The 444,299-nt window shown below is 44.7% G+C and carries 499 protein-coding genes, 22 tRNA genes, 1 pseudogene and 2 CRISPR repeat arrays (2 of these 524 running past the window's edge); of the genes and pseudogenes, 250 read left to right on the top strand and 272 right to left on the bottom strand.

Annotated features, from left to right (window positions below; all coding sequences use genetic code 11):
• On the bottom strand, positions 1-1,125 hold the beginning of the coding sequence (locus tag B5444_RS07465) for a DNA gyrase/topoisomerase IV subunit A (RefSeq protein ID WP_079654583.1). It extends 1,170 nt beyond the left edge of the window; the window shows 1,125 of its 2,295 coding nt (coding positions 1-1,125); it begins with the start codon at positions 1,123-1,125; its stop codon lies off the left edge, out of view.
• Between the two features lie 532 nt (positions 1,126-1,657).
• Positions 1,658-2,083: direct repeats of the CRISPR family, unit length 29 nt; unit sequence GTTTCTAATCTTCCTGGTGGAGTTGAAAG.
• A gap of 59 nt (positions 2,084-2,142) precedes the next feature.
• Here B5444_RS07465 and B5444_RS07460 point away from each other — a divergent pair.
• Together B5444_RS07460 and B5444_RS07455 are read left to right on the top strand one after the other, a co-directional pair.
• Entirely contained in the window at positions 2,143-2,931 is a 789-nt protein-coding gene (locus tag B5444_RS07460; RefSeq protein ID WP_079654582.1) for a glycosyltransferase family 9 protein, read from the top strand.
• Positions 2,932-2,934: 3 nt separating this feature from the next.
• Positions 2,935-3,669 (top strand): ferredoxin reductase, encoded by a 735-nt coding sequence (locus tag B5444_RS07455; protein ID WP_079654581.1) that lies wholly within the window; start codon positions 2,935-2,937, stop codon positions 3,667-3,669.
• Here the strand turns inward: B5444_RS07455 and B5444_RS07450 are convergent.
• Positions 3,666-4,298 carry a class I SAM-dependent methyltransferase gene (locus tag B5444_RS07450; protein ID WP_079654580.1) on the bottom strand — a complete coding sequence of 211 codons (633 nt, stop codon included), beginning with the start codon at positions 4,296-4,298 and terminating at the stop codon, positions 3,666-3,668. The two genes, B5444_RS07455 and B5444_RS07450, sit on opposite strands and share 4 nt — an antisense overlap.
• Positions 4,299-4,317: 19 nt before the next feature.
• Here B5444_RS07450 and secD point away from each other — a divergent pair, with 19 nt between their 5' ends.
• The 8 genes from secD to ygfZ all read left to right on the top strand — a co-directional run bounded on the left by secD (position 4,318) and on the right by ygfZ (position 10,272).
• Positions 4,318-5,805 carry a protein translocase subunit SecD gene (gene secD, locus B5444_RS07445; protein WP_079654579.1) on the top strand — a complete coding sequence of 496 codons (1,488 nt, stop codon included), beginning with the start codon at positions 4,318-4,320 and terminating at the stop codon, positions 5,803-5,805.
• An 8-nt stretch (positions 5,806-5,813) separates the two neighbouring features.
• Positions 5,814-6,932: an aspartate aminotransferase family protein gene (locus B5444_RS07440; RefSeq protein ID WP_231967113.1), complete on the top strand. Its 1,119-nt coding sequence runs from the start codon at positions 5,814-5,816 to the stop codon at positions 6,930-6,932.
• Entirely contained in the window at positions 6,925-7,758 is an 834-nt protein-coding gene (locus tag B5444_RS07435; protein WP_079654577.1) for a cytochrome c biogenesis CcdA family protein, read from the top strand. Before B5444_RS07440 ends, B5444_RS07435 begins: the two co-directional genes overlap by 8 nt.
• The gene (gene hisH, locus B5444_RS07430) at positions 7,758-8,372 is read left to right on the top strand and encodes an imidazole glycerol phosphate synthase subunit HisH (RefSeq protein ID WP_079654576.1); all 615 of its coding nucleotides are present in this window, start codon (positions 7,758-7,760) and stop codon (positions 8,370-8,372) included. Before B5444_RS07435 ends, hisH begins: the two co-directional genes overlap by 1 nt.
• Positions 8,365-9,030 (top strand): orotidine-5'-phosphate decarboxylase, encoded by a 666-nt coding sequence (gene pyrF, locus B5444_RS07425; RefSeq protein ID WP_079654575.1) that lies wholly within the window; start codon positions 8,365-8,367, stop codon positions 9,028-9,030. The genes hisH and pyrF overlap by 8 nt, the downstream gene beginning before the upstream one ends.
• A complete protein-coding gene (locus tag B5444_RS07420) occupies positions 9,020-9,229 on the top strand; it encodes an AtpZ/AtpI family protein (RefSeq protein ID WP_079654574.1) in 210 nt (69 codons plus the stop codon). Before pyrF ends, B5444_RS07420 begins: the two co-directional genes overlap by 11 nt.
• A tRNA-Pro gene (locus tag B5444_RS07415) sits at positions 9,230-9,302 on the top strand.
• A 19-nt stretch (positions 9,303-9,321) separates the two neighbouring features.
• Positions 9,322-10,272, top strand: coding sequence for a CAF17-like 4Fe-4S cluster assembly/insertion protein YgfZ (ygfZ, locus tag B5444_RS07410; protein WP_079654573.1), 951 nt, complete (start codon positions 9,322-9,324; stop codon positions 10,270-10,272).
• Here ygfZ and B5444_RS07405 read toward each other — a convergent pair.
• From B5444_RS07405 to B5444_RS07395, 3 genes are read right to left on the bottom strand one after another with little or no spacing between them, the layout of a single operon-like run.
• Complete coding sequence (locus B5444_RS07405) at positions 10,256-11,500, bottom strand: dihydrolipoamide acetyltransferase family protein (RefSeq protein ID WP_079654572.1); 1,245 nt, start codon at positions 11,498-11,500, stop codon at positions 10,256-10,258. The two genes, ygfZ and B5444_RS07405, sit on opposite strands and share 17 nt — an antisense overlap.
• On the bottom strand, positions 11,490-12,464 hold the full coding sequence (locus B5444_RS07400) for an alpha-ketoacid dehydrogenase subunit beta (RefSeq protein ID WP_079654571.1): 975 nt from the start codon (positions 12,462-12,464) through the stop codon (positions 11,490-11,492). The genes B5444_RS07405 and B5444_RS07400 overlap by 11 nt, the downstream gene beginning before the upstream one ends.
• Positions 12,451-13,422 (bottom strand): thiamine pyrophosphate-dependent dehydrogenase E1 component subunit alpha, encoded by a 972-nt coding sequence (locus B5444_RS07395; protein WP_079654570.1) that lies wholly within the window; start codon positions 13,420-13,422, stop codon positions 12,451-12,453. Before B5444_RS07395 ends, B5444_RS07400 begins: the two co-directional genes overlap by 14 nt.
• Positions 13,423-13,449: 27 nt before the next feature.
• Between B5444_RS07395 and coaE the strand changes: the two genes are divergently transcribed.
• On the top strand, positions 13,450-14,052 hold the full coding sequence (gene coaE, locus B5444_RS07390; RefSeq protein WP_079654569.1) for a dephospho-CoA kinase: 603 nt from the start codon (positions 13,450-13,452) through the stop codon (positions 14,050-14,052).
• Here the strand turns inward: coaE and B5444_RS07385 are convergent.
• The 9 genes from B5444_RS07385 to B5444_RS07345 form a co-directional block, all read right to left on the bottom strand.
• A complete protein-coding gene (locus tag B5444_RS07385; protein WP_079654568.1) occupies positions 14,011-14,925 on the bottom strand; it encodes a TIGR00269 family protein in 915 nt (304 codons plus the stop codon). The two genes, coaE and B5444_RS07385, sit on opposite strands and share 42 nt — an antisense overlap.
• Entirely contained in the window at positions 14,922-15,440 is a 519-nt protein-coding gene (infC, locus tag B5444_RS07380) for a translation initiation factor IF-3 (protein WP_079654567.1), read from the bottom strand. The genes B5444_RS07385 and infC overlap by 4 nt, the downstream gene beginning before the upstream one ends.
• 11 nt (positions 15,441-15,451) lie before the next feature.
• Positions 15,452-15,865 carry a hypothetical protein gene (locus tag B5444_RS07375; RefSeq protein WP_079654566.1) on the bottom strand — a complete coding sequence of 138 codons (414 nt, stop codon included), beginning with the start codon at positions 15,863-15,865 and terminating at the stop codon, positions 15,452-15,454.
• Positions 15,858-16,937, bottom strand: a complete 1,080-nt coding sequence (locus B5444_RS07370) for a GGDEF domain-containing protein (RefSeq protein ID WP_079654565.1) — start codon at positions 16,935-16,937, stop codon at positions 15,858-15,860. The genes B5444_RS07375 and B5444_RS07370 overlap by 8 nt, the downstream gene beginning before the upstream one ends.
• Before the next feature lie 100 nt (positions 16,938-17,037).
• A complete protein-coding gene (locus tag B5444_RS07365; protein WP_079654564.1) occupies positions 17,038-17,883 on the bottom strand; it encodes a fumarate hydratase in 846 nt (281 codons plus the stop codon).
• The gene (locus B5444_RS07360; protein WP_079654563.1) at positions 17,864-18,868 is read right to left on the bottom strand and encodes a malate dehydrogenase; all 1,005 of its coding nucleotides are present in this window, start codon (positions 18,866-18,868) and stop codon (positions 17,864-17,866) included. Before B5444_RS07360 ends, B5444_RS07365 begins: the two co-directional genes overlap by 20 nt.
• Positions 18,865-20,844, bottom strand: a complete 1,980-nt coding sequence (locus tag B5444_RS07355; RefSeq protein ID WP_079654562.1) for an aconitate hydratase — start codon at positions 20,842-20,844, stop codon at positions 18,865-18,867. The genes B5444_RS07360 and B5444_RS07355 overlap by 4 nt, the downstream gene beginning before the upstream one ends.
• 34 nt (positions 20,845-20,878) lie before the next feature.
• Positions 20,879-22,048: a ComEC/Rec2 family competence protein gene (locus B5444_RS07350; RefSeq protein WP_172838447.1), complete on the bottom strand. Its 1,170-nt coding sequence runs from the start codon at positions 22,046-22,048 to the stop codon at positions 20,879-20,881.
• Between the two features lie 26 nt (positions 22,049-22,074).
• The gene (locus tag B5444_RS07345) at positions 22,075-23,082 is read right to left on the bottom strand and encodes a mechanosensitive ion channel family protein (RefSeq protein WP_079654560.1); all 1,008 of its coding nucleotides are present in this window, start codon (positions 23,080-23,082) and stop codon (positions 22,075-22,077) included.
• A gap of 20 nt (positions 23,083-23,102) precedes the next feature.
• On the opposite strand from B5444_RS07345, the gene B5444_RS07340 reads away from it, so the two are divergent.
• From B5444_RS07340 to B5444_RS07330, 3 genes are all read left to right on the top strand, one after another.
• On the top strand, positions 23,103-24,473 hold the full coding sequence (locus B5444_RS07340; RefSeq protein WP_079654559.1) for an NAD(P)/FAD-dependent oxidoreductase: 1,371 nt from the start codon (positions 23,103-23,105) through the stop codon (positions 24,471-24,473).
• Positions 24,474-24,529: 56 nt separating this feature from the next.
• Entirely contained in the window at positions 24,530-24,856 is a 327-nt protein-coding gene (metG, locus tag B5444_RS07335; RefSeq protein ID WP_079654558.1) for a methionine--tRNA ligase subunit beta, read from the top strand.
• Positions 24,857-24,929: 73 nt separating this feature from the next.
• Entirely contained in the window at positions 24,930-25,583 is a 654-nt protein-coding gene (locus tag B5444_RS07330; RefSeq protein WP_079654557.1) for an OmpA family protein, read from the top strand.
• Here B5444_RS07330 and B5444_RS07325 read toward each other — a convergent pair.
• The 5 genes from B5444_RS07325 to B5444_RS07305 all read right to left on the bottom strand — a co-directional run bounded on the left by B5444_RS07325 (position 25,568) and on the right by B5444_RS07305 (position 28,849).
• Positions 25,568-26,683: a pyridoxal phosphate-dependent aminotransferase gene (locus tag B5444_RS07325; RefSeq protein ID WP_079654556.1), complete on the bottom strand. Its 1,116-nt coding sequence runs from the start codon at positions 26,681-26,683 to the stop codon at positions 25,568-25,570. The two genes, B5444_RS07330 and B5444_RS07325, sit on opposite strands and share 16 nt — an antisense overlap.
• The gene (locus B5444_RS07320; protein WP_079654555.1) at positions 26,667-26,933 is read right to left on the bottom strand and encodes a rod-binding protein; all 267 of its coding nucleotides are present in this window, start codon (positions 26,931-26,933) and stop codon (positions 26,667-26,669) included. Before B5444_RS07320 ends, B5444_RS07325 begins: the two co-directional genes overlap by 17 nt.
• Positions 26,923-27,780 (bottom strand): NAD(P)-dependent oxidoreductase, encoded by an 858-nt coding sequence (locus tag B5444_RS07315; protein WP_079654554.1) that lies wholly within the window; start codon positions 27,778-27,780, stop codon positions 26,923-26,925. Before B5444_RS07315 ends, B5444_RS07320 begins: the two co-directional genes overlap by 11 nt.
• Complete coding sequence (locus B5444_RS07310; RefSeq protein ID WP_079654553.1) at positions 27,777-28,751, bottom strand: cellulose biosynthesis cyclic di-GMP-binding regulatory protein BcsB; 975 nt, start codon at positions 28,749-28,751, stop codon at positions 27,777-27,779. Before B5444_RS07310 ends, B5444_RS07315 begins: the two co-directional genes overlap by 4 nt.
• Positions 28,752-28,774: 23 nt before the next feature.
• Positions 28,775-28,849 (bottom strand) — tRNA-Gly (locus B5444_RS07305).
• 22 nt (positions 28,850-28,871) lie between these two features.
• On the opposite strand from B5444_RS07305, the gene B5444_RS07300 reads away from it, so the two are divergent.
• From B5444_RS07300 to B5444_RS07270, 7 genes are read left to right on the top strand one after another with little or no spacing between them, the layout of a single operon-like run.
• The gene (locus B5444_RS07300; protein ID WP_079654552.1) at positions 28,872-30,266 is read left to right on the top strand and encodes an FAD-binding oxidoreductase; all 1,395 of its coding nucleotides are present in this window, start codon (positions 28,872-28,874) and stop codon (positions 30,264-30,266) included.
• A gap of 2 nt (positions 30,267-30,268) precedes the next feature.
• Positions 30,269-31,612 carry a sigma-54-dependent transcriptional regulator gene (locus B5444_RS07295; RefSeq protein ID WP_079654551.1) on the top strand — a complete coding sequence of 448 codons (1,344 nt, stop codon included), beginning with the start codon at positions 30,269-30,271 and terminating at the stop codon, positions 31,610-31,612.
• A gap of 44 nt (positions 31,613-31,656) precedes the next feature.
• A complete protein-coding gene (locus tag B5444_RS07290) occupies positions 31,657-32,703 on the top strand; it encodes an efflux RND transporter periplasmic adaptor subunit (RefSeq protein ID WP_079654550.1) in 1,047 nt (348 codons plus the stop codon).
• Positions 32,700-33,929 carry a TolC family protein gene (locus tag B5444_RS07285; protein WP_079654549.1) on the top strand — a complete coding sequence of 410 codons (1,230 nt, stop codon included), beginning with the start codon at positions 32,700-32,702 and terminating at the stop codon, positions 33,927-33,929. The genes B5444_RS07290 and B5444_RS07285 overlap by 4 nt, the downstream gene beginning before the upstream one ends.
• Complete coding sequence (locus B5444_RS07280; RefSeq protein WP_079654548.1) at positions 33,926-34,501, top strand: TetR/AcrR family transcriptional regulator; 576 nt, start codon at positions 33,926-33,928, stop codon at positions 34,499-34,501. Before B5444_RS07285 ends, B5444_RS07280 begins: the two co-directional genes overlap by 4 nt.
• Positions 34,495-35,751 (top strand): TolC family protein, encoded by a 1,257-nt coding sequence (locus B5444_RS07275; protein WP_079654547.1) that lies wholly within the window; start codon positions 34,495-34,497, stop codon positions 35,749-35,751. Before B5444_RS07280 ends, B5444_RS07275 begins: the two co-directional genes overlap by 7 nt.
• Complete coding sequence (locus tag B5444_RS07270) at positions 35,748-36,875, top strand: HlyD family efflux transporter periplasmic adaptor subunit (RefSeq protein WP_079654546.1); 1,128 nt, start codon at positions 35,748-35,750, stop codon at positions 36,873-36,875. Before B5444_RS07275 ends, B5444_RS07270 begins: the two co-directional genes overlap by 4 nt.
• A 2-nt stretch (positions 36,876-36,877) precedes the next feature.
• Here B5444_RS07270 and B5444_RS07265 read toward each other — a convergent pair whose 3' ends face one another.
• A complete protein-coding gene (locus B5444_RS07265; RefSeq protein ID WP_079654545.1) occupies positions 36,878-37,867 on the bottom strand; it encodes an OmpA family protein in 990 nt (329 codons plus the stop codon).
• A 43-nt stretch (positions 37,868-37,910) separates the two neighbouring features.
• Here B5444_RS07265 and B5444_RS07260 point away from each other — a divergent pair.
• The 5 genes from B5444_RS07260 (at position 37,911) to argB (ending at position 42,332) form a co-directional block, all read left to right on the top strand.
• Positions 37,911-37,985, top strand: a tRNA-Ala gene (locus B5444_RS07260).
• A 7-nt stretch (positions 37,986-37,992) separates the two neighbouring features.
• On the top strand, positions 37,993-38,313 hold the full coding sequence (gene rbfA, locus B5444_RS07255; RefSeq protein WP_079654544.1) for a 30S ribosome-binding factor RbfA: 321 nt from the start codon (positions 37,993-37,995) through the stop codon (positions 38,311-38,313).
• Positions 38,298-40,496: a DEAD/DEAH box helicase gene (locus B5444_RS07250; RefSeq protein WP_079654543.1), complete on the top strand. Its 2,199-nt coding sequence runs from the start codon at positions 38,298-38,300 to the stop codon at positions 40,494-40,496. The genes rbfA and B5444_RS07250 overlap by 16 nt, the downstream gene beginning before the upstream one ends.
• Positions 40,497-40,503: 7 nt before the next feature.
• Positions 40,504-41,436 carry an ACP S-malonyltransferase gene (gene fabD, locus B5444_RS07245; RefSeq protein WP_079654542.1) on the top strand — a complete coding sequence of 311 codons (933 nt, stop codon included), beginning with the start codon at positions 40,504-40,506 and terminating at the stop codon, positions 41,434-41,436.
• The gene (gene argB / locus B5444_RS07240) at positions 41,436-42,332 is read left to right on the top strand and encodes an acetylglutamate kinase (RefSeq protein WP_154021763.1); all 897 of its coding nucleotides are present in this window, start codon (positions 41,436-41,438) and stop codon (positions 42,330-42,332) included. Before fabD ends, argB begins: the two co-directional genes overlap by 1 nt.
• On the opposite strand, the gene B5444_RS07235 is transcribed toward argB, so the two are convergent.
• Genes B5444_RS07235 through B5444_RS07215 form a run of 5 tightly spaced genes read right to left on the bottom strand, consistent with a single transcriptional unit; the run spans position 42,324 to position 46,407 of the window.
• Complete coding sequence (locus tag B5444_RS07235) at positions 42,324-42,623, bottom strand: beta/alpha barrel domain-containing protein (protein ID WP_079654540.1); 300 nt, start codon at positions 42,621-42,623, stop codon at positions 42,324-42,326. The two genes, argB and B5444_RS07235, sit on opposite strands and share 9 nt — an antisense overlap.
• The gene (resB, locus tag B5444_RS07230) at positions 42,604-44,232 is read right to left on the bottom strand and encodes a cytochrome c biogenesis protein ResB (RefSeq protein WP_079654539.1); all 1,629 of its coding nucleotides are present in this window, start codon (positions 44,230-44,232) and stop codon (positions 42,604-42,606) included. Before resB ends, B5444_RS07235 begins: the two co-directional genes overlap by 20 nt.
• 3 nt (positions 44,233-44,235) lie before the next feature.
• Complete coding sequence (gene sppA / locus B5444_RS07225) at positions 44,236-45,066, bottom strand: signal peptide peptidase SppA (protein ID WP_154021755.1); 831 nt, start codon at positions 45,064-45,066, stop codon at positions 44,236-44,238.
• Positions 45,063-45,539, bottom strand: coding sequence for a thioredoxin-dependent thiol peroxidase (gene bcp, locus B5444_RS07220; RefSeq protein ID WP_079654538.1), 477 nt, complete (start codon positions 45,537-45,539; stop codon positions 45,063-45,065). The genes sppA and bcp overlap by 4 nt, the downstream gene beginning before the upstream one ends.
• Before the next feature lie 19 nt (positions 45,540-45,558).
• Positions 45,559-46,407, bottom strand: a complete 849-nt coding sequence (locus tag B5444_RS07215; RefSeq protein ID WP_079654537.1) for a YicC/YloC family endoribonuclease — start codon at positions 46,405-46,407, stop codon at positions 45,559-45,561.
• Between the two features lie 42 nt (positions 46,408-46,449).
• On the opposite strand from B5444_RS07215, the gene B5444_RS07210 reads away from it, so the two are divergent.
• Together B5444_RS07210 and B5444_RS07205 are read left to right on the top strand one after the other, a co-directional pair.
• Positions 46,450-46,974, top strand: coding sequence for a TlpA disulfide reductase family protein (locus B5444_RS07210; protein ID WP_079654536.1), 525 nt, complete (start codon positions 46,450-46,452; stop codon positions 46,972-46,974).
• Positions 46,958-47,701, top strand: coding sequence for an ABC transporter permease (locus tag B5444_RS07205; protein WP_079654535.1), 744 nt, complete (start codon positions 46,958-46,960; stop codon positions 47,699-47,701). The genes B5444_RS07210 and B5444_RS07205 overlap by 17 nt, the downstream gene beginning before the upstream one ends.
• Here B5444_RS07205 and B5444_RS07200 read toward each other — a convergent pair.
• The 5 genes from B5444_RS07200 to purC form a co-directional block, all read right to left on the bottom strand.
• Positions 47,696-47,905, bottom strand: a complete 210-nt coding sequence (locus tag B5444_RS07200; protein WP_079654534.1) for a hypothetical protein — start codon at positions 47,903-47,905, stop codon at positions 47,696-47,698. The two genes, B5444_RS07205 and B5444_RS07200, sit on opposite strands and share 6 nt — an antisense overlap.
• 4 nt (positions 47,906-47,909) lie before the next feature.
• Positions 47,910-49,274 (bottom strand): YchF/TatD family DNA exonuclease, encoded by a 1,365-nt coding sequence (locus B5444_RS07195; RefSeq protein WP_079654533.1) that lies wholly within the window; start codon positions 49,272-49,274, stop codon positions 47,910-47,912.
• 14 nt (positions 49,275-49,288) lie between these two features.
• Positions 49,289-49,360: transfer RNA gene (locus B5444_RS07190), tRNA-Ile, on the bottom strand.
• Positions 49,361-49,569: 209 nt separating this feature from the next.
• Positions 49,570-50,310, bottom strand: coding sequence for a sulfite exporter TauE/SafE family protein (locus B5444_RS07185; RefSeq protein ID WP_079654532.1), 741 nt, complete (start codon positions 50,308-50,310; stop codon positions 49,570-49,572).
• Positions 50,303-51,001, bottom strand: a complete 699-nt coding sequence (gene purC, locus B5444_RS07180; RefSeq protein ID WP_079654531.1) for a phosphoribosylaminoimidazolesuccinocarboxamide synthase — start codon at positions 50,999-51,001, stop codon at positions 50,303-50,305. The genes B5444_RS07185 and purC overlap by 8 nt, the downstream gene beginning before the upstream one ends.
• 32 nt (positions 51,002-51,033) lie before the next feature.
• Between purC and B5444_RS07175 the strand changes: the two genes are divergently transcribed.
• Genes B5444_RS07175 through truA form a run of 8 tightly spaced genes read left to right on the top strand, consistent with a single transcriptional unit; the run spans position 51,034 to position 61,968 of the window.
• Positions 51,034-52,743 carry an FAD-dependent oxidoreductase gene (locus B5444_RS07175; RefSeq protein WP_079654530.1) on the top strand — a complete coding sequence of 570 codons (1,710 nt, stop codon included), beginning with the start codon at positions 51,034-51,036 and terminating at the stop codon, positions 52,741-52,743.
• A 2-nt stretch (positions 52,744-52,745) separates the two neighbouring features.
• Positions 52,746-53,861, top strand: a complete 1,116-nt coding sequence (locus B5444_RS07170; protein ID WP_079654529.1) for a 5-(carboxyamino)imidazole ribonucleotide synthase — start codon at positions 52,746-52,748, stop codon at positions 53,859-53,861.
• Positions 53,827-56,601: an isoleucine--tRNA ligase gene (gene ileS, locus B5444_RS07165; protein ID WP_079654528.1), complete on the top strand. Its 2,775-nt coding sequence runs from the start codon at positions 53,827-53,829 to the stop codon at positions 56,599-56,601. Before B5444_RS07170 ends, ileS begins: the two co-directional genes overlap by 35 nt.
• Before the next feature lie 25 nt (positions 56,602-56,626).
• Positions 56,627-57,619 (top strand): DHH family phosphoesterase, encoded by a 993-nt coding sequence (locus tag B5444_RS07160; protein WP_079654527.1) that lies wholly within the window; start codon positions 56,627-56,629, stop codon positions 57,617-57,619.
• Positions 57,616-58,458, top strand: a complete 843-nt coding sequence (locus B5444_RS07155; protein ID WP_079654526.1) for a damage-control phosphatase ARMT1 family protein — start codon at positions 57,616-57,618, stop codon at positions 58,456-58,458. The genes B5444_RS07160 and B5444_RS07155 overlap by 4 nt, the downstream gene beginning before the upstream one ends.
• Positions 58,448-59,002 carry a thermonuclease family protein gene (locus tag B5444_RS07150; RefSeq protein WP_231967112.1) on the top strand — a complete coding sequence of 185 codons (555 nt, stop codon included), beginning with the start codon at positions 58,448-58,450 and terminating at the stop codon, positions 59,000-59,002. The genes B5444_RS07155 and B5444_RS07150 overlap by 11 nt, the downstream gene beginning before the upstream one ends.
• 59 nt (positions 59,003-59,061) lie before the next feature.
• On the top strand, positions 59,062-61,242 hold the full coding sequence (locus tag B5444_RS07145) for a lipoyl protein ligase domain-containing protein (protein ID WP_079654524.1): 2,181 nt from the start codon (positions 59,062-59,064) through the stop codon (positions 61,240-61,242).
• Positions 61,243-61,968: a tRNA pseudouridine(38-40) synthase TruA gene (truA, locus tag B5444_RS07140; RefSeq protein WP_079654523.1), complete on the top strand. Its 726-nt coding sequence runs from the start codon at positions 61,243-61,245 to the stop codon at positions 61,966-61,968.
• On the opposite strand, the gene B5444_RS07135 is transcribed toward truA, so the two are convergent.
• Both B5444_RS07135 and dnaG read right to left on the bottom strand, forming a co-directional pair.
• Positions 61,965-62,450, bottom strand: a complete 486-nt coding sequence (locus B5444_RS07135; protein ID WP_079654522.1) for an SCP2 sterol-binding domain-containing protein — start codon at positions 62,448-62,450, stop codon at positions 61,965-61,967. The genes truA and B5444_RS07135 overlap by 4 nt on opposite strands.
• Positions 62,451-62,540: 90 nt before the next feature.
• On the bottom strand, positions 62,541-64,019 hold the full coding sequence (gene dnaG / locus B5444_RS07130) for a DNA primase (RefSeq protein ID WP_079654521.1): 1,479 nt from the start codon (positions 64,017-64,019) through the stop codon (positions 62,541-62,543).
• Between the two features lie 134 nt (positions 64,020-64,153).
• Between dnaG and petA the strand changes: the two genes are divergently transcribed.
• From petA to B5444_RS07115, 3 genes are read left to right on the top strand one after another with little or no spacing between them, the layout of a single operon-like run.
• Positions 64,154-64,672 (top strand): ubiquinol-cytochrome c reductase iron-sulfur subunit, encoded by a 519-nt coding sequence (gene petA, locus B5444_RS07125; RefSeq protein ID WP_079654520.1) that lies wholly within the window; start codon positions 64,154-64,156, stop codon positions 64,670-64,672.
• A gap of 11 nt (positions 64,673-64,683) precedes the next feature.
• Positions 64,684-65,874: a cytochrome b gene (locus B5444_RS07120; protein WP_079654519.1), complete on the top strand. Its 1,191-nt coding sequence runs from the start codon at positions 64,684-64,686 to the stop codon at positions 65,872-65,874.
• Complete coding sequence (locus B5444_RS07115) at positions 65,871-66,503, top strand: cytochrome c1 (RefSeq protein ID WP_079654518.1); 633 nt, start codon at positions 65,871-65,873, stop codon at positions 66,501-66,503. The genes B5444_RS07120 and B5444_RS07115 overlap by 4 nt, the downstream gene beginning before the upstream one ends.
• On the opposite strand, the gene B5444_RS07110 is transcribed toward B5444_RS07115, so the two are convergent.
• Genes B5444_RS07110 through B5444_RS07100 form a run of 3 tightly spaced genes read right to left on the bottom strand, consistent with a single transcriptional unit; the run spans position 66,442 to position 67,892 of the window.
• Positions 66,442-67,182 (bottom strand): endonuclease III domain-containing protein, encoded by a 741-nt coding sequence (locus tag B5444_RS07110; protein ID WP_231967111.1) that lies wholly within the window; start codon positions 67,180-67,182, stop codon positions 66,442-66,444. The genes B5444_RS07115 and B5444_RS07110 overlap by 62 nt on opposite strands.
• Positions 67,097-67,693, bottom strand: coding sequence for a protein kinase domain-containing protein (locus tag B5444_RS07105; RefSeq protein WP_079654517.1), 597 nt, complete (start codon positions 67,691-67,693; stop codon positions 67,097-67,099). The genes B5444_RS07110 and B5444_RS07105 overlap by 86 nt, the downstream gene beginning before the upstream one ends.
• Positions 67,683-67,892, bottom strand: a complete 210-nt coding sequence (locus B5444_RS07100; protein ID WP_079654516.1) for a heavy-metal-associated domain-containing protein — start codon at positions 67,890-67,892, stop codon at positions 67,683-67,685. Before B5444_RS07100 ends, B5444_RS07105 begins: the two co-directional genes overlap by 11 nt.
• A 20-nt stretch (positions 67,893-67,912) precedes the next feature.
• On the opposite strand from B5444_RS07100, the gene B5444_RS07095 reads away from it, so the two are divergent.
• The gene (locus B5444_RS07095) at positions 67,913-68,659 is read left to right on the top strand and encodes a prepilin peptidase (RefSeq protein ID WP_079654515.1); all 747 of its coding nucleotides are present in this window, start codon (positions 67,913-67,915) and stop codon (positions 68,657-68,659) included.
• On the opposite strand, the gene B5444_RS07090 is transcribed toward B5444_RS07095, so the two are convergent.
• The 4 genes from B5444_RS07090 to hemL are packed head-to-tail and all read right to left on the bottom strand — an operon-like array spanning position 68,631 to position 70,909.
• The gene (locus B5444_RS07090) at positions 68,631-69,209 is read right to left on the bottom strand and encodes a UbiX family flavin prenyltransferase (protein ID WP_079654514.1); all 579 of its coding nucleotides are present in this window, start codon (positions 69,207-69,209) and stop codon (positions 68,631-68,633) included. The genes B5444_RS07095 and B5444_RS07090 overlap by 29 nt on opposite strands.
• The gene (locus B5444_RS07085; RefSeq protein WP_172838446.1) at positions 69,206-69,424 is read right to left on the bottom strand and encodes a DUF167 domain-containing protein; all 219 of its coding nucleotides are present in this window, start codon (positions 69,422-69,424) and stop codon (positions 69,206-69,208) included. The genes B5444_RS07090 and B5444_RS07085 overlap by 4 nt, the downstream gene beginning before the upstream one ends.
• Positions 69,421-69,630 (bottom strand): hypothetical protein, encoded by a 210-nt coding sequence (locus B5444_RS07080; RefSeq protein ID WP_079654512.1) that lies wholly within the window; start codon positions 69,628-69,630, stop codon positions 69,421-69,423. The genes B5444_RS07085 and B5444_RS07080 overlap by 4 nt, the downstream gene beginning before the upstream one ends.
• A gap of 1 nt (position 69,631) precedes the next feature.
• A complete protein-coding gene (hemL, locus tag B5444_RS07075) occupies positions 69,632-70,909 on the bottom strand; it encodes a glutamate-1-semialdehyde 2,1-aminomutase (protein WP_079654511.1) in 1,278 nt (425 codons plus the stop codon).
• Between the two features lie 18 nt (positions 70,910-70,927).
• On the opposite strand from hemL, the gene B5444_RS07070 reads away from it, so the two are divergent.
• Positions 70,928-71,605, top strand: coding sequence for an ABC transporter ATP-binding protein (locus B5444_RS07070; RefSeq protein ID WP_079654510.1), 678 nt, complete (start codon positions 70,928-70,930; stop codon positions 71,603-71,605).
• Here B5444_RS07070 and hemH read toward each other — a convergent pair.
• Together hemH and hisA are read right to left on the bottom strand one after the other, a co-directional pair.
• On the bottom strand, positions 71,578-72,591 hold the full coding sequence (hemH, locus tag B5444_RS07065; protein WP_079654509.1) for a ferrochelatase: 1,014 nt from the start codon (positions 72,589-72,591) through the stop codon (positions 71,578-71,580). The two genes, B5444_RS07070 and hemH, sit on opposite strands and share 28 nt — an antisense overlap.
• Positions 72,588-73,289: a 1-(5-phosphoribosyl)-5-[(5-phosphoribosylamino)methylideneamino]imidazole-4-carboxamide isomerase gene (hisA, locus tag B5444_RS07060; protein WP_079654508.1), complete on the bottom strand. Its 702-nt coding sequence runs from the start codon at positions 73,287-73,289 to the stop codon at positions 72,588-72,590. Before hisA ends, hemH begins: the two co-directional genes overlap by 4 nt.
• Positions 73,290-73,351: 62 nt before the next feature.
• Between hisA and B5444_RS07055 the strand changes: the two genes are divergently transcribed.
• The 5 genes from B5444_RS07055 to rpsT all read left to right on the top strand — a co-directional run bounded on the left by B5444_RS07055 (position 73,352) and on the right by rpsT (position 74,001).
• Positions 73,352-73,424, top strand: a tRNA-Thr gene (locus tag B5444_RS07055).
• A 16-nt stretch (positions 73,425-73,440) separates the two neighbouring features.
• Positions 73,441-73,527, top strand: a tRNA-Tyr gene (locus B5444_RS07050).
• Positions 73,528-73,599 (top strand) — tRNA-Gly (locus B5444_RS07045).
• Between the two features lie 10 nt (positions 73,600-73,609).
• A tRNA-Cys gene (locus B5444_RS07040) sits at positions 73,610-73,681 on the top strand.
• 41 nt (positions 73,682-73,722) lie between these two features.
• A complete protein-coding gene (rpsT, locus tag B5444_RS07035; RefSeq protein ID WP_079654507.1) occupies positions 73,723-74,001 on the top strand; it encodes a 30S ribosomal protein S20 in 279 nt (92 codons plus the stop codon).
• Here rpsT and murJ read toward each other — a convergent pair.
• From murJ to B5444_RS07020, 3 genes are all read right to left on the bottom strand, one after another.
• Entirely contained in the window at positions 73,982-75,439 is a 1,458-nt protein-coding gene (murJ, locus tag B5444_RS07030; RefSeq protein WP_079654506.1) for a murein biosynthesis integral membrane protein MurJ, read from the bottom strand. The genes rpsT and murJ overlap by 20 nt on opposite strands.
• A gap of 7 nt (positions 75,440-75,446) precedes the next feature.
• Positions 75,447-75,533 (bottom strand) — tRNA-Leu (locus tag B5444_RS07025).
• Between the two features lie 19 nt (positions 75,534-75,552).
• Entirely contained in the window at positions 75,553-76,455 is a 903-nt protein-coding gene (locus B5444_RS07020) for a polyprenyl synthetase family protein (protein ID WP_079654505.1), read from the bottom strand.
• Positions 76,456-76,472: 17 nt separating this feature from the next.
• On the opposite strand from B5444_RS07020, the gene B5444_RS07015 reads away from it, so the two are divergent.
• The gene (locus B5444_RS07015; RefSeq protein WP_079654504.1) at positions 76,473-77,276 is read left to right on the top strand and encodes a MotE family protein; all 804 of its coding nucleotides are present in this window, start codon (positions 76,473-76,475) and stop codon (positions 77,274-77,276) included.
• Positions 77,273-77,926 carry a dethiobiotin synthase gene (gene bioD / locus B5444_RS07010; protein ID WP_079654503.1) on the top strand — a complete coding sequence of 218 codons (654 nt, stop codon included), beginning with the start codon at positions 77,273-77,275 and terminating at the stop codon, positions 77,924-77,926. The genes B5444_RS07015 and bioD overlap by 4 nt, the downstream gene beginning before the upstream one ends.
• On the opposite strand, the gene B5444_RS07005 is transcribed toward bioD, so the two are convergent.
• The 3 genes from B5444_RS07005 to B5444_RS06995 all read right to left on the bottom strand — a co-directional run bounded on the left by B5444_RS07005 (position 77,873) and on the right by B5444_RS06995 (position 80,746).
• The gene (locus B5444_RS07005; RefSeq protein WP_079654502.1) at positions 77,873-79,561 is read right to left on the bottom strand and encodes a peptidoglycan D,D-transpeptidase FtsI family protein; all 1,689 of its coding nucleotides are present in this window, start codon (positions 79,559-79,561) and stop codon (positions 77,873-77,875) included. The two genes, bioD and B5444_RS07005, sit on opposite strands and share 54 nt — an antisense overlap.
• Complete coding sequence (gene carA / locus B5444_RS07000; RefSeq protein WP_079654501.1) at positions 79,551-80,636, bottom strand: glutamine-hydrolyzing carbamoyl-phosphate synthase small subunit; 1,086 nt, start codon at positions 80,634-80,636, stop codon at positions 79,551-79,553. The genes B5444_RS07005 and carA overlap by 11 nt, the downstream gene beginning before the upstream one ends.
• Before the next feature lie 20 nt (positions 80,637-80,656).
• Positions 80,657-80,746: transfer RNA gene (locus tag B5444_RS06995), tRNA-Ser, on the bottom strand.
• 98 nt (positions 80,747-80,844) lie between these two features.
• Here B5444_RS06995 and mnmE point away from each other — a divergent pair.
• The 5 genes from mnmE (at position 80,845) to B5444_RS06970 (ending at position 85,698) form a co-directional block, all read left to right on the top strand.
• Positions 80,845-82,203 (top strand): tRNA uridine-5-carboxymethylaminomethyl(34) synthesis GTPase MnmE, encoded by a 1,359-nt coding sequence (gene mnmE, locus B5444_RS06990; protein ID WP_079654500.1) that lies wholly within the window; start codon positions 80,845-80,847, stop codon positions 82,201-82,203.
• A 105-nt stretch (positions 82,204-82,308) separates the two neighbouring features.
• The gene (rho, locus tag B5444_RS06985) at positions 82,309-83,595 is read left to right on the top strand and encodes a transcription termination factor Rho (RefSeq protein WP_079654499.1); all 1,287 of its coding nucleotides are present in this window, start codon (positions 82,309-82,311) and stop codon (positions 83,593-83,595) included.
• Positions 83,592-84,617 (top strand): DNA polymerase III subunit delta, encoded by a 1,026-nt coding sequence (gene holA, locus B5444_RS06980; protein WP_079654498.1) that lies wholly within the window; start codon positions 83,592-83,594, stop codon positions 84,615-84,617. Before rho ends, holA begins: the two co-directional genes overlap by 4 nt.
• Positions 84,577-85,155 carry an imidazoleglycerol-phosphate dehydratase HisB gene (gene hisB, locus B5444_RS06975; protein WP_079654497.1) on the top strand — a complete coding sequence of 193 codons (579 nt, stop codon included), beginning with the start codon at positions 84,577-84,579 and terminating at the stop codon, positions 85,153-85,155. The genes holA and hisB overlap by 41 nt, the downstream gene beginning before the upstream one ends.
• A 3-nt stretch (positions 85,156-85,158) precedes the next feature.
• The gene (locus B5444_RS06970) at positions 85,159-85,698 is read left to right on the top strand and encodes a class I SAM-dependent methyltransferase (RefSeq protein WP_079654496.1); all 540 of its coding nucleotides are present in this window, start codon (positions 85,159-85,161) and stop codon (positions 85,696-85,698) included.
• Here the strand turns inward: B5444_RS06970 and queA are convergent.
• From queA to rpsO, 6 genes are all read right to left on the bottom strand, one after another.
• Positions 85,695-86,699, bottom strand: a complete 1,005-nt coding sequence (queA, locus tag B5444_RS06965) for a tRNA preQ1(34) S-adenosylmethionine ribosyltransferase-isomerase QueA (protein WP_079654495.1) — start codon at positions 86,697-86,699, stop codon at positions 85,695-85,697. The genes B5444_RS06970 and queA overlap by 4 nt on opposite strands.
• Positions 86,696-87,874: a cation:proton antiporter gene (locus tag B5444_RS06960; RefSeq protein WP_079654494.1), complete on the bottom strand. Its 1,179-nt coding sequence runs from the start codon at positions 87,872-87,874 to the stop codon at positions 86,696-86,698. Before B5444_RS06960 ends, queA begins: the two co-directional genes overlap by 4 nt.
• Positions 87,867-88,319, bottom strand: coding sequence for a dUTP diphosphatase (gene dut, locus B5444_RS06955; RefSeq protein WP_079654493.1), 453 nt, complete (start codon positions 88,317-88,319; stop codon positions 87,867-87,869). The genes B5444_RS06960 and dut overlap by 8 nt, the downstream gene beginning before the upstream one ends.
• A gap of 14 nt (positions 88,320-88,333) precedes the next feature.
• Positions 88,334-88,405, bottom strand: a tRNA-Thr gene (locus B5444_RS06950).
• Positions 88,396-90,492, bottom strand: coding sequence for a polyribonucleotide nucleotidyltransferase (locus tag B5444_RS06945; protein ID WP_154021754.1), 2,097 nt, complete (start codon positions 90,490-90,492; stop codon positions 88,396-88,398). The genes B5444_RS06950 and B5444_RS06945 overlap by 10 nt, the downstream gene beginning before the upstream one ends.
• Positions 90,489-90,764, bottom strand: coding sequence for a 30S ribosomal protein S15 (gene rpsO / locus B5444_RS06940; RefSeq protein WP_079654492.1), 276 nt, complete (start codon positions 90,762-90,764; stop codon positions 90,489-90,491). Before rpsO ends, B5444_RS06945 begins: the two co-directional genes overlap by 4 nt.
• A gap of 67 nt (positions 90,765-90,831) precedes the next feature.
• On the opposite strand from rpsO, the gene B5444_RS06935 reads away from it, so the two are divergent.
• Positions 90,832-92,715 carry an NADH-quinone oxidoreductase subunit G gene (locus B5444_RS06935; protein ID WP_079654491.1) on the top strand — a complete coding sequence of 628 codons (1,884 nt, stop codon included), beginning with the start codon at positions 90,832-90,834 and terminating at the stop codon, positions 92,713-92,715.
• Entirely contained in the window at positions 92,706-92,969 is a 264-nt protein-coding gene (locus B5444_RS06930; RefSeq protein WP_079654490.1) for a cupin domain-containing protein, read from the top strand. The genes B5444_RS06935 and B5444_RS06930 overlap by 10 nt, the downstream gene beginning before the upstream one ends.
• 2 nt (positions 92,970-92,971) lie before the next feature.
• On the opposite strand, the gene recG is transcribed toward B5444_RS06930, so the two are convergent.
• Genes recG through carB (B5444_RS06915) form a run of 3 tightly spaced genes read right to left on the bottom strand, consistent with a single transcriptional unit; the run spans position 92,972 to position 97,459 of the window.
• Entirely contained in the window at positions 92,972-95,350 is a 2,379-nt protein-coding gene (gene recG / locus B5444_RS06925; RefSeq protein ID WP_079654489.1) for an ATP-dependent DNA helicase RecG, read from the bottom strand.
• Positions 95,328-95,801, bottom strand: a complete 474-nt coding sequence (locus B5444_RS06920) for a nucleoside deaminase (protein WP_079654488.1) — start codon at positions 95,799-95,801, stop codon at positions 95,328-95,330. Before B5444_RS06920 ends, recG begins: the two co-directional genes overlap by 23 nt.
• The gene (gene carB, locus B5444_RS06915) at positions 95,786-97,459 is read right to left on the bottom strand and encodes a carbamoyl-phosphate synthase large subunit (protein WP_079654487.1); all 1,674 of its coding nucleotides are present in this window, start codon (positions 97,457-97,459) and stop codon (positions 95,786-95,788) included. Before carB (B5444_RS06915) ends, B5444_RS06920 begins: the two co-directional genes overlap by 16 nt.
• An 18-nt stretch (positions 97,460-97,477) precedes the next feature.
• Between carB (B5444_RS06915) and B5444_RS06910 the strand changes: the two genes are divergently transcribed.
• From B5444_RS06910 to B5444_RS06900, 3 genes are read left to right on the top strand one after another with little or no spacing between them, the layout of a single operon-like run.
• On the top strand, positions 97,478-98,134 hold the full coding sequence (locus B5444_RS06910) for an endonuclease V (protein ID WP_079654486.1): 657 nt from the start codon (positions 97,478-97,480) through the stop codon (positions 98,132-98,134).
• Positions 98,135-98,162: 28 nt separating this feature from the next.
• Positions 98,163-98,612 (top strand): Fur family transcriptional regulator, encoded by a 450-nt coding sequence (locus B5444_RS06905; RefSeq protein WP_079654485.1) that lies wholly within the window; start codon positions 98,163-98,165, stop codon positions 98,610-98,612.
• The gene (locus B5444_RS06900; protein WP_079654484.1) at positions 98,567-98,884 is read left to right on the top strand and encodes a 4a-hydroxytetrahydrobiopterin dehydratase; all 318 of its coding nucleotides are present in this window, start codon (positions 98,567-98,569) and stop codon (positions 98,882-98,884) included. The genes B5444_RS06905 and B5444_RS06900 overlap by 46 nt, the downstream gene beginning before the upstream one ends.
• Here B5444_RS06900 and B5444_RS06895 read toward each other — a convergent pair.
• Complete coding sequence (locus tag B5444_RS06895) at positions 98,869-100,155, bottom strand: nucleotide sugar dehydrogenase (protein ID WP_079654677.1); 1,287 nt, start codon at positions 100,153-100,155, stop codon at positions 98,869-98,871. The genes B5444_RS06900 and B5444_RS06895 overlap by 16 nt on opposite strands.
• A gap of 38 nt (positions 100,156-100,193) precedes the next feature.
• On the opposite strand from B5444_RS06895, the gene B5444_RS06890 reads away from it, so the two are divergent.
• The 9 genes from B5444_RS06890 (at position 100,194) to B5444_RS06850 (ending at position 107,723) form a co-directional block, all read left to right on the top strand.
• Positions 100,194-100,679 (top strand): hypothetical protein, encoded by a 486-nt coding sequence (locus B5444_RS06890; RefSeq protein WP_079654483.1) that lies wholly within the window; start codon positions 100,194-100,196, stop codon positions 100,677-100,679.
• 12 nt (positions 100,680-100,691) lie between these two features.
• Positions 100,692-101,210 (top strand): glycine cleavage system protein GcvH, encoded by a 519-nt coding sequence (gene gcvH / locus B5444_RS06885; protein ID WP_079654482.1) that lies wholly within the window; start codon positions 100,692-100,694, stop codon positions 101,208-101,210.
• Positions 101,210-102,523 (top strand): aminomethyl-transferring glycine dehydrogenase subunit GcvPA, encoded by a 1,314-nt coding sequence (gene gcvPA, locus B5444_RS06880; RefSeq protein WP_079654481.1) that lies wholly within the window; start codon positions 101,210-101,212, stop codon positions 102,521-102,523. Before gcvH (B5444_RS06885) ends, gcvPA begins: the two co-directional genes overlap by 1 nt.
• Positions 102,516-103,838: an adenylosuccinate lyase gene (gene purB / locus B5444_RS06875; RefSeq protein WP_079654480.1), complete on the top strand. Its 1,323-nt coding sequence runs from the start codon at positions 102,516-102,518 to the stop codon at positions 103,836-103,838. The genes gcvPA and purB overlap by 8 nt, the downstream gene beginning before the upstream one ends.
• Positions 103,831-104,988 carry a hypothetical protein gene (locus tag B5444_RS06870; RefSeq protein WP_172838445.1) on the top strand — a complete coding sequence of 386 codons (1,158 nt, stop codon included), beginning with the start codon at positions 103,831-103,833 and terminating at the stop codon, positions 104,986-104,988. Before purB ends, B5444_RS06870 begins: the two co-directional genes overlap by 8 nt.
• Positions 104,973-105,425, top strand: a complete 453-nt coding sequence (locus B5444_RS06865; RefSeq protein ID WP_079654478.1) for a TIGR00725 family protein — start codon at positions 104,973-104,975, stop codon at positions 105,423-105,425. The genes B5444_RS06870 and B5444_RS06865 overlap by 16 nt, the downstream gene beginning before the upstream one ends.
• Positions 105,426-105,427: 2 nt before the next feature.
• A complete protein-coding gene (locus tag B5444_RS06860; RefSeq protein WP_172838444.1) occupies positions 105,428-106,555 on the top strand; it encodes an RNA polymerase factor sigma-54 in 1,128 nt (375 codons plus the stop codon).
• On the top strand, positions 106,552-107,619 hold the full coding sequence (locus B5444_RS06855; RefSeq protein ID WP_079654476.1) for a M24 family metallopeptidase: 1,068 nt from the start codon (positions 106,552-106,554) through the stop codon (positions 107,617-107,619). Before B5444_RS06860 ends, B5444_RS06855 begins: the two co-directional genes overlap by 4 nt.
• Before the next feature lie 30 nt (positions 107,620-107,649).
• Positions 107,650-107,723, top strand: a tRNA-Met gene (locus B5444_RS06850).
• Here the strand turns inward: B5444_RS06850 and B5444_RS06845 are convergent.
• Both B5444_RS06845 and B5444_RS06840 read right to left on the bottom strand, forming a co-directional pair.
• Positions 107,683-108,366: a type III pantothenate kinase gene (locus B5444_RS06845; protein WP_231967185.1), complete on the bottom strand. Its 684-nt coding sequence runs from the start codon at positions 108,364-108,366 to the stop codon at positions 107,683-107,685. The two genes, B5444_RS06850 and B5444_RS06845, sit on opposite strands and share 41 nt — an antisense overlap.
• Before the next feature lie 17 nt (positions 108,367-108,383).
• The gene (locus B5444_RS06840) at positions 108,384-110,093 is read right to left on the bottom strand and encodes a proline--tRNA ligase (protein ID WP_079654475.1); all 1,710 of its coding nucleotides are present in this window, start codon (positions 110,091-110,093) and stop codon (positions 108,384-108,386) included.
• Positions 110,094-110,172: 79 nt separating this feature from the next.
• Here B5444_RS06840 and B5444_RS07675 point away from each other — a divergent pair, with 79 nt between their 5' ends.
• The 3 genes from B5444_RS07675 to rpmA are packed head-to-tail and all read left to right on the top strand — an operon-like array spanning position 110,173 to position 111,033.
• Complete coding sequence (locus B5444_RS07675; RefSeq protein ID WP_154021752.1) at positions 110,173-110,412, top strand: alpha-fetoprotein enhancer-binding protein; 240 nt, start codon at positions 110,173-110,175, stop codon at positions 110,410-110,412.
• A 58-nt stretch (positions 110,413-110,470) separates the two neighbouring features.
• Positions 110,471-110,770 (top strand): 50S ribosomal protein L21, encoded by a 300-nt coding sequence (gene rplU / locus B5444_RS06830; protein ID WP_079654473.1) that lies wholly within the window; start codon positions 110,471-110,473, stop codon positions 110,768-110,770.
• Between the two features lie 2 nt (positions 110,771-110,772).
• Complete coding sequence (gene rpmA, locus B5444_RS06825; RefSeq protein ID WP_079654472.1) at positions 110,773-111,033, top strand: 50S ribosomal protein L27; 261 nt, start codon at positions 110,773-110,775, stop codon at positions 111,031-111,033.
• Here rpmA and B5444_RS06820 read toward each other — a convergent pair.
• Both B5444_RS06820 and B5444_RS06815 read right to left on the bottom strand, forming a co-directional pair.
• Entirely contained in the window at positions 111,021-111,260 is a 240-nt protein-coding gene (locus B5444_RS06820) for a tetratricopeptide repeat protein (protein WP_079654471.1), read from the bottom strand. The two genes, rpmA and B5444_RS06820, sit on opposite strands and share 13 nt — an antisense overlap.
• Before the next feature lie 3 nt (positions 111,261-111,263).
• Positions 111,264-111,767, bottom strand: coding sequence for a hypothetical protein (locus B5444_RS06815; protein WP_079654470.1), 504 nt, complete (start codon positions 111,765-111,767; stop codon positions 111,264-111,266).
• 51 nt (positions 111,768-111,818) lie between these two features.
• On the opposite strand from B5444_RS06815, the gene trpD reads away from it, so the two are divergent.
• From trpD to B5444_RS06800, 3 genes are read left to right on the top strand one after another with little or no spacing between them, the layout of a single operon-like run.
• Positions 111,819-112,835 carry an anthranilate phosphoribosyltransferase gene (trpD, locus tag B5444_RS06810; protein WP_079654469.1) on the top strand — a complete coding sequence of 339 codons (1,017 nt, stop codon included), beginning with the start codon at positions 111,819-111,821 and terminating at the stop codon, positions 112,833-112,835.
• Positions 112,832-113,566: a menaquinone biosynthesis protein gene (locus B5444_RS06805; protein ID WP_079654468.1), complete on the top strand. Its 735-nt coding sequence runs from the start codon at positions 112,832-112,834 to the stop codon at positions 113,564-113,566. Before trpD ends, B5444_RS06805 begins: the two co-directional genes overlap by 4 nt.
• 14 nt (positions 113,567-113,580) lie before the next feature.
• Entirely contained in the window at positions 113,581-113,982 is a 402-nt protein-coding gene (locus B5444_RS06800) for a YMGG-like glycine zipper-containing protein (RefSeq protein ID WP_079654467.1), read from the top strand.
• Here B5444_RS06800 and bioF read toward each other — a convergent pair.
• From bioF to panD, 7 genes are read right to left on the bottom strand one after another with little or no spacing between them, the layout of a single operon-like run.
• Complete coding sequence (bioF, locus tag B5444_RS06795) at positions 113,979-115,100, bottom strand: 8-amino-7-oxononanoate synthase (protein WP_079654466.1); 1,122 nt, start codon at positions 115,098-115,100, stop codon at positions 113,979-113,981. The two genes, B5444_RS06800 and bioF, sit on opposite strands and share 4 nt — an antisense overlap.
• Positions 115,097-115,825 (bottom strand): DsbC family protein, encoded by a 729-nt coding sequence (locus B5444_RS06790; protein WP_079654465.1) that lies wholly within the window; start codon positions 115,823-115,825, stop codon positions 115,097-115,099. The genes bioF and B5444_RS06790 overlap by 4 nt, the downstream gene beginning before the upstream one ends.
• Before the next feature lie 6 nt (positions 115,826-115,831).
• A complete protein-coding gene (locus tag B5444_RS06785; RefSeq protein ID WP_079654464.1) occupies positions 115,832-117,943 on the bottom strand; it encodes a xanthine dehydrogenase family protein molybdopterin-binding subunit in 2,112 nt (703 codons plus the stop codon).
• Entirely contained in the window at positions 117,940-118,395 is a 456-nt protein-coding gene (locus tag B5444_RS06780) for a (2Fe-2S)-binding protein (RefSeq protein WP_079654463.1), read from the bottom strand. Before B5444_RS06780 ends, B5444_RS06785 begins: the two co-directional genes overlap by 4 nt.
• 19 nt (positions 118,396-118,414) lie before the next feature.
• On the bottom strand, positions 118,415-119,308 hold the full coding sequence (tilS, locus tag B5444_RS06775) for a tRNA lysidine(34) synthetase TilS (protein ID WP_079654462.1): 894 nt from the start codon (positions 119,306-119,308) through the stop codon (positions 118,415-118,417).
• Positions 119,277-119,882 carry a hypothetical protein gene (locus B5444_RS06770; RefSeq protein ID WP_079654461.1) on the bottom strand — a complete coding sequence of 202 codons (606 nt, stop codon included), beginning with the start codon at positions 119,880-119,882 and terminating at the stop codon, positions 119,277-119,279. The genes tilS and B5444_RS06770 overlap by 32 nt, the downstream gene beginning before the upstream one ends.
• Positions 119,866-120,261, bottom strand: a complete 396-nt coding sequence (gene panD, locus B5444_RS06765) for an aspartate 1-decarboxylase (protein WP_079654460.1) — start codon at positions 120,259-120,261, stop codon at positions 119,866-119,868. Before panD ends, B5444_RS06770 begins: the two co-directional genes overlap by 17 nt.
• A gap of 28 nt (positions 120,262-120,289) precedes the next feature.
• On the opposite strand from panD, the gene cysS reads away from it, so the two are divergent.
• From cysS to B5444_RS06745, 4 genes are read left to right on the top strand one after another with little or no spacing between them, the layout of a single operon-like run.
• Complete coding sequence (cysS, locus tag B5444_RS06760) at positions 120,290-121,762, top strand: cysteine--tRNA ligase (RefSeq protein ID WP_079654459.1); 1,473 nt, start codon at positions 120,290-120,292, stop codon at positions 121,760-121,762.
• Positions 121,747-122,628: a bifunctional methylenetetrahydrofolate dehydrogenase/methenyltetrahydrofolate cyclohydrolase FolD gene (gene folD, locus B5444_RS06755; RefSeq protein ID WP_079654458.1), complete on the top strand. Its 882-nt coding sequence runs from the start codon at positions 121,747-121,749 to the stop codon at positions 122,626-122,628. The genes cysS and folD overlap by 16 nt, the downstream gene beginning before the upstream one ends.
• 12 nt (positions 122,629-122,640) lie before the next feature.
• Positions 122,641-122,880, top strand: a complete 240-nt coding sequence (rpsP, locus tag B5444_RS06750; RefSeq protein WP_079654457.1) for a 30S ribosomal protein S16 — start codon at positions 122,641-122,643, stop codon at positions 122,878-122,880.
• Between the two features lie 16 nt (positions 122,881-122,896).
• Positions 122,897-123,136 (top strand): KH domain-containing protein, encoded by a 240-nt coding sequence (locus B5444_RS06745; protein ID WP_079654456.1) that lies wholly within the window; start codon positions 122,897-122,899, stop codon positions 123,134-123,136.
• On the opposite strand, the gene B5444_RS06740 is transcribed toward B5444_RS06745, so the two are convergent.
• Both B5444_RS06740 and B5444_RS06735 read right to left on the bottom strand, forming a co-directional pair.
• The gene (locus B5444_RS06740; RefSeq protein ID WP_079654455.1) at positions 123,128-123,460 is read right to left on the bottom strand and encodes a YraN family protein; all 333 of its coding nucleotides are present in this window, start codon (positions 123,458-123,460) and stop codon (positions 123,128-123,130) included. The genes B5444_RS06745 and B5444_RS06740 overlap by 9 nt on opposite strands.
• Positions 123,429-124,379, bottom strand: a complete 951-nt coding sequence (locus B5444_RS06735; RefSeq protein WP_079654454.1) for a bifunctional heptose 7-phosphate kinase/heptose 1-phosphate adenyltransferase — start codon at positions 124,377-124,379, stop codon at positions 123,429-123,431. Before B5444_RS06735 ends, B5444_RS06740 begins: the two co-directional genes overlap by 32 nt.
• A gap of 34 nt (positions 124,380-124,413) precedes the next feature.
• Between B5444_RS06735 and hemE the strand changes: the two genes are divergently transcribed.
• Positions 124,414-125,415, top strand: coding sequence for a uroporphyrinogen decarboxylase (gene hemE, locus B5444_RS06730; protein ID WP_079654453.1), 1,002 nt, complete (start codon positions 124,414-124,416; stop codon positions 125,413-125,415).
• The gene (locus B5444_RS06725) at positions 125,412-126,518 is read left to right on the top strand and encodes a tRNA (guanine(10)-N(2))-dimethyltransferase (protein WP_079654452.1); all 1,107 of its coding nucleotides are present in this window, start codon (positions 125,412-125,414) and stop codon (positions 126,516-126,518) included. The genes hemE and B5444_RS06725 overlap by 4 nt, the downstream gene beginning before the upstream one ends.
• On the opposite strand, the gene B5444_RS06720 is transcribed toward B5444_RS06725, so the two are convergent.
• Both B5444_RS06720 and carB (B5444_RS06715) read right to left on the bottom strand, forming a co-directional pair.
• Positions 126,495-127,022 carry an NTPase gene (locus tag B5444_RS06720; protein ID WP_079654451.1) on the bottom strand — a complete coding sequence of 176 codons (528 nt, stop codon included), beginning with the start codon at positions 127,020-127,022 and terminating at the stop codon, positions 126,495-126,497. The genes B5444_RS06725 and B5444_RS06720 overlap by 24 nt on opposite strands.
• Complete coding sequence (gene carB / locus B5444_RS06715; protein WP_079654450.1) at positions 127,019-128,614, bottom strand: carbamoyl-phosphate synthase large subunit; 1,596 nt, start codon at positions 128,612-128,614, stop codon at positions 127,019-127,021. The genes B5444_RS06720 and carB (B5444_RS06715) overlap by 4 nt, the downstream gene beginning before the upstream one ends.
• Before the next feature lie 48 nt (positions 128,615-128,662).
• Here carB (B5444_RS06715) and B5444_RS06710 point away from each other — a divergent pair, with 48 nt between their 5' ends.
• Both B5444_RS06710 and B5444_RS06705 read left to right on the top strand, forming a co-directional pair.
• Complete coding sequence (locus tag B5444_RS06710) at positions 128,663-129,883, top strand: glycosyltransferase (protein ID WP_079654449.1); 1,221 nt, start codon at positions 128,663-128,665, stop codon at positions 129,881-129,883.
• Entirely contained in the window at positions 129,855-130,502 is a 648-nt protein-coding gene (locus B5444_RS06705; RefSeq protein WP_079654448.1) for a DUF554 domain-containing protein, read from the top strand. Before B5444_RS06710 ends, B5444_RS06705 begins: the two co-directional genes overlap by 29 nt.
• Here the strand turns inward: B5444_RS06705 and B5444_RS06700 are convergent.
• Positions 130,453-131,118, bottom strand: a complete 666-nt coding sequence (locus B5444_RS06700; RefSeq protein ID WP_079654447.1) for an ATP-binding protein — start codon at positions 131,116-131,118, stop codon at positions 130,453-130,455. The genes B5444_RS06705 and B5444_RS06700 overlap by 50 nt on opposite strands.
• 23 nt (positions 131,119-131,141) lie before the next feature.
• Here B5444_RS06700 and ccsA point away from each other — a divergent pair, with 23 nt between their 5' ends.
• From ccsA to B5444_RS06670, 6 genes are read left to right on the top strand one after another with little or no spacing between them, the layout of a single operon-like run.
• On the top strand, positions 131,142-131,894 hold the full coding sequence (ccsA, locus tag B5444_RS06695) for a cytochrome c biogenesis protein CcsA (RefSeq protein WP_079654446.1): 753 nt from the start codon (positions 131,142-131,144) through the stop codon (positions 131,892-131,894).
• Positions 131,884-132,390 carry a shikimate kinase gene (locus B5444_RS06690; RefSeq protein WP_079654445.1) on the top strand — a complete coding sequence of 169 codons (507 nt, stop codon included), beginning with the start codon at positions 131,884-131,886 and terminating at the stop codon, positions 132,388-132,390. Before ccsA ends, B5444_RS06690 begins: the two co-directional genes overlap by 11 nt.
• Positions 132,391-132,398: 8 nt before the next feature.
• Positions 132,399-132,611 (top strand): RNA chaperone Hfq, encoded by a 213-nt coding sequence (gene hfq / locus B5444_RS06685; RefSeq protein WP_079654444.1) that lies wholly within the window; start codon positions 132,399-132,401, stop codon positions 132,609-132,611.
• Positions 132,611-133,705, top strand: coding sequence for a GTPase HflX (hflX, locus tag B5444_RS06680; RefSeq protein WP_079654443.1), 1,095 nt, complete (start codon positions 132,611-132,613; stop codon positions 133,703-133,705). Before hfq ends, hflX begins: the two co-directional genes overlap by 1 nt.
• On the top strand, positions 133,702-134,976 hold the full coding sequence (locus B5444_RS06675; RefSeq protein ID WP_079654442.1) for an adenylosuccinate synthase: 1,275 nt from the start codon (positions 133,702-133,704) through the stop codon (positions 134,974-134,976). The genes hflX and B5444_RS06675 overlap by 4 nt, the downstream gene beginning before the upstream one ends.
• Positions 134,958-135,533, top strand: coding sequence for a DUF4416 family protein (locus tag B5444_RS06670; protein ID WP_231967109.1), 576 nt, complete (start codon positions 134,958-134,960; stop codon positions 135,531-135,533). The genes B5444_RS06675 and B5444_RS06670 overlap by 19 nt, the downstream gene beginning before the upstream one ends.
• Here the strand turns inward: B5444_RS06670 and murI are convergent.
• Both murI and B5444_RS06660 read right to left on the bottom strand, forming a co-directional pair.
• A complete protein-coding gene (gene murI, locus B5444_RS06665; RefSeq protein ID WP_079654441.1) occupies positions 135,450-136,217 on the bottom strand; it encodes a glutamate racemase in 768 nt (255 codons plus the stop codon). The two genes, B5444_RS06670 and murI, sit on opposite strands and share 84 nt — an antisense overlap.
• A complete protein-coding gene (locus B5444_RS06660) occupies positions 136,198-136,659 on the bottom strand; it encodes a hypothetical protein (RefSeq protein WP_079654440.1) in 462 nt (153 codons plus the stop codon). The genes murI and B5444_RS06660 overlap by 20 nt, the downstream gene beginning before the upstream one ends.
• A 21-nt stretch (positions 136,660-136,680) precedes the next feature.
• Here B5444_RS06660 and B5444_RS06655 point away from each other — a divergent pair.
• Positions 136,681-136,752, top strand: a tRNA-Gly gene (locus tag B5444_RS06655).
• 2 nt (positions 136,753-136,754) lie between these two features.
• Here B5444_RS06655 and B5444_RS06650 read toward each other — a convergent pair.
• Entirely contained in the window at positions 136,755-137,525 is a 771-nt protein-coding gene (locus B5444_RS06650; RefSeq protein WP_079654439.1) for a ParB/RepB/Spo0J family partition protein, read from the bottom strand.
• Between the two features lies 1 nt (position 137,526).
• Positions 137,527-138,666: a fructose-1,6-bisphosphate aldolase/phosphatase gene (gene fbp / locus B5444_RS06645; RefSeq protein WP_079654438.1), complete on the bottom strand. Its 1,140-nt coding sequence runs from the start codon at positions 138,664-138,666 to the stop codon at positions 137,527-137,529.
• 36 nt (positions 138,667-138,702) lie between these two features.
• Between fbp and B5444_RS06640 the strand changes: the two genes are divergently transcribed.
• Positions 138,703-139,554, top strand: a complete 852-nt coding sequence (locus B5444_RS06640) for a UbiA-like polyprenyltransferase (protein ID WP_079654437.1) — start codon at positions 138,703-138,705, stop codon at positions 139,552-139,554.
• Positions 139,551-140,378: a lipoyl synthase gene (gene lipA, locus B5444_RS06635; RefSeq protein ID WP_172838443.1), complete on the top strand. Its 828-nt coding sequence runs from the start codon at positions 139,551-139,553 to the stop codon at positions 140,376-140,378. The genes B5444_RS06640 and lipA overlap by 4 nt, the downstream gene beginning before the upstream one ends.
• On the opposite strand, the gene B5444_RS06630 is transcribed toward lipA, so the two are convergent.
• From B5444_RS06630 to recR, 17 genes are all read right to left on the bottom strand, one after another.
• Positions 140,365-141,234, bottom strand: a complete 870-nt coding sequence (locus tag B5444_RS06630; RefSeq protein ID WP_079654436.1) for a DUF302 domain-containing protein — start codon at positions 141,232-141,234, stop codon at positions 140,365-140,367. The genes lipA and B5444_RS06630 overlap by 14 nt on opposite strands.
• 12 nt (positions 141,235-141,246) lie before the next feature.
• Positions 141,247-142,980, bottom strand: a complete 1,734-nt coding sequence (soxB, locus tag B5444_RS06625; RefSeq protein WP_079654435.1) for a thiosulfohydrolase SoxB — start codon at positions 142,978-142,980, stop codon at positions 141,247-141,249.
• Positions 142,981-143,017: 37 nt separating this feature from the next.
• Positions 143,018-143,689 carry a sulfur oxidation c-type cytochrome SoxX gene (gene soxX / locus B5444_RS06620; protein ID WP_079654434.1) on the bottom strand — a complete coding sequence of 224 codons (672 nt, stop codon included), beginning with the start codon at positions 143,687-143,689 and terminating at the stop codon, positions 143,018-143,020.
• A 13-nt stretch (positions 143,690-143,702) separates the two neighbouring features.
• A complete protein-coding gene (gene soxA, locus B5444_RS06615) occupies positions 143,703-144,530 on the bottom strand; it encodes a sulfur oxidation c-type cytochrome SoxA (protein WP_079654433.1) in 828 nt (275 codons plus the stop codon).
• 11 nt (positions 144,531-144,541) lie between these two features.
• Positions 144,542-144,871, bottom strand: coding sequence for a thiosulfate oxidation carrier complex protein SoxZ (gene soxZ / locus B5444_RS06610; protein WP_079654432.1), 330 nt, complete (start codon positions 144,869-144,871; stop codon positions 144,542-144,544).
• Positions 144,872-144,909: 38 nt separating this feature from the next.
• On the bottom strand, positions 144,910-145,362 hold the full coding sequence (soxY, locus tag B5444_RS06605; protein ID WP_079654431.1) for a thiosulfate oxidation carrier protein SoxY: 453 nt from the start codon (positions 145,360-145,362) through the stop codon (positions 144,910-144,912).
• A gap of 12 nt (positions 145,363-145,374) precedes the next feature.
• Positions 145,375-145,782: a thioredoxin family protein gene (locus B5444_RS06600; RefSeq protein ID WP_172838442.1), complete on the bottom strand. Its 408-nt coding sequence runs from the start codon at positions 145,780-145,782 to the stop codon at positions 145,375-145,377.
• Positions 145,783-145,899: 117 nt separating this feature from the next.
• The gene (locus tag B5444_RS06595) at positions 145,900-147,012 is read right to left on the bottom strand and encodes a glycosyltransferase (protein ID WP_172838441.1); all 1,113 of its coding nucleotides are present in this window, start codon (positions 147,010-147,012) and stop codon (positions 145,900-145,902) included.
• On the bottom strand, positions 146,978-149,221 hold the full coding sequence (locus B5444_RS06590; RefSeq protein WP_079654428.1) for a glycosyltransferase: 2,244 nt from the start codon (positions 149,219-149,221) through the stop codon (positions 146,978-146,980). The genes B5444_RS06595 and B5444_RS06590 overlap by 35 nt, the downstream gene beginning before the upstream one ends.
• On the bottom strand, positions 149,178-149,888 hold the full coding sequence (locus tag B5444_RS06585; RefSeq protein WP_079654427.1) for a polysaccharide deacetylase family protein: 711 nt from the start codon (positions 149,886-149,888) through the stop codon (positions 149,178-149,180). Before B5444_RS06585 ends, B5444_RS06590 begins: the two co-directional genes overlap by 44 nt.
• A 39-nt stretch (positions 149,889-149,927) precedes the next feature.
• Positions 149,928-150,713 carry a glycosyltransferase family 2 protein gene (locus B5444_RS06580; RefSeq protein ID WP_079654426.1) on the bottom strand — a complete coding sequence of 262 codons (786 nt, stop codon included), beginning with the start codon at positions 150,711-150,713 and terminating at the stop codon, positions 149,928-149,930.
• Complete coding sequence (locus B5444_RS06575) at positions 150,710-151,639, bottom strand: dihydroorotate dehydrogenase (RefSeq protein ID WP_079654425.1); 930 nt, start codon at positions 151,637-151,639, stop codon at positions 150,710-150,712. The genes B5444_RS06580 and B5444_RS06575 overlap by 4 nt, the downstream gene beginning before the upstream one ends.
• Complete coding sequence (gene trpE / locus B5444_RS06570) at positions 151,639-153,111, bottom strand: anthranilate synthase component I (protein WP_079654424.1); 1,473 nt, start codon at positions 153,109-153,111, stop codon at positions 151,639-151,641. The genes B5444_RS06575 and trpE overlap by 1 nt, the downstream gene beginning before the upstream one ends.
• A 9-nt stretch (positions 153,112-153,120) precedes the next feature.
• Entirely contained in the window at positions 153,121-153,951 is an 831-nt protein-coding gene (locus tag B5444_RS06565) for a MinD/ParA family protein (protein WP_079654423.1), read from the bottom strand.
• A 3-nt stretch (positions 153,952-153,954) separates the two neighbouring features.
• Positions 153,955-155,064: a flagellar biosynthesis protein FlhF gene (locus B5444_RS06560; RefSeq protein WP_079654422.1), complete on the bottom strand. Its 1,110-nt coding sequence runs from the start codon at positions 155,062-155,064 to the stop codon at positions 153,955-153,957.
• Entirely contained in the window at positions 155,054-157,090 is a 2,037-nt protein-coding gene (flhA, locus tag B5444_RS06555) for a flagellar biosynthesis protein FlhA (protein WP_079654421.1), read from the bottom strand. The genes B5444_RS06560 and flhA overlap by 11 nt, the downstream gene beginning before the upstream one ends.
• 7 nt (positions 157,091-157,097) lie before the next feature.
• A complete protein-coding gene (gene recR, locus B5444_RS06550) occupies positions 157,098-157,712 on the bottom strand; it encodes a recombination mediator RecR (RefSeq protein ID WP_079654420.1) in 615 nt (204 codons plus the stop codon).
• A gap of 26 nt (positions 157,713-157,738) precedes the next feature.
• Here recR and yaaA point away from each other — a divergent pair, with 26 nt between their 5' ends.
• From yaaA to B5444_RS06530, 4 genes are read left to right on the top strand one after another with little or no spacing between them, the layout of a single operon-like run.
• Positions 157,739-158,407 carry a peroxide stress protein YaaA gene (gene yaaA / locus B5444_RS06545; RefSeq protein WP_172838440.1) on the top strand — a complete coding sequence of 223 codons (669 nt, stop codon included), beginning with the start codon at positions 157,739-157,741 and terminating at the stop codon, positions 158,405-158,407.
• Positions 158,404-159,342 carry a glycosyltransferase family 2 protein gene (locus tag B5444_RS06540; protein ID WP_079654418.1) on the top strand — a complete coding sequence of 313 codons (939 nt, stop codon included), beginning with the start codon at positions 158,404-158,406 and terminating at the stop codon, positions 159,340-159,342. The genes yaaA and B5444_RS06540 overlap by 4 nt, the downstream gene beginning before the upstream one ends.
• Positions 159,343-159,936 carry an EAL domain-containing protein gene (locus B5444_RS06535; RefSeq protein WP_079654417.1) on the top strand — a complete coding sequence of 198 codons (594 nt, stop codon included), beginning with the start codon at positions 159,343-159,345 and terminating at the stop codon, positions 159,934-159,936.
• Positions 159,902-161,155 carry an epoxyqueuosine reductase QueH gene (locus B5444_RS06530; protein ID WP_079654416.1) on the top strand — a complete coding sequence of 418 codons (1,254 nt, stop codon included), beginning with the start codon at positions 159,902-159,904 and terminating at the stop codon, positions 161,153-161,155. The genes B5444_RS06535 and B5444_RS06530 overlap by 35 nt, the downstream gene beginning before the upstream one ends.
• Here B5444_RS06530 and mazG read toward each other — a convergent pair.
• Both mazG and thiO read right to left on the bottom strand, forming a co-directional pair.
• Positions 161,108-161,848 (bottom strand): nucleoside triphosphate pyrophosphohydrolase, encoded by a 741-nt coding sequence (mazG, locus tag B5444_RS06525; RefSeq protein WP_079654415.1) that lies wholly within the window; start codon positions 161,846-161,848, stop codon positions 161,108-161,110. The genes B5444_RS06530 and mazG overlap by 48 nt on opposite strands.
• The gene (gene thiO, locus B5444_RS06520) at positions 161,835-162,881 is read right to left on the bottom strand and encodes a glycine oxidase ThiO (RefSeq protein WP_079654414.1); all 1,047 of its coding nucleotides are present in this window, start codon (positions 162,879-162,881) and stop codon (positions 161,835-161,837) included. The genes mazG and thiO overlap by 14 nt, the downstream gene beginning before the upstream one ends.
• A gap of 24 nt (positions 162,882-162,905) precedes the next feature.
• Here thiO and B5444_RS06515 point away from each other — a divergent pair, with 24 nt between their 5' ends.
• Entirely contained in the window at positions 162,906-163,325 is a 420-nt protein-coding gene (locus tag B5444_RS06515) for a hypothetical protein (protein ID WP_079654413.1), read from the top strand.
• Positions 163,313-164,410 carry a prephenate dehydratase gene (gene pheA / locus B5444_RS06510; protein WP_079654412.1) on the top strand — a complete coding sequence of 366 codons (1,098 nt, stop codon included), beginning with the start codon at positions 163,313-163,315 and terminating at the stop codon, positions 164,408-164,410. Before B5444_RS06515 ends, pheA begins: the two co-directional genes overlap by 13 nt.
• Here the strand turns inward: pheA and B5444_RS06505 are convergent.
• Genes B5444_RS06505 through B5444_RS06485 form a run of 5 tightly spaced genes read right to left on the bottom strand, consistent with a single transcriptional unit; the run spans position 164,378 to position 168,918 of the window.
• A complete protein-coding gene (locus tag B5444_RS06505) occupies positions 164,378-165,259 on the bottom strand; it encodes a DUF58 domain-containing protein (RefSeq protein WP_079654411.1) in 882 nt (293 codons plus the stop codon). The two genes, pheA and B5444_RS06505, sit on opposite strands and share 33 nt — an antisense overlap.
• Complete coding sequence (locus tag B5444_RS06500; RefSeq protein ID WP_079654410.1) at positions 165,237-166,100, bottom strand: slipin family protein; 864 nt, start codon at positions 166,098-166,100, stop codon at positions 165,237-165,239. Before B5444_RS06500 ends, B5444_RS06505 begins: the two co-directional genes overlap by 23 nt.
• A gap of 18 nt (positions 166,101-166,118) precedes the next feature.
• Positions 166,119-166,754 carry a septal ring lytic transglycosylase RlpA family protein gene (locus B5444_RS06495; protein ID WP_079654409.1) on the bottom strand — a complete coding sequence of 212 codons (636 nt, stop codon included), beginning with the start codon at positions 166,752-166,754 and terminating at the stop codon, positions 166,119-166,121.
• Positions 166,751-168,514, bottom strand: coding sequence for a penicillin-binding protein 2 (gene mrdA / locus B5444_RS06490; protein WP_079654408.1), 1,764 nt, complete (start codon positions 168,512-168,514; stop codon positions 166,751-166,753). The genes B5444_RS06495 and mrdA overlap by 4 nt, the downstream gene beginning before the upstream one ends.
• Positions 168,511-168,918 carry a phosphate-starvation-inducible PsiE family protein gene (locus B5444_RS06485; RefSeq protein WP_079654407.1) on the bottom strand — a complete coding sequence of 136 codons (408 nt, stop codon included), beginning with the start codon at positions 168,916-168,918 and terminating at the stop codon, positions 168,511-168,513. The genes mrdA and B5444_RS06485 overlap by 4 nt, the downstream gene beginning before the upstream one ends.
• 17 nt (positions 168,919-168,935) lie before the next feature.
• Between B5444_RS06485 and B5444_RS06480 the strand changes: the two genes are divergently transcribed.
• Positions 168,936-170,351 (top strand): amino acid permease, encoded by a 1,416-nt coding sequence (locus B5444_RS06480; RefSeq protein WP_079654406.1) that lies wholly within the window; start codon positions 168,936-168,938, stop codon positions 170,349-170,351.
• On the opposite strand, the gene B5444_RS06475 is transcribed toward B5444_RS06480, so the two are convergent.
• Together B5444_RS06475 and B5444_RS06470 are read right to left on the bottom strand one after the other, a co-directional pair.
• Entirely contained in the window at positions 170,348-172,654 is a 2,307-nt protein-coding gene (locus tag B5444_RS06475) for a ribonucleoside-diphosphate reductase subunit alpha (RefSeq protein WP_079654405.1), read from the bottom strand. The genes B5444_RS06480 and B5444_RS06475 overlap by 4 nt on opposite strands.
• Before the next feature lie 65 nt (positions 172,655-172,719).
• Positions 172,720-174,027, bottom strand: coding sequence for a M23 family metallopeptidase (locus B5444_RS06470; protein WP_172838439.1), 1,308 nt, complete (start codon positions 174,025-174,027; stop codon positions 172,720-172,722).
• 19 nt (positions 174,028-174,046) lie between these two features.
• Between B5444_RS06470 and B5444_RS06465 the strand changes: the two genes are divergently transcribed.
• Both B5444_RS06465 and hisS read left to right on the top strand, forming a co-directional pair.
• Positions 174,047-174,877: an ATP phosphoribosyltransferase regulatory subunit gene (locus B5444_RS06465; RefSeq protein ID WP_079654403.1), complete on the top strand. Its 831-nt coding sequence runs from the start codon at positions 174,047-174,049 to the stop codon at positions 174,875-174,877.
• Positions 174,878-174,904: 27 nt separating this feature from the next.
• Positions 174,905-176,116 carry a histidine--tRNA ligase gene (hisS, locus tag B5444_RS06460; RefSeq protein ID WP_079654402.1) on the top strand — a complete coding sequence of 404 codons (1,212 nt, stop codon included), beginning with the start codon at positions 174,905-174,907 and terminating at the stop codon, positions 176,114-176,116.
• Here hisS and B5444_RS06455 read toward each other — a convergent pair.
• Positions 176,100-176,495, bottom strand: a complete 396-nt coding sequence (locus B5444_RS06455; protein ID WP_079654401.1) for a septal ring lytic transglycosylase RlpA family protein — start codon at positions 176,493-176,495, stop codon at positions 176,100-176,102. The two genes, hisS and B5444_RS06455, sit on opposite strands and share 17 nt — an antisense overlap.
• Positions 176,496-176,550: 55 nt before the next feature.
• Between B5444_RS06455 and gatA the strand changes: the two genes are divergently transcribed.
• From gatA to nusB, 7 genes are all read left to right on the top strand, one after another.
• Entirely contained in the window at positions 176,551-177,996 is a 1,446-nt protein-coding gene (gene gatA / locus B5444_RS06450) for an Asp-tRNA(Asn)/Glu-tRNA(Gln) amidotransferase subunit GatA (protein ID WP_079654400.1), read from the top strand.
• 68 nt (positions 177,997-178,064) lie between these two features.
• Positions 178,065-178,583, top strand: a complete 519-nt coding sequence (locus tag B5444_RS06445; RefSeq protein WP_231967108.1) for a tRNA threonylcarbamoyladenosine biosynthesis protein TsaB — start codon at positions 178,065-178,067, stop codon at positions 178,581-178,583.
• On the top strand, positions 178,558-179,484 hold the full coding sequence (locus B5444_RS06440; RefSeq protein ID WP_079654398.1) for a tRNA (5-methylaminomethyl-2-thiouridine)(34)-methyltransferase MnmD: 927 nt from the start codon (positions 178,558-178,560) through the stop codon (positions 179,482-179,484). Before B5444_RS06445 ends, B5444_RS06440 begins: the two co-directional genes overlap by 26 nt.
• Complete coding sequence (gene trpA, locus B5444_RS06435; RefSeq protein WP_079654397.1) at positions 179,478-180,230, top strand: tryptophan synthase subunit alpha; 753 nt, start codon at positions 179,478-179,480, stop codon at positions 180,228-180,230. The genes B5444_RS06440 and trpA overlap by 7 nt, the downstream gene beginning before the upstream one ends.
• Before the next feature lie 13 nt (positions 180,231-180,243).
• Positions 180,244-181,113 carry a pantoate--beta-alanine ligase gene (gene panC, locus B5444_RS06430; protein ID WP_079654396.1) on the top strand — a complete coding sequence of 290 codons (870 nt, stop codon included), beginning with the start codon at positions 180,244-180,246 and terminating at the stop codon, positions 181,111-181,113.
• Complete coding sequence (gene ribH / locus B5444_RS06425) at positions 181,100-181,564, top strand: 6,7-dimethyl-8-ribityllumazine synthase (RefSeq protein WP_079654395.1); 465 nt, start codon at positions 181,100-181,102, stop codon at positions 181,562-181,564. The genes panC and ribH overlap by 14 nt, the downstream gene beginning before the upstream one ends.
• Positions 181,561-181,989: a transcription antitermination factor NusB gene (nusB, locus tag B5444_RS06420; RefSeq protein ID WP_079654394.1), complete on the top strand. Its 429-nt coding sequence runs from the start codon at positions 181,561-181,563 to the stop codon at positions 181,987-181,989. Before ribH ends, nusB begins: the two co-directional genes overlap by 4 nt.
• Here nusB and B5444_RS06415 read toward each other — a convergent pair.
• Positions 181,940-182,266, bottom strand: coding sequence for a hypothetical protein (locus tag B5444_RS06415; protein ID WP_079654393.1), 327 nt, complete (start codon positions 182,264-182,266; stop codon positions 181,940-181,942). The genes nusB and B5444_RS06415 overlap by 50 nt on opposite strands.
• 20 nt (positions 182,267-182,286) lie before the next feature.
• On the opposite strand from B5444_RS06415, the gene B5444_RS06410 reads away from it, so the two are divergent.
• Genes B5444_RS06410 through B5444_RS06400 form a run of 3 tightly spaced genes read left to right on the top strand, consistent with a single transcriptional unit; the run spans position 182,287 to position 184,078 of the window.
• Complete coding sequence (locus B5444_RS06410) at positions 182,287-182,856, top strand: DeoR family transcriptional regulator (protein ID WP_079654392.1); 570 nt, start codon at positions 182,287-182,289, stop codon at positions 182,854-182,856.
• Positions 182,853-183,206 carry a holo-ACP synthase gene (acpS, locus tag B5444_RS06405; RefSeq protein WP_079654391.1) on the top strand — a complete coding sequence of 118 codons (354 nt, stop codon included), beginning with the start codon at positions 182,853-182,855 and terminating at the stop codon, positions 183,204-183,206. The genes B5444_RS06410 and acpS overlap by 4 nt, the downstream gene beginning before the upstream one ends.
• Positions 183,203-184,078, top strand: coding sequence for a D-alanine--D-alanine ligase family protein (locus B5444_RS06400; RefSeq protein ID WP_079654390.1), 876 nt, complete (start codon positions 183,203-183,205; stop codon positions 184,076-184,078). The genes acpS and B5444_RS06400 overlap by 4 nt, the downstream gene beginning before the upstream one ends.
• Here B5444_RS06400 and B5444_RS06395 read toward each other — a convergent pair.
• Genes B5444_RS06395 through gmk form a run of 4 tightly spaced genes read right to left on the bottom strand, consistent with a single transcriptional unit; the run spans position 184,064 to position 186,980 of the window.
• The gene (locus B5444_RS06395; protein ID WP_172838438.1) at positions 184,064-185,704 is read right to left on the bottom strand and encodes a lytic transglycosylase domain-containing protein; all 1,641 of its coding nucleotides are present in this window, start codon (positions 185,702-185,704) and stop codon (positions 184,064-184,066) included. The two genes, B5444_RS06400 and B5444_RS06395, sit on opposite strands and share 15 nt — an antisense overlap.
• Positions 185,701-186,108: a hypothetical protein gene (locus B5444_RS06390; protein ID WP_079654388.1), complete on the bottom strand. Its 408-nt coding sequence runs from the start codon at positions 186,106-186,108 to the stop codon at positions 185,701-185,703. Before B5444_RS06390 ends, B5444_RS06395 begins: the two co-directional genes overlap by 4 nt.
• Positions 186,101-186,328 carry a DNA-directed RNA polymerase subunit omega gene (gene rpoZ / locus B5444_RS06385; RefSeq protein ID WP_079654387.1) on the bottom strand — a complete coding sequence of 76 codons (228 nt, stop codon included), beginning with the start codon at positions 186,326-186,328 and terminating at the stop codon, positions 186,101-186,103. The genes B5444_RS06390 and rpoZ overlap by 8 nt, the downstream gene beginning before the upstream one ends.
• Positions 186,312-186,980 (bottom strand): guanylate kinase, encoded by a 669-nt coding sequence (gmk, locus tag B5444_RS06380; RefSeq protein WP_079654386.1) that lies wholly within the window; start codon positions 186,978-186,980, stop codon positions 186,312-186,314. Before gmk ends, rpoZ begins: the two co-directional genes overlap by 17 nt.
• 40 nt (positions 186,981-187,020) lie before the next feature.
• Between gmk and nuoE the strand changes: the two genes are divergently transcribed.
• Genes nuoE through hemW form a run of 3 tightly spaced genes read left to right on the top strand, consistent with a single transcriptional unit; the run spans position 187,021 to position 189,813 of the window.
• Positions 187,021-187,485 (top strand): NADH-quinone oxidoreductase subunit NuoE, encoded by a 465-nt coding sequence (nuoE, locus tag B5444_RS06375; RefSeq protein WP_079654385.1) that lies wholly within the window; start codon positions 187,021-187,023, stop codon positions 187,483-187,485.
• Positions 187,460-188,731 (top strand): NADH-quinone oxidoreductase subunit NuoF, encoded by a 1,272-nt coding sequence (gene nuoF / locus B5444_RS06370; protein ID WP_079654384.1) that lies wholly within the window; start codon positions 187,460-187,462, stop codon positions 188,729-188,731. The genes nuoE and nuoF overlap by 26 nt, the downstream gene beginning before the upstream one ends.
• Positions 188,728-189,813, top strand: a complete 1,086-nt coding sequence (gene hemW / locus B5444_RS06365) for a radical SAM family heme chaperone HemW (protein ID WP_079654383.1) — start codon at positions 188,728-188,730, stop codon at positions 189,811-189,813. The genes nuoF and hemW overlap by 4 nt, the downstream gene beginning before the upstream one ends.
• Here the strand turns inward: hemW and mqnE are convergent.
• Together mqnE and B5444_RS07670 are read right to left on the bottom strand one after the other, a co-directional pair.
• Positions 189,786-190,880: an aminofutalosine synthase MqnE gene (gene mqnE, locus B5444_RS06360; RefSeq protein WP_079654673.1), complete on the bottom strand. Its 1,095-nt coding sequence runs from the start codon at positions 190,878-190,880 to the stop codon at positions 189,786-189,788. The genes hemW and mqnE overlap by 28 nt on opposite strands.
• A gap of 71 nt (positions 190,881-190,951) precedes the next feature.
• Positions 190,952-191,095: a hypothetical protein gene (locus B5444_RS07670; RefSeq protein ID WP_154021750.1), complete on the bottom strand. Its 144-nt coding sequence runs from the start codon at positions 191,093-191,095 to the stop codon at positions 190,952-190,954.
• A gap of 26 nt (positions 191,096-191,121) precedes the next feature.
• Between B5444_RS07670 and B5444_RS06355 the strand changes: the two genes are divergently transcribed.
• The 9 genes from B5444_RS06355 to tpiA all read left to right on the top strand — a co-directional run bounded on the left by B5444_RS06355 (position 191,122) and on the right by tpiA (position 199,122).
• Positions 191,122-191,640 (top strand): KdsC family phosphatase, encoded by a 519-nt coding sequence (locus tag B5444_RS06355; protein WP_231967106.1) that lies wholly within the window; start codon positions 191,122-191,124, stop codon positions 191,638-191,640.
• A complete protein-coding gene (gene lptC, locus B5444_RS06350; RefSeq protein WP_079654382.1) occupies positions 191,634-192,131 on the top strand; it encodes an LPS export ABC transporter periplasmic protein LptC in 498 nt (165 codons plus the stop codon). The genes B5444_RS06355 and lptC overlap by 7 nt, the downstream gene beginning before the upstream one ends.
• Entirely contained in the window at positions 192,128-192,568 is a 441-nt protein-coding gene (gene lptA, locus B5444_RS06345) for a lipopolysaccharide transport periplasmic protein LptA (protein WP_079654381.1), read from the top strand. Before lptC ends, lptA begins: the two co-directional genes overlap by 4 nt.
• Positions 192,565-192,849: an HU family DNA-binding protein gene (locus B5444_RS06340; RefSeq protein ID WP_079654380.1), complete on the top strand. Its 285-nt coding sequence runs from the start codon at positions 192,565-192,567 to the stop codon at positions 192,847-192,849. The genes lptA and B5444_RS06340 overlap by 4 nt, the downstream gene beginning before the upstream one ends.
• Entirely contained in the window at positions 192,836-193,870 is a 1,035-nt protein-coding gene (locus B5444_RS06335; protein WP_079654379.1) for a geranylgeranyl reductase family protein, read from the top strand. Before B5444_RS06340 ends, B5444_RS06335 begins: the two co-directional genes overlap by 14 nt.
• 19 nt (positions 193,871-193,889) lie before the next feature.
• Positions 193,890-195,473 carry a citramalate synthase gene (gene cimA, locus B5444_RS06330; protein ID WP_079654378.1) on the top strand — a complete coding sequence of 528 codons (1,584 nt, stop codon included), beginning with the start codon at positions 193,890-193,892 and terminating at the stop codon, positions 195,471-195,473.
• A 128-nt stretch (positions 195,474-195,601) separates the two neighbouring features.
• Positions 195,602-197,404 carry an aspartate--tRNA ligase gene (aspS, locus tag B5444_RS06325; protein ID WP_079654377.1) on the top strand — a complete coding sequence of 601 codons (1,803 nt, stop codon included), beginning with the start codon at positions 195,602-195,604 and terminating at the stop codon, positions 197,402-197,404.
• Positions 197,401-198,372, top strand: a complete 972-nt coding sequence (gene galE, locus B5444_RS06320; RefSeq protein ID WP_079654376.1) for a UDP-glucose 4-epimerase GalE — start codon at positions 197,401-197,403, stop codon at positions 198,370-198,372. Before aspS ends, galE begins: the two co-directional genes overlap by 4 nt.
• 9 nt (positions 198,373-198,381) lie before the next feature.
• A complete protein-coding gene (gene tpiA / locus B5444_RS06315; RefSeq protein WP_079654375.1) occupies positions 198,382-199,122 on the top strand; it encodes a triose-phosphate isomerase in 741 nt (246 codons plus the stop codon).
• On the opposite strand, the gene B5444_RS06310 is transcribed toward tpiA, so the two are convergent.
• Positions 199,081-200,118 (bottom strand): LptF/LptG family permease, encoded by a 1,038-nt coding sequence (locus tag B5444_RS06310; protein ID WP_079654374.1) that lies wholly within the window; start codon positions 200,116-200,118, stop codon positions 199,081-199,083. The two genes, tpiA and B5444_RS06310, sit on opposite strands and share 42 nt — an antisense overlap.
• 17 nt (positions 200,119-200,135) lie before the next feature.
• Between B5444_RS06310 and ispE the strand changes: the two genes are divergently transcribed.
• Together ispE and B5444_RS06300 are read left to right on the top strand one after the other, a co-directional pair.
• Positions 200,136-200,948, top strand: a complete 813-nt coding sequence (gene ispE, locus B5444_RS06305) for a 4-(cytidine 5'-diphospho)-2-C-methyl-D-erythritol kinase (RefSeq protein ID WP_079654373.1) — start codon at positions 200,136-200,138, stop codon at positions 200,946-200,948.
• Positions 200,939-201,014, top strand: a tRNA-Gln gene (locus tag B5444_RS06300). The genes ispE and B5444_RS06300 overlap by 10 nt, the downstream gene beginning before the upstream one ends.
• Before the next feature lie 6 nt (positions 201,015-201,020).
• On the opposite strand, the gene dxs is transcribed toward B5444_RS06300, so the two are convergent.
• Entirely contained in the window at positions 201,021-202,898 is a 1,878-nt protein-coding gene (dxs, locus tag B5444_RS06295; protein WP_079654372.1) for a 1-deoxy-D-xylulose-5-phosphate synthase, read from the bottom strand.
• A gap of 46 nt (positions 202,899-202,944) precedes the next feature.
• Between dxs and thrC the strand changes: the two genes are divergently transcribed.
• Together thrC and B5444_RS06285 are read left to right on the top strand one after the other, a co-directional pair.
• Positions 202,945-204,177 carry a threonine synthase gene (thrC, locus tag B5444_RS06290; protein ID WP_079654371.1) on the top strand — a complete coding sequence of 411 codons (1,233 nt, stop codon included), beginning with the start codon at positions 202,945-202,947 and terminating at the stop codon, positions 204,175-204,177.
• Complete coding sequence (locus B5444_RS06285; protein WP_079654370.1) at positions 204,174-204,584, top strand: TlpA family protein disulfide reductase; 411 nt, start codon at positions 204,174-204,176, stop codon at positions 204,582-204,584. Before thrC ends, B5444_RS06285 begins: the two co-directional genes overlap by 4 nt.
• Positions 204,585-204,590: 6 nt before the next feature.
• Here B5444_RS06285 and B5444_RS06280 read toward each other — a convergent pair.
• The 3 genes from B5444_RS06280 to B5444_RS06270 form a co-directional block, all read right to left on the bottom strand.
• Positions 204,591-204,663, bottom strand: a tRNA-Lys gene (locus tag B5444_RS06280).
• A gap of 30 nt (positions 204,664-204,693) precedes the next feature.
• Entirely contained in the window at positions 204,694-205,074 is a 381-nt protein-coding gene (locus B5444_RS06275; RefSeq protein WP_079654369.1) for a RidA family protein, read from the bottom strand.
• Entirely contained in the window at positions 205,071-205,820 is a 750-nt protein-coding gene (locus tag B5444_RS06270; RefSeq protein WP_079654368.1) for a YebC/PmpR family DNA-binding transcriptional regulator, read from the bottom strand. The genes B5444_RS06275 and B5444_RS06270 overlap by 4 nt, the downstream gene beginning before the upstream one ends.
• Positions 205,821-205,836: 16 nt before the next feature.
• Between B5444_RS06270 and B5444_RS06265 the strand changes: the two genes are divergently transcribed.
• Complete coding sequence (locus B5444_RS06265; protein ID WP_079654671.1) at positions 205,837-206,259, top strand: CoA-binding protein; 423 nt, start codon at positions 205,837-205,839, stop codon at positions 206,257-206,259.
• On the opposite strand, the gene proB is transcribed toward B5444_RS06265, so the two are convergent.
• The gene (proB, locus tag B5444_RS06260) at positions 206,256-207,320 is read right to left on the bottom strand and encodes a glutamate 5-kinase (protein WP_079654367.1); all 1,065 of its coding nucleotides are present in this window, start codon (positions 207,318-207,320) and stop codon (positions 206,256-206,258) included. The two genes, B5444_RS06265 and proB, sit on opposite strands and share 4 nt — an antisense overlap.
• A gap of 19 nt (positions 207,321-207,339) precedes the next feature.
• Positions 207,340-207,792 carry a hypothetical protein gene (locus tag B5444_RS06255; protein ID WP_079654366.1) on the bottom strand — a complete coding sequence of 151 codons (453 nt, stop codon included), beginning with the start codon at positions 207,790-207,792 and terminating at the stop codon, positions 207,340-207,342.
• 298 nt (positions 207,793-208,090) lie between these two features.
• Here B5444_RS06255 and B5444_RS06250 point away from each other — a divergent pair, with 298 nt between their 5' ends.
• The 7 genes from B5444_RS06250 to B5444_RS06220 are packed head-to-tail and all read left to right on the top strand — an operon-like array spanning position 208,091 to position 215,070.
• Complete coding sequence (locus B5444_RS06250; RefSeq protein ID WP_079654365.1) at positions 208,091-209,584, top strand: molybdopterin dinucleotide binding domain-containing protein; 1,494 nt, start codon at positions 208,091-208,093, stop codon at positions 209,582-209,584.
• Entirely contained in the window at positions 209,569-210,243 is a 675-nt protein-coding gene (locus B5444_RS06245; protein WP_231967105.1) for a CinA family protein, read from the top strand. Before B5444_RS06250 ends, B5444_RS06245 begins: the two co-directional genes overlap by 16 nt.
• Positions 210,236-211,024, top strand: coding sequence for an acyl-ACP--UDP-N-acetylglucosamine O-acyltransferase (gene lpxA / locus B5444_RS06240; RefSeq protein WP_079654363.1), 789 nt, complete (start codon positions 210,236-210,238; stop codon positions 211,022-211,024). Before B5444_RS06245 ends, lpxA begins: the two co-directional genes overlap by 8 nt.
• A gap of 23 nt (positions 211,025-211,047) precedes the next feature.
• Positions 211,048-211,890, top strand: coding sequence for a polyamine aminopropyltransferase (gene speE / locus B5444_RS06235; protein ID WP_079654362.1), 843 nt, complete (start codon positions 211,048-211,050; stop codon positions 211,888-211,890).
• The gene (gene rnr, locus B5444_RS06230) at positions 211,890-213,935 is read left to right on the top strand and encodes a ribonuclease R (RefSeq protein WP_079654361.1); all 2,046 of its coding nucleotides are present in this window, start codon (positions 211,890-211,892) and stop codon (positions 213,933-213,935) included. Before speE ends, rnr begins: the two co-directional genes overlap by 1 nt.
• Positions 213,936-213,950: 15 nt before the next feature.
• On the top strand, positions 213,951-214,199 hold the full coding sequence (locus B5444_RS06225; protein WP_079654360.1) for a c-type cytochrome: 249 nt from the start codon (positions 213,951-213,953) through the stop codon (positions 214,197-214,199).
• 10 nt (positions 214,200-214,209) lie between these two features.
• On the top strand, positions 214,210-215,070 hold the full coding sequence (locus B5444_RS06220; protein WP_079654359.1) for a class I tRNA ligase family protein: 861 nt from the start codon (positions 214,210-214,212) through the stop codon (positions 215,068-215,070).
• Here B5444_RS06220 and B5444_RS06215 read toward each other — a convergent pair.
• Genes B5444_RS06215 through dapF form a run of 4 tightly spaced genes read right to left on the bottom strand, consistent with a single transcriptional unit; the run spans position 215,067 to position 219,336 of the window.
• The gene (locus B5444_RS06215; RefSeq protein WP_079654358.1) at positions 215,067-215,555 is read right to left on the bottom strand and encodes a metal-binding protein; all 489 of its coding nucleotides are present in this window, start codon (positions 215,553-215,555) and stop codon (positions 215,067-215,069) included. The genes B5444_RS06220 and B5444_RS06215 overlap by 4 nt on opposite strands.
• Complete coding sequence (locus B5444_RS06210) at positions 215,546-217,162, bottom strand: single-stranded-DNA-specific exonuclease RecJ (protein ID WP_079654357.1); 1,617 nt, start codon at positions 217,160-217,162, stop codon at positions 215,546-215,548. Before B5444_RS06210 ends, B5444_RS06215 begins: the two co-directional genes overlap by 10 nt.
• Positions 217,143-218,504 (bottom strand): UDP-N-acetylmuramate--L-alanine ligase, encoded by a 1,362-nt coding sequence (gene murC, locus B5444_RS06205; protein ID WP_079654356.1) that lies wholly within the window; start codon positions 218,502-218,504, stop codon positions 217,143-217,145. The genes B5444_RS06210 and murC overlap by 20 nt, the downstream gene beginning before the upstream one ends.
• Positions 218,497-219,336 (bottom strand): diaminopimelate epimerase, encoded by an 840-nt coding sequence (gene dapF, locus B5444_RS06200; protein ID WP_079654670.1) that lies wholly within the window; start codon positions 219,334-219,336, stop codon positions 218,497-218,499. Before dapF ends, murC begins: the two co-directional genes overlap by 8 nt.
• Before the next feature lie 17 nt (positions 219,337-219,353).
• Between dapF and zwf the strand changes: the two genes are divergently transcribed.
• Both zwf and B5444_RS06190 read left to right on the top strand, forming a co-directional pair.
• Positions 219,354-220,670: a glucose-6-phosphate dehydrogenase gene (gene zwf / locus B5444_RS06195; RefSeq protein ID WP_079654355.1), complete on the top strand. Its 1,317-nt coding sequence runs from the start codon at positions 219,354-219,356 to the stop codon at positions 220,668-220,670.
• Positions 220,663-221,280, top strand: coding sequence for a 6-phosphogluconolactonase (locus B5444_RS06190; protein WP_172838437.1), 618 nt, complete (start codon positions 220,663-220,665; stop codon positions 221,278-221,280). The genes zwf and B5444_RS06190 overlap by 8 nt, the downstream gene beginning before the upstream one ends.
• On the opposite strand, the gene B5444_RS06185 is transcribed toward B5444_RS06190, so the two are convergent.
• Positions 221,252-221,500, bottom strand: coding sequence for a PepSY domain-containing protein (locus B5444_RS06185; protein WP_079654353.1), 249 nt, complete (start codon positions 221,498-221,500; stop codon positions 221,252-221,254). The two genes, B5444_RS06190 and B5444_RS06185, sit on opposite strands and share 29 nt — an antisense overlap.
• A 107-nt stretch (positions 221,501-221,607) precedes the next feature.
• Here B5444_RS06185 and B5444_RS06180 point away from each other — a divergent pair, with 107 nt between their 5' ends.
• Genes B5444_RS06180 through B5444_RS06155 form a run of 6 tightly spaced genes read left to right on the top strand, consistent with a single transcriptional unit; the run spans position 221,608 to position 225,375 of the window.
• Positions 221,608-222,039 carry a rubrerythrin family protein gene (locus B5444_RS06180; RefSeq protein ID WP_079654352.1) on the top strand — a complete coding sequence of 144 codons (432 nt, stop codon included), beginning with the start codon at positions 221,608-221,610 and terminating at the stop codon, positions 222,037-222,039.
• A gap of 51 nt (positions 222,040-222,090) precedes the next feature.
• Complete coding sequence (locus B5444_RS06175) at positions 222,091-222,678, top strand: DUF3501 family protein (protein WP_079654351.1); 588 nt, start codon at positions 222,091-222,093, stop codon at positions 222,676-222,678.
• Positions 222,675-222,986: a hypothetical protein gene (locus B5444_RS06170; protein ID WP_079654350.1), complete on the top strand. Its 312-nt coding sequence runs from the start codon at positions 222,675-222,677 to the stop codon at positions 222,984-222,986. Before B5444_RS06175 ends, B5444_RS06170 begins: the two co-directional genes overlap by 4 nt.
• A 38-nt stretch (positions 222,987-223,024) precedes the next feature.
• Positions 223,025-223,297, top strand: coding sequence for an Asp-tRNA(Asn)/Glu-tRNA(Gln) amidotransferase subunit GatC (gene gatC / locus B5444_RS06165; protein WP_331711496.1), 273 nt, complete (start codon positions 223,025-223,027; stop codon positions 223,295-223,297).
• A 1-nt stretch (position 223,298) separates the two neighbouring features.
• On the top strand, positions 223,299-224,297 hold the full coding sequence (gene recA, locus B5444_RS06160; protein ID WP_079654348.1) for a recombinase RecA: 999 nt from the start codon (positions 223,299-223,301) through the stop codon (positions 224,295-224,297).
• On the top strand, positions 224,278-225,375 hold the full coding sequence (locus tag B5444_RS06155; RefSeq protein ID WP_079654347.1) for a type IV pilus twitching motility protein PilT: 1,098 nt from the start codon (positions 224,278-224,280) through the stop codon (positions 225,373-225,375). The genes recA and B5444_RS06155 overlap by 20 nt, the downstream gene beginning before the upstream one ends.
• Here the strand turns inward: B5444_RS06155 and B5444_RS06150 are convergent.
• Both B5444_RS06150 and B5444_RS06145 read right to left on the bottom strand, forming a co-directional pair.
• Positions 225,325-226,383 carry a chorismate-binding protein gene (locus tag B5444_RS06150; protein WP_079654346.1) on the bottom strand — a complete coding sequence of 353 codons (1,059 nt, stop codon included), beginning with the start codon at positions 226,381-226,383 and terminating at the stop codon, positions 225,325-225,327. The two genes, B5444_RS06155 and B5444_RS06150, sit on opposite strands and share 51 nt — an antisense overlap.
• Entirely contained in the window at positions 226,380-226,868 is a 489-nt protein-coding gene (locus B5444_RS06145) for an ADP-ribose-binding protein (protein WP_079654345.1), read from the bottom strand. The genes B5444_RS06150 and B5444_RS06145 overlap by 4 nt, the downstream gene beginning before the upstream one ends.
• Positions 226,869-226,888: 20 nt before the next feature.
• Between B5444_RS06145 and B5444_RS06140 the strand changes: the two genes are divergently transcribed.
• Entirely contained in the window at positions 226,889-227,368 is a 480-nt protein-coding gene (locus B5444_RS06140) for a thioredoxin family protein (RefSeq protein ID WP_231967104.1), read from the top strand.
• Positions 227,369-227,370: 2 nt separating this feature from the next.
• On the opposite strand, the gene purE is transcribed toward B5444_RS06140, so the two are convergent.
• From purE to ychF, 9 genes are all read right to left on the bottom strand, one after another.
• A complete protein-coding gene (gene purE / locus B5444_RS06135; protein WP_079654344.1) occupies positions 227,371-227,859 on the bottom strand; it encodes a 5-(carboxyamino)imidazole ribonucleotide mutase in 489 nt (162 codons plus the stop codon).
• The gene (gene thiC / locus B5444_RS06130; protein WP_079654343.1) at positions 227,856-229,223 is read right to left on the bottom strand and encodes a phosphomethylpyrimidine synthase ThiC; all 1,368 of its coding nucleotides are present in this window, start codon (positions 229,221-229,223) and stop codon (positions 227,856-227,858) included. The genes purE and thiC overlap by 4 nt, the downstream gene beginning before the upstream one ends.
• Before the next feature lie 66 nt (positions 229,224-229,289).
• Entirely contained in the window at positions 229,290-231,236 is a 1,947-nt protein-coding gene (locus B5444_RS06125; RefSeq protein ID WP_079654342.1) for a thioredoxin domain-containing protein, read from the bottom strand.
• Between the two features lie 16 nt (positions 231,237-231,252).
• Positions 231,253-231,477 (bottom strand): hypothetical protein, encoded by a 225-nt coding sequence (locus B5444_RS06120; protein ID WP_079654341.1) that lies wholly within the window; start codon positions 231,475-231,477, stop codon positions 231,253-231,255.
• Positions 231,474-232,439: a 4-hydroxythreonine-4-phosphate dehydrogenase PdxA gene (gene pdxA, locus B5444_RS06115; RefSeq protein WP_079654340.1), complete on the bottom strand. Its 966-nt coding sequence runs from the start codon at positions 232,437-232,439 to the stop codon at positions 231,474-231,476. Before pdxA ends, B5444_RS06120 begins: the two co-directional genes overlap by 4 nt.
• Positions 232,440-232,898: a hypothetical protein gene (locus B5444_RS06110; RefSeq protein WP_079654339.1), complete on the bottom strand. Its 459-nt coding sequence runs from the start codon at positions 232,896-232,898 to the stop codon at positions 232,440-232,442. It abuts the gene before it with no gap.
• Positions 232,899-232,914: 16 nt separating this feature from the next.
• A complete protein-coding gene (gene hisF / locus B5444_RS06105) occupies positions 232,915-233,670 on the bottom strand; it encodes an imidazole glycerol phosphate synthase subunit HisF (RefSeq protein ID WP_079654338.1) in 756 nt (251 codons plus the stop codon).
• On the bottom strand, positions 233,670-234,938 hold the full coding sequence (gene mutL, locus B5444_RS06100) for a DNA mismatch repair endonuclease MutL (RefSeq protein ID WP_079654337.1): 1,269 nt from the start codon (positions 234,936-234,938) through the stop codon (positions 233,670-233,672). The genes hisF and mutL overlap by 1 nt, the downstream gene beginning before the upstream one ends.
• A 2-nt stretch (positions 234,939-234,940) precedes the next feature.
• Complete coding sequence (gene ychF / locus B5444_RS06095) at positions 234,941-236,047, bottom strand: redox-regulated ATPase YchF (protein WP_079654336.1); 1,107 nt, start codon at positions 236,045-236,047, stop codon at positions 234,941-234,943.
• A 45-nt stretch (positions 236,048-236,092) separates the two neighbouring features.
• Between ychF and B5444_RS06090 the strand changes: the two genes are divergently transcribed.
• Positions 236,093-236,614 (top strand): tetratricopeptide repeat protein, encoded by a 522-nt coding sequence (locus B5444_RS06090; protein WP_079654335.1) that lies wholly within the window; start codon positions 236,093-236,095, stop codon positions 236,612-236,614.
• Here the strand turns inward: B5444_RS06090 and B5444_RS06085 are convergent.
• Complete coding sequence (locus B5444_RS06085; protein WP_079654334.1) at positions 236,611-237,573, bottom strand: gluconokinase; 963 nt, start codon at positions 237,571-237,573, stop codon at positions 236,611-236,613. The genes B5444_RS06090 and B5444_RS06085 overlap by 4 nt on opposite strands.
• Before the next feature lie 18 nt (positions 237,574-237,591).
• Here B5444_RS06085 and B5444_RS06080 point away from each other — a divergent pair, with 18 nt between their 5' ends.
• The gene (locus B5444_RS06080) at positions 237,592-237,819 is read left to right on the top strand and encodes a hypothetical protein (RefSeq protein ID WP_079654333.1); all 228 of its coding nucleotides are present in this window, start codon (positions 237,592-237,594) and stop codon (positions 237,817-237,819) included.
• 30 nt (positions 237,820-237,849) lie between these two features.
• Here the strand turns inward: B5444_RS06080 and B5444_RS06075 are convergent, their stop codons facing one another.
• From B5444_RS06075 to B5444_RS06010, 14 genes are all read right to left on the bottom strand, one after another.
• Positions 237,850-238,482: a hypothetical protein gene (locus tag B5444_RS06075; protein ID WP_079654332.1), complete on the bottom strand. Its 633-nt coding sequence runs from the start codon at positions 238,480-238,482 to the stop codon at positions 237,850-237,852.
• A gap of 44 nt (positions 238,483-238,526) precedes the next feature.
• Positions 238,527-238,619, bottom strand: a complete 93-nt coding sequence (locus B5444_RS06070) for a glycosyl hydrolase 108 family protein (RefSeq protein ID WP_079654331.1) — start codon at positions 238,617-238,619, stop codon at positions 238,527-238,529.
• Between the two features lie 12 nt (positions 238,620-238,631).
• A complete protein-coding gene (locus tag B5444_RS06065; protein ID WP_079654330.1) occupies positions 238,632-239,063 on the bottom strand; it encodes a lysozyme inhibitor LprI family protein in 432 nt (143 codons plus the stop codon).
• Positions 239,060-240,151: a penta-EF hand family protein gene (locus B5444_RS06060; RefSeq protein ID WP_079654329.1), complete on the bottom strand. Its 1,092-nt coding sequence runs from the start codon at positions 240,149-240,151 to the stop codon at positions 239,060-239,062. The genes B5444_RS06065 and B5444_RS06060 overlap by 4 nt, the downstream gene beginning before the upstream one ends.
• A gap of 2 nt (positions 240,152-240,153) precedes the next feature.
• Complete coding sequence (locus B5444_RS06055) at positions 240,154-240,732, bottom strand: hypothetical protein (protein ID WP_079654328.1); 579 nt, start codon at positions 240,730-240,732, stop codon at positions 240,154-240,156.
• Positions 240,729-241,670 (bottom strand): hypothetical protein, encoded by a 942-nt coding sequence (locus B5444_RS06050; protein ID WP_079654327.1) that lies wholly within the window; start codon positions 241,668-241,670, stop codon positions 240,729-240,731. Before B5444_RS06050 ends, B5444_RS06055 begins: the two co-directional genes overlap by 4 nt.
• Positions 241,671-241,794: 124 nt before the next feature.
• On the bottom strand, positions 241,795-242,034 hold the full coding sequence (locus tag B5444_RS06045; RefSeq protein ID WP_079654326.1) for a hypothetical protein: 240 nt from the start codon (positions 242,032-242,034) through the stop codon (positions 241,795-241,797).
• Positions 242,009-242,953, bottom strand: coding sequence for a hypothetical protein (locus B5444_RS06040; protein ID WP_079654325.1), 945 nt, complete (start codon positions 242,951-242,953; stop codon positions 242,009-242,011). Before B5444_RS06040 ends, B5444_RS06045 begins: the two co-directional genes overlap by 26 nt.
• Before the next feature lie 85 nt (positions 242,954-243,038).
• Complete coding sequence (locus B5444_RS06035) at positions 243,039-243,650, bottom strand: hypothetical protein (protein ID WP_079654324.1); 612 nt, start codon at positions 243,648-243,650, stop codon at positions 243,039-243,041.
• On the bottom strand, positions 243,647-244,492 hold the full coding sequence (gene safA, locus B5444_RS07735) for a SafA/ExsA family spore coat assembly protein (RefSeq protein WP_197680859.1): 846 nt from the start codon (positions 244,490-244,492) through the stop codon (positions 243,647-243,649). Before safA ends, B5444_RS06035 begins: the two co-directional genes overlap by 4 nt.
• A 2-nt stretch (positions 244,493-244,494) precedes the next feature.
• Positions 244,495-245,082: a hypothetical protein gene (locus tag B5444_RS06025; RefSeq protein ID WP_079654323.1), complete on the bottom strand. Its 588-nt coding sequence runs from the start codon at positions 245,080-245,082 to the stop codon at positions 244,495-244,497.
• Positions 245,083-245,134: 52 nt separating this feature from the next.
• On the bottom strand, positions 245,135-245,623 hold the full coding sequence (locus B5444_RS06020) for a CDP-alcohol phosphatidyltransferase family protein (RefSeq protein WP_172838436.1): 489 nt from the start codon (positions 245,621-245,623) through the stop codon (positions 245,135-245,137).
• Position 245,624: 1 nt separating this feature from the next.
• A complete protein-coding gene (lnt, locus tag B5444_RS06015) occupies positions 245,625-246,983 on the bottom strand; it encodes an apolipoprotein N-acyltransferase (RefSeq protein WP_079654321.1) in 1,359 nt (452 codons plus the stop codon).
• Entirely contained in the window at positions 246,947-247,372 is a 426-nt protein-coding gene (locus B5444_RS06010) for an EamA family transporter (RefSeq protein WP_172838434.1), read from the bottom strand. The genes lnt and B5444_RS06010 overlap by 37 nt, the downstream gene beginning before the upstream one ends.
• Before the next feature lie 66 nt (positions 247,373-247,438).
• Here B5444_RS06010 and B5444_RS06005 point away from each other — a divergent pair, with 66 nt between their 5' ends.
• Positions 247,439-248,557: a hypothetical protein gene (locus tag B5444_RS06005; RefSeq protein WP_079654319.1), complete on the top strand. Its 1,119-nt coding sequence runs from the start codon at positions 247,439-247,441 to the stop codon at positions 248,555-248,557.
• Here the strand turns inward: B5444_RS06005 and uppP are convergent.
• The 5 genes from uppP to B5444_RS05980 form a co-directional block, all read right to left on the bottom strand.
• The gene (gene uppP / locus B5444_RS06000) at positions 248,533-249,303 is read right to left on the bottom strand and encodes an undecaprenyl-diphosphatase UppP (protein WP_079654318.1); all 771 of its coding nucleotides are present in this window, start codon (positions 249,301-249,303) and stop codon (positions 248,533-248,535) included. The two genes, B5444_RS06005 and uppP, sit on opposite strands and share 25 nt — an antisense overlap.
• A complete protein-coding gene (locus B5444_RS05995; RefSeq protein WP_079654317.1) occupies positions 249,303-250,451 on the bottom strand; it encodes an iron-containing alcohol dehydrogenase in 1,149 nt (382 codons plus the stop codon). Before B5444_RS05995 ends, uppP begins: the two co-directional genes overlap by 1 nt.
• Entirely contained in the window at positions 250,451-250,906 is a 456-nt protein-coding gene (locus B5444_RS05990; protein ID WP_079654316.1) for a TraR/DksA family transcriptional regulator, read from the bottom strand. The genes B5444_RS05995 and B5444_RS05990 overlap by 1 nt, the downstream gene beginning before the upstream one ends.
• A 76-nt stretch (positions 250,907-250,982) precedes the next feature.
• Positions 250,983-252,251, bottom strand: a complete 1,269-nt coding sequence (locus B5444_RS05985; RefSeq protein WP_079654315.1) for a PDC sensor domain-containing protein — start codon at positions 252,249-252,251, stop codon at positions 250,983-250,985.
• Positions 252,248-253,411 carry an LL-diaminopimelate aminotransferase gene (locus B5444_RS05980; RefSeq protein WP_079654314.1) on the bottom strand — a complete coding sequence of 388 codons (1,164 nt, stop codon included), beginning with the start codon at positions 253,409-253,411 and terminating at the stop codon, positions 252,248-252,250. The genes B5444_RS05985 and B5444_RS05980 overlap by 4 nt, the downstream gene beginning before the upstream one ends.
• Positions 253,412-253,506: 95 nt before the next feature.
• On the opposite strand from B5444_RS05980, the gene B5444_RS05975 reads away from it, so the two are divergent.
• Genes B5444_RS05975 through fsa form a run of 5 tightly spaced genes read left to right on the top strand, consistent with a single transcriptional unit; the run spans position 253,507 to position 257,209 of the window.
• Positions 253,507-253,986, top strand: coding sequence for a tetratricopeptide repeat protein (locus tag B5444_RS05975; RefSeq protein WP_079654313.1), 480 nt, complete (start codon positions 253,507-253,509; stop codon positions 253,984-253,986).
• Between the two features lie 11 nt (positions 253,987-253,997).
• On the top strand, positions 253,998-255,182 hold the full coding sequence (gene trpS / locus B5444_RS05970) for a tryptophan--tRNA ligase (protein WP_079654312.1): 1,185 nt from the start codon (positions 253,998-254,000) through the stop codon (positions 255,180-255,182).
• Positions 255,179-256,186 (top strand): PHP domain-containing protein, encoded by a 1,008-nt coding sequence (locus B5444_RS05965; RefSeq protein ID WP_079654311.1) that lies wholly within the window; start codon positions 255,179-255,181, stop codon positions 256,184-256,186. Before trpS ends, B5444_RS05965 begins: the two co-directional genes overlap by 4 nt.
• A 4-nt stretch (positions 256,187-256,190) precedes the next feature.
• Entirely contained in the window at positions 256,191-256,553 is a 363-nt protein-coding gene (locus B5444_RS05960; protein WP_079654310.1) for a thioredoxin family protein, read from the top strand.
• A gap of 2 nt (positions 256,554-256,555) precedes the next feature.
• Positions 256,556-257,209, top strand: a complete 654-nt coding sequence (gene fsa / locus B5444_RS05955) for a fructose-6-phosphate aldolase (RefSeq protein ID WP_079654309.1) — start codon at positions 256,556-256,558, stop codon at positions 257,207-257,209.
• On the opposite strand, the gene rseP is transcribed toward fsa, so the two are convergent.
• The gene (gene rseP, locus B5444_RS05950) at positions 257,206-258,492 is read right to left on the bottom strand and encodes an RIP metalloprotease RseP (RefSeq protein WP_079654308.1); all 1,287 of its coding nucleotides are present in this window, start codon (positions 258,490-258,492) and stop codon (positions 257,206-257,208) included. The two genes, fsa and rseP, sit on opposite strands and share 4 nt — an antisense overlap.
• Before the next feature lie 5 nt (positions 258,493-258,497).
• A complete protein-coding gene (locus B5444_RS05945; protein ID WP_079654307.1) occupies positions 258,498-258,899 on the bottom strand; it encodes a secondary thiamine-phosphate synthase enzyme YjbQ in 402 nt (133 codons plus the stop codon).
• 83 nt (positions 258,900-258,982) lie between these two features.
• On the opposite strand from B5444_RS05945, the gene B5444_RS05940 reads away from it, so the two are divergent.
• From B5444_RS05940 to B5444_RS05930, 3 genes are all read left to right on the top strand, one after another.
• The gene (locus B5444_RS05940) at positions 258,983-259,291 is read left to right on the top strand and encodes a metal-sulfur cluster assembly factor (RefSeq protein WP_079654306.1); all 309 of its coding nucleotides are present in this window, start codon (positions 258,983-258,985) and stop codon (positions 259,289-259,291) included.
• Positions 259,279-259,764: a V4R domain-containing protein gene (locus tag B5444_RS05935; RefSeq protein ID WP_079654305.1), complete on the top strand. Its 486-nt coding sequence runs from the start codon at positions 259,279-259,281 to the stop codon at positions 259,762-259,764. The genes B5444_RS05940 and B5444_RS05935 overlap by 13 nt, the downstream gene beginning before the upstream one ends.
• Before the next feature lie 342 nt (positions 259,765-260,106).
• Positions 260,107-261,060 carry a tetratricopeptide repeat protein gene (locus B5444_RS05930; protein ID WP_079654304.1) on the top strand — a complete coding sequence of 318 codons (954 nt, stop codon included), beginning with the start codon at positions 260,107-260,109 and terminating at the stop codon, positions 261,058-261,060.
• 8 nt (positions 261,061-261,068) lie between these two features.
• Here the strand turns inward: B5444_RS05930 and lgt are convergent, their stop codons facing one another.
• From lgt to hisD, 3 genes are read right to left on the bottom strand one after another with little or no spacing between them, the layout of a single operon-like run.
• On the bottom strand, positions 261,069-261,878 hold the full coding sequence (gene lgt, locus B5444_RS05925) for a prolipoprotein diacylglyceryl transferase (protein WP_079654303.1): 810 nt from the start codon (positions 261,876-261,878) through the stop codon (positions 261,069-261,071).
• On the bottom strand, positions 261,878-262,432 hold the full coding sequence (locus B5444_RS05920) for a hypothetical protein (RefSeq protein ID WP_079654302.1): 555 nt from the start codon (positions 262,430-262,432) through the stop codon (positions 261,878-261,880). The genes lgt and B5444_RS05920 overlap by 1 nt, the downstream gene beginning before the upstream one ends.
• Positions 262,429-263,709 (bottom strand): histidinol dehydrogenase, encoded by a 1,281-nt coding sequence (hisD, locus tag B5444_RS05915; protein WP_079654301.1) that lies wholly within the window; start codon positions 263,707-263,709, stop codon positions 262,429-262,431. The genes B5444_RS05920 and hisD overlap by 4 nt, the downstream gene beginning before the upstream one ends.
• Before the next feature lie 131 nt (positions 263,710-263,840).
• Between hisD and B5444_RS05910 the strand changes: the two genes are divergently transcribed.
• From B5444_RS05910 to B5444_RS05835, 16 genes are all read left to right on the top strand, one after another.
• The gene (locus B5444_RS05910; protein ID WP_079654300.1) at positions 263,841-264,077 is read left to right on the top strand and encodes a sulfurtransferase TusA family protein; all 237 of its coding nucleotides are present in this window, start codon (positions 263,841-263,843) and stop codon (positions 264,075-264,077) included.
• Positions 264,078-264,087: 10 nt separating this feature from the next.
• Positions 264,088-264,621 carry a DsrE/DsrF/DrsH-like family protein gene (locus B5444_RS05905; RefSeq protein WP_154021748.1) on the top strand — a complete coding sequence of 178 codons (534 nt, stop codon included), beginning with the start codon at positions 264,088-264,090 and terminating at the stop codon, positions 264,619-264,621.
• A 12-nt stretch (positions 264,622-264,633) separates the two neighbouring features.
• Complete coding sequence (locus B5444_RS05900; protein WP_079654298.1) at positions 264,634-265,050, top strand: DsrE family protein; 417 nt, start codon at positions 264,634-264,636, stop codon at positions 265,048-265,050.
• Positions 265,051-265,158: 108 nt separating this feature from the next.
• Positions 265,159-265,887, top strand: a complete 729-nt coding sequence (locus B5444_RS05895; protein WP_079654297.1) for a 4Fe-4S dicluster domain-containing protein — start codon at positions 265,159-265,161, stop codon at positions 265,885-265,887.
• Between the two features lie 50 nt (positions 265,888-265,937).
• Positions 265,938-267,284: a heterodisulfide reductase-related iron-sulfur binding cluster gene (locus B5444_RS05890; RefSeq protein WP_079654296.1), complete on the top strand. Its 1,347-nt coding sequence runs from the start codon at positions 265,938-265,940 to the stop codon at positions 267,282-267,284.
• A gap of 45 nt (positions 267,285-267,329) precedes the next feature.
• Entirely contained in the window at positions 267,330-268,388 is a 1,059-nt protein-coding gene (locus B5444_RS05885; RefSeq protein WP_079654295.1) for an FAD-dependent oxidoreductase, read from the top strand.
• A complete protein-coding gene (locus B5444_RS05880; RefSeq protein ID WP_079654294.1) occupies positions 268,385-269,119 on the top strand; it encodes a hypothetical protein in 735 nt (244 codons plus the stop codon). Before B5444_RS05885 ends, B5444_RS05880 begins: the two co-directional genes overlap by 4 nt.
• A gap of 3 nt (positions 269,120-269,122) precedes the next feature.
• On the top strand, positions 269,123-269,881 hold the full coding sequence (locus tag B5444_RS05875; protein WP_079654293.1) for a 4Fe-4S dicluster domain-containing protein: 759 nt from the start codon (positions 269,123-269,125) through the stop codon (positions 269,879-269,881).
• A 12-nt stretch (positions 269,882-269,893) separates the two neighbouring features.
• On the top strand, positions 269,894-270,853 hold the full coding sequence (locus B5444_RS05870) for a CoB--CoM heterodisulfide reductase iron-sulfur subunit B family protein (RefSeq protein WP_079654292.1): 960 nt from the start codon (positions 269,894-269,896) through the stop codon (positions 270,851-270,853).
• A 9-nt stretch (positions 270,854-270,862) separates the two neighbouring features.
• On the top strand, positions 270,863-271,342 hold the full coding sequence (gcvH, locus tag B5444_RS05865) for a glycine cleavage system protein H (protein WP_079654291.1): 480 nt from the start codon (positions 270,863-270,865) through the stop codon (positions 271,340-271,342).
• Positions 271,342-271,599, top strand: coding sequence for a thioredoxin family protein (locus tag B5444_RS05860; RefSeq protein ID WP_079654290.1), 258 nt, complete (start codon positions 271,342-271,344; stop codon positions 271,597-271,599). Before gcvH (B5444_RS05865) ends, B5444_RS05860 begins: the two co-directional genes overlap by 1 nt.
• Positions 271,596-271,985 (top strand): DsrE family protein, encoded by a 390-nt coding sequence (locus B5444_RS05855; RefSeq protein WP_079654289.1) that lies wholly within the window; start codon positions 271,596-271,598, stop codon positions 271,983-271,985. Before B5444_RS05860 ends, B5444_RS05855 begins: the two co-directional genes overlap by 4 nt.
• A gap of 25 nt (positions 271,986-272,010) precedes the next feature.
• Entirely contained in the window at positions 272,011-272,457 is a 447-nt protein-coding gene (gcvH, locus tag B5444_RS05850) for a glycine cleavage system protein H (RefSeq protein ID WP_079654288.1), read from the top strand.
• Positions 272,448-273,467 carry a LipS1 family lipoyl synthase gene (gene lipS1, locus B5444_RS05845; protein WP_079654287.1) on the top strand — a complete coding sequence of 340 codons (1,020 nt, stop codon included), beginning with the start codon at positions 272,448-272,450 and terminating at the stop codon, positions 273,465-273,467. Before gcvH (B5444_RS05850) ends, lipS1 begins: the two co-directional genes overlap by 10 nt.
• Positions 273,464-274,057, top strand: coding sequence for an RdgB/HAM1 family non-canonical purine NTP pyrophosphatase (gene rdgB / locus B5444_RS05840; protein ID WP_079654286.1), 594 nt, complete (start codon positions 273,464-273,466; stop codon positions 274,055-274,057). The genes lipS1 and rdgB overlap by 4 nt, the downstream gene beginning before the upstream one ends.
• The gene (locus B5444_RS05835) at positions 274,048-275,808 is read left to right on the top strand and encodes a SulP family inorganic anion transporter (protein WP_079654285.1); all 1,761 of its coding nucleotides are present in this window, start codon (positions 274,048-274,050) and stop codon (positions 275,806-275,808) included. Before rdgB ends, B5444_RS05835 begins: the two co-directional genes overlap by 10 nt.
• Here the strand turns inward: B5444_RS05835 and plsY are convergent.
• Positions 275,803-276,387, bottom strand: a complete 585-nt coding sequence (gene plsY, locus B5444_RS05830; protein WP_079654284.1) for a glycerol-3-phosphate 1-O-acyltransferase PlsY — start codon at positions 276,385-276,387, stop codon at positions 275,803-275,805. The genes B5444_RS05835 and plsY overlap by 6 nt on opposite strands.
• Before the next feature lie 15 nt (positions 276,388-276,402).
• On the opposite strand from plsY, the gene B5444_RS05825 reads away from it, so the two are divergent.
• The 8 genes from B5444_RS05825 to B5444_RS05790 all read left to right on the top strand — a co-directional run bounded on the left by B5444_RS05825 (position 276,403) and on the right by B5444_RS05790 (position 280,466).
• Positions 276,403-276,678 carry a hypothetical protein gene (locus tag B5444_RS05825; protein ID WP_079654283.1) on the top strand — a complete coding sequence of 92 codons (276 nt, stop codon included), beginning with the start codon at positions 276,403-276,405 and terminating at the stop codon, positions 276,676-276,678.
• Complete coding sequence (locus B5444_RS05820; RefSeq protein WP_079654282.1) at positions 276,678-277,538, top strand: AEC family transporter; 861 nt, start codon at positions 276,678-276,680, stop codon at positions 277,536-277,538. Before B5444_RS05825 ends, B5444_RS05820 begins: the two co-directional genes overlap by 1 nt.
• Positions 277,535-277,975, top strand: coding sequence for a hypothetical protein (locus B5444_RS05815; RefSeq protein WP_079654281.1), 441 nt, complete (start codon positions 277,535-277,537; stop codon positions 277,973-277,975). Before B5444_RS05820 ends, B5444_RS05815 begins: the two co-directional genes overlap by 4 nt.
• A gap of 23 nt (positions 277,976-277,998) precedes the next feature.
• A tRNA-Asn gene (locus B5444_RS05810) sits at positions 277,999-278,071 on the top strand.
• 15 nt (positions 278,072-278,086) lie between these two features.
• Positions 278,087-278,650, top strand: a complete 564-nt coding sequence (gene minC, locus B5444_RS05805; protein WP_079654280.1) for a septum site-determining protein MinC — start codon at positions 278,087-278,089, stop codon at positions 278,648-278,650.
• 2 nt (positions 278,651-278,652) lie between these two features.
• On the top strand, positions 278,653-279,441 hold the full coding sequence (gene minD / locus B5444_RS05800; protein WP_079654279.1) for a septum site-determining protein MinD: 789 nt from the start codon (positions 278,653-278,655) through the stop codon (positions 279,439-279,441).
• A gap of 3 nt (positions 279,442-279,444) precedes the next feature.
• The gene (minE, locus tag B5444_RS05795; protein WP_154021747.1) at positions 279,445-279,681 is read left to right on the top strand and encodes a cell division topological specificity factor MinE; all 237 of its coding nucleotides are present in this window, start codon (positions 279,445-279,447) and stop codon (positions 279,679-279,681) included.
• Entirely contained in the window at positions 279,678-280,466 is a 789-nt protein-coding gene (locus B5444_RS05790) for an HAD-IIA family hydrolase (RefSeq protein ID WP_079654278.1), read from the top strand. The genes minE and B5444_RS05790 overlap by 4 nt, the downstream gene beginning before the upstream one ends.
• On the opposite strand, the gene B5444_RS05785 is transcribed toward B5444_RS05790, so the two are convergent.
• Together B5444_RS05785 and B5444_RS05780 are read right to left on the bottom strand one after the other, a co-directional pair.
• The gene (locus B5444_RS05785) at positions 280,438-281,301 is read right to left on the bottom strand and encodes a SurA N-terminal domain-containing protein (protein ID WP_079654277.1); all 864 of its coding nucleotides are present in this window, start codon (positions 281,299-281,301) and stop codon (positions 280,438-280,440) included. The two genes, B5444_RS05790 and B5444_RS05785, sit on opposite strands and share 29 nt — an antisense overlap.
• Complete coding sequence (locus tag B5444_RS05780) at positions 281,244-282,068, bottom strand: peptidyl-prolyl cis-trans isomerase (protein WP_079654276.1); 825 nt, start codon at positions 282,066-282,068, stop codon at positions 281,244-281,246. Before B5444_RS05780 ends, B5444_RS05785 begins: the two co-directional genes overlap by 58 nt.
• A gap of 42 nt (positions 282,069-282,110) precedes the next feature.
• On the opposite strand from B5444_RS05780, the gene B5444_RS05775 reads away from it, so the two are divergent.
• On the top strand, positions 282,111-283,322 hold the full coding sequence (locus B5444_RS05775) for a bifunctional 3,4-dihydroxy-2-butanone-4-phosphate synthase/GTP cyclohydrolase II (RefSeq protein ID WP_079654275.1): 1,212 nt from the start codon (positions 282,111-282,113) through the stop codon (positions 283,320-283,322).
• Here the strand turns inward: B5444_RS05775 and B5444_RS05770 are convergent.
• Positions 283,314-284,285, bottom strand: a complete 972-nt coding sequence (locus tag B5444_RS05770; protein WP_079654274.1) for a sensor histidine kinase — start codon at positions 284,283-284,285, stop codon at positions 283,314-283,316. The two genes, B5444_RS05775 and B5444_RS05770, sit on opposite strands and share 9 nt — an antisense overlap.
• An 18-nt stretch (positions 284,286-284,303) precedes the next feature.
• On the opposite strand from B5444_RS05770, the gene queF reads away from it, so the two are divergent.
• Positions 284,304-284,684: a preQ(1) synthase gene (gene queF / locus B5444_RS05765; protein ID WP_079654273.1), complete on the top strand. Its 381-nt coding sequence runs from the start codon at positions 284,304-284,306 to the stop codon at positions 284,682-284,684.
• Here the strand turns inward: queF and B5444_RS05760 are convergent.
• From B5444_RS05760 to B5444_RS05710, 11 genes are read right to left on the bottom strand one after another with little or no spacing between them, the layout of a single operon-like run.
• A complete protein-coding gene (locus tag B5444_RS05760; RefSeq protein ID WP_079654272.1) occupies positions 284,659-284,925 on the bottom strand; it encodes an EscU/YscU/HrcU family type III secretion system export apparatus switch protein in 267 nt (88 codons plus the stop codon). The genes queF and B5444_RS05760 overlap by 26 nt on opposite strands.
• Position 284,926: 1 nt before the next feature.
• Positions 284,927-286,270, bottom strand: coding sequence for a hypothetical protein (locus B5444_RS05755; protein ID WP_079654271.1), 1,344 nt, complete (start codon positions 286,268-286,270; stop codon positions 284,927-284,929).
• On the bottom strand, positions 286,251-287,642 hold the full coding sequence (locus tag B5444_RS05750) for a deoxyribodipyrimidine photo-lyase (RefSeq protein WP_079654270.1): 1,392 nt from the start codon (positions 287,640-287,642) through the stop codon (positions 286,251-286,253). The genes B5444_RS05755 and B5444_RS05750 overlap by 20 nt, the downstream gene beginning before the upstream one ends.
• 5 nt (positions 287,643-287,647) lie before the next feature.
• A complete protein-coding gene (locus tag B5444_RS05745; protein WP_079654269.1) occupies positions 287,648-288,502 on the bottom strand; it encodes an ROK family protein in 855 nt (284 codons plus the stop codon).
• Complete coding sequence (locus B5444_RS05740) at positions 288,486-288,893, bottom strand: hypothetical protein (protein ID WP_079654268.1); 408 nt, start codon at positions 288,891-288,893, stop codon at positions 288,486-288,488. Before B5444_RS05740 ends, B5444_RS05745 begins: the two co-directional genes overlap by 17 nt.
• Positions 288,884-289,825 carry a magnesium/cobalt transporter CorA gene (corA, locus tag B5444_RS05735; RefSeq protein WP_079654267.1) on the bottom strand — a complete coding sequence of 314 codons (942 nt, stop codon included), beginning with the start codon at positions 289,823-289,825 and terminating at the stop codon, positions 288,884-288,886. The genes B5444_RS05740 and corA overlap by 10 nt, the downstream gene beginning before the upstream one ends.
• 9 nt (positions 289,826-289,834) lie before the next feature.
• Positions 289,835-290,275 (bottom strand): DUF1122 family protein, encoded by a 441-nt coding sequence (locus tag B5444_RS05730; RefSeq protein ID WP_079654266.1) that lies wholly within the window; start codon positions 290,273-290,275, stop codon positions 289,835-289,837.
• A gap of 7 nt (positions 290,276-290,282) precedes the next feature.
• Entirely contained in the window at positions 290,283-290,564 is a 282-nt protein-coding gene (locus B5444_RS05725; RefSeq protein ID WP_079654265.1) for a M48 metallopeptidase family protein, read from the bottom strand.
• A complete protein-coding gene (locus B5444_RS05720; protein ID WP_079654264.1) occupies positions 290,557-293,436 on the bottom strand; it encodes a type I restriction endonuclease subunit R in 2,880 nt (959 codons plus the stop codon). Before B5444_RS05720 ends, B5444_RS05725 begins: the two co-directional genes overlap by 8 nt.
• Positions 293,429-294,757 carry a restriction endonuclease subunit S gene (locus B5444_RS05715; RefSeq protein WP_425477079.1) on the bottom strand — a complete coding sequence of 443 codons (1,329 nt, stop codon included), beginning with the start codon at positions 294,755-294,757 and terminating at the stop codon, positions 293,429-293,431. The genes B5444_RS05720 and B5444_RS05715 overlap by 8 nt, the downstream gene beginning before the upstream one ends.
• Positions 294,758-294,791: 34 nt before the next feature.
• Positions 294,792-296,345 carry a type I restriction-modification system subunit M gene (locus B5444_RS05710; RefSeq protein WP_079654262.1) on the bottom strand — a complete coding sequence of 518 codons (1,554 nt, stop codon included), beginning with the start codon at positions 296,343-296,345 and terminating at the stop codon, positions 294,792-294,794.
• Between the two features lie 132 nt (positions 296,346-296,477).
• Here B5444_RS05710 and B5444_RS05705 point away from each other — a divergent pair, with 132 nt between their 5' ends.
• The 4 genes from B5444_RS05705 to purH are packed head-to-tail and all read left to right on the top strand — an operon-like array spanning position 296,478 to position 301,117.
• Positions 296,478-297,161 (top strand): PilZ domain-containing protein, encoded by a 684-nt coding sequence (locus tag B5444_RS05705; RefSeq protein WP_079654261.1) that lies wholly within the window; start codon positions 296,478-296,480, stop codon positions 297,159-297,161.
• Positions 297,158-298,333 (top strand): ABC transporter permease, encoded by a 1,176-nt coding sequence (locus B5444_RS05700; RefSeq protein ID WP_079654260.1) that lies wholly within the window; start codon positions 297,158-297,160, stop codon positions 298,331-298,333. The genes B5444_RS05705 and B5444_RS05700 overlap by 4 nt, the downstream gene beginning before the upstream one ends.
• A 20-nt stretch (positions 298,334-298,353) precedes the next feature.
• Positions 298,354-299,589 (top strand): FAD-dependent oxidoreductase, encoded by a 1,236-nt coding sequence (locus B5444_RS05695; protein WP_079654666.1) that lies wholly within the window; start codon positions 298,354-298,356, stop codon positions 299,587-299,589.
• Between the two features lie 16 nt (positions 299,590-299,605).
• Entirely contained in the window at positions 299,606-301,117 is a 1,512-nt protein-coding gene (purH, locus tag B5444_RS05690) for a bifunctional phosphoribosylaminoimidazolecarboxamide formyltransferase/IMP cyclohydrolase (RefSeq protein ID WP_079654259.1), read from the top strand.
• 4 nt (positions 301,118-301,121) lie between these two features.
• On the opposite strand, the gene B5444_RS05685 is transcribed toward purH, so the two are convergent.
• Genes B5444_RS05685 through B5444_RS05670 form a run of 4 tightly spaced genes read right to left on the bottom strand, consistent with a single transcriptional unit; the run spans position 301,122 to position 307,116 of the window.
• Positions 301,122-302,564 carry a leucyl aminopeptidase gene (locus B5444_RS05685; protein WP_079654258.1) on the bottom strand — a complete coding sequence of 481 codons (1,443 nt, stop codon included), beginning with the start codon at positions 302,562-302,564 and terminating at the stop codon, positions 301,122-301,124.
• A complete protein-coding gene (gene ilvN / locus B5444_RS05680) occupies positions 302,564-303,121 on the bottom strand; it encodes an acetolactate synthase small subunit (protein WP_079654257.1) in 558 nt (185 codons plus the stop codon). Before ilvN ends, B5444_RS05685 begins: the two co-directional genes overlap by 1 nt.
• 3 nt (positions 303,122-303,124) lie before the next feature.
• On the bottom strand, positions 303,125-304,879 hold the full coding sequence (ilvB, locus tag B5444_RS05675; RefSeq protein WP_079654256.1) for a biosynthetic-type acetolactate synthase large subunit: 1,755 nt from the start codon (positions 304,877-304,879) through the stop codon (positions 303,125-303,127).
• 53 nt (positions 304,880-304,932) lie between these two features.
• Positions 304,933-307,116, bottom strand: a complete 2,184-nt coding sequence (locus B5444_RS05670; protein ID WP_079654255.1) for a penicillin-binding protein 1A — start codon at positions 307,114-307,116, stop codon at positions 304,933-304,935.
• A gap of 27 nt (positions 307,117-307,143) precedes the next feature.
• Here B5444_RS05670 and B5444_RS05665 point away from each other — a divergent pair, with 27 nt between their 5' ends.
• Genes B5444_RS05665 through B5444_RS05635 form a run of 7 tightly spaced genes read left to right on the top strand, consistent with a single transcriptional unit; the run spans position 307,144 to position 312,396 of the window.
• On the top strand, positions 307,144-308,034 hold the full coding sequence (locus B5444_RS05665) for a bile acid:sodium symporter family protein (RefSeq protein ID WP_231967101.1): 891 nt from the start codon (positions 307,144-307,146) through the stop codon (positions 308,032-308,034).
• 10 nt (positions 308,035-308,044) lie between these two features.
• Positions 308,045-308,704 (top strand): YidH family protein, encoded by a 660-nt coding sequence (locus tag B5444_RS05660; protein WP_079654254.1) that lies wholly within the window; start codon positions 308,045-308,047, stop codon positions 308,702-308,704.
• 5 nt (positions 308,705-308,709) lie between these two features.
• On the top strand, positions 308,710-309,801 hold the full coding sequence (locus B5444_RS05655; protein WP_079654253.1) for a glycosyltransferase: 1,092 nt from the start codon (positions 308,710-308,712) through the stop codon (positions 309,799-309,801).
• A complete protein-coding gene (locus tag B5444_RS05650) occupies positions 309,801-310,838 on the top strand; it encodes a polysaccharide deacetylase family protein (RefSeq protein WP_079654252.1) in 1,038 nt (345 codons plus the stop codon). The genes B5444_RS05655 and B5444_RS05650 overlap by 1 nt, the downstream gene beginning before the upstream one ends.
• Positions 310,831-311,160 carry a thioredoxin family protein gene (locus tag B5444_RS05645; RefSeq protein ID WP_079654251.1) on the top strand — a complete coding sequence of 110 codons (330 nt, stop codon included), beginning with the start codon at positions 310,831-310,833 and terminating at the stop codon, positions 311,158-311,160. The genes B5444_RS05650 and B5444_RS05645 overlap by 8 nt, the downstream gene beginning before the upstream one ends.
• The gene (locus tag B5444_RS05640) at positions 311,157-311,666 is read left to right on the top strand and encodes an HIT family protein (RefSeq protein WP_079654250.1); all 510 of its coding nucleotides are present in this window, start codon (positions 311,157-311,159) and stop codon (positions 311,664-311,666) included. Before B5444_RS05645 ends, B5444_RS05640 begins: the two co-directional genes overlap by 4 nt.
• Positions 311,650-312,396: an ABC transporter ATP-binding protein gene (locus B5444_RS05635; protein ID WP_079654249.1), complete on the top strand. Its 747-nt coding sequence runs from the start codon at positions 311,650-311,652 to the stop codon at positions 312,394-312,396. The genes B5444_RS05640 and B5444_RS05635 overlap by 17 nt, the downstream gene beginning before the upstream one ends.
• Here the strand turns inward: B5444_RS05635 and B5444_RS05630 are convergent.
• The 11 genes from B5444_RS05630 to B5444_RS05580 are packed head-to-tail and all read right to left on the bottom strand — an operon-like array spanning position 312,386 to position 319,599.
• Positions 312,386-312,634, bottom strand: a complete 249-nt coding sequence (locus B5444_RS05630) for a flagellar biosynthesis anti-sigma factor FlgM (protein ID WP_079654248.1) — start codon at positions 312,632-312,634, stop codon at positions 312,386-312,388. The genes B5444_RS05635 and B5444_RS05630 overlap by 11 nt on opposite strands.
• A gap of 4 nt (positions 312,635-312,638) precedes the next feature.
• Positions 312,639-313,403, bottom strand: a complete 765-nt coding sequence (locus tag B5444_RS05625; RefSeq protein WP_079654247.1) for an SAM hydrolase/SAM-dependent halogenase family protein — start codon at positions 313,401-313,403, stop codon at positions 312,639-312,641.
• Positions 313,400-314,557: an SPOR domain-containing protein gene (locus tag B5444_RS05620; RefSeq protein ID WP_079654246.1), complete on the bottom strand. Its 1,158-nt coding sequence runs from the start codon at positions 314,555-314,557 to the stop codon at positions 313,400-313,402. The genes B5444_RS05625 and B5444_RS05620 overlap by 4 nt, the downstream gene beginning before the upstream one ends.
• A complete protein-coding gene (locus B5444_RS05615) occupies positions 314,554-315,156 on the bottom strand; it encodes an SPOR domain-containing protein (protein ID WP_079654245.1) in 603 nt (200 codons plus the stop codon). The genes B5444_RS05620 and B5444_RS05615 overlap by 4 nt, the downstream gene beginning before the upstream one ends.
• A 10-nt stretch (positions 315,157-315,166) precedes the next feature.
• Complete coding sequence (argS, locus tag B5444_RS05610; RefSeq protein ID WP_079654244.1) at positions 315,167-316,816, bottom strand: arginine--tRNA ligase; 1,650 nt, start codon at positions 316,814-316,816, stop codon at positions 315,167-315,169.
• Positions 316,817-316,828: 12 nt separating this feature from the next.
• Entirely contained in the window at positions 316,829-317,569 is a 741-nt protein-coding gene (locus tag B5444_RS05605) for a ZIP family metal transporter (RefSeq protein WP_079654243.1), read from the bottom strand.
• Positions 317,553-318,098, bottom strand: a complete 546-nt coding sequence (gene pyrE, locus B5444_RS05600; RefSeq protein ID WP_079654242.1) for an orotate phosphoribosyltransferase — start codon at positions 318,096-318,098, stop codon at positions 317,553-317,555. The genes B5444_RS05605 and pyrE overlap by 17 nt, the downstream gene beginning before the upstream one ends.
• A complete protein-coding gene (gene leuD, locus B5444_RS05595) occupies positions 318,098-318,595 on the bottom strand; it encodes a 3-isopropylmalate dehydratase small subunit (RefSeq protein ID WP_079654241.1) in 498 nt (165 codons plus the stop codon). Before leuD ends, pyrE begins: the two co-directional genes overlap by 1 nt.
• Before the next feature lie 7 nt (positions 318,596-318,602).
• A complete protein-coding gene (locus B5444_RS05590; RefSeq protein WP_079654240.1) occupies positions 318,603-318,926 on the bottom strand; it encodes a DUF190 domain-containing protein in 324 nt (107 codons plus the stop codon).
• A complete protein-coding gene (crcB, locus tag B5444_RS05585) occupies positions 318,923-319,300 on the bottom strand; it encodes a fluoride efflux transporter CrcB (RefSeq protein ID WP_079654239.1) in 378 nt (125 codons plus the stop codon). The genes B5444_RS05590 and crcB overlap by 4 nt, the downstream gene beginning before the upstream one ends.
• Positions 319,294-319,599: a DUF190 domain-containing protein gene (locus tag B5444_RS05580; RefSeq protein WP_079654238.1), complete on the bottom strand. Its 306-nt coding sequence runs from the start codon at positions 319,597-319,599 to the stop codon at positions 319,294-319,296. Before B5444_RS05580 ends, crcB begins: the two co-directional genes overlap by 7 nt.
• Before the next feature lie 309 nt (positions 319,600-319,908).
• On the opposite strand from B5444_RS05580, the gene B5444_RS07780 reads away from it, so the two are divergent.
• Genes B5444_RS07780 through B5444_RS05550 form a run of 6 tightly spaced genes read left to right on the top strand, consistent with a single transcriptional unit; the run spans position 319,909 to position 324,385 of the window.
• Complete coding sequence (locus B5444_RS07780; RefSeq protein ID WP_231967182.1) at positions 319,909-320,151, top strand: c-type cytochrome; 243 nt, start codon at positions 319,909-319,911, stop codon at positions 320,149-320,151.
• Complete coding sequence (locus tag B5444_RS05570) at positions 320,130-320,384, top strand: DUF7990 family protein (RefSeq protein ID WP_079654236.1); 255 nt, start codon at positions 320,130-320,132, stop codon at positions 320,382-320,384. The genes B5444_RS07780 and B5444_RS05570 overlap by 22 nt, the downstream gene beginning before the upstream one ends.
• Complete coding sequence (locus B5444_RS05565; protein WP_079654235.1) at positions 320,375-321,184, top strand: ArsA family ATPase; 810 nt, start codon at positions 320,375-320,377, stop codon at positions 321,182-321,184. The genes B5444_RS05570 and B5444_RS05565 overlap by 10 nt, the downstream gene beginning before the upstream one ends.
• Positions 321,184-321,816 carry a lipoyl protein ligase domain-containing protein gene (locus B5444_RS05560; protein ID WP_079654234.1) on the top strand — a complete coding sequence of 211 codons (633 nt, stop codon included), beginning with the start codon at positions 321,184-321,186 and terminating at the stop codon, positions 321,814-321,816. Before B5444_RS05565 ends, B5444_RS05560 begins: the two co-directional genes overlap by 1 nt.
• A complete protein-coding gene (infB, locus tag B5444_RS05555; protein WP_079654233.1) occupies positions 321,813-323,756 on the top strand; it encodes a translation initiation factor IF-2 in 1,944 nt (647 codons plus the stop codon). Before B5444_RS05560 ends, infB begins: the two co-directional genes overlap by 4 nt.
• Positions 323,720-324,385, top strand: a complete 666-nt coding sequence (locus B5444_RS05550) for a 7-carboxy-7-deazaguanine synthase QueE (RefSeq protein WP_079654232.1) — start codon at positions 323,720-323,722, stop codon at positions 324,383-324,385. The genes infB and B5444_RS05550 overlap by 37 nt, the downstream gene beginning before the upstream one ends.
• Here the strand turns inward: B5444_RS05550 and B5444_RS05545 are convergent.
• Genes B5444_RS05545 through ilvD form a run of 8 tightly spaced genes read right to left on the bottom strand, consistent with a single transcriptional unit; the run spans position 324,369 to position 332,881 of the window.
• The gene (locus tag B5444_RS05545) at positions 324,369-325,535 is read right to left on the bottom strand and encodes an N-acetylmuramoyl-L-alanine amidase (protein ID WP_079654231.1); all 1,167 of its coding nucleotides are present in this window, start codon (positions 325,533-325,535) and stop codon (positions 324,369-324,371) included. The two genes, B5444_RS05550 and B5444_RS05545, sit on opposite strands and share 17 nt — an antisense overlap.
• Entirely contained in the window at positions 325,510-327,162 is a 1,653-nt protein-coding gene (locus B5444_RS05540) for an ATP-binding protein (protein ID WP_079654230.1), read from the bottom strand. Before B5444_RS05540 ends, B5444_RS05545 begins: the two co-directional genes overlap by 26 nt.
• Entirely contained in the window at positions 327,159-328,061 is a 903-nt protein-coding gene (gene hemC, locus B5444_RS05535) for a hydroxymethylbilane synthase (protein ID WP_079654229.1), read from the bottom strand. Before hemC ends, B5444_RS05540 begins: the two co-directional genes overlap by 4 nt.
• A 4-nt stretch (positions 328,062-328,065) precedes the next feature.
• A complete protein-coding gene (locus B5444_RS05530; protein WP_079654228.1) occupies positions 328,066-329,007 on the bottom strand; it encodes a DUF523 and DUF1722 domain-containing protein in 942 nt (313 codons plus the stop codon).
• The gene (locus B5444_RS05525; RefSeq protein ID WP_079654227.1) at positions 329,004-329,459 is read right to left on the bottom strand and encodes a hypothetical protein; all 456 of its coding nucleotides are present in this window, start codon (positions 329,457-329,459) and stop codon (positions 329,004-329,006) included. Before B5444_RS05525 ends, B5444_RS05530 begins: the two co-directional genes overlap by 4 nt.
• Position 329,460: 1 nt before the next feature.
• The gene (gene nadA, locus B5444_RS05520) at positions 329,461-330,423 is read right to left on the bottom strand and encodes a quinolinate synthase NadA (protein WP_079654226.1); all 963 of its coding nucleotides are present in this window, start codon (positions 330,421-330,423) and stop codon (positions 329,461-329,463) included.
• Between the two features lie 20 nt (positions 330,424-330,443).
• Positions 330,444-331,214 (bottom strand): Gfo/Idh/MocA family oxidoreductase, encoded by a 771-nt coding sequence (locus B5444_RS05515; RefSeq protein ID WP_079654225.1) that lies wholly within the window; start codon positions 331,212-331,214, stop codon positions 330,444-330,446.
• A complete protein-coding gene (ilvD, locus tag B5444_RS05510) occupies positions 331,214-332,881 on the bottom strand; it encodes a dihydroxy-acid dehydratase (protein WP_079654224.1) in 1,668 nt (555 codons plus the stop codon). Before ilvD ends, B5444_RS05515 begins: the two co-directional genes overlap by 1 nt.
• Before the next feature lie 17 nt (positions 332,882-332,898).
• On the opposite strand from ilvD, the gene ispF reads away from it, so the two are divergent.
• From ispF to B5444_RS05470, 8 genes are read left to right on the top strand one after another with little or no spacing between them, the layout of a single operon-like run.
• A complete protein-coding gene (gene ispF / locus B5444_RS05505) occupies positions 332,899-333,369 on the top strand; it encodes a 2-C-methyl-D-erythritol 2,4-cyclodiphosphate synthase (protein WP_079654223.1) in 471 nt (156 codons plus the stop codon).
• Positions 333,359-334,099 (top strand): patatin-like phospholipase family protein, encoded by a 741-nt coding sequence (locus B5444_RS05500; RefSeq protein ID WP_079654222.1) that lies wholly within the window; start codon positions 333,359-333,361, stop codon positions 334,097-334,099. Before ispF ends, B5444_RS05500 begins: the two co-directional genes overlap by 11 nt.
• Before the next feature lie 9 nt (positions 334,100-334,108).
• Entirely contained in the window at positions 334,109-334,825 is a 717-nt protein-coding gene (gene lptB / locus B5444_RS05495; RefSeq protein WP_079654221.1) for an LPS export ABC transporter ATP-binding protein, read from the top strand.
• A gap of 19 nt (positions 334,826-334,844) precedes the next feature.
• Complete coding sequence (locus B5444_RS05490) at positions 334,845-335,492, top strand: succinate dehydrogenase/fumarate reductase iron-sulfur subunit (RefSeq protein ID WP_079654220.1); 648 nt, start codon at positions 334,845-334,847, stop codon at positions 335,490-335,492.
• A 1-nt stretch (position 335,493) separates the two neighbouring features.
• Complete coding sequence (locus tag B5444_RS05485) at positions 335,494-336,339, top strand: permease (RefSeq protein ID WP_079654219.1); 846 nt, start codon at positions 335,494-335,496, stop codon at positions 336,337-336,339.
• Between the two features lie 49 nt (positions 336,340-336,388).
• On the top strand, positions 336,389-336,742 hold the full coding sequence (locus tag B5444_RS05480; protein WP_079654218.1) for a roadblock/LC7 domain-containing protein: 354 nt from the start codon (positions 336,389-336,391) through the stop codon (positions 336,740-336,742).
• Between the two features lie 4 nt (positions 336,743-336,746).
• A complete protein-coding gene (locus B5444_RS05475; RefSeq protein ID WP_079654217.1) occupies positions 336,747-337,445 on the top strand; it encodes a DUF4388 domain-containing protein in 699 nt (232 codons plus the stop codon).
• Positions 337,445-338,011: a GTP-binding protein gene (locus tag B5444_RS05470; RefSeq protein WP_079654216.1), complete on the top strand. Its 567-nt coding sequence runs from the start codon at positions 337,445-337,447 to the stop codon at positions 338,009-338,011. The genes B5444_RS05475 and B5444_RS05470 overlap by 1 nt, the downstream gene beginning before the upstream one ends.
• Here the strand turns inward: B5444_RS05470 and argC are convergent.
• The 3 genes from argC to rplM are packed head-to-tail and all read right to left on the bottom strand — an operon-like array spanning position 337,990 to position 339,871.
• Positions 337,990-339,015 (bottom strand): N-acetyl-gamma-glutamyl-phosphate reductase, encoded by a 1,026-nt coding sequence (gene argC, locus B5444_RS05465; protein ID WP_079654215.1) that lies wholly within the window; start codon positions 339,013-339,015, stop codon positions 337,990-337,992. The two genes, B5444_RS05470 and argC, sit on opposite strands and share 22 nt — an antisense overlap.
• Positions 339,000-339,440: a 30S ribosomal protein S9 gene (gene rpsI, locus B5444_RS05460; protein ID WP_079654214.1), complete on the bottom strand. Its 441-nt coding sequence runs from the start codon at positions 339,438-339,440 to the stop codon at positions 339,000-339,002. Before rpsI ends, argC begins: the two co-directional genes overlap by 16 nt.
• The gene (rplM, locus tag B5444_RS05455) at positions 339,437-339,871 is read right to left on the bottom strand and encodes a 50S ribosomal protein L13 (protein WP_079654213.1); all 435 of its coding nucleotides are present in this window, start codon (positions 339,869-339,871) and stop codon (positions 339,437-339,439) included. The genes rpsI and rplM overlap by 4 nt, the downstream gene beginning before the upstream one ends.
• Positions 339,872-339,934: 63 nt before the next feature.
• On the opposite strand from rplM, the gene B5444_RS05450 reads away from it, so the two are divergent.
• The 5 genes and pseudogenes from B5444_RS05450 to B5444_RS05430 all read left to right on the top strand — a co-directional run bounded on the left by B5444_RS05450 (position 339,935) and on the right by B5444_RS05430 (position 345,315).
• On the top strand, positions 339,935-341,041 hold the full coding sequence (locus B5444_RS05450; protein ID WP_079654212.1) for an inositol-3-phosphate synthase: 1,107 nt from the start codon (positions 339,935-339,937) through the stop codon (positions 341,039-341,041).
• Between the two features lie 11 nt (positions 341,042-341,052).
• Positions 341,053-342,096, top strand: a pseudogene (locus B5444_RS05445) (3-deoxy-D-manno-octulosonic acid transferase); the annotation flags it as partial.
• 35 nt (positions 342,097-342,131) lie between these two features.
• Positions 342,132-343,466, top strand: coding sequence for an acetyl-CoA carboxylase biotin carboxylase subunit (gene accC / locus B5444_RS05440; RefSeq protein WP_079654210.1), 1,335 nt, complete (start codon positions 342,132-342,134; stop codon positions 343,464-343,466).
• Positions 343,463-344,359 carry a DNA polymerase III subunit delta' gene (locus B5444_RS05435; RefSeq protein WP_079654209.1) on the top strand — a complete coding sequence of 299 codons (897 nt, stop codon included), beginning with the start codon at positions 343,463-343,465 and terminating at the stop codon, positions 344,357-344,359. Before accC ends, B5444_RS05435 begins: the two co-directional genes overlap by 4 nt.
• 17 nt (positions 344,360-344,376) lie before the next feature.
• Positions 344,377-345,315, top strand: coding sequence for an acetyl-CoA carboxylase carboxyltransferase subunit alpha (locus B5444_RS05430; protein ID WP_079654208.1), 939 nt, complete (start codon positions 344,377-344,379; stop codon positions 345,313-345,315).
• Here B5444_RS05430 and B5444_RS05425 read toward each other — a convergent pair.
• Genes B5444_RS05425 through glgP form a run of 3 tightly spaced genes read right to left on the bottom strand, consistent with a single transcriptional unit; the run spans position 345,297 to position 349,949 of the window.
• On the bottom strand, positions 345,297-346,673 hold the full coding sequence (locus tag B5444_RS05425; RefSeq protein WP_079654207.1) for a glycogen synthase: 1,377 nt from the start codon (positions 346,671-346,673) through the stop codon (positions 345,297-345,299). The two genes, B5444_RS05430 and B5444_RS05425, sit on opposite strands and share 19 nt — an antisense overlap.
• Entirely contained in the window at positions 346,648-347,940 is a 1,293-nt protein-coding gene (locus tag B5444_RS05420; RefSeq protein ID WP_079654206.1) for a glycoside hydrolase family 57 protein, read from the bottom strand. The genes B5444_RS05425 and B5444_RS05420 overlap by 26 nt, the downstream gene beginning before the upstream one ends.
• Positions 347,937-349,949, bottom strand: a complete 2,013-nt coding sequence (glgP, locus tag B5444_RS05415) for an alpha-glucan family phosphorylase (protein ID WP_079654205.1) — start codon at positions 349,947-349,949, stop codon at positions 347,937-347,939. Before glgP ends, B5444_RS05420 begins: the two co-directional genes overlap by 4 nt.
• Before the next feature lie 23 nt (positions 349,950-349,972).
• On the opposite strand from glgP, the gene alaS reads away from it, so the two are divergent.
• Genes alaS through prfA form a run of 3 tightly spaced genes read left to right on the top strand, consistent with a single transcriptional unit; the run spans position 349,973 to position 353,840 of the window.
• Positions 349,973-352,561 carry an alanine--tRNA ligase gene (gene alaS, locus B5444_RS05410; RefSeq protein WP_154021745.1) on the top strand — a complete coding sequence of 863 codons (2,589 nt, stop codon included), beginning with the start codon at positions 349,973-349,975 and terminating at the stop codon, positions 352,559-352,561.
• Positions 352,562-352,578: 17 nt separating this feature from the next.
• Positions 352,579-352,770, top strand: a complete 192-nt coding sequence (gene rpmE / locus B5444_RS05405) for a 50S ribosomal protein L31 (RefSeq protein ID WP_079654203.1) — start codon at positions 352,579-352,581, stop codon at positions 352,768-352,770.
• Positions 352,767-353,840 carry a peptide chain release factor 1 gene (gene prfA, locus B5444_RS05400; protein ID WP_079654202.1) on the top strand — a complete coding sequence of 358 codons (1,074 nt, stop codon included), beginning with the start codon at positions 352,767-352,769 and terminating at the stop codon, positions 353,838-353,840. The genes rpmE and prfA overlap by 4 nt, the downstream gene beginning before the upstream one ends.
• Here the strand turns inward: prfA and B5444_RS05395 are convergent.
• On the bottom strand, positions 353,837-354,220 hold the full coding sequence (locus B5444_RS05395; protein WP_079654201.1) for a hemerythrin domain-containing protein: 384 nt from the start codon (positions 354,218-354,220) through the stop codon (positions 353,837-353,839). The genes prfA and B5444_RS05395 overlap by 4 nt on opposite strands.
• 552 nt (positions 354,221-354,772) lie before the next feature.
• A CRISPR array of direct repeats spans positions 354,773-355,798; the repeat unit is 29 nt; unit sequence GTTTCTAATCTTCCTGGTGGAGTTGAAAG.
• Positions 355,799-355,880: 82 nt separating this feature from the next.
• Here B5444_RS05395 and B5444_RS05390 point away from each other — a divergent pair.
• Positions 355,881-356,147: a hypothetical protein gene (locus B5444_RS05390; protein ID WP_079654664.1), complete on the top strand. Its 267-nt coding sequence runs from the start codon at positions 355,881-355,883 to the stop codon at positions 356,145-356,147.
• Here B5444_RS05390 and B5444_RS05385 read toward each other — a convergent pair.
• Both B5444_RS05385 and B5444_RS05380 read right to left on the bottom strand, forming a co-directional pair.
• On the bottom strand, positions 356,124-357,350 hold the full coding sequence (locus B5444_RS05385) for a bifunctional folylpolyglutamate synthase/dihydrofolate synthase (protein ID WP_079654200.1): 1,227 nt from the start codon (positions 357,348-357,350) through the stop codon (positions 356,124-356,126). The genes B5444_RS05390 and B5444_RS05385 overlap by 24 nt on opposite strands.
• A 38-nt stretch (positions 357,351-357,388) precedes the next feature.
• Entirely contained in the window at positions 357,389-357,598 is a 210-nt protein-coding gene (locus B5444_RS05380) for a cold-shock protein (RefSeq protein ID WP_079654199.1), read from the bottom strand.
• A 154-nt stretch (positions 357,599-357,752) separates the two neighbouring features.
• Here B5444_RS05380 and tatA point away from each other — a divergent pair, with 154 nt between their 5' ends.
• The 8 genes from tatA (at position 357,753) to B5444_RS05340 (ending at position 366,413) form a co-directional block, all read left to right on the top strand.
• Entirely contained in the window at positions 357,753-357,932 is a 180-nt protein-coding gene (gene tatA, locus B5444_RS05375) for a twin-arginine translocase TatA/TatE family subunit (RefSeq protein ID WP_079654663.1), read from the top strand.
• 3 nt (positions 357,933-357,935) lie between these two features.
• Positions 357,936-358,127: a Sec-independent protein translocase subunit TatA/TatB gene (locus B5444_RS05370; protein ID WP_079654198.1), complete on the top strand. Its 192-nt coding sequence runs from the start codon at positions 357,936-357,938 to the stop codon at positions 358,125-358,127.
• Positions 358,128-358,211: transfer RNA gene (locus B5444_RS05365), tRNA-Leu, on the top strand.
• Between the two features lie 10 nt (positions 358,212-358,221).
• On the top strand, positions 358,222-358,872 hold the full coding sequence (gene queC, locus B5444_RS05360) for a 7-cyano-7-deazaguanine synthase QueC (RefSeq protein WP_079654197.1): 651 nt from the start codon (positions 358,222-358,224) through the stop codon (positions 358,870-358,872).
• Between the two features lie 9 nt (positions 358,873-358,881).
• Positions 358,882-359,433 (top strand): TetR/AcrR family transcriptional regulator, encoded by a 552-nt coding sequence (locus tag B5444_RS05355; RefSeq protein ID WP_079654196.1) that lies wholly within the window; start codon positions 358,882-358,884, stop codon positions 359,431-359,433.
• 48 nt (positions 359,434-359,481) lie between these two features.
• Entirely contained in the window at positions 359,482-363,969 is a 4,488-nt protein-coding gene (gene gltB, locus B5444_RS05350) for a glutamate synthase large subunit (protein WP_079654195.1), read from the top strand.
• Complete coding sequence (locus B5444_RS05345; RefSeq protein WP_079654194.1) at positions 363,953-365,068, top strand: MFS transporter; 1,116 nt, start codon at positions 363,953-363,955, stop codon at positions 365,066-365,068. Before gltB ends, B5444_RS05345 begins: the two co-directional genes overlap by 17 nt.
• Before the next feature lie 55 nt (positions 365,069-365,123).
• Positions 365,124-366,413: an NAD(P)/FAD-dependent oxidoreductase gene (locus B5444_RS05340; RefSeq protein ID WP_079654193.1), complete on the top strand. Its 1,290-nt coding sequence runs from the start codon at positions 365,124-365,126 to the stop codon at positions 366,411-366,413.
• Here the strand turns inward: B5444_RS05340 and B5444_RS05335 are convergent.
• Genes B5444_RS05335 through B5444_RS05325 form a run of 3 tightly spaced genes read right to left on the bottom strand, consistent with a single transcriptional unit; the run spans position 366,410 to position 369,129 of the window.
• Entirely contained in the window at positions 366,410-368,671 is a 2,262-nt protein-coding gene (locus B5444_RS05335; protein ID WP_079654192.1) for an endonuclease MutS2, read from the bottom strand. The genes B5444_RS05340 and B5444_RS05335 overlap by 4 nt on opposite strands.
• 11 nt (positions 368,672-368,682) lie before the next feature.
• Positions 368,683-368,874 (bottom strand): diguanylate cyclase domain-containing protein, encoded by a 192-nt coding sequence (locus B5444_RS05330; RefSeq protein WP_079654191.1) that lies wholly within the window; start codon positions 368,872-368,874, stop codon positions 368,683-368,685.
• 36 nt (positions 368,875-368,910) lie between these two features.
• On the bottom strand, positions 368,911-369,129 hold the full coding sequence (locus tag B5444_RS05325) for a hypothetical protein (protein WP_079654190.1): 219 nt from the start codon (positions 369,127-369,129) through the stop codon (positions 368,911-368,913).
• A gap of 62 nt (positions 369,130-369,191) precedes the next feature.
• Between B5444_RS05325 and pdo the strand changes: the two genes are divergently transcribed.
• Together pdo and B5444_RS05315 are read left to right on the top strand one after the other, a co-directional pair.
• Entirely contained in the window at positions 369,192-369,857 is a 666-nt protein-coding gene (gene pdo / locus B5444_RS05320; RefSeq protein WP_079654189.1) for a protein disulfide oxidoreductase, read from the top strand.
• Positions 369,854-370,594: a DUF3108 domain-containing protein gene (locus tag B5444_RS05315; protein WP_079654188.1), complete on the top strand. Its 741-nt coding sequence runs from the start codon at positions 369,854-369,856 to the stop codon at positions 370,592-370,594. The genes pdo and B5444_RS05315 overlap by 4 nt, the downstream gene beginning before the upstream one ends.
• Here B5444_RS05315 and B5444_RS07665 read toward each other — a convergent pair.
• Together B5444_RS07665 and B5444_RS05310 are read right to left on the bottom strand one after the other, a co-directional pair.
• Positions 370,578-370,736: a hypothetical protein gene (locus B5444_RS07665; protein ID WP_154021743.1), complete on the bottom strand. Its 159-nt coding sequence runs from the start codon at positions 370,734-370,736 to the stop codon at positions 370,578-370,580. The genes B5444_RS05315 and B5444_RS07665 overlap by 17 nt on opposite strands.
• A 110-nt stretch (positions 370,737-370,846) precedes the next feature.
• A complete protein-coding gene (locus B5444_RS05310; RefSeq protein ID WP_231967098.1) occupies positions 370,847-371,434 on the bottom strand; it encodes an oxygen-binding di-iron domain-containing protein in 588 nt (195 codons plus the stop codon).
• Positions 371,435-371,538: 104 nt separating this feature from the next.
• Between B5444_RS05310 and B5444_RS05305 the strand changes: the two genes are divergently transcribed.
• A complete protein-coding gene (locus B5444_RS05305; RefSeq protein WP_079654187.1) occupies positions 371,539-372,111 on the top strand; it encodes a hypothetical protein in 573 nt (190 codons plus the stop codon).
• Positions 372,108-372,596, top strand: a complete 489-nt coding sequence (locus B5444_RS05300) for a DUF3467 domain-containing protein (protein WP_079654186.1) — start codon at positions 372,108-372,110, stop codon at positions 372,594-372,596. Before B5444_RS05305 ends, B5444_RS05300 begins: the two co-directional genes overlap by 4 nt.
• Here B5444_RS05300 and B5444_RS05295 read toward each other — a convergent pair.
• From B5444_RS05295 to secG, 20 genes are read right to left on the bottom strand one after another with little or no spacing between them, the layout of a single operon-like run.
• Positions 372,566-374,329: a sensor histidine kinase gene (locus B5444_RS05295; protein WP_079654185.1), complete on the bottom strand. Its 1,764-nt coding sequence runs from the start codon at positions 374,327-374,329 to the stop codon at positions 372,566-372,568. The genes B5444_RS05300 and B5444_RS05295 overlap by 31 nt on opposite strands.
• Positions 374,326-374,994: a phosphate signaling complex protein PhoU gene (phoU, locus tag B5444_RS05290; protein ID WP_079654184.1), complete on the bottom strand. Its 669-nt coding sequence runs from the start codon at positions 374,992-374,994 to the stop codon at positions 374,326-374,328. Before phoU ends, B5444_RS05295 begins: the two co-directional genes overlap by 4 nt.
• Before the next feature lie 27 nt (positions 374,995-375,021).
• Positions 375,022-375,669, bottom strand: a complete 648-nt coding sequence (locus B5444_RS05285; protein WP_079654183.1) for an ATP-binding cassette domain-containing protein — start codon at positions 375,667-375,669, stop codon at positions 375,022-375,024.
• Positions 375,650-376,330 (bottom strand): molybdate ABC transporter permease subunit, encoded by a 681-nt coding sequence (gene modB / locus B5444_RS05280; RefSeq protein ID WP_079654182.1) that lies wholly within the window; start codon positions 376,328-376,330, stop codon positions 375,650-375,652. Before modB ends, B5444_RS05285 begins: the two co-directional genes overlap by 20 nt.
• Before the next feature lie 7 nt (positions 376,331-376,337).
• Positions 376,338-377,078 (bottom strand): molybdate ABC transporter substrate-binding protein, encoded by a 741-nt coding sequence (gene modA / locus B5444_RS05275; RefSeq protein WP_079654181.1) that lies wholly within the window; start codon positions 377,076-377,078, stop codon positions 376,338-376,340.
• On the bottom strand, positions 377,075-378,055 hold the full coding sequence (locus B5444_RS05270) for a helix-turn-helix domain-containing protein (RefSeq protein ID WP_079654180.1): 981 nt from the start codon (positions 378,053-378,055) through the stop codon (positions 377,075-377,077). Before B5444_RS05270 ends, modA begins: the two co-directional genes overlap by 4 nt.
• Positions 378,056-378,088: 33 nt before the next feature.
• Positions 378,089-378,706: a purine nucleoside phosphorylase YfiH/LACC1 family protein gene (locus B5444_RS05265; protein WP_231967096.1), complete on the bottom strand. Its 618-nt coding sequence runs from the start codon at positions 378,704-378,706 to the stop codon at positions 378,089-378,091.
• Positions 378,667-379,437 (bottom strand): pyrroline-5-carboxylate reductase, encoded by a 771-nt coding sequence (gene proC / locus B5444_RS05260; RefSeq protein WP_079654178.1) that lies wholly within the window; start codon positions 379,435-379,437, stop codon positions 378,667-378,669. The genes B5444_RS05265 and proC overlap by 40 nt, the downstream gene beginning before the upstream one ends.
• Positions 379,434-379,808: a flagellar motor switch protein FliN gene (fliN, locus tag B5444_RS05255; RefSeq protein WP_079654177.1), complete on the bottom strand. Its 375-nt coding sequence runs from the start codon at positions 379,806-379,808 to the stop codon at positions 379,434-379,436. Before fliN ends, proC begins: the two co-directional genes overlap by 4 nt.
• A 1-nt stretch (position 379,809) precedes the next feature.
• Positions 379,810-380,760, bottom strand: a complete 951-nt coding sequence (locus tag B5444_RS05250) for a flagellar motor switch protein FliM (RefSeq protein ID WP_079654176.1) — start codon at positions 380,758-380,760, stop codon at positions 379,810-379,812.
• Position 380,761: 1 nt separating this feature from the next.
• Positions 380,762-382,261 (bottom strand): flagellar basal-body MS-ring/collar protein FliF, encoded by a 1,500-nt coding sequence (fliF, locus tag B5444_RS05245; RefSeq protein WP_079654175.1) that lies wholly within the window; start codon positions 382,259-382,261, stop codon positions 380,762-380,764.
• A gap of 3 nt (positions 382,262-382,264) precedes the next feature.
• Complete coding sequence (gene fliE, locus B5444_RS05240; protein WP_079654174.1) at positions 382,265-382,543, bottom strand: flagellar hook-basal body complex protein FliE; 279 nt, start codon at positions 382,541-382,543, stop codon at positions 382,265-382,267.
• Positions 382,534-382,950: a flagellar basal body rod protein FlgC gene (flgC, locus tag B5444_RS05235; protein WP_231967095.1), complete on the bottom strand. Its 417-nt coding sequence runs from the start codon at positions 382,948-382,950 to the stop codon at positions 382,534-382,536. Before flgC ends, fliE begins: the two co-directional genes overlap by 10 nt.
• Positions 382,947-383,330 (bottom strand): flagellar basal body rod protein FlgB, encoded by a 384-nt coding sequence (gene flgB / locus B5444_RS05230; RefSeq protein WP_231967093.1) that lies wholly within the window; start codon positions 383,328-383,330, stop codon positions 382,947-382,949. The genes flgC and flgB overlap by 4 nt, the downstream gene beginning before the upstream one ends.
• Positions 383,321-385,114, bottom strand: a complete 1,794-nt coding sequence (locus B5444_RS05225) for a tetratricopeptide repeat protein (RefSeq protein ID WP_079654171.1) — start codon at positions 385,112-385,114, stop codon at positions 383,321-383,323. Before B5444_RS05225 ends, flgB begins: the two co-directional genes overlap by 10 nt.
• Complete coding sequence (gene tgt, locus B5444_RS05220) at positions 385,062-386,192, bottom strand: tRNA guanosine(34) transglycosylase Tgt (RefSeq protein WP_079654170.1); 1,131 nt, start codon at positions 386,190-386,192, stop codon at positions 385,062-385,064. The genes B5444_RS05225 and tgt overlap by 53 nt, the downstream gene beginning before the upstream one ends.
• Positions 386,193-386,195: 3 nt before the next feature.
• Positions 386,196-386,879, bottom strand: coding sequence for a RadC family protein (radC, locus tag B5444_RS05215; protein ID WP_079654169.1), 684 nt, complete (start codon positions 386,877-386,879; stop codon positions 386,196-386,198).
• On the bottom strand, positions 386,842-388,086 hold the full coding sequence (locus B5444_RS05210; protein ID WP_079654168.1) for a hemolysin family protein: 1,245 nt from the start codon (positions 388,084-388,086) through the stop codon (positions 386,842-386,844). Before B5444_RS05210 ends, radC begins: the two co-directional genes overlap by 38 nt.
• Positions 388,077-388,883, bottom strand: coding sequence for a peptide chain release factor N(5)-glutamine methyltransferase (gene prmC / locus B5444_RS05205; RefSeq protein WP_079654167.1), 807 nt, complete (start codon positions 388,881-388,883; stop codon positions 388,077-388,079). Before prmC ends, B5444_RS05210 begins: the two co-directional genes overlap by 10 nt.
• Complete coding sequence (secG, locus tag B5444_RS05200) at positions 388,792-389,124, bottom strand: preprotein translocase subunit SecG (protein ID WP_079654166.1); 333 nt, start codon at positions 389,122-389,124, stop codon at positions 388,792-388,794. Before secG ends, prmC begins: the two co-directional genes overlap by 92 nt.
• A gap of 35 nt (positions 389,125-389,159) precedes the next feature.
• On the opposite strand from secG, the gene B5444_RS05195 reads away from it, so the two are divergent.
• The 5 genes from B5444_RS05195 to B5444_RS05175 are packed head-to-tail and all read left to right on the top strand — an operon-like array spanning position 389,160 to position 393,652.
• A complete protein-coding gene (locus B5444_RS05195; protein ID WP_079654165.1) occupies positions 389,160-390,377 on the top strand; it encodes an argininosuccinate synthase in 1,218 nt (405 codons plus the stop codon).
• Positions 390,352-391,008: a type I 3-dehydroquinate dehydratase gene (gene aroD, locus B5444_RS05190; protein ID WP_079654164.1), complete on the top strand. Its 657-nt coding sequence runs from the start codon at positions 390,352-390,354 to the stop codon at positions 391,006-391,008. Before B5444_RS05195 ends, aroD begins: the two co-directional genes overlap by 26 nt.
• Complete coding sequence (locus tag B5444_RS05185; protein ID WP_079654163.1) at positions 391,005-391,757, top strand: aminotransferase class IV; 753 nt, start codon at positions 391,005-391,007, stop codon at positions 391,755-391,757. Before aroD ends, B5444_RS05185 begins: the two co-directional genes overlap by 4 nt.
• Entirely contained in the window at positions 391,726-392,379 is a 654-nt protein-coding gene (locus B5444_RS05180; RefSeq protein WP_079654162.1) for an endonuclease III domain-containing protein, read from the top strand. Before B5444_RS05185 ends, B5444_RS05180 begins: the two co-directional genes overlap by 32 nt.
• Before the next feature lie 13 nt (positions 392,380-392,392).
• Positions 392,393-393,652, top strand: coding sequence for an NADP-dependent isocitrate dehydrogenase (locus B5444_RS05175; RefSeq protein ID WP_079654161.1), 1,260 nt, complete (start codon positions 392,393-392,395; stop codon positions 393,650-393,652).
• Here the strand turns inward: B5444_RS05175 and B5444_RS05170 are convergent.
• From B5444_RS05170 to B5444_RS05090, 17 genes are read right to left on the bottom strand one after another with little or no spacing between them, the layout of a single operon-like run.
• Complete coding sequence (locus tag B5444_RS05170; protein WP_079654160.1) at positions 393,615-394,004, bottom strand: bactofilin family protein; 390 nt, start codon at positions 394,002-394,004, stop codon at positions 393,615-393,617. The genes B5444_RS05175 and B5444_RS05170 overlap by 38 nt on opposite strands.
• A 4-nt stretch (positions 394,005-394,008) precedes the next feature.
• Complete coding sequence (locus B5444_RS05165; RefSeq protein WP_079654159.1) at positions 394,009-394,836, bottom strand: M23 family metallopeptidase; 828 nt, start codon at positions 394,834-394,836, stop codon at positions 394,009-394,011.
• A gap of 28 nt (positions 394,837-394,864) precedes the next feature.
• Positions 394,865-396,109: a UDP-N-acetylmuramoyl-L-alanine--D-glutamate ligase gene (gene murD, locus B5444_RS05160; RefSeq protein ID WP_079654158.1), complete on the bottom strand. Its 1,245-nt coding sequence runs from the start codon at positions 396,107-396,109 to the stop codon at positions 394,865-394,867.
• Positions 396,106-397,308: an MFS transporter gene (locus B5444_RS05155; protein WP_079654157.1), complete on the bottom strand. Its 1,203-nt coding sequence runs from the start codon at positions 397,306-397,308 to the stop codon at positions 396,106-396,108. Before B5444_RS05155 ends, murD begins: the two co-directional genes overlap by 4 nt.
• Positions 397,309-397,318: 10 nt before the next feature.
• Positions 397,319-398,332: a phenylalanine--tRNA ligase subunit alpha gene (pheS, locus tag B5444_RS05150; protein WP_154021742.1), complete on the bottom strand. Its 1,014-nt coding sequence runs from the start codon at positions 398,330-398,332 to the stop codon at positions 397,319-397,321.
• A complete protein-coding gene (rplT, locus tag B5444_RS05145) occupies positions 398,332-398,691 on the bottom strand; it encodes a 50S ribosomal protein L20 (protein ID WP_079654155.1) in 360 nt (119 codons plus the stop codon). Before rplT ends, pheS begins: the two co-directional genes overlap by 1 nt.
• A gap of 31 nt (positions 398,692-398,722) precedes the next feature.
• A complete protein-coding gene (gene bioB / locus B5444_RS05140; protein WP_079654662.1) occupies positions 398,723-399,727 on the bottom strand; it encodes a biotin synthase BioB in 1,005 nt (334 codons plus the stop codon).
• A gap of 16 nt (positions 399,728-399,743) precedes the next feature.
• On the bottom strand, positions 399,744-400,295 hold the full coding sequence (locus B5444_RS05135) for a flavin reductase family protein (protein ID WP_231967091.1): 552 nt from the start codon (positions 400,293-400,295) through the stop codon (positions 399,744-399,746).
• Entirely contained in the window at positions 400,292-401,011 is a 720-nt protein-coding gene (gene cobB, locus B5444_RS05130; RefSeq protein WP_079654154.1) for an NAD-dependent protein deacetylase, read from the bottom strand. The genes B5444_RS05135 and cobB overlap by 4 nt, the downstream gene beginning before the upstream one ends.
• Positions 400,995-401,936 carry a bifunctional riboflavin kinase/FAD synthetase gene (locus B5444_RS05125; RefSeq protein ID WP_079654153.1) on the bottom strand — a complete coding sequence of 314 codons (942 nt, stop codon included), beginning with the start codon at positions 401,934-401,936 and terminating at the stop codon, positions 400,995-400,997. The genes cobB and B5444_RS05125 overlap by 17 nt, the downstream gene beginning before the upstream one ends.
• Positions 401,933-402,532, bottom strand: a complete 600-nt coding sequence (locus B5444_RS05120; RefSeq protein ID WP_079654152.1) for a LabA-like NYN domain-containing protein — start codon at positions 402,530-402,532, stop codon at positions 401,933-401,935. Before B5444_RS05120 ends, B5444_RS05125 begins: the two co-directional genes overlap by 4 nt.
• Positions 402,529-403,707, bottom strand: coding sequence for a baeRF12 domain-containing protein (locus B5444_RS05115; RefSeq protein WP_079654151.1), 1,179 nt, complete (start codon positions 403,705-403,707; stop codon positions 402,529-402,531). Before B5444_RS05115 ends, B5444_RS05120 begins: the two co-directional genes overlap by 4 nt.
• Positions 403,708-403,723: 16 nt before the next feature.
• Positions 403,724-404,929 carry a coiled-coil domain-containing protein gene (locus B5444_RS05110; RefSeq protein ID WP_079654150.1) on the bottom strand — a complete coding sequence of 402 codons (1,206 nt, stop codon included), beginning with the start codon at positions 404,927-404,929 and terminating at the stop codon, positions 403,724-403,726.
• Positions 404,896-405,663 carry an ATP-binding protein gene (locus B5444_RS05105; protein ID WP_231967089.1) on the bottom strand — a complete coding sequence of 256 codons (768 nt, stop codon included), beginning with the start codon at positions 405,661-405,663 and terminating at the stop codon, positions 404,896-404,898. The genes B5444_RS05110 and B5444_RS05105 overlap by 34 nt, the downstream gene beginning before the upstream one ends.
• Positions 405,660-406,478, bottom strand: coding sequence for an NAD(+)/NADH kinase (locus B5444_RS05100; RefSeq protein ID WP_079654148.1), 819 nt, complete (start codon positions 406,476-406,478; stop codon positions 405,660-405,662). The genes B5444_RS05105 and B5444_RS05100 overlap by 4 nt, the downstream gene beginning before the upstream one ends.
• Positions 406,475-407,038 carry a D-sedoheptulose 7-phosphate isomerase gene (locus tag B5444_RS05095; protein WP_079654147.1) on the bottom strand — a complete coding sequence of 188 codons (564 nt, stop codon included), beginning with the start codon at positions 407,036-407,038 and terminating at the stop codon, positions 406,475-406,477. Before B5444_RS05095 ends, B5444_RS05100 begins: the two co-directional genes overlap by 4 nt.
• Positions 407,031-407,921, bottom strand: coding sequence for a ferritin-like domain-containing protein (locus B5444_RS05090; RefSeq protein WP_079654146.1), 891 nt, complete (start codon positions 407,919-407,921; stop codon positions 407,031-407,033). Before B5444_RS05090 ends, B5444_RS05095 begins: the two co-directional genes overlap by 8 nt.
• Before the next feature lie 44 nt (positions 407,922-407,965).
• Between B5444_RS05090 and rlmD the strand changes: the two genes are divergently transcribed.
• From rlmD to B5444_RS05075, 3 genes are read left to right on the top strand one after another with little or no spacing between them, the layout of a single operon-like run.
• On the top strand, positions 407,966-409,264 hold the full coding sequence (gene rlmD, locus B5444_RS05085; protein WP_079654145.1) for a 23S rRNA (uracil(1939)-C(5))-methyltransferase RlmD: 1,299 nt from the start codon (positions 407,966-407,968) through the stop codon (positions 409,262-409,264).
• Positions 409,265-409,275: 11 nt separating this feature from the next.
• Complete coding sequence (locus tag B5444_RS05080) at positions 409,276-410,292, top strand: aspartate-semialdehyde dehydrogenase (protein WP_079654144.1); 1,017 nt, start codon at positions 409,276-409,278, stop codon at positions 410,290-410,292.
• Positions 410,293-410,294: 2 nt separating this feature from the next.
• The gene (locus tag B5444_RS05075) at positions 410,295-410,711 is read left to right on the top strand and encodes a M67 family metallopeptidase (RefSeq protein WP_079654143.1); all 417 of its coding nucleotides are present in this window, start codon (positions 410,295-410,297) and stop codon (positions 410,709-410,711) included.
• Here B5444_RS05075 and B5444_RS05070 read toward each other — a convergent pair.
• Together B5444_RS05070 and B5444_RS05065 are read right to left on the bottom strand one after the other, a co-directional pair.
• Positions 410,708-412,438: a bifunctional 3'-5' exonuclease/DNA polymerase gene (locus B5444_RS05070; protein ID WP_079654142.1), complete on the bottom strand. Its 1,731-nt coding sequence runs from the start codon at positions 412,436-412,438 to the stop codon at positions 410,708-410,710. The genes B5444_RS05075 and B5444_RS05070 overlap by 4 nt on opposite strands.
• Positions 412,422-412,895 (bottom strand): N-acetyltransferase, encoded by a 474-nt coding sequence (locus tag B5444_RS05065; RefSeq protein WP_079654141.1) that lies wholly within the window; start codon positions 412,893-412,895, stop codon positions 412,422-412,424. Before B5444_RS05065 ends, B5444_RS05070 begins: the two co-directional genes overlap by 17 nt.
• Between B5444_RS05065 and B5444_RS05060 the strand changes: the two genes are divergently transcribed.
• The 8 genes from B5444_RS05060 (at position 412,894) to trpC (ending at position 420,305) form a co-directional block, all read left to right on the top strand.
• Positions 412,894-413,229 carry a dephospho-CoA kinase gene (locus B5444_RS05060; RefSeq protein WP_231967087.1) on the top strand — a complete coding sequence of 112 codons (336 nt, stop codon included), beginning with the start codon at positions 412,894-412,896 and terminating at the stop codon, positions 413,227-413,229. The genes B5444_RS05065 and B5444_RS05060 overlap by 2 nt on opposite strands.
• Positions 413,222-413,719: a CDP-diacylglycerol--glycerol-3-phosphate 3-phosphatidyltransferase gene (pgsA, locus tag B5444_RS05055; protein ID WP_154021741.1), complete on the top strand. Its 498-nt coding sequence runs from the start codon at positions 413,222-413,224 to the stop codon at positions 413,717-413,719. Before B5444_RS05060 ends, pgsA begins: the two co-directional genes overlap by 8 nt.
• Positions 413,716-415,590, top strand: coding sequence for a vWA domain-containing protein (locus tag B5444_RS05050; protein WP_079654140.1), 1,875 nt, complete (start codon positions 413,716-413,718; stop codon positions 415,588-415,590). The genes pgsA and B5444_RS05050 overlap by 4 nt, the downstream gene beginning before the upstream one ends.
• 8 nt (positions 415,591-415,598) lie before the next feature.
• Complete coding sequence (serA, locus tag B5444_RS05045) at positions 415,599-417,191, top strand: phosphoglycerate dehydrogenase (RefSeq protein ID WP_079654139.1); 1,593 nt, start codon at positions 415,599-415,601, stop codon at positions 417,189-417,191.
• Between the two features lie 284 nt (positions 417,192-417,475).
• Positions 417,476-418,075 carry a hypothetical protein gene (locus B5444_RS05040; RefSeq protein ID WP_079654138.1) on the top strand — a complete coding sequence of 200 codons (600 nt, stop codon included), beginning with the start codon at positions 417,476-417,478 and terminating at the stop codon, positions 418,073-418,075.
• A 13-nt stretch (positions 418,076-418,088) separates the two neighbouring features.
• Positions 418,089-418,937 carry a hypothetical protein gene (locus B5444_RS05035; RefSeq protein ID WP_079654137.1) on the top strand — a complete coding sequence of 283 codons (849 nt, stop codon included), beginning with the start codon at positions 418,089-418,091 and terminating at the stop codon, positions 418,935-418,937.
• Positions 418,912-419,517 carry a sulfurtransferase TusA family protein gene (locus B5444_RS05030; protein ID WP_079654136.1) on the top strand — a complete coding sequence of 202 codons (606 nt, stop codon included), beginning with the start codon at positions 418,912-418,914 and terminating at the stop codon, positions 419,515-419,517. The genes B5444_RS05035 and B5444_RS05030 overlap by 26 nt, the downstream gene beginning before the upstream one ends.
• Complete coding sequence (trpC, locus tag B5444_RS05025) at positions 419,517-420,305, top strand: indole-3-glycerol phosphate synthase TrpC (protein ID WP_079654135.1); 789 nt, start codon at positions 419,517-419,519, stop codon at positions 420,303-420,305. The genes B5444_RS05030 and trpC overlap by 1 nt, the downstream gene beginning before the upstream one ends.
• On the opposite strand, the gene trxB is transcribed toward trpC, so the two are convergent.
• The 6 genes from trxB to B5444_RS04995 form a co-directional block, all read right to left on the bottom strand.
• Complete coding sequence (trxB, locus tag B5444_RS05020; protein ID WP_079654134.1) at positions 420,289-421,260, bottom strand: thioredoxin-disulfide reductase; 972 nt, start codon at positions 421,258-421,260, stop codon at positions 420,289-420,291. The two genes, trpC and trxB, sit on opposite strands and share 17 nt — an antisense overlap.
• Positions 421,261-421,291: 31 nt before the next feature.
• On the bottom strand, positions 421,292-421,885 hold the full coding sequence (locus tag B5444_RS05015) for a peroxiredoxin (protein ID WP_079654133.1): 594 nt from the start codon (positions 421,883-421,885) through the stop codon (positions 421,292-421,294).
• Between the two features lie 67 nt (positions 421,886-421,952).
• The gene (gene nadB / locus B5444_RS05010; protein ID WP_079654132.1) at positions 421,953-423,455 is read right to left on the bottom strand and encodes an L-aspartate oxidase; all 1,503 of its coding nucleotides are present in this window, start codon (positions 423,453-423,455) and stop codon (positions 421,953-421,955) included.
• Positions 423,433-424,416: a gluconeogenesis factor YvcK family protein gene (locus B5444_RS05005; protein ID WP_079654131.1), complete on the bottom strand. Its 984-nt coding sequence runs from the start codon at positions 424,414-424,416 to the stop codon at positions 423,433-423,435. The genes nadB and B5444_RS05005 overlap by 23 nt, the downstream gene beginning before the upstream one ends.
• A gap of 9 nt (positions 424,417-424,425) precedes the next feature.
• A complete protein-coding gene (locus B5444_RS05000) occupies positions 424,426-425,085 on the bottom strand; it encodes an SDR family NAD(P)-dependent oxidoreductase (RefSeq protein ID WP_079654130.1) in 660 nt (219 codons plus the stop codon).
• Positions 425,082-427,952 (bottom strand): EAL domain-containing protein, encoded by a 2,871-nt coding sequence (locus tag B5444_RS04995; RefSeq protein WP_079654129.1) that lies wholly within the window; start codon positions 427,950-427,952, stop codon positions 425,082-425,084. The genes B5444_RS05000 and B5444_RS04995 overlap by 4 nt, the downstream gene beginning before the upstream one ends.
• Positions 427,953-427,986: 34 nt before the next feature.
• Between B5444_RS04995 and B5444_RS04990 the strand changes: the two genes are divergently transcribed.
• Complete coding sequence (locus B5444_RS04990) at positions 427,987-428,535, top strand: hypothetical protein (RefSeq protein WP_079654128.1); 549 nt, start codon at positions 427,987-427,989, stop codon at positions 428,533-428,535.
• On the opposite strand, the gene B5444_RS04985 is transcribed toward B5444_RS04990, so the two are convergent.
• The 8 genes from B5444_RS04985 to dnaB form a co-directional block, all read right to left on the bottom strand.
• A complete protein-coding gene (locus B5444_RS04985; RefSeq protein WP_079654127.1) occupies positions 428,506-429,072 on the bottom strand; it encodes a 1,2-dihydroxy-3-keto-5-methylthiopentene dioxygenase in 567 nt (188 codons plus the stop codon). The genes B5444_RS04990 and B5444_RS04985 overlap by 30 nt on opposite strands.
• Entirely contained in the window at positions 429,069-429,665 is a 597-nt protein-coding gene (locus tag B5444_RS04980) for a methylthioribulose 1-phosphate dehydratase (protein ID WP_079654126.1), read from the bottom strand. Before B5444_RS04980 ends, B5444_RS04985 begins: the two co-directional genes overlap by 4 nt.
• Before the next feature lie 24 nt (positions 429,666-429,689).
• A tRNA-Arg gene (locus tag B5444_RS04975) sits at positions 429,690-429,763 on the bottom strand.
• 3 nt (positions 429,764-429,766) lie between these two features.
• Positions 429,767-429,842 (bottom strand) — tRNA-His (locus B5444_RS04970).
• Positions 429,843-429,855: 13 nt separating this feature from the next.
• Positions 429,856-430,731 (bottom strand): DUF86 domain-containing protein, encoded by an 876-nt coding sequence (locus tag B5444_RS04965; RefSeq protein ID WP_079654125.1) that lies wholly within the window; start codon positions 430,729-430,731, stop codon positions 429,856-429,858.
• Positions 430,709-431,503, bottom strand: coding sequence for a TIGR00282 family metallophosphoesterase (locus tag B5444_RS04960; RefSeq protein ID WP_079654124.1), 795 nt, complete (start codon positions 431,501-431,503; stop codon positions 430,709-430,711). Before B5444_RS04960 ends, B5444_RS04965 begins: the two co-directional genes overlap by 23 nt.
• Before the next feature lie 8 nt (positions 431,504-431,511).
• A tRNA-Leu gene (locus tag B5444_RS04955) sits at positions 431,512-431,598 on the bottom strand.
• Between the two features lie 21 nt (positions 431,599-431,619).
• Entirely contained in the window at positions 431,620-433,020 is a 1,401-nt protein-coding gene (dnaB, locus tag B5444_RS04950; protein ID WP_079654658.1) for a replicative DNA helicase, read from the bottom strand.
• A gap of 31 nt (positions 433,021-433,051) precedes the next feature.
• On the opposite strand from dnaB, the gene B5444_RS04945 reads away from it, so the two are divergent.
• Genes B5444_RS04945 through B5444_RS04940 form a run of 3 tightly spaced genes read left to right on the top strand, consistent with a single transcriptional unit; the run spans position 433,052 to position 434,508 of the window.
• On the top strand, positions 433,052-433,393 hold the full coding sequence (locus tag B5444_RS04945) for a PIN domain-containing protein (protein WP_079654123.1): 342 nt from the start codon (positions 433,052-433,054) through the stop codon (positions 433,391-433,393).
• Positions 433,394-433,409: 16 nt separating this feature from the next.
• Complete coding sequence (locus B5444_RS07720) at positions 433,410-433,586, top strand: hypothetical protein (protein WP_172838433.1); 177 nt, start codon at positions 433,410-433,412, stop codon at positions 433,584-433,586.
• Positions 433,543-434,508, top strand: coding sequence for an RluA family pseudouridine synthase (locus B5444_RS04940; RefSeq protein ID WP_154021740.1), 966 nt, complete (start codon positions 433,543-433,545; stop codon positions 434,506-434,508). Before B5444_RS07720 ends, B5444_RS04940 begins: the two co-directional genes overlap by 44 nt.
• On the opposite strand, the gene lpxB is transcribed toward B5444_RS04940, so the two are convergent.
• The 3 genes from lpxB to B5444_RS04925 are packed head-to-tail and all read right to left on the bottom strand — an operon-like array spanning position 434,470 to position 437,197.
• The gene (gene lpxB, locus B5444_RS04935; RefSeq protein ID WP_079654122.1) at positions 434,470-435,582 is read right to left on the bottom strand and encodes a lipid-A-disaccharide synthase; all 1,113 of its coding nucleotides are present in this window, start codon (positions 435,580-435,582) and stop codon (positions 434,470-434,472) included. The two genes, B5444_RS04940 and lpxB, sit on opposite strands and share 39 nt — an antisense overlap.
• The gene (locus B5444_RS04930) at positions 435,579-435,995 is read right to left on the bottom strand and encodes a hypothetical protein (RefSeq protein WP_079654121.1); all 417 of its coding nucleotides are present in this window, start codon (positions 435,993-435,995) and stop codon (positions 435,579-435,581) included. Before B5444_RS04930 ends, lpxB begins: the two co-directional genes overlap by 4 nt.
• A gap of 2 nt (positions 435,996-435,997) precedes the next feature.
• Positions 435,998-437,197 (bottom strand): methionine adenosyltransferase, encoded by a 1,200-nt coding sequence (locus B5444_RS04925; RefSeq protein WP_079654120.1) that lies wholly within the window; start codon positions 437,195-437,197, stop codon positions 435,998-436,000.
• 345 nt (positions 437,198-437,542) lie between these two features.
• Between B5444_RS04925 and B5444_RS04915 the strand changes: the two genes are divergently transcribed.
• The 4 genes from B5444_RS04915 to feoB all read left to right on the top strand — a co-directional run bounded on the left by B5444_RS04915 (position 437,543) and on the right by feoB (position 441,947).
• The gene (locus tag B5444_RS04915; protein WP_079654118.1) at positions 437,543-437,755 is read left to right on the top strand and encodes a FeoA family protein; all 213 of its coding nucleotides are present in this window, start codon (positions 437,543-437,545) and stop codon (positions 437,753-437,755) included.
• Between the two features lie 21 nt (positions 437,756-437,776).
• Positions 437,777-438,760: a tetratricopeptide repeat protein gene (locus B5444_RS04910; RefSeq protein ID WP_079654117.1), complete on the top strand. Its 984-nt coding sequence runs from the start codon at positions 437,777-437,779 to the stop codon at positions 438,758-438,760.
• A 406-nt stretch (positions 438,761-439,166) separates the two neighbouring features.
• Positions 439,167-439,889, top strand: coding sequence for a hypothetical protein (locus B5444_RS04905; protein ID WP_079654116.1), 723 nt, complete (start codon positions 439,167-439,169; stop codon positions 439,887-439,889).
• A 42-nt stretch (positions 439,890-439,931) separates the two neighbouring features.
• Positions 439,932-441,947, top strand: coding sequence for a ferrous iron transport protein B (gene feoB / locus B5444_RS04900; protein WP_079654115.1), 2,016 nt, complete (start codon positions 439,932-439,934; stop codon positions 441,945-441,947).
• 6 nt (positions 441,948-441,953) lie between these two features.
• On the opposite strand, the gene B5444_RS04895 is transcribed toward feoB, so the two are convergent.
• From B5444_RS04895 to B5444_RS07710, 5 genes are all read right to left on the bottom strand, one after another.
• A tRNA-Ser gene (locus B5444_RS04895) sits at positions 441,954-442,043 on the bottom strand.
• Entirely contained in the window at positions 442,043-442,588 is a 546-nt protein-coding gene (locus B5444_RS04890; protein ID WP_079654114.1) for a diacylglycerol/polyprenol kinase family protein, read from the bottom strand. Before B5444_RS04890 ends, B5444_RS04895 begins: the two co-directional genes overlap by 1 nt.
• Positions 442,589-443,065: 477 nt before the next feature.
• Positions 443,066-443,139 (bottom strand) — tRNA-Met (locus tag B5444_RS04885).
• A 99-nt stretch (positions 443,140-443,238) separates the two neighbouring features.
• The gene (locus B5444_RS07715) at positions 443,239-443,475 is read right to left on the bottom strand and encodes a hypothetical protein (RefSeq protein WP_079654113.1); all 237 of its coding nucleotides are present in this window, start codon (positions 443,473-443,475) and stop codon (positions 443,239-443,241) included.
• Positions 443,476-444,055: 580 nt separating this feature from the next.
• Positions 444,056-444,211: a low molecular weight phosphatase family protein gene (locus B5444_RS07710; protein ID WP_172838432.1), complete on the bottom strand. Its 156-nt coding sequence runs from the start codon at positions 444,209-444,211 to the stop codon at positions 444,056-444,058.
• A gap of 68 nt (positions 444,212-444,279) precedes the next feature.
• On the opposite strand from B5444_RS07710, the gene B5444_RS04875 reads away from it, so the two are divergent.
• Positions 444,280-444,299: the start of an FAD-dependent oxidoreductase gene (locus B5444_RS04875; protein ID WP_079654112.1), read on the top strand. 583 nt of this gene lie beyond the right edge of the window; the window shows 20 of its 603 coding nt (coding positions 1-20); the start codon lies at positions 444,280-444,282; its stop codon lies off the right edge, out of view.

The following is a 444,299-nucleotide window of genomic DNA, read 5'->3' as shown; positions in this document are numbered from 1 at the left end:
TTCCACCACGTGAAGCCTTTCTCTCGTATGTTTGAGGTGATACTTGGACCTGCGAAGGATGACATCAAGTCTGTGGCGCAAAAACTCCTGAAGGAGTTCCTTTATGCCTACTTGCTTCGGTTCTCCGTCAACAAGCACTACAAAGTTCAGCGGAAAGTTCTTCCTTAGGGCTGTGTTCTTTAGAAGTTTTTCTATAACCTTTTGAGAATCTGCATCCTTTTTTAACTCTATCACTATGCTGATACCTTCCTTATCGGACTCATCCCTTATGTCCGATATTTCCTTTATCTTGCCTTCTCTAACCAACTCGGCTATTCTTTTTATGAGTTCTGCCTTGTTCACTTGGTATGGTATTTCAGTTATCACTATCCTTTCCCTTCCTCCATGAACCTTCTCCACGTGCATCTTTGCCCTTACACGGACGTATCCCTTACCCTTCTCGTAATACTCTAAAAGCTCATCTCTGTTTTCCACTATACCACCTGTGGGAAAGTCGGGAGCCTTTATGTACTCCATTATCTTTTGAGTAGTTATCTGTGGGTCTTTTGCCAGTTCTATGAGTGCTTGGGCTACCTCTCTTAAATTGTGGGGTGGTATGGATGTAGCCAACCCTACAGCTATACCTATGGTTCCATTGCAGAGAAGGTTCGGAAACTTAGAAGGTAATACCTCTGGCTCGGTGGTGGTTCCGTCAAAGTTAAGAACAAAGTCTACTGTATCCTCTTCTAATTCCTCTAACATGTAGAGGGCAGCCTGTGAAAGCTTTGCTTCTGTGTACCTCATGGCTGCCGGTGGATCACCATCTATGGAACCAAAGTTTCCTTGTCCTATTATCAACGGATAGCGCATGTTAAAGTCTTGTGCCATTCTCACAAGGGCTTCATAAACTGCTTGGTCTCCGTGAGGGTGGTAGTAACCAAGAACAGTACCTACTATCCTAGCACTCTTGACAAAGTTTTTATTGGGTAAGAGTCCCATTTGCCACATGGAGTAGAGTATTCTTCTCTGAACGGGCTTAAGACCATCCCTCACATCTGGGATGGCCCTGCCCACTATTACGGACATAGCGTAATCTATGTATGCCTGTTTTACTTCTTCTTCTATTGGAACTTCTATGATTTCCATAGTGTAAAAGTATACAACACTAGCTTAGGGGATTTTTTAGAGTGGTTCTTTAAACTTTACCCTTCTCAAGTCTTTGGAAATCACCAGGATCAGTGGGGTCTTTGGAGCAGAAAACGAAAAAGTTCACCTTTATACCAAGTAAAAACTGCTCTTTGATTTCTTGCCTTTCTGGTGTTTGTAGTACAGGGGTTTTGTAGGGGTACTTTTGGGAATACTTTTGGAAAAACGCAATTTTTACACTTTTTGACTTTATGGGTGTCTAAAACTGACGTGTATCTTTTAAAAAGCTTGAAAATCAAGGACTTGTGAAGGGTATGGAGAGTCTTTATTTTTAAATTTTTAGATATCTGGATTTCTCATGTTTATGCATTTCTGAGACTTGATACTCAATGACTTTAGAAGGGTGAAAGTGCTGTTTTTGAGGGTCCTTCTGGCCCACTGGCGGTTTCCGGAAATGCACCTTCATTTGAGGGGGGTACCCCCTTGACAGAATCTTTGAAGTGTGTATAATAGATAGATAGGTAAGGTTGAGGTTTCTAATCTTCCTGGTGGAGTTGAAAGTGAAGTTTTTCATAATTCTAAATGTAACTTAAAAATTGTTTCTAATCTTCCTGGTGGAGTTGAAAGATTCAATTACGTCAGTATCGTTAATTCCTATATAGAACGTTTCTAATCTTCCTGGTGGAGTTGAAAGTGTAAAGGTGTGTGTAGACACCGCACCAACTAGGCCATGTTTCTAATCTTCCTGGTGGAGTTGAAAGGTGGCTGATATGCTTAAAGACAAGGAAACCAGGATCGTTTCTAATCTTCCTGGTGGAGTTGAAAGCAAGCTTTCAGTATTTACTTTGGTAGTTTGATGTTAGGTTTCTAATCTTCCTGGTGGAGTTGAAAGTCATTTTTCTCAACATACTTAGTCACATAATTGAATAGTTTCTAATCTTCCTGGTGGAGTTAAAAGGAATAAAAGCAGTTTGTAGGATCATGCATCAAAATTTGGAAGAAAAAAAATAAATACTCATGAGATCTGTACTCATCTACAGGCGCGGGGGTCTTGGAGATACACTCCTTGTATTCCCTCTGCTTGAGATCTTCAATAAGAAGGGTTATAGAGTGGTGGCAGTTGGAAACACGGACTATTACAGGCTTGCTGAAGAAGTAGGTTGGGCTGATTTAGTTCTGTCTGAGCTCCCACCGTGGGACGGAGAAAGGGTAATAATTTCCTACGAGGGTAACGTAAAGCCTTTTCCCGAAAAGAGGATTTGGATAGTTCAGCACTACCTGGAAAGCTTAGGACTAAAGGAGGATTTCTCTCAAGAGTTACCCATACAGGCTTCAAAGGGTGGTCCGTTAGAAGGTGTGGCGGTTCTTCATCCTTCAAGTGGTTCATGGAAGAAAAACCCAAAGCTTGAACTCTTTTTGAGTGTAGAGGAAGTTCTCAAGAGAAAAGGCTACAAGGTTGTCTACTTTGTAGGAGAAGCGGACCAGTGGCTAAAGGGCTACGTTAGCAACTTCTGGGAGAGTCTAAACTTGGTGGAGATAGCTAAAGCTCTAAAAGCTGCCAAGCTTTTTGTAGGGTTAGACAGCGGTATTTCTCACCTTTCGGCCTACTTGGGTGTACCAACCTTTATCTTCTATGGGCCTACAGATCCTATAGTATGGAGGCCAATAGGTAAAAGGGTCTTTCAGATAAGTCTAAACCTTGAGTGTTCTCCATGCTTTCCTAACGTATGTGAAGCAAGGGAATGCTTGGACGTAAACATGTTGCTTGATAGGTTCCTTTATTACTTTAACAGTTATACTTTTTAAAGGATGGAAGAAAAAAAGCCTGTAGTAGAGTTTAGGGCAAAAATCAAACAGATAATAACCGAGACACCTACCACAAAGACGTTGGTTTTTGACCTTCAGGGGATAGACTTTGACTTTTATCCTGGACAGTATGTCATGCTCCAGGTTCCGTATCCACCCACTGGAGAGATTTTGCGCAGGGCTTATTCAATAGCTAACTCACCCTTAAAGAAGGGTGTTCTGGAGCTCACTGTAAAGAGGACACCTAACGGTAAAGCGTCTGTGATACTTACAGAACACACCAAGGTGGGGGATGAGTTTACCATAAAGGGGCCTTATGGAAAGTTCTACTGGGTTCCTCAGATGGGTACAAGCCTTGTGCTCATCGGTGCAGGAAGTGGTATAGTGCCTCTTATGAGCATACTAAGACATATAGCTCTTGCGGGTCTTCATCATGTGAAGGCTACCCTTTTGTATTCAAACACTCACTTCGAAGAGATCATTTATAGACAGGAGTTAGAAGATCTAGACAAACTTCCTAACATAAAGGTGGTGCATACGTTGACAAGGTCCTGGCCGGAAGACTGGAAGGGTTACACGGGAAGGATAAACACTCAGATGATACTGAATGAAGTAGAGGACATTCCTGCAAACCTATACTACCTGTGTGGACCTCCTCAATTCGTGGACGACATGGAAAGAATACTGTTGGAGCTTTCCGTGGACAAAAGCCAGATAAAGAAGGAAAAATACGATTAGATAGCCCTCACGCAGAAGAACCCACCATCGGGGTAATATCCATCCTCTATCCTCCTGTCTTTGACAGGTTTAACATCCTGTGGCTCGTCAAAGAGTGTGGTCCTTACCGTGTCTATCCTAAAACCGGCTTTTTCCAGCATGTACCTTAGCTCATTGTAGGAGTAAAACCTTGCATGTTGGTATATAGGGTGGCCTTCTTGAGACTTTCTCCTGTAAAACTCTGCCCAAGGACTTTCTGAGAGGACAAGGCCTAGAAGTAGGGAACCTTCTCTTTTTAAGACCCTTCTGGCTTCCTTAAAGGCTTGAATAGGATCTTCAAAAAAGCAGATGGACACCACCATAAGGACGGTCTTAAAGGTTCCTTCTTTAAAGGGAAGTTCTTCGGCCTTTGCCAAGATGCCAAACGTTCCCCTCCTCCTGGCAATCTTGAGAAGCTCCATGGATGTGTCCACTCCGTACCTTATTCCAAGGGCTTGGGCGAACCTTCCGCTTCCTACTCCAACCTCTAGGGACAAACCACCTTCAAAGAGTCCTTTTAGGCAGGTAAGCTCAAGCTCAAAGGCTGACCTTCCGAAGGGCTTTTCGTACCACTCGTCGTACTTCTGAGAGTACTCATCAAAAACACGCATAGTAGAATATATAAGATAGATGAAAAACCTGTGGCTTAACTTGGGTATATTCTTTGCCCTAGTGTTTGCTTGCCTGATTGTGCTCGCCCTAAAACCCATAAACCTCGGACTTGATCTGAAGGGTGGAAGTTCAATAGTCTTGGAACCAGACATACAAAAGGCCATAAAGGACCTATATGAAAGACAGTCCAGCTATGTGGAAAAGCTCCTAAGCGATAAGGGTATAAAGGTGCTTGATGTGTCAGCCTCTAAGGAAAGTATAAAGGTGGAGCTTTTGGACAAGGATCAGCTAAAACAGGCGGTTAAGGTACTAGAAGAAAACCTAAGGGATTATGAGCTTACGGTAAGCGATGGTAACATACTCCTAAGGCTGAAGGACGCTAAGGAAGAAGACTTGGTAAACGGCATAGTGTCTCAGACGGTGGAGGTGCTACGCAGGAGGATAGACGAGCTTGGTGTGGTCCAGCCTGTAATAACAAAGCTTGGTAGGGATAGGATACTTGTAGAACTACCAGGAGTTCTTGACATACAAAGGGCAAAGTCCATAATAGGTAGGACGGCGGTCCTTGAACTCAAGCTAGTGGTAGATTCTGGTCCCAAGGAGGAGTTACAGAAGAGACTTACTAAGGATCTTGAGCTTTTACCCTCCAAAGAAGGTGTTTGGTTCCTTGTGGAGAAGACACCTGTCATAACAGGAAAGGATATAAGGACTGCCTACACGAGCCAAGATGAGTTTGGAGCTCCTGCTGTGAGCTTTGAGCTTACCTCTGAAGGTGCCAAGGCCTTTGCAGAAGCTACAGAGAAGAACATAGGAAAAAGGCTTGCCATAGTTTTGGATGGTGTGGTCATGTCTGCTCCTGTTATAAGGAGCAAGATCTCAGACAAAGGTCAGATAACGGGGAGGTTCACGCCCGAGGAAGCTAGGGATCTGGCTTTGGTGCTAAGGTCTGGAAGCCTTCCTACAGAGGTTAAATTCCTCCAAGAGAGTGTCGTAGGACCTTCTTTGGGTAGGGATGCTATAGAGCAAGCCAAGAAGGCAGGCTTTTTAGGTTCTATGCTTCTCTTTGCTTTGCTTATAGCTAGGTACAAAACTACGGGAGTGAGTGCTGTAGTGAGCATAATTTTCAACGTGCTTCTTCTCCTTAGTTCTCTTGTCCTGCTGGGTGCAACTCTAACCCTTCCTGGCATAGCAGGCATAATCCTAAACATGGGCATAGCCGTAGACTCTAACGTACTCATATACGAGAGGATAAGGGAAGAGCTAAGGCTAGGAAACAGCCCACGGAAGGCTATAGAACTAGGCTACAGGCGGACACTTGGAGCTGTATGGGATACGCACATAACACTGTTGGTGGCAGCTCTAATACTCTTCCAGTTTGGAAGTGGTCCTGTAAAAGGTTTTGCCACGACCCTCACCCTTGGAACTATAGCCTCCTTCATATCCAACGTTTACTATGCCAAGTTCTTCCTGGAAGTGCTGCATAAGCTAAGGCTCTTTAAGCTATGAGTTACCTTATGAACACCTATAAAAGGCTGCCTGTTAAGTTTGTAAGGGGTGAGGGAGTATACCTCTACGATGAGCAGGGTAGGAGGTACTTGGATTTCCTCTCTGGCATAGCTGTAAACTCTCTAGGGTATTCGGATCCGGACCTTGTGCATGCTATATGCCAGCAGGCAAAGGAACTCCTTCACGTGTCTAACCTCTTTGAAAATCCCTGGCAAGAAGAGCTGGCAGGGCTCCTGATAGACAGGTTCTGGGATAAGGGAGGTAAGGTCTTCTTTGCCAACAGCGGTACAGAAGCTAACGAAGGAGCCATAAAGCTCGCAAGGAAGTACTTCGACGGAAAGAGGTACAGGATCATTACCTTCTACAAAGGTTTTCATGGAAGGACTTACGGAAGTATGTCTGCCACAGCGCAAGAGAAGATACATAAGGGTTTTGAGCCTCTCTTAGAGGGTTTTGACTATGCAGAACTCAACAACTTTGACTCAGTGCTCAAAGCTCTAAAGAAGGATACGGCTGGCATCATGCTTGAGGTTATCCAGGGTGAAGGCGGTGTAAACCCAGCCACGGAGGAGTTTTTGGGTAAGGTTGGAGAACTCTGCAAAAAGGAAGGTCTTCTACTTATAGTGGATGAAGTACAGACGGGTGTAGGAAGGACTGGAAGGTTTTACGCCTACGAACATTATCCCATAAAGCCAGACATAGTAACTCTTGCAAAGGGCTTGGGTGGTGGAGTGCCCATAGGTGCCCTTATAGCCTCGGGTGAAGTGGCCAAGGCCTTCGTACCTGGTTCCCATGGCTCTACCTTCGGCGGCAATCCGTTGGCATGCAAGGCTGCTTCGGTGGTGGTCAGGAAGGTGATAGACCTACTGCCTCAGATACAAAGGGTAGGTAGCTACCTGGAGATGAGGTTAAGGGAGCTGGAGGTCAAAGAGCTTAGGGGGAAGGGTCTCATGTGGGGTCTTGAACTGGGAAGAGATTGTACACATATTGTAGAAAAGGCGCTAAAGATGGGTCTGGTTGTTAACTGCACGGCAGGCAGTGTTATAAGGCTCTTACCTCCCTTGATAATAAGGGAGGAACACGTGGACGAAGCAATGGAAGTGCTGGGGAGGATTATACATGAGTGATATTTCCCTTATAGGTGCCTTCTTGGGTGGTCTTCTGTCCTTCCTTTCTCCGTGTGTGCTTCCCATAGTACCGGGCTACCTTTCTTACCTTTCAGGGGTAGGAGCCTCTCAAAAGGAGACAAAGGGCTTTAACTTTCCTGTATTCCTGTCGGCGCTCCTGTTCGTGATGGGCTTTTCTATAGCCTTTACCCTCATGGGTGCAGGTGCTACCCTTCTGGGACAGTCCTTCAGGGACTACCAAGACTTAGTGGTAAAGGTGGGCGGTGGTGTTGTGGTTTTCTTTGGTCTTCACTTTGCCGGAGTCTTTCTGCGGAAGAACTTTCTGATGGAGCTTTTTGGAGTAGCTGCTCTCTTCTTGTCCTTGTACTTCTTGAAGGTGATAAGCCAAGAGACTCTTTTTACCCTGTTGGGTATAGTGGGCGTGGTCTTTTTTCTTTACAGCTTTTCCCTTCATGAGGTTCTCTACAGGCAGATGAGGGTTGAAGTGAAGGGCAGCACTTCCTTTGTGGGGGCTTTTCTGATGGGCCTTCTGTTTGCCTTCGGTTGGAGCCCGTGTATAGGCCCCGTGCTTGGCACCATACTCTTGTACGCAAGCCAGCAGGAAACGGCTTTGAAAGGTGCAAGCCTCCTCTTCTTTTATTCCCTGGGCCTAGGTATACCTTTTGTGGTAGGAGGAGCTTTCTTGTCCATCTTCCTGGAGTTCATAAAGAAGTTCAGCAGGTTCTTCCATGCCGTTGAGGTGATAGGCGGTCTGCTCCTGGTCCTTTTGGGCTACCTGCTTGCAAGCGGTAAACTCGCCGAAATCTCTACTCTCCTGGGTGCATGATGTTCGTGGCGATAGTAGACTACTTCATGGGCAACCTAAGGAGCGTATCCAAGGCACTTGAGCACGTAGGTCTTAACGTAGTCATTACCCAGGACAGCGATGTCATCAGGAAGGCGAGAGCTTTGGTACTGCCCGGGGTTGGTGCCTTTAGGGATGCAGTAAGGAACCTAAAGGCTCTGTCCCTCTGGGATGAGATACTCAGGTTCATAGAATCTGGAAGGCCCTTTTTAGGCGTGTGTCTGGGGCATCAGCTTCTGTTTGAGAGGAGCTACGAGTTTGGAGAGGAAAGGGGTCTTGGTGTGTTTGAGGGTGAGGTGGTGCTCCTGCCCACGAAGGTAAAGGTACCTCACATAGGTTGGAACCAGGTCTGGAAGAAGAGGGAGTCTAAGCTCTTGGAAGACATCAAGGATGGAGAGTACTTTTACTTTGTCCACTCTTACCACGTTCTCCCAAAAGACATGAGCATAGTCGTGGGTACCACAGACTACGGTATAGATTTCGTGTCTGCTATAGAGTATGAAAACATATTCTCGGTGCAGTTCCATCCGGAAAAAAGCCAAAAGGCAGGTCTAAAACTCTTGGAGAACTTCAAAAGGGTAGTTCTAAATGGCTAAGCTTTGCTTAGCTTTGGACCTTCCTTCTGAAAAGGCCAAGGAAGTCCTCTTTAGTCTGAAGGGCTACCCTCTAGTGATCAAGGTAGGTTACAAACTCTTCATCTCCCATCATAGGGCCATAACGGATCTTGTCAAAGAGCTAGGCTTTGAACTCTTTCTTGACTTAAAGCTTCATGACATTCCCAACACGGTCAAAGAAGGTGTACTGTCTGCCAGGGACCTTGGAGCTGACTACCTTACACTGCATATACTCTCTGGAAAACAGGCCTTGAGGGAAGCTGTAAAGGTAAAGGGAAACACAAAGCTCCTGGGTGTCAGCGTGCTCACTAGCCTCACAGAGGAAGACCTCGAGGATCTTGGCTTTTGCAGCAGCTTAGAAGAGGAAGTGGTTAGACTTGTATCTTTAGGTATGTCTGAGGGTATTGACGGTGTGGTATGCTCTGGTCTTGAAGCTCCTAAGATAAAGGATCTCTTCCCGCATGCCTTTGTGGTAGTCCCTGGAGTAAGGTTCAGGGGTGATGAGGTGCAGGACCAGAAGAGGGTCTTGTTCTTGGAGGACCTGCCTAAAGGTGTGGTGGACATGGTAGTGATGGGTAGGTCTCTCCTGGAGAACCTAAGAAGGATAGACAGAGCTCTGGAGATACTCCATGAAAGGTAAAGACTTTTTGGCCTTGACGGTGGGTTTTAACCTAGCGGGGGGAGTGATAGCGGGCCTCATGGTGGGTTATGCCTTTGACAAATGGCTCATGGAAGGCCTGTTCAAGGTTAAAACTTTTCCCTTTGGGCTTATCTTTTTCTTTATCATAGGTATAGTATCCGGTATAAGGAACGCTTACAGAGATCTTAAAAGACTTTGACGGGGCGTGGCTCAGGTGGTAGAGCGTCGGCTTCGGGAGCCGAAGGTCGGGGGTTCGAGTCCCCTCGCCCCGATGAAAAAAGGAGGTTAGCCGTGAAGGGTATAAAGCTAAAGAGGTTTAAGATAAAGGTCTTTGGAAGCCAGGGTAAGGTTTTGGGTAAGGGCCTTTCTGAGGAACATACTGCCTTTTTACACAACCTTCTTACCAACGACATAAAGTCTATGAAGGATGGCACCCTTACCTACAACCTCATGCTAAGGCAGAATGGCTCACCCATAAGAGACTTCTTCGTCTACAAGCTCGGAAATTACTACATACTTGACACCGATGAACATCCTAACAGTCTTATCCCAGAGTTGGAAAAGCTAAAGCTCTCTCTGCGTGTATACTTTGAGAAACTCCCATACGAGCATCTGCTTATCTTCGGCAATGGGGCTAGGGAGTACATAAAGGAAACCTTTGGCCTGGAGCTTGAACCTCAGAGTCTAAAGTCTTTAGACAATCTTATAGTGGCCAGGAATGACCTTAGGATAAAGGAAGAGGCTTATGAAATCATGGGTCAGAACCTTCCAGAGGTACCAGCTCAGTACATAGATGAGGAAGATTTGGAAGACCTCAGGATAGCCAAAGGTATACCGGCTATAGGTAAAGAGCTTAAGGAAGGATTTTCTCCCCTTGAGGCATGCCTTGGTGGTATTGCCATAAGCTTTACTAAAGGCTGCTATGTGGGTCAGGAGGCTATAGCTAGAGTCTACTACAAGGGAAGGCTTCCACGAGCTTTGGCTCAGCTTGAGGTGGATAAGGGTGTTCAAGAAGGGCAGGAGATAGTAGACCAAGAAGGTCAGAGAGTTGGCCTTATAACCTCTGTAAGTCCAAAGAGTAGTTTAGCTTTAGGTTACATACTGAGAGAAAAGGTAAAGGAAGGTGTTACCTACACAGCTGGAGACAAAAGGGTAAGACTGCTTAAGGTATACGAGTGTCAAGAAGAAAAGCCAAAGCCAAAAGCGGGAACCTTACTTTTAGGTCCTAAGAAACCTCTCTAAGGAGGAAGTTAATATAGTCTCTGTCTGAAAACCTTTCCTTTAGATGCTTGACGAAAAGAGCAGCGGTAAAACCGTTAAGCACAACGTGGTTGAAGGTAAAGGTGAGGTGTGCTTTACCCTCTTGGTCCATGGCTCCTACGGCTACTATGCATGCATGTCCGTAAGGCAGGACAGCATCGAAAGATCTTATTCCAAGCATGCCAAGGTTTGAGACAGTCAGAGTAGCACCCTGTATTTCCTCTAAGGAGAGTTTTTTCTCTTCTGCCCTCTTTCTCAGCTGATTTAGTTCGTTTGCTATCTGTCTTAAGTTTTTCTTCTCTACAGACTTCACTACCGGGTTGTATAGATCTTCTCCCACTGCCACAGCCACTGATACGTTAGATGAAGGAAGGATAAGGTAGTGATCTTCTCTGTATATGGCCCTTAGCCTTTCAAATACCTGCATGGAGTCCCCTACTATCTTCACTATCCAGTGAGTGAGAGTAATACCTTCTATCTTGGGTATGAAGGAAAAGTCAAACACTTCGTGTATGTGAAAATAGGGGAAGCTGAGTACACTTTTTGTAAGGTTCGCTATGAGAGCCTTTTGAACACTAGATACGGGAACTTTTCTGGGTATTCCCCTCTTCTCTATGAAGGCCAGAAGCATGTCCTCGGTTATCTTGACCTCGCCAAATTCCTCCAGAACTTCCTTTATGTTCAGCTCGTATTCTTTTAAGAGCTCTAAAGCCTTGGGTGTAAAGTACCTCTCTGTTAAAAACTCTTGCACATCTTTGGCATGCGCAGGTGAAGGAAGCCTGCCTTCCTTTTGAAGCTCCTCCAGGTTGATGTTGTATTCCTTCGCTAGAACCTTGGCGTATGGTGATGCAAATCCACTGGGAAGCTCCAACCTCTCTACGTTTATCTTGGGTTTTTCAAAGACAGGTTTTTCTTCTTTGGGTTGTTTGGTAACTTCCTTGACCGTAGGTTCCTTCTCTTGAGTTGCCTCTCCTTTTAGCTCCAGCAGTGCTATAGGTTTTCCTACCTCTACCTCTTGACCCTCCTCAACAAGGATAGCCTTGAGTATGCCGCTCTTGAAGGCCTGAAGCTCCATAACGGCTTTTTCAGCTTCTATTTCAGCTATCACATCCCCCTTCTGTACAAACTCACCCTCCTTTTTTAGCCACCTTACCACCTTGCCCCTTTCCATGGTATCCGAAAACTGAGGCATAACTATTTCATAGTCCATGTCTTCTACTCCACTGTAGTATTTCCCTGTATATCCTCTCAGGTGTTGGAATGGCCATAAGCTCTAGCTTCCTGTTGTAGGGTATGGGAACATCCTCACCGGCTACCCTCAAGGGTGGAGCATCCAGGTAGTAGAAGAGCTCTTCACTAACTCTTGCAGATATCTCCGCTCCAAGCCCTAAAGTCTTTGGTGCTTCGTAAACTACCACAAGCCTTTTTGTCTTCCTTACCGATTCGTATATACCCTCAAAGTCTATAGGTCTTAAGGATACAAGATCTAGGACTTCACAGGAGATGCCTTCTTTTTCGAGCTCATCTACCGCCGCCATAACGTCGTGCACCATCTTTAGATAAGACACTATGGTCACGTCCTTGCCTTCTTTGATCCTTCTTACCTTGAAAGGATCAAAGTCTTTGACGTACTCAAAGGGAAAGTCCATAGGATAAAGGAGTGGATGCTCAAGGAATATGACAGGATCGTCAAGCCTTATGGCGTACAGAAGCCCATGGTAGGCGCTTATGGAATCCGAGGCACAAAAGACATAAAGACCTGGGACGGATGCAAACATGTGCTCCAAGCTTTGAGAGTGTTGAGCTGCTAGCTGTTTAGCCGCACCCTGAGGCATGCGTACCACTATAGGTAAGGCTATCTTACCACCGCTCATGTACCTTATCTTCGCCATGTTGTTGACTATCTGGTCCATGGCTAGCATGGCGAAGTTGGCTGTCATTATCTCGGCCACTGGCCTTAGACCTACCGTAGCCATGCCTATGGCCGTGCCCACTATAGAATTCTCCGCTATGGGAGTGTCTATAACTCTCTTGTCCCCGTACTTGGCATAAAGTCCTTCTGTTACCTTGTAGTTTCCTCCATAAAAGCCCACATCCTCCCCTAAGATGACCACCGTAGGGTCCTTTTCCATAGCGTGGTCAAGGGCAAGGTTTAAAGCATCACGGTAGAGCATCAGCACACACCCCGCAGTATACGTCCCTGTAAAGCTCCTCTACATCTGGGTCTGGAGAGTTCAAGGCAAACTCTACAGCCTCTTCTACTATCTGTTCTACCCTCCTGTCTATGATGTTTATCTGCTCTTCTGTGAGCCATCCCATCTGCAAAGCTTTCTGCCTAAGCAGCTCTATGGGATCCCTCCTTCTGAACATCTCCACTTCCCTCGGTGGTCTGTAATCGGGTTTGTCAGCCATGGAGTGACCTTCAAACCTGTAGGTTATGGCCTCTATGTAGTAAGGCTTTGAATGCTCCTGTATGTACTCTTTAGCCTTTACCACTGCTTCGTAAACGGCAAACACGTCCATACCATCCACTTGAACAGCAGGCATGTAGTCTTTTACCTTGAGGTAGGTGTCTTTAAAAGCGGATACCCTTTCTATCCTCGTACCTATGGCATAAAAGTTGTTCACGCATAGGAAAAGGACAGGTACTTCCCAGACTGTGGCTAGGTTTATGGACTCAAAGAAGCTCCCACCGTTTGTAGCACCATCTCCAAAGATAGCTAAGACTCCAGCCTTTTCACCCCTAACCTTCCTTGCGTATGCAGCACCTACAGCGTGTGGAAGATGAGCACCCACTATAGCGTTCCCACCGTAGAAGTCAAGCTTGGGCTCGTACAGATGCATGGATCCACCTTTCCCCTTTGATACACCTGTGACCTTGCCGAATAGTTCTGCCATTATCAGCTTAGGATCCATACCTCTAGCCAAAGCAAGCACGTGTTCTCTGTAAGGACAGAAAAGATCTCCCTTACCAAAACCAATGACAGCCCCGACGCTCACAGCCTCTTGTCCTATGTCTAGGTGTAGGAAGCCCGATATGTTTCCTTTTAGGTACTTTTCCTTTGCCCTGAGTTCAAACTCCCTCCCAAGCTTCATAAGAAAATAAAACTTTTCGGCCAAAAGTTGACTCATGCCAACAATTATAATAAATACGTACGGATGTTAAAGGTAGGCCTTACAGGAAACATAGGGTGTGGAAAGTCTACTGTAGCCAGATTCTTAAAAGATCTGTCGTGTGTTGTCTTTGATGCAGACCAAATCATAAGGAGCTTTTACGAAGAGAAGGGAGAGGTGTATCAAAGAATAGTTTCCATCTTTGGAAGAGAAGTGTTAGACCAAGAGGGGAACATAGACAGAAAAAAGCTAGCAGATCTTGTCTTTTCGGACGAGGAAAAGCTAAGAATCTTGGAGGAGATAACCCACAATGCTCTGTATAGGAAGCTGGATGAGGAGTTTTCCAAGTTACCAAAAGGTAGCATAGTGGTTGTAGAAGCTAGCCTCCTTGTAGAAAAGGGAACTTACAAAAACTACGATTTTCTGGTGGTAGTTTATGCTCCTTACGAAGTGTGTAAGAGACGAGCCATCCTCAAAGGTATGGAGGAAGAAGACTTTGAGAGAAGATGGAAAAGGCAGATGCCCATAGAAGAAAAGCTCAGGTATGCTCACTTTATAGTGGACAACTCAGACTCCCTTGAAAGGACCGAGAGGCAAGTACGTGATTTATACGTTAGGCTCCGTAACCTTGCCGACTTTAGCCTTTAAAGCACATACAGGGCACACATCCCTTGATGTAGGCTCTCCGCATACCTTACACGGTCTTAGATTGGTTTGCTCTTGCTCTTGGTTTAACAGTGGATAGATCTTTCTGAGGAATTCCATGTAGAACCTAAGTTTTGTACCAGGATGCCTTTCTTCAAGCTCCGACAAGAGCTTTTTGTACTCTATGCTGGTCGAACCTTCCGAAAAGGGACATTCGTACTCTATATACTCAATGCCTGCCATAAAAGCATACAGGGCACTTTCCTTTTCGCTCATTTTACACAGAGGCTTTACCTTCCTCACAAAACCCTTCCCCTCTTCCAAAACAGGGTACTGCCTTTTCAAGTAATCAAGGTTCCAGCTAAGGACGTTGGAGAAGAGCACAGCTACTTCATCGTCCAGGTTGTGGCCCGTGGCCACCACGTTGTAGCCTAGTTTTTTGGCGTAGTGGTTCATGTAGTACCTCTTTAGAGTCCCGCAGAAGGAGCATGCAGGTCTTGGGTCTTCCTTTTTTATCTCAGGTATGCTAAGAACCTCTTCCTTAAGGCTTACTGTATGAAGCTCTCTTCCTATGTTGTTTGCAAACTTTATGGCCAAGTTCTTTGAATCCTCCGAGTATTGACCTATACCCAAGTCTATATAGAGTCCATCAGCTTGATAGCCTAGCTTGTGTAGTGTGTTCCACAGGGATAGGCTATCTTTACCACCAGATACAGCAACAAGTATCCTGTCCTTTTTGGAGAACATCCTAAACTCTCTTATTGTGCCCTCTACCCTGTTTTCAAACCACTCGATGTAATGCTCTCTACACAGGGAGAGCCTGTACTGAGGTAGATAGACTTCAGCTTTTTTGTTACACTTAACGCATTTTCTCATTTCTTTTTAGGCAATAGGGCAAAGATTAAAAACTGGCCTTCCTTCTTGGGAGGAGCTTCCAAGACTCCCACATCAGACAGCTCGGATATTATCCTGTTGGCGAGTTTTTCACCAAGTTCAGGATACATGATCTCTCTACCCTTAAACTTTATCCTCACCTTTACTTTATCTCCGTCCTGCAAAAACTCCCTCATGTGTTTTAGCTTAACCTGAAGGTCGTGTTCGTCTATGCGAGTACTCAACTGTATATCCTTTACTTCTATAGCATGCTCTTTCTGCTTCTTCTTTGCTTCCTTCTCTTTCTTTTTGAGCTCGTAGAGGAACTTTCCATAGTCCAAGAGCTTGCATACAGGTGGATTAGCCTGCGGGGCTATCTCCACGAGGTCAAGCCCCCTTTCTTCAGCCATACGCAGAGCTGTCTCAATGTCCACTATACCTATCTGCTTGCCATTCTCGTCTATTAGCCTTACCTCCTTTACACCTCTTATCTGTCTGTTAACCCTGTAGTTCTGCATTTACACCTCCATCAGTTTTTAGTTTTAGTAATAGTAAATAGAACAAATACGGCCAGTATAAAGTTACAGAAAAGAAGGAAAGTAGAAAGATAAGAAAGTTTCCTAAAGCGTGCCCTTTTAGGGTCATTGTAGGACAACAGGTCTATGTCACCTACTTCAGTCCTTTTGTAAAGCTTAATGTAATGAGAAAGAAGGACGTTACTCAAAAGACCCATAATGAGCAAAGTTGAATAAAGTTTTTCATCAGAGAGTATAAGATAAGCAAGAAGTAGAAAAAGGGCAAGGAGGTAAAAGCGCCACAGTATCCTTCCGTACAGACGTCCTGCAAGGTTCTTATAATCGGTACTTCGTGTCAGAACAGGAGCCACTACGAACACCAGAAGAAATAAGGAGCCAGTGTACAGGGAAAGCAACAGCCTATCCATCAAAGACGACTACTCTGTTCCTACCTTCCCTCTTGGCCGTGTAAAGGGCCATGTCTGCGCACTCCACATCCTTCATAGGGTCTTCAAAGTTGCTTATCTGTTTAATACCTGCACTAAGAGTTATATGAAGCATCTCTTCACACAGCTTCTTTATCCTTTCGGCTACCACTTTTGCGCTTCTTATATCTGTGTAAGGCAGTAGTATGACGAACTCCTCACCTCCGTACCTAAAGGCCACATCGGACTTCCTCAAAGATCCGACTATAATCTCCGCTACCTTTTTTAACACCGAGTCTCCATAAAGGTGTCCGTAAGTGTCGTTTATAAGCTTGAAGTTGTCTAAGTCTAGGAGTATTATAGACAAGGCCATACCGTACCTTTTGGCTCTTGCCGCTTCCCTAGGAAGGGCTTCCTCCAGGTAAAGTCTGTTGTAAAGGCCGGTAAGAGGATCTTTGTATACGTTTTCCTTCAGACTATCTATAAGTAGTTTGTCCAACCATGATTGAATTAACAGTACTAGATCGCGCGCCTTTCTTATAAACCAATCAACGTACATAAGGTCTTTTTGATGGAGTACTTCCTGCAGGAGGTCTATGAGCTTTTCGCGTTGTTCCTCTAAATATTCTATATGTTTTTCTTTAATGGAAGTATTAAGGAGGTACAATTCTTTTCTGAAGGGTGGTGTTTTGTTGGCCTCCAGAAGTTCCTCTGACCTTTCTTCCAAAAACCTTTGAAAGAATTCCATGTAGAACCTTTTCAAACGGTACACACTGTCTATAAGATTCTCCATATGAAGTTCTTCTTTAAAGGTCTCTTGCGCGTGCTTCATGTAAGGTAGGAGAAGGTAGTAGAAAAAGTCGGAAAGTGTACTCTGATCAAAGTACTCCTTCAGGTTAGAGTACAGGCTGATAATCAGTGCGTACGGAACACCGTTCTGGTAAAGAATTTCACCCAAGCTTTTTAGTTCCTCTCTGTCCCACCTGTTTTCTACTAAATCTTGAATGGCTTTTTTTAGAATCTCAAAACCTTCGTAGCCTTCAAAGAGCTTAAGCTGTTCCCTTAAACCTTCCATTTCTGTTTCTTCATATTATAGCTACGTGAAAGCCTAAGAGGTATCCCAAAGAGGAAAAGGATGGTGATCAAACCAACAAAAGCTAGAAAGAGTATGTACTTCAAAGCTCTATCTCCGCATGTCTTGAAGCGTGGCACTGGATGTTTACAGCAACGGGTAGGGATGCTATATGGCAAGGGTAGAGCTCTACCTTGACGTCCACAGCAGTGACTGTTCCTCCAAATCCCATAGGACCTAGTCCAAGCTTGTTTATTTCCTCAAGGAGTTCTTCCTCTATCCTTCTTGCGACTGGGTCAGAACTTCTCTCTCCTATGGGTCTAAGAAGGGCCCTCTTGGCAAGTAGAGCACAGTATTCAAAGTTACCGCCTATACCCACACCTACGGTTAGCGGAGGACATGCATTAGGTCCTGCAAGCTTTACCGTCTCTAGGACAAACTTTTTTACACCCTCCCAACTGTCTGCAGGCTTGAGCATAGCTAGGCGGGACATGTTTTCTGAACCTGCACCTTTCGGTGCAAAGGTTATCCTTATCCTATCTCCTGGTACAACCCTGTAGTGGATTATGGCGGGTGTGTTATCCTTGGTGTTCTTCCTTTCAAACACAGGGTCGTACACCATAGAAGCCCTCAGGTAGCCTTCTGTGTAGGCTCTCCTTATGCCTTCGTTTATGGCATCTTCTAAGGATCCACCCACCACGTGTACATCTTGCCCCAAATCAACAAAAACCACGGCCACGCCCGTGTCCTGACAGTAAGCCATCTGCTCTTCTCTAGCTAGCTTGGCGTTTAAAAGTATCTGGCTTAGGACTTCCCTTCCCACCTCAGACTCTTCTTCTTTGAGAGCCCTTTCAAAAGCATGCACTACATCCTCTGGAAGCTCGTAGTTGGCCTTTATGGCTATACTTCTGACGGCTTGAACTATATCTTCATACCTTACTTCTCGCATTTAAAAGCTCCTCCACTGTCTTGAGGTTTCTCTTCACAGACTCTACTGACCTTTCCCACATCTGTCTTTCTTCAGGCAACATGGGTATTTTAATAACCTCTTCCACCCCACAGTTGCCCAACTTTACAGGAACTCCCACGCATACGTTCTTGGCTCCATAGTACTCCCCATCTTCCTCATCCAAAAAGACAGAGCAGGGAAGGATCCTCTTGTTATCCGTCACTATGGCCTCTACCATCTCCACTATGGCGGCAGCCGGAGCATAATAAGCGGACGTTCCCATTAGGTCCACTATCTCACCACCTCCAAAGCGCGTTCTTCTGATGAGCTCCTCTATCTTTTCTCTAGGCAGCATGTTTATCAGGGGTATGCCACCTACGTTGGATATGGAGATGAGTGGTACCATCTCGTCACCGTGTCCACCTATGACGTAGGCATGTATGTCTTTAGGCGAAACCTTTATCTCCTGGGATATGAAGGTCTTAAAACGTGCAGAGTCAAGCACTCCAGCCATTCCCATCACTCTGTTTCTGGGGAATCCGAGTATCCTATAGACGGCGTACGTCATAAGGTCTACGGGGTTAGTGACCACTATCACCACAGAGTCTGGTGCATACTTCTTTATCCTTTCAGCTATGATGGCGAGTATAGATATGTTCTTTTCAAGGAGGTCTTCTCTGCTCATACCTGGTCTTCTAGGAAAGCCTGCTGTGATGACTACTATATCGCTGCCTTCTAGAGCTTCATAACCTTCACCCTCGGGTGTCACCGTGTACCCTTCTACCTTGGCATCTATGTCTATAGCGGCGAGCATCTGTCTTATATCTAAGGCTTTACCCTTGACGGGTTCTATGATTCTATCTCCGTCCTTCTTTGGTATGTCAAACATACGAACGTCTACAAGACCTCTGAGTGCCAGAAGGCTTGCTACGTGTTCTCCTACATTCCCAGCACCTATTACCGAGACTACCTTACGCATCTTCATGTCTGTACCCCCACCTTCTGCTTGTTCTTTATCCAGTTAAGCAGTCCACCAGCCATCAGGACAGAGATCTGCTTGGGTGTCAGGTTGTACTTGCATACTATTTCCTCTCCTGTGGTCTTGTTTACTACGATGATCTCTTTACCTTCTTGCAACCTTTGTATAAGGTCCGGTATTAACACCTCATCACCAAGAGTAAACTTTTCATAGTCCTTCTTGTCCACGAACTCTAGGGGTAACACGCCAAAGTTTACTAGGTTAGCATGGTGTATACGTGCGAAGGACTTAGCTATTACCACCCTGACGCCCAAGAATCTAGGTGCCAACGCTGCATGTTCCCTAGAAGAACCTTGTCCGTAGTTCTCACCGCCTATTATCACATTTGCCCTTCCAGAGTCCCTTACCTGCTTTGCTCTGCTTACAAACTCTGGATCCACGTAATGGTACACGTACTCGCTTATGGCGTAGATGTTGGACCTCAGCGGTAGTATCTTTGCACCAGCTGGCATTATGTGGTCGGTGGTTATATTGTCTCCAACTATAAGAGAGGCTACACCGTCTATGCTTTCTGGGAGACTGTCAAACTCGGGTAGAGGCTTTATGTTTGGCCCCCTGTATATCTCTACCTTCTTGGCTTCTTCCTCGGATAGTGGTTCGATTATGGCCTCGTCTCCGTACGGGAACCTTTCGGGCATCTCAACCCTTATCCACTTTATACCTTCCTTCTCTGCTAGCTTCCTTGGGTCTATTATATGGCCTGCTATGGCAGCGGCGACGCAAACCTCTGGTGATGCAAGGTAGACCTTTGCATCCGGTGTTCCAGACCTACCTTCAAAGTTTCTGTTGAAGCTCCTGAGTGATACTCCACCGCTTGGTGGTGCAAAACCCATACCTATACATGGACCACACGCGCTTTCTAGTATCCTGGCTCCAGCCTTAAGGAAGTTAAGAAGTATACCGTTCTGAGTGATGAGCTCAAGGGCTTGTTTGGAACCTGGAGCTACTGCGAAGATGACGTCTGGGTGTACTTTCCTTCCCTCCAAGAGTTTGCCCGCTCGGGTAAGATCCACGAAGGATGAGTTGGTGCATGAGCCTATGACCACCTGGTCCACCTTTATGCCTTCTACCTCTCTTACAGGGACTACGTTGTCAGGGGAGTGAGGACATGCTATAAGCGGTTCAAGCTCTGAGAGGTTTATCTCTATAATCTCATCGTATTCAGCATCTGGATCTGGTAGAAGCTCTATCCAATCATGCTCTCTCCCTTGTGCTCTAAGGTAAGCCCTTGTTATCTCATCGGAGGGAAATATGGAGGTGGTAGCTCCTAGTTCAGCTCCCATGTTGGTTATTGTGGCTCTCTCCGGTACCGAGAGTTCTTTTATACCCTCTCCAAAGTATTCGAATATCTTGCCCACTCCACCCTTCACAGAAAGTCTTCGTAGGAGCTCAAGTATTATGTCCTTTGCCGTCACCCAGTCTGGTAGCTTCCCTGTTAGCTTGACTCCTACTATCCTAGGCATCTTTAAGTAGAAGGGTTCTCCTGCCATAGCCGCTGCAACGTCAAGGCCACCAGCGCCTATGGCAAGCATGCCCATACCACCTGCTGTGGGTGTATGAGAATCTGATCCAAGCAGGGTCTTACCGGGTTTTGCAAACCTTTCCAAGTGTACTTGGTGGCATATACCGTTTCCAGGTTTGGATAGGTATATTCCATACCTTTTGGCCACCGTCATAAGATACTTGTGATCGTCAGGGTTTTTAAAGTCCGTCTGGAGCATGTTGTGGTCTATGTAGCTTACAGATAACTCCGTCTTTACTCTGTCAACGCCCATTGCTTCGAACTGAAGGTAGGCCATAGTACCCGTCGCATCCTGCGTCAGAGTTTGGTCTATCTTTATGGCTATCTCTTCTCCTGGTATGAGCTTACCGCTTACTAAATGACTTTGTAGTATCTTGTATGCCACTGTACCCTTCGCCATAGAATTCCTCCTTAGGTTTTCAAAAACTTATGACCTATATTATAACAATCAGCAAAAGTGGTACAAAGGCAAGGAGTTTCCACCAGCCACTGGTAAAGTAAAGCACTAGGGCAGAAGCAGTCGTGCAGAAGAAGGATCCAAGGGCAGAAGCTTTTAAATTTAATAGAAACCCGAGGTTTGACATAACCCTTATGCTCTCTATGGCGAGCTTACCGAGTATTTCCAAGGGAAAGGAAGGGAGGCTAAACAGTGTAAAAAGGTCAAGGAAGGAATAAACGGTGTAAGGCGTAAGGATAAGAGAAGCCGGAGCGGTGAGCAGTATGCTCATGGGTGTAGTCAGTGAAAAGCTTGCTACTAATGGTGCCGTGCCCAGGAAGGCAAATATAGACACCCAAAAGGACATAAAAACCTTGTTCTGGATGGGTGCTTCTTTGATCGATAAAAGTATGAAGAGGGTGGCAAAAAAGGAAAGCCAGAAGGAGTAAGACTGGAGATATTCAGGAAACACAAAGAGTATAATAGCTCCGGACACAAAGAGTATAGAAACGTAATCGGGCCTGTGGTCTGAAAGCTTGGCCATCACGTAAAGAAGGAACATAAGGAAGGCTCTCAGCACAGGTGGTTCTGTCCTTACCACATAGAAGGTGTAAAAAAAGGAAAGTATTAGGGAAAGTATATGCCCATAAGGGTAGGGTAGAAATCTGTAGAAAACCATGAATATCAAGGCTATGTGAGATCCGCTTACCACTAGGATGTGAAGAAGGCCACTCTCCCAAAAAGACCTTTGTACCTCTAGGGGTAGAAGGTCTGCATCCTCTCCGAAGATGTACGCTTTTGTAAAGTCCCTCACGAGCGGATCCTTTACCTTCTCTTCAAGCTTGCTTATAAGCCTTTTCCTTATTCCGTCCTCGTCCCATGCATCTAGTATGTCCTCGGAGTTCGCACTAAGGTATATCCTTCCATCCTTTATCTTCACCCTTGCATCCACTTCGAGGTGATCTTTACCTAGATTGTGAACACCTCTGAGTGTGAGATAAGCCATTTTACCCTGTAAGTCCATAAGGTCCCCGCCTTCCACTAGCACCTTAACCTTTAAACCTGAGTCTTCTGCCTGCGGAATGCCGTCAACCCTCAGATAAAAAACACCCTCATCGGAAAGATCCGGTAGTTTATCCTTCAGGTTAACGAAAAGCGAAAAGATCAAAGAAAAAATCAGGAAAAGTAAGGCCCTCAGGTGATTCCTAGACATGTAGTAGATACTGTAAGAAAGTTCATCCTTACGCCCTCTGCGTCGTAAGCCTGTTTTAGTCTTCTTATGAACTCATGTCTTACAATACCCTGATAATCTGAATTCAACACTCTCAGTGTTACGTTTAGTTTTATACTATTTTCTCCAAATTCTGTAAACCTTACAACAGGTTCAAAGTTGGGATCCGCACCTTCTACAGACTTTTGCACCTCTTTAGCCACCCCAAATGTAATCCTCTCTACTTTATCAAGGTCTGAGTTATAACTCACGTTTACTGGAATAGTAATGTTCATGCTTTCTATAGGCTTTCTGTAGTTTATCACTATCATGTTTACCATCCTTGAGCTGGGAACTATCACTAGATTATTATCCGCACGCTTTATGACTGTGTTCATCCAGGTTATGTCTATAACGTAACCTTCCTCTCCGTTTTCAAGCCTTACAAAGTCTCCGATCTCTATCTGCCTTGAGGAGATTATACTCAAGCCTGAGAAGAAGTTGCTCAAGGTACTCTGTAGTGCCAAGGATACAGCCAAAGCTCCCACACCTAAGGTGGTCACAAGGTGAACAACGGGTATACCAAACAAGTTTAAGACGCTTATAACACCAAGCAGGACTATAAAGCCCTTTATTAAAGCAAAGACTACATTAGCAGAAGGTAGTTTTAGTCCAGCTCTTCCTGCATAAAGTTTCAAAGCCTCAACCGCTAGATTTGCCAAAAATATAGATACAGAGAGGATAAAGCTAGCTAGTACGATCTTTTCTACATGAACTATGTACTCTTTTTGAGTGTGTCTTAAAAACTGTAAGCTAACGTAAAGAGGAATAGCAAATACCAAAAAGAGAGATGGAAATCTTATAGTCTTTAACATCAAATTGTAAACAGCGTTTTCAGATCTATTAGTTAGATATTTTAGTAGGGTGTACCTCAAAAGAAGAAGAGCCAAAAAGCTGAGCAAAAAAGCTACTACAGGTAACAGATCTCTCATGGTATATAATTTACAACACGGTGAAGGTAGTCATAGTAGGGAACGGACCTGCCGCAGTAAGTGCTATAAAGGCTTTCAGAAAAGTAGACAAGGACTCTGACATAGTAGTACTCTCTGCGGAAGAGTATCCTGCGTACGCCCCAAACTGTATGGAAAACGTCATAAGAGGGGACATAGGTGATGATGCCCTTTTTTACGCTGGAGGCTTTTCCTTCTACGAGAAGTATAAGGTAGACCTCAGACTCGGCAAAGAGGTGGTAAGCATAGACAACAAGAAGAAGATTATCTATGTAAAAGGTGGGGAGGAGGTAAGCTACGATAAGTGCCTTCTGGCTGCAGGTGCCTCTGCCTTTATACCACCCATACCAGGTGTTGAACTGGGTGGTGTGACCACAGCTAAGAGTCTGGACGATGCCAAGAGGATAAGAAAATGGATCTTAGAGGGTAGGGTAAGAAGGGTAGTGATAGTGGGGGCCGGACCCATAGGTATAGAGGATGCCGAAACTCTAAGGTATATGGGACTTGAAGTCTCTGTGGTTGAAGTCTTTGATAGAGTACTTCCTAGAATGTTGGACAAACATATGGCAGATCTTTACATGAAACCTTTAGAAGAGGAAGGCATAAGATTTTACCTAAACTCGCAAGTGGTAGCTTTCCATGGTGAGGACGGTTGGGTAGAGGCCGTAGAGATAAAGAAGCTAGGCTCCGACAGGAGTATATACCTTCCGGCCGATATGGTCATACTCTCTACCGGTGTAAGACCAAGAACGTACCTCGTTGAAGGAACAGACATAAGGCTCCACGTGGATGAGATAAAGGGTAGGGTGGTAGGTGGAGTACTAGTAGATGAGTACCAGAGGACCTCGGATCCGGACGTGTATGCAGCTGGTGACATCTGCTCGGGGATAGATGTCTTTGGAAGGCACAGGTGGATAGCCCTATTTCCAACGGCTCAGCAGGCCGGAGCCATAGCAGGCTATAACATGGCAGGCTTGAAGGTAAAGAACCCTGGTCTAGTAGACTACAACGCAGTCAAGACAAGGATGGTGACTGCGGGTAGCGGTGGCCTCTTTGAGGAAGCGGACGAATCCCATACCTTTGAGCTTGATAACCAGATAATAAAAATTTTCCTAAGGGATGGTGTTCTTATAGGTTATCAATTTGTAGGATTGCCGAAGGTTCTAAGTGTAAACAAGAATAATCCTTTCCTTAAAGATTCTATTACCTTTAAGTTTACTGGCCAAGGGCTTGAAGCTTCAGGTGTTCTCATGCATCACTTTATGCGCTACAGGGACAGAAAAGTAACTCAGAAGGTTCTATCTGTGATAAAAAACGGTGCTCTCAGATCTTTAGCAAATCCCAGTCATGATATACCTTTGTTTAGCCTTTAGTGGGTACCTCTTCTTAAGATTAAATTGAGAAGAATTCGTTGGTATAATACACCCTTATGGAGCTTATAACGATAGAGGATTTCCAAAAGCTTGACATAAGGCTAGCAAAGGTATTGTCTGCAGAACGTGTAGAAGGCTCGGAAAAGCTTCTTAAACTAAGACTATCCATAGGAGATGAAGAAAGAACAGTAGTAGCTGGTATAGCAAAGCACTACACACCTGAAGAACTAATAAACAAGAAGATACTTTTCCTGGCAAACCTAAAACCAAGGAAGATATTCGGGATAGAATCTCAAGGAATGGTTCTTGCTCTGTCAGACGGAGAGAAGCTCTCCTTGATAGTACCGGATGTAGATGTAAAAGAAGGATCAAAGGTAAGCTAACTTTTCATGAAATCTTCACAGTGTTGGCGTATATTTTATTGTGTACTATAATCGAGATAAGGAGGTGTAAAAGATGAAGAAAATAGCTCTAGCATCCGCACTCTTCGTTGGTCTTACCTTATCCCTGGGCAACGCTCAGGAACTTACAGACCCTTGTGGAAGCCCAAAGGAAGTCTTCAGTAAGTACCTTCTGGACAAGTGCTACAAGAACTACTTTGATGCTATAACTGGAGCAAGTAAAAAAGCTGACGAAGCCATATCTAAGGTAAACGATCTTGAAAAGAGAGTAGGCAAGCTTGAAAACATAGCTGATGATCATGAGAAAAGGATAAGGGCTCTTGAAGGAAGACCAGTTCAAGAAACCAAGTCAACTACAGAACAAGCTACTGCACGTAGCTTTGAAGCAACAAAGGTGGGTACTGTTCACTTTGCTTTCAATAAGTTTACGCTATCCAAGAAGGCTGTTGATGAGCTTAAAAATGTGGCACAAAAGCTGAAAGATGAGAAAGGAGAAGTTCTAGTTGTAGGCTTTGCAGATAAAAGAGGTACAAGCAAGTATAACTTTGATCTCTCTATGCACAGGGCACAGATGGTTGCCAGTGAGCTTGTAAAGCTTGGTGTGGACGAAAGTAGGATAAGAATAACCGCCTACGGTAAAGAGCTTGCCCAGAAGTTTGGAAAAGAGTTTAGGGCGCAGAGAGCTGTAGAGATCTATCTTGTTAAGTAATCCTTTATCCTCTGGATGCCCTCTCTAAGGGCATCCTCATCCTTTGTGTATGAAAACCTAATGTAAAGGTTTGTCTTGTTAAAACCGAAGTCTACACCTGGAGTTACAGCAACTCTGGCCTTTCTTAGAAGTTCCAACGAAAAGTTATAAGAGTCTGTGGAGTACCTGTCTATGCGTGCCCAGATGTAGAAGGCTCCTTCAGGTTTAACCTCTATGTTGAAAACGTCCTTCAAACCTTCGTATAGTATGTCTTTCCTCCTTCTGTATATCTCTCTCACTCTAGAAAGGTACTCGTAGTCAAAGGCCCCAAGCGCAGCATACTGGCTTAGCGCAGGTGCGGATATGTAAACGTTTTGTATTACCACGTCTGCACTTCTTACCAGATGTTCTGGTAGTACCATCCAGCCTAGTCTAAAACCTGGCATGCAGAAGAATTTAGAAAAACCACTTATAACTATAGCACTGTCTGAAAACTGCAAAGCAGTTGTCTCCTTTCCTTCATAAACAAGTCCGTGGTAAATCTCATCCGATATAAAGTATGCCCCCTTTCTCTCGCAGAGTTCGATAAGTTTCTTTAGGTTTTCCTCCGAGTATATGGTTCCTGTAGGGTTTGAAGGAGAAGAGATATGAAGGACATTGAAGTCTAGGTCTTCTATCATCTCTGGCAGTATTTGATAGTTAGTGGATGCATCCACTGGCACAAACACTGGTTCTACGTCAAGAAGGTGAGCAAAGTTCTTATAGCAAGGATAGGAAGGATCCGCCAAAACTACTTTATCGCCTTGAGATGTGAGTATAGCGTAGGCAACTAGGAAAGCACCTGAGGTTCCCGTGGTTATCACTATCCTCTCAGGCGATACCTCAACACCGTAATACACCTTGTAGTGTTCAGCTATCTTCTCTCTTAGCTCCCATATACCAAGGGAGGGTGTATAAAAGTACTTCCTTTCCCTTATGGCTCTGTTTAGGTTTTCTATGACTCCAGGTGGTGGATCTAGATCCGGCTCTCCTATCTCCATGTGTATTACATCATCAATTCGCTGCGCTTCTTGGTAGATGTCCATCACTATGAAGGATGAGATCTTATCTATCCTTCTCATCCTTTATACTCTTTAGTATCATCTTTGCTATACCCACTCCACCGGCTTCGGCCAGCTTTCTGCTTAGGCTGTCTATAAAGCTATCGTAGTACATCCTCTCTTGAAAGCTCTTATTTTCTAGCACCGGCTTAAGACCCTCCTTTAGAAACTCCTTAAGTAGGATGGCTTCAAACTCCTTTGCCAACTCCTTCTTGTCCCTTTTTACAGTATCCAGGTAGTTGCTTGAGGGGAGAATAAAGTCAATCTTCATCTTTAAACATCTTGTAGACTGCTGAGAAGTCTAACTCCCCTAAACCTTTAAACCTGGCCAAGCCGTAGGCTTCTTTTACATTCTGAAGGGTCATGGTGAAAGCTTTTATATCCTTTACCAAGTCCTGGGCATAGTGTAGATCCTTGTATATAAGGTCCACGGAGAAGTGGGTTTCAAAGTCTTCTTCCAGAAGCTTCTGCTTTTTTACGTCTAGTATGTATGACTTCCCTGCTCCGTTGGAAAGCACCTCTATGATAAGGTCCTTGGGAAGGCCAGCCCTTTCTCCCACGGCTATGGCTTCGGAAAGAATCTCCATGAAACCACCGAGTACTATGTTATTTATAAGCTTGAGCTTGGTGGCGTTACCTACAGGACCTACATACATGATGACCTTACAGAACTTTTCAAAGACAGGTCTGTTCTCTTCAAACTTCTCCTTGTCACCACCCACAAGTATAGTAAGCTCTCCCTTCCGTGCTGGTATGACGCTTCCGAGTATAGGGGCATCCAGATAGAAGGCACCTCTTTTCTCCAGTTCCTGCTGAGCTTCTACCACGTACCTGTAGTGGTTTGTGGTCATGTCTATTATTGTCTTTCCTTCAATGGGTCCTTCCACCAGGCCATCCTTGCCGAATATAACTTCTTCTGATGCTTGACTGTCAAACACTATCAGGAACACCCTATCCACTTGGGATATGAGCTCCTTGGGCGAGTCAGCTACTTGGAAGCCAAGCTCTTGGGCTTTCTTCTTGGTTCTGTTCCAGACTAAAAGCTCTACGCCCTGGGACGATAATCTCTTGGCTATCTCTTTACCCAAAGAACCTAAGCCTATGAAACCTACTTTCATTGATAACCCCTTATGCTTGTTTTACCGCTGTGACATGCAACACAAGATACTTCATTACCTGCCTTAACTATTAAACCAAAGCTTTCAGCTATACGTTGATGTTTTGAGTGGATGCTTTCAAGGGGCTTGAACTTCCTGAGTTGAGGTATGTCTATACCCTGGTGGCATTGATAGCATGTAAACATGGCCTCCTTCCAGAGTTCTACAGCTTTGTTCTTATCCTTTGATTCTATCGCTTTTGGTAGTTCCGAATAGAGTATGCTGTTCCTCTTTTTCACCACGGCCTTTATGTCATCGTTCCAGTTTGCCACCATTGGAGCCGCCAAAGCCATGTTTTTCCCACATGCAGAAAGCCCTTGAGGACTTCTTATCAGCCTAAGAGCTGCATCAAACTCTCCTTTTTCTATGTAACCACGCAGAGCTACGAAGGAGAAGAAAGTCTTGTATGCACCCGCTTTGAAGTTGAGCCTCACATCTGCAAGATATTTACCAGCTTTGATAACATCCTCCTTGGTCTTCCCACCTACTAACATTATGTTCTTGCCATCCTTCTGGATTACCTTTATGGTGGGCCCTTCAAACTTAAGGCCTAGCTCTTTCACTACGGAGTTGTTGGTACCCACTACTATAAGGTTTTTGTAATCAAGGGATTTTAGTCTTTCATCGTTTACGAGAAGCTCAGGAATTCTAGACTGCTTTACGTCCTCCACTGAAAAACCAATGTCATCAGTCCACTGGCCTAGGTAGTAGGCTATCTTACCAGCCAAGGCAACCACATCTGGATCTTCCTTCTTGCCGTAAACTATAAGCACGTTTGGAACAGCTACGTCAGAGAGTGTGGCAGGTGTTCCACTCCAAACTGTAGAGTAGGTTATATAAGGAAATAATCTGTCTGCAAAGTTAGGGTCTATCAAAGGCTGACCTAAGGCTATGCCAGACATGGACAATAGGAGTAGGAGCTTTTTTCTCATGGCTTGTAACTCCTTTTTTTTCTTGGAGCGGGCGACGGGACTCGAACCCGCGACCTGCTGCATGGCAAGCAGCCGCTCTACCACTGAGCTACGCCCGCTTTCAGATTTATATTATAAACTATGTTTGCGATTTTGAAAAGGGATCCTGTAAACAGGCTTAGAGCCCTACTGGGTGATAGAAAGGTAAACACCTCTATAGTAGAAAGAAAGCTCTACTCTTACGATGCTACTCCTATACCCATAGAAAGGTCTGTTCCGCTAGGAGTGGTGTTTCCAGAAAACAAAGAAGATGTGATAAAGCTCGTGGAGTTCTGCTATGAGGAGAACATAGCCATATTCCCAAGAGGTGCTGGTTCTGGTCTAACAGGTGGGGCTGTACCTACAGTGGAAAAGAGTTTTGTCGTCTCCTTTGAAAAGATGGATTCCTTCAAAGTGGACCTTGAGAACAGTGTAGTGTACGCAGAGCCCGGAGTTGTAACTGCGCATCTGCAGGAGTATGTGGAAAAGCTTGGCCTTTTTTACCCTCCAGACCCTTCCTCCTATAAGTACTCTACCATAGGGGGTAACTTAGCCGAGAACGCAGGTGGACCGAGGTGTTTAAAGTACGGAGTGACTCGCAACTACGTGCTAGGACTGGAAGCAGTCATAAAGGAAGGTAAGGTTATAAAGCTTGGTAGTCCAGTCATAAAGAACGTGGCAGGTTATGATCTTATGGGTCTGTTTGTAGGTTCGGAGGGAACTCTTGGTCTTATAACAGGTGCAACCCTGAAGCTTATACCAAAGCCTCAAGAGAGACTTACAGCTCTAGCTGTGTTTCAAAGCTTGGAGGACGTAGGAAAAGCTGTGACCAAAATACTTACCTCCGGTGTGTTCCCTTCAGCTCTTGAGTTTATGGACAGGGATGCTATAAGGGCAGTGGAGGACTTTAAAGGAGTAGGTCTACCAAGGGATGCAGAGGGACTACTCTTAATAGAGGTGGATGGGACACCAAGCGGCGTAAGGGAAGAAATAGGAATGGTAGAAGGTATACTGAAGTCTATGGGTGTTGAGGTAAAAGTTTCCTACGACAAGGAAAGCTCCGAAAAGCTCTGGACAGCTAGAAAGAGCTTAGGTCCAGCCCTTGGAAACCTCAAAAGCGGCAAGATAAACGAAGACATTGTAGTACCCAGAAGCTGCCTGGCTGAGTTCCTTCCACGGGTAAGGCAGATAGCTCAAAAGTATAACCTTATGGTGGCAGTTTTTGGTCACATAGGTGACGGAAACTTGCATGTAAACTTCCTGTACGATAAGTCCAACCCAGAAGAAGAGGAAAGGGCAGAACAAGCTGTAGATGAGCTCTTTGAACTCACCCTGTCCTACGATGGCTCTATAACAGGAGAGCACGGTGTGGGGCTTACCAAGAAAAAGTTCCTAAGCTGGCAGTTTGGTCAGGTAGGCATGGAGCTTTTAAGGGACATCAAGAGAAGCTTTGATCCTAAAAACCTCTTCAATCCTGGGAAGGTGTTTGACCTTTAAAGATGCTTGCCTCTGTGCTCGTAATAGATGACGAAAAGTCTATAAGGCTGACCCTAAAGGAAATACTAGAAGAAGAGGGATACCTTGTAGAGACAGCCCAGGATATAAAGGAAGCGAAGGAGAAGATATCCAAAGCTTACTTTCATACACTCATACTTGATCTTTGGTTGCCCGATGGTCTTGGTTTTGAACTAATAGAATACACCAAGAAGAACCTTCCAGATGCGAACATAATAGTCATCACAGGCCATGGTAAGATAGAGGACGCCGTAAAAGCTATCAGAGAAGGGGCTTACGACTTTATAGAAAAGCCCTTCTCTACAGAGAGACTACTCTTAAGCCTAAGGAGAGCTGTAGAGGATGTGCTAAAGAAGCGCCAGATGTTCCAGGAGATGGATCAGCTCATAGGAGAAAGTCCGCAGATGCTGCAAGTAAAGGAACTCATAAGGAAAGTATCCCAATCGGATGCGAGTGTGCTGATTCTGGGTGAAAGCGGGACTGGTAAGGAGCTTGTAGCCAGACTCATCCACAAGCTTTCAAACAGAAAAGACGGACCCTTTGTAGACATAAACTGTGCATCCCTACCTGATGAACTCCTTGAGGCAGAGCTCTTTGGCTATGAAAAAGGAGCTTTTACATCGGCAACTAGTAGGAAACAGGGCAAGCTTGAGCTCTCCCACGGTGGAACCCTCTTCCTGGATGAAATAGGAGATATGAGTCTTAAAGCTCAGGCTAAGCTGCTGAGAGTGTTAGAGACGAAGAGCTTTACAAGGCTTGGTGGCACACAAGTAATACATTCAGACTTTAGGCTGGTAAGTGCTTCCAACAAGGACATAAAGAAGCAGATGCAAGAGGGAAGCTTTAGGGAAGACCTGTACTACCGTATAGCCGTCTTTACCATAACACTACCCCCTCTAAGGGAAAGGGGCAAGGACATAATACTCCTGGCTGAACACTTCTTGAATTACTTCTCCACAAAATATGCAAGGCCTACACCTTACCTTACAGAGAACGCCAAGGAGATACTCCTCTCCTACCCCTGGAAGGGAAACGTCAGGGAGCTCAAGAACCTCATGGAGAGAATAGTCATACTGCATCCAGGTGATAAGATAGATGAGAGGTTCCTGTCTGGGCTCTTAAACCCTTTAAACAGACCCAACCTAGAGTCTCTTCTTTCGTACAACGATCTTAAGAAGGCACGCCAAGAGTTTGAGAAGATGTTTATAGAGGCTAAGCTTAAGGAGTACAACTACGACGTTAAAAAGGTTTCTGAGGTTATAGGCATAGACTTGTCCAACCTCTACAGAAAGATAAGAAACTACAACATACCCATAAAGTCTGCTTGAAAAGATTGACATACCGACCGGTCAGTCTGTATAATTACAGCACTATGTGGATATACCTGTTCCTTATAGTAGTCCTCCTTTTAGGCTCCTGTCAAAAGAAGGAGGAGGTAAAACAGGTCAAAAAAGCCGTAACAGTCAGCGTGTACACAGTCAGATCTGAGCCTGTAGAGGTTTCATATCAACAGAAAGCTTACCTAGAAGCCGTGAAGGACGTTTATGTAAAACCCGAAGTAAGCGGAAGAATATTGAAGCTCTATGTGGATGAAGGAAGCTTTGTCAAAGCAGGACAACCTTTACTCGCCATAGACCCTTCCGATTACCAAAACACCCTCTCCCAACTGAACGCTCAGCTTTCTCAAGCTATGGCCAACTACCAAAACCAGAAGGCTATAGTGGAAAGAAGGAAATTCCTGTACGATAAGGAGCTCATTTCCAAAGAGGATTATGAAAACGCTCTTACGCAGCTTAAGGTATACGAAGATACCATAAAAAGCATACGGGCTCAACTAAACAACGCTAAGCTTATGCTGTCAAGAACTCAAGTGAAAGCACCCTTCTCTGGTTTTATAGCCCAAAGGCTAGTAAACGTAGGAGACTATGTGACTCCGGCAAGTCAAACCTTTAGGCTTGTCACCCTAAACCCTATAAGGATAGTCTTCCAAGTTCCACAGGAGATATATCCCTACGTAAAGGAGGGTTCGGTGGTTGAAGTGGATGTGGAAGGAATAGGCAAGTACAAAGCAAAGGTTTACTTTGTTTCCCCTGCTGCAGATCAAAGCAGACAGCTCACCGTTAAGGCACAGATGGAAAACCCAGAAGGAAAGCTAAAGCCAGGCATGTATGCTCAGGTACAGATACCCTTAGAACAAAGGATTGCCTTTAAAGTACCGGAAAAAAGCCTCGTGCTCTTCGGCAACAGATACATCCTGTGGAAGGTGGAGAACTCTAAGGCAAAGATGGTACCCGTCACTAGGATAGTAAAGCAGGAGGAAGGATACGCTTACGTTGAAGCTCCACTCAAGGATTCTGATAGCATAGTTACGGATAACGCTTACATGCTGCAGGAAGGTGTGCAGGTGGAAGTAAGATGATGTTCTTATTGCTTTTATTCCTTCTTGGAATTTCCTATGCCATAAGCTTAGAGGAAGCTGTGGAGGTAGCCCTAAAGAACAACACTAGTGTTAGGATCTCAGAGCTTGATATAAGGAAGGCAGAACAGGCCATAAGACAAGCAAGAGCAGGAATACTTCCACAGGTCAACTTATCCTACTCTTACACCAGGCTTTCTGACTCCCTTGCATACGGTTTTACTCCCAAGGACAGACAGAGCTACCTTATTGGTCTAAACCAGACCATATTTGACAGATCTATTTTCACAGCAATAACCCTGGCCAAGGATTCCATGGAGCTAAAGAAGCTCGTCCATGAGGATGTTAAAAGGACGGTAGAGTATCAGGTGAAGAGCCTTTTTTATGCGCTCCTTTATAAGAAAAAAGTGGTAGAGCTTCTGAAGGAGAACCTCTCTTATTGGGAGGAGAACTACAAACTTGCCCAAGCTAAGTACCAGGCTGGCATCCTTACAAAGGTGGACCTTATACGTACCCAAGCACAGCTTGAAAGCGCAAAGGCAGCCTTAGAGCAGGCAAAAACGGACTACATAAAAAGTTTAGAGGATTTTAAAAATCTCTTGAAGGTGGACTCAATAACGGAGCCTGAAGGAGAGCTTTCCTACTCACCCTTTGACAAACCTCTTGATATCCTTCAGGAAGAGTTGCTGAAGAACAACAGTACCCTAAAGGTTGAAAGGGTCAATTACAGGGTTTTACAAAGACAGGTGGAACTAGCAAAGGCGAGCTACTATCCTACTCTGAGTGCAAACCTAGGATACCAAGGAAGTACCGGAAAGAAGAGCTTCTCGGGAGGTACTCAGTGGATAGAGGGGTACACGGCGGGCGTATCTCTTAACTATAAGATCTTTGACGGCTTTGCAAGGGATGCAAACGTAGCACAGGCACAGATAGACCTCCTTAAGGAAGCTCAGAACTTAAAAGACGTAGAGAGTACTCAGCTTACACTTCTGCGTAAGGCCTACGACGATCTACAATCCTTGAAAACTCAGATAGATGCAACCCTTAAATCTCTAGAGGCTTCTAAGGAGGCTCTCAGGCTCTCCACTGAAAGGTACAGGTACGGCATAACCACGCTCCTCGAGGTGTTAGACGCCAGGAACAATTACAACACTACACTCCAAAACCTCTACCTTCTTTATTACAACTACAACAGCACGCTTGCCCTTATAGAGAGGCTAACGAGATGAATACAAAGGAGAAGATCTTCCAAAGCGCAAAAAAGCTCTTCATGGAAAGGGGTTACTTTAACACCAGCGTGGAGGAGATAGTAAAAGAGGCTGGCATTTCAAAAGGTGGCTTTTATTTCTACTTCAAAAGCAAGGAACACATGTTTAAGGAGCTACTTCAAGCAAATGTACAGAAGCTTTTCAAAAAACTGGAAGAATACAGAAGGACGGATCTTCCTCTAGAAGAAAAGCTCAAGGAGATACTTAAAACCATGCTTGAGAGCCTCTATGAGGACAAGGAGGTGGGCTTTATCTTCTTCTTCCAGCTTGTAGGTTCCAGCGAAGAGTTTAGAAAACTCTACTTTGAAAAGAGCAAATACATACGTTCTTTATTCCAGAGGTTGATAGAAGAGGAAGCTCAAAAGGGCAGTATCTGTAAGGGTGTTGACCCAGAAGTGATAGCAAGCTTACTCTTGGGGCTTATAAGGGTAGTGTACCTTGACCTACTTCTCAGGCAAGACCTTACCTTAGAAGCATCTAAAGAAAAGGTACAGAAGGGAGTAGAAATAGTTATGCGAGGTATAAGATGCTAGCGGTGCTTTTACTTTTGAGTTTCTTCTGGTTTGGTATTGGTTTGACTCTAGAGGATGCTATAAGGTTAGGTCTGGAAAACAACCAAGAAGTCCAGGCTCAAAGATACCAACTTAAAAGGTACCTCTACGAACTCAAAGCTGAAAGAAACCTCTACCTTCCTAAGTTTTCCCTTAACTTCTCTTACAATACCCTTTCCGACAAACAGTATATGAACGTACCCATCTTTGGAAGCATCCCAGCCACCAAGAGAGACTTTAAAAACTTTGAAGCAAGCCTGACAGAGGTGCTTTTTGATGGCGGACTAAGAGGTGCAAGGGTTTCTATAGCAGAGAGCAGTGTAAAAGTAGGTCAATACCTGCTTGCAGAGAAAAAACAGGATGTAGCCTTAAGGATAGCTCAGGCTTACTTAGACGTACTTTCCATGGAGGAGGTCCTTCAAGCCTACCGTAAGCAAGAACAGGCTATTCAAGAACAACTTCTTAGGACGGAAGCTTTCTTCAAGCAGGGACTTGTGGCCATAACGGACGTGCTCCAGGCAAGGGTAAGACTATCTGAGGTAAAGAGAGACTTAAGGGACACTCAGGGAAAGCTGGATGTAGCCAAGGCAAACCTTGCATCCCTCCTTTACGTACCCGAGGAGAATCTTGGGAAGGTAGAGCCCCTAAAGGTATCCCCTCAAGATGTGTCCTTAGAGCAAGCTATACAAACAGCACTCGCAGAAAGACCCATCATCAAGGCTTACGCAGAGTCCGTCTACCAGGCTAGACAGCAGGCAAAGGCTCAGCTTAGCTTGTTACTACCTTCTGTGATTCTCCAAGGTAAGTACACTTACTCAGATCAGAATCCCATTGTAAGCCCAAAAGGGTTTTACTCTTTGGCCCTTGGCGTAAGCCTTCAGTGGCAAGGTTTTGAAAGCTACTACAGAAGGCTCGCCCTCCTAGAGGAGGAAAAAAAGGCCTTGTCTGAGTTAGAGGACATAAAACAGAAGGTAACTTTGGAGGTTAAGAGTGCGTACCAGGAGTACCTTACTGCAAGGGACAACTTTAGAGTGGCTGAAGATTCTCTCAGGTATGCAGAAGAATACTACAGGCTTTCTCTGGAGCAGTATAAGAACCAGATAATAAGCTCCACAGACCTTCTTCTTGCAGAGGCAAGCCTTACGAAAGCGCGGGTTGACAAGACCGTGTCCTACTATAACTACCTGAAGGCTTATTACAAACTCCTTAGGTCCATGGGGGTATTTCCATGAGTAGACAGCAAAAGCTGGGCATACTCCTTCTAATAGCTCTTATTTTCGTGTTTTCTTTGTTCGCTTTTAGGTGGATAAAGCACAGGATGGAATACGCTATAACAGACGCGGTCTTTGTGAAGGCTGAAGAACTCACAAACCTGGGCTTTATGGTCTCTGGAAGGGTAATAGGCATGTACAAAATGTCCGGAGATACGGTAAAGAAAGGAGAGCTTTTAGCCCTTATAGACCCGGAGGATTACAGACTTAAACTACAAGAGATTGAAAACAGAATAGAGAGCCTAAAGGCTCAAAAGCAGATGCTGGAGGTTCAGAGGAGTAGACTCGGAGGAGAACTTGGTAGCTCTCTGGGTGCCTCCGAATACTCTCTCAAAGGTGTAAGACAAAAGGTAGAGGCGTTGAAGTATCAACTCTCGCAGGTAGAGACAAACTTAGAGCAGGCCAGGAAGGACCTAGAAAGGTACGAAAACCTCTACAGACATGGTCTTGTACCAGCTAGGACACTTGAAGAGTATCAAACACGCTACAAGGTGTTGAAAGATCAAAAAGAGAGTATTCTGAGAGATATAAGATCTTTAGAGCAAGAGGAAGGGAGGGCTCTTGAGGGTGTCTACGCATCCAAGTCAAAACTCCTTCAACTCAAAGAACTCTCCTATCAGATAGAATCTTTGGATAAGGAGATAGCATCCTTGGAAAAGCAGAGGGACTTGCTCAAAAGACAGCTTGAGTATACGGAGCTTAGATCACCCTTTGATGGCTTTGTGGCCAAAAAATACGTAAGCGTGGGTGATGTAGTCCAGGCAGGAAAGCCCGTCTATGCCTTGGTAAATCCTAAAAGTATGTACGTGGAGGTGCTCCTTGAAGAGACAAAGCTAAAGGGTGTAAAAGTGGGAAACAAGGCTTACGTGAAACTTGATGCCTATCCCAACATCACCTTTGTAGGAGTAGTGGAAGCTATAAGCCCTGCAAGCGCTGCTACCTTTGCCCTGGTACCCAGAGATGTGTCTGCTGGAGAGTTTACCAAGGTGGTACAGAGGATACCCGTGAAGATAAGGATAGTAGAAGGCCCTGTAGAACTCCTTAGAGTAGGAATGGGGGGCGAGGTGGAGATAGAAAGGAAGTAGTACTATTCCTCCACCTTTATGGTTATGAACTCTACCCTTCTGTTGGTAAGACGTCCGATGGACGAGTTGTTTGGTGCTATGTACCTCTCTTTACCGTAACCTACCGTCTGTATCCTGTCACGAGAGATACCGTTGCTTATAAGATAGTCTGCTACCGTCTTTGCTCTCTTTAGAGCTAGCTCGTTGTTGTATTTCTTAGAACCTATATCATCGGTAAAACCTTCTATCCTTACCTTCACATTGGGGTTCTCCTTGAGGAACTTTACCACTTCATCAAGGACTGGTATGTACTCCTTCTTTATAGTAGCTTTGTTGAAGTCAAAGTGGACACGTGCAACTACCTTTATCGGTTCTTCTATAACCCTCCTCTTTTCTACCTGTATTTTAGCCTCTTCCTGTTTCACTTCAGGAGTTTTTTCAGCTACAGGTTCCAATCTTTGAGTGTAGCAATAGAGATTCTCCTTTGCGGCTTTTTCTACCTTGTCCTGAGCTGTTGTTATATATCTCTTTAGACTATCCATCATCAAATCGACAAGCGTTTTGTTGTAATCTTCCTTTTTGAGCTCGTATACAAGACCTTCATAGTAAGCTTCCGCCCACGCGAGATCTCTCGGTGCACATCTGTCTGCCTTATTTTCTTTGAGGTACACAAGCTTTGTGTAAAACTCTTCTAGTTGCGGAGACTCTGGCTTTTCTATCTTTTTCTCATTAGACTTGATATCCTCCACCATCTTCATAGACTCGTTCAAGCTTCTTAAAGAGAACACTTGGCCACCTACAAAGTCCATATTGTAGGTAAACATTTGAGCGATGTTAAAGTAAGCCCTTGCCTTCTCATAAGAGTACGGATTCTTTTCAGCAGCTCCTTCTCTATAGGCTTGCTGTATACCTTTCTGAGCTTGGTAAAGGTAGTCGGAGACGTAAAACCTATCTCCGTCTTGTGCAGACGCAAAGAGTAAGGAGCTAAGGCAAGCTATTAGGATTTTTTTCATACTTCCACCCTCCGGAAAAAGATTATATAATTATATATGTCAAGGGGCGGTAGCTCAGCGGGAGAGCGCCTGCTTGGCGTGTAGGAGGTCGGGGGTTCAAATCCCCTCCGCTCCACCAAAAAGTCATGAACATAAGAATAGAAAGATTAAGATCGCAGATAAAGGAAGAATTAGCCAACTACCTACTCTATGAGACTGAAGATTCTCTTTTAAGATCCGTAGTCATAACGCGGGTTGAGATAACTCCAGACCTTCAGAATCTTTTAGTTTTTTTCACTACTCTTGAGGAGGGAAAGGAAGAGGAGGCCAAGAAAAGGTTGGAATCTAGCAAAAAGGAGATAAGATGGTACCTGGCGAAAAACCTAAGCCTAAGAAAAGTGCCTGACATAAACTTTAAGGTTGACAAAGACCTCAAGTACTTTGAAAAGATATGGCAAAAACTGTAAGGGTTTTGCCCGAGAGCAGGTTCTTTATAAAGCCTCCATACGGAAAGGTGATTCTGGAGGTAAACAACCAGAAGGTTGAGTTTGAACCAGTACCTTCTTACGTGGTAGATCCTAAAATTCCCTATCCAGCGTTGAACCCCCTTCAAACGGCTTTCTATCACTACTACACTTCTGGTAGCGCCCTGGTTAGTGCACCTACATCTGCTGGCAAAAGCCTTTTGGCATATCTGTTTATGATGAACAAGGAAGGGTTAAAGGTATACTGTGCACCTACCAAGGCCCTCGTCAACGAGAAGGCTGTAGAGTTTAGAAGGTATTACACGGAGGTAGAGCTAAGGACAGGAGATAAGATACTTGAAGCTTACAAACCTATAAAGGGCCAGCTAATAGTATGCACTTATGAGTACCTGGTCAGTTCCATGAGAAACAGGGCAGGTTGGCTTGGTGATGTTTCCTGTCTAGTGGTAGACGAGATACACCAGATGCGCAAAAAGTGGGTAGTAGAGGAGATACTAGCATATGCTCTACAGATGGGCATAGACTTGCTCGGTATGTCTGGAACACTTCCCGAAGCTTATAAGTTGGCCGAGTACATTTCTGCCAGACTATTCGTGGAATGTTTTTGGAGACCTACAGAGCTTGAGATCCAAGTGGACACGCTTTCTAAGTACACGCCAAAGGGCACGTCTATGGATAACACTGAAAGAATTGCCCGTGGGCTCTTAGAAGCTCTGTATCACTATAAGAGGCCTGGAGAAAAGGTCATAGTCTTTGTTCCATCAAAGAGGATAGGTTGGGAGCTTTTGCGCGTAGCAAACGAGGAAAAGATAGGGATATTGAACGAAACAGTTCCCTTTGAGAAGCAAAACCAGACTAAAGAAGCAGAGATGGCCTTCCACAACGCAGACGTTCCTAAGGAAGAAAGAGAAGAAATAGAGCATGCCTTCAGGGATGGTTTGCTGGATGTGCTTATAGCCACTCAGACGCTCGCTTATGGTGTAAACCTCCCTGCCGACAGGGTGATCATCCTTATAAGGCCGAGGAGAGAAGGGTCAAGAATTCATTTATCTCCAGATCCTCTAGACATCCTGCAGATGGAAGGTAGAGCTGGACGCTTTGGTATAAGGGAAAAGGGATATTCTGTGAGACTAGCCTATGGGATTTCCGAACAGAAGGTGCAGCACTTCAACAGCCAGACACTCGTAAGCGATGAAAAGCTGGGAGATTTGGATAGTATAGGTTTGCTTCTACTTCTTGCTATACACTACCAAGGAGCAAGGTTTATAAGCTTTCTTGAAAAGTTTTACTCTTACAGATGGTTAAAAAGAGGACATATAGAGGATGAGCTTAACTTTCTGTTACGATCGGGTTATGTTGAAGGTTGGAAGTTAACACCTAAGGGCATCTTTTGTATAAGCGCTAGTGTGACTCCAAGAAGGTTGGAAAGGTGTATAGAAAGGTACAGGCTTTATCTCCCTATTGCTGCTGTTGTAAGGCCACTCATACCTAAAAAGTTCGACTCTCTTTTTAGCTTCCTGGAAAAGTTTGAAGGCTTTCAGGATGATCGATGGTATGTACAAGGAAAGCTATTAGCTACGTGTGACAACTGTTTTCAAGACAACACAGACCAGTTTCTGTTTTTTGTAGAAGGTCTTACCTTTAAGTACCCTAACCTGAAGAACCCGCCGGGAGAGTTTTCTTCCTTAGGTACCGATGCCCTTCATTTACTCAGACACCTTATTGATCTAAGAGCTAAGGGTCTTATGAACATAAGTCATAGGGATGTAGTGGCTGTATGCCATTCGGTTAAGTATGGTATAAGCCCAGAATACGCTGCCATAGGTGGAGTCAAAGGCATAGGACACTTTAGAGCAAACGCCATAAAAAGATTTTTACACGAAGAGGGTATAAGACCCCCAGGATTCTTAGACAAGGTGGAGTATCTCTTGGAAAGGCTAGACAAAAATAGGCTTGTGGAAGTTTATGCAGAATACAGAAAGCTAAAAGATGGAGACGCTAGAAGGGAAGTGGAAAACATATTGAGACAACTCTATTTACAAAAAGACTCTTACCTTATGGATGACCATATACTCCTAGCTTATGGGCTCTTTACCTTAGGGGAGAAGGCTGTGAAGATGAAAAAGTCGGAGCTGTTGGAGTATGCTAAGGAGATGCTAAAATAAGTAAGCCATGAGGAAGATAGCCTACGTTTTTCCTGGACAAGGTTCTCAGTACGTAGGTATGGGGTACGACTTTTACCGAGAGTTTTCGCAGGCTTCTGACGTGTTCCATTCGGCCGAGACGGCCCTTAGGTACAACCTATCGGACATCATATTCAGAGGTCCAGAGGAAGAGCTAAACAGGACGGTAAACACACAGCCTGCCATACTCACCGTCTCCTATGCCATATACTCGGTACTTACCAGCCTTGGCCTTCCTAAGCCCGATTATGTAGCTGGACACTCTCTGGGAGAGTATACAGCTCTTCTTGTGGCGGGTGGTGTAGAACTGTTTCAAGCTGTAAGGCTGGCACACCTTAGGGGAAAGTATATGCAGGAAGCTGTAGAGGAAGGAAAGGGTATGATGGCGGCTATCCTAAAGCTCCCACCTGAGAAAGTGGAAGAGATATGTAGGCTTGCTCAAGATGAGGGTATTGTAGAGCCAGCCAATTACAACTCACCAGAACAAACTGTTATAGCTGGTGAGAAGAAGGCTGTAGAGAAGGCATCTGAGATAGCAAAACAGATGGGTGGCAAGGTAATACCTCTAAAGGTCTCAGTCCCTTCACACTGTTCCCTTATGAAGAGTGCAGCGGATGCTTTCCGGATAAAGCTGGCACAAACACCCATCCAGAATGTGAGCATACCTATAGTCCAGAACTACACGGCAAGGGAACACCGTATGGCACCCGAGATAAGGGAAAACCTATACAGACAGATCTTTTCACCGGTGAGATGGTACCAGAGTGTGCTCTACATGGTACAACAAGGTGTAGACACCTTTGTGGAGATAGGTCCAAAGAACGTGCTCAGCAAGCTAATCCAGCAGACGGTTCCTCATGTCAGAGTTTTGAACGTGGAGAAGGTAGAACACGTAGAGCAAGTTCTGAAGGTTCTAACATGATGGAAGATCTCATACAGAAGGCAAGGACTCTACAATCAGCTTTACCCTACATAAGGGAATTCTACGGCAAGGTGTTCGTAATCAAGTACGGCGGTTCTGCTATGTTACAGCAGGAGCTACGGGAGAGCTTTGCTAAAGATGTGGTACTTCTAAAATACGTAGGTATAAAGGTAGTGGTGGTTCACGGTGGTGGACCTCAGATAAGCCAAACCCTTGAGATTTTTGGCATAAAACCAGAGTTTGTAGGTGGTATAAGGAAGACGGATGAAAAAACCATGCATGTAGTGGAGATGGTTCTGAGCGGAGATATAAACAAGGACATAACCTCTCTTATAAACATCCACTCGGGAAAGAGCATATATGCGGTCGGTCTCTCGGGTAGGGATGGATGGCTTATAAGGGCTAGAAAACTCAATAAGGAAGAGTATTTCTCAAGCCTTGGTATGGAAGTGCCAGATCAGGACATAGGTTACGTGGGCCAAGTAGAGGAGGTAAACACGGACCTACTTAAGACTCTTATGGAGAAAAACTACATACCCGTTATAGCACCGGTGGGTGTGGGGGAAAAGGGTGAAGCTTATAACATAAACGCAGACCTCGCCGCATGCAGTATAGCCACGGCTTTAAAAGCAGAAAAGCTCATATTCTTAACGGACACGCCAGGAGTTAAAGATTCACAAGGGAATCTCATATCAACCCTTACAGAGAGCCTAGCCAAAAAGCTTATAGACGAGGGAACTATAAAGGGTGGTATGCTTCCAAAGGTAAAGAGTTCTCTAGAAGCCCTTAGGCAAGGTGTTAAAAAGGTCCACATAATAGACGGTAGGATTCCTCACTCTATACTCCTTGAAGTCTTCACAGACGAGGGTATAGGAACACAGATAGTGTTAGATTAAGCTTTTGATAACTTCTTCTGGATTTGTCATCCTGCTGTTCGGCACCACCATATGGGCTCCAAGTTCGTAACACTTTTTTATAAGGTCTGTGTTCTTGTGACCGCAGTAAGCTATCACCTTGGCACCTTTTTCTCTGAATTCCTTTATGAGGTTAGGGTCTGAGAGTTCTGCGTTTATGAGAACTATATCCTCTCCACTGTAGTCTTTACCCACTCTTACATCAAAGTTCTTTAAGGCGTTCTTTATCCTGCTCTGCATAAGAAGGTTTGGTTCAACCAACAACACCTTCATCCTTTACGTGTACCTCCTCCAAGGCTTTTATAAACTGCTTCCTGAACTCCTCCTTAAACTTATGAGACCAGAAGGCCACCACAAGTGTAGAACCCTCTAAACGCATCCAGACCTTTCTGTGGACCGTGTAGAAAGCTAGGAGCATGCCACCCACTACGAGGATGGAGCCCAGCCATATGAGCCAGGTGCCAGGGTATCTGGACACCTGAAAGCCACTAAAGTATCTAGGTTCAGCATCAAGCATTATGAAGAAGTAGGGAAAGTCTCTAAGACCCAGCTGAGCGTAGGCTATTGCTGTAAGCTGTGGGTTGTAGATGACTGGAACATCGTAGGATTTTCCGTCCATCAGGACCTTAAGCATCAACGCAGGCTTTAGCTCCTGGGACTGAGGGTTCTCCAGATTTAGCACAGATCTGTCTATGGCTATGAGCATGTTTCTGTACTCTGACACCTTTCCTGCTACAAGCTCCACTTCACCTAAGAAGGCCTTCTGTGGGTTCTTCTCTTCTCTAAGGATCTTGCTGTCAAACACGGCGAGTTTTGCCCTTCCCACCTCTCCAGTGAGACCATACGTAGCTTGATATATTCTGTAACCCTTGTAGGTTATGGGGTGGTTGACAGCCACAAGACCCTCCTTTACTACCCTACCTCCATCTATTATCCTTATCCTGCTCTCAAAGCTGGCGATGTTGTCCTTTATCCTTGGGTCCACCTTCTTACCCTGTCTTTGTGCCTCCTCCTCGTAGGTGACTATGTGAAACTTTTCAAGCTCTACTCTAAAGGGTAAGTCTAAGGTTTTCCCTTTAGAGGGTATTACAAGACTGTTGGAGCTTGAGCCTTCTGCCACCACTAGGGATCCTCTCACACCGAAAAGTGCGTCTACAAGGGCACCGGCCATTATCACAAGAAGGCCAATATGAACTACATACACGCCCAGCCTTGAATATTTGCCTTTTTCTCCGTACAGATAAGTCCTATCACCTTCTTTTTGCACAAAGACCCTAAAGCCTAACCTATGCAGTAGGTTAACTATCTTCTCTTCAGAAGGGTAGACCCTAAAGGAGAGAGCCTTTAGATGCTTTTCCATCCTTTCGTCAAGTTTTTGGAACCTCTCAGGACTAAAGGTTTGTCTCCAGATGGGTGGAAGCCTCTTTATGGAACATACGATAAGGTTTAAGGCAAGAAGTACCAAGAAAAGTATGTAATACCAAGAGTGAAAGACATCCGTAAGCCAAAGCTTCCAGAACCAAAGACCTAACTCCTTACCATAGCGGTTAATGTAGAACTCAAAAGGTTGACCCTGCTGTATGTACGTAGAGCCAAGCATGGAGAGCAAACCTAGGGCTATCATCAAGAATATGGCTAGCTTTAAGGATGCGAAAAAGTCATAAAGGAAGGACAGGATGCTGCGGTGTTTCCTGTAGTCCTCCAGAAGACTTTTGAAGGCTTCAACCAAGAAACTTCCCACGCCGTACAGAAAGAATGCGCCAGTTAAAGAAAGGACAAGGTAGTAAAGACTTCCACGCTCCTTAAGGTGGAAAAGTCCTACTATAAGAGTACCTATGAAAAGCAGGAAGGAAACTATGAAGAGGGGATAGCCTTTTAGCATTCTTTACCTCATAAGATAGTAAAACATGAAGCCGTTAAAGATGGAATCCATGTCGTTCCCCATCAGCTTTTTCAGAATACCCTTGCTTTCTCCTACATAAAAGACCCTGGCCTGTGGTACTTTAGCCAGCTCCTTTGCCTTGTCTATAGCGTCCTGGATGTTTCCTAAGTCGTCCACGAGCCCTAACTCTTTGGCTTGCCTTCCCGTGAGTATCCTTCCGTCTGCGACCTCAAGGAGCTTTTCTTTCTCTATCTTTCTGTAGCGTAAGATGGCATCCAGAAACTGCTGGTAGGTATCCTCTATGGTCTTCTGTAGGTACTCTCTTTCCTGAGGTGTTAGCTCCCTAAAGGGAGAAAGGGTATCCTTAAATTGGCCCGTTTTTATGGCCGATGCCTTTATGCCAAGCTTTTCCAGGAGCTGTTTGTACTCTATATGCTGGACTATTACCCCTATGCTTCCCGTTATGGTGCCGGGGTTGGCCAGTATGTAGTTGGCAGGAGCTGAAACGTAATAACCCCCCGAAGCCGCCACGCTGCCCATGGAGACTACCACAGGCTTTCCATCTTTCCTAACCCTCTCCACAGCCCTGTATATTTCCTGAGAAGCTCCCACAGAACCACCTGGAGAGTCAACTCTAAGGACTATGGCTTTCACACTCTGATCTTTCCTTAACTCTTCAAGCTTCTGCACATAATAAGTAGAGTCTGTTATAACTCCCTTTATCTCCAGAACAGCTATCCTTTCTCCTACAGGTATGCGGGACAGTATGGAACCTAGGAAGATGCCCATCAGAAGGATTATAAGGAACAGCAGTATCCTTTTGATCCATCTCATTTAGGTAGCCTTTTTAGAAGATCCTGAACATGACCCTTTGCCTTTACGTTGTATAGGGCCAGAACTATGTTACCTTTCTCGTCTATGACAAAGGTACTCCTTATGATACCTTCTGTTTCTTTACCGTACATCTTCTTCTTACCGTATGCACCGTATAGTTTGGCCACTTGCTTGTCTTCGTCTGACAAGAGGATGAAGTTAAGCCCGTACTTCTCTTTAAACTTCCTATGTGAATCAAGGCTGTCTGGGCTTATACCTACTACCGTGTAGCCCATGCTTTCCAAGGTGGACAAGCTGTCCCTAAAGTCGCAGGCTTCCTGCGTGCATCCTGGAGTGTTATCCTTAGGGTAAAAGTAGACGATTAGCTTCTTACCAAGGTGTTTAGACAAGCAGAACTCTATCTCTTTCCCTTCCTTATCTATACCCTTAAGACAGAAATCTGGAGCCTTTTGACCTTCCTTTAACTCTCCCATGATGAAAAGTATAAAACTTTTACTCTACGTTTGCACACTGCTGCTTTAGCCTGTCTATGTTGACTTTTATGTTCACTACGTGTGGAGAAAGCTCTGGCATTTTGTTGCCTAGGGTGTTTATCTCCCTGTGAAGCTCCTGGAGCAAGAACTCCATGCGTTTTCCTACTTCACCATCTGCATCTAGAAGCTCTTGAAATCTCCTAAGGTGTATCTCAAAGCGTGATACTTCTTCTTCCACATCTATGCGGGATAGTAGGAAGGTCATTTCGTTTATGAGCAGTGGATCTTTTTCGTCAAGGGATAGCTCTTGAGCCTTCTCCAGGAGCCTTTTCTTTAGGGCTTCAAAGACTTCATGCCTCTTTTCCTTTATCTTCTCAAACTCCTCTACTATCTGGCTTAACTTCTCCTGGATGTCCTTCTTTAACTCTTCTCCCTCCTTTTTCCGTGAGATTATGAGCTCCTCAAGGGCAAGATCAAAGGCTTGTAAGATCAACTCTTTTAGCTCTTCGTCCAATTCTTCCCTCGTCCTTTCCATAAGCCTTAGGACTACTTGAAAGATAACATCATCGGAGAGGTTAAGACCTATGTCCTGGCTTAGTGCCCTTACGAACCTGACTCCTTCCTTTACGGCTTCAGGGTTTAGCTCTAGAGGTATCCTCTTAGCTAGTGCTTCTACCTGTACCGTGAGGCTTCCTCTCCTTATGCGTTCCTTTGTCCTGTTTCTTAGCTCCATCTCTAGAGGAAGGAGGTTTATGTTCGATTTGAAGAAGAGCTCAAGACCCTTTCCGTTTAGGCTCCTTATGAGAACAGAAACGTTCCAAGAAGTTCCCTCCAAGGTTGCCTTGCCGAATCCCGTCATACTTTGCATGGCCTAAAGTATTTTATTCTAATGGTCTTATATTAAACACCTATGAGGAAGCTAAGCCTTTTGCTGGGCGGTATTTTAATAGTGCTCATACTTGTAGCTGGATACCTGCATGAAAGGGAGGATACAGCAATTGCACCTACGCAGGGTAACATTCCAAACCTGCAAGACTTGACCTTTACAGACCTCCAGGGTAGAAAGGTATCCCTTAACGACTACAGGGGTAAGGTTGTCTTGCTTAACTTTTGGGCAACATGGTGCCCGCCTTGTAGGGAAGAGATGCCCATGTTTGAAAAAGTCTATCAAAGATACAAGGAAGACGGTTTTGTCATACTTGCCGTGAACATGGATGAGAACAAGGAAAACCTTAAGGATTACCTTAGTAAAGAGAGGATATCCTTTGAGGTGCTCCTGGGTAACGAGGAAGTAGCCAAGAAGACGGGTCTTATGGGCTTCCCTACCTCTTACCTGTTGGGCAAGGACGGTAAGGTGTGCAAAGTAAGGTTTGGAGTATACAGGGAGATAGAGGAGGACATAAAGAAGATAATTAAAGATGGCGGATCCTGTTGATTACAAGCTTCTTTTGTCCTACCTTTTAGTCCTGTTTGTTGTTTTATTGTCCTACAAGGAGAAGCTAGGTGCGGAGTGGCATACATTAGAGAGCTCCATAAGGACTACTGTGCAGCTTCTCCTTATCGGTCACTTTCTTAACTTCCTCTTACATATAAAGGGTGGCTTCACCACTTGGATGGTTCTTGCTTCCATGTCAGTGTTTGGCTCCTTCATAGCTTCTGAGAGGCTCGGTTTGAACGTAGGCTTTCTTAGAAAGTTTCTCATAGCAAGCGTTGCTCTAAACGTATCTGCCGGCTTTGTGTTCTTGGTTGTCTATCTCCTTGGCGTGGTAAAGCACGAGAGCATACAGACCATAAGTCTCTGGGGTCTTGTGTTGGGAAACTCCCTCTCAAACGTAGCCTTGGCTGTGGAGAGACTCAAAGCTGAAACCCAACTAAGAAGATGGGAGATAGAGGCTATGGTAGCCTTGGGTGCTCCTTTGAAGTTAGCCCTAAAGGAATCCATGAAGAAGGCCTTGCATGCAGCTATGTTGCCCAAGTACAACATGCTAAAGTCTGCGGGTGTTGTTCATATACCAGGGGTAGGTGTAGGTATGATACTCGCAGGTGCTGATCCGGTAAGCGCCATGCTCTACCAGGTAGTAGTCATGTACATACTCCTCTCTGTGGGATTCTTAACCTCCTTTCTTGTGCTTAACCTCTCCTACAGGTACGTAACCCTATAGAGGGAGCCTCTTGTTCTTTATCCAGTAGAGCACCACGAAGGCAAGCAGTCCCAGTGTGAGCAGAAAGGAGAGGGGATATGCCAGTCCAGGTAATACCCTTAGGAATGTATCCAGGAAGAGGAGGAAGAGAAGATAAAGGCCATACAGTATAAGAAGAAAAGATATCCCCTGCCAGGTGTACCTGAGAACCTTCTTCACGTCCATGCTTCTATCCTAACACATCGTAGTGCCTTAGCCTCCACTTGGCTCCTAAGGAAAGGGCAAGCTGCCTTGTCCTTTCTATGTCTACACCTGGGTAGTCTACTGCAGTGGCTATAACTTCAAAGCCCTCCTGCAAAGCCGTTTTTATGAAATCCACCACATAGTCAAAGGCATCCTCTATGACTGGCCTGCAGATCCTGTTGTAAGTTTCTCTATCGGGTGCGTTCAGGCTTACCGACCAGACATCTACCAAGCCCTTGAGCTCTTTTAGCTTTTCCTTTGGTAGGAAGTGAAACATAAGACCGTTGGTGTCTACCCTTACCCTTCCACCTCTTTCCTTTATCCACTTGGCTATAGCTTTTAGAGCTTCAAACCTAAGGGTAGGCTCTCCGTATCCTACAAAGACTATCTCTTCGTACTTTTTGGGATCATCTATCTGAGATATGACCTCTTCTACAGAGGGATCCCTATCTACCCAGACCCAGTAGCCTTTTATCCAAAAGTCCCTTTCTCTTTCTCTTTGGCAGAAGACGCAGTGCAGGTTGCATTTGTTGGTAAGGTTTATGTAAAGCTTGTTGTTTATTACATAAGTCACCGTACCCTTTTTACCGTTAAGACCTAGGTTGAAAAGAAGTTTTGCGTTGGAAGAGGTGAGCCTGTCTATGTCTTCTAGGGAGCAGTTTTCAACCAAGGAGGCCATAACCTTGGCTGTATGCCATATGTAGGGGGGTTTGTTAGGTTTACCCCTAACGGGCTGAGGTGCCAAAAAGGGACTGTCCGTTTCTATAAGGAGTCTGTTGGTAGGAGTCTTCTTTACCACTTCCCTAAGGGCTTGGGCGTTGGGATAGGTTATTATCCCCGAGTAGGATATGTAAAAGCCAAGGTCTACTGCCTTTTTCATAAAGTCGTAAGAGCCTGTAAAGCAATGTATTACACCACCCACCTCGTAGGCTCTTTCCTCCCTCAGTATCCTTATGGTATCTTCCTCTGCGTCTCTCGAGTGTACCACTATGGGTAGCCCCAGTTCTCTAGCTATGGCTATCTGCTTACGAAATACGTCCTCCTGGTTTTTCTTATCTGAGTAGTTCTTGTAATAATCAAGCCCTATCTCACCTATGGCCCTTACCTTTGGATTCTTTTGCGCCAGGTCCTTTAGCCACAGCAAGTCTTCATCTTTTACCTTGTCAGCTTCGTGGGGATGGAAGCCTATGGCGCAGTAGACCTTCTGGTTTTCCCCAGAGAGCTTTAGGGCGTTCTGTATGGTCTTCTTGTCGTATCCTACGGTTATCAAGTACTCAAGGCTTTGGTCTCTTAGAGTTTCCTCAAGATCTTCCTTCCTAAGGAGGTCAAGATGACAGTGTGTATCTATCATGATTCTCTTTTGAATGGGTGCGGGAGGACTCGAACCCCCAACCGGGCGGTTATGAGCCGCCCGCTCTGCCATTGAGCTACGCACCCACTACAGGAATATATATTATACACTTCCACATCAGTGGATGCAATCCCTAAGGTCTGTGACTTAAACACTGACTAGGTATAAGCGAGAAAAACTGACCAGAGACTTTACGAGTACCTCAACGCAAGGGTTGGAAAGGTGCTGAAACTTACCCACGAGGATATAGCTAGAGACATAGGAACCGCTAGGGAGGAGGTCTTTGGAAGGAAGACTACACCAACCTGAGGAAGAAGATCACGGATAGGAAGAATCCCCATAGGATTATAAAGGCTTCTACCTTCTTCTTATCCATCTTTTGGGCCAGAAGGGCTCCAATATACCCACCCAACGCAAAGGTACCCATCATCACAAAGACGTAGTGCCAGTATACCTTACCACTAAAGGCAAAGTATACGGAGGCAACGAGGTTTATCAGAAAGCCCAAGAGGTTCTTTATGGCGTTGGCTGCGTGGATGTTTACTATACCAAGAAGGGAAAGGCTTGCGAGCATGAGTATACCTAGACCGGCTCCAAAGTACCCACCGTATACGGCGCTTAGGAAAACTGCTACAAAGACGATGGGATAGGGCAGTCTGTACCTCTCTACTAACTTTGTTATCTTACTTTTCAGTGCCAGTATGATGCTGGCAAAGAGTATAAGGAAGGGAACTATGAGCTCAAAGGTCTTCTGCGGAGTAAGTATCAGGAGAACTGCACCCACCAAACCACCCAGTAAGGAAGGAACCACAAGCTTTTTTAGATAAGACCTTTCCAGGTGTTTACGGAAGCCAAGGGCACCAAAGAGGGGTCCAAGCCACAAAGCTACCGTGTTGGTCACGTTGGCAGATATAGGGTCAAGGCCTGCAAACACAAGGGTTGGAAAGGTAAGGAGGGTCCCACCACCTGCTATAGCGTTCACTAAACCGGCCACAAAAGAAGAAAGTATGACCAAAAGCTCTTTATGCTCACTCATTCTTTATTCTTTCTAGTACTTTTTTGTAGCCTTCCATAAGGTCTCCAAGGTCGAACCTAAAGCGATCTTTGTCTAGTTTTTCCTTAGTCTCTGCATCCCAAAGCCTGCATGTGTCTGGTGATATCTCGTCTATGAGGATTATTTCTTCACCCTTTCGTCCAAACTCTAGCTTAAAGTCTACAAGTATGAGCCTATGCTCTAGGAAGAACTTCCTTAGGATTTCGTTTACCTTCAAGGCTACACTCTTCACATGTTTTACTTCTTCCTCTTTCATTAAACCAAGCATGAGTATGTGATCTTTACATATGAGTGGATCGTGAAGCTCATCCTTTTTGTAAAAGAACTCCACCAGAGGTGGATCTATGGGCTTGCCTTCTTCTAGGCCCAGCCTTTTGCATATGCTGCCAGCTGCTATGTTCCTTACCACTACCTCCACGTCTATCCTCTCTGTCTTCCATACAAGCATCTCCCTGTCTGAGAGTTTTTGGATAAAGTGGGTCCTTATGCCAGACATGTTTAGCAATTCGAAGAGAAGGCTTGATATGGTGTTGTTTACCACTCCCTTATCTTGGACTTCTGCTTTCTTGGTAGCATCAAAGGCTGTGGCCGTATCCTTAAAGTAGAGTATAAGCTTGTCTGGGTCCTGGGTCAGGTACACTACCTTTGCCTTTCCTTCGTAAAGCTTCTGCATGACTGACTATTGTAAAAGATAAAATACTATGTATGAACAACTTTTACCATGTGATCATAGTAGGTGGTGGTGGTGCTGGCCTTCGCACTGCCATAGAAGTGGCACGGGATGAAAAGCTGAAGGTTGCCGTAGTTTCCAAGGTTTACCCTACGCGTTCCCATACAGGTGCTGCCCAGGGTGGTATGAACGCGGCCTTGGGACACGTAGCTGAGGAGGACAGTCCTGAAAAACATGCCTTTGATACTATAAAGGGTTCTGACTTCTTAGCTGACCAAGATGCTGTAGAGTTTATGTGTCAGAACGCTCCTGAGATCATTTATGAGCTTGATAGATGGGGAGTTCCCTTCTCAAGGCTTCCAGATGGAAGGATAGCCCAAAGACCTTTCGGTGGTGCATCCTTCCCTAGGACCGTCTTCTCAGCAGATAGGACAGGGCACGTACTACTGCATACTCTCTTTGAGCAGGCTCTAGCCAGGGAAAACATAGACTTTTACAACGAGTTTTTCCTGCTTGACCTCCTGCACGATGGACAAAGAGTGTACGGAGTTAGCCTGTACGACATAAGGAACGGTGAGGTGGTAAACCTCTGGGCTCAGGCGGTAGTCTTGGCTACAGGCGGCTTTGCCAGAGTTTATTGGCAGAGGAGCACTAACGCTGTGGGTAACACAGGAGATGGTGTGGCAGTTGCCCTTAGGAACGGGATACCCCTGAAGGATATGGAGTTCATCCAGTTCCATCCTACAGGCCTTGCCAAGACGGGCATACTACTTTCTGAAGCTTGTAGAGGAGAAGGTGGATACCTTTTGAACGCTCTTGGTGAGCGGTTTATGCAGAGGTACGCACCAGAAAAGATGGAGCTGGCTCCACGGGATCTCGTCTCGCGAGCCATAGAAATGGAGATAAAGGAAGGCAGAGGAGTAGGTGAGGGTACGTACGCTTATGTGTACCTTGACCTGAGACACTTGGGTGAAGAGAAGATAAAGCAAAGACTGCCACAGGTCAGGCAGCTTGCCATAGACTTTGAAGGTGTGGATCCTGTCTACGACCTTGTACCCATAAGACCCACAGCTCACTACTGCATGGGTGGTATACACATAGAAAACTACATGACCTCATCAACACCCATGGAAGGTCTTTACGCTGTAGGCGAGTGTGCATGCGTCTCTGTACATGGAGCTAACAGACTTGGGGGTAACTCTCTCACGGAGCTTATGGTCTTTGGCAAGTACTGCGGGATAGCAGTAAGAGAGTACGCCAAGTATGCCCCCATGCCAAAGGTAATACCCTCAGAGGAGAAGAAGGGACAGGCTTACGTGGAGGAACTCTTAAAGAGAGAAGGAAAAGCAAAGCTTTCTGAGGTAAGGAGGAAGATGGGCGAGATCATGTGGGAGAAGGTGGGTATATTCAGGGATGAAAGGTCTCTGAAGGAAGCCTACGAAGAGCTCTCCGATCTTCTAGAACAATGGAAGTCCATACCTGTAGTGGACAAGAGCAAGGTTTTCAACACCAACTTGCTAGAGGTCATGGAACTGAGGAATATGCTAGAACTAGCTAGAGTAGTAGCCTTCTGCGCCCTTCATAGAAGGGAGTCAAGGGGTGGCCACTCGAGGGAAGACTACCCGTACAGAGATGACGAAAACTTCTTGAAGCACACACTCGTTAGGTTTGACGGTGAGAAGCTTGAACTTAGCTACATACCTGTTCGCATACTCAAGTACCAGCCTGCCGAACGGAAGTACTAGAGATGAGAGTAGGCATACTGGGTGGCGGACAGCTAGGATGGATGACCATCCTTGAGGGAAAAAAGCTAGGGTTTGAGTTCTTGGTCTTGGAGGAAAACACAAGAGCACCAGCGTGTAAGGTAGCCGATGGATGCTTTACAAAGGAAAGGCTAGAGGAGTTCTTCCGTCTGTGTGATGTGATAACTTACGAGTTTGAACATGTAGACGAAGAAGTCTTAAACTTTGTAAGCCCTAAACTGCTACCAAGCATAGATGTGCTAAAGATAAAGCGTAGCAAGGTCCAGGAAAAGCTCTTCCTTGAAAGGCTAGGCTATCCAGTTCCAAGGTTTACCCACTGCACACTGAAAGACCTCAAGAATAAACTTGAGGAGTTTGGTCTTCCAGCCGTGGTAAAATCCGAAAGCTTTGGCTACGACGGAAAGGGTCTTTACAGAGTGTACACCCTGGAGGATATACAGAGTATCATCCAAAACCATAAGCCTGATGAAGTCTTCTTGGTGGAGGAGCTCATAGACTTTGACTTTGAGATCTCCATAGTGGGAGCAAGAGACAAAGAAGGGAACATACTTACCTATACTCCTACTTACAACTACAACCACTCGGGGATACTCCTATACAACTACACGTTAGAGGAGGATGTAAAACAGGCAGAGGAAATTTTCATGCAGCTAGCGGAAGACCTAAGGTACGTAGGCATTCTAGCCATAGAGTTTTTCTACGCTAAGGGTAAAGTGTTGATAAACGAAATAGCTCCAAGGGTTCATAACACGGGCCATTACACCCTAGACGGATCCTACACATCTCAGTTTGAAAACCACGTAAGGGCCATATGTGGTCTTCCTTTAGGCTCCACCAAGCTTAAGGCTCCATCCGGCATGGTAAACCTACTCGGGCTGTCCCTAGAAGATATCCCTATCCACGAACTTCTATCCATAGAAGGTACAAAACTCTATTACTACGGCAAAGAAAAGAGACCAAGGAGGAAAATGGGACATGTAAATGTAGTTTCAGAAGATTACCAGAGCTTGAAAGAAAAGGTTCAAAAAGTGCTTCAGACTATATACACAGGTATAATTTTTGGTTATGGTAGACTACAAGGATACGCTCAACCTACCTAAAACAGACTTTCCTATGAAGGCAAACCTCCCAGAGAGGGAGCCACACATCTTAGACCTTTGGAAAGGTCTTTACGGAAGAATACAAGAGGTAAAAAAGAACGCTCCTCTCTTTGTGCTTCACGACGGACCACCCTACGCCAACGGAACTATTCACATAGGCCACGCTCTCAACAAGATCCTAAAGGATGTGATAGTGAAGTACAAGCTACTTACAGGCTATAGGGTTGATTACGTACCAGGTTGGGATTGCCATGGTCTTCCTATAGAGCAAGGTGTAGAGAAGGAGCTGAAGGCCAAAAAGTTACGGAAGGAAGACTTGTCTAAGGCTGAATTTAGAAGACTCTGCAGAGAGTATGCAGAGAAGTACATACAGTTACAAAAGCAGGACTTTATAAGGCTCGGAGTTTTGGGAGATTGGGACAATCCTTACATAACTATGGCTCCTGGCTTTCAGGCGCAGGAAGTAAGAGAACTCGGACGACTCTTTGAGAGAGGTCTGGTTATAAGAAGTAAGAAGCCTGTTTACTGGTGCATATATGACAAAACGGCGGAAGCAGAAGCAGAAGTGGAGTACTACGAGAAGGAAGACCCCAGCATCTATGTAAAGCTCCCTCTTCTCAATGAAAAAGGAACATACCTGGTAATCTGGACTACCACCCCATGGACCCTTCCCGCCAATATGGGCGTTATGGTGGGCCCAGATTACGAGTACGTCTTTGCCAGGATAGGCGAAGAAGTCTACATAGTAGCCAAGGCCCTTTTGCAGCAGTTGCTAATTAAGCTAAAGGCCGAGGCTCAAGTGGTCAAAGAGGTCTTGGGCAAGGACCTAGTAGGGCTAAAGTACGAAAGACCCTTCGGTGGTGTTGGAGAGGTTTACCCTTCGGAGTTTGTAGACCTATCAACGGGTAGCGGACTGGTACACATGGCACCAGGGCACGGTAGGGAGGACTACATAGTTGGCTTGCGGTATGGACTTGAACCCTTCGCACCAGTGGACGATGAAGGGAGGTTTACAGATGAAGCTCCAGAGTTCTTGAGAGGTCTTAGAGTCTTTGAGGCCAACGAGAGGATAATAGAGTACTTAAAGGAGAAGGGACTGCTTATCCATCAGGAAAAGATAGTCCACTCCTACCCTCACTGCTGGAGGTGTAAAAACCCTGTCATCTTCAGGGCAACACCTCAATGGTTTATAAGTTTAGACACTCCCTTTGAAGGCAAAACTCTAAGACAGCTAGCCCTTGAGAAGATAGAAGAGGTCCAATGGATACCCCCTTACGGCAAGAACAGGATAAAGTCTATGGTAGAACAGAGACCAGATTGGTGTATATCAAGACAGAGGTACTGGGGTGTTCCCATAACTGTGTTCTACTGTAAGTCCTGCGGCCATGTAGTACACTCTTCAGAAATCTTCAAACATGTAGCGCAGATATTTGAAAAACATCCTTTTGGGGCTGATGCCTGGTTTGAACTAAAGGAAGAGGAACTTCTGCCAGAAGGCTTTTCATGTCCTTACTGCGGATCTAAGGAGTTTAGGAAGGAAGAAGACATACTGGACGTGTGGTTTGACTCTGGATCCACCCATGCGTATGTTCTTAGGAAGAGAGGCATACAGAAGGCAGATCTTTACCTTGAGGGATCTGATCAGCACAGGGGATGGTTCCAGTCATCCCTCCTTGAGTCTGTGGGAAGCTACCTAGATGCTCCGTATAAAGCTGTACTGACGCATGGCTTTACCGTTGATGAGAAAGGTAGAAAAATGTCCAAGTCTCTCGGGAATGTCATCTCACCTCAAGAGATAATAAAGGAGTTCGGTGCAGACGTACTCAGGCTTTGGGTGGTTTCAGAAGACTACACGGAGGATATGAGGCTTGGCAGGAACATCCTAAGGAACGTAGTAGAAGACTACAAGAAGATAAGAAACACTATAAGGTTCTTACTAGGTAACCTTTACGACTTTGAGATATCTTCAGCCATACCGGTTGACAAACTCCACCCTTTGGACAGGTGGATGCTCTCCTACCTCCAAGGAATACTTAAGGAAGTACACAGACACTACGAAAATTATCAGTTTTACAGAGTCTACCAGCTTATAAGAAACTTCTGCTCCGTGGAGCTTTCCTCCTTTTATCTAGACGTGCTAAAGGACAGGCTTTACGTGTACGCTCCCAGCTCCTGGGAGAGGAGATCAGCACAAACGGTTCTTTACCAGCTTCTCCTTGCTATCACCACGGGTATAGCACCCTTCTTAAGCTTTACAGCCGAAGAGGCATGGCAGCACATAAGAAGGTTAGACCCTTCCCTTCCAGAGAGTGTATTCCTTCATAGCATGCCAAAACCAGATGAAAGCCTTGTAAACAAAGGTTTGGAGGAAGACTTTAAGCTTATACTCAAGGTAAGAGATGCTGTCATGAGCGCCGTTGAAATGGCAAGAAGTCAGAAAGAGATAGCTCATCCTTACGAAGCCCATGTTTTTGTATGGGGAAGAGAAGATGTCCTGGAAGTTCTAAAGCGGTATGAGGATCACCTTAAGTACTTCTTTACCGTAAGCCGGGTAGAGCTTTCGGAAGGAGGCAAGTACAGGTACCAATCAGAGGATTTGGAAGGTCTTTATACAGGTGTCAGCAGGGTAGAGGGGAAAAAGTGTCCAAGGTGCTGGCTTTACTATCACGAGGAAGAATTTGAAGGAGAAGTATGCAGTAGGTGTGCTAAAGCTCTGGAAAGCTTAGGCATAAAGGAATAAATTTAATAGGTTCGGAGGTAGGAGGATGGTTAAGGAAAGTATTCCTATTATAGAACTTTTAAAAGAAGAAAAGGGTAAGATTTTGATAGTGTCGCACGAAAACCCCGATGCGGACACTTTGGGCAGCGCCTTGGCCCTCTATATGTTTCTTAAAAAGCTCGGCAAAGATGTTACCATAGCTTGTAAGGATAAAGTGCCCCACTTCTTGGATTTCCTCCCAGGTGTGGAGCACGTGCAGAGGCTTCCCCTACCGGAGGTGTTTGACGTTGGCATAATAGTGGATGCTAGCGGCTTCTATAGAGCCGGTGCCGAAGTGAGGGCCATAAAGAAGGCACGCATAGACCATCACGTAGGTGGAGATTTTTACGGACAGTGGGATTACATAGATCCGTCAGCACCATCTACCACTACGTTGGTTTATGAGCTCATGAAGGCTTGGGATGAGAATCTCATAGACGAGCAGATTGCTGAGTGTATATATGCAGGGCTTGCCACCGATACAGGCTTTTTCAGGTATTCGAACACTGACGAACGAACCTTTGAGCTAGCTAGGGAGCTATGCCAAAAGGGAGCCAAACCCTACTGGACCTACACCATGTTCTCAGAGAGAGAATCCCTAGCAAAGATAAAGTTAACAGCCAAGGTCTTAGAAACCATAACCCTACACGAAGAAGGTTTAGTAGCAGGAGTCACTGTATTTGACAAGTTTTTCAAAGAAACAGGTACAGAGTATCCAGACAGCGAAGGTCTTGTAAACTTCCCAAGGTCCATAGAGGGTGTTGAAGTAGCCTACGCTCTCATAGAGAAACCTGATGAAGGTGTTTGGAAGGTGTCTCTAAGGTCGAAGGGTAAGGTAGACGTGGCGAAAGTAGCCAACCTTCTTGGTGGTGGTGGGCACAAGTATGCTTCGGGTGCAAAGATAAGGGCAAGCTCCTACCAAGAAGCTATGGATAAACTACTACACGCCATAAGGGAGGGATTAAAGGAGGCTGGCCTGTTGAAGGTTGTGCAAGTATGATAGCAAAAGCTCCGTGCATACCATGCCTCATAAATCAGGGTATAAACGCCGTCAAAAGGTTAAATCTAGATGACGACAAACAGAAAGAGATCGCTTTAGAGCTTGTCAGATACCTCTCCAGCCTTCAGACAATAGATAAAAGTCCAGCTTACTACGCTTATTACATACAAAAGTTGGTCAAAGAGTTAACAGGTCAGGAGGATCCTTTCTATGAAATAAAAAAGCTTTCCAATGCAAAGGCTTACAGTATACTAAAAAACCTCAAGGAAAAGGATCTTGATCTTAGAGAAGTGCTCATACTCTCAGGAGCTGGGAACGCTGTAGACTTTGCCATAAAAGATTCTGTAAACTTGGACGACATACTAAACATAGGAGTAGGTAGGTTTGAGTACGAAAGCTTTGTGGAGGAGTTCCTAAAGGCAAGATCTATACTCATAGTAGGAGACAACGCCGGAGAAATTGCTTTTGACACCCTTCTTGTGGAAAAGCTCGTAAAGGCAGGCAAGGAAGTAGTTTACGCTGTAAAAAGCTATCCTATACTTAACGATGCCCTCATGGAAGACGCCATAGAAGTAGGTATGGACAAGCTATGCAGAGTTATAGAGAACGGTTCTGATAAGGTAGGGACCTTCTTAGAGGACTGTTCGGAGGAGTTTAGAAAGACCTTCTACGAGTCTGATATAGTCATAAGCAAAGGACAGGCCAACTATGAGACTTTGAGCTCTTCCAACAGAAAGGTATTCTTCCTTCTTACTGTAAAATGTAAAGTGATAGAGGGGGAAGCAAAGAGTCCTCAGGGTAAAGTAGCATTCTTTGTGGGAGGTATGTATGATGGTTAGATTTTTACTGCTCTTGCTTGCGCTCATCCTTTCAGGTTGCAAGGTTCAAGAAGCTCCAAAGAAAGTCCAAGAAGCACCACAGCAGGTCAGCGTTAAACCAAAGGGAGATGAGTGCATAGTGAAGAGGGTAGTAGACGGTGACACCTTCGTATGTGTACGAGGTAATGAAGAGATAAAGGTTAGGCTGATAGGTGTGGATACTCCAGAAAGCTCAGCAAACCAAAAGGCTTATAGGGATTCTGCAAAGACAGGTCAGAGTCTAGATGAGATCATAAAGATGGGACAAGAGGCTAAAAAGTTTACCAGCAGTATACTAAAGCCCGGTACAAAGGTATACCTTGAAACAGACGTCCAACCTACAGACAAGTATGGAAGGCTACTTGCTTACGTATGGTTAGAGGATGGAAGAATGCTGAATGAGATCTTGATAAGAGAAGGATACGCACAGGTGTACACGATACCACCAAACGTAAAGTATGCGGAACACTTCTTGGAAGCTCAGAGAAAAGCAAGAGAAGAAAGAAAGGGCTTCTGGGGCAGGTGATATAAGTCATTTCCCTACAGGTCTTTTCAGCAAAATTTTCCTGAAAAAGGAGGAGAAGTATGTGGAGAGTTGTCTATACAGGGCCCAGACCACACTACGAGAACATAGCCCTAGACAGGATAATGTTGGACCTAAGATCAGAGGGGAAGATACCAAATACCATAAGGTTTCTGAAGTTTGATCCAGAGTGTGTACTCATAGGCTTTCACCAAGCCATAGAGCAGGAAGTGAGGCTCGAGTACACCCAAAGGGAAGGTATACAGGTAGGCAGGAGGATAACAGGAGGAGGAGCCATCTACTTTGACAGGTCACAGATAGGATGGGAGGTGATAGGGTCTACGGCGGATTTGGGAGTTAGTAGTTACGAAGAACTAACCAAGAAGATATGTCAGGGTGTAGCCAGAGGTTTAAGAAAGCTAGGCATTCCTGCGGAGTTCAGACCAAGGAACGATATAGAGGTAGAAGGTAGGAAGATTTCTGGAACGGGTGGAGTCTTTGAAGGTAATTCCTTCCTCTACCAGGGTACCATACTGATGGACTTTAGTGTAGAAAGGATGTTAAAGTCCCTCCAGATTCCAGTAGAAAAGCTCACTTCAAAGGGTATAAAGAGCGCTGAGGATAGGGTAGAGTGGGTAAAGAGGTACTTAGGTAGACTTCCTGAAGATAAGGAAGTCTTTGATGCCATACTGGAAGGTCTGTCTGAAGAGCTAGGCATAGAATACCAGTGGGGAGAGCTGACACAGGAAGAACTAAATCTACTTGAAGAGAAAAGAGATTACTTTGCCAGCGAAGAATGGATATACCACGTGAAGAAGGCTCCCGAAAGTATGGAGATGCTCTATGGTATATACAGGTGTCCAGGTGGAACCTTTAGGGTTTCTGCTAAGGTGGACACTCAGAGGATGGTCCTACAGGAGGTTATCATAAACGGAGATCTTTTTGTAAAACCCCAAAGGCTCATATACGACCTGGAGGCGTACCTAAAGCATACACCCATCAGGGATGTGGAAAAGAGGATAAGAGAGTTCTTTGAGAACAGAGAGTGGGAAGGTCTTAACCTTACTGTGGATGACTTTGTAGAGGCGGTCATCTTTCCTTTAAGGAAGGTGGAAGGTCTTGACCTTGGCATAGAAAAAAAAAGACTTAACAACATAATAGCTTCCATAGGTGCTCCGCTTATTGAGAACATAAAAAAGGCCAAGGTTATGCTATTACCTTACTGTGCAAAGCCAAGGTGGTGTGACTACAGACATCTGGATGACTGTGGAGAGTGTGGTGGATGTACTGTAGGAGATGCCTACAGGCTCGCTTATGAAAAGGGCATGATACCCATAACCATAACTTCCTTTGAACTCTTGAGGGATACACTCCTGTGGTGTGCCAAAAACGGTTATACGTACATAGGCCACTGCTGCTATGAGTTTTATGAAAAGAGGTATGAGATATTCCAGAGGGCTTCCAAGGAAGGAGCTAACGGTGTGCTTTTTGACATAGTGGGTACCACTTGCTACAGTCTTGGAGTTGAAGAAGAAGAAAAAGCCTATCACGGAGAGTTTACAGTAGAGCTGGATCTGATAAAGGAGGACCTTTATAAGAGCCTATCGGTAAAAGAGTCTATAGACGGTTCACACCATAAGAAGAATCAATCCTTTGATTTTTCTCCATACTTCAAGGAGTTTATCCCCTCGTACTACAAAAAACCAAAGGCTGTCCCTACCCCACAAGAGGATAGGACTAGAACAGCCATGCAGGAAGAAGTCTTCAAAGGTGAAGCCACTATAGGAGATAGAGCCGTAAGCTACAAAGAAGCCCTTGAGTACATAGCAAAGCTTATAAAAGAGTCTAAAAGGCCTACCCTAGTAGTAGGTCCATTGCTCCTGTGGGACTTTGGAGAGGAGGAACTAAGGCAAAAGGCACAAGCTGTGAGAGAGCTATTGGAAAAGTTAGACAAGGTCATGGTAAAGATCCTCCCCGATTACAGGCCCAAGCTCAAGAAGTACGACCCAACAGTAGAGATGGATCCTCCCAATCCATACCATACTATATTGCATACACAGAACGACCTAACCCTTCTGGTGGGAGTCCACTGCTACAGGACAGACTTCGTCATAAGGATGCTAAGAAAACATACACCCACTACCATAGTTACCCTCTGCGGTCTGTACGGTCATCCAGAGGCTCATGCTTCCACGAGCTTCACTGATGCTGAGAAGATTCGTGACCTTACAAAGCTACTGTAGATGATCAACTACCTCCTTAGGCTCTCTTACGTAGGGACTGATTTCCACGGGTGGCAGGTCCAGCCAGGTCTAAGGACTGTACAGGGAGTTTTATCGGAGGCTTTAAACACCATTTTGGGACATCCAGTGAAGCTAATCGGTTGTTGTAGAACAGATGCAGGAGTGCACGCAAAGGACTACGTGGCCAACTTCCTATCCCAAAAGGATGTAAAAGATGAAGCCCTACTGAAGGCCCTCAACGGCATGTTACCAAAGGACATAGGAGTAAAGGAAGTTCTAAAGGTAGACCCCACTTTCAACGCGCGCTATCATGTAAAAGAAAAAGTGTATTCGTACCGTATACATAACTCTTACAGAAGAGATCCCTTCCTTTATCCGTTCGTTTGGCAGCTACCCAGGACTTTAGACCTTGATGCCATGAAGGAAGCATGTAACATACTCGTGGGTGAACACGACTTTTCTGGTTTTGCAAAGCTTGAAGAGGAAGACAAAAACACGGTTGTACATCTTAAGGAGGTGAATATGAAGGTGGAGGGAGAGCTTATAACCATAAGCTTCAGAGCTTCACACTTTCTCAGGTATATGGTCAGGCGTATGGTAGGTGCTATCGTACATGTGGGACTCGGTAAAATAGATCTAAAGAATGTTGAAGAGTATCTAAAAGGGGCCAAATGCCCCTACTCGGCAAAGGCTAAGGGGCTGACCCTAGAGGAGGTTATCCTTTAAGGACACCTGCTGCTGTCATGAGGTGGGTTGTCTACTATATCCAAGAAGGCTTCAAAGGGTCCCATGTTTTTCATAGCTACAAACTTGGGACCTTCAAACTTTAGCCTTCCCAGCATCATCGCCTTCATAGGTCCATACTCTTTCCTTCCCATCTCAAGCCATCTTTTCGTCTCTGCGTACATGAGAAAGTCATCCTTACCCCTCTTGTCCTTCGCCCATCCTCCGTACACGCACACAGCCTTTCCGTTCTCGTTCTTTATGGTCAGCTGGATCTGCTTTTTATCTCCACAGTCCTCCCTGTAGATGAATATCTTCCTCTCTGGAGCGGCCATCCAGCTTTCACTCTTGCCGAGCTCCTCCACCAGCTGTGGCGTTTTGTTCCACATATGGCACAACTCTTTGGCGTACTCTGCATCCATAAAGATGGGTGCTGAGAAGGAAATCCCCATCCCTAGAAGGGTAAAACCTAGGAGCTTTTTCATCTTTTAACCTCCAGCTGCTTTTTAGACCAAAATATATGTATGTTTAAGTGCGATATACATAAAATCTTCTAATCTCTGTATAAACTCGTTTTATAACTCAGAGAACCTTTTGCGCAAAGATCTCAAACTTACACTCTTTTTTTCTATCTTCAGATTCTCTAGAGCAAACCGAAAAGCTTCTTCTAAGTTGGGTATACGCTCGTTTTGTAAAAAATCTGGCAAATCTTCCTCACCGGAGAGTATCTCTTCTGCCAAAAGCATAGCCTCCGGTGATAGATTTAACAGCCTTAGGTCAACATCCTTAGGTTTTAACCTGTATAGTCCTATAAGGAACACTTTTTCATAGTAGCTTAAACCATGACTACTCTCTTTCTTTTGAGTTTTCTTAGGTAGCATGCTGTATATGCTGTCTATGGGGATGTTTTTTGCACGACTGAGCTTTGTAAGAAGTTCATGCTTAAGTATGCCATCTTGTAAAAATCCCGCGAAGTATACGTACTCCTTTAAGTTGTCCTCCTCAATCAAAAGGTCAAAGAGATTTTTGGCTCCGTTTATTAGGTTTTCTAAAGCCTTTGGGTCCCTTTCTCCCATCGAGTCTGGGTCTTCACCTTCTGGAAGGTAGCACACAAATACCTCTATGCCGTAGGATAGTAAGTGAGAGGCTGCCGTTCTTACAGCCTTCTTTCCGGCCTCGTCGCCATCAAACACTAGAATAACCCTCTTCGCGTACCTGGAAAGAAGGCCTGCGTGTTCCTGGGTGAAGGCAGTCCCAAGGGGTGCTACCGTCTGCTTTAGTCCTATTGAGTGCATGCGTATGACATCAAAGTATCCTTCTACCAAGTATGCAACTTGCTTTTCTCTTATGTAATCTTTGGCTTGCCACAGACCAAAGAGTACAGAAGCTTTCTTAAATACACTGCTTTCTGGGGAGTTTATGTACTTGGGTTGTGCGTCAGAGATAGTCCTTCCGCCAAAACCTACCAGCCTTCCCTTGGCATCCCTTATGGGTATTATCAGCCTTTCCAAGAAGATGTCTCTGTAGGAGCCGTCTTTGTACTTATATAGGTTGCCTGTCTTTTCGTACTCATTGAGGTATCCTCTGGTGCTCAGAAACTCTAAAAGCTTCTCAGTGGAAGGGGAAAAACCAAGCATAAACCTTTCTACCATGGCAGAAGGGACTTTTCTGAACTTTAGGTATTCCTTTGCCCTTTCGTTGCCTTTAAGCTGCTGATGGTAGAAGTTTGCTACCTCCTCCATGATTAGGAAGATCTTTTCGTCTTTAGTGGTCTTTAACTTTATTGGTATCCTGTACTTTTCTGCTAGTTTGATCAAAGCCTCCCTGTAAGAGATCCCTTCGTACATAGCTACGAACTTCACAGCATCTCCACCAACTCCACAACCGAAGCACTTCCATATTCCTTTAGAAGGAGATACAGAGAGGGAAGGTGTGTCATCTGGGTGGAAGGGGCATCTGGCCATGTAGTTACTTCCAGACCTTTTTAGGTCTATGTAAGACCCTATCACATCTACTATATCTATCTTAGACATAAGGTCTTTAAGACTTTGCATGGCGGTAACCTTTAAATTTTTAAATTTAGGGACGTTTAAGAATGAATTAAAGATCAGAATATGGATAATAGAGCAGAATCATACGATTTTGTTATATAATCAACCTCTTAAGGAGCACTTAAGGAGGTGTAAATATGGAAACATCAAGGAGAGACCTTCTTGGCCTTGCCATAGGTGGGCTTGGCCTGGTGGGTGTAGCAGGCGTTTTGTATCCTCTCTTAAAAACCCTTGCCCCTAGCGCCTCATCTTTGGCAGGTGCTAAGGTGGAGGTGGATGGTTCACAGATACCAGAGGGCCAGGTGAGGGTTGTCTCCTGGAAAGGTAAACCTGTCTTTGTAGTGCACTTGCCTCAAAACTTCCAATGGCCTGGGAAAACAAAGGAGACCGACAACTACAAACTCCTGCAAGGTCAACCTCTTTACGCTTTAGTAGCCGTGTGTACGCATTTGGGCTGTGTCCCTCTATGGAAGCCTCAGGGAGAAGCCGAGTATAACTATCCTGTTTTCCATTGCCCTTGCCACGGTGGCTTTTACTCTCCGTGGGGGGATAACATAGCCGGTCCTCCTCCGAGACCGCTCCACGTGCCCCCTCAGAAGGTAGAAGGTACAAAGCTCATAATAGGTGAACCTGGGTTTGTAAAAGAACTCACCTAAGGAGGTAGGCCATGATAGGGATGATAAAGAGATGGATAGACGAAAGAGCTAAGCTTTCTGAACTATGGCAGTCTCAGATGATAGACTACAAGGTTCCTAAGAACCTCACCTTCCCCTATGCCTTTGGTGTTATGGCCTTAGTGGCTTTTGCCATTCAGATAATCTCTGGAATCTTCTTGGTCATGTACTATCAACCCAACATCTACAAGGCATTTGACAGCGTCAACTATACCATAATGAAAGAGATACCCTTCATGTGGCTCATAAGAAACGTCCACGCAGCAGGTGCTAACTTTTTCCTGGCTATAGTCTACCTCCATATGCTCACAGGTATCTACTACAACGCTTATAAGAAGCCAAGAGAACTAACTTGGATGGTGGGATGGCTCATATACTTCGTCCTTCTCATGACTGCCCTCTCTGGATACCTTCTGCCTTGGGGTCAGCTATCCTACTGGGGTATGGTAGTTACCACAGAGATACCCACAGCCATACCTGGTGTGATAGGTGAGACCATATCCGTTCTGATGAAGGGAGGTTATGAACTTGGACAGATTACCCTTGGAAGGTTCTTCGGTCTTCACATCTGGTTGCTTCCCCTTATACTCCTTGGACTCGTAGGCTTCCACCTTTACCTAGTTAGGGCCAACGGTATATCAAACCCAGAGGGCAGGGAGATAGACAAGAAGAAGGAAGGTGTGCCCTTCCATCCTTACATGACTTTAAAGGAAGGCGCTTACGTTATGTGGTACCTGGCACTCTTCTTCTTCTTCGTGTTCTTCCACATGAGCCACTTTACACCACCTGATAACTTTGAACCTGCTGACCCCTTCAAGACACCCCCTCACATAGCTCCCGAGTGGTACCTGCTGGCCTATTACACCATCTTCAGATCTATACCCGAAAAGTTCTTAGGTTTTGTGGTGTTTAACATAGCTCTGCTTCTGCTACTCGTACTTCCCTTCTTAGACTTCTCACCCTTAAGGAGTGCACGCAATAGACCTCTCTTCTTTATAGCTTTCCTCGTACTGGTAATATCCTCCATAGCTCTTACCATACTGGGAACTATGCCTCCTACACCTACCAACGCTATGCTTGGTCTGATATTTACCGTAGGATTCGTAGGTTTCTTCCTGTCTCTGCCCATAATCTCCATAGTAGAATGGGGATGGTACAAGGCCAAAGGAGGTAAGGAGCAATGATAAGGACGGCATTCTTTACTGTCATAACAGTCCTTTTCTTCTTCGTACTCTGGTTCCACAATCCCTTTGTGGCGCACGAAAGCTATAAAGTTCCAGCCGAGCACATGAAGATAATAGAGGACTACGGCAGGTATGCTAAAGAAGGCAAGCAGCTATTTGAGCAGAACTGTCAGTCCTGTCACTCTGTAAGGTACGATGCTGTCTACCCCGCCTCCATCCAGGCAAATCCTAACCTAAAAGCTCTACAGGAGAAGTACGGTAAGGTCTTACCTAGGGACGTTTACGAGGCTACCTTCTACTCAGACCTTATGGCCCTAAAGGAATCTTTTGGTAAGGTACCCCCAGACCTTTCCACTATGTATATCGCAAGAGGTCCAGAGTATCTTTACAACTTCATACTTGAACCTCAAAAGGTCCTACCTGGAACTAGCATGCCACCTGTCATGACGGGCAGACCTGAGGAAACAGCCAAGATAGTAGCCTACCTTAGGTCTGTATCCGAGCCAGACCCCGCTGAGAAGAACAAAAGGGCACTTATGGGTGTGTTTACCATAGGCTACCTTATCCTTATGGGGCTTCTTCTCTGGATCTGGAGAAAGAAACTTCTTGAAAAGATGGGACTGCACTAAGACACCAAGAGTTTACAGGGCACTCCTCGCAGAGGGGTGCCTTTTTACAGTACCTTTTAGCATGTTCATCTATAAGAGCATGAAATTCCTTGTAGACAGTTAAATCCTTCTCCAAGCTTTCTTCAAACAAGGCCTTCATCTGATGGTAGTTTTTTCTGATACCATAAAACCTTTCCATGAACCTAATCGTGTACTTGTCCACCACGAAGCTTTCAACATCGAAGGCATAGAGGAGTATAACGTCTGCCGTCTCTGGACCGACACCATCAATCCTTAAGAGTTCTTCCCTTGTTATCCTTTTTATCCTCTCTAGAGGGTGGAGAGCTCTTGCCACAGCTTTTAGTCTTTTGGCTTTCTGTCTGTAGAAACCTGCTGGTTTTATGAGGTCTTCTAGTTTCTCTGTAGGGCATTCTAGGATAAAGTCAAGGGATAGTTTGCCATAGTTTTTGAGCCTTTCTAGAGCTTTTTCTACATTTTTCCAGCTGGTGTTTTGGGTAAGTATGGCACCTATTATTACTTCCTCTCTTGGATCTGTTCCATGCATAGCATGGTATTTCTTGTCTACCGGCCACCAGTTTTGAGGTCCGTATAGACTAAGTAGCTTCTTGTACAAGTCTTTCAAGGAGGGTTTTAAGATGTAGATAAGTTTTCTTGGGTTCTTTTCTGTACTCCTTTCCAAGGCTTATGGCCTCCTCATGTGTTATTAAACCTTCCCTTCTCAAAAGTTGCAAGAACTGTGTCAAGTTATGACCTTTACCAAAGGTTGCCCTATCAAAGTCCATAAGGCATAGATTTCCATCACTTTTGATTAACAAGTTCTTCCTAAGATCGTGAAACTCATCCCTGCTTATGCCTATGCTATCAAGGTAGTAAGCTATGTCTAGAAGTTTGGAGTATACAAGGAGCTTTTCCTTTTGAGTAAGGTTCAGCTTCTCAAAGGGAGTTCCTTCCACGTACTCGTAGACAAAAAAGTCCTCGCCCACCACTAAAATCTGGGGGAAATTATGGTTGCCTTTCAGAGCGTTGAGAATTTCAGCTTCTTTTCTTATAGCGTGCTCTTTTTCTGGAGATTTGGCTACCTTTACAGCTACCTGCTTGGAGTTGTAAACAGCCTTGTATACTATACCTCTCCAACCTTCACCTATTTTCTCTAGGTTTTCTAGACTACTTTTGAACTCTTCAAACCTCACCCACTACCTTATACCCAAAGGACTCAACAGCTTTCTTTAGTTCTTCAAAGGGAACATCTTTTTCTAAGCTTACCTTTGCTAGCTTATCTTCTAAGCTTACCTCCACGTGAGACACACCTTCTACAGAATAGAGTGCCCTTTTTACAGTGTTAACACAGTGCTGACATGTCATCCCTTCTATCTTAATAACCTTCTCCATAGCTTATAATTTTAAGCCGTATGTTTGAATACGTACTTTTGTTTGTCATTGGTTCTGTTCTTGGGAGTTTTTACAACGTTCTTATCTACAGGATACCTAGGGGTATGTCAATAATCAGGCCTGGTTCTTCTTGTCCCAAGTGTGGAAGTTCTATAAAGTTCTACGACAACATACCTATCATTTCATACCTTATCCTTAGAGGAAGGTGTAGATACTGTGGTGAGAAGATTTCTCTAAGATACCCAGTGGTGGAATTTTTGTCGGGGGCGCTTGCGTGTCTGTCCTACTACAAGTGGGGAGCTACCTTTGAAGCTTTTGTATACTTTGTCTTCTTTTCTCTTCTCCTTATCCTTTCCTTCATAGATTGGCAAACCTTTACCCTTCCTGATAGCCTTACTCTTGGTGGTCTTGCCTTTGGACTTATCACTTCCTTTTTTAGGCATGATCTTAGGTTCCCAGAATCTTTACTGGGTTCTTTGTTGGGTGGTGGTCTCTTCTTGGCCATTTACCTGTTTTATGTAAAGGTAAGGAAGATGGAGGGCCTTGGGTTTGGTGATGTAAAGCTTATGGCCTTTATAGGTTCTGTGGGTGGTCCGTGGGCTGTGATCTTTAGCGTTAGTCTTGGTTCCATATTGGGACTTTTGTACGCCATACCCATCATCCTGAAACACAGAAGTTTTGATTTCGTTATACCCTATGGACCTTTTCTATCCCTCGGAGCTTTCTTGGGTCTAGTCTTCAAGGATTACCTTCTTTCCATCTTCTAAAAACGTTATGCTCTATCCTAAGGGCGTCTAAGATTTTCCCAACTACGAAATCTACTAGGTCTTGTATGCTCTTAGGTTTATTGTAAAAGCCTGGACTTGCTGGAATAACTATAGCTCCGGCTGCGATAACCTTTTTCATGTTTTCCACGTGTATGAGGGAGTAGGGTGCTTCTCTTACAAGGAGAACCAAGGGTACTCGTTCCTTTAGTGCTACTTCGCAGACTCTGTGGATAAGGTTTTGGTTTATCCCGTTTGCTACACATCCCAGCGTACTCATAGAGCAGGGTGCAACTACCACCCCTTTATACTTTACCAACCTTGACCCGCTGGCTACAGGATGTAAAAAATCCTTCTCGTGTATAAGTTCAAAATCTGGGAACTCTTCCTTCAGATCCTGTGCACTCTTGCCAAGCTCTTCTTTAAGGACTGTGTAACCAGAGCTGGATACGATCAAGTCCACTTTGTAGGAGAGGGACTTTAGAATTTGGAGCAGTCTGTACCCGTATACTGCTCCGCTTGCACCAGTTATACAGACCACAAGGTGGTTCATTCTACGCTAAAGGTCTTTACCCTGCTACTGTGTCCTTTTATGAGTTTTATGGAACTCTTTGGCTTTTTGAAGTACTCTGCTAGCAGCTCTACTATCCTCTTGTTGGCCTTTCCATCCTCCGGTGGTTCTTTGACGGCGACTTCGTATTCATCTTCTGAGAGCTTTTTAACATACTCCACTTTTGCCTTTGGCTTGGCCACCACTTTGATCATCATGCCTCTTCCAGCTCTTTAGTGGAGGTGTACAAGATCTCGAAGAGGATGTTGTAGCCATCTAAGCCATGCTCCTTGACGAACACGGCACGCACGTTTACTATCCTCCCACCTTCTCCTTCTATGCCTTCTAAGACTTCCCTCAGAGCTCTGGATATCTCCTTTGTATTTCCTTCAAAGTCCACGAGCATACACCTTAACTTCTCCATCCTACAACCCCCTTACAGCATCCTCTATCCTTTCTAAGGTTAAGTCTACGTCTGCGTCCGTATGAGCTACGCTCAAGAACCAGGCTTCAAACTGGGCAGGTGAGAAGAGTATACCTCTTTCTAACAGTGCCCTGAAGAACTTTGCAAAGGTGTCAAGGTCTGACCTTTTTGCTGATTCATAGTCCTTTACTGGTCCTTCTGTGAAGAAGACGGTAAACATAGATTCCACTTGGTTTATGGTGTGTGCTATACCTTTCCTGCTTAGTATTTCGCTTATTCCAGATGTAAGCCTTTGAGTTAGCTTTCTTAGTCTTTCGTAGGGTTTTGTCTCGATCAGCTCCTTTAGGGTTTCTATACCTGCAACCATGGAAAGAGGGTTTCCAGATAGGGTTCCTGCTTGGTATACAGGTCCCTCAGGTGCTACCTTCTCCATTATCTCCTTCTTTCCTCCGTAAGCACCGAGTGGCATGCCACCACCCAGTATCTTACCCATACACGTTATGTCTGGCTGCACTCCGTAATACTCTTGGGCACCACCTAAGGATAGCCTGAAGTTAGTGATCACCTCGTCAAATATAAGAAGGGCTCCATACTTTAGTGTTATCTCCCTTAGGCCTTCCAGAAAACCCTTTTCTGGGGGTACTACTCCCATGTTTCCGGCTACTGGCTCTACTATGATGCAAGCTATCTGATCTTGGTATTTCTCAAAGGTTTCCTTTACAGCTTCAAGGTTGTTGTAGGGTAGCACTATGGTAAGGTTGGCTATCTCCTCAGGTATTCCCGGTGTTCCTGGTATGGCAAGGGTAGCAACGCCAGAACCTGCCTTCACTAAAAGGCTGTCTACATGTCCATGGTAGCATCCGTCAAACTTGATCACATACTTCCTGCCTGTGTAGCCTCTGGCCAGTCTTATAGCTGACATGGTAGCCTCTGTTCCAGAGGACACAAACCTCACCATCTCCACGGAAGGCATAAGCTCTACTACCAGCTTTGCGAGCTCTATCTCGTGGACGTTGGTAAGACCGTAAGAGAGACCAAGCTCTGCTTGTCTTTTTATGGCCGATACCACCCTCGGATGAGCATGGCCGAGGATGAGTGGTCCCCAGGAACACAGATAGTCTATGTACTCCTTACCTTCTACGTCCCATATCCTTGAACCTAAGGCTTTTTGCACTATTATGGGATCGCCGCCTACAGCCTTGAAGGCTCTTACAGGAGAACTCACACCACCAGGCATCAGGTTCCTTGCCTGCTCGTGTAACACTCTGTTAAGATTCATAGAGGTTAAGTATAAACCATGGAGATACTCAGGTTAGAAAACATAAGCAAGAGAGTGGCACAGGAGGAGATACTCAAGGACATAAACTTAACAGTAGAGAAGGGTGACTTTGTAGCCATAGTTGGTGCCTCTGGCTCTGGTAAGAGCTCACTCCTTTACATAATGGGCTTGCTGGATGCACCTACACATGGTTATGTTTACCTGGATGGTAAGAGGGTGGACTTTTCAGACAGATCCCAGATTGATAGGATACGTAATGAAAAGCTGGGCTTTGTATTCCAGTTTCATTACATACTTCCTGAGTTTACACTCCTGGAGAACGTTATGCTTCCCATGCTCAAGGCAGGTAAGAATATAAGGTATGCGAGAGAAAGAGCTATGGAGCTACTCTCATCCCTTGGTCTTTCTGGGAAGGAGAACAGGAAGTCTTATCAAGTTTCTGGTGGAGAGCTTCAAAGGACAGCCATAGCCAGGGCTCTGGCCAACGATCCAGAGATACTTCTGGCTGACGAGCCTACTGGTAACCTGGACAGCACCAACACTAAAAAAGTGATGGATATCTTTATGGAAATAAACAGGCGAGGTACTACCATAGTGATGGTAACCCACGAGAGGGATCTGGCTGCTATGTGCAAAAGGGTAGTTGAGATGAAGGATGGGAGGATAGTTCAAGATATTAGGCTTTCGGCTGTATGAACCAGCTCCGCAAGAGCCTTTATGTAGAGGGGGTGTGTCTGAAGGGTAGGGATCCTTACGAAGCTGTTTACTCCCATCTGTCGTGCCATGTTTCCATAAAGATGATCTAGCTCGTAGAGTGTTTCCGAATGCTCACATGTAAAGGAAACGGGTATCAGGGCTATCTTCTTGACTCCTGACCTTACCACATCCTTGAGAAGTTCATCGGTAAAAGGTTCAAGCCATTTAGTAGGACCTACCTTACTCTGGTAGCCTAGAGCGTACCTGACGCCAGGGAAGTGTTCCATTATGAGCCTTACAGTTTCTTCTGTCTGCTTCTGGTAGGGATCTCCTTCCTGAACTACCTTTACAGGAAGGCTGTGGGCTGTGAAGAGGAAAAAATACTCCTTCCAGTCAGGAAGGTGTTCCCTTATGTTCTCTACCATGGCCTTTATGTAAGTAGGATGGTTATAGTAGCAGTTTACCTTTACTATGGGTATGAAAGAACTATAGTAGTAAGGTCTCTCTTGACCCTTAAGAGTTGAAAGTACCATATACCTTCCGCTTTTACCTTTGAATATCTTTCGAAATACCCTGTCAAACTCGTTAAAAGAAGATCCTGTTGTAGTTCTGCTGTATTGGGGGTATAGAGGTAGGAGGACTAGGGCCCTTATGGGTTCTTTGAAAAGCTCCTGTAAGGCTTCTTCTGTGAAAGGATGCCAATAACGTAAGGCTACCACTACCTTGTAATCATCTCCAAGCATCTCCTGGAGCTTTTCAGCTTGCTTTTGAGTTTGTTCCTTCTGAGGAGACTTACCGCCCATTAGCTCGTAGTATTTTTTCGTTTTCCTTGCTCGCAAGGTGGATATTAGAAAAGCTAGAGGCTTTTGTAGAAGCTTGGGAAATCTCACTATGTCACTGTCGGAGAAAAGGTTGTACAGGAAAGGTTTTACGGCCTCTAGGCTGTCTGGTCCTCCCATGTTAAAGAGAATTACACCGATTTTCATAACCTAAATATATCTATCAGGCCTTCGTAGATGGCTTTGCCTACCACCACACCGTCAGCGCAGCACATGAGTGCCTTCACATCCTCCATAGAGGCTACACCTCCAGAGGCAAGCACGGGCTTTTGAGTGTACTCTTTAAACTCTCTGTATATATCTACCCTGACACCCTTTAGAGTACCATCCCTCTCTATGTCTGTGTAGAGGTATCCCCATATGGGAAGCTTATCGTACATGCTGGCAAGCTCTTGGGGTGTTAGAGAGCTTTCCTCCTTCCAACCGCCTATAGCTACCCTTCCCTTCTTGGAATCTACAGATAGGATAACCCTATGTGGGTAGATGTTTACTATTTTGGTAAACTCTTCAGGATTTTTGATAGCAAGCGTCCCTATGACTACGTAGTCTATACCCTCTTCAAAGAGGATATCTACAGTCTTTAAGGACCTTATACCACCGCCTACCTGTACTATACCGTTGAACACCCTTCTAATGTTCCGTATGCTTTCTAGGTTTACTGGCACTCCCTCCAGGGATCCGTCTAAGTCCACTACGTGTATTCTTCTTATCCCAGCGTCTGCGTATATCATGGCCATCTCCTCTGGAGATCTTGAGTATCTTTTGATCTTATCAAAGTCACCCTTGAAGAGTCTTACCACCTGTCCTTCCTTTATGTCTATGGCTGGTATGATAAAGTCCTTCATGGTAAAGATTTTAAGGTAGGTTGACCTCACTTTAGGGAGGTGATAAAATATATATAATGTAAGCTGGCGTAGCTCAGTGGGCAGAGCGCGGGATTTGTAATCCCGCGGTCGTGGGTTCAAGTCCCACCGCCAGCTGTTGGCGATGTGGTTTGGAGGGGTGGCCGAGCGGCCAAAGGCAGGGGACTGTAAATCCCCCGGGCTCCGCCCTGCGCAGGTTCGAATCCTGCCCCCTCCACCAGCGGGCGTAGCTCAGTGGTAGAGCAGCTGCCTTCCAAGCAGCAGGTCGCGGGTTCGAGTCCCGTCGCCCGCTTTTTATTTTAGGCGACGTGGCCGAGAGGCTAGGCGAGGGACTGCAAATCCCTTTTACGGCGGTTCGAGTCCGCCCGTCGCCTAGACCAAAGAATAAAGAAAATTACCTCACGGAGGTTTAGGCATGCCCAACACGAGACAAGCTGCAAAGCGTATGAGGAGAGATGCCAGAAGAAGGGAAAGAAACAGGATGCATCTTTCTAGGATGAGGACGTACATAAAGAAGTTTAGGAAGTTAGTAGAAGAAGGAAAGTTGGATGAAGCTAAAAACTTCCTGCCTGAGGTTGTGTCCATAATACAGCACACTGCAAGCAAAGGCGTTATAACGAAAAGAGAGGCTGCAAGAAGAGTGTCTAGAGTTTACAAACTTCTAAACAAGGCTCTTAGCGCCAAAGCTTCTTAAGCAAGCTAACTAGCATATCCTCCCTTAGAAGGAGGAGGGTAAGGAAGTAGACTAAGGCGGCTGTTAGGATACGCAGTAGCGTGTGAAAGTGGAACACGTATAGGAAGGCGGCCATGAGGCCGCACGCGACTGCGCTTTTGTATATGGAGGAGATTACCTCTCTAAACTCTATGTACCCTCTTTTTCTTTTTCCTAGGAGATAGACAAAGCCCGCCAAGGAAGAGGTGGAAGTTCCCAGAGCAAGCCCTACAACACCCATGCCTAGAACAAAGGCATAAATGGAAGCACTAAGACCTTCTACGAGTATTGAGATCGTCAAACTTTTTACTGGTGTCTTAGTATCTCCTTCTGCGAAAAAGGTGGCACTAAGTAGCTTTTGCAGTGAGAAGAACAGAAGTCCCAAGCTATATGCTGAAAGGACCTTGGCCGTAGTGTGTACGTCCTCAGGAGTAAACCTACCTCTGCCGTAAAGCAATGATACTATCTCTTCAGAGATAAGCATCATACCCAAGCTGGCCGGAAGGGATATGATGACTATAAACCTTACGGCTAGGGTAGTCCTGCTCTTCTTGTCCTCACCCAAAGAAAGTGCGGACAGTAGAGAATTGGCCATACCTACAGATACAGCACCTAGAGGAAGCTGGAATATCCTGTTGGCGTAGTACAGGTACGAGACAGACCCAACCTTTAGGAAGGAAGCTAAAAAGGTGTCTATGAAAAAGGAAAGCTGGGCAACACCAAAGCCGAGTAAGGCCGGTCCCAACCTTTTGAGGAGTTCCTTTTCCTCCTCGTAAAGCTTAAAGGACACTCCGAGTTTCACCTTCTTAGTGAACAGGTAAGGAAGATGAACCATAAGCTGTAAGAATCCACCCACAAGGGTGCCTACTATGAGGGATACATAACCAAACATGTGTGTGGTAGTGGCCACTATCAAAGAAAAGGCGAAATTGTAAACGGCCTGAGCAAAGGCCGGAATGAAGAAGACTCCCCTTACGTTGAGAACACCCATAAAGAAGCTGCTAAGACCTATAAAGAAAAGATAGGAAAAAACCCACCTTGTAAAAAAAACGGTAAGCTCGTAGTAATCCCTTCCCTTTATACCTGGAGCTATGATACTCACCACCCATGGAGCAAAAGCTATCCCAAGCAGAGTGACAAATAGGGATATGAGGGTGTAGTAGGTAAACACAGATGACAGAAATCCCTTTTCTCTGTTTTCCTTCATGACCTTAGCGTATATAGGTATAAAAGCTGCGTTGAAACCACCTTCTCCCAACAGTCTCCTTAAGGTGTTTGGTATCCTGAAGGCAATAAAAAAAGCGTCCGTTACGCGGCTTGAACCAAAGAAGTAAGCTATGGTTGCATCTCTGACGTAACCTAAAACCCTGCTTATGAGGGTGCCTATGGAAAAGGCAAGGCCGTGCTTTATGAGGTTCATGATAACATGGTGCCGGAGGCGGGAGTCGAACCCGCACGCCCTTTCGGGCACTGCCCCCTCAAGACAGCGCGTCTGCCAATTCCGCCACTCCGGCTGTTAATATAATTATAGCATCAAAAGTCCCTTTCAACAACTGTTATTATAAGCTTTACTACCTCTTCCGAGTTTTCAAAATTCCTAAAGAAGTTCAAAGCCTTTTCTATCTCCTGGCGTGCTCTTTCCTTAGTCTTCTCCACACCTCCAAGTTCTATAACTTTTTTCCTTAACCACTCCACATCCTTTGACATAAAGGCCTCTTGCACACTTTTAACGTCCAAGAACCCAAGTATGCTAATAAGGGGGTATGTACATTTGCCTTCCCTCAGATCATTTGCCACAGGCTTCCCTAGCTTGTCCTCTGATCCTACGTAATCAAGGGCATCGTCCATGAGCTGAAAGGCCCTCCCTACGGCCATACCAACTTGGTAAAAGTCCTCATAGTCTTCCCTGCCTGCCATGAGTGAAGCTATGGAAAAGGTAGCACCAAAGAGGGATGCTGTCTTACCGTCTATTATCCTAAAGTAAGTCTCCTCGTCTATGAGCTTGCCTATACTCTTGAGTTCAAGCACCTGAGCTTGTGACATATCCATGACAGCTTGGCTTAGTATCCTTATGCTTTCCATGTTTCCAAACTTGCTGTAGAGCCAAAGAGCTCTAGCATACATGTAGTCTCCACCTAGCACAGAAACACCGTTGCCAAACACCAGGTTGGCCGATTTTTTACCCCTCCTTGTTTGAGCACCATCCACTACATCATCGTGCAGAAGTGAAGCCACGTGTATGTACTCTATACCTACGCAAAGGGGTAAAACCTTCTCCTGATCTCCTTCAAGCATTTGGGTTATCAAGAAGAAGAACGTTGGCCTTATCCTTTTGCCACCTGCAGAGATTATGTACTGGGCTACATTAGCCACATCTTCTACGTCTGCCCCCAGATATTCAAGAAGAGCTCTGTCTAAATCTCTGATGGTGATCATCACTATAATTTTATCCTGTGAAGTTCCTAAGGATCATACGACTAAAGGAAAAGGAAAAAGACCACATTCAGGAGGAGATAAAACGTCTAGAGAGTATAGGCAACAAGCTGCTTGAAGAAATACGTCAAACAGACATCATGTTAGAGGAAGTAGATGCCAGCCTTAAAGAGTCTTTCACCTCGGAAGGACTGATAAAGTACAGATCTCTACTGTCTCAAAGAGAGAGATTAAACAAGGAGTACCTACAGCTATCCGCTAAGGTGGATACACTGAGGGAAAAGCTAAAGGATGTATACACATACACGAAGAAGTTGGAGATACTACAAGAAAAGGAAGTGGAGGACATACGCAAGAGGGGTACGGCAATAGATCTGCAGAACAGCTCTTACATGGACCTGCTGAAAAGACTGCTGTTTGTGTGTGTTTTCCTACCGATCATTTCCTTCGGAGAGAGTGCCCTGTCAAAGAAGATAAAAGAACAGAGAGAAAACCAGGTAAACAAAACTTTGGAGTCTATGACTAAGGAGCTGGAGCTAAAGCTCAAAAGAATAGAAGAGGAAAGGAAAAGGCTGGAAAGTAGTAGACAGAAGAGGGAAGAGGTTAACAAAGTGGAGGACAAGAACCTGGAAAAGCTCGTGGCCATATTCAACAAAGCCGATCCAGATGAGGCGGGAAATGTGATGAACCACATGGACCCAAACATCGCTGCTAAAATACTCCTCAGACTCAAAGAGAGACAGGCTGCTCAGATACTACAATCCATGGACCCGCAGAAGGCCGCCGAGGTCTCTAAGATAATGGCAAGGAGTAAGAGCGAATGAGAGCGGTGCTTATAACCGCAACAGATACGGGTGTAGGCAAGACCTTTATCTCTTACAACCTCGCCTATGCGTTGAAGGAGATGGGAGTAAGGGTAGGTTACTACAAGCCCATAGAGACTGATGTAAGGGAAGTTCCCGCGGACGGAAGCCTTGTCTGTTCCGTAACAGGTCAGCCTGTGGAAGAAGCTGTCTTTTTCACATACAAGCTACCCCTTTCCCCTTACGCTGGCATACTAGAGGAGGGTAAAGACTTTGACCTTTCTGAGCTTAAGGAGAGGTTTTGGGAACTTCAAAAGAGGTACGAGTTTCTGATAGTGGAAGGAGCTGGAGGTGTAGCTGTACCTATAAAGAAGGATTACGACTATGCAGATCTTGCAAGAGACTTAAATCTTCCTATCCTCTTGGTAGCTAGGGCCGTCCTAGGTACTCTAAACCACACATACCTAAGCTATTACTACATAAGGTCAAAGGGTATAGACCTAGTGGGTATAGTCATGAATGGGTTTGAGGGCAAGGACATTTCCGAGAAGACAAACCCCCTCATAATAAAGGAAAGGACTGGGATAGAACCCTTTTGCATACCACGGATTGAGGGTCTACTCCTTCCTCCCGATGTAAGAAAATCTTTGGCCTCTCTTGTCGGGTTCTAGCCTGTAGTAAAAGGCTGTCCTCTCCACGAGCTCTTTAAAGTACGGTGCCGCCACTGTACCGCCGTAGACTCCCTCTCCTTTAGGTTCGTCTACGAGTATTCCTGCTACAAACCTAGGAGCTGTAGCTGGGAAGTACCCTACAAAGTAGGTCACCACCTTCTCCCTTGAGTACATGTTTAGTCTAAAGTCAAACTTCTGTGATGTGCCTGTCTTGCCAGCTATAGTAAAGTAGTCTGACCTTGCAAGTGTGGCCGTTCCTTCTTCTACAACCCTTATAAGGGTTCTGTGTAACCACCTTAGGGTTTCCTCTTTGAACATATTCTGTGATAGAACTTCGGGTCTATCGGAAAGCAGTATGCGCGGTTTTACTATCCTATTGGTAGCTAGTCCTCCAAAAGCTACACAGATGTTAAGAAGGTTAAAGGAAAGACCTTGACCTATGCTCGCGTAGAGTATGTTGGCAGGGTATTTAAAGCTAGGTAGTCTTGGCTTTGCTTCACCTGGTAGTATACCAAAAGTCTGTGTCAGGTGAAACTTCTCCAGGAGTTCTTCTACGTCTTTACTAGATAAGCTCCTGGCTACGCTTATGGTCCCTATGTTGGAAGACTTTATGAGTATTTTGTCAAGCGTCAGATAGCCTGATGGATGCACGTCTTTGACGTACCTACCGTAGACCTCTATCTTACCTCTGGACGTATCCACTCCGAAGTTTTCAGATACGTATCTACGGTCCAAAGCCATGCCTATGAAGAAGGGTTTCATTACAGAACCTGGTTCAAATAAGTCTGTTACTACGTAATTCTTTCTGTAAGAGTCTGGCACCTTGTCAAATTCGTTTGGATTGTAGTAGGGGTATGTAGTCATAGCTAAGATGTCGCCATTTTGTAGATCCATTACCATTATGGCAACTCTTCTTGGCTTCCATTTTTGTACTATGCTGTCGCGGATGTTTTCAACTATTGTCTGTAGTCCAAAATCCAGGGTTATCTGAAGGTCTGGCTTAAGGGTGTCTTGCAGGTCAACAGGCTCGTAAGAGAGCCTACCCACGTACACGAGCTTCTTTATCTCTTTCCCCTTTAGGAGATTGTCAAACTTGTACTCTAGTCCTTCCAAACCGTTGCCATCCGCACCCACAAAACCTAAAAGGTTGCTGGCCATTGTTCCATGTGGATAGTATCTTTTGAAATCCTCTTGTATGCCTACTGCATCCGTGTTAGAGGTATCCTGTATTACCTTCCTTATGTAGTTTATGTAAGACTTATCCACGTTCCTAGCAAGCCAGACAAACTTCTTATTTGAGTTAAGGGCTTTCAAGATGTCTTCTTCTCTTAGACCTTCTATGAAGCTAAGTCGTCTTGCTAGTTCTTCTTTCTCTTGTACATGTTCTGGAAAAGCAAAGATAGATATGGTGGGTACACTTACGGCTAGTATCTTTCCGTTTCTGTCCTTTATGGCTGCTCTGTAGGTTTGTATCTTTATAAGGCTTGCCTTTGGAAGCTTTTCTATTACCTTCTCTACGTAGTATTCCCTTTCCACTATCTGTAGTTGTACAACTCTAGCTAGGACTACAAAGAAACCGAGAAGGAAGAGAAAGGCTACGAGCTTTATTCTGGTGGAGAGGACCCTATCCAGCACGACAGAGGTTTACAAACTCTTCAAAGATGCCAAGGGCATCGTGAGGGCCAGGGGAGGCTTCTGGGTGAAACTGTACACAAAAGATGGGAAGGTGTTCGTGTTTGAAACCTTCTAGAGTGTTATCCAGAAGGTTTATATGGGTTATCTGTACATCCTTAAGGCTGTCTGGGTCCACGGCGTAGTTATGGTTCTGCGCCGTTATGTGTATGGTGCCAGTCCTTAGATCCTTGACGGGATGGTTGCCACCGTGGTGTCCAAACTTTAGCTTGTATGTTTTTCCACCTAGGGCAAGGCCTATTATCTGATGACCTAAACATATGCCCATTATGGCCTTTTTTTCCATGAAGGCTCTAACGAGCCTTATGCCTTCTACTACCCTTTGGGGATCACCAGGTCCGTTGGAAAGGAATATGCCATCGGGGTTTATCCTTCTTATCCTCTCCACAGCGCCGTAAGGTGGTACTACTACAACTCTGGCTCCTCTACTTACCAAGCTTCTCAGTATGTTGTACTTTACTCCAAAGTCCACCACAGCTATCAGAGGACCTTCGTGGTTTTCCACTCCGTGATCCCAGTAATACTCTTCCTTTGTAGCTACCTCCTCTACTAGGTTCAGCTCCGAAATGTCAGGGAGACTTCTTGCCTTCCTTATTAGGCTTGCGGGATCAAGGTCCACAGTGGAGATGATACCCTTCATGGCTCCTTTCTGCCTTATCCTCTTGACTATGGCTCTTGTGTCTACTCCTTCTATTCCAACAACTCCGTATTCCTTAAGATACTCATCAAGACTCTTCTTGGCTCTCCAGTTACTGTAGTGTTTGGAACACTCTTTGACTACAAAACCGTTTACCTGAACCTTGTTTGATTCCACATCCTCGTCGTTTACTCCGTAGTTACCTATATGGGTGTAGGTCATTACCACTATTTGACCTCTGTAGGATGGGTCTGTGAGGATCTCTTGGTAACCTGTCATAGAGGTGTTAAAGACCACCTCTCCTCCCGTTTCTCCTTCAGCGCCGAAGGAGTACCCTACGAAGTAGCTTCCGTCTTCTAAGGCTAGTATAGCTCTCTTCATGTCCTTAAAAGGATTTTAAACGGAGAGGGCGGGATTCGAACCCGCGGTAGGGCTGTTAACCCTACAACTGCTTAGCAAGCAGCCGCCTTCGGCCACTCGGCCACCTCTCCTTATCTTAAGTATTAAGTTTAACATCAAAGGGGTAATTTGTGAAGGGTTACTAATTGAACAGTCCAGCATTAAATTTAAAGATACTACAGCGTACCCCATGAGTAACATCAAGGAAAGAGAACCTATAGTAGCTATAGCTACCCCTTTTGGAGAGAGCGCCATAGGAGTGGTTAGGCTCTCGGGTACGGGTCTGCTTGAGAAGGTAGGTAGGTTTATAAGAACCAAGAGTAGCATAAAGCCCAGGTACGCTCACAGGTTTGAGCTAGTGGATGAACAAGGAAAGCCCATAGACGATGGTATACTCATATACTACAAAGCTCCCAATAGCTACACCGGTGAGGACATGCTAGAACTCTTCCTACACGGAAACCCTTTTATACTAAAGACAGCCCTTGAGCTGTTTGTTAGAAACGGTATAAGGCTTGCACAGCCTGGAGAGTTCACCAAAAGAGCCTTCCTCAACGGAAAGATGGACCTTTTACAAGCCGAAGCTGTGGCAGACCTAATAGGGGCAAAAACCCAACTGGCACACGAGAGTGCCCTCAGACAACTCAAAGGTGAACTCTCTTCTTATATAACACCCTTGAGGGAGAAGCTCTTAGAGCTTTGTGCTTACGTGGAGGCTGACATAGAGTTCTCCGAAGAGGATATACCAACGCTAACTAGGGAGCAGATACTGCGGACTCTCCTTGAGGTGAAGGATAGGATAGATACTCTACTCTTTACCGTCAAGAAGGGTGAGTATCTAAGGAGGGGTATAAACCTAGCCATAGTGGGCAAACCTAACGTAGGAAAGTCTTCCCTCTTTAATGCTCTCCTTGGGAAGGATAGGGCTATAGTAACATCAGTACCTGGGACCACTAGAGACTTTCTCCAGGAGAGCCTGAACCTGGAGGGCATACCCGTAAACTTGATAGACACGGCAGGTATAAGGGAATCCTCTGACGAGGTAGAGAGGATAGGGATAGAAAGAAGTCTTCAAAAGTTAAGGGAAGCAGACCTTGTCCTCTTTGTGGTGGATGCCTCCTCACCCCTTGAAAGCATAGACCTAGAGGTCTATAATTTAATAGAGGAAACCAATCACATCCCAGTCCTCAATAAGATAGATCTGGGTATTAACGAGGAGGTAGTCAAACGTTTTCCAGATGGTATCAAGGTGAGTGCAAAAACAGGTCAGGGGTTGGAGGAGCTAAAAGAAAGGGTTTTACAGAAAGTGGGAGTATTTGGAGCGGATAGCATGCATGTCTACCTGTCTGTAAGACACGCAGATCTATTACAGAGGGCAAAAGAGAAGATAGAGGAAACTGTGGAACTGTTCCAACGTATGGAGCTCTCACCCGAGGTCCTTTCCTTGTACATAAGGGAGGCTTTACATTACTTGGAGGAGCTTGTAGGAACTATAGCCACGGAGGACGTTTTGGGAAGTATATTCTCCAGATTCTGCATAGGAAAGTGATGGGCTTTTCCAAAAACCGCCTGCTGGGGTCGGAAAAGCCCAATAAGGCGGGATATAAATACCCCAGCCAGAGCCATAAGGCTCTGAAGGCAGAAGGTCTGTAAAATGGGTCAGGCTGAGGAAAAAAAGCTTTACACCTACGAAGAACTTAAGAAGCTATCTCTGGCAGAGCTACAGAAGATAGGTAAGGAGTTAGATCTTCCGAGGGTAACGGGCCTTAGGAAGGAAGATCTTATAGAGAGGATAATGCAGGCACAGGCCAAGGAGGAGGGCCTGTCTTTTGTAAAAGGTGTGTTGGAGATCCTACCGGAAGGATACGGCTTTATAAGGAGCCTTGAGAACAACTACATGCCAAGCTCTACCGATGTGTACGTGGCACCCTCCCAGATTAAGAAGTTTGGTCTAAGAACAGGAGACACCATAATAGGATTTGCAAGACAGCCACAAGAAAGGGAAAAGTACCAGGCTCTCATAAAGATAGAATCTGTGAACGGACTTCCAGCAGATCCAGAAAAGCTCCGTTCTAGGCCCATCTTTGAGAAGCTCACACCCTTCCATCCTACAGAAAGGTTTAACCTGGAGACAAGCCCTACGGAGCTATCTACGCGTGTGGTGAGCCTCATAGCACCAATAGGTAAGGGCCAAAGGGGTCTTATAGTAGCACCACCAAAGGCAGGAAAGACGGTACTCCTTCAGAAGATAGCCCAGGCCCTTATACAGAACCACCCAGAGGTCTATCTTATCATCCTGCTCATAGACGAGAGACCAGAAGAAGTTACGGAGATGAAGAGGATAGTAGGGGATGGAGCTGAGGTAGTAGCTTCTACCTTTGACGAGGCTCCCGAAAGGCACGTCCAAGTAGCGGAATTAGTAGTTGAGAAGGCAAAGAGGATGGTGGAGTTGGGTCAGGATGTGGTCATACTCCTTGACTCCATGACTAGGTTTGGTAGAGCCGCCAACGCCATAACTCCACCCACCGGCAGAGTGCTCACGGGTGGTATAGAAGCCACAGCCCTTCAAAAACCCAAGAAGTTCTTTGGTGCTGCTAGAAACATAGAAGAGGGTGGCTCACTGACCATAATAGCCACTGCACTCATAGAGACAGGTTCCAAGATGGACGATGTGATATACGAGGAGTTCAAGGGAACAGGAAATATGGAGATACACTTAGACAGGAGGTTGATGGAGAGGAGGATCTTCCCGGCCATAAACATAGAGAAGTCTGGAACTAGGAAGGAAGAGCTTCTTCTGGAAGACTGGGAGCTTCAGAGGATATGGGTCCTTAGAAAGTTCTTGGCCACCATGGATCCAATAGAGGCCATGGAGTTCCTCCTGGACAAGCTCAAAAAGTTCAAGACCAACAAGGAGTTTCTAAAGGCCATGCACTCATGAAGAGCATAATAGAGTACAGAAAACAGATAGAGAGCTCACATCCAAAACCCATAAACGTAATCCACGGTGAGGAAGAGTACCTCATAAAGGACTTTATAGAAAAGCTCAAGTCTAAGTTCGATGTAGAGGTCTTATGGGGTGATGAGATAGCAGAGGAGACTCTCCTGGATAAGTTCAGGGTGGGAGGGTTGTTTGGAGAACGTAAACAAAGGGTCTTCGTAGTAAGAAGGGCGGAGGATATGTTGAAGAAAGTTAAAAGCAAGGATTTTTACACAAAACTGGCCCAAAAATTAAACGGTAACGTGGTATTCTTGATCTTCTCCCAAAAACTTACAACTCAGGATCTTGCTAAAGAACCTCTGGCTACTATAGCGAAGATAGGTGACATTGTAGAAGCCAGAAGGCTTTCAAAGGATAAGGTAAAGCAGTTGGTCGTTGGAAGGTTTCAGAAAGAGGGAAAGGTGATAACTCCAGAGGCCATTGACTACCTTTTAGAGCATACAGACTATGACCTCATGTGGTTAAAGGGAGAGGTAGAGAAGCTCCTGCTGTTGCCAAAGAAGGAGATAACCCTTGAAGATGTAAAGAAGCTACTGGTGACCAACTTCCAGATGGATGTATTTGACTTCCTAGAGGCTTTCTTTACGAAGGATCTTAAGAAGGCTCTGCTGTCTTTAGACAGTGCTTTTAGAAGTGGTGTACAACCCTTGCAGTTGCTTGCTGTGCTTGACAGCTATGCCCTAAAGCTATACACAGCTAAAGCCCTCTCCGAGGGGGGTAGGCCCGTAGAGGATGCACTGTCTTCGGTGGGTGTAAAACATCCATTCCAGGTGCATAACTTTAAGCGCTACATGCAGCTCTACTCTCTGGAAGACCTTAAGGCCCTCATCAGGGGTCTGTACTTCCTAGACTTCTCCATAAAGGTATACTTTTCAGAACCCATCAAGAGCATAAGAAACTTTGTGATAAGATATCTGCTAAATGCGGGAAGGACGAGTCAGCAGGCATTCCAAGGAGACTAAGGTAGAGGTTTACATAAACCTAGACGGTAGTGGTCAGGCTCTGATAGACACACCCGTGGGCTTTCTAAACCATATGCTGGAAACCTTCGCCAAACACTCAAGCTTTGACATAGAGGTGAAGGCAGAAGGTGATGTACATGTATCTCACCATCACACAGTGGAGGACGTGGGCATAACCCTGGGTATGGCCTTCCTAAATGCTTTGGGAGACAAAAAGGGCATAAACAGGTTTGGCTACGCTATAGTACCCATGGATGAAGCCTTGTGTCTATGTAGCCTGGACATCTCTGGCAGGCCTCTCTTCTTCTACGAAGACCTTGGCCTTAGGGGGAAGATAACAGAGTTTGACTTTGAACTCATATGGGAGTTCTTTAAAGGCTTTGTTCTTGAAGCAAAGATAACAGCTCACATGAAGGTATTGTCTGGAAAGATACTCCACCACGTGGCAGAGGCGTGCTTTAAGGCTTTTGCACGGTCTTTAAGAGATGCCGTCAGCATAACCTCAAAGGACCTTCCGTCTACGAAAGGTATGCTTTGATTCATGTCCTTGGCCGACAGGGAAAGATGGAACCTTAAGTACTCAAAGGGTTATAGAACGTCATTACATAAGACTTTGCTAGAGTTCTACCATCTTGCTTCGCTGGGTAGGGCTTTAGAGCTTGCTTGTGGGACGGGTGAGAACGCCATATTTCTAGCTCAAAAGGGCTTTCAGGTAGATGCAGTGGACATATCCGACGTGGCCATAGATGTGGCCAGGAATAAAGCACGGGAGTTAAACCTAAACATAAACTTCATAGTGGCAGACTTGGACGAGTATCCTCTGAAGGAAGAGTATTACCATCTTGTGGTGGTATTCTACTACCTAAACAGGACCTTGGCTGCTCCTATAGTAAGGTCTTTGAAGAGGGGAGGAGTTCTCATATACGAGACTTACAACAGGAATCACCTTCACATCAGGGGGGATTTCAACCCTGATTACCTCCTTGAGGAGGGAGAACTTTTAAGGCTCTTCAAGGACCTCCAGGTTATACACTACAGAGAGGAGTTCAACGTGAGTACCTTTGTAGGAAGAAAACCCTAGAGTATGAGCATACCATCCCCATAACTGTAAAACCTGTATCTGTTCTCCACAGCTATCTTGTAAGCTTTCATTATCAGGTCTTTCCCTCCAAAGGAGCAAACCAAGAAAAGGAGGGAGGACTTAGGAAGGTGGAAGTTGGTGATGAGAGCATCCACTACCCTAAAGCTGTAACCAGGATATATGTAAAGATCTGTCCACCCTTCGTAAGGTTTAAAGCCTGCTGTTTCTAGGGCTCTCACAGTGGTAGTCCCAACGGCTACTACCCTTTTTCCTTTCTGCTTTGTCTGAAGTATAGCTTCTACGGTTTCTTGAGGGACCTTTATGTACTCGGGGTCTACCCTGTGCTCTTCGACTCTTTCCACTTTAACGGGCTTGAAAGTACCGTAAGATACGTGAAGGGTTATAAAGGCCATCTTTATTCCCTTGTTTTGTAGCTTTTGGAGGAGTTCCTCAGAAAAGTGAAGGCTGGCTGTGGGTGCTGCCACAGAGCCTTCTTCTCTTGCGAACACCGTTTGGTAGTAGATCCTGTCTATGGGTTCGTCCTCTCTCTCTAGGTATGGTGGTATGGGTATGCGGCCGTACTTGTCAAGGGCTTTCAGGGGATCTTCGGCAACAAGCTTCACAAGGAACTTTGGACCTTCTATATGCTTCAAAACTTCCACCTTAAAGTCTTCAGATACCTTTAAGGTCATGCCTTCCTTAATGTTCTTACCACCCACGAGTGCTTGCCAAGTGTCTTTGGTGATGTAGTCCGTCAGAAGCACCTCCACCTTACCACCAGTGCTTTTGAAGGCCTTCAGCCTTGCAGGAAGTACTTTGCTGTTGTTGAAAACAAGCAGATCTCCCTCCTCTAAAAACTCGTCTAAGTTCCAGAAGGTAGAATGGGTTATATCTCCTGTGTCTCTCCTTACCACCATAAGCCGCGCTGCATGTCTGGGTTCCACTGGATACTTGGCAATAAGCTCGAGTGGAAGGTAGTAGTCAAACTCTTCTACCCTCATCTTAGAGCAAGCTTTAGAAGTATGGGTGACAGCAGTGTGGTTACAGCAACTACACCTACCACCACTGCGTACATAAACTCATCATACACCCTTAACTGCTTTCCCAACTCTACAAATATAAGCCCCACCTCTCCTCTTGGTAGCATGGACAAGCCTATAAGGAGCTTCTCCCTCAGTGGTCCTCTTGTTACAAAGCCAGAAACCAACTTGCCTACAAAGGAAATAAAAAGCAAGATGAAAAAGAGCTTCCAAAACGTAGGATTGGTAAGATCTACTACCCTTAGGTTTATCTGGAGGCCCACGTATACGAAGAATATGGGTGTGAACAGCCAGGTCAGTGGTGCCATAGTGTGTTCTATCTTTTGAGCCATGTGTTCGTCTGTTCTCAAAATATTAGCAAAGGGTAGTGAGAAGTTTCTTGAAAGGGCAAGGCCTGCAGTGAAGGCTCCTAGTATAGCCTCCATCTGAAAGAGGTGAGACAGGTAGGCGAAGAAGAAGACCATGGCCATCACTGTAGATGGTACAAAGTCCATAGTCCCTAGTCTCCTGGCGATGATCTGTATGAAATTGGCCATAATCTTGGCTAACAAGGGTGAAAAGAAGAAGAAGATTGCTATGTACAAGATGAGCGTAGTTATGGCGTTGAAGTCTATCCACATGTTTCTAGCATATTGCGCTATCACGGTTAGGGCTATGATACCTAGCACGTCGTCTATAACGGCTGCACCTAACACCACTTGGGCAAACCTCTCTTTGAGCCTTCCCAAGCTTTTTAAAACTCCGACTGTTATGCCTATGCTAGTAGCCGTGAAAGTGCCGCCTAGAAAGAGAGAAGTTGTAAGTGGTAGATCAAGCACATAAATACCCACTGCTGTACTCAAGAATATGGGAGTTAAAGCTCCTACTGTAGCTACAAAGAAGGCAGAAAGTCCTACTTTTTTTAGCTGGTGTATGTCTGCTTCGAGACCTATGTGAAAAAGAAGGACAAGAATGCCTATCTCAGCAAGGGTTCTTATGACATCGTTTATGGGGATAAGACCAAGGGCACTTTGACCTAAGAGCACACCTACTAGTATCTCACCGAGGACTGTAGGAATCCCAAACTTTGCAAATAGGTCTCCCACAAGCCTTGCTGTAAAGAGTATTATGGCTAATTGCAGGAAGAGCTCATGCATTAGGTTTTATTCCTGTGGAGCCAAAACCTCCATCGGATCTTTCTGTCTCTTGCAAGTCTTGGCTTTCTTCAAGATCAACCTTTACTATAGGTACTATAACCATCTGGGCTATCCTGTCTCCCCTTTCTACCACGAAAGGTTCCTTGCCTAGGTTTATAAGGATCACTTTGACTTCACCCCTGTAGTCGGAGTCTATCGTACCTGGTGAGTTCAAAAGGGTTATGCCGTGCTTTAGAGCTAGCCCGCTCCTTGGTCTTACTTGACCCTCGTAACCTTCAGGGATCTCAAACACTAGACCGGTGGGTATGAGCGCCCACTCTCCTGGGTTGATGACTACCGGAGAGTCTACAGCAGCCAGAAGGTCAAAACCAGATGAGCCCTTTGTGGCATAGGTAGGCAAAGGAAGACCTTCTGCGTGGGGAAGCCTTTTTACCCTTATCTTCATGGTTAACGCCTTCTAGCCGGCGGTGGGATTCGAACCCACGACCTAGGCATTACGAGTGCCTCGCTCTGCCACTGAGCTACGCCGGCTTTGTCTGCTCTGATTGATCTATACCTATGGTACTGAGTTTGGGTCTGCCAAGCTCGTCTATCTCTATGACCATAGCCCTTATGGTATCACCAACCGAGAACCTAGCCTTTACATCTTTAACGTTCCCTTCCATCTTGGATACGTGTAAGAGTCCTACCTTTCCTGGGAGTATTTCTACAAAGACTCCGTAAGGCTCAACTCTTGTTATCTTACCTTCGTAAACTTTACCCACTTCTATTTCAGCAATAAGGCTCTTTATTATCTTCTTGGCCTCTTCTATGGCTTCCCTTGTCTGAGCCGTTATGGAAACTCTTCCACCCTCATGGACCCACACGCTTGCTCCAATCTTTTCCCTTATCTCTCTTACGTTCTTTCCACCTGGACCTATTATCAACAGAGCCTTATCTTCAGGAACGGTGATTATCTCTATCTTTGGAGCGTAAGGTGAAACTTCCTTCCTGGGTTCAGGTATGGCTTCGTACATCTTTTGGAGTATGTAAAGCCTTCCTTCCTTTGCTTGCTCTAGAGCTTGGGCCATTATTTCCTTCTTGAGGCCCTTTATCTTTATGTCCATCTGGACGCTGGTTATACCATCTCTTGTACCTGCCACTTTAAAGTCCATGTCTCCAAGCTGGTCTTCGTCTCCCAGTATGTCGGACAGGATGACGTACCTCTCTCCATCCATGATGAGGCCCATAGCTATGCCAGCTACGTGTTTCTTCATGGGGACTCCCGCATCAAAGAGTGCCAGGGATCCAGCACACACGGTGGCCATCGAAGTAGAACCATTGGACTCTAAGATGTTAGAAACTATCCTTATTATGTAAGGAAACTCCTCTTCTGGTGGTATTAGAGGCTCTAAAGCCCTTTCTGCAAGGGAGCCATGTCCTATCTCTCTTCTCCTTGGTGGTCCCCAAGGTCTTGCCTCACCCGTGGAGAAGGGTGGGAAGTTGTAGTGCAGCATAAACCTTTTGGCCACTTCTCCTTCGTATATGCTTTCGACGAGCTGAGCTTCCTCCGGAGAGCCTAAGGTTACGGTGGCAAAGGCTTGCGTTTGCCCCCTGGTGAATATGGCGCTTCCGTGTGGCCTTTCAAAGGGATGAACCTCTATGGTTATGGGCCTTATATCTTTAGGCCCCCTTCCGTCTATGCGGACACCTTCATCCAGGACTTTTTTACGCAACAGTTTACTGTTTAGCTTCTTATAGGCGTACTGAACTTTGAACTTTAAAGACTCATCCTGTATACCTTGGTATTGTAAGAACTCTTCTAAGACTTTCGCAAGAGCGTCCTTTCTCTGTCTTTTGTCCTGTATGGCAAAACATTCTAGTATTCTTGGTGTGCAGAACTCTTCAAGGGCTTTTTGTATGTCTTCAGGTAAGTCTATAGGTTCAAAGGAGGCCTTTTCTACGCCTGCTTGTTCTCTCAGCTTCCTCTGAGCTTCTATTATAGGTTTACCCTTTTCCAGGGCATAGTAAAGAGCTTGAAGGAGTACCTCTTCAGGTACCTCCTTGCCTCCACCCTCTACCATGACTATGGAATCCTCTGAGACGGCTACTATAAGCTCTAGGTCTGCCTTTTGCCTTTGCTCGTAGGTGGGGTTTACAAGGAAATTTCCGTCTACCCTGCATACCCTTAGACCTGCTATAGGTCCATCAAAGGGTATCCGGGATATGTGTAGTGCGGCGGAGGCTCCAGTTATGGCAAGCACATCAGGGTCATACTTGTCGTCGGCTGACAGAGTGAGGGCGGTCACCACCACATCATGGAAGAAGCCCTCTGGGAACAGAGGTCTTATAGGCCTGTCTATGACTCTTGAAACGAGTACCTCCCTATCGGTGGGCTTTCCTTCCCTCTTTATAAAGCCGCCGGGTATTTTACCCCAAGCTGAGGCTTGCTCCCTGTAATCTACAGTAAGCGGTACGAAGTCTACACCCGTGGCGGGTGAGTCTGACATGACTGCCGTTACTAGGACGGCAGTATCACCCTGCTTTACTACTACGGAGCCATCTGCCAGCTTAGCATAATGCCCTGTTTCTATAATGATCGGATCCTGGTCTTCCAGTGGAATCTCCACCTTTATCATTCTTTCACCTTAAGACCCAACCTTTTTACTATCTCAAGGTACCTCTGATAGTCTTTCTGTCTGAGGTACTCGAGATGCCTCCTTCTTGCGTGTATCATAGCTATAAGGCCTCTCCTTGAGTGTATATCCTTCTTGTGCTTCTTGAGGTGCTCTGTAAGCCTGTTTATCTTCTCCGTGAGTATGGCTATCTGCACCTCAGGAGAGCCCGTATCCTTATCGTGCCTCTGAAAGTTCCTTATTATCTCCTGCTTTAGCTCTTTAGGAAGCGGCATCTTTCTCCTCCTTAACTCGTTGGAAGTTTAAGTATTATTATAATAGAAATACCCAAAGGAGACTACTATGGAGAAAGTAAGAATAACTATAGATGGTAAGGAATATGAGGTTCAGAAAGGAAAAACCGTACTTCAGGCAGCCCTTGAGAACGGTATAGCTATACCTTACTTCTGCTACCACCCCAGGCTCAAGATAATAGGTGCCTGTAGGATGTGTATCGTCTACAACGAAAAGACTGGAAGGCTGATTACCTCCTGTAACACTCCAGTAGAGGATGGTATGGTTATCTCCACAAAGCACGACCTGGTGAAGGCAAACCAGAAGTACCTCCTGCAAGCCTTTATGACAAGACATCCACTGGACTGTCCCATATGTGACAAGGCTGGAGAGTGTGACCTCCAAAACTATGGTGCCATCTTTGGACCACAAAGACAGATAGTTCCTGTGTCTGCACTAGAGAAGGAAAGGCACTACGTAGACTGGGAGAGCGACTTTTTGGAGTATTACTCTAACAGGTGTGTGGTTTGTTATAGGTGTACAAGAGCCTGCGATGATGTGGTAGGTGCCCATGCCCTCTACATAGAGGAAAGGGGATTCCAATCTAACATAGCTCCAGCTGTTAGGCCCATGGACACATCAAGCTGCGAGATGTGCGGTATATGCGTTCATGTGTGTCCGGTGGGAGCCATAATATCAAAACCTTTCAAATACTGGACAAGAAGCTGGTTACTCGAAAGAGCGTCTACCCATTGTTTTAACTGTGCGGTAGGATGTGAAGTCCAGGTAGAGTTTGGTCTGGGTGACTGGAGATCTCAGAGAAAGGTCTACAGGACAAAGCCCACGGATGAGCTAAACATATGTGCCAAAACCTTCTTTGGGTACGATGTACTAAACGAAAACAGACTCCTGTCCTGTTACTTGCACGGTAAAGAAGAATCACCTTCCAACGTGGCCAGCTTCCTGGCTAACATCCTTAAGGAGAGGGGAGAATCAACGGCTATAGTGGTGTCACCCTACCTTAGCAACGAAGTGTTACAGTCCATAAGGTCTGTAGCTGAAGCTGTAGGCTCTTTTATCACTTCTACCTTGAGCCTTGACCTCTATCCCTTCTTGGAGGCCTTTGGAGAACCAAAGGATGTAAGCGTACACGACCTTAGCTCTTACGAAGGCTTTGTTCTCATAGGAGAGGACATAACCTCAAGCTTACCAGTGCTCTCTTACTACATCAAGGGCAAGGTCTACAGGGTGGGCGAGTTTTCGAGGGATTCCAAGCTAAGACCTCATGTCATAGACCTGGAAAGCTTAAAGGACCTTGAGGGTAAGTTCCTTGTCCTGGTAAACACCACTGGTTTAATAGGAGATAAAGCCAGGGCTCTTGGAGAGTACCTGAAAAGTTTAAAAGATAGGGTTGACTTTATGGTGCTACACAAGGATGCAAACTTTAAGGGTGTCTACAGGATCTTCGGAGACAAGCTCTCCCACCTTGGTGGTCTTCTTGAAGAGGTCCAAAGGGGCAAAATAAAGAACCTGGTAGTGTTCGGTGAGGACATACTAGACTACTACCCTGAGGAATACGTTTATGGACTCTTTGAAAAATTGGAGCATTTGGTGGTTTTCTCACCTTTTGCTGACGGCCTATCTTCCTATGCAGGCATAAGGATACCCATGAATCTGTTGGGTGAAGTGGAAGGTACCTTTAGCTCCTTGTTTGGGGATGTTCCTTCAAGGAGAATCTTACCATGGGCCTTTAACGATAGGGACTTCTTCCAGGCTCTTACATCTGCCGTGGGAAGCCTCAACAAGGGTATTAAGATACTTAAGAAGGAAAGCTATCAGCCTGTTAAAACTCCAGAGGTCCACCTCTACAGAAGCTCTTGGATAACAAGAAGGAGTCAGAACCTTAGCAAGCTATACGAGAAGAACTCAACGGTTTTACAAAGATGGACCTAAAAGAGTTAAAGAGAAAGCTTGAACTCATGGGTTATAAAAACATCTACTCGTGGTGTGATCCACCAGGTGCTTACTACGACTGGCATACCCATAGTAGGGACGAAGTGAGGCTAGTCTACAAGGGTTCCATGGTGATAGGTACAGAGGAAGGTGTGTACCACCTTAAAGAAGGTGATATCTTTGAGGTAAAGGCAGGTCAAAGACACTGGGCAAGGACGGAGGAGGGTGTCTGCTACCTCTGTGGTGAGAAGTAGCTTTAAGCTATGTGACTTAGGTCCATCCTATCACCGTACCTGTAGAGTAAGACCTTTTTAAGGTCTGGATAGCTTTCAAGCTTTGGATCTTTGGAAAGTATCTCTTCGGCCTCTTTCTTTGCCTTCTCAAGGAGTATAAGGTCATCGAGGCGCGTGAGGTTTGCCACCCAGAATCCAAAGTATCCCGATTGGGCTGCACCCAGAAGATCACCAGGTCCCCTGAGCTTTAGGTCTTCTTCAGCTATCTTAAATCCGTCGTTGGTACGTACCATAACCTTCAGCCTGTTTATGGCATCCTCGTCCTGTTTTACCTCATCTGGTACTACCAGGTAGCAGTAGCTTTGAAGGTGAGACCTACCTACCCTACCCCTTAGCTGGTGAAGCTGTGAGAGTCCAAACCTATGAGCGGATTCAATCACCATGACGGTGGCGTCAGGTACGTCTATACCAACTTCTATGACAGTGGTGGAAAGGAGGATGTGACCTCTTTCCTTGAAAGCCTCCATCACCTTTCTTTTGTCCTCCTCTTTCATCTTTCCGTGCAGTATGTGTACTTCCTTGTCTGGGAAGAGCTTCTTCCACTTTTCGTGTTCCGTCATCAAGGCCTTAAGTTGGAGCTTTTCAGATTCTTCTATAACGGGGTAGACCACGTAGACCTTGTGTCCTTTCTGAACCTCCTGCCTTACCTTTTCTACCACTCTGTCAAACTGTGACTCAAAGAATAGCATGGTGATGATGGGTTTCCTACCCTCTGGCATCTGGTCTATTACAGAGATGTCTAGGTCTCCATAGAGGGAAAGGGCTAGGGTCCTGGGTATGGGTGTGGCGCTCATGACGAGGCTGTGCGGGTAATAACCCTTTCCCTTTTCAAGAAGTAGCTTTCTCTGAAGGACTCCAAAACGGTGCTGCTCGTCTATGACTACAAAGGCAAGCTTCTTGAACTCTACGTCCTCTTCCAGTAGGGCATGGGTTCCTACGAGTACGTGTATGTTTCCTTCCTTTGTGTGTTTGTAGACGCTCTGCCTTTCTGCACCTTTGACAGAGCTTGTCAAAAGGGCCACGTTTACACCTAATGGGGCCAAAAGTTTTTGAAAGTTTTCAAAATGTTGTCTTGCAAGTATCTCAGTAGGTACCATAATGGCGCTCTGGTATCCTTCCATGGCAAAGGCGTAAGCTATGGCCATGCTAACTACTGTCTTACCGCTTCCTACGTCTCCCTGTAAAAGCCTCTGCATGGGTTTACCAGACAGTATGTCTTTTACTATCTCTTCTATAACTCTCTCTTGAGCTTGCGTAAGCTTAAAGGGTAGCGACTTCTTAAAATTCTCTATGTGCTTTAAGAAGTCCTCAGAGGGTTTTACAGCGTTGTGGCTTACAGCTTCAAGCCGTCTTAGTCTAAGGGCAAGCTGATAAAGAAGCAGCTCTTCGTGAGACAACCTTCTCTGATAGGGGGTAAGGAAGGCGTTGAGGTCTTCTATAGTCAAGAGAGGATAAAGCTCGTGGGAAGGCTTATGTACAAAGTACAAACACTCAGCTATGGATGGGTAGTTGTTGCTTTTAAGCCACTCCTGAGGCATATACTCGGGCATATGTTTTACGTACTCTACTAGTTTTTCCATTATGGCTCTTAGCTTTTTGTGCTTTTGCTTCGCTGGAAGCTTTAACCCTGACTTGGTCCTTATGTAATAGAAGGGTAGTATGAGTCCTGCCTCTTCCTGAGAGAGTACCTCGGGGTGTACCATGTACTTCTCTCCTTTGTACTCTAGTAGTTTCCCGTAGACTATCATTTCCTTTCCTACTACAAAGCGGGCTAGAAACCTTGGGTTTTTATACTTGTACCGCAGGTAGAGTACTCCTGTAGAGTCTGCTACCTTAACAAAGGCTGGGTACTTTTCATCCTGCTGGTAGCCCTTGTCCACTACCCTTACCTTTAGAGCCACCTTCTGGCCTACGATGGCCGTACCTATGGATGTGTTTAGCCTTCTGTCTTCGTACCTTACGGGTACGTACCATAGAGCACTTTGCATATCTTGTATGCCAAAGGCCAGGAGTACTTTCTTCTCCTTTTGGTCCAAGACCTTAAGGTCTTCAACCTTCTTGAAGAACTTCTCTAGTGGTAATTTCTTTTCATGCTCAAAGCTAAAGGTCCTTGGGCTAAAGTCTGCGGCCTCTATAAAGCTTCTTATAGTCATCAGTAGAGCTTTCTTCTTCTCTAGGCTGTAGCCGTCAAAGCCTTTGAGAAGTTCCAAGTAGTCCTGAGGCAGTATGTCTTTAAGAAGGCTAAAAAGGTAGATTCCTACGTTTTTAGATCGTTTAAGGAGCAGGAAGTTTTTGTCGGTGAGCTCCTGTAAGAGCTTTTTAGCCTTTTCTACTTTGGTCATCCCTCAACCTTTCAAAGAACTCCTTCAAAAGTCTCTGAGCTTCCTCTCTCGGTTTGTATTCCCACCTTACCCTATGGTTAAGTCTAACATCGTCAAGTATGTTGTAAAGGCTCATGATTCCACCATGTTTGTGGTCAAGGGCATAGAAGACTATCCTGTCTACCCTTGCAAGCACCAGGGCATAGGTACACATCAGGCACGGCTCTAGGCTCACGTGTACCTCACAGCCGTAGAGGTATTTTTCTCCCAGTATTTCTGTAGCTTGCCTTATGGCTAGTATCTCCGCGTGAGCAAGAGGATCTTTTAAAGTCTGTACCATGTTGTGGGAGCTTACCAACAACCTACCTTCTTTGAACACAGCGCAGCCTACTGGTACTTCTCCTTCGTTGAAGGCCTTCCTAGCTTCTTGCATGCATACGTAAAAGGGGTCTCGCTCTAGTCCTGGTCCCATACGGGACCCTCACCTTCCAAAAAGTATGGAGACTCATAGGTAGAGTAGTAGTAAGGAGTGTAGGCGTGGAACTCACCGGCGCACGTGTCCACACCTTTGAAAGTGGGAACTATGGAGTAGCTCTTCCTAAGCTTTCTAACTTCCAGCTCGTTCATGCCTTTAAGCTGGGCTATCTGTCTGTCTGAGAAACCAAGCTCCTTTGCCCTTTTGAGTGTTTCTTCATCAAGCTCTTTTTGTAGGAGCTCCTTCTCAAAATCTACTATCTCCTTTATCTGCCAAAGGAACCAAGGATCTATATGGGTGAGGATGTTTATCTGCTCCACCGTATAACCTTCTCTTAAAGCCTGAGCTATGTACCAGAGTCTGTCTGGGTTTGGAGTCCTTAGGTTATGCTCCAGTTCTTCCCTTGTTACTTTTTCTAATCTCTTCATGTGCAGACCATAGACGTCCATCTCTAAGCTGTATATGGCTTTCTGAAGGGCTTCCTTAAAGGTCCTACCTATAGCCATAACCTCACCCACGGACTTCATCATGGTGGTGAGGGTCCTGTCTGCCTCGGGGAATTTCATAAAGTCAAAGCGCGGTATTTTGACCACCACGTAGTCTATGGAAGGTTCGAAGGAAGCAGGTGTATGCTTGGTTATGTCGTTCTTAAGCTCGTCCAAGGTGTAACCTACTGCAAGCTTTGCAGCCACCTTGGCTATGGGGAACCCAGTTGCCTTTGAAGCGAGCGCGGAGCTTCTGGATACCCTGGGGTTCATCTCTATCACGTAAAAGTCACCGTCTTCTGGATTTACTGCAAACTGGATGTTGGAGCCACCCGTGTCCACACCTATCTCCCTCATGATGGCTATACATGCATCCCTTAGTATCTGGTATTCCTTGTCGGATAGTGTTTGAGCTGGCGCTACTGTTATGGAGTCTCCCGTGTGAACTCCCATAGGGTCAAAGTTCTCTATGGAGCATACTATTATCACGTTGTCCTTCTTATCTCTTATTACCTCGAATTCATACTCCTTCCAACCTATCAAGGATTTATCTATCAGTACCTGGTGTATGGGGGAGGTCTCTAAAGCTATCCTCAACTTTTCCTTGAACTCTTCTATGTTGTAGGCTATGGAGCCGCCCGTTCCACCTAGGGTAAAAGCTGGCCTGAGGATGGCTGGAAAGCCTATTTCTTTTACAGCTTTAATACCTTCTTCTACCGAAGACACTACCACGCTAGGAGGAACCTTAAGACCTATCTTCTGCATAGACTTCCTAAAGAGGTCTCTATCTTCTCCCTTCTTTATGGCCTCGTAGCTTGCACCTATAAGTTCCACTGAATACCTTTCCAGTATTCCCATCTCGTAGAGCTTTACAGCTAAGTTTAGAGCCGTCTGTCCACCCAACGTGGGTAGTAGCGCCGTCGGTCTCTCCTTTTGGATTATCTTCTCAAGTACCTCCACGGTGAGGGGTTCTATGTATGTCCTGTCGGCTATTTGAGGGTCTGTCATTATGGTAGCAGGGTTTGAGTTTACCAGTATTATCCTGTAGCCTTCTTCCTTCAAGGCTTTGCATGCTTGAGTGCCCGAGTAGTCAAACTCAGCAGCTTGGCCTATGACTATGGGACCTGAACCTATTATGAGTATGCTCTCTATGTCTTCTCGCCTTGGCATTAAAATTTTTATTATACTGTGGACCTGGAGGAACTAAAGAGGATACAAATAGAGTGTGCCAAAAAGGTTTTGCAAACTGATGACTTTACGGAAGTAAGGTTAGTAGGCGGCATTGATCTTACCTTTGAAGATCCAAAGGGCAACCCAACAAGAGCCTGGGCAAGCCTTGTAGTTGTAGACATAAAAACCCTCAAAAAGGTGTACAGCCACGTGGTAGAGGGTACTGTGGACTTTCCTTACATACCCACCTTCCTAGCCTTTAGAGAGTTACCTCTCATGGAAAAGGTATATCTTTCGGCAGAAGTAAAGCCTGACGTGGTCTTCATAGACGGTCAGGGTGTGGCACATCCACGCGGGTGTGGTATAGCATCCCATTTTGGTGTCAAGCTTAACTGTGTAAGTGTAGGTGTTGCAAAAAGTAGACTCTTTGGCTTTTACAAAGAGCCAGATGTACGCAGAGGAAGCTGGAGTCCTCTTACCTACAGAGGTAGAACCATAGGTGCTGTAGTTAGGACTAAGGACAACACCGCTCCCATATTTGTCTCAGTAGGCCATAGAATTAGCTTGAACACAGCCATAGAGCTCGTACTAAAGACCTCCATGTACAGAGTGCCAGAACCTACTAGGTTGGCACACAACCACCTTCAGTGGTACTTAAGAAACTCTTGCAAATGATTTTCATATGCTTTATATTAGTTTAACTATGATCAAAGATAAGGTAGATTTATTCATAAAGGCTTGTAGGAGTATGGGTCTTAGGATAACACCTCAGAGGGTGGCCGTCTACGAGGTACTTCTAAGCAGAGATGACCACCCCACCGCTGAGGAAGTTTACAACGAAGTTAAAAAACGCTATCCTTTTGTGTCCCTTGCCACAGTCTACAGAACTATAGAGACCTTGGAGCAGCTAAACCTGGTAAAGAGGGTGGCCTACTGGGGCAACTCGGTAAGGTACGATGCAAACATCCAGGAACACCACCACCTCATATGTACAAAATGTGGGACCATAAAGGATGTATCTTTTGACTTCGGACTAAACTTACCCGAGAAGCTTTACGGTTATAAGGTGGAAGGATACTCGGTCCACATATACGGAGTGTGTCCAGCATGTCAGCAGAAGGAAAGCCTAAGGTCTACACACCAGAAGAACTAAAGTCTATACTATCCGAGCTGCCCGAGTGGAAGCTTCAAGATGGCTATCTCACTAGAGAGATAAGGCTAAAAAACTTCACTCAGGTTATGATGTTGCTCAACGCCATAGCGTACCTCGCCGAGGCTTACTGGCACCATCCAGACGTATGCCTGGGCTTTAAACACATGGTCATAAAGCTAAAGACCCACGAGCTTGATGCTATCACAGAAAGGGATTGCATACTGGCCAAGGAGATAGAAAGGCTCATAAGCCTATATCAGAGCCGCCAGTAAACAAACCCATCCACATCCTTACGTGAGAATATACCTTTTATATCTACCAGGATGTATGGTTCTGTGGAAATAGACCTTATCCTATCTGGTGTAAACTCCTCGAGCAAAACCCTATGCCTTACTGCGAAGATGACTGCGTCATAGGGAGAGTACTTTATAGGATCCTCTATCCTGTTTACGCTTTCCTCCAGTTCCCTCTCGGCCACAGGATCGTAGACAAAAACATCACAACCGAACTCCTCAAGCTCTTTGCATAGGGGGAAGACTTTGCTGTTTCTGGTGTCGGGCACGTTCTCCTTGAAGGAAAGACCTAGCACTAATAACTTGGATCCTTTCACCTTCTTACCGGCTTTTATAAGGAGCTTTACCACTTGGTGGGCTATGTAGATGGGTATATCCTCGTTCACGCTCCTACCTGCGAGTATCAGCTTAGGGACGTAACCTACCTCCTGGGATTTATGGGCAAGGTAGTAAGGGTCTACTGGTATACAGTGGCCACCCACAAGCCCAGGCTCAAACCTCAAAAAGTTCCACTTGGTGGATGCAGCCTTTAAGACCTCGTGGGTGTCAAGCCCAAGCCTGTGAAAGATGAGGGCCAGCTCGTTTATGAGGGCTATGTTTACATCCCTCTGGATGTTCTCTATGACCTTTGCAGCCTCGGCAGTCCTTATGTCTGGTGCTACATAGACACCTGCCTCTATCACGCTTCCGTATATCTGGGAAAGGAGCTCGGCCGTCTGCGGTGTATCGCCAGCCACCACCTTGACCACCTTTTCTAAGGTATGTTCCCTGTCTCCTGGGTTGACCCTTTCGGGAGAGTAACCCACCCAAAAATCTCTCTTCCACTTTAGGGAGCTTTCCTTCTCCAGTATGGGTATGCACACCTCCTCTGTAGCCCCAGGGTATACAGTAGACTCGTAAACTACCACAGAGCCCTTCTGCATATTCCTTCCAACCACCTGAGAGGCGCTCCTGAGAAAGGAAAGGTCAGGGTTCTTAAGCTTGTCTACCGGTGTAGGCACAGCTACTATGATTACCTTACACTCAGAGATTACCTTCTCATCGTGGGAAAATTCCAAGGTAGAGCTTTTTAGCTTCTCTGGCGGTACCTCACCTGTTGAATCTATTCCACTCTTTAACTCTTCTATTCTCTCTTTTTTTGTGTCGTAACCCACTACTTTAAACTTCTTAGAGAGGAGCACTGCTAGCGGTAGTCCTACGTAACCAAGTCCTACCACGCATATCTTGTCTTTTGTTGGGTTGAACATCATACTCATTATAATATCTTGTTTATAATATCTTGTAACGTATGGTTAAGGTTCTTATAGTACTTTACGAAAGTCTGAAGGAAGATGTGAACCTACTAAGTAAGCTAGAGGAGACAGTAAAGGCACTGAAAAGGTTTATAGGACCTGATAGTCTTTACATCACTCTTACTTCTCAGTTTAAAGAGCTCTTTGATAGGTTCCCTGACTTGGTCTTCATAAACAACGATAAGGGCTCTAAACTTTATGCCATCTATAAGGGGCTTAGAAAGCTAAGGGGAAACAACGTGCTTGTGGTGGACGGTGGCACCATCTTTTTAAGGGACAAGGCACTGGATTTCATCTCAAAGAAGAAAAACATGATCCTCAAAAGGGAGAACCTTTGGGGTGGACTAGCTTACATAAAGCTCGTTGACCTTGACTACTTTATAAGGACCATTGAGAGAATGTTAGAAGAAGAGGTTGACTTAATGAAAGTTGTTGATACGGTACATAGGGAGTATGGAATAGAATGTGAGATATCCTCTTAGAGGAGGTTTGGCATGGATGAGATAACTGTAGGAAAGTACATAGTCTTAAAGGACAGGTATTACACCAAAGAACATGAATGGGTGTTGGTAAAGGGCAAGAAAGCTTGGGTAGGCATAACGGACTACGCCCAGAAAGAGCTCGGAGACATAGTCTACGTGGATCTTCCAGAGAAAGACAGCCACTACGAAGCTGGGGATGTGCTTGTAAACTTGGAGTCGGTCAAGAACGTGGCACCTGTTTACGCACCTGTTAGCGGTACCGTAGTGGAGGTAAACTCACAGCTCCAGGACGAGCCCCAGCTAGTTAATGAATCACCCTACGAAGACGGTTGGCTAGTGGTCCTTGAGATGGATGATCCTGCTGAGCTTGAAGACCTACTTACGGCAGAAGACTATGCCCAAATGCTTGCAGACATAATCAAAGAAGAGAGGGTAGAGAGCATAAGCATAGGTACACCTCCAGAAGAATCCTTTGAAGAATCATTAGATGCGTTACCTGAGGATATCCCCTACGAAGATAAGGAAAGGTGATGTACATACCCCACGGACAAGAAGATACAAAAAAAGCCTTTAACCTTTTGGGTATTTCCTCCTTTGAAGAACTTTATTCACACATAGACCCTACCCTGCTTGTCAAGCCAGATATCAGGCAAGATCCTCTGTCTGAGGAGGAAATAAGGAGATTTTTTAAAGAGCTTGAAGGTAAAAATAGAAGCCTGGTATGCTTCGCAGGATTTGGAGCCTATGATAGGATAGTACCATCAGTAATATGGCAGATTCTAAACAGAGGAGAGTTCTTGACCTCCTACACACCCTATCAACCTGAAGCCTCTCAGGGTACACTACAGGCCATCTTTGAATATCAGACGCTCATATGCGAGCTTACAGGTATGGACGTGGCAAACGCCAGCGTGTACGATGGAGCCACAGCCTTATCAGAAGCCATACTCATGGTAAAGAGTGCAAAGACGAACGCCGATAGTTTACTTCTCTCTGAAGGTGTAAATCCTCTATACAGGGATGTGGTAAGAACCTACATTACGGCCCGCCAGGACGAGATTGATCTCGCTCCATTATCGAAAGAAGGTACTACAGATTTAGAGAGGCTCGAAGAGCTTCTTAAAAGTAAGAAGGTCTATGCTTTGGCTATCCAACAGCCCAACTTCTTGGGTTACGTGGAAAACGTACAAGAGATTTCAAAAATCGCTAGGGAGTACGAGGTACCTTTGATAGTGGTAGCAGATCCTGTAGCTTTAGCTGTGCTCAAACCTCCAAATGAAGCACATGTAGTGGTAGGTGAAGGTCAGCAGCTAGGAATACCTTTAAACTTCGGTGGTCCGTACGTAGGCTTTTTTGCTACAAAGATGGAGTACCTAAGAAGAATACCCGGAAGGCTTGTAGGTATGGGAGAAGACGTAGAGGGAAAAAGAGCTTTCCTTTTGGTACTTCAGACGAGAGAACAGCACATAAGAAGAGAAAGGGCTACTTCTAACATATGTACAAACCAGAACCTTATGGCCATAGCCAACGTCATATACCTTAGCCTACTTGGCAAAGAAGGCCTTATAGAGGTAGCAAAGCAGAGCCTCTCAAAGGCTCTCTATCTGAAGCAGAAGCTCCTTGAGCTTGGGTTTGAGGAACCCTACACGGGGAAGCATCTATGGGAGTACCCTCTAAGACATCCAAGGATAAAGGAGTTAAGACAGAAGGCTTTAAAGGCAGGCTTTCTCTTCGGTGTGGATCTCTCACCCTTTGGCTACAGGGATACCATCCTGTTGGCCACTACGGAGAAGAGGACAAAGCAGGAGATAGACAGACTAGTAGAGGTGCTCAAGGATGGTTAAAAGGTACACCCGCCCACAGATGGGAGAGATATGGAGTGACCTTAGTAAGTTCAGATTCTGGCTTGAGGTAGAAAAGGCAATCTGTAGAGCTTGGCATAAACTTGGAAAGATACCTGCCCAAGCACTCGAAAAGATAGAGAAGACCTACGTGGACGAGGAGGTGTTAAGGCGTATAGAAGAGTACGAGAAGGTTTACAACCACGATGTGCTAGCTTTTGTCTCCGCCATAGGTGATCAGATAAGGGGTTATACGCAGTACTTTCATATGGGCATAACCTCCTCGGACATAGTAGACACGGCCCTAGCCCTTCAGATAAGAGAAGCCCTTAGACTTATACTGCAGGACGTTGACTTAGTACTTGAAGAGCTAAAAAGGCTCTCCCTTGAACACAAGCATACACTCATGATGGGTAGAACGCACGGCATGCATGCAGAGCCCATAACCTTAGGTCTGAAGTTCCTAGTTTGGTACGACGAGATGAAGAGGAACAGACAGAGACTTTTGGAAGCACTGGATAACATATCCTACGGTAAGATAGCTGGGGCCGTAGGTACTTACTCCAACCTTGACCCTATGGTGGAAAAGCTGGCACTCGAAGAGCTTGGACTAAAGCCTGAACCAGCTTCTACCCAGATAGTGCATAGAGACAGACATGCCCAGGTTGTGTTCTCGTTGGCAATATGTGCTACCTCTCTAGAAAAGTTTGCCACCGAGATAAGGCATCTTCAGAGGACAGAAGTAGGAGAGGTAGAAGAGCCCTTCAGAGAAGGTCAGAGGGGTTCTTCCGCCATGCCCCACAAGAAGAATCCCATACACGCTGAGAGGATATGCGGCCTTGCCAGGGTAATAAGGTCCAATCTTACGGCTTCTTTGGAAAACGTAGTCCTGTGGCATGAAAGGGATATATCCCATTCATCGGCGGAGAGGGTAATACTGCCTGACTCCTTCATAGCCCTTGATTACATTCTCAACCTATTTCTCAGCATACTCAAAGGTCTTAAGGTCAACAAGGACAGAATGCTCAAGAACATGGATCTATCCTTTGGTCTCTACGCCTCTTCCAAAATACTCACCCTTCTCATGGAAAAGGGTATAGACAGGGACATAGCCTACCAGCTAGTGCAAAGGTGTGCTATGAGAAGCTACAGGGAGGAGATACCTTTCAGACAAAGTCTTATGGAAGACACGGAGGTCTCCAAGTACCTAACTCAGGAGGAGATAGAGAAAGCCATAGATCCTAAAAGCTTTCTCAAACACTTAGACTACATATACGATAAGGTTTTTGGAGGTGATAAAGATGGTTCTGATGTGTGATGAAAAGGTCGTCTACTTGGGAGAGTATGATGTCAAAGCCTTTGACAAGCAGGAGCTTATAGAGAGGGGGGAACAGAAGCTCCTTTGGCAGACTAAGCGTTTGCAGGATCCTATCAAAAAGCTGCTCGCAGGTAAGGATTATGTGTTTGGCATAACCTCTTCGCACCTCATAAGGGTTCACAAAGAAGATGGTCAGCTAGAGGAGTTTCCTGTGGAAGATGTGCAAGACATAGCCCTTTCTCTTAACGAGGGTTATATCCTAACCAAGACAGACCTCTACAGATTTTCTACTGAAAAGCCAGGAAAGTTTACAAACGTAGGGGCTCCAGCAAAGCTTGAAAGACCTTTCGTATGTATATCCCTGAGTAAGGACTACATCTACATAGCATCCAAAGAATTCATCTACAGGCTTAGCAAAGAGGGAGGTCTTCTTGATGAGAAAGCTTTTTCTGGGACGCTGGCCTTGCTAGCAACCGAGGAAGGACCTGTGGCCGTGAAGGAAAGTGGAGAGGTGGTCTTCTTTGATCACCAGTTAGAATCCATCTCTTCTTGTAGCTATCAAGGAGAGTTCATGAAGGCTGAGTACAACTGCTACCACCTTTATCTGCTTTCTACCGAAGGTCTTTTCATATTTTCCAAGCTTGGTAGACTTGTGGCAAGCATAAAAGATTCAAAGTACATAACCTTTACAGAGGGCCTAAACCACGTGTACCTTCTTAAAGAGACGGGCTTGGAGGCTGCATCCAAAGCTGATCTTTTTGGCGAAGACTACCAAAACATAGACTTGGTGACTTTAAGCGCTATAGTCTTAGGTGCCCTTCATCTCTATTCACAGGAAACGGGCAAAAAGCTGGAGATACATGAAAAGCTAGGTTACATAGATGTAAGAGTAGATGGCAAGGGTTTAGATATCTACTCTGTAACTTACTGTCTTTCTAAGTACTTTCCAGAACTCTTTGTATACTGTGCAAACCCAGGCTACTACGAGGCTATAAGAGAGTTCGCTGCTGAGTTCAACCTTATCTCAGAAGAAGGTGGCAAGATTCACCTCAATGAGTCCTTGCTTAAGCTCCTGGAGGAAAGGCATTCTACCTTCCTAACCTTCAAGGATGATATAGTCAAGACTGTAGGATCATGCCAAGGCAAGTAGCCGTCATAGGATCCTCTAACTCTACAGAAGAGGAGTATTCCTTTGCCTACCGTCTAGGTAAAGAGCTAGCAAGGCGTGGCTTAGTGGTGGTGTGTGGTGGCAGGGGTGGGGTTATGGAAGCTGTGTGTAAGGGTGCTAAAGAAGAAGGTGGGCTTACAGTAGGAATACTTCCTTCTTACGAGGGAAGTGAAGCAAACCCTTACGTGGACGTGAAAATACGTACGGGTATGAGCTGGAACAGGAACCCACTGGTGGTGGCAAGCGGTGACATTGTCGTGGCTGTAGGTGGCCACTGGGGAACACTTTCCGAGATAGCCTACGCACTCATCTTGGGTAAGACCATACTAGGCTACAAAACCCACCCCATAGAGGGTGTAAAACAGTTCAGCAACCTGGAGGATCTCCTCGCCGAACTGGACAGGGTGTTAAATTTATGAACATGCAAAGCCCGCAGGTAAAACCCGAGCTACACACAAAACTCCAGCTTAACCTGACCCTGGGTGTGGACATAAAGTTACTCCAAGAAACCTCAGAAGACCTAAGCAAGGTGCTAGAGGAGGAAAGCAGGAAGAACCCATGCGTGGTAAGGTATACCAGAAGGATACCAAAGTTCTTCTACGAGGAAATTCCAAGACAGGAAGTAGCAGCAAGAGAGTCCCATATGGAGAGCCTTATCAAGCAAGCCAAGCTTGAATTCGATGGACAGGATCTGGATGTAGCCCTTGAGATAATCTACTCCCTGGACGCGAAGGGTTTCCTTGGTGAAAGCGTTGAAGACATAGCCAAAAGGTTCGGAACAGAACCCCAGTATGTGGAGAGCATAAGAAGGTTTATCACAAGGGAGTTTGAACCTCTTGGAGTGGCATCAAAGGACATAAAGGAGTTTTTGGTCCTCCAAGTGGAGGAGTTGTACCCAAGCCAAAGACATCTGATCCCAAAGCTCCTTAAGGCTCTAGAGAGTAGAAGACCGGTTAGAGATCAAGAGGTACTTTCTCTTCTTTCAACCCTCAAGCTCTTCCCCTTATCTACAGATGCTGCGTACACGCACACAAGCGTGGATGTGGTAGCTGAGTATGAGAACGGTGAGTGGTACCTCTTCGTGTACGAGGACTTTGTAGACTTTGATGTGGAAAAAAGAGATGGGGATTGGGAAAGGGCTAAAAGGCTAAAGATGCTGCTTGAGATGAGAAGAAAGATACTCAGGGACGTAAGCTACAGGATAATCCACAGGCAGGAGGGTTTTCTGTTAAGGGGTGAGCCGCTCAAGGCACTAAAGGTAAGCTCTGTGGCTAAGGATATAGGCATAGACACATCCACCCTAAGCAGGATTATCTCCAGAAAGTCTATAAAAACCCCAGCAGGAACATACCCTCTTAGATTCTTCTTCGTGAGGGAGAGCAAGTCTGGGCTTAGTACCCAGGAGGTTATGCTTCTTGTAAGAAAGATCTTGGAGGAGAAGGGCATGCACCTGAGCGACAGAGAGGTAAGCCTAGAGGTCAAGAAGTTAGGGTTCAACCTAGCTAGGAGGACGGTTGCCAAGTACAGGAGGCTTTTGGGTCTAAGATGAGGAAGTTTCAGCAGATAAGGGAAAGACTTAAGAAAGAAAACCTAGATGGCTTTCTCTTCTCCTCAAGGGCCAGTGTGGAGTACCTTTCGGGCTTTAGGTCTACCAACGCTTACTGCATAGCCACAAGGGATGGAAGCTATCTCCTTACGGACAGCAGGTACTACCACAGAGCTTTGGAGGAGCTAAAAGGGTGGAACGTAGTAAAGATAGAGAAGGACACTCTTAAGTTCATAAAAGGTTTTGTAAAGGACCTTGGGCTTAAAAAAGTAGGCTACGAAAAGGACAGGGTCTCATGCCATTTTAAGGAGAGGCTAAGGGCAAAAAGCATAAGCTGGGTAGGGTATGAAGGTTTTCTGAAGGACCTAAGGGCCATAAAGGATAAAGATGAGATAGAAAGGATGAGGAAGGGTGTGGAGCTAAGTGACAGGATCTACCTCAATCTCTTGGAATTTTTAAGACCAGGCCTTACAGAGCTTGAAGTTAGAGCCTTTTTAGTGCACGAGTTTTTAAAGGGTGGAGCTTTGGGGGAGAGCTTTCCCGCTATAGTTGCTTGCGGACCAGCTTCCGCCATACCCCATTGGGAAACTTCTACAAACAGATTGGAACATGGAAAGCCACTTCTTATAGACATGGGACTTGTATGGGAAGGTTACTGCACAGACTTTACCAGAACCATCTTTTTAGGCAAGGCAGACGAAGAGTTTAAGAGGGTCTACACTGTGGTAAGGGATGCCCATCTTTTTGCCCTTGAAGAGGTAAAGGTAGGTAAGAGGATAGGAGATGTGGACAGGAAAGCCAGGGAATATATCCAAGACAAGGGTTTTGGAGACTATTTTACACACTCTACTGGCCACGGAGTGGGTGTTGAAATACACGAGTTTCCAAGAGTCTACAAGGATGGTCCAGACGCAGAGGTGCCCATAGAGGAGGGTATGGTCTTCACCATAGAACCTGGCATATACCTACCTGGAAAGTTTGGAGTAAGGCTTGAAAACATGGTTCTTGTAGAAGGAGGCTCTGGTAAACCACTGTCAAGTGTGAGCTTAGATCTTGTTGAATTGTAAGGTTTTTGGGTTATAATTAATATATTGGTACGCGGGGTGGAGCAGCCTGGTAGCTCGTCGGGCTCATAACCCGAAGGTCGCGGGTTCAAATCCCGCCCCCGCAACTTTTACCATACCCCTAAATATTAAGATCGGATCGTAAATTCCCAGATCCTCCAGAAGATAGCCATCACCGCCTGTGATTACAAGCCTTATCTCTTTACCGTAGGTTCTTTTGCTCTCCTCGAGGAAGGAAAGGATGAAAACCCTGGCCTCCCTTATTATCCCACCTAGGATGGCAGACCTGGTATCCTTGCCTACGGGGACATCTACTTTTTCCATCTGGAAAGAAGGTATGAGCTCTGCTTTTTCCTGCAGGCACCTTAACTTTCCAGAAAGGCCCAACGTGATAAAGCCTCCAACAAAGATGCCTTCTACTATAAGATCTAGAACCATGGCCGTGCCGCAGCTAACTACAAGACAGTCTTTCCCGTAATGGAGGAAAGCACCGTACAGGTTCAAAAGCCTGTCTATGCCTACCTTTTGCTTCTGTATACCTTCCGTCTCTATGGGAACATGCTCAGGTCTTATAAAAAAGGCGTTTTTAAAGGTTTCCTCTAGGAATCTGTTTAGGGAAGGCCTAACCGAGGAGATGTAAACCCTTTCCCAGCTTCCTTTGAGTTCATGTATCTGATCGTGAGAGAACTTTCCAAGGTAGGAAAGCTCACCCTTTTCAAAGCTACAGGCGTCTATAGTGGTGTTGCCCACATCAAGGAACAGTATCTTCAAAGCTTGTCCTTCTGTATGAGTTCTTTCACGTACTGGATGGCCTCTTCTACCTCTAGGTCTTCCCTTTCACCTGTAGACCTTTTGACAAGCTCTACCTTACCTTCTTTAAGCTTTTTACCCACAACGATCCTGTACGGGAAGCCACACAGGTCTGCATCTGCAAACTTGGAACCTGGGCTCTCATCCCTGTCATCAAGGATAACCTCTATACCCATCTCCTGGGCAAGTAGGTAGAGCTCTTCCGATACCTTCTTCTGTTCCGAGTCCTGTGGGTTGACGCATACGATGTCAAGCTCAAAAGGAGCTACCACCGTTGGCCATTTTATACCCATCTGGTCATGGTATTGTTCCACAAGTGCCGCCATGATCCTTGATATACCTATACCGTAACAGCCCATTATGACGGGTTTTTCTTCTCCAGCCTGGTCTCTGTAGTAAAGCTTCATGGGTTCAGAGTACCTTGTACCAAGGAGGAATATGTGGCCGAGCTCAAGACCTCTCCTTACCTTCAGAGGGCTTGAACACTTAGGGCAGGGATCCATATCCCGAACTTCGCATACGTCTACAAACTCACCGTAGGCGAAGTCTCTTCCAGGGTTCACGTTCACAAGGTGATAGTCTGGCTTGTTGAAAGCAACCACCATGTTCTTAACTCCCCACAGGGAGTTGTCCCACAGTACCCTTATACCATCGGGAAGGTTAATGGGTCCTATGAATCCCTTGGATGTTCCAAGAAGCTTTCTAACTTCTTCATCGTCCGCTAGCCTAAACTCGTCTGTTCCCAAGATAGCTTCTAGCTTCTTCTCGTCTACATTCCTATCTCCCCTTATGACTACCATGAGAGGCTCACCTTTCACTATGTAAAGGACAGCCTTCATTATCTTTCTCGGTGGAACCTTTAGGAAATTGGCAAGCTCCTCTATGGTCTCCACGTTGGGCGTATAAACCTCCTGCAATGGCTTTTCTTCTTCCTCTTCTTGAATTCCCTTACCCAAAGGCACTATCTCCGCGTTGGCGGAGTAACCGCAGTTTTCACAGTAGGCCACTAGGGCTTCTCCGTAGTCAGTTAGGACAACAAACTCGTGAGAGCTCTTACCCCCTATGTTTCCTACGCTTGCTTCCACCATCAGCACGTTTAACCTTAGCTTTTTGAAGATTCTCTCGTAGGCAAACTTCATAGTCTCGTAAGAGATGATGGCTGACATCTCATCCGTATCAAAGGAATAGGCATCCTTCATTATGAACTCTCTGCATCTTATAAGGCCAAAACGTGGCCTTTTTTCATCCCTAAACTTTACCTGTATCTGGTAGAGTATTAAAGGGAGCTGTCTGTAGGAGTTAACGAAGTGTCTAACTAAGTCTGTAATCTCTTCTTCGTGCGTGGGGCCAAGACAAAAGTCCCTACCGTTCCTGTCTTTGAGCTTAAAAAGCTCCGGACCGTAAAGATCCCATCTTCCCGTCTCCTGCCATAGGTGTGCAGGGTTCAAAACTGTTAGCAAAAGCTCCTGAGCTCCAGACCTGTCCATCTCTTTCCTCACTATGTCCTCTATCTTCTTCAGCACCCTGTGGGCTGGTGGTGTAAAGGCGTAAATTCCAGAAGCTACCTGCTTTATAAAGCCTGCCTTTAGAAGAAGCTTGTGTGATGGAGCTTCTGCATCTGCAGGATCATCCTTTGATGTATACCAAAAATACCTACTCCACCGCATGAGAATAGTTTACAGCATACCTCCCACGTAAAGTTGTCTATGGTATAATTTTTGACAAAATCTTAAGGAGGTAGGTAAAATGAGGAAGTTCATAGCACTCGGAGTCGTTGGACTTGCCCTGCTTGCGGGATGCCAACAGAAGCCTGCCGAACAGCAGCAGCCTGCACAAGAGCAACAGCAGCAACAACCAGCTCAACAACAACAACAACAACAACAACCAGCTCAGCAGGATCAACAGCAGCAACAGCAACAACAGCAACAGCCAGCTCAAGGGCAACAACAGCAACAACAGCAACCGGCTGGCGAGCAGAAGAAGTAAGGCTTGTAGGAGGGGAAATCCCCTCCAGCTTTATTCCTAATCAAAGTGGAGGCTTGGTATGTACGCGGTAATAGAAACAGGAGGAAAGCAGTATCAGGTTAGTCCAGGTATTAAGATAAGGGTTGAAAAGTTAGAGGTCGAGCCAGGCAGCACTATAGAGTTTGAGCCTATAGCTATAAAAGCTTCGGATGGTAAGGTGAAGTTCTTCACAGGCAAAGTTGTTGCCGAGGTTGTAAAACATGCCAAGGGTAAGAAGCTCATAGTATTCAAGTTTAGGGCTAAGAAAAACTACAAAAGGTGGCGTGGACACAGACAGTGGTATACTGAACTTTTAATAAAGGAGATTAAGGAGGTCTAATCATGGCATCAAAGGCAAGCGGTGGCTCAACGAGGAACGGAAGAGATAGTCATTCTAAAAGGTTAGGCGTCAAAAGGTATGGTGGTCAGTTTGTGAGGGCAGGAAATATCCTCGTAAGGCAGAGGGGCACCAAGATATACCCTGGAAAAAATGTGGGTATGGGTTCAGACTTTACCCTGTACGCCCTGGTGGACGGTATAGTGGTTTTTGAAACGAGGAAGAACAGAAAGTACGTAAGCGTAGAGCCTGTTCAGACCTCATAGATAAGGTCCAAGAGATCCTTCGCTAAGTTCGGATCTATATCCTTAAGTTGTTTGTAGACTTCTCTAGCTTGGCTTGTCTTTCCTAGGCGTGCGTAAGCCACGCCTAGCTTGTAGAGTAGATTAGGATCTTTGGGGTTGGCTTCTAATTCCTTCATAATGTCCTGGATGTACTTTTCCAAAAGCCCTTCTCCCATCTTGCTAAACATACCTTTGTAGTCTCTGTCCATGTTTCAACTCCCGTAGAATTTGTAGCTTGTGTTCTGCAATCTATTAAGGTTTTCAAGCATAACATCTTCTATGTATGGATTAAAGCTTACCACAACTATATGCAATAGAAAACCCGTTTCCTCAAGCTTTCTCCTAGCAGAGCCCAGAAACTCTCTGAGGATTTCATCCTGTTCCACTTCAAAGGGAGCACCCATGAAATGATGGCTCATACCTAAAAAACTGCCAGGTTTTACTTTCACGGTAAGCCTTACAGGGTTGAGAGTTTCAATGAGTTCTTCTCTGTTTCTTGTAAACTCAAGGCCAAACATAAGTATGGCGTCCGTTATAAGGTTTTTAGAGCTTAGGTTTACAAACTGTCTAAAGCCGCTTTCCTTAAAGTCCAGTTTAAAGTTGTCCTTGTTTGTTTCTACCCAATGGGGATGAGGCCTTTCCAAAAGCCAGAGCATCTTTGTAGGATAGAATTCCTCACCCCTTTCGGTCCCCCACATCATGAGCGCTAGGATCATCACTAATAAAATCTATGCATACGACCCAGTCAGTAAATATAATTAATCCCGATGAAAGACATCCTGCTTAAGCTCTCTGAGAGTCAAAACTTAACCAAAGAGGAGGTCAGAAGGGCCCTTGAGGACATAGTGGAAGGCAGAGCTACAGACGCGCAGATAGGTGCTTTCATAATGGGATCTAGGATGAAGGGAGAGACTGTAGAAGAGTTGAGTGCATGTGCTGAGTTTTTCAGAGAAAGGGCTCAAAAGGTCTTTGTAAAAAACCCGGAGGAACTTTTGGATACGTGTGGGACTGGTGGTGATAGGTCTGGTACCTTTAACGTGTCAACCGTAACAGCCTTTGTCCTAGCAGGTGCTGGCATAAAGGTGGCAAAGCATGGTAACAGATCTGTCTCTTCTAAGACTGGAAGCGCCGACTTTTTGGAAGCCCTTGGAGCCAAGATAGATTTACCACCTGAGAAAGTTTCCACCATGATAGAAGAGATAGGCATAGGCTTTATGTTCGCCCCTATGTTCCACCCAGCCATGAAGAGGGTGATAGGACCCAGGAAAGAGGTGGGCATAAAGTCCATATTCAACCTGGTGGGCCCTCTTTCCAATCCAGCAGGTGCAAGAAGGCATCTCCTCGGTGTTTTTTCTGACGTCTTTGTGGAGAAGGTAGCCCTTACCTTAAAGTCTTTGGGAGTTATAAGAGCATTCGTAGTCCATGGAAAGGATGGTATAGACGAGATTTCTATAAGCGCCCCCACCTTGGTAGCGGAAGTCAAAGGTGATGAGGTAAGTCTTTACGAGTTCTCTCCTGAGGATGTGGGTATAAGAAGATTCCCTTTGGAGTATGTAACTGTTAGCAGCGTAGAGGAGAGTGTGAAGATGGGACTCTCTGTTCTAAAAGGAGAAGAGTTGGGAGCTCCTTACTACATGGTGCTTCTAAACGCTGCCTTTGGAGTGCTAGCCTCAGGCCTTGTCGATGACCTCAAAGATGCTATAGAGATAGCAAAAGAGTCCATACAGTCTGGAAGAGCATACCAGAAGCTCATGCAGTTTGTAGACATATCTCAAAAACTGTGAAGTATAGAGTAGGAAAAGTAGCGTATTTAAACACTCTCCCTCTTTTTTACAGATGGGACGCTCCAGAAGTTGAGCTTGTAGATGGTCATCCCTCAGATCTAGTAAGAAAGCTAAGGTACGGGGAGATACACGCGGGCATAGTTTCTTCAGTTGAGTATCTGATGAACAGCCACCTGTACACCTACGTACCTGATGTTTCCATATCCTCCAGAGATAGAGTTTGCTCTGTGCTACTCTTCTCAAAAACAGAGATAAGTTCCATAAAAACTGTGTACCTTACTTCAAACTCCCTGACTTCTAGGCTTCTCTGTATCCATATACTAGAGGATGTTTACGGTATAAGCCCTAATTATACAGAATCCATGTCCCAGGCTGATGCAATCCTTCTGATAGGTGATGAAGCTCTTTCTCAGAAACGTCTGGGTTTGTATCCTTTTGTGTATGACCTTGGACACGAGTGGAAGAAGGCCTACAACCTCCCCTTTGTCTTTGCCCTCTTCTTGGTCAGAAAAGAGTACCATCCGGAGCTTACCGAGATTATTCACAGGCTATGCCTTGTTTCAAAGGAAGTGTTCTACCGAGACTTAAAAGAGGGGAAGATAAGCTCACAGCTAGTTGATGTCAACGAGTACTTTTTGGATTGTTTGCATCTTGGTCTTGGACCTGCGGAGGAGAGATCCTTAGAGCTTTTCATGAAAATTTTAGAAAGAAGGGGGTATATTAGGACATAAGGAGGTGTAGAGACATGGTTAAGAAAGTAGCTTTGTTTATGACTGGTGTGGTATTTTCGGCAGGTCTTTACTCTTGCGTTGAGGTATCTTCTCAACAAACCTATCAGGGTGCTGCTGTTGGTGCTGCTGTTGGTGCTGCTGCAGGCGCGCTTATAGATAAGAACAACAGGTGGCGTGGTGGTGCTATAGGTGCAGCCCTAGGTGCAATACTTGGTGGAACCATAACGGAGATAGCTCAGAGGGCAAGCAAAGAGGCTGCAATGCAAAACAGACCTGTTAGCTACGTTTCTGAAGATGGCAGACAGAAGGTATACGCTGAGCCTGTAGCAAGCAGTGGGAACTGTAAGATAGTCAGGACCACTTACTACCAAGACGGAAAACCTGTAAAGACAGAAGAGAAGCCAGTCTGCCCTTAAGATAGGTGCTTACTTAGGGAGCTGAGCAGAATCTCCACATCTTCCTGTGTGTAGTTAAGGCTGACTGTAAGCCTTAGCCTTGCCTTCTTTAGAGGAACAGTAGGGTACCTTATGGCCTGTATGAACAGGCCATCCTCAAGCAGGGCTCTGGATACCTCCAGGGCCTTCTTTTCTTCATAAAGCATGATGGGTATTATGGGTGTGCCATAAAAGAGCACGTCCAAATGTAGCTCCTTTAGTCTGTTATACACATAGAGGGTTAACTCCTTTAGCCTTTTTATCCTCTGTGGCTCTCTTCTTATTATCTCCAATGCCTTTCTTGCTCCTGCACACACACTCGGCGGTAAAGATGTGGAAAAGATAAGACTCCTGGCTTTGTTTACCAGGTATTCGCATAAGATCTTGCTGCCGCAAACGAAGGCACCATACGACCCTAAGGCCTTTGAAAGGGTCCCCATGATTATCATATGCCCTTCCCATCCCTGGGAAAACTCCTCCAGTATGCCCTTCCCGGTGGTACCCAAAACTCCTGTGGCATGAGCCTCATCCAGATAAAGTATAGCGTCATACTCTTTTGCTAGCCTGTTCAGTTCCCTTAGATCTGCTATGTCTCCGTCCATACTGAAAACACTATCTGAGATTATGAGTGCTCGCCTGTAGTTTTTTCTGTGTTCTTTGAGGAGCTCCTCTAGGTGTTTGTAGTCCCTATGCTTAAAGACTATGACTTTGGCTTTGGAAAGCCTACAGCCATCTATTATACTCGCATGGTTTAATTCATCGCTGAAGATAACATCCTTCTCTCCTACTAGAGCTCCTATAGCTCCTAGGTTGGCAAGGTAACCAGAACCAAAGAGCACGCAGCATTCGGTACCTTTAAATCCTGCTAAGTCTTCCTCTAAAGCCATATGGTACCTACTGTAACCAGACACTAGCTGGCTTGCCCCAGACCCAAGACCCTCCTCCCTCAGTACTCTTATTGCCTCTTCCACTACTTCTGGGTGGTTTCTGAGGGCAAGGTAGTCGTTAGAACAAAAGTCCTTTACTCCCTCTCTCAGCCTTCTCTGCCTGTAGAGGTTTAGCTCCTTTAGACCCCTTAACTCTTTCCAGAGGTCTTTCATCTTATGAGGCTGTTTAAATCTTCCTGTGCGGGTACTCCCGAGTGTATCTTGCCGTTCATGCCTATAAAGGTAGGTGTTCCCCTGACGCCAAGCTTGTTGGCCAAGAAGTCTAAGTTTTCTTGGATTTTCTTTTTACCATCCTCACACTGGGTGTTACCAAAGTTTCTGTTTATGTAATCCTCAAAAGATCTTTTCTCGCATACCAAAGCCACAGACTTGTTGAAGGCGTCGGGATGTATGGGAAGTGGGAAGAGGATCACTCTTATCTGTACGCCGTTTTTGTCGGCCCACTCTTTCACTATGGACTCTGACCTCTTACAGAAGGGACAGTCTGGATCTGTAATAAAGTAGATGTACTTATCACCCTTGCCGTAGGTTATGTCAGTATGCTTTGAAAGCTCGTCGAGAACGTTCTGGGATACCTTCGAAAACTCCTTCTTGGTTTCCTCTGTTATGCTCTTTTTCTCCTTTACACTTACAAGATTGCCTAGGATGAGGTATTCCATCTTGCTGTCTGTGTAGAAGACTACCGGCTGGGCACCCATCTTTATGACCACTTCACAGAGACCTTTTACCTTAGCCGGCCTCACGGCGGAAACCTCTACAGGGCTGTTTGTAAACTCCTTTACCACGCTCTCTATTTTTGATTTGTCTGGGCATGTGCCAGCCACACTCTGACAGCTGGCCAAAGCAAAAAGACCTATCCAAATGAACTTTCTAAGCATAGCTTTCTACCTCCTTGAGATTGCTGATTTTAGCACATCTGGAGTCATGGGTAGCTGGTTGACTTCTATTCCGTACCCCCAGAGTAGAGCGTTTGCCACGGCTGGAGCTACAGGTGGAAGACCAGGTTCACCTACACCACCCATAGGACCGTCACCCTTCACTATGTAAACTTCTACCTCTGGAGCTTCGTCCATGGTGAGCAAGGGGTACGTATCAAAGTTTAGGTTTGAAGGACCACCGTTGGAAAATTTCACTCCTTCCTTTAGGGCCGCGCTAAGCCCCATCATAATGGCTCCTTCTACCTGTGAGATAACAAGGCCTGGGTGTATAACAAAGGGACCAAGATCTATGGCACAAACTACCTTATGTACCTTTAGCTCACTATTCTTTTCATCAAAGGAAACTTCTGCTACCTGTGCCACGTGCGATCCAAAGGAGTAGTGGTATGCAAGACCAAGGTTTGATTTTTTACCCCATCCACCCTTCTCAGCGGCAACTTCCACCACCTTTTTGGCTCTTGGATCTTTTAAGAGCTCAAGCCTTAGGTCCACTGGGTCCCTTCCTGCAACCTTTGCTAGCCTGTCTATAAAGGTTTCAAGGGTGAAAGCGTTATGGGTACTTCCTACAGACCTCCAAAACCACACGCTTACGGGGAGATCAACCTTGACGTACTCAACATGTAGGTTGGGTATCTGGTAGGGTATGTTTTCCAAGCCTTCAACGGCCGCCCTGTCTATAGGCGAAGGCCGTCCAGCCCATTCAAACACCGACTGGACTGCTATCTTAAAGTAGAGGGATGAGACTTTTCCTTTATCATCTACAGCTCCCCTAAGCAGGGTAGCGTTCATAGGTCTGTAGTACCCAGACTTTACATCATCTTCCCTGGTGTACACAAGCTTTACAGGCTTTCTCAACTTCTTTGATATCTCTATGGCTTCACCCACAAAGAGAGCTTGAGCCTTTCTACCAAAACCACCACCCAAATAAGTGGTGTATATCTTTATCCTGTCCTCGGGTAGTCCTGTTATGCTCCTTGCAAGGTTCAAGGCAAAGGTCTGTCCTTGGATTGGGGCGTACACTATACACTCATCCTCCTTTACATAGGCTACGCAATTCATAGGCTCAAGGGTTGCATGGTAAAGGTAGGGGAGTAGGTATACAGCCTCTACCTTCTTTCCAGAGTTCTGTATAACTCTTTCGGGATCTCCTTCCCTCCTAGCTACTTGACCCTTAGTCTGCAGCTTGCTCAGGAAGAAATCCTTTAATTTCTCGTCATCAAAATCTTGTATCGGACTCTTACTCCAGGAGACTTCTATGTTTTGTCTGGCCTTTAGAGCACTTTCAAAGCTATTGGCACATATGGCCAACCCTGTGGATATAGGAAAGGCTGAGATGAATCCATCTACCTTTTTGGCTTTGGATACATCATAGCTGAGAAGTTTTGACCCAAAGGACGGGGGCCTTTCTACTAGTGCGTAGACCATACCATCAAGTCTAACGTCTATGCCGAAGATGGCCTTTCCTTCTACCTTCTCGGGGACGTCTATCCTTGGGACATTCTTACCTATGTATATAAACTCCTTTGGTGTCTTTAGCCTAGGGTTTTGAGGTACTGGTAGTTTTATGGCTATCTCCCATAGCTCTCCGCAGCTTACCTTCCTTTTGCCATCGGTTACATAACCTTTGTCTATTCTTAGGCTTTCCTTGGGAACCTTCCACGAGGATGAGGCAGCTAGAAGGAGCATTTCTCTAATGGTAGCCCCAAGAAGTCTGTAGTGGGTGTGCATGTTTCTGAGGCTCGTACTACCACCCGTCAACTGAGACCCCATCTTCCTGTCTATGTAAATCTCTCCAGCTGGTGCCGTCTGTACTCTTACTCTCTCCCATGGGAAGTTAAGCTCGTCTGCCACAAGCATGGATAATCCCGTGTGTACTCCTTGTCCCATCTCAGACTTGTTTGAGACGACTACCAGGTAGTTGTCGCGGGTGATGTTTGCCCATGCAAAGGGCTTTAGCACATCACTCTGAAAAGCTTTGAGTACTTTAACGCCGCCTTCTGTAAAGAATAGACCCAGACCCGAAACGCCAGCCTTTAGAAAACCTCTTCTTGTTATCATGCTTTCACCTCAATAAGCTGTTGGGCCCTTTGTATAGCCTTCAATATTCTGTTGTAGGTACCACATCTGCACAAATGAGAAGACATGACCTTTACTATCTCCTCCTTGCTAGCCCTTGGGTTTTTACTTAGCAAAGCATAAGCTTCCACTATCTGTCCAGGTTGGCAGTATCCACACTGAGGGACTTGTAGTTCTATCCATGCTCTCTTTATGGGATGGCTTGAGGGAATCCCTTCTATGGTAGTGATATTCTTGCCCCTGACGGCTGATATGGGTGTTATGCATGACCGTGTAGGTTCGCCATCTACTAGAACAGTACATGCCCCACATATACCTTTCCCACATCCAAACTTGGTTCCGGTGAACCCAAGATGCTCTCTTATGGCCCAGAGTAGTGGTGTGTCCTCTGCTACTTTCAAGACGTAAACCTTTCCGTTTACCTTAAGCTCCATGGTAAAAGTTTAACACTTTCTAGATGGAACCCTTTTTTATCCTGTTTATCGTCTGTTGTACCCTTCTTGAGTCCTTAAGGCCATAAAGTTCCATGATTAGCCTTTTTTGGAGAGCAGGATGTAGCTTTAGAAAAGCCCGTCTGTCTATAGAACCCTCCTTTAGGACCTTCTTTTTTACCTCTTGCAGGTTTTGGTCTATGAAATCTTGGTCCGTTTTGAGAAGTTCTCTCATGCGTAAAAAGGATTCTTCTAAGCTTGGATTTATCTTTTTTAGCTCTGGTATCACCATGTACCTTATGCGGTTTCTTGCGATGGAAAGATCCAGATTGCTTTCATCAAGCACCCAATCTTCCTTTAGCTGTGTGAGGAACTCCAGTATCTCTTCTCTTTTTACTCTGTAAAGAGGTCTAACTACATCATCCTGTCTTTCTTCAAAGCCTAAAAGTCCTTCAAGGCCGCAACCCCTTACCATCCATAGGAGGATGGTCTCCACAAGGTCGTTGAGGTGATGAGCCGTAGCTATAAGGTCAAAGCCCTCCGTACTCTTTATCCTCCTTAGGACCTTGTACCTTTCTTCTCTAGCCACAGCCTCTAGGTTTTCTCCCCTCTCCTTTGAAATCTCCTTTACTTGTAGTCTTTCAACGTATATTCTGAGCTTCTTCCTTTTGGCAAACTCAATGCTGAATTCCTCGTCTCTTATGGAGGTCTCCCTTATGCCATGGTTCACATGAACAAGGGCTACATCTGAAAGTTTTAAAAACTCCTTCAACATCAGCAGGGCCAAGGTTAGGGCTACCGAGTCGGGACCACCAGAGAAGGCTACCAGTACCCTGCTTCCTTCTGGTATAAGCCTCTTCTCTCTTTGGAGGCTTACTACCTTCCTAAGCAGACTGGAGTAACCTTTTTCTGACATCTTCGTAAAAGGGATACTCTACACCCTCCCTAACGAACTCTTCAAGGAGCTCCAAAGCCTCGCGCCTTTTCCCCTTTCTCTCTAAAAGGTAAACGTAAACCTCAAGGGAGTTGATTCTACCCAACTTTCCCCCATTCTTCTGCTTTAAATCCTCTTTATATTCTTTGAATAGCTCCACGTCAGTACGTGCGTACTTTTCCATCTTCTCAAAGTCTTTTATCTTCTGGGCGAGCATCACAAGGTCATTAAGAACCAGGTGCTTTTCCAAAGCATTCTGCGCAAACCCTAACGCTTGAAGGTAGAGCCATTCGGCTGTCTGATAGTCTCCCTCAAGCAGGGCTGTTTGGGCAAGACTACCCAAAAAAGTACACCTTGTATAACCCTTTACCTCAACCTCTCCACTGTCAAAGTGCTTTGCTCTGAAGGGAAAACGTAGGTTTTTGATTGTCTTTAAGGAAAAGTAGTACTTAACAGACTTTTGTTCTTTGTGGCTTAAGCTCTCATACCAGTCCCACAGATCAAGGGCCTTGAGTATCCCCCCTTTTTCCCTGAATATCTTAAATACCCTTAGCAAAGAAAACTTCCTCCTCCATCTGCCTTTTTACCTTCATTATCCTGTTGTTCTCATCTACGTATACCAGGTAGGGTTTGAAGTTTTCTAGTTCCTTTTCTTCAAAAAGCCCATACGAGGCTATTATGATGATGTCTCCGACGGCTCCCAACCTTGCTGCTGCACCATTAAGGCGTACTTCCCCTGAGTGTGCAGGTGCCGGTATTACGTAAGTGGAAAACCTCTGTCCATTGCTCACGTTGTATATATCCACTCTCTCGTAGGGCAATAAGTTGGCAGCCTCCATTATGGCAGAGTCCAAGGAAAGGCTTCCTTCGTAGTGAAGTTCAGCCCCAGTAACCCTGGCCCTGTGGACTTTTGACTTCAGCATAAACCTGTGCATAAGAAAAAATAATATAATTAATCTTCATATGAGCATAAGGATATACAACACCCTCAGCGGTAGAGTTGAAGAGTTTGTCCCTATTGATCCGCCACACGTGAAAATCTACACGTGCGGCGTTACCGTCTACGATGATTCTCATGTAGGACACGGTAGAAGCCTTATAGTCTTTGACACCCTCAGGCGATACTTAGAGTATCTTGGTTATAGAGTTAGGTTTGTCAGGAACTTTACGGATGTAGATGACAAGATAATAAATAAGGCCAAGCAGGAGAATACAGACTTTATGACCATAGCCAACAGGTACATAGCCAGGTACTACATAGACATGGAGAACATAAGAGTTAGGCCTGCTGATGTAGAACCGAGGGTTACAGAACATATACCTGAGATAATCCAACTTATCCAAAGGCTCATAGAAAAGGGACATGCCTACGAGTCTGGTGGAGACGTGTACTTTTCCATAAAGTCTTTCCCAGAGTATGGAAAGCTTTCCAAAAGGAGTCTGGAGGAGATGGAGGCTGGGGCTAGAGTAGAACCTTCAGAGAAGAAGAGGGATCCCCTTGACTTTGCACTGTGGAAGTCTGCAAAGGCAGGAGAGCCTGCATGGGATTCTCCCTGGGGTCCAGGAAGGCCAGGCTGGCACACAGAATGCGTGGCAATGATCTTTAAGCATCTTGGAGAGACCATAGACATACACGGGGGTGGTCTTGACCTCATCTTCCCACACCACGAGAACGAAATAGCCCAGGCCGAGGCCATCACAGGAAAACCCTTTGCCAGGTACTGGGTACATAATGGCCTTGTGACTGTGGGTGGACAGAAGATGTCTAAATCTTTGGGAAACTATATAACTCTCCGTGAGGTTTACACCAAGTATCATCCGGATATACTAAGGCTTTTGGTCCTTTTTACTCATTACAGGAGTCCCTTAGACTTTTCGTGGGAGAAGATGGAGGAGACAAAAAGAGCATACGAGAGGATCAAGAACGCCCTCCTTGACCTTGAGGTTATAAAGTCCTTACCTCTGGAAGAAAAAACCCATCCTACAGATCTGTATGAAAGAGTAAAGCAGGCCCAAGAAAGGTTCTTTTCAGACCTAAGCGACGACTTTAACACACCTTCAGCCCTTTCACACATCTTTTCTCTAGTGGGGGATCTAAACAGGATAAAGAACACTGTCTTTGAGAGGAAGTTTGTGTATAGGTCAGAACTTGAGGCATACAAGTTTGCCGTTGAAACCATAAGGAAAAACCTTCAAGGCATATTCGGACTCTTCGAAGATCTATACCAAGAAAAGCCTGTAGAGAGGGTAGTATACGAAGAGTTAGAGGCTGGAAGGGTTCTAGATGATAAACTCATCCAGCTTCTTATACATGTAAGGGATATGGCAAGGAAGGAAAAGGTCTATTCCATAGCTGACTATATAAGGGATCAGTTAAAAACCCTTGGAATAGTCTTAGAAGACACGCCTGCAGGTACAAGATGGAAAAGGGTGTAAGTCCCATCATACTTGATGGGAAGGCTCTCTCAAAGAAGATAAAGGATCAGATAAGTCAGAAGGTAAATGCATACGTATCTGAAGGCTTTAGAAGACCATGTCTTGCGGTTATCTTGGTGGGTAACGATCCTGCTAGCCAGGTGTACGTAAACAACAAAAGAAAATCCTGCCAAGAAGTAGGTATAGAATCCTTACTTTTTCACCTTCCTGAAAATACAAGGACAGAAGAGCTTCTGGACCTAATAGCGGAGCTAAACAGTAGGCAGGATGTAGACGGCATACTAGTCCAGCTTCCTCTACCCAAGCATATAGATCAGCATGAGATCATCCTTTCTATATCTCCCTACAAAGATGTGGACGGTTTTCATCCCATGAATATGGGCAAGTTGGTAGCCAGGATAGAGGACGGGTTTGTACCTTGTACTCCCCTGGGTATAGACCTACTTTTGAAGGAGTACGGTATAGATCCAAAAGGTAAAGAGGTTGTTATAGTAGGAGCCGGGTTTATAGTAGGAAGACCCCTTGCCATGCTCATGCTCTGGAGAGATGCCACTGTAAGCGTCTGCCATATACATACAAGGGATATAAAGGAACACACCCTAAGGGCTGACATACTAATATCGGCTACAGGAGTCCCACACCTCATAAAGGCCCACATGGTAAAAGAAGGAGTTATAGTCATAGACGTGGGTATATCAAAGCTTGATGGAAAGATAGTGGGTGATGTGGACTTTGAAGAGGTAAAGCATAAGGCCTATGCTATAACACCAGTGCCAGGCGGCGTAGGACCAATGACTGTGGCAAGCCTACTTCTTAACACCCTAAAAGCTTATGAAAAGTATGGTATAATAAAAAGTCAGTCTTGACGGAGGTAGAGGATGGCGGTAAGGATAAGGCTTGCACGCTTCGGTAAAAGGCACCATCCCATATACAGGATAGTGGTGATGGATTCTAGATCTCCAAGAGAGAGTAGGTACATAGACATTTTGGGTACTTATGACCCTGTAAACAAAAAGATCATAGAGATAAAGCCTGAAAAGGTAAAGGAATGGCTTTCTAAGGGTGCAGAGGTTACTGACAGGGCAAAAAGCATACTGAAGCTTGCTCAAATACTCTAAGTAAGGAGGTAGGAACATGAGCCAACTGAGGGACATCGTAGAAATAACCGCCAAATCTTTGGTGGACAACCCAGATAAGGTTAACGTTGTAGAGATAGAAGGAGAAAAGACCGTAGTAATAGAACTTAGGGTCGAGCCTTCTGACCTGGGTAAGGTTATAGGCAAGCAGGGAAGGATAGCAAGGGCTCTTAGGACCATACTGTCTTCCATGGGAAGGAAGCTAAACAAAAGGGTAGTTCTGGAGATATTAGAATAACTCAACGCCCTTTATGTGACTTAGCCTTCCCTTATGTACGACTATTATGTCCACCCTGCACTCGTCGGCAGGGTGGTTCTGAAGAAACATCTCGGCGCACGCAAGTAACCTCTGCACCTTCCTTTTATCTACTTTTTCAAGAGGGTCACAGCTGGTGTTAGATCCCTTCACTTCTACGAAAACAAGGCAGCTTCCATCTTGAGCCACTATGTCTATCTCCGAGTACCTGCAGTGGTAGTTCCTGCAAAGTATCCTGTAGCCAAGACTCTCTAGATACCTAACGGCTAACTCTTCAAACAGCCTGCCCTTCTTGGAAGTACTCAAGAAGCTCCTCCATACTTACTACAGCCGTACCAAGCTTGCCCACTACAACCCCTGCACACAGGTTTGCAAACTCACAGGCAGTGGCGTGATCCTCTCCTACGAGCATGCATGCGCTCATGGCAGATATAACCGTGTCTCCAGCCCCTGTAACGTCGTAAACCTGCCTGGCTTTTGCTGGAAACACCTCCATTCTCTCTGAAAAGAAGGCTATACCTTTAGGCCCTAAGGTAATGGCAAGGTTCTTAAGCCTAAGAGATTCCTTTAGGTTCCATCCTAGCTCCTCTAGAGTTCTCCCCCTGCCCATACTCAGGGCTTCCTTTTCGTTAGGAGTCATAAGGTAGGCATCAGTGTACAGGTCTTTGTTTTGAGGCCTTGGATCTACAAAGAAGGGAACATTCTTTTCTCTTATCCTGTCCATGAGCTCTTTGCACACCACTCCCTTGTTGTAGTCAGAGACAACAACACCCGCGCAGTCAGTGTCCAAAGCCTCCAAAACCTTTTGTAGAACTTTACCCTCTATCTTCTTCCTTTCCTCCCTGTCTATTCTCAAAAGCTGTTGAGAAACAGCCACTACCCTCGTCTTTTCGGTGGTTGGCCTTTCCGGATCCACAACCGTAAGGTCGTGAATACCCTTCTCTTTGAGAAAGCCCTTTACTATGTGCATCCCGTAATCTTGTCCAAGGACACCAACCAGGAAAACTTCAGCGCCTAGAGCTCTCAAGTTGTTGGCCACGTTACCAGCTCCTCCAAGCCTGAACTCTTCTCTTCTAACGTCTACTACGGGTACTGGTGCTTCGGGAGAAATCCTCTCCACCTCTCCAAAAAGGTACCTGTCTAGGATGATGTCTCCCACGACGAGAACTTTTAAACCTTTGAACTTTTCAAAGAGTTTGATAAGCTTTTCTTTGTTTAAATGCATGGTGTTTAATTTTAATTGGTAAAATATTCACAGAATGAACGACCTTATCCTAAGGAGTATCCGCGGAGAGAAGATAGATCGTTTCCCTGTATGGCTTATGCGCCAGGCTGGCAGGTATATGCCCCAGTACAGGGAGCTCAGGGAGAAAGAACGGGATTTTGTGAGCTTCTACAAGAACGTAGATCTTTCGGTAAAGGCCTCTCTTTTACCCCTTGAACTACTAGAGGTTGACGCTCTTATCATCTTCTCCGACATACTCGTCCCCTTGGAGCCTATGGGTGTGGAAGTTAGGTTTGAAGAAGGAGAGGGTCCAAAGCTTTACTGGGATGGGAATTTTAAGAGTCTGAAAAGGATAAGCTATGAGGACACTTCTTTTGTGCTTGAGATAATAAGGGGTGTAAAAGCTTCCCAGAGTGAGGTACCTGTAATAGGGTTCTGCGGTGGTCCCTTTACTCTCCTTTCGTATATGCTGGATGGTAGTCCTCATAAGGGTCTAAGGAATACAAAGCTGTGTCTCTGGTCTGGTGAGTGTAAACAGGCACTTGGACTGTTGGTGGAGAACCTTGTGGAGTATGTAAAGGGGCAGATCCTCGCAGGTGTAGATCTAATCCAGGTTTTCGATAGCTGGGTTCTGCACCTATCTTATGAGGACTTTGAGGACTATGCTAACGTTTACCTCAAGGACTTTATAAAGTCCATAAAGGAGTTTAACGTCCCGGTCATCTACTTCTTCAGAGGTTCTGGCTCCTTTCTCAAAGCCCTCAAAGATCTTCCAGCAGATTGTATCTCTGTGGACTGGACTGTGGATATAGTGGAGAGCATGGAAGTCTATTCTCATGCCTTTCAGGGAAACCTTGATCCTTACGTACTCTATGCAGACTTGGAAACCATTCGTAGGAAAACTCTAGACTTACTCAGATGTATACCCAGGAAGACACGCTACGTGTTTAACTTGGGTCATGGGCTTATGCCAGACATGGAACTGGAGAAGGTAAAATACCTTGTGCAAGTAGTCAAATCCTACAGGATAGCATGATAAGGGAGGGTAAGGCCCTTCTGGATATAGAGACTGCACCGCTTATAAGCTCCAAGCTAGAAGTCTTCTACAACCCTCATATGAGGCTAAACAGGGACATAAGCTTGCTCATCATGAGCACCCTAGGAGACTCTATAAAGGTTGCGGACTTGCTTGGAGCCACGGGTGTTAGGCTTATAAGAGCCCTGAAAGAGTTAGAAAATGTCAAGATTGTGGTCTACAACGACTCTAAGCCCCAGGCTGTCCAGAAGTTTATGGAGTTTTTGAAGCTCAACCATCTGGATTCTGAGAGGGTAGAGATCTATTCGGAGGATGCTGTAATCTTTGCCAGGAGACTTAGGGACTTAGACTACCTAGACCTTGATCCCTTTGGTTCTCCAGTTCCCTTTTTGGAGAGCTTTCTCTTTCCTGTAAAGAGACACGGTGTGTTGGCAGTAACGGCAACGGACACCTCAGCCCTCTCTGGTACACATCCCAAGGCATGCATAAGGAAGTATGCAAGCAAACCTTTGCTTGAGGCTGAATTTTACCACGAGATAGGTCTTAGGATCCTTATAAAGAAGGTTGTAGAAGAAGGAGCAAAGCATGAGTATGCCTTCAAACCTATATTCTCCTATTCTTACAGACATCATATGAGAGTATTCTTTAGGAAGGATCTAGGAGCCAAAAGAGTGGACGAGCTTTTAAGCAGGATAGGTTATCTCCTGTACTGTAGCTTTTGTCTCTACAGGGAAGGTGTCAACCTTGAAAGCATAAGGTCCGTATGTCCTCACTGTGGGGAGAGGCTACATGTAGCAGGGCCCATGTGGCTGGGAGAGCTCTACGACAGGGAGCTAGTAGAAGACCTTTGGATAAACAGGGGAAAGGTAGAGCTTGCTCCTGAGACTGTAAAGCTCCTGAGGACTATAAGGGAGGAGAGCAGTATAAACTCTCTGGGCTTTTACACGGTGGACCGTATAGCAAAGGCTTTCTACATACACCAGATGCCACCCATGGATAAGTTTATAAAGCTTTTTGAAGGTGTAAGGACACACTTCTCACCGCAAGGCTTTAGAACACCTTTGAGCCATCGGGAATTTTTAGAACGTCTGTGTAAGCTTTAGTATCTCTTCTAAAAGCATGTTCCTGTTTTCCTTTGTGACCTCTATGAGTACTCCGTCTGGGAGTCTCCTTATAGCTTTCACCAAAGGATGAACATCCCTTATGGGTATTGTGGCTATAACCTTGTAGGATGGATTAAACATTATCTGTTCTAAGATCTCCCTAAACTTCTTTGAAAAAAGCTCCATCTTACCTATTTCGTCTATGACTATGATCTTGTCCTTTTCCTTGAGGGCTTTTTGTAGAACCTCCAAGGCTACGCTTTCAAACCTTTGAACGTTTACTCCATAAGAACCTACTAGGTATTTTGAAGTGAACAGCTTGCTAGCAAACAGACTTTTCTTCCCTTCGGTGCTCACCACCCTGAAACCTGTCCTTTGGTTTGTCTTTTCGTCCCTGACTTCCTCTGTCCAAAAGCCTATAACTTTACCTTTTAGCCTTTTTACTAGATTCTTTATAAGGGTTGTCTTACCTATACCGGGTTCGCCTGTGATGATTATCTTCATGGGAAGAGGTCCTGAAGAGCATAGACTTTAAAATCCTTGTGTTCTTTGATACACCTTATAGCTTCCAGTATGGCGTAGGCACCCCTTACGGTCGTGGTGTAAGGTATACCTTGGAGTACTGCCGTTCTTCTTATGTAGTAAGCATCACTCCTTGCCCTACTACCACTGGGTGTGTTTATGACAAGATCTACTTCCGAGTTGGTCATCATGTCCACTATGTGGGGCCTACCTTCAGACACTTTTAGGACCATCCTTGTTTCCAACCCCTTCTCCTTCAGATACTTGTGTGTGCCACCTGTGGCTAGAACTTCAAAACCAAGTTCTATAAAACCCTTTACGAGCTCTACTATTCTGGGCTTGTCCTTGTCTGCCACGCTCACAAACACCCTTCCCTTCATAGGAAGCCTATGACCTGCTGCCAGCTGTGCTTTATAGAAGGCAAGCCCAAACTCTTCGTCAATAGCCATGACCTCTCCTGTGCTCTTCATCTCAGGCCCTAGGACGGGATCCACCTCTGGGAACCTGTTAAAGGGAAAGACCACCTCTTTTACGGTGTAAAGCTTTTTATCAGCAGGCCAAAAGTCACTAGCCCAATGTACGTTGCCTTTCTGAAGCCTTTCAAACACTTCCGGGATTATGTCCCTAAGTCTTTTGCCTATGCCTACCTTGGCGGCAAGCTTTGCCAGAGGGTAGCCTATAGCCTTGCTCACGAAGGGGATGGTCCGCGAAGCCCTTGGGTTTACTTCTAGCACGTAGACCTTTCCTTCATGTACTGCGAATTGAAGGTTTATAAGCCCTTTAACATTAAGAGCCTTGGCTATAGCTTTTGACTGTTCCTTTATTGTATGAACGGTGTTTTTGTCTAAGGTGTATGGGGGTATGCAGGCGGCGCTGTCTCCTGAATGAACTCCTGCCTCCTCTATGTGTTCCATGACGGCGCCTATGAGATAGTCTTCTCCATCCCCTATAGCGTCCACGTCCACCTCCACGCTGTCCTCTAAATACTTGTCTATGAGAACGGGTCTTTCGTAGCTAACACTCACAGCCTCTCTTAAGTACCTTACGAGCTCTTCTTCTTCATGGATTATGCGCATGGCCCTTCCACCTAGCACGTAGGAAGGTCTTACCAAAACAGGATAGCCTATCTGCTTTGCCTTCTCAAGGGCTTCTTCTGTAGACCTTGCTGTGTCGCTTGGGGGTTGAAGAAAACCCAGGGAGTCTATAAAGCTTCTGAAGAGTTCCCTGTCTTCTGCCACATCTATGGATTCTGGTTGTGTACCAAGTATAGGGACTCCAAATTCTTTCAGGGATAAGGAGAGTTTAAGAGGAGTTTGTCCTCCAAACTGCAGGAACACACCGTCTGGGTTTTCTCTTTCTACTATGTCCAGAACCTTCTCAAGGATTATGGGTTCAAAGTAGAGCTTATCGGCTGTGTCATAGTCTGTGGAAACCGTTTCTGGATTACAGTTAACCATTATGGTCTGTATACCTTCTTCCTTTAGGGAGTATATGGCGTGAACGCAGGCGTAATCAAACTCAATGCCCTGGCCTATCCTGTTTGGACCGCTTCCTATTATTAGAACCTTCTTCATCTAAGGACTCTATTATACCCTTAGCTTTAAGGTTTATAATAAGCTAGCATGAGGATAGCCTTCATAAGAACTGGAAGTGAAGAAGGTGTAAATAGGCATGTGCTTTCTTTCTTAGACTTTTTCAGCCAAAAGGGTGCTGAAGTGATGACCCTTAACCTTAGGGAGGGAGACCTGCAGAAGAACGTAGAGAAGCTTTCGGAGTTTGCACCTCACTTTGTTATGGACGTGAACTCCACGGGTATGATAGTAGGCAAACAGGAAGATAAAAGCATACCCATCTGCGATCTCTTTGGTTTTGTTCACGTGAGTATTTTTACCGACGAGCCGCTTTTTTACCATCTTTCGCTCATAGATGCAAGACAGGCTAACAACTTTTTGCCCGTTGTTTGTGACATCAAGTACGCAGATTCCCTAAGGTACCTAGGTGTAAACAAACCCGCTTCTTACATAACCCCCTTTGTTTACATGCATTACATGAAAGAACCAGAGCAGGAGAAAGACCTGGGTGTTATCTTCTTGGGTCCTGTTGTGGACCCAGACCTGCTCCTAAGAAGCCTCCTTGAGAACAACCAGATAAAAGAAGAGTTTTTACCCATATTTTACGAGGTGGGCGAGTTTATGTTCAGAAATCCAGAGTCCCATATAATACCTACCTTTGACTACATCTTTAGCATGTTCAATCCTTCTCTTCAAGAAAGCTTTTTGAAGTGGAGGGAAGAAAACCCTGATGAGTTTATAAGGTTTTTGCAAACCATCCTTATATACGCATCTGCAAAGAAAAGATGGTATGTACTATCCTTTCTAGAAGGTATAGATCTTAAAATAGTGGGTGCCTTCCAGGGAGAGCTGAAGGAAGGTCATCAGGTGCTTGAGGTTTCAAGCCATCAGGATGTTCTGGAGATACTAGGAAGGGCAAACATGAGCCTGCTAGTATACCCTCATACAGTCCCCACGGGCGTTGGTTTTTCTCCCATAGAGTGTGCTTACATGGAGTGTGCTCCCTTTATCGATTTTAGAGGTACGTTACCAGGCTTCTTTACTCCTGAAGAGGAGTGCATAACCTTCTTACCCTTAGACAGGGCGGAGATTGAAGAAAAGATCGTCTACTACCTGGATAACCCACAAGAGGCGAGGGAGATAGGTAAGCGTGCAAGGCAGAAGGTTTTAGAAAGGTACCTACCAGACGACAGGGCTGAGTTTCTCTACAACATCTTCCAGGATATACTTAAACAAGCTCAGGATGTTTCCAACGTTCGGGACATGGGTTAACGCCTCACTCATCCTTCTAGGTTCATGGATAGGTCTTCACTTAGGTAAACGTCTACCACATAGTGTAAGGAGTGGCTTTCTGACTGCGGTGGCTACCTTTACCTTAATCTTGGGTGTAAAACTCATCTATGAAAACACTGGGGATACTATCAAGGTTTTTCTTTCCTTGCTAGTAGGTTCTGTGTTAGGGCACTTGCTTGGGTTAGAAGAGAGGCTTCAGAGGTTTACCGAATCTGACCTATACAAAGGTTTTCTCTCTGCGTCTTTGCTGTTTACTGTAGGTCCTATGACCTTCCTGGGATGCCTTCTTGAGGCTACCAAGGGTGACAGCTCTCTCCTTCTTTCGAAGGGACTTATGGACGGTCTGTCTTCCGTGATGCTTGCCTCAACCTTTGGTAGGAGCGTGATATTCTCAGCCTTCTTTGTGCTTGTATATCAAGGCCTTTTAACCTTAATCTTCTACACCTTTGCGAACAGTATACCCCAAGAGAATATAAAAGCTTCTCTCTTCATAGGAGGGGGTATGCTCCTTATCCTTTCCTTAAAGCTTTTTGGTCTCTTGGATCAAATTAAGCTCTTGAACTTGTTGCCCGCCATGATCTTTTCTCTTCTTGTCTGATCTCTAGGGTAGTATTCATTTGGCGTACCTTGTTTATCAGAGAGGGGGAGAAGGACAGTTCAAGGTCTTCAAAGCTGCGGGACGTGGTTATAAGGGTACTAAGGCAGTGATTGTACCTGTGCTCTATTATAAGGGACAGTATATCCCTCTGCCAGTCACCAGAGTATTCGCTCCCCAGGTCGTCCAAGAGTAAGATCGGGAGGTTCATGAAGGTATCCAGTACACGTCTGTACCTTTCGTTATCGTCAAAGAACTTCTTAAGTATGTAGAGAAGCTCCCTGACAGACACAAACATGCCTCTTATACCCTTCTTTATGTAAAGGGCTTTGAGTACTCCCACGGCCAGGTGCGTTTTCCCTACACCGCTTGGTCCCAAGTAAGTGAGCCCATGTCCTTCTTTTGGATCAAAGTTCTCCACGAAGGCTATGCTTTGGGATAGGGCCTCGTACTGGCTGGGTGTAGAAGGTTGGTAGTTTTCAAGGCTTGCTTCTTCGAAACGAGGTGGTATACGCAGGTGATGCTTAAGTTTTTCAAAGGAGTACCTACACTGACAGGGCTCCACGTACTGGCCCCTGTCTACAAACCCAGACCCTTTACATACAGGACAGATGTCCATCAAGTATATAATAGACCTCAGGTATGCTTATAACAAGCCTCCTTTTTTATTCGCTCGCTCTAATATTTTCGTTGATTCTTATGGTTTTAAAGACGGGCAGACTGTTGGTACTCCTGTGCCTTACGCTGGGTGTGCTTACCTACCTTGTTTATGTTCTTTACCTTACTCTAAAAGTTGGTAGCTTTCCCTTTGCCAACCTTTACGGTATCCTCTCCGTCCTAGGAAACTTACTTCTCCTCATATTTCTTGTCCTTGAACTTAGAGGTTTTAGCACCTTAAGGTACGCCACCCTCATGTCTTTATTTGGAATACTCTTTTCCCTCCTGCTTTTGCCTGCAGAACCCACACCTTACAAGAACGTCCTATACTCTCTCCACGTGCTGTCTGCCATACTTGGTTACCTTTTTGCTTTCCTTGGGGGTATTAATTCTACAGTAAGACTTCTCCTGGAAAGAAACCTAAAGGCTAAGAAGCTCTACAGCGCATCAGCACCCATCAGCTTCTTTTTCAGATGGGAAAGGATAAGCCTAAATTTAGCTTTCGTTATGTTTACCCTCACCTTACTCTTTGGCAGCTTATGGTCTAGGGTACACTTTGGAAAACACTGGATAGACGATCCGAAGTTGCTCATGACCCTTATGCTGTGGTTTTACTACGCCTTTGTCTCTCATGCTAATCTCGTAGGTAGACCAAAACCACGTACCCTATCCATCCTCATCATAGTTGGTGCTATCCTGAGTATGTTAAACCTACTCGTAATAAGACATGAGTTTTGAAAGGATCTTCTTAGTAGGCTTTATGGGAAGCGGTAAGAGTACGGTCGGTAAGCTGCTGGCTGACAGCTTGGGCTACGAGTTTGTGGACACGGATCTTCTCATAGAGCAGAGGGAGGGTATGAAGATAGGAGAGATCTTCGAAAGATTCTCGGAAGAGTACTTCAGGAAGCTTGAACTTGCTACTCTTAAAGACCTACTCGGTAGAAGCAGGATAGTCGTGGGCACGGGTGGTGGACTAGGTGCAAACCCACACGCTATGGATCTTATGAAGGAAAAAGGGTTGGTAGTCTGGCTTGACGTTCCTTTTGATGTGTTCCTCCAAAGATGTGCAGAGGATCCAAACAGGCCACTTCTCAAGATGGGTCTTGAGAAGCTAGAAGAGCTGTACACAAAAAGGATGGAAGTGTACAGCAAGGCACACGTGAGGTTGGATGCCACCAGAGAACCTCAGGAGCTTGTAAACCAGCTCTTGCAAATCCTTCGAGGAAAGATATAATAAATGTTATGTTTCCTATGGAAAAACCTTCAAGCGTTCAGGACGAAGTAATAGAGGAGCTGAAAAGAAAGGGCGCAAACGTGACCATATTCCTTACAAGGGGTAACCGTATAACAGGCAAGATATTGGATCATGATAAGTACACCATACTGCTTGAAGTAGAAGGTCAACCAAACCTCATATACAAACACGCCATAAGCACCATAGTACAAAGCTCTTGATGAAAGCCATAGTAGTCAGCCTCTTCAGGGAAGAGCAAGAAGATAGGGAGTCTTTGGAAGAGCTCAAGGAGCTAGTAAAAGCTGTAGACGGTAAGGTCTTAGGTTACATAATCCAGAGACGTAGAGAGCCAGACGTACGCTACTACGTGGGTGCTGGTAAAGTAGAGGAGATCAAACAAGTAGCTCAGGGAATAGAAGCAGACGCTATAGTGTTTGATGCTTTCCTTTCTCCTTCTCAACACTACAACCTTGAAAAGGCTATAGGTAAGAAAGTATACGATAGGGCAGATCTAGTGCTCGAGATCTTTTCAAGGAGAGTCAGAAGCAAGACGGCCAAGCTTCAGGTGGAACTAGCCAAGCTCACCCATGAACTGCCACGGCTTTATGGAAAGGGTAAAGAGCTTTCGCGTCTTGGTGGTGGTGTTGGTACAAGAGGACCAGGTGAGCAACAGGCAGAGATTAAAAGAAGGTGGATAAAGAAGAGAATAGAGCAGATAAAGAAAGAGCTCCAGGAGGTCAGAAAGCAAAGGGCAGAGCAAAGAAAGAGGAGAGAAAGACTCAGTGACAGAATCATAAGGGTAGCTTTGGTAGGTTACACAAACGTGGGTAAGTCTAGCCTGATGAAGGCTATGACGGGGACAGACACATTCGTAGCAGACATGCCTTTCGCCACTTTGGACACAAAAACCTCTTCGAGAGATCTACCTGAAGGTCTAAAGATTCTGATAACAGATACAGTAGGTTTTATAAGAAGACTTCCACCGGAGCTAGTAGAATCCTTCAAGGCAACACTGGAGGAAGTGCAAGAGGCAGACATAATACTGCACGTGATAGACATATCAGATCCAGGATGGATAAACAAGGTGCAGGTAGTTAAAAACATCCTAAAGGATCTGGGTTGTGACGAAAAGCCTGTCATTTATGTCCTCAACAAGGCAGACAGATTAGTGGCAAGCGAGGAAGAAGCTTTTAACCTCACAGAGCCTGCTTTCTTGGGTGGAAAGGCCGTAGTAGTCTCCGCGGTGAAAGGTTGGGGTATAAAGAAATTGCTTGAAGTTATAAGAGAGTACGCCAAGGAGTTGGTGGAAGTATGAAAGATCTTGTAGTCTTGGGTGCCCAGTGGGGTGACGAAGGTAAGGGAAAAGTAGTAGACCTTCTTTCCAAAGACTTTGATGTGGCCGTCAGATATCAGGGAGGCAGCAACGCAGGACATACGGTGGTCATAAACGGTAAAAAGTACGCCCTACATCTTCTGCCCACGGGAGTACTCCACGAACATGTCAAGATAGTCATAGCCCAGGGAATGGTAGTAGACCTAGAGGTACTCTTGAAGGAAATATCCCAGATAGAGGCCGGTGGTACAAAGGTCATAGATAGGCTTTACATAAGCGATAGGGTGCACGTAGTGTTTGAGTACCATAAGCTTATGGATTCCCTTCTGGAGAGAAGGAACAAGATAGGGACCACTCTACGCGGTATAGGTCCTGCCTACATGTTCAAGTATGGAAGGAAGGGCATAAGGATAGGTGATATTAAGGACAAAGATAGGTTCTATAAACTCCTCAAGGAAAATGTGGAGTTCGTAGGCGAGATATGCGAAAGAGTATACTGCGAAAAACATACACTGGATGTAGATAAGATATACGAAGAGACCTTAAAAGCGTACGAATACATAAAGGACCGTGTGGTAGACGTATCTTACTTTCTTCTCAACACAAACGGAACGGTACTCTTTGAAGGTGCTCAAGGAACCCTGTTGGACGTGGACATGGGTACTTACCCTTACGTTACCTCCTCCAACGCATCAGCTCTGGGTCTCACAAACGGTACAGGCCTTCCACCTAAGTACTTTAAAGACTGCTACTTCCTTGGTGTATCCAAGGCTTACACCACAAGGGTTGGAGAAGGACCCTTTCCCACGGAACTTGAGGGAGAAGAAGGGGACAGACTAAGAGAGGCAGGCAATGAGTTTGGTACCACTACGGGAAGGCCACGGAGATGTGGTTGGCTTGACCTCGTGGCTCTAAAGTATGCGGTAAGGATAAACGGTCTTGATGGTCTTGTGCTCACAAAGCTTGACGTGCTTGACACTTTCGAAGAGGTTAAGGTGTGCGTAGCCTACGAGCTAGATGGGCAAACCATATACGACTTTCCCTCTGATCTTTACACCCTTAGCAAGGTAAAACCTGTCTACAAGACCTTGAAAGGTTGGATGCGGAGCACAAGGGGTATAGTAAAGATTCAAGATCTTCCGGAGGAGGCAAAAGGGTACGTGCGCTTTATAGAGGAGTACGTAAACTGTCCGGTGGTGATGCTTTCCACAGGTCCCGAGAGGGAAGCCTACCTTTGGCTACGGAGACCTTAGGAAAGCCCATACTGGCCATAACCTACAGAGAAGGAGATCTACTAGAGCGGTTTTTAGAGAGACTACCTTTAGAACGCATGTCCGAACCCTTTTTCTTTGAGAGCATCCAATCGTACTACTCTAGGGAGATGGGGGAAAACTTACTAAAAGTATTTGTATCCCTGAAGGGTCTAATCAGGAAAGATGACCTAAAAGTCTACAAACTTTGGAGCGTAAGGTGGGAAAAACATCTTTCTGTAAATGGTAGAAGAAGGTTAAACATAGACCCAGGTTACGTGGATAGACATCAGCTTGTGCTTGCATCTTCGAAAGCTAGGGGTGGAAGGATATTCTTAGGTGAAGGAGTGTTTGCAGAGATAGAGTACCTTTACGTACATGGTGCTTTCAGGCCCTTGTTCTGGACCTATGCAGACTACAGAGATAAAAAGGTAAAGGAGTTCTTCCATACGGTAAGGAAAGACTACCTAAGGGAGCTAAAGTTTGCACAGGATGGGTACTACCTCATAACTGACTTCTCTTCCGAGGAGCTTCTCCACGAAAAAGTCCATGCTCTCTGATCTGTCTGTAAAGTAAAGCTCCAAGTTAGCGTATCCTTCGTCCACGATAAGATTTCTGAGAGTTAAGGCAGTAGACTCTGCCGAGTCTACAACCTGCACATCCTCCCCCATGTATTCCTGTAGCAGATGTTTGATGAGTGGGTAATGGGTACAACCCAGCACTAGTGTGTCTACTTTACCTCTCAGGTCCCTAAGGTAATGATCTACTATCTTCTTGGGTATCTCTCCCTCTAGGAGACCTTCTTCTATCATGGGTACGAACATAGGGCAGGCCTTAGCGTAAACAGTAGCTCCTGCATCCTCTAACATCCTTTGATAAACACCGCTTTTGATTGTGGCCTTTGTACCTATGACTCCTATTCTACCTTCTCTTGTGACTTCCAAGGCCTTTTTCACTCCAGGTTCTATAACTCCTACTATGGGTATATCTAGCGTTTCTTTTAGCTTTTCCAAAGCTAAGGCTGAGGCTGTGTTGCAGGCTACCACGAGCAGCTCTATACCCTTGTCTAACAGAAACTGGGCGCACTCAAGACTGTAGCGTTGAACTGTTTCCTTAGACCTTCCACCGTAAGGAACCCTCGCCGTATCTCCTAGGTACACAAGGTCCAAGGATGGAAAGCGGTCCCTTATGGCCTTAAGGACTGTAAGACCGCCCACTCCTGAGTCAAACACTCCTACCTTCATCGAATAGCCCTTTTATGTATTCCAGGATTTCCCTGTTAAACTGATGCTTCTCCATTAGCTTGTTGTCCTCCAGTGCAAAGCTTGCAGCCAAGGGTATGATTTTATAAGGCTTGTCCTCCTTTTTGAGTAGTCCAAGTGCATAAGCACCTATGAGTGTGTGCCTCACATCCTCGGCTATGCCTATCATCATCTGGTCAAAGTTATACTTTCTGTAAAGCTCCTGCCTTTCTTCTTCGCTTTTTTGCAAAAGACTGTTGGCAAACATGCATATCTTTGCCCATGTCTTAAGGGTTTTTTCCCACTCTTGCTTTGGTAAAGAAGAAAGCTCAATGTGAATGTAGCTAAGAAGGTATCTGCAGAGGTAGTCCTTTGCAGCTTCTAGGTTTTCAAAACCTGGTATAGACTGGGTATTTTTTAGGAGGTTATTAAGAAAAAGCTTCATGATGTACAATTATATTATAGAGCGGGCGTAGCTCAGAGGTAGAGCACCTGCTTCCCAAGCAGGGGGTCGCGGGTTCGAGTCCCGTCGCCCGCTTTTTAGAGATCTTGAGCTTCCAGACTTCTTACAGCCTCTTTTAACCTTTCTATGGCCCTGTAAAACTCCTCATCTATGACCCTTACCCTAACGCCGAAAGCCTTTTGTACACCCTTTCTCACTATCTCTCCCTTTAAAAGGGCATTGTCAAGGGCGAGTTCCTCAAACTTTTCGTTAACTACCTGGTTAAGCTCGTATACGGCCTTTGCCCTTCTTCTTCTTTCCTCCACTGCTTCTTCAAGGGGCCTGTAGAGGAAGTTGTCTATCTTGGATAGGAATTCATCATAGAAGCCTGCAGGGAATTTCGGATCTATCTCTTCTATGGCAAAGCCAAGGGTTATGTAGTAGGGCTCTTCTACGTAGGTAGTGATGTCTTCCTCTACCATAGTAGGGTTCTCCTTGAGTAGATCCACATAGAGCCTGTAAGCTTGCTTTGACTTGTCCTTTACGTTTGGTGGCTTTTCTGTGTTGAGTTCTAGTATGTAGTGGTAGTAAGAGGGGTCTACGACTACGGCGAGTATTTCACTGATTCCCAGGCTTTTAACAGCCTCCAACCTATGTCGTCCATCTATCACGTAGAACTTTCCTTCCACCGGTACTACTACTATGGGGACAAGGAAGCCCAGCTTTTCTATAGCTTTCTCTAAGCTCTTTACTAGGCTTGGAGAGACATCCCTCTGGAAAGGGGGTACATCCAGCTCGGCTACATTAAAGTAAGCAAGCTTTAACTCCCTATTCCTAACTGGTTCTATGAAGGTTACTATCTCCTTCATGTTAGTCTACGTCAAGGTGTTCTCCAGAAGGTCCTTTTTTACCTGCCTCAGCTTCGTAGAAGCGACCTTCCAACTTTGCCAGTATCTTTGGTAGTGTGGTGTACTCCATCTCTTCTGAAGGTAGCCTGTGGGGTTCAAAGATACCCTGCCTTCTTAGTACATCCGCTATCATCTGAGCTTGTTCCCTTGCTTTGTCAAAAGCAGGATCGTCAAAGAGATCCCTTGGCCCTATAAGCTTACCCTCAGCTATTTGGTAGCCCGCAGCTATAACCCTTGGAGGTCCATCAAACCTTGTGGGTGTAGCATACCTAAAGGATACGGGCATCAGAGGTCCGTTATGAGAACCTCTCATCCACCCTTCCACTATCCAAGGTCTTGCAAAGGGTTCTAGGATCTCACCTATGGCAGGAAAACCTGACTGAGCCCTGACGATCATGACAGGGTCATCCTTTCCTACATACTTACCGGCTATTAAAGAAAGCCTTTGAGTGGACGCTACGGCTGCTATCTCTCCGTCGCTGTTCCTCCATACGCTTTTTACCGCGTATCTCTCTACTGTTCCTATGAGAGCAAGGAGGTCATATAGCTCTGCAGGTGTTGAAAGCTTAACGGCCTTACCTGTGAAGGTATCTAACACTTCAAAGGTAAACCCTTCGTGCATCTTTGGATCTATCACTAAGCCGGCGCATACCATAGGGTCGGCAAACATTTCATAAAGGGGTAGGTTCCAAGCTGAAGGTGCTGTCTTGTCTGCAAAAAATACCACTACGGGCTCGGAAGGCCTTTCCTCAAACTCCATCTCAGCCACACCTGGTCCCATACCCTTTACATTCCCGGAGAAGGTATCGGAAAGAAGATCCTGACCTGCACCATATAGCTTTAACTTTTTGGCTATTTTTGTTCCTTCCTCAAAGGCTTTCCACGCAAGACCGTGAACCTTTTCACTGTCAACGCCGTGCGTATGTGTCATAACCAAGGCTATGTCGTCACCGCATACTAGAACGTCGCAGTCTATAAGCAGTCCATCTTCTACTGCTTTCTGTCCAACTTCCTTTACCTTTTGAACTACTTCAGGGTGTGCAGCAGAGTGTCCTACGTATCCACCTATGTCCGCTTTTATGACGCTTAGGGTGATTTTCATACGATACCTCCTCTCTTGTTTTACTAAAATTATACTATGAAGCTTAAGGCTTATGCAGAGCTCGTAAAGTTTGAACATACCATCTTTGCATTACCCTTTACGCTTGTAAGTGTACTCATTCTGTACGAAAAAACTCCTTCCTTTTGGAAAGTCTTTTGGATAGTGATTGCCCTTGTCACTGCAAGAACAGCTGGTATGGCCCTAAACAGGTATATAGACTTACCAATAGATGTAAAAAACCCAAGGACAAGCTCTTGGGTGCATGCAAGAGGAGAGGTAAAGCCCAACGAGATAAAAGCGCTCATAGCTATCTCCTCTGCTTTGTTTGTTTTCTCAAGCCTTATGATAAACATGAAAGCTTTCTTACTTTCGCCGGTGGTTCTTTTCTTGCTATGGCTGTATCCATACTCCAAGAGGTTTACCAACTTCCCCCACCTTGTGCTGGGTTTGGTTTACTTTCTAATACCTGTGGCTGTAGACGTGGCCCTTAACGAGCATATCTCCTTAAGGGCTTTGCTCTTGGGCGTGGCCATGGCCTTCTGGGTTGCGGGTTTTGATGTACTGTATGCCTTGCAAGACTATGAGTTTGATAGAGAATACGGTATAGGATCTATTCCTGCAAAGTACGGCATAGAGAAGGCACTCCTCTTTGCCAGGATATTCCACACTATAACCTTCTTTAGCCTGCTTATGCTCTACTTTGTTGTAGATTTCTTGGGTTTATTCTATCTGCTAGGACTTATAGCTGTGGCTGGTTTTCTGGTCTACGAGCATTCCTTAATAAAACCTAATGATCTTTCAAAGATAAACAAAGCCTTTTTTACCGTAAACGGATACATCAGTGTAGTCTTTTTCTTTATAGTTCTCATAAGCAGGTGGCTATCATGAAGCCTGTTATAAGGCTTTCCCAGACGCATAGACTCAAGGGTCTTTTGAGACAACTCTCTCTGAATACAGTCTGTGAGGAGTCCAGATGTCCAAACATCAGCGAATGCTTTGGTTCTGGGACGGCTACCTTCATGATACTTGGAGATACATGTACAAGAGGGTGCAGTTTTTGCAACGTCAAAAGGGGAAATCCAAAAGGCCCAGACCCAGAAGAACCCTATAAGCTCCTTGAGGCTGTCAAAAGGCTAAACCTCAGGTACGTGGTTATCACATCCGTCACGAGGGATGACCTTGAGGATGGGGGTGCTTCTCATTTTGCCAAGTGCGTGAGGGTCTTAAAAGAAAACCTACAGGACATAAAGGTTGAAGTTTTGGTGCCTGACTTTGGTGGAAGCATAAGAGCTCTTAGCGTAGTTCTGGACAGCTCTCCTGATGTACTAAATCACAACGTGGAAACGGTGGAGAGGTTGTACCCTAGAGTGAGAAAAGGGGCGAACTACGGGAGGAGCTTAGAACTTCTTAGGAACTCTAAGAAGCTGGCCCCACATATCCCCACAAAATCTGCTCTTATACTTGGCTTTGGTGAAACCTGGGATGAGATACTGAAGGTGCTTGAAGACCTACGGTCTGTAGACTGCGACTTTTTGACCATAGGCCAATACTACCAACCATCCCTAAGACATCATCCTGTGGTAAAGTACTACACGCAGGAGGAGTTTGATAGGTTAAAAGAGATAGCTTACTCTTTGGGGTTTAAGTATGTGGCAAGCGGCCCGAACGTAAGGAGCTCTTACCGGGCCTTTGAAGCCTTTATCGTCCAGTAGCTTCTTCCAGGGCTCCCTGTAAGTCCTCTTGAGCCTTTTGGAATATCTTCGTACCTTCTTCTCCTATTTGTTTACCGTATAGCTTTACCAACAGGGGTATGTTTATGTAACCTATCCTTATGCCCTTGTCCTCTTGTTTTACGTAGATCCTACAGGGAGCCAACGTACCAAACTGAGGGAAGTTCCTGAGGATCTTCTCTCCATAGCTAAGATTACATGCAAGGAGTACGTTGTAATTGGGAGCTAGGCTTATAACATCCAGCACGTTCATGTTCTTACCTTCCAAAGAAGACTTGTAGAGTGTGAGAAACTCATCGTAACCTAGACCTTCCACCAAAGCTTCTGATACAAGGTCCTCTTTAGGTGGTGGTACATATGGAGCACTTTGGGGTTTTACACTGAGTCCAGAAAGAGCCTTTATAAGCTTATTGTAGGAGGATACAACGATGTTCCTATCCTCATTACTTAGATTTTTGTAATACTTGGCAAGGTATGGCCTATAGTTCGCTATGCTTGCCTTTATCCTACCATCTTTGTCTTTGTAAATGGCTACGCTGCATGGGAGAAGGTTTGTAAGAGCTGGAACCTTTTCAAGCAGCTTTGTATTCTTTTCGGAGAAACATCCAAAGACTATGTAGTAATCTGGAAAATCCACGCCTCTGTTTCGTAAAGCATCTGACAGCTTTAGGGTCCTCTTTACCCCAAGCCCTTCCCTTTGCATGCTGTTGGAAACTGACTCAACAGCTCTTGAAAAGTCCTTTTCCTTCAGGGTGAAAGTCAAGAACATGAGTTTTACAGGATCGGCAGAAAAGCCAAAGGAGAAGGCCAGTATGAAAAGGATAAGAAGCCTTGCCATACTAAATCCCCCTTAAATCCTTATTTTACCAAACTCTTCCTCTGGAAGTCTGTACTTGGTATCTAAAACTTTTACGTTAGGCCTCGGGTCTATGCTTATGTGTTTTATCTTCCTGACGTACTCAAGGACTACGTCGTACACGGGTCTGGGCTTGAAGTTGGGGTCGAGGATCTCCGCCGGCGGTGGTGGTCCACCCCAGACTGCCACAAGATAAGTCTTCTTCGGATCTAGGTCTTTGCCCTTTACCTTTATGTTCCTTATCCTCTGACCCATGGGAGCGTTGACCATAAGCTCGTACTCCGCCCCGTATATCCTGCTCATGTCTCCACCCTGCTGGTAGAAGGGGTTTGGGTTGAAGACGTTGTCGGCCACGTCCTCCCAGGCCGCCTTTATCTGCTCTCCTGTCCTCCTTATGATCCAGACGTTGGGATAGGTTATGGCCATGTAGTCCATGAGGTCTTCTACGGTTATCTTCTCACCAGGTAGTATGGTAGTGCCCCATCTGTAGCCGGGAGACTGGGCTATGTCTACACCGTAGTGATCTACTATGGCCATGTTTATGAGCACGTCTATAGTGGAAAAGAGGGTGTCCCTCTTGTAAAGCATAGTGTCCGTAGTGGCTATAACCTCCGAAAGCTTGTCCCTGTAAGGCTGGTAGTATTTGTCTATTATCTCCTTGGCTCCCTTGTCGGAGGGTATAACATCTGAGAGCACGGGTATTAGTTTGTAGCTAAAGTCTTTTATACCATCCTTGTCTATCTTCAGATCCAGTCTTCCTACTACCTTTGCGTGGGAACCGGCTATCACTATCAGAGTTTTGTCCACTTTTATGACGGACGGTACAACGTCGTGGGTGTGTCCCGATAGTATTACGTCTATACCCTTTACCTTCTTTGCAAGGGCTACATCCAGTGCAAGGCCGTCGTGGGACAATAGTATGACTGCATTGACCTTATGCTTTTCTCTTAGCTCGTCTACGTATTTCTGTAGAGTGTCTTCTTTCACACCAAAGCTCCATCCCTGTACAAACTGCCTTGGGTTTGCTATTGGTGTGAAGGGGAAAGACTGACCTATTATTCCCACCTTTACGCCACCAACCTCCCTGACATCATAGGGAGGGAATATGAGATCTCCAAAGTCCTCATCTGTTATGTTCTGCGATATAAACTTACCTTTAAACTCTTTCACCCTTTGTAAAAACTTCTCTTTTCCAATGGTAACATCCCAGTGGGCTACTATGTAGTCGTAGCCTACATAGTTAAGCCAGTCTACTATCGCTTTTCCTTCCGTCAGGAGTGCTATCGTGGACGTGACCCATGTGTCCCCACCGTCCAAGATGATCACCCTGTCTCTTCCCCTTTCCTCCACTATCCTCTTTATTATCCAGGCTACCCTGTCAAGTCCTCCTGTCTTGCCGTACCTCTTAGCGTTCTCTATAAAGTCCGTTGAGGATCCCACATAGGCTAGAGGAGTTCCCCTCTTTACATGAAAGTACCTTAGCCAATCCTTGCCCGCTATGAAGCCAGGAGTGCCTTCCAGACTCTTAGGAGCTAGCAGGTTCGGTGGTTCTGCAAAGTAAACAGGTCTAGTTCTAGCATGTATGTCCGTAGTAAAGACAAGGGTTACATTACCCACGGCTTTTGTGGTCATAAGATCTTCCACAGAGGGTTTCTTTGAAAGGGCGAAGGTAGCAAGGCTGGCTGTAGAAAGACTTCCTATGATAAAGGTTCTTCTATCTATTCCCACGCTTATACCTCCTAATGAAAAGGGGAAGGGCCACTTCTTACTTGTTGACAGGAGACTCTGGATGGAGCAGGAAGGCTACTATATGGGCTATATCATCAGGCGAAAGTACCTCCCAGTAGCCAAACCTGGGCATGGCCGAGCATGGGTAGTAAGCCCACGAGGCATAGATGATCTCATAAACCGTCTTGACCTTGTTGAAGAGCTCTGGATCTTTGTATATCTTGTCCACGTTGTCCTTCGTGATTCCCAATCTCTTACCATAACCTGTAAGCTCAGGTCCAAGGGTTCCACCGGGTTTTCCTTTCTCTATGAGATGGCAGGCGTAACAGTTTCCTCCATGGGCCGCAAAGGGCTTGTCCGAGAAGCCGTAGCCAACAAACCTACCGCCTGCTGAGGTTTCAACCAGCTTTTGCCCCTCCTTCCAGTCTCCCATGATAAAGCCGTGCTGCGGATATTTTATGGCCTTTTTGTTCAACTCCATGACCTTCTGTATCTCCTTGGCTGGCATCTTTTCTCTGCTTGGGTACTTGCTGCATATGTAACCGCTCTCGTCTGTCTTTAACTTCCATTCTGTCCTTGGGTCTTTAGTAAAGGATCTTTGAAGGATTTGGTCTACCATGGCTTGCTCATCCTTTGTAGGCTGGGAGTACACTACACCCATGAAGATTAATAGCCCGCAAAGAGATATGGCTACCTTTTTCCTGTCCATCTTTATACCTCCCTCATCTGCCTATACCAGGGATCTTTATGACAGCCCCGTTTGCAGACCCGTACAAGAAAGTAGACATGGCTACAGCATACTCTGAGAAAGGTTCCAGCTCCGGCCATCTCATCTGTCTTAAACATTCAGCATACCTGTAGTGCATGGGGAAGACCTGATTCCAACTCACCCTGTATATGGGGAACTTGGTAACCACCTGTTTTGCCTCATCCCTGTCTATACTCCAGAGCGCTGTTGCCCTTATCCTCTGTTCCTTTTGTCCTGCGTGACAGACGGCGCAGTTAAAGTCCCAGGGACCTCTCCTTGCGTAGAAAAGGGCTTTACCCTTTTCGTATTCAGCTTTCACCCTTGGGTCCTTTAAGTTTACGTTCACCTTGTAACCGTTTGACTCCATGGAGATGTAGGTAACAAGGGCATCATACTCAGAGTAGCAGTTAGTCTTACCCCAGCATTGTTTTGCAAACTTAACCACGTCTTCCTTTTTCATACCTGCGTACTTCTCGAGGCAGTAGGCTAAGCGTGTCTCTAAGTCCATCACCCTTTTAGCGTCGTCAAAGTACCTTGGCAGCTGGGCAAGGGCTCCCTTCACCACACCTGGCCCAAGACCAAAGTCACACTTGTCAAGCTTGTACTTCTTGAAAAGCTCCTTTCCCGTTTCGTACCAGTATTCGGCTGGGTTTAAGCCTTCGGCCAGCATTCTGTTTGCTTCTTGGACAAGTCTTATCTCTTCCTCGGGAGTGAGTTCCTTCTCTTGAGCTTTGGAGAGGGAATAAAGACCTATTAGGATGGCCCCAGCTATGAGGGCACCCCCCACAAAAACCCTCTTCATGTCATCCCCTCCTATGTTACCTTTATCTCAACGCTCTTTTCCCACTTTCCTCCTTTGTTGTCCTCGTAGGATATCTTGATGGTTCCTGATTCTTCCACCTTTAGGGGGAGCCCTATGTAAGGGTTCTGGCTTATGGCGCCGCCCATCTGCAAAGTAGACACAAGCTGGTTGTTATAGATGAGGTTCAACTTGGTAAGGTGGTAGGCGGGTATGATCTGTCCAGTGGATGGGTCTTTTCTAGTCCCGGGTTCCATGGGGTGTGTGATGATCATCTGTACCTTTATCACCTCTCCCTTCTTGGCTTCCTTTGGCACGCGCAGTATTGCAAAACCTATTTCCATGTTACACCTCCTGTATAGGATTTTTGGGAATTTTTAGGTCATCCGCAACCGCCGGCCGTTACCTTAACCTCTTTGACGGCCATCACATAAGAACCGTCTTTGAGTTTGAGTATGGCCCTTACGTTGGAGCTTTGGGCCATCTTTATCCTCGTGGCAAACCACACCCTTCCGCTCTGAGGTGTAAAGGTAAGGTCAGCTATCCATGGGTTTGGATTTCCATCCACTATTATCCAGAGCTTTTCCACCTTTTCAACGGGTATAGTAGACTCCACCTCTATGGGGATGGCTGTAGGAGTTTCGGCTATGGTGGGTGCCTTGAGGGTTACCTCTGGGCTTTCCTTGATCTGCTCAAGAGGTACTCCCACCTTTTCCTTTATCACCTCTAGTGCTTTCTCTGGCACAGCACCGTAAGAGGTACCAAGTAGCGTGGGTGAAAGCATAAGCATTCCAGCGCCTAAAGCTGACAACATCAGGAACTTTCTCCTATCCATTTTCTATACCTCCTAACAGGTTTTTTTCTGACTGAGCTTGCACACATTAGTAAGCATGTTTAAAAAATCCCTTTTATACATAGAACCAAACCTCTTGGAGATGATAACATCCTTTGATGGGTCGTAGAAGATGAAAGACGGTACACCAACTACTCCGTACTTTTTTGCCAGTTCCTGACCCATGTCTGAGGATACGTCTACGGCCACCACTACGTATTCCCTTAATTTCTGATCCACATCTGGATCTGAGAGGACAAACTCCTCCATGTACTTACAGTAAGGACAATGCTTTGAGTACACGTAAAAGAGGACTAGTTTGTTTTCCTTCTTTGCAATGTCGATACCTTTAGAAACGTCAGAGTACCAGTTTGATGCAAAGGCAAAAAGGCAAAGAAGCAGGCTTAGTAGCAGGCTCTTCATAGCATTCATTATTCTATTCACAGGTGCCCTAAGGTCAATTAAATTCTCGTTATTAATGCATAAGTACGGTTTATAATAGCTGTTTACTACATAACCATATAAGTAGTAAGTATTTTTTTATAAATTTTGGCGTAATCCTGTTAATACTTCGTACACTTCTAGGAGCTTTGAAAAGCTCTTTTCCCAACGGAAGAGCTCTTTTGTTTTTATGTGAAGGTATCCTCTCAAACCTGGCGAGAGAAGATCAGCTGCTCTGTAAACGGTATGGGCAAGTCCTTGGGCTGTAAAGTCTCTGGAAAGGGTCTCTTTGATGAGTTGAGTCTCTAAGTTAAGGTCGAAGGCACACACTATAAGACCGCTGGCCTGTGCTTCCACGAAGGAAAAGCAAAAGGTCTCGTACTCGGAAGCACTTACAAAGATATCACAGCTTGCGTATATTTTGGCCAGCTCTTCCTCTGAGCTTATGTGACCCATATAGAAGAGGTTTGTCCTCCTTTTTTGTTCCTTCTCGATCGTGGAGCTAAGGGGCCCGGCTCCTACTACCACCATGGAAAAGAGTCTTGGGTTTAAGAAGTCTAAAAGTTCAAGTAGAGTATCTATGTTCTTGTCCTTAGAGAGCCTTCCTACGTAGAGGAGCTTTATGGTCCTGTGTGGGTCTACCCCTAAGAGCTTATCAAAGTATGGGTCTCTGGCAGAAGGTGAGAAGGTATCACAGTCAACACCTAAAGGTACAAGGTGAACTTTTTCAACACCCCATTCCTTTAGTATGTTTAGGTACTTCTGGCTTGGTACCAAGACAGCGTCGGCACACTTGAGGGCATTTATCACAGACTTCATAAGCTTGTTTCTTATTATCTGAGGCATGTATAAGAGCTTTAGCTCCTTCTCGGCGTCTGAGTGGTAGAAGATGACAAGCCTGTAACCTTCTCCAACTATGTACGGAGCTATGAGGTAGGTTCCATGCAACTCTACTATATCCGGCTCTTCTAAGCTTATTACCTCCTTTACGTCTTTTAGGTTGTTGAAAAACCTGTAGCCTCCTGTCAGTGGTATGGGAAAAGAGGGGACTTCGTACACTTTGACATGGTCCATATGGTAAACCCTCTTTTGCTTTCCTGGTATGACAAGTACCTGCTGTATGTCTTTGAGTTGTTTTATCCTTCTTAGGATGTACCTTCTTATGCCGCCACTTTTTCTATGAAAGTAGGGAGCTACAGCCAACACTTTCATAGAGCTCATCCTCCATTATGCTGTTTATAAAGCTCAGGTATGTCTGTTCTAAGTCAAGACTGTTGATGTACTCGAGGGCTCCTCTAGAGAGGGTATCTCTCAAGTCTTCATTCATGAGAAGCAGCTCCACCTTCTTCACTAGGTCCTCGGGCCCTTCAGCCAGCAAGCCGTTGTGGTAGTCCTGTATATGTTCGGAAGATGCGGAACCTTTTAAGGCTACAACGGGAAGACCGCAGGCCAGAGCTTCCAAGACTACCTGTCCGTAGGTGTCTGTGTGGGAAGGAAACACAAAGATGTAAGAGCTGGCGTAAGCTGTGGCCAACTCTTCACCTACCAGGTAACCGGTTAGATGTACGTTGCTGAGCTTTGTCTTAAGAATTTGTTCCTTGTACGGCCCGTCGCCCACCAATACAAAGTTGTAGTTTGATAGCTTCTTGGCCACATGCAGCAGAAGGTCTAAGTTTTTCTCCTTCGCCAGTCTGCCCACGTAAAGTATTACCTTGCCCTCTATTCCTAGCTTCCTTTTCCAGTAGTCCTGTTTCTTCTTTGATGGGCTGAAGAGCCCTCTATCAACTCCCCTGTATAAGAGTCTGAGCTTTTCTTCCTTTACACCCTTCTGCACGAGTATGCTTCTGTACTTTTCAGATGGTACATACACCTTGTCAAAGAGATTCATAAACATGGTAAGCAGTGTCCATGTCCTCTGACCTGCAGATAGGCTCTCCGTGTACTTCTCCACGTATGATGGTATATCCGTGTGGAAGGTAGTGCTGGTCTTCAAGCCTAAGATCTTGGCAGAGATAGTTGCAAGGATACCTAAAGCTGACGGAGTAGCTACGTGCACGTGGCTATAGTTCTTAAGAAGGTCAAGTACATCTACAAAGGAGGGAACCCTGACCTTTAGCTCTTGGTAGTAGGGAAGCGGAAACTCAAGGTAGGACTTTAGAAATATGAGGTTTTCTTCCTTACCAGGCTTGTCATGCACAGTGATAACGTCCACGGGGAGGCCATGTTTGATGGATAGGTCTCTAACTATCCTAGCTGTTCTTGCTACACCGTTTATCTCAAAGTAAGTGTCTGTTATATAAGCCAATCTTCTGCTCTGCTCAGTTGTAAATCCCATAAGGCTGGATATTGACTGCATGTTACTTTCTTCTTCCTTCCTCATGTATACCAAGCTGCCATAGAAGGTTTGCAGGCCAATGGCTGCTACCAGGGCTCCCAGGTTGGTAAGGCTGGGCTCTTTTACAAGTCTATGGACTACCATAAAGGGTAGACGTTTTATTATCTCCTTCAGCAAGAGGCTTCTATCCACCTTGAAAGTACTACTAAGCAGCAGCTCCACGAGAGGGTTGTTAGATACGTAAAAAACTTGATCTAATATATTCTTTAGCTCACTTTCTTCCTTGGGTATGCGATCCCTTATGTGCATGTAAAAGACGCGCAGGGTCATGTTCAGGAGCCTTTCTTCACCAAGGGGTTGTGTATAAACCTCTGTCTTACCTTCCCTAAGACAGTTTAGGAACTCTTCAACTGTGTCAGCTGGGCATGCCGTGTATGTTCTTCCCACGTCCATACCGCCGTGGTCGTCAGAACCCGCCGTGAAGGCTATGTTGGGTCTTATTCTGAGTGGTTCTATCTTGTGCTTTTCAGCAAGGTGCCAGATCTTGTGCCAGCCATCGTAAGTTTTAGCTATCCACTCTTCGTACCTTTGTGAGTAGTCTCCTCTGGTTCCGTTTACTATCTCCCAGTTGTCAAAAAGGAGTATAAACTTCTCCACAAGCTCTGGGGTGATCTTAGTCTCTTGCACGCTGTACAGGGGGTGAGCCAGACTGTGGGCTATGTGCTTTTCTTTTAGATATTTAACAAACTCGTACACATTGTTCCTGAGCTCGAGGAGTTCCCTGTGCGTGTATTCGTCTATGCCGTACACCAGGATGTGTACCTTTGACTTGTCCTCTGGGAAGCTTACTGTGTACTCACAACTTATGAACACGTCAGGCAGGTGTGCTATTTCAAGGACACCATCTATAGTGTTATGGTCCGTTATGGTCACGAAGGTCATTCCCCTTTGCTTTAGTCTGTTGTAAATCTCCTTAGGTTCTGCGTAGCTCTCTGGGCAGTTGATGAGGGCGCTAAACCACCCACCTGGCAGGTTGGAAGCCTTAGAATGAAGGTGCAAGTCCGCACGAGCCAAACGTTTCCTCATAGCTTACAAACCTCCTGTTTTTTAACCTCCTAAGTATTAAGCGCCACATGGCTACCTTTCTTTTGTCTCTCATGTCTTTCATGTGTATGGCAAGGCGCAAAAGCCTGTAGTTCTTCGTCAAGTTCAAAAGTCCAGGCATAAGCTTAAGGCTCAAGTAAGATAGGATGGGTCTGTTGGAAAAAGTGAGAGAGGGAGAAGGCAGGCCGATGGCTTTCTGAAGGTCTACTATACGGTTTCTAAGTCCAAGGAACCTGAGACCGAGGTCTCTAAGTATGTTCTCAATGTGTGGGTTTGAAATCCACGCAGGTGGTACGAAAGTTTTGCTTTTTATGCTGCAGGCATCCAAAAGCTCTAGAGCCATGTAGATCCTTTGGTACGTTTCTTCGTAGGATAGCCCTCCAAACTCTCCTTCCCTGTATGTAAAGGGAAGGTCCCTAAACCTTATCCTGGAGCTATGCGTGTAACCGTGCAAAACTACCTCCTGTTTTAGATCCTTTATGGCCCTTAAGAATCTTTCATGGCTGCATATGGGATACTTTTCTAGGAAGTTGGGTATTACAAGCAGAGAAAACTTCTTTACGTTAGAAGACTCTAGAAGTTTAAAGGCTCTTACAAGTTCCTCAAAGTAAAAAGGACAAACGTCATGGAGTTCTACTAAAACTTCCATCCTAAGGATAGAGAATAGAGGTGAAAGGTTAAGCTTTTGTTAAGGCAGCTTGACTATGCCTTTTTTGCAGACATACTCTTCAGACTGTATAGCCATCCTTAAAAGCTCGTCGTTTCTGCTTAGGCTTTCCCTTGAGTTCTCTGGATGCCAAAGGTGAAAGCATACGGCCATGAAGGGATGGACCTTCTTCTTGAGTCCGTACTTAAACAGCCTTACTGCTAGCTCGCTGTCTTCTCTTCCCCAGCCGACAAACTCTTCGTTAAAGCCGTTAACAGCTATAAGATCCTCCCTCCAGAAGGACATGTTACAGCTTTTTATACCCTTGAGGTTTTTGTTTGAAAAGGCAGGAAGGATGGGAAGATGGAATATGTGGTGTGCATTCGTGATATGTTTCAGGTGTTTTAATAGGAAGGTAAGGGAGTTGGCCTGACGGTACGTAAAGGTACTTGAAAGTTCTTTTGACAGTAGCACCCTCTTACCTTGGACAAAGAAACCCTTTTGTGCTAACTTCATGTGATCCTCTACAAAGTGTTTGTTTACTACACAGTCACCGTCCAAGACTATTATGTAATCCCCTTCTGATACCTTTATTCCTTCGTTCCTTATCTTCGCCGCCCTAAAACCAAGATCATCGTGCCAGACATGCTTGACCACAAAGGGAGCCCTTCTTGAAAAGTCCCTAACAGCCAAAGCTGTATCCTCAGTGGAGCCATCATCTGCTACGATCACTTCGTAGGGAAGTACCTTTTGGTAAGCAAGACTCTCCAAAACCCTCATAAGGTAGTCTGGGTTGTTGTATGTAGTGACTATCACAGAAACCTTCATGGGGTTACTCTTAAGCCATGAGCTCTGCCCACGAGCTTGGTAAAGCTCTCTAAGGACCTCTCCTTCAAGTATTCCTCTATCCCTTTTATTATCTTGAGTGGAGCTGTTGGATCAAAGAAGTTAGCTGTTCCTACCTGCACAGCGCTGGCACCCGCAAGGATGTGTTGCAATGCCGAATCTGTATCGTATATACCACCCACACCTATCACGGGTATGTAAGATCCTACTTCTTCGTAAACCTCCCACACCATCCTGACGGCTATGGGAAGTATGGCAGGTCCAGAAAGACCACCCTTGTATGTAGAAAGCTCTGGCCTTTGAGCCTTTATATCTATCTTCATACCCACTAGGGTATTTATGGCTACGAGGCCATCCGCACCGTTTTCTAGGCATACTCTTGCGTACTCCTTTATGTTATCCACGTTGGGAGAAAGCTTTACCAAAACAGGCTTTTTAACGTGTGACTTTATCCTGTCTATGAGTCTACCTAGGACTGCCTTGTCATGTCCGAAGAGCATGCCACCCTTTTTTACGTTAGGGCATGAGACATTCAGTTCGTAGGCCACTACCTTATGTGCGGATTCTAATGCTAGGCATACTTCTAGGTACTCTTCTTCTGTTTCTCCGAATACGTTGACTATAAAGTGGGTGTTCACCTTCTCTATGTGTGGGTATATCTTCTTCAGGAAGCCCTCTACGCCAGGATTTTGCAGACCAATGGAGTTGAGCATACCGCAAGGCGTCTCTGCTATCCTCTCCGGTGGATTGCCTTCTCTTGGCTTTAGTGATATGCCTTTGGTAACTACAGCTCCAAGCTGGGATATGTCATATATCTCCATGGCCTCAAGTCCGTACCCAAAGGTACCCGATGCCACCCAAACGGGATTCTTGAACCTCACACCAAAGAGCTCTACAGATAGGTCCATCAGGTATCCTCCGCCATATGTATAGCTTTCATTATGGCCTTTGCCTTATTTACCGTCTCCCACCATTCCTTCTCAGGGTCTGAGTCTGCCACTACACCAGCTCCTGCCTGTACAAAGACTTCTCCTCCCCTAAAGATGGCCGTCCTTATAGCTATTGCCATGTCCATGTTTCCCTGAAAGGAGAAGTATCCTACGGCTCCGGCGTACACACCTCTTCTCTCAGGTTCTAACTCTTCTATTATCTGCATGGCTCTGACCTTTGGAGCTCCAGATACTGTACCTGCGGGGAAGGTAGCCTTGAGCACGTCTACAGGAGACATTCCATCCATAAGCTCACCTTCTACGTCGCTCACCATGTGCATCACGTGAGAGTACCTTTCCACTCTCATAAAACTGCTAACCTTTACAGTCCCTGGTTTGCATACTTTACCCAAATCATTGCGTGCAAGATCTACAAGCATCAGATGCTCAGCCCTCTCCTTCTCATCTCTTAGAAGTTCCTCCTCTAGGAGTATATCCTCTTCTTCTGTGGTTCCTCTCCTTCTTGTACCGGCTATGGGTCTTGTCTGCACTATGTTACCCTCTAGCCTTACCAACACTTCTGGAGAGGAGCCCACTACCTGCAAACTTCCTAGGTCCATGCAGTACATGTAAGGGGAGGGGTTTAAAAACCTTAGAACTCTGTAGACGTCCTGAGGGTTACCAGTGAAGGTCCTTTTAAACCTCTGAGAGAGGACTACCTGTATGGCATCTCCTTGGGCTATATACTCTTTTGCCCTCTCTACAGCCTTCATAAAGTCTTCTTTGCTAAAGTTAGACTCCCAGCCCTTTAAGTCTGGTTCCTTCTCCTTGAAATCCTTAGGATATACACATCTGGTGAATATTTCCTTGCTACATCTGTCTATCTCTCTTACTGCCCTTTCGTAGTCCCCTTTTGCATCCTTAGACACTCTTACGGGTACTATGATCCTTACCTTGCCCGTGAGGTTGTCGTGCACTATGAGTCTGTCTGTAAAAATCATAAACATGTCGTATACGGATATGGGATCTGGCTTTTGGTCTTCAACAGGCTCGTAGAGCTTGATAAGGTCGTAGCCTATGTACCCCACAAGCCCACCCCAAAAGCGCCCAAGACTTGAATCCTGGTAAGGTATAAAGCCTTCTAAGATCTTTTTTATCTCCGAGAAAGGGTCTTTGGTTATAGTGTGCTCTACCCTTCCGTCCTTGATGATCTCAAAAATACCCTTCCTGTAAGTACAGTAGAAAGATCCACCCAGGATTATGAAGGAATACCTACCCCACTTTATCCCACCCTCGGCGCTCTCCAGCAGGATGTTGAACTTCCCTTTTTCTTGGGTTTTTAAGAATATGGACAGGGGAGTCTCCGTGTCTGCCAGAAAGTCCTTGTAGAGAGGGATGATGTTGTAAGTTCTTGAAAGCTCTAGAAATTCCTCCAACGAGAGATTAAGCATAGTTAAATTTTAACTTCTGAGTCTGAGTCTGTTAAAAAGACGTTCCCAAAAGTTAAGTCTTAGGGGTTCTACATCAAGGGGAAGCTTAGAAAGAGCGAGGGATAGTTCTCTGATCAGAGTATCGTCAAAAGGATCCTGTCTTACTATCCGTCTTATGAGTTTTGGGTTGTAGCTTATGCTTCCGAGGTACTTTACGCTTGCGGTTGTAAACTTTTCGCACAACGTGCTTATGGTTTCGTATACCTTATTCCCTTCCTCCCTTGAGCTTACCTTATTCACTATAATGCAAAATTCCTTTACGTTCTCCTCCTTGTTTAAAACCTTTATAAGACCATAGGCATCCGCAACGGCTGTAGGTTCTGGTGTTGTTATGATTATAGGGATGTGAGAAGAAGAGACGAGGGCTATGGTGTCTGAGTGTATGCCTGGTGGCGTGTCAAATATAACGTAATCATAACTCCTTTCCGCAAATTCTTTAAGCCTCCATAATAAAGCCTTCAGTTGAGCTTCTGGTAGGTTTACCATATCTTTTATGCCACTACCACTTGATATAAAAGAAAGGTTTTCATTCAGTGGTACAACTATTTCGTCCATGCTACATTCGCCTTTGAGAAAGTCATACAGGTTTTTAGGTGATGCAATGCCAAGCATAAGGTGCACGTTGCTGAGGCCCAAGTCTCCGTCTATGATGAGGACCTTCTTTCCTTTATCAGCTATTATCTTGCCTGTGTGTACCGTCAGAAGCGTCTTTCCAACGCCTCCTTTACCACTGGATATGGAAAGGTAGAGGGTCTGCTTGCCCTCTTTCTGCCTTTCTAAGAGAGCCATTTGTTCCTGCATGGCTTACCTCTCCAAAAAGAGCTTTGCGAGGTTTTCGTAGCTTGCTATCTGTATGTCATTCGGTACACGCTGCCCAGTTGTGTAGCATAGTATAGGTAGCTTTGTCCTGCAGAGTACGTTGAGCATGGTTCCGTAGTAGTTGGTCTCATCAATTTTTGTAAAGATAAGACCCTTTATGTGTAGTGGTGAAAACCTTTCTATGCTTTCGTACATGACCTTCTCATCTACGTTGGTGCTTATTGTAAGGTAAACTTCGCTAGCTGGAAGCTTAGAGAGGTAAGGAAGAAGCTCTCTTATCTTTATCTCATCGTACTGGCTTCGTCCTGCTGTATCTACAAATATGCAATCCATGGAGGAAAATTCACCGATGCATTCCCTAAACTTGTAAGGTGTGTCTGCAACCCTGAAGGGGAGCTCCATGGCTAGGGCAAAGGCTTTTAACTGCTCCACAGCACCCACCCTATAGCTGTCTATGGTAACTATCCCTACAGACATGCTTTGATTCTTTAGCATATGCGCGAGCTTTGCTATGGTGGTAGTTTTGCCAACGCCCGTGGGTCCCACCAAGGTCACTATTCTCAGTCCCTTATCCTTGTCAAAGAAATCTTCTACCACCTTTATATGGACCTTAAGAGCCTCCACCAAAGATTCTAGGCTATCGCCCTTAAGGTCAAGCCTTTTGAACTCGTAGTCGTAGCCGCACGCAGACTCTACTATCCTCTGCGCCACATCCTTAGAAACACCCTTGTTCAATAGCTTGTTTATCAAGTTTAGGGCACTTATGGAAAACTCCCTTTCAAGCTCGGCACTGGGTTTGTCTTGGACTTCAAGCTTCTGCTTGTTTATGCTTTCCAATATCTCTTTAAGGGTTTGCTTGAGCTTTTCTATTTCCTCGTACACATTGTTTTGCTTTCTTAGTTCCTCTGAAAAGTCTTCCTTGTCGGGTATTCCCACTGTGACTTCCAGGTAGGTACGCCTAGGGAATGGCATGAAGGGAATTAGTCTCTTCTTCACCACACGGGTGGAGAGTATGAGAGCGTCTTGACCGTAAAGGGCTTTTATATCCTCCACCGCCTCCTGTAGAGACTTGGAAAAAATCTTTTTAATCCTCATCCACTACACCTAATACTTTTAGGTTGACCTGTCTGTCAAGTTCATTATACGACAGTACTACGAGCTGGGGTATGTAGCTCTCAAGAACTTTCCTTATATGCCTTCTGAGAGTAAAGGTGGTTATAAGCACGGGCATGGCGCCGTAGGGTGCAAACTTGGAGATCTCACTGGAAAGCTTTGGATATAAACGGTTGACTACGGTGTCTAAAAACTCGTCTTCTCTTCCCTCCTGGACGTAAGAGGTGAGCTTTGCTTCAAGTTTAGGGGAGAGTACAAGGGCATAGAGGGTATCTCCTGTCATGTATAGGCGTGTGATCCTTTTGGCCAACCTTTGTCTTACGTACTCAGTAAGGAGTTCTACATCCTTGGTCTGATCTATGTAGTCTGCTAGAGTTTCCACTATGCTCATAAGGTCGTTTATGGGTATACCTTCTTTCAGGAGGTTTTGCAGAACCCTGTGAAGTATGGATATGGGTATAAGGTCTGGGACAAGACCCTGCATGGCCTTTGGGTATTTCTTGCTTAACCTCTCCACAAGCTCCATAACTTCCTGTCTTCCGAGGATCTCATGTAAGTTTCTCTTTATGACCTCAGAAAGGTGGGTTATAAGAAGGGTGGGTATGTCTACGACCATGTAGTTTAGCCTTTGAGCTTCTGCCTTCTGATCTTCCCTTATCCAGTACGCCTTTAGCTTGAAAGCTGGATCCTTTGCCTGAATAGCTTGCAAAGGACCTTTGGCGTTCCCCAGGTCTATAGCCAGTAGGTGGTTGGGCATCACCTCGTACCTATCCACCTCTATACCTCTTATAAGGATCCTGTACTCGTATGGTCTGAGCTTTAGGTTATCCCTTATGTGAACGAGGGGAACCACAACACCATACTCGCTGGCTATCTGCTTTCTTATGGTCCTGATCCTTGAGGCTATGTCTCCCCCTTCTTTCTCTTCAACCAACGGCACTAGCCCGTAGCCTACTTCCAGAGATATGGCCTCTGGCTGTATTATGTCCTCTTCCTCCTTCTTTTCTTGAGGTTTTGTCCTCTCTTTCAACATCTTTTCCAAATTCTGAAGCTCTCTTTCCTTGAGAGCCTTTTGGGAAAGGTAGTAGAGAAGACCCATAATTCCAGACATTAGGAAGAAGGGCAGTTTAGGAAAGCCTTGTATAAGACCTATTAAAAACAAGAAGCCGGAGGAGTATAGGAAAACCCTTGGATCCTTGTGGAATTCCTCAAGAAGAGTTTTTCCGAGTTCTTCCTTTGAAGACGACTTGGTAACTACTATGCCCGCGGCTGTAGATAGGAGAAGTGCTGGTATCTGCGAGGCTAGACCTTCCCCTACCGTGAGCACTGTGTATGTGTTTAATGCGTCCATAAAACCCATACCCTTGAAGACTATCCCGATTAGAAGACCCCCCACTATGGATAGGAAGAGTATGATTAAGGCTGCTACAGCGTCTCCTCTTATAAACTTACTAGCACCATCCATAGCACCGTAGAAAGCAGCTTCCTGCTCAAGCTGAGCTCTTCTTCTTCTAGCTTCTTCCTCTGTTATGAGTCCGGCGTTCAGGTCTGCGTCTATGCTCATCTGTTTACCTGGCATGGCATCCAAGGTAAACCTGGCAGCCACCTCTGATATCCTCTCGGCTCCCCTTGTGATGACTACAAAGTTTATGACTATGAATATGAGAAATACCACTATACCCACTAACACCTCTCCACCTACTACGAACTTACCAAATCCTTCTATGATATGACCTGCTGCGCCTGTTCCTTCATGTCCGTGCAGTAATATCCTTCTGGCCGCAGCTATATTTAGAGATAGTCTCAGGAGGGTTCCCAGAAGTAAAACAGTTGGGAAAGCAGAGAGTTCAAGAGGACTCTTTATGAACATGGTAAGGACCAGAACGGTAAGCGAAAAGGCTATGCTTGTTACCAGAAGTAAGTCAAGAAGTATGGCGGGTATAGGGAGTACTATTGCACCTATGACTACTCCAAGGAAAAACAGTACCCAAGACTCCCTCCTAAGCACTCAGTAATTATAGTTTTTTCCTGTTTTCTATGGACTTTTCCAAGGAAAGACTGTCGGTAAACTCTATAAAACCGCCGAAGGATAGCCCAAAGGATACACGACTTATAGTAAGGTTTGGAAACTTCCTTTTAAGGAGCTTGTAAAGGTAGTTGGCCGTGGCTTCACCTTCCACGTTGGGATTTGTGGCCAGTATGACCTCCTTAGCTTGATTCTTCTCCACCCTTTCCAAAAGCTTGGGTATGTTTAAATCCTCCGGTGAAATACCCTCAAGGGGTGATATCCTTCCCCATAACACGTGGTACACGCCTTTGTACCTTTCCAACTTCTCTATAGCATAAGCATCCGATGACTCTTCAACAACGCATATGTACCTCCTGTTCCTACCTTCGTCGGAGCATATCCTGCATGGATCCATGTCAGATACTATGCCGCACTCAGAACAGGTGATGATGGACTCGGAGGCTTTCATCATAAGGTTTGCTATCCTGAGTCTCTCTTCCTTAGGAAGCTTTAGGAAATTGTATACTAGCCTGCTTGCTCCTCTCTCACCGTAGGTGGGTATCTTTTCTATGTTTTTTAGTAGTTCTCTGAGGATCTCAGGGAAGTACTTCTCAAATGCCATAGAAACATTGTAAAATGTTTCTAATAATGATGCAGGTTTACCTCCTTCCCAGCTCAAAGAAACAATCCCGAATGGTCCTAGGTAAATATACCCTAAAGGATTTCTTCACAGAAGAGAGTATAAACAGGTTCAGGGAGTTGGACGACAAACGCATAGAGCTCTTAAAAGTCATCTCTTGTCAGGAGGAGCTTCTTCCCGTCTGGCGCAGGTATGCCGGTCCTTTCTGGAATTCCCTTGAATTCTGGGTCCTCCCGCCTAAGGTTCAAAACCACCTAGCCGAGAATTCTGTGGTTATTTCCCCTGTCTTTGGACTTCTTTCCTTAAACGACTGGATACCTTACTGTCAAGCTCAGTGGAGTAAAGAGTTAAGATCCTTCTGGAGGGAAACGCTAAAAGGTATTTCGCGAGAACTCCTTAAGGATAAGGTGGTCTTCAGCTTTTTGGGAAAGGAGGAGCTTTCTCTAATTGACACGTCCTCGTGCCAAAAGCTCATAACCTTTGAGTTTTACAAAAGAGAGAGGAGGGTTTACAGAGATCAGCCACACAAAGCCTATACCCTCCGCTACATAGCCGAAAGACAGCTCGGTTACGAACATCTCACTGTTATCAACTTTTACGACTACAAAGTAGAAAGCATAAGGGAGGAGGGAAAGAGGGTGAGGGTGGTACTAAAAGGTCAGGGGGCTTACATATGATCTCTGTGGTGATACCAGCATACAACGAAAAGGATAACATACCCATACTGTACGAGAGGCTCAAGAAGGTCCTAGAAAGTCTAGGAGAGGACTACGAGATAATAGTGGTGGACGATGGCTCTACTGATGGGACCTTTGAGGTACTTCAAGAACTTGCTAAGGTTGATGAAAAGCTGAAGGTGGTACGTTTTAGAAGAAACTATGGGCAAACTGCTGCTATGTACGCCGGTTTTGAGTACGCCAAGGGTGATGTGATAATCACCATGGATGCAGATCTACAGAACGATCCAGAGGACATACCAAAGCTTTTAGAAGAGCTCAAAAAAGGTTACGATATAGTAAGCGGTTGGAGGAAGGACCGCAAAGATCCCTTCCTTTCAAGGGTTCTTCCCTCCATGATAGCCAATTGGATAATCTCTAAGGTCACTGGCGTACACCTTCATGATTACGGATGTACCCTAAAGGCTTATAGATCTGAAGTAGTGAAAGATCTTGAGCTTTATGGAGATATGCACCGCTTTCTGCCGGCTCTAACGAAGAGGCAAGGAGCTAGGATAACAGAGGTCGTAGTAAGACACCACCCAAGGCTGTATGGGAAGTCCAAGTACGGGCTAGGAAGAACTATCAAGGTAATCCTTGATATACTTCTGGTTAAGTTTCTCAACGAGTACATAAACAGGCCCATGTACGTCTTCGGATACGTAGGCCTCTTGCTGCTCACCTTTGGTCTTCTATCCATGCTGTATCTAATATTCGTGAAGATTTTCATGGATGAGCCCATAGGTAGAAGGCCTTTGCTTATCCTAAGTGTATTAGCCATCATATCTGGAATACAACTCCTTTCCACAGGTATCCTTGCAGAGCTCCTAGTTAGGATCTACTACACCTCAAAGGAGCAAAAGCCATACGTGGTGGAAAGGGTAATAAACCTATAGATGAAGTTGGAAAAAATCCTTAGGACACAGAGCTTAGAGCCTTATGGTTATGAACTTCTCATGGGTAAGGCACCCAGAAGTGTAGAGGAAGATTGGGAGTTTTTCAACGCTTTGATTGAGTTAGCATATCCAGAAAGTCTATATGTTTACTTTATCAATATATACCCAAGAACTATAATACGCCACCAAGATGAATTGTATGAAATCCTAAAAGATAGAGAAAACATAGTGCTTGAAATAATAGAAGAAGATACTAAGGAGGAAGAAATTATATATTTAAGTAACATCAAAGATTATCTAGGTTTTAAATTCTGCATAGATGATTTTGGAAGAAGATCCTCCAACATAGACAGGCTTATCCTCTTAAGACCTGAGTTTATAAAGCTTGACTTTGAACTTTTGAAAGGTTATAACCTTGAGGTTGTTGAAAACGTCAAGAGACTAGTACATAGTATAATCCCGGGCGTAAAGCTCATAGCCGAGAAGGTAGAAACCCAAGAGCAGTACAACATAGCTCTTGCCCTTGAAATAGACTTTGTGCAGGGCTATTATTTTATGCATGAAGATTCTGGCTCACATATGCTGCGCCCCTGACGCTGTCTACTTCTTAAAAAGGCTAAGGGAAGACTTTAAAGAAGCACACATAGTGGGCTTTTTCTACGACCCCAACATCCATCCTTACGAGGAGTATAAGCTCAGACTCTTGGAAACCAAGAGAGTATGCCAAGAGCTAGGTATAGAGCTTTATGAAGGTGAGTACGACGTTGAAAGCTGGCTTTCTAAGGTTAAGGGCCTTGAGGATGAACCCGAAAGAGGTAAAAGGTGTGCTGTGTGCTTTGACTACAGGCTTTTGAGGTCTGCAGAGTTTGCTAAAGAGATAGGTGCCACCCATCTCACTACTACCCTCCTTATGAGCCCTAAGAAAGACCTTAGGATGCTCTCCGAGTCTGGACAGAAGGTATGCCAGGAGTACGGCGTTGAGTTTCTTGCCCTTGACTACAGGAAGGGTGGCGGAACTCAGGAGATGTTCAGGCTATCCAGAGAGCTTGAGCTTTATCACCAGGATTATTGTGGTTGTGTGTATGGACTTTTCAAGCAGAAGAAAGATCAAAGTGTGTGGGATCTGATCTCCTACATGGGTAGAAGACCAGGAAGCAAGGAGGAAAGAGCCTTCATAAAAGAGGTCAGACTCTTTGCAGAATCTATAGGAATTGCCTGCAAGGAGTGGGAGTTTTCCTTCATAAACTGGAGACCTATACTGGGTAAGCTTGAGGTAGATGGTAAGGCGATTCCCTCCTTTGTAAGACCCTACTCAAGGTCCATAAGGGGTGTGTTGAAGACAGATCCCCATGAGCTCGTAGGAGATACTCTCTACTACTCAAAGGGAGGGTTAAGGGTTGTTTTCGTGGAGCCCTTTGAAGACAGACCTATTGAGGAGTTTGATGGCGTGGCAGACCCTACTTTCCTCGTGCCCACTGAATACAAGGAGGAGCTTTTACACAAGAGAGTAAGCGCACAGCTAGAGGTGGAGTTTACTCCTTCCGAGAGCAGCGTCCTACTTGTAGGTGACTTTAACTCTCCAAGGATACTCTGCATACCCGCAGATACCCTACAGGATGGCAGGGGTATAAACCTTGACTTTGTGTGTGAGTTTATGAAGCTTAGCTCTAAAAAGATACTCTCTGGTGAGCTGGCCTTGCTCGTGGCAGGTGCTGAGTCTCTCGGGCATGTTGGCAGCAAGTACTTCCAAGAGAGAACAGAAAGGTCAGTCGTACATCTTGGCTTCCATCCAGAGTCTGTCCATCTCCTCTAGGGTCATGTCTTTGAGGTCCTTTCCCATCTGCTTGGCCTTTTGCTCTATGTAGGAGAATCTTCTTATGAACCTGTCGTTTGCCTTCTGGAGGGCAGTTTCTGCGTCCACCTTCAAGAACCTTGCTAGCTCTACCACAGCAGTGAGTATATCACCCACCTCGTGTTCTATGTCCTTCTGACCTTTACCTTCACGTATGGCCTGCTTTAGTTCCTCTATCTCCTCCTGAAGTTTTTCAAACACCTGGTCTATATGGCTAAAGTCAAAGCCTACGGAGCTTGCTCTATCCTGTATCTTTTGACTCCTGGCCAGAGCTGGAAGGCTCTTTGGTATTCCATCAAATATGCTCTCTCTCTTCTTGTTGGCTTCCCAGTTTTTGAGTACCTCCTCAGGGTTGGCATCTGAAAACACGTGTGGATGCCTTTGTATGAGCTTTTCTATTAGGTTTTTTACTACATCCTCAAAGGTAAAGGCTCCCCTCTCCTTAGCTATCTGAGAGTGAAACACCACCTGTAGAAGCACATCTCCAAGCTCCTCTTTAAGTTTTCCGTCATCCTTCTCGTCTATGGCCTCCAAAAGCTCGTAGACCTCTTCCAAGGCATATTTTTTAAGGCTTTCATGCGTTTGACTTCTATCCCATGGGCATTCCTTCCTTAGTCTTTCCATAATCTCCAAAAGCTCTTCAACCTCTCTCATGTTTGAACCTCTCAGAGGAAAAGATGTCTAAAAAGGGACTTTTCTTTCCTTGAAGGTACTCAAGGACTATCTTTGAAGTTATGGGACCATGAAGGATACCGTTCCTGTAATGCCCTGTAGCTACTATGTAGTTGTTCCCTGTTTCAAAGATAGGAAGTTCGTCGGGCGATGCTGGCCTAAAGCCGTACAACGTGGATATGAGTTCCGAATCCTTGAGTGCTGGCATTAGCTGTATGGCTCCTTCCGATAATCTTTTTACACCCTCCAGACTCACCCCTTCCAAGAAGCCTACCCTCTCGCTCGTTGCACCTATGTAGAGGTACCTTTCCCTGGGTATAAGGTAAGACACGGAGGAGTAATGGACTATAGAGGGTTTGACACCCTTCACCTTTAGAGCTTGACCCTTTATAGGAAACACGGGTAAATCAAAGAGCTGACCGGTCCATGCACCTGTAGCAAACACGTAAAACTCGGCCTCATAACATCCTTTTATCCCTACCACCTCTTCCACATAACCGTCTTTTTTCCTTACCTCCCTTATGTGGTCTATTACGAGCTCAGCCCCTAACCTCTCTGCTGCCTTCCACAGGGCGCTCATGAGCTCTTCTGTGTCTACCCATCCTTCTTCTTCGTAATGAATCACCTTCTTTACCTTTGAAGAAAGATCAGAAGTGGGTTCCTCCAAATGAAGCTTGTAACCCATCCTGGTATAAGCCTCAGCGATGGATAGAAGGTCTTCTTCGCCCTCTAACACGAGCCTTCTTATACCTTCCTGCCAAAAGCTGACTTTGTAGCTGCTTGTTTCTTCAGCAACTTTTACAAACTGCGGGAACTCCTTCAAGCTTTGGTAGGAGAAATCAAATATGTATCCCTTTAATCCTTCAGAGAAGGGAGCAAGCATACCACCCGCCACCCAAGAGGTAGACTCCTGAGTGTTCTTGGTGATGATGGCGACCCTGTAGCCCTCGATCAGCAACCTTAAAGCGCACGAAAGCCCTATTATGCCACTGCCTACAACAATGATCTTTGTCATGTTTTGTAATTTATAATAAATTACATGGGTGAGCTAAAAAGGCAAGTTGATACGGACTATGTGTACTTCGCAGAGGTGGAGCTGCTTCTAAACCACGGCGTAGGTTATCCCGAACTCATCCCTCAGCTGAGGGAGAAGGTCTACAGGGAAGGTCTGGAGGAGAGTCCTTACGTGAAAAAAGCTGACAGAAAGCTGATCCAGAGCGTCCATAGGTATATAGAACTCCTTGAAACCTCCGACGAGCCTATAGACGATAAGGAAGACGAACCCATAAACAAATGGTGGTGGCATCTGCACAAGATAGCTAAGGGTAGGTATCCAAGCCTTACGCTCCCTGAATATCTTAGGGAGATTTACAGAAAGAGGAGGAAGTACTGGAGACAAAAGGGAAGACTTACCCATCCACACAGTATGGATTACACTAATCATACATGGAGAGTATAAAAGATTTACGTGCCCAGATAGACAAGATAGATGAAGAGATATTAAGACTGCTCAACGAGAGAGCTAGGATCGCTAAGATCATAGGGGAGGCAAAGAGGAAAGAAGGTGTTCATCTCCACTCTCCAGAGAGGGAGAGAGAAGTTTTAGAGAGGGTTATAAGGTTAAACAAGGAGCTATACTCGGAGCAGATACCATCCAAGGCAGTGGCCCACATCTTTAGAGAGATCATGTCTATGTGTCTATCTTTGGAAAGGAATGGGGGCATAAGGGTGGCCTACCTAGGTCCTAAGGCTACCTTTACGCATCAGGCGGCCTTGGAGTACTTTGGTCTTTCGGCCAACTATGTGATGGTCAACACTATAAGGGATGTCTTTGTTGAGGTAGAAACTGATAGGGTAGACTACGGAGTGGTGCCTGTAGAAAACACCACTGAAGGTGTTGTGAACTATACGCTAGATATGTTTTTGGAGTACAACACTAAGATAGTGGGGGAAGTAGTCATCCCAATAAAGCTAAACCTCCTCTCCACTCGCCTGGACTTGGAAGGGATAAGAAAAGTTTACTCTCATGGACACGCGCTTGCTCAGTGTAGAAACTGGCTTGAGAAGAACTTACCTCACGCAACGCTCATAGAGACTGAAAGCACAGCCAAAGCCTGCGAAATCGTCTTAGAGCAGGATGATGCAGCTGCTATAGCCAGTGAGGCAGCCGCCTATACGTACCATCTCAACATACTGGCTCAGAACATTCAAGATGGATCTAACAACTACACTAGGTTCCTGGTGATAGGAAAGAGAGAGGTCAAGAGGACAGGCAAAGACAAGACCTCTCTTCTGTTTGCCGTAAAGCATCAAGCTGGAGCTCTGTATAGGGCTCTTGAAAGCTTCTACGTGCATGGCATAAACCTCACTAAGATAGAATCAAGACCTTCTAAGAAGAAGGCGTGGGACTATGTGTTTTTTGCGGATATAGAAGGTCATGTGGAGGATGAACCAGTACGTAAGGCCTTAAGCATGTTAGAAGATAGGACGCAGATGGTCAAGGTCTTAGGATCATACCCGAGGGCTCTGTTTGAAGAGGGCTAACTCGGTCAGGATCCTCCTCTTCTGTCTTTCTCCATAAGCTGGCTCTAGAAATACATCTCCAAGCCTTAAACCCACAGGATAGCCTTCTCTTGTGAGTTTTACACATAAGTAAGCTAGCTTGGAGAGTTTCTCTTCTAGGTTACCTTCTACCATATCTAAAGAGAGGACTATGGGTTTTCTTTCTTCAGATACCATCTTCCTTACCATGAGTCTTTCTGTCTTAGCAAAGAGCTTCCAGTGGATAAACTTCACAGGCTCTCCTGAATACTCCTTGATTGAATGAAACTCTTCAACCCCCTTCTGAAGAGTATCCTCCAGACTCTGTTTAGTCTTACCTGTAGCCGTATGTAATACGTGAAAGTTTTCAACCTTCAGTAGCTTTGGAAAGACCACCAAGTTTAATGGCACTTCTACCGTATAGTACCTCCTGAACATGCCTACGGGGAAATCTGAAAAGATGGTAAAGGTTATAGAGGGATGTAAACCCCTACTCTTAAAACTTAGGCTTATCTTTTTCTCTGAGCTTTCGCGCACATACGGAAAGTAACATAGAACATCTTCGTCGTAGGAAACACCTATAAGGAAAGAGGGTATCCTTTTGGAGGAGCCAATCATGAGGGTAAAGGTGGCGGGTGTACCTGCATACACCTCAGGTGGTGGTATAAGTGTAAGACTCAGGCCTTTTATGTTTTGTAGGGAAAAGATACCAGACAAGAGCATGAAAGAGAGCAAGGCGGACACTACCATGTAGAGCAGGTTGTTCCCAGTGTTTACGGCGGCGACACCTAAAAAGACGGTGATGCCTATGAAGATATGGCCGAAGGCGTTAACCTTTACCTTGTACTTCATCCTTTAGAAAGTGCTTTAGAAGCTCCACAGGGATAGGAAGCACTACCACGTTTCCTGGTTTTGTACTTACATTTTGAATGGCCTCTAGGTACCTTATCTGTATGGCCAATGGCTCTGAAGCCAAAACTTTAGCTGCTTCAGCCAACATCTTAGCAGCCTGGTACTCAGCTTCGGCCGTTATTACCTTTGCCCGTCTTTCCCTCTCCGCTTCCGCCTGTCTTGCCATGGCTTTTCTTAACTCTTCAGGGAGGTCAATCCTCTTCAGTTCTACTGCTATCACCTTTATGCCCCAGGGGTCTGTTTGCTTGTCTATGATCTCTTGGAGCTTTAGGTTTAGCTTCTCTCTTTCCGAGAGTAGTTCGTCAAGCTCGGCAGCACCGCATACGCTCCTTAGAGTAGTCTGAGCTATCTGGGATGTAGCAAACATGTAGTTCTCTACGCTCACTACAGCCTTTACAGGATCCACTATTCTAAAGTAGACTACCGCATCCACGCTCACGGATACGTTGTCCTTGGTTATTACATCCTGGGTGGGAACGTCTAAGGTTACCGTCCTGAGGTCCACCTTCACCATCTGATCTATGAAGGGGATTAGTATGAAGAGTCCTGGTCCCTTTGCACCTATCACTCTACCTAACCTAAAGACTACAGCCCTCTCATACTCTTTGGCTATCTTTATAGAGGAAATGATTACTATCAGGAGAAATACGGCAGCGAAGAAGATTATAGGAACACCCATGATAAGCCCTCCCAAGGTCTTTAAAAAATCAATACCGATGACTCCGAACAGTATAAAACCTACAATTATGAAGAAAGGTAAAGCTTCTAAGAAATCTCTCATGACTAATAGTATAAGTTCTTAATCTCCACACCTTAAAACTTTCGCTCTTATCTTGATGACACCCCTTCCCAACATACCCAACTCCTTTGCAGCACCGTAAGACAAGTCGAGGATTCTGTCATCTTTAAGAGGTCCCCGGTCTACTACCTTGACCACAACCTTTTTATTGTTTTCTAAGTTCTGTACTTCCAGAAGTGTCCCTAGAGGAAGGTCTCTGGAAGCTGCGTACATACCCATCATGTTATACACTGTTCCGTACGCGCTCTCCCTTCCATGGTAAGGCTCCCCATACCAACTTGCATATCCTTCGACGTACGATGGACACCTAACTATACCTTCCTTGCCACACCTCTCTACTTCTAGCCTGGCTCTGAAGGGATCCTTACCAAGATAATTCGAGTATCTATAAGGTAGGCACAAGCCTTCTACATCTTCTCTCCTAAACACGGCTATGGTTATATGCTTACCATTCTCTTCGTTTGTTACCTTCACTTTGCTTCCTGTTTGTACCAAGTTGCTAAAAGCTTTTGGATATTCGCAGTATCTGGCCGTTGTTCTGATAACCTTTGGACAGTTTACTTCCAAGTACTTTTCCCTTTCTTCCACTTTGACAGCACAGGAGCTTATAAACACCAGGAAGAGAAACCAAATCATAGCTCTTTGTTTATACCCTCCGCGTAGATCCTTTCAAGTATCCTTCTGGCTATGGGAGCGGCTGCAGATCCTCCCGAGCCTCCATGCTCTACTATAACTCCTATTATGAAGATAGGATCCCTGTAGGGGGCAAAGCCAACAAACCATGCATGATCCCTCAGATGGTACGGAAGGTTTTTCCTCTTGGAGCTTAGAGGAGACACCTGCGCTGTCCCAGTTTTACCCGCTATGTCTACTATTCTTGAGAAGGCTGAAGTGGCCGTTCCACGCCTTACCACATCCCTTAAAGCTTCCCTAACCAAAGCGAAGTGTTCCAAGCTGGTTTGTACAACTTTAAACACTTTTCTTTTATTCTGCCAGACGGTCTTACCCTCCGGATCTCTTATTTCCTTCACCAGGGTTGGTGTGTATATAACCCCATCGTTAGCTATACCCATCATCATAAGACACTGCTCAAGAAGTGTGGCTGAGATGTAACCTTGTCCTATGGACATGTTTACTGTGTCTCCACCAAACCAGTGTTGTTTTAACTTCTCTTTCTTCCATCTTGGGTTGGGAATAAAGCCTTTGCTGTGTTTTAGTTCAAAAGGGATTTCTTCACCGTAGGTGAAGGATCTTAGGGTTTTCTCTATGCCTGAAGGTCCAAGGTTATAGTAACCGTGATAGTAAAAGTAAACGTCACAGGAGTTTACTATAGCTTCTTTTATGTTTTGGAAGCCATGGCCGTGTCTGTTCCAACAGAAGAAATCTTCGTTCCCCAACACGAACACTCCTCTACATACTACACCCTGTGTGGTGTTTCTCCTTAACAGCTCTATAGCTAGCGCTGGCTTTATAACGGAAGCTGGTGGATACTTGGCTTGCAGGCACCTGTTGAAGAGGGGTTTGTAAGGATCCTTTATGTACTCTTCCCATAGGTCTGCTATACGGTTTGGGTCATAAGAAGGGTAGCTCATAAGACACAGAACTTCACCAGTCCTTGCATGTAGTATGAGAACACCCCCCGCTTTGTGTCCCGACTCTTTGAAAACATCGTAGGCTATCTTTTGTATGCGGGCGTCTATGGTAAGCACCACTGTATTTCCTACCCTGGGTTCTATCCTCCTAAGAACCTTTATGGGTCTTCCTGTGGCGTCCACCATTACCTCCTCTCCTCCTACATAACCCAGGAGTTCTTGATCAAAGACTCTTTCTATTCCTGCCTTTCCCACTAGGCTCTGTGTGGCTATTCTTCCTTGGTACTTAGCAAGTTCCTGCTCGGTAGGATACCCTACGTAACCCATCACATGAGCACATGTCTCGGCCATAGGATAGAACCTTTCTGGTAGTATATCCACGAAAAAGCCCTGTAGCTTGTAGCTGTTGTTATAAAAGAGGTCAAGCTCCTCCTGGGTGTTTATCTTCTTTATGGGTATAGGTTGGTATCCTTTTAGAGATGTCTTTAGCTTTTCCTCGGATAGTTCTAAACCGAAAAGCTCCTTAAGTGTTTTTAAACTGTTTTCTAGCTCTGTTTTGTCTTCTAACCTTTGTGGATCGAGGAATATCATGTATCTTGGCACATCGTAAGCAAGCTTAACTCCGTTCCTGTCTAGTATGTATCCCCTTTCGGGATACAAAACTCTTAATCTGAGGTAGTTTTTAGTGGAGAGTTTCTTAAAATACTCTCCCTTTATGATCTGCATGTAAAAGAGTCTTACAAGTACTATCATGTATAGGAATAGGGACAGTATAAAAAGGAAGAAGAACCTCCTTCTGGTCATTTTAGCTTATGAATCTGGCTAAGCATACGTGCAAGAACGACGCCGCCTATGCCCAAGGACCATAAAAACACGTCCAGACCAGACATTTTCCCCTCAAAGAGCTTCAGCATAAATTCTCTGGTAAGGAATGCAAGCAGAACATCCATAAGTATATCAACCCTTATTCTGTCGTACTCAAAGAAGTCTATAAAAGCTCTTATTAGTTCAAGAACTACAACAAGTGATAGCACATTTGTTACAAGCTCTTTAAAACCTAGTCTAACCGTTTCCTCTGTTACGGTTAAACCCAATTCTAGTGTAGTCCTTGCAAGACCTATAAAGAGGGCAACTATAAGTATTACCAGAGTTACGTTAAAGGCGATGCGGATAAAGATTCTGTAAACTTTTAAAACCAGTTCTTGCATGTTTATAATTTTACTTTATGGTTATCAAAGAGCTTTTTAGAAAAAAGTACTACGAAAGTGAATGTTCTGTCTTTGAACCCAAGCTTGGAGTCTTAGACCTGACGAGCATAGGCATCGGCGCTATAATAGGTGCCGGAATCTTCGTCATAACTGGTAAGGTAGCAGCTAACTATGCTGGTCCAGCTGTAGTTTTATCCTTTATTCTAGCTGGTGTAACAACAGCCATAAGTGCTCTTATATATTCAGAGCTCAGCACGCGCTATCCCGTGGCAGGAAGTGCCTACAGCTACACATACGCCACCCTTGGAGAAATCTTGGCTTGGCTGGTAGGGTGGAACCTTGTGCTAGAGTATGGACTCTCGGTAGCTGCCGTTTCTGCAGGATGGTCCGGATACATGCGTAGCATACTGGAAAAGGAGTTGGGTCTGAGTATACCTAAGGTTATATCCGGAGCCTACGAGCCACAAAAAGGTACTTACTTTGACCTCTTTGCCTTTTTGGCTGTCCTAGTTGTGTTTGGTCTCCTCTACAGGGGAGTGAAGGAATCTGCTCGTGTGAATCTATTCATAGTGATGGTAAAGCTCTTTACTCTAGGTCTTTTCTTGGCTACCGGACTTTTCTTCATAGGCATAGACCTTTCTAATCTTACACCTTTTATACCCCCTCCTGGTAAGAACAGCATGGGAGAGGATGCTTATGGATGGTTTGGTATCCTGAGAGCGGCTAGCATAGTCATATTTGCATACCTTGGGTTTGACGCTGTATCTACCGTGGCGGAAGAGGCTAAGAACCCCACAAAAACCGTGCCCTTAGGCATAATGTTCGCAATGCTCATAAGTACCTTCCTGTACATATCTGTTAGCTTTACTCTGACGGGCATTGCACCTTACAAAGAACTGGATGTGGCGGAACCTCTTGCCAAGGCTATGTACATGCACAGCCATACCTTGATAGGTAACATAATAGCCATAGGTGCCATCATAACCATAACGAGCGTGATGATAACCATGGGGCTTGGTTTTACAAGGGTTGTTTATGCCCTTGCCAGAGATGGATTACTCTTTAGTAAATTGGCAGAGATCCATCCTAAGTACAAGACACCCCATGTGGCCACATTGGTTGGAGGGCTTTTTATAGCCCTGATTGCTGGTTTTGTACCTCTCACACAGCTTGCCGAGCTTGTGAACGTAGGTACACTGTTTGCCTACTTTACGGTGGGTGTTGCAGTACTCTACCTTAGGCTCAAGAAAGCGCCGCCATGTGGCTACACAGTACCCATGGCTTACTTGCTAGTGCCCATAAATCTATTCCTAATAATGCTAGTTGTTTCTGCTCTTCCTGCTCTCACGTGGAAGAGGTTTTTGTTGTGGTGCCTTATAGGTATGGCCATATACATTCTGTATGGTTATAAAAACGCCAGGAGGCAGGCTTAGGCGCTGCAGCTTTCGCATTCTTCTATGTCCGTTAAAGACCTGCTCCTGACGTAGTAGACAGTCTTGAGTCCAAGCTCCCATGCCATCATGTAGTAGCTAAGCAGTGTGGGTCCATCTATGTTTTCAGGATCTATGAAGAGGTTGAGAGATTGGGCTTGGTCTATCCATTTCTGCCTTTCTGCAGCTGCGCGTATGGACCACCTTTGGTCTATGTGGTAGGCACTCTTGTAGTGCCAGAAGTACTTGTCTACTTCGGGTGGTACCTGCGGGAGTATACCGGACATGTTCTCCTCTTTGTAGAACTTTGCAAATATGGGGTCTACTGATGGGGTAGCTCCTATTATCAGGGATGTGGAACCTGTAGGCATTAGAGCAAGCAAGTAAGCATTCCTAATTCCGTACTTTTTGACATCTTCGGCAAGTCCTATCCAATCTAGTCCATTGGTTGACATAGTTTGGTTCTCTTCCGGTGTCCTTCCAAAGAATATGCCCTTAGACCAGTCTGACCCATCAAACAGTGGATACTTACCCCTTTCTTTTGCAAGCTCCATAGAGCTCTTTATGGCGTAGTATGCTATCCTTTCGAACAGGGAGTTGGCAAACTTAAGGTGCTCTTCAGACTCCCAGGAAATGCCTTCCTTTACAAGCAGATAGTGGTAGTTGCTAACCCCTATACCTATAGCTCTGTAACGTTTATTGGTGTACTCTGCTTCCTTTATGGCGTAGAAGTTTATACTTATGACGTTGTCAAGCATACGCACTAGTATAGGCATGACCCTTTCAAGATCTTCCTTAGTGTGTACCTTTCCTAGATTGATGCTCCCTAGGTTACATACTACCACGTCCCCAGATTTCTTTTTGTGTATTATGGTACCATCCTCTAAAAGTTTGTCTTCGAGGTGAGTAGTCGTAGACATGTTCTGAACTATCTCCATACATAGGTTGGATGAGTAGACCATACCTGCATGTTTGTTAGGGTTTAGTTTGTTTGCTGTATCCCTGAAGAACACATAGGGTTCACCTGTTTCAAAAATTACAGACAGGAGTCTTTTAAAAAGTTCAAAAGGATCCACCTGCCTTTTGGCGTAATCTGGTAGGGTCTTTTCCAGATGTTGGTAGAGCTCTTCAAACTCTTCTCCGTAGAAGTCTTCTAAGTTCTTTCCATCTTTTACGTTCTTGCAGTAGTAAGGATCCAACAGCGTCCAATAGACTTCCTTACCCTCTAGTCTTTCCCTTAGCCTTTTCATAAACAGGTCTGGTATGGATACTGCAGGGTGTATGTCGTGCGCCTTCTTTCTCTCATCTCCTACGTTAGTCTTTACCTCCAGGAAGTCGAGTATATCCTTATGCCATATGTCTAGTGTAATGGATGCGGATCCTTTTCTCATTCCCAGCTGGTCTACGTAAACCATCACGTCGTTAAGGATCTTGACTACGGGCAGAACTCCCGAACTTGCACCCTTGAATTTCCTGATAGGAGCCCCAGTTGCCCTAATCTTACCTAGGTATATGCCAAGGCCTCCTGCGAACTTGGATATCATTCCAGCTTTTTGAACGTTGTCAAATATGTCGTAAAGATCATCATCTACTGTCAGGACAAAGCAAGAAGAGAGTTGGGTAAAAGGCCTTCTTGCGTTCATGAGTGTGGGGGTTGCTAAAGAAACTTCGTGTTTGGACAGAACATCGTAAAAGATCTTGGCCCAACGTATTCTATCTTCTTTCTTTTCAGGTACGGCAAGGCTCATGGCTATGAGCATGTACATCTCCTGAGGAAGCTCTATTATCTTTCCTTCTTCGTCCCTAACAAGGTACCTGTCGCACAGGATCTTTATACCTACATAGTTAAAGAGCAGGTCCCTATCAGGGTTTATGTAACGCGCAAGCTCATCTATCTCATCCTTGGTGTAGTTCTCGAGAAGGTACTCTCCATATATGCCCTTCTCAGTGTAAGTTTTTATAAGGTCGTAGAAGCTATCAGGGTTGTATGGCTTGTACCTACCGTTTAGCTTGTCCTTTACTTTGTACCCTCTTAGATGTCCTACATCTTTGTAAAGGTCATAAAGTAAGAGCCTCGCAGCTACATACTGCCAATCGGGAGTTTGTGGAGATATCTTCTCTGCAGCAGTCCTTATGAGGAGCTGCTGTATCTCCTTGGTAGTTATACCTTCTCTGAACTGTATATGAGCGTCCGCTTCGAGCTCAAGGGGGTCTACGTTAAGCCCTTTACATGCAAAGTCTATGACCACTCTAATCTTTGAAATATCAAGGTTCTCCTTTCTACCAGAACGTTTGATTACATGCATGGTATTGACCTCCTGGGGTTGGGTCTTTTTACCTAATAGGAGTATAAGGGGTCTTTTCTAGAAACTTACCTTAAAAATTCTCCATCCTTTAGGTAGTTTTCCATCCACCTCCTGTCCAGCCAGTAGACAGGGTTAACTTCATAACCATTCACAAGTATACCAAAGTGCAGGTGATCCCCTAGAGCTAGACCTGTTTTTCCCGTCTTACCTATGGTCTGACCCTTTTTAACGTAATCACCAGGCTTTACATATATTTCAGACAGGTGTCCGTACAGGCTCATAAGACCCAGGCCGTGATCTATCAGGACTAAGTTCCCGTATATTCCTAGCTGACCTGTATAGACTACCACGCCCGAGTTGCTAGCTGGGACGTCAGCCCTCTCTACAGAGGCAAAGTCATAGCCCATATGCACACTGCTGCTTACCTTCTGACCTTTGTAGTAGTAATCCCTTGCATCTCCGTAGGTGGCCACTACTTTGCTGTTGGGAAGCTGAAGAAATGGACCATTCCACAACTTTCTAGGTTCGCTCTTTGTAGAGAGTTCTTTCAGTCTTTGTACGTTCTGACTTCTCCACTCTTCGTTGACCTTCTTAAAGGCTTCCAAGGGAGAAAGACCTGCAGCCTCCTGACCAAGCAGTGGGTATATCTCCCTCTGTATAAAGGAATCATCTATATGTATAACGTCCTTTTTAAACCTTCTTTGCTTTACTCCAACTGTATATGTAGCTTGTGATGTATTTCCTACCTCATCCTCAAGCACTACCTTCACAGAAGCCTTTTCGGAGATGTCTAGCTTGACTGGAAGTATGGCAAAGAAAAGATCTGTACCCACCTTGTACATAGGATACCTTTCCTCGTTTAGGTAGGCCCATCCTTGCATAGCTTTTTTGGACCTTACGTACACAGGAATAACGCTTCCTAAATCCGCAGTGCTTGGTATATACTCTAGTTTTAGGTCGGGTGGTACCGTTGAAACAAGTGCCCTTACCTTGTAAGACCTCCTAGTAAGAAAGCCACCTTCAAGGTCTACGACGACCTGTGCCTCTCCGTCCCTCAGACCAAGCTCCTTAGGTTTTATGGAGAAACTTACCTGTCCGTTTTGGGGTGCTCCCTCGTAGACCTTCAGCTTCTTTCCATCCTGCTCTACAAAGACCGCCACCTTTTCTGGAGTGGGGTTCACTTTAAGGGTGTAACTTGAGTCTATCCCGATACGGCTAAGTCTTTCCAGGTTTTCAACCTTTGGAGCTTTCCCAAAGAGGTTGTAACCTGTGTAGAAGAAGAGCAGCATAAGGAGAAACATTGCAAGGGTTCTTATAGCCTTTATGAACCTCTTCCTTTCGTGCTTACGCCCAAAATCTGTCCTATACCTCACAGTAAAGTAAAATAGTACCATGCTTCTTGGTGACTGGGTTTTCTTCTCCTTTGAGGATTCACAGAAAATACAGCGCTACCTTCAGGTGGCCTTTGATGTGTTTTCCGACTACAGGTTTGTCGTGCTTCCCACCTTGGAAGAGTCTGGTTTCTCTGACTCTATCGGTGTATGTTACGGAAAAGGTCTTAGTCTGAGGAAGGATTTTACCCTAAGCTTGGCTAGGTTTATATCTTCTTACAGATACGTAGAGCTACCTGCAAAGGTCTTCTACTTTGGGAACGTCTTCAGGAGGGAACCGCAGACGGAAAGCTACCAGGTGGGATGTGAGCTTTTAGGTTACAGAGGTATCGATGCAGAAGTTGAGGTCATAAGGAGGCTCTACACCTTTTTGAAGGGCTGCGGACTTGAGAACCTCACTGTAAGCGTTGGTCATACCCTAATAGTCCAAAAGCTTTTAGAGCTATACCCTAACAGAAAAACACTCCTTATGTACCTTATGCAGAAAAATTACCGTGCCCTTAAGGACCACCCTCAGCTATTAGAACTTCTCTTTACCCAAGGAGGGGAAGAAGTGCTTCATGAGTTTGCTCAAAAGCATCCGCAGTTAGAAGAACCACTGAATGAGCTCCTGGAACTCTCAAAGAAGCTCCCTGACGTAAACATCACCTTTGACCTTTCTGAGATAAGACCGCAGGATTACTACACGGGGGTGGTCTTTGAAATATTCCATCCAGACGTAGGTCAGCCTCTAGCTGGAGGTGGTAGGTATGATAATCTGTACCCAAGCTTTGGGCTTGAAGTGTGTGCTGTAGGTGGAGCTGTGTACATAAACACGCTCCTAGAGGTATAATCTCTACTTCTTAGAAGGAGGTCCTGGTTGAGCTTCCAAAAGGTAAGAGGCTTTCACGACCTTTTTGGTGAGGAATTAAGAAAGTTTAGGCACGTCTCTAACACTGTCAGGGAGTACCTGAAAAGGTACAACTTTGAGGAGATAATCTTACCTGTTGTAGAGTACGCCCAGCTCTTTGAGAGAAGCATAGGAGAGTTTACAGACATAGTTCAAAAGGAGATGTTCGTATTTCCAGACAAGAAGGGGAGACTTTTGGCCTTAAGACCAGAAGGTACAGCAGGAGCTGTAAGGGCCTACGTGGAGAACAAGATTTACGCTCTTAAACCTTACTGGAAGGTCTTTTACGAAGGTCCTATGTTCAGGTACGAAAGACCTCAGGCAGGACGCTACAGACAGTTTCACCAACTTGGAGCCGAAGTGTTCGGTATACTGGATCCTATAGTGGACGCTGAGATGATAAACCTAATCTACAAGGTTGTGTCTGAGCTTAAGATCGATGCACATATAGAGATAAACTCCATAGGATGTAGAAAATGTAGACCAGCTTACAGAGAAGCCCTTGTGGAATATCTAGAATCCGTTTCCGGCCATCTGTGTGATGTCTGTCTGGAAAGAAAAGATAAAAACCCCCTTAGGGTACTTGACTGCAAGGTTCCCACATGCCAGCAGGCTGTCTATCATGCTCCAAAGATGGTAGATTTCCTCTGCGATGAGTGTAGGGAACACTACGAAAAGCTAAAAGAGTACCTCAACATGATGGATGTGCCTTACGTAGAAAACTACAACCTTGTGAGAGGGCTCGACTACTACACGAAGACAGTTTTTGAGATAGTCTCGCAGGAGCTTGGGATAACTATAGTGGCTGGCGGAAGGTACGACTACCTTGTGGAAGACATGGGGGGACCACCCACACCAGCCGTAGGCTTTGCCGTGGGGCTTGAAAGGGTAGCTCTGCTCGTGAAAGATCTACCTGAGGAAGAACCTTTGTACTTTATAGTTGCCTTTGATGAGGTACGGGACTACGCTCTCAAAGTGGCGGACATTTTAAGGAACGAGGGTAAGAGGGTTGAACTCTCCTACAAGAGAGGATCCATAAAGAAGCAGCTTGAGCTTGCAAACAAGCTAAAGGCAGACTATGCTGTCATAATAGGTCCAGACGAAAAGTCCGAGGGAAGCATAACGCTAAAAGACCTGCATACAGGAGAACAAAAGAAAGTATACCTCAGTACGTCTTTATAAGGCTCTCTATAGGATCCTCTTCCGTCTGAGCTACACACTGAAGGGGCCTTACCTCAACTTTCGCGATACCTTTGTTGAGAAATCCCAGCTTTTTTGCTGCACTCTTAGATAGGTCTATTATCCTATTTCTTCCGAAAGGTCCCACGTCGTTGACCCTGACTATGACCTCCTTACCATTCTCAAGGTTTTTCACCAACAGATAAGTGCCTATGGGAAATGCTCTTGAAGCTGCTGTGTATTTGGTCTTGTGGAAGATCTCGCCGCTCGCCGTCTTCCTTCCATGGAAGTCATTACCGTACCAGGATGCATATCCTACCTCACTCTTGCATTCGTAAGCAAATGCAACAGTGAGGAGGATAAGAACTGCGAGCTTCCTCATGCTCCACCTCCTTTATAGGTTTTGGCAAACAAGGAGATTATACTATAATGATTGCATGCAACTCTATAAGCTACCTACCTATGAAATAATACAACTTTTGAGAAAAGGAGAGGTAAAACCTTCTGAAGTTCTGGAGAGCTTTTTCCAAAGGTTCAGCTCCACCGAGGAGAAGATAAAGGCCTTTATAACGCCTCTCTACGAACAAGCATTGGAACAGGCAAAAGCTATGGATAGTAGACAGCCAGAGGGTAGACTCTTTGGCATACCCATAGCCATAAAGGACAACATAAACGTAAAGGGATACAGAACTACGTGTGCCTCAAAGATTCTAGAGAACTATATCTCACCCTATGATGCCACTGTGGTGGAAAAGTTAAAACAGGAAGGGGCCATAATAATTGGCAAGACTAACATGGATGAGTTTGCCATGGGATCATCTACAGAGTACTCGGCCTTCTTTCCTACCAAGAACCCTTGGGATCTTGAGAGGGTACCGGGTGGCTCCTCTGGTGGTTCCGCTGCCTGCGTGAGTGCTATGCAAGCTCCGCTTTCGTTGGGTTCTGACACGGGTGGTTCCATAAGGCAACCGGCCTCCTTCTGTGGTGTTATAGGTCTAAAGCCTACCTACGGAAGAGTATCCCGTTATGGCCTTGTAGCTTTTGCCTCATCTCTGGATCAGATAGGACCTTTTGGTAGAGTCACCAAGGATGTAGCTCTGTTACTTGAAGTAATATCGGGTTACGATCCTAAGGATTCCACGAGTGCTAACTTGCCAGTACCTGCCTATTCTCAAGAGGTGGAGGACCTTCCTAAGGGTTTACGTGTAGGGGTTCCAAAGGAGTTCTTTGAGTTTTCCATGGATGAGAAGATAAAGAGTGTGTTTGACGACTTTTTGAGAGCTTTAGAAAAACATGGCTTTACTGTGGAAGAGGTGAGTCTTCCTCACGTTAAATACGCTATAGCTTGCTACTACATCATAGCACCCTCTGAGGCTTCCTCAAACCTTGCCAGGTACGATGGAGTAAAGTACGGCTACAGGACTAAAGAGTATAAGGATCTGTATGAGATGTATGCGAAGACCAGGGACGAAGGCTTTGGTCCTGAAGTGAAAAGAAGGATCCTGATGGGAACCTATGCCCTATCCGCAGGCTATTACGATGCCTACTACCTAAAAGCTCAGAAGGTTAGAAATTTGATAAAGAAGGACTTTGAAGAGGCCTTCAAAAGGGTGGATGTGATAGCCTCACCTACCAGCCCTACGGTAGCCTTCAAGTTTGGAGAAAAAACTCAGGACCCTATACAGATGTATCTGTCAGACATATTCACCGTTCCTGCCAATCTGGCTGGACTTCCAGCCATTTCTTTCCCCATTGGTATGGTAGATGGCCTTCCCGTAGGTGGACAGCTCATGGGTAAACCCTTTGACGAATCTACACTTCTTAGAGTTTCTTACCTTTGGGAACAGATATACCCCCATTACAGCCACGAACCGCCCTTATGAGATTACTCTCCATAGATACATCCTTTTCCTTTTTCAACTTCTCCTTAGTAGAAGACGGCAGACTCATCATGTTGTACTACCAAGATACGGGGAAGAAGACCCTTGAGCTTTTGCCTTCTGAGCTTAAGAAACACAACGTGCATCCTGCTGAAGTAGACGCGCTAGCTGTATCTTTAGGCGTAGGTTACTTTACATCCTTGCGCATAGGCATAACCTTCGTCAAGACTTGGGCATACTTGTACAAAAAGCCAGTGGTAGGTTACGAAAACTTAAAGCTAATGCTTCTATACTCGGACGTAAAAGAGCCTAAAACGGCCCTCTTAAGGATAAGCAATAAAACCTTTGCCATGTCTATGCAGAACGAAAGCTTTAGCGAGCTTTTTCTGTTGGAAGAAAGGGAACCCATAGGTGTCACCATAGGTTTAGCAAACCAAAAGGTGCAGGCCGATGTACTTTTAGAACTTTTTCCCTTCTCCTTCTACGGTGCTCTCTGGGCCTTGGAATACCTAAAGGAGAACCCAGAAGGACAAAATCCCTTCCTGCTTGAGCCCATATACCCAGATGCAAAACCTAGAGGAACTGCTTGAAGAGTTACTCTTAGAGCTTAAGATAGACCTACCTAAAGAGAGAAGGGACCGGGTCATAAAAGATATACAGGCATGGTTATACCCTTCCCTGCAGGCTAAAGGTAGAGTACTGACTGAAGACGGTACCTTTACCCTGGTAAGTGACGAGTATGGGGAGCCGTACCACAGCGTCTATGCCGGTGCTCTCACCGAATGCTTGGAGAAGTTCATAAAACCTTCACGTGTCTTAGATTGGGCAAAAAACCTGCAAGAGCTAAGGGTCTTGGATGTAGGCTTTGGGTTAGGATACAACTTGAGTGTCCTTATAGTTCAACTTAGAGAAAAGTATCCAAACCTCCGCATAAAAGCCATATCTTTGGAAAAGAGACTTCAAAAGGATATTCCCCTTCTTCCCGGAAAGTACGGAGAGATCCAAAAACTACTCTTGGAAAATCTTCCAAGCTTTGAAGCAGATTGTATAAGCTGGCGTCTTCTTTTGGGTGATGCCAGGGAAAGTATAAAAGACCTTTCGGGTTTTGGCTTCCACCTTGTGCTACACGATCCCTTTTCTCCTTACAAAAACCCTGAACTTTGGAGCTACCACTTTTTGCAGAAGATAAAGGAGAGCATGCATGAAGAAGGTACTTGGATCTCCTACAGTGCCTCTCTGCCTGTCAGGAAAGCTCTCAAAGAACTAGGTTTTTACCTTGAGGGCACGAATCCTGTAGGTAGGAAGAAGGGAGGAACATTGGCCAGGTTAAAGGGCAAAGATCTCCTTCCCGATGACGAGCTTAGGAAGCTTGATACCTCTCCTTACGCTGTACCCTTCCTAGACCCAGATCTGAAGGATTCTCCTCTTAGGATATTGGTGAGGTACAGGCTTCATGTGGAGGTCCGCTGTCTTAAAATGTTCCCATGCTAAAAAAGAGGAAGCTTTTGGTCTCGTACCTTATGGTAGGTTACCCAGACTTTCAGACTTCTTTGGATGCCTTCCGCATCCTTTTAGAAGAAGGGACAGATATACTAGAAGTGGGTTTTCCCTTTTCGGATCCTGTGGCAGACGGACCCACCATACAGATGGCTCATGAAGTGGCCTTAAAAAACAACATAAAGAGTAGGGACGTTTTTAACCTGTGTAACATCCTAAAGAAGGACTTTCCGCACGTTCCCTTCCTGGTGATGACTTACTACAACCCCATACACAGGATAGGGCTTGAAGAGTTCTGCAGAAGGGCAAAAGAGAGCGGTGTTGACGGTTTTATAGTCCCGGACCTTCCGCCAGAAGAGTGTGATCCTTTAAAGGAGTACACTCAAAAGCATGGTCTTTGGCTTGTACTCCTTGCTTCTCCCACAAGCACCGAAAAGAGGTTAAAGCTCATATGTCAGAAGACTGATGAACTTACCTACTTTGTTTCCCTAACAGGTACCACTGGAGAGAGGGAAGAGCTTCCCCTGGAGAGGCTAAAGGAAAAGCTACAAACTTACAGATCCTTATGCGATAAGAAGGTAGTAGTAGGCTTTGGCGTTTCCAAAGGTTCCCAGGCTAAGCAGATAGCCAAGTTTTCGGACGGTGTGGTGGTAGGAAGTGCGCTGGTCAAGCTAGTCGGTCAGAAGAACCTTGAAGGCCTAAGGGAGAAGATTCAAGAGCTAAGAAAAGCATTGATATAATAATTTCTAAGCTATGCCAAAGCTCTTTAGAAAAGTCAGAGAGATAAGAAACTTCCTTAGGAGCTTCAGGTGTTCTAACGACAACAGCAATAGTATAGGCTTTGTACCCACTATGGGCTATCTACATAAAGGACACAGGGAGCTCATAAGAAGGTCTAAACTTCAGAACGATCTTACGGTGGTTAGCATATACGTAAACCCGCTTCAGTTTGGTCCTGGAGAAGACTATGAAACCTATCCAAGAGATTTAGAAAGAGACTTGACCGTATGCGAAGAAGAAGGGGTAGATGTGGTCTTTGCTCCTACAGACGACGAGATGTATCCAGAGAAGCCTACCATAAAGATTGAGATACCAGGCCTTACCGATGTATTAGAGGGTGCTTACAGACCTGGACACTTCAGCGGAGTTGCCACTGTAGTCTTAAAGCTCTTTAACATAATCCAGCCTGATAGAGCTTACTTTGGGGAAAAGGACTTCCAGCAACTCAAGGTAGTTCAAAGGCTTGTAAAAGATCTCTCCATACCTATAGAGATAGTACCTGTGCCCACAGTTAGAGAGGAAGATGGTCTTGCAGCCAGCTCAAGGAACACCTACCTAAAGGAAGAGGAAAGACAAGCTGCAACAGTAATATACAGGTCTCTGCTCTTAGCCCAAAAACTTTTTAGCTCCGGCACCAGAAATGCCAAGGACATAAAAGAAGCAGTCCTTAGAGCTTTGCTTTCTGAAAAGCTTGTCTCAAAAGTAGACTACGTGGAAATTGTGGATGAAGAGTTTAGGATAAGGGATGATCAGGTAATGGAAGGGGACAGGCTCCTCGTGGCTCTCCGTGTAGGGAAGGTTAGACTCATAGACAACTGGAGGTTTGGCGATGAAGCTGTATGAGGGACATCTTAAGGCGGAAGGTTTCTCCTTCGGCATAGTGGCCAGCAGGTTCAACAGCCTTCTTGTGGACAAGCTCGTGGATGGAGCTTTGGACTGTCTTAGAAGACATGGAGCGCAAGAAGATAGAATAGTCCTCGTAAAGGTGCCAGGTTCCTGGGAGATACCTCTAGCTGTAAAGGAGCTAACTCAAAGGGATCATATAGATGCTGTGATAGCCTTGGGTGTGCTCATAAGAGGTCAAACACCCCACTTTGAGTACATAGCCAACGAAGTTTCAAAGAGCCTTGCTCAGATAAGTTTAGAGACGGGTAAGCCTGTAACCTTTGGGATAATAACAGCAGACACTTTAGAGCAGGCTGTGGAAAGAGCTGGGACAAAACAGGGAAACAAGGGATGGGAAGCTGCCATGTCTGCAATAGAGATGGTAAACCTACTTAAGTCTATGCGATGATATATAAGCAGAAGGCAAGGGAGGATGCCTTTTTAGTTCTCTACCAGTGGGACATAAAGGGGGATCCTTTGGAGGATCTCGTGGAAGAAGTTATAAAGCTCAGAAACATAACCTACTCAGAACGTAGAAGGTACCTAAGAAAGCTCATAAGAACCTACATGCAGAAGGCTAAGGACGTGGACAAGGCCATCTCTGAATCTCTTATCAGTTGGGACTTTGACAGGCTTGGGTACATAGAAAGGGGTATATTAAGGGCTGCTTTCACAGAGCTTCTCTACGTAAGACCTAAGAACATCAAAAAGGTTGTAGAGGATTACGAAGATCTGGCGGATAAGTACGCTGGAGATAAGGCCAGAAAGTTTGTATCGGGTATCCTTAAAGCCCTTGAAGGTAAGCTTTCAACCACTCAAGAATCTGACCAGTAGCTGCCCTTATATCTTTTTCCTGTACATGGTAGACGAGAAGGCCCTTATCGTTTATGCTAATGTTCCTATCTGTAAGCATCAACAGAAAGGCTCTGTCTGGTAACCTTATGCTTTTCAGATAGTTTTCTAGATCTTCTCTCGCGTAGAACTTATTCGCGTACTCCATATGGGATATGCGCACAGTCATCTTGTACTTTCTTTTTAACTCAACAGCTACTGCAAGCATAAGCCTCTTTTCTAGGTTTCCTATGCATACCAGATAAAAAAAGCCGTTCATGATTATGTTAAAATTAACCCGTGGACAGGAAAGAGGAAATACTAAAGCTGATCGGAGAAGGATACAGGACCGTAAAGGCTCTTGCACAACACTTTGGTGTCTCCCTAATGACCATATACAGGGATGTCAGGGAGCTTGAGAGGGAAGGGAGGATAGTAAGAAGACACGGCGAGCTTCTGCTTAAAGACGAAGTAGAGACCAAAGAGGAGCTTCACAGGTGCAGCTACTGCAGTAAGCTCGTGGACGAGAGGCTGGAGTTTGTGTACATACTCGAAGGCAATAGGAAGGTAAAGGCCTGTTGCGCCCACTGCGGGCTTCTTCTATACAAAAGTATAAACAAGGAGAAGATAGAATCCTGTATGACGTACGACTTTATAACGGGTAACCCTATTAACTGTTTCTCTGCGTGGTTTGTCGTGGGCTCGGCAGCGCTGCCATGCTGCACACCTTCAGCCATAGCCTTTGCCAGAAAGGAAGACGCTGAGAAGTTCGCAAAGGGTTTCGGAGGAGAGGTTTTAGACTTTAGCAAAGCTGTAGAAACTATTGAAAGGCTTATGAAGCTGGGAACTCCGGTAACCTTTAACCTGTGAGTCTGGGTATAGACATAGTCAAAAACGATAGGATCAGAAAGGCTGTAGAGAAGTATGGAGAACGTTTCCTCAAAAGGATCTACACTCAGGAAGAACTTGCTTACTGCAGTCAGTCGCAGAACTTCTACGAATGTCTCTCTGCAAGGTGGGCGTGTAAAGAAGCTGTCATAAAGGCCGTCTATCAAAAAACTGGTTTGCTTCTGAGGTTTTCTGAGATTGAAGTGCTGGGCAATAGAGGAAAGCCAGCCACTGTAAGGTTGCTCAGAGAAGAGCTTAAAAGTTTAAAACTTTTGGTTTCCATCTCTCATGAGAGAGAATACTCTGTAGCCGTTGCTATAATTTGGGAATGAGGGTAGTAGTTCTTATGGGAGGGCCATCGGCAGAAAGAGAGATATCATTGCGCTCAGGAAAGGCCGTGGCAGATGCTCTAAGGTCCCTAGGGTACGAAGTCTTTACCTTAGATCTGGCTCCAGACGTATGTCAGAGGCTCTTGGAAATAAGGCCAGACAAAGTATTCATAGCGCTGCATGGTCCTTACGGAGAAGATGGAAGGCTGCAAGGACTTTTGGACATCCTCGGCATACCCTACGTGGGGAGTGGACATCTTGGTAGTGCTATAGCCATGGACAAGGACATCTCCAAAAAGATTCTTAGCTACCATGGTATACCTACCCCCAGGTGGATATGTGTAAGGGATAAGGACATTGATTGGGATTGGGAAGATTTCCCTGCTGTAGTAAAGCCTTCAGACCAAGGTTCAAGTGTAGGACTCTACATAGTAAACAGCCCCGAGCAACTAAAGGATGCGGTTAAAGAGTGTCTTAAACTCACAAAAAAGGTGCTCGTGGAGGAGTTCATAGACGGTGTTGATGTAACAGTAGGCATCTTGATGGGCAAACCTCTACCACCCATAGAGATAAGACCACGAAAGGGTGTTTATGACTATGAAAGCAAGTACACGAAGGGTATGACCGAATATGTTTTCCTAGAAGATGATAAGTTGATAGAAGAGCTACAGGATTTGGCACTGAATGTGTTTGAAGTTCTAGAGCTTAAGGATCTTGCAAGAATAGACTTTAGAGTGTCTAAGGAAGGAAAAGCGTACTTCTTGGAAGCGAACACCATACCTGGCATGACAGAGCTTAGCCTTTTCCCTATGGCGTGCCAAAAAGCCGGCATAGGATTTGAAAGGATGGTGGAGATGCTCTTAGGGGAAGGATGAGTAGATGTAGTAGCCTTGGAGCACTCTCTTTACGTAGTTCCTGGTCTCCGCGTAAGGTATCATCTCTATGAAGAGGTAAGGGTCTGTGTAGTTGGGCCACTTGGCCACTGTGTTCTCACCGGCGTTGTAACTGGCCACAGCCCTGATTACGTCTCCCTTCCACAGGTCTAAGAGATACCTAAGGTAGAAAACTCCAAGCTGTACATTCTGGCGTGGTTCAAAGAGGTCAAAGCTTTCTAGACCTAAAAGCTTGGCCATCCTCTTTGCCGTGGGTTCTATGAGCTGCATAAGACCCTTGGCGTTGGCCGCAGAGACTGCGTAAGGGTCAAAAAGACTCTCCTGTCTGATTACTGCAAAGACCAGGTTTGGATCTACGTTGTACTTCCTGCTGTAATAATTCACGTACTCCCTATAGGCTTTTGGGTAGGCTACAGCCCTGAAAACGTCTGAGTTTGCTCCATACTTTTTGGCGGCCATCCATATGGCCACGAAGGGATCTACCTTAGAGATGTAGACTATGTCAGCTGGTGACATAAGATCTATCCTTTTTACAGCCTCCTTCCTTGCGTAGTAGTCAAACCCTGCCTTCTTTATGGCTTCTACTGTGAGAGCCTGTTTAGGTAGTTCAGAATCCGCAAAGACTGCCCTCAACACTCCAAAGTCCAAAGGTTTGCCAAGATACATACTTGCCACCAAGGAATAAAAGCCTGTTCCTTCGGAACTTCGTCTTAGGTAGTCCAGTGCAATATCTTCCTCCCCAAGGACCTTGTATGTCTTGTAAACCCAAAAGCTAGCCCTTGCGTACTCTTCTTCATCCTTGGCGACGTTGGAGGCTTCTAAGAAACTATTAAGTGCTTCTCTGTAGCGTCCCATGGAATAAAGGATAAGACCCCTCAAGAAGTTACCCTCAAAGCTGTGTCTTGCCAAGCTTAGGTATTCAAAAGCCCTTTGAAGATGACCATCCGACATGTATAGCTTTCCTGCCAGAAGGGCTAGCTTTGCATCTTCTTGTACAAGCCTATCTACAGCCTGCTCATCACCTTGTTTATAGTAGACTCTAAGAAGGGTCTCCTTGGACTCCTTTCTGTTGCAATCCTGTAGTATGCTGATGCCCTTCTGAAGGTCTCCAAGGCGCACGTAGCTGCTTCCGAGCAGATGACAGGCCTCTGGGAGGTAGTTGTTCTCTAAAAATTCCACGACTGCTCTGTACTTTCTGTGTCTGAAAAGCTCCGTAGCTATCTGAAGTCGCATCTGCGGATCCTCTACCCTGACGGACCCTGCCCACTCGGAGAAGAGATATGGGCTTTTCAGAAAACCCTGCTTAGGATCTAGGGATAGCCTCTGCCATAACTTCTTGAACTCTTCCTTGAGGTCTGGCTTTAACTCTCTTGGGTTGATAGAAAGAAGGTAACTTTTTGCCTTTTCCTCTTCACCCTTTGTATAAAAGACCTTAGCAAGGAGGAGTTTTAGATCGTCCAAAAATACAGCATCAGGATACTCTTTTACTATTCTCTCCCCTAGTTCTGTATCGTTATTTCGCTTGAACTCTATGAAAAGTTTGTATTCCGTGGGCAGGAGTTCTTGTGCATGCAGAAAGCTTATCAGGATAAGTATTAATAGGATCACCTTATGTAGACTATAGATAGAACTATCAGGATACCTAATATCGTGTTTACCCATACAAGGCCTGGTATGGGCGAAAGCTTACCCTTCCTGTACAGAAAGAAGTATATGTAGGAGAATATGAGGAACATGAGAAAGAACAAAAAGAGCTTAAAGTGGAATATGGGGTTCTGGTAGAAGTCTTTCCTGTATGAATGCCACAGGTACATGCCTGTCAGGAGGAGTACAGCTATTGAAAGCCAAACTGCAGCAAAAAACCTGCCGTAGACCTTTCCCATAAGTTCAAACTTTTGCTCTTGAGTCTTTAGAACATTCAAAGAGGGCCTTAAGAAGATAAGCGTGTATATCATACCGCCTATCCATACCATAGCGAAGAGGATATGTAAGGCTAGGAGACTTTTAACCACCCTGGTTCTCCTCTTTTATACTTACCTTTACTCTACCCTCAGCTATGTCTTGTATGGCCTGGAAGGTTTTTTTGATGAGCCTACCCGTCTTTCTGTCCCTTATGAAAATGTCCTCTCCTTCCTCCATGAGCTGTAGTGTTCTCTTTACGGCGGCGTGTACAAGTTCGTACCTTGAACGGACTTGCTTCATAGCCTGCTCTATGTTAGGCCTTTCGCTCATGTTTAACACCTCCGAACAGCTTACACTCAGAGTTAAGTATTATATACCTTAACCTTTCATCATGTACGTAGTCTTGGATGTTTTCTAAAAATGCTTCTCTCGAATGTCTGTGGGAGAGGATGATGTTCCTTATGGTGTCTACCGTTTCGTCCAGAAATTCGTTGACCACTAGATAGTCAAAAAATCTGCTGCAGGCTATCTCCTCCTCTACAGACTTCAAGCGCTCCTCTATGTTTTTGTCCCTGTGACTTCTTGATTTTATGCGCCTTTCTAACTCTTCAAGGGAAGGAGGCAACACAAAGATAAGAACGCTATCCTTAAACTTTTCCTTTACGGACCTTGCACCCTGAACGTCTATAACAAGCAAGCAGTCTTTACCCTCTTTTAGAATCCTTTCTACCTCCCAGATAGGTGTTCCGTAGTAGTTTCCGTACACGATGGCGTATTCCAAGAAGTTACCCTCTTTTATATGCTTTTCAAACTCCTCCTTTGACATAAAGTAGTAGTCAACGCCGTGTTTTTCACCAGCTCGCCTTTCCCTTGTAGTTGCAGTTATAGCCCTATCTAAGCGTTTTACGGATTCTAGGAGCTTTTTGGCTATAGTTGTTTTACCTGCACCAGAAGGTGCAGAAAGAACGTAAAGATTTCCCATCTTTACACTATTATACCCCACAGGGTTTATAATTAAATCTATGCTTGATGAGGCCTTACTGAAGAAACTTCAGGAGCATATAAACTACTTTCCCAGGAAAGAGCAGTCTGTACTCCTGTGTCTTCACGAGATCCAAGATTACTACGGGAACATACCCGAGTTTGCCATAAAAGAGCTTGCACAGCTCCTCGAGGTTCCTCAAAACCACGTGGAGAACGTGGTTGCCTTTTACGATATGTTTGACAGGGGTATTCCTGCTAGGCACAGGATAAGGGTATGTGTAAGCGTGGTATGCCATCTTATGGGTAACAAAAGGTTGATAGATGCTCTGAAGGAGATACTCAAGGTAGACTTTGGTGAGGTTACTCCTGATGGAAGGTTCAAGCTCATTGGGGTGCAGTGTATCGGAGGATGCTCCGAGGCACCCGTCTTTATGGTAGACAACGACACCTATAAATTTGAAAGTAAGGAGAAGCTCCATGAGATCCTTTCCAAATATACTTAACATCTACGCAGAAACTGCTCTTAACATGCTGCTAAAGAGGGCCAAAAAGCCAAAGACTCATACCATAGAGGAGTATCTGGCCGACGGAGGGTACAAGGCCTTAGAGAAGGCCCTCAGTATGAAGCCTGAGGAGATAATAGAGCACGTAGAAAAAAGCGATCTTAGGGGCCGTGGTGGTGCAGGATTTCCAACGGGAAAAAAGTGGCGTTTTGCTGTAGCCAACCCGGCACCCAGGTATCTCGTATGCAACGCGGACGAGTCTGAACCAGGTACTTTCAAAGACAGGGTGCTTATAGAGAGAGATCCCCACCTGCTAATAGAAGGTATGATCATATCTGCCTACGCCATAGGTGCTAACGAAGCCTTCATATACATTAGGGGTGAGTATCCAGCCGGTTACTACATACTTAGGAATGCTATAGAGGAGGCAAAAAGGTACGGTTTTCTGGGTAAGAACATCTTGGGCAGCGGTTTTGACCTTGAGATATACGTAGCCAGAGGAGCAGGTGCTTACATCTGTGGTGAGGAGAGTGCTCTTATAGAGTCCTTAGAAGGTAAGAGGGGCTTTCCCAGGATAAAGCCTCCTTATCCGGTGCAGCATGGACTCTGGGGAAGGCCTACGGTGGTCAACAACGTGGAAACTCTGTGTAACATACCCTTCATAGTGAGCATGGGCTGGGAGAACTACAAGTACATAGGGCCAAGTGACTATCCAGGCCCTAAGCTTTTCCCCATAAGCGGAAAGGTCAAGAAGCCTGGTGTCTACGAGCTTCCCATGAACACAACTCTACGAGAGGTTATCTTCAAGTACGCTGGTGGAACCATAGGAAACAAGAAGGTAAAGGCCGTATTCTCTGGAGCTCTGGATGCTTTTTCGGCGGACGAGCTTGACACTCCCATGGACTACTCTCCCTTTGGCTTTGGTGGAACTGGTACTGTCATAGTTCTCACCGAGGATGATGACCTTATGGAGGCTTGCTACAAAATAGCCGAGTTCTATGCTCATGAGAGCTGTGGGCAGTGTACTCCATGCAGAGTAGGAACCCACGAACAAGAACACCTTTTGAAAAAGATCCTAAAGGGAGAGGCTACAGAAGAAGACTGGGAAGGCTTCATATTCGTCAACAGGCACATACAACCTACTTCCATATGTGGACTCGGTGCCGTGGCAGGCAGGCTGATAAAACAGGTCATGGAAAAGTTCCCAGAGGAGGTTGAGGCTTATAGGAAAAGAGTAAAAGCTTGATAGAAGGTCTGTACATACACGTACCCTTCTGCCACTACAAGTGTTTTTACTGTGACTTTGTTTCCTTCGTGCTAGAACCACAGGAAGAGTATCTAGATCTGATACTTAAAGAGATCCAACTCTACTCCGACCTTGAGTTTTCTTTAAGGACTGTGTACTTTGGCGGTGGCACTCCATCCTTGATAAAACCCTCCTGGTACAAAAGCTTCTTTGAAAAGCTCTCTAAACTGGTAGACCTTTCTAGGGTAGTTGAGGTATCCATTGAATGCAATCCAGAGGACTACTCTTATGATGACTACAGAGAGCTTTTGGATATAGGTTTTAACAGGCTTAGCATAGGTGCCCAGAGTTTCACCAAAAAGGGGCTTTCTGCCTTGGGGAGGAGACATGAACCTTCAGACGTAATAAAAGCTGTGGAACAGGCACACAAGGCAGGTTTTGAGAACATAAGCGTAGACATCATATACGGCTACGAGGGCCAAACCCTTAAAGACTTGGAAGAGGACATAAGCTTTGTTCTCTCTCTACCTGTAAAGCATGCATCCTTCTACATGCTCACACCTTACGAGGATACTATCCTTGGACACATGTACTCGGAAGGCAGGATAAGCCTTCCAGATGCTGATCTTCTTGCGGATATGTTTATGACCATAAGCGAAAGACTCTCTGCCTTTGGCTTTGTACACTATGAAATATCCAACTATGCACTGCCGGGATACGAGTGCAAACATAACATCCTATACTGGACCCATGGAGAGTTTTTAGGGCTGGGTGTTTCTGCATGGAGCTTTGCAAAAAATGTAAGATGGGGGAACACGAAAAACATAAACCTTTATAGGCAGAAGATCCTTGAAGGAGAAAGACCCATCTACCAAAGGGAAGTGCTTGAAGGTAAGGAGCTCGTCAAAGATTATCTCTTTGTAGCTCTTAGAACCAGCTTGGGAGTTCCTGAAGACTACAAAACTTACATACCCGAAGAGCTTATGGAGTTTTTCGTCCACGAGGGTGGGAGGATCAGGCTCACAGAGAGGGGTATGCTTCTTTTTAACAGCATTTACGAGAAGATAGCTACAGGATTGTAGAAGGTGTCCCTCTCCACGGGGATCTTACCAGCACCTCTTATGAGCTCTATGAGCTTCTCCTTGGAGTGTTGGTACGCTGACTTGGTACCTGCCGAGTGTACTATTTTTTCCTCTCCTATGGTACCGTCAAGGTCATCTGCACCGAAGTTTAGAGCTATCTGGGCTATCTTCTCACCCAATGTAACCCAGTAAGCCTTTATGTGAGGAAAGTTGTCCAGGTATATGCGCGATACGGCTATAGTTTTAAGGTCATCCACAGAGGAAGTCCTCTTGCCACCTAGCCTAGTTCCCTCCGGCCAGTAAGCCAAGGGTATAAAGACCTGAAAGCCTCCTGTCTCGTCCTGAAGCCTTCTTAACCTTTCCATGTGGTCTATACGATCTTCGTAGGTCTCTACGTGCCCATAGAGCATGGTGGCGTTGGTTGGAATACCAAGCTCGTGCGCCGTTCTATGTACCTCAAGGTACTGTTCTGCGTTAGCCTTGTAGGGTGCTATTATGTTCCTTACCCTAGGAGAGAAGATCTCACCACCACCACCAGGTAGAGCAGAAAGACCTGCCTCTTTCAGCTCAAGGAGGATGTCTCTGTAGCTTTTACCGGATATCTTGGACATGTGGTGTATCTCTATGGCTGTCCATGCCTTTATATGCATCTGGGGAAATCGCTCCTTTATGATTCTTACAAGGTTTATGTAATCCTCGTACTTCCAGTGTGGTGGGATACCACCTACTATGTGGACTTCTCTACCACCCTGCAGGTATGTGTCCTCGACCTTTTTGAGGATCTCCTCTAGGGTCATCTCGTAGGCTCTTGGGTCTGACTTGGTCACTCCAAAGGCACAGAAGTTACACTGGTATATACACACGTTGGTGGGGTTTATCTGCCTGTTAACTATGAAGAAGGCAAAGTTAGAGTTTTTCTTCCTGTTTACGTACTCAGCTAGGTATCCCAGGAAAGGCAAACTTGCCCTTTCAAACAGGTAAAGCCCTTCTTCAGGGCTTATCCTTTTACCCTCAAGGACCTTCTCTCCTATCCGTCTAAGGTTTTTATCCTTCACATGCGCTATCATGGCAAAATAGCCTACTACCCAAGCCATACAGAACTGTACAGCTTGGGTGCTGGGGTATTTGTATTCCGCCCTTAGACTCTCCCAACCCCAGCAGGCGGTATTTGGGAGAGCCGTAGTTCCTTGCTCTCCTCTTCACCCATAAAGTCCTTATCTGATGCTCTTAAGGAACCTTTTATGGTTTTTAGAAGACCACTTTCTACCTTTAGCTCCAACATCTTAACCTAATTATAATTTTAAGCCTGTGGTAGACCTAAGCTATAGAGCCAAGAAGATTAAGCTCTTCCTTATGGATGTTGACGGTGTTCTTACGGATGGAAAGCTCTACTACACGAAAGATGGTGAAGAGATAAAGGTTTTCCATGTAAAGGATGGACTTGCCATAAAACTTTTACAAAAGGTGGGTATACTAACAGGTGTCATATCCGGCAGGAGATCTGGGGCACTCTTACGCAGGCTTGAGGAGCTCTCAGTAGATGAAGTCCATCTTGGAGTTTTTGACAAGCTACCAGTACTTGAAGGGATATTACAAAGGAAAGGGCTGACACTTGAAGAAGTTGCTTACATAGGAGATGACTATGTGGACATACCCATACTCAGACTTGTGGGTTTTCCTATGGCAGTGGCTGACGCTCCAGACGCAGTAAAAAAGCTGTGCCTTTACACCACGAAGAGTAAGGGTGGAGAGGGTGCCGTAAGGGAAGCTGTGGAGTTCCTGCTAGAGCTAAGAGGTCAGCTGGACAGCATAATGCAAGCATGGTAAAGTATCTTCTTTTTGCACTTTCTCTCCTAGGCTTGTTTCTATTCATATCCAAAAGGATAGAGAGTTACAGTCTGCAGGTACAAAAGTTGGAAGAACAAGAGATGGGTTACATAGAGAACGTCCAGATAAAGACCTATGGGAACAAAGGTCTTGAGTGGACAATAGAAGGGGAAAAGCTCTACTTGGTGCAGGACATTCTAGTGTTTGATAAAGCTTCCCTTTACTCACAGGATTTTGTAATAAAAACCCAAAGGGCTGTACTGGACAGGCTTTCTGGACAAGGAACCTTGATAGGAGAGGTGGAATACCACTCTAAGGACACTCTTATGAGAACTGAAAATGCTCACATCGACTTAAAGGAAGGTAAGGTTTGGGGGGATGGAGAGATAACCATAGTAGAGGAGGGAAGGACCATAAAGGGCAGGGGTTATACTATTAACTTCAGACCTCTTAGTGTAGACCTCAAAAAGGCGGAGGTAAGACTAGAATGAGAATAATTCTATACGTATTTCTATTCGTAGTGTTCGCTTTAGCTCAGCAAAAGACCCCCATACTGGTGGAATCTGACCAACTTACCTACGAAAAAGACAAGCTTATCTACACAGGACATGTGAAGGTTACGAGAGGTAACGGAGTGCTTACCGCTGATAAGGTTATTGTTTTCCTCGATGAGAACAAAAAGGCCAAGTACATAGTGGCAGAGGGAAACGTACATTACGTAGAGGGCATCAGAAGAGCAAAGGCAGACAAGGCTGAATACGATTTGCAGAAGGAGATCGTCAAGCTTATAGGAAACGCCAGGGTGGAAGAGGGACAGAACTTCGTGGAAGGAGACCAGATAGTTTACTACAAAAAAGAGGACAGAGCTGTAGCTGAGGGGAAAGGCAGAAAGGTAAGAACCTTCTACATAGAAAAGGAAGGAAGATGAAAAGGGCAGACCTAATAAAGAAGCTCGCGGGAAAGTTTAACCTCTCCAGAGGAGAGGCTTCCTACATACTTGACAACTTCATAGACAGCCTAATGGAGTGTCTCGTAGAACACAAAAGATTGGAGATAAGGGGTTTTGGAACTTTCTATCTTAAGTACAGAAAAGGCAGATTTTACAAAAACCCAAAGACGGGTGTTGAGTCCTACGTAGACGGAAGGTACCTTATAGTTTTCAAGCCTTCTAAAAAGTTTTTTAAAGGATTAAAAGATGAAGAAGTTTGACTTTCTTGTAGTTGGTGGTGGACCTGCTGGCTCTACCTTTGCCTACCTGATGGCCAAGTCTGGTGCCAGCGTGCTCGTGGTGGACTTCAAGAGGAGGATAGGGACTCCGGTGCAGTGTGCCGAGTTTGTACCTTTGCAGCTAAAGTACCTTTACGAAGAGTTTTTCTCGGATGGTTCTGTAGTACAGAAGGTTAAAGACATGGTCCACTACACGCCTTGGGGTGAGGTAGTTGTAATGCCCTCTGAGGGTTTTGTTCTTGATAGAGAAGTGTTTGATTACAACATAGCACAACTTGCTCAGTCCCACGGTGCTGTTTACAGTCTCAGGACCCTCTTCTTAGATGTAGAGGACGGATACTACATCTGCCAGAATGTAGACACTAGAGAAACCTTCAAGGTGAAGGCAGACGTGCTCGTGGGTGCTGATGGAGCAAGGTCCAAAGTGGCCAAGCTATCAGGTCAGAGTGTAAGAAATTACCTCACAACAGCCCAAAGGACCTACCGATTGACTCAGCCTGTTGAAGACCTCCTTGTATTCTTCAGGGACTATATACCTGGCGGTTACGGTTGGGTGTTCCCTAAAGGAAATCTGGCTAACGTGGGTGTGGGAGTGGACGTAGACTACAAGCTAAACCCCACCAAAGTCCTAAACCTATTTGTGAATGAGCTTATGAGTCAGGGCCTTATTGAAGGAGAACCTGTGAAAGCTACAGGAGGCTGGATACCCGCCGACGGTCTTTTGGACGTGGTAAGGGAAAGGATAGCCCTTATAGGGGATGCCGGTGGCTTTTGTCATCCTATAACTGGAGGGGGTATAGCAAACGCCGTAATCTCTGGCAGCATGCTAGCACGGGCACTGTTAGAGGATAGCCTTGAAACTTACGAAGAGATGGCCAAAGATATCTTTGGAGATTCCTTAAGCAGGGCAGCAAGCAAGAGAAAGCTTTTGAAAACCTGGGAAAACCTTGAAACCCTTATACCAAAAACCTGGATAGCATTCAGGGAGTATTACGCCGATTAGGGTATATCTTTCTTAAACTATGGAGAAAGTTTACATATACGACACCACGCTCAGGGATGGATCCCAGGCAGAAGGAGTGAACTTTTCCCTGGAAGACAAGCTCCGTATAGCTCAAAAGCTGGATGAGTTTGGAGTGGATTATATAGAGGGTGGATGGCCAGGTTCCAACCCAAAGGATACCCTCTTCTTTGAAAAGATAAAGAAGATAAAGCTAAGGCATGCCAAAGTGGTAGCCTTTGGTGCTACAAGAAGGCCAGGCAAGAAGGTAAACGAGGACCCACAGGTGGAGAATCTCATAAGGTCAGGTGCTCCCGTGGTAACCATATTTGGCAAGAGTTGGGACTTTCATGTGACAGAAGCTCTCAAAACAAGCCTTGAGGAAAACCTACAGATGGTTTATGAGACCGTCAGCTACCTTAAGAATTACTTCCAAGAGGTCATATTCGACGCAGAACACTTCTTTGATGGGTACAAGAACAACCCTGAGTATGCTATGCAAGTGCTAAAGGCTGCCCTTGACGGGGGTGCTGACTGGGTAATCCTTTGTGATACCAACGGTGGGTGCCTTCCCCATGAAGTGTATGAGATAACCAAAAAGGTTCTTGAGAGCTTTCCGAGTGCAAAAGTGGGCATACATGCTCATAACGACTCAGACTGTGCCGTGGCCAATTCAGTAATGGCAGTACTGGCTGGAGCAAGACAGGTCCATGGAACCATAAACGGTATAGGAGAGAGAACTGGGAACGCCAACCTCTGCTCCATAATTCCAAACCTCCAGCTTAAGCTGGGCTTTAGGGTGGTAGGAGAAGAAAACCTAAAGAAGCTCACAGAGTTAGCAAGGTTTGTGTCAGAGCTGGCCAACATGCCCCTACCCAAGAACATGCCCTACGTAGGAGACAGTGCCTTTACTCACAAGGCGGGAGTACATGCTTCTGCAGTGCTAAAGAGGAGCGAAACATACGAACACATAGACCCATCCTTGGTAGGAAACAGGAGAAAGATAACTGTATCTGACATGGCTGGCAGGAGCAACCTCAAACACAAGCTTGAAGAGTTCGGTATAAAGGTAGATGAGAACTCGCCGGAACTACTCAAGCTAGTAGAGAAGATAAAAGAGCTTGAAAAGGAAGGCTATCATTTTGAAGCTGCAGAAGCCTCCTTGGAGCTTCTGTGTAAAAGACACTTTGGGCTCGTCAAGAACTATTTTGATTTTGATGCTTACAGAGTCCTCATAGCCAAAAGGCACACAGACGATAAACCCGTGTCAGAAGCAACCGTGAGGCTTATCGTAGAAGGTGTAAAAGAGCACACAGCAGCCTTAGGAAACGGTCCAGTTAGCGCCTTAGACAGAGCCTTACGCAAGGCTCTTGAGGAATTCTATCCCAACTTAAGGGAGGTCCATCTTATAGACTACAAGGTTAGGATAGTCAACGAATCTGAAGGGACATCCGCTAAGGTCAGAGTGCTCATAGAGTCCACAGACGGCAGAAGGAAGTGGGGAACTGTAGGAGTCTCTGAAAACATCATAGAGGCCTCCTGGATAGCTCTAACTGACAGCCTCGTTTACAAGCTTTTGAAGGATGAAGAGGAAGGCCTAACATAACGAGCTTTTATGTATAACCTGAAGGGTCTGTACTCCATAAACGTCTACATTACTGACAAATCAGGTAAGGCGCACACTGTACACTTTGACTACCTTCTACAGGAGGAGTAAGGGTAAAATAGTTGTTTATGCTAAAGGAGTTTAAGAGGACGGTATACTGCGGTCACATATCGGAGGAGCATCTAGGGAAGAAGGTAGTCCTAAACGGTTGGGTTCACAGGGTTAGAAACCACGGAGGGGTGGTATTCATAGATCTAAGGGACAGGGAAGGTATAGTCCAGGTAGTCGTTGAGGAACAGAAGAATCCAGAGGCTTACGAGATAGCAGACAGGCTAAGGAGTGAATATGTCATAGGCGTTGTAGGTACAGTTAGAAGAAGACCACCAGGCACTGAGAACCCCAACCTAAAAACAGGATACTACGAGGTTGAGGCAGAGAAAATCGCCGTCTTCAACACGAGCGATGTGCTTCCCTTCCCAGTGGATGAAGAAACTCCCGTGTCTGAAGAGGTAAAGCTCAGGTACAGGTACCTAGACCTCAGAAGGGAGAGCATGAAGGAGAACCTCCTCTTTAGACATAAGGTTTATCAGAGAGTTAGACGCTTCTTTGATGAGAAAGGCTTTATAGAGATAGAAACTCCCTTTCTGACCAAGTCCACTCCAGAAGGAGCTAGAGACTTCATAGTACCATCAAGGTTACACCCCGGCAAATTCTACGCCCTTCCCCAGTCACCCCAGCTATTTAAACAGATACTCATGGTGGCAGGTTTTGACAGGTACTTCCAGATTGTCAAGTGTCTTAGAGACGAAGACCTGAGAGCAGACAGACAGCCCGAGTTTACTCAGATAGACTTTGAGATGTCCTTTGTGGAAGAAGAAGATGTGATGCAGGTTGTGGAGGAACTCGTATGCGACCTATTCGAAAACCTATTAGGAATAAAGCTAAAAAGACCCTTTGACAGGCTCTCTTATGAGGAGGCCATGGAAAAGTATGGCTCCGACAAACCTGACAGGAGGTTTGACCTAAACCTAGTAGAACTAAGCGATATTTTCAAGAACACAGAGTTTAAAGTCTTTAGAAGTGTTCTGGAGGATGGAGGTGTCATAAAGGCCATAAATTTCAAGTCCAGCGACCTTACCAGGAGCCAGATAGACGAGCTTGTAAACTATGTACAGACCCTAGGTGCAAAAGGCTTAGCTTGGATAAAAGTAGAAGCAGACAGATTAAACTCACCCATAGTGAAGTTCTTCTCGCAGCAGGAAATAGAGGGTCTAAGACAGAGGTTAAACCTAGAGCCTAAGGATGTGGTTTTCTTTTCGGCTGGTAAAAGGGAAGAGGTCTACAGGATACTTGGAAACCTCAGGTTACACATAGCTAAAAAGTACAACCTCATAAACAACTCTGGGTTTGACGTGTTTTGGGTAGTAGACTTCCCCTTGCTAGAGTGGGATGAAGAGGAGAAAAGGTTCGTCTCTGTCCATCATCCTTTCACAGCTCCAAAGGAAGGACACGAAGAGCTTATAGACAAAGCCCTTAAAGAAGAAAACCTCGATGAGAAGAAAAGGATAATATCCCAGATAAGGTCAAGAGCATACGATTTGGTCATCAACGGCTATGAGATAGGTGGTGGATCCATCAGGATACACAGCTTGGAGCTGCAGGACAAGATATTTAAGCTGTTGGGTATTTCTGAACTTGAGGCTCAGGAGAAGTTTGGCTTCCTTCTGAACGCTCTCAGGTACGGGGCTCCACCACACGGTGGTTTCGCATTTGGTCTTGACAGGCTTGTAGCCCTCATGAGAGGACTAGACTCTATAAGGGACGTAATAGCCTTTCCCAAGACCCAGAAGGGTATATGTCTTCTTACAGGAGCACCTGATTATGTTTCTCCAAAGCAACTTAAAGAAGTACATATAAAGGTGTTGGAATGAGGGTGTTTGTAACAGGTGGTGCAGGTTACATAGGGTCACACATGGTAAAGCTCCTTGGAGAAAAGGGCTTTGAGGTGCTTACTTATGATAACCTCTCCAACGGAAGGAAAGAAGCTGTTCTCTACGGACATCTGGTTGTAGGTGACCTTCTAGACTACGAACTTCTAGAGAAGACTTTAAGAGACTTTATGCCAGACGTGGTGATGCATTTTGCAGCCAAGGTCTCCGTGGAAGAAAGTGTAAAGGAACCTATCCTGTACTACGAAAACAATTTCTGCGGCACTCTAAACCTTCTTAAGGCTGTTAAAAAGCTTGGGATTGGATATTTTATCCTGTCTTCTACAGCAGCCGTGTACGGCATTGCTCAGAAGGTACCCGTAAAGGAAGAGGACCCCACAGTACCCATAAACCCCTACGGTTGGAGCAAACTCTTCTGCGAGAGAGCTCTAATAGACCTCAGGGCCTCGGGTTATCCCATAAAGTACGCCATACTTAGATACTTCAACGTTGCAGGAGCAGATCCAGAGGGTAAGATAGGGCAGGTGAGCAAAAACCCCACTCACCTCATCCTGAGGGCTCTCAAAGCAGCAAAAGGAGAGATTCCATACCTTGAAGTTTACGGAACGGACTATCCGACAAAAGATGGAACTGCCATAAGGGACTACATACATGTCATGGACCTAGTTCAAGCACACTTGGACGTGCTCGAATACCTTATGAAAGGTGGCCAGAGCGATGTCTTCAACGTTGGTTATGGGAGGGGTTACAGCGTTCTCGAGATAGTGAAGGTTGTAAAGGAGGTTACTGGTGTTGACTTTGAAGTCAAGTACGGCCCAAGGAGAGAAGGAGATCCACCCATGCTTATAGCTGATAACAGCAAGATACTTCAGAAAACCTCTTTTAAACCAAAGTATGACGACATCTATACCATAGTCAAGACAGCTTGGGAGTGGGAAAGGAAACAGTAAAATATTCCTATGAAGCTAATTTGTGCCAACTGGAAGATGAACAAAACAACGAAGGACACGAGGGAGTACATAAACAAGTTCTTGCCCTTGGTGGAAGGGGTAAAGGACAGGGAGATAGTCCTATTTCCACCTTTCACCTCTTTATGTGTTGCAAAGGAACTCCTTGAAAACACCAATGTTAAGCTTGGAGCTCAAAACTGTCATTACGAAGATAAGGGAGCTTTTACAGGAGAAGTATCTTTGGACATGTTGGTAGACCTAGATGTTTCTTACGTCATCGTAGGACATTCTGAAAGAAGGTGGATATTCGGTGAGAGTGATGAACTCATAAACAGGAAAGTAGTAGCTTGTTTAAAAAAAGGTGTAAGGCCTATTCTTTGTGTAGGGGAGAGGTTAGAAGAAAGGGAAGCAAACCTGACCTTTAAGGTGGTGGAGACGCAGATAAGGCTTGCTTTGAGTGGAGTGGAAGAGTACGTGGACCAAATAGACATAGCCTATGAGCCTGTATGGGCCATAGGAAGTGGAAATCCAGCCACACCCGAAGATGCCCAAGTAGTTCACAGGTTTATAAAAGATCTCATACACTCCATTGCTCCTAAATCTGAAGGCAAGTTTAGGGTCCTGTACGGTGGTAGTGTAAATCCAGAGAACGCATCCGAGTTTATGAAGATGCCCGATATAGATGGGCTTTTGGTAGGTACCGCTAGTCTAAACCCTGATTCCTTTGCCAAGATTGTAAAGAGCTTTTAGACTGTACGCGGTCATAAGCAATAGCAGTAGGGGTGCATAGGCAAAGGATCCCAAGAGGCCCATGGCCAACCATACAAGTAGGGAATAACCTACTGCCAGGAAAAGCCCAAGGCTTACGCTCCTCTTTCTCAAGAATTGGTATATGACAACAGGAATCACAAGCATAGTGCTAAAGGCTGTAAAGAGCCTTTTTAGGAATTCGTAAAGGTAGAGCTGTGTGTTCATACCTAGAGTCCTGCTAAGTTTATAGAGGATAAGAATGTCCCCAAAGCTCATAAAATCAAGCTTACGACTGTAAGGCTTTGCTTCCCTTATGTCTATGACCGTCTCCTGGTATTCATCAAGCCTTTTTACCTCTTTACCATCCCAAAAACTTACATGAGAAAGCCTTACCCTGTTACCTTCCCAATGGCCCTCCTTAGCCTTCACCACCTGAACGAAACTACCTTTATCTATCCTAAAGGACAGATAGTTGGCCACATACCCCTTTTTGAGGTCAGCGTATCCCAGATTTACAAAGGTTATTCCGTCTTTCTCTATAGTGAACCAAAAGTCTTTGAGGATACCAATGTAAGTTTCTTGACTTTTCTTGTACGATTTTTCAAGCGTGTAAAGAAGTTCCTTCCTCTTTGGATAGAAGCTATCACTGAGAAGGAGGTTTATGCCTCCTATAGCTAAAGACAAAAGTAAAATACTTGCAGACATCCTAAGTGGAGATATACCAAAGCTCTGAACTAATCTGTCTATGTTTTTCAGCATCAGCCTCCTAAAGACTACAACCAAAGCAAAACTTGAGCTTATGGGAAGTAGGTAAAGAAAGGCTAGGGGCACTAGGTTCAAAGAGTACATAAAAAAGATCTTCAAAGACTTTTCCTTAAATCCTACAGAAACCTCGGCAAAAGAGTAAGCCACAGTTATACTTACAAGCACTAGATTTACAAGAACAAGCACAAGCAGGTAGTTTTTCAGAATGTATCTGTCTAATAGTTTGGACATTGGTAAAATAATAAAACATGATCTTTTTGTCTCCTGCTAAGGTAAACCTCGGACTTTGGATACTGGGGAAGCGAGACGATGGCTATCACGAGATACTGACCATAATGCAGACTGTTGACCTCTTTGACGAGATATACATAGAGGAAGGTCCCCTCTCTGTGAGCACGAACATAGGTATACCACAAGAGGAAAACTTGGTCTACAAAGCCTTGCTTCATCTTGAAAGACTGTTGGGAAAACCTATAGAGTTGAAGGTTCACATAAACAAGCGCATACCCGTGGGTAGTGGGCTGGGTGGCGGATCTTCCAACGTGGGAACGGTCCTCAGGGAGGTAAACAGGCTTCTAGGAGAGCCTCTGGACGAAGGTGCCTTGATGGAAATAGCCTCTAAGGTTTCCTCGGATGCACCCTTCTTCATAAAGGGTGGTAGTGCCGTAAGTAGCGGAAGAGGAGAGAAGATAATGCCGGTGGATCTTCCACCCTTTACCTTTACGGTTGTTTATCCAAACCAACCTGTATTTACGGCAAAGGTATACTCCCTAGTAAGGGAAGAGAACTTGACAAGCCATGTGGATGTCGATAAAATATTAAATAGACTAAGGGAAGGAGATTTTAGCTTGCTGTCCAACGAACTGGGAAGGTTAGCATGTGAAGCCTTCCCAGTAGTGGGTGAGTGCTTTAGATTTTTGGAAAGTTTGGGTTTAAGGCCTATGGTGAGTGGCTCTGGTTCCTGCGTGTTCTACGTGGGAAGGGCCACTGAAGAAGTCATGAAGGGATGCCAACTGAGAGGTTGGCAGGTGTTTGAAGTAAAGAGTTGGCCTGGGGTGTAGCTCAACTGGCAGAGCACCGGACTTTGGATCCGGGGGCTCCTGGTTCGAATCCAGGCACCCCAGCCAACCTTATCAAGCTTTACTCTTAACGGCTTCTAGGATAACCTTCTTTATACCTTCCGCATCTATACCTACTAAACTTCTGAGAAGGTTTTGATTTCCATGTTCTATAAACCTATCTGGCACTCCTAAGGTTATAACTCTCTTCTGTATACCCTTCCTGGCAAAGTACTCAAGCACTCCTGAACCAAAGCCACCCACCACCGTGTTGTCCTCAACGGTTATGAAAAGGTCGTACCTGCCTGCCAGACTATCCAAAAGCCTTTCGTCCATAGGTTTAACAAAACGCGCGTTGATAACACCCACCTTTATACCGAGCTTGTACAGGTCCTCGGAAGCCTTAAGAGCTTGATAGACTGGATAACCTACTGCCAGGACTACAACGTCCTGACCTTCCACAAGCTCTTCCCAGCTTCCTATGGGTATCTCCTTAAAGCCTTCAGTAGGAACTCCGTATGCGGGTCCCCTTGGATACCTTACAGCTATTGGGCCTGAGTGATGCATGACAGCAGTGTACAGAAGATCCCTAAGCTCCTGTTCATCTTTGGGAGCGCACACCACCATGTTGGGTATACATCTAAGGTAAGAAAGGTCAAACACTCCATGATGTGTTGGTCCGTCGTCTCCCACAAGCCCACCTCTGTCTATGGCAAACACTACGTGAAGGTTCTGAAGGGCTACATCATGTATTACTTGGTCGTAAGCTCTCTGTAGGAAGGTAGAGTAATAGCATGCCACAGGTTTTAGACCCTGGGCAGCAAGGCCTGCGGCGAAGGTGCAGGCATGCTGCTCTGCTATACCCACATCAAAGAACCTGTCCGGGAACTTTTGGCTGAACTCTACAAGACCCGAGCCTTCCCTCATGGCTGGGGTTATCACCACCAGTCTTGGCTCCATCTGGGCGAGTTCAACTATAGCCTTTGAAAACACGGAAGTCCATGTGGGTGGTGAAGGCTTCTTTATAAACTCTCCTGATTCTCTCTTGTAGGGGGCAACTCCGTGCCAGGTTACGGGGTCGTTCTCGGCAGGCTTGTAACCCTTACCCTTCTTTGTGTACACGTGAAGGAGTACTGGACCCTCAATGTGTTTGACGTTCTTCAAGGTCTGCTCTAAAGCCCTAAGATCATGACCGTTTATAGGTCCTATGTAGTTGAAGCCAAGCTCTTCGAAGATCACTCCGGGCGATATGAGGCCTTTTAGGAACTCCTCAGTAAGCTTGGCTATCCTATCTGCTGGTTTTATGTGTTCTAATAGCTTTTTAACCTTCTGCCTTGCATGTTGCACAAACTCACCGCTTATTATCCTGCTAAGGTACGTGGATATGGCTCCCACGTTGGGAGATATGGACATCTCGTTGTCGTTGAGTATGACGATGAACCTGTTAGGTCTTAGATGTCCTGCGTTGTTGAGGGCTTCGTAGGCCATACCTGCAGTCATGGCACCATCGCCTATTACGGCAACTACATAACCATCTTGACCCAAGAGGTCCATAGCTTTCCTAAAGCCCAAGGCTGCGCTTATGGATGTGGAGCTATGCCCTGCTCCAAAGGCATCGTAAAGGCTTTCTTCCCTCCTGAGAAAGCCCGATATACCGCCGTACTGTCTTAGGGTGGAGAACTTCTCCTTCCTGTCCGTGAGTATCTTCCAGGGATAAGCTTGATGCCCTATATCCCAAACTATCACATCCTTTGGGGGATCAAAGATCCTCAGAAGGGCTATGGTTAGTTCTACCACACCCAAGCTGGGCGCTACATGCCCGCCGTTCTTGGCCGTCACCTCTAGAATGTAATCCCTTACCTCTTCGGCAAGCTTTTCCAGCTCTTGATAGGACATATGTCTAAGGTCTATAGGTCCCAGGTAGTTTTTGAGGATCTCATACCTTTCCAGCATAATCTTTTAATATACGTTTGGAACCTGGAACTTATAATAATAACCTATGGCTAAGGTAAAGGCCCTTAAGTGTAGAGAGTGTGGAAAGGAATACCCTATAGAGCCCATACACGTGTGCGAGCTCTGCTTTGGACCTCTAGAAGTAGTCTACGACTACGAAGAGATAAGGAAAAACATAAGCAGAGAGAAGATAGAAAAGGGTCCAAAGAGTTTGTGGAGATACATAGATCTGCTACCTGTGGAAGAGCCCACCGTAGGTCTTACTGCAGGATTTACGCCCCTTCGCAAGGCGGAAAACTTGGGAGCTATCTTAGGGCTTAAAAACCTTTACATAAAGGACGATTCTGTAAACCATCCTACCCTGTCCTTTAAGGATAGGGTGGTAGCAGTAGCCATTTCAAAGGCCAAGGAGTTTGGATTTGATACAGTAGCATGCGCTTCTACGGGCAATCTGGCTAATTCCGTCTCCGCTCATGCAGCCCAGTCTGGTATGAACTGTTATGTCTTCATACCTGCAAACTTGGAGTCTCAGAAGATATACGGTAGCTTAGTTTTTAAACCCACGGTGGTAGCTGTAGAGGGTACCTACGACGATGTTAACAGACTTTGCTCTGAGATAGCCAACGAGCTTCCTTGGGCCTTCGTAAACATCAACGTAAGACCTTTCTATGCGGAAGGATCCAAGACCTTAGCCTTTGAGGTAGTGGAGCAGTTAGGATGGAGGGCACCAGATGCTGTGGTAGCACCTGCTGCCTCTGGTTCTTTGATCACCAAGATATGGAAAGGGCTAAAGGAGTTGGTAAAAGTAGGGCTTATAGATAGCATGAACACGAGGGTTTATGGGGCTCAGGCTGAGGGATGCTCACCCATAGCAAAAGCTTGGAAGGAAGGAAGGGATTTCATAATACCAGTAAAACCCAACACCATAGCCAAATCTATAGCCATAGGTAACCCAGCAGATGGCATGTACGCCCTTCAGGTAACTAGAGAAAGCAATGGAGACTGGGAAACAGCCACAGACGAGGAGATCATAGAGGGTATAAAGCTGCTGGCCGAGACGGAAGGTATCTTTACTGAGACAGCTGGTGGGACTACTATAGCTGTCCTCAAGAAGCTAGCTCAAAGGGGTGCTTTTAAACCAGACGAGGTGGTGGTTGTCTACATAACGGGTAATGGTTATAAGACCATGGAGGTGTTAGAAGGACATCTTCACCATACGGTGCGTATAAAGCCTACCCTGGCAGACTTTAGGGAGAAGATACTCGCGAGGGTAGATTGAAAAGGTTACTTTTACTTTTCCTGCTTATCCTTTCTTGCTTCCAAAGGTCAGGCCTTCCTAGCATAGAGGTATATACCTTAGACAATGAGAAGGTAAACCTATCTGATTACTCTCGCGGTAAGGTGCTCATCTATGTCTGGAGTAGAACTTGCTCTGGGCACTCTAGGGATCTTAAGGAACTTCCTCGTCTGGTAAGTAAATACACGGTCATCTCTTATGCCGTGGGTATGACGCCCGATGAGGTAAAGGAGAGCTACAAACAGCTCGGTATAAGACCTAACTTCCTGACATTAGTGGATCCAGCTATCAAGTTCAACGACTACTATCCTATTGTTTACCTGCCTTCCTCCTACCTGTTTGAGAACGGAAAGCTAATAAGGTCTGGACCCGGGCTTATAGTTCAATGAATGGAATGGGCTGGGCGGGAGTCGAACCCGCGACCCACGGATTAAGAGTCCGTTGCTCTGCCAGCTGAGCTACCAGCCCTAACAGAATAATAATTATAAACCAAAAGATTCAAAGATGTGCGGTTACTTCTACTTCAACGAATGCATTCAAAGGTAGTCTATCTACTCCTACTGTAGTCCTTGCTGGTTTTACCTCCACGTCCCTGAAGAACTCCTCATAGACCTCGTTTACGAGTTTAAACTGATCCAAGTCCGTTAGGTATATCACTACCCTGAGTATCTTTTCTTTGCTGGAGCCTACCTCGCTGAGTATACTCTCTACGTTCTTTAGACACTGCAAAAACTGCTCTTTGAGACCTTCTTTCAGATTACCTGTGGTAGGATCTATACCTATCTGACCCGAGAGAAAGATAAGGTCCCTGTAAACTACGGCTTGAGAGTAAGGGCCTACAGGTTTGGGAGCATTAGGCGTGTAGACTTGTCTTTTCATACCACCTGTTTTAGTATTTCCTCTGGCACGTCAAAGTTGGAAATGACCTTTTGCACGTCGTCAAGTTCGTCAAGGGCTTCCATAAGCTTTAGAAGCTTTTTAACAGTCTCTGGATCTTCAACCCTTGTAGTCACGTTCGGCTTATAGGTAAGCTCTGCGCTCTCTATAGGAACCCCCGCAGAAGCTAATCTTTCTTTAACTTCGTAAAACTCCTCTGGTTCTGTGTAAACTATGTAGTATTCTGAACCTACCTCTACGTCTTTTGCTCCTGCCTCTATGGCCTTCTCGTATAGTTCTTCCTCACTTATGGCATCCTTAGGGACCTCTATGTATCCTACCCTTTCAAACATATAGGATACGCAACCAGAGGAGCCTAGGTTGCCTCCATGCTTTGTAAACACGTGCCTAACTTCGGAGGTAGTTCTGTTACGATTGTCTGTTAAGGCAAACACCATTATGGCTACACCACCGGGTCCGTAACCTTCGTAGACTACCTCTTCATAAGATTCTCCGCTGAGCTCTCCAGCTCCTTTCTTTATAGCCCTTTCTATGGTTTCCATGGGCATGTTGACCTTTTTGGCGTTCTCTATGGCGTTTCTAAGTCTTGGGTTGTTGTCTGGGTTTGGACCTCCTTCTCTGACAGCTACCGTTATCTCCCTTATTATCTTGCTGAATATCTTACCCCTTTGGGCGTCTATCTTGGCCTTCTTGTGCTTTATCTGAGCCCAGTGGCTGTGACCTGCCATGGTTTATAATTATAGCATGGCGAGGTTTGAGCATCCACACAGAGATGAAGCTTTTGAAACTTTAAAAGATGCCAGGGTGATAGTTGTAGTAGGCATATCCGATAAGCCAGAAAGGCCTTCTTACTACGTAAGCGAGAGGCTCCTACAGAAGGCAAAAGACAAGAGGGTTTACTTTGTCAACCCCATGTACGCTGGGAAGGAAATACTGGGTATAAAGGTTCTTTCTTCCATGGATGAGGTCCCGGAATCTATAGACATAGTGAACGTTTTTAGGAACCCTTCCCAGGTGGAGCCTATTGTTCAAAAGGCTATAGAGCTTAACGCTAAATGTGTATGGTTCCAACCTGGTTCTGAGAACCTTGAGGTAATAGAAAAGTACAAAGACAGAATAAGGTTCATCTGGGATGCGTGCATAGGTGTAGAAGCGGGCTACCTCTAAAAGAAGATAACAAGCTTGTCCCTGTGTATAGCCTCTTCTTTTTGAGTGTTCAGGGCTTTTTTGACTTCTTCTCCTTTCATTCCCATTACTCTACTTAACTCCTCGGAGGAGAAGTTTACCCTGCCTTTGCCTACGAGCATACCATCCAGCAGCTTCACGCTTACGAGGTCTCCCCTTTGGAAGTATCCTTCTACCCTCTTTATACCTGCAGGAAGGAGGCTTTTACCCTCCTTTAGAGCCCTGTAAGCTCCCTCGTCTATGTACACGGCTCCCCTTGTCTCCTCCATCATGGCCATAAGACGTTTACTGTGCTTTAGGGGTTTGGTCGAAGGCTTTATGAGGGTACCCACAGCGTTGTTATTTACTACGTCCAGCAGGCTCTGGCTTTTGCCTGTTATGAAGACAGGTATACCCAGGGAACTGGCTATGGCGCTGGCACTCAGCTTGCTGTACATTCCACCACTTCCATACATGCTCTTTTCCTTCCTTATGTAGACCATGGCTTGACCTACATCCTTAATCTCTGGGATTACCATCCCTTCGTGATCAAGAAGCCCGCCCGCGGAAGAGTAGAGGACTATCAAGTTTGCCTCCATCATGAAGGCAGTGTAAACAGCTAAAAAGTCGTTGTCTCCGAAGATGAGCTCCGATATGGCCACTGTGTCGTTTTCATTGATGATGGGAACTACTGAGAGTTCTAGCATCTTCTCAAGGGTGTTTTTAGCACTCTGGAACTTTACAGGGTCCTTAAAGACATCGTTGGTCAAGAGCACTTGAGCCACAACAAGCCCGTAGTTGGAGAAGGTAGAGTCATAGATCCTCATAAGGTACGCCTGTCCTATACCAGCCAAGGCTTGTTTTGTGGTTAGATCTTCTGGCTTTTTGGAGAGACCTAGTTTTTTTATACCACACAGGACGGCACCCGAGGAAACTATGAGAACTTTGTCTCCTTGGCTTTTAAGGACTTTTACCTCTCTAGCCAGTCTGGAGATGAACTCTAAGTCTATGTCTCCTTGCTCTGTCTGTATTAGGTTGGAACCTATCTTCACTATGAGTAGCATGAGAGAGGATTATAAAACCCTAATGGTGATGATGGTGCGGAGGGAACAACATCATGACTATGAGTGTGATGAGTGACAGTAGTATGTATACCACGGGTAGCAAGCTGGCAAGGAGGTACACAATAAGCCTTTTTTCCTGTGTGAGAAGGTTTACCCTTTTCCAGAGTATGTACAGGCTCCAAAAGCCTGCTATGAAGGGGAAAGCTCTGAACACCGCAAGCCAGGGCTCTCCTCTCTTTGCCAAAGGTTCTACCCAAATTCCTAAAGAAAAGGCTTGAGAAAAGCCATTTACTAGATTGCTATAGTACTCTATAAAGAAGAACTCAAGGATATGAGAAAGGCTTCCCACTATCATCAGTGGTGCAAAGGCATAACCGAGAGTTATGAATACCCTTTTAACGTCCATCTTGAGCATGTAGGCTATAGCTTTAAAACTTACGTAAACCAAGGAAAGCACTAAGAAGATGGCCATCAGAAGGGCTATAAGGCCTGCCGTATCTACCCATCTTGGAAGTTGTAGCTTACCCTAAGCATCAGATTGGTAGCAGTAGCTACATCCTTTGTGACTTCTACTGCGTACCTCTGATCAAATTGGTATGTACGGAAGATAGTTCCCGTTGCGGGATACGTTCACAATACTTGAGCCTATCCTTACAGGCTCGCTGAACTCTTTGAACTTATAGTGTTGGAAGGAATAGCTTACACCAAGCTCAAGCCCTTCGTAAGACGGGGCTGTAGTAAGAGGTAGACCGTGTTATAATCCTTTTTTCATGAACTTACAGCCGACTGCTATTCCCCTGACAGCCAAGGGCTTTGACGAGCAAAAGGTAGGCTTCTGCGCTGGATGCGGATGTTCCTGTGCGTACATAGCCTATCTAAAGGATGGAAAGATAGTAGACCTTTACGGGCATCCTGCCGACGAAAGAGGAATGGGAAGCTTATGCACCAAAGGGATAGCCTACATCCAAGAGACTCCATCAAACCCCTTTAGGCTAAAAGACTTCTACCTAAAGGATTCGGGACAGTTCAAAAGGATCACGAAAGAGGAAACGCTGGGTATCTTGAAAGAAAAGTTAAGGGGAAAGATAGCCTTTTTGCTCGGTAGGCATACAAGCCTAGAGGACTACCTTATAGCCAAGGAGCTGGGAGACGTATACGTAGATGCGCCCGTTGTGAACTTCAAGCCCTCCACCGTTGATTTTGTTCACTGGAAGGATAAAAAGCTCATAATCTCCCTCGAGGCAGAGCCTGTATTCTCGGACGTTATGGCTACGAGATTCCTGGTGGACGCCGTAGAGAAGGGAAGCATACTCTATTGCTTTTCCTCCAGGTATGAGACTGTCTGCGCTAAGGCCAAAAAAAGGTTCCTTCTTAACCCTGCAGAGTCTTTGACCTTTCTGGAGAAGCTCCTGGAGCCGGAGGATACAGATCAAGAGATAAAAGAACTCAAAAGGTTTTTATACCTCCTTAGAGATTCCCTACTTTTGGTAGGCAGTCATCTCCTCCTTTCTCCCTTCAGAAACAGGGTGCTCAACCTCGTCAAGAACCTCAGGAAAAGGTTTGGAGTCTCCTACAGCTTTGTGGGCGATATCATGCCATATCCAGCTAAGGAACTGTCTGAGTTTAACACAGATTACGACCTTATATTTGTGGTGGGGAACCTGTTAAAACTCTTACCCAAGGAGGTTCTTAAAGACCTAAGATTTACAGTGAGTCTTTCTCTTTTCCCAGATTACAGCGTAAACAACTCCAACATGGTGATACCTGCTAAAAACTTTACCGAGAGGATTTTTACCATCTACAGGCATGCGTACAGCTACAGGGTAAGGTCAGACAGGGTTTTGGATGGAGAAGGTTACAGCCTTTACGAGCTTCTTAAAGAGATAACAAACATAGATGTACAGAGTTTGTATTTTGAACCTGCAAGCATAGAAGACCTAGAGATAGAACCGGAAGATATAAAAGGTGGTGTGTACGTGCATACAGAGAACACTCTCGTGGAGGACTTGGGTCATTGGTACCCATGGCTCCACGAGATGGAAAGAAAGCAGAAGGCGTACATACATCCTTCTACCTACAAGAAGCTTGGGCTAAAAGAGAATATAACCATAGGTGATGCAAACCTTCCTTTACAGACAACGCCCAACATAGCTCCAGGGGTTGTATTTATTCCCTACTCCTATGAGGAGTTTCAACCCTTTGACCCTGGAGTTTCTCCCAATGCCTTTCTAAAAAAGCCCTACCATAGGTGGGAAAAGCTGTGATAGTCTCCGTATGCTCAAGGAGAAGAAAAGGGGATTATGTGATAAGAACTTTTGGGTGTGAGGATTACCCTAAGGACGTACCGCATAGAGTGTGGATAGGTGGTGTGGACTTCTTCCCGAGGAATGAAGGCGAAAAGGAAAGGATACTTAAGTCTTTGGGAAAGTATGTGTACGCTGAAAGTTGGTTAGAGCTCGAAGAAGTAGTAGCCAGGATACTTAAAAGGAGAGGTGTTAAACTCGCTGTAGCAGAGAGCTGCACGGCTGGGCTTCTTTCGGCCAGACTGGTGAACGTGGAGGGTGCCTCATCCTTCTTCCTGGGTGGGTTTGTGGTATACTCTAATGACCTGAAAACAAAACTGCTAAGCGTTGAGGAGGAGCTCTTAAAAAAGTACGGGGCTGTTTCGGAGGAAGTGTGCAGAGCCATGTGCATATCTGTTCTTGAGGAAACAGATGCAGATGTGAGCGTATCCATAACGGGTATAGCCGGACCTACCGGTGGCACGAAGGAAAAGCCTGTTGGCCTTACCTACATAGGCATAGGCTCAGACAGAGAAGTGAAAGTGTGGTCTTTTGTCTTTAAGAAAAGCAGAAACCAAAACAGGTTCCTTTCCACTCAATGGGCTCTCTTTCTCCTGAAGGAGTATGTAAGCAATGGCTAAGGTGCATCCTACAGCTATCCTAATGGGAGACATAGAGCTCGGTGAAGATGTAGAAATAGGTCCCTACTGTGTGCTTGAAGGTAGGATAGTCATAGGTAGTGGTACAAAGATAGGTCCAAGGGTGAGTCTAAAAGGTAGGGTAACCATAGGCCAAGACTGTAAGATCTTTGACGGAGCAATAATAGGAGAGGAGCCTCAACATCTTAGGTACGCAGGAGAAGACTCGGAGGTAATAATAGGAAACAGGGTGATAATAAGGGAGTACGTGACCATACACAGGGGTACAGCCCTGGACAAGATGAAGACCATCGTCGAGGACGACGTGATGCTTATGGCTTACTCTCACGTAGCTCACGACTGTATTGTGAGAAGAGGCGTTATAATGGCCAACTGTGCCACCTTGGGTGGTCATGTGGAGGTAGGGGAGTACGCTTTCATAGGTGGTCTCTCGGCAGTTCATCAATGGTCTAGAGTGGGGGCGTACGCCATGGTAGGTGGCCTCTCGGGTGTTTCTCTGGACATACCACCCTACACAAGGGCTTCAGGACAGCATGCCCTTCTGTATGGCGTGAACACGATAGGTTTAGAAAGGAGAGGCTTTAGCAAGGATGTTATAGCTGCCATCAAAAAAGCTTACAGGATAGTATTCCGTAGCGGCATGTTAAAGAAAGATGCACTGCAAAAGGTACTTGATGAGCTTGGACACTACCCAGAGGTGGTAAAGTTCGTAGAGTTTATAAAAAACAGCAGAAGAGGGGTGGCTAGGGACGCAAAGGCATAAAATAAACTTAGAGGTGGCTAGAGATGGTGGACGTGTTCTTCATTGAAAGGGATCCTTACGCACCCATCAGGCATGTTTATCCAGTCAGCCAAGTGCTTTACCAGGGTAAGAGTCAGTTCCAGGAGATAATGGTGCTGGAAAGTCCCTTTTTCGGAAAAGTCCTAGTGCTTGATGGGGTGGCCCAGTGCGATGAAAGGTTTGAGTACATATACCACGAGTTTATGGCCCATGTGCCCCTCTACGCCCATCCAAACCCACAGGATGTTCTCATCATAGGTGGAGGAGACGGTGGAGTCCTAAGGGAAGTATTAAAGCATCCTGAGGTAAAGAGGGCTGTCCTTGTAGACATAGACAAAGAGGTCATAGAAGTTTCCAAGAGGTTTTTCCCTACCATGTCGGTAGCCTTCCAGGACCCCAGAGTGTTGGTTCTCAACGAGGATGGTTACAAGTACATACAAGACTGTGAGAAGGAGTTTGACGTGATAATCGTAGACTCCACAGATCCTGTTGGCTTTGCCCATGTGCTAACCACAGAAGAGTTCTTTAGATACGTATACAACGCCCTCAAGGATGATGGTATCTACGTGGGTCAAACTGAGTCCCTTCACTATCACATAGAGATAGTAAGAAGGGTCCAAAAGTCGTTGCACAAAGTATTTCCCATAGTAGATATGTACACGGCAGTCATACCAGGGTATGCGGGTTACTGGTGGACCATGTCAGTAGGTTCAAAGGTCCATGATCCAAGAGAGCCAAAAAGACCGGTGAGTGTACAGGCTAAACTCTACTCAGAAGACATGCACAGATACGCCTTTTTACCTAAAAGCTTCTATCAAAAGGTCCTCTCCGGAGAGTACAATCCCTGATGGAAGATCTCATCCTTGAACTCTTTAAAAAGGCCAAAAGGCCTCTTCACTTTATGGAGATAGCCCAAAGGCTTGGTCTGGAAAAAAAACAGCTCAAGGCTCTAAAAAAAGCACTCAGGAACTTAAAGAAGAAACATCTGCTTCAAGTGGTAAAAGGTAGATATGTACTGGCCAGCGAACCTATAGTTAAGGGTACGGTCATAGCTTTTCCGGCAGGTTTTGGCTTTCTACACGTAGGAGAAGGTCAGAAGGATATCTACATACCACCCTTTGAGATGCAAAAGCTCTTCTCGGGTGACGTTATAAAGGCAAAGGTGGTAGAGTACAAGGGTAAGAAAGAGGTAAGGGTACTCAAGATACTAAAGAGAGCCAAGAAAGATATAGTGTGCAAGATTGAGGGTATGTACGCCATACCCGTGGATGAAAACTCCTTCCACAAGATAGTTCTTGTAAAGAAAGATAGGAATAAGCTAAAGGATGGTACCTATGTGGTAGTAGAGATCATAAGCTACCCTTCCAAGGGAAATCCAGCCATAGGAAGGATAAAGGAAGTTCTAGGTCATCCTTCTGAGAGATCTCTAATAGTGGAGCTTCTCATCAGGAAGTACGAGCTTCCAACAGATTACCCACCAGCTGTAAAGAAAGAGGCAGAGTCTCTTACCATCCTTATAAAGGAAGACAGAAGGGACCTAAGGGATCAGGTATGCTTTACCATAGACCCAGAAAGGGCAAGAGACTTTGACGATGCGGTAGCCATAGAGAAGATAGATCAGGAGAGGTTCAGGTTATGGGTTCATATAGCTGACGTAACGTATTTTGTAAAACTCGGTTCGGAGATAGACAAGGAGGCATACAGGAGGGGTTTTACCTTCTATTTACCTGATAGGGCTCTTCACATGTTACCCGAGAGACTATCTGCCGACCTGTGCAGCCTAAAGCCCAACGAAGATAGACTCGCCTTTACATGTCAGATGACCTTTGACCTAAAAGGAAGACTTCTCGATTATGATCTGTATGAAAGTGTTATAAAGAGTAAGGCAAGGTTAACTTACAACGAAGCCCTTTCCTTGATAGTGGGCGATCCAGCACTCGAAAACAAGTATCCCGGGTTTGTAGAGCATCTTAGGCTTATGGAAGACCTTTACAGAATACTCTCTAAAAAGAGATGGGAACTAGGTAGCATAGACTTTGACCTACCAGAGGTGGAACTCATAGTAGATGAGTATGGAGAACCTACGGCCATAATCCCTTACGAGAGGCACGTGGCACATAGGATAATAGAACAGTTCATGGTAAGCGCCAACGAGACCGTTGCCATGCACCTAGAAAATGCTGGTTATCCATGCCTTTACAGAGTACATGAAAAGCCAGATCCTGAAAAGGTGGAAAACCTCTTGGAGATACTAAACGGTCTTGGTTACAAAACCAAGGGTTTTTCTTTAGAGCCCAGGTTCTTCCAGAAGATAATAGAGTATTTTGAGGGAAGGCCTGAAGAGAACCTTGTGAGGTTTTTAACCCTCCGTAGCATGAAGAGGGCCGTATACAGCCCACACAACCTTGGACACTTTGGCCTCGCCTCTGAACATTACGCACACTTCACATCACCCATAAGGAGGTACCCGGACATAGTGGTTCACAGACTCCTAAAAGACTCCCTTATGGGAAGGGAGCCCACCTACGATATAGAGGAATTAGAGCAGATGGGACAGTATCTTTCCATGAGAGAATGGCTAGCGGAAGAGGTAGAAAGGACGGCCATAGACCTCCTCAAGGCGCGTTATATGAAGGCACATGTGGGAGAGGTGTTTGAAGGAATAATAACAGGGCTTATACCTGCCGGCTTCTTCGTAGAGATAAAGGAATATTTGGTTGAGGGGCTCGTAAAGATATCGGACCTTACAGATGATGAATACATATACGACGAGCCAGCTCATAGGTTCGTAGGTGTTAGGACGGGAAAGGTTTACAGGCTTGGGGATGTAGTAAGGGTCAAAGTAGTGGCAGTGGACGAGGAGAGAGGTAAACTGGAGCTCGTGTTAGTCTAACCTATATTTAACCATATGGGTAACCTATTGATACTACTGATGGCCAGTATTGTATTTGCAGAGTCAGAAGGTCAGGCCCTTTTTGAAAGCCAGTGTCTCAGGTGTCATACAGAGAAGAGTCAAAAGCCAGTGAGTCTTCTAAAGCAGAAGTACAAGGGTAAGCCTCAAGAAGTTGCAGAGCTAGCCAAGAGATGTCCATGGGGTAAGGGTCTTTCTGATATGGAGGTAGAGCTTGTCTCCAAGTGGTTGGCAGGTTTAGAATAAAATATCTTCGATGAAGATAGGAGAGTTTCTAAAGGAGAACTTCATATCCGTAGGTGATAACGTAAAGTTTTTGCTTGAAAAGTTGGATTTGTCTAACGACGATCTTTTAAGAATCATAGAATCACGTATAGGTGAACCTGCAAAGATGTCCAAGTCTAAGGCCAACACAGTGGATCCAGAGGAAACCATACAGAGGTATGGTGCAGATACGGTAAGACTCTACATACTTTTCGCTGGTCCTGTTGAGAAGGACTTTGAGTGGACAGAGGAAGGTTTAAGGGGGGCATACAGGTTTTTAAACAGACTGTGGGAGCTGTTTCACAAGAACCTTGATCTCATAAAGGACGTCAGAGTATCAAAGGAAGAGCTCTCAAAAGTTCAAGGAAAGGCAAGGGAAGTAAGGAGGAAAACCCATCAGACTCTTCAAAAGTATTTGAAAGACATGGAAGAATTCTCCTTCAACACAGCCATAGCCGCCATAATGCAGCTGGTGGGCGAGCTTTCAGATCTAAAGGAAGAAGAGAAAAACCCTATGGTCTTGAGGGAAGCCTTTGAAATTGTCCTTTTTATGCTCTATCCTATAACTCCTCACGTATGCGAGGAGCTCTGGCAGAAGCTTGGTAACGAGAAGCCAATGGTCTTCTATCCGTTTCCCGAGGTAGACCCAGAGGCCCTACGGACAGAAGCCATAGAGATACCTGTTCAGGTAAACGGAAAGGTGAGGTCCCACATAACAGTTCATCCAGAAGCTTCCCAGGAGGAGGTGTTAGACGTAGCTTTAAAAGATCCTAAAATCTCTTCTTACGTCCAAGGCAAGCCCATAAAGAAGGTTTTTTACGTCAAGGGAAAGCTTCTCAGCCTGGTCATCTAAAGATACCCTTTTAAAAAACTGCTGATAAGGTCGATCAACACGTGGAACACCTCTGACAGGATAAGACCGAGTAAGAAGTAAAAGCTTTCTTCTCTGTACATAAGCTCTTGTAGAAGCCCTATCATGTCTACCTTTGTAAGGAAAACCTCCAAACTGGGATCCACGTAGTGAAGTAATAAGACAAAGGCCTGGAACAGAAGGAAGACTGCAAGTACAAGGTACGCAATCCTGATAAAGGTACCTACTATGGGTACGTGCGAAATTCCCCTGTGCTTCGATTTACTTTGGTAGGGTCTCCAAAGATACCTAAAAACCTTCCATCTTTTAGAAGGCTTAGAATGTTTTAGATCCAAGTCTGGTGAGAGAAGGAAAGTGCCTATAAGGTAACCGGTTGCGAAGGGAAGGTAGAACTCTCTAGGCACAAAGTAGAGCGTGGGCACAAGAAGCATAAGATTTATAAGATCGTGGGAACGACTCAGAGCCATGCTAGATCTACAAGCTCGTGTTTTTTCCTGCTGAGGCTGTACAAAACCCTAGCCCTACCAACCCTTAACTTCTCCACAAGGTTTTGGTTAGCACAGTAGAAAGAATATCCCTCCTTAGTATCTACAAAACAGCCGTAACCTGTAACTTTTATGTTGCTGATGGTGAGCTCCTCAGAGAGGAATATGGGTTCTTCAAAGCCAACCCCAAAAGGCTCCAGACTTTCAATCAGTCTAATATGTTCCTGTGAAAGGTCCCTTAGGGGCAGGTAGGCATCTACGTGTATGGTGGGAGTTTTCCTTGGAACCTGGGAGAAGATCTCGTTGGCCTTGGTCTCAAACTCTTGTAGGTCCTTACTCCATATTGTTAAACCCATGGCATAGGCATGACCACCCCACTTTAGGTACATGTGAGAAAGTTGAGAGAGTGGGTTGTAAACTTCTACCTCAGGTGTACCCCTTACGGATGCGGTTGCTTCTTCTTTGCCTACAGCGAAGACTGCGCACGGTTTGGAATACGCGTTGGCCACTCTACCGGCTACTATACCAGCTAACCCTATGTACTCGGGCCTTGTCTTGAGCACTATAAAGTGTCTTTCCGTTTGATACATCTCTACTTTTTTCAGAGCTTTGTTGACTAGGATCTCTTGTAGTTGTCTTCTTTTAAGGTTTATGCTTTCTACTTGCCTCACTAATCTTGCTGCTTCTTTTTCTCTATCCTCTAGAAGAAGCTTTAGGGAGAGTTCTGCACGGTGTAATCTTCCAGGAGCGTTTAGCCTCGGTACAAGGTAGAAGCTTAGATCCTTTACTGTGATGTTCTCCTGGTCCTTCAATACCTTAAGAAGCTCCTTTATGCCGTAGTGTCCTTCTTTCCTAAGTGTTTCCTTGAGGGACTTTATACCTTCAAGTACAAGGGGTCTGTTTAGACCTACCAACTCCATAGCGTCTGCTACAGTGCTGAGGGCTGGCAGATAAAGGTAATCCATAAGGTCGTCACCTATGAGTCTGTAGGACAAAAGCATAGACAGGGCAGCTGTAGATACCACCTTAAGCTCCTCTATATCCAGCAACTTTGGATTCACAAGGAGTACCTTTTCGGAAAGGTTTTGATAGTTTACGTCCTCCCGTGGGTTGTGATGGTCAAGAACTAGGACGGGTACCTTTGCCAGGCTCAACTCCTCTATGGCTGTGGTTCCGTTGTCTAAAGTCACCACTAAGTCCGCATAATGGTTTAGCTTCTGTACTAGGTCCTTGCTAAGACCGTAGCCTGTGCTCCTGTTGGGTGTTACAGAGATCACCTTACCACCTAGCTTCTTTATAACCCTGTGCAGGAGGGCACAGCTGGTGATGCCGTCTACGTCATAGTCTCCAAACAAGACTATCCTCTTACCGTTCTTTATGGCCCATGCTATGACGTCCGCGGCTCTTTTTATGTGTTCAAGCTTTGAGTACTCAAGGAGGTCAGAAAGGTTTTTGGATAAATCTTCTGGCTTTAGTCCTCTGTTCGCTAGTATTTGAGCACCTAACTTTCCATACCTTTCTACCCACTCTTGTGGTGGTTCTATCTCCTCCCATAAGAAGACCCATTCCTTACCCGATATTCCCCTCATTCAAAAATTCCTCACACCACCTGCCTATGGGACCAGCACCCATGAAGAGAAGCACATGAGCATCGTTAACTCTGTCTTTAAGGTATTCAAAAAGCTCCGCTTTGTCTCTGACAAAAAGACAGCCGGATTTTTTGGCAAGCTCCTCACCAGAGACGCCATAGGTATTTTCCTCACCTGCAGGGTATATGTCCGTGAGCACACACTCATCAGCCTGTCTTAACACCTTCGCAAAATCCTCAAAGAGGTGATAAGTTCTCGAATACCTGTGAGGTTGAAACACGAGAAGGAGCTTTTTGTCTGGATAGAGGTCCTTTATGGCCTTTAGTGTTGCCTTTATCTCTGTGGGATGGTGGCCATAATCGTCGTAGACGGGTACGTTTCTGTAAAAGCCCTTCAGCTCTAATCTCCTCTCTGCGTTCTTGAAAGTGGAAAGGGCCTTAGCTATGGTGTCAAAGTCTATACCCATCTGCCATGCAACGCACACACTTGCCAGAGAATTGTATACATTGTGAAGCCCAGGTACAGAAAGCTTTACCCTTCCCCACGCTCTTCCTTCTACCACGAGCTCGTAGCTGTAGCATCCATCGGAGAGCTTAAGATCTCTGGCCATCACCTGAGCATCCCTTTCTATACCGTAGGTTACCACTCTCTTGGAACATCCCTCTACTATGTGCCTTGAGTTTTCATCGTCTACGTTTACTACACAGAAGCCATAGAAAGGCACGCTTTCAGCGAACTTAAAGAAGGCCTCCTTTATGTCTTCTAGGTCTCTGTAGTAGCCTATGTGTTCTTTGTCTATGTTGGTGATTACTGCCACTGTAGGAAGGATCTTCAGGAAAGATCCATCGCTCTCGTCCGCCTCGGATATTATGAGCTTGTCCTTTCCAAGTTTGGCGTTGCTTCCAAACCTCTGAAGTATACCACCTATTATGACGGTAGGGTCGAACCCATGCTCGTGTACTACATGGGCTATCATAGATGTAGTGGTAGTCTTGCCGTGCGACCCGCATACGGCTATGCCTTCCATGAGTTTGAAGAGCTCTGCCAGCATCTCCCCCCTTGGTATAACAGGGATGCCAAGGCTTCTAGCCTTGACTATCTCGGGGTTGTCCTTAGGTACTGCCGAGGAGTAGACCACCACCTGAGCGTCACCTACGTTTTCCTCCCTGTGGCCTATGTAGACTTTACAGCCCTTTTCTTTTAGCAGTTGTATGTTTTTGTTCTCTTTGAGGTCTGAGCCACTGACCTCGTAGCCCATGTCAAGGAGGACATGGGCTATACCGCTCATGCCTATACCACCAATGCCTACGAAGTGTATCCGTCTTATGCGTTCCCTAAACATCCAGTATCTCGTAGCTTAGTACTCCTTCAAATACTTTGACTACCCTACCTTCTAGGTAAACTTCCTCCATCTTGTCATCAAAATCCACTAACAAAACCTCACCACCTTTCGTTATAACCTTAACTGGTCTTTTATTGACATAGCCTTCCATGTAAGAGATCAAAGCGGAGGCTGTAGCACCAGTCCCGCATGCAAGGGTCTCACTTTCTACTCCTCTTTCGTATGTTCTTATGCGTATAGTTTGATCATCCAGAGGTTCTATAAAGTTTACGTTCGTTCCTTTTGGTTCAAACTCTTTGTGGAACCTTATGAGCCTTCCGTACTTGACCACAGGAAAGTTTTCCAAGTTATCCACCTTTGCCACGAAGTGGGGCACTCCCGTGTTTATAAAGCTACCATCTAACTTAAGTCCATCCACCTCAAGGCTTACCTTTCTGTAATCCTTGGGTTTAGTGAGCTTTACCTTTACTACCTTTCCACCTTCCTTAACGTAAGCCTTTATTATGCCGGCCAAGGTTTCAAACTTAACCTCTTCTTTACATATGCCCTTTTCATAGGCAAACCTCACGGCACACCTAGAGCCGTTGCCGCACATCTCGGCTACAGAGCCATCCGAGTTGAAGAACTGCCAGCTAAAGTCGTTTTCTCTATCCTTTGGTTCCTCTATGAGTATGAGTCCATCGGCACCAACGCCTGTGTGGAAGGTACAGACCTTCACCACGAAGTCCTTTATCGTTATTCCCAGCTTATCCAGAAGGGTGTAGACCTTACCATCCCTGTTGTCTATCAGTATAAAGTCGTTACCAGATCCTTGGTACTTTGCTATTTCCATCTTGTATATTTTAAAGGATGCTCTGGGCATTCTTCGTGATAGGTGGTACGGGAGATTTGGCAAGGAACAAGCTCCTTCCAGCTTTGGAAAAGCTTTACACTAGTGGCCTTTTTAGAAACCTTTCAGGAGTATACGCGCTGGCGAGGACAAAGACTACCCAATGGGAAGAAAAATTAAACTCCTTCAGACCAGAGTTTAGAGCCCTGTGTAAGTATGTACCCTTTGACGTAAAAGATCCTAACTCATACAAGGAGCTTGGTAGGATCTTACAGGAACACAAGGGCCAAGGACTTATCTTCTACCTGGCTCTTTCTCCAGAACTCTTTGAGGATACCATCAGGGGTCTTGGAGTACTCCTCAGGAACTTCGAAAACCCAAGGAGGATAGTCGTAGAGAAGCCTTTCGGGAAAGACTACGCAAGTGCTGTAAGACTCAACGAGCTTCTAAGGAGGTACTTTGTAGAGGAAGAGGTATTTAGGATAGACCACTTCTTGGGGAAACATACCATACAGAACATATTTTCCCTTAGGTTTTCCAACAGCATCTTTGAAGGTGTATGGAACAAGAACTTTGTAGACCATGTTCAAGTACTGGCTTTAGAGGACAAGGGTGTAGAAGGAAGGGAAGCTTTCTACGAGACCACTGGAGCTGTCAGGGACATGCTTCAGAATCACATGCTTCAGATGCTTTCCTTCGTGGCCATGGAGCCACCTTGTTGTATGGAACCAGAGAGCATAAGGGACGAAAAAGTTAAGGTACTAAGATCCATAAGGCAGATAGACCCACGGGAGGTGGTTTTTGGAAGGTATGAAGGCTACAAGGGAAAGGCAGAGACCTTTGTAGCTCTAAAGCTCTACATAGATAACCTCCGCTGGCAGGGTGTACCCTTCTACCTTATGACAGGCAAGGCCTTGGCCAGAAAGCTCACCCGTATAACGGTGGTCTTTAAGGAGATACCCAAGAGCTTTATAAGCCTACTTGACTGTGAGCCTAGGCAGAACAGGATAGTGTTTGAAGTAGCTCCAGAAAACAAAATAGTCCTCTACCTAGAGCTAAGACCTCTTGCTGACAGGTTCATAGTTTGTCCTGTGGAAAGGCAGATAGTGTTTGACACGGAAGTGGAGAACAAAGAACCTTACGAAAGCCTTCTTGTTGATCTCTTCAGGGGTGATCAGACCCTCTTCATGAGATACGATGAGGTGGAGACCATGTGGAAGGTAGTAGAGCCGTTACTAGACTTTCCTAAGGATCCTATAACTTATCCTGTAGGTTCGTGGTGTCCTAAGGAAGCGTGGGACCTTCTGAAAAAAGATGGAAGGGAGTGGTTTGTATAGAGTCTTTCCCATAAAGAACGTAGAGGATCTGCTCCATAGGTACATAAGGAGGCTAAGCTCCGTTTTTATACAGAGGCATGGGAGGTTCCGTGTAGCTCTGGCAGGAGGGAAAACACCCCTCGACCTTTACAGCATGCTTGCTTTGGATTGGGAAAGAATAAACCTCTACCTTACAGACGAAAGGTACTCTTACGAGAAGAGTAACTGTAGGGCCATAAGCCAAAGGATAAAAGGTAAACTCATCTGTCCAGATCTATCCAAGGACCTAGAGAGTTGTGCCTTAGAGTACTCCAGGCTCTTACCAGAGAGGTTAGACTTTGTGCTTTTAGGTGTAGGGGAAGATGGTCACACTGCATCCCTCTTTGAAGGTATCCCCTGCAGGTACATAACACCTAAGGTTTGTATAAGCAAGAGGCCTGATGGCTTATGGGGTGTGAGCCTCACCTACGAATACATAAGCTCCTCCTGTCAAGTGGCCTTCTTCGTAAAGGGAGAGGAAAAGAAGAAGGTTCTGGAAAAACTCCTCTCCGGTGTTCCAATGCCGGCTACGCGCATAAAAACTACCAGGAAGGTTTTAATCTTTACCGACCTTTCTTTGAGTAAAACCTGACGAGCTTCCCCGTGTTGGCATCTATGATGGCACTACCTTGGCTACCGCTTACCGAGTAGTAACACTCTCCCGTCTTGTAAGACTTCCTGAGCTTTACCGAGTGGACCTCTCCCACAAACTGCTTGGCGGCGTTTATAGCTTGCTCCATGTTTATAGAAGGATTGCACTCCACAGCGAAGGTAAAATAGACCAAAGCTAAGCAGATAAAGACTGCCTTCATGCTTTTCCCTCCACCGAAAAGATTATAAACCTTCACAGGACCTCTTGACAAATGAGAAGAGTTTGCATATAATAAAAGACAACAAAAATTTTAAGGAGGTATGAACCATGAGCAAGAGCTTGGCTGGCACAAAGACACTTGAGTGTCTCAAGCATGCCTTTGCAGGCGAGTCTCAGGCAAATAGGAGGTATCTCTACTTTGCCCGTAAGGCAGATATAGAGGGTTATCCAGACATAGCCAACATATTCAGAGAAACTGCCGAGGGTGAAACAGGTCACGCTTTTGGACACCTTGAGTTCCTTGAAAAGTACGGCGGTGGAGACCCTGCAACAGGCAAGCCCATAGGTACTATGGAGCAGAACCTCGAGGCTGCCATAGCCGGTGAAACCTACGAGTACACAGAGATGTACCCAGGTTTTGCCAAGATAGCCAGGGAAGAAGGCTTTGATGACATAGCTGAGTGGTTTGAGACCCTGGCAAGGGCAGAAAAATCCCATGCCGGAAGGTTCCAAAAGGCTCTAGAGAGCCTCAAGGGCTAATCCGTAGGCCCCCTCGGGGCCCTTTAAGCTCTTTGAAGGGAGACCTATAGCATGCGAAAAGTTACAAGAGAGGACATACTAAACATATACGAGTACGAGAAGGTAAGAGAAGAGAAGAGAAAGGAAATAATAGAGCTTAAAAAGAATAGAAGGCTCTTCGTAGGACCTTTGGTACACCTCGTGTTTGAAAACACTCAAACCGTTTGGTTTCAAATACAGGAGATGATAAGAACAGAAAGGATGGTAAAAGAGGAAGAGATTCAGCAGGAGATAGAGATCTACAACGAGCTTATACCAGAAAAGAACCAGCTTTCCATAACAATGTTCATAGAAATACCTGATGAAAACGAAAGAAAGCAGATGCTTCCAAAACTAGTGGGAATACACGATAGCCTTTACTTTGACATAGGTGGGAAGCATATCATCAAAGCTGTGGCTGACGAAAGAAGTGAAAAGGATTATGAATATGGCAAGACGGCTGTAGTACACTTCTTGAAGCTAACTCTGACAGATGAACAGAAGGAAGACTTTAAAAAGATGCCCATAAGGGTTTACATAGACCATCCCAACTATAAGGCAGAGGCTGAGGTACCTCAAAAGGTAAAAGAGGAGCTTATAAAAGACTTAGAGAGTGAATGAGGGTAGCCTTTAGGATAGTCCTTGAGGAAAAGGGCAAGAGGCTTACCAAAGAAGACCTCAAGGATAAAAAGGATCCCTTCCATATAGGCTTAAGGTACATCACAGAGTTTAAGTACCTAGAGGCTACCAAGTGGCTTATGCTTGCTCCAGATTCTTATGAGAAGTACTACCTTCTTTATCTGCTTAACCTAGCCCTTGGGCAGGAAGAGCAAGCTAAAGAGTTTGAAAGGATCTATCAATATTATCCTAAGCTTTATGGCGACCTTAGCATATCTACAAAACATGTATCACTTGACACCACCACTTAGGAAATTAGTTTTTTCTCCAGACTAAATTTAAAATTAAGATGATGGTGGATAAAATAGCCTATCTGGCCCGTCTAAAGCTTGGAGAAGAAGAGAAAAATATCCTTGAGGAGCAGTTTGCAAAGATACTGGCTTTCGTGGACCAACTTAAGGAGGTAGACACCAAAGATGTGGAACCATACGGTATTGACCTTGAAGGGACTCCCATGAGAGACGACGTGCCTGTGAAAGGGTTGACCCAAGAAGAAGCTCTCATGAACGGACCGCAGGTAGAGCAAGGGTTCTTCGTAGTGCCACGTATAGTGGAGGTGTAGTATGGAAGAAAAAAAGAAAGCCTTAGAGTCGGTAATATCGGTCATAGAGAAGAAGTTCGGTAAAGGCTCCATAATGCCTTTGAAGAAGGTAGAAAAAGTCAAGGTAGACGCCATACCCACAGGGTCCCTCGCCTTAGACATAGCCACGGGTGTGGGTGGAATACCTAAGGGTAGGGTTATAGAAATATTTGGTCCAGAATCTTCCGGTAAAACTACACTTGCCTTACATATAATAGCAGAAGCCCAAAAGATGGGGGGTGTGGCCGTTTTCATAGACGCAGAGCATGCCCTTGATCCTAAGTATGCTCAAAAGATAGGCGTGGACGTAGAAAACCTCTACATATCTCAACCTGACTATGGAGAACAAGCTTTGGAGATAGCCGAAAGTCTAGCAAGTAGCGGAGCTGTTGACGTTATAGTCGTAGACTCTGTGGCAGCTCTCGTTCCAAAGGATGAGCTAGAAGGTGAGATAGGAGAAGCTCATGTAGGTAAGCAGGCAAGGCTCATGTCCCAAGCACTGAGAAAGTTAAAAGGTATAGTCTACAAGACTAACACGGCACTTATCTTTATAAACCAGCTCAGAGAAAAGATAGGAGTTATGTTTGGAAACCCAGAGACCACACCAGGAGGAAGGGCTCTAAAGTTCTTCGCAGATATGAGGCTTGACGTAAGGAGAGTAGGCGAGATAAAGGACGGTGGTGAAAGGTCTGGGAGCAGAGTTAGGGTGAAGATAGTCAAGAACAAGTTAGCTCCTCCCTTCCAGGAGGCTGAGTTTGATGTTCTGTACGGCGAAGGCATATGTAAGCTCTGCGACCTTATAGACGTGGCGGTAAACCTCGGAATACTCTCCAAGAGTGGTTCTTGGTACAGCTACGGTGATGTAAAGTTGGGTCAGGGCAAGGAGCAAGTTAAGAAGTTTTTAGAGGACAACCCAGAGCTTGCAAAGGAGATAGAAAGAAAAGTAAGGGAGGTAGCTGGTCTTGCTACAACTGATACTTAAAAGAGCCATAGAGCTTGGAGCTTCTGACATACACCTGAGGGTAGGTAGTGCTCCAGTAATAAGGGTAAAAAAGCAGTTAAAGAGGTTGGATGATTTTCCAGTCTTAGAAGAAAAACATATGGAGCTGTTCCTAAAAGAGGTTTTGGAACGCAACAGGAGAAAGCTGGCAGAGTTTGAGGAGTATGGTGAGACGGACGTCTCCTACTCTTTACCTGGTGTGGCACGTTTCAGGGTAAACGTCTATAAACAGAGGGCAAGCTTTGGCATGGCTCTGAGAGTTGTTCCTTACTCTGTGCCACCCTTTGAATCCTTAAACCTTCCTGAGGTTGTTAGACGTGTGGCCCTGGAGAACACTAAAGGACTTATCCTTGTCACAGGACCTACGGGCTCTGGGAAGTCTACAACCCTTGCCGCCATGATAGATACGATAAACTCCACGAGGGATAATGTTATAGTCACCATAGAGGAACCCATAGAATATCTGTTTACCGATAAAAAGTCTTTCATAATCCAAAGGGAAGTGGGTATAGACACGAGCTCCTTCGCAAAAGGTCTTAGGGCGGCTCTCAGAGAAGACCCTGACGTGATAATGGTGGGTGAGATAAGGGATCCAGAGACTGCTCAGATAGCCCTTCAGGCGGCCGAGACGGGTCACTTAGTCCTCTCCACACTCCACACTTTGGACGCCAAAGAGACTATAAACAGGCTCATAAGCATGTTCAACCTTGAGGTTAGAGAGCAGATAAGGCTACAGCTCGCCGAGACTCTGGTGGCCATATTCTCCCAAAGACTTTTGCCTAAGGCCGATGGGAGTGGGGTCATTCCAGCAGTAGAAGTCCTTATAAACACACCATCCATAAAGGAGTGCATCATAGATCCTACCCGTTTGGATGAGATACCAGGTCTCATGGAGAAGGGCAAAACCGTCTACGGGACTCAGACCTTTGACCAGCACTTAGAAGAACTCTACAGAAAGGGACTTATAGACTTGCCTACAGCTGTAAGGTATGCAAGCAGACCTACAGACCTAGAACTGAGGTTGAAGGGTATATCCACGGGTGGTAGAGGCTTGTTCTGAATAAAAGGCCTTGGTTTTGAGGATTACCTCCTGCCATTCTTTCTGCGGATCTGAATCTGCAACTATGCCAGCACCAGCATAGTAGCTTATCCTGTCTTTGTCACCTATAGCTGTCCTGATGAGTACACATAGGGTAAAGTCCTGTCCTTTCTTGAATCCGGCACATCCACAGTAGTAGCCACGTGGGTGTGGTTCTAATGTATCTATAACCTCTGCAGCTTTAACCTTAGGAGCACCCGTCACGGAGGCAGGTGGGAATGTGGCCATAAGTATGTCTTTGAAGCATGCTTTGGTCTCGGCTTGTACCTCTGAGTACATCTGAAAGAGGGTAGTGTATCTTTGTACCCTAAAGAGCCTTTTTACCTTTACGCTTCCCGGCTTTGCTATCCTGCCAAGGTCGTTCCTCATCATGTCTGTGATCATAAGGTTTTCCGCCTTATCCTTTTCGCTTTCAAGTAGAGACCTTAGATCTTTAGAGGTACCCTTTATGGGCCTACTTACTATCTTTTCAAACCTTTTCCTTAGGAAAAGCTCCATGGAACCACTCACCACGAAGAAGTCTTCGCAGTCTAAAAAGAAGGAATAAGGTGTAGGTTGCCTTCTGTAGTAGTCCCAAAAGAGGGAAAGGATTGAGCCCTCAAACTCAAAGTCAAACCTGTTTGTGAGGTTAAGTTGGTATACGGTCCCATCCTCTATGTGCTTCTTTATCAGAAGAACCCTATGCATGTACTCCTCTCTGGAGAGGGAAGAGCCAACAAAACGAAGTTTGTAGCTTCCCTCTGTACCCATCCACCTCTTGACCTGTCCTACTTTGACAAAGACTATCGCAGGTAAAGAAGAGCTTTTTAGCCTGAGACCTAAGGTTTCAGAGGATAGATCGTAGGAGAGTACAAAAAAGCCATCCTCGTCTGGCAAATCCTTGAGAGAATCAAAGAAGTGTACATCTAACACGTCTAGCTCCCACAGACCTCTTTGTCCACAGAAGAGGCCAGAAAGGATAAGCTTCATAGATACTCTTTCCAGGCCTCAATCATCCTTTCGTCTATGTCCACGAGCACTACTCTTTTGAGGTTTTTGGGTTTAAAGGACTTTATCTCGTCAAGCATAACCTGGGCAGCCACCTTATGTGGAAGCCTTCCCACTCCTGTACCCATACCGGGAAAGGCTATGCTCGTATAATTTAAGCTGTCTGCGAGTTCAAGTGCCGCTCTGACGGCTAGTCTAACTTTTTCTGGAGTGGTCTCCATGGCAGGTTCTTCCATGGTAGGTGCATGAACCACTCCTTTGAAGGGAAGCTTTCCTGCAGTAGTTATCACAGCACTGCCTACCTTTATAGGGGCCTTGGCCATAGCTTCCTTCTCTATCTGCTCACCCCCAAACCTCTTTATGACCCCCGCTACTCCTCCTCCCATGTACCCATAAGAGTTGGCAGGGTTTACTATGAGGTCTACATCCACTTCAAGCAAACTCCCGGGCAACACCTCTATACGCATGAGTCTATATTTTATTTCCTATGAAAAGGCTTATGTTTTTAATCCTTTTTGTCTTGATGCTTACTTCCTGTCAGAAGGGAAAGTCTGCAAGTTCTGAGTCAAAGAGCCTTATACCTCGAAAGGACTATGCCATGCTTATAGTAGAAAGCCAGGGCTGCATATACTGCAAACAGCTTGACAAGGATCTGAAAACTAACCAGGAGCTTATACAGACGCTCAAGGATATGGATGTATACAGAGTATTGGCTGAAAGCAATGCACCAGTCTTCATAAAGCTCGATGGCAAGGAGATGACCACCACGGAGGACAAGCTGGTTGATATACTCGGCGTCAGGTCCTACCCTCACATAATTTTCTACAACAAGGAGGGTAGAGTTGTGCTGCAGGTCCCTGGTTACGTTCCTCCCAAGACGCTTACATGTGTGGTTAACTACGTAAAGGCTCAAGAGTTTGAAAAGAAAAAGCTTATGGATTACCTAAAGGAGCAGAGGTGTATATAGATTCAGCCTAGCTCCTCTTTCAGCTTCTTGTTCATCTCTCTAACCTTTTCCTTTAGCCCTTGGGAGTACTCTTCGAGCTTTTGGGCTATCTCTGGGTACTTTATAGATAGGATACGCAGGGCTAGAAGCCCTGCGTTGGTCCCGTTGCCTATTCCTACAGTAGCCACTGGTACTCCTGCCGGCATCTGGACTATGGAGTGAAGAGAGTCTACACCCCCCAGGTGTTTTGTGGGTATAGGGACTCCCACAACGGGAAGGGTGGTCATGGAGGCGGTCATCCCAGGAAGGTGGGCAGATCCACCAGCTCCTGCTATGATCACCTCGAAGCCTTCTTTCCTCGCTTTTTTGGCAAACTCGTACATCCTTTCTGGTGTCCTATGGGCAGAGACTACCTCTACGTGACACTCTACACCGAACTCCTTGAGAATCTCGTAGGCAGGCTTTAGGTGTTCCCAGTCTGAGTAGCTACCCATTATTATGGCTACCTTCATGGAGCTATCCAGTTGTCTAAGTTTAATACCTCTTCCATCTTAGAGCTTACATTTTGGGAGATCTTGTAAGCGCAGAATTCTGGGCCGCACATGGAACAGAACTTGGCTACCTTGTATCCTTCCTGTGGCAGGGTCTCGTCGTGGTAAGCCCTTGCCGTTTCTGGATCTATTGCCAGCTCAAACTGTCTGTTCCAATCAAAAGCAAACCTTGCCTTGGACATCTCAAGGTCCCAGTCTCTTGCTCCTGGCCAGTTTTTGGCCACGTCTGCAGCGTGTGCAGCTATCTTGTAGGCTATTACTCCCTGTTTTACGTCTTCTATGTTAGGTAGACCTAAATGTTCCTTAGGCGTGACATAGCATAGCATGGCTGCGCCGTACCATCCTGCCATGGCTGCTCCTATGGCTGAGGCTATATGATCGTAACCAGGAGCCACGTCTATTACCAGAGGTCCGAGTACGTAGAAGGGTGCTTCGTGGCATACCTTTTGTTGGAGCTTTATGTTGAACTCTATCTGATCCATGGGTACGTGTCCTGGACCTTCTACCATAACCTGAACGTCGTGCTGCCAAGCTCTTTTTGTAAGTTCACCAAGGACATACAGCTCCTTAAGCTGGGCCTCGTCCGATGCATCCGCTATAGCACCAGGCCTTAGGCCATCACCTAGAGAGAAGGACACGTCATACTTCTTGAATATCTCGCAGATCTTATCAAAGTGTTCGTACAGTGGGTTTTGCTTTCCGTGTTCCATCATCCACTGGGCCATTATGGCTCCACCCCTTGAAACTATACCCATTACCCTGTGCTGAACCAGGGGTAGAAACTCCCTGAGTACTCCCGCGTGTATGGTCATGTAAGAGACACCTTGCCTTGCCTGTTCCTCTATCACATCCAGGATGAGATCTACGGTCATCTTCTTGACGTCACCCTTTGCTATTTTGAAGGCTTCATATATGGGAACTGTTCCCACGGGAACTGTGCTTACTTCTATTATGGCCTGCCTTGTTTCTCTTATGGCTTCACCTGTGGACAGGTCCATTATGGTGTCTGCACCGTACTTTATGGCCACCTTGGCCTTTTCTACCTCTGTGGGTATGTCGGAGGCAAGGCCAGAGTTTCCTATGTTGGCGTTTACCTTAACCCTGGAGTTTATGCCTATGCACATGGGCTCCAGATGTAGGTGGTTTATGTTAGCCGGTATTATCATCCTCCCTCTTGCTACCTCCTGCCTTACAAACTCAGGATGTAGCCCTTCCCTCTTTGCAACGTATTTCATCTCCTCTGTGATTATGCCCTGACGGGCAAGGTGCATCTGCGTCTTATTCTTAAACCTCTTCCTGTCTTCTACCCACTGAGCTCTAAGCATGGTATACCTCCTATGGGTTTTAGGACCATTAAAATATAGTCAAAGGCTATCAAATGGGTATGATATTCATAAGCTGGTCAATTCCTGGCAGTCCTCTATCCTCCTGCAGCTTGTACCCACACATGCCACTATACCCTCCACGGGCGAGAACTTCACAAACTTAAAGGGTCTAAAAGCACTAAGACATTCCTCCCACCTTTCCGAGGTCTCTACTTTACACATGCCCTTAAGGTAAGCATAGAGGCTTATAAGGTAAGAGTGAGAGATCATGGGAGCTTCTCTGACGAGCCTGGAAAAAGCCTGAAGGGTCTTCTCCGCGTAGTCCATGTACCTTTCTTCACCTGTCAAAGAGTAAAGGGTCATTAGTAAATAAGGAGCCGTACCGTTAACTGACTGGGTAGGCGAGTCGTTAACAGGCTTTGAGGGTACCTTCAGCAATCCTTCACCCTTGGGGATAGTATCGTAGAAGCCCCAGCCCTGTGGATCCCAAAAGAGTTCTATAGCTGTGTTTGCGATGTTTATTGCTGCTTGCAGGTACTCTTCTCTTCTTGAGATCTCGTAGAGGTCCAGCAGACCCATAGCCAAGAAGATGTAGTCCTCAGAAAAGCCTTCTACACCGTGGGTGTGCATGAGCCTTTTTCCGTCGTAGAGTTCTGACAGTACACGGTCGGCAGTCTTAACAGAGATGTCCAAGGCCCAAGAATCTTTAAAGACCTTATAGTAGTACGCCATTCCTGAGAGCATAAGCCCGTTGTAGTTGGTGTAAATGGTAGTGTCTATGAAGGGTCTTTCTCTTGTCCTCCTTCTGTAGTCTAGCATCTTCTCCCTTGCGGATTTGAGGAGTCCTTTTACCTCCTCCACAGGTTTCCCCAAAAAGCTGGCTATTTCCTCCTCCGACATGGCTATAAAAAGGACGTTCTTTGAAGGATCGTGGTGCATCTCTCCTTTTGGTCCTATGTCAAAGTAAAGGCTTGCCACCTTTAGTTCCTCTTCCGTTAGGAACTGAGAAAGCTCCTTCAGGGAGAAAGTGTAATAGCCACCCTCGTCCAAAGTGCCAATGTCTGCATCTTGGGAAGCGTAGAAACCACCTTCTGGGTCTGAAGCTTCTTCTCTGTAGTACCTTACTATCCCTTCAGCTACGTACCTATAGAGATCCTTACCAAATACTTGATATGCCATGGAGTAAAGCTTTAGGAGCTCTGCGTTGTCGTAAAGCATCTTCTCAAAGTGAGGTACCCTCCATAGGTCGTCTGTGGAGTACCTAAAGAAACCACCGAGCAAATGATCGTAGACTCCTCCCTTTGCCATGGCATCCAAAGAAATCTCTACTGCCCTTCGTATAAGCTCGTTTTTGGTGAAATAGTAGTGGTAGATGAGCAGCTCAAAGCCCTTAGCATGGTGAAACTTGGGAGCGGAACCTATACCACCGTACTGATAGTCTATGGCCGTTAGAAGGGACGATATACCCCTTTCCAAAAGGTCCTCATCAACATGATCCTTGTGGCTTGATGTGCTGTAAGTCTGTAAGGTTTGGAATATGTGCTGGGCAGACTTTAGTATCCTTTGTCTGTCTTCTTTCCACAGTTGGGCAATCCTAAGGAGTATGCTTTTAAAGCCTGGTCTTCCCCATCTGTCCTCGGGTGGAAAGTAGGTGCCACCGAAGAAAGCCTCACCGTCAGGTGTTAGAAAAACTGTGAGTGGCCATCCTCCGGAGCCTGTGAGGGCAAAGACCACCTCCTGGTACCTTCTGTCTATGTCTGGTCTTTCATCCCTGTCTACCTTTATGGCCACAAAGTTCTCGTTTATTATCTTGGCTATTTCTGGGTTTTCAAAACTCTCATGGGCCATCACGTGACACCAGTGGCACCAAACACCACCTATGGAGAGGAGTATAGGCTTGTCTTCCTCCTTTGCTTTCCTAAAAGCCTCTTCCGACCACTCGTACCAGTCTACAGGCTGGTGGGCAGACTTCCTAAGGTATGGACTCTTTGCGTTTATAAGTCTGTTTGCCATCCGTTTAAATATAGTCTCACTTAAATATGTCCTGTAGGAGCCTTATCAGGTAGCCCAGTAAGAGACCTATTAAGAAGGCTATCACAAGGAAAAGCCCGAGGGGCAGAGGATTAGTAACGTAGTAGACTCCACCCACCGGTGGGGTTAGGACGAGGGAGACACTCCCTTGGTTTAGGTATATGAGCCACCCTACAACGGTTAACATAGCAAACAGCAAAGCTATTTGTAGAAAAGCTTTCATGATGCTGCACCTTCCGATAGCTTTTCGCAGAGATGAAGGGCACTCACCGATGGTCCAAGGTTGGCTATGCCCTTCCAGGCTATGTCGTAAGCCGTACCGTGGTCTGGCGATGTTCTCACCTTTGGTATGCCAAGGGTCAAGTTTACACCCTCATCAAAGGCTAAGAGCTTGAAGGGTATAAGCCCCTGATCGTGGTACATGCAGAGGAAAAGGTCGTACTCGGAGGCTTTCATAAACGCTGTGTCAGGGGACAGAGGACCTTCTACCATGTAGCCTTCCATCTTGAGTTCTTCTATTGCTGGATATATGTGTTCAAGCTCCTCGTTGCCTATCTGACCACCTTCCCCAGCGTGTGGGTTAAGACCAAGCACACCTATGGATGGTTCCTTCCCAAAGAGCCTTTTGTACTCGGAGCTTACAAGCTTTACCTTCTTGTTTATGTTTTCCTTGGTAACTTGCTTTATGGCTTCAGATAAGGGTACGTGGGTAGAAAGGAGGACCACCTTAACCTTTGAAGAGTACATCATCATGGCGTAATCCTTTACCCGGAAGGAGCTCGTTATAAACTCCGTCTGCCCTTCAAAGGCAAAGCCCGCCATCTTAGCCCAGAACTTGCTTATGGGCATGGTGACAAGACCGTCTATCTTTCCGTAAACTAAGTCTACTACAGCCCTGCCCAGGTATCCAATGGCAACTATGCCAGATACGTGTGAGGGAAGAGGTCTGTCCGTCTGGCTTATGTTTAGGTCTATAAGGTATACACCTGGATCCTTTATATCTTCTGGAAGTTGGATCACCTCGTATTCAAAGCTCGGATTAAACAGACTTCTAGCAAGACGGATTATCTTCTCCTCTCCGTAGATTACATAAGCTCTATCCTTTGAAAGATGGTCACCAAGTCTTACTATAAGCTCAGGTCCAACACCCGCCGGATCTCCTATGGTTATGCCTATCTTTAGCATCTAGCGTTTTCCAAAGAGAGATTTTAATTTTGTCCAAAAGCTGGAAAACTTCCTTTTGAACTCCACGCTTAGTGCTTCAGCCCAGTCCCTTATACTTCCAGCTACCTTTGAAAGGGTGCCCTTGTCCTTTATCCTCTCGTCGTACATAAAGCTCATGAGTACTCTGTTGGTCTCTTCTAGGGCTTTTATGAGCCTCTCTAGCTCTTCCCTGTCTTCTAAGTTTGCTACGTTTATACGCTTCTCCAAATAGGTGTATATTCCGAGGAGGGCACTGTCAAAGCTCCTGTTGGCACTTTCGTAATCTGGCATGAGCTGAGTCAAAAGCTCAGAAAGCTTTGCTTTTAGTCTGAAGCTGTAGTCATCTAGACAGGAATAAAAGGGCTCCTTTGCTTTTATGTCATCAAAAAATTCTTCCACGATGAGTCTAACCTTCTCCTCTATGCTGTAAACTCTTTCCATAGGGATTGATTATAATCTACACCCTCACTGGTACGCCTTTAGCTTTTAAATACTCTTTAACCTGTGGTATGCTTAGTTCTCTAAAGTGAAATAGGGATGCTGCAAGTGCAGCATCAGCCATACCTTCTGTAAATACCTCGTAGAAGTGTTCTAGAGAACCGGCACCGCCTGAAGCTATGACTGGTATGTTAACAGCCTGGGCTACGCTTCTTGTAAGCTCTACGTCATAACCCGACTTGGTCCCATCCTTGTCCATGGATGTCAAGAGTATTTCACCAGCACCCAGGCTTTCTACCTTCTTTGCCCACTCCACAGCATCTATACCCGTTGGTACCCTTCCACCTTTTATGTACACTTCCCATCCTTTTTGACTTCTCTTTGCATCTATGGCCACCACTATACATTGAGAGCCGAACCTCTTGGCTGCTTCGTACACCAACGATGGGTTCTGCACTGCAGCAGTGTTTATGGAAACCTTGTCGGCTCCTGCCTCTAAGAGTCTTCTTATATCCTCCAATGTCCTTACACCACCACCTACCGTGAAGGGCATGAAGACTTGTTCAGCTACAGCTTTGACCACATGGAGTATTATGTCTCTCTGTTCCGCAGAGGCGGTTATGTCCAAGAAGACGAGCTCGTCAGCTCCTTGTTCCTCGTAGGCCCTTGCGTTTTCTACCGGGTCTCCGGCATCCACCAAGTCTACAAACCTTACTCCTTTGACCACTCTTCCCTTGTCTATGTCCAGACAGGGTATAATCCTTTTTGCTAGCATCAGAAGGACCTCCCTAACTTCTTGTATACATCACCTATGTATATGCGGTAATAAAGGGGTCTTCCGTGTGGGCATGTTTCCTTATTCTCAAAGGAGAACCACTTCTTTACAAGACTTTCAATCTGTTGCTTTGTAAGTTTATGGCCAGCCTTTATGGAGCTTCTGCATGCCATATCCTCTACCATACCCTTCTCGTAATTTTCCCTTTCGGACAAAAGGTGCTGATCAAAGAAGTATATAAAGTCTCCTATCCTCACTACAGCTATGGTGTCATCTATGGAACCGAGTACCTCAAACTTCTCCCCGTACCTCTCCTTGGGCTGTGCCAGTACAGATGTGTGCTTTCTTTCAAAGGCTTCTGAGATGAGTTCTTTTATGATGCCTTCTTTGTAGAACTTTACTTCCCTCTTTTTGGGATGGACGTTTGTGTCTACCAGGTAGGGTGGAACCTCTAGAAAGATGACCACCTTCGCCTTTCCTGCCCTCCCTCTTATGAACTCCAAAAGCTCTCTGTTGTAGACAGGTCTCGAGTTTACAAAGAAGTAGACCTGAGCCTTTGAAGGTTCCACGGATATCAAGCTTCTGACCCTTATGTACTGATCCTCCACCAGACGTTCTTCGAACCTTTCCCCAAACAGTTCCTCAAGTCTTTCCCTGTAGCTGTTGGCCCTCGGTAGGAAGAGTACCCTCTTACCGTCGGATATAAGCTCAAAGCTTACATCAGGCCTTGCCATGGCATAAACCTTTATGAGCTCTACTATCTTCTTCCTCTCTGTGTCCTCCTTTCTGAGGAACTTACGCCTTACTGGAAGGTTGTAAAAAAGGTCGTAGACCTCTACCTGAGTTCCTGCTGAACATGCTGAAGGTCTCACGTAGCAGACTCTACCACCTTCAGCCTTAAGCTCGTAGCAGACTTCCTGTGTGTAATGCTTAGACCTTATAACCAGCCTGCTCACGCTGGCTATAGAGTGAAGGGCTTCACCCCTAAAGCCATAGTAAGGAATTTTGAAGATATCTTCAAAGCTTGCTATCTTACTTGTCGTGTGATTCCTTATGACCAAGGGTAGGTCTTCAGGGTGTATCCCCGTGCCGTCATCAAGCACGGATATGTATCTTTTGCCTCCCTTTACTATCTCCACCTTTACCCTGCTAGCGTTGGCATCCAAAGAGTTCTCTATGAGCTCTTTGACACAGTCGGTTGGCCCTTCCAGCACCTCCCCTGCTGATATCCTACTTATTACCTCAGGCGAAAGCTCTCTGACAAACACGGCTATACGTTAAACCTAAAGTAAACAATATCTCCGTCCTGTATTTGGTAGTCCTTTCCTTCTAACCTTACAAGACCCATCTCCTTGGCCTTTGCTAAAGAGCCTACCTTTATGTAGTCCTCGTAGTTTATCACTTCTGCGGCTATAAAACCCCTCTCCATGTCAGAGTGAATCTTACCAGCTGCCTGCGGTGCCTTTGTACCCTTCTTCACAGTCCAGGCCCTGGTTTCCTTCTCACCTGCTGTGAAGAAGGTAATAAGGTCCAAGAGCTTGTAGCCTTCCCTCACGAGCTTGTTAAGTCCCGGCTCCTCAAGTCCATAGGCCTTAAGGAGCTCCTTCCTCTCTTCCTCCTCTAAGGCTATGAGCTCGGCTTCAAGCTTTGCACATATGACCACTACGGGCACGCCTATACCCCGGGCGTATTCTATCAGCCTCTTTAAGTGTTCGTTTGGAGAACTCAAAGACTCCTCGTCCACGTTAGCCACGTACATCATAGGCTTTACTGTAAGCAAAAAGAGATTCTTCCTTGCATAATCTACTACTTCCTGACCGAGATCCCTGTACTTTCTTATGAGCGGTACCATGTTCTCAAGGACATCCTTTATGGCCAAAAGCTTTTCAAGTTCCTCTTTGGCCTTCTTATCTCCTATCCTTGCCATCTTTTCTACTTTTTCAAGCCTCTTCTCCACGGTCTCCAGATCCTTGGCTATGAGCTCCAGCTCCACTATCTGGGCATCCCTAATGGGATCCACAGAACCCTCTACGTGCACCACATCTTCGTCTTTAAAGCACCTTAGCACCTGGGCTATGGCGTCCACTTCTCTTATGTGGGCCAAAAACTGGTTTCCCAGGCCTTCTCCCTTGCTTGCACCCCTTACCAGACCAGCTATGTCCACAAACTCCATAAAGGTAGGAGTAATCTTTTGAGACCTCTCCAGCTTGGCTATGGTGTATAGCCTCTCGTCAGGAACTGCCACCACTCCCACGTTAGGCTCTATGGTACAAAAGGGGTAGTTTGCAGCTTGAGCCTTTGCCGTCTGAGTTATGGCGTTAAAAAGAGTAGACTTGCCTACGTTTGGTAGTCCCACTATACCGCAGCTGTAACCCATAAACTTTTAATTATAATTTCATCTTCCAGCTTAGAATATACCCTCATGGGTAAAAAAGCCGCCATAGGGCTTGCATCTTTAGGGCTTGCTCTTTTTTCATGCACCAGCACCGCTGTAGTGGTATCTGACGAACCTACCCAACCTACAGGCCGTCCACCAGGGCCTATAGTAGCCTCAGACAAAAATCTGGAGAATGGCAAAAAGCAGCTTAGGAAGGGTCACTGCAAACAGGCCATCCATGAGTTTGAAAAGTCTCTCAGGAAGAACCCAGAGAACTTTGAAGCTCTCTACTGGCTAGGTGTAGCTCAAGGAATGTGTGGATACTACTCGGATGCCAATGATAGATTCTTTGCAGCAGTAAGGTATTCACCCAACAGAACATGGACATCCAGGGTCTACGCTACCATAGGTCTTACCCTCATCCTTTCAGGGAGGTATGCAGAGGGTAGATACTACGTAGAGAAGGCAAAGGCCATCGATCCTAACAACCCCTTGGTTGTCTACATTGAGGAAAACCGCTACAGGGTAAGGGGCGGTTATGAAATAACCCTCAGGTGGTTGGATTAGGGCATCCTCTTGGTGTACTCCAGGCTGAGGGCAAACATCTTCCTGGCTAGGTCCCTGTACTTTTCCTTATCCTCCACCTGTGGATCATCCAGCATGAAGCTGTAGACCTTTCCCCTTACATACGCTCTGTAGCTTTTGAAGAAGTTCAAAAGCAGGTCAAAGTCTTCATCCTTGGAAAGTTTTTTGTACTCCTCTTCGTATGCTTCCGATAGGTCTCTCCTTGAGTAAAAATCAAGCTCCATGGAGAGGAAGCACATGTCGTTTATCACATCTCCGCACCTAAACCTGTCGTTGAACTCTATGCAGTCAAATATGCACACCCCTTCTTTCAAAAAAGCTATGTGCTCAAGTCTTATATCCCCATGACCATCCCTTATCTTGCCCTCCCTTATTCTCTTCTCAAAGATATCCTCGTATTTAGTGTAAAACTCCTCCACCCTCTTTTTTATGTAGTTGTATGCCTCTCTTTCTATGGTTATGCCCACGTACTTCTCCGTTTGCACAAAGTTCTCATCCGTGTTAAACTCCATCACCTCAAGCCTTCCCCATTCGTCCCTCCTTTCAGCCTTTGCATGGAAGTCCACCAAAAGCCTTGCCACCATCCTTACATCTTCCTGCGTAGTTCTTGGAAGTCTGTTTATAAGAAGGCTATCCTCTGGGATCCTCTTCATCTTGACCGCATACTCCACCACGTTTGAGTCATCCTCCAGCATGTACCTGCCGTCTACCAAGCTGATGGGAACAACCCCCAGGTAGATGTTAGGGCATAGCCTCCTGTTTAGGATCACCTCCTTTTGGCAATTTTCCTTTCTCTTCTCAAGGGTAGAGTAATCTAGGAATCCAAAGTTTACAGGCTTTTTTATCTTGTAGACCACGTCCGGAGTTATTAGCACCCAGCTTGCGTGGGTTTGGACTACCTTTGCCCCAAGATCTCTGCTTAGGTACTCTATGAGCCCCACGGTGCTAACATTATACACATGAAAAAGGAACTGTTGAAGGAACTGCCCCAAGTATTAAAGCTCGTAGAAAGGTACAGAGACAAATACCCAGAAGTTTACATAAAGAGCGCTGCCAGGAAAGTGTTGGAAAGCTTCAGGAAAGAGATACTAGAAGGTAGGAGAACTCACATATTGGACCTGTACGAAATCCTGGAAGAACAGATAATAAAAGAGTGTCTTACAAGCCTGCGGCGTAACCGCGATTAGCTTTTCTTCTGTCATATAGTTATTCATGGTTTACCTCCCTTCTATACTCTTAACTTTTACTAAACCGAGCTTTTTCATTTTATTTTTTGTATTTTTTGCAATTTGTCTCAATTTAGTATGATATTCACTATAAGGAAGATTCTTTCTACTTAGCGATATTTTCTCTCTATCTGAAATGACAAGATTGCCAAATTCATCGTAAACTTCTAAGTATGTACACTCTGCACAGTTACCTCCTCTGTAATACTCAAGTCCTATGTATGGTTTCCCTTTTTTATCCGTATAACACATCACTTCTGAAATTTCATAATCTAAAACTTTTTTATCCTTTAACTTCTTATTAACAATATCTTCATTTTCGTCTACAAATTCAGAAAACATATCAAAGCTGTATTTAGGTGATGATGAGTTTATTAGTTTTTTGCTTTCTTTTTCATTTGTTATAAGGACATATTGATCATCTGCTAAACATGTTCTGTATGCCGAATTCATAACCTCAATGAGACAGTGAGTAGTTAGAGTTACTTTAAGGTGTTTACAATCTAATCTTTTTACTACTTGATAATCTATTCTTGGTTTTAGGTTTTCCTGCCCAAAGCCAATCCCGATAAATGTCAAAACCAAAACAACCGTTAGAACAAAGTTTCTAAAAACCCTTCTCATACCAATATCTTCCTAACTTTCCTTGTCCATTAATAATCAAATCTTTATTTCGTAGGACCACCCGGATCATCAGGATCATTTACATATCCCCCTTCAGCCTTTTTTGTAAACTTAAGAGCCATCATGAATACATCCATGGCTATGCCTCCTTAATTAGAAATCATTTTTTCTTTTAGATAATCCAATAGATGTAAAACTCTCTCTCTAACCAAGTCAATTTTGCTACCTATTCTTTGTGTATGATAAAAACCACCTTCATATCCATATATTTGATTTATAAACCTAAACTCTGCATCTCTGAACTTAAGCCATTGCCTTTGGCTTTCTTTAAGTAATTCCTTTTCTTCTGGAGAAAGCTTTTTCATAAGTTCTTGATATACTCTATTGAGCTCTTTATCCCACATTTCATAAGCTTTATTGGAGCAGTTTATCATTTCAGCAGTTGAAGAATCTTTCTCTATACATTTTTCAAGCCATACATCAATAGGATGCTTTTCTTGTTTTTCTTCACTAAAGCTAACCACAACAAAAACAAAAACCAAAACAAACACTAACACCAGGCTTTTAAAAACCCTTCTCATACCCACACCCTCCTTTGAGTAAAATTATATGGCAACCTATAAAGCCTATCAAGCTCAAAATTCACATTGCCAGCTTGCGTTTTTGTGCCATCTTCCTTTTCAACTGTACCTATCTCTGTTATCTGGTTTCCACCTTGATTTATGTTTGTCTTTTTAGTGTTTAAGTTTATGGATTTTATTCCAAGCTCAGAGAGGCTTCTAAGCTCTCCTTCATCAGTTCTTCCGTCTGCATTTTTGTCCTGCCATACTTTGAGGTTCTTAAACACATCATCAAAGGCATCAATTCTACCGTCTCTGTTTGTGTCATAAAGAGAAAGCATAGCAAAGCCAGACTGAGTGGCATTTCCAAACATCTCAGAGATGTCGTTTATTCTGTTATCGTTATTTTTATCCAAAACCAAAAATCCATCATCCTTGCTTATCCATCCCACTTTGTTTGCAAACCCAGAGCCAGAAAGGTCAAACATGGCAGTGGAGTCATTAATATCTGTCAGTTCTATCCCATCTCCATCAAGGTCTATCACAAGGGGGTCAAATATAAGAGGAATGATACGTGTGGCTTCTCTGAGATTGGAGCGAGCTTTTTCGGCATATGAATTAACATTCTGCTCCGTGTTTATTTCCGTTTGGATTGACTCTTCTGATTCCCTCTGTACCGACCATTCCGCTAAAGCTTTAAGAAAATCCATAAATTTATCCCAGGTAAATAAACCAACTCGTGAAACAATATAAGCTCCTCCAACTGCTCCAACAGGTCCAAAAAGAGATCCACCTACAGCTCCTCCCAAAGTTCCACCTAAAGTTTCTGCTAAAGCTTCTCCTATAGCTTCTTGTTTTGTCTTACCTTCTTGTAGTTTTTCTTCATAAGAAACATATGTCATCAATAGATCAATAGCAGTAAACTTAGTAGCTAATGCATTCGGTAATGCCCTTGTATCTATAAATTGCTCACTCTCTCCTATAAGTTTATCAAGAGATTTTTCAGCTAATGCTGATAAAAAAGTGTTTAAGCTTGATGGAATGTCCATAGGAGTAGGTTTCATTGCATCCACAATATTTTCCTGATTATTATTTCTTTGCTCTGCCATACCTAAACCTCCTTGTTTTTGATAATTAAAGGTTTTATAGAGCTATCAGATCTATACAAAAAATATTCTTTAGGCCTTCCTGAAATTTCTGATAAAAAGTCAGCAAATCGTTCTTGGTCTTTTTTATTAAACCTATTTATGTGAATAAAAAATGCATTGCTGAAAAATATAAAAAGAAAACTTATTATCCTATTTGTAATAGTAGGCTTTTTATCGTATAATCTGATACTAGACCAAGTCATAAAGATATGAGTATCATTATTTAAATAAATCTCTTTCTTATCACTAAACAATGGTATTCGGTATATCTTTACAATCTTATTTTTATATAGTTCTATCCTATCTGTATTAACTAAATCAATAACTAAATAACTCCCTATTATAATAATCCAAACTGAGCCAAAATATTTTACGAAATAGTAATCAAATAGATTTTTAGAGTGTTCTTTAGACATAAATAATAATCCTATAAAACCCATTCCTATAGCAGGTATTCCTAGAAACATAATAAAACTTATAACTCTTAATGGTTGATATTTTAAAACCATGATTGGCTTTTCTTCAGTCATATAGTTATTCATGGTTTACCCCCTTTTGAGTTTTTTAAGTATTTAGATTTGATGTAGTTTAAAATATTCTTATATATCTCGTAATCACTATAGGGATGCAGCTCATCTTCTCGGACATTTACTTGTTTAAACATTAACTTCTTGAATTCATCCTCTTTAATGAAGAAAATTCTTCTTCCAACTATAGAACTTTTTGTCTGCATCATACTGTCGAATCTTATAAAGTACACACCGCTTTTTCCCATATTAATCTTCATCAGAAAATTGCCATCTTCTAAGGGATAAATACCCGAAAAAACATCTCCGAATGAGATCGGTGAGAGAATATAATCCTTACTATAGTTATAGTCCCAATTCCATTCACAATAAGGATTTATATATACTTTTATAGGCTTATCATAAAGATAAACAGGCACAACGGATAAGATAATTTTATTCTCTTTTACATTCTTTAATACAATTGATTTGTATCCCATTGAGCATTTAGGAGAGCCCATGCTTATGCCACCAAGATCAAGCATAACGTCACCACTGTATATAGGAAATTCATCTTTAAGGTAAGACTCTTCGATAATCTTGGCATTCTTCTGTTTAAGAAAATCACAGTTTTTATTGTATATGGCACAGTCATGTAATTTTTCGCATTCATCCATTGGTAATTGTTGATTTTCAAAAAGAAGATAACAGGCAACTGGAATACTTTTTTCACTTGTAATTGTAGCACCTATAAATCTTCTTTTTATAACTACATAATCACCAGTTTGTAATTTTATCAAGGAAGGGGCAATGTATGTACCCTTCTCTATAGGGAACATCCATTCCCATACATCAGGATACGGAGGGTATTTTTTCTCAATTTGCCCTCCCTGTTTTTCCTCCCCAAAACCAACTCTAACAAACGCCAAAACCAAAACAACCGTTAGAACAAAGTTTTTAAAAACCTTTTTCATACCCACACCCTTCTTTGAGTAAAATTATATAGCAACCTATTTGGCTTGCCTGTTATCGGGTGTATTCGCCTTCCATAACCTGAGGTTTTTCTAAATTGTGGTCCAGGATTGTAGTTCATTTTTCCTACCTCCTTTCAATTTTAAGTTTATAGATATCAATGTAAAAATTAGGTCCAACATTTAAAATATTTGTTATGATTGGAAATGCTACAATAGATTCATCTGGAGATATATAAGGATGAAGGAGAGTCTTTTTAGTAGCGTAGCCTGAGCTTAATTGAACCGCTCCTAAATATTTAAATCCATCATCCCATTTATAAAACAAAACTTTTGCTGGCTTATTCAATTTGTTGCTTTTTTTCATCTATTACTAAACTCAAAAGCTGTAGCTGCGAAAAAGTATAATACTCATTTTCATATCCAGCAAGTAGTTTTTTTCGTTTTTGAAAATCATATACATACAGGGCACATGCTAAAATTTGTCCCATATCATGAGAAAAAAGTTTGCAGTTGTTATAATCTTTAAAAATTAGTTTATCCTTTGCAACTTGTAAAATCTGTAATAATCCAGATGTAAATTCAATTTGTGAGCCCTTTTTAATTCCCATATAATAAAATTTACGATAGTAGTAATCCCCATGTGGCTCAACTTCTATTGATCCTTTAGACTTTATAATTTTATTTACTATTATAGTTTCATCATTAATCCAGCCATTTACATATAGATTGTGGAGTTGAAATAATTTAAATGGTATATTTTCTTCTCTGTTTAAGTTATTTTTTGGAACTGTAAGAGCTAAGTATTCTCCATTAGGAGAGAATGCATAATTAAAACTACATGCTTTGAAATTTGCTATTTGTTTTATGTTATTCACATCTTTAGCGTCAAAAATATAGATAGACGTAGCATAACCGTATTCACATTCTTTAGTTGTTTTCATTTTTTTGGAATCTGTACTTTCCAAAATAAAATATCTACTGTTTTGGGATACAGACGTAGCAATTACATCTTTTTTATGCAAATATATTTTACCGTCTAAACCAAGAATAAACACTCCGTATTTATCATCTTGTTTAGTATTAACCACCAGATAGTTTTTAGACACCAAAACAGGTTTAGAAGGATAAAACGGATTTTCTTCAAAATATAAATTAGGAATATTTTTTATAGTTCCTACATACTCAAGACTAACTGTTTCTTTTTGCTCTGCATAAACATAAGTAGAAAGTGTTAAAAGGAGTAAAAGAAGAAATACAGTTAGAAACCTACCCACTTTTCCCATACCCACACCCTCCTTTGGATGAAATTATTACCTGCAAGTCTTCCTGGAGTGCGATCAATAGGCTCATAAAAATGAGTCTTTCTTTTCATGATTTATCCCTCCTGCATGGGTTTATTTCCAAATTTTTTATACCTTCTAATTTGAATTTTTTATATTCAAGGGCATATTTCTTTAAAATTTTGTTAAATTGAAATGATTTAGGTTTATAGAAAATTTTTTCTCTATCCGTTAGTATCAACTTTCCTTCATCATTATAAAGTTCAAAATATTCACATTGTTCGCAATTGCCACCGTTGTAATAACTTAATTCAATATAATACTTGTTATCAGTTTTTGCCTTGTAACAGCTTACTTCTACTATCAAATACTGTAAAATACGCTTTCCTTTAACTTTTTCTTTGTTCAAAAATGCATATTTTTCTCCAGCGTATGTTGGAGAAGATGAGAGCAAGATTTGTTTCCTATCACTTAAAATGTTTTTCAAAACAATATACTGTTTATCAGATACACAAAATGGAGGTAAATCTTCACAATAAACACAATGAGTTAATACTTTTACAATAGCATTACCACATATAAACTCTGTTAAATGTTCGGTATTTTCTCCTACTGATTCGATGGTTTCTGCATAAAGAGGGTTTAAAAAATTTAAAAAAAGTAATATGATAAAGGCCAATACCTCACATACCCTTCTCATCCCCACACCCTCCTCTGAGTAAGATTATAAACCCTGTTTGCAAAACCAGAGCCAGAGATGTCAAACATGGCAGTGGAGTCTTTAATATCTGTCAGTTCTATCCCATCTCCGTCAAGGTCTATCACAAGGGGGTCAATTCTGCGAGTGCCCTCCCTAAGATTGGAGCGAGTTTTTTCTGCATAGCCAGGGATTTTTATCTTCTGCCCAGGGTATATAAGATTTGGATCCTTTATCCCAGGATTTGCCTTAATTAGCTCATCAAGACTTAACCCATACCTTTTTGCTATCTTTGAAAGTGTATCCCCTGGCTGGACGGTGTAGGTATGGGGGTTGGTGGGGAGAGAGTTATACAAAGAATCTCCAGAAATAGGATTAGTTTGTGAATTAATAGACCTTAATTTACCTCCAGACTCTACTTTTATTATTGTATCTACCAGAATATTAAATTGCTCTTGATTTAGATCGCTTAGTTTAGAATTTCTATTAATCCCGACCTTTTCAATGGTTTGAATATAGGCCTCTGTGTTGTTATACTCTGGTGGAGCATATTTATACATTAAATCTTCAATCGTCTGATCTCTATATTTCCTTAAAAGGTATTCCCGTAAAGCTCTTTCCCCTGTTTCTAAATCTGGAAATATAGCAAATTTATGAACTCCATCACCTCTATCATAAACGCCGATTCCATATTTTTTACCTTCAAGCGTATCTTCAACTAAATTTCCAGGATTGTTTGTCTTTATGGCAATATTATTCCCGCTTTTTATTTCATAAGTTCCATCCGAATAGTAGTAATAGACACTTCTACCTTTTTGTTCTGCCTTTACAACTTCTCTTCCCATTTTTATCTACCTCCATCTAATAATTTCAGAATTTTATTCTCATTTTTAAAAACTTCTTCACTGTCACAATAAGGCTTATTTAACTCATAAGTTTTATACTTTAAAAAGGTTTTATCTTCTTGGTCGTATTTAAATATAACAACATTAAAAGGGCATTTATTGTTAATCATTTTTTCAATAGATTTACAATCTTTTTTAGCAAGTATTAGATAGACACCACTATTTAATTTGATAAGCCTAAAGCTTGAGAGATTCGTAATTTCCTCCTTATTAATTCTACTTCCACAACCACCAACTTTTGAGTATGTATAAACACTTACTTCTGACCCTTTGTTACCTTCTGCTGGTATAGGTATATAGAATAATTTTCCTTCTTTAGTCCTCAAATAAAAAGAACAAGCCTTATAAATATTGCCTCCCCAAGGTGTAAAATATTCTCCACAGATAACCACATCCTTTATGCCATTATCATCTATATCTAAATACCATATCCCGTTTTCAAACTTGAAGATTCCATCCTCTCCAAGACCAACCCTAACAAAAGCCAAAACAACTATCAACACCGCTGTTAATAACGCTATTCTTCTCATACCCACACCCTCCTTTGGATGAAAGAAATTATAAAATAAAATAAATAAAAACCTACCTAAAACTCCTAAGATATACGTAAACGTAGTCTAAGAAGGAGGCTAGTATAAAAAACTGACATAAGTAATAGAAGATGGGATGGTTAAATCCTAAAAGGGAAATAACCACCAGAAAAGACACCATGAAGGTGGTGAGCTTGCCAAGTGGTCTGGCTTTGGGTACCACACCCTTTGATATGGTCATGTGTAGGCCACCAAGGACTATGAGAATATCTCTAAGGACAAGGCTCCAGAATATATAACTTGGAATTAGGTTAAACTTGAAGACTGTAGTATAAAGGGCAAAAAAGTTCATCGCTTTGTCTGCCAGAGGGTCCAAAATCCTGCCTAAGGAGCTTTCGGCCTTTAACCTTCTGGCTAAGAAACCATCAAGGAAGTCCGAGAAGGCAAGTACCAAGAAGAAGGGAAAAAGTCTTTCTCTGGGTACCAAAAGGATAAGCGGGCTTAGCAGGAACCTTAAAAGGGAAATGATGTTAGGGAGCAAGTTAATCTTTGATCCTGACATGAACAAAGAGTATAGACCTTTTGGAGTAGGGCAGTTGTTTTACCACGTTGCCCATGTGGTCTATGTAGGCGCTGTAACCAGAGTTGTTTACCCAGAGTACAGGTAGGCCGTTTTCTAGGGCTCTAACTACTGCCCATCTGAAATGTTGTGAAGCACATTGGCTGTCGTCAAACCACCCATCGTTGGTTAACACTGCTATAAGCTTGGCATCTCTGGAGAGCCTTTTAACCAGATCCCAGTAGGCTATCTCAAAACACACGGGAGTAGCCATCTTTACACCATCTACCTCAAGGGGCTTTAGCTCCTTACCAGGTTGGTAGTCCAGGCCAGATATGGCTGGTACAAGATCCTTTAGAAAACCAAAGGGAAAAGGAACGTACTCACCCACAGGCATGAGCCTAACTTTGTCGTAGTTTTCTACCTTCCCCTTGTAGAAAAGATAAACGGAGTTATAGGGTTCTACCTTGTTCTTTGAATTCCTTAAATCTACTATTCCAAACACAATGGCAGACTTTTGAGAGAGCTGATAGAGCTCTTGGATGGTGGGATCCTCCAAGTCAAAGAAGAGGGGTAGAGCTGTCTCGGGAAGCAGGATCACCTTGGCACCTCTTTCTACAGCACCCTTTACCATAGCAAGTATCTCTGGAGTGTACTTTTCAAAGCTCTGCCAGTTTAGTTTTACATCTTGTGGTACTGCCGTCTGAACCACCGCTATGTACAACTCCTTACCTCTGCCATACTCCCTGTTTAGCTTTAAAAGCTGGACTGTACCAAGGGCAAAAGGAAAAAGGACAAGGATAAGGGCGTACTTAAACCTTCTTCCCAGAAGGGCAAGCACAAAAAACCAGAGGACTAGGCTGGCACCGTAGACGGTAAGGTAGTAGAGGCTGTATTTAGCTACAGGCACGTAAGAGAGGACTATGCCACTGATAAGCCAGGGGAAACCACCGTATGGGAAGTAAGATCTAAGGATCTCAATGCCACAGAAGGCTAAGATGAGAAGTACATCCCTGTTTTTGAAGAGCCTTACAGGGAAGTAAAACTGAAGTAAAGAAAGAAAAAAGGCTAAAAAGAACACAAGGGAGTAGGCTACTACAGGGTTTAGACCTGCGTACTTTACCATGGGTATGCTGGCACACTCCAACGATAGAAAGAAGAAAGCTAGACCTGCCAGAAGCCATATGTATCCTTCTTTCCTCAGGAGTAAGAGAAACATACCCACAGGCATGGTAAACCAGAGCTCATACTTGGAAAAAGGAAGAAAAAGGCTAAAACCGGCCAGTAGAGCAAAAAGAGAGGCCTTTACCTTTGAGCGTAGCTCAGCAGGGCTATTCCACATACCACAAGCACAATTCCAACGAGCTTAAGGAGGTTTATCTCCTCTTGTAAGAGGGTGAGGGCAAAAATAGAAGCCCATAGGGGAGAGGTTGAAGCAACAGGTGAAACCAGGGAAACATCACCTGTTTTGAGAGCTTTGTAGAAGAAATGAAGACCTAAAAAACCAGAGAGAAAGCCACCGAAAGCAACTAGAAGAAAACCCTTTACCGTAAACTGCCACTGATGAAGATACTTGAGGGATACGATTAGGGAGCTCAAGAAGGCTATCAGGTTATGGATCACCAGGGCATGAACGGGTAGAAGACCTTCCTTTAGACCTAGCTTGAAGAATATGGGAGCTATTCCCCATACTAGGCTTGCTAAGAGAGCTAGGACGAGCGGTTTGTACACCCGTATAGTATAAATCAAGGGTGTAAGACTTGACAGTCAGTATCTAATTACTTACTGTTTAAACTTATGTTCTATGTGTCTAAGGTGTCGCCTTACTTCTTCCTGCTCGCCATAGGAGAGCTTCTCCTTATGGTTGTTATAAAGCCTTTTGATATGTCTACAGCCTGGAAGATGGGTGTCTTTGGGTTTATGGCCCACGCCATAATGGCCGCCATGTACCAGATAGTCCCCAACTCCCAAAACAGAAGCCTGGCCTTTCCTAAACTGTCTTATCTGGTGTTTGCCCTTTCTCTTACCTTTCCTGTGCTTTTACTCTCTGGGCAAGCTCTGTACGCCTCTGTGCTGCATGCTATCACAGTAAGCCTTTTCTTTGTACATGTACTTCTTTCTGTTAGGAACTTACAACCCATAACGGTCAGGATGCTCCTCCTGGGTAGTGTTTATCTCTTTCTGGGAAGTTTGTTCTTCCTGCTTTCTGAGATGCATATAGTGCACCAAGCCCTTGCAGTCCATAGCATGACTGTAGGTTTTATGATGAACGTGGTCTTTGGAGTGGAGTACGCTTGGGTACCCATGCTCCTTATGGAAACAGTAAACATAAAGCAGGGTAGAAGACTTTTTTACCTATCTCTTTTGGGAGTGCCCATCTTCTTGCTTTCCTTTTACATAGGCGACTATAGGTTGGTGGCTTTTTCTAGTCTGTTGGTTTTTGCCTTTGCAGGTTACTTTCTATGGTTGGTAGCCCAGATTTTCCTAAAGAGGCGTATGCCTAGGGAGATCCCTCTGGTTGTCAAATACTTCTTGCTTGGTCTTTTCTACCTACCCGTTGGCCTTTTTGTGGGTTTTCTTATGGCTGCTAAGGGATTGGTGGGAGAGATGCTCGTTTACCATATGGATCTCCTCCTGTTCGGATTTGTGGGAACTACCCTTATGGGAGGCCTTGCCCATCTCTTACCCAGGATGGTCTATAACATGTACCAGCAGAAAGGTGTTAACCTTGCCATAAGCGATCTTGTGGATGAGGAGTTGTTAAAGAAACTTCTGCCAATATCACCCATATGCGTGTTTGTAATGCTCTACCTTGACACGTGGGAAATAACCAGATACGTATCTGGCGTACCTTACGTGATAGTATGGCTCTTCTTTACGCGTGCTGTGTTTTACCGTAGCTTAAAGAGGGCGTAAACTATAGAGATAAATATCCTGTAGACACCGAAGGGTACAAAAGAGTGGCTTGATATAAACCTTAAGAAGGTTTTAACGCTCACTAGGGCTGTCAAAAAAGCGCATAAAAAACCAATGGCCAGGATTTTGTAATCTTCTACAACAAACTCAGAGTGGGACTTGTAAAGATCGTAAGCTGTGGCTATAAGCATGGTGGGTATGGCAAGCAGGAAGGAAAACTCAGCTGCCTCCTTTCTGTTTAGACCCATAAACATCCCACCTATTATGGTTGCCCCAGATCTTGATACCCCTGGTATCATGGCTAAAGACTGAAAGAGACCTATGGCTACAGCCTTGACGTAGGGTAGCCTATTTATCTGATCTAGGTAGCACCTTTTTTCGCAGAACCTGTCTGCGAAGAGAAGGAACAGGCCCCCAAAAAAGAGGGAGAGGACAACCACCAGCTCATTACCTATCAAGTAAACTTTTATGAACTTATACAGTAGAAAGCCTAATATACCTGTAGGTAAGAAGGCTAGGATTACCCTCTTAATGACTTCTACATCTGTAAGTAGCTTCTTCCAGTAGAGGAGCATGACTGCCAGTATGGCTCCTAACTGTATGGATATCTCAAAGCTCTTCGTAAAATTGTCCTGAGGGATTCCAAGGAGGTGGGCCGTAAGTATAAGGTGTCCTGTGGATGATACGGGCAAGAACTCTGTAAGGCCTTCCACTACGCCCAAGACAATGGCATGAGAAATCTCCATCAGAAAGCCTCCTCGTAAAGTTTTAGCAGGTCTTCATAACTTGGCTCTACTGGATTTATGCTAAAGGTGTTACGAGCAAGCATGTAAACGTCTTCGGTCAACCTTTCTAACTTCTCTTTCTCCACCCCCAGGTCCCTGAGGGATATGAGCATATCTACACTCTTTAACATCTTTTCAACAGCATCTACTGCTTTGTGAGGCTTAGGATCTTCTCCCATCACTTCGGCGAAAATTTCGTACTTCCTTGGGTTACCCTGATAGTTGAACTTGGTCACGGCCAAAGCCAAGGCGGCAAGACCGTCACCATGTGCTACGCTTGGGTAGTGAGCGGATACAGGATGTTCCATAGCGTGTATTAAGGCCACCCTTTTCTTGTCTATGGCTATACCCGCGAGCATGCTGGCGTAAGACATCATCTCCCTGGCCTGTATATTCTCAGGTTCTCTGTAAGCTATGGGTAACCACTCCTTTATTATCTTCAGAGCCCTTATGGCGAACTCATCAGCCAGAGGGTTGTGCATTTTGTTGGTGAGGGACTCAAGAGCATGCACGAAAGCGTCTATACCAGTGGTGGCCGTAAGCCTGGGACTCATGGTGACGGTAAGCTCTGGATCCACTATAGCGGCTTTTGGATAACACAGAGAGTGAGATATGACCAGCTTTTCCTTTCTTATTGGGTTTGAGATGACAGAGTACCTGTTTACCTCACTACCAGTTCCTGAGGTGGTTGGTATACATATGGTAGGTCTGTTGAGGTAGGGCAAAAGCCTTGGACCTTCTGGATAGTTTACATAGTCCCAGGCAGATCCTTCGTTGGAAGACACTATGCTTACAGCCTTTGCCGTGTCTAAGGAGCTACCACCACCTAACCCTACGATCAGGTCTATCTTTCTTTCTACTACTATCCTGCTTATCTCATCCACCTGCGTGTTGGTAGGGTTAGGCTCAACTCCTTCGTAAACAAAAACATCCTTCACTCCGTGCTTTTTTAGTGAGTCTACTACCTTTTCCAATGCGCCGCTTTTTCTCGCACTGCTTTTACCTGTTATGACTATGGCGCTCAGTCCAAAACGCCTTGCAACTTCTCCGACCTTATTTACACTACCACGTCCAAAGAATATTTCAATGGGTAGGTAGAATTCAAACATCAGGCTTCCGTTATGTCTTCCCTTTGGAACCTAATTTGTTCGTCTTCGCCTTCTGGAAGTGTTGGTTCGAAGCCTTGGGTTGTATAGGTAGGTACTATACCTTCTTCTTCTGCCTTTTCAGCACACTCTGCGTGGTAACGGGTCCATGGAAGGACTAAAAGCCTTTCATAAGGTATCTCTTCTCCGCAGTACTCGCATATGCCGTAAGTGCCTGCTTGGATCTTTTGAAGGGCGTAGTCTATCTCTCTTAGTATCATCATCTCCCTAGCAGAAAGGTTATCCAAAAGTTCTTGAGTGTAAGTCATCTGGCTTATGTCTTCGAGGTCTCCGGGCTCTTTTACCTGCTCTTCTATGACCGCCTGGGTGTCCTCTTTTTTCCTGTAGCGCTCAAGTATCTTTTGCCTTTCTTCCAGCAGCTTACTTCTCAGTACTTCTAGTTGCTCCTTTGAAAGCATCTTTCTTTCCTCCCAATGTTTTAAGAGTTAATAATATAACCTCACCAAACCCTTTAGACGCCTGTACATCATGTTATCAACCTTTTAGAAGCCTGTGTATTTCCCTGTAGTTTATGTCACATGCCAGTACGTAAGTTTTTCCTCCGTAGGTGAACTTTTCGGATACAGTTATGCAAAAGTCATCCGTTGCTTGAGAAATGTAGACGTTGGTTATGTAAAAACCTTCCTTCACAGCTGCGATAAAGTAGTCCTTTTGAGATCTGTCTGCTCCCTTTTTACCTGTTTTGATAGGATACTTTATCTTTGGATTGACTATGTTGTTGGATATTTGAATACCCTTTTCGTTTATTACGTAGAAAAGTTCAAAGTAAGGAAACTGTTTGAAAAAATCGTATAGCACGTATTCCCAGAGTTCTCTGTCTGTCTTCTGTAACTGTGCCACTATGGTGTTCACATCCCTTTTTAGCTTTTCTCTTATTATTGGAAGTGCTTCCCTGGCTCTGTACTCACATACCACTACGGAGGGTATAAGATCGTGGTTTATAAAGAAGGATACGTCTTTGACCTTTGAGAGTCTGTTCTTTAGCTCTGCATCTAGTTTGTAAAGGTCTTCCATGCTTGGTACTTTAGAAAGGTTCACCGAATAACCATGCACGTAGACGGGATCAGCCCCCGCGTACAGTAACGAAAACTCCTTGTGAAACTCCTGCATGAGCTCCTTTATTCTTGAATCAAGGGCCTTTTCCTTTGAAAGTAAGTAGATCTCTCTTTCTTCACTAGAAAGGAACAGATCACCCTCAAGGTAATCTTTAACTAACTCCTGAAAAGCCTTAAGTAAAAGCTGAGCCTTTGAAGAACCCACTGCTTCCTGGAAGGCTTTTATACCCTCAAGGAAAAACACATGCAGGTAATAGGGTTTGCCCAGTACGGTTGAGATGCGCCTAAATACGGGTATGCTCGCCTCTTTGTACATGCTTAGAAAGTGTAAGATTACCTGAGGGTACAGTACTCCCATGTACTTACCTTCTCTGTTTACTACGAGTATTGGAGCTGCAGACGGTCCAAAGAGCTCCATCAGCTTGTAGATCTCATCAACAGCCACCCTAACGTCCTTGAGCTTAGGGAGTGTGTGCACTAGATCTTCTACCTTCAGGTCCTTTTTGCAGCAAGTGGCCCGCCTCACTTCGTTCCTGTAGATTATACCTACAGGCAAACCACTCCTTAGGACTACGAGGTTGTCAAATATACCGTACTCTTCAAACACCTTCTGGACATCTCCGAGGGTCATGCTTCCTTCAACGGTGGGTACACCTGTAGCTATCTCAGAGAGCCATAGCTCCTTCATATTATTAAACTTTTAATCCTTTCAGCAGCCTCCAGAAGTCTTTGGGTGGGTACGGTCAGGGATATTCTAAAGTAGCCCTCTCCATACTCTCCAAAACCGCTTCCTGGAGTACAGACTATGGCTTTCTCATCAAGGAGTTTTTCCACAAACTGAGCTGAGGTGTATCCCTTTGGAACTTTGACCCAGAGGTAAAAAGTAGCCTTTGAGTCTACAACCTCAAGACCTGCCTTCCTGAGTGCTTCTACCATAGTCTTCCTTCTTTCCCAATAGACATCCCTTATCCTCTGAACTTCTTCCTCAGGCATGCTTAGCGCTGTTATGGCTGCTTCCTGTATAGCCTGGAACTGTCCAGAGTCTACGTTGGTTTTCACCTTACCTAAGCCTTCTATGAGTTTTGCATTACCTACGGCAAAACCTATCCTCCATCCAGTCATGTTGTAGGTTTTGGATAGAGAGTGAAACTCTATGGCTACCTCTTTTGCACCTTCTACCTCAAGTATGGATGGGGGTTTGTAGCCATCAAAGTATATCTCCGAGTAAGCAAGGTCTGAAGCTACTATGAGGTTGTTTTCCTTTGCCCAATCTACCAACTCCTTGTAAAACTCTTTTGTAGCTACTGCAGATGTAGGGTTGTTGGGATAGTTTACCCACACTATCTTAGCTCTCTTTAGTACATCTTTGGGGATCGACCTAAAGTCTGGTAGGAAGTTGTTCTCTTCTCTTAGGGGCATTATGTAAGGAACACCACCAGCAAAGATGGTACCTATCTTGTAAACGGGATATGCAGGATCGGGACAGAGTACTATGTCTCCAGGGTTTACAAAAGCCAGAGGAAAGTGAGCTATACCTTCCTTGGAACCTATAAGGGCTATGACTTCTTTCTCTGGATCAAGGTCAACTCCAAAGCGCCTTTTGTACCAATCTGCTACAGCCTTTCTAAAGGAGTACATACCCTCGTAGGATGGGTATCTGTGATGCTCTGGCTTTTCTACGGCTTTCTGCATAGCCTTTACTATCGGTTCGGGTGTTGGCATGTCGGGATCTCCAACACCCAAGTCAATCACATCGTACCCCTGGGCTATCTTTTCTTTCTTCTTCCTGTCTATCTGGGCAAAGAGGTAGGGTGGGAGCGCCTTTATCCTATCTGAGAACTCAAACATACAACACCTCCTGCTTAAAAATTACCATAATTATACACCAGATAAAACTTAACAGTGTATTGTCAAAAAATCTTAGTTATATATATTTAGACTCTATGGAGGACCTCAGGAAGGATGCAGAAAGGCTCTTAAAGGAGGCGTACCGCGAGCTCATGGCAGGAAATATAAAAGCTGCAATAGAGCTTTATGAAAAATCCATAGAGCTATATCCTACAGCTCAAGGTTATACCTTTCTAGGATGGGCTTACAGCATGCTTGGAGACTTTGAAAAGGCTATAGAACTGTGTAAAAAGGCCATAGAATTAGACCCAGACTACGGTAATCCTTACAATGACATAGGTGCTTATCTTATAGCCCTCGGAAGGTATGACGAGGCCATAGGATGGTTAAAGCTAGCGATGACGGCAAAGAACTACGAACCTAGACACTACCCGCACATTAACCTAGCCAGGGTATATCTGGCAAAGGGTCAGTACTATGACGCACTCAGAGAGGTAAACGAAGCTCTTAAGATAGCACCCAACTACACACCAGCCATAACTCTAAAGCATTACATCCTATCCCTTCTCAATTAAAATCATAGTCTATGAGAATAGTGAGCGGAATGCGCCCTACGGGCAAACTACACCTTGGACACTACTTTGGAGTCATAAAAAACTGGGTAAAGCTCCAAGAAGAGCACGAAACATTTTTCTTCGTGGCCGACTGGCATGCCTTAACGACAGGTTATAAGAACATCTCTGCCTTACATGAAAACATAGAAGAGCTTATGGTAGACTGGATAGCCCTAGGATTGGACCCACAGAAAAGCGTACTCTTCATACAGTCAAAGGTGAAAGAACACGCCGAGCTTTATCTTCTACTTGGTATGATAACACCAAAAAGCTGGCTTGAGTGGAACCCTACTTACAAAGATCTGAAGTACAACCTTCTTAGGATCTCGGACTTGGAGCTTATGATCAAGAACTCCATCAGGGATATAGTCAAGGAGGTGGTTGCTAAACTACCTTACAAGGTGGAAGACTTTGAACTTTTGGAAGAGCAGCTTGTAGATGATATGGCTCAGAGCATTATAAAGGGTATTTTTGAAGGTTACCTGGCCAGGGACATCCTAAGAGAGATAAACGTTTCCAAAAGGGACTTTTATGAGACGGACACCTTTGGCTTCCTAGGCTATCCAGTACTCCAGGCTGCAGACATATTAATCTATAAGGCAAAAGGGGTTCCGGTGGGTGAGGATCAACTTCCACACATAGAACTCACCAGAGAAATAGCTAGGAGGTTTAACTACCTCTACGGCGAGACCTTTCCAGAACCAGAGGCCTTGCTTACACCTACGTCCAAACTCCCTGGTACAGATGGTAGGAAGATGAGCAAATCATACAACAACGCCATATACTTTGCAGACAGCAAGGAAGAAGTCCAATCAAAAGTGATGAAGTTTTTCACAGACCCGCAGAAGCTGAGGAAGGGAGATCCAGGAAGGCCTGAGATATGTCCTGTCTTCTTCTACCACAAGATATTTACGGAGGAAGTTACAGTAAAGCAGATAGAAGAAGACTGTAAGAAAGGTGCATTAGGTTGTGTTGATTGCAAGAGGATGATGTTTGAAAGACTGGAAGCCTTTTTGGAACCCATAAGAGAGAAAAGGCAAAAGGCAAAGGAAAACATAAAACAGATAAAGCATGCCTTTCTGGATGGCTCGCATACAGCTTCTAAGATTGCAAGACAGACACTTGAAGAAGTAAGAGAGAGGATGAACCTTGTATGATATGGCTTGTATCTTTCCTCGCCTTATATCTCCTTATGTTTACCTTGTACCCAGTTATGTATGTCAGAACAAGAAGGGGGGTCCCTGTACTCCATGTACCTGAGGGCTTTGTATACTCCTACCAGATACACCTGCACACGCAGTTTTCCTACGACTCCCTTGGCAAGCCCGAGGATGTAAAAAGGGCAAAAGAAGAAGAGGACTTAGACTTTGTGATAATCACGGACCACGATAACGACCATGTGAAAGCTTTTTGTACGGATGGTATGCTAGCCGGCGTTGAGAGAAAGATAACAGACCAGGAAGGTAGAATCCTTGGCGATCTTTTGGAGTGTGGTCCTCTAAAGGTTATAGCACACCCCTTTAAGGAGAAGTATCGTTGGAGGTTAGAAAGAGACAAAAGCTACCTACTAGAGCTCGTAAACCTAAAGGATGCCCTTTTAGAGAAAAAGAAAACCCTTTTTGTCTTCTTTCCCATCATCATTCTCCTTTACATGCTAAACAGAAAGCTTGCTTTAAACTGGCTTAGAAGGCTAGTAGACTTAAAAACCCTTGCGGAAAGATATGTATCCCAAGGATGGGAAAACAAGGTATTGGGAGGCTTGGATCATCATGTCAAACTCTACATAAGGGAGGTAGGCATAAGGTTTCTTTTCCCTAGCTACAAAGACAGCTTTTACATGATGAGAAACTATCTTTTTATACCCTTCAGAGTGCAGAACGCTGAAGACTTTCCCAAAGCCATAAATGAAGGTATCACGATAATAAGCTTTTGCGGAAAACCTTCCTTAGTCTGGAGGGAGGACAACAGAGTTTTCGTATCCTTACCCTACGACGATGCTCTTATCTTCGTAGAAGGTACTTCCTTTAAGGAGTTCTTTGAAGGATCCTCTGCGGAGCTTTCCTATACAGGAAGATGCGTAGTTTATGCTTACAGGTACACCCTCAAAATCTGGAGGTTATACTTTGGGCTCAAACCTCTGTTTGTAACAGTGGTAGAATAGTCACATGGACTTGAAAAGTCTTCTTCTTCTCGCAGCTGTCCTTGTCATAAGCCTCTCTGTAGGTAAACTCATTAAGGTTTATATTTCTGGAAGGATGGTGGGTAAAAAGGTAGACTTTTTAAAGGATGGTTTTATGTACTTCTACTCTGAGAGATGTCCGGCGTGCAAAGTTATGAAAGAACACATAGAAGAACTAAAAAAGCATAGCAAAGTGTTAGAGATCAACGTAGGGACGAATGAAGGACTAAGTATAGCTAAGGAGCTGGGAGTGCTTGCAACACCCACCATCTTGGTGGTTAAGGATGGTATAATAGTCAAAAGCTTCGTTGGTGTTGTAAAAGCAGAAAGACTTCTCAAGGAGGTTTAAACATGCAGTTCTTCTTAGACACGGGCATAGTGGATGAGATAAAACAAGCCTTAGAATGGGGAATCCTTGATGGTGTTACCACAAATCCAACTCTTATAGCCAAGACGGGAAGACCTTTCCTAGAGGTAGCTAAGGAGATATTAAAGCTCGTAGACGGTCCTGTAAGCCTCGAAACGGTTTCACGCGACGCAGAAGGTATGATAAGAGAAGGTAGGATGCTTGCTGAACTAGGTCAAAATGTGGTAGTCAAAATCCCTATGACACCCGAAGGTATGAAGGCGGTACAGGTGCTAGAGTCAGAGGGTATACCCACAAACGTAACCCTAGTATTCTCTCCAGCCCAAGCTCTGATAGCTGCAAAGGCGGGAGCCAGTTACGTATCACCCTTTGTAGGAAGGCTTGACGACATCTCTTCTGAGGGCATGAAGCTCATAAGGGAGATAAAGCAGATTTTTGACAACTACGAGTTTGACACACAGATAATAGTAGCCAGCGTTAGACATCCTATGCATGTGATTGAAGCGGCGCTCATAGGAGCAGACATATGCACCATGCCCTTTGAGGTTATGAAAAAACTCTTCCAACATCCATTGACGGACAAGGGGATAGAGCTCTTCTTAAGGGATTGGGAGAAAGTTCCAGAAAGACCCTTCTAATGTCTTAAAAACCTCATAAGGTCGTTGGTAAGGGCAAGAAGGGTAAGTAAGGCTACAAGCGCTATACCTATCTTATACCAGATTTCTTTAAACCTTTCGGGCATGGGTCTTCTTCTTATACCTTCTAAGACAAACAGAAGGATAAGGCCACCGTCTAGGACTGGTAAGGGTAAAAGGTTTATGAGGGCCAGGTTTATGGAGATTAACACCATCATGTTCAAAAAGGCTGTGTAACTTTGCTGTATTGATTCGCCAGCTAGTTGGGCTATAGTTAGTGGGCCACCTAAAGAATCCCTAAGTGGCACTTTACCGGTTATCATGCCAGCTATGGACTTTAGGGTGAGTACGGAAAGCTCGTAGGTTCTTTCTACACCCGTATAAAGAGCATCGATAGGACCCTTCCTTATCTTAACAGTCTTTATATCAGGAGCTATGCCAAGTATGTACCTTCCCGTCTTTGGATCCTTCTTAGCTACTACAGTCTTCTCGTAGACTTCTTGACCTCTTTTAATCTTTAGGTTTACTACCTGGTCCTGAACCTTGGACATAGTTCTGACTATATCCTGCCAAGTTCTCACAGGCACATCGTTTATCTCCAACACAACGTCCATAGGTCTTATGCCAGCATCGTATGCAGGAGAACCTTTTAGCACATGACCTACAACTGGTGGTATTAAGGGCTCCACACCCAAGCTTTCGTTAAGGCCTACTTTTGCCCCTTTTAGGGAGATAACCTCAGAACCCCTTAGTACCTTCAATTCTATTTCTTTATCTGTGAGAGCCTGCATGTAGACTTTTCTTACATCTTGCCAGGTTTTCACAGGTCTTGAATTTACCTCCACTATGAGATCTCCTTCTTTCACTCCCATCCTGCTTGCTAAGGAGTTTTCTACGACGTAGCCTACTATGGGTTTTTCAAGCTCATAACTTGGTACATCCATACCGTACATCCAGAGAAGGGATATCACCAAGATAGCAAACAGGAAATTGAACAAAGGGCCTGCAAAAGCTATGAGTATCTTCTGGATAGGAGATTTGCTAGAAAACGCTCTAGGATCCGAAGTGTTATCCTCCTCACCGTATAGTTTCACATACCCACCTAAAGGGATAAGGGATATGCGGTACTGAGTTTCTCCCATCTGCTTATTTAGGATGGAAGGTCCAAAACCAACGGAAAAGATCTCTACCCTTACCCCAAAAAGCTTTGCGAACAGAAAGTGACCGAGCTCGTGAACTATTACAAGGACACCGATAAGGATCAAGAAAGCTATCACATAATCCATACGTGTTAATCTCCTATTATCTTTATGTACACTTTTCTTTCTCTGGGACCATCAAACTCAACCAAAAATATAGCTTCCCAGGTTCCAAGGAGTAGTTCCCCATCTTCTATGGGTACTATCCTTGAGTTTCCTATTATGCTACTCCTTATGTGAGCAGCGGAATTTCCTTCAGCGTGCGCGTAGTTTTTATCTGTCCAGGGTATAAGCTTCTCCAAAGCATAGGCTATATCCTTTATCACGTCCGGGTCTGCACCTTCGTTTATGAATACAGCAGCTGTAGTATGTGGTACGTACACTACACAAAGGCCAGACTTTACTCCAGACTTTCTTACTTCCTCTCTTACCTGTCTAGTTATGTTGACAAAGCTAGTCCTGTTGTTGGTCCTTATCCTTAACACAGTGTGCATTACTCAATAAAGTATACGTGGAGCTTTAAACCCAGTCAAGTTGTATAGAAGTATAGCCCCTAAGGTATTATATTTAAGCTTCTATGGAGCAGGCAATACTGGAAAAGCTAAAGGAAGTAAGAGATCCCGAGATACCGTTGGACATAGTAAACCTTGGGCTCATCTACGGTGTACAAATAAAAGGCAATGTAGCTTACATAGACATGACACTTACAGTACAGGGCTGTCCTGCAAAAAACTACTTTGCTCAACATGTCAGGGAGCACATACTAAAAAGCTTCCCAGAGCTTAAAGATGTTGTAGTGAACTTTGTGTTCGAACCTCCCTGGAGTAAGGATAAAATATCAGAAGAAGGGAAGGAAAAACTTAGGAGCCTGGGATGGAACATATAGGCAATAAGCTTAAGCTTCTGGCAGAGGCTATAGAAAGGGAGTCTGTACTTATCCACAGAGCCGCCCTCATAGATGGCTACAGGGATGTACACAAACTCTCTAAGTTTGGCATAGACAGGATCATCAAAAAGGCAGCCGAGTACGGAGGGAAAAAGGGTGCAAAGATATTAAAGGAAAGGTACAACCTTTACGTAGACACTCTCTCGGATGCTCTTGATGTACTGACCATAATAGCTGAGTCTTCCAGACTCCTGGACATATTTGAATACGACATAGAAAAGCAGGAGATATACGTAGAAGGGTCTATCCTTGTAGAGGCCATCAAGAAAAGTACAAGTCCTGTGTGTGAACCTATGGCTGGATTCTTCAGGGGTTTTTTGGGAGAGCTTTTGGATAAAAACATAGACGTTAAAGAAGTGCAGTGTAGAGCACAAGGCCACGAGAAGTGTGTTTTTAAGATATACATTAAGTAAAATAAAAGCAAGTATAATAAAAAGGTTTCTACTATATAAAACTTTTAGCATTTTAAATGCTAAGGACTATAAAGATGCTGCACAGATAGATGAATATGCATATAAACAATCTAATTTCGATAAAAGTCAATATAGAATTTTATTTTTGAAATTCATCAAGTTATAAACATCCTGTTGAATTACAGCTGGATAAGAGTGAAATTGGTCTCGCATGTATGCGGTTTGCATATTATTTACTTTTTATTTTTAATTTATTATACCATAACTATTACACACTTCGGTTTCTTAGCCCTGGACACCTTATTGACATAGACCCTATTCTGTGGTATTCTTTAGGACAATATGAAAGAAACTGACCATCGTAGGCCAACAGGGGGTATTAAAATGAAAACGTCAACCTTCCTGGTTCCTCTGGTTTTACTTACGTTCACAGGTTTATCTTTATCCCACGCTCAAAGCCCAGTAGACCAATGCGTCAATTACTATGCTGCTCAGGCTTACGAAAAGGCAATAGAAGAAGGAAAGAAAGCTATAAAACTATATCCTTCAGATCTTGTATCTTATGTTTGTTTAGGAGCTTCTTACTTACAAGTTGGAGACTATGATCAGGCTATAAACTACCTTAAAAATGCAGAAAAATATGCTCTTCAAAAATCCGATTTCATGTACATATACGGTCTGCTAGGTCTGGCATATGATGGTAAAGGTATGTTAGATAATGCTCTTTTTTATTACAACAAAGCCCTTATGCTGGCGAGGGATCTAGGTAATAAAAGAGCCGAATCTGACTATTTAAGCAACATTGCGATGATTTTCCGCAGAAAAGGAGAACTTGACAACGCTCTCTCTTATTACAAAGAGTCCTTAGAATTAAAAGTAGATGAAAAAGATAGAGCTCCAATATATACTAACATCGCTGTAATTTACTTAAAACAGGGTAATTACCAAAAAGCCATAGAGTATTTTAAAAGGGCTATGGATATTTTTGATAGATACGGAAATCAACACGAATATGCAATTACAGAGATTAATCTTGGCAATGCTTACAGAGAGATAAGAGACTTTCAGAATGCAGAACATTACTTGCTTGATGGACTGAAAAGAGCTCAAAAAGTGGGAGACAAGTATCTAGAGGGAACAGCATACAAGTATCTTGGCTGGCTATACCGTGATAAAGGCAATAAAGTTGCAGCTAGAGAATACCTTATTAAGGCACTAAGGGTCTTTAAAGAAGTTGGAGCTTCCTCTAACGTTGTTGAAGTGACTAGTGACCTAGTTTACCTTGGCATGCCCTAAAGCTTTTACTATGCTCTAATTTCTCTCTTCGACTTCCTTAGTGTAAAGAATAACAGGAAAGATGAAATAACCATAAGTATGGATACTACTTGATTCCACGTAAGGCCTATGGCTTCTATAGGTGGTGTTACTCCTCTGTAAAACTCCAAAAAGAACCTCAAAAGACCATAAAGGAACATATAGATAGAGAACACAAAGCCGTCAAAGGGTTTCCTCCTGTAAAAGAATAGAAGCATAAGGAATATAAGCATTAGACCTATGAATTCCATCAGTTGTGTGGGGTACAGGGGCATATAAGGTGGAGCCACTGCTCCTTCTGGGAATACTACATAAAAGAAGGGAAACTTATCAGAGAAGTGTATTCCAGGAGAAGCTACAGCTTCACCTGGGAAAGGTTTACCATAGCAACAACCTGCAGACGTGCAACCAAGTCTTCCTATGGCGTGAGCAAGGCTCAGGGATATGGAACTTATGTCAGCTATCTTCCATACTGGAAGCTTATAAAACCATACACCAAACAAAGCACCAAGGACTCCACCAAAGAGTCCACCAAAGAAGTCCATACCCCCGTTCCAGATGGATATGATATCTACTATGCCTTTTACCTGCTCTGGGTGTTCTATAACGTAGGCCAGGCGACCACCTACTACACCAAGCATAAGGGCTATAAAGAAGGTATTTTCCACATGTGCAGTGTTTAAACCTTCTCTTTTGGAAAGCTTTATGCTCAAAGTGTAGGCAAGCAGAGCTCCCAGAGCTATAAGCACGCCGTAGGTGTAAACCTTTATCCCAAAGAACTCAAATAGTACCGGAAACATCAGAAGTAAACCTCATCCACGTTCACCACCAAGCTAATATCACCAAGGTCTATCTTTACACTTCTGTAGTAACTACCAACCTTTTGGGTAGGATACTCAACACTGATGGTTCTTCCGTTATGCTTGTCCAGAAGCTCTACTCTTTCCAAAGTATTCATTGAAAATATTACCTTTTTGACATATTGTCCTTCGTCTTTGTAGAAGATAGTTTTTCCGAGGGAACACTCTACCTTCTCGTCTCCGTCTAGAACCTTGCCAAAGATGATGCCGTCAGGTCCCACAGGAAGGTCAAAGCATGCTGAAGTCAGACATATTCTTTTACCTGTAAACTTTATAAGCTCGCCCTTCAACCCAGTGACAGAGTACTCTTTTTCGTCCTTGTTTATCTCCATGGGCATTCCTAAGAGGCCATACCTAACAAAAAGCTTCGCTCTATAACTCTTTGGTGAGTTGTCTACAGAGTACTGGCTTTGAAGGTTTGAAGCCTCAGGACATACCAAAGGAGCACAAGAATACAGAAGAACGAGAGCTGCTAGTAATGCAAGCTTTTTCATGATTCTTCTCTTATTTTAACGGAGAGCCAATGAGCTTCCAGACCTTCTGCCTTGGCGAGAGCTTTGGTATGGTCTGAAAGATCTCTAAAACCTTCTTCTGTTACGTAGAGGACAGAACTTCTTTTGATGAAGTGATACACTCCTAAAGGTGAGAAGAACCTGGCCGTACCTCCTGTAGGAAGTGTATGGTTTGGACCAAGTATATAATCTCCAAGAGCTTCAGGTGTATACCTTCCCAAGAATATAGCACCTGCATGTTTTATATAAGGGAGCAATTTAAAGGGTTCTTCTGTTAACACCTCTAAGTGTTCCGGGGCTATGTGGTTGGCTACCTGACAGGCTTGGTACAGATCTTCTACCAAAAAGACGGTGCCAAACTTTTCTATGGACTTCTGGGCTATCTCTTTCCTTGATAGGTTTTTAAGCATCTCGTAGACTGCTTTTACTACCTTCTTAGCATGTTCTTCTTTGTCTGTTATCAAAAAGGCTCCAGCAAGCTCGTCATGCTCTGCTTGAGAGAGAAGGTCTGCGGCTACCCAATCTTCCCGCACGCTGCCATCGGATATGATGAGTATTTCAGAAGGTCCAGCTACCATATCTATATCTACAACTCCGTACAGAAGTTTTTTGGCAAGGGCTACGTATATGTTCCCCGGACCAACTATCTTGTCCACCTTGGGTATAGTTTCAGTACCAAAGGCCAAGGCTGCTACGCCATGAGCCCCACCTACTTGAAAAACTCTACTCACTCCACATATGAAGGCCGCAGCCAGGGTGTAAGGGTTTGGCTTGGGTGTTATCATGATGACCTCTTCAACACCAGCAACTGTTGCAGGCACTACGTTCATGAGCACAGTAGAGGGGTAAGCTGCCTTGCCTCCAGGTACATATACCCCAACTCTCTCCAAGGGCTGGACCTTCATTCCAAGAATTACACCCTCTTCCTCCACAAAGAAGGAGTTTTCCTTTTGCCTCTCATGAAATCTTCTTATCCTATCGTGTGCTATCTCTAAGGCTTGTCTAGTTTCTTCGTCTATCTCTTCGTAAGCTTTTTCTAGTTCCTCGTACGGTATCTCAACGGTATCCTGGTCTAACTCCAAACCATCAAACCTTTTGATGTATTCAAATAAAGCTTTATCGCCTTCTTCTTTTATGCGTCCAATTATTTCCCTTACCGTTGCTTCGTATTCCCCTTCTAGGATTTGTCCCCTTTGTGCTATATACTTTAGCCGTTGATTCAACCTCCAGGCACTAGTGCGAAGATCTTCTATGTGCATGCTTCTAATTATAAACCTTTTGGGGCTTAAGACAAACTTATAAATTCATAAGTAAAAATTAAGGAAAGTCCTTAGGCTGGTTCTATAATTTATGATATAGTTCAGTTCAATAAAGTTAGGAGGTGAAAAGTATGGCAACAGTAACACCTGACAAGACCTTGGATGCTTCTGGTCTTAATTGTCCCCTTCCGGTGTTAAAGACAAAGAAGGCTTTGGAAGAGCTACAGTCTGGTCAAATACTGGAAGTCATCACCACTGACCCAGGTGCAAAAGCTGATATACCAGCCTTCTGCAACAGGACTGGGCATCAGCTGTTGGAAGTGGTGGAGGAGGGTGGCAAGATAATCTTTTACATAAAGAAGAAGTAAGGGAGGGAACATTATGGCTGAAAGGTTGGCTATAATAGCCACGAAAGGAACTTTGGATATGGCCTATCCGCCACTCATACTGGCGTCAACCGCGGCATCTTTAGGCGTTGAAACAGCTATATTCTTTACCTTCTACGGTCTTAACATCATCCATAAAAAGAAGATGCACGAGTTAAAGATCTCCCCCCTAGGAAATCCAGCCATGCCTATGGCCTTTCCCCCTTCCATGCAAAACCAAATAACTAATGCCATTTCCTCTATAATGCCTGGACCTCCGCAGATAATGGGCATAATACCAGGTATGACAGACCTCATGACATTCATGATGAAGAAAACCATAAAGGAGCACGGAGTTGCTAGCATACCAGAACTTTTAGAAGCTTGTAAGGAAGCTGACGTAAAGCTAATCCCATGTCAGATGACTATGGAGCTTTTTGGCTACAAGTATGAAGATCTTATCGATGGGCTTGAGCCACCTGCTGGAGCGGCTACTTTTATAAACTACGTTTTAGAAGCTGACAAGCCTATGATTATATTCGTATAAAGGAGGTTGATCATGGCTTATGAAAAGCTTCTCTTCTACATTCTCACTGTGCCCTTTTTTGAAAGAGCAGAACCAACCACAGGAGAACTCATAAACCCTCAGGCTGGTGCTCCCTTTTTCCTTGCTACAGCAGCGACCACAATGGACTACGAAGTGGAAATGGTCATAACCTCAGAAGCAGGTTTCCTACTTATGAAAGATAACGCTAAGAAGGTGAAAGTAAGGCCAGGTGTAGAGCAGACAGTCTACGACTTTATAAAGATGGCAAAGGAAGCAGGCGTCAAGATATACCTATGTGTACCTTCCTTAGATCTTACCGATATTTACAAGAAAGAAGACGTAAACCCAGAACTCTGCGACGGCATCATAGGCGGTGCTGCTTTCTTGGATAAGCTCATGAGCGGTGAGTATGCGGTCATTACCCTGTAGGTCTTCTTTTATGGTTTCCATAAGTTTATGCTTATATGCATATAAGCAGAACTTATTTGACTAAAGTCATACGGTTGCGTAGGTTTATAAAAGAAGGAGGTGACAGTTATGGATGGGCATATATACGGATACAACCTACCCATATCTGAAAAAACCAAGGCTGTGCCTTGGGAAGAAAAGGTTAGGGTAATAGAGGAAGTCAAATCCGACTTCCGTTTTAAAGAGTATATATTTGGCTGCTTGAACTGTGGTGTATGTACCGCCTCTTGCCCCTCTAACAGGTTCTTTGACTACTCTCCGAGGGAGATAGTCCAAAGGTTCCTGGAAGATGACGTAGAAGTCCTCTACGATATGATGCACGAGTATATATGGGCATGTTCTCAGTGTTTTACCTGCTGGATCAGATGTCCTTTCGTGAACAACCCAGGTGGACTAGTGGCCATAATGAGAGAGGTTGCTGTAAGGAACGCCTTTGAAGCTACTAAGGACCTTCTAAAGCCTTACGGCCGTGTTCTTCTGAAGGTTATGACCACAGGAAACCAGCTGTCCGCTGACATGCTTCAGCCTGACTTTTTCCCAGACTGGGGACCCAAGATGGCTGACAACATGGAAAACCTAAGAGCTAAGAGGCTCGCCATACCCTTTGACGTGGGTAAGTCTGTTAAGACCGCTTGGGAAGTTTCTTTGGAGACTGCCATAGAGATGTACACCATATGGAGAGAGACGGGTATCTTCGAAATGCTAGAAAAGCTTGACCCTAACCTTTACAACGTCATAATGGACATAGTGGAGGAGAACGAGGAAAGATACCAAGAGCTCTATGAAGAAGAGGAGTAAGCTAATAAACGGGGTTAGTGCCCCGGAAAAACCTTTAGGAGGTATCTGCCATGGCGCACGCACATAAAGAGAGCAGCATTTTGAAATACCCAGAGGTTCCTCCTTTCCCAACGAAGGAGCCTATGGGAACAGCCCACTACGATCATATCTTTGAGATGATGGAAGAGCTCGAGGCTAAGGGAGAAATACTCATATACAGGATAACGGAAGAGCACCAACCTATACCCGTCTACACAAGGACAGGTAGGATAAAGCTTATACCCACCAACAAGCTCTGGCACCATAAGTCCTGTGGTCAGTGTGGAAACATACCAGGTTATCCCGCTTCCATATTCTGGTTCATGAACAAGTTCGGTCTTGACTACCTGAACGAGCCTCACCAAACTTCATGCACAGCTTGGAACTACCACGGTTCTGGTACATCCAACCCAGTAGCACTCGCTGCTGTCTGGCTCAGGAACATGCACCAAGCTTGGAAGACAGGCTACTATCCTCTAATACATTGCGGAACATCCTTCGGTTCTTACAAGGAGACCAGGGAACAGCTCATAATGAACAAAGAGCTAAGGGATGCTGTAAAACCTATCCTTAAAAAGCTCGGAAGGCTCACAGAAGATGGAAGGATCGTTATACCACAGGAGATAGTTCACTACTCCGAATGGGTCCATGCTATGAGGTTCAAGATAAAGGAACTCTATGAGAAGGAAGGAAAGCCGAAAGGCATAGATGTGTCCAATGTAAGAGTGGCCATACACAACGCTTGCCACACTTGGAAGATGATAGCCGATGACTATCCTTACGACCCAGAAGTCTTTAACGGTCAAAGGCCTGCAGCTTCCACAGCTGTTATGAAGGCTCTCGGTGCTCAAGTAGTAGACTACTCCACATGGTATGACTGCTGTGGTTTTGGTTTTAGACACATCCTCACGGAAAGGGAGTTCACTAGATCTTTCGCCATACAGAGGAAGCTTAAGGTCATCTATGAAGAGGTAAAAGCCGACGTCATAATCACCCACGACACTGGATGTACAACTACCTTTGAAAAGAACCAATGGATAGGAAAGGCACACGGTATGTACTATCCTGTTGCTGTAATGTCTGACGTCATGTTTGCAGCCTTAGCTTGTGGAGCACATCCATTCAAAGTGGTTCAGCTCTACTGGAACTGCTCTGCGTATGAGCCCCTCCTTGAGAAGATGGGAATAACCAACTGGAGGGAACTAAGGAAAGAGTGGGAAGACACAGTCAAGTACATAGCCGAGCTTGAAAAGGCAGGTAAGTATGACGAACTGATGGAGTTCTTCAAGGAGTATGACCTGTATGAACCTTACAGCAAGACATCTACCGGTAAGCCTAAGGCATCGGCTACGGCCAACATGCCACTCTTTAAGTCTTAATTCGGGGGCCTTGCCCCCTTATAACAACCTTTAAGGAGGTAGATTATGGCAAAGTCTGTGTTGGTAATAGGTGGTGGTCCTGCAGGTCTAGGTGCGGCCAAAGTCCTGGGAAGGCTCGGAGTGCCCACCATACTCATCGAGAAAGAGGGAAAGCTTGGTGGTAGGCCTATCCTTGAAGACTACCACACACTTATACCGAGGAAGTTAAAGCCTGCCCAGGTTCTGGGACCGATGATAAAGGAAGTGGAGAACAACCAAAACGTAAAGGTGCTGTTAAACACGGAGCTTGAAGCCTGCGAGGGTGAAGCTGGAAACTTTAAGGTAAAGCTCTCCAATGGTGAAACCTATGAAGTGGGAGCCATAGTCGTCGCCACAGGTTTTGAACACTTTAACCCGAGGAGAAAGGGAGAGCTCGGCTATGGAATATATCCAGATGTCATAACCAACCTTGAGCTTGAGCAGATGTTCTCCCGTGAGGGTAGGCTCTACAGGCCTTCTAACGGCCAGCTTCCCAAGAGGGTAGCTTTTGTCTTCTGTGTAGGTTCCAGAGACAGGCAGCTAGGTGTTACAAACGTCCACTGTTGTAGGTACGGATGTGCTCTATCTGGACTACAGGCTTCTGAGATAAAGGAGCATTACCCAGACGTGGACGTCTTCTGCTATTACATGGATGTAAGGACATATGGTACATGGGAGTATCCTTTCTACTGGGCACCCCAGGAAAAGTACGGTGTCAGGTACGTAAGAGGTAGGATAGCGGAAATAACTTACAGCCCTGCTGATGGAAGGCTTAGAGTAAAGCACGAGGATACTATAGTTCAAAGGCCTTCTGAGGTACCCATGGACCTTGTGGTGTTAGTACTCGGTATGGAACCTTCTGCTGGTACCAAGAAGGTGGCCAAGATACTCGGACTAGCTCAAGATCCAGATAGCCAATTCCTGATACCATCCGAAGAATCTGGCTCTAACATCATCTCCAACAGAGAAGGTATATTCATAGCCGGTGCATGCAAAGGTCCGATAGACATAGAGTCTTCAATAGCTGAAGGCGAAGCAGCTGGTGCTGAAGCTGCTATGTACGTAGGTGCAAAGGTGGGCGTATGAAAAAAGTTACCACATTAGACGACTTTTTGGTTAGGGATTACCTCATAAAGATCTTCTCAGAAGGCGAGGAGTTTATACAAGATTTCTACAAGGATCTCCTCGCCAAGTCCCTCCTCTTTCAAGAACTTCTAAGCAAAGACAGACTTCCATCCTTGAAAGAGGAAGACTTAGACAAGATATTAGAGCACATCTTTGCAAGCAGGAGAAGAAGGAAGAAGATCTTAGAAGAGACAGGAATAGACAGGCTAAAGAAAGCTATAAGCGACCTTCTCTACGGGAAGGCAAACACATGGGAAGAGAGGGTGGAGAAGTTCGTAAAAGAGATAAGGGGTGTAGACAAAAAGATGGCAAGGGACATAGCATCAGAACTTTTACACTTTACCTTCCCAGACAAGTACGTACTATGGACTAGCTGGATATGGGATCCAGAGTCAGAAAGCGGCGCGGTAGTCTTCTTAAAAGAGGAGCCACCAAAGAGACATATGTACGGAGAAACCTACGAAGAGTTTGAGCAGATATACAAGCAGATTCAGGAAAAGCTCCTGGACTTTGGTATAAAAGCCAAAGGTTACCTCTTTGTAGACATGTTCCTTGCCATGATATACGCCACGTACGTGGACTATATGACTCTTTCTACCATGCACAGTGCAAAGGGCTTTTTCCCTCCTGCCGGTGTTATGGCAAGGAGGCTTTTAGGTATAGTTAGAAATGAAGACCTTTTGGAGGTGTAGACCATGGCTATACATGAAAAAAGTCTTGTAGAACCGGAGAGGATTTTAAGGAAAGAGAGACTCGTCATAGATGGTGTTGACGTTTCTGGAGACTGGAACCTTATAATCCTGCCCAGGGTTATAAACGACTACGACCTGGACTTCGGTAAAGAGGTACTAAACCAGCCAGAAGGCAAGACCATAAACCAATGTTACCAGTGCTCTTACTGTACAGCGTCCTGTCCAGTCCACAATTACTGGGATGAGAGGTACAACCCAAGACATTTTATCTACCTGGCGAGGCTCGGGCTTGTAGACGAGCTCCAGAAGAGAGCCGACGTTATGTGGAGATGTGTCTCTTGTCACAAGTGTACACACAGGTGCCCGAAGGGAGTCCTTGTAGAAGAAGTCCTCAAGGCTATACTCAAGGTAATGGCCAAGAGAGGCCTTATAGAAGAGTATCCTTCCAAGAAGTTTGATAAGTTCTTCACCGAGTCTGTGCTAGAGTACGGAAGGATAGAGGATGGAGAACTCCTCTTTGGATGGATAGAAAAGCAAGGTTACAAGCTGTTTAAAGACCCCATACTCAAGAAACCCATACCTTTTATGGGTGAAGCTCCAGAATGGCTAAAGCAGCTTGCTCTAAAGCCTTTAAAGTCTATGAACATAAGCTTTCTAGTTCTGAACGCAAAGCATATGCTGTTCCATCCAAGAACAAAGAACTGGAATAGGTTCAAACAAGTCCTTAGGAAGGTTATGGAACAAGAAGGTGCCTTAAAGTAAGGAGGTGTAACTATGGGTGTTATAGGTAAGAGAGTGGCATACTACCCTGGTTGTTCTTTGGAAGGTGCAGCAAGAGCGTACGATGTCTCAACGAGGATAGTGGCCAGAGAACTAGGTCTTGAGCTAGACTACCTGGAAGACTACAACTGCTGTGGTGCTATGGAGTCTAAGAACGTGACCTTTATGGGAACTATACTTCTTAACGCCAGGAATATGTCCTTGGCAAGGAAGCAAGGCCACGACGTTATAGTGGCTCCGTGTAACGGATGCTCCTTCTCCCTCCAGAGAGCAGAGTACTTCTTGGAAACAGATCAATCCCTTTTAGAGAAGGTTAACGCACTCCTAAAAGAAGGTGGAGTAGATCCACTGGATAGAATACCCCACACTTACCATATCCTTGAGTGGTTCTACAACGAAGCCGGTCCCCAGAAGGTGAAAGAGAAAACGAAGAAACCTCTTAAAGGTCTTAAGGTGGCCAACTACTATGGCTGTCTGTACACAAGACCTCACTTCTACGCCAGGACTTACGCCCATGCCGGTGGTCAACCGGAAGAAGCCAGGCCAAGGAAGAGGGAAACTGCAGATGACGATGAACATCCGTACTACATGAACGCTCTTCTTGAGGCTGCCGGCGCTCAGAGTGTGGAGTTTGAACCCATGCACACCCAATGCTGTGGTGGGCCACACTCTCTGTCTGATGAATTGGTGTCTGAAAAGTTCGTGATGATGATACTCCAAACAGCTAAGAGGAACGGAGCTGACATAATAGCCACGGAATGTCCTTTGTGTCATGCATCCCTTGAGATGTACAGGCATAGGCTTATGATGAAAGGTGTACCAGACGTGGATGTACCCGCAGCCTACTTTACCCAACTGTTAGGTATAGCATTTGGCTACAGTGCCAACGACGTAAAGCTAAAGGACAATCTCTCTGACCCTCTACCTGTTTTGAAGAGACTCGGTCTTGTATGAGGTGGTAATATGGGTGTGGTGGAAGCTCAAGGCCCTACCAATGAGTGGGAGTACAACGGGTGTATAATCCCGCTAGACCTCTATTATGAGATAGAGACGCAGACCTGGTTAAGGATAAATGACGATGGTACTGTAACCATGGGTCTTACAGACGTAGGTCAGGTCAGGGCTGGAAGGCTTCTCCACGCCCGGATAAAGAGTCCTGGGAAACATATACAGAAGGGTAAGCCAGTGGCTTCTTTGGAAAGCGGTAAATGGGCTGGACCTATCAACGCACTCGTGGAAGGAGAAGTAGTGGAAGCCAACCAGAAAGTACTGGAACAGCCAGATATAATAAACTACGATCCCTACGGAGAAGGTTGGATAGTCAAGATGAAACCCACAAACCTGGAAAGAGATATAAAGGACCTTTTATATGGACCTCAGGCCATTGAGGAGATGAAAAAGTACATAGATGAGTGGGACATAATCTGTATGAGGTGTACGTGATGGGTGCAAAGGACAAACATGTGATACTGTTGGTGTCTCAGTGGTGTGCTACGTGTCCCGATGCTGATCAGCTCTGGAGAAAATTACAGCAAGAGTATGGGTTTAAGTATGAGGTCCTTGATGTAGCTCAGCCGGAAGGCAGGATGTGGGCAAAAAAGCTGATGGTAAGGAGTGTCCCTTCCACCATAATAGACGGAAAGCTTACCTTTGTAGGAGTACCGGAGGAAGCTGAGGCAAGGAAGGCTATAGAGTCATGAAGGTGATAATCCTTATGACCAGCGGCCCAAGAACTCCGTGGAGATGTGCTGCACCCTTTTACATAGCTGCACTCTTGGCTGCCAACGAGGCAGAAGTGGAGATGTTTTTTAACATGGATGGTACCAATCTTCTCAGAAAAGGAGTAGCAGAGAGGATAGTGCCAGGAGAACCCAATTGCCTTTCTACAAACGGTAAGAAACTTAAGACTGTCTACGATTTCATGAAGGATGCAAAGCAGGCAGGGGTGAGGTTCCTATCTTGTAAACAGGCGGTGGATTCTTTAGGACTCACCAAGGAAGACCTCATACCTGAGCTAGATGATATAGTTCCTGCTAGTGAGTTTGCTATACGTGCTTTAGAATACGATAAGGTATTGATCTTCTAAAAAATCTTATAAAGGGGGTGTTAGGATGGCTGTAGTGAACGGTTGCAACATACCGGAGGATCTTCTTTACGATGTAGATGCCCAAGCTAATGCCTTCACTTGGGCTAGAGACAACGGAGACGGGACCTATACTATAGGTCTCACTTCTGTAGCTGCTGCTATGGCAGGAAGGCTTGTGGCTTACACACCCAAGAAACCTGGCAAGACTGTAGAAAGACGCAAGAGCGTAGCTACCATAGAGAGCGGGAAGTGGGTCGGACCAGTGCCTTCACCTCTATCTGGTGAGATAGTAGAGATAAATGAAGCTCTAAAGGCTAACCCAGCTCTGGTCAACGATGATCCTTACGGACAAGGGTGGATAGCCAAGATAAAACCCACCAATCCAGATGAAGTAAACAGCCTTCTGAAGGGTCAGGCAGCCGTTGAAGCTCTTACCAAGGTGATGAACGAGAAGGGCATCAAATGCGGCTAAGGATTTTGGAGGGGCATCTCCCCTCCTTCTTAGAAGACTTAGAGGTAGATGAGAAATTATTAAGGGAGCTTGAGGAAGGGTTTTTAATAAGAGAAAGGAATTTTGGAAATAAGGTTTTCTTCCATAGTCCTGGTTTTAAACACTACGAGGTGGAAGACTTTAAGGTTACCACAGGGCCAAAGTTTGTAGACATATCCATAACGGGAAGGAACTGTGAGCTTATGTGCGACCACTGTGCGTCTAAGATACTCTGGCATATGATCCCTGCAACCACGCCGGAGGAACTTTGGAAAGTGGCCAATGATCTTAAATCCAAAGGAATAGATGGGATCCTCATATCTGGTGGTTCTGATAAAGATGGAAGGGTTCCCCTTGATCCCTTCTTCGATGTCATGAAAAGGATAAAGGATGAGCTTGGACTCCTGCTTACCTGTCATGTAGGCCTTGTGGATGAGATACAAGCCAAAGGTTTAAAAGAGGTAGGTGTTGATGCCGTACTGCTTGACATAATAGGAGACGATGAGACCATAGCTCAGGTTTACAAGCTTCCGCACAGAAGCGTGAAGGATTACAAGGAGTCTTTGAGGATTCTAAAGGATTACGGGCACAACATAGTTCCTCACGTCATAATAGGGCTACACTATGGACGGGTAAAAGGAGAGTACAGAGCTATAGACATTATAGCGGAGTATGAACCAGCTGCTCTCGTTCTCGTGGTGATAATGCCTTACTTTGGGAAAGCTAGGTTTCAGCTTTTACCACCACCTTCCGCCGAAGAGTCCGCTCGTGTGATACTTTACGCTAGAAGAGCCATACCCAACAGGCCCATAGTTATTGGTTGTGCAAGGCCTGCTGGTCCTGAAAGGGTAAAGCTAGACTTCTATGCACTCGTGGCTGGAGTAAATGGTATCACCTTCCCTGCTGAGGGTATAGTCACCTACGCTAAGTCCCTAGGGCTCCAACCTGTAGTGTCTCCCAACTGCTGTTCTACGGTTTTCATGCCTTTATGAAGATTCTGGTAGCTACTTCTAACAGAAAGAAGTTGAGGGAGCTTATGGATATACTAAGCCCTTATGGCTTTGAGCTTGAGCTGCCAGAGGAGACCTTAGAGGTTGAAGAGACAGGGACAACCTTTTTAGAGAACGCATACCTAAAGGCAAGAGCCTACTATCAAAGGTACAGATTGCCAACCCTTGCAGAGGATTCAGGGCTTGTGGTACCTTCTTTGGGAGGTTATCCAGGTATATACTCCTCCAGGTTTCATAGCATAGACTTTGGCGGTGTAGAACACGGCAAGGACCCAGATAGAGCAAACATAAAGAAGCTTCTTAGACTGATGGAGAACGTAGAAGACAGAAGAGCTTATTACTACGCTTGCGTTGTTTTGTACATAGGAGATGGAGGTGTCTTTGCAGAAGGGAGGTGTGAAGGTGCTATCAGTAGAGAGGAAAAGGGGTCTTACGGTTTTGGTTACGATCCTGTGTTTATACCAGAAGGCTACAACAAGACCATGGCCGAGCTACCACCAGAGGAAAAAAACCGTATATCGCATAGAAGGAGAGCCTTGACGAGACTTCTGGAGGTACTAAGATGGAAATAAGGTTTGATCCTCTTCCCATCAGACATTGGCTTAAGGACTACAATGCATCAAAGCTCAGAGATGATCTTATAGCAGGTCTTACGGTAGCAGCTGTTTTAGTACCCCAATCTATGGCCTATGCACTCCTCGCAAGGATGCCAGCCATACATGGTCTCTACGCCTCCTTCCTAGCTGTGGCCGTGGCTGCAATCTTTGGCAGCTCTAGGTTCCTGGCCACAGGTCCAGTAGCAATGACAGCTCTCCTTTCTGCCTCTGTACTGTACGGAATAGCAGAGCCCGGAAGTGAGAAGTGGATACACCTGATGGCCTTGCTAGCCTTCCTGGTTGGGATAATACGCCTTTCCATAGGTCTCTTTAGACTCGGTTCTATAGTAGACCTAATATCTCCGGCCGTCATAACAGGCTTTGTGAGCGCAGGTGCCATAGTCATAGCCTTAAGCCAGTTGGAACACCTCCTGGGTTTTAGGACAGCAAAGAGCACTATAGTTGTGGAAGTTCTACTTGACATCCTAAAAAAGATTCACCTAACAAATCCTTATACCCTCCTAGTGGGTTTTATTTCCTTTTTGATCATCTATGTGTCAAGACGTATACATCCGCTCATACCTGGAGCTCTTATAGCTGTGTTTTCAACAAGCTTTCTAGCTTACTTTTACAACCTACACGAGAAAGGCGTTGCCCTTGTGGGTGATGTACCCCAAGGTATACCCTCTTTCTACTTGCCGGTAAATGGCCTTGAAGAGATATCCACGGTCTTCGTGGGTGCCTTGGTGGTTGCCTTCTTTGGTCTTATGGAAGCTGTAGCCATAGCAAAAAGGCTCGCAAACCAAGTGGGAGATAAGTGGGACGTAAACCAGGAGCTTATAGGTCAGGGACTTGCCAACATAGTGAGTGCCTTCTTCAAGGGTTTTCCTATAGGTGGTTCCTTCTCAAGGTCTGCCCTCAACTTTCAACTGGGTGCAAAAACACCTATGGCAAGTGTCTTCACCTCTATCGCAGTAGGTCTTACACTCCTCTTCATAGCGCCGTACTTTAAGTACCTACCAAAGGCAACCCTTGCCGTGATAGTAATGATGGCTGTGATAAATCTTATAAGGCCTTGGGAGATATACAGGCTCTACAAGGTAAACAAGGAAGATGGTATAGTAGCCGCCGTTACCTTTGTAGGTGTGCTAGTCTTAGAGCTATGGATTGCCCTACTGTTAGGTATCATCTTGGCATTAGGTATATTCGTCTACAAAACCATGTACCCAAGGATAGTAATCCTCACAAGGAACCCAGCTTCAAACACCTTTGTGAACGCGCAGAGAGAAAACCTCCCAGAGTGTCCACAGATCCTCTATGTAAGACCTAACATGTCCATATACTTTGGAAATGCCGAGTACGTGGGTGAGTACATCGTGAATCTTGTAAAGAAAAGAAAGGAGAGCACACCACTAAAGTACGTCCTTGTAGACATGGAAGCTGTAAACTACATGGATGCATCGGGAGCACAGAACTTCATGAAGATGGTGGATGAGATCCAAAAGCTTGGAGTAAAAGTATCTCTTGCCAACATAGGATGCGACATTTATCCCCTGATGGAGAGGTTAAATATAGATAAACTTGTTGATGCGAATCTTATCTTTGACTCAAAGGGACAGTCCATAGGAGAGCTTTTCAGTAGGCTAGACCACGAATATTGTGCAAAGGAATGTCCTTACGTAGTCTTTAGAGAGTGCCTCACCGTAAAACAGCCTGTGAAACTATAGCCTTACCCTGTGTTCTGTCCCTTCTAGCAGCCTTTTTATGTTGTCCTTGTGTCTGTATACAATAAGCATTGTTATAAAGAGGGACATAAAAACCACCCTGTAGTCATAACCCTGAAGCAGGAGGAGAAGTGTAGCAAATAAGGAGCTTCCCATGGAAGCTAAAGAAACATAACCCTTTAGCTTAACTAAAAGAGTCCAAAATATCATAGAAAGCAGAAAAGTAAGGGGTGAAACTCCGAGCAGTACTCCCGAAGCCGTCGCCACACCCTTACCGCCTCTAAAATCATGAAAGATTGGGTACATGTGACCTAGCACGCATGCGAGGCCTACGAAAAAGGTAGTCCAGCTATCCAGCCCAAAGTAAAGCCTTGATAACAGGATGGGGAAAAATCCTTTGAAGGCATCCAGGAGAAAGACTAGAACAGCATATTTCCTGCCTAGGACTCTGCCCACGTTTGTGGCACCTACGTTTCCGCTGCCCACGGACCTTATGTCCACACCCTTTAACTTAGCTATGTGCTCACCAAAGAGGATAGAACCAAGAAGGTAAGAGAAGACTATCAAAAGTACGCTGTCCATGTAAAATACTTTACCATGAAGGTGATAGCCAGGAGCGTAAAAATAGAGATAACGGGAGAGATAGACAGATGCCATACGGGGGAAGACTCTAAGTTCTACTGTCTTCCCGTGAAGATATACTTTGATAACGGCCAGGTGGTAGATTACCTTCTTAAGGCTCATGGTGAACCAAAGACGCTCAAGGATTTCATAGAGAACAAAAAGGGCTTAAAGGACAGAATGGAGAAGAACTTCGGACTTACGGAGGATGGTAGGGTAGTTTACGTAGGTTACCTTTCAGAAACTAACTAATGTTAAAAGTCCTGTTTGTTGTAGGTCTTGCTTACCTTCTCAAAAGGTTGAGACTTTTTAAGGAAGAGGATTCAAAGGTACTCATAAGCTATGTGATCAACTTTTCCCTCCCTTTCCTTGCCTTCAGGGCTTCACACCAGCTAGGCCTAAACAGAGAGGTCCTTACTCTTTCTATACTTGCCTGGATGGTCATAATCTCTTGCCTTCTGCTTAGCTATACACTGGCCAAGTGGATGAAGTTTGAGGAAAGAACCCTCAGGTCCTTCGTGCTTGCTTCTTCTTTTGGAAACACAGCCTTCTTGGGGTATCCTACTGCTGAGAGCCTTTTAGGTCAAAAAGGGCTGAGCTATGCAGTGGTTTACGACAGCCTAGGTTCTTTTGTCCTTGTCTCCACCCTAGGTTTTCTCATAGCCAGTGGCAGGTGGGACCCTATGAACCTCCTAAGGTTTCCACCCTTTTTAGGGCTAGTCCTTGGCTTCCTAAGTAGTCCTTTCGCTCTTCCTAAATTCCTGGCGGATATGGTTAGCTTTGTGGCGGATTCTACCTTGGTGGTTGTACTCTTCTCCATAGGTCTTATGTTGTCCTTTTCACAGGTAAGAAACAACCTAAAGTATACCTTTTTAGCTCTGTCCATAAAGATGATCTTTTCCTCATTCGTCGCCATCCTTTTAGGAAAGCTTATGGGTATTCAGGATATAGCTTACAAGGTCGCCGTGTTAGAATCCGCTATGCCTACTATGATAACGGCAAGTGTGCTTGCCATGATGTTTGATCTAAACTACCATCTTGCTTTTGCCAGTGCAACCTTAGGAATTATCTTTTACTTTATCTTAATACCTCTGCTGGTAAAAGTTCTATGAGTTACCTGACGGCCAAATACTTACACCTGCTGGGTGTCTTTATCTGGACCTCCGCCTCTTCTTCACTGGGCCTCTTTATGCTCTACTCTATGCGTAAGAGCACTGGCTGCAACCAACATCTTCTTAGAAGCTTCTACAGGTGGATGACAAACATAGAAATAGCGGGCTTTCTTCTGGCCGTATGCATGGGGCTTTACATGCTTCACCTTATGGGCTACCACTTTGACGTGCGCTGGCTAAACCTAAAGCTTCCCATAGTCTTTTGCCTCTTTCTTCCTCTTGAGGTGATAAACTTCTACTTTGTGAACTTTTACATACCGAGGAGTGTGGATAAGATGAAGGCTTACGAACGTTATGATCTTTTTAATTACATCGTGGCCATACCACTTATAGTTGGCTTCTTGCTTGTAGTGTACCTGGCGGTTGTAAAGCCTTGAGGTATGGTATAATATAAATACCATCCGGGGTAGCTCAACGGGCAGAGCGGGTGGCTGTTAACCACCAGGTTGGGGGTTCGAGTCCCTCCCCCGGAGCTTGAAAAGAGAAAGATGATAGAGATAAAAGGCCTAACCCTTCCGGTTGTCGTAGTAAGAATAAAGAGTCAAAGTGACAAACAGCAGCTGGAAAAAGAGATAGAAAGGATCCTAAGTTCTAAGCTCTTTGAAGGGAGCTACTTCCTCATAGAGGATGAAGAAGGTCTAGACCCAGAGCTCAAAAGAAGGGTAGAAGAAAGGCTGCAGAGTAAAAAGGTAAGGAGCATAAAAGAGCTAAAAGAGAGGGATTCAGCCGGTAGGCTCCTTATCGTACACAGACATATAAGGTCGGGGCAGAGGGTAGAGCACAACGGAGATGTACTTATTCTGGGTGATGTAAACAGGGATGCTGAGGTGGTGGCTACGGGTAACATAATAGTCATAGGTAGGTTAAGTGGCATAGCTTTTGCTGGAGCCCTCGGGGACGAGAGTGCTGTGATAGTTGCTACACGCATGGAGCCCCAGAGCTTAAGGATTGGTAGGAAGGTGGCCATAGTAGGGGATGAAGAAAGACAATCTCCTGGCTATCCAGAAATGGCAAGAGTGGAGGATGGTATCATAGTCTTAGAGAGGGTTTAACGATGACAAGGGTAGTAGTCGTAACTTCGGGGAAAGGTGGTGTAGGGAAAACAACTGTAACCGCGAACTTAGGCATTGCTCTTGCAAAACTGGGGAAGAAAGTCCTAGCCATAGATGCAGACATAGGTCTTAGAAACCTTGACATGATCTTGGGTCTTGAAAACCGTATAGTATTTGACGTTTTGGATGTGTTGGAGGGAAGAACAGAGCTTAAAAAGGCCCTTGTAAGGGATAAAAGAGGTCTTTCCCTCTGGCTCCTTCCGGCAAACCAGACGAAAAACAAGGACGCTGTAGACAGAGATAAATGGATAAGCATGGTGGAAGACATAAAACAGAAGGGAGAATTTGACTACGTGTTCATAGACTCACCGGCTGGTATAGAGCTCGGCTTCCAGATAGCTGCAAGTCCTGCAGATGTGGCCTTGGTAGTGGTAAACCCAGAGGTGTCTTCCGTGAGAGATGCAGACAGAGTAATAGGCCTTCTTGAAAACATGGAAAAGAAAGAGTGTTATCTTGTCATAAACCGTGTAAGATGGGATGCTGTAAAAAAGGGTCAGATGCTGAGCGTGGAAGATATAGTTGACATTCTTAAGGTAGAGCCTATAGGTGTACTTCCAGAGGAACCCAAGCTTGTTGACTTCACCAACAGAGGAGAGCCTATAGTTTTACAAGAGAGCTATGATGTCTCGAAGGCTTTGATGGACATGGCGAAAAGACTCCTCGGCGAAGATGTGCCTATGGTTTACTATGGTCAAAAGAAAGGTCTTCTAGATAGGTTGCTTGGGAGGTAGTCCGTGTTTGGTTTTTTCAGAAACAGGAATAGCAAAGATGTAGCCAAGAAGAGGCTTACCATGGTCCTAGCCTACGAGAGGAAGGGTCTGCCTCCCAACTTCGCCGAGCTCATAAAGAACGACCTTATACACTTATTCTCCAAGTACCCACAGTTTAACAGCCAAGGTATAGAAGTAGAGATAAAGAAAGGAGAGGGCGGATTTGAAGAGCTTTGGATAGGCATACCCTTTAAAGAATGAGGGTGTTTCTGCTTGTTGACCTAGACGGCGTTTTAGTAAAGGATAAAAAGCTAAATCCCTTTGAGGATGCTCCAGATTTTCTAAACTTTTTAAGAAAAAAAGGTTTACCCTTTAGGATACTCTCCAACAACTCCACACGCTCTCCAAGAGCTTTGGTGGACGAACTGAAGAACAAGGGTCTGGACATATCCTACGAGGAGTTTCTCTCTCCCATAGCTGTTCTTCCCGAACATTTAAGAAAGCTAGGAGCTAAAAGGATCTTTCTGATGGGCTCTAAGCAGGTTAGGGACTATCTATCTGAGGTGGGTTTTGAGGTGCTGGATGACTACAAGGTGGATGCTGTGGTAATAGCTCAGGATAGGGAAATAGACTTTAGGAAGATAAAGATGGCCACATCTGCCATCTTTCTATCTGGAGCAAAACTAGTCCCTGTAAACCAGAGTAGGATAGTAAAGGATGACGATGGCCTTTACTTCCCAGGGTCTGGTTCTGTAGCTCAGATGTTGGCACATGCATGTAACTACAAGGAAGCTATTCCAAACCTAGGCAAGCCTTCCAAAGAGTTTATAGACCTTGCCTTGGGGGGTACAAAGCCCGAAGAGGTGTGGCTAATAAGTGATGACGTTTACACAGATCTCATGGGAGCAAAAAGCTTGGGGCTCAAAACTGTCTTCTTGACTACTGGTAAGTACTCAAGGGATGAGCTAGAAAAGGCAAACTTCACACCTGATTATACCTTTGACAGTCTCACAGATCTTATGAAAGTCCTGGATCAACTATTTTGATTATACTCTTCTTCTTTAAATCTCTGAGGATGTTTTCCTGCTCTTGTGATAGCTTCCTTTGAAGTATCTCCTGTTTTAGCGTCTGGTCATCCGCTGTGTCGTACACTTCCTTCTGCTGGAGTACTTTTGCTATGTACACGTTTTGGGCATCTTCTGCGACCACCATACTGCCTACTGAAGCCTTCCAAACTTCTCTATCAAGGGGCTCAACGAGGTCTCCCTTCTGTACGTCAATGACTTCTGGTTTTACTCCCAATTCCTTGGCGAGGGATTCTAGATCAACAGTCTTTTCCATGGACTTAAGGAGTTTCTCCCTATCTTTCTTGTCTACAACTAAAAGCTCTATCCTGCGTAGTACCTTAACCTTACCCTTCTTTAGCCTCTCTAGCTCAAGGTCTACGTCTGAGACCTTTATCTGGTTCATCAGGTACTCCCTGAAGGCTGCAGTAGCCAGTATCTGCTTCCCTAGAAAGTCTGCAAGTTCCTTAAGTGTGAAACCATCCTTGGATAGTTCTTTTGCTAACGTTTCAACATCCATGTTGTTACTCTTGGCCATATTCTTCATAGCTTCCTCAAGGTAACTTTCAGGTACGGAAAAACCTTTTGAAGCCATGTACTGGTATAAGAGATAGGTGTCTATAAGCCTGTTTAGTATCTCTTTCCTATCATTAGTGTTGTAGAATAGAGCGCCTAACTTTAGATCCTTTTCTGTTATAGGTTGTCCGTTGACCGACGCCACAACCTTGTCTACAAGAACGGCCGGAAGAGAAAAACCAATCAGAAGGAGCCAGAGTAAAACTCCAAGGGATACTTCTTTAACACCTCTGAAAACCATTGTCTAAAGACCTCCTGTCTTCTTTCCTTCAAGAGCCTTTCCCTGACTATAGGCTTTGCTGCCTCTAGTGGAAGGATGCCTGCTCCTCTAACATCCACTATCTTAAGTATAAGGTAAGAGCCTTCCACGTCTATGGGTTTAGAGACGGAACCTTTCTGATAAGGGTAGAGCTGTCTTTTGACTATCTCGGGCAGTGCTTGTATGGAGTACCACATGGGTGGACCTTCCTTTACCCCTGGTAGGTTCGCTTCCATGGAATGGCTTAGCCTGTAGTAGAGCTCGTTTGCAGTGTCAAGGTCCTGCGTTGTGTACCTCTTTAACAGCACCTGTGCTGGTAGTTTAAAGTCTCTAAGGTTCAAATAATAGTAAGCTACTATTTGGTTTTCTGTAACGTTCAGGTTTTTGGAAATCCTATCCACTATCTTGTTTACTAAGATCTCTACCTTTACTAGATTCTTCACAACTGGACTTAGCCTTTCACTGCCTATATTCTTACGAATGTATTCCTCAAGTTCACTGTTGGAAACACTTATGCCCATATTCTGAGCTTCTCTTTGCACTATTTTAGCCCTTATGTATTCCATCAAAAAGTCTTTCATATCCTGTTTAGTCGCTCTGGCTATGGGCAAGTGTAGTATTTCTCTCCAGTAAGCTCTGAAAGCCTCTGATAGTTCTTCTGAAGTTATCACCTGATTTCCTACCTTTGCTACTATGCTAGCATGAACTAAAGATACAAACATCAAAAGCTGTAAGAAAAACCATAACATCACCCTTTATTATACCCAACAGTTGGTCTATATTTAACCACTATGGAAGAGATAAGGTTCAACACCATAGAGGAGGCCTTGGAGGATATAAGAGAAGGGAAGATGGTGATAGTAGTAGACGATCCAGACAGGGAAAACGAGGGTGATCTTGTAATGGCTGCCGAAAAGGTAACTCCGGAAGCCATCAACTTCATGACCAAGTACGGAAGGGGTCTTGTCTGCCTTGCTCTGACACCAGAAAGATGTGAAGAGCTTGACCTTCACCCAATGACACACCGTAATACGGATCCAAAGGGAACCTATTTCTGCGTCTCCATAGACGCACATCCACGTTTTGGGACTACTACAGGCATATCGGCTTACGACAGAGCCACAACTATAAAACTGGCAATCAGTCCGGAGGCAAAGCCTTCTGATTTTGTGAGACCGGGACACGTGTTTCCCTTAAGGGCAAGACCCGGTGGTGTTTTGGAGAGGGCTGGTCATACTGAAGCTGCAGTGGACCTTGCAAGGTTAGCAGGTCTATATCCAGCCGGCGTTATATGTGAAATAATGAAGGATGATGGGACCATGGCTAGGGTCCCAGACCTTATAGAGTTTGCAAAACGATTTAACCTGAAGATAATAACCATAGCAGATCTTATAAAGTACAGGCTAAGAAGGGAAAGGTTAGTAGTAAGGGAAGCCTCCGCTAACTTACCCACCAGGTATGGCTTTTTCAAGATACACGCTTACAGGCATGTGCTCACTGGTGAAGAGCAAGTAGCTCTTACTATGGGAGAATGGAAGGAGGATGAGCCTGTTCTCGTCAGGGTACACTCGGAGTGTCTCACTGGAGACGTTTTCAAGTCCCTGAGGTGTGATTGTAGATCTCAGCTGGAAGCTGCTATGCAGAGGATAGCTCAAGAAGGAAAGGGTGTTTTGGTTTACATACTTGGACACGAGGGTAGAGGTATAGGTATAGTCAACAAGGTAAAAGCTTACAGCTTACAGGATCAAGGGTACGACACTGTAGAGGCTAATGAAAAGGTGGGCTATCCTGCAGACTTGCGGGATTATGGTATAGGTGCACAGATACTTTTGGACCTGGGAGTGAGGAAGATGAGGCTCCTTACCAACAATCCAAGGAAGATAGTAGCTCTCGAAGGTTATGGGCTTGAGGTAGTGGAGAGGGTACCACTTACCATAGAACCGTGCGAATTCAACCAAAAGTATCTGGAAACTAAGAAGCACAAGCTTGGACATTTACTCTGACAGGATGGGTAAGTAGACTCTGAATAAGCTTCCTTCACCTTCCTTGCTCTCCACCTCTACCTTACCACCATGTAATAAAGCTATGTGTTTTACTATGGACAGGCCAAGGCCTGTACCACCAAGGTCTCTTGAACGTGAAGGGTCAGCCCTGTAAAAGCGTTCAAAGATGAAGGGTAGATGAACCCTAGGTATACCTATACCAGTATCCTTTACCTCTATCTTGTGCCACGTACCATCAGAGTAAGCCTTTACCTCTACTAGACCCTCCTCCTTGTTGTACTTTACCGCGTTGTCTACAAGGTTTTTAAGGAGTGTGAAGAGCTTTTTCCTGTCGGCAACCAAAGTGTAGTTTTCTTGGACTGAGTTTATCAGCTTTACTGGAAAGTCTGTGTACATGTCAAATATCTCTTCCACAAGCTGCCTAAGGTCTATACTTTCTAGAATGAGCTTCTCCTCCCTTGATTCTAACCTTGCTAAGATGAGCAAGTCTTCCACGAGGTTTTGCATGGCCTTAGCCCGCCTTATGGCCTTCTCTATCAGAGCCTTCTTCTCTTGAGAGTTTTCTTCCTCGTAGAGGGTTTCAAGTATGCCAAGGATAACGGAAAGGGGAGTTCTAAGCTCGTGGGAAGCGTTGGCCACAAACTCCCTTTTTGACTTCTCGTAAGCTACGTAGCGTGTTATGTCTTCTATCCTTATCCAAAACCCCTGGACTGAAGGAAAGGCTTTAATCCTGTACGTCTTTTCTCCTAGCACTATCTCCGTTTCTGACTTTTTCTTGGTTTGTATAAGTTCAGAGAGCAGAGATACTAGCGTGAGGTTGTTTATGGCCTCGTAGTAGAATTTGCCAATAGGATTATCTCTGAGGATTCCAAGCTTTGAGGCATATCTGTTTACGTAAGCTACCCTTCCGTTGTGTTCTAAAAGGATGTAGCCTTCTTCTAGGTATTCCAGAAGATCAAGCATGAAGTAAAATTTAAGTTTATGGAAAAGAAGTACGGCGAGCTAGCCATAGAACAGGCGCAGTTGGAACCGTGGGAAAATCCTACTCCAGAGAGGGACTATCTGATAGAGATAACCTTTCCTGAGTTTTCGTGTTTGTGCCCTAGGTCTGGCTATCCAGACTATGCCACCATCAAGATAAGGTACATACCAGACAAGTACATAGTGGAACTAAAGTCTCTAAAGCTCTGGCTTAACAAGTTCAGAAATAGGTACATATCCCATGAACAGGCCACTAACGAGATATACACTGCCCTTTATGAGCTACTAAAGCCTAGATTTCTTGAGGTTATAGGTGACTTTAATCCAAGGGGAAACGTACACACGGTAATAAGGGTCAGGAGCGACGGGAAGTACGTATAGCCTCCACAAAGACGAGTATCTTTGCCACCGCCCTGTAAAGCTGTGGTGGTATCTCTTCGTAGATGTCTACTTTAATCAACGCCGATGCCAAAGCCACATCCTCCACAACGGGTACGTTGTGCTCCTTTGCTAGTTCTATGATCCTTTCTGCCAGCTCTCCATAACCTTTTGCAACTACTACAGGAGCATTATCCTTTCCGGGTATGTACCTTAAAGCTATAGCTTTCTTCCTTTCGTCCATCTTAGACCACCCTGTAAAAATTGGAAACGTTCATCTCTTGTATAAAGCTCTCCATGGTAGCCCTCTTATCCTGGAGTATTACGTCAAAGGATCCTAATTCTAAACCTTCCTCTTTCAAGTATGCCTCCAGGATGGTTCTACCTTCTGTTATCCTTTGGTGTATGTCCTGACTATCGGTAAAGAAACGTAAGCTTAGCTTTTTTACTTCCTTACTCTTAGGTGCAACAAGCAGAGCGCTTATGTAGTAGTCCTCATAATTCAAGTGTATAAAAACTCTGTAGCTGTCTGATGGATAATACATCAAACCACCCCTGCCATCCCTATACCTGACGGGAAGGTATAGCCTGTCCCTAAAGGCCATGGTATACTGCAGATGATTTATAAGGTAAAGCTTTTGCATAAGCTCCTGCGCTTTTTGTTCCTTGTCTAACATGGAAGCAAACTTTTGAAGCTCCTCTATACCCTTCTCAACCTTTATAGGATCTCCTTCTTTTAGCCCTTCATAAATAAGGGAACCTTTGAGTTTTTCAAACGCTTGGATAAAGTTATCTCTGTATGGAAAATTAACATCTTCGTTAACTGCTTTATATAGTTCCAAAAGAACACGCGCCCTATCTTGTTTTTCTATGAGTGTAACCAGAGTACTTTGCTTGTTTTCAGAAAGATACTTTATCAATCTTGCAAATTCTTCATGAGATAGTCTTTCTAAGAGTAGGTAATCTAGGCTATCTTTCCACTCACGTATAGTTTTTAAAAGGTTTACGTATGTACTTAACTTGTCAAGTAAGCTGTAACCTTCAAAGTCTTTAAGTTCTGGAAACTGGTCTTGAATATCTTTAAGGAGTAGGTACTTTGCATCTTTGGCTAGCTCTTCTATAGAGATTTTCCCCTGAAGAAACTTAAGCAGTTTATTCTCGTAAAAAAGGCCAGAGTTCCTTACAAAGGATTCAAGGTCTAGGTTCAATTCAAACCCATCCTTACCTTCAAACATATCCACCAGGAGCTTTTCTTCGTTTACTGGGCTTTCTACGGCCACTAGTCTTAGAAGGTTTGGGCTTTCTGTCCTTTCTAAGTAGATGATTTGTCCTTCCTTTAAAGGGACTCCGCTTAAGTTTTCAACCTCTAAGGAAACACCCTTCTGAAGAAGTATTTGGGCTTTTGAGCCTTCTACGCTTAACACAAATCCCTTTGCAGTCTTAGAGTGTTCAAACAGTGAAGGGAGTACTTCTTCTACGCTTGAAAGGAGTTTTATCCGTAGTGATTCGGACAACCTCTCGGTAAGTATGGGCTGGAATTCTTCCGAGATTTTTTGTAGGTATACACCCTCAACCCGTCTTATCTCCATAAAGTTTAATATCGTCCGAAAGGAACTTTCTTATGTACTCTTCAACGTTAAATTTCTTCCTACATCCTTCATAGCTCATGTACCTTAGCTTTCCGATGATTTCTCTTTCCTTGAAAGGTCTGTCGTGTACACCCCCTATGCTCCACGCTATGCCTGTGTAACCATTAGGATCTCTCCCATCAAGCTCATACTTGTCGTTTAAATATATGGCTATCCTGAGAGCTTCCTCTGGGCTTTCGCTCCACTCTAATATCTTCTTTGCCCAGTACATCCTCAGGTAACCGTGCATTTTGCCGAACCTTACCATCTGCATCTGGCAGGCATTCCAGAGTTTGTCGTGGGTTTTGGCCTCTTCAAACTCTTCCAGAGAGTAAACATACTTCCTTATGTCCTTTCTGTGCTTGTTTAGACTTTCTTTTGCCCACTGGGGAAAGCCTTCAAAGCTGTCGTAGTTTTTGTTGTACAGACAGAAGTTGTCCGAAAGCTCCTTTCTTACTATTAGCTCTTCCAGGAAGCTTTCCTTTGCTTCTTGGCTTTTGTCCGACCTTAAGACTTCAAGAGCAACCCTCTGGGAGGATACCTGACCAAAGTGTAGATAAGGAGAGAGGTTTGATTGTACGTTGGCATTAGGATCGTTGCGCTTTAGGTGGTAGATTTCTAGCTTATTTTCTATAAACTCCTTTAAAACTCTTAGTCCTTCACTCGTGCCTGGTTTTATCCAATCTACCTCGCCCACTCTTCTGTCTACTTTCACAAAAGTGAGGGCGCTATCTGGTTCTATTTCTTGAGCTTTAACGATGCCAGAAAAGGGATGATGCTCCAGGTTAGGGAAGTCTACCAAGAACTTGTCAAGGTACTTCTTTACCTTCTTCCTGAAGGTAAAGGCAGAGGGTTCGCACCTGTCTGAAATATACCTGCATGGAATTATGTTGTGTGCATCCACCTCGTAGAAGGGTACCTTTACTCTCTCCTTCACCCTTTCCTTCCAGGCTAGTTTGATTCTTAGGGGATCGAAGTCTGTTACGAGTATGGCCACATGGTTCATCTCTACGAACTTGGGTATTTCCTCCTCTGGGTTCCCTACAAGCAGGTAAAAGCCTACGTTCTTTTCCTTTAGGGTATTCTTCACTTCCTTAAGGCCCTTCAGCATAAAGGCATACTGTCTTATGGTGGCTTCCAAGAACCTTTCAACCAGACAGAATACTACGACTAAAGGTCTCTTTAGCTCTAGGGCTAAGTCCTGTGCGTAGATGAGTGCCCAGTTGTCTACAGCTCTTTGGTCCCTACTCATCCAGTAGACAACGGGTCCACTTCCTACTGCTCCGTCCTTTATCTTGAACACCCTTTCCTTTTGAACCCTTGGTGTATTCATGTATCTTATGTTAAAGCTAGGGCTAAGGCTCCCCTGGCCATACAGTATTCGCCGCACGAAGAGAACTTAACCCTCAGACCTTCTGCGGGCAGCCTTTCTACCATGCTTATCAGCCTTTCTTCAAGGTCATGTAGGAACTCCTTCATGCCTTCTATAAGCCCACCGGCTAGCACCACAAGGTCTGGGTTTAGTATATGGACGGCGTTCATGAGCCCTACAAGCAGGTACTCTTTGAACACTTCTACGGCTGCTAAGGCTTCTTTCTCCCCCTCCTTGGCCAAGTTCACTATCTCGTAATCCTTTAGCTCCTTGCCGCTTAGTTCTCTGTAGATCCTCTCAAGTCCATAGGAAGAGCAATAAGCCTCAAGGCAGCCTTTTCTGCCGCAGCTGCATACCTTTCCACCTTTCTCCACTATGTGATGTCCCAGCTCTAGGGCGCTTCCCCTGGCACCCAAGAAAGGTCTTCCTTCTATTACCAGGCCAGCACCTAGCCCTGTACCCACGGCCACGAGCAAAAGGACCTTGCTGTTTCTTTCCTCAAAGAACCACTCACCGAAAGCTCCACAGCTCACATCGTTCATCACTACAGCTTCAAGGCCTTCGTGCTTTAAGAGATCTAAGAGCTTTACACCGTCCAAGGCTGGTATGTTGGGAGATCTGTAGATCACACCTTCGGTGGAAGTAAAGCCGGCTACGGATACACCTACCTTCTCTGGGTTTCCCTCCTTTATTATCTGAAGGATCCTTTTTAAGAAGGCTTCTCTGTCTTTTGAGAATTCTCTAACTGGAAACTTTTCCCTTCTTCCGTCTTCCCATAGGACTTTTACATAGCTCCCACCTACGTCAATCCCCTTTTTCATAGGTGACGTCCTCTATAGAAAAACCTTCCTCATCCTTATCCATCTTAACCTTAACCTTTAGATAGCTTCCCTCTTTGTAGTAGAAGAGTTGGGCAGTATAACCTTTTTCTGTTTTCTCTATTTTGTAATCCTTTAGCTTGTAGCCTTTGCCAGAGTTCTTAAAACACAGGGCTTTAAGATCTTCTTCAAGGTCTTTAAACTCTTCGTCTTTACAGTCTTGAAGGCCTGCCATGTAGTTACCCACATGGATGGCGTACTCAAGGGCTTTATATTCATCCTTTCTATCCTCGTACCATATGAGCAAGGCTGCAAAAAGGGGGTATAAAAGAACCAGAGCAAGGGCTGTGTACAGAAGAAGGTCTTCAGACCTCACTTTTAACCTCAGAGCCAACCCTTCCTCCTAGTCCAGTAGATCATCACGAAGGTAACTATGATCATGAGACTAAGGGCGTACACATACCCGTACTTCCAGTTTAGCTCTGGCATATGTTTGAAGTTCATCCCAAATATGCTAGCTATCAGCGTTGCTGGCAGGAACACTGTGGCTATGACTGTAAAAACCTTTACTGCTTCGTTCTGTTTCATGGAGATAAGGCCAAGGAGGGAACTCTGTATACTGTCTATCCTGTCCATGTAGAGGGTAGTGTAGTCGTGGAGGGTCATAAGGTCATCAAGGGCTATCTTTAACTCCCTTTTAGTCTGAGCGTTTATCTTTGGACTTTTGATCACATGAGTAAGCACTCTTATCTTCTCGTTTATGCTTTCCCTCAAGGTTATGTTAAGTTCATCGTAGTAAGATAGCTCTTTTATTATCTCTTCGGACTGTTCTGTGAAGACCTCTTTCCTTATGTTTTTTATCCGCTTTCCAAGTATCTCAAGCCTGTCGCCAATCCTGTCTACTTCTATGTTTACTATCTGTGAAAATATAGCATCAGGTGTTTGAAAATTATAGTTGCTGAGTTCAAGCCTTTTTTTGAATATCATCAAGCTGGGTATATCTCTGTAGCGAAGGCTTACCATATACCTTCCCTTTAGAAAGAAGAAAACGGGCTCCACGAGTATGTCATCTTTTTGCTGTATAACGAAGGAGAGGTTTATGTATAGAGCTTCACCCTCTTCCTTGTACTTGCTGCTTATCTCTATGTCTCCAAAGACTTCCCTCGATGGCATCTCAAAGCCTACGACGCTCTTCATCCAGTTTATCTCGTCCTCGGTGGGGTTTACTACGTCAAACCAGACTATCCTATCCTTGGGGATCTCTCCGAAAGCGTCTATGGAGACTTCTTTTATACCTTGTTGTGTGCTAGTGTACAGTATTATCACAAAAATATTTTACCTTTCTGCCTGCAGTTTGTAGCCTCCTTCCATCCACCCTTCAGGAAAGTACCAGTCTTTTAGGTACCTGTAGCCTTTTGAGAGGAGAAGACTCCCAAGCCTTGTTTGCTCAGGTGGAAGGGCCTTCCTTAGTTGCTGCATGGTTATGCTATCCTCGTAGTACTCTACAAAGAGCCTTCCAAAGTCCTTAGAAAGGATCGTGTAAAGTGTATCCTCAGCCTTACTTCCGAAAAAGGAAGGGTCTATGTGGAAAAGTTCCACCCATTCCTTCCAGTATGGTTTTCTCCCATAGAAGACTTTGGCATAGAGCACTCTTTTGTTGTTGATACAAAGGGTCCAGTTTTCCTCCTCTGCAAACCTACCAGGACTTCTAGTGGTGATCCTAAGTATCCCTTCCTCTAGTTTCACTCCCTCTAAAAGCTTCTTCAAGCTTTCCACGGGAGTATTATAAACTCCTGTCTAAAATCTTTGAAAGGTAAGCTTTCAAGACAAGTTTAAAAATCTTACCATGGTTGGGATATTTTAGATGAAGGAGTTCATGCAGAATAATTTCGTACCTTCTTTCTTTTGGTTCTTCTAAAATAGATTTATCAAAGGTAAGTCTGCCTTTGCTAGAGCAACTTGCGAGCTTTCTTTTCATGGTTCTTAGGTGAATTTCCTTTGGTTTGACACCAATCTCTTCGGCTAACATAAGAACTTCTTCTTTAAACTTTTCTACACTAATCATTTTTCGGTTTTTGCTTTATCTGTTTCAAGTTATTAATTATTTCTGAAACAATGTCCTTTATTTGTTGTTCATTGAGAGTTTTTATGTTAAATAAAACTTCATAAATTTCTCTCCTCAATTTTCTTTCCTGATCTTCACTTTTATCCCAGTAAGGGTATTTATCCATTATTCGTTTTATTTCACTGATTATATTCTCGGGTTCTCCTATATTTTTCTGTATTAATGTCTGGTGAATTACTTTCATTTGATTAACATCTTCATAGAGCTTTATTAGCTTTTCGAGAGATTCTTTTTGATTTCTCTCAAAGAGTTTAGCAATCTCATCTGCTCTTTCACTAATGCTAATTCTGATAGAAGAAGGCAAGTCTAACTTTTCTTGTTCAATCTGAGATTTAATCATATTAAAGATGTCTGCTATATCTTCTTCTGATGTTTGGCTTTCCTGTAATTTAGTCAAAGTTTTCCCATCTAATCTATAGATTTCATTGGTAGGATCAATTTTATCGGTGCTGGTATGTTTGCGAACTAGTTCTGCAGTTTTTCGAGCAAGTTCTTTATCTATCATAGTTTGTGATTCGTCTTTTTCTTTTAAAGTCCAGTATATTTTTGAAAGCGTATAGTAATCATCAATATAGTTTCCTAAGGACGGGTCAGGCGAAAGTATCTCGTACATGCTTTGCAGTTCCTTGAAGAACTGGTAATATTTATTACGCCTCTCTTCATCCCTAAAATACTCAACTGCGGCTTCAACGGCTTTATCTTTTGAATGTTCTTTTATTAAAGCTATATATTCATTTCTTGCTTGTTCCATCTTCTTTACAAACTCCTCCTTTAGGAGCTCAATGTCCTTCACCATACCCTCAATATCAGACGAGTCAAACAATAAAGCCTTTTCAAGGTTTTCAAAGATGCCCACAAAGTCTACAATAAGCCCACAAGGTTTCTTTATTCCATTTTTATCTTCGTAAGGTCTGTTAACTCTTGCTATCGCTTGTAATAAAACGTGGTCACGCATTGGTTTGTCAAGGTACATACAATAGAGTATGGGAGCATCAAAACCAGTCAATAGTTTGTCTGTAACGATTAAGATTTTTGGGTCTTTGTCAGGTTGTGTAAAGTTTTTTCTTATAATCTTTTCCTTTTCTTTTGAAAGGTGATATTTTTTTAATTCTGGAGGATCGTTATTGTTTTTGCTATAAACAACTTGTGAATACTCAGGCGGTAGATGCTTATCAAGCTCCTCTTTGTACAGAGCACAAGCTTCTCTATCAACTGCCACCAAAAACGCTTTGTATCCCATTGGTGCTACAAACTCTTTATAATGTTTGGCTACATATTCTGCAACTTTTTTAATTCTATCTTTATTCTTTAACATGTTTTTGAGTGTAACAGCTCTTTTAAGAATCTTGTTTAATGTTTCAATATCGCTTATTCCTTCTGCTTCTACTTGAGCTAAAAATTCTCTTTCTAGTATTTCTTTATCGACACGTAAATCGTTTTGTACGAGAGTGTAATGGAGTTGTACTGTGGTCCCATCCTTAATAGATTCGGCGATACTGTATTTATCAAGGTAACCTTTTGGCGGGTCATTAATTCCAAAAGTTATAAACGTACTGTTTCCATGACTTGTTTTATCGATGGGTGTTCCTGTAAATCCAATATAGGTAGCATTTGGTAAGGCACTCATTAGATGGTTGCCAAGCTTTCCAGATGTGGAACGATGGGCCTCATCAACAAGTACAAATATATTTTCCCGCTTATTAATACCTGGTGGCATATTGTCAAATTTATGGATCATCGTCACAATTAGACCTCTCCGGTCACTTTGAAGTAGTTCCTTGAGGTGCTTTTTACTTTCTGCGACTTCTACATTTTCAATTCCAACTGCCTTGATATTGTTGAATAATTGTGCTTCAAGTTCATTTCTATCTACTAGCATTATGACGGTAGGATTTTCAAAGGCTGGATCTTTGAGAATCTTTTGAGCTGCTACAATCATAGTGTAAGTTTTGCCAGAACCCTGAGTGTGCCATATGAGTCCTCTTCGTTTTTCTGGGTCCTTTGCCCTTTGAATTATTTTTTCAACTGCTCTGATTTGATGTGGTCTTAGGACAACTTTTTGTAATTCACCATCTTTTCTGGTGAAAAGAATATAATCCGTGATGAGTTTGATTATGTACTCTTTATTGAAGAATGTTTTTATTATCTGTTCAAAGTTAGGCTCAGCTGATGATTCTTCTAGCCTCCAGTCTGACAAGGATCTCGCTGATGTGTTCCAGGTTGCACCATAGCTGAATTTGACAAGATTGGATATTACATAAATCTGAGAAATTGCCAGAAGTTCAGGACATTCCTCGTGATATCTTCTAATCTGGTCCAATGCTTCGTTCATTCCTTCAATCACATAGGTAGCCTTTGTTTCAACTAAAACAATGGGTATGCCATTTATCAGGAAAACAATATCAGGACGGATAGTTTTCTTTCCGTTGTTAAATTCAAACTCATCAGTGACATGAAAAACGTTGTTGTGTATATTTTTGATATCAATAAGGCGAATATTTCTTTCTCTTCTTTCTTGTTTTATGTATTCATTTTTTAGACCTTTGAGATACTCCAATGCGGTAAGATTTCCTTCAATGTCGATACGTAGTCTTTCAAGTTTTTTGATCACTTCATAGGCTAAATCTTCAGTAAGGAAGGGATTTAATTCTAGGATTTTCTTTATAAAAATATCTTTAAATATTAGCTTAGTGTTGTCGCCTCGCAGTTTTAGAGCTTCTTCAGGAGGAACATACTGCCAGCCAATTTCTTTAGCGTATTCAATGATCGGTTCTTGAACTGAATGCCTTTCAGCCCCAAACCCTCTACTCATTGGAAACCCATTTTAAGTCTTTTACTCTAATTTTACCACTCATAAGGTTATGAAGCATAGATTTAAAAAGCTCCTGCAATGCCTTCTTTTTATTTTCTTCCGCCTGTATCTTTTCATCCACAGCCGATAAAATCTCTGCAATCTTTTGCTGAACGGGAAGCGGGGGGAGGGGGATGGGAATATTAGATAATCTAGCCAAATTTATACTACATTGATTAACATGTCTTCGGCAAATTATTTTATAGTATCCTTCATACCATTTCTTATGAAGGTATTTTGCAATAAAATATGCAGAAAGCCTTTCATCAATTACTCTTATGATTGTCATATGATTTGAAATAACAAATTTTTTATTATCATGATTAAAATATGCTGTTTTACCAACTAGTTCTTCGCTATTGGTATTATTAAAAATAATATCTCCTTTCTTTACTAAATAATTACTTATATCTTTATCAGTTTGGATATACTTCAGATTATTTAAATCTATATAACCCATCTCATTGATATTAAAGGGTCTCAATTGAGGTATTCCACTTCCTATATCATTCCATTTGCCACACGGAAAACCAAATTGAATCTTAAGCATATTTTTATTCTTTAAATCCCCCAATCTCACCACTTCCCAATCTTCTGGAATAGGTCCTATTTCTGTTTCTTTTAGTTTTACTTTTTCAATTTCATGGATGCTTACAGGTCCATAGGTAAAAAGATGTTTCATGAGGGATTTTTTAAGCTCTTTGGTTGCTTTTAGTACAGCATCGGTTTTTTCTATTGCTTCTTGAATAGTAGAAAGCACATAAGCAATATTCTTTTGCTCTTGAAGCGGGGGGAGGGGGATGAGGAGTGATAAAAACTCTCTAGTTTTTACCCTTTCTTTCCCACTAAATCCTTTAGCATGTGATTTAATTATATTCCATACATTAGGTTGTAATAGATATAATGAAAGGAAATTTATGTCAAGCCTTTCAGTTCTTGCTCTGAGTATGGGATGCTCACTTGTTACGACAGCACCATCTAAATGATTATTAATAACTCCATAAGCTCCTTTACGGATATTTATTTTCGAAAAGATAAAATCATCTTTTTTAACTATGAACATAATTTTAGTAGAAATTTGACTTCCCATTATTATATCTTTTATTGCAACACCTTTGCCATATAATTTTGTAAATATGCGTTTATAATATTTATTTTTTTCAATTATAATTTGTCTTTCTTTTAAAGGTACTTCATATACCACTTCCCCCAACTTCACCACTTCCCAATCCTCTGGAATAGGTCCTATCTCTGTCTGTTTAAACCCTTTGTTTTCGTTAATCTCCATCATTCTACACTCCTCATATCCTAAAAATTTAATGAATTAGTCCCAGTTCCTTCAATATTTTTTCCAGCTTTTCTTCCACTTCTTTCCTCTCTTCTTCTAATTCTCGTAGCTGAACTATGGCATCTTCCAATGGTAATATATCGTCTTCTTCGGTGTGCCCCACGTAACGAGAAGGGCTAAGGTTATAATCATTTCTTATGGCTTCTTCTTTTGAGATAATCTTGCTTATGCCGTTTTCTTCTTTCCAGTTTGAATATAAATCTGCAATTAGTTTTACTTTATCCTCTGGTAGGTAGTTCTTTGGCCTTCCTTTTTCAAACAACTTGGATGCGTTGATAAGCAGTATTTGGTTTTTCCTTTCCTCGGGTTTTGCTTTGTTGATAACAATGATAATACCCGGTGCAGTGGTGTTATAGAATAGGTTTTCTGGAAGCAGTATAACTGCTTCGATATAGTCGTTATCGACAAATGCCTTTCTAATATCCCTTTCTCTGTTCTTGCCGCTTGTTCCACTACCACGGGAGACGGCACCGGTATCCAACACAACGGCCATTTTTCCCTTATCCTTCAAAGATGCAAACATATGCTGTATCCATCCCCAGTCAGCTGTATTGGAGGGTGGATATCCAAAGGTAAACCTGTCGTATGGATCATTTTCGTAAACTGATTGCTCAAAATTCTGATTCCACATGGGATTGGCAACAACGAGATCAAACTTTTTTAGAGAACCATCTGGATTGAGGAAAGCAGGCTTTTTCATCGTATCACCGAGGGCAATTTCCGCCTCCATATCGTGAATGAAGACGTTCATCTTTGCCATGGCGTAAGTTGTAGGGTTAATTTCTTGTCCGTAGAATTTCACAGGTTCTATGGAAGTGTCATTACCATACTTTTCCTTGAATCTTAAGTGGCATTTAATCAACAATCCACCAGAACCACAACACGGGTCATAGATTTCGTTACCAGGTTGTGGGTCTAAGATAAGTGCCATCAGAGTGGCCACCTCTCCAGGTGTGTAAAACTCTCCGGCGGATTGGCCTGAACCCTCGGCGAATTTCTTAATAAGGTATTCGTAAGCTCTACCTAAAATGTCCGGGTCTACATCCTCAATTCCAAGGCGATGCCTGCTTAGAACTTCTATCAGTGCTTTTAGACTCTCGTCGCTTATAATTCTTTGTCCCGCAACCGTTGCATTAAAATCTACCATATCAACAACACCATGTAGTTCAGGGTTTTCCTTTGCAATTTTCCTGACTACATCCGTCAGATATTCACCGATGTTTTCTGTATGTTTGCGTATTTCTTCCCACCTGGCTTCTTTAGGCAAATAGAAACGAACAAGCTTGCGATCGTCCGAAATAAGTTCCTCGATAGACTCAGGATCCATATTTCCATACTTTTCCGAAAGCAGCTTAACTTCATCTTCAAATACATCGGAAAGTCTTTTTATGAAAATCAAGGGCAAAATATAATCTTTGTATTTAGGTGCGTCTATCTCACCCCTGATCTTACAAGCAGCTTCCCACAGCCAGTTTTCAAGAGTTTTAATATCAAGCTTGCCTTTATGGTTGTTGGTATGCATAGAACTTTCCCCCTTTTTGATTTGCGGCGACCATGCCTAAGGACTGCATGTATATCATAGACACAATTTTACTATTTTGTCAAGCACTTTGAAAGGCCATAAACAACCTTCAGGTGTGTTAAACTTTAGAACGTGGACGTTAAAGAAGTCCTGAGAACGTTGCAACCAGGTCAAAGGTATGAGTTGCTGACTGTGTGGAAAGAGATACCCATAAGGACTAAACTACTGCTAAAGTGGGTATCTCCTAACGACATGCTTGTAGGCTTTGATTATAGAGAGTGCGTTTTTAAGAACGTGATACAGAAAGGCCATGTATATTTGAAGGTGGGGGATATGTACTTGGAGACTGTTATATTTAGCAACATACGGGATGAGCTTGTGCTGGAGGTTTTGAACTTAACCTCGCCTCCTCCAGTGGTTATGAGGGAGTTCGTAAGGGTAGAGCCTTCGGAAGAAGAACCTGTTTACGTAGACTTGTGCTTGGAAGATAGGTGTATAGTAAACACTAAAGCTGTAGACATAAGCGAATCTGGTGTTGGAATTCACGTATCACCGGATTATTCTGAAGAGCTTATGAAGATGCTCAACTTTCCAACAGAGGATCTACTCCACAAGGCTTTTGATGTACATATAAAGCTTCCGTCTGGGCATGTGCTCGAGGCCAAGGGTGAGCTAAGGAACATAATAAAAGATGTTGAAGGTGCTTACATACGCCTAGGCTTTCTGATCAAGCTTTCACCGAAAGATGAAAAGCTACTCAGGTCTTACATACTAAAAAGGCAGAAGGAAATAATAGATAAACTTAAGTCTTTATGAAACTACTGCTTAGGCTTGCCGTTAGGTTTCTCTTTGGGGGAAAGAGCTATACACATCTGGTTACAGCGGTAGCATTCCTTGGTGTGATGATAGGTGTAGTTGCACTACTTCTTACCATGGGTGTTTTCTCAGGCTTTCAAAAGGCTCTAAAGGAAAAGATTCTCTCTAGCATGCCTCACGTGATAGTGAGCCTTATAGAGGGAAAGCCAGATGACCATCATCTGACGATAATACGGAAAAATCCATGGGTAGAGAGGGCTTTTCCCATAATGGTATTCCAGGCAGTGATTGGAAAGGACAGAACTTTCCAGAGCGTGAGCGTAAAGGCTATAAGACCTGAGGATATGGGAGTTTACGCGGGTGCCATCCTTGAAGGAAAGCCAGGTGGTGTCATGATAGGGAGTGGTTTGGCCGACATACTGGGTGTGAAGGTGGGGGATCAGATAACTCTTATCTCACCCATGGGTATAAGGACTCCCTTGGGCTTCTTACCTAAGATAGAGAGGGTTAGGGTGGGAGGTATTTACAGGAGGGGGACCTTTGACCAGGACTACCTTACGGTGGTAATGCCCATGGAACAAGCTATTTCTATTTTTGGTGATAGTTGGCAGCTTTCAGGTTATGAAGTGTACCTAAAAGATCCTTACATGGCCCAGGATGTAAAAAAAGAGCTAGAGAAATCTTTGGGAAGCTCTGTCTTTGTCCGTTCTTGGGTAGATTTCAACCAGCCTCTTTTTAACGCCCTCGAACTGGAAAAGAGGGGAATCTTCTTCGTCCTACTTCTCATGATTCTCATAGCCTCCTTTAACATCACTAGCCTTCTTTTTATGAAAGCAAGGGAGAAGGTAAAGGATGTGGCTATCCTCAAGACCTATGGGATGAAGAGCGGGCAAGTTTTCCTTCTCTTCGTCTTACAAGGCTTCATCCTAGGCTTCTTGGGAGCGTCCTTAGGTGTAAGCTTGGCCTTTTTGGGTGAGTGGCTCATAAACCGCTACGATCTTATAAGGGTTCCGGCGGACGTTTACCTCATGGACCATGTACCCTGCTATATACAGACGCAGGACCTGGTGCTCACCTTCTTAGGGGCTCTTCTCCTTTCTTGTATGTCAAGCCTCCTACCTGCCTATAAGGTCAGTAAGGAAAAAGTGGTGCAGGTGTTAAGAGGTGAGTGAATGCCCTTATAATCCATCCTATGGACTACGACCTTGTGGTGTTGGGTGGGGGGCTTTCCTACACAGGCCTAGAGATTTTAAAAAACAAGGGTTTGAAGTTGGCTCTCGTGGAAAAGGATCCTGATCATCTGGGTGGTGTTTGCCTTCATGAAGGTTGTGTGCCTACAAAGCTGTACCTTGCAGAAGCCCAAAAGCTCCTTTATTTCAAAACTTCAAGACTCTTTGAGGGAGAGGTGAAACATATTGACCTTAAAAGGCTCAAGGCCTACAAGGAAGAACTTTCCGAAGAGTTGAGAAAAGGTATACTGAGTCTTCTTAAGGGTGCTGACATACTCTACGGGTATGGGGAGCTTGTAGAGCCAAACTTGGTAGATGTAGAAGGCAAAAAGATCTCGGGTAGGTACGTGTGGATAAACACGGGAAAGAGGCAAGAAAGGCCCCCAGAAGGTTACATAACTACGGACCAGGTTTTTGAACTGGAAGATGTTCCCGACTCTGTCCTGATAGAGGGTGATGATCCTATAGGTTATGAGTTTGCTTGCTTTTTCAACGCTTTGGGCAGTCAAGTTTTTCTAAACCTAGATGCAGATCTCTCCTTTATGCATCCTAGTCTAAAGATCAGGTTTGAGAAGATGCTTAAGGAGTCTGGCATAAAGATAAAGGAGAAGAAGGATGATGCAAGTCTAAAGATCTACGCTAAAAGAAGGATACCCAACTCTGATTGCTTAAAAGTGGATATTTCAAAGGACAAGTATGGTCATGTACTGGTAGACAAGGGCTATGAGACATCCCTCAAAGACCACTTTGCTATAGGTGATGTGAACGGCCTTTGTGAGCTCGCTCATGCTAGTAGGCTTCAGGCCATAAGTGTGGCTAAAAGACTGTCGGAAGGTAGAGGTTTTTATATACCACCACACAAGATCCCTTATGTGCTTTACACCATACCCATGGCCTACGCAAAGGTAGGCTTCACAAAGAAGGACCTCCAGGAGACTGGCGTAGAGTACACAGAGAAAGGTATAACCCTAAGACCCTTCGCGGTAGGAAGCATGTATTCAGCTCAGGAGGCAAGCGCTTACCTGTACTTTGATAAGAAGGGCTTTTTCCTTGGCGGTGAGGTTCTCTTTCCTTTTGCTTGGGAGGTGATAGGCTTTCTGACCTCATCCCTCTTTGGAGAGTTTGACATAAACCTCCTCAAGAGGATACCCTTACCACATCCTACCCTCGTAGAAATCTTAAACATAAGGCTTCTGTGATGTATAATAGATTTAGGTGAGAAGAGCTTTAATCTCTGTCTACTACAAGGAAGGTGTAGAGGAGATAGCCAAGGCCCTTGAATCTGCAGGTTATGAGATAGTTTCTACTGGAAAGACGGCCACTTACCTGCAAGAGCTTGGTATAAGTGTAAAGAAAATAGAGGACATAACTGGCTTTCCTGAGATCCTAGGTGGTCGTGTAAAGACACTCCATCCTCTCATCCACGGGGGGATACTTTTAAGGGAATGGGTGGAGGAAGACCTAAAGCAGTCCAAAGAATTGGGCATAGTTCCCATAGACGTGGTAGTGGTAAACCTCTATCCCTTTGAGGAGAAGTTGAAAGAAGGCCTTGAAGAAAGAGAACTGTTAGAGTTTATAGATATAGGTGGTCCGACACTCTTAAGGGCATCCGCTAAGAACTTCTACAGGGTAGTAGTGGTGGTAGATCCACAAGACTACGGATGGGTGTCCCAGAAGATAAGAGAAGGAGGGCTTACCCTTGAGGAGAGAAGGAGACTCGCCGCCAAAGCCTTCGCCTATACCTCTTACTACGATGCTCTCGTGTGGAACTATCTCTGGAAGGAAGAAGGTTTTCCCAATTTCTTTTCGCTACCCTTTAAGAACCTTAGAAGCCTAAGGTACGGAGAGAATCCACACCAAAAAGGATTCTTGCTAGAGAACCCCCTTGAGAGCTTGGGTATAGTCAAGGCAAAGATCCTCCAAGGAAAGGAAATGTCTTTCAATAACTACCTGGACGCAGATGCTGCTGTTAGATCTGTTTCCGAGTTACAAGGTCCTGCATGCGTCATAGTCAAGCATAACAACCCATGCGGTGCTGCTGTAGGTTCTGACCTTCTGGATGCCTTTCTAAAGGCAAAGGAGACTGATCCAGAGTCTGCCTTTGGTGGTATAGTAGCCTTTAACGACATCGTCGATGCTAGACTTGCCCAAGAGCTTACGGAGATGTTTCTGGAGGTTGTAATAGCTCCAGAGTATGAACCTCAGGCCCTGGAAATTCTAAGCAGGAAGAAAAACCTAAGGGTTATACAGTACTTTGGCCACAGCATCTGGTACGACATAAAGAAGGTTTCCGGCGGTTACCTTATGCAGGAAGAAGACACAGAGCTTTACCGAGAACTTAAGGTAGTTACTAAAAGAGAACCCACGGAGGAGGAGCTTAAGGATCTTATATTTGCTTACAAAGTGTGTAAGCATGTAAAGTCTAACGCTGTAGTAATAGCAAAAGGAGAAAGAACACTGGCCATAGGTTCTGGCAACACTTCAAGGGTGGATAGCCTTAGGTGTGCGATAAGCAGGGCTCACAGGTATGGTTTTAACCTGGAAGGTGCCGTCTTAGCCTCCGAAGCCTTTTTCCCCTTCAGGGATAGTGTGGACATAGCTGCAAGTGTGGGTATAAGGGCCATAATACAGCCGGGAGGTTCTATAAGAGACAAAGAGGTAATAGAGGCAGCGGACGAGCACCACATAGCTATGATTTTCACGGGTACTAGACACTTCAAGCACTGATTAATTAAAGGCTAAGTATATACTCCAGCAGAGTCCTAACTCCAAAACCAGTGGCACCTTTAGAGTAGTAACCATACTCTTCTTTGGTATAGGCCGGCCCTGCTATATCTAAGTGGACCCACTTTATACCCTCATCCACGAACTCTTCCAGAAACATGGCAGCAGTAATAGCACCACCGTACCTTCCTCCTGAGTTCAGGACATCAGCCTCCCCTTTCTTTATCTTCTTTCTGAGCCTCTTGTCGTCCATGGGTAGCTTCCACATACGTTCTCCCGTTTCTTTTGAGAGTCTTAGGATTTCATCTCCAAACTCATCGTCGTTGGTAAACAACCCTGCCGTGTACTCTCCTAAAGCTACTATACATGCACCGGTGAGCGTAGCCATATCTACTATCTTAGAAGGCTTTAGTCTCGAGGCATAAGAAAGAACATCTGCTAGTGTGACTCTACCCTCTGCGTCTGTGTTGTCTATCTCTATGGTCTTACCGTTCAAAGCCACGATTATATCATCGGGTCTGTAGGCAGTACCACTTGGCATGTTTTCAGCGGCACCTATAAGGCCATGGACTTCCACCTGTGGCTTTAGCTCGGCTAGGGCTTTCATTATACCGAGTACGGCACAGGCCCCCGATTTGTCCATCTTCATGGTCCTCATGTAGTCTCCTGTCTTTATGTTCAGACCACCAGAGTCAAAGGTAAGGCCCTTACCCACTAGCGCGATCTTCTCCTTAGGTTCTCCCTGAGGCCTGTAAACCAGATGTATAAACCTTGGTGGTGTAGCCGAACCCTTTCCTACGCTCCACAAGGCATTCATACCCATTTCCTGTATTTGCTTCTCGTCGTATATGGTGCACTCCAGGCCATACTCTTGGGCGAGCTTTTGAGCTATCTCTGCCAAGGTTATGGGATTGATTACGTTCCCAGGTTCGTTTACAAGGTCCCTTGCAAAGTTCTGGGCTTCTGCAAATATACTTCCAACCCTTATACCTTCTTCGTCCGCACCATGGAGTGTAACCTTTTCAACTTTGACACCTTCTTCTTCCTTCTTGGTTTTGTACTTGTCAAAGGAGTAACTTCCCAGAAGCACACCCTCCGTTATTGCCTTGGAGAGCTTGTAGTCAAGGCTTTCCCCTACGTACACGCAGACAGAGCTCACCTTGTCCCTTTTGAGCCTTTTCACTAGAAGGGCACCTGCTACTCTGTAAGAATCCAAAGAAGTTTTATCTTTTTTACCGAGACCTACGGCGTATAAGGGGATAAAACCCTTTCCATCAACAGGAAGATGTACCTTTACCAAACTTTCCTCTTTACCCTTGAAGTTCTCAAGTCCAAGGAGCTCCTCGGCTACCTTTCTCTTTTCTCCCAGAACATCCAAGTTAGAAAAGTCATCTTCAAACAAGAAGATGGCCACCGGACCGTCTAGGGTAAAGCTTCCAGACTTTACCATCACTCCTCCTCCTGCGCGTTTAACTCTCTTTTAAGAGCTATCTTACCAGTCCTTGCCATTTCTTTTATGCCAAAGGGTTTAATAAGCTCTAGGAAGGCGTTTAGCTTGTCTTCAGAGCCTGTTATTTCAACTGTGTACGTCTCTGGAGAAACATCTACCACCTTACCCCTAAAGATCTCTACCAACCTCAGAACTTCATCTCTAGCCCTTGGTGTAGCTGTATGTACCTTTACAAGCATGAGCTCCCTTTCCACATGAGGAATGTCTGTAAGATCCTTTACCTTAAGCGTGTCTATGAGCTTCCGAAGCTGCTTTACCACCTGATCTATGACTACATCATCACCTATTACTTCTAGAGTCATCCGGGATATACCCTTTTCGTGTGTCTCTCCAACGGACAGGCTTTCTATGTTGTATCCCTTACCTGCTATCAGGGTAGCTATCCTAGCTAATACTCCAAGCTCGTTCCTTACTGTAAGGCTTATTAAATGCTTTCTAACTATACCCTTCTTGGTTTCCCTGTAAAGAGGAGCCTTCACAAGGTTGAGATCTTCCATCTTTTACCCCACTAAATACATGGTTTCTGCTTCTACTTTCTTTTTACCATCGTCTAGTATCATCTCCCTGTAAGACTTTCCTGCTGGTACCATGGGCAAGACGTTCTCTTCTCTGTCCACATGGAAGTCCATTAGCACTGGCCTGTCGTCTATCTTCAGTGCTTCCTCTATTATTTCCCTTACGTCTGAGGGTTTTTCAGCCCTGAAACCTACAGCCCCACAGGCCTCAGCAAGCTTTACAAAATCTGGCTGTACGCTCAGATCTACTTCTGAATACCTCTTTTCGTAGAAGAGCTCTTGCCATTGACGTACCATACCAAGGTAACCGTTGTTAATTATAGCTATCTTCACTGGGACTTTGTACTGAACAGCAGTAACCAGCTCTTGCATGGTCATCATAAAGGAGCCATCACCGTCTATGACAAAGACTTCTTTATCAGGCCTGCCTATCTTGGCTCCTATGCCGGCTGGGAGGCCAAAACCCATGGTACCAAGACCACCGGAGTTTATGAACTGTCGTGGGAAGGAATACTTGTAGAACATGGCAGCCCACATTTGATGCTGACCTACGCCCGTAGCTATTATGGCGTCACCTTTGGTAGCCTCCCATATCTGTTCTATTACGTACTGTGGTTTTATTACCTTATCAGACTTGTTGTACCTTAGAGGGTGTAGCTTTTTCCACCTTTCTATCTGCTCAAGCCACTTTTGTCTCTCTTCTACAAACAGTGGCTTTCCACCCATCTTCTTTAGTTCTTCTATCAGCTTCCTGAGAACTATCTTGACGTCCCCTACTATGGGTATGTCCACCACTATGTTCTTTGATATGGAGGCTGGATCTATGTCTATGTGGATTATCTTAGCTTGTGGTGCAAACTCTTCCACTTTGCCAGTCACCCTGTCATCAAAACGTGCCCCTACTGCTATCAGAAGGTCGCAGTGGTAAACAGCCATGTTGGCGTAGTAAGTACCGTGCATACCTAGCATGTGGAGGGCAAGCGGGTGAAGTTCTGGAAAGGCCCCCTTACCCATGTTGGTGGTGGTCACTGGTATCATCATCATTTCGGCTAGCTCTACAAGCTCAGCCTGAGCCTCTGCCTGAACAGCACCACCACCTACGTAAAGGACTGGCCTCTTTGCTTCAAGTATGGCTTTGGCTGCCTTTTTTATCTGCTGAGGGTTACCCTCAATGTGAGGCCTGTATCCTGGTAGCGACTCTTTTACCTCCTCAAGGGAAGGTATACCTACAGAGGATAACTTTTGGGTTATGTCCTTAGGTATGTCCACGAGTACTGGTCCAGGCCTTCCCGTCCTGGCTATGTAGAAGGCCTGTCTGAGTATCAATGGTAAGTCTTCTATTCTCTTGACTAAGAAGTTATGCTTTGTTATAGGCCTTGTTATACCTACTATGTCTACTTCTTGGAAAGCATCGTTACCTATAAGGTGGGTTGGGACTTGACCTGTTATAAAGACCACGGGTACAGAATCCATGTAAGCGTCAGCTATGGCAGTCACAAGGTTGGTAGCACCAGGTCCGGATGTGGACATGGCTACACCTACTTTCCCCGTAGCCTTTGCGTACCCCTCCGCCATATGCCCAGCACCCTGTTCATGCCTTGCCAATATATGCCTTATGCTTCCATCCCTGTAGAGGGCATCGTAGACTTCCATTATGGCTCCACCAGGATGACCAAAGATAACCTCAACCCCTTCTTCCTTTAACACTTCTATGACTATATCTGCACCTTTGCGCTCCATCCTTTTCCTCCTAAGGATAAGGTAAAAAATATATGCATAAGATTAGCTTTTTGTTAAGGTTTTCGATCCTTCAAGAGGTCCGGATTAACTATACCCTTAAGCTCGTCTTGAGTTTGCTGATCTGTGCTCTTTTGGTTCTGACTGCACACACCTTCGGTACCTGCCACGAAGAGCATGGGTGTGGGACAGTTTACTACAACTACACCATCAGGTATGGGAAAGTCTTCCTTAGGATACATAAAGGCGGCCACTGACATGTAGTCCATCCATATGGGTAGTGCTACCTTGGCACCTGCCATACCTTTACCCATAGACCTCTTCGCGTCGAAGCCTACCCATACTCCTGCGACTATGTTGGGTGAAAAGCCTACAAACCAAGCGTCCATGTAATCGTTGGTAGTACCCGTCTTACCTGCCAAAATCCTGTCCATAGAGCTTGCGGCCACACCAGTACCTTCCAGAATTACAGCCCTAAGCATGTCTACCAGTACTCTAGTTTCTTGTGGAGGAAGCACCTGTTGACATTGTGGTTTGTTCTCTTCTAGGATAGTCCCATCGGGGGCTACTATCTTCTCCACAAAGTATGGCTTGCAGTAAGTTCCGAGGTTGGCGAAGGCCTGAAAAGCTGAAGTTAGCTTTAAGGGTGTTACTTCTATGCTACCGAGGGCCATAGAGTAGTAGGGTTTAAGCTCTATGCCTAACTTTCTACCTATTTCGATAGGAAGGTCAAAGCCTATGTCTGCCAAGAGGTTTACGGTTGCCGTGTTTATGCTTTTAGCTAGGGCTGTCCTCAGCGTAACCATACCGTACTGTTCACCCTCGTAGTTGGATGGTGTCCACTCTTTGCCTTTGGATGGATCGTAGAAGCTCCTAGGCGTGGCGTCTATCTGGGATACTTGGGTGTATCCTTTCATGAGAGCTGCTAGGTAGATAATAGGTTTGATAGCTGAACCTGGTTGTCTCTTTGCGTATACCGCTCTGTTGTAAGGACTCCTTAAATAAGAATAACCCCCTACCATGGCTCTGATAGCTCCAGTTTTCACGTCAAGGCTTACCAGGGCACCCTGCAAGTCTGGCAAGACTTCGATCTGAAGTTCTCCTTTCCTTCTATAGACCCTTACCAGTACAAAGTCTCCCTTTTCCACTGGTAACTTCACATCTTTAACCTGGAAAACTTTGTCCTTTATGGCTATTTCCATAGAATCCTCGCTCACGTTCTGAACCTTTCCTATGTAGACTTTTCCAGGCTTTAAGTCTGTTTCCTGCGAGTCGTATATCTTTTGCACCTCATACGGATCCTCAGGAAGGTATGGTATGCCGTTAGCCTTGGCAACTCTCAGCACGCCCCTTTTTACAGCCTGTTGGGCATGGATCTGGAGGTCTTTGTCCACGGTGGTGTACACCTTGTACCCGCCTGCCAGTATTACTTCTCCGTACTTATTCACAAGGTAGTCTTTGACGTAGTCTAAGAAGTAATCCATGCCGTAGTATCTGTTTTCCAACTTTACGTGTATTGGCTTTTTCGTATACCTTTCATAATCCTCCTTTGATATGTACCCATCTTCGTACATCCTGTAAAGCACATAGTTCCTTCTTTCAAGAACACCTTCCGGATTTCTGAAAGGGTTGTACTTGGAAGGAGCCTTTGGAAGAGCTGCAAGAAGAGCAGCCTCATCCAAGGTCAGGTCTTTGACGTGTTTTCCAAAGTATATCCTTGATGCTGCCTCTACTCCGTAGGCTCCTTGTCCCAGGTATATGTAGTTAAGGTACATTTCCAGTATCTGGTCCTTGCTAAAGGTTCTTTCTATCTTCAACGCTAAGAGGGCTTCTTTTATCTTTCTCTTTATGCTTCTCTCCGGTGTTAAAAAGAGGTTTTTAGCAAGCTGTTGGGTTATTGTAGAAGCTCCCTGTACTACCTCTCTGTGTCTTAAGTTAGCCACTACAGCCCTCACTATTGCTATAGGATCCACACCTGGATGCATGTAGAAGTTTCTATCCTCTGCTGCTATAAAGGCTTGTCTTACGTGCAGAGGAATTTCGCTCAAGGGAACGTAGTACCTCCTCTGTATACCCACATCACCAAAGACTCTCCCCTTATAGTCGTATATGACGGTAGCTTCCGGGGGCTTCCATCTTTTGAGATTCTCCACAGAGGGAAGGTCAAGAGAAAGCGTAAAGAGAAAGGCAAAAGGTACAAACACAAAGACTAAGAGGGAGAGCAAGATCAGTTTTTTCATCGCGTATATATTTTAATAATTTCTAGTATGTTGCAAGCTTTCCTCATGCTGAGCATCCTCCTTAGTTTATCTTCCTTAGGCTACCTTTATCCTACACTCTTCTTGAGTTTTAAAGAGCACGTCCCCTACCTGCTTACCCTGGTTATGCTCAGCATGGGAATGACTCTAAGCAAGAAAGACTTTATCAACACACTGAAAAAGCCCTTGAGCGTAACTTACGGCGCTATACTTCACTACACCATAATGCCCATCTTGGGGTTCCTTATACCAAAGCTGTTTGATTTTGGTAAAGATCTTTCTGTAGGCATGGTGTTGGTGGGTTCTGCGCCCAGCGGTACAGCATCAACACTCATCACATACCTATCGAAGGGAGACCTTGCCTACTCGGTTTCTGTTACCACTTTTTCCACGTTGCTTTCTCCCTTGCTTACACCCTTCTGGGCTTGGCTTCTTGCAGGAAGGTATGTATCCGTACCCTTTTTACCTATGGTAACAACTACGTTAAAGCTGATAGTCCTGCCCATAATAGCAGGTATGTTTTTAAAAAGGTTTATAAAAGTCCAAAAAGTTGAAAGGTTCTTACCCTACCTTACAACTCTTTGCATAGCGTTGATAATAGCAGTGGTTTTATCTCTGAACAGGGATGCTTTGCAAAAGTCAAGCAGCCTTCTGATCTTGGGTGTTAGCCTACATATAGTTTTGGGCTTTGTGCTTGGTTATGCCTTTGGAAGATTAACAGGTTTAGACGTTAAACTTTCCAAAACCCTCAGTATAGAGGTGGGCATGCAAAACTCGGCTCTTTCTACAGTGCTTGCCCTTAACTTCTTCGGTCAGGAAGCTTCTTTGCCTTCGGCTATCTTTAGTCTCCTGCAGAATCTCTACGGTCTTTTCCTTTCCTTTCTTCTAAGAAGGTTATAATAGTATACTTATGTTATTACGTAAGGACCTTCCTGCTGCAAAGGATGCGCGCATATACAAGTCCATAGAAAGAACCTTCCTGGGCTATTCTAAACTCTCCTTAGGTATGCTCTCCTTTGCGGTATTCCTTGGGAAGCTCAACATCATAGCTGAGTATACTGGTAAGATTCATGTGTCTGTAGTCTTGGAGTATTTAGCCATAGGGCTTTCTCTCTTGGGTGTTTTCATGGTAAGCTTTGGACTTTTTACATTCAGCAGGGATATAAAATATCTAGAAGGAGGTATAGAGGTGTCTCCTAAGGAGGTTACAGATCCACGGATATACATGGCTGCTGAGAGAACTTTTCTTGCTTGGGTTAGAACAGCTATATCTCTTATAGTCTTTGGCTTTGTTATAGAAAAGTTTGAGTTCTTTATAGTGCAGCTGGAAAATGTCTTTCATATGCATGTGGGTAAAGATGGAAGCCATCACACCCTTATCAGTATAGGAGTGTTCGTGATAATCATAGGCATTGCTACACTGCTTTTGGGTGCCTTTAACTTTTACAAGACTATAAAGGATGTGGATATAGGCTATTACAGAACCCGCGTATGGCTCTACAAACTCTACGGTGCTATCATATTCTTTACATGTCTTGTACTGTTTGTGTACGTCCTTAGGCTCTTCTAAGCTTCATGCGTGTACTTTCTGTAGTTGACGGGTACGGGTGGGGTGGCACTAAACAGCAGGTCTTCTTATTAGCTAGAGAGCTCTCAAAGAGTGGAATAAAGGTAGACCTAGCTCTGGCCTTTGAAAACCTTGAGATGGTGCAAAAACTACGGCCTTATAGTGTGGGCTTTCGTTTCTTTGAAAGAAGGAAGGGAGCTTACAGATTAAACCCTTTAAACTATTACAGGCTATGGAAGATCATACAGGAAGGAAGCTATGACTTTGTTATAGCCAACTCCCCCCATGCCCTAGACTACGTTAGCTTGGTCTACAGGTTCTTGAAGGAAAGACCCAAGCTCATAGTAGTAAAGAGAAGCTCGCGAAAGCCAAACCCTTTTTCTATAAGGTTTAAATACATGCTTGCCTCAAGGGTGGTATGTGTATCTCGGGAAGTAGCTAAGGTTATGGAGGAGGCAGGCATACCTCCAGAAAGGATAAGGGTGATAAACAGCGCTATAGACCTAGAGATCTTTAAGCCTATGGAAGGCTTGAGAGAGATAAAAAGGAAGGAGTTAGGCCTGGGAATGGACAGGAAGGTTTTTATAAACGTGGCCAACTGGAACCCTCCAGTAAAGGCTCAAGACATGCTCATAAAGGTGTTTTCTAGACTAGAATGTAAGGACTGCGTGCTGCTGCTTGTGGGCTATGACACGGACGTTCACGCTAAGAAGATAGCCAAAGAGTACGGCGTGGAGGACAGGGTTGTAGGTCTTGGCTTTAGACAGGATGTGAATGAACTTCTTAACGCTTCGGATTTTTTTCTACTGTCTTCTTACTTTGAAGGTTTTCCTAATGCCCTCCTGCAAGCTATGGCTGTAGGCCTTGTATGTATATCCACGGCGGTGTCTGGTGCTGTGGAGATCATAGAGGATGGACATAACGGCTTTTTGGTTCCCGTTGGTGACTGGGAAACTTACCTGCAGAAAATGAAGCTCGTACTTGAACTCAAGAGAGAAGAAAGAGAAGACATTGGCTTTAGGGCTATGCAGAGTGTACAGCTTTACTCTCCTTCGAACATGGCTAGAAAGTACATGGAGCTTTTTGAGGAACTCTGCTAATGCTGGCAGTCCTTCTTTATCACAAGGTGGTAAAGTGGCCTTCTTTTGACGTTTGGTGGAAGACTTTTGACTTGGAGATGTCCATCCTAAAAAAACTTTTCCGCGTTGTAGATCTTGATCAGATACTCGAGTACTTACATTTACAAAGACTGCCAGATAATCCTACCGTTGCCATAACCTTTGATGACGGTTATGCGGATAATTGGATCTATGCCTATCCTATACTAAAAAAGCACAGACTAAAGGCTACACTCTTTATCACCACATCACGCATACAGAAGTCTGACAAAAGGAGACCTACACTCCTTGATTACTGGGAGGGTAAAGTAGGCCTTAAAGAACTTTACACACCCAAGACTATGCATGAAGCCAATCTTGAGTTTTTAAAGGAAAGGATAAGCGAAGACTTTCTTACCGTGGGAGAGATAAGATCCATGAGAGACGTGTTTAACTTTGGATGGCACTCGGTTCATCACACAAAAGATTTTTACGAGGAGAAAATTCTTGGTTTTTACGAAGGAAAGGGACATTGGTCTTTACTTCATGCTTATGGTGAAGAACCACGCACAGGCTACCCCCTGTTTCCGCTGAAGGGTTCACTATCTGTGAGGGTAGGCAAGCTCAGAAAAGAAGTTAAGGAGTTCATAAAGTCCTTGGGAAAGAACTTTTTCCAAAGAAAAGAATGGAAAAGAGAACTTTCTAGCTTACTAAAAAAGAACTTTTCCAGCATGCTTGAATTTGAAGATCCTGTAGAACGGTATGAGAGAATCACTCGGGAGATCCTTCTGGCTAAGGAGGAGCTTGAAGGGTTGACGGATCAAAAGGTTTATCATGGGGCATATCCCTTCGGTGATTACGATGATCTTCTTAAGAGCAGGCTTTCTGAGTACCTATCTTCTGCCTTCACTACAGAGAAGAGGAGCATACTCTTAGGGGACGATCCTTACCTTCTTCCACGCATCACAGTCCCCAAGGATCTGTGGTCTTTTATGTACATAGTGGTAAAATTGTTCAGACGGAGGATAAAGCATGTTTGAAGGGTTTGTAGAGATAACAGACAGAGACTTTTACGATAAAGCTATAGCGGGTGAAAAGCCTGCTGTGGTACTCCTTACGCATCCTGACAATGAAAAGAATCAGGCCTTTTACCAAGTGCTTGAAAGGTTTGTAAAGCTTTACGGAGATAAGATAAACTTCTTCTACCTTGACGTTACTAAGAACACGAGCGCAGAGGACTTGGGAGTCTTCTCCTTCCCAACAGTACTTTACTTTAGGGACACCATGGAGTTGGATAGACACGATTACCTACCCTCCGAAGAAGAGGTGGAAAGGGCCATAAAAAGGATACTCAGGCTATGAAGAGACTTTGGGCTCCTTGGCGGAGCAAGTATGTAGAAAGCATAGGTGAATCCTCTGAATGCTTCCTCTGTGAGGCTGTGAAACAACCAGAGGAAAGGTTAAGGGACTACCTGGTGCTTTACAAGGGTAAGAGGGCCTTTGTCATATTCAACAAGTATCCTTATAATCCTGGGCACCTGATGGTAGCACCCATAGATCATACAGGAGACTATACACTCCTTGATGAGGATACAGCTTTGGAGATGCACAAGCTTGTAAGGGTTTGTCTCCTCGCCCTAAGGCGTGCGCTAAACCCTCATGGCTTTAATCTGGGTTTTAACTTAGGAAGGTCTGCAGGTGCTGGTCTTGAAACCCACATACACCTTCACATAGTACCAAGGTGGAACGGGGACACCAACTTCATGTCCACACTTGCAGAAACCAGGGTGATATCTCAAGATCTTTGGGAGATGTACGACCGCATAAGGCCCATCTTTTTTGACATTTTACATGCTGCTGAAGGTTGAAAATCTTAGTCTGTACTACGGCCCTAAAAGAGTATTGAAGGATGTAAGTTTTAGCTTGGAAGAAGGAGAGATACTCTGTATAGTCGGCGAGTCTGGTTCTGGGAAATCCTCCATACTCTACTCCATAGCTAGACTTCTGCCAAAGGGAGCCAGGGTAGAGGGTAGCATAAGGTTTAAAGGTATGAATCTTTTAAATCTTTCTGAAAGGGAGCTTAGAAGGATTAGAGGAAAGGAAATATCCTTCGTGTTTCAAGAGCCTTCTCTGTACCTTGACCCTCTCTTTAAAATAGGTTCTCAGATAGAGGAGGCTTACAGGGCTCACATGGGTAAGAATGGCGCCAGACAGAAGGCTTACGAAGTGCTTAGAAAGGTAGGTATACAGGATGTGGATAGGGTATACAACTCTTATCCACACCAACTCTCTGGAGGTCTAAAACAGAGGGTTTGCATAGCTATAGCTTCGGTGTGCGAGCCAAGCCTCATACTTGCAGACGAACCCACCACAGCCTTGGATGTTACACTTCAAAGCTCCATCCTTTCCCTTTTCAGAAGAACAAAAGAGGAAGGTAGGAGCGTGCTTCTTGTGACGCACGATTTTGGAGTCGTGGCCGAGATAGCAGATAGGGTACTGGTCCTCAAAGAAGGACAGGTGGTAGAGGAGGGAGACGTATACTCCATCTTTGAAAATCCAAAACACGAGTACACTAAGAGACTTCTCCTTAGTCTATAGAAAGATAGTTCTTGATACCTTCCACTATCTTGTGCACGTTGACCTCATAAGAGCCCTTACTTATCTCTTGCTTTATCCTTTCTGCCTTTTTGAGTATCTCATCGTAATCTTGGCGACTGACCTGTCTTGCCTCCTGTGATATCTCTATCTTTACATCCTTATCTTCCTTCTTTGGAGTCTTCTTTTCCAGGTTTAAGAAGTACCCTGCTATCCTTTGTAGGTCTATTCTCTCTATCATACTTTTATATTATCGTACTTTTTGGGAAAAACTTAACCGCTTGTCCTTTCTCAAGAGAGAGCTCTACTTTTGCGTTCCCCATGGGAACGAAGATCTCCATAAAGCCAAAGCTGCCACACACACAACCAGGATTTTTATCCTTCTGGTAGAGAAAATAGGGAACAACTGGTAGTATCCGATCACCAAGCACACAGTGAGAGTAATCACCGCATGGGACGTTAGTCACGGCATTACCAAAGGCGTCAAAGTACACTATCTTACCTTCTACATAGTCATGTTCCCTTTTAGGATCTTCCCAGGAAAGCAGGAACTGATATACCACAGGTGAACCAACTTCCTCTGGTGGAGTTCCTAAGGACAGATGTGCACATATGGGTGCAAAAACATCCCTCCCGTGGAAGGTTTCGTTCCTCCTTGGCAAGGTAAACCTCTCTATCCTGTAGGTTTTAAAGACTCTAAGGTCCTTTAGCACCAGGTCAAAGATGCCGTTCATTGGACCTACAAACTTGTATCTTCCGGCGTCAACAACCACCGGCAGTCTATTAGAACCCACTCCAGGGTCTACCACAGCTAAGAATATGCTACCTTCGGGGAAGTAAGAGTAATGAGCTTTAAGTATTAAAGCTCCCTCCAAAACGTTGAAGGGTTCTACCTCGTGTGAAAGGTCTACTACCGTAACCTTTGGGTTTATAGAGTATATAACACCTTTCATACATCCTACAAAACCATCCTTGGTACCAAAGTCTGTAAGAAGCACGATCAGACTCATTTGTCTGTAAGGATTATAAAAGCTTGTATATTCAGATCTTCTAAGTTTTTCTTTTCTTTCTCAGCTTGTTGCCTTGTGTCAAAACTACCGTAAAGTAATTTATACAGACCTCCATCTTCTATTATCCGAAGTGGACTTAAACTTAAACTTTTCTCAAGCTTTTCTTTGTAATTCTCTACAGAAGACCTGTTATTTGATGCAAAGAGTTGTATAGAATAATACTTTTTCCTTTCTAGAGAAATTTCTCTAAAGATATCCGATTTTGATTCTTCCTTTTCCTTTTGTTTTAACTCTCCTCCTTTATCTACTTTTTCTGTATTATATTCCACCAGTTTATCCTTTTTAGATTCTATTGTTCTATCTATTGTTCTGGCTTTCAACTTTTCTTCCTGTTCCTTTACCAAAACCTTCGTAAGCAGGTCGTAAGCTAAGCTTTTCATGTCTTGATTTATATCCTTACTTTCTAAAACCTTTCCTATGTAATCTTTAGCCTTTTTAAAGTCACCTTTTTCATAATAGATCTGCGCCAGCATAAGCTGCATCCTGTGAGGATCTATATTGTTGCCTAAAAGAAACAAGTATATACTTTCTGCTTTATCATACTCTCCATGATTTTTGTAAACCTCGGCAAGTTCCAGCTGCGCCGGTAAGAATATGGGATTGTAATTAGCTGACTTCTGCAGGTTTTTTATGTACTCATCTTCTTTGTTCATAGCTTGATAGACTTTGGCCAGGTAATAGAAGGCCTCATGTCTTTTTTCAAAAGTTTCATCCTGAGCGGCGTTCTCTAAAAAGTTTATAGCTTTTAAATATTCTCCCTTTCTTAGGTAGAGTATGCCCAGGTTCATACGCGCCAACGTATAAGAGCCGTCTATACCGAGGGCTCTCAAGAAGGCATTTTCTGCCTTTTCGTACTCCTTTACTTCCATGTAAGCCAGACCTAAAGCATTCCATAGTTTAGGTTCTTTTGGATTTTCCTGCACGGCCTTGTAGTAGTTGGCTATTGCAGAGGAATAATCTTTGGCAACGAAGGAAGCGTTACCCATATCGTAGTAATACTGCCAGAGGTTTTTCTTTTCTTCATCCTGCTTTTGCAGATCTGCACAAGAGAACAAGGTTAAAGATATGAGCAAAAGAGAAAATCTTCTGATCATTTCAGTATAGCACTTCCAAAGGTCTTCTTAATTTTTTGAAGATCCTCATTTATGTTAGAACTGGCCACCTTAATCCTAACTTTATAGAAATTGTCCTCTTCTACCATGAATGCACGATAGCCTAATCCTTCAGCTTTTTTCAAGAGTTTTTGCGCATTCTCTTTGTTAACAAAAGCTCCTATCTGCACTGTGTAAAGCTTCTTAGGCAGTTTCTGCGCTTTCACTGCACGTGATGTGGATACTTTTTCTTCCTTTTGTTGGGGTTTTTGTTCTGCAGCTACTTTTTCTTTTTTTGTTTCTTCAGGCTTCTCTTCTATTTTCCCTTGCTGTGTTTTTTGTTCTGTTGTTGTCTTTTCTTCCTTTACAACAGGTTTTTGTTCTGTAGGTTTCTGTTCTGTCTTTTGGGGTTCCTGGGTTTGTGGTTGCTTTTGTCCCGTTTGAGATACTACGGTGGCTTGTGGAGGCTTAACAGGCGTCACTACAGGCGGTGGAACTGCAGCCTCCTCCTTACTCTTTAACCATGAGTTAAACCCAAGGTAGAAGGATACAAGCGATATAAGAAGACCACCTAATAAAATTAACCTTTTTTTCTTTTCCATATTACCCTCCTTACATACTTTCTGGAGCGTTTACCCCTATTAATTTTAAGCCATACCTTAGCATCACCTGAAGACCTTTTAAGAGTGCTAGCCTTGCTTTTGTGAGCTCCTGGTCCTCCAGAATTATTCTATAGTGATTGTAGTAGTTGTGAAAATCTTTTGAAATCTCTATGAGGTTGTACACTATCAGGTGAGGGAGAAGTTTCTGACATGCGTCTAGAATTTCATCCTTGAAGAGAAGAGTCTTCTTCATAAGGGCTATTTCCTTCTGCTCTGTTAACTTCTGCAAGTAGGTGCTAAAGTCCATGGTGTCTACATCCCATCCGTACCTGTTTTTAGCTTCCCTGAAGACCCCCCTTATACGAGCGTGAGCGTACTGCACGTAGAAGACAGGGTTTTCCGAGGTGTTACTCTTTAGAATATCAACATCCACGTCGAGAGGTGTGTCGCTTCTCTTGGTTAGAAACACAAAGCGTACAGCATCAGATCCTACCTCATCAAGAAGCTCTTTCAAAGTTACGAAGGTTCCCGCTCGCTTGGACATCCTGACTTCTTTACCTTCTTTGAAGAGCCTTACCATCTGCACGAACTCTACGGAAAGCCAATCGTCAGGTATGCCAAGTGCTTTGAGGGCTGCTTTCAACCTCGGTAGATATCCGTGATGGTCTGCTCCCCATACGTTTATGGCTTTATGATAGCCCTTTTGAAACTTAAGGTAGTGGTAGGCTATATCGCTGGCGAAGTACGTATAATAGCCGTCGGACTTTCTAACTACCCTGTCCTTATCGTCTCCGAACTGGGAGGAGGCAAACCAAAGAGCTCCATCCTTTTCGTACACAAGTCCTCTTTCCTTTAACTGCTCTATGAGCTTCTCTACCAGCCCTTCCTCGTACAGGCTTCTTTCGCTCTGCCAGTTGTCAAAATGTACACCCATGTAGTCTAAGGTGTTTTTTATCTCCTCCAGAAGTAGTTCAACTCCAAAGTCCTTTGCTATATCTATGGCCTTACTCTGATCCATGTTTAGAAGTTTGTCTCCATGAACTTCTTTCAACTTTTGCGCCAGCTCTACTACATACTCACCCTTGTAGCCTTCCTCTTCAAAAAGCTTCATAAGCCTTTGATCTTCCACACCAAAGATTTGGTAGTATCTGTAAAGAATGGAAACACCGAGCAGGTATACTTGATAACCGGCATCGTTTATGTAATACTCCTTTTCTACCTGATAACCACACTCAGAGAGTAGCCTGCTTATGACATCACCCACTACTGCACCCCTTCCGTGTCCCAGGTGAAGAGGACCGGTAGGGTTGGCGCTTACAAACTCTACCAGCACCCTTTTACCCTTCCCTAGGTCTTGCTTGTAGTAATTCTCTCCCAGTTGTAAAAGTTTCCTAAACTCTTCCCTTATGAGCTCCTCTTTGAAGGTAAAGTTTATGAACCCTCTTAGGGCACTGGCCTGTATGCCACCGTAGGATAGCTCTTTTGCTAGCTCTCCTGCCAACTCCATGGGGTTTCTGCCCAACCCTTTGGCAAGCAAAAAGGCCACGTTTGTAGCGTAGTCACCTAAGTTTTCATCTTTTGGTCTTTCTAAGGATATCTTGTTTGTGTACCCGTATTTTCTCAGAACTTCTTCTAGCTTTTCCAGGAGCAGCTCTTTCATAGACTATGAATTTTAAGAGAAAAGAGTATCCAGGTAGAGCATAACGAGTAGTCCAGCAAGAAGAGCCACAGTTATCCTAAAATGTTTTTCTCCAGAGTATACCTCGGGAAAGACTTCTTTAGCCACCACGTAGAGCATGGCACCCCCACCTAAGGCAAGACCCAGAGGTAACAGGGAAACAGCTTCTGTAAAGATTAGATAGCCGAGCACACAGAAAAGCCCCTCTAAAACACCACTTATCACCCCAAGAAGCAAAGCAAAGTAAGAGCTTCTGTGGATTGCCATAAGTGGGAGACTTACCACTAAGCCTTCTGGTATATCCTGGATAGCTATAGCCAATGCTGTGGACAAGCCCTTCTGAAGGTCGTAAGCAGAAGATACACCCACGCTAAAACCTTCTGGCATGTTGTGGATGATAACTCCTAGCATGATAAGAGTAACACGCTTATGGAGGACCTCAAAGGTACCTTCTTTACCTATAAAAACATGCTCGTGTGCCAAAAGCCTTTCCAAAAGGCCCATCAGAGAAAAGCCCAAGATTATCCCAAAGGCTGTCTGAGTAAAGGATCCTATCCTTAGCGATGGAAGTATAAGGCTTGTGAAGGAAGCAACAAGCATGACCCCTCCAGCGAAGGAAAGACCTTCGTGCAAGCTAAGGAGTCTAAACCGCTGTACTAGGGCGAGCAAGCTGCCAACAGATGTTCCTAACACAAGGAGAAAAGCTGAGGAGAATACATCAGCTGAGAAGTTCATCAATACTAAAGAGGGAGTAAAGCTCAAGCCCTTGTTCTCTTATAGCCTCCCTTCCGCCTTCCTTTCTGTCCACTATGCAAAATACCCCGATCACCTCAAAACCTGCATTCCTACAGGCTTTTACGGCCTTTAGAGAAGAACTTGCAGTAGTTACCACATCTTCAACCACCGCTACTCTGCTGCCTTCTTGTAATACACCTTCAATCTGTCTCTTCATGCCATGTTCCTTTGCCTCTTTTCTTACCACAAAGGGTTTTATGGGATTACCATCCATGTAAGATATGAAGGCAACGCTATATGCTATGGGATCGGCACCGAGGGTAAGACCACCTACTCCATCTGGAGAGAAGGGCTTTATAAGATCGTACATGAGCTTACCTACTAGGTATATACCTTCTGGGTCAAAGGTTATACGCTTTAAGTCTACGTAATACCTGCTTAGCTTACCAGAGGAAAGCTTGAAAATTGGCTCGTCGGCAACGTTTAGGGACCTTTCCTTTATCAGAGCTTTTAACCTTTCCCTTTCCATCAGGATGAGAGCTTCTTCTTTGCGTACTCCATAAGACCACCAGCTTTTAGTATCTCCATAAGCTCTTTCGGAAAACTTGTGGCCTTGTATTCCTTGCCAGTAGTCAGATTCCTCACAACACCCTTTTCCAGGTCCACCTCTATTTCATCTCCGTGGTTTATCTCATCAACAGCTTCGGGTGCTTCAACTATTGGTAAACCTATGTTTATTGCATTCCTAAAAAATATACGAGCAAAGGACTTGGCTACAACTACAGGGACGCCTGCGTACTTTATAGCTATGGGTGCGTGCTCCCTTGAAGATCCAGAACCAAAGTTCCTTCCTGCTACGATTATGTCACCTTCCTTGTGCTCCTTAGCAAAGTTAGGATGCTCAGAGTCTTCCATCACATGTTGAGCGAGCTCGTAAGGATCTGAGGTATTCAAATACCTAGCGGGTATTATCTGGTCTGTGTCTACGTTGTCGGAAAACTTCCAAACTCTTCCTCTTATGACCATGGCCCTATTAATTATACTGCAGTACCATAACCCTCTGAATAGTTATAAGACCTGAGTTTAAAACCCTTTTTATCTCAGGTAGAATCTCCATTATTCTCTCTTCACAGTCAACTATCTCCACCACTATGGGTAGATCTGAAGAGATCTTAAAGGGCTTTGCTTCGTGCAAGAGTGAGGATTTGCCATACCCTAGTACTCCCCTAAAGACGGTAACACCGGCTATACCTTTTTTTCTACAAAGCTCAACTATATACTTGTAAAGGTGTTTGCCCTCGTACTTGTCATCCTCTCCAAAGAATATTCTTAGAAGTACAGCTTCCTTACAATTCATAGCATCCTACCCAAGTTATAACCCAAGAAGGTTAAAAAGATTCCACCAAAGTTGGTAGTGCAAAAGTAGATCAAAAATCTCAAATAGTTTCCTTCCATGAGTAGCTGCAAGCTTTCGTAGGAAAAGCTTGAAAAAGTTGTAAAACCACCTAGTATACCAGTTATGGCAAATACTCTGATATGTGGTGCTACCAGCATTCCTTCCACCATGTAAGAATAAAGGAAACCTATCACGAAAGATCCAAGAAGGTTCACAAAAAGCGTACCTATAGGAAAGTCAATACCAAAATTCTCTTGAATAGCACGGGACATCAAGTATCTGAGTATAGAACCTAGAGCACCACCTATAGCCACCCACAGAACAGGCTTTAACATAGGCTCACCTTCTCCAGAGTTATAAGTCTTCCCTTAAGGAGATTCTTTAACTCTTCAAGAACACTCAAAGCTTTATCTTCATCCTCTACAAATTCCATGATGACAGGCAGGTCGTAAGAAAGGGTCTCAACGCCTTCGTAATGAAACTTACCCTCCTGACCGTATCCAAGGATACCCTTCAGCAAAGTCATTCCACTTATCCCTTTATCCATTAAGTTCTTTAAAAGCCTGCGGATCAAATACTCTTCCTCTTCTGTAAAGTACACACGAACAAGAAGGTAACCCCTAGGATTTTTCATAAGTATGATTATAGCTAAACGTTTTTCATAAAAACTTCATATTCTTAGCTATAGATGTAATATAATACAAACCTAAGGAGGTAGGACATGAAGAAGTGGATAGGTCTTATGGCCATTTCAGCTTTGGTTATCGCCGGATGCCAGCAAAAGCCTGCTGAGCAGCAACCTGCTCAAGAACAACAGCAACAACCTGCTCAACAGCAACAGCCTGCCCAAGGACAGCAACAGCAGCAACAACCTGCCCAAGAGCAAAAGCAGCAGGAGCAGAAGTCAGAACAAAAGCAGCAAGGTGCAGCCCCTGCAAAGGATATGCAAGCTCTAGCTCAGCAAAAGGGTTGCTTCGCATGCCATGACATAAACGTGAAGAAAGTGGGTCCTGCGTACAAGGATGTGGCTAAAAAGTATGCTGGTCAAGCAGACGCTGTTGATAAGCTTGCTCAGAAGATAAAGAACGGTGGTGCAGGTGTATGGGGCAACGTACCCATGCCACCACAGAATGTGACAGACCAAGAGGCCAAGGACCTGGCCCAGTGGATACTTTCTCTAAAGTAATAGCCTTTCTAAGGGAGTTTGACAGGCTTCACTTTAGGCAGATTGTCGGTTTAGAGTACACACACATAAGGGATGCCTTGATGGCATCCCTCTTCCTTGAATACTTTGGTCTGGACAATCCGTTGGGTGTATACACCCTAGACCTATATCCTTACCTTTTAGAAGAGTTTCATCTCTGGCATAAAAGTTTGGGACAGGATAGAAGCTCTTCAAAGATCTTCCCGTGCTGCTAAAGAGGATCGTACTCTTCGGTGGAAAGGGTGGGGTCGGTAAGAGTACCCTTTCATGTGCCTTATCTTTAAAGCTTTCTTCCTTTGGTAAGACTCTACTGCTTTCTTTGGATCCTATGCATTCCCTCTCTGGTATACTCAAGATAGAAGTGCCTCCTGAACCTAGGGAAGTGTATCCAAACCTCTTTGCATGTGAACTTGATGCACAAAAAGTGGCAAGGGAATACGTAGACAGAGTACTCGAAAATCTAAGGGCTGTTCTTTCTCCTAAAGCTCTGGAAGGTTTTCTGAGGTTTGCTTCCATACTATACCAGTCGCCCACGTCTTTGGAAACAGCATCCCTAGACAGGCTTGCGGATTACATCATGCAAGGAGATTACGAGTACATAATCTTAGACTTTGCTCCCACTGGTAACATGCTGAGGATTCTAAACACCATAGACCTTCTTAAAGACTGGTTTGGGTGGATAGTAGAAGTGGCAAAAGAGCACAGAAGGATAAGCTCCTACCTTGGCAGGGAAGAAAAGCTCTTGGACATGCTTTTGGAAAGGGAGAAGAAGGTAAAAACTCTAAAAAAGACCTTTGAGGAAAAAGGTATACTCTTCGCCGTGGCGAGGGATGAAGAACTATCCATAGAAGAGGCCAAAAGGCTTTTATCTTACAAGGGATTTTCTTACTCCTTTATGGTTATGAACGCGTGCGATAAGGGTGAGGATTTTTATGTCCCACCTGTAGAAAAACCCTATGGTATTGAAAACCTCTTGAAGCTAAATGTGGAACCTTTGCTTGAGGTTGTGCTCTGATGGTGGAGATTCTTCCAGGAAAGGAGAACATGGAAAAAGACCTTATGAACTTATACCTTGTAGAGGAGGGAAAGGAAGATAGACTTTTTCGTCTTTATATGTGGTCGGAGCTTACTGTAAGTATAGGGTACTCTCAGAAGGAGAGGAAATTTTTAGTTCCTGTGGTCAGAAGGCCAACGGGTGGAGGAGCCCTTCTACATGGATGGGACCTTTCCTTCTCCATAGCTGACTTAAAGGAAAGATGGGGAGAGAATGCAGGAAAGATATACAGAGAGGTTATGGGAAGGCTGCTGGAAGTATTAAGATCCTTTGGTATAAACGCGCGGATGTCAAAGAATAGGTCAGGCTATGCGGATGCTTACTTCTGCTACTTTTATCCTACCCTCGGGGAGATAACGGTGGAGGGTAGAAAGCTGGTGGCTTGTGCTATGAGAACCCTCAGAAGGTCTTTTCTCTTGCATGGAAGCATCTTCCTCAGAATGGATTACGGGATAGCATCTGAAATACTTGGCGTGAGTATAGATCACATATTAGAAAGAGTAATAAGCCTTGAAGAATTAGGCTTTGATAGTACCTCTTTATTAGATAGGCTTTCAGAAAGGCTCTTCAAGGCTTATAATTTAAAAGGATGAAGGGAATTAGTATAAAGGAACTTGCAAAGAGGTTTAACACCACGGAGAAGAAGATAAAGGAAATCTTATCCGAGTGGGGTATAGAAGGGAAGAACGATTATATAACCGAAGATGCCCTAAAGATAATAGAAGAGGTACTCTTAGAGGAACAGAAGGAGAAGAAGAACGGTGCCCAAAGAGGTAAGACTGTATACATACCACAGGAAGTTACCGTTAGAGAGCTTGCGAACATCCTTGAAGTCCCGGCCAACCAGATAATGGCAGACCTTCTTAAGAAAGGCCTTATGGTGACAATAAACCATAGCGTACCTTATGAGGTTGCTGTTGAAATAGCTAAATCTTATGGCTTTACTGTACAAACGGATTCTCAGCAACAGGAAAGCGTAAAGAAACCTGTAGAAGAGAAGAGTGAAGAATCATCTGAGAACCTCCAACCTAGACCTCCTGTAGTGGTGGTTATGGGACACGTAGACCACGGAAAGACCACCCTCCTTGATACCATAAGGAAGACAAACGTAGCAGCAAGGGAAAAGGGTGGTATAACGCAACACATAGGTGCCTCCATGGTAGAGCTTCCAGACGGTAGAAAAATAACTTTCTTGGATACACCAGGGCACGAAGCTTTTACTTCTCTAAGAGCGCGTGGTGCCCAAGTAACGGACATAGCCGTACTGGTGGTTGCTGCAGACGATGGAGTAATGCCACAGACCATAGAGGCAATAAACCACGCTAGAGCTTTCAACCTACCCATAATAGTAGCAGTTAACAAGATAGATAAGCCTGATGCCGATCCACAGAAAGTCAGGCGGGAACTGTCCGAACTCGGTCTTATACCAGAAGAGTGGGGTGGAGATACCATCTTTGTAGACATATCAGCCAAAACTGGTAAAAACGTGGACACGCTTTTAGAGTACATACTTTTATTGGCTGAGCTTTTGGAACTGAAAGCAGATCCTACTAAGAAGGCCAAAGGAGTGATAATAGAGGCCAAACTGGACAAACAAAGGGGGCCTGTAGCCACAGTTCTAGTACAGGAAGGAACATTAAGGGTAGGAGATGTATTCGTGGCTGGTGTCACCTACGGTAGGGTTAGGGCAATGATAGATGACAAGGGGAGGAACATAAAGGAAGCTGGACCGTCCACACCTGTAGAGGTACTCGGTTTTGAAGACCTACCCATACCTGGAGATACCCTAAAGGTAGTTGACGATGAGAAGACAGCACGCGAACTAGCTGAAGAAAATAGGACAAAGCTGCAGCAGCAAGAAAAAGCTCCAAAGGCACTCTCCTTGGAAGATCTGTACAAGAAAATACAGGAGGGAGAAGTAGAAGAGCTCAGGCTAATAATAAAAGCCGACACTGTAGGTTCTGTGGAAGCTTTAAAGAAGGCGCTGAGTGAAATAAAGGTAGAGGATATAAACATACGGATACTCCATGCGGATGTAGGAGCCATAACGGAAAACGATGTGATACTTGCCAAGGCTACCGGTGCTATAGTGATTGGCTTTAACACAAGGCCTGACGTCAAAGCCAGAGAGGCTATGGAAAGAGAAAAGGTAGATGTTAGGCTGTACAACATCATATACGAAGTGGTGGATGATGTAAAGAAGGCCCTCAAGGGCCTTCTGAAGCCCATAGAAAAAGAGGTAGTGCTTGGATCCGCAGAGGTGAGGGCCACCTTCAAGATAAAGGGTGTGGGTACTGTGGCGGGTTGTTATGTGCTTGAAGGAAAGATCGTAAGAAACGCAAGAGCAAGACTTATAAGAGATGGTGTGGTAATATACGACGGTAAGATTGAAAGCCTAAAGAGGTTCAAGGAAGATGTTCAAGAGGTAGCAAGAGGCTTTGAATGCGGTGTAAAGCTAAAAGACTACAACGATGTAAAAGTGGGTGATATCATAGAATGCTACGAAGTGAAGTTAGAAGAAAGACAAATCTGAAGATTTCTGAGATATATCCTACCATTCAAGGAGAAGGTTTGCTTGTAGGTGTTCCCTCTCTCTTTATACGTTTACAAGGCTGTAACCTAAGATGTCCTTGGTGCGATCAGCCCGAATCCTTAGAGCTCAGCTCTACGAAGGCTACCCTGATGAGTTTAGAAGACATTCTTCAAAAGGTGCTTACCTTTCCATACGGGCATGTGGTTATAACTGGTGGTGAGCCCTTTCTTCACAAGGAGCTATCCATTTTGGTGGAAGAGCTTTTACTTTTGGGAAAATCTGTACAGATAGAAACGAACGGTACTCTTTGGAACGAAGCCATAGAGCCATTTGCATATAGAATCCATATAACGTGTTCACCTAAAGGTGTAGTGAATTGGTATGTAAATCCAAATATCATTATGTACGCAAAGGAACTTAAGTTTGTAGTAGATGATGCTATAGATTTGGATGTACTTTTAAGGAAGGAATTTCTGAGATTTCTAGAGGAAGGTAGGGTTGTTCTGCAGCCAGAGGGGAATAAGAAAGTTTACTTGTGGAAAGCTTTGGAACTTCAGGAGAACTTACTTCATATGGGTTACCAGGTTAGAATCATACCCCAGGTCCATAAGCTTATAGGTTTAGACTGACGTTGACCGGTTGTTTGGGAAAGAAGTATCTGACTATAGCCTTGTAGAGAGCGTAAGCGAAGGTCTTTTGAAAATTTTCAGAAGCCATGAGTATAGCCTCATCTTTGTTGTTTATAAAGCCCACCTCTATTAAGACTGAGGGTATTCCAGGAGTTTTTAGAACGGCAAAGCCAGCCCTTTTAGTTCCTCTGTAGGTGATATTTCTTTGCATGACAGAAGAAAGTTCTTTAGCTACAAGCTTGGCAAAGTTTACGCTTTCATATAGGGTAACGTCCATGGCAAGGTCTGCGAGTACAACCTTTGCATCTGTGGGTATGTCAGAGTCACCAAGAACCAATTTTGCGTACTCCTTGTTTTTAACTATCTGTGTCTTCTTTACTTGTGCTGCCGAAGAGGATATGGCGAATATCTCCGTACCACGCGCCTGGGTGATACCCTCATCCGATGCGTTGGCGTGTATGCTTATAAACAGGTCAGCCCTCTTCTTAATAGCTATCTTTGCTCTCTCTTGAAGGGGGACGAAGTAATCGTCGTTCCTCGTTAGGAATACCTTGAACCGCCCATCCTGCTCTAAGTAGGTGGCCAGTTTTTTGACTATGGCCAAGGTTATGTCCTTCTCCTTTATACCCATGAATCCTATGGCTCCAGGGTCATGTCCTCCATGACCAGCATCCAGGACTATCACCCTTCTTTGGGTTATGAGCTTACCCTTTACAGACTCTTCCACCACTCTTTCGTTTCCCTTCGTGTTGTTCAAAACCTTAAGTACATCTGGGTCAAGGATGGCTATAAGGTTATCCTCTTCTTGAGATTTTTCTCGGTAAAGGTCCACAACTATGCGGAAGGGATCTTCCAAAGAAAAGGCCTTCACGTCGGAAAACTCACCCTCCACCACTAACCTAGTCCCCCATGGGTGCTTACCAACCCTGACCTTTACGTGTTTGGGTAAAGAGGATATCTGACCTTTAAAGTCAAAGAGGTCTATGACCATCCTGTTTGGGTTCTTTAGTTGGAGTATCTTGTAGTCTACCCTGTTTTTGAACTCAAAGACTAACCTTTCCTTTTCAGGATAGCTTCCGTACCTTACGGTGAGGTTCTGGGCAAACCCAAAGGAGATTATTAGATTAAGTATCAAAATTGCTAAAAACATCGGGCACCTCTTCCTTAACCTCTTCTTTACGCGTTGCCCAAGGAGGTTTTGGAAACCTCACCACCACCGGCGTGGGTATGTCTGGCTGGTGGATGATCATTGTACCTTTCTTGAGCATCATGGCCCTTATCTTAAGGTTTCCAGTAAGAAAGTCGTACTCCTTGCTTTGTACCTCGGCGCTGTCTATCCTTCCTAAAACTCTAACCGCCGAGTTGGCCACTATCCTCTTTTCTACCTCGCTGGCTGTTTGCTGGGCACCTATGAGCAGCACACCCAAGCTCCTACCACGCTCTGCTATCTCTAAGAGTACATCCTTTATGGGACTCCAGCCTTCTCTGGGTGCATACTTATTAAGTTCGTCAAGGAGTACAAAAACTTTAGGGTAAGGGCTTGCTCTGTCCTCTTTCTCCTTGAAGAGCTTTTTAAGCACAGAACCCACTACGAACATCTTGGCTATGTTGTGGAGTGAGCTTATGTCTATGACGCTTACTTTAAACTTCTCCCACTCTATGGGGACAGACTCTGTTCCCCCTACGAGGTGTTTGATCTTTTCCTTGGCTCTTTGGAACCTCCTCATGAAGGCTCTTACTGTGGTGGGTTCTGCACTACCAAACCAGTCGCGGTAAAGCTTTGAAGACCTATCTATCTCCCTTTCTTCCAAGGCTTTGAGGAAAATCCCCTCCAGGTCATCCAGGTTTTCCATATCGCTTCCGTAGTCATTTATAAGCCTGCCGTAGGGACTGTCTTTTGCAAGCTGGTAGAGTCTGTTCATTACTCTGTCTATGACAAAGTGGAGGTTTGACATCCCTTCATCACCTTCTGCAAACATAAACTTTAGGAGGCCTTCTTCCGCAAAGTCTCTCATACTCCATCTGAAGGGAACCACCTTCTCGTCCATCCTCTCCGAGGAAGGTTTTGTGAAGTCTTTGGGATCTGGTGGTACGTAGAAGATAACGTCGCTGAAGGGTTTTGCATCCAGACCCATCCTCATAAACATCTGTCTGTCCTCTTGACTCATGTCTTTGTTCTCTTTGTCTATCCAGAGTAGGTCCTTCCCTTTGACGTTGAATATTATGCCGTGAATGTTCTTCTCGCTGCTCTTCTTGATTATGGAGTACAGTAAAAAGAGGGCGTAGGATGTTTTTGTGGCCACGCCAGACATGCCAGATATGTTTACATGCGCGCCTTCTTTTCCGTTTAGGAAATGATAGTTTATGTAGACTACGTTCCCACTTCTTGTGATACCTGCAGGTATTTTTTCCTTCATCTGATCTGCGTATATGGCCTTTTGATACTCTTCACCTTCGGCTAGAAAAACCTCGTCACCTGGAGATGGTGGTACAAGGTATTCGGGTTCTATCCTAGTTGTGTTTACCCTGGCTATATAAGCCACGTTTACAGGTATGACACCCTGCTTTGCTAGCTGCGTCTCAAAGACGTTTTGTACGCCTTCCCAATACTTGTATACCTCTACCACAACACCGTAGTACTTTACCTCTGTGTTTCCTATGGAACACTTAACAAAGACAAAGTCATCCATCTGTAGCAAATTTCCCTCTTCTACACCTACCCAGAACTCCAAGGGAGTTATGTTCTTTGAACCTAAAATAAAACCTACCCTCTTCATGAGTAGATCTCCCTAAGGATCTCCTCTCCACCCATTGATAGAAGATCTTTGGCTAGTGCCTCTCCCACCGATTCAGCCTCCTCCGGCTTTCCTTCTTTGTAGCTTTCTATAAATTTATTCCCTTCTAGGTCTGAGATAAAGCCCCTTATGATCAGCTTGTCTCCCTCCAGCTTGGCAAAAGCTCCCATGGGTACCTGACAACCGCCTTCTAGGGTCTTCAAGAAGGCCCTTTCAGCCTTAGCGCATATCATACTCTCTTCATGGTTTAGCACTGAAAGGATCTTTTTAAGTTCTTTGTCTTCTTTTCTTACTTCTATGGCAAGGGAGCCTTGTCCTACTGCGGGTATGAAGTCAAGAATCTGGGTTATCATATGCTCGTAGCCCATCCTTTTAACGCCAGCATACGCAAGTACTATGGAGTCGTAAAGCCCTTCCTCCAGCTTCCTTATCCTCGTGTCCACGTTTCCCCTTAATACTTCTACCTTTAGGTCTGGCCTTCTTCTAAGTATCTGCACTTTCCTCCTTAGGGAGGATGTTCCCACTACTGAGCCAGGTGGGAGGTCCTCCAACTTTTGAGAGTTTTTAGAGATGAGCACGTCGTATGGGTCTTCTCTCTTGGTCACGCAGCATATCTCAAGACCTTCTGGTAAGACTGTGGGAACATCCTTAAGGGAGTGTACTGCTAGGTCTATCCTGCCCTCCAGCAGGGCTTCTTCAATTTCTTTAACAAAGAGGCCCTTACCGCCTATCTTTGCCAGCGGGACGTCCTTTATCTTGTCACCGGAGGTAGTGATAGTGACTATCTCCACTGTATGACCTTCCTTCTCAAGAAGGCTCTTTACGTAATTGGCCTGCCAGAGGGCCAGCTTACTCTTCCTGGTACCTAGCCTAAGATGCATCTAATCAATTATAAACATGCTGGAGCTCCTCGGGATATGGCCAGAGGTACGTTTGGGTCATAAGGTACTCGTTTTCAAACCTGTAGGCCCAGTTTTTGAGGAGTTCTATGAGTAGTGTTCTGGGTATCTTGCCTTCCTTGTAATCTTCCGCAAGCTTGAGAAAATGATGCTTTTCCCTCTCTTTTAACTTGGAGGACAGATGTCCATAGATGTGTAGGATGACGTTGTAATGCTTCTTCTTGCTTGGCCTGTTTGCTATAGTTTGAACAAATAGCTTTTTGTAACTTTCGTAGGTTTCCTCTAAGCTTTTGCTACCTTCGGCTACAAGCCTTCCCATCTGCTTTAGTTTTAACTGATGATGAGCCATAAGGAAGTACTTGTACCTTTGATGAAAGTTCATAAGGTCTTTTATGCTTTTGGGCCTGAAGCTTCTCAGATCTGCGAGGGCAAAGATGCTGGAAAGGAAATGGTCTCTTATCTCCGGGTTCTTAAGCCTGCCTTCGTCTTCCACAGGAAGGTGTGGGAACCTCTCTATGACCAGCTTGGCAAAAAGACCCTTACCCCTTGCGTAAAATTCCTTACCCCATGGATCTCTGTAATGTAGGGTGTTGGAAACACCGCAAGATGGTGATTTGGACTTTAGCAGGAAACCATCCACCTCCGGCAGCGAGTCTAAGAACTCCTCTGTGAAGGAGATCATCTCCTTCGTTAGATCCTTGCCTGTAGCGGGTTGGAAGAGTAGCATATCAGGGCCTTGCCTGTAAACTATTATCTTTTCTCTTGGAACTCCTAGACCTATAGCTACCTCTGGGCATACCTTTATGACGTTCACGTAATTGGATAGAGTCTTGGCGAGCTTATCTTCCACCGTACCCCCGTTGTACCTTACGGCTTCTCCTGCAAGACAGGCACTGTAGACTACTATAGGCCTTTCAAAGGTCCTCATTTTTCTACTTTCATGAAGATCTTTAAGAGGTAGTCGCTGAAGATGTATCTGGTAAGGGCTAGCCTTTCCCTAAACTGGTAAGGGACTTTTTCGTAGGTCTCTGTTAGTTTAAAAGCCTTCCAGACGTCAAAACCTGCAAACTCTCCTTCGAACAGAAAATCTTCCCTTTTTGATAGCTCCTCGACGGCAGATCTGGTTAGCATCCTGCCCATTACAAACCTCTTACCTTCCTCTTTTAAGTTCTTAACCATCCTGCTCTCTTCTGAAAGCTTAAGCTCCAGGGTCTTACTGAAGATAAGGCCTTTCTTTTTTATCCTGAAGGTTATAAGACCTTTCTCTATCTTAGTTTCTAGCCCTAGGGCTTGGGAAAGTGTAGCCTCTGGTATGTGTGCCTCTATCTCTGCGTCCATCAAGTTTCCAAGGTTTAAAAGGTCTTCTATGAATATACCCATGTTAAGACAGCTCCAACATCCTTTCTATGGGCTTTCTTGCCCTTTGGATTATGTCCTCTGGGAGCACCACTTCGTTGGTTTCCTTGAGCAGGGTCTCGTATACCTTGGGCAGGGTTATAGCCTTCATGGTACAACAGTAAACAGTACCACAATAGTTCATAGACTGAGGGAATATGTACTCCTTGTTAGGATTTTTCTTCTTTAGGGTGTGTAATAGACCTACTTCCGTTATCACTATAACCCTGTTAGAGTCGCATGTGGTGGCATAGTTGATTATCTGGGATGTGGAGCCTACGAAGTCTGCAATCTCTATTACCTTTGGATGGCATTCGGGGTGTACGGCCACCTTTGCGTCTGGGTATATCTCCTTAAGCTTTAGCACCTCTCTAGCTGTAAACTCAAAGTGGGGAGGACAGAAGCCTTGCCAGATGATGAACTCCTTGTCTGGTATATGCTTCTTTACCCAGTTGCCCAAGGCTTGATCTGGTATGAATATGATCCTTTTGCTTTCAAGCTTGGAAACGACTTTTATGGCGTTTGCTGATGTTACACATACGTCAGATACGGCCTTTACCTCTGCTGTGGTGTTGACGTATGCTACTACCTCTGCGTCTGGATACTTCTCCCTTAACCTGAGGACGTCTTCGGCCTTTATCATGTCTGCCATGGGGCAACCAGATTCGGGATTGGGGTGTAACACCTTTTTGGTGGGGTTTACTATCTTTGCCGTTTCACACATGAATCTTACACCGCAGAAGACTATTATGTCCGCATCTGTTTGGCTTGCCTTACGGGAGAGCTCTAGTGAGTCTCCTACAAAGTGTGCTATGTCTTGAACTTCTGGCCTTTGGTAGTAGTGGGCTAGTATTACGGCGTTCTTCTCTTCTGCTAGCCTTCTTATCTCCTCCTGGAGCTCCTTTATCTCCTTATGCGATAGCTCCCTTTCTACCTCAAGCTTTACCATAGGATTTTTATATTAGCCTTTCAGGAGATATTTTCTATGATATTGATGATCCTTCCTGCTCGTTCTACAGAGCCTCTGTCATAATCTCCTAAAAGGAAACTTTCTAACATCCACCTTAACTTATCCCTTTTCCTCTGCACCATCAACCTTCCTTCTGAGTATACGGCTTCTTCTCCAAAGTCCAAGATTACTTTCCCTTCGTCCACATTCCATATTCTTCTTGGGTGTGGGCTCTCCCACTGGACGCTTAGTTCAAACTCTGCCTGGTCTGCGTAGCCTCTCAACGTCCAAACACCATTCTTTACGCTAAGTTCTTTAACCTCAACCTTTGAATAAGTTCTTAAAAGTAGGTAAAGGTCATGCCATGCGAGATCCCAAAGGGGTGAAACGTAACCTTTCCCTCTTCCAAACCTCTCTATCTTTATGCTCTTTGCATTTTTGGGTATATGCTCTGCACATACGGAAAAGCTTTCCACCTCCGAGACATAGAGATTGTCGAAAGAGGATATCCTTTCAAAATCCTTTGATGAAAGGGCTGGCGGCTTTTCCAAAAGCACAGGTAGACCTTTTTCTAAGAAGGCTAGGGCCACGTCCACGTGCTTGGAAGGGTCTATGGCTATTATAACTGCCTTAAGTGGTTCGTTTACTTCCCCGTAGTGACAGTAAAAGGGATGTTCTCCGTCTCTTTTTGAAGAGTCTATGTCACAAAGGACAGGACTTTCCCCCATCTGCTTTATCTTCTGCAGATACTTACTTCCCATATTGCCAAGGCCTATGAGAAGTATGTGCATCAGGCTTCTAGTATGGCACCTTTAGAGGCTGAAGTTACCAACTTGGCGTACCTTCTGAGCCAAGGGCTCTTTATGGGCTTTTGCTTAGGTACAAAGCTTTCCATCCTTTTTTTGAACTCTTCTTCGCTTATTAGCAGCTCTATCCTCCTTCCTGGAATGTCTATAAGTATTTCGTCACCATCCTTGACTATGCCTATGGGTCCACCAGCTGCGGCTTCAGGAGATATGTGACCTATACAGGCTCCCCTGGTTCCACCAGAGAATCTACCATCGGTGATGAGAGCCACCTTATCCCCAAGACCCATACCCATTATGGCAGAGGTGGGCGAGAGCATCTCCCTCATACCGGGCCCACCTTTGGGTCCTTCATACCTTATGACCACCACGTGTCCTGGCTGTACCTTTCCGCCTAGTATACCCTCTATGGCCTCCTCTTCAGAGTCAAAGCATATGGCCTTTCCTTTGAACACCAACATGTTGGGATCAACACCAGCCGTCTTTACCACGCAACCTTCTGGAGCCAAGTTTCCATAGAGTACAGCTATACCACCCTCGTGTGTGTAAGGGTTGTCGCAGGTCCTGACTACTTGACCGTCTGGATCTGGTGCCTCTTGAGCTATATCCCTGAGGGTTTTTAGGCTTACTGTCATAGCATCTGGTTTAGGAAGCTTACCAGCCCTTATGAGCTCTTTAAGGATTGTAGGTATACCACCTACGGCATCTAGGTCCTGTATGTGGTACTCGGAGGCTGGGGATATCTTGCATATGTTGGGTACAGATCTGGATATCATGTCTATCCTTCTCAAGTCATACTCTATACCAGCTTCTCTGGCTACAGCAAGTAGGTGCAGGACTGTGTTCGTGGATCCACCCATGGCTATATCAACCGCAAAGGCGTTGTCAAAGGCTTCAACGGTTAGTATGTCCCTGGGTCTTATGTTCCTCCTTAAAAGCTCCATTATCTGTCTTGCTGCCTGTCTTGCCAGTAGTTCCCTTCTTGGATCTACAGCTGGTATGGTTCCGTTTCCAGGTAGAGCAAGGCCTAAGACTTCCGTAAGGCAGTTCATGGAGTTGGCTGTAAACATACCCGAACAGCTACCGCAGGTGGGACAAGCAGTTTCCTCTATCACCTTGAGCTGACTCTCTGTTATCTTGCCCGCCTTTAGCTGTCCTATACCCTCAAAGACGGTGATAAGGTCCACTTTTTTGCCGTTTAGTTCACCTGCTAGCATAGGGCCACCGCTTATGAATATGGTGGGTATGTTCAGCCTTGCAGCAGCCATCAGCATGCCTGGGACTATCTTGTCACAGTTTGGTACACATATTAGAGCGTCAAGTTTGTGGGCTTCTACTACTGTCTCTATGGAGTCTGCTATCAACTCCCTTGAGGGTAGGGAGTAGTGCATACCTGAGTGTCCCATAGCTATACCGTCGTCTACGCCTATAACGTTGAACTCTATGGGAACTCCTCCGGCTTTCCTGATCTCTTCTTTTATGGGAAGGACAAACTCCCTAAGGTGTACGTGTCCAGGTATTATGTCTATGTAGGAGTTAGCTATGCCTATAAGGGGTTTGTCAAAGTCCTCATCTGTGAGACCGCATGCCCTAAGTAAGGCTCTGTGTGGTGACCTTTCTATACCCTTTTTAACTTCGTCACTCCTAAACATAGTATTAAATATATTAAATGGTACGTATAGGTTTGGGTTTTGATTCTCATCCCTTTCAGGAAGGGAGAAGACTTCTTTTGGGGGGTGTGGACATACCAAGCCCAGAAGGTTTAAAAGGACACTCGGATGCAGACCCTCTTCTGCATGCTATAACGGATGCTATATTGGGTGCCATAGGAGAAAAGGACATAGGGGAGCTCTTTCCTAACACAGATCCTAGGTGGAAGGATGCTCCTTCACAGCTTTTCTTGGAGAAGGCTCTAAGCTTGGCCAGAGAGAAGGGTTTTAGGGTGGTAAACCTTGACTGTGTGATAGTGGCAGACAGACCAAAGATAAGCCCTTACAAGGATACCATAAGGGAAAACCTATCAAGGCTTCTTGGGGTAAAAAAGGAAAACATATCCATAAAGGGAAAAACCAGGGAAGGCTTTTGCCCAGATAACGGTATTGCTTGCATGTGTGTGGTGCTTTTAGAAGATGAAGGTTAACTTAGTCCTTTCGGGTGGTGCAGCGAGGGGTATAGCTCACATAGGTGTTCTGCAGGCTTTGGAAGACCTAAGGGTGGAAGTGATCTCTGTAAGCGGTGTAAGTGCAGGTGCTCTCGTAGGAGCTTTCTACTGTGCGGGATATACTCCCAAACAGATGTTGAAGCTTATAAAAGAGACAAGGTTATGGGAATGGATAAGACCTCGCATACCACCAAAGCTTGGTCTCTTTTCCTTACAGAGGGCAAAGTTTCTTCTCAAGAAGTACCTTCCAGAAAGGCTGGAAAGCCTAAAGATTCCTCTCTTCGTGTGCGCTCTTGACATAAAGACGGGAAGAACACTTTACTTTCGTGAAGGTGAGCTCTACAGTGTAGTCCTGGGAAGCTGTGCCCTTCCTGGTGTTTTTGAGCCTGTAAAGCACTTCGAGTACATGTTAGTAGACGGTGGAGTCACGAACAACTTACCCGTTGAACCCTTCCAAGAATCTGAAATTCCTACCCTGTGCGTGGACGTAAACCCATACGATGTGAACGGAGAGCCCAGAAACATTCTACATCTACTCCTTAGGAGCTTTTTCCTTGCCGTCAGGTCCAATGTAGATAAGAGGAAGGAGTTTTGTACCTACCTTATAGAACCGGACCTGAGGGGTTACTCCCTGGTAAGCCTAAGGAAGGCTGACGAGCTCTTTAGATTAGGGTATGTTCAAACCATGCGGATTCTGCGGGCGGTATAATAACCCAGGATGTTGGTAGCCGATGGCATAAGAAAAAGCTATGGACCAAGAGAGATACTCAAGGGTATAAGTCTAAAACTGAACAGAGGAGAGGTAGTAGGATTACTTGGTCCCAACGGTGCTGGAAAGACAACCCTTTTCAACTGTTTGATAGGCTTTACATCTGTAGACGATGGGAAGATAACGCTGGAAGGAGAGGACATTACACATCTCCCTGCCCACATAAGAGCAAAGAAAGGTATAGTCTTTTTACCCCAGGAACATACCCTCTTTGAAGACTTAACGGTGATAGAGAATCTTCTGGTTTTTCTAGAGTTCTTTGAAAAGGATAGGGACGTGCAGTATGCAAGGGCTCAGGAACTACTAGAGAAGTTTGGTCTGTATGAGCTCAAAGATCTAAGAGCAGGAAGGCTTTCGGGTGGACAGAAGAGGAGGCTTGAGATAGCCAGAGCTTTAATACCGGAGCCCAAGTATGTGCTATTGGATGAGCCTTTTGCGGGTATAGATCCCATAGCCGTGTCGGACATAAAAAGTCTCATATTCTTGCTTAAGTCTGAAAGCATTGGTGTTCTTGTTTCAGACCACAACGTGAGAGAAACCATAAAGATAGTAGACAGAGTGTACGTGCTGTCAGATGGAAGCATCTTAGCAGAAGGAAGCCCTCAAGAAGTAGCAAACAACCAAAAGGTAAGAGAGGTTTACTTGGGGAAGGACTTTAGCCTCTAATGGTCTATCTTTAAATAACATGGAAGTTGAGGTACTTATAAAAAGAGCGGAGGGCTATCAACCATACACCGTAGAGGTGTACAAGGGTATGACCATCCTGGACCTTCTTAACGCAATAAAAGAAAAAGATCCTACCTTATCCTACAGACACTTCTGCAGGGCTGGTGTATGCGGGACCTGTGCCGTCAGGGTTAACTCCAAGCCTGTGCTTGCATGCAGCACAAAGGTGGAAGGTCTAGATACACCTATAAAGATAGAGCCTTTGTACAACTTTCCTGTCATCAAGGACCTCGTGGTAGATCATGAACCTCTAATAGACAGGGTAAAGGGCCTTTTCAGCAGGAATGGTCTGGTAGACCAAGACGAGTGGACTTACAGAAGCTACGAATGTATACTTTGCGGCGTATGCGATGAGGTATGTCCTGTGTTGGCCGAGAGCCACGCTTTTGGTGGACCCATGTACTTCCTGAGAGCTTACAAACATATAAAAGAAGTGTACCCAAGCCTTAAGGAGAAGTTTATCCAACTTTGCACTCACTGTAACAACTGTTCTCTGGCGTGCCCCAAGAGACTCTTTCCAGAGACAGCTATCAGGAAAGAGGAGAACTACCTGCAGGAACTCGGTTTACTGCCAAAGCCAGCAGGCTTTGACTTTTTGAGCTTTTAGCATGTGGTTTGTTGAGGAATTCTTAAGGACCTTTTCACGCTATCTTTTAGAGATTTTCCCGTACTTTATGCTTGCCTTGCTTTTTGTGTCTCTCTTGGAAAACAGTAGGTTTTTCACAAAGGTGGCTCACTTTCTAAGAGGAAGGGACGCTTTAGCTGTCCTTAGCAGCATACTTATAGCAGGGATGATGCCCCTGTGTTCCTGCTCCATGCTGCCAGTGGCCATGATGATAAACTCCATAAGCAGAAGCTATTCTCCTGTCGTCGCCTTTATGATGGTAGCACCCGTAGTATCCCCCATAAGCCTGGCCTTCACCTACAGCCTGTTTGGTCTTAAGGCACTTATCTTTAGGTCTTTGGGTGTGATCATCTTTGCCCTCTTAGCTTCCTTTACGATAGGAAGCTTATTTAGGAAGAAGGAACAGTTTTCCATCCCGATTAACCCACCCATCCAAAGCAATGGTTTACTAAAGCTTTTCCTGACTAACCTAAGGACAGTAGGTAGAACTATGCTTTTGGGTATACTTATAGTGTCTGTTGCGGAAACTCTACTGCCAGATGACCTTCTGACGGGTTTTTCTAAACTACCCTTCTCCTACATGTTTATATCCGTCCTAGCCACACCCGTGTACGTATGTTCTGGAGAGGACGCCTTCATAGCTAAGTTCTTGACCTCGCTTGGTTTAACCCATGGCAATGCCCTGTCCTTTATGCTGGCAGGTAGTGGTGTATGTCTTCCCACTGTTCTTTCTGCCCTCAGCTTTTTACCCAAGAAGCTGGTATTGTTGTACTCCGTATGTGTTTTCTTCATGGCAGTCGTGCTCGGTTTTCTTTACGATGTTTCGTAAAAAAGGATTATGATAAAATGAATGTGGGATATACACAAAGGAGGGAAGTATGGATAGGTATACGCAGATTCTCCAGGAGCTCATAAAGAATACTGGGTTGGAAGGTGCCGCTTTGGTCTCCGCCGACGGCTTGCCCGTCTCTTCCGTACTAAAACCTGGACTTGAGGAAGACAGGATAGCAGCTATGAGTGCTGCAATACTATCTTTGGGTGAAAGAGTGGCCGAGGAGCTGGAGAAAGGAGGGCTTGAGCAGATAACCGTAAAAGGGCACAATGGCTATGTAATACTCACCGGAATAGGTTCAGATGCGGTGTTGGTTGTGCTGGCTGACAACAACGCCAAACTCGGACTTCTCCTTATGGAAATAAAGAAAGCTCAGGATAAGTTAAAAACTATGATATAAGACTATGGCACTTATAGGTGACCTTTCCACTTTTAGTTTTGTTGATATATTCCAAGTTATTCTAAAGGACAGGAAAAGCGGCATATTCATAATAGAATGGAAGGACATGACCGTTGCTTGCTATGTCAAGGATGGGGAATTTGTCTTTGCAAGACCTATAGATAAGGTGTTTAGAGTATATGCAGAAAAAGATTTTGACGTTCTTCTTAGTAAGCTTAGGATACCTAAAGAGAGCCTACATAAAACCATAGAGAGATTTCTAATAAGCAGGTTTGATCACAAGGAGGGTATCTTTTCCTTCACTCCAGGCTTTATAAAGTACAACTCAGACGTGCCTGTTGTTTATAACATAGAGAAGCTCATACTCCTAGCCTCTGAGAAGCTCTCGCCCGAAGAAGTAGAAAGGAAGATCTCTGATGAGCTTCTGACCTTTGAAGCCCTTCCAAACGCCCAGGAGATAGTGGAAAAAGCAAACACAGAGAACATAGACAAAGTTAAAAAAGTGTTATCTCTAGTAAACGGCGAGAGAACAGTGGGTGAGATAAGAAAAGAATCTGGTCTTGATACGCTTACGGTTGATAGGATCCTTTATGCTCTATTGGCTATGGGAGCTATAAAAAGGAAGAGGAGGGAAAAAAAGCAAAAGCCTTCTATAGCCATGGACTTGTTGGTTAAGATAATAGAGAGGGTCAAGGGGCTGTGATGAGAACTATAAAGAAGATAAAAATAGTGGTAGCAGGGCCCTTTGCAGCAGGTAAGACGCAGTTCATAAACACCATCAGCGAGATAAAGACTGTAAAGACCGAGAGGAGGACGCAGGCCGTTGGAGAAAAAGGTGTAAAAGAATACACCACAGTAGCTATGGACTTTGGGAAAATACGTATAGATGACGAGCACGAACTCTACCTGTTTGGCACACCAGGACAGTCTAGGTTTGACTTCATGTGGGAAATACTCGGGGAGGGTGCGCTTGGAATAATAGTACTTGTGGACAGTACAGATCCATCCACGTTCCATGAAGCCAGGAGGATAATAAACTTCTTCCAATCGCGCTTTCCTGTGCCTATGGTCATAGGAGCAAACAAGCAAGACCTTCCTAATGCCTGGTCACCGGAGGACGTAGCAGCTTCCTTGGACATTGATCCAGATGAAGACATACCAGTAGTACCTGTCTCTGCCATAGATAAAGAAAGTGTAAAGAAGGTCCTTCTTACATTACTTGAGCTGATAAAAAGAGACCTTACCTCTCAAGGAAACAGTGCCGGCTGATCCAGGGTCAAAACCTCTGGAAATCCGAACATAAGGTTCATGTTCTGAACAGCTTGTAAAGACGCTCCTTTCCCTAGGTTGTCTATCGCGGATACAATAACATGAAGGTCTGTTCTTTCATCATAGCCTACATATATATTACATAGGTTTGTACCGAGTACGTGTTTGGTCATGGGTGGGTTCTGTATCACTTTAACAAAGGGCTCTTCTCTGTAAACCTCAAGGTACAGGTCATGTAAATCCTTCACTCTAGCTTTAGCATAAATGGTGCATACCATACCCCTGGACATGGGTACTACCTTGGGGGTAAACCTTATCTTTACATCCCTTCCCAATGTTTGTCCTGCCACAAGCTCCATCTCTGGCGTGTGTCTATGATTAAGTACAGAGTAGGCAAAGGCATTTTCTGTCATCTCTGGAAAGTGAAACTGCTGACTTGTCTTTCTTCCAGCACCAGAAACACCCGAGATGGCATCAACTATAATCGTGTCATCTTCTAGCAGCTTCTCTTTAAGCAGAGGATAGAGTCCCAGCAGAGTAGCGGTAGGGTAACATCCTGGGTTTGCCACCAGCCTAGCAGTCTTTATGTCGCTTCTGAAGATCTCTGGAAGGCCGTAGACAGCCTCCTTTAGAGTGTCTGTGTATGGATGTTCAAAGCCGTAATACTTTGGGTAAAGGTTAGCATCCTTCAACCTGTAGGCTCCAGAAAGGTCTATAACTCTTTTTCCTGCTTTTAAAAGCTCTGGTACGAGATGTAAGGAGGTTTCATGAGGAAGACAGAGAAAAGCAACGTCAAAGTTTTCCTCTGGCTCTTGTGTAAGGCACAGCTTCCCAAGGTATGAAGTAGAAAAGGAAGGGAAAACCTCTTCCAGAAGCTTTCCCTCGTAACTTTTAGAGGTTATGCTTACTACCTTTACGTATGGATGCTTCTGTAGAGTCCTGAGGAGCTCTACACCCGTATAACCTGTGGCACCATACACACATACCCTTAACGTTTGCTCCATCTGTAGCCTTTTCTTGCTTTCATGAGTCCGTACTTCTTCCTCTCCTTCTCTCTTGCATCTCTGGTTAGAAGACCTGCCTTCTTCAGCACAGGTCTTAGATCTGGGTTGTACTTTATAAGAGCCTTAGCTATACCATACATTATGGCTTCAGTCTGGCCTGATATACCACCACCTTCCACAGTTGCGTATATACCAAACTTGTCCTCCAGACCTACTAGTTTAAGTGGGTAAAGTACCTTAAGGTAGTTGGTTTCTCTCTGAACGTAATCTTTAAGTTCGTACTCCTTTCCTGTAGCTTTGGACTTTACTATCTGCTTTTTCGTGTTTGTCAGGAGCCATACTCTTGCTATGCTTTCTTTTCTCCTTCCTGTACCATAGTAGGCGTTGTCAAAGCCTATCTTAAAATCCTTGAGCTTTACCGTCATGCTTCAACCTCCAGAGGTTTTGGTTGTTGAGCCTCATGGGGATGTTCTGGACCGGCATAGATCTTAAGCCTCTTTAGCATTCTATGCCCTAGCCTGTTCTTGGGTAGCATCCTCTTGACGGCCAACCTGATAACCTCTTCCGGCTTGTTTTCCAGCATCCACTCCAAGGATCTCTCCTTTAGACCTCCTGGATAGTTGGAGTGGAAGTAGTACTTCTTTTGAATGAGCTTCTTGCCCGTCACCTTTACATCCTTAGCGTTTATAACTATCACAAAGTCCCCGCAGTCCACATCAGGCTGGAAGTAGGGCTTATGCTTACCACGTAGAATTGAAGCTATCTGTGATGCAAGCCTTCCAAGTATCTTACCTCTTGCATCTACAACCCACCAATTCCTAACTACATCTTCTGGCCTAATACGATAGGTCTTCATCTCTCCTCTCCTTTAGACTGAAAATTTTACCATAACTCTCTGGGTTCATTGTATAATGTAGACATGTCCAAGAAGATAAGAGTAGCAATAGCAGGTGTTGGTAACTGCGCGAGTGCTCTTATTCAAGGCATCTACTACTATCAGAAGCACCAAGACAAGAACGTGAGCGGTCTTATGTTTGAAGACGTGGGTGGATACAAGCCATGGGACATTGAAATCGTTGCAGCTTGGGATGTGGATGCGAGGAAGGTGGGTAAGGACGTTTCCGAAGCCATTTTTTCAGAACCTAACTGTACCACAGTTTTTGAACCCAATGTTCCAAAGCTTGGAGTCAAGGTGCGTATGGGAAAAGTTTTGGATGGAGTAGCCCCCCATATGAAAGACTACCCTCCAGAGAGATCCTTCGTGGTAGCGGATGAAAAGGAAGACGAGCTTGAAGATGTGGTAAGGGTCTTAAAGGAGACAGAAGCGGATATACTTGTAAACTACGTGCCAGTCGGTTCTGAAGAGGCTGCAAGGTTTTATGCCATGGCGTGCCTTGAAGCCGGAGTCTCCTTCATAAACGGTATGCCCACTTTCATAGTCTCTGATCCTGAATGGGCCAAGAAGTTTGAAGCTGCAGGTATACCTGTGGTGGGTGACGATATAAAATCCCAAGTGGGAGCTACCATACTCCACAGGACCCTGGTCCAACTCTTCATAGATAGGGGTGTAAAGATTGATAGGACATACCAATTAAACTTTGGAGGAAACACAGATTTTCTAAACATGCTTGAAAGAAGCAGGCTAAGCACAAAGAAAACCTCCAAAACAGAGGCTGTATCCTCTCTCATAACCTATGATATAGATCCTTTCAACATCCATATAGGGCCGTCCGATTGGGTTCCATGGCTAAAGGATAGAAAGATAGCCTACATACGCATAGAAGGTAGACTCTTTGGCGATGTCCCCATGTACCTGGAAGCAAAGTTGGACGTAGAAGACTCCCCTAACAGTGCAGGGTCTATGATAGATGCCATAAGGTGTTGTAAGCTGGCTAGAGATAGAGGTATAGGTGGACCACTTTACTCCATAAGCGCCTACACTATGAAACACCCACCCATACAGTACCCAGACTGGCAGGCTAGAAAGATGGTAGAAGAATTCATAAGAGGTGAAAGGGAACGCTAGAGAGGGTATTCTTCTCGCTAAGCTTACCAAAGGATAAGCCTATTATTTGGTTCCACTGTGCGAGCGTAGGAGAGTTCAACACAGCAAAACCACTCCTTAAGGAGTTAAAGAAAGACTTTACAATACTCCTAACCTACTTTTCTTTCAGAGCCAAAGATTACCTGGAAAAGCAGAAGGACTTTTACCACCTTTTACATCCTTTGCCCTTGGACCTTCCACCCCTTATAAAGAGGTTTGAAAGGATAGTAAACCCAAGCCTGCTTGTAGTTATGGAGAGGGAGCTTTGGCCATCACTCCTCAGCGTAACAAGGACCAAAAAGGTCCTAGTAAACACCTACGCGAGAGGCAACTTCCTAGAAAAGATACTCATCAAAAAGTTTGATCTCGTTCTGACAAGGACTGAACAAGATGCTTTAAAACTAGGGCAGTACACCAGAGCCTTATCTTGCGGCAACCTTAAGTTTGTCCTGGAAGAACCACCAGCGATAGACTTTAGAAGGCCGGAAGGAAAGCTAATAGTTGCTGGAAGCACCCACCCAGAGGAAGACATAACCATAATAAGGGTGTATCAGAAGCTTAAAGAAACATTCAAAGACCTAAAGCTTATCTTGGTGCCTAGGCACGTGCACAGAGCTTATGAACTTAAAAGGTTATACCCACAGTTTAGGCTAAGGAGCGAAGACCCACAGAACTGGGATGTGCTCATCGTTGACACCTTGGGAGAGCTTTTCCGGATGTATTCCTTTGCAGATATATGCTTTGTAGGTGGAACGCTTGTAAAGGTAGGTGGACACAACCTCCTTGAACCCATCTACTGGAACAAGCCGGTGGTTTTTGGACCCTACTACTTTAAAGTTCAAGATCTGGCGGAGTTTATCCTTCGAAAGGGTTATGGTAGAGTAGCAAGCAATGAGACAGAACTTTACAAGACCTTCTCTACGCTTCTTAAGCAGGGGGTGAGTTTGGATACAAACATGAAGGAACTCTCTGAACAGATAAAGAGGTGCTACCTTGAACAGATAAAGGGATTACTTCTTTCTTCAAGCTCCTATTAGAACACTGTATTGAAGGGTTAAAATTTTTAAGGTCTATGATCAGAAAGGTTCTAATAGCCAACAGAGGAGAGATAGCGGTAAGGGTCATAAGAGCCTGCAGGGAATTGGGGATAAAGACGGTGGCCATTTACTCTGAAGCAGACAGGGAGTCAATGCATGTGAAGCTGGCGGATCAGGCTGTATGCATAGGGCCTCCGGAGGCTTCTAAGAGCTATCTGGACATACCTAGGATAATGTCGGCTGTAGAGGTCTCTGGTGCTGATGCGGTCCACCCTGGCTACGGATTCTTGGCAGAAAACCCAAGGTTCGCGGAGATAGTCCAGGCAAGCGGAAAGGTATTCATAGGTCCCAACGCAGAAACCCTTGCTCTAATAGGCGACAAGATTAGGGCCAAAGAGGTGGCCAAGAAGTTGAACATACCTTTAGTTCCTGGCAGCGATGGGCCTGTGGACTTCAAATCAGCCCTTGAAGTAGTCAAGCAGATAGGCTATCCTGTAGTCATAAAGGCTGCCGGTGGTGGGGGTGGAAGGGGTATAAGGATAGTAAGGGACGAAAGGGAACTCAGGGAAAAACTCCCACTAGCTATGCAAGAAGCAAAGATAGCCTTTGGTGATGAGAGGGTCTACATAGAGAAGTACCTTATAAATCCAAAGCACATAGAAGTACAAATACTTGCGGATACCCACGGCAACGTAATGGCTTTAGGAGAGAGGGAGTGTTCCATACAGAGAAGACATCAGAAGCTTATAGAGGAAGCACCAAGCCCTTCTATAGACGACAAGCAGAGGAAGATGTTGGAAGAGATGTGTGTAGAGTTTTGTAAGCATATAGGATACGTGGGTGCTGGGACTGTAGAGTTTCTGATGGACCAGGATGGAAACTTCTACTTTATGGAGGTAAACGGGCGCATACAGGTGGAGCATCCGGTGACAGAGATGATAACGGGCACAGACATAGTAAAGTGGCAGATAAAAGTTGCCATGGGGGAAAAACTAAGCCTGTCCAAGGTGGAAAGGAGGGGCTACGCTGTGGAGTTCAGGATAAACGCAGAGGATCCAAATACCTTCATGCCATCACCTGGTAAGATAACAAACCTCTACCTTCCTGGTGGTCCAGGTGTAAGAGTAGACACCCATGTGTACTGCGGCTACACAATTCCACCATACTACGACTCTCTCATAGCCAAGCTTATAGTCTGGGGAAGCGACAGAAAGTCAGCCATAGAGAGGGCTAAAAGGGCTCTTGAAGAATTCGTAATAGAAGGTCAAGGGCTTAAGACTAACATAGAGTTCCACAAGAGGGTTATAAGCACGAGAGAATTCAGGGAAGGAAAGCACCACATAAGACTAGTGGAAGAGATGCTCATATGAGGGAAAGGATAGAAAAGTTTCTGGGTAGTATGTACAGGCACAACAAGGTACCAAACGCCATAGTGTTCTATGGAAAGGAGGGAGTAGGGAAGAAGACCATTGCCTTTGAGCTAGCCAAAGCTCTACTCTGTCTGAAAAACACCTTTCCCGCGTGCGAAAGCTGTGCCTCTTGCCTTCACATGAATAACTTCAAGCATATGATGGAAACATCGCCGGAAGACCTTGAAGTTTTCGTGGAAGGTCAGAGCGGTAAAGAGGTATTTGCATACTTTCAGGGAGATCATCCAGACTTTGTGTACGTTCTTCCCGAGAAGACTGAGATAAAGATAGACCAGATAAGGGCAGTCAAGGAGTTTGCTTACCTAAGGCCTGGACTCTCTAAGAGGAAAGTGGTACTCATAGGCAAAGCCCATACCATGAATCCATACTCGCAGAACGCCCTGCTTAAAGTCTTAGAAGAGCCACCTTTAGACACTTACTTTCTCCTTACATGTGATTCTTTGGACAAACTGCTGCCTACTGTAAAGTCTAGGAGTTTTCTTATTGAAGTTCCACCCTTTACGGACGAAGAAATCTCTCAGATAACCGGCGTAAAGGATCCTCAGCTTTTGAGGTTGGCGGACGGAAGTGTAAGCATGCTTAAGGAGATCATGCAGAAGAAGAACCTACTACAAATGGCACAGGATTTTCTAAAGAAGGATCCCCTTGAGGTGTACAAGGTGGCCAGCCAGGCAGAAGATCTAAGCGTACAGGATCAAGAGTTCCTCCTTAAGATACTTGAGGCTATGGCAGAGGACGCGAATGCACAAGATGCTATAGCTCTCGCAAGGGAAAACTTGGGGCGTGGCATAAGGTTGGATCTGTTCCTTACATACCTTAGCTTTACCTTTTAGTTATAATTTTCTGGCCTATGAGCTTAGAGTTTGAGAAGGACCTTCTGGAACTCTATCAAAAGGTCGAGACTCTAAAAAAGTCGAAGGATGCTAGAGAGGAAGATCTAAGAAGGTTCCAGAGAGAGTACAGAAAAAAAGTAAAGTCCATACTTTCAAAGCTGGATCCTTGGCAGAAGGTACTCATAGCACGACATCCCAACAGACCCCACACCCTTGATTACATCAATCTCATATTCACAGACTTTATTGAACTTCATGGAGATAGATGCTTTGGTGATGATCCTTCAATAGTGGCAGGTTTTGCTTACTTCTACAAGATGCCCGTAGCAGTTATAGGCCATCAAAAAGGTAGAAGTACGAAGGAGAAGATGGAAAGAAACTTTGGTATGCCACATCCCGAGGGGTACAGAAAAGCTGTAAGGGTGGCAAAGCTTGCCGAAAAGTACAGCATGCCAGTGATAACCTTTGTGGACACTCCTGGAGCATATCCAGGGATAGAGGCTGAAGAGAGGGGACAGTCTCAAGCCATAGCCCAAAGCCTCTACACCTTTGCCTGGTTGAAAGTGCCCACCATAGCTGTGGTCATAGGTGAAGGTGGTTCTGGTGGTGCTCTGGCTCTAGCCGTGGCTAACAGGGTTTTGATGTTGGAGCATGCTGTGTATTCTGTAATTTCACCAGAAGGATGTGCTGCCATACTTTGGAAAAACCAGGAGAAGGTAAAGGAAGCGGCAAGGGCCTTAAGGTTGACGGCAGAGGACCTGTATCAGCTAGGTGTTGTAGACTGTGTTATAAGAGAACCATTGGGGTTTGCCCACATAGACTACACTAGGACAGCTAGGGTGGTAAAGTACTTCATAAGAAGATATCTTAAAGAGTTGCTAAAACTCACGCCTGAAGAGCTTCTAAAGGATAGGAGGGAGAAGTTTGAGAGGATGGCTTACTTTGTAGAGGTGTAGAGCTCAAGGTACTTTTCTGACATGTTTCTACAGGAGAAGTCCAAGGACATGACTTTCTTTACCAACTTTAAAAACCTCTGCCTGGCATGGTAAAGATCTATGGCTCTTTCTACAGCGCATACAAGGTCTGGCACTTCAAAGTTTTCAAAGACTATACCATAACCATCGGCAGAGATGTCTTTGACCGTGTCGGAAAGTCCGCCCGTTTTTCTAACTATGGGTATGCATCCGTAACGCATGCCTATTAGCTGTGTGATACCACAGGGTTCGTAGAGAGAAGGCATGAGGATAAAGTCTGAGCTACCGTAGAGCTTCCTTGAAAGATCTTCGTTGAAAGTAGTCACAACGCGCACGTTGGGAAGGTGGTCCTCAGCATCCTTTATAAAAGGTCCGTACTCCCCAGAGCCTAGAAAGAAGTAGTTGGCTCTGAGTTTTACTATCCTTTCAAATCCCTCCAGGAGAAGCTCCACACCCTTCTGGTAAGCATACCTACTTATGTAGGATATGAGCGGGAGCTTTTCATCTAAGCCAAACTCTTTACATAACATCCTTTTGTTGTAAGCTTTTCCCCTCAGATCCTTCCGCGTGTAGTTATACCACAGGCTTGGATCTGTTTCAGGGTTCCAGGTTTTGTAGTCCACACCGTTTACTATACCTACAAGCTTGTGGCTATGTTTCCTTATAAAGCCGTCCAAACCGAAGCCATAACGTGGATCCTTTATCTCCTCTGCATGTGTTGGGCTTACGGTGGTAAGTACATCGCAGAAAGCTATGCCTGCCTTGAGGAAGCACACGTTCCCCCAGAACTCTATTCCATCCATGTGAAAGAGCTCCCAGGGAAGCTTTAACTCATCCATCACATGTTTACCGAACACACCTTGGTAAGCTATGTTATGTATAGTAAATACGTGCTTGTGGTCTGTCCTGTAGATGTACTTGAGTATTAAGGGTATGAGGGCTGTATGCCAATCGTTGGTATGTACCACATCTGTTTTTAAAAATTCCTTTTGTATAGCTTCGCAAACGGCCCAGCAAAAACTTCCAAAGCGAAGGTGGTTGTCCCAGTAACCTCCCCAGGGTGGCCCATAGACGTAATCCCTATGGAACAGCTCAGGGTTGTCAAAAAAGTATACTCTGTCATTCCTGTAGACATCATACTCCCAAAGTCTGCTAAGCTTTACCTCCACCTTCCCCACGTAAATGAGATCTCCCTTGTCTATCCATCCATAGAGAGGAAGGCATGCATAAGCGTCCACACCTAACTCCCTTAGACCTTTCAGAAGGCAGTGGGTGAAATCCCCCAGACCCCCCGTCTTTGCGTAGGGATAAAGTTCACTGGCAACTATCACCACCCTCATCCTGAACCCCTCTTGTTAGAAATCTATGAAAAAGGTTGTTAAATTCCTGTGAAAAGAGATTGCCCTCCACACCTCCCCACCAGAACCAATCGCTTCCTTCTGCAACTAAAAAACACCTCTTCTGTCCGTATAAACTCCTGGCCTTCTTTAGTTCTTCCCACATGTGCTCTTTTTGAGGATGGCCTTCCCACATGTGAAAGCCATCTGTCCAAGTTCCTGCTTCAACACTGCTTAGTGTGTGGGCTTCAAAGTCTCCCTTCAAGAGGTCCTCTACACTTACAGTTTCTATCCAGTCCTGCTCCTGAAGACGTCCGTACAGCCCCCTTAAGAAATCTTCCCCCTGGTTTGGGTAGTGTTCCCAAGGGTTTTCACCGTCCAGTATTACGCTCACTATGGGTGAAAAGCTACATCTGTCAAAGACATTCTTAAGATAGGATAAAAAGTCTTCTACGGCATCCTCATGTTTCCAGTCTTTGTACAAAAACCCCACCCTGTCGCTCAGCACCCTATCCCTGAAGAGGATAAAAACTCCCCTGTAGTTGTATAGCTTGTAGAGTTCTTCCCTTATTGTAGCACCTGATGAGTTAAAAAACACCCTCTCGTCGGAGAAGATAAGCCTTATGCCTAGGTTTTTGAATACATCAAAGGTTTGCTCGTTTATGGCTCCTTCCGAGGGCCACATGGCCATAGGTTCTTTCCCAAAGATCTCCCGAAATCTTTCCTTGGCCATACGTACATGGGTCAAAGCATCCTCAAGAAGTGATATCTTGCTTATAAGAAGTGGGAGGATGGGATGGTAGTAGGGAGAGGTAAGCAACCCTATCCTTGAGCTATGGTAAAGGTCCCTGTAGAGCTCCAAAGTACTTTTGGCGTGTACTTTAACGTATGTATGAACTTCGTCTTGCTTTAGCTCTACCTGTGCCCAGAGGTTGAGGTAAGAGAGGACATCTTGAGCTTTTAAGCTTTGTTTCATCCTTTGTGGTAGAGCTTTTATCAACCTCTGAAGAAACTCCCTGTCTGTATCTTCTTCGAGCATATTTAGGAGTCTACAGCTTACACCTTTTGAGTAGTCTTCTATTTGGTCTATCAACACGGGCGTGAGGTTGAAGTTTACCTTGACTCGATAGTCCAGAGAGTAAGAGGGTATCCTTTTGTAGTCTTTAAGAAGATGTAGGAGTGTCCAAGGAAGCTCGTACCTTTTGGTGTATGGATCCTTGTAAAGGGGTTGGTGCATATGCCAGAGGATAAAAAGGTACAGCTTTTTCATCCCATCTTAGAGTAGAACTTGTCTATGTACTCCTTGAGCATGCGCCTAGAGCTAAAGACAGGAACTACACTCTTTATGGCCTCCTTCATCATCTTTACCCAGCCTCGTGGTATGTTTCTCTCGTCTCTATCGTAGTAGAGGGGAACTATCTGGGTTTCCAGTAGGTTGTAAAGCTCCTGAGGTGTTTCAAAGCTCCAACCGTTGTTAGAGTTGTAACCTTCGGCCCACCATCCGTCAAGGACAGACAGATGTATAACTCCGTTTATGGAAGCTTTCATACCGCTTGTGCCAGAGGCTTCGAGGGGTGGTTGAGGGTTGTTGAGCCACACATCGGATCCGCTTACAAGGTAGTGAGCCAGAGCTTCGTCGTAATCTTCCACAAAGGCTATCCTACCCTTAAAGCTGGGATCTTTGGCCACGATGAATATCTGCTGGATAAGCTTTTTACCTTCTACATCTGCAGGGTGTGCCTTCCCAGCGAAGATGATCTGAACAGGTCTTTCGATGTTTGTCAGTATGCGTTTTAGCCTCTCTATGTCTTCAAGCACAAGGGTGGGTCTTTTGTAGGAGGTCATACGCCTGGCAAAGCAGATGGTTAGCACGTCTGGATCCAAAAACAGACCTTGGGCTATGAGTACGTTGGGATCTGCGTTACCCTCCGACCATCTGTCCCTTACCCTCTCCCTTATGTGGTTTATCATACTTATCTTGTTCTCTACGTGGGCTCTCCAAAGCTCTTCGTCTGGTAGGCTGTCTACCAGTTCCCATAAGGAAAGATGATCATGAAGGTCATACCAATCCTCTCCTAGATACTTTTTGAAGAGTTCCCTTATGGGCTTGGAAAGCCATGTGGATACGTGTACGCCGTTGGTAACATAATCTACGTCATCCCTTATAAAGCCCCACATACTCTTTACCGTATCCCTGTGTTTTCTACTCACGGCGTTGACGTACTTAGAAATCCTCATAGCCATAACAGTTGTGTTAAAGCCTTCCGAAGGATTGTTTGGGTTTACTCCAAGCTCTAGAAGCTTAGAAGGATCCAGTCCGAGGATCTCCTTCACGAACAGGAACTGTCTTTCCACCATATGGAAGGGATAGATGTTTACCGCGCTGCTTATGGGTGTGTGTGTAGTAAACAGAGAGTAGCTTTTGGTCTTTTCTATCGCACTCTGCAAGTCTAAACCCTGTTTCATGTTATGGATAACATCTGCGAGGAGCACGAAAGCCGGGTAATCCTCGTTTACATGGAAACCCATCCACTGGATACCTAGCTTTTTAAGGAGAAGATGAGCTCCAAATCCCAGGACTATCTGCTGTTTTAACCTTAGTTCTCTGTCTGGTACGTAAAGCTGAGAAGAGATCTCCCTGTTCCAAGGCGAGTTTTCCTCTATGTTTGTGTCTATGAGGTAAAGGGGAACTTTACCTACCTGAACCTTCCAAAGACCAAAGTAGACCTTTTCCTCCCCCACGTACACGTACATCTTCAACCAGTTACCCTCTTCATCCAAAACCTTCTGAACAGGCATCCTCTCCTTTTGGTTCATCTGTGTAAGGTCTTCCTGCCAGCCATCGCTCTTTATCCTCTGCTTTACGTAGCCCTGAGGATACATAAAGCCTATGCCTACCATAGGAAAGCCTAAGTCGCTTGCCTCTTTGAGTATGTCTCCCGCCAGAAAGCCGAGGCCACCTGCGTATATAAGAAGGCTGTGGTGAAGGCCATACTCGGCACACAGGAAGACCACGGGCTTTTTATACTCATCCATGTACCTTGAGTGCTTCTTCATGTAGCTCTTGAACTTGGACACGAGATAGGCAGCCCTTGCTTGCATCTTTGGGTTTTTGAGCTTGTCCTCCCACTTATCCCTGTTATGCAGGAAGACTATAGGATTTTCTTCGGATTCTTTCCAAAGTATAGGATCCAATAGCTCAAAGAAAGACTTTACCTCGGGAGTCCAACTCCACCATAGGTTGTAAACAAGTTCCTCAAGCCCTTTAAGAACATCCATTTTAGCCTATTATAATAACTTTGATGAGTGGACACGAAATAAGAGAGCTTTTTTTGAGCTTTTTTGAAAAGAAAGGTCACACGAGGGTAAAGAGCGCACCTTTGGTACCAGAAAAAGATCCTACACTTCTTTTTGTAAACGCCGGTATGGTACCCTTTAAGGACGTATTCCTTGGCATAGAAAAAAGACCTTACACAAGGGCAGTCTCCTGCCAGAAGTGTTTGAGGGTATCGGGTAAGCACAACGACCTAGAACAGGTAGGCTACACCTCAAGACATCACACCTTTTTTGAAATGCTCGGCAACTTCTCTTTTGGTGACTACTTTAAAGAGCTTGCCATAGAGTATGCATGGGAGTTTGTGACAGAATACCTGCGTATACCTAAGGAGAAGATATACGTGAGCGTCTACAAGGAGGACGAGGAGGCCTTCAAAATATGGAGGGACAGTATAGGTCTTCCCGAAGATAGGATATGGCTGTTGGGAGAAGAGGACAACTTCTGGCAGATGGGTGACACAGGCCCGTGTGGGCCATCATCCGAGATATACATAGACAGGGGTCCTGAGCACGAGGAGAGGTTTTTGGAGATCTGGAACCTTGTGTTCATGCAGTACACTAGAGAAAAGGACGGAAGGCTTCTACCCCTTCCCAAACCCAACATAGACACAGGTATGGGCCTTGAGAGAATATCGAGCGTCCTACAAGGTACCAAGACCAACTTTGAGATAGATTTGATAAGACCCATAATTTCCTTCGCCGAAGAAGTTTCACAGAAGGAGTATGGAAAGGACTTTATGACGGATGTATGCATGAGGGTCATAGCGGATCACCTTAGGGCCATGACCTTCGCCATCGGTGACGGGGTCATACCATCCAACCTAGGAAGGGGTTACGTAATAAGGAGGATAATAAGGAGAGCTTTAAGGTATGCTTACAGGCTTGGGATAAAGGACTCATTCCTCTACAAAGGTGTGGATGTAGTCGTAGACATTATGAAGCAACCGTACCCTGAGCTACTCCAAGCCAAAGAGTACATAAAGGGGGTGATAAGGTCTGAGGAAGAGAGGTTCATAGGCACACTCAAGAGAGCCATGCCTCTCGTAGAGCAAGTATTCCAAGAGTCCAAAGCTAGAGGATTTGTGGAAGGCAGCAAGGTGTTTGAACTCTACGACACTTACGGCTTTCCCCTTGACCTATTGGAAGAGATGGCAAAGGAAGAGGGGCTTTACCTCGATATGGAAGGTTTTAGGACACACATGGAAGAACAGAGAGAAAGGGCAAGGAAGCATTTCAAGATAGAGGTAAGCAGGACAAGCCCCGTTTACGAGGAACTAAAAGCCAAGGGTATAAGCACAGAGTTCATAGGCTACACGCACTATGATACTAGCACCAAGGTATTGGCTATAGTAAAAGGGGAGAGTATAGTTGAAGAGCTTTCAGAAGGAGAGGAGGGCGAGCTAATCCTTGAAACCACACCCTTCTACCCAGAGAGAGGTGGACAGGTAGGAGACACAGGCATCATACTCGGAAAGGACTTTGTCTTCCATGTAGATGACACTCAAGCACCTACAGAAGGTATCATAACCCATAAGGGTAAGGTGGTAAGGGGCAAGGTACGGGTAGGTCAGGAGGTCATAGCTCAAATAGACAAAGAAAGGAGAGAAGACATAAAGAGAAACCACACAGCCACCCATTTGCTTCATTCGGCCTTAAGGCAGGTACTTGGAGATCATGTAAGACAAGCAGGATCTTTGGTAGCCGATAAGTACCTGCGCTTTGACTTTACACACTTTAGTGCCCTGGATTGGGATCAGATAAGGAAGGTAGAAGAACTCGTAAACGAGCAGATAAGGAAGAACTATCCAGTAGATATTGAAGAGATGGACTACAACGAGGCCATAAAGAGCGGTGCCATAGCCATATTTGAAGAAAAGTACGGACAGCGTGTTAGAGTAGTCAGCGTGGGAGAGTTTTCTAAAGAACTATGTGGTGGAACCCATGTAAGCAGAAGCGGAGACATAGGCTACTTTAAGATCATCTCAGAATCCTCCGTGGGAGCTGGTGTAAGGAGGATAGTAGCCAAAACGGGAAGGTGGGCCGTAGAAGAAGCTTTTGAAGATTCCAAAACCTTATCGGAGGCCTCTCAGCTCTTGGGAGTAAAGAAGACAGAGCTCCTAAGCTCCATAGAGAAACTTTTAAAGGACGTAAAAGAGAAAGAAAGACAGATATCACAACTAAAGGAAAAACTATCAAGAGAGACCATAAGGTCTTCATTAGTAAAGGAGGAAATAAACGGGATCAAGTTTATATACGGACTTTTTGAAGATGTAGACATGGATGTTCTCAAGAATGAGGCTGACAACCTAAGGGCTTCTGGCTCCACCCTTGTATTCTTTGCAAGTAAGAAAGAAGGAAAGGTCTCCACGCTTTTGGCTCTCTCCAAGGACCTTACATCCAGTATGTCTGCCAAGGAGCTGATCAAAGAGATAGGAAAGATATTAGGTGGCGGTGGTGGTGGAAGGGACGATCTTGCCCAAGGTGGTGGTACAAAGCCAGAAGAGTTTAACAAAGCTGTTGATAGACTTAGAGAGCTTTTGAAGTATAATAAATAATTTACGGAGGACGGACCATGAAGAAAGGAATACATCCCGAGCTAAAGCCTACTACCTTTGTGTGTGGTTGTGGAAACACTTTCACCCTGCTTTCTACAAAAGGCGGCACTGTGTACCTTGAAGGTTGCAACAAGTGCCATCCCTTCTACACGGGTAAGCTCAAGATAAAACCTTTCTTCCTTGAGATAGCAGGTACCAAGAAGGAATGATAAGCAAGGACCTTCTTGGTAAGTTAGAAGGAGTTGAAGAAAGGTACAAGGAGCTACAGTTTAAGCTGACAGATCCAGAGGTAGTATCAAACAGAGAACTTTATGCTTCCCTTAGTAAGGAGTTAAAGGAGCTTGCACCACTCTATGAAGCCTATCAGGAGTACAAAAAGCTCATAAAAGAGTATGAAGATACCAAGGAACTGCTAAAGTCTAAGGAGTTTGAAGAGCTTGCCAAGGAGGAGATAAAAAGGTTAGAGAAAGAAATAGAAGCAAAGGAGTACGAGCTTAGGGTACTCCTCCTTCCAAAGGACGAAAAGGACAACAAGAATGTCATACTTGAGATAAGGGCGGGCGTAGGTGGAGAAGAAGCAGCACTCTTTGCTGCAGACCTACTTAACATGTACCAAAGGTATGCAGAAGAAAAGGGCTGGAAGTTTAGCATACTAAGCGCAAACAGGACAAACCTGGGAGGCTATAAAGAAGTCATAGCCTTCATAGAAGGAGAAGGAGCTTACTCTAGGCTTAAGTACGAAAGCGGTGTGCACAGGGTGCAGAGGGTTCCCGTCACAGAAGCAGGTGACAGGATACACACATCAACAGCTACAGTGGTAGTCCTTCCAGAAGTAAAAGAAGAAGAAATACAGATAAACCCTCAGGATCTAAAGATCGAAACCTTCAGGGCAAGTGGTGCAGGTGGTCAGTACGTAAACACCACAGAAACAGCGGTAAGGATAACTCACATACCTACGGGTATAACGGTAGCATGTCAGGATGAAAGGTCCCAGTTTCAAAACAAGCAGAAGGCTCTAAAGATACTCTACGCAAGGTTAAAGGATTACTACGAAAGACAGAAGGAGGAAGAGTTAGCAAAAACCCGTAGAGAACACATAAAAACAGGAGATAGAAGCGAGAAGATAAGAACTTACAACTTTCCTCAGAACAGAGTAACTGACCACCGTATAGGTCTGACACTGTACAAGCTAAACGATATACTTCAGGGAAAGCTGGATGAGATTATAGAGCCTCTCATCCAGCACGATCTAGAGCAGAAGCTAAAGGCTAGCGTCTAATCCCCCAGATGCATGGCTGTAGTTGAATCCCACCTAGCTATGTGAAGCAACAGCCAGGGTATGAACCTGTCCTTCAAAAAGCTCTCTACACGACCCACATCTTTGTTTTCCTTCCAGGTTGTGTAAAACTCCTTAAACTCCTTGCGCATGCTGTCATGTTCCGCTTTGTGCATAGGATAAGCAAAGAACTCAAACTCCCTCATCATCTCCTCTTCTGTGGAAAAGTGTATCTCCATATCTTGGAAAAGCTCATCCATAAGCTGGTCCACCCTGTTAACGCTCCCCTCTTTACATGCTTGTAGGAGCTCTTCAATTATTTCTACTTCATCCTCGTGAAGGGCATTCATGATAGCGTTGGCAACCTTAGGAAATTCCAACATCTTTACTACCTCCTGCCTTGAAAGTTTATGAATCCGGTCAAAGTTAGTAAATGATAACTATCATAAAGCCAGTTCGTAAATACACTAGAGGTAGAGATCCCCTTACAACTTCAAGGATCAGAAGGAGACCAAAAAGACAATGTGTGCATCTTTAGGTTCCAAAAATCGAATCTTTAATATCCTATTCTAGAGTGCTTGATATACAAGGATAAGATATACAAGTTTTTCACTTTACTTGAACAGAAGTCGGTTTTTTGTATATCTCAAGTTTTTACATGTCTAAAACTGATGTGTATCCTTCAAAAAGCTTGAAAATCAAGGACTTGTGAAGGGTATGGAGAGTCTTTATTTTTAAATTTTTAGATATCTGGATTTCTCATATTTATGCATTTCTAAAGCTTGATACTCAATGACTTTAGGAGGGTAAAAGTGGCGTTTTTGAGGGTCCTTCTGGCCCACTGGCGGTTTCCGGAAATGCACCTTAATTTGAGGGGGGTACCCCCTTGACAAAATCTTTGAAGTGTGTATAATAGATAGATAGGTAAGGTTGAGGTTTCTAATCTTCCTGGTGGAGTTGAAAGTTTAAGAAGAACCGCCGCGGATTTGATGTCTTGAAGCTGGTTTCTAATCTTCCTGGTGGAGTTGAAAGTTCGCATCTGAAAATCGCATGCATTTGATAAACGCACGTTTCTAATCTTCCTGGTGGAGTTGAAAGGGATGGGCGGAGCAAAGCTAAACTCCACCTGAAACGTGTTTCTAATCTTCCTGGTGGAGTTGAAAGTAAGAGAGATAAAAGGATCTGGCATGCTTAAACTTGGTTTCTAATCTTCCTGGTGGAGTTGAAAGGGTTGAAAAAGAGTACGGGCTAAAGATCTTGGCCAGGTTTCTAATCTTCCTGGTGGAGTTGAAAGGCTATCATTCAAAGCAACGTCCCTGGCAAAGATCTTCAAGTTTCTAATCTTCCTGGTGGAGTTGAAAGCTCCTCCCTCCCTGGATAATACCTCGTGGCGTAGTGGTTTCTAATCTTCCTGGTGGAGTTGAAAGCTGGGTATCACGGGGATATCACGATAATGGAGCGGAGTTTCTAATCTTCCTGGTGGAGTTGAAAGTTTCCATCACTACCATAAACAGTGTATGAGTACGGAGTTTCTAATCTTCCTGGTGGAGTTGAAAGCGCTTTACACCACGAAGAGAAGAAGAAACACGTATAGTTTCTAATCTTCCTGGTGGAGTTGAAAGGGCTCGGGGAAGTCTTATTACGCGGTCAATTATCTTTTGAGTTTCTAATCTTCCTGGTGGAGTTGAAAGTATAAGGGCATGGGTTGGCATGGTTTTTGCTGTGGGTGTTTCTAATCTTCCTGGTGGAGTTGAAAGTTTCCAGGCACATAAGCAGAGACTTTTATATAACTCTTGTGTTTCTAATCTTCCTGGTGGAGTTGAAAGCCGGCTGATATGCTTAAAGACCTTCCGTGGCTTCGTGGCGTTTCTAATCTTCCTGGTGGAGTTGAAAGGAAATTATGCAAGTGTTTAATAAACCCACTACCACCCAGTTTCTAATCTTCCTGGTGGAGTCGAGAGGATAGAGACTAAAGATTGGGTTGAAACCAAGAAAAGAAAAGGCATATATTTGATATTTATCAAGCCAAGCGAGGTGCAACGGATGGAGAGAAAGGAAGATATAAGGCCCGAAAGTATGGAGGAAATAGCTCAAGAGCTAAGAAACTCCATATACAGACTTTTTGACCTTTTTCTGCCACCCAAAGAACTAAGGGAAGAAGTAAAGAAGAATCTTTATATGGCTGAGCTTTACCTTCTTAAAAGCATAAAGGCCATAATAGACTACAAAGTATCAAGTATAGAGAAGAGAGTTGAAGGGAAAGAAAAGCAGAAGGAGAAAGAAAGATCAAAGAGGATTCAGGTGGAATAAGGCTCTCACCTCACCCACAAGGTATAAAGAACCTAACACCAAAAGATCTTCGTCCAAGGTCAACAACTCCTCTATCCTTTGTAGAGGAATAATCCTTTCAAAGTCAAGCTCTTTTGCACCTTGTATAAGGTTTTCAAGAGTTTCACCCCTGTGATGGCTCACTTGTACCAGGTAAACCTTATCCGAGTATTCCCTTACATACCTTAAAGAGGAAAGCCAGTCCTTGTCTTTCAAACCTGTAAAGACAGGTACTAGATGAAGGCCAGCTCTTTTAAGGTTCTTTAGAAGCCTCTTTATACCATCCTCGTTGTGGGCACCGTCCACAAACAGAAGAGGGTTTTTCCTTAAAAGCTCCATCCTGCCTTCCCACACAGTAGAGGATAGGGCTTTTCTTACGAGCTTTTCTTCTGGAGTAAACACTTCAATGAAGGCAGAAAGGGCAAGGCTTGCGTTGTCTATCTGCCACTTTCCCCACAGACCAAGCTCCAAATCCTTTATGGAAAACTTTTCGTGATTAAACTCCTTAAGGATAGTTTTCGTAGAATTTACAGTACCCCAGTAAGTAAAGTCTACACCGGCAATCCTAAGGTCTTCTATCCTGCACAGTTCTATTGCCATAGGGTATAGAGGATACTTGGCATCTCCTATTATGAGTGGTTTGCCTTCTTTGTATATGCCTAGCTTTTCGTAAGCCCTTTCCTCAGGAGACTTACCTAGCCATTTGACGTGATCCCTCTGTACGTTCGTGACTATGCATACACCTGGGTTGCATACCTTTGTAGCGTCCCATCTACCACCCATTCCAACTTCAAAGACAGCAACATCTACCTTCTCATCCATAAAGTAAAGGAGAGCTATAAGGGTACAGGCTTCAAAGTAAGTCAGATCGAACCTTTCTATCAGGTGTTTTATGCTTTTAACGTAGTAGTCTATAGCTTCTTTTGGCATGTACTGACCGTTTATCCTCCATCTTTCTCCTTCATAGAAGAGATGGGGAGATACAAACCAGCCAGTTTTATAGCCGTGCTCTCTTAGGAGCCTCTCCAGAAATGCACAAGTGGAACCTTTGCCATTGGTACCACCCACCTGGAAGGAAAAGAAGGGAAGATCCTTTATGCCTAAAAATTCAACAGCTTTTTGTATCCTTTCTAAGGTTGGAACTATACGATAATCTCGACCTTCATAAAGTTTATAGAGAGACATGTAAAAGAATTATAAGCCCCCGGTGCGGGGGCAAAGGTTTAGCCTACGACTTTTACGTTCTTGGCTCTGGGTCCCTTTGTGTCCTCTTCTATTTCAAATTCAACCTTCTGGCCTTCTTGAAGGGTCTTGAATCCCCTCTGCTGTATGGCCGAGTAGTGGACAAAGACGTCCCCTTTGCCATCTTCACGGGTTATGAAACCATAACCCTTTTCCTTGCTGAACCACTTGACAGTGCCTCTGAGTACCATGGAACTACAAACCTCCTAAAAAAGTTTCTTGGAGTCCACCTTGAGGGTAAGGCGCCCTCCCCTCTCGGAAAACTCCTTAGGAATTTTATAATAATCTTTACCCTTGACTTTGTCAACAAAATACATAACATGTTATGTTAGGAGGCGGATGACCATGCATGCACCTATGCCATGGCAACTTATCTTGATACTGCTCATAGCTCTTATCATATTTGGTGGTTCAAGGCTACCAGAGATAGGTAGAGGCCTTGGTGAGGGTTTGAGAAACTTCAAGAAGGCCCTATCCGGAGAGATGGAAGAGGAAAAGAAGGACATAAAGAAGGATCAGGCTTAGAAGATGTTTCCTCACTCCTTTACCGAAATACTGGTAATTATATTGGTGTTTGTATTGCTCTTCAAGGCTAAAGATCTTCCGGAGATAGGAAGGTCGTTGGGTGCAGGCCTTAGAAACTTTAAGAAGGCTCTTAGCGGGGAAGATGATAGAATAAAAGAGGTTAAGGGAGAGGAAAAAAGCCAGAAGAAGGAATGAGCCGGAGTGGCGGAACTGGCAGACGCAGGGGATTCAAAATCCCCCGCCCGAAAGGGCGTGCGGGTTCGAATCCCGCCTCCGGCATTAAAAAGCCATGAAGAGAATTTTGGTACTTCTGTCAGGTGGAATGGACAGCGCTGTACTCCTGTGGTTGTGTAAAAAAGATTTCCAGGAGGTCTACGCTGTATCCTTTGACTACGGACAAAGGCACAGGGTAGAGCTAAAGTACGCCCTTGAACTCGGAAGGATAGCAGGTGTTAAAGAACACTTCGTGGTGGAAGTACCCGTCTACAGAAGCTTGAAAGGCGTTTCGGCCCTTACAGATGCTTCTTTGGATGTTCCAAAGGGAGATTATCCTAAGGATGAGCCACCTATAACCACGGTACCTATGAGGAACCTTGTCTTTTTGGCACTAGCTTCAGCCATAGCGGATGCGTATGAGATAGACTACATAGGCATAGGGGTTCACTCCTTAGATAGTCCTTATCCAGACTGTAGGCCCGAGTTCATAACATCTGCAGAAGCCTGTATAACATCAGCCTCCACTTACAGCTCAAAGACTAAAAGAAGGATGCACGTGTATGCTCCTTTCCTAGGTATGACCAAGAGGGAGGTAGCTCTCTTGGGTAAGGAGCTCGGTGTTCCCTTTGAAAAAACTTACTCGTGTTACCTAGGTACAGAGCCACCATGTGGTGAATGCCCCACCTGTCTACAGAGAGAAGAAGCCCTAAAGGGCGTATTATAATCAATCTTTATGCTAAGATTCAAAAACACCAAGGAACGTATACTTGAGAGTGCTCTTAAACTGTTTTCCGAGAAAGGCATAAGGGAAACCACTCTAAAGGATATAGCTAGGGATGTGGGTATAACTGAGGGGGCCATATACAGGCACTTTAGCAGCAAAGATGAGATAGTAGACTTACTGTTCAAAAAATGTGCTGAGGATTTCTACACAAGGCTAAAAAAAGCTGCTGAAAAAGGTAATAACTGTAAAGAAAAGGTATATCTATTGGGTCAGGAGTTTTTAAACTTTTGCTTTGAGAACCCAGAGGCTTTTAAGTACATGGATCTTTTTCACTACCTTAGAGCTGAAAAAGTTTCACAGTTCAAGCCCCTTCCTAAGGATGCGGTGGTTGAGGTCCTGGAGTTTTGTAAAAGGGAAGGAGTGTTAAAGGTACCCGTATGGCATGCTCTTGCTCTACTTGTAGGTACGTTAGAGAGGGTTTTTTTGCTTAGCCAAGCTGGTATACTCAATAAGGAAGGTGCTTACCGTATCATGGACATAATCTGGAAAGCCCTAACCTAAGAGTATATCTTAAAATATTAACCCATTTACTCCTTAAGAGGTGCAAGGATGGAAAGGATAGAGTACGATGCCTGTGGTGTTGGGTTTGTGTGTCACATAAAAGGAGAGAAAAGCCACCTTATAGTCAGATGGGGCATAGAGGCTGTTAAGAACCTCACTCATAGAGGTGCGGTAGGTGGTGACGGAAAGACAGGGGACGGGGCAGGCGTGTGTATACAGATACCTAAGAGGTTCTTCAAAGATTATATAGAAGAAGCCGGTCTGGAGATATCTTCCATAGACAACTTGGTTGTCGGGTCTGTGTTCCTCTATGAGGATCTTAGGCATAAGGTGGAGGAGTTTATAAATAAATCTCCTTTCACTCTGGTAGGATGGAGAGAGGTTCCTATCGACAAGTCTGCTGTCGGTGAGTCAGCTCTAAAGGTTATGCCCAAGATATTTCACCTTCTTCTAGATTCTGAAAAGTTAGAAAGGGAGAGAGTTGAAGTAGAACTCTACCTCTTGAGGAGACAGATAGAAAAGGCTTTAAAGGATAAGGTGTACTTTGCTTCTCTTTCTTCAAAGACCTTGGTGTACAAAGGTATGCTTGTGGCACCCCAACTGGACGTCTTCTACCCTGACTTAAGGGACGAGAGGCTTGAGTCTGCCTTTTGTCTGTTTCATCAGAGGTATTCTACAAACACCTTTCCAGACTGGAAGCTAGCACAGCCTTTTAGGTACCTGGCGCACAACGGAGAGATAAACACCATACAGGGCAACAGAAACTGGATGCTTGCACTTCAGAATGAGCTCCAGCATGAGATCTTTGGTGAAAGGATAAATCTCGTAAAACCCTTGGTCAGCTACGAAGAGAGCGATTCGGCCTCCTTGGACAGGGTGTTTGAGCTTTTGGTCTTGGCAGGCTACAAACCGGAACACGCCATAAACATGCTCATACCTCCAGCCTGGGAAAGCGTACCCGACATGCCGGAGGAGTTTAGGTACTTTTTTGAATTCCAAAACCTACTTATGAAACCCTGGGATGGACCAGCAGCCATAGCCTTCACAGATGGTCAGGTAATAGGAGCACACCTAGACAGGAATGGCCTAAGACCTTCCAGGTACATCCTGACAGAAGATGGCATCCTCGTCCTTGGGTCTGAGGTAGGTATGGTAGATCTCTCGGATAGGAAGATAAAGAAGAAGGGTAGGCTTGGGCCTGGAGATACCATACTGGTGGACCTCACAACGGGCCAGATAAAGGAAACCCACCAGATACTTCAAGAGCTTTCAACCTCAAAGCCTTACAGAGAATGGATTGAGAAGCATCTTGTAAGGCTTTCAAAACTCGTAAAGGAACCCATACATGAACCGCAGGAAGATCCAGAGCTCATACGCAAGCAGATAGCCTTTGGATACACTCAAGAGGAGATAAAGAACATAATAGCCTACATGGCTCAGGAAGGTAAGGAGCTTACCTTCTCCATGGGTGACGACGCTCCCATACCGCCGCTGTCAGAAAAACCTGTACTCCTGTTTAGATACTTCAAACAACGCTTTGCTCAGGTTACCAATCCACCGATAGACCCCATCAGAGAAAGGGCAGTCATGTCCCTCCGTATGAACTTGGGACACAAGAGGAACTTTCTAAAGGAAACAGAAGACCACGCCAAAAGGTTTCAGATAGATAGCCCTATACTTCTACCCAACGAGTTTGAAACCCTACTCAAACAAGAACACTTCAAGGTAGCTTGGGTACCTATGACATATCCCAAAGAAAGAGGTTATTGCATATCTGAGCTTCAGGATCTGGCTGGTGAAAGGAGGATAACGGACATCCTATATGATGCTATGTACGAAGGCATAACCATATGTGACCTTAGGCTGGGTGTTGAGATAGTATGCAGAAGGGTGGAGGAAGCTGTAAGGGAAGGAGCTCAGATAGTAATACTTTCGGACAGGAATATAAACAAGTACAGGCTTGCAGTGCCAAGTCTATTGGCTGTGTCTGCAGTCTTTAAGTGGCTCTCTGAGCGCAACCTTTCTACTAAGGTTTCCATAGTGGTAGAAACGGGTGAAGCAAGAGACACACACCATATGGCATGCCTTATAGGCTACGGAGCCTCTGCCGTTTACCCATACCTTGCTTACCAGACCATATATGACCTTTGCAAGAAGGGTGAGATAAACCTTCCTTACGAAAAAGCTCTCCTCAATTACAAAAAGGCCTTGGAAGATGGTCTGCTCAAGATAATGTCCAAGATGGGTATATCTACCCTAAACTCCTACCAAGGGGCCAAGATATTTGACACGGTATGCCTAAACAAGGACTTTGTGGATGAGTTCTTCCCAGGTACTCCAGTTACCCTTGAGTCTGATGGTATTCACGAGATAGAAAACAGCCTTTTGGTGAGACACGACGCTGCTTTTGAAACACAAGATCCACAGATTGACTACGGCGGTGACATGAAGTTTAGGAAGGGGGGAGAGTGGCACGCATGGTCTCCCTTCGTAGTCAGGGCCTTGCATAAGTTCTTAGAGACAAAAGATTACCAGGACTACAAAGAATTCTCTAAGATTGCGAACGAGCAAAGGCCCACCTTCATAAGGCATCTGCTCACCTACAAGAAAGCAGAAAAGCCCCTGTCCATAGAAGAGGTGGAACCGGAAGAAAGTATCCTAAAAAGGTTTGTCACAGGCGGTATGTCTCTGGGTGCTCTTTCTCCTGAAGCACATGAGGTTATCGCTGAAGCATGCAACAGACTCGGCATGAAGAGCAACTCGGGAGAAGGTGGAGAGGACCCGGTAAGATACTGGACCATAAAAAACTCTGCCATAAAACAAGTAGCCTCGGGAAGGTTCGGGGTAACACCCACCTACCTAGCATCTGCGGAGGACATTGAGATAAAGATAGCCCAAGGTGCTAAGCCTGGAGAGGGTGGACAGCTTCCTGGCAAGAAGGTCAACGAGTACATAGCCAGGCTAAGGTACGCCCAACCTGGTGTGACGCTCATCTCGCCACCACCTCACCATGATATCTACTCCATAGAAGACTTGGCCCAGCTCATAAACGACCTTAAAGAGGCCAACCCAAGAGCTAAGGTATGTGTAAAGCTTGTGTCTGAGACTGGTGTGGGTACAGTAGCTGCTGGTGTTGCTAAGGCTTACGCTGACATAGTTCAGATAAGTGGAACAGAAGGTGGTACCGGTGCAAGCCCTTATTCCTCCATAAAGAACGCCGGTAACTACTGGGAAATAGGCCTGTTTGAAACCCAAAGGGTGCTTATGGAAAACAACCTGAGGGACAAAGTAAGGATAAGGGTAGACGGTGCTATGAGGACGGGTAAGGACGTGATAATAGCAGCCCTTCTGGGTGCTGAAGAGTACGGATTTGGAACAGCTGCCATGATAGCCGAAGGTTGTGTAATGGCAAGGATGTGCCACACAAATCAGTGTCCCACAGGCGTGGCCACGCAGGACCCGCACTACAGGCAGAAGTTCAAAGGGAAAGTAGAGAACGTCATGGCTTACTTTAGAGCCGTGGCCAGAGAAGTGAGAGAGATACTAGCCGAGATGGGTTTCAGATCGCTGGACGAGATAATAGGTAGAGTGGACCTCCTGGAGATAAAAACCTTTGACGAGCTTCCTGGATCCAAAAGGGTCAAGCTTGATAAATTCCTAAGGGAGAAGTATCCAAAGGACAAACCTTTAAGGTGTATGGTAGAGAGGAACGATAACCCAAGAAGGTCTGAGCTGGCAAGAAGAATAGAAGAGGAAATAGTCCCTTACATAGAAAGGGGTGAGAAAGTTTACAGAGAGTACACCATAAGGAACGTAGACAGAAGTGTACCTACCAGGCTGGCCTACTACATAGCCCTAAAGTACAGGGACGAAGGTCTGCCAGAGGACACTATTAACCTCACCTTTGTGGGTACTGCCGGACAGAGCTTTGGGGCCTTCAATCACAGGGGTATGTCCTTGACCCTTATAGGAGATGCCAACGACTATGTGGGTAAGGGTATGTACGGGGGTAGGATAGTCATAAGACCTTCTGATGTAGAGGATACTCAGAACCATACCATAGCCGGAAACACCATACTATACGGTGCCACAGGTGGAGAGCTCTACATAGCCGGAAGGGTAGGAGAGAGGTTCGCGGTAAGGAACAGTGGAGCCATAGCAGTGGTAGAAGGGACAGGTCTACACTGCTGTGAATACATGACTGGAGGAGTTGTTGTAGTGCTAGGTACTGTAGGCTTCAATGTAGGTGCTGGTATGACAGGAGGCTATGCCTACATACTGGACGATGATCTTCCAAGGAAGATAAACAGATCCTACGTGATGGTAAGGAAGTTGAAAGACAAAGAACTAGAAGAACTAAGAGGTCTCATAGAGAAACATGTGCATTACACTCAGAGCAGGTGGGCGAGGTACATCCTTGATAACTTCTCAGAGTATTCACAACGCTTCTACAAGGTAGTTCCATTGGAGCAGTGCAAAAGAGATCAGGACACGGATGAATGTATAGTAGACTACACGGTTGAGAAAAAGGCTTAAGGTTCTCTCCTTTTCCCTTTTTGACTTTGGTCAGACGGTACTTTCTGCTCTTATCTTCTCCCTAGTTTTTCCCCTTTACATAACAAAGCACGTAGACGTAAAGGTATACTCCTTCTTCTACGGTTTTACCTTTTTTCTCTCTTTTCTGATTGCACTTTATCTTGGGTACCTAGCGGAGAGTAAAAAGCTCGTCAAGCCCTTTTTCATGATGTCTACCTTTTGTGTTCTTCTTTTAGGGCTTTTCATGTACATGGCATACCCTAACCATGTATACCTTCTCATCCTCTACTACCTTTTGGCAGTAGCTAATCAACAGGCGCTTGTCTTTTACAACTCTCTACTTCTCTCTTTGGAAAACAGAGGGCTTGCCTCTGGCCTTGGTGTTGCCTTTGGGTACATAGGCTCTGCCATAACGCTTCTCTTCTTCAGCAAGAGTCTCAAGATCCCAGAGGTGTTCCTTATACCTTCTGTGCTCTTCTTCTTACTGTCCATACCAGCAAGCTTTGTGATTGAGAACCCGATGGACATAAAAACCTTAAAAGTTTTTGAAGTTGTAAAAGACAGAAGCTTTATGTACTTTTTCCTTTCCTTCTTGTGCGTTTCGGAGATAGCAAACCTGCTCACAGGTATGATGGGGGTGTATCTGAGAGAAGTTTATGGGCTATCAGACATAGAAATATACAAGGTTGTGGGCCTATCGGCGTTGGGTGGTGTGGTTGGTGGTATGTTCTGGGGAATGCTTTCGCAAAGGCTTTCTGCAAGGAGTTTATACCCTATTTCTTTTATCCTATGGACGGTCTTTCTAACATTGCTTTTTCTTGTTCCAAAGCATATGCTACTACCCTTGGGTCTTTTTGCTGGCTTTAGCCTCTCCCACCTTTGGGCTATATCAAGGATCTACATACTGGAAGCCTTTGAAACCTCACCGGTGATAAGGTTTTCCTTTTACTCCTTGGCGGAGAGGGTGTCTTCTACCTTTGGCTATATAACATGGTCCCTCCTTCTGCTTATAACCGGTAGCTTTAAACTTTCCGCCCTGCTTATGTGTGTTTTTCCTATCCTTGGTTTCTTACTCTATACAAAGGGTAGTAGAACTTAATGCATAATAAAGATAACTTATAATTTTAGCCATCACTTTCTGAAGGAGGTGTGTTATGAGCAAACATGTGGTCATCTTAGGTGGTGGAATAGGTGGCCTTGCCACAGCCTACAACCTGAGGAAGCTGGATAGTAGCCTAAGGATAACTGTAGTGTCAGGCAGACCTTACTTTGGTTTTACACCCTCCTACCCTCACCTTGCTCTAGGTTGGAGGAAGTTTGAAGACATATCCATCCCTCTGGCAAACTTACTTCCAAAGCATGGTATAGACTTTGTGAACGAGGATGGGGAGAGCATAGATCCAGATGCTAACAAGGTAAAGACAAAAGGTGGAAAGGTTATAGAGTACGACTACCTTGTTATAGCTACAGGTCCAAAGCTGGTGTTTGGAGCTGAGGGACAAGAGCAATACTCTACATCCGTATGTACAGCTGAACACGCGATGGAGCTAAACAAAAGGCTTGAGGAGTTTTACAGGAATCCTGGGCCTGTAGTAATAGGAGCTATACCCGGAGTCAGTTGCTTTGGGCCTGCTTACGAGTTTGCCTTCATGCTCCACTATGAGCTAAAAAGAAGAGGCTTAAGGCACAGAGTTCCCATAACCTACATAACTTCTGAGCCCTACGTAGGACACCTTGGTCTAGGTGGTGTAGGATACTCCAGGAGGATTATGGAAGACCTCTTTGCAGAAAGGAGCATAAAGTACATAGCCAACGTAAAGATAACGAAGGTGGAGCCTGATAAGGTGATTTACGAAGACCTTGAAGGTAAAACTTATGAAGTTCCTGCAAAGCTCTCTATGATCATGCCAAGGTTTATGGGAACGGATGTAGTGGCCTCAGCCGGAGACAAAGTGGCCAACCCAGCCAACAAGATGGTAATAGTAAACAGGTGCTTCCAAAACCCCACCTATAAAAACATCTTTGGAGTGGGTGTGGTAACGGCCATACCACCTGTAGAACAAACGCCCATACCAACAGGTGCACCCAAGACAGGAATGATGATAGAGCAGATGGCCATGGCCGTAGCTCACAACATAGTGAACGACATCAGAAACAACCCAGATAGATACGCACCAGAATTAGCTGCCATATGCATAGCCGACATGGGTAAAGATGCTGCCTTCTTCTACGCTGCTCCGGTATTGCCACCAAGAGCTACGGTAATACAGAAGAAGGGAGTGATCTGGCATTATGCTAAGTCTGCCTTTGAAAAGTACTTCCTGTGGAAGATAAAGGCTGGAAACATAGCCCCTGTGTTTGAAGAAAAAGCCCTTCATCTCGTATTCGGTACTCAGGGTATAAGACTTTGCGCGGACTGCTCTGGAGCTCCTGGCACCTGTTAAGGCTTTTCCAGGTAGACCACGGAGGCTCCTGAGCCTCCTTCCCTTGGATATGCATCTCTGTAGAAGACCACAAAGTCAGAGTTTTCCAAAAACTCCTGCACGGCCCTCTTTAGAGGGCCTGTTCCGTGTATGACCTTTACCTTCTTGACTCCCAATTTTTTGGCCTCTTCTAAGAAAAGTTCCAGCTTCTGCAGGGCTTCTTCAACGGTAAGTCCTATAAGGTTTATCTCCGAGGGTAGAGATTTTTTCCCTTCAAACTCAGTGCTCCCACGGAGCTGTACGGGCCTTTCTGCTTTCTTAAGCTCCGAGGTCTTCACCCAGGCGCTTACGCTTCCAAAGACTACCCTGGCTTTATCATCCTTTATCTGTACGACCCTCCCTTTTGAGCCCATGAACTCTACCCAGTCACCTACTCCTATGGGTTCTTCTTTGAGGACTTCCCTTATTTCCTCTTTCTTGGATTGTACAAACTCCTTTAGCTTTTTTCTTTCCCTGGCGCTCGAAAGAAGCTTTTGCCCTTCCTCCATTAGCCTGTTTAGGTATTCCTCCGCTTTTTTGTAAGCCTCCTTTATGGCTTCTTCTTCCATTTTCTTTATCTTGGATAAGAGAAGTTCTTCCTCCGCCTTCTTCCTGGATAGTTCTTCCTCCAGAAGTTCTAAGTTTCTTAACTTCTCCTGGTATTCTTGAACGTACTTCTCCAAGCTCTCCTTAGCTTTTATGTACTCTTCAAATCCTTCAGGTGTATAACTTTTGGCTAGCCTTAGAACCTCTTCTGGTATACCGCAGGATTTAGCTATGTCAAAAGCCATACTGCTTCCCAACGTGTTGTAATCTATCCTGTATAGAGGCTTAAGAGTTTCCTTATCAAAGGCTACACTCGCTGGTATGTAGTAGCCTGAGTTAAGAGCGTACACTTTTACAGGTGTGTGATGCGTGTTGGCCATAACGGTTGCCTTCCTCTCCTTGAGATACTCAAGCAGGCCTATGGCCAAAGCCGAACCTTCTACTGGGTCTGTACCAGCCCCAAGCTCGTCAAGTAACACCAGCGTGTTTTCATCCACCAAGGGTAAGAACTCAGCAAGGTTTTTCATATGCGAGGAGAATGTAGAAAGATTCTGTTCTATACTTTGCTCGTCTCCTATGTCTGTGAATACCTTCTCAAAGATGGCTATAGTGCTTCCTTCTTTGACGGGTATGGGTATACCTGTCTGGAAGAGAAGAACACAAAGACCTAGACTTTTGAGGGCTACCGTTTTTCCTCCTGTGTTTGGACCTGTAAGCAGCAAGCCCCTCCCTTTAGGAAGCTTTATGTCTACAGGTACCACATCTCTACCAAGAATAACGAGCACAGGGTGCCTTACCCCTAAAAGCTCTATCTTGTCCGATACTTTGGGAAAGGTGGCGCTAACCTCCCTGGCGTACCTGTAGACGCAGAGCAGGTAATCTACCAATACCAACGCTTTGAAGGCTTGGATAAGCTGTGAAGAGTGCTCTCCTACAATTGAAGTTATCCTCCTTAGAACCTTCTTTATCTCTTCGTCTTCCTGGTTTCTTAATATGACAAGTTGGTTGTTTAGCTCTACCACGCTCTGAGGCTCCACGTATGTAGTAAAGCCAGAAGAAGAAACACCGTGGACGAGTCCTACTATCTTCTTAACCTCGCTGGTTTTTACAGGCAGGACATACCTGTTGTTCTTGAAAGCTATTATCCTGTCGGAGAAAAGCACATGTGCATCCGGTCTTGAGAGGAAAGATTCTAAACGTTTCTGAACCTCTTTCTCAATAGAACGGATCTTGTGCCTTATCTCGGAGAGCTCCAGGCTCGCCGAGTCTTTTACAAAGCCCCTTGGGTCTATGGAAGATTCTATGGCAGACTCTAGCTGTGGAAAGCTGTGTAGGTTTTTAACGATCTGTTGCAGGGCTGGGTAAGACTCTACGTAGGGTCCTATGGCCTTTCTTACCTCCTTGACCAGCTTTAGGACCTTAAGCAGCGACAGAAGCTCCTCTACGCTCAGTGCATAGTCCTTTATGGCGGACTTCTTTATGAGTGGCTCCACGTCTTCAAAAGGATAAAGCTCCAGTCTGTCGGCCACCCTAAGAAAGTCCTCTGTCAGCCTTACTGCTTCCTTTATCTGTTCTGGAGAGGAGTAGGGTCTAAGGGTCTGTATGTAATCTTTCGTGGCAGGACAGTGGGAACAATTCTTTATGTAATCCAAGACTTTGAAGTATTCAAGCCTTATAAGATCCTGCTCCCTCACCTAATAAAATTTTAATACTCTTCATAAGGCCACATCTCCTTTTCAAACTTCGCTACCCTGTTCCTACTTTGAACGTCCATCAGCAGCACCAAGAACTCTTCACCATCAAAGCGCACTACGTAGTCTGACTCTCTTACAGTGTTGGTGATCACAAGAGTTTTTCCTTCTGATTTCAGCGGAAAGTTTATCCGCGATCTCTTCAAAGAACTTCCCGTTGTAAAGACCTGTGAGTGTGTCTCTTAGAGCCTGTTCCCTATGCATGCCCATGTAGGTTTTGGCATACAGTAGTAATGAATCCTTCCTTCCATACATAGCTCATTCTTTGCAAAATTAGGGCATACGCAGGAAAACTCCCTTGAGTCTACGAAGGAGCCTGTCCTTTTAGTTCTACACTCATCCGTATTTTCCAGTACCACACCTTTGTACCATAGTCCATTGCCCATCCTGAAGATAGTCATAAGGATGTTCCTTTTCTATTATCCTATCCGTAAAGGGATTATAATATTTAAGGAGGTCTGTTATGCTTTTGAACCTTGAAGTCAGGTCACAGCTAAAAGACATATTCTCAAAAGAGCTCAAAGAAAAGGTACGTTTAAGGCTCTTTTCCCAGGCCATAGCTTGCGAAAGCTGCCAGATAGTGGAGGAGCTTCTTAAAGAGCTAGCTGAGGTGGAAAAGGAAAAGCTAGAGGTGGTTGTCCACTCGCCCCTCATAGAGAAAGATGTAGCCCAAGCTTACGGGATAGAAAGGGTGCCCACTATAGTCATCGAAGGGGATAAGGACTACGGCATAAGGTATGTGGGTGTTCCAGGAGGTCTTGAGTTTTCCACACTGATCCAAGGAATAGTGCAGGTTTCCAAGCGTGAGCCCAAGCTTTCGGAGAGAACTCTTGAGTTTATCTCAGCCATAGACAAACCCATAGAGATAATGGTCTTTGTAACCACCACCTGCGGGTACTGTCCTGCAGCTGCCGTGATGGCTATGAACTTCGCCATAGCCAGTGACTACATAAAGGCCATAATCGTGGATGCGAGTGAAAACATGGATCTGGCTGAACTCTACCAGGTGGTGGGAGTTCCTAAGATAGTCATAAACAAGGGGCTCGTGGAGTTCGTCGGAGCACAACCAGAGAACGCCTTCTTGGGTTACGTGATGGCTGCCTACGAGAAGCTCAAAAAAGAAGGATGATACTCCTCCTGCTTATTTTTTCTTTCGTCTATGCCAACAGCCTGACAGCCTGCTACGATGCCAAGTATCTTTTCTTTACGGTTGCCAAGACGTGCATAACGTACAAAATAGAGGATAAAACCCTTGAGGTCTCCAGCTTTGCTAAGACTGTAGGTGTAGGAGGATGGGTAAAGAGAGTTTACAACACAGGTTCTGCCAGGATAAGCCTAAAAGACCTACGGCCTCTAAAATTTGAGTACCATCAGGAAGAAGGAACCTTCAAACGCGATCAGTTCTATACGTTCAACAACAATAACATACTTGTTAAAAAAATCCACTATGTTGGTCTGAGCAACCAAGTAGAGAGGTCGGAGGAAAAGGTCTATCCCTACAAAGGTTATGTAGATCCATACACAGCTGCCCTTATTCTGTACAGAGACTCTCAGAGAAAAGACAGAGGAAGCGTCTTTATGTTCTATGACGATAGGGAGTACGTGATACCTTACTCTGTTTTAGCTGTTGAATGGGTAGAGACCCCAGCAGGAAGGTTCTACTCAAGACTTCTAGAGGTCTACCCAAACGTGGAGACCAAAGGTCTATTAAAACCAAAAGGTAGGTGGTACCTCTGGATAGATCAAGAAACACTTCTTCCTGTCCAAATGGAGCTTGGTTTTATACTAGGCTCTGTCAAAGTATACCTTACAAGCCTTCAAGGGGATAAGTACCTATTGAGAGAGGTATTTACCTACCACCGATAGAGAGCTTTTCGTTCACGTTTAGATATATCTCCACAGACTTGGCTATCTTTTTCACTTCTTGAGTATAAGACACAACCACTAAAAGATCCTTGAAAGCACCTTTTATAAAATCAGCTGTTTGTTTAATTGTAGAAGAAAGCATTGCGAACTTTACAATCGGTGGAGAGAGCTTTTTAGAAAGCTTAAAGTAGTAAAAATCAAATCCTTTATCTAATTATTGAGGAGAGTTTTCTTTCTCACTGAAGGATATATTTATCCCCCGTATATTTCATCTATGATGTCTATTCCACATTTAAGAGATTCAAGCCAAGTGAAAAAAGCCTGTACATGCTCTTCTTTGTTGAATATGGCGCCATGCTGTGGAGCTACCATCTTCACAGGATGCTTCCTTACCAGGCTGATCCACTTTCTTAAAGCTACGTTAGATACCATATACCTTCTGTGGAAGCCCTCCATAAGACTTAAATGCTTAGTGAAATCCTCTACGAACACGTACCTTTCGCCCTTCGGAAAAATAGCCGTACCTATGTCTCCGGAGAAGAGTATCTTTGAACGCGGATCGTAGAGTGTAAAGTTTCCTTCAGAGTGCAGAAAGTGAGCCGGGATTATCTCCAGATAGTCACCAGACCTAAAGGTTATCCTACCTCCAGAGTCTTCTATAGGAACCACTCTTGTTATGTCGTAGGCGCCAAAGTGTGGCAGGAACCTTACCCAAAGCTTGGATACGTAAACGGTGGCTGGAGTTGTACTGAGCCATAGGGCTACACCTGAACAAACGTCTGGATCTTGGTGTGAGTAAAATTCGTCTGAACTAGGCCCTCCTCTTCCTTCTCTTCCCATCCTAACCATATAAACTTATGGACTCCATCGTCATACAGAACTTCCCCTCTTAGCACATCCTTCCCCATAGTGTCCTCCTAATCTGTATGATAATATATTAACCCATGGTTGTGTGCATTACTCACCTTGAACTCTGTCCTTACTGCAATAGGATAGCCCTCAAAGTGTGCGAGTACGACGAACCATACCCAAGGGTTGAGGCTCAATGTCAGTGCTGTGGTTACACAGTAAAGGATGTCCCCATGAACCTATCCAGAGAAGACTTTAAGCAGATCTTGGACAAGCTAGGTAGAAAACTCATAGGGGAAGTCTGCGTAGACGACAGATGTGCGTCGGAGAACGTCATAAAACTCCTTCAAGAGGGTAGCTATTCTGAGTACAGGTGCCTAGACTGCGGTGCTGAGTGGAACACAGACGAACTCAAAAGGGCCATAGATAGGGTTAAAAAGGTGCAAGCGCATCTTAAAAACGGCAACAGATTGCTTGACGTTCTTAAGGGTTGTGAAGGTGAATGCCCCCTGTGCGGATGGGATATAGGGCACCTACACTCGGGCTACAGCGTCCAGATCGAGTGCTTTGTGTGTGGATATCATAACCAAGTAGAAGAGATTATTCCGAACGTAGATCTTACAACCCTTGAATGTCCTGAGTACGAAAGGGCAGAGGAGCCAGGTTGAAGAATCCCTTTAAGGACCTAACAAGGTACATAGAGTGGAAGGAAAGGTTCTTAGAGGATTACGGTAAGATCCGGGAAGAAGACCTTAAAACCATCGAGGAAGATATAAGGGACCTTTTTCCAAACCCAGAAAGGCGTCTGCTTTTGGCCTTAAGGTCCATGTACTTGGGTGGTATGGAGAAAAGAGTAGAAGATGAGGAAATAAGACGCTGGACCAACTTTGCAGGTGTAGAGACCTACCGAACTTTTAACTCATTCCCTCATCTGTCAGATCTAGAGCTTGCCTTTGTCTTCTACGCCATAGGTAAGATCTTTGTACCCTTGCTATTACATGAGAGGGGCGTAAAGTCAGAAAGCTTCAAGAGGCTATCCAAGGAAGACCAGGAGAAGGCCGTCATGGACGAGCTTGACGTCATATGGGAAAACCACCTTATAAGAGTACTTCAGATTCTGCCTTACCTGGACTTGAATTCCACTAGTAACTGAAAGCCGTCCTTTTTTGGAACAGCCCTTACATCCCATCCGTGAAGCTGTGCTATGTTCTTCACCACAGAAAGACCTATGCCCATACCCTTTGGGTTTTCTGAATGGAAGGGTATAAAGATAACCTCCTCTTTCCCTTCTTCAATGCCAGGTCCATCGTCCAAGTATTCCATCCTGTCTTGAGAGATTCTTATCCATACTCTCTTAGCTCCCCATTCTAAGCTGTTGTTAAACAGGTTAAAAAGGAAGTCCCTAAGGAGGTTCTTGTCGGCGTAAACTTCTTTAGTACCTTCTATCTCTACCTCCAGGTTAGGATAGAACCTGGCTACATCCCTTATTACCTCTGCTATGTTTAGCTTTTCTACTTGTGGTTTCACCTCTACGGACATCTCTCTGAATCTGTCTACAAGCTCCTTTATTCTGTATATTTCTTCCATCATCATTCCTATGATCTCTTTAAGCTTTTGAACGTCTACTTTGCCACTCTCTAAAAGCCTTAGTATCCTTTCTAAACTTAGGGTTATGGGGGTAAGGGGATTCTTTATTTCGTGAGCTATCCTTTTGACAGCGTACTGCCAAGTTTTAAAACGCTCTGAAAGTATATAGGGGCTTACATCGTAAAAGATGTATATGCTTCCCGTGGCTAGTTGAAGCTTTTCCATACGTATGTGTTCCTCCAATGATAGATTTTTTAGCTGATCTTCCCTATCTATATTTTCTCCAAAGAGTTTTAAAAAGTACCTGTTTGAAAGTATTTTTCTTCCTTCCTGGTCAAAGTAGATTACAGCAACTGGAAGAGAGTTTATAAGTTCTTGAAGGGTTTGCCTTTCGTTGTCAAGCTTCTGATAGAGCTTTTTTAACTCTTCCTTCATCTTCTCTAAGGACCTTGAGAGTACTGCCATCTCCTCGTAAGGTGATACTTCACTAAAGCTTACCGAGAAGTCTCCCGAGGCTAGGGACTGAGCCTTTCTTGATATTCTCTCTAGGGGGGAGCTTATGTACCTAGCTATCATCTCCCCAAGCCAAACAGAAGCGAGAAGGCTAAGGAAGGTAGCAAGCACCAAGAAGAAGACGTAAACGCCGTTTATCACATCCCTTGATTTAGCGAGGTCTCTAAGGTCCTTCGAGTACTTGGATAATCTGCTTGCCAGCTCTATGAGATGTCTGTCCTTCTTTATTACTAGAGCATAGTCTTTTACACACAGTGTATAGGATTCAGTGTCTTCTCTATCTTGACAGGTTTTAACCTTGCTTATTCCTTGTATGTCTTCAAACAGAGATCTGTACCCTTCTGGAGTCTCTCCTCTGTTTATAGCGTCCTCAAAAAACACCCTATAGCTCTGAAGCTTCTTCTCCTCCTTCTGTTTTAGGTAGTAAAGTATACTCTCCGAATCTTTGGCCATTGCTTTGAGGCTTGAGGTTATAAAGGTCTTCGTGGACTGTATAAGGATAACGGCCGTGGCAAAGTTTAAAAAGAGCACAGGCAGTGACACGTACAAGAAGAGTAAGTTGGATACCTTTTTCTTTAGGCTTTTCTCTTCCTTCTGAAAGTAAGTTCTTATTAGCTTTCTGAAGAACATGAAGAAGAAGACAAAGAGGATAAGAAGATCCAGGTTTATTATCAGGAGTATGAGAGGATAACCTACTGTCCAGATTCTTCTGAGGTTGTCAAGAAGGGCTACGTTCGCAGCTACGAAGATGACCAGGAAAAGAAAGAAAAGGAGGTAGAGTTTCAAGCCATTCCCTTATCCTTTATATGTTGATGCTTTATCATCTCACCTTCTGTGTAGTATATGCTCATCTCAGCTATGTTTTCCGCATGGTCTGCCATCCTTTCTAGGTGTCTGGCTACAAAGGAAAGGTTTATGGCCCTCTTTATGTTCCTTGGATCTTCCATCACGTAGGTGATAAGCTCTCTCTCTAGCTGGTGGTAGAGCTCGTCTACCAGGTCATCTCTCTCAATGACCTTCTTTGCCAGTTCTACATCCTTCTGGAAGAAGCTTATGACGGCATCCTCTATCATGGTCTTCACGTGCTCCGCCATTAGGTTTAGGTTTACGTAAGGTTTTAAAGGTGGTTCCTGGGCCAACACTATGGATCTCTCGGCTATGTTTTCAGCCTCGTCCCCTATCCTCTCAAGGTCTGAGACTATCTTGTATATACCCATTATGAGCCTAAGGTCACTGGCCTCCGGTTGGTATAAGGCTACCATCCTTATGCACCTTTTCTCTATCTCTACTTCCATCTTGTCTATTTCGTCATCCCCCTTTATCACCTCCTGGGCTTTGTCAACATCTTGAGTGTTCAGGGACTGCATGGCCTTTTCAAGTGCAGACCTGGCCAAGCCCGCCATCCGTATGGTCATAGCCTTTACTTCTTCAAGCTCTTCCAAAAGCTTCATGCTAATTAATATAAACTAAAACTCTGTTTATTTTTGGTTAAGAAATCTTCCTTTCTTTATATGGTAAACTCTGTCGGCCAGTCTTTGTACTTGGTCCTTTAGGTGTGTAACCACCAGAGTAGGAATATGTAAAGATCTCTGGAAGTTCTTTAGCTCTTTCTCTAAAAGGATCGTCATGTCTTCGTCTAGGGAGGAAAAAGGTTCGTCAAGGAGCAGAACCTTAGGTTGACGCGCCAGTGCCCTTACCAATGCTATCCTTTGCTTCTGACCTCCCGAGAGGCTGTTAGGGTAAGCATCTCTGAGATTCCAAAGGTCTACCATCTTCAAGAGCTCTTCTACCCTTGAAGGATCCTTTATCTTCATGGCGTAAGCTACGTTTTCATACACGGTCATGTTTGGAAAGAGGGCATACTCCTGGAAGACAAAGCCTACCGATCTCTTGTAAGGTGGTATGTCTATACCCTTCTTTGTGTCTAACCACACCTCGCCGTTTACGTATATGTATCCTTCGTCGGCTTTTTCTAATCCTGCTATGAGTCTGAGTATGGTGGTCTTGCCACTGCCAGAAGGCCCGAATATTACAACTATCTCGTCGTTTACCTCAAGCTCCACCTCTAAGGTAAAATCTCCGTCTGAACCGCGGAGTCCTGTCTTCTTAAGGTAAGCCTTTATCATGGTCCCTTCGGTTTAGCATAAAAAGCAAGGCAAGGAGTGAAACAAAGGATACGGCTATAAGTATAGCCGAGTAGAGATGGGCTGTTCTGTAGTCTAGAGATTCTGTCGCATCGTAGATAGCTATGGATAGGGTGCGTGTCTGGCCTGGTATGTTTCCACCCACCATGAGCACTACACCAAACTCACCCATGGTGTGCACAAAGGAGAGTATAAGCCCAGCCAGTATGGCCGGCTTAGAGTTGGGAAGGATTACGTACCAGAGGGTTTGTAGGGGTGTCTTTCCAAGTGTGAGGCTTGCTTCTATGAGAACTCTAGGCACAGACCTAAACCCGCTCGTTAGGGAGTTTACCATCATAGGAAGGCTGAAGATGATGGAGGCTACGACTAGTCCTTCGAAGTGGAAGGCAAGCTGATGGCCAAAGAGCTTTTCCCAAAGTTCCCCAAAAGGTCCTCTTTTACCCATGAGTAAGAGAAGGTAAAAACCGAGTACTGTGGGCGGAAGCACCATCGGAAGGTTACACACTACCTCAAGGATGCGCGATACAAGGCCCTTCTTAAAGACTACAAAGTAGGCAATGGGTACGGAGATAGGAAGTAGAAGAAGGCTTGTAAGAAGGGAGAGTTTTACAGTCAGGTAGAAGGGCTCCCAGAAGGACTCCATGGTCTCTTTACGGCGTTTCAAAACCGTACTTCTTTAGTACCTGCTTTGCTTTGGGTTCAGCTACGAAGTTGTAGAACCTCATAGCGGCTTTTGAGCTGCTTCCGTACTTGGTCACTCCGTAACCTTGGACTATCCTCTCGTGAAGGTTTTCTGGAACTAGGTAGTACACGCCTACCTTTTGCATATTCGAAGACACAGCCAGGGAAAGGGGTATAAAGCCTATGTCTGCAGCTCCCGAGTATACGAAGCTGGCCGTTTGAGAGACGTTCTCACCGAGTACAAGCTTATCCCTAAGTCTTTCAAAGAGTCCAAGCTTCTCCATAACTTGCTTTGCAGCCCTTCCATAGGGAGCATGCTCCCAGTTGGCCACGGCTATCTTGTTGGCCTTCATAAGGACCTGGGGAAAGTCAGAGGGGTTGAGTCCAGAGTCCTTTTTGGTCCAGAGGACAAGCCTTCCCACGGCGTAAGGTTTTGGTCGCGTGACTATGTAACCCTCTCTGTACAGCTCCTCCACGTACTTCATGTCGGCGGAGAAGAAAAGATGGTAGGGTGCCCCACTCTTTATCTGAGCAGTGCCCTTACCGGAAGAGCCAAAGATAAGCTCTACCTTGTCCTCTGGGTTGGCTTGTTCGTACAGCTCGGTTACTTCCTTCAGGGCGTACTGAAGGTCTGCAGCTGCGAACACCCTTATGACCTCCGCTTTAGCAAAGGCAGACAAAAGCAGTAGGAAAAAAAGCAACTTCTTCATGTTGACACCTCCTTAAAACTCTTCCATCTGAGGCCTGGTATTTGCTCAACGCTTTGTTTGTAAGACTTACTCCTTAACAGCTCGAGAAAGGTCGCAAACCTTCTGTCCTTCTCCATACCTTCAGGGTAAACGATGCAGTAGTCTTTTCTCCTTATCGTGTAGAAGCTGAGCCCTTCCATGACAGATAGGGGTTTTATGGAAATGGCTACATGGCCAAGGTTGTTTATAAGGGCCTTTATGAGTTCCCTGTGACCACCCTTGAACTCCCTTATTTTTATGTTTGCAGGACGCTTCTCTATAATTTCAAAAGTAGTCCATGACCCTGATCCCTTCTCCTTGACAAGCCACACGAGGTTAGGTTTCCTAAAGTCCTCCGTGTAAGCTAAGCCCTCCTCCCACTCAAAAAGACACATTACCCTGTAACCTTTTCCTAGGAGATCCCTTACAACCTTGAAGTTTTCCTCCAAAGACCCCAGATGAACACCCGCCATGTGAACCAGGCCCTTCCTTAAAAGCTCAAGAGCCCCTAGACTGTGTGAGTACAAGGGTATTAACCTTATCCCCTTAGGGTAAAGACTCTGATGGAGTGAAGATACAAAAGGGTCGCACGTGGCTATAGTTAGGCTAAAAAGGCTTTTAGATTTTTCTTTCCACAAGACACTCTCGCCCTCCACTTGGCCGTCTGGCTCCACATAGTGATGTAAGGAGGACAAGGGGTATAATACGATCCTGTCTTCTACCTTGGCGCTGACAAAGGGCCCTCTTAGCCCTTCCGTGAAGGAGACTACGGGTTCATTACCAAAAAGGTCCTCCACAGAAACGCCCAGAGCCCTGGCTATCCTTATGGCATGCTCCACCGAAGGGTTTACTTTGCCAGACTCTATGGCGCTTATAGTAGTCCTGGGTATACCGCATATGGAAGAAAGCTCCTCCTGGCTAAGGCCTTTGGACAGTCTAACTTCTTTTACCCTGTTCACGACGATATATTATACAAGTCTGACGAAATATTGTCAGGTAGGTATAAGCTCTACGAAGGTTACCAATCTTTGCTGGGTTTTATCCCTCCTGTAGGAAGGAAAACGTTCAGAGCATATGCTGCAGATGTCCATGTGGACGAGAGACTTCACCCCCAACTTGATAAGCCTTTTTCTAGCCTCTAGAGCTGTGTCCAAGTAGAAGTGTAAATTTCTGTAGAAGATGCTTTCAAACATACTCTTAAACTCTTCACCAACCTGGTAACAGCACGCTTTGGCAGAAGGTCCTATAAAGGCAAAGGTTGGTTTTGAGCCTTCAAGCTCAGAAAAGATTGTGTGAGCCTTCTCCAGTATACCTTTGTGTAGACCCCTCCACCCTGCGTGGATAACACCTACCGTCTTTTCCCCCACCAGGACTACAGGAACACAATCAGCCGTCCTTACCCCTATCTTTATCCCCGGCCTCTGGGTTATGATAGCATCCCCTTCGCCTACTCCATCTTTCTCAAGCACCAGAACTTTATCTGAATGTATTTGTTTAGGAACCTGAACTTCATCTTCAGGTGTGTGGATCTTAAGACCTACTAAGGCTCTTCCCACGCGGAGAGAAAACATCAAAGACGTTTTGCCTTCTGTGATGTCTTTTCTATGCATTCCATCACTATCCCAGAAAAACCCCTCTCCTCAAGGACCTTTATACCTTCTATGGTGATACCGGCGGGAGAAGCCACCTTTGCTATCCACTCTTCTGGGTGTCCACCCATACTCTTTAGAAGCTCGCAACTTCCCAATATGGTGTCTATGACTATACTCTTGGCAAGCTCGTAAGAAAACCCTTCCCTAACACCAGCCAGCGACAGAGCTGAAATGAACTTAAACACGAAGGCAGGGCCAGAGCCGGCTATAGCTGTAAAAGAGTCCATCATGCCTTCTTCTATAGGATAAAGACTGGCGCAGGAGGAGAAGCTTTTTAGGAAAAACTCCTTCTCGTACTCTGTAAGGTTTTCCCCAAAGACGTAAGCCATAACTCCTTTTCCCACAAGCACGTTTATGTTGGGCATAGTTCTTATTATCTTCTTGTCATGGCCTACTAGCTGGTACAGCCTATCCAAGGTAAGACCTGCTACTATACTGATGAGGACTCTATCCCCTAGGTCTAAGTCTGTGAGCACACTCGGAACATCCTTTGGTTTTACAGCAAGCAGCACGAAGTCCGAGTTTGCCAGCATGAACTTAAGATCCTTTGCAACACCAAAGCCTTCCTCAAGGGCCTTCATGCTCTTTTCCTGAGACACATCGTAAACAATCACATCACTAAAGTGCTTTTTAACGGCCCTTGCTATGGCAGAGCCCATGTTTCCAAAGCCTATAACACCTAGCCTCATGAAGACAAACTCCTAATTCTATCTTCTTTTTCTACAATCCTTGTTATTCTAACGCCAAATCTTTCCTCTACTATCACTATCTCTCCTTTTGCTAGAAGTTTACCGTTTACATATATATCCACAGGTTCATCCACATTTCTGTTTAGCTCTACTACAGAGCCAGGAACAAGACTCAAAAGCTCACCTATGGTGAGTGTAGTAGAACCTATTACCACCTCCACCTTCAGAGGTATGTCTAAAAGTCTCTTAAGTTCTTGAGTAACATCTCTTTTCTCCTTTTCTTCCCTCTGTGATTGTCGTACTTGCTGTTGCTCTTTTATCGCTTCTTCCCACGTACTTGCCAGGTTTTCTGGTTTTTCCTCTTCTAGCATATCAATCCTCCAAAAACTTTAAGAATTTAAAGGCCTTTTTGTTGCTCACCTGACCTAAGAAAACGAGCATCTTCGTGATACCTTCTACACGAGCTTCAAGGGGTGATCTTACACTATTATCCAAGATTATTATAGTATCGCCAGCTTTCCAGAGAAGAACATCTTCCAACGACACGTTAGTGCTTCCAAGTACTACCTCCACATTTACAGGTATATTCACCAAGCTTTTTATAAGCTTGTCTTCATATTGTGTATCTTTATGCTGTCCACCCTTGAGCAACCCTTCGAAAGGTTCTATAGCTGCTTTTGGTATAGCAAGGTAAACAAAGCTTTCGTTTCCTTCTACGTTAATGACCAAGCGTGAAAGGAAGATTTTCTCCTTTGGTTTTGCTGGCATTAGCAGTATCGGTTCTGATTCTATACGAAGGAGTTCTATATCAACTTTTATTATTGAACTCATAGCTGTTTTAAGTTCATCTATAAGAATTTTGCAGAGCTTTTGTATTATTCTAAGCTCCACACGAGTAAACTCTTTCCCTTCTATCTTAGAAGGTTTTGCAGAGCCACCAAATACTAAACTAACTACCATATAAACCAGTTTAGGATCCAATATAAGATAAAGATTCTCTCTTAAAGGATGTGCAGAAAGTACAGCTATAGCGGAAGGTGTTGGAAGACTATCTAGGAAGTCGAAAAACTTAACTACCTGTGTATCTTCCTTATAGACATTTGTCAATGTTACTATTATGGGCATAAGAGACCTTCTAAGATTGTTTGCCCATCGTTCAACGATAAGCTCAAGACCTGGAAGCTTACTAACGCTTATTTTTTCAAACAGAGACAGGTCAAGGGGTCTTACACCTTTTACCTCTTTGGGTGTTACGTGGACTTCCTTCCCAAGGGACTGGAGTATGAGGTTGACTTCTTCCTGACTTAGGATTTGATCAGACATGTTATGTGTTACTCCTTAACCAGCTTTTTATAAGCTTGGTTGTAGCTTCTGGATTATCTTTAACTGCTTTGGCCACTATTTCGATAACTTCTATCTCTTTAGCTTTGTACCTAAGCTCTTCTACTCCTTTGACCTCTTCTAAGGGTGGTACACTAACAGGTGTTTCTTTAGGAGCTTTCCTTAATCTCTTCAAAGCTGTAAAAACTACCACAAGGACAATAAAAGAGAACAAGGACAACAGTAAGATTGGTATTAAGTTCTTCATTCTTTCTTCTAACGATACCTGAGATACTTCAGGCTTCCTAAAAGGCCATGCCTCTACGGTTATCACGTCCCCCCTGTTTGGATCAAGACCTACTGCTGCAGATACTATATTCTTTATCTTGTTTACATCTATATTCTTTATATCAGAGTTAACTATAACACCTACGCTTAGCCTTTTAATCTTCAAAGAGGGACCTTGTGTATACACTTCCTTCTTGCTAACTTCATAATTGGTAATAGTATCACTCTTTTCTGACAATACCTGTCCTTGTCCAGTTATAGCTCCAGTCCCGGGTGGTATGTTAGATTGGGCACCTGGAACACCCCCTACTCCACCACTTATCACCCTTTCCTTCTTTTTCTGCTGACTTACAACGGCGGTCATATCAGGGTCGTATATCTCCTCCTTTGTCTGCGTTTGGCTAAGATCTAAGTCTGCAGAGACTTTTACCTTTACGGATCCAGGTCCCAACGCTTCTTCTAAAGCATTTTGGACTTTTTTCTCTAAGCTTTTTTCAAACTCAAGCTTTATTTTAAGCTCCTTATCAGTGAGATTATTTAGCTTGTCTTCCTCTACCATAGCCGTAAGGTCGTTACCCCTGTCGTCTATCACTACAACATTTTTGGATTTTAGATTGGGTACACTCGCCGCTACCAGGTTCCTTATGGCCTTGACTTGCTCTGGCGTTAGCTCATAGCCAGGCTTTAACTTAACAAAAACGCTTGCCGAAGGTTCTTCTTCCTCCCTCGCAAATATGGACTTTTCCGGTAGAGCTATGTTCACCTTAGCACTGTCAACAGCAGATATACCCATTATGGTTCTAGCAAGCTCCCCCTCTACGGCCCTTTTGAAGTTTATTCTTTGCTGGAAATCCGAAAGAAAGAGGTCCTTCTGGTCAAAGAGTTCATAACCCACTATACCTTTGTTGGGTATACCCTTCGCGGCCAGCTTTAGCCTTACATCTTTGACCTTATCCTCTGGGATGTAGACGCTTCTTCCATCCTTCCCTATCTGGTACTTTATACCTTCCTTATCCAGCTCCAGGAGGATGGCCTTCATATCTTCTTCTGAAAGTCCTGAGTACAAAAGGCTATAGCTTGGAGAGGCAGTGTAGAGGATAATACTGAGCAATAGACCTAAAGCTACTAATGGAACTCCTACAACAAGAATCTTCTGGCGGAGAGACAGCTGTAAAAACCTTTCCTTCAGCTGCTCTAGCTGCTCCTTTAAAGGCATGGTTTATATTTGCATTCTGCTTAGCTCTTGAAAGGCATCCAGCAGCTTATTCCTGACCTGAATGAGTAACTGTAGGGCTACGTTTGCCTTTTCAAACTCCAGGACCATAGTATGTAGGGGCACATCCTCTCCCTTCAGTACAGCCTCCTTTATACTCTCGGCTTTTTTCTGTTGAGCGTCTACCCAGAGTAGAAAGTCCTTAAAGCTTTCTAATGGTCCCCCATCATTGGTCTTTTGCTTATCATACACAGGTGAAAAGCCGTTTAAGGGTTTTATTTCCATAACTCTATAGTCCTCTGTGCTATGTCTTTAGTTGTAGAGAATGCATTTAGGTTTGCTTCATAGCTTCTCATGGCTGAGATCATGTCTACCATCTCCTTTACCACTTCCACGTCTGGCATGGCTACGTATCCCTTCTGATCCGCCCTAGGGTTCTGCGGGTCATAAATGAGTCTTAAAGGTTGGTTTGACTCTCTTATCTGGACAACCTTTACAGGCACGTAGCCCTTCTGAAGCAGGTAAGGATCCTCTTGTGCCTCAAATACCACTTCAAGCTTTCTGAAGGGACGGTTTCCAGGAAGATAAGATTCAAAGTTTGCTATGTTGGAGGCTATCACGTTCATCCTTATCCTTTGGGCGTACATACCTGAAGCCGAAACTTCAAAGGCTCTAAAGAGATCTACCATCATCTGCCCTCCCTTATTATACTGAGGAGTTCTTGGGCTGAAGAGCTGGCCATACGCATGTAGACTTCGTAGGCTATTCGGTTTTGAGTAAGCTTGGCCATTTCCTCTTCTATGCTTACATTGTTAAAGTCGTTGCCTACGAGGGTCCTTTGGATTTCGAAGACTCTAAAGCTCTTACCGCTCTGACCCTCCATGTGAAGAGGTCTTGTAACCTTCAGAGGAAGTGTATCTTTGTCTACATTAAACACGACATCCTTTGCCCTGTAGTTGGGCGTGTCTGCGTTTGCTATGTTGCTGAGGATCACCTTATGCCTCGTCCATGTATAATCTAGGTAAGGCTTAAGCTTTTCTATTCCATCGAAGATATCCATCCTTACCCCCACAGTTCCCTTATGATCCTACCTATAATATTATCCGTCTTTTTGGCTTCGTTTACAACCCAGTTCAAGTTCTCTTTATCGTTAGTGATGGAGGATATGTAGGCGAGTTTGTAAGCCACTATCCAGTAAAGGGTATCCTCCTGAGCCTTCTGTAGATATTCTTTGTAGTAAACTTTTGCCCTATTGTAATCTTTTTTATCTTCGTAGATTTCACCAAGCGTAAGAAGAGCCAAGGGTGCGTACCCTTCCAGTCTCTCTGTAAGAGAACCCTTCAGAGCTTCCAGCAAGTAGTCCTCTCTTCTTCTGTAGAGTCCGAGTATAAACAGGGCTTCCCTTCTGTCGTCATCCTTTAAGTCCTTTAAAACTTCTTCTATCAACTTCAGCCCTTCCTCTTTACCCTGAAGAAGTTGTACCTGTCCATAAAAGAAGCTCTTTAGTGGCTCCTGTAGTAAGTTTATAAGATAGTAAGCTTCTTGAGCTCCAAAGTAGACGCCTGCCCTTGCGAACTTTTCAGCACCTAGCAGGTTTACACACTTACCGTTGCTTGCCTTCAAAAGTTCAAGCAGAAAAGCTCCATCCTTAGGTGAGTAGGGGTCTAGCTTAGAATATTCATTAAAAAGCTTGATATATAGTTCCTTTAGATCTGCTTTTATATGGGATAGGGTAACCTCATCAACCCTTTGCGCTGGAAACATTTTGAAAATGTCCGAGCTTAGAATTTTTCTTTCTTTAATAGAGTAGTAATAGATACCGAGGAGTGCAGGAATAGAAAGATCGCTACTACTGTTTATCCATATAACCTTCGTCAAAGAATCTTTGTAGTTAGGTAAGTACTTTTCTACAAAACCGTCATAAGCCCAAAGCTGGTAGTACAAAAGGGAAACCACCGGGTTAAAGAGGGAATAATCTTCAATCAGCTTGTATAGTCTTTCTTTCGCCTCTATGTAATTTTTGGTCTTTAAGTGTATGAGGGTAAGGTAGTAATCGGAAAACAGAGAGTAAGTTTTGTAGATGTCTACCCTGCTTAACACTTCAAAGGACTGTAAAGCTTCCTTCCATCTTTCTGTAAGAGCGTAGGCTGCAGCCTGCCTGTAGAGGAAGTCTGGATCCTGTCCTAACTGTGCTTTCATAGATCTTGCAAGGCTTAGGTTTTCCAAAGTAGAGGTATAGTTGCCAAGGTTAAACTCGTAAAAGCCTTTTACAAGGTAGTACAGGTATCCTTCTTCCTTTAAGTTTTCGGGTTTAACATGATTTAAAAGCTCATAGTTGTAACTTTTACCTTGTGAGGCTTCTGCATAGAGGGCTTTAAGCAGGTAAACTGGGTTTGAACTGTCTTTATAGAGCTTCATAAAAACTTCAAAGGCTCTTTCATAGAAGCCGAGCAGCAGATAGGATTCTCCTACAAAGTCATCCTTAAGTAGAAGGTAGTTTGGATTTTTGTAGTGGTAAGTGTACATGTTAAGATAGGCTATGGAAGAAAAGACACCTTCCTTGTTGCCTGTACGATAAGAAAGAAGAGTGTACGTTTTACCCAAATAAAGGTAGGCAAGCTCTCCGTAAGGACCCTTTTTATCAAAGGAGTAGGCCATGGAAAAATCTATGAGTGCGTTCTTAAAGTTCCCTATTTGAAGATTTTGATAGCCCGATTGGAAGTACCTTTGTGCAAGCTTTTCATCCCTTTTGTTTAGACTATCCGAGAAGGAAAGGCCAAGGGTAAGCAAAAGTAGGACTATTTTAATAAGATGTACGTAGCCAGCTTCTAAGGAAATTCTTTCTAAACTCTTCAAACCTACTCTCCTCTATGGATCTTCTTATGTCTTCCATGAGCCTGTGGTAGAACCTTAGGTTGTGAATGGTGTTTAGGATATAGGCGCTTATCTCTTCTGCTTTGTAAAGGTGTCTAAGGTAGGCCCTAGAAAAGTTACTGCATGTGTAGCAATCGCAATTGGGATCTGGTGGATCATAGTCCTTTTCATATATCTTGCTCTTTATGTTTATCCTTCCCTGGCTTGTGAAGAGGGTACCCGTCCTTGCCATCCTGGTGGGGGCCACGCAGTCGAACATGTCTACGCCGCTTGCTACAGCTTCCACTATGTCTTCTGGTAACCCTACGCCCATAAGATATCTTGGCTTATCCCATGGGAGTACACTACACACTACCCTCGTTATCCTGTACATCTCCTCTTTGGGTTCGCCCACAGACAGACCACCTATGGCATAACCGAATAGGTCTCTCTCCATGGACATGTATGCGGACTCAAGTCTTAGATCCTCGTACACGGAACCCTGTACTATGGCAAAGAGTACCTGGTCTTCCCTTCTTTTTACCCTTATACTCCTGTCTAGCCATCTTATGGTGAGTTCTACAGCCTCTTTGGCTCTTGCGTAGGTGGTAGGATACTCTATACACACATCCAGGGGCATGATTATGTCTGCTCCTAACGCCTCTTCTATCTGCACTACCTTCTCTGGAGTGAAGAAGTGTCTGTCACCAGAGAGGTGATCCTTGAACTCAACCCCTTCCTCTAGAACTTTCACGCTGGATCTTTTGTCATTCCTTTCTCTTGACAAAGAAAAAACCTGAAAGCCGCCGCTGTCTGTGAGTATGGGTTTGTGCCATCCTATGAACCTGTGAAGGCCTCCCGCACCTTCTACGACTTCAACTCCAGGTCTAAGGTACAGATGGTAGGTGTTTCCCAATATGATCTGAGCTCCTACCTCTTCAAGAAGCGAGGGTATCATGGCTTTAACTGTTCCCTGAGTGCCTACTGGCATAAAGACGGGTGTCTTTATAACACCGTGAGGTGTAACGAGCTCACCAAGTCTAGCACTACCATCCGATTTTAAGACCCTAAAGGAGAACATGTTTCACAGATCCTCTCCGAGGAAGCCTCTTATGGAGCAGTAGCCTTCCTCTGTGACTATTATATGATCCAGAAGGACAAAGCCCATGATGTCGCAAGCTTTCTTTACCCTTTTTGTAAACTCTATATCCTCCCTTGAGGGTCTTGCCTCGCCCTTTGGGTGGTTGTGTACCAAGATTATAGCGTAAGCGCCCCTCTTTATAGCTCCGTAGAGTATGTCTTTAGGCTCGGCGTGTAGGGTGTTCATCCTTCCTATGGCTACAAGGTCATAACCTATCACCCTATGAGTTGGAGTAAGGTGTATGGCTATCAAGTGTTCTCTTCTGTCGTCCACCTTGTCTTTTACAAATCTGTAGACGTCCTCCGGACTCCGTATCTTTACACCGTTGTAGGGATCTTTTGACCTCTTTAGGAGCTCGGCTATGGCTTTCACTTGGCAGGCCTTTGCTAGACCAAGACCCTTTATCCTCTGAGAGAGCTCTTGTACACTCATGGAGGCTATGTTTTCCCAGCCTAGCTCTAAAATCCTCTCGGCGAGGGAAAGAACATCCAGATCCTTGGTGCCAGACACCAAGATGATAGCTAAGAGCTCTGCTTCTTCAAGGGCCTGCGATCCGTGGTTTATAAGCCTCTCCCTCGGTCTTTGCTCCTCAGGAAGCTCCCTGAGTTTCTTCAGTCTTCTGTACATGTCTGCTTACCATTACTTTTACTATCCTCCTGCTGTCTACCTGGAGTATTTTAAAGCTTAGCTCACCTATGCGTACCTCCTCCCACTTTTTTGGAATCCTCTTGAGGTGGTACAGGATGTACCCACCTAGAGTGTCGTACGGGCCGTCTTTTAGCCTGACGCCCACCACCCTCATAAACGTGTCTAGGTCTACAGAGGCGTTCATTACCCATTTGTCCTTTTCTACCTCCTGGATCTCTACTTCCTCTTCGTACTCTGCAAAGCCTTCAAAGAGCTTTCTGACTATGTGGTCCAATGTGACTATCCCTATGAGGTTTCCCCTCTCATCTACCACAGCTCCCATCTTTACGTGAGAGCTGTAGAACTTAAAGAGCACATCTCTTATACTTAAGAACTCCACGAAGTATTCTATGGGTCTTATGTACCTTTTTATTATTTCGTGTGGATCCCTTCCCAGAAGGTCGTATATTTCCACATAGCCTATAAGCTCGTCAACCCTTCCTTTGTATACAGGGAGCCTTTTACATCCGCTCTCTTTCATCTTCCTTATGGCCTGCTCTACAGTGGTTTCTTCTTCCAGTAGGACTGTAGAGAATATGGGTCTGGCTATCTCTGAAACCATGGCGTCCTTAGTTTCAAGGAGCTTGATGGCCAGGTTAAATCTTTCCCTATCTTCCAGGTTTTTAAGCATCTCCAAGATTTGCCTTCTGTTTATACTTTCCTTGAAGAACTTACCAAGAAGATCGGAAACCCTCCTGCTTACTAACCTCGACAAGGTGAGCACAGGAGCTAGAATCTTTTTTAGCCTGTACAGGATGAATAGACTTGGAACGAGAAGCCTATCTGCATACCTCTGGAAGAGGCTTTTGGGTATTATCTCCCCAAAGGTAAGGGTAAAGACCACAAGGCTTAAGGAGAAGACCACCTCTAGACCTTTTATAAAGGGTATAAGATCCGACAGGGATAGAACGACAAGCGTGTAGAAGGTTGAGGCGAAAACTATACTGACTGTGTAACCTAGCATGGTCAGGGTTATGTAGTCCTCTGGGTTTTCGTGAAAATCTCTAAGGAAGTTATAACCAAGTTTTTTGTACATGGCCTGAACTCTGCCTCTGTCTACGCTCACCAAGGCTATCTCAGACCCAGCAAAGAAAGCCTCCAAGAGTATGAAGAATAGTACGCCAAGGAGAAAACCAACTACTTCCATCCTACCACCAACCTATCCTGACCTGAAAGGTCCTTGTAGACCTCTACTCTAAAGCCTTCCTTCTCAAAGAGCTTCCTAACTACCTTACCCTGATCATGTCCTATCTCAAGGGCAAAGAATCCTCCTTCCTTCAGATGCTTACCTACCTCTTTGGAAAACCTCTCGTAGAACTCCGTGCCCTTCTCTCCACCTATCAGAGAAAGATAGCCCTCTTTTCTTACTTTAGGATCCAGCTTTTCCCACATGCGTTTTGGTATGTATGGAGGGTTGGAAACTACAAAGTCAAATACCATATCCTTTACCGGCTCAAACATATCTCCGAGCACCAAAAAGAGTCTGTCTTGGACTCCGTACCTTTGAGCGTTCTTCCTAGCAAGCTCTATAGCCTTCTGTTGCACATCGCTTGCGTACATCCTAAGCCTTGGCCTTTCCAACAGTAAAGATATGCTTATGCATCCTGTCCCCACACCTATTTCAAAGCCCAGGAGATCCTTGTCCTTTTCAAGAAGGGAAAGGACCTTCTCCACGAGGAGTTCTGTTTCAGGCCTTGGTATTAGGATTCCCTCTTCCACTTTGAAGGTTCTTCCCATAAAGTCCCACTCGCCTATAAGGTACTGTAAGGGCAACTCTTCTAGGGCTTCGAGCATACTCATGTACTTTTGGACTATTTCCTGCGGGACCTCTTCTTCCATAAGAAGGTAGACATCAGCGGGTCTTTTGCTCAGAAGGTGTGCCAGCAGGAGCTGTCTGTCCCTTTGGGAGCCCTTGTTCAGACTTAACAGGTCCTTTACCTTCATTCTCAAACACAGACTTCTTGGAGGGATAAAGGAGGTTCAATAGTATGGCCAGGGCCACTATAAAAAGGCCAAGCCACAGGGTCATCTTGGTCAGTATAGTGTCTACACCTCCAGGTCCGAAGGCTCCTTGTCCCATACCTCCGAAGGCAGTCCCTACGTCCGACCCACCCCTTTGTACCAACACCACCAGTATTAAAAATAGGCACGATATTATAAAGAGCACAAGCAAAAAGTAGTACATGGGTATGATTATATCTTGATTTATAATCTTGCCTTATGTTGAAAAGGGTAATATTGGCCTACTCGGGCGGTCTTGATACCTCTGTCATAGTAAGGTGGCTTACAGACAGGGGCTACGAGGTAATCACCTATACAGCAGACGTTGGTCAGGGAGAGGAGCTTACAGAGATCCCTCAGAAGGCAAAAGCCTCAGGTGCCGTTGATGCCATAGTTGAAGATCTCAAAGAGGAGTTTGCAAGAGAGTACTGCCTTCCTACTCTTAGAGCCCTCGCCCTTTATGAAGGACAGTATCCTCTCACGGCATCCCTTTCAAGACCTCTGATAGCCAAAAAGCTGGTAGAGTATGCAAAAAAACTAAAGGCCAGCTACGTAGCCCATGGCTCCACGGGTAAAGGAAACGACCAGGTAAGGTTTGAACTCTCCGTGTGGGCCCTTGATCCAGACATAGAAGTTCTAGCACCGGTAAGAGAATGGGAGTTTAAGTCAAGAGAGGAAGAGGTTGAGTATGCTTTAAAGCACCGCATACCTGTGAAGGCTACCAAGGATAGGCCCTATTCCATAGATAAGAACCTGTGGGGTATATCCATAGAATGTGGACCGCTGGAAGACCCTTGGACAGAGCCACCAGAAGATGCCTTTGAGTGGACCGTAGATCCAAAGAAGGCACCCGACGAACCTCAGTACGTGGAGATAGAGTTTGAAAGCGGTATTCCAGTAGCCATAGATGGCAGAAGATATGAAAGGCTTAGCGAGCTTATCCTGGACCTAAACGGGATAGCCGGCAGACATGGAGTGGGAAGGATCGACATGGTAGAAAACAGGCTTGTGGGTATAAAAAGCAGAGAGGTGTACGAAGCTCCAGGAGCCATGGTCTTATACACAGCATACAGAGATCTCCTCTCGCTCACCACAGATAGGTTTACCTTCCACTACTTTATAACCCACATACCACACGAGTATGCAAAGGTAGTCTACGAAGGTCTCTGGTTTAGCAAGCTAAGGGAAGCTTTAGATGCCTTTACCTCAGAAGTGGCTAAGTTAGTAAACGGTAAGGTGAGGCTAAAGCTCTACAAAGGGCATGTACAGGTAGTAGGAAGAAAGTCACCCAACTCCCTTTACGTTGAAGACCTTGCTACCTATTCGGAGAAGGATGCTTTTGACCATAGGGCTGGTGCAAACTTTACCAAGGTCTTTGGCCTTCCCCTAAAAGTCTACGGGAGGGTTAAGAATGCTGGTGGCGGTTCCCATAAGTGACGTAGACTTCCAGAAGAAGCTCCAAGAGTGCAAAAGCAAGGGTGCCGACCTGGTAGAGTTAAGAGTAGACCTGTTTGAAAACAAAGATCCAAAGCATGTGCTCCACATAGTAAACACAGCCAGGGAGCTTGGCCTTGGTACCATTCTAACAGTAAGGAGCCCCAAGGAAGGTGGAAGAGAGGTACCAAACAGGCTTGAGATATTCCGGGAAGTATCTCCCTACAGCGACTACACGGACATAGAACTTTCCTCCTTAGATATACTCCCAGAAGTCAGGAAGATAGTAAAGTCTGCAGGTAGGACTCTTATAATCTCCTACCACAACTTTGATCTTACACCGGCTGACTACATACTCAGGGAGGTCTTCAGAGAAGCAAGAAGGTTCGGAGCTGATGTGATCAAGGTAGCAGTAATGGCAAGGTCTTACGAAGACACAGCAAGGCTTTTATGTCTCGGAAGACAGGAGGAAGGCAAAAAGATACTCATAGCCATGGGAAAGTATGGCATCCTTTCACGGATAGGAGGCTTTGTCTTTGGATCAGTGATAACCTATGCCTTTCTCGGTGAAAAGACGGCCGAGGGGCAGCTTTCCTTAGATCAGATGGTAGAACTCAAAAAGATACTCCTATGAACCGAACCCTTCAGTATGGAGAAGGTCTCTTTGAAACCATAAAGTTTTTAGGTCCAAACAAGCGCTTAAAGAGGCATTACCAAAGGCTCAGGAGTTCGGCAGAGTTCCTTGGGATGCCCTACCCTAGCTACGAAGAGTTTCTGCAACATATAGTAGAACATACTCATGGAAAGACAAACGTATACGTGAAGTACGTACTCCTTTCTGAAGGTCCAGACAACTTTTGGGAAAGACCTGTTGCTTACAGGAACATGCTCCTAGTCAAAGACCTTCCAAGAAAGCCCAAAGAAGTAAACCTCTGTGTGTATCCATACAGGAGACACTCCCAAGACCCCGTATGCAAGCACAAAACCACCAGTTATCTGTTTAACATCCTTGCCAAAAGGTACGCCCTTGAAAGAGGATATTACGACAGTATAATCCTTAACGAAAAGGACGAAGTGTGTGAATGCTCCTCGTCAAACCTTATACTTCTAAAGGGAGACACTCTGTATACACCTTCTACTCACTGTGGGCTACTTGAGGGCACTACCCTGAAACTTCTCAAAGAGAAACTTCCAATAAAAGAAGAGAGGATAAAAGTGAAGGACCTTGAGAAATACTGCGCCGTCTTTGTGGTAAACGCTCTAGTGGACAGCCTTCACGTATTAAATATAGAAAACCTTAGTTTTTCAGAGGTCGAGGATGTTATCCAAGAGATGCTAAAGGTTATAAGGGATGAGGAAAGAGGAGATACACAAGCTGGTTGAGATACTCAAAGAAGAATTTCCCAAGTGGAAGGCTCCTATAGTGAGCCTTCTGGCGTATAAGACGAAAAGCCCCTTCTGCACCTTGGTGTGTGCTCTTCTCTCAACTAGGACTAGGGACGAAACTACTGCCCAGGTGTGTGAAAAGTTTACCCAGAAGGTCAAGTCGCCGCAGGATATTTTGAATATGCCCCTTGAAGAGCTTGAAAGGCTTATATATCCCGTGGGCTTTTATAGGAACAAGGCAAGGCAGCTTAAGGAGCTTGCAAGGCAGCTTATAGATAATTACTCAGGGAAAGTCCCAGACAGCCTTGAGGAACTCCTTAAGCTCAAGGGAGTGGGAAGAAAGGTGGCAAACCTAGTGTTAGCAGAGGGTTATCAAAGGCCAGCCATATGCGTAGACACGCACGTGCATAGGATATCCAACAGGTTGGGCATAGTCAAGACTAAGGATCCTTACCAAACAGAGATAGAGCTTATGAAGGTCCTGCCAGTGGAGTACTGGAGAGATTTTAACAAACTGCTTGTAGCTTTCGGTCAGACCATATGTAAACCTACGAAGCCTAAGTGTGAAGAGTGTCCAGTAAGAGATCTATGCGAGTACTATAAGAGTAAAAGCTTATGATAAAATTCATAGCATGTTGGAAAGGGTGTACGCTTGGGAAGGTGGAGTACAAGTCCCACAGGAAGGTAGTTTTATAAAGCTGAAGGAGGATAGGAGCATAGAGGTACCCGACAGAGTCATCATACCCTACATAGAGGGAGATGGCATAGGTCCAGAGATAACACCAGCCATGATACTAGTGGTCAACAAGGCCATAGAAAAAGTTTACAAAGGCTCTAAGCTCATCTACTGGGTGGAACTTCTTGCAGGAGACAAAGCAGAGGCTAAGACGGGTAAGAGGATGCCTGAGGAGACATTAGAGTTCCTGAAAGAAGCTATAGTTGGAATAAAAGGGCCACTTGGAACGCCCGTAGGCAAGGGGGGCAAATCCCTTAACGCCATACTAAGGCAGTCTATGGATTTCTATTCGGCCATAAGGCCTGTATACTGGCTCGGACAACCTGCACCCATACCAAACCCCGAGAGGGTAAACGTAGCTGTCTTTAGGGAAAACTCAGACGACGTTTACATGGGCATAGAGTACATGCCTAAGGCTGAAGATACAAAGAAAGTAAGGGAGTTTTTTGTGAAGGAGATGGGAGTAGATGAATTTGCGCTTCCAGAAGATTGTGGCATCACAGTAAAACCTATGAGTGAGTTCAAAACCAAAAGGCATGTAAGGAAGGCTTTACGTTGGGCTTTGGAAAACGGCAAAAAGGTAGTTGCCGTAGTAGGAAAGGGGAACATAATGAAGGCTACGGAAGGAGCCTTTATGAACTGGGCCTTTGAGGTAGCCAAGGAGGAAGAGTTTAAGGACAGGGTTATAACGGAGGGTGAGCCAAAGGAAGGACAGGTACTCTTGACGAAGGTGATAACAGATCAGATGCTCATGCAGCTTGTTCTAAAGCCTGAAGCTTATGATGTGATAATCACCCAGAATCTAAACGGAGACTACATATCTGACCTTGCTGCTGCTTTGGTAGGTGGCCCTGGCTTTGTCCCTAGTGGAAACATAGGGGATGGATACGCCCTCTTTGAGAGCACACATGGCACAGCCTACGACATAGCAGGTAAAGGAATAGCCAACCCACTGTCCCTGACTCTCTCCGGAGCTATGATGCTTGAGTACTTAGGATGGAAAGAAGCGGCACAGCTCATCTACAGCGCAATAAAGAGGGCCATAGAGGACAGGGTAGGAACGCCAGACATAGCCAACGGATTCAAGAAGATGGGTATAGAAGCCAAGAGCCTGTCTACTATGGACTTTGCTCAGGAGATAGTTCTGAGGATGTAGCCCTATTCATCCTACACTCGCCGTTAAAGAGCGCTCCTCTTTCAATCGTCAGTTCTTCTACCTGGAGATTTCCTGTAACCTTTCCTGTAGCCTTTATCTCCAAAGTCTTGGCCACTATGTTACCTTCCACGGTTCCATACACTATCACATGAGCCACCTGCACATCACCCTTAACACTACCCTTCTCCCCTATTATGAGGCTACCCTTCCCCTTTACGTTACCCACAAGCCGGCCGTCTATCCTGTTTATACCTTCCGACTCTACGTTTAGGTTACCCTCTATCACAGTTCCTGGAGCTATGAGGTTTAAGATCTCTTCTTTACTAATCTCCTGAGCTTTCTTACCGAACATGGCATTACCTCATCGAGACAAAGTCGAGAGGATCTAAGTACTTCCCATTCCTTGTTACTTCGTAGTGTAGGTGAGGACCAGTACTTCTTCCCGTGGAACCAACTCTGCCTATCTCTTCTCCTCCTTTAACCCTCTGACCGACTTTTACTAAAACTTCCGAAAGATGTCCGTAGAGGGTAGAGTAGCCAGTAGGATGGTCTATGATGACGGCTTTGCCGTATTGACCTAACCATCCTGCATGTCTGACTATACCCTCTGCTGTAGCTACAACTGGAGCACCGTAGGGAGCCTCTATGTCTATGCCTGAGTGGAACTCGTAGCCTTTTCCGAAGGGATTTCTTCTGACACCCATGAGCGAAGTTATATTACCATGAGTGGGATAGCCTAATGGGGTTCCCTTTATGTGCCTCTCTATTAAGCCCGCTCTTTCTACGAGGTAGTCAAGGGCTTGGAGGTTTGAAAGGCTAACAGGTCTTGAGGGACCACCCACTGAAGGCTTCTTTAGAATGCCCCTTTGTTGCAGGTAAGCTTCCAGGTTCTGTATCTTACTTTCTAAGATTCTGACCTTGTCAATGAGCTGATCTTTGTTCTGAGTAAGTGTAGAAAGCTCGTATTCTCTTTGCTTGAGTTTTCTCTCGAGACTGGTAACTTTATCTTTTAGTAGCTCGTTCTCTACAGATTTAAAAATCCCATACGCGTATAAAGCTACGGAGAGTGTTCCTAAAAATGCCAAAGCTAAAAGGAGTATCTTTATGTGTGATTTCTTTACGCTTATCCTCTTTGGTTCCCTTCCTTCGTGAAAGACTACTACGAGGGTTATGCGGTTACTCATGGCTCACCCCCAGAGGTTGTTAGGGCAATTATACCACGGTATACTTTTGAAAGATCTTTTTGAAGACCTCTCCCCTTTCCTTGTAGTCTGTAAACATATCAAAGGATGCACATCCTGGTGAAAAGAGGATCACGTCTCCCCTTTGGGCTGCCGAAAGGGCCTTCTCAAAGGCTTCTTCTAAGTTCCTAGAGAGCTCCACTTGAGTGGCACTATCCCAAGCAGAGGCTATCTTCTCCTTAGCTTGGCCTATGAGGATGGCCTTCTTTACCTTCTTCTTTACTAGGTCCTTAAGGGAGGAAAAATCGGCACCTTTGTCCTTTCCGCCAGCTATTAGAATTACATTATCAAAGCTTTCAAGGGCAGCCCTCAGTGAATTGGGTGTAGTAGACTTAGAGTCGTTGTAAACTTTAGCGCCCTTTATCTCCCCAAGGTATTCAAGCCTGTAGGGAAGACCTTTGAAGCTATACAGTATATCTTTTATCACCCCGAGGTCTACTCCCATAATGTAAGCTATGCAAGAAGCTACTAAGGCATTGTACGCGTTATGCTTTCCTGGTATCTTTAGTTTTTCCACTTGGAAGAGCTCTACGCCTTCAAAAACTCCTCTGCCCCTTTCTATCCGTGCAGAAAAACCATTCCCAAAGAAGATTTTTCTTGCCTTTGTGGGTGTATCCCTTACTGCAGGTTGCTCGCCGTTTAGGAGGAGAAAGTCTTCTTCTTGTTGGTTTGCGAATATGTTGTACTTGCTCCTAAGGTAGTCCTCAAGGTCAGGATGCCAGTCAAGGTGGTCCTCCGAGAAGTTGAGAAAGGCACCGCCTACCGGTCTGAAGGTTTTAAGAGTCTTACCCTGAAAGGAGGAAACTTCGAGAACAGCTAGGCAGTTTGGGTTTTCAAGGGCTATTTTGGAGAAGGGCGTTCCTATGTTTCCACCCTCCTCCACGTTGGCATAAGCCTCCTTTAGCATAAGGTAGGTGAGCCTCGTGGTGGTGGACTTTCCGTCTGTACCTGTTATGGCGATGGCTTTACCTTTGAAGAACCTCCATGCGAGCTCGAGCTCCCCTATGACCTCCTTACCTAACCTTAAGGCTTCTTTCCAAAGGGGGTGAGAGGGTGGTACACCAGGAGACAGAACCACCGTATCCACGTAAGGGAGTATCTCCCTAAAGTCTGTACCATCCTTATCGTCACCTGCAAAGACTTCAAAGCCCTTTGACCTTAAGAGCTCTACGGCGGCCCTGCCGCTGACTCCAAGCCCCCAGACTAAAAACTTCATCCCTTTGGTACTAGCTTAGCTTGAACCTCTTCCCTTTCAAACCATAGGTAGGTAATCGCTAGCCAGAGCAAAGAGGATACTATACCAAAGCCAAAGAGATAAGAAGGGCCAAACTTTATAGAAAGTCCACCCACCAAACCACCAAGGAATGAACCCAAGAACTGGGTGGTGTTGAAAAAGCCAAGGGATAGCCCCCTTATGTCCCTATGTGTAAACTTGGTAAGCAGAGAAGGAACGATAGGTTCAAGGAGGTGAAACCCTATGAAGAACATGAAGAGCATAGCTAACGCCCCAAGGAGATTTTTAAAGAGCACGTGAAATAGAAAGCCTAGGAAGGAAAAGAGCACACCTAGCAAGAAAACCTCCTTGAACTTGCCCTTCTTTTCAGCTACTATGGTGGAGGGTACCATTATGGCTAGGGAGAGGACTACAGCCGGTAGGTAAAACTTCCAGTGCTCTATCTTAGGAATTTGATAAGTGTAGACAAGTTCGTAGGGTAAGAAGGTGAATATGGACACAAGGTAAGCGTGGAGCACACCAATAGAGAAGTTGAGCATAAGCTGGTTCTTATCCTTTAGGATAAGGAGAAAGTTCTTTAGGGAAGGATTTATCTCCCTGTCTTTGGCGTGGACCTTTGGCTCTGGTATGAAAAGCCAAAGGTAGAGTATAGACAAAAAGGTCAGGAAGGCTGTAAGGTAGAAAAGAAAGGGTACTCCAAACTTGCCTGCCAGTACTGGAGCAAAGACTATGCTAAAGGCAAACACCAAGCCTATAGAAGCTCCTATATGGGCAAAGGCTCTTGTCCTTACCTCTTCCCTTGTGAGATCTGCGCTCAAGGCTATCATGGCAGAAGAGACTGCTCCAAAGCCTTGTATAAACCTTGCTACCACCATAAGGTATATGTCCTTTACCCATCCACCCATGAGACTGCCCACCAGGTACGTGAGCATACCGAAGATGATTATGGGCTTCCTTCCATACTTGTCAGAGAGGTACCCAAAGGGTATCTGCAAGAAGGCCTGGGCAAAGCCGTATATGCCAACGGCGAGGCCTATGAGCATCGGGGTAGAGTTCTCTAGAGTCCTAAGATAAGGAGAGAGAACGGGAAGAAGAAGAAAAAGGCCAAGCATGCGTACAGAAACGGCAAAGGTAATCCCAAGGACTACCTTCCTTTCTTCTGGTGTGAATTCTTTTAGCATGATGTCACCTCTACATAAACTGTTTTAAAAACCTAAGGTCGTTCTCATAGAAGAGTTTTATGTTGTCTATGCCAAAGTAGAGCATGGATAACCTCTCTACACCCATGCCGAAGGCAAAGCCTTGGTAGACATCAGGGTCTATCTTACAGTTTCTAAGCACCTGAGGGTGTACCATACCGCACCCCATCACTTCGAGCCACCCGCTCTCCTTACAGACCCTACATCCCTTACCACCGCATATGACGCACCCTATGTCCACCTCCGCCGACGGCTCCGTGAAAGGAAAGTAGGATACCCTAAACCTTACTGGAACATCTTTCTCAAAGAAGGCTTTAAGAAAGGTCTCTATGGTGTACTTCATGTGTTTGAAGTTTACGCTCTTGTCCACGACTAAACCCTCTACCTGGTGGAACATAGGAGAATGGGTAGGGTCGTCGTCCCTTCTGTAGACCTTACCGGGAGCTACCATGGCTATGGGTGGTTTTTGAGATAGCATAGTCCTTATCTGCACTGGTGAGGTGTGGGTCCTCAGTAGGTAGCCCTCTTTATCCACATAGAAAGTGTCTTGCATGTCCCTGGCTGGATGTTCTTTTGGTATGTTAAGAAGGTCAAAGTTGTAATCTTCTCTCTCTATCTCTGGACCTTCCATTACCTGAAAGCCCATGCTTATGAATATATCCAGTATCCTTCTTAGGGTCTGTTCCACAGGGTGGAGGGCTCCTAAAGTAGGCTCAAGAGGAACGGAAAGATCCACCCACCCGGACCTGAGTTCCTGATCAAGAAGATGGGCTCTTATCTCCTCCTCTTTTTCCCTTATCTTAGCCTCTATAAACTCCTTTAGCTTGTTTACTCTTTGGCCGTACTCCTTCCTTTCCTCAGGTGGGACATCCTTTATGGCCTTTAGCTTTTGAGTTATTATGCCTTTTTTTCCTAAATAATGAGCTTTTAGCTCCTGAAGAGATCTTAGATCAGATACCTGCCCTAGCTCTCGTAGGAACTCAGACTCTAGCAGTTTGTCTTCCATCAGGCCTTTACCTGGAGAGCTTCTTTGACCCTTTCAACCACCTGGGAGAAGCCCTCCGGATCAAGAACGGCCATCTGGGCAAGCATCTTCCTGTTTAGGGGTATGCCTGCAAGCTTTACTCCATGCATGAACTTGCTGTAAGAGAGCCCGTAGGCTCTTACCGCTGCGTTTATCCTTGCTATCCATAACCTTCTGAATTCTCTCTTTCTCTGTCTTCTGTCCCTGTACTGGTACTGGAGCGCTCTAAATACGTACTCCTTTGCCCTTCTGTAGACGTTCTTCCTCTGACCTCTAAAACCCTTTGCAAGCTTGAGTATCTTCTTCTTGAACTTTCTAGAAGATGGACCTTTTACTCTCATAACCTTTCCTCCTCAAGAGGAAAAGATTATATCATACCTCCTGACTTAGCTTTCTTTTAGCCTTCAGGTCTTGTAGAAGCTGGTAGTCCTTCTTTATGTCTCTACCGGCGCGCGTTAGGTATCCACCCACCATCATGGCGTTGGTCATTAGCACGGCCATGCCGTGGAAGTCTCTAAGGTTCTGCTCCCTGCCTCCACACAACCTAAGCTCCGCTCTTGGGTTGGTAAACCTGAACATAGCTATGACCTTGAGGGCCTCAAGGGGTGATATACCTGGGGCCTGACCGTAGAGGGGTGTACCCTCTATGGGCATGAGGAAGTTTAAGGGTATGGAGTCTACCTCAAGATCCCTGTAGGTAAGGGCCAGATCCACCCTGTCTTCGTTGGTCTCTCCCATGCCAAAGATACCCCCACAGCATGCGGAAAGACCTACCTTTTTTATCCTCTTTATGGTCTCATACCTCTCTTCCCAGGAATGGGTGCTTACTATGTTCGGGAAGAACCTTTTGGAGCTCTCCAAGTTGTGGTTTACCCTTTTGACTCCCGCCTCTTTTAGCTTTATGAGGTCTTCTTCCGAAAGGGTGCCAGCAGATACACACACGTTTATGGGAATACCTTCTTGCTTTATCCTGCTTACACCCTTTGCTATCCTGTTTACTTCCTCAGGAGAGGCCTTCTTTCCGCTTAGAACTACGCAATACCTGTTGGCTCCAAACTCTACTCCTCTGTAAGCTCCTTCCACTATCTCTTCTTCAGGGACTAGGTTGTAGATGTTTATGGGAGTTTTGTAGTGCTTAGATTGAGCGCAAAACTTGCAATCCTCGGTGCACGCTCCACTCTTGGCGTTTATTATGGAGCAGAACTCTATCTCATCGGGCTTGTGAAAATGTTCCTTTATCTTCTGAGCACAGTAAACGAGTAAGGCCACGTAGTTGTCTGGTGTTTCCAGGAGTTTCAGGGCCTCCTCTTTGCTTATCTTGTATCCTTCTAAGACTCTATCTGTAAGATCAAAGAGAAAGCTTTCCCATCTGTCCATAGTGGTAATAAAGATATCACTCCTTGAAAACTTTGCAAAAGCCACCCTTCACCCTGCCTATAGGTCTTAGCTCCGAGTAGTCTAGGGAGAAAGCCCCAATGAATAGTACCCTGCCAAATATAAGATGGTAGTCAAAGAGTTCTTCATGTTTGAAAAGTATGCACTCAAGCCAGGCCTTTGCTCTCTTTACCCTGGGTACCTTTACCATCCTTCCTAGCTCCCAATCAAGGCCTGTTATCTCAAACTCGTTCACATGCGGTGGAAAGTCTTCAGAGCTCATAAGAAGCTCATGTATAAGATCTTCGGAGGGTATGTTTACTATAAACTCTTTGGTGTTAAGAATGTTTCTTACAGTATCCTTTAGAGATCCATCATCTCTGTTTGATATGGAGATTATAAGTATGGGTGGATCATCGCACACTAGGTTGAAAAAGCTAAAGGGAGCAAGGTTAAAAACACCTTCTTCGCTGATGCTTGAAACCCAAGCTATGGGTCTTGGTACCACTAAGGTGGTTAAAATCTCATAAACCTCCTCAGATGAAGCTTTCTGTACTTCAAGCTCAATCATGGAAGCTCTTCCACTAGCTTTGGGAGTACTTCTCCAGCAGGACCCTTTAGAAAAATGTCCACCAAAGGAGTGAGAGCACTCTCCTCCACGTTAACCTCTATGAGCTTGGCTCCCTTCTCCTTTGCCAACTGAGGTAGGTAGGCAGCTGGATAGACTAGGCCAGAAGTTCCCACTACTAGCACTACATCAGACTTCTCCATTAACTCTATAGCTATGCTGTACTCCCTTTGGGGTAAGGGCTCTCCGAACCATACTACACCTGGTCTAAGTAAAGAGCCACAGCTTTCACATCTGGGTGGTACTTCATCTACGGGCTTTTCAATCTGGAAGACTGCTCCACAGCCTACACATCTTAACCTCCAAAGAGAACCATGAAGTTCTATAACGTGTTTGTTTCCTGCTCTTTGGTGAAGACCGTCTACATTTTGGGTTATCACAGCCTTTACAACGCCCATGCTTTCCATTTTGGCTATGGCTAGATGACCAGGGTTTGGGTTAGCCTTGTAAGCTATCTCCTGCCTCCATCTGTAGAACTGCCACACCAGGATAGGGTCCCTGGAGAAGGCTTCGGGAGTGGCAAGCTCTTCAGGCTTGTAGTTCTTCCAAAGCCCGCCAAAACCCCTAAAGGTGGGCACTCCGCTTTCTGCAGATATGCCGGCACCTGTGAAAACTACCGCATGTTTAGACTTCTTTAGAAGCTCAGCCGCTTCCTTCATGTGTGGCCATCCGTATGTCTTCTTCTATCTGCCTCTTTAGTTCATCCACGGAGGAGAACTTTCTTTCTTCCCTTATGAAGGAAAGGAACTCCACCCTGAGAGTTTTTCCCACTAGGTTTCCCGAGAAGTTAAGGATGTGTACCTCTAGGACCTTCCTCTTGCCTCCAAAGGTGGGCCTAAGGCCGTAGTTGGCCACGCCTAAAAGCTCGCCGTTTATCCTGACCTTGTAGACCCCTTCCTTTAGACATAGGTTATGGGTGTCTGAAAGGTTCGCCGTGGGAAAACCTAGCTTTGAGCCTCTTCCGTCACCTTTCACCACCTTCCTCTCTATCCAGTAGTCTCTTCCTAAGAACCTCTTGGCTTCTTCGAGTCTTCCCTCCCGGAGGAGTCTCCTCACGAGGGTACTGCTCACTATGTGTCCATCTATCCTGTAAGGTTCAAAGGACTTCACTTCAAAGCCGAGCTTTTCTCCTACCTCCTTGGCCAGCTCTATCTCACCTTCCCTCCTGTAGCCAAACCTCCAGTCGTAGCCCACAAACAAGAATCTCATACCAAGCTTTTTAAAGAGTATTTCTTCTAGGAACTCAACCGCCCTTATCTTGGAAAACTCCCTGTCAAACTTTATAAACACCAAGTAGTCTACACCTAATGTCTCCATGAGCTTTGCCTTCTCTGAGGGATTGCTTAGCTCGCAAGGAGCTTGCGCGGGTGAAAGTACGTGTAGAGGATGTGGATGGAAGGAAAGCACCAAGCTCTTTAGCTTCCTCTTAGAAGCCTCTTCCACCAACCTTCTTATGAGCTGAACATGCCCCAAGTGCACTCCATCAAAGTTGCCCACTGTTATAGCTGTGTTTTCCTGTAGGGCTTGGAGAGCTTCAAAGCCCTTTGGACATCCCCTCGAAAGGTCAAGACAAAAGGTCTTCATCTTCTCATCCAGAGGGATTTTATCCTGTCCCAAAAGCTTTTCTCTTGGCTTACCTCTAGCTTTTCCTCTATGATGAACCTGTCTAGGTAGTCATCCAAAAGTATAAACCTGTCGCATGTTTTTCTGAGCTTGTAGGAGCTTGTCCTTTTAAAGGAGGCGTTCTCTACCCTCTTACCTATGCGTTGCACATCTTCCACTGTGTAGTAAAAGTCGCTGTCTCCGCTCACGAGTATGGCTGTGTCATAGGTGTCCATGTAAGCCATGCTGAGCATGTCTGTGGCTAACATGATGTCTACTTCCTTCTCCACGTACTCACCAGACGGAAGTCTCTTAAGGGTAGCTACCTTTACCTTTATACCCTGAAGAGAGAGTTCCTCTAAGAACCTCCTCTGTCTGAGGTAGCTTTCCCACTCTGGAGAGTTCTTCTTTAGGTTTTTTTCATCTGGAACGGCGCCGTAGAAGTAAGCTCTTACTAGAAACCTGTCCTCCCTAAGGAAATCTATCAGTCTCTTGTAGTCAATGCGTACGTTTAGGTACCTTATGGCATGGAAGATGTTGGATCCATCTATGAAAATGGCCACCCTTTCATCTTTCATATTCTGTATCTGAGGAAGGCGGCTAGCCCGTCTATCCTCTTAGCTACATCCTCCCGTATTATTACCTCTACCTGAGCTCTTTCTTCAAGTGCCATGTCTATAGCTTCGTCTACAAGGTCATCAAGGTAGACAGCGTTCTCTCCTTCTATGGGACACTCAGGCTTTAGCATCAGGATCTTTGACTGAGGACAGAAGTATCCTTCCTTTTTAAAGTTCTCCGGCACCAAGAGGGTCCTTACGTTGCCTATGTTTAGCTGTTCTAACACTTTTGAGGTACCGTTGACGGCAAGCCCCTTACCCTCGAGCTCAACCAACTCTCTGTATAACTCTTCTTCCTGTTCTCTGTCCTTTTGCCACAGGAGGTCTAGGACCTTGTCTCTTAGTTCTTCCTCTGTAAACTCAGAAGGGTTTATACGTATGTATCCTACTAGCCTTTGCTTTAAGTAGGTATGAAGATGGTTTTCTATCTCCCTTATATCTTCCCTTATGCTACCTATCACTAGCTTGTCAAACTTATGTAGCTTTAGGGCTTCCATAAGGGCATCGTTTGTGAGTTTGAATAGCCTTTGTTTTTCCTCCATGAGCCTTGTGTGAAACCTGTACTCACCCACACCGTGCTGTACCACGTTTGCAGCCGCAAACCTTGCAGGCATGGAGTACCTCATCATACCCTGGGCACCCCTAAGGGCATCTCCACCACTGTGAAACCTATGGGCTCTTGTAGCAAGCGGCTCTGTAAAGTCTACATCTTCACTTATGGTTTCTATATCCATCACGAAGAAGCGTACGTGTTTTCTGTCTACAAGGACTATACCTACTTTACCAAACTCTTCATCTATAGCTGCTATCTCTACAAGACTTGGTATATAGTTCACCACTATCCTGTTCCTATAGACGTAGGGTAACTTTACTACCTCAAAAAGATCCTTCTTATGGCAGGAGAACACGGCTATTCCCCTGCATCCTTTTAGATTTTCCGGATTTTCCAAGAATTCCCCTATTCTTTTAACATCCTCCTCTGGGACGTTACCCTTAGCTTTAACAAGGTCTTTAAACACCCTTATATACTTCTTATCCACCCTGTCTTCTGGCATAAGCCTTAAGTAAAGGCTTACAATAGGGTTTTCATCAGGCTGGTAAGAGGTCAGTTTATCAAGCACTTCCTTTAAGCCCATATGTACCTCCTTGCGTTTACCTTTTTCTATATTTTAGCAGAAAGGTCTCTGCGTATAGTTCTTTTTCTTTATCGTCCTCTCCTTCTAATATTCCTATTACCCTCCATCTCTTTGTCTCTCCAAAGGTGAAGTATATGCGGCCACCGGCTGGCTTCAGCTTGAAGACGTTCCTGTATCCTTTCATGCTTTCCAGAGGTTCTTTCGTGTCCTTCATGTTCAAAAGTAGGAGTTCCTTAAAGAACTCCCTTTTTTTATCAGCAGGCAGGCGAGCAAAATCCCTTATTACTTCCCTTTCAAACTCTATGTTTTCAAGGACTGAGGTAAGTATTTCTCTGTATATATCAACTTTATTTTCTGCTTTAGCTGTATATTCTTCTAGCTGGAGCCTTAAAAGATCTATCTGTTCCTTTAGGTTCGCCCTTTCCTTTTTTAACTCTGCAACTTCCTGTTGATACAGCTCTTTTTCTTTGTACACATCTTCGAGAAGCTTTTGAAGCTCTAGGATTTCCTTTATTAGTTTTTTCCGTTCTTTCCTTAACTTACTCAGCTCCGAGTGGGTGTCTTCTGATTTTTGACTAAGGTACAAAGTCTCTAGACTTTCAAAGAGCCTTTTGTTAGACTCTGTAAGCCTCTCTATCCTCTCCCTGTACTCTTTTAGCCTATCCTCTGCCTCGTTTATCTTTTGAGTGAGTCTCTCTTTCTCCTTTAACAACTTCTGGTAATCTTCACGGATAGGATCTAATTGGGCTATCTCCTTCTCTATCCTTTCCTTTTCCTCACTAAGCCTTTGGATAAGCTCCTGATAGACGTTTAGCTTTTCCAGAAGCTCTAACCTCTGCCTTGAGTTTTCAAAGAGCTTTTCTTCGAGAAGTCTTCTTTCTTCAAGGAGCCTTTTGTAAGACCTTTCGGTGGGTGATTCAAAGAGCCATATGATTCCCAGGGTTACAAGGAAGGAAGGTGTCAGCTCTGGTACTATGCGGTAGTCCCAAAGAGCTATGCCGAGACCAAGTATTTGGACCAGGGACACATAGGAGATCCACACGAGGGTCCTTTCCTTGTAGCCAAAGAGCCAAGAAAGAAACAGGACAGAGTCTAAGGAGAACAGTATTACAAGCTTCCATAGCTCCGACGGAAACAGAGGTAGACCAGAGTACTTTGAAACTTCGTACAGTATAAAGTTGTAGGCAGTTAAGAGGAATAAAAGGATAAGGATGTTCCGCATCTTAGCCTGCCCTCTAGATCTTTGATAAACTGGAAGGCAGTTCTACCTGAAAAGCTCCCCCTGTATGTGGCCCATTCAAGGGCTAGCTTTTCAAGAAACGGCTCTTCCACATCGAGCTTTCTCTCCTTCGCGTAAGTTTTTACTATCTTTAGGTACTCCTCTTTACCAAAGGCGAAAAAGCCAAGCTTTATCCCAAAGCGTTCCACTAGAGATATGACCTCTAGCTGGCTCTCTTCTGGGAACTTCTCATCCCTTTCCAGTTGGGGTACTAGGTTTCTCCTGTTGGATGTGGCATACACGAGGATGTTCCTAGGCCTTTCTTCTATGTCTCCTTCCATGAAGGACTTGAGAGTCTTAAAGGACTCCTCACCGGGCTCAAAGGAAAGATCATCAAAGAAGAGGATAAACCAGTAGGGTTGATCCCTTACGGTTTCGTACAGATCCGAAAGGTGTATTATGTCCATCTTGTAGACCTGGATTATCCTGAGTCCATTTTCTCCGAAGACTCCAAGGAGGGACTTTACCAGTGAGGACTTGCCCGTTCCTCTGTCTCCCCACAGAAGTACGTCGTTGGCAGGATAGCCTTTGACAAACTGAAGAGTGTTCCTCAAGAGTACCTCCTTCTGCCTTTCTACGTTTAAAAGCAGGTCTATGGGTGGTATGTGTGGATGCTTTACAGGGTAGAGCTTTCCTTCCTTGAGCCTAAAGGCCAGGTAGTTTTTAAAGTCTATCATCCCCATCGGAGCTTCTCCTTTAGTATTTCAAAGTATCCCCTATGCGGGCTTGTGTACATAAGACACTCGTAAGGAGCGTTCTTTATCTCCACTACATCATATTTTTGGAGGGCTAGCACCCTCTGTCCATCCAAAGTAAGGTAAGCCATCCTCTTGGGGGAGAGGCATACTACCCTGACGGAGAAGTGGGAAGGTATGACCAAAGGTCTGTTGGAGAGGGTATGCGGACATATGGGTACGAGGAGTATAACCTCGGAGAGCGGATACACTATGGGTCCCCCTGCCGACAGGGCATAGGCCGTAGAACCTGTAGGCGTGGAAACTATAAGTCCATCTCCGTAAAGCCTTAGCATGTAGTCATCCTCTGCATACACGTCCAGCTCTACCATCCTGGCTATGGTGCCCTTGGAGACCACAGCGTCGTTAAGACAGTAGCCTATTAGTTTTCTTTTATCTCTTCTTATCATGTAGGCGGCAAGCATCTTTCTTCTCTGTGGAACAAGCCTACCTTCAAATATACCTATGAGTACTTCTTTGTACTCTTGCTTTCCTACCTCGGTAAGGAAGCCAAACCTTCCCTCGTTGATACCCACGATGGGTATGGAGTATCTTGCCATACTTCTGGCAGCAGAAAGAAAGGTGCCATCGCCACCTACAACCACTACAAGGTCAGCCTTCTTTGGTTTTTCCTTCGAGTCCCTTCTGTTTATGTAGATTTCTACTTGTTTACCTAAGCTCTTAAGGAAAGAAGCTAGCTCTTGGGCCGTCTCCCTGGCCGAAGGCGAGTCCTTTACATATAGTAAAACCCTGTTCATACAAGCTCATCTACTATCTGACATATGACGTGTCCGAAGGTTATGTGACATTCTTGTATTCTGGCTGTGTCGTAAGAGGGTACCACGAAAGAATAATGAGCTATCTCCACCAGCCTACCTCCTGTCTTGCCTGTCAGGGCTATGGTGGTGGCCCCAAGGTCATGGGCTTTCCTCAAGCCCCTTATCACATTCTCAGACTCTCCAGAGGTGGATATGCCTATGACCACATCTCCCGGCATACAGAGAGCTTCCACCTGCCTTTCAAAGATGGTTTCAAAGCCGTAGTCATTCCCCAAGGCTGTGAGCACCGAGGTATCCGTGGTAAGGGCTATGGCAGGAAGCCCTTTTCTTTCCTTTTTAAACCTTCCTACTATCTCCGCAGCTATGTGCTGTGCATCGGCAGCGCTTCCGCCGTTGCCAAAGAGTATGAGCTTGTTCCCATCCTTCAAAGCCCTGGCTATTATACTTCCCACTTCTACTATCTTCTCCTTGTAAAGCTCTAAGAAGGCCAGCTTTACCTCGGCGCTTTCCCTGAAGGCCTTCACCACAAGGTCAATCATCTTCTCTGAGTCCTCCTATGGTAAACCTGTTTAGCTTTCTTAGGAACTCTGTAAGCCTGTGCTTGTGATACTTCTCCTGATGCTCTATAAACTCAAAAAGCTCTTTGGTTTTCGGATCTTGCGCTTCTTTCAGTTCCTTCTCGTAGTCTTCACCCGCAGATTCTTCAAAGGCTATCTCAGACCTTACCGACTCTTCTAAACTTTTGTCTGGTTTCTTCTGCAGGTCTGCCCTTATGTCTGGCATACCCCCAAGCTCTCCTATCCTTTCACCTATCTTACCCATGTGGAACATGCTCTCTATTGCCAGGTCCAGCATAAGGTCTTTGTAGTTACAGTCTTTGGTGTGGAAAAACTGGTAAAGGTAGTTTATTATGCTCTGGTACTCCTCCCTTAGGAAGTTGTTTAGTACTTCAAGGGTCTTTGGATCCACAGAGTTCTTTGAGCTCTCCATGGTTTCTTCTGGTATAAGTTCCGCGGCTTTTTGGGCTAGTTCCGAAAACTCAAGTCTGTGGTGATTTTCATCTCCTATAACTCTCTCTAAGAGTCTCTTTACTGAGTCGTCCTTTACCATCTCCAGCTGCTTGGTATAAATCTCTATGGCCATCTCCTCCGCTTTGACATCTTTGCTTAGCATGTCAACCCATTCAGGGCCGCCTATCTCTATGGCTTCCTCTATTCTCTTTAGCTCTACCTGGCCACCCAGCTGGACTACCTTCTGGGCAAACCATTTGAGATGTCTCATTTCCTGTCTTGCTATCTCCTCTATCTCAGAGGTTATCTCCGCGTTCTGTATGAGGAAGATGTGATACAGGTACTGGACTATGGCAGAATGTTCCAAAGCAACGTCGTACAAAAGCATGTTTATGAGTTCTCTTTTGTTCATGACACCCTCCAGGCTCTAAAAGTATAATCTTTAAGTTTATATTGATGAGGCTGGAGTTGGAAGTTTTCGGGATTGATAGTAAGGCAAGACCTTACTCTTATGTGGATGGTAAAAGGGTTTACTTGAGCGATGGCATTCCTGGTGACCTTGTAAGAGTAGAACTCAAAAGATTTAAAAGTGAGCCCTTTGGTATTGTTAAGGAGATCATAAGGCTTTCAAGCAGTAGGATTGAACCTAGGTGTAAACACTTTGGTGAATGCGGTGGGTGTAGGTTCCAGCATGTGGACTACGGAGAGCAACTCAGGATAAAGAAAAGTATAGTGGAGGATGCCCTCAGGCTAAACGGCTTAGACGTACAGGTGGAAGATACCATTCCAAGTCCCAGGGTGTGGTTCTACAGGAACAGGATGGACTACGTAGTGAGTCCAGGTCCAAAGGTGGGTCTAAGGAAGCTCGGAAGGTGGGATTATACAGTGGATCTCCAGGAATGCTACCTCATGTCAGAGGAGGTTGTCAAGATAATAGACATAGTCAGGAAGTTTCTCCTGGAAAGTGGAGTAGAACCCTACGACAACGTAAAGAGGGAAGGCTTCTTTAGGTACGTGGTCATAAGAGAAGGTAAGTTCACAGGTGAGAGGCTCATAAGCCTAGTTACAAGGAGCGGAAGCTTTGCGGTTCTTGAAAAACTTGTAGAGGAGCTCAAGCACCTCAGCACGAGCATAGTTTGGAGTATAAACGACTCTGTAGCTGATGTGTCCGTGGGTACAAAGGTACAAAGCGTTTATGGGAAAGACCACCTTACAGAAAACATAGAGGGCATAACCTTTTACGTGCACCCCAACGCCTTCTTTCAGACTAACTCCTTCCAGGCTGTAAACATGGTCAAGCTCGCCAAAGAACATGCTTCTGGAGGTCATACTCTCGTAGATCTGTATGCGGGAGTGGGGCTTTTTACTTACCACCTTATGGACAAGTACAGCAGGGTAATATCTGTGGAGATAGATCCTAATGCAGTCCTGAGCTCAAAGCGTATAAAGGAGGAACTAAAAGCGGATCACGTGACGGTCCTTCAGGAAAGCGCCGAGGAAAGGTTAAGTAAAATAAAAGTACCTATAGATACTTTGGTGGTGGACCCGCCGAGGGCAGGGCTATCTAAGAAGGTAAAGGATGCCATACTCAGAGCTGATGTGGGGCAGATCCTCTACTTTAGCTGTAACCCTTCTACCTTTGCGAGCGATGTTGCCTACCTTTCAAGGAAGTTTAAGCTGCTAAAGGTTCAACCCTTGGATATGTTCCCCCATACTCCCCATGTGGAGGTCTTTGGCCTACTGACTAGTTTATAATTAAAGGAACCATGGGCTATCGAGTAGCCATAGTAGGAGCAACAGGAGAAGTCGGAAGGACCTTCCTGAAGGTACTAGAAGAAAGAAACTTTCCAGTAGATGAGCTTGAACTCTTTGCTTCTGAGAGATCTGAAGGCCAGGAACTTACCTTCAAGGGAGAGAGGATAAAGGTAAAGGCTCTGAACAAACAGCATAGCTTTAAAGGAATAGACATAGCTCTGTTCTCAGCAGGAAGCTCCGTGAGCAAGGATTATGCGCCCAAGTTTGCCAAGGATGGTGCTGTGGTGATAGATAACTCCTCCGCATGGAGGTTGGACCCAGAAGTCCCTCTAGTGGTACCGGAAGTAAACCCAGAGGATGTTAAGGAACACAAGGGTATAATAGCCAACCCCAACTGTTCCACCATACAGATGCTAGTAGCACTAAAACCCATATACGATGTGGCTGGCATAGAGGCTATAGTGGTTTCCACATATCAATCTGTGTCTGGCGCTGGTGCAAAAGCCATAAGGGAGCTAGAGGAACAGACAAGAGCATGGTGTAGGGATGACTGCATACCAGAACCCAAGGCGCTACCTAAGAGGATAGCCTTCAACGTGATACCCCAGATAGATGTTTTTACCGAGAATGGGTACACCAAGGAAGAGATGAAGATGTTAAACGAGACTAGAAAGATCCTTCACGATCCTTACATAAAGGTGTCTGCTACTACGGTAAGGGTTCCAGTTTTCTATGGACACTCGGAAGCTGTATGCATAAAGCTCAAAAAAGAACTTTCTCCGGAAGAGGCTAGGCAAATACTGAAAAGTGCCAAGGGTGTGGTAGTGGTGGACAACCCAGAGAAAGGAGAGTACCCCATGGCCATAGATGTGGCAGGTAAGGATGAAGTGTTTGTAGGAAGGATAAGGAAGGACTTAGTCTTTGAACCTGGACTATCCATGTGGATAGTGGCTGATAACATACGCAAGGGTGCCGCTACCAACGCAGTCCAGATAGCCGAGCTTCTGTGTGAGTTTGCTTTAGTATAAAGATGCTTAGGATAAAGGCTTCTGCGCTTCAGAAAATTATCGCTCAGGCAGAGAGGGATTACCCTTACGAAACGTGTGGTCTTCTCTTAGGAAAAGCCTATGAGGATGTACGCATAGCCTTTGGAGCTTACGAGACTCCCAACGCCAACAAGGACAGAAAGCACGACAGGTACGAGATAGACCCCAAGGACTACATGAAGGCTGAGGAAAAGGCTAAGCAGTTTGGTCTTGAGATAGTGGGTGTCTACCATTCCCATCCCGACCATCCCGACAGGCCATCCCAGACGGATGAAGAAAGGGCTTTTGAAGGCTTTTCTTACATTATTGTCTCTGTAAGCAAGGGGAAGGTGGTATCTTACAGAAGTTGGGAACTGAAGGATGGAAAGTTTGTAGAAGAGCCCATAGACATCTTTGGTTAGTCCTTGACCCATCTCTGATTTATAGCAGTTTCCACCTCCACAGGAACCCTTTTGAGTACAATACTTCCGGCCCTTTTCATTTCTTCTTCTAGCAATTCTTTCACTCTCTGGGCCTCTTCTTCTTTGCACTCTACCACTATCTCGTCGTGTACGAGGTTCACCAGTCTCGCAGAGAGGTGCAGCCTTCTGGAGCCTGCCATAAACATGAGTACAGCCAGCTTTAGGAGGTCAGCACCAGAACCCTGTATGGGATAGTTGACAGCGTCTGGAAAGGTACGAGCTATGTACTTCCTTCCTAGAAGGGTAGTTCCTTCCGAGTACTCCTTAGCCTTCAGTTCCCTTTTTACCCTTTCGTGCCATTCTCTAAAGCCCGTATAATACTCGAAGAACATCTTCCTTATCTCCTGCGCTCTGTCCACAGGAAGGTCTATACCGTAGCTCTTTGCGTACTCAGACAGGCCCTTGGCAGATATACCGTATATGAGCCCAAAGTTTACAGCTTTCGCGAGCTGTCTCTCCTCCTTGGTTACATCTTCTTCCTTCTTTCCTAGCAGAAGACTTGCCGTGTACTTGTGTAGGTCTTTACCCTCCATAAAGGCTCTTATCATCCTCTCATCACCCACATACTCCGAGGCTATCCTCAGCTCTATCTGAGAGAAGTCACCTATTACAAAGGTGTGACCTTCCTCTGCTTTGAATATGTCCCTTAGACTTCTTGGTATGTTCTGCACGTTGGGGGACAGGCTTGCCATCCTTCCCGTCACGGCTCCTATCTGCTTGAACTCTGGGTACACCCTGCAGTTGATAATATGCTTCTTTACGTCTTCAAGCCTTTCAACGAGCTTCTTTGTACTTCTTATGCTGAGCACTTGGCTGACCACTGGATGATCTGCATACTCAGAGAGGACCTTATCGTCAGTAGATACGTTCCCCTTTTCTGTCCTTGGGAGATCGACGCCGCGTTTTAGAAGGTACTCACCTAGCTGCTTTGGAGACATAGGGTCTACTCTATGTTTTATATAAAAATCCATTACCCTATTCTGTAGATCTTTCTTTAGCTCTTCAAGCCTTTTATTTAGAGTCTCTTCATCCACTGGGAGGCCGTTCAGCTCAAGCTTTGCCACCTCCATCACAAAGGCCATCTCTATTATGGCCACAGGGTTCCTAAGGCCAAAAACCTTGGCCGTCCTTGTCTTGAGCAATGTAGGTTCTTCATAAGCCGTTTCGTTGAGCTTGTCCCTCAGTAGGAGGAAAAGGTCTCTGACTACCTTCACGTCCAGGGCTGCATACTCGAGCTGTTCCTTGCTGAGCTTTGGGCTTCCCCAGTTGGAAAGCTGAAGACTCTTATCCAACACTAGCCCTAGGTAATGCATGCTCACATGCTGCAAGGAGTGTCTGTCAGCTTCACCCAGCAACTGGCTTGCTATCATAGTGTCAAACACCGCATAAGGTTCTACAGAGTACTTCAATAGGTACTTGAGGTCAAACTTGAGGTTGTGACCCACTATACCCCTTTCCGATAGAAAGCTTTTTAGGTATTCCATCCCTACTGGACCTACGTAGTACATGTCAACAACGAATATGTGGTCACTGTTGCCAATCTGTACAAGCCTTATCCTGTCCGATACGGTTTCCGTGTCCAAGAACACGAAGGAATCTTTTTCTAGCTTTTCAAGACCCTTTAAAAGTTCCTCCCTTGAGGTTATGTATTCAAACCTTAGACCCATAAGGCACAGAAACTTCGAGACTCATGGCCACTTCGTCACAAGATGGGAATTTGACGCAGTTGATGCATTCTCCCCAAACCTTATGTGGCAGCGAGCTTTTGTCTATGATCGAGAAGCCAAATTTTTCAAAGAACTCAGTAGCGTAGGTAAGCACAAATACTCTCTTTATACCAAGACTTCTAGCTTCTTCTATGCATGCATTAACAAGAGCAGAACCTATTCCCATACCTTTCTGTTCTCTATCTACGGCAAGGCTTTTTATCTCTGCAAGGTCCTCCCACACTATATGTAGGGCGCAGCATCCTACCACTCTACCATCCTTTTCGTAGACCCAAAAGTCTCTTATATGTTCATATATGGAGTTTAAACTTCTCGGGAGGAGAATCCCGTCCTTTGAGTAGGAGTTGACCAAAGTGTATATGTCTATGACATCTTTCAGAAGGGCTTTTCTTACCATGGTTACTTTAAAATATAAACCTATGCAGTACGACTGGAAGAAGTACGAAGACAAGCTCAAAGCCCTTAGGGAGTTCCTAGAAAAAGCGGATGCTCTAAGCCCAGAGGTTGAGGCTAAGCTCTACCTCCCTGGCGAAGAAGGTGCCGAGAAAGACGCCAAAGTTCCCTACATACTACTTTGCTACTACACAAAGGAGAACGTTTGTCATAAGAGGAAGATAGAACTCTTTGAGTACTACCTTCAGGAGGACCTCAAGGATCTAATCTCTAAGATAACGAGTATGGCGGAAGAGTTCGCTATGGAGATAGAGCATTCAGAATACGGCGGTGGCTAACCTCCCCCTCTACTTGACCCTCCTTAGGGGATTTCTTGTAATCCCGTTGGTTTATACCCTTCTAGAAGGTAAGACGTTTTTCTCGCTCCTGCTTATAATCCTTGGAGCCCTCTCCGACTGGTTTGACGGCTCCTTCGCCAGGAAAACAAACGCTTCTGCCAGGCTGGGAGCTCTGCTAGACCCTTTGATGGACAAGGTTTTTGTTCTTTCCACCATCTCTGTGTTCGTTTACCTGCAGAAGGTCCATCCAGTACCTTTCGTACTTCTGATGGTGAGAGAGCTTTCCATATCCTTCCTGAGAAGCTTGGCAGTAGAAAAGGGCTACATCATGAGCGCATCTTCCCTTGGCAAGGCGAAGACCTTTTTTGAGTTTACTACTCTCGTGACTCTGGCCCTTGATCTTTCTCTTGGTGATGTCCTTCTTTGGATTTCTGTCCTCCTTGCCTACATCTCTGCCCTGGATTACCTTTCTAAGTACCTGCAAACATGAAGGAAAGGTGGAAGATTATCTCGTCCTTGCTTGAGGATGAGTACGATATAGTGGTTAAGGCAAGCTACGAGGGTTGGGGCTCAGGTTACGACCCTGTATACCTGCCCCTCGTAGAGCTCTGGGCAAGAGGAGAGCAGGAAGTCATACCCGAGGTAGCAAGAAAGCCAAAGGGCATCATCTACGATGTTCAGGAGTTTACCAAGTCTTCTGAGGATTCAACGCTGACAACTATAAGACACGAGATAGAGTACATAACCAACACAGACCTATACCTCTGGAGATTGGGCCAGAGGGAGTTTTTCAGGTTTGGCTATCCACCTTCCACCTTTGTGGTCCTCTATGCAGTCCTTGAATCCATAAAGGCAAGCCAGCGGGTACTCCAAAGACATCCCTTTTCTATACAGGTCATAAAGGAGTTATACAAGAAAAAGATCGCTGGTCTGGAGGAGCTCTATCCACACCATGCCTTTGCCCTGGCCTTTGTAAGCCTCTGGCTGGGTGAAGATCTGTCTCTTCCTGTCTGGACATACCAAAGGGTAAAACCCTTGGAACGTAGCCTTTACGAGTATCTATCTTCGGACAACAGGCAAGCCTACGACATACTAATGGAGGAAGTACTAGGAAGGTACATAACAAGCATAGAAGAGTCTCAGGAGCTCAACTACATAGATCTGCTTCTTGAAGAGGCAAGGGGTAAAAAAAGGCAGGACGGACACAAAGGAAGGATAATGACGGACATACTGAGAAAACTACCCACAGAACTACAGGAGCTTGTAACTTCAAAAAGCCAGAAGACTGCTCTCAGCTTCACCAAAGAGGAGATAAACAGCCTTCATGCGAGCCTTAGGGCTATGCCCGAGTGGATGAGGGACTACCTTAAGCAGATGTCCTACATATCCATATTGGAAAAGGACATACAGTTCCTGGAGCACTTCTTGCCTAAGACCATAGAGAGGGATGTGGAGCATAGGGGATTTATAGCCTTCCTGCCCAAGCCTTGGGTGGAGGAGTCCTTGGGACAATCCTTTACCCTGACAACGAGCAAGGAGCTCTCCGAGAAGGACAGGCTCTACCAAAAGCAAACGGGCATGACCCAAGAAGAGTACAAACAGTACAGCATGCATCTTAAAAGCGTCTTGGCTTATGTGGAAAGCATAAAGAGGCGCTTTGAAAAGCTACTACCCAGGTCCGAAAAGGAATGGGAGGGTGGACACTTCTACGGAAGGAAACTAAACCCTAAAAGCCTTGGAGTAGAGGTGCCCATAAAGAGGGGTAAGATCTTTCAAAGGAGACACTCTCCATCAAAAGGTAGCTTGGCTTTCAAGCTTCTCATAGACGTATCTTCTTCCATGAGGAAGGAAGACAAGAGCATAAACGCCATAAGATCCCTCATACTAGTAAGCGAAGCCCTTGATGCCCTTGGAATACCCTTTTCCATAGACATATTCAGCGACAAAACTCTAAGGCTCAAATCCTTTGATGAAGACTACAAGGCTGTAAGAGGAAGGCTTGTGGAGCTCTTTAGAGTAATAGGCGGTGGTACAAACTTGGAAAAGGCTCTCTACTTCGCCGTGGAGGACCTAGAGGTTTACACCAAGGAGAAGGGGCTGAAAGGTGTTGTAGTAGTCTTTACCGATGGAGAGCCTACGCGTGGAGCAAAGGGTGAGGAACTAAAGAGGATAATCTCTCACATAAAGGGAAGGTACGGAGTAGTAGGCTTAGGCTTTGGAGAGCTCAAGAACTATGTGGATGAGTACTTTGAAAAGACGGGCATAAAGGTAAAGAGTGTTGAAAAGTTACCATCTGCCTTTATGTTTGTCCTTGATACATACCTAAGAAGGCTCCAAGAGCACAGCCCGCAGGTGCTATAATTAGAGAAATGTATCGGATACTCATCACAGATCCTATTTCGGAAAAAGGTATTGAGCTTTTAAGAAGAGAGCCAGACTTTCAGGTAGACTACGAGCCAGACATAAGCTACGAGGATCTTCTCAAGGTGGTAAAGGACTACGACTGCATCATCACCAGGAGTAGGACACCCGTAACCAAGGAACTCATAGAGAAGGGAGAAAGACTCAAGGTCATAGGCAGGGCTGGTGTAGGTGTGGACAACGTGGATATAGAAGCAGCCTCCATGCGTGGGATCCTCGTAGTAAACACTCCAGGAGCTAACACCATAGGAGCTACAGAACTCACCATATGCCACATGCTCAACGTAGTGAGAAATGCTCACGTAGCTCACAACTCCATGCTTGAAGGAAGATGGGACAGAAAACACTTCATGGGAACAGAGCTCTATGGGAAGACCCTCGGCATAATAGGCTTAGGAAACATAGGGTCACAGGTAGCCATAAGGGCAAAGGCTTTTGGCATGAAGGTCCTAGCCTATGACCCATACATACCACGGGAGAAGGCAGACAGGCTTGGTGTTAAGCTCATGGACAACCTCCACGATATGCTAAAGGAGATAGACATCCTCACCATACACGCGCCCCTCACTCACGAGACAAAGCACATGATAACCAAAAGAGAGTTTGACATAATGAAAAAGGGCAGTATCCTTATCAACTGCGCACGTGGAGGCATAGTCAAGGAGGATGATCTCATAGAAGCTTTGGAGAGTGGAAAGCTCGCCGGGGTAGGTCTTGACGTTTATTCCGTTGAACCCCCACCCTATGAGCTCATAGAAAAGCTCAAGAAGTTTCCCAACGTCTCCCTATCCCCACACATAGGAGCAAACACCTATGAATCTCAGGAGAACGTAGCCGTCATAGTTGCCCAGCAGGTGATAAAGGCCCTAAGGGGTCAAACAGTAGAGTACGTGGTCAACGCTCCCTTCCCAGACCTTTCTGTGCTCACCCTCATAAAGCCGCATCTTGATCTTGCCGAGAAGATGGGAAGGTTCATAGTCCAGTGGGCAGGAGAGGGAATAAAGAGTGTCCATATAGAAGTCAGAGGTGACATAAGCCAACACTTCCATCCCATAGCCTCTGCAGTCCTCATGGGCATACTAAAGGAAATGGTAGACTTTCCCGTAAACATAATAAACGCCAGCTACGTGGCTAAAGACAGGGGTATAGCCGTTGAAGAGCTAACCTCTGAGGAAAGTGCAGATTACAAACACTACATAAAGGTGATGGTAAAGTCTAATGGATCCGAGAGGATAGTTGCCGGTACAGTTTTGGAAGGTTACATACCGCGCATCTTCCAGATAGATTCCTACAGGGTTGATGTAGAGCCAGAGGGCATAATGCTCGTTTTTGAAAATAAGGACGTTCCTGGAGTTATAGGAAGGATAGGCACCATACTAGGAAACGCCAACGTAAACATAGCAGGCTTTAGGTTAGGAAGGGAGAAGAAGGGTGGTATAGCCCTTGGCATACTAAACCTGGATGATATGGTCCCCGAGGAAATCCTGGAAGAGTTAAGGAAACTCCCCAACATAATCTTCGTAAAACAGATAGTAGTCTAAACATAAAACCCTTCAGGCTTATACCTTTTCGAGCCTGAAGGGTAGGTAATATTCTGCATTCTGGAAATCTTCTAGTCGTCGTACAAGCTGTTCCACTTTTTATGGTTATCGATATAACAGTAAGCCTCACAGTCCCTTTACTTCTAGTTTTGTAAGGATTGTTAACATAAGAGCAATTATGTTAACACACTAGCCTCCTATAGCTTGATGTTTGATGACATCAATAAATGTATGTTGACAGCAATGATAAAAACTATTTAAAATTGGATATTGGAGGTGATATCATGGATGATATCAAAATAAAAGCATCAGAGTATGCAGAGCTTGTGAACGTATCTTTAAACACTGTCAAGAACAGGATCAGGGCCGGTGTCATCAGAGGTGGTAAGGAGGAGGATGGTGTTTGGTACGTCTACCTCCAGAGGGATGAGTACGAGCATCTTTTAAAGCAGAAGGAAGCCCAGCAAGGTGTGGACCTTCAACTAAAGGAAAACCTGGAAAAGCTAAAGACAGGTCTAGAGGGTAGTCTAATAGCCACATACATAGAGCTCCAGGTATTAAAGGACCTCCAGAAGGAAAAACTCCTGCATGAACTTTCAAGCGTACAGACTCTTCTTGCTGTGAAGGAGAAAGAAGTAGAACTCCTTCAGATGGAACTCCAAAGATTAAAGGATCTTTTAAAGGAGAGAGAAGCCGAGATTTCAGAGTTAAAAGAAAGGTTGAAAACTCTGGAGAAAGAGGTAAGAAGGCTTGAAAACCTACTGAGGGAAAAGGATACGGAGATGCTCCAGAAAGAGCTGCAGTTCCAAAAGATCCTCCTTGAAAAGGACAAGGAAATTATGCAGAAGGACCTAGTCATAGAGAAATTGAAAGGAAACCTGTAGGTATAATATCTCTGTGCTTAAGGACAGGAAGCTGCTACTACTTTCTGTAAGGATGCTTATATTTCTGTTTTTCTGCCTGCTGGCCATAGGTAAGAATAACACCCAAAAAGCCCTTATACTCGTACCATCTGCTCTTTACTTTTGGATATTTGCCTATGATTTCCTTCGTCCTGGTAGGTTTAAGCTCTTAAGCAAGTATGTAGACGCTTTATTCTTGCCGTATCTTTCTCTTACAAGCCACAATCCATATTCATTCCTTGCTCCACTTAGCCTGTCTATCTTCTTCTCCAACAGAAACGTGTTTGTTTCCCTGATCCTTTTCTGGTCCTCTGTTGGTATAGGCTTGTTTACCGGTGCAAGTCTTATTATCCTTCTCCCCTTCCTTGCCATGTATATAGCCAGCCTATCACCAGACCTCATACAGAGCATAAGAAAGGAAAGGCATTATATCGTTGAATTAAAAAAAGCTTACTCTGAGCTGACCAAACAGCTAGGAAGGCTTGAAAAGGAAAGGGTTCTCTACAAGAAGTTCTATGATCTTATGGATAAGGCTTTTGAGAGTAAAGACCTTGTGGAATACCTTACTGCCATCAAAGAAGAGTTTTCCTTGCGTGCCATACACATCATCCCCGTCAAGAGTCTAAGTAGTTTGAAAAAGCAGATAGATACATCTAGGAATGCCCTCGTAGTGCCCGTAGTCCTGGAGGAAGGCTATGCCCACGTAGTTTTCTACTTTAACAGCCCCTTTGAACTACATGATCTGGAGCTTCTCAACCTGCTTGAAAAATCTGCAAAGCTTATTAATTTATTTGTGTTAGGCTTTGAGGAAGGCAACCATGAGAAGGTCAGAGTTGCTGTATGAACAAAAAGAACAAAGGGAAGAAATTCTTGACTTAACTGGTCTTATGTGCCCTCTGCCTATAGTGATCACATCGGAGAAGATGAGGAGGCTAAAAGAGGGTCAGATTCTTAGGGTAGTCTCCACAGATCCAGGTTTTGAGAAAGACATATACAACTGGTGCCAACAGTCGGGCAACAGACTCCTGGAGTTGAGAAGAGAAGACGGCAAAGTAATAGCTGTCCTGCAAAAGTCTTTACAGGCCGTGGAACCCTCTCTCATCTACTGGATAAAGTTTCATGCTCTAGGTGTAAAGCTTCATATAAGGCATTTCCTGATGATGCTAAACCCCTTCTCCGCTAAACCTGACCACTTTATAACCTTCAGCGCTCTCTCTGAAGGCATCAAGGCCGAAAAGATGCTAAAGGGTGAGGCCAAGCTTATACCCATACCCGATGAGATAGATCCCCACTGTGGTGTGGTGATGGCTGTAAAGGGAGAGAAGAAGGCAAAGGACATATTCCAGAGACTCCAGGAGGAGGGTGTAGCTGTAGAGGCCATCTACAAGAAGGAGGGTAAGAACTACACAAGAGTGTATCCCTGATGGCGGTTTTAGAGAGGATCCTCAGCGTAAAGAGGTCAGAGATAAAGAAGGATAAAGAGTACGTAAAACATCTGGAAGATCTCATAAGCAGGCGTGATAAGTTTTACAGGCTTGAAAATTTTTTAACTAGCTGTAGGACAAGGATAATAGCAGAAGTTAAAAAGGCCTCCCCCTCCGAAGGAAGGATAAGGGATGTGAGCGCTTCACAGCAGGCAAGGCTCTATGAATCTGCCGGCGCCGTAGGTATATCTGTGTTGACGGACAGAGAGTTTTTCAACGGCTCCTTACAAGATCTGTTTGAGGTAAGACAGGCTGTAAACTTACCCTTGCTAAGGAAGGACTTTATCATAGATCAGGTGCAGGTTCTGGAAGCCAAGGCCTACGGTGCTGACGTGGTACTCCTAATAGTCAGGATCCTTACCCAAAGACAACTAAAGGAACTCATAGAGTTTTCTCAAGAGCTCGGTATGGAGAGCCTTGTGGAGGTCTTCAACCTAGAGGAAGCAAAAAGGGCAATAGACGCAGGTGCAAAGATTATAGGCATAAACAACAGGGACCTGGATACCCTCAAGGTAGACATAAACTTATCAAAAGAACTTGCTCCTAAGGTAAAAGAGTTGGGTGCCAGGTTTGTTGTAGCGGAGAGTGGCATAAAAAGCAGGGAGGAGGTGGTGGAACTTGAAGGTCACGGAGTGGATGCCTTTCTAATAGGCACTACGCTCATGAAAAGTAAAGATCCTTATTCAAAGCTCAGGGAGCTTTTAGGCTTTCCTACCACTGAGCACTAATCTTAGACTTCTTGTTTAAGTACTTATCCACAGCCAAAGCTGCCTTAACTCCATCCGCTGCAGCTATTACAGCTTGCTTTATGTTGTTGCAGAGAACATCACCGCAGGCGAATACACCAGGTACGGAAGTCATGTTTTCCTCGTTTACCACTATGCAGCCCTCTTCTGTCATCTCTACCTGGTTCATCAGGAAGTCCACGGAAGGTTTGTTCCCGCCCATGAAGATGAAGACACCGTCTACAGGTAAAAGTATCTCCTGGTCTGTGCCCACCTTCTTTACCTTTATACCTTCCACCAAAGAGGTACCCACTATCTCCACTACTCTGTGATGTAAGAGTACTTCTACCTTTGGGTTTTCCTCTATCTCCTTTATGGCCTCTGGTGGAGCTTTTATCTTGCTTGATGGAACTATAAGGTATATCTTGCTGGCAAACCTGCTTATGAACTCTGTCTCCTCTAGAGCATAGTCATCCTCACCCACAACAGCTACTGGTCTGTTCTTGAAGAAAGCAGCATCACACACACCACAGTAAGAGACTCCCTTACCTAAAAACTCCTCTTCCCCCTTATACTTATGTGTTCTTTCCATAGCACCTGAAGCTATTATCACAGCCCTACCCTTGAACTCTCTGCCGTCTATGGTGTAGACCTTCTTTATATCTCCCAGCAGATCTGTGGCTATGACCTTACCTCTTACAAACTTAGCACCGAAGGCTTTGGCATGTTCCCTTATTAACTTTAGAAGTTCATAGCCCGATATGGGTCCTCTTATGCCAGGATAGTTCTCTATCTGCTGGGTTACACCTAAAGCACCATCAGACTCTGCCCTGTATAGTACCAAGGTGGAGAGGCCAGCTCTTGCCGTGTATATAGCTGCAGAGGAGCCGGCAGGACCGGCCCCTATTATTATCACGTCGTAGATCTCATCCGTCTTGAAGTCTAAAGTGAGCTCCATCCTTTACCTCCACAGAATCTTAAATATATGCCTATTTGCTTAAAGCCTCGTAGACCCTACCTACGAGCTCCTCTGAAGGTTTTAGGGTTTTCTGTCCTTCCTGCCACTTGGCCGGGCATGCCTCATCTGGATGGCTCATGAGGTATATGTTGGCCTTCATCTTCCTGACTAGTTCTTCTGCGTTCCTACCCACGTTGTAGAAGTTTACCTCCGAGCCTACCAGAACGCCATCTGGATTTATGATGAAGGTGCCTCTCAGTGCAAGCCCTGTTTCTTCGTCGTACACTCCGAACATCCTGCTTATCTTTCCTGTAGGGTCTGCTCCCATGGGAAACATCACCTTTTCGAGGAGTTTCTCCGTATTACGCCAGGCCAGGTGGACGTACTTGGTGTCAGTGGATACGGAGACCACCTCCACGCCCATCTTCTTGAGCTCTTCGTAATGCTCAGCCAGATCTGCAAGCTCTGTAGGACATACAAAGGTAAAGTCGGCTGGGTAAAAGAACAGCACAAGCCATCTTCTTTCCTTGAGGATGTCCTCAAGGGATATTTTGCCGAAGCTATTTGTGGCTGGGTTGTAAACTTCCATCTCAAAGTTTGGAACCTTTTGTCCCACTCTTATCATGGCCTACCTCCTTTCAGTATTTTGATAATAAGTATTATATCTTTTTGCAAATAATTTGCAATATGATCTAACTCAAACTGTAGAAAGTGTCTTTTCTAAACTCCTCTCTCTCCTGTGGGAAATCCCTTCTGTAGTGGACTCCCCTGCTTTCTCTCCTTTCAAGGGCACATTTTAAAGTTGCCAGGGCTAGAAGGCCTATATCGAGCAGGGATCTGTTCTCCGGCGTGGACTTCCAGAGGTGGTACCCCTCGAGCCAAAGGCTTAGTTGCCTTATCCCCTCCTTTAGGCTCCCTTCGTCTCTTTCCATACCGCAGGATTCCCACATGAGTTTCTTTAGATCTGTAAAGTTAAAGGGTGGATCAAACTTTTCTTCTCTTGAGTTCTGTAGCCTAAACTTTCTTCTCTTTACATGCTGCAAGTTGTTTGCTATAGCATAGGCCGTTCTATAGCCGAACACTACACCCTCCAGGAGCGAGTTAGAGGCTAGTCTGTTGGCACCATGCACACCTGTGGAGGCACATTCACCCACGGCGTATAGGTTTTCTACCGTAGTCCTTCCATAGCTGTCTGTGTAAATGCCACCTATAAAGTAGTGGGCGGCTGGTACTACGGGTATGGGTTCAGAATAGGGATCATAGCCTAGCTTTCTAAGCTCCGAGAGTATGGTAGGAAACCTCTCCTCCAGCTGGATACCCTTCCTTATCAAGGGTCTTAAGTCTATGTAAACCTGGTGCCCTTCCTTTAGCTTTTTGTATATGGCGCGCGATACCAAATCCCTGGGTTGGAGCTCGTCTACAAACCTCTCTCCTCTTTCATCCACTAGGATAGCACCTTCACCCCTCACAGCTTCAGATATCAGAAGGTTTGTTCCTTTTACCACCGTAGGATGAAACTGGATAAACTCTAAGTTTCTCATGTGAGCTCCAATCCTTAAGGCCGTGCCCATAGAATCACCCCTAACCTTTTGAGGGTTTGACGTGTGGAGGAACATGCTTGAAGCACCACCTGTGGAAAGCACCAAAACTTTAACAGAGACGAGTCTATAGCTCTCCCCATCTTTGACTATGGCACCCCATAGCCTTCCTTCCTCTACTAGAAGTTCTTCAAGAACCCCCTCAACGATCTTTACACCTAAGGCCTTTGCCCTTCTTAGTAGCGCCTCGTTTATGGCCCTTCCCGTGTAGTCCTTTACCTTGAAAACCCTCGGGAAAGAGTGACCACCTTCTAATGTGGTGTCTGGATCGAAGATCACACCCCACCTTCTAAGGTCGTAGAGCCTTTGAACACCTTCATCCACGAGTATCCAGAGGTTTTTCTCATCGCACAGTCCTCTCCCGGCTCTCTGCGTGTCCAAGAAGTGTAGATATGGGCTATCCTGTGGTAGGGATGCACACGCTATGCCTCCTTGGGAGTAGTAAGTGTTTCCCCATCCTCTGGTTACGATGAGAGGATCAAAGCCTAACTCTTTAAGGACTATGGAACATGTAAGCCCAGCTATGCCGCTGCCACATACGAGTATGTCTACCTCCTCCTCGGGTGGGGGAGTTTCAAACTTCAGAAAAGGTTGCATTCTCTTCGTAGACTTTTATGAGAAGACTTGCCAACCTCTCTGGGTCGTGTCTTACAAAGTCCTCTTTCTCACCTATGAGGTCATCCGCATAAACCAAGTAGCCTTCCCTTGCTATCTTGGATGCATCAGCCAATACAGGCTCCTGTCCTTGTTCTAGGTACTTTTTTAGGAGCTTGTCTGAGGGTATCTTCGTGTTTAAAACCACAGCGTCTGGCCTTATGCCCGTGTGTTTTGCAAAGGTCTGCACGTGGTCGTAAGCCGAAAAGCCATCTGTTTCTCCTGGCTGGGTCATGGCGTTAACTACAAAGACCTTGAGGGCTTTAGAGTTGGCCACGGCATCCCTTATGTCCTTTACCAAGAGGTTAGGTATTATGCTCGTGTAGAGGCTTCCGGGGCCTATCACGATAAGGTTTGCTGCGTTTATCCTGTCTGTAGCTTCTGGTGGAGCCGTCACATCCTTAGGCTCTAACCATATGCTTACTATCCTTTGACCCTTGTGGACCCTTCCGTAGTTGGTTATCTCCTCCTCTCCATACACTACGTTACCATCTGTGAACTCGGCACAAAGATCCACAGGAGAAAGGGTAGCGGGTAGTATCTCACCCTTAGTCCTTAGGACCTGAGAGCTTATCCTTATGGCTGTAAGAAAGCTCCCTGTTATCTCAGTAAGTGCTACTAGAAACAGGTTTCCAAAAGCATGCCCCTCAAGCTCTCCGCCTTTGAACCTGTACTGGAAGAGACTCCTAAGTATATCTTCGCTTTCTGCCAGGGCCACTATACAGTTCCTTATATCACCGGGGGCAGGTATTTGATATATCTTTCTTAACCTACCCGTGCTTCCCCCGCTGTCGGCAACGGTCACTATGGCGGTTAATCCCTTGATTTCCTTATCCACGTGGTTCTTCAGACCTCTCAAGAGTGTAGAAAGGCCCGTTCCACCCCCTATTGCTACCACAAACATGATTCTATTTTAAACCTCCGAGTAGTCTATTGATACTTTTTCAGGCCTTTTTTGGATAAGTCTCAGGATGGCCTTAGCTACATCCTCGGGCGGCTTTAAGGCCATAGGATCTTCCTCTGGGTATGCTTTTGCCCTCATCTGCGTCCTGGTGGCCCCTGGGTTGAAGGCATAGACCCTTATGTTTCTATCCTTTAGCTCCTCGTTGAGTAACAAAGAGAAACCCTCTATAGCAAACTTGGAGACAGCATAGGCTCCCCAGTAGGGTGCTGGTCTCTTGCCGGCCCCTGAAGAGATGTTTATCACTATGGCACCATACTTCAGGTACGGTATGGTGTATTTGGTCACGTAAAAAGTTCCATTTACGTTTATCTGCAGAACCTCTTCCCAGACGTTCTCAGGATAGTCTTCTATAGCCTTTCTCTCTCCAAGTATTGAAGCGTTGTTTACCAAAAGGTCCAAGTAACCTACCTTTTCTACGCATAGGTTTACGAACCTTTTGACCTGATCCCTTTTGGATATGTCGCACTCCACTACCAATAGCCTTTCATCTTTAGGCATGTCATCTGGTATATTCCTGGCACAGGTACAGACCTCCCAGCCTGAGTTCAAAAGCTCCAAGACTAAAGCCTTCCCTATTCCCCTTGTACCCCCAGTTACTAGAGCCTTCACTCTGAATATTTTATCTTTTCCTCTATTGGAGCTGGTTTCCCGATGTAGTAACCCTGAGCGTAATCCACACCTATTTCCCTAAGGACTTTTAAAATCTCTTCGTTTTCAACAAACTCAGCTATGGTCTTCACACCTATAGCCTTGGCTATCTTCACCACACTTTCCACAAATAGCCTGTCTACGTCAGAGTTAAGGATACTTTTTACAAACTCACCGTCTATCTTGATAAAGTCACATGGTATGTGTTTAAGGTAGAGGAAGGAAGAAAAACCTGATCCGAGGTCATCTATGGCAAACATTATTCCTTTTTCCTTCATACGTTTTATAAGCTCTATAAGCTCTACCATGTTTAGTACAGCTTCTCTTTCTGTTAGTTCAAAGACCACTCTCTTTCCATTTACTAAGGTAATAAGTGCATTTACATGCTCTCGATTTATATCAAGTGGAGATAAGTTGAAGAATAGAAGAACATCTCCCTTTATGCTTTGAATTGTCTTTCTTACAAGTTCTAAGTCCAATTTTCCTAAATATCCGTGTTTTTCTGCAAAAGCTATAAACTCACTGGCTGGTAAAAGCTTATCACCAACCTTCAACCTCATAAGAACTTCGTAACCTAGAAGAGTACCATCTTTTACGCTTACTATTTCCTGAAGATAAGGATATACCTCTAGATTATGTATACTTTCAAAGATAGCCCTCTCAAAAGCTTTTGCCTTTTTGTATTCCTCCTGGTCTTTATCTTGTATCTTAACTACTGTACCTTTGGCAAACTCTTTAGAATTCTTAATAATCCATTCCATAGTAGATAGCACATCATCTACATCTGTGCCATCTTCAGGCAAAGTGGCTACTACTTGTTTAATTGCCGCCCTTATTACACTATTCTGAATAAATATGGGAGATTCTTCTATAAGAGATTTCAACTTTTCTGCTATATAGAACGCCTCTTCTTTAGTGGTGTTTGGAAGGATTATCAAAAACTCATCTCCTGAGTATCTACCTAACAAACTACGATGCTCTAAATGTTTTTTGAGTAAATTTGCAACATGTTTTATAAGCATGTTTCCCGCCATATATCCGTACATACTGTTGATAGAGTCAAGGTTATATAACTCTGCAAGAATAAGAGATACGAGATTTCCGTTTTTATTGTAATGGAGCAGTAAGCTTTTTAGCCGTTTTAAGATAGAGCTTCTGTTGAGAGTTAAGGTAAGTGAATCATATTCCGTGAGGAATATTACCTTTTCTTTTTCCCGTTTTAGATCTTCTATCACCTTCATAAGTTTTACTACATGGAATAACTGATTTCCCACGCTCTTTAAAAACAAAAACTCACCTTCATTAAAATCTCCTTCCTTTTTACATGTTATTAAACAAACCACATAGTTTTCATATTCAAACTTTGAGTAAATGCACTCTTTAAGCTTACCAAAATTATCTTTAGCTTTAAGGACATATTCTACTAAATTACGGTAGTTATAATCTGAAAAGTTCTTTAAGAAAATATCGGAAAATACCAGCTTTTCTACCAGATCTGTATTTTTGTTCCACATAAAGAATATGGAGCCATCTGCTTTTAGTATGTAGTCTATTCTATCTATAACCTGCTTCGAAAAGGTATCTATATTGTTTTGGGCTTCCAGGACATACTCAGAGGCTTCCAGAAGGAGATAAAGCCTTTCTAGTTCTCTGGACTTTTGCTCCAGAAGTTCTTCACTCCTTATGTAAACCAGTAAAAAGTTCAAGAGGAGATTTTGCACGTTCATAAGGTGAAGCTTGCTAATTGGATCGCTGACGCTTCTTTTTAACCTTATAACCATTATGTAATTTCCTTCCATGTAAAAACACATATGTTGTAGTATCATCTCCTTTTGTGAGTACGCTTTTAGTGTGTTAATCACTATATCGAGATTTATCTCTGGAAAGGGATGTGTGAGATTCCCAAAAATGTAAGCTATAGGTTCTTTATGCTTGGTTGAGTAAACGGTAATATCTTCTATAAAGTAGTGGTTGTTGAGGTATTCACCTAAAGGTATATAGAATATATTATCGATTCTAACGGGTTTTGCATTCCTGAAGTAATTTGCAATGTTCCATGCATCCTTAAATATTCTTACAGCTATGTCTAAAAGGCCTACTTTAAACACACCCCACTTTATCAGGAACTTTCCTATGTATGCCATGGTTGTAGCCACCACTATAAGGCCATCGTAGAACTCTGTGTAGAAAATGACAAAGGGAGAGTACATAGCATGCAGGTATAGACCGTAAGAGATGTAAGGGCTTTTTTCTTCTCCAAAGGATTTCTTCCTATGTATGTAATAAGCAATCAACAGGAAGGCAAAGAAAAGAAAAAGCTCTATAGTATTCCTTAATGATAGGAGATCCGCTGTATGTAAATGTAACTCAGGAAGGTGTTCATAGTAGAGCACTATCCAAAAGGAGAAAAGTATGGATAGAAGAGACGTCAGTACAGTTAATAAAAAAGCCCTTATCCTTTCCTTAAAGCTTACAAGATAGATTGCAAGTAAGAAGAAAATCCTATTGAGTATATAAAGGTATACCATTTTATCCCTGGCGCTTGGTGTTATAAAGTCTGGGGAGAAAACAGAGTAAAGTATGTAGATAAGCTCAGGGAATAGAGAAGATGTATTAAGAAGACCAAATGTATAAAGCTGTGATCCTACAAAAGGTTTCAAAATAATAAGAAGAAAAGTTAAGTAAAAAGCAAGAAAAAGGCCTGTTATTTTAACGCTTACCATAACGTGGGCAAAGTGTGTACTTTCCATAAGGAGATGATCGTGTAAAGCTAGAGAGATTAAGAATATAGCTATAGGCAAGGAGAGCAGCGTAATAACTTTTTTCATAACCACCGCCCAAGTTATACTTAACTCTTTAAGTATGGCTTCCTATAAAAGCTATTATAAGGAACTTAAGGAGTACGTACTGTCCTTAAAGGGTGTGCCTTTTTTATCACCAAAGGAGAAACTTTACCTCCAGCTGCTAGAAAGAGAGGGGTACCCTCTTGAGATAGTAAAGGCTGCTATAAGCAAACATTACATGAGTTTACCCCAGGAAGAAAGAAGTAAAAGCCCACTGTACGCGTCTTTTCATATCCTTAAAAGGTTAGCTAGTAAGAAGGACACTAAAGAGAAAGGGTATGAATCTTGGCGTGAGGTCTTCTACCAAAAGATCAAACAGGTGGAAGGCTTCCTAAAGATGGAAAGCGTACCAGAGCCAAAAGATGAGAGTCAGGCTCAGGAGATACTTCAAAGTTTAGAGTCTAAGCTCGTCAAAGAGCTATGGGAAAAGCTTTCAGATGAGGAGAAGAAAGCAATACTAAAAAAGTTTTCTTCTTGGAAGAACAACCAAGAACTTTACAGGCTACTTGTAAAGCAAGAAGTGTTAAGGAGGTTTGGGCTAAAGCCCTTTTCCCTGTACGTAAAGTAGAAGGCTGTCGTGATCGGGTATCCTTTCTGATATGTCGCTTCCTGTGAAGTTAGCCACCCAACCGTCTGGTATGGAAAAGAACCTTATAGCCTTAAAGTCTGGATTTCTTCCCATGTCAAACCAATGTTTGGTGTTTGCAGGAACGCTTATAAAGTCCCCATCTTCGCAGAGTACAGCGTATACTTTGTCTCCTACATGTAGGTAGAAGGTACCGCACCCGTACACAAAGTATCTGACTTCAAAGTCTGAGTGAGTGTGTTCCCTTAGGAACATCCTTCTTAGCTCATCCTTCTTGGGATGGTCTGGACTGACTGCTGCCACGTCCATGGACTTAAAGTTAAAGATGCTGTTTATCCTCTCTATCTGATCCTTGTAGGCGTCTATTACCTCCTCCTGACCTGCAGACCTGTCTAGCTCTTTTATGGGCCACTTTTCAAACATGACCCCTATGCTTGAAAGCCTTTTTTGTATCTCTTCGTAAGAGCTTGTGCTTTCGAGGAGGTTCCCTTGTTCGTCAAACACGGCAAGTAGGCTCATGATCTAACCCCCATGAGCTTTAACTCACATTCAAGAAGAAAATCTAACGCCTCAAGGCGCACAAAGGCATCCCATGGATCCTTCCCCCATACATACACTCCATGGGACCTAAGGATAAAACCTACAACTTTGTCGGTGCCTGTAAGGACATCTCTGACGAGTCTTGAGAGTTCTTCCATGTCCTGTGAGTTTTCAAGCACGGGCACATGTATCCTCTCTCTATGAGTTTTGTAGCCGAAGGCTTTTATAAGCTCGTAATCTTCTAGGACTATTTGACCGTCTGTAAGGCGAGATATAAGGGTGGAGTTAAGAGAGTGAATGTGGAGCACGGAACCCACCCAGGGGAAAAGCTTGTATACGGTAGCATGCAGAAGGGTCTCTGCAGAAGGCTTGCCATCTCCTTCTACAAGGTTGCCATTCATGTCCACCACTACAAAGTCCTTAACCGTTAGGTAGCCCTTGTGAGAACCTGACCGGGTTATTATTATTCTCTCCTCGTTGATTTTGGCCGAGAGGTTTCCACCGGTAGCTGGTACCCAATTCCTAGAATGGACCTCCTTTCCTATCTCTATTAGCTTGTCTATCAGGTTCATGGGGTCCTCCTGGTTATAAAAAAGCGTCCCCGGGAGGAGTCGAACCTCCGACCTCGAGATTAGGAATCTCGCGCTCTATCCTCCTGAGCTACGGGGACTGTTGGGGAGGGTGACGGGACTCGAACCCGCGACCCGTGGATCCACAGTCCACTGCTCTACCAGCTGAGCTACACCCTCCTCAAAACTAATATTATACACCCTTACTTTTCTCTTTCAACAGGCTTTGCAAGGCTGAAGAGATTGACCTTAACACGGGCAATATTTTGTCCTTTATCTGAGTAAGACTCTGGTAGAGCTCTTCGGGAGAAACTTCCCAGGTGCTTATAAGCTTGTTCTTTAGCTGAGTCATCTTGAGTATGTCCATGTAGTAATCCTCAGGTATCACTCCTACTTCCACAAGCTTAGAAAGACAGTCGTCTCCAAACTTCTTCACGCCAAACTTGGGAGCCAGATGCTTGCATATATCAAACAGAGAGTCATAGGCCACCTGGTAGAAGTACTTGACCCTGTCGTAGTACATGGGCCTCTTTTGGAACTCCTCGAGCCCCTGAGAGAGTACAAACTCTATCTTGTTTATGGAGTCCTTTATGTACTTGGCTTTCTCGTTAAGGAGGTCAAAGTCTATGAGTAGGTAGTTGCCTGTAGACTTCTTTATGTACTCTATCACATGTCTGGCGTACTCTTTAAACAGGTGGAGGTTCTCCCTGAGAAAATCGTACAGCTCTTCAGGAGATACCTGATCTTTTAGATCCCTGTACTTAAAGTAAAAATCCACGAAGGACTGGAGTTTTTCATGCTCTGGCATCCCTATGAACTGAGCAAGCTTTACAAGGCAGTCCTTTGATGTGGTTTTAAGGTCATATACCACGGACAAGTGTCGGCATGGTCTCATAGCGCTCTCAAAGGCCAGGTTAAAGTCTACCCTTACCTTGTCCAGCAGGAGCTTGTTGTTTACAAACTCCTCTTTTGGTAGGGATAGATTCTTTTTAAGGTCTACGTAGGCCTTTTCCAGGTTTTGAAAGGATTCCAGTATGAGGCTTATGTTAACCTTCTTGGGTAAGCTCATCCCTTTTAAAGTAGTGTTGTATCCTTTCAATGGAAATAGCTTTGCCAGTGTTTGTGTTTACTTCTACGAGTATGGCGTTGAAGACTGTATCCTCCTTTTCCTCCACCTTGTACTTCTGCGGTATTCCTGTCAAGAACCTCTTTATGGCGTCCTCAGGCTCCATACCTATGGCGGAGTACCAGCATCCTGTCATACCCACATCGGAAGTGTAAGCAGTGCCATGCTTGAGTATCAACTGATCGTATGTGGGTACGTGAGTGTGAGTACCGTAAACTATGCTAGCCCTTCCGTCTGCGTATATGCCAAAGGCCCATTTTTCTGAAGTAGCTTCTGCATGAAAGTCCACGATTAGTATAGGAGTTTCTAAAGAGAGCATCTGGTAGAGTTGATCAAATACCTTGAAGGGGTTTTCCAGATGAGGGTCTAGGAAGATCCTTCCCATGAGATTTATAACGGCAAACTTTACACCCTTCTTCTCAAAAATACCATAACCTTTGCCTGGTGCTCCCTCTGGATAGTTGGCAGGCCTGAGGAGATCTTTCCGCTCCAGAAGGGCTATACCTTCTTTCTTGTCCCAGATGTGGTTGCCGGATGTCATAACATCTACACCCATAGACTTTAGCTCGTCGTAAACCTTATGGGTTATGCCGAAACCACCCGCCGAGTTTTCCACATTGACTATAACAACGTCAGCCTTGTATATATCCAGGGCTTTCCTTAAAGTCCTTCTTCCTGGTCTTCCTATTATGTCTCCAACTATCAAAAACTTCATGATTTATTTGGTGCGGGTGGAGGGAGTTGAACCCTCACGGCCTTACGGCCACGGGATCCTAAGTCCCGCGCGTCTGCCAATTCCGCCACACCCGCTAAGAATATAAATAATTTAACTCAAAAATCTATGTCTAGCTCCTCTATGTCTTCCTTTTCTATCTCTTCTTCTTCCTTGTAAGGCATGGTTTCCGTGGGGAACTTAAGAGACTTAAACTTTGCTGTCTCTTTTAGGAAAGCAACTTTGACTATACCAGTAGGTCCCTGTCTCTGTTTTGCCACTATGAGCTCGGCTATTCCCTGTTCTTCAGGTGGTGGATTCTTCTTGTAGTACTCCGGCCTGTGTATGAAGATTATGACGTCTGCATCCTGTTCTATCTGACCACTTTCTCTAAGGTCTGCGAGCTGGGGTCTTTTGTCGGACCTGTGTTCTACCTGACGTGAGAGTTGGGCCAGGGCTATGACTGGAATGGTAAGCTCTTTGGCAAGGGCTTTTAGACTTCTTGAAATCTCGGCCACCTCTTCCTGTCTCGAGGACTTTCTACTCGGAGGTTTAAGAAGTTGAAGGTAATCTACAAAGACGGCTTTTACACCCTTTTCTTTCTTTAACTTCCTTGCCTTTATGCGCACATCTATGGTGGAAAGACTCGGGCTATCATCTATGTATATTTCACACTTGGAGAGTGTTTCGGCAGCGTCGTATATCCTCTTTAGCTCCTCCTCAGATAGAAAGCCTGTCCTTATCTTCTGAAGGGGGACATCCGAGAGCATGGAAAGGGCTCTCATACAAAGCTGGTGGGCACTCATCTCAAGAGAGAAGATCACAGAGGGTACCTTCTCTTCAAGGGCCATGTTTATGGCCATAGAAAGCATGAAGGAGCTTTTACCCATACCTGGACGAGCTGCTACTATCACAAGGTCCGATGGGTGGAACCCTGTGGTAAGCCTGTCTAGGTCCGTAAAGCCTGAGGGAAGGCCTGTGATGAGCCTTTCCTCTCTGCTGAACCTCTCTATTATCTGTACCACCTCTTGTACTACACTCCATATGTGGCGTACGTCTCCTTTGGCGTACTGCTGGGAGAGCTCTATGGACTTTTGGGTTATGTAGTCTATGAGGTCTGGAAAGTCCCTGTTTTCTTTTACCCCCCTCAGTACCTCCATGGTCATCTCTAAAATCTTCCTCAAACCTGCTTTTTCCTTTACCACGTGTATTGCAGACTCTAGAAGGGGCCCATGGGTTGCCTCCTCCAGGAGCTTTTCCAGGTAAGAGAGGTCTATCCTCTCAGATAGACCTTCCTTCTGTAGGTAGTGCTTTAGAGCTATATCATCCCAAGCAGGACCTCTTTCCTCCCAGAGTTTACACAGGACGTCAAAGAGCCTACGGTGCTCCTCTATGAAGAAATCGTCTCTAGTTAGATGTTCAAGTACGTAGGGGATGGTCTCGGGATCTTCTATCATAGCACCAAGCACGGCCCTCTCGGCCGATTCATCCCTAGGGGGGTCTATTAGGAGGTCTTCCATGGTAGGATAATTATAATTTTCACCGGTTGACATGAAGGCAATAACCTTTAGAACGCTCCTTGAGTTCCTTGCCGGTTCTGAAAGGGCGCAGAAGGTCGAAGAAGAGCTAAGAAAATTAGAAAGATCCAAGCAGAAGGTATACGTGTCCAACTACACCATACTAGAACTTGTATACTACCTTCAGGAGGTCTTGGGGCTTCCTAAAGAAAAGGTGGTAGACATAGTGAGGACCATCCTAGAGGACAGGCTTTTTAAGGTGGAGGAGAAGAACTCACTCGAAAGAGCACTAAAGCTATATTTGGAAGGATACGACTTCTTGGAAGCTCTAAAGAAGGTTCAGTACGAAGAGAACAAGATAGGTTCGTTGCTATGATTTATAATTGGCCTCTATGAAGGTCCAAATAATCGTAAACGGTAAGGAGGTAAAGCTCAAGGATTTTCCTAAGAGAGTAGCCTATAACCTCGTCTTAGGGTTTACAAAGAGTCTTAACCTAGAAGAGGAACCAAGAGAGATAACCCTTCATGTCTGGGTTGAACAGGAAGATAGAGGAAGTTCTCAGCTTTGAGGTCTACAAGGAAGACAGGTTAGACAGGTATCTAGCAGAATCCTGTCCTGACCTCTCAAGGAGTTACATACAAGAGCTTATAAAAGAGGGATTTGTTCTCATAAACGGTGAAGTAATCATAAAGCCTTCAAAGAAGGTAAAGCCAGGGGATACCATAACCTTTTACGTGCCCGAACCCGAACCCTTGGAAGTACGACCGGAGAACATACCCATAGAAGTGATCTACGAGGATGAGGACATAGCCCTCATAGTAAAGCCATGCGGACTTGTGGTTCACCCATCTCCTGGTTATACGAGCGGTACTCTTGTGAACGCTCTGTTGTACCATTTTAAAGAGCTCTCTCAAGATGCCATAAGGCCTGGAATAGTCCATAGGCTTGATAAAAACACCATGGGTCTTATGGTGGTGGCCAAAAGGGACATAGCTCACAGAAAACTGTCTGAAGAGTTTAAAGAAAGGCGTGTTATGAAGTTCTACAAGGCACTGGTGAAGGGAAGGACGAAGGAATACGGCATCGTAGACACACCCATCGGCAGACACCCTACCCAGAGGTTGAAGTTCACCGTAAGGTACGACGGAAAGCCAGCACTAACCGAGTTTTGGCTTCTGGAGTACTTTGAAAAATATGACGTTTCTTTGCTGGATGTACGCATACACACAGGAAGAACTCATCAGATAAGGGTTCACCTCTCAAGCCTGGGTCACCCCATACTAGGTGACTACACTTACGGCTTTAAGAAAAATTATCTTCCTCAGAAGTTTATTGACCTTATGGGAGACTGTCATATGCTCATAAGCTACAGACTTGCCTTTAATCATCCAACTAAAGAAAGGTGGATGGATGTAAGCCTTCCAGAGCTCCCAGAGCCCTTCAAAAACCTTCTAGACCTCCTCAAGGAGGGAAACAAACAAGGACCTTAACCTATCCAGGGTCCCTTCTGGTCCAAGTACCTGCCTAAGCCTCAGGAAATCTTCCTTCATCCTTTTTCTTATTCCGTCGTCTTTTAAGATCTCCTCGCATACATAGGCCAGCTCTCTGTAGTCTTTTTGTACTACCTCGGGTACTATCTGTGAGGAGAGTATTAGGTTAGTAAGGGCTATGTTTCTTACCTTGACGAGCCTTTTAGCTATGAAAAAGCTAATGGGATTTACCCTGTAAAAGACCGCGTGGGGGTTTAATAGAAGGCTAGCCTCTAGCTCTGCCGTACCACTGGCTACTATGGAAAACTCCGAATAGGCCAGGATGTTGTAAGAAGGTTGCTCCATGTCCTTCGGCGATACTATCCTAACAGGAAGACCCTTAAAGACATCTTTTAAGTAATCTAGGAAGGGTTCAAAGGTGGGAATAGCAGCGGAAAGGTCAAAGGTCTTAAGAAGATACTCGTATACCTTCCTTAGGTAAGGTGCATGTCTTTTTACCTCGCTCCACCGACTCCCAGGCATAAGGCATAGGTATCTTTCAAAACCCAAGAAGGCTTTGACCCTTCCCTCGTCAAGGGATGGCTTTGCTATGTCTACCAATGGATGTCCCACGTAGTGAACGTTAAAGCCATCCCTGCTGTATCTTTTGTAGAAATCCACCTCAAAGGGTAGGATGACTATAAGGTGGTCAGAAAGTTCGCTTATGATCCTTGCCCTTTCTTCCTTCCAAGCCCAGACCTGGGGTGATATAAAGTAGATGATCTTCTTTGCTCTGCCTTTGGCCTTTTTGAGCAGGGGTATGTTCAAGGCTGGAGCGTCACAGAGAATGAGAACATCTACTCTATCTATGAGATCTTCAAACTCCCTAAAAAATTTAAACACCTTTGGTACCTTCCATAGGGCTTCCCAGAAGCCTACAACGGAAAAGTCCTCTACCCTCCAATTGCCTTTTATACCTATGCTGAGAAGGCGTTCGTCTACTATCCCCCAAAGGTCTAGACCTTTTATGTCCTTGAAGATGTGATACACGTAGTTAGAGGCTGACCTGTCTGCCAGTGATATGAAAACCTTCATAAAGATTTAGCAAACACCTTAAAGGTACCGTTTGGTTGTCTTTCCACCCTAAGGAGTGTACCTTCCTCCTCCAAAAAGAGGGCATGGGATATCTCTACCCTTCCTGAACTTCTGATGTTCACGTACCTTTCGGCCCATAGGCCATCCGTAGAGTTTTTAAAAATACTCTTTAGGTATGCCCCATCGTGGTGCTCCATTATCTCCGTGTAGGAGACTTCCATGTAGACGTTCTCTTCAACGGCTTCTTTCCAGAGCTCCTGGCACTGATCACAGGTAAGCTCAAAGCTCACGCCAAACTCCAGATCTTCAGGGTCTATATCCTGCAAGCTTTCCCTTAGTCTTTCTCGGAGAACTTCACCCAGCTTTTTTAGCTTATCCTGTGCTTCCTTCCTAAACTCTTCCTGTATTGGCATGGCTACGCCACCGTGTACTTACCTTCTAGAAAACCCTTCCATATGTATGGCATCTTTTCAAGCTCTTCCTTCACTATCTGGACTATAGGTTCCTCCAGGCCCTTTACCTGCTTTGTAGTCCTCACTTTTACATCACAGACCTGTGGTTCGTTTATAGGTTTGCCTATCTGAGAAACCATATAGCAATAAGCCTCCTTGACTTCGGGTACTTCCTGGACTACCCTTCTGGCTATTTCGTTAGCCACAGCGTTGTATATCTTGCCTATGTGGGATATGGGGTTTTTACCAGCCGCCGCTTCTAGGCTCATGGGTCTGTAAGGGGTTATAAGACCGTTTACGCGGTTACCCCTTCCCACCTGTCCATCGTCACCCTGCTCTGCAGACGTACCTGTAACCGTTATGTAGACCTCTCCGTGCTTACTGTCTGCCGTGTTTATGTGTATCTCCACTTCTTTCCCTAACTTCTCCTGTATAAATTTCTGAACCTTCTGCCTTATGGCTTCTTTCTTTTGGAAGTAATCCTCTTTATCTTTTACGTACTTGCTTACAAAGGCAAGAGCAACCGTAAGCCTTATTCTATCTCTTATCCTCACACCCATGACTTTTATGTCTTCACCTATTTCGGGATGCTCCCTCTTCATGCCCTCAGAGTTTAGGAATCTTTCCGTCTGGAAGACAGCCGTCTCAAGGTCATCGAAGGGTGCGAATCCCACACCAAAGGAGGTGTCGTTGGCCAGTGGCACCTCTCCACTCTTTTGGAATCTCTCGAAGAGCTCTACAAGATCCTTACTCCCTGGCTTTATACGGGCGTATATTTTTACATGCTTTTCCGGATCTAGGTTTCTTATATGTTTTGATATCCAATCCTTTACCGTTCTTTCAACAAGTTCCTGAGGATCTATAGTGACACCATCTTTTTCCAGTATAGCTCTTCCTACCAAATATATCTCTACAGGCTCTATTACCTGACCACCGCCAAAGACAGCGTTAGCCTTACCTCCCACGAGCAAGGCCTTGTCTACGTTATGATGCATGATGGCTCCAAACTTTTCAAGGTATATACCGCACAGGTTTGCAGAGAGATTCTCGGCAAGAAGGTCGCAAATGGTGTCTGGGTGTCCTATGCCCTTCCTCTCTACTATCTCTACTTCCTGCTCGTAGACAGGCTCAAAGGTCATCTTGGAAACTGTTATGTTTGCCAACCTGCCACCTCCTAATAGAAGTCTGAAGAGTTATTATAAATGGAGATGCCAACCCTTTCCTCCATGTTTGTGCATAAAACCGGCTTTAATGAGCACTTCTTTACTTTCAAACAGGTGGTTTACTGATCCATCGTACAACACCTTTCCATCGGCAAGGATTATACACCTCTGCGTCATCTCTCTGGCAAGTCCAAGATGATATGCATACCCGATTCCATAGATGCACAGAAAATTGAACCTCATAAAAGAGTAGCACTCAGATTTCTATCAAATGATATTTATCATATTTACAGGATAAATTTGAGATTGTATACTAATTTCTGAATTTTAAAGAGGAGGTAGAGTATGAATCTAGAGGAGGTGCTACCAGGTAAAGAGGTGGTAATAGAAGGTTTTGTAGGTACTAAGGATCTGCTGAACAAGGTCCAGGCTATGGGCCTCAGAAAAGGTAAAAAGGTAAAAGTACTCCGAAAACTTGGTAGGAACATACTCCTTGGTCTAAACAACTCAAGGCTAGTGTTAAGCAAAGACATAGCAAGGTATATAATAGTTCAGTAGCTTGTAATAGGTGACATAAATATGAAAAGATACTTAATTCTACCTTTTATAGTTCTTTCTTTATTTACAGAGTTTTCCTACGCAGCAAATCCTATTGATGAATGTTTTAACTATAAGAAGGCTCAAGATTATCAAAATGCAATTCAAGCTGGAAAAATGGCAGTAAAACTTTATCCTTCAAATACTGATGCAAATTATTGTCTTGGAGCTTCTTATTTAGAAGTTGGAGAGTTAGACCTTGCTATTACTTATCTTAAAAAAGCAGAAAAATATGCTTCTAAGAAATCTGATTTAATGTGGACTTATAACCTATTAGGTATGGCATATTATAAAAAAGGTATGCTGGAAGATGCTCTTTTTTATTTCAATAAAGCACTTTCACTGGCAAAAGATTTAGATGATATAGATGCTGAAGCAACCCTTCTCAATAACATAGCAGTGATTTATTCTTATAAAGGTGAACTAAACAAAGCACTTTCATATTATGAAAAATCATTAAGCCTTAAAACAGATGAAAAAGATAAAGCTACAACATACAGTAACATAGCTTCAATTTACAACGAACAAGGTAATTATCAAAAAGCCATAGAATATTTCCAAAAGGCATTGGATATTTATGAAAGATATGGAGATTACCATAGGTATGCAAGAGTAGAACTTAAACTTGGAGAAACTTATAGAAGAATGAAGGATTATCAGAACGCAGAAAAATATCTTCTTGATGGATTAACTAAAATTCAAAAGGTTGGAGATAAATACTGGGAAGGAAATGCTTATAAATACCTTGGTTGGCTATATCGTGATAAAGGAGACAAGAATTTAGCAAAGGATTATCTAAACAAAGCTTTACAAATCTATACTGAAATTGGTGCTTCTGGTAAGGTTAATGAAGTAAAAAATGATTTAGCTTCTCTTAATACTTCACAGAAGTTAAATAAAATAATAGAGGCTATAAAAAAACTAATAGAAGCTATTAAAAAAGTAATAGAAGCTATTTTTACATAGTAATTTTTTAAAACTTATTATTAGATAGTATCACTTTTTTACTATTATAATGAAAATCATTCATTAAAGCAACAAGTAATATAGTTTATAGACACAAATATAGACACAAAAATTAGACTGGTAGACAGCAACCTATATGGGCACAGAATTTTCGCAATAAAGACTCTGGGTTTATTCTTCAGTGTCTGATTCTTCAATGTCTGGCAAGTAGATATGTGGAGCTCTATAAGATTTTTTGTATGAGCGATTATAATATCTCTCTAGATAAGTGTCAGGGTTCCCAGGAGTAATTTTCCCAGTATTTGGGTTATAATTTCCAGGGAAGCTGCAGTTGTTAATTAGCAATGAGGATGTTTCTTTACATACGAATTGAAATTGAATCTCAGATTTAATAGGAGGTTAGAGGATGAAAAGGGTCCACCTTTTACTTTTGGCTTTGTTTGGCTATTCCTATGCCTTCTATCCCTTCACGGGAGAGGATACACGAACGCTAGGAAAGGGTGGAAAGCAGGTGGAACTAAACACATCCTACTTTAGAAATTACGACGGGACAAAGCATACGGACTTTGTGCTTCAGAGCACCTTTGGTATAACGGACAGCTTAGACATAGCCGTAGGAATTCCCTATTACTTTTATCGCTTTGGTGACGGTGTCAAAAAAGATGGTCTGGGAGACGTTTATGTGTTCGTAAAACATGTACCTATCAGGTCTGAAAGCTTTAATCTGGGCTACAGGGCTCAGGTCAACTTTGATACTGGTAAAAGGGACCTTGGTTATGGAACTTCTACTTATGACCTTTACGTTATGCTTGAGTTCTTCAAAGACAGATTTACTACCAACCTTAACCTGGTTTACCTTAAACACAGTCATGTGGGTGAAAACATAAGGGATGCTCGTGGGTTTATCATAGGGGAGTATGTAAAACTCTCGGATAGGTTGACAATAGGTGGTGAGTTTAAATACTTAATCCCTGAGGATAGGAAAGCGGATAGAAGAGACATGCATATACTTATCGGTGGTGTGTATTCCGCTGGCATTGATGTAAGCTTTGGGCTACACAAGAGTATAAACCATTACGATGGCTTTGCAGACTGGGGCCTTTTAGTGGGTCTTTTAAAAGGCTTCTGATTTTGACACTGTGTATTAATTTTATATTCTCAGGAGGAGAATATGAAGCGGATAGAGGTCGCGCTTGCAGGAAATCCAAACGTAGGTAAGACAAGCCTTCTTAACCACATGGCGGGAACAAACCTTAAGATAGGCAACTGGCCTGGTGTGACAGTGGAAAAGAAGGAGGGTGTTGTCTTTTACAAAGACTACGAGATACACCTCGTGGACCTGCCTGGTATATACACCCTTGAACCTATATCCGATGATGAGTGGATAGCTTACAACTACCTTACCACCCAAAGGCCGGACGTGATACTTAACGTGATAGAGACCCCAAACATGGAAAGGGACTTACTCCTTACAGTAGAGCTCTTGGAGATGGAGCTTCCTATGGTGATAGCTCTGAACATGGTGGACGAGGCTCAGAAGCTGGGTATAGAGGTAGACGTTCAGAAGATGTCAGAACTTTTGGGAGTACCTGTTATAAAGACCAACGGGAGGACAGGTCTAGGCGTTCGTGACCTCTTGGAGGCTATAGTAGAAGTCTATGAAAGAGGCATAAAGCCACACTATCAGAACTACTCAAGGGAAGTAGAAGAACTGCTTTTGAAGTATGCTCAGACTGGAAAAGAAAGTAAAAGAGAGCTTATAGAGGGGGCTGTTAAAGACTTAGGAAGTGAGTTTTCAGATAGGATAAGGGATGAAAGGTATGCTTTAGCCCACGGGCTGTACAAAGAGGTGGTAAAAAGGAGCAGGATAAGCTCGCGTGATATTACGGAGGCTTTAGACCAAATACTCCTACATCCCGTACTTGGTGTCCCTGTTTTCTTCTTTATCATGTTCTATGTGTTTAAGATATCCTTTGATTTTTCCTCTCCCTTAATAGAATGGATACAAGGTTTTATAGATGGCTATCTGACTCCCCTCTCTATGTACCTGCTTTCTAGCCTTGGCCTTCCAGAACTGTTTGTGAGGTTTGTCTCTGAAGCGCTGTTTAGTGGTGTTGGCTTTGTCATCTCCTTCGTGCCACTCATAGCCACGCTGTTTGCGCTGATTACCTTCATGGAGATATCAGGATACCTGCCACGCGTGGCCTTCCTTATGGACCGTTTTATGCATAAGTTTGGACTCCATGGCAAAAGCATACTTCCTCTCCTTCTGGGCTTTGGTTGCAACGTACCGGCCATAATGAGTGCAAGGATGTTAGAGAGCAGAAGAGACAAGATGCTGGTGATAGCCATGATACCTTTCATGAGCTGTCCGGCGAGGCTTGTAGTTTTTTCTTTCTTCGCTTATACCTTCTTTAAGAATCCTGCCCTTGTTATCTTCTCCCTGTACATGCTGGGTGTGGTAATTGCCTTCTTCACGGCTTTTCTTCTTAAAAAAAGCATCTACAGAGGAACTCTGAGTCATTTTATCATGGAGCTACCACCTTACAGGCTTCCAACTTTCAAGCTAATCTACGGTATAGTCTGGGCATATGTGAAGTCCTTTCTGTACAGGGCTGGCACCCTTATACTGGCCGTGTCTATAATAATATGGTTTCTGGTAAACCTTCCACCAGGTAAGGGTGTAGAAGAATCCTACGCTTCAAAGATAGGAAGGATGTTAACTCCTGTGTTTGCTCCTATAGGTATAGACAATTGGAAAGTTACCACATCTCTAATACCGGCTTTTCTGGCAAGGGAGATTGCCCTAAGCTCTATGGCCACCATATACGCGGTAGAGCAGAAGGAAGAGAAGGAATTTAAACCTGTGGAAGGACTAAAGGAGCAGGTGCTTGCCCTTGGAAAGGCCATAAAGAAGGCGCTACTTAACGTGATAAACCCCAAGTTGGGTGTCTTTGAAAAGGGAGAAGAAAACCAAGGCCTAAGAGAGGTTCTCTCCAAGGCTATGACTCCAGCCTCAGCCCTATCCTTTATGGTGTTCCTTCTTATATACACCTCCTGCCTTGGAACCGTCAGCGTAATGTGGAAGGAAGCAGGTAGAACCTTTGCCTTGGTATTTTTAGCTTACAGCTTTGTAATAGCTTGGCTTATGTCTTTCTTAGTCTACAGAATCTCCTCGTCTGTGTGAATCCAACGGAGGGGGAGGGATTCGAACCCCCGGTGGGCCGTCAAGACCCACAGGTGATTTCAAATCACCCGCCTTCGGCCGCTCGGCCACCCCTCCTAATAGAATAAAGTATAGGTCAAACTCACACAGATAGGTACAGTAAAGTTGTCGTCAATCCTACCACTCAAGAGCTCTGTAACTGCACCTACAAAGGCTAGTACTAGCGTTTGCCACAGACCATAGAAGGGTAGGAGACAAATAAAAGACGAAAGGAAGAAAGCTAGAAAACCTTCCAAAGACTTTCCCAACAGCTTTTTCTTCCCCCACCTTTGGCCTGCAAGACCGCTTATGGCATCTCCCACAGCTAGAACAAGGACCCCAGCTACAGCCCCCTCTTTGGATATCAAATAGGATATAAAAATTCCCAGGTTTGCCCACAGAGCCTGTATACCTGGCCGTTGGTAATTTTTTGGTCTTTCTAAGGATAGTACAAACCTGTAGAACCACCCTAGCCTTTTAAAACCTACTCTGAGAACCACCAGCAGGTTTATGGCCATTACTAGTACAAAAAGTGCCAAGGTAATACTTTTTGGAAAGTAGACTATAGGCACAATCCAGAGAAGGAGGGCAAAAAGGTGGAAGAGCTTTCTCCTTAGCTCCACAAACCCAAAAGTATAGCATAAGTAAAAATGAAAGAATTGACAAGGCGGGAACTACTCAAGGTGGGAGGGCTTTCGCTAGCAGCCCTTTCAAGTCCATCCCTTTCAGCCTTTAAGGTGATAGAACCGGTGGTAAGGGTGGAGAACCCCTTGTCCTAAGCGCAGAGCTTGAATTCCTGGCATACCTCCTTGCTAAGCTAAGGTACGCAAAAGAAAAGGGTTTAAAAGAGGAGCTAGAGGTAACGTATAAAGCCTTCAAGGATTTCTTTAAAGACCACATAGGGAGATGGTACCGTATATTCTCGGACCTTCTTCAGAAGGAATCTCAGCAGGCTTTTTACAGAGAGCTTGGAAAACTTTTAAGAGCCTTCCTTGATTCTGAGAGGGACAGAGAAGGCATAGACAACCTTATAGACATAGAAGTCTACAGGAAGGAACTCTTGGAAGGTTCCAGTTGGGAGTGTGGTCCTCTACCGTAAATGGCGGCGGGCGGACTCGAACCGCCGACCTGGGACTTATGAGATCCCCGCTCTAACCAGCTGAGCTACACCGCCTTACATAATAAATTATACACCACGGTCGCAACCTATAACCTTTGAGTAAGCAAGGAGCTTTATGATAGAACTGGCAGGTTTGTGATCTCAACAGCCAAGTTAATCAGCAGAATGGAGGGCATGTTGTTCATCGCCGACGAGAGAAAGGCAGCCGAAAAATCCAAAAGTAGCCAGTCCATACACTAGGGCCGTTACACCTATGATAAGAAAAACTGGTATATGATAGTACTCTCCTAGCAAGAATGCGACAGGAAGTACTACACTCAAAACACATGTAAGTCTAAATATAAACTTATCTTTTATAGCCAAATGGGTTTTTATCCTCCAAAGCTTCAAGGTCAAATCTTTTTATCAGGTCTTTCCTAAAAAAACAGACAGGTAAACACTATGGTAGCTATAACAGAAAAGAAACTTACAAAGACCATAACAAAAGCATACCCAAAGAATTCAATTTTAAATAAGTATTTTGGCCAGGTTAGGAATAACCAAAAGCAGCTTGTCGTATCTGATACAAAACCACATCCCATATATTTTATCTAAACCAAAAAGTATATATAAAAAGCTTCTACTGTCTCTGCCTGAGAATTCAATTATATGAAGAGCTACCCATTCAAATTATTTCAAGGAAGGCTAACATTAGATTCCATATATAATCCACTATACCCAATAAGTAAGCAGCACCAAAAGAAGCAGACTAACATTTTTGGTCTCTTTATGACGAAAAACAAGACGATGAAAACAAACTTATTGGCTTCTCAACCTTTACCTTGCTTCCTCCGTGGGACCGGTTACCTTTGCTGGGTCTGGAAGTCTCCGCTAGACGTTCGCCCCAGGCACCACTGGACACGTCTTGGTCGTATCTCCGCACAAGGTTATAACATAATGCCATTCCTTTATGGGTATCTTGTCAATGTGTTTAGAAGTTGGTCTGAGATGCCCCATACCATCTTCCTTCATGACCTGGTATGGCCAAAGTGTGTACGTAGCCGGCGGGATTGCTTCCTGCCGAGTAGACTTCTACTTGGCGTAGCCTTCCACTATCTGAAACCTCGCCGAGTTGCCGTGCATACAAAGGTTATCCTTATCACGACCTACACCCTAATGTAAGATTACAAAGAAAAGCTGTATAATTAATAAGCCATGCAGTACTACGTGGCTAT

The sequence above is a fragment of the Thermocrinis minervae genome (assembly GCF_900142435.1).
GTDB classification, from domain to species: domain Bacteria; phylum Aquificota; class Aquificia; order Aquificales; family Aquificaceae; genus Thermocrinis_A; species Thermocrinis_A minervae.
This window is presented reverse-complemented; position numbering and strand designations above follow the sequence as displayed.

Coding starts and splice junctions, on each gene's coding strand:
- B5444_RS07460 (WP_079654582.1), top strand. CDS start 2,143: ATGAGATCTGTACTCATCTACAGGCGCGGGGGTCTTGGAGATACACTC.
- B5444_RS07455 (WP_079654581.1), top strand. CDS start 2,935: ATGGAAGAAAAAAAGCCTGTAGTAGAGTTTAGGGCAAAAATCAAACAG.
- B5444_RS07450 (WP_079654580.1), bottom strand. CDS start 4,298: ATGCGTGTTTTTGATGAGTACTCTCAGAAGTACGACGAGTGGTACGAA.
- secD (WP_079654579.1), top strand. CDS start 4,318: ATGAAAAACCTGTGGCTTAACTTGGGTATATTCTTTGCCCTAGTGTTT.
- B5444_RS07440 (WP_231967113.1), top strand. CDS start 5,814: ATGAACACCTATAAAAGGCTGCCTGTTAAGTTTGTAAGGGGTGAGGGA.
- B5444_RS07435 (WP_079654577.1), top strand. CDS start 6,925: ATGAGTGATATTTCCCTTATAGGTGCCTTCTTGGGTGGTCTTCTGTCC.
- hisH (WP_079654576.1), top strand. CDS start 7,758: ATGTTCGTGGCGATAGTAGACTACTTCATGGGCAACCTAAGGAGCGTA.
- pyrF (WP_079654575.1), top strand. CDS start 8,365: ATGGCTAAGCTTTGCTTAGCTTTGGACCTTCCTTCTGAAAAGGCCAAG.
- B5444_RS07420 (WP_079654574.1), top strand. CDS start 9,020: ATGAAAGGTAAAGACTTTTTGGCCTTGACGGTGGGTTTTAACCTAGCG.
- B5444_RS07405 (WP_079654572.1), bottom strand. CDS start 11,500: ATGGACTATGAAATAGTTATGCCTCAGTTTTCGGATACCATGGAAAGG.
- B5444_RS07400 (WP_079654571.1), bottom strand. CDS start 12,464: ATGCTCTACCGTGATGCTTTAAACCTTGCCCTTGACCACGCTATGGAA.
- B5444_RS07395 (WP_079654570.1), bottom strand. CDS start 13,422: ATGAGTCAACTTTTGGCCGAAAAGTTTTATTTTCTTATGAAGCTTGGG.
- coaE (WP_079654569.1), top strand. CDS start 13,450: ATGTTAAAGGTAGGCCTTACAGGAAACATAGGGTGTGGAAAGTCTACT.
- B5444_RS07385 (WP_079654568.1), bottom strand. CDS start 14,925: ATGAGAAAATGCGTTAAGTGTAACAAAAAAGCTGAAGTCTATCTACCT.
- infC (WP_079654567.1), bottom strand. CDS start 15,440: ATGCAGAACTACAGGGTTAACAGACAGATAAGAGGTGTAAAGGAGGTA.
- B5444_RS07375 (WP_079654566.1), bottom strand. CDS start 15,865: ATGGATAGGCTGTTGCTTTCCCTGTACACTGGCTCCTTATTTCTTCTG.
- B5444_RS07370 (WP_079654565.1), bottom strand. CDS start 16,937: ATGGAAGGTTTAAGGGAACAGCTTAAGCTCTTTGAAGGCTACGAAGGT.
- B5444_RS07365 (WP_079654564.1), bottom strand. CDS start 17,883: ATGCGAGAAGTAAGGTATGAAGATATAGTTCAAGCCGTCAGAAGTATA.
- B5444_RS07360 (WP_079654563.1), bottom strand. CDS start 18,868: ATGAAGATGCGTAAGGTAGTCTCGGTAATAGGTGCTGGGAATGTAGGA.
- B5444_RS07355 (WP_079654562.1), bottom strand. CDS start 20,844: ATGGCGAAGGGTACAGTGGCATACAAGATACTACAAAGTCATTTAGTA.
- B5444_RS07345 (WP_079654560.1), bottom strand. CDS start 23,082: ATGAGAGATCTGTTACCTGTAGTAGCTTTTTTGCTCAGCTTTTTGGCT.
- metG (WP_079654558.1), top strand. CDS start 24,530: ATGGAGCTTATAACGATAGAGGATTTCCAAAAGCTTGACATAAGGCTA.
- B5444_RS07330 (WP_079654557.1), top strand. CDS start 24,930: ATGAAGAAAATAGCTCTAGCATCCGCACTCTTCGTTGGTCTTACCTTA.
- B5444_RS07325 (WP_079654556.1), bottom strand. CDS start 26,683: ATGAGAAGGATAGATAAGATCTCATCCTTCATAGTGATGGACATCTAC.
- B5444_RS07320 (WP_079654555.1), bottom strand. CDS start 26,933: ATGAAGATTGACTTTATTCTCCCCTCAAGCAACTACCTGGATACTGTA.
- B5444_RS07315 (WP_079654554.1), bottom strand. CDS start 27,780: ATGAAAGTAGGTTTCATAGGCTTAGGTTCTTTGGGTAAAGAGATAGCC.
- B5444_RS07310 (WP_079654553.1), bottom strand. CDS start 28,751: ATGAGAAAAAAGCTCCTACTCCTATTGTCCATGTCTGGCATAGCCTTA.
- B5444_RS07300 (WP_079654552.1), top strand. CDS start 28,872: ATGTTTGCGATTTTGAAAAGGGATCCTGTAAACAGGCTTAGAGCCCTA.
- B5444_RS07295 (WP_079654551.1), top strand. CDS start 30,269: ATGCTTGCCTCTGTGCTCGTAATAGATGACGAAAAGTCTATAAGGCTG.
- B5444_RS07290 (WP_079654550.1), top strand. CDS start 31,657: ATGTGGATATACCTGTTCCTTATAGTAGTCCTCCTTTTAGGCTCCTGT.
- B5444_RS07285 (WP_079654549.1), top strand. CDS start 32,700: ATGATGTTCTTATTGCTTTTATTCCTTCTTGGAATTTCCTATGCCATA.
- B5444_RS07280 (WP_079654548.1), top strand. CDS start 33,926: ATGAATACAAAGGAGAAGATCTTCCAAAGCGCAAAAAAGCTCTTCATG.
- B5444_RS07275 (WP_079654547.1), top strand. CDS start 34,495: ATGCTAGCGGTGCTTTTACTTTTGAGTTTCTTCTGGTTTGGTATTGGT.
- B5444_RS07270 (WP_079654546.1), top strand. CDS start 35,748: ATGAGTAGACAGCAAAAGCTGGGCATACTCCTTCTAATAGCTCTTATT.
- B5444_RS07265 (WP_079654545.1), bottom strand. CDS start 37,867: ATGAAAAAAATCCTAATAGCTTGCCTTAGCTCCTTACTCTTTGCGTCT.
- rbfA (WP_079654544.1), top strand. CDS start 37,993: ATGAACATAAGAATAGAAAGATTAAGATCGCAGATAAAGGAAGAATTA.
- B5444_RS07250 (WP_079654543.1), top strand. CDS start 38,298: ATGGCAAAAACTGTAAGGGTTTTGCCCGAGAGCAGGTTCTTTATAAAG.
- fabD (WP_079654542.1), top strand. CDS start 40,504: ATGAGGAAGATAGCCTACGTTTTTCCTGGACAAGGTTCTCAGTACGTA.
- argB (WP_154021763.1), top strand. CDS start 41,436: ATGGAAGATCTCATACAGAAGGCAAGGACTCTACAATCAGCTTTACCC.
- B5444_RS07235 (WP_079654540.1), bottom strand. CDS start 42,623: ATGAAGGTGTTGTTGGTTGAACCAAACCTTCTTATGCAGAGCAGGATA.
- resB (WP_079654539.1), bottom strand. CDS start 44,232: ATGCTAAAAGGCTATCCCCTCTTCATAGTTTCCTTCCTGCTTTTCATA.
- sppA (WP_154021755.1), bottom strand. CDS start 45,066: ATGAGATGGATCAAAAGGATACTGCTGTTCCTTATAATCCTTCTGATG.
- bcp (WP_079654538.1), bottom strand. CDS start 45,539: ATGGGAGAGTTAAAGGAAGGTCAAAAGGCTCCAGATTTCTGTCTTAAG.
- B5444_RS07215 (WP_079654537.1), bottom strand. CDS start 46,407: ATGCAAAGTATGACGGGATTCGGCAAGGCAACCTTGGAGGGAACTTCT.
- B5444_RS07210 (WP_079654536.1), top strand. CDS start 46,450: ATGAGGAAGCTAAGCCTTTTGCTGGGCGGTATTTTAATAGTGCTCATA.
- B5444_RS07205 (WP_079654535.1), top strand. CDS start 46,958: ATGGCGGATCCTGTTGATTACAAGCTTCTTTTGTCCTACCTTTTAGTC.
- B5444_RS07200 (WP_079654534.1), bottom strand. CDS start 47,905: ATGGACGTGAAGAAGGTTCTCAGGTACACCTGGCAGGGGATATCTTTT.
- B5444_RS07195 (WP_079654533.1), bottom strand. CDS start 49,274: ATGATAGATACACACTGTCATCTTGACCTCCTTAGGAAGGAAGATCTT.
- B5444_RS07185 (WP_079654532.1), bottom strand. CDS start 50,310: ATGAGTGAGCATAAAGAGCTTTTGGTCATACTTTCTTCTTTTGTGGCC.
- purC (WP_079654531.1), bottom strand. CDS start 51,001: ATGCAGAAGCTTTACGAAGGAAAGGCAAAGGTAGTGTACCTGACCCAG.
- B5444_RS07175 (WP_079654530.1), top strand. CDS start 51,034: ATGAACAACTTTTACCATGTGATCATAGTAGGTGGTGGTGGTGCTGGC.
- B5444_RS07170 (WP_079654529.1), top strand. CDS start 52,746: ATGAGAGTAGGCATACTGGGTGGCGGACAGCTAGGATGGATGACCATC.
- ileS (WP_079654528.1), top strand. CDS start 53,827: ATGGTAGACTACAAGGATACGCTCAACCTACCTAAAACAGACTTTCCT.
- B5444_RS07160 (WP_079654527.1), top strand. CDS start 56,627: ATGGTTAAGGAAAGTATTCCTATTATAGAACTTTTAAAAGAAGAAAAG.
- B5444_RS07155 (WP_079654526.1), top strand. CDS start 57,616: ATGATAGCAAAAGCTCCGTGCATACCATGCCTCATAAATCAGGGTATA.
- B5444_RS07150 (WP_231967112.1), top strand. CDS start 58,448: ATGATGGTTAGATTTTTACTGCTCTTGCTTGCGCTCATCCTTTCAGGT.
- B5444_RS07145 (WP_079654524.1), top strand. CDS start 59,062: ATGTGGAGAGTTGTCTATACAGGGCCCAGACCACACTACGAGAACATA.
- truA (WP_079654523.1), top strand. CDS start 61,243: ATGATCAACTACCTCCTTAGGCTCTCTTACGTAGGGACTGATTTCCAC.
- B5444_RS07135 (WP_079654522.1), bottom strand. CDS start 62,450: ATGAAAAAGCTCCTAGGTTTTACCCTTCTAGGGATGGGGATTTCCTTC.
- dnaG (WP_079654521.1), bottom strand. CDS start 64,019: ATGCAAAGTCTTAAAGACCTTATGTCTAAGATAGATATAGTAGATGTG.
- petA (WP_079654520.1), top strand. CDS start 64,154: ATGGAAACATCAAGGAGAGACCTTCTTGGCCTTGCCATAGGTGGGCTT.
- B5444_RS07120 (WP_079654519.1), top strand. CDS start 64,684: ATGATAGGGATGATAAAGAGATGGATAGACGAAAGAGCTAAGCTTTCT.
- B5444_RS07115 (WP_079654518.1), top strand. CDS start 65,871: ATGATAAGGACGGCATTCTTTACTGTCATAACAGTCCTTTTCTTCTTC.
- B5444_RS07100 (WP_079654516.1), bottom strand. CDS start 67,892: ATGGAGAAGGTTATTAAGATAGAAGGGATGACATGTCAGCACTGTGTT.
- B5444_RS07095 (WP_079654515.1), top strand. CDS start 67,913: ATGTTTGAATACGTACTTTTGTTTGTCATTGGTTCTGTTCTTGGGAGT.
- B5444_RS07090 (WP_079654514.1), bottom strand. CDS start 69,209: ATGAACCACCTTGTGGTCTGTATAACTGGTGCAAGCGGAGCAGTATAC.
- B5444_RS07085 (WP_172838446.1), bottom strand. CDS start 69,424: ATGATGATCAAAGTGGTGGCCAAGCCAAAGGCAAAAGTGGAGTATGTT.
- B5444_RS07080 (WP_079654512.1), bottom strand. CDS start 69,630: ATGGAGAAGTTAAGGTGTATGCTCGTGGACTTTGAAGGAAATACAAAG.
- hemL (WP_079654511.1), bottom strand. CDS start 70,909: ATGAATCTTAACAGAGTGTTACACGAGCAGGCAAGGAACCTGATGCCT.
- B5444_RS07070 (WP_079654510.1), top strand. CDS start 70,928: ATGGAGATACTCAGGTTAGAAAACATAAGCAAGAGAGTGGCACAGGAG.
- hemH (WP_079654509.1), bottom strand. CDS start 72,591: ATGAAAATCGGTGTAATTCTCTTTAACATGGGAGGACCAGACAGCCTA.
- hisA (WP_079654508.1), bottom strand. CDS start 73,289: ATGAAGGACTTTATCATACCAGCCATAGACATAAAGGAAGGACAGGTG.
- rpsT (WP_079654507.1), top strand. CDS start 73,723: ATGCCCAACACGAGACAAGCTGCAAAGCGTATGAGGAGAGATGCCAGA.
- murJ (WP_079654506.1), bottom strand. CDS start 75,439: ATGAACCTCATAAAGCACGGCCTTGCCTTTTCCATAGGCACCCTCATA.
- B5444_RS07020 (WP_079654505.1), bottom strand. CDS start 76,455: ATGATCACCATCAGAGATTTAGACAGAGCTCTTCTTGAATATCTGGGG.
- bioD (WP_079654503.1), top strand. CDS start 77,273: ATGAGAGCGGTGCTTATAACCGCAACAGATACGGGTGTAGGCAAGACC.
- carA (WP_079654501.1), bottom strand. CDS start 80,636: ATGAAGAGAGCTATACTAGCCTTAGAAGACGGAAGCTACTTCGTAGGG.
- mnmE (WP_079654500.1), top strand. CDS start 80,845: ATGAGTAACATCAAGGAAAGAGAACCTATAGTAGCTATAGCTACCCCT.
- rho (WP_079654499.1), top strand. CDS start 82,309: ATGGGTCAGGCTGAGGAAAAAAAGCTTTACACCTACGAAGAACTTAAG.
- holA (WP_079654498.1), top strand. CDS start 83,592: ATGAAGAGCATAATAGAGTACAGAAAACAGATAGAGAGCTCACATCCA.
- hisB (WP_079654497.1), top strand. CDS start 84,577: ATGCGGGAAGGACGAGTCAGCAGGCATTCCAAGGAGACTAAGGTAGAG.
- B5444_RS06970 (WP_079654496.1), top strand. CDS start 85,159: ATGTCCTTGGCCGACAGGGAAAGATGGAACCTTAAGTACTCAAAGGGT.
- queA (WP_079654495.1), bottom strand. CDS start 86,699: ATGAGGGTAGAAGAGTTTGACTACTACCTTCCACTCGAGCTTATTGCC.
- B5444_RS06960 (WP_079654494.1), bottom strand. CDS start 87,874: ATGCATGAGCTCTTCCTGCAATTAGCCATAATACTCTTTACAGCAAGG.
- dut (WP_079654493.1), bottom strand. CDS start 88,319: ATGAAGATAAGGGTAAAAAGGCTTCCCCACGCAGAAGGTCTTCCTTTG.
- B5444_RS06945 (WP_154021754.1), bottom strand. CDS start 90,492: ATGATAAAGGTGGAGATTCCACTGGAAGACCAGGATCCGATCATTATA.
- rpsO (WP_079654492.1), bottom strand. CDS start 90,764: ATGCCGCTTCCTAAAGAGCTAAAGCAGGAGATAATAAGGAACTTTCAG.
- B5444_RS06935 (WP_079654491.1), top strand. CDS start 90,832: ATGGAGAAAGTAAGAATAACTATAGATGGTAAGGAATATGAGGTTCAG.
- B5444_RS06930 (WP_079654490.1), top strand. CDS start 92,706: ATGGACCTAAAAGAGTTAAAGAGAAAGCTTGAACTCATGGGTTATAAA.
- recG (WP_079654489.1), bottom strand. CDS start 95,350: ATGACCAAAGTAGAAAAGGCTAAAAAGCTCTTACAGGAGCTCACCGAC.
- B5444_RS06920 (WP_079654488.1), bottom strand. CDS start 95,801: ATGGGACCAGGACTAGAGCGAGACCCCTTTTACGTATGCATGCAAGAA.
- carB (WP_079654487.1), bottom strand. CDS start 97,459: ATGCCAAGGCGAGAAGACATAGAGAGCATACTCATAATAGGTTCAGGT.
- B5444_RS06905 (WP_079654485.1), top strand. CDS start 98,163: ATGATCAAAGATAAGGTAGATTTATTCATAAAGGCTTGTAGGAGTATG.
- B5444_RS06900 (WP_079654484.1), top strand. CDS start 98,567: ATGTCAGCAGAAGGAAAGCCTAAGGTCTACACACCAGAAGAACTAAAG.
- B5444_RS06895 (WP_079654677.1), bottom strand. CDS start 100,155: ATGATGTTCAACCCAACAAAAGACAAGATATGCGTGGTAGGACTTGGT.
- B5444_RS06890 (WP_079654483.1), top strand. CDS start 100,194: ATGGTTAAGGTTCTTATAGTACTTTACGAAAGTCTGAAGGAAGATGTG.
- gcvH (WP_079654482.1), top strand. CDS start 100,692: ATGGATGAGATAACTGTAGGAAAGTACATAGTCTTAAAGGACAGGTAT.
- gcvPA (WP_079654481.1), top strand. CDS start 101,210: ATGTACATACCCCACGGACAAGAAGATACAAAAAAAGCCTTTAACCTT.
- purB (WP_079654480.1), top strand. CDS start 102,516: ATGGTTAAAAGGTACACCCGCCCACAGATGGGAGAGATATGGAGTGAC.
- B5444_RS06870 (WP_172838445.1), top strand. CDS start 103,831: ATGTGTGATGAAAAGGTCGTCTACTTGGGAGAGTATGATGTCAAAGCC.
- B5444_RS06865 (WP_079654478.1), top strand. CDS start 104,973: ATGCCAAGGCAAGTAGCCGTCATAGGATCCTCTAACTCTACAGAAGAG.
- B5444_RS06860 (WP_172838444.1), top strand. CDS start 105,428: ATGCAAAGCCCGCAGGTAAAACCCGAGCTACACACAAAACTCCAGCTT.
- B5444_RS06855 (WP_079654476.1), top strand. CDS start 106,552: ATGAGGAAGTTTCAGCAGATAAGGGAAAGACTTAAGAAAGAAAACCTA.
- B5444_RS06840 (WP_079654475.1), bottom strand. CDS start 110,093: ATGCGGTGGAGTAGGTATTTTTGGTATACATCAAAGGATGATCCTGCA.
- B5444_RS07675 (WP_154021752.1), top strand. CDS start 110,173: ATGAGGAAGTTCATAGCACTCGGAGTCGTTGGACTTGCCCTGCTTGCG.
- rplU (WP_079654473.1), top strand. CDS start 110,471: ATGTACGCGGTAATAGAAACAGGAGGAAAGCAGTATCAGGTTAGTCCA.
- rpmA (WP_079654472.1), top strand. CDS start 110,773: ATGGCATCAAAGGCAAGCGGTGGCTCAACGAGGAACGGAAGAGATAGT.
- B5444_RS06820 (WP_079654471.1), bottom strand. CDS start 111,260: ATGGACAGAGACTACAAAGGTATGTTTAGCAAGATGGGAGAAGGGCTT.
- B5444_RS06815 (WP_079654470.1), bottom strand. CDS start 111,767: ATGATCCTAGCGCTCATGATGTGGGGGACCGAAAGGGGTGAGGAATTC.
- trpD (WP_079654469.1), top strand. CDS start 111,819: ATGAAAGACATCCTGCTTAAGCTCTCTGAGAGTCAAAACTTAACCAAA.
- B5444_RS06800 (WP_079654467.1), top strand. CDS start 113,581: ATGGTTAAGAAAGTAGCTTTGTTTATGACTGGTGTGGTATTTTCGGCA.
- bioF (WP_079654466.1), bottom strand. CDS start 115,100: ATGAAAGACCTCTGGAAAGAGTTAAGGGGTCTAAAGGAGCTAAACCTC.
- B5444_RS06790 (WP_079654465.1), bottom strand. CDS start 115,825: ATGCTTAGAAAGTTCATTTGGATAGGTCTTTTTGCTTTGGCCAGCTGT.
- B5444_RS06785 (WP_079654464.1), bottom strand. CDS start 117,943: ATGATAACAAGAAGAGGTTTTCTAAAGGCTGGCGTTTCGGGTCTGGGT.
- B5444_RS06780 (WP_079654463.1), bottom strand. CDS start 118,395: ATGGAGCTTAAGGTAAACGGAAAGGTTTACGTCTTGAAAGTAGCAGAG.
- tilS (WP_079654462.1), bottom strand. CDS start 119,308: ATGTCAGAAAAAGGTTACTCCAGTCTGCTTAGGAAGGTAGTAAGCCTC.
- panD (WP_079654460.1), bottom strand. CDS start 120,261: ATGCACAGGTTTATGCTGAAGTCAAAAGTCCACAGGGCCAGGGTTACT.
- cysS (WP_079654459.1), top strand. CDS start 120,290: ATGAGCATAAGGATATACAACACCCTCAGCGGTAGAGTTGAAGAGTTT.
- folD (WP_079654458.1), top strand. CDS start 121,747: ATGGAAAAGGGTGTAAGTCCCATCATACTTGATGGGAAGGCTCTCTCA.
- rpsP (WP_079654457.1), top strand. CDS start 122,641: ATGGCGGTAAGGATAAGGCTTGCACGCTTCGGTAAAAGGCACCATCCC.
- B5444_RS06745 (WP_079654456.1), top strand. CDS start 122,897: ATGAGCCAACTGAGGGACATCGTAGAAATAACCGCCAAATCTTTGGTG.
- B5444_RS06735 (WP_079654454.1), bottom strand. CDS start 124,379: ATGCATTTAAACAAAGAAAAGCTTATCAAACTCTTTGAAAAGTTCAAA.
- hemE (WP_079654453.1), top strand. CDS start 124,414: ATGAACGACCTTATCCTAAGGAGTATCCGCGGAGAGAAGATAGATCGT.
- B5444_RS06725 (WP_079654452.1), top strand. CDS start 125,412: ATGATAAGGGAGGGTAAGGCCCTTCTGGATATAGAGACTGCACCGCTT.
- B5444_RS06720 (WP_079654451.1), bottom strand. CDS start 127,022: ATGAAGATAATCATCACAGGCGAACCCGGTATAGGTAAGACAACCCTT.
- carB (WP_079654450.1), bottom strand. CDS start 128,614: ATGAAGAAGGTTCTAATAATAGGAAGCGGTCCAAACAGGATAGGCCAG.
- B5444_RS06710 (WP_079654449.1), top strand. CDS start 128,663: ATGAGGATAGCCTTCATAAGAACTGGAAGTGAAGAAGGTGTAAATAGG.
- B5444_RS06705 (WP_079654448.1), top strand. CDS start 129,855: ATGTTTCCAACGTTCGGGACATGGGTTAACGCCTCACTCATCCTTCTA.
- B5444_RS06700 (WP_079654447.1), bottom strand. CDS start 131,118: ATGGACATCTGTCCTGTATGTAAAGGGTCTGGGTTTGTAGACAGGGGC.
- ccsA (WP_079654446.1), top strand. CDS start 131,142: ATGCTTATAACAAGCCTCCTTTTTTATTCGCTCGCTCTAATATTTTCG.
- B5444_RS06690 (WP_079654445.1), top strand. CDS start 131,884: ATGAGTTTTGAAAGGATCTTCTTAGTAGGCTTTATGGGAAGCGGTAAG.
- hfq (WP_079654444.1), top strand. CDS start 132,399: ATGTTTCCTATGGAAAAACCTTCAAGCGTTCAGGACGAAGTAATAGAG.
- hflX (WP_079654443.1), top strand. CDS start 132,611: ATGAAAGCCATAGTAGTCAGCCTCTTCAGGGAAGAGCAAGAAGATAGG.
- B5444_RS06675 (WP_079654442.1), top strand. CDS start 133,702: ATGAAAGATCTTGTAGTCTTGGGTGCCCAGTGGGGTGACGAAGGTAAG.
- murI (WP_079654441.1), bottom strand. CDS start 136,217: ATGAAGGTAGGAGTGTTTGACTCAGGAGTGGGCGGTCTTACAGTCCTT.
- B5444_RS06660 (WP_079654440.1), bottom strand. CDS start 136,659: ATGAAGCTTTTTCTTAATAACCTCCTAAAAAATACCCAGTCTATACCA.
- B5444_RS06650 (WP_079654439.1), bottom strand. CDS start 137,525: ATGAAGGAGATAGTAACCTTCATAGAACCAGTTAGGAATAGGGAGTTA.
- fbp (WP_079654438.1), bottom strand. CDS start 138,666: ATGAAAATCACCCTAAGCGTCATAAAAGCGGACATAGGTGGATACGTA.
- B5444_RS06640 (WP_079654437.1), top strand. CDS start 138,703: ATGAAGCTTAAGGCTTATGCAGAGCTCGTAAAGTTTGAACATACCATC.
- lipA (WP_172838443.1), top strand. CDS start 139,551: ATGAAGCCTGTTATAAGGCTTTCCCAGACGCATAGACTCAAGGGTCTT.
- B5444_RS06630 (WP_079654436.1), bottom strand. CDS start 141,234: ATGGCAAGGCTTCTTATCCTTTTCATACTGGCCTTCTCCTTTGGCTTT.
- soxX (WP_079654434.1), bottom strand. CDS start 143,689: ATGGACAGGAAAAAGGTAGCCATATCTCTTTGCGGGCTATTAATCTTC.
- soxA (WP_079654433.1), bottom strand. CDS start 144,530: ATGAAGAGGGTTTTTGTGGGGGGTGCCCTCATAGCTGGGGCCATCCTA.
- soxZ (WP_079654432.1), bottom strand. CDS start 144,871: ATGGAAATAGGTTTTGCAATACTGCGCGTGCCAAAGGAAGCCAAGAAG.
- soxY (WP_079654431.1), bottom strand. CDS start 145,362: ATGGATAGGAGAAAGTTCCTGATGTTGTCAGCTTTAGGCGCTGGAATG.
- B5444_RS06600 (WP_172838442.1), bottom strand. CDS start 145,782: ATGAAGAGCCTGCTACTAAGCCTGCTTCTTTGCCTTTTTGCCTTTGCA.
- B5444_RS06595 (WP_172838441.1), bottom strand. CDS start 147,012: ATGAAAGTGTTGGCTGTAGCTCCCTACTTTCATAGAAAAAGTGGCGGC.
- B5444_RS06590 (WP_079654428.1), bottom strand. CDS start 149,221: ATGAGGAAACGTTTGGCTCGTGCGGACTTGCACCTTCATTCTAAGGCT.
- B5444_RS06585 (WP_079654427.1), bottom strand. CDS start 149,888: ATGGAAGTTTTAGTAGAACTCCATGACGTTTGTCCTTTTTACTTTGAG.
- B5444_RS06580 (WP_079654426.1), bottom strand. CDS start 150,713: ATGAAGGTTTCTGTGATAGTCACTACATACAACAACCCAGACTACCTT.
- B5444_RS06575 (WP_079654425.1), bottom strand. CDS start 151,639: ATGGACCTATCTGTAGAGCTCTTTGGTGTGAGGTTCAAGAATCCCGTT.
- trpE (WP_079654424.1), bottom strand. CDS start 153,111: ATGCTTAATCTCTCGTTGGAGGAATTTCTAGAGCTTTCAAGAACTTAC.
- B5444_RS06565 (WP_079654423.1), bottom strand. CDS start 153,951: ATGCAGGAACAAATGGCTCTCTTAGAAAGGCAGAAAGAGGGCAAGCAG.
- B5444_RS06560 (WP_079654422.1), bottom strand. CDS start 155,064: ATGAGGATTAAAAAGATTTTTTCCAAGTCTCTACAGGAGGCGGTGGAG.
- recR (WP_079654420.1), bottom strand. CDS start 157,712: ATGGCATTTGAGAAGTACTTCCCTGAGATCCTCAGAGAACTACTAAAA.
- yaaA (WP_172838440.1), top strand. CDS start 157,739: ATGATGCAGGTTTACCTCCTTCCCAGCTCAAAGAAACAATCCCGAATG.
- B5444_RS06540 (WP_079654418.1), top strand. CDS start 158,404: ATGATCTCTGTGGTGATACCAGCATACAACGAAAAGGATAACATACCC.
- B5444_RS06535 (WP_079654417.1), top strand. CDS start 159,343: ATGAAGTTGGAAAAAATCCTTAGGACACAGAGCTTAGAGCCTTATGGT.
- B5444_RS06530 (WP_079654416.1), top strand. CDS start 159,902: ATGAAGATTCTGGCTCACATATGCTGCGCCCCTGACGCTGTCTACTTC.
- mazG (WP_079654415.1), bottom strand. CDS start 161,848: ATGAGAGAGGTTGAAGAGCTTTTGGAGATTATGGAAAGACTAAGGAAG.
- thiO (WP_079654414.1), bottom strand. CDS start 162,881: ATGACAAAGATCATTGTTGTAGGCAGTGGCATAATAGGGCTTTCGTGC.
- B5444_RS06515 (WP_079654413.1), top strand. CDS start 162,906: ATGGGTGAGCTAAAAAGGCAAGTTGATACGGACTATGTGTACTTCGCA.
- pheA (WP_079654412.1), top strand. CDS start 163,313: ATGGAGAGTATAAAAGATTTACGTGCCCAGATAGACAAGATAGATGAA.
- B5444_RS06505 (WP_079654411.1), bottom strand. CDS start 165,259: ATGAAGTACAAGGTAAAGGTTAACGCCTTCGGCCATATCTTCATAGGC.
- B5444_RS06500 (WP_079654410.1), bottom strand. CDS start 166,100: ATGAGAGATTTCTTAGAAGCTTTACCTTTCTTCATAATTGTAGGTTTT.
- B5444_RS06495 (WP_079654409.1), bottom strand. CDS start 166,754: ATGATTTGGTTTCTCTTCCTGGTGTTTATAAGCTCCTGTGCTGTCAAA.
- mrdA (WP_079654408.1), bottom strand. CDS start 168,514: ATGACCAGAAGGAGGTTCTTCTTCCTTTTTATACTGTCCCTATTCCTA.
- B5444_RS06485 (WP_079654407.1), bottom strand. CDS start 168,918: ATGCAAGAACTGGTTTTAAAAGTTTACAGAATCTTTATCCGCATCGCC.
- B5444_RS06480 (WP_079654406.1), top strand. CDS start 168,936: ATGGTTATCAAAGAGCTTTTTAGAAAAAAGTACTACGAAAGTGAATGT.
- B5444_RS06475 (WP_079654405.1), bottom strand. CDS start 172,654: ATGCATGTAATCAAACGTTCTGGTAGAAAGGAGAACCTTGATATTTCA.
- B5444_RS06465 (WP_079654403.1), top strand. CDS start 174,047: ATGCTTCTTGGTGACTGGGTTTTCTTCTCCTTTGAGGATTCACAGAAA.
- B5444_RS06455 (WP_079654401.1), bottom strand. CDS start 176,495: ATGAGGAAGCTCGCAGTTCTTATCCTCCTCACTGTTGCATTTGCTTAC.
- gatA (WP_079654400.1), top strand. CDS start 176,551: ATGCAACTCTATAAGCTACCTACCTATGAAATAATACAACTTTTGAGA.
- B5444_RS06445 (WP_231967108.1), top strand. CDS start 178,065: ATGTTGTACTACCAAGATACGGGGAAGAAGACCCTTGAGCTTTTGCCT.
- B5444_RS06440 (WP_079654398.1), top strand. CDS start 178,558: ATGCAAAACCTAGAGGAACTGCTTGAAGAGTTACTCTTAGAGCTTAAG.
- trpA (WP_079654397.1), top strand. CDS start 179,478: ATGCTAAAAAAGAGGAAGCTTTTGGTCTCGTACCTTATGGTAGGTTAC.
- panC (WP_079654396.1), top strand. CDS start 180,244: ATGCCAAAGCTCTTTAGAAAAGTCAGAGAGATAAGAAACTTCCTTAGG.
- ribH (WP_079654395.1), top strand. CDS start 181,100: ATGAAGCTGTATGAGGGACATCTTAAGGCGGAAGGTTTCTCCTTCGGC.
- nusB (WP_079654394.1), top strand. CDS start 181,561: ATGATATATAAGCAGAAGGCAAGGGAGGATGCCTTTTTAGTTCTCTAC.
- B5444_RS06415 (WP_079654393.1), bottom strand. CDS start 182,266: ATGAACGGCTTTTTTTATCTGGTATGCATAGGAAACCTAGAAAAGAGG.
- B5444_RS06400 (WP_079654390.1), top strand. CDS start 183,203: ATGAGGGTAGTAGTTCTTATGGGAGGGCCATCGGCAGAAAGAGAGATA.
- rpoZ (WP_079654387.1), bottom strand. CDS start 186,328: ATGAGCGAAAGGCCTAACATAGAGCAGGCTATGAAGCAAGTCCGTTCA.
- gmk (WP_079654386.1), bottom strand. CDS start 186,980: ATGGGAAATCTTTACGTTCTTTCTGCACCTTCTGGTGCAGGTAAAACA.
- nuoE (WP_079654385.1), top strand. CDS start 187,021: ATGCTTGATGAGGCCTTACTGAAGAAACTTCAGGAGCATATAAACTAC.
- nuoF (WP_079654384.1), top strand. CDS start 187,460: ATGAGATCCTTTCCAAATATACTTAACATCTACGCAGAAACTGCTCTT.
- mqnE (WP_079654673.1), bottom strand. CDS start 190,880: ATGATAGCGCATGTGAAGGATAAAAACCTTAGACGGATAGGAGAGAAG.
- B5444_RS07670 (WP_154021750.1), bottom strand. CDS start 191,095: ATGTTGGAGCTAAAGGTAGAAAGTGGTCTTCTAAAAACCATAAAAGGT.
- lptC (WP_079654382.1), top strand. CDS start 191,634: ATGGTAAAGTATCTTCTTTTTGCACTTTCTCTCCTAGGCTTGTTTCTA.
- lptA (WP_079654381.1), top strand. CDS start 192,128: ATGAGAATAATTCTATACGTATTTCTATTCGTAGTGTTCGCTTTAGCT.
- B5444_RS06340 (WP_079654380.1), top strand. CDS start 192,565: ATGAAAAGGGCAGACCTAATAAAGAAGCTCGCGGGAAAGTTTAACCTC.
- B5444_RS06335 (WP_079654379.1), top strand. CDS start 192,836: ATGAAGAAGTTTGACTTTCTTGTAGTTGGTGGTGGACCTGCTGGCTCT.
- cimA (WP_079654378.1), top strand. CDS start 193,890: ATGGAGAAAGTTTACATATACGACACCACGCTCAGGGATGGATCCCAG.
- aspS (WP_079654377.1), top strand. CDS start 195,602: ATGCTAAAGGAGTTTAAGAGGACGGTATACTGCGGTCACATATCGGAG.
- galE (WP_079654376.1), top strand. CDS start 197,401: ATGAGGGTGTTTGTAACAGGTGGTGCAGGTTACATAGGGTCACACATG.
- tpiA (WP_079654375.1), top strand. CDS start 198,382: ATGAAGCTAATTTGTGCCAACTGGAAGATGAACAAAACAACGAAGGAC.
- B5444_RS06310 (WP_079654374.1), bottom strand. CDS start 200,118: ATGTCCAAACTATTAGACAGATACATTCTGAAAAACTACCTGCTTGTG.
- ispE (WP_079654373.1), top strand. CDS start 200,136: ATGATCTTTTTGTCTCCTGCTAAGGTAAACCTCGGACTTTGGATACTG.
- dxs (WP_079654372.1), bottom strand. CDS start 202,898: ATGCTGGAAAGGTATGAGATCCTCAAAAACTACCTGGGACCTATAGAC.
- thrC (WP_079654371.1), top strand. CDS start 202,945: ATGGCTAAGGTAAAGGCCCTTAAGTGTAGAGAGTGTGGAAAGGAATAC.
- B5444_RS06275 (WP_079654369.1), bottom strand. CDS start 205,074: ATGAAAAGACAAGTCTACACGCCTAATGCTCCCAAACCTGTAGGCCCT.
- B5444_RS06270 (WP_079654368.1), bottom strand. CDS start 205,820: ATGGCAGGTCACAGCCACTGGGCTCAGATAAAGCACAAGAAGGCCAAG.
- B5444_RS06265 (WP_079654671.1), top strand. CDS start 205,837: ATGGCGAGGTTTGAGCATCCACACAGAGATGAAGCTTTTGAAACTTTA.
- proB (WP_079654367.1), bottom strand. CDS start 207,320: ATGCTACTCATAGTGAAGATAGGTTCCAACCTAATACAGACAGAGCAA.
- B5444_RS06255 (WP_079654366.1), bottom strand. CDS start 207,792: ATGGCCATCTTCTTAGTGCTTTCCTTGGTTTACGTAAGTTTTAAAGCT.
- B5444_RS06250 (WP_079654365.1), top strand. CDS start 208,091: ATGAACTTACAGCCGACTGCTATTCCCCTGACAGCCAAGGGCTTTGAC.
- lpxA (WP_079654363.1), top strand. CDS start 210,236: ATGGCTAAGGTGCATCCTACAGCTATCCTAATGGGAGACATAGAGCTC.
- speE (WP_079654362.1), top strand. CDS start 211,048: ATGGTGGACGTGTTCTTCATTGAAAGGGATCCTTACGCACCCATCAGG.
- rnr (WP_079654361.1), top strand. CDS start 211,890: ATGGAAGATCTCATCCTTGAACTCTTTAAAAAGGCCAAAAGGCCTCTT.
- B5444_RS06225 (WP_079654360.1), top strand. CDS start 213,951: ATGGGTAACCTATTGATACTACTGATGGCCAGTATTGTATTTGCAGAG.
- B5444_RS06220 (WP_079654359.1), top strand. CDS start 214,210: ATGAAGATAGGAGAGTTTCTAAAGGAGAACTTCATATCCGTAGGTGAT.
- B5444_RS06215 (WP_079654358.1), bottom strand. CDS start 215,555: ATGGCTCTGAGTCGTTCCCACGATCTTATAAATCTTATGCTTCTTGTG.
- B5444_RS06210 (WP_079654357.1), bottom strand. CDS start 217,162: ATGAGGGGAATATCGGGTAAGGAATGGGTCTTCTTATGGGAGGAGATA.
- murC (WP_079654356.1), bottom strand. CDS start 218,504: ATGTTTAGGGAACGCATAAGACGGATACACTTCGTAGGCATTGGTGGT.
- dapF (WP_079654670.1), bottom strand. CDS start 219,336: ATGGAAATAGCAAAGTACCAAGGATCTGGTAACGACTTTATACTGATA.
- zwf (WP_079654355.1), top strand. CDS start 219,354: ATGCTCTGGGCATTCTTCGTGATAGGTGGTACGGGAGATTTGGCAAGG.
- B5444_RS06185 (WP_079654353.1), bottom strand. CDS start 221,500: ATGAAGGCAGTCTTTATCTGCTTAGCTTTGGTCTATTTTACCTTCGCT.
- B5444_RS06180 (WP_079654352.1), top strand. CDS start 221,608: ATGAGCAAGAGCTTGGCTGGCACAAAGACACTTGAGTGTCTCAAGCAT.
- B5444_RS06175 (WP_079654351.1), top strand. CDS start 222,091: ATGCGAAAAGTTACAAGAGAGGACATACTAAACATATACGAGTACGAG.
- B5444_RS06170 (WP_079654350.1), top strand. CDS start 222,675: ATGAGGGTAGCCTTTAGGATAGTCCTTGAGGAAAAGGGCAAGAGGCTT.
- gatC (WP_331711496.1), top strand. CDS start 223,025: ATGATGGTGGATAAAATAGCCTATCTGGCCCGTCTAAAGCTTGGAGAA.
- recA (WP_079654348.1), top strand. CDS start 223,299: ATGGAAGAAAAAAAGAAAGCCTTAGAGTCGGTAATATCGGTCATAGAG.
- B5444_RS06150 (WP_079654346.1), bottom strand. CDS start 226,383: ATGAAGCTTATCCTTTCTGGCCTCTTCTGTGGACAAAGAGGTCTGTGG.
- B5444_RS06145 (WP_079654345.1), bottom strand. CDS start 226,868: ATGCGTATAGAGGTGTTGCCCGGGAGTTTGCTTGAAGTGGATGTAGAC.
- B5444_RS06140 (WP_231967104.1), top strand. CDS start 226,889: ATGAAAAGGCTTATGTTTTTAATCCTTTTTGTCTTGATGCTTACTTCC.
- purE (WP_079654344.1), bottom strand. CDS start 227,859: ATGAAGGTAGCCATAATAATGGGTAGCTACTCAGACTGGGAACACCTA.
- thiC (WP_079654343.1), bottom strand. CDS start 229,223: ATGCTTAGAGCTCAGTGGGTAGAAGACAGGAAGAGGTTTAAGAATAAG.
- B5444_RS06125 (WP_079654342.1), bottom strand. CDS start 231,236: ATGGCAAACAGACTTATAAACGCAAAGAGTCCATACCTTAGGAAGTCT.
- B5444_RS06120 (WP_079654341.1), bottom strand. CDS start 231,477: ATGAAAGCTTTTCTACAAATAGCTTTGCTGTTTGCTATGTTAACCGTT.
- pdxA (WP_079654340.1), bottom strand. CDS start 232,439: ATGCTAAAGATAGGCATAACCATAGGAGATCCGGCGGGTGTTGGACCT.
- B5444_RS06110 (WP_079654339.1), bottom strand. CDS start 232,898: ATGGAAAGAGTTTACAGCATAGAGGAGAAGGTTAGACTCATCGTGGAA.
- hisF (WP_079654338.1), bottom strand. CDS start 233,670: ATGCTAGCAAAAAGGATTATACCCTGTCTGGACATAGACAAGGGAAGA.
- ychF (WP_079654336.1), bottom strand. CDS start 236,047: ATGGGTTACAGCTGCGGTATAGTGGGACTACCAAACGTAGGCAAGTCT.
- B5444_RS06090 (WP_079654335.1), top strand. CDS start 236,093: ATGGGTAAAAAAGCCGCCATAGGGCTTGCATCTTTAGGGCTTGCTCTT.
- B5444_RS06080 (WP_079654333.1), top strand. CDS start 237,592: ATGAAAAAGGAACTGTTGAAGGAACTGCCCCAAGTATTAAAGCTCGTA.
- B5444_RS06075 (WP_079654332.1), bottom strand. CDS start 238,482: ATGAGAAGGGTTTTTAGAAACTTTGTTCTAACGGTTGTTTTGGTTTTG.
- B5444_RS06070 (WP_079654331.1), bottom strand. CDS start 238,619: ATGGATGTATTCATGATGGCTCTTAAGTTTACAAAAAAGGCTGAAGGG.
- B5444_RS06065 (WP_079654330.1), bottom strand. CDS start 239,063: ATGAGAAGGGTTTTTAAAAGCCTGGTGTTAGTGTTTGTTTTGGTTTTT.
- B5444_RS06060 (WP_079654329.1), bottom strand. CDS start 240,151: ATGGCAGAGCAAAGAAATAATAATCAGGAAAATATTGTGGATGCAATG.
- B5444_RS06055 (WP_079654328.1), bottom strand. CDS start 240,732: ATGAATAACTATATGACTGAAGAAAAGCCAATCATGGTTTTAAAATAT.
- B5444_RS06050 (WP_079654327.1), bottom strand. CDS start 241,670: ATGAAAAAGGTTTTTAAAAACTTTGTTCTAACGGTTGTTTTGGTTTTG.
- B5444_RS06045 (WP_079654326.1), bottom strand. CDS start 242,034: ATGAAAAAAAGCAACAAATTGAATAAGCCAGCAAAAGTTTTGTTTTAT.
- B5444_RS06040 (WP_079654325.1), bottom strand. CDS start 242,953: ATGGGAAAAGTGGGTAGGTTTCTAACTGTATTTCTTCTTTTACTCCTT.
- B5444_RS06035 (WP_079654324.1), bottom strand. CDS start 243,650: ATGAGAAGGGTATGTGAGGTATTGGCCTTTATCATATTACTTTTTTTA.
- safA (WP_197680859.1), bottom strand. CDS start 244,492: ATGGGAAGAGAAGTTGTAAAGGCAGAACAAAAAGGTAGAAGTGTCTAT.
- B5444_RS06025 (WP_079654323.1), bottom strand. CDS start 245,082: ATGAGAAGAATAGCGTTATTAACAGCGGTGTTGATAGTTGTTTTGGCT.
- lnt (WP_079654321.1), bottom strand. CDS start 246,983: ATGTGGAATAGCCCTGCTGAGCTACGCTCAAAGGTAAAGGCCTCTCTT.
- B5444_RS06005 (WP_079654319.1), top strand. CDS start 247,439: ATGTTCTATGTGTCTAAGGTGTCGCCTTACTTCTTCCTGCTCGCCATA.
- uppP (WP_079654318.1), bottom strand. CDS start 249,303: ATGGAGATTTCTCATGCCATTGTCTTGGGCGTAGTGGAAGGCCTTACA.
- B5444_RS05995 (WP_079654317.1), bottom strand. CDS start 250,451: ATGTTTGAATTCTACCTACCCATTGAAATATTCTTTGGACGTGGTAGT.
- B5444_RS05990 (WP_079654316.1), bottom strand. CDS start 250,906: ATGCTTTCAAAGGAGCAACTAGAAGTACTGAGAAGTAAGCTGCTGGAA.
- B5444_RS05985 (WP_079654315.1), bottom strand. CDS start 252,251: ATGAAGGAGCTATGGCTCTCTGAGATAGCTACAGGTGTACCCACCGTT.
- B5444_RS05980 (WP_079654314.1), bottom strand. CDS start 253,411: ATGTTTGAGTTCTCAGATAGGATAAAGGCGCTCCCACCCTACCTCTTT.
- B5444_RS05975 (WP_079654313.1), top strand. CDS start 253,507: ATGGAGGACCTCAGGAAGGATGCAGAAAGGCTCTTAAAGGAGGCGTAC.
- trpS (WP_079654312.1), top strand. CDS start 253,998: ATGAGAATAGTGAGCGGAATGCGCCCTACGGGCAAACTACACCTTGGA.
- B5444_RS05965 (WP_079654311.1), top strand. CDS start 255,179: ATGATATGGCTTGTATCTTTCCTCGCCTTATATCTCCTTATGTTTACC.
- B5444_RS05960 (WP_079654310.1), top strand. CDS start 256,191: ATGGACTTGAAAAGTCTTCTTCTTCTCGCAGCTGTCCTTGTCATAAGC.
- fsa (WP_079654309.1), top strand. CDS start 256,556: ATGCAGTTCTTCTTAGACACGGGCATAGTGGATGAGATAAAACAAGCC.
- rseP (WP_079654308.1), bottom strand. CDS start 258,492: ATGGATTATGTGATAGCTTTCTTGATCCTTATCGGTGTCCTTGTAATA.
- B5444_RS05945 (WP_079654307.1), bottom strand. CDS start 258,899: ATGCACACTGTGTTAAGGATAAGGACCAACAACAGGACTAGCTTTGTC.
- B5444_RS05940 (WP_079654306.1), top strand. CDS start 258,983: ATGGAGCAGGCAATACTGGAAAAGCTAAAGGAAGTAAGAGATCCCGAG.
- B5444_RS05935 (WP_079654305.1), top strand. CDS start 259,279: ATGGAACATATAGGCAATAAGCTTAAGCTTCTGGCAGAGGCTATAGAA.
- B5444_RS05930 (WP_079654304.1), top strand. CDS start 260,107: ATGAAAGAAACTGACCATCGTAGGCCAACAGGGGGTATTAAAATGAAA.
- lgt (WP_079654303.1), bottom strand. CDS start 261,878: ATGTTTCCGGTACTATTTGAGTTCTTTGGGATAAAGGTTTACACCTAC.
- B5444_RS05920 (WP_079654302.1), bottom strand. CDS start 262,432: ATGAAAAAGCTTGCATTACTAGCAGCTCTCGTTCTTCTGTATTCTTGT.
- hisD (WP_079654301.1), bottom strand. CDS start 263,709: ATGCACATAGAAGATCTTCGCACTAGTGCCTGGAGGTTGAATCAACGG.
- B5444_RS05910 (WP_079654300.1), top strand. CDS start 263,841: ATGGCAACAGTAACACCTGACAAGACCTTGGATGCTTCTGGTCTTAAT.
- B5444_RS05900 (WP_079654298.1), top strand. CDS start 264,634: ATGGCTTATGAAAAGCTTCTCTTCTACATTCTCACTGTGCCCTTTTTT.
- B5444_RS05895 (WP_079654297.1), top strand. CDS start 265,159: ATGGATGGGCATATATACGGATACAACCTACCCATATCTGAAAAAACC.
- B5444_RS05890 (WP_079654296.1), top strand. CDS start 265,938: ATGGCGCACGCACATAAAGAGAGCAGCATTTTGAAATACCCAGAGGTT.
- B5444_RS05885 (WP_079654295.1), top strand. CDS start 267,330: ATGGCAAAGTCTGTGTTGGTAATAGGTGGTGGTCCTGCAGGTCTAGGT.
- B5444_RS05880 (WP_079654294.1), top strand. CDS start 268,385: ATGAAAAAAGTTACCACATTAGACGACTTTTTGGTTAGGGATTACCTC.
- B5444_RS05875 (WP_079654293.1), top strand. CDS start 269,123: ATGGCTATACATGAAAAAAGTCTTGTAGAACCGGAGAGGATTTTAAGG.
- B5444_RS05870 (WP_079654292.1), top strand. CDS start 269,894: ATGGGTGTTATAGGTAAGAGAGTGGCATACTACCCTGGTTGTTCTTTG.
- gcvH (WP_079654291.1), top strand. CDS start 270,863: ATGGGTGTGGTGGAAGCTCAAGGCCCTACCAATGAGTGGGAGTACAAC.
- B5444_RS05860 (WP_079654290.1), top strand. CDS start 271,342: ATGGGTGCAAAGGACAAACATGTGATACTGTTGGTGTCTCAGTGGTGT.
- B5444_RS05855 (WP_079654289.1), top strand. CDS start 271,596: ATGAAGGTGATAATCCTTATGACCAGCGGCCCAAGAACTCCGTGGAGA.
- gcvH (WP_079654288.1), top strand. CDS start 272,011: ATGGCTGTAGTGAACGGTTGCAACATACCGGAGGATCTTCTTTACGAT.
- lipS1 (WP_079654287.1), top strand. CDS start 272,448: ATGCGGCTAAGGATTTTGGAGGGGCATCTCCCCTCCTTCTTAGAAGAC.
- rdgB (WP_079654286.1), top strand. CDS start 273,464: ATGAAGATTCTGGTAGCTACTTCTAACAGAAAGAAGTTGAGGGAGCTT.
- B5444_RS05835 (WP_079654285.1), top strand. CDS start 274,048: ATGGAAATAAGGTTTGATCCTCTTCCCATCAGACATTGGCTTAAGGAC.
- plsY (WP_079654284.1), bottom strand. CDS start 276,387: ATGGACAGCGTACTTTTGATAGTCTTCTCTTACCTTCTTGGTTCTATC.
- B5444_RS05825 (WP_079654283.1), top strand. CDS start 276,403: ATGAAGGTGATAGCCAGGAGCGTAAAAATAGAGATAACGGGAGAGATA.
- B5444_RS05820 (WP_079654282.1), top strand. CDS start 276,678: ATGTTAAAAGTCCTGTTTGTTGTAGGTCTTGCTTACCTTCTCAAAAGG.
- B5444_RS05815 (WP_079654281.1), top strand. CDS start 277,535: ATGAGTTACCTGACGGCCAAATACTTACACCTGCTGGGTGTCTTTATC.
- minC (WP_079654280.1), top strand. CDS start 278,087: ATGATAGAGATAAAAGGCCTAACCCTTCCGGTTGTCGTAGTAAGAATA.
- minD (WP_079654279.1), top strand. CDS start 278,653: ATGACAAGGGTAGTAGTCGTAACTTCGGGGAAAGGTGGTGTAGGGAAA.
- B5444_RS05790 (WP_079654278.1), top strand. CDS start 279,678: ATGAGGGTGTTTCTGCTTGTTGACCTAGACGGCGTTTTAGTAAAGGAT.
- B5444_RS05785 (WP_079654277.1), bottom strand. CDS start 281,301: ATGGTTTTCAGAGGTGTTAAAGAAGTATCCCTTGGAGTTTTACTCTGG.
- B5444_RS05780 (WP_079654276.1), bottom strand. CDS start 282,068: ATGTTATGGTTTTTCTTACAGCTTTTGATGTTTGTATCTTTAGTTCAT.
- B5444_RS05775 (WP_079654275.1), top strand. CDS start 282,111: ATGGAAGAGATAAGGTTCAACACCATAGAGGAGGCCTTGGAGGATATA.
- B5444_RS05770 (WP_079654274.1), bottom strand. CDS start 284,285: ATGCTTGATCTTCTGGAATACCTAGAAGAAGGCTACATCCTTTTAGAA.
- queF (WP_079654273.1), top strand. CDS start 284,304: ATGGAAAAGAAGTACGGCGAGCTAGCCATAGAACAGGCGCAGTTGGAA.
- B5444_RS05760 (WP_079654272.1), bottom strand. CDS start 284,925: ATGGACGAAAGGAAGAAAGCTATAGCTTTAAGGTACATACCCGGAAAG.
- B5444_RS05755 (WP_079654271.1), bottom strand. CDS start 286,270: ATGGAGATAAGACGGGTTGAGGGTGTATACCTACAAAAAATCTCGGAA.
- B5444_RS05750 (WP_079654270.1), bottom strand. CDS start 287,642: ATGAATACACCAAGGGTTCAAAAGGAAAGGGTGTTCAAGATAAAGGAC.
- B5444_RS05745 (WP_079654269.1), bottom strand. CDS start 288,502: ATGAAAAAGGGGATTGACGTAGGTGGGAGCTATGTAAAAGTCCTATGG.
- B5444_RS05725 (WP_079654265.1), bottom strand. CDS start 290,564: ATGATTAGTGTAGAAAAGTTTAAAGAAGAAGTTCTTATGTTAGCCGAA.
- B5444_RS05720 (WP_079654264.1), bottom strand. CDS start 293,436: ATGAGTAGAGGGTTTGGGGCTGAAAGGCATTCAGTTCAAGAACCGATC.
- B5444_RS05710 (WP_079654262.1), bottom strand. CDS start 296,345: ATGCATACCAACAACCATAAAGGCAAGCTTGATATTAAAACTCTTGAA.
- B5444_RS05700 (WP_079654260.1), top strand. CDS start 297,158: ATGAAACTACTGCTTAGGCTTGCCGTTAGGTTTCTCTTTGGGGGAAAG.
- B5444_RS05695 (WP_079654666.1), top strand. CDS start 298,354: ATGGACTACGACCTTGTGGTGTTGGGTGGGGGGCTTTCCTACACAGGC.
- B5444_RS05685 (WP_079654258.1), bottom strand. CDS start 302,564: ATGGTAAAGTCTGGAAGCTTTACCCTAGACGGTCCGGTGGCCATCTTC.
- ilvN (WP_079654257.1), bottom strand. CDS start 303,121: ATGGAAGATCTCAACCTTGTGAAGGCTCCTCTTTACAGGGAAACCAAG.
- ilvB (WP_079654256.1), bottom strand. CDS start 304,879: ATGGAGCGCAAAGGTGCAGATATAGTCATAGAAGTGTTAAAGGAAGAA.
- B5444_RS05670 (WP_079654255.1), bottom strand. CDS start 307,116: ATGAAAAAACTGATCTTGCTCTCCCTCTTAGTCTTTGTGTTTGTACCT.
- B5444_RS05665 (WP_231967101.1), top strand. CDS start 307,144: ATGTTGCAAGCTTTCCTCATGCTGAGCATCCTCCTTAGTTTATCTTCC.
- B5444_RS05660 (WP_079654254.1), top strand. CDS start 308,045: ATGTTATTACGTAAGGACCTTCCTGCTGCAAAGGATGCGCGCATATAC.
- B5444_RS05655 (WP_079654253.1), top strand. CDS start 308,710: ATGCGTGTACTTTCTGTAGTTGACGGGTACGGGTGGGGTGGCACTAAA.
- B5444_RS05650 (WP_079654252.1), top strand. CDS start 309,801: ATGCTGGCAGTCCTTCTTTATCACAAGGTGGTAAAGTGGCCTTCTTTT.
- B5444_RS05645 (WP_079654251.1), top strand. CDS start 310,831: ATGTTTGAAGGGTTTGTAGAGATAACAGACAGAGACTTTTACGATAAA.
- B5444_RS05640 (WP_079654250.1), top strand. CDS start 311,157: ATGAAGAGACTTTGGGCTCCTTGGCGGAGCAAGTATGTAGAAAGCATA.
- B5444_RS05635 (WP_079654249.1), top strand. CDS start 311,650: ATGCTGCTGAAGGTTGAAAATCTTAGTCTGTACTACGGCCCTAAAAGA.
- B5444_RS05630 (WP_079654248.1), bottom strand. CDS start 312,634: ATGATAGAGAGAATAGACCTACAAAGGATAGCAGGGTACTTCTTAAAC.
- B5444_RS05625 (WP_079654247.1), bottom strand. CDS start 313,403: ATGAGTCTGATCGTGCTTCTTACAGACTTTGGTACCAAGGATGGTTTT.
- B5444_RS05620 (WP_079654246.1), bottom strand. CDS start 314,557: ATGATCAGAAGATTTTCTCTTTTGCTCATATCTTTAACCTTGTTCTCT.
- B5444_RS05615 (WP_079654245.1), bottom strand. CDS start 315,156: ATGGAAAAGAAAAAAAGGTTAATTTTATTAGGTGGTCTTCTTATATCG.
- argS (WP_079654244.1), bottom strand. CDS start 316,816: ATGAAAGAGCTGCTCCTGGAAAAGCTAGAAGAAGTTCTGAGAAAATAC.
- B5444_RS05605 (WP_079654243.1), bottom strand. CDS start 317,569: ATGAACTTCTCAGCTGATGTATTCTCCTCAGCTTTTCTCCTTGTGTTA.
- pyrE (WP_079654242.1), bottom strand. CDS start 318,098: ATGGAAAGGGAAAGGTTAAAAGCTCTGATAAAGGAAAGGTCCCTAAAC.
- leuD (WP_079654241.1), bottom strand. CDS start 318,595: ATGGTCATAAGAGGAAGAGTTTGGAAGTTTTCCGACAACGTAGACACA.
- B5444_RS05590 (WP_079654240.1), bottom strand. CDS start 318,926: ATGAATTGTAAGGAAGCTGTACTTCTAAGAATATTCTTTGGAGAGGAT.
- crcB (WP_079654239.1), bottom strand. CDS start 319,300: ATGTTAAAGCCTGTTCTGTGGGTGGCTATAGGTGGTGCTCTAGGTTCT.
- B5444_RS05580 (WP_079654238.1), bottom strand. CDS start 319,599: ATGAAAAATCCTAGGGGTTACCTTCTTGTTCGTGTGTACTTTACAGAA.
- B5444_RS07780 (WP_231967182.1), top strand. CDS start 319,909: ATGCAAGCTCTAGCTCAGCAAAAGGGTTGCTTCGCATGCCATGACATA.
- B5444_RS05560 (WP_079654234.1), top strand. CDS start 321,184: ATGGTGGAGATTCTTCCAGGAAAGGAGAACATGGAAAAAGACCTTATG.
- infB (WP_079654233.1), top strand. CDS start 321,813: ATGAAGGGAATTAGTATAAAGGAACTTGCAAAGAGGTTTAACACCACG.
- B5444_RS05550 (WP_079654232.1), top strand. CDS start 323,720: ATGCTACGAAGTGAAGTTAGAAGAAAGACAAATCTGAAGATTTCTGAG.
- B5444_RS05545 (WP_079654231.1), bottom strand. CDS start 325,535: ATGTTTTTAGCAATTTTGATACTTAATCTAATAATCTCCTTTGGGTTT.
- B5444_RS05540 (WP_079654230.1), bottom strand. CDS start 327,162: ATGAAGAGGGTAGGTTTTATTTTAGGTTCAAAGAACATAACTCCCTTG.
- hemC (WP_079654229.1), bottom strand. CDS start 328,061: ATGCATCTTAGGCTAGGTACCAGGAAGAGTAAGCTGGCCCTCTGGCAG.
- B5444_RS05530 (WP_079654228.1), bottom strand. CDS start 329,007: ATGAGGACCTTTGAAAGGCCTATAGTAGTCTACAGTGCCTGTCTTGCA.
- B5444_RS05525 (WP_079654227.1), bottom strand. CDS start 329,459: ATGGGTATATTCATAGAAGACCTTTTAAACCTTGGAAACTTGATGGAC.
- nadA (WP_079654226.1), bottom strand. CDS start 330,423: ATGGTAAAGCTTGAGGTAGAAAGGGAGCTATCGCATAAGGAGATAAAG.
- B5444_RS05515 (WP_079654225.1), bottom strand. CDS start 331,214: ATGCACATACTTCTCATAGGCCTTGGCAATATGGGAAGTAAGTATCTG.
- ilvD (WP_079654224.1), bottom strand. CDS start 332,881: ATGTTTAGGAGTGACGAAGTTAAAAAGGGTATAGAAAGGTCACCACAC.
- ispF (WP_079654223.1), top strand. CDS start 332,899: ATGGTACGTATAGGTTTGGGTTTTGATTCTCATCCCTTTCAGGAAGGG.
- B5444_RS05500 (WP_079654222.1), top strand. CDS start 333,359: ATGAAGGTTAACTTAGTCCTTTCGGGTGGTGCAGCGAGGGGTATAGCT.
- lptB (WP_079654221.1), top strand. CDS start 334,109: ATGTTGGTAGCCGATGGCATAAGAAAAAGCTATGGACCAAGAGAGATA.
- B5444_RS05490 (WP_079654220.1), top strand. CDS start 334,845: ATGGAAGTTGAGGTACTTATAAAAAGAGCGGAGGGCTATCAACCATAC.
- B5444_RS05485 (WP_079654219.1), top strand. CDS start 335,494: ATGTGGTTTGTTGAGGAATTCTTAAGGACCTTTTCACGCTATCTTTTA.
- B5444_RS05480 (WP_079654218.1), top strand. CDS start 336,389: ATGGATAGGTATACGCAGATTCTCCAGGAGCTCATAAAGAATACTGGG.
- B5444_RS05475 (WP_079654217.1), top strand. CDS start 336,747: ATGGCACTTATAGGTGACCTTTCCACTTTTAGTTTTGTTGATATATTC.
- B5444_RS05470 (WP_079654216.1), top strand. CDS start 337,445: ATGAGAACTATAAAGAAGATAAAAATAGTGGTAGCAGGGCCCTTTGCA.
- argC (WP_079654215.1), bottom strand. CDS start 339,015: ATGGAGCAAACGTTAAGGGTATGTGTGTATGGTGCCACAGGTTATACG.
- rpsI (WP_079654214.1), bottom strand. CDS start 339,440: ATGACGGTAAAGCTCAAGGATTTTAAGATAGGCTTTGACAACGCCTAC.
- rplM (WP_079654213.1), bottom strand. CDS start 339,871: ATGAAGACCTATCGTATTAGGCCAGAAGATGTAGTTAGGAATTGGTGG.
- B5444_RS05450 (WP_079654212.1), top strand. CDS start 339,935: ATGTCCAAGAAGATAAGAGTAGCAATAGCAGGTGTTGGTAACTGCGCG.
- accC (WP_079654210.1), top strand. CDS start 342,132: ATGATCAGAAAGGTTCTAATAGCCAACAGAGGAGAGATAGCGGTAAGG.
- B5444_RS05435 (WP_079654209.1), top strand. CDS start 343,463: ATGAGGGAAAGGATAGAAAAGTTTCTGGGTAGTATGTACAGGCACAAC.
- B5444_RS05430 (WP_079654208.1), top strand. CDS start 344,377: ATGAGCTTAGAGTTTGAGAAGGACCTTCTGGAACTCTATCAAAAGGTC.
- B5444_RS05425 (WP_079654207.1), bottom strand. CDS start 346,673: ATGAGGGTGGTGATAGTTGCCAGTGAACTTTATCCCTACGCAAAGACG.
- B5444_RS05420 (WP_079654206.1), bottom strand. CDS start 347,940: ATGAAAAAGCTGTACCTTTTTATCCTCTGGCATATGCACCAACCCCTT.
- glgP (WP_079654205.1), bottom strand. CDS start 349,949: ATGGATGTTCTTAAAGGGCTTGAGGAACTTGTTTACAACCTATGGTGG.
- alaS (WP_154021745.1), top strand. CDS start 349,973: ATGAGTGGACACGAAATAAGAGAGCTTTTTTTGAGCTTTTTTGAAAAG.
- rpmE (WP_079654203.1), top strand. CDS start 352,579: ATGAAGAAAGGAATACATCCCGAGCTAAAGCCTACTACCTTTGTGTGT.
- prfA (WP_079654202.1), top strand. CDS start 352,767: ATGATAAGCAAGGACCTTCTTGGTAAGTTAGAAGGAGTTGAAGAAAGG.
- B5444_RS05395 (WP_079654201.1), bottom strand. CDS start 354,220: ATGTTGGAATTTCCTAAGGTTGCCAACGCTATCATGAATGCCCTTCAC.
- B5444_RS05390 (WP_079654664.1), top strand. CDS start 355,881: ATGGAGAGAAAGGAAGATATAAGGCCCGAAAGTATGGAGGAAATAGCT.
- B5444_RS05385 (WP_079654200.1), bottom strand. CDS start 357,350: ATGTCTCTCTATAAACTTTATGAAGGTCGAGATTATCGTATAGTTCCA.
- B5444_RS05380 (WP_079654199.1), bottom strand. CDS start 357,598: ATGGTACTCAGAGGCACTGTCAAGTGGTTCAGCAAGGAAAAGGGTTAT.
- tatA (WP_079654663.1), top strand. CDS start 357,753: ATGCATGCACCTATGCCATGGCAACTTATCTTGATACTGCTCATAGCT.
- B5444_RS05370 (WP_079654198.1), top strand. CDS start 357,936: ATGTTTCCTCACTCCTTTACCGAAATACTGGTAATTATATTGGTGTTT.
- queC (WP_079654197.1), top strand. CDS start 358,222: ATGAAGAGAATTTTGGTACTTCTGTCAGGTGGAATGGACAGCGCTGTA.
- B5444_RS05355 (WP_079654196.1), top strand. CDS start 358,882: ATGCTAAGATTCAAAAACACCAAGGAACGTATACTTGAGAGTGCTCTT.
- gltB (WP_079654195.1), top strand. CDS start 359,482: ATGGAAAGGATAGAGTACGATGCCTGTGGTGTTGGGTTTGTGTGTCAC.
- B5444_RS05340 (WP_079654193.1), top strand. CDS start 365,124: ATGAGCAAACATGTGGTCATCTTAGGTGGTGGAATAGGTGGCCTTGCC.
- B5444_RS05325 (WP_079654190.1), bottom strand. CDS start 369,129: ATGACTATCTTCAGGATGGGCAATGGACTATGGTACAAAGGTGTGGTA.
- pdo (WP_079654189.1), top strand. CDS start 369,192: ATGCTTTTGAACCTTGAAGTCAGGTCACAGCTAAAAGACATATTCTCA.
- B5444_RS05315 (WP_079654188.1), top strand. CDS start 369,854: ATGATACTCCTCCTGCTTATTTTTTCTTTCGTCTATGCCAACAGCCTG.
- B5444_RS07665 (WP_154021743.1), bottom strand. CDS start 370,736: ATGCTTTCTTCTACAATTAAACAAACAGCTGATTTTATAAAAGGTGCT.
- B5444_RS05310 (WP_231967098.1), bottom strand. CDS start 371,434: ATGGGAAGAGAAGGAAGAGGAGGGCCTAGTTCAGACGAATTTTACTCA.
- B5444_RS05305 (WP_079654187.1), top strand. CDS start 371,539: ATGGTTGTGTGCATTACTCACCTTGAACTCTGTCCTTACTGCAATAGG.
- phoU (WP_079654184.1), bottom strand. CDS start 374,994: ATGAAGCTTTTGGAAGAGCTTGAAGAAGTAAAGGCTATGACCATACGG.
- B5444_RS05285 (WP_079654183.1), bottom strand. CDS start 375,669: ATGATAAAGGCTTACCTTAAGAAGACAGGACTCCGCGGTTCAGACGGA.
- modB (WP_079654182.1), bottom strand. CDS start 376,330: ATGGAGTCCTTCTGGGAGCCCTTCTACCTGACTGTAAAACTCTCCCTT.
- modA (WP_079654181.1), bottom strand. CDS start 377,078: ATGAAGAAGTTGCTTTTTTTCCTACTGCTTTTGTCTGCCTTTGCTAAA.
- B5444_RS05265 (WP_231967096.1), bottom strand. CDS start 378,706: ATGCATAGAAAAGACATCACAGAAGGCAAAACGTCTTTGATGTTTTCT.
- proC (WP_079654178.1), bottom strand. CDS start 379,437: ATGAGGCTAGGTGTTATAGGCTTTGGAAACATGGGCTCTGCCATAGCA.
- fliN (WP_079654177.1), bottom strand. CDS start 379,808: ATGCTAGAAGAGGAAAAACCAGAAAACCTGGCAAGTACGTGGGAAGAA.
- B5444_RS05250 (WP_079654176.1), bottom strand. CDS start 380,760: ATGTCTGATCAAATCCTAAGTCAGGAAGAAGTCAACCTCATACTCCAG.
- fliF (WP_079654175.1), bottom strand. CDS start 382,261: ATGCCTTTAAAGGAGCAGCTAGAGCAGCTGAAGGAAAGGTTTTTACAG.
- fliE (WP_079654174.1), bottom strand. CDS start 382,543: ATGGAAATAAAACCCTTAAACGGCTTTTCACCTGTGTATGATAAGCAA.
- flgC (WP_231967095.1), bottom strand. CDS start 382,950: ATGATGGTAGATCTCTTTAGAGCCTTTGAAGTTTCGGCTTCAGGTATG.
- tgt (WP_079654170.1), bottom strand. CDS start 386,192: ATGTTCTCCTTTAGGGTCTTAAAATCGGATGGTAGTGCTAGACTTGGT.
- radC (WP_079654169.1), bottom strand. CDS start 386,879: ATGTACAGAAGACTGAAGAAACTCAGGGAGCTTCCTGAGGAGCAAAGA.
- B5444_RS05210 (WP_079654168.1), bottom strand. CDS start 388,086: ATGGAAGTAGTTGGTTTTCTCCTTGGCGTACTATTCTTCATACTCTTG.
- prmC (WP_079654167.1), bottom strand. CDS start 388,883: ATGAAGGTAAAGGACCTGTTAAGTCTGAACAAGGGCTCCCAAAGGGAC.
- secG (WP_079654166.1), bottom strand. CDS start 389,124: ATGTACTACTTTTTGCTTGTGCTCTTTATAATATCGTGCCTATTTTTA.
- B5444_RS05195 (WP_079654165.1), top strand. CDS start 389,160: ATGTTGAAAAGGGTAATATTGGCCTACTCGGGCGGTCTTGATACCTCT.
- aroD (WP_079654164.1), top strand. CDS start 390,352: ATGCTGGTGGCGGTTCCCATAAGTGACGTAGACTTCCAGAAGAAGCTC.
- B5444_RS05185 (WP_079654163.1), top strand. CDS start 391,005: ATGAACCGAACCCTTCAGTATGGAGAAGGTCTCTTTGAAACCATAAAG.
- B5444_RS05180 (WP_079654162.1), top strand. CDS start 391,726: ATGAGGAAAGAGGAGATACACAAGCTGGTTGAGATACTCAAAGAAGAA.
- B5444_RS05175 (WP_079654161.1), top strand. CDS start 392,393: ATGTTGGAAAGGGTGTACGCTTGGGAAGGTGGAGTACAAGTCCCACAG.
- B5444_RS05170 (WP_079654160.1), bottom strand. CDS start 394,004: ATGTTCGGTAAGAAAGCTCAGGAGATTAGTAAAGAAGAGATCTTAAAC.
- B5444_RS05165 (WP_079654159.1), bottom strand. CDS start 394,836: ATGAGTAACCGCATAACCCTCGTAGTAGTCTTTCACGAAGGAAGGGAA.
- murD (WP_079654158.1), bottom strand. CDS start 396,109: ATGAAGTTTTTAGTCTGGGGGCTTGGAGTCAGCGGCAGGGCCGCCGTA.
- B5444_RS05155 (WP_079654157.1), bottom strand. CDS start 397,308: ATGCTAAAAGAATTCACACCAGAAGAAAGGAAGGTAGTCCTTGGGATT.
- pheS (WP_154021742.1), bottom strand. CDS start 398,332: ATGGAAGACAAACTGCTAGAGTCTGAGTTCCTACGAGAGCTAGGGCAG.
- rplT (WP_079654155.1), bottom strand. CDS start 398,691: ATGAGAGTAAAAGGTCCATCTTCTAGAAAGTTCAAGAAGAAGATACTC.
- bioB (WP_079654662.1), bottom strand. CDS start 399,727: ATGGACAGATGGGAAAGCTTTCTCTTTGATCTTACAGATAGAGTCTTA.
- B5444_RS05135 (WP_231967091.1), bottom strand. CDS start 400,295: ATGATTGAGCTTGAAGTACAGAAAGCTTCATCTGAGGAGGTTTATGAG.
- cobB (WP_079654154.1), bottom strand. CDS start 401,011: ATGAAGGAAGCGGCTGAGCTTCTAAAGAAGTCTAAACATGCGGTAGTT.
- B5444_RS05125 (WP_079654153.1), bottom strand. CDS start 401,936: ATGAAGACCTTTTGTCTTGACCTTTCGAGGGGATGTCCAAAGGGCTTT.
- B5444_RS05120 (WP_079654152.1), bottom strand. CDS start 402,532: ATGAAAGATGAAAGGGTGGCCATTTTCATAGATGGATCCAACATCTTC.
- B5444_RS05115 (WP_079654151.1), bottom strand. CDS start 403,707: ATGGGCTTAAAGGAAGTGCTTGATAAACTGACCTCTTACCAGCCTGAT.
- B5444_RS05110 (WP_079654150.1), bottom strand. CDS start 404,929: ATGCGGAACATCCTTATCCTTTTATTCCTCTTAACTGCCTACAACTTT.
- B5444_RS05105 (WP_231967089.1), bottom strand. CDS start 405,663: ATGATAGACTTTAAAAACTACCTGGCCTTTAGGCTCAAGGAAGGAAAG.
- B5444_RS05100 (WP_079654148.1), bottom strand. CDS start 406,478: ATGAACAGGGTTTTACTATATGTAAAGGACTCGCCTTCGGCCAGGGAG.
- B5444_RS05095 (WP_079654147.1), bottom strand. CDS start 407,038: ATGATTGACCTTGTGGTGAAGGCCTTCAGGGAAAGCGCCGAGGTAAAG.
- B5444_RS05090 (WP_079654146.1), bottom strand. CDS start 407,921: ATGAACAAAAGAGAACTCATAAACATGCTTTTGTACGACGTTGCTTTG.
- rlmD (WP_079654145.1), top strand. CDS start 407,966: ATGAGGCTGGAGTTGGAAGTTTTCGGGATTGATAGTAAGGCAAGACCT.
- B5444_RS05080 (WP_079654144.1), top strand. CDS start 409,276: ATGGGCTATCGAGTAGCCATAGTAGGAGCAACAGGAGAAGTCGGAAGG.
- B5444_RS05075 (WP_079654143.1), top strand. CDS start 410,295: ATGCTTAGGATAAAGGCTTCTGCGCTTCAGAAAATTATCGCTCAGGCA.
- B5444_RS05070 (WP_079654142.1), bottom strand. CDS start 412,438: ATGGGTCTAAGGTTTGAATACATAACCTCAAGGGAGGAACTTTTAAAG.
- B5444_RS05060 (WP_231967087.1), top strand. CDS start 412,894: ATGGTTACTTTAAAATATAAACCTATGCAGTACGACTGGAAGAAGTAC.
- B5444_RS05065 (WP_079654141.1), bottom strand. CDS start 412,895: ATGGTAAGAAAAGCCCTTCTGAAAGATGTCATAGACATATACACTTTG.
- B5444_RS05050 (WP_079654140.1), top strand. CDS start 413,716: ATGAAGGAAAGGTGGAAGATTATCTCGTCCTTGCTTGAGGATGAGTAC.
- serA (WP_079654139.1), top strand. CDS start 415,599: ATGTATCGGATACTCATCACAGATCCTATTTCGGAAAAAGGTATTGAG.
- B5444_RS05040 (WP_079654138.1), top strand. CDS start 417,476: ATGGATGATATCAAAATAAAAGCATCAGAGTATGCAGAGCTTGTGAAC.
- B5444_RS05030 (WP_079654136.1), top strand. CDS start 418,912: ATGAGAAGGTCAGAGTTGCTGTATGAACAAAAAGAACAAAGGGAAGAA.
- trpC (WP_079654135.1), top strand. CDS start 419,517: ATGGCGGTTTTAGAGAGGATCCTCAGCGTAAAGAGGTCAGAGATAAAG.
- trxB (WP_079654134.1), bottom strand. CDS start 421,260: ATGGAGCTCACTTTAGACTTCAAGACGGATGAGATCTACGACGTGATA.
- B5444_RS05015 (WP_079654133.1), bottom strand. CDS start 421,885: ATGATAAGAGTGGGACAAAAGGTTCCAAACTTTGAGATGGAAGTTTAC.
- nadB (WP_079654132.1), bottom strand. CDS start 423,455: ATGCAACCTTTTCTGAAGTTTGAAACTCCCCCACCCGAGGAGGAGGTA.
- B5444_RS05005 (WP_079654131.1), bottom strand. CDS start 424,416: ATGTTTGTGGTAGCAATAGGGGGTGGAACGGGCCTTTCTACACTCTTG.
- B5444_RS04995 (WP_079654129.1), bottom strand. CDS start 427,952: ATGAAAAAAGTTATTACGCTGCTCTCCTTGCCTATAGCTATATTCTTA.
- B5444_RS04990 (WP_079654128.1), top strand. CDS start 427,987: ATGGCTTCCTATAAAAGCTATTATAAGGAACTTAAGGAGTACGTACTG.
- B5444_RS04985 (WP_079654127.1), bottom strand. CDS start 429,072: ATGAGCCTACTTGCCGTGTTTGACGAACAAGGGAACCTCCTCGAAAGC.
- B5444_RS04980 (WP_079654126.1), bottom strand. CDS start 429,665: ATGAACCTGATAGACAAGCTAATAGAGATAGGAAAGGAGGTCCATTCT.
- B5444_RS04965 (WP_079654125.1), bottom strand. CDS start 430,731: ATGAGCTTACCCAAGAAGGTTAACATAAGCCTCATACTGGAATCCTTT.
- B5444_RS04960 (WP_079654124.1), bottom strand. CDS start 431,503: ATGAAGTTTTTGATAGTTGGAGACATAATAGGAAGACCAGGAAGAAGG.
- dnaB (WP_079654658.1), bottom strand. CDS start 433,020: ATGGAAGACCTCCTAATAGACCCCCCTAGGGATGAATCGGCCGAGAGG.
- B5444_RS04945 (WP_079654123.1), top strand. CDS start 433,052: ATGAAGGCAATAACCTTTAGAACGCTCCTTGAGTTCCTTGCCGGTTCT.
- B5444_RS07720 (WP_172838433.1), top strand. CDS start 433,410: ATGAAGGTCCAAATAATCGTAAACGGTAAGGAGGTAAAGCTCAAGGAT.
- B5444_RS04940 (WP_154021740.1), top strand. CDS start 433,543: ATGTCTGGGTTGAACAGGAAGATAGAGGAAGTTCTCAGCTTTGAGGTC.
- lpxB (WP_079654122.1), bottom strand. CDS start 435,582: ATGAAGGTTTTCATATCACTGGCAGACAGGTCAGCCTCTAACTACGTG.
- B5444_RS04930 (WP_079654121.1), bottom strand. CDS start 435,995: ATGCCAATACAGGAAGAGTTTAGGAAGGAAGCACAGGATAAGCTAAAA.
- B5444_RS04915 (WP_079654118.1), top strand. CDS start 437,543: ATGAATCTAGAGGAGGTGCTACCAGGTAAAGAGGTGGTAATAGAAGGT.
- B5444_RS04910 (WP_079654117.1), top strand. CDS start 437,777: ATGAAAAGATACTTAATTCTACCTTTTATAGTTCTTTCTTTATTTACA.
- B5444_RS04905 (WP_079654116.1), top strand. CDS start 439,167: ATGAAAAGGGTCCACCTTTTACTTTTGGCTTTGTTTGGCTATTCCTAT.
- feoB (WP_079654115.1), top strand. CDS start 439,932: ATGAAGCGGATAGAGGTCGCGCTTGCAGGAAATCCAAACGTAGGTAAG.